The following is a 461373-nucleotide window of genomic DNA, read 5'->3' as shown; positions in this document are numbered from 1 at the left end:
TTGGTGGCTTATGTTTCCGGTACCGCTTTCTACGCTGACGGACAGGGGCGCGATCACCTACGTCTGTCCTACTGCTTCCCACCGCCGGATGAAATCCGGGAAGGCGTTCGCCGCCTAGCCGAGGTCGTTAATCGCGAAAAGGAACTCGTCGACCTTTTTGGCGGCGTTGAACTTACTCCAGTACAGGGTCTAAAGGTGGATGCACCCGATGCCCCCCGCTCACAATATCCCGCACAAGATAAGGACTGAGACCCATGACTGAACTAAATGTTTCACGTGAAACAATTTCTGAAGCAGCAGTCGCAGCCTCCACTGAAGCTAACTCTGCCGCAACCAAAGATGGACTACGGATTGCCGTCATTACCGGTGGTGTCACCCATGAACGCGACATTTCTCTAAAGAGTGCGCACACCGTAGCTCTAGCACTACGTAATGCCGGTTTTGAGGTGGAAGTTCTAGACTTCGATTCCACCTTGATTCCGAACCTACGCAAGGGAAACTTTGATCTGGCTTGGCCCCTGGTACACGGTGGCATTGGTGAAGATGGTTCACTGCAGACCATCCCGCCACTGCTTTCCCTGCCCTTTGTGGGCACCCCGGCGGAAGAGTCTTCCATCGCTTCCTTTAAACCGCATGCCAAGGCAGAAGTGCTACGTGCGGGCGGACTAAGCCCAGAGGCAGTGGCGCTTCCGCGTGCGCTGTTCAAGCAGGTGGGCGCTCCGAACCTGATTGATGCGATTGTCTCTACCTTGGATTTCCCCTTGGTAGTAAAGCCCGCCAATGGTGGCTCCAGCTTGGGTGTTACTAGGGTTAAGGACGTAGAGGAACTGCGTTTGGCCCTAATCGATGCTTTTGCCTACTGTGATACCGCCATGGTGGAAAAGTTAGTACACGGTAAAGAGATTGCCGTTTCCCTTGCTGATCAGGGTGATGGCCTTAAGGCACTGCCGCCGGTAGAGATTGAGATCGAGGGTGGCGAGTACGATTTCAGTGCCCGCTATGAGACCGGTCGTTCTATCTTCTACGCACCGGCACGTCTATCTGAGACCCAGTTGCAGGCGGTTACTGAGGCGGCAGAGCTGGTTGGCCAGGTCTTGGGGATGCGTCATTTTGCGCGCATTGACTTGATTTTGGATGACCAGGATCGGGCTTGGTTTATCGACGCGAATGTCACCCCGGGTATGACTGAGATGTCGTTATTCCCGCAGGCTGCCGAGGCTGCTACCGGGCTAGAGTCGGTCCTAATGAATATCGTTCGCCAGGCTGCTCAATCCTGAACTCTAAACAGCAGCCTTAGTCACTATCGCTAGCTCTTAAAACACAAGCTGACAGAACACCAGGTGATATAACACTTGCTGGTTGAACACAAGGTGAAATATAGCTAGCTGGTAAAGCATTGGGCCCCACCAAGTAACTCTTGGTGGGGCCCAAAACTATTTGCTTCAATGCCTAGCAAGCTAAGTGGTTATCTTAGGTTCACGTGAAACTTAGGCTTTGCCTTCTAGGATGCTAATGATGCGTTCTAGGTCAGCCGGGTCCGCTGATTCAATGATGATCTTCGACTTGTGCTTGCCTAGTTGAATATTGACGCGGGTATCTAGCCGGTCACCTAGATCGGTGGCGAAGCGCTGTAGGTGGTCAGGTAGGTTGCGGGGCTTGGGTGCCCGCTTTGCCTTCCCAGCAGCACCACGTACCGCACCCATAGCCACAAGCTCTTCTACAGTACGTACAGAGAGGCCTTCGGCCACAATGCGTTCCGCCAAGATCTGCATATCCGCAGCTTCCTCAAGGCGCAGTAGCGCACGGGCATGACCGGCACTGATCGTCCCACCGGCGAGCATCCGCTGGACTGAACCAGGAAGCTTCAGCAAACGCATGGTGTTCGCGATTTGGGGGCGAGAACGTGCAATCTTTACCGACAGCTGTTCCTGGGTACAACCGAAGTCTTCCATTAGCTGCTGGTAGGCGGCAGCTTCTTCGATGGGGTTTAGCTGTGCCCGGTGCAGGTTTTCTAGTAGTGCATCGCGCAGCAGGTCTGAATCTTCAGTACGACGAATAATGGCCGGGATGGTTTCTAGGCCAGCTAGACGCGAAGCGCGCAGACGACGTTCACCCATAATGAGTTCGTATCGGGGTACACCGGCCTGCTTGAGCTGCTCAACCGTAAGTAGGGCTTCAAGATCGCCTTCTGCCTTTAGCGGTTCGTCAATCTCTGGGACTTCCACCCGGCTTTCAGCTTGCGCAAGACGGTCTTGATAGATCTGTTTTGCTTCGGCCTCCGGCAAGGGGCGAATCACAATGGGCTGTAGGATTCCGACCTCGCGGATAGAATCCATCAGCTCCTGTAGATCTTCCGGATCGAAGATAGTACGGGGCTGTACCCGGTTAGGAATGATCGACCAGATGGGAATCTGACCAAAGCTGGCACCGGGCACGGGAGCTAGTTCCACGGAATCGGAAATTGTTTCACGTGAAACATTTGCTTCCTCAACTACTGAAGCAGCAGTCTTTCCGACATCATTACTGCCAGATTTTACAGATGACTTGGCTGAAGTCTTACTGGCGATGGCTGATGAACCTGCCGTTTTAGTGGCAGTAGCCTTAGTGGCAGTAGCCTTAGTGGCAGTCGACTTGCGAGTAACTTCTGCTTTAGTCGCAGAGGCCTTTTTAGTGCCTGCCTGCTTTGCTTCGACCTGAGCCTTACGAGTCGATTCAGCTTTAGACGGGGATGCCTTAGCCGAGGATTTCTGTTCCACAGAAATTGTTTCACGTGAAACATTTGCTTCCTTGGCAGCGGCTTCAGACTTCTTAGCAGCATCACGGGAAGCGCTACCACGTGCACCACGACTCGTCTTCTTAGCACGAGCGCGGTCCTTTGGTGCATCTAGTAAATCGCGAACGCTGCGACGCTTTGGCTGTTCTGCTTCGACCTCTGGCGTAGGATCCTCAGTCGGATCACCCAGTACACTTAAGCCACCGTACTTTGAAGTATCTTCGGGATTCAAGGCATCTGAATCAGGGCCTAGAAGTTCATCAAGAGTAGAGGTAGCCCGTGATGCACGTACTGACTGGCTCCGGGTGACAGCGCCGCGACCTTCGGTAGCATCTGAGCTTGAGCGCTGCGTCTTCGCTGCGGAACCCGAATTTGTTTCACGTGAAACATTTGCCGACGGGAAGAAGACATCTAAGGGATCGCTGGGCGGCGCTTCTTCCACCTGGGAATCGGGAATCAGAGCGGAAAGGCCGCGTCCTAGGCCACCACGTTTCTTAGTTGCCATCTTTACTTACCTCCAAAACGAATCGCAATTTCTAACGCGGCCTTGCGATAGGCAATTGCACCAGTAGAACGTGGATCATAACTAATCACCGACTGTGAGTAGCTAGGTGCCTCTGACAAGCGCACCGAACGAGGAATAGGCGTATGAATCAACTGCTTACCGAAGTGATTCTGAACCTCTGCCATTACCTCACGGGATAGATTAGTCCGCCCGTCAAACATGGTCACCAAGATATTGGAAACCCGCAGTTCGGGATTCAGCTTCACCTTAATCCGCTCAATCGCACGCAAAAGCGAACTTAGCCCCTCAAGGGCGTAGTACTCAGCCTGGATAGGAATCAAAACCTCCCGGGCGGCCACAAAAGCATTCAAAGTCAACATGCCCAAAGACGGCGGGCAGTCAATAATCACGTAGTCAACTTCCGGTTCCGCCCGCAAGAACGAACGTAGGGCGCGTTCCAAAAGGTATTCACGATTAGGAACATCTACCAGCTCGACCTCGGCCCCAGAAAGGTCCAAGGTGGCCGGGCAGACGCGCAGGTGGGCCAAATCCGGGCAGGGCTGCAAAACCTCAGCCAGGGGAGTCCCGTCCAAAAGCACCTCATAGATACTGGGGGTTCCCGCGTGATGCTCAGCCCCCAGAGCTGTGGACGCATTACCCTGCGGGTCAATATCGATCAACACGACCTCAAGGCCCGCATCGGCCAGTGCCGCAGCCACGTTAACGGCCGAGGTGGTCTTACCGACGCCACCCTTTTGGTTTGCGAAAGTCATTACCACCGGCTGTTTCGGACGCGGAAACTCAGTCCGCGCTAAAGCCGCTAAATCCTTGGCATTGCGCGCCAAAGCATTAGCTAAAGGGGTATCCGGAACAGCTGAACTCACGCTTAGGCACCTTTCTAAAACTGGCACTGAAACCATGTCTTAAAGTAAAGACAATTAACGTTTCAAGTTTAACGGACTGAGCACAAAAAACTTATCCCCACACCCGAAGGTATGGGGATAGCGAAATTGGGGATAACCCAGAAGCTAAAAACTCAGCCAGGGCTTAAACCAAGTAAACCGCGTGAAAACTACGTCCTAGGCCTTCTTGGCGGTAACCACGATAGTAGCCGGGGCGTCCGGCACCTCTACCTCGTTAACGCTCACGTCCACTAGATGCAGTTTCTTCAAGACGTACTTGGCCTTTTCTAGCTCGTCCTCGACGCTCTGACCCTTCAGGGCCACCAGCTGTCCACCGCGAACAATCAAAGGTGCGGTAAAGCGAGCCAGCTTATCCATCGCGGCCACCGCACGAGCGGTCACCACATCAAAGCTTTCACGTTTGTGCAACTCTTCTGCACGCATGTGCCGCAGCTGGACGTTGTCCAAGCCCAGTTCCGCCACCACTAGCTCCAGCCAGTTAATGCGACGCTCCATGGGCTCGATCAGATGAAACTCCAGATCTGGACGCATAGCCGCGGCGACAATCCCGGGGAAACCAGCCCCGGAACCAACGTCCGCCACGGTCCCGCGCGACGGCAAGAAAGGCACAATCGCCGCCGAGTTAACCAAGTGGCGTCCCCACAAACGCGGCAACTCACGCGGACCAATCAGGCCACGCAACTCACCCTCGTCAATGAGCATCTGCGCGAAGTGCTCGATCTGCCCAAAGTGGGGACCGAACAGTTCACGCATGCCCTCCGTGGGGACATCAACGGTTAATTCTTCGCTCACGCTTCGTCGTCTTCCTCGTCTACCAGAACCTCAGGTTCTTCCAGGTAGATGACCACGCGACGGTTAGGCGGGGTGCCCTCAGAGTCAGAGAAAAGACCCGCAGCGGAAACCACATCGTGGCAAACCTTGCGTTCGAAGGGGTTCATGGGCTCGAGGCGGACCGGCTCACCGGTAGCCTGGGCGCGGGTAACAGCCTCTTCCGCGATGGCAGCTAGACGCTGACGCTGAGCCTTACGGTGGCCGGCAATGTCTAGCATTAGGCGAGAGCGCTCGCCAGTCTCATTCTGGACTACCAGGCGAGTTAGTTCCTGTAGTGCGTCTAGGACGGCACCATCACGACCAACGAGGCGGCGTAGTTCGCGTTCGTCTTCATCGTCGACGATTTCCACGGTAGCGCGATCGCGTTCCACGTCGATTTCGAACTCTCCGCCCACGTCAATGATGTCTAGGAGTTCTTCCAGGTAGTCCGCGGCAATATCACCCTCGGCCTCCAGGCGCTTAATCAACTCAGTTTTTTCAGTTGACATATTTATTCACCTTTCCGTGACTTTTCAGCCTAATTCCATGTCGCCGGGGCGACGACCCTGCTTACGTAGACGTTCTTCGCGAGCCTTCATCTTAGCTTCACGCTGAGCGGCCTTGCGGGCACGTTCGGCGGCGCGACGCTCAGCACGACGACGAGCAATCTCTTCTGCCGAAAGTCCTTCTTCACTATCTTGCCCGTTTGCGTCCAGCTCTGCATCGTAATCGTCCTGCGCGTTCTGCTGGGAACGCTGGTTCTTTGCCGGGTTGCCAGAGTTCTTACGGGCCGCACGCGGCTTGCGAGTGGGCTGTACGCGCGGGCCAGTCTGAGTCTGAACTTCGACCTTCTTGTTCTTTTCTTCAAGGCCCAGGCGGACACGCTCTAGACGAAGCTTTTCATCGCGTTCAATGATGAGCTCTTCGCGGGCTGCTTCTAGATCGGTAACCTGCTGATCAGCGCCCACGTTAGCGAGCTTCTGGTCGTATTCAGCGGTGACCTGAGTAAAGAAGGTGTCGTACTTAGCCTGCTGCTTAGCGTGCCACTTCTTGTAGGCTTCCGAACCGGGGGTCGGCATGGCGCTAATGGCCCAGAGCTGCTGGCCCAGGGTGAAGAAGTTGGTGGTCAGCATGTAGAGCAGTAGACCAACCTGGAAGAAGAAACCGGTCATACCGATGAACAGCGGCATGATGTACATCATGGTCTTCTGAACATTGGCCTGCGGGCCCTCTAGGGCAGAAGCCGGCATGTTCTTTACGGAGATCTGACGCATGGTGAAGAACTGAGTCAAAACCATGATCAGGATGAGCACGCCAATCACAATCTTGGACTGGTTGGTGGCCGCGGTAGAGAAGGTTTCGATCATGTTCGCACCGAAAAGCTTGGTGCTGTTAATGTCGATAGCCATGGCCTTATCTAGCGGACCAATGGAGGTCCGGCCAGAAGCCTTGGTGTAGTCACCAGTTTCAATACCGGCGGTGGCCGCGAGCACGCGGAATAGTGCGGTAAAGATCGGGATCTGAACTAGGATCGGCAAACAGGAAGCGAAGGGCGAGGTGCCGTGCTCCTTGTAGAGTGCCATTAGTTCCTGCTGCTGAGCCTGCTTAGAAGCAGTATCGTTCTTGCCCTTGTAGCGAGCCTGCAGCTTCTTGATCTCAGGAGCCAGCGCCTGCATAGCCCGCTGCGAGCGAATCTGCTTGGTAAACAGCGGGAAAATAGCCAAACGAACGGCTACGGTCAGTAGCACGATCGATAGAATCCAGCCGATGCCCGGACCGTTGGGAATCCCAATCAGGGTGAGGAACTTGTGGATAATGACCATGACCCAGGCGACGATCCACTTCAACGGGTATAGCACGGTGTCGTACCAGCCGTAACTGGTGATCATCGAGGGCGACGAAGCATTTCCTTCAGTCGCGAGAAGCGTCGCTAGCATGTGACTCCTAGAGAATTGATTAACATAAAAAAATCTTTACTGGCCTATTCTATTGATTCGAACCGCGTTTGGGGCGTTTTTGGCGTTTAGTATCGCTCATAGTTTCGCCCAGTCCCTTCGCGATTTCAGCACCGTTCGGATAGTCGGCCAAAAGTTCTGTGAGGGTGCCATTTTTTCTGGCTTCCTGGATTTCCGAGTAGGAGGGAAACTCTTTTACTCGCCAGCGTCCCTTTTCCGGTACCGGGTCCACGCCCCCTAAAGACCAGGGATTACAGCGTAGGATCCGCCAGGTCCCCAAGGTTAAACCTTTTAGTAGGCCGTGGGTTTGGAGCGCCTCAACCGCGTACCCGGAACAGGTGGGGTAGTAGCGGCATTTCCTGGGTCGGCCGGCCGAAATATGCTTTTGATAGCCGCGGATTAGCGCAATAAAGGGTTTGGCGAGGAAGCTCATTGGGCCTCCTCTTTTAGTCCCGGATTTTGCTCAAGAGGTTTTTGTCGTTCAGCTTTAGCTTCGGCCCGCTTGATTCCCAGGGGCAGTTTGTGGTGTAAATCCGCCACTAAAGTCTGATAACTGGCGTCTAGGGCGGCCGCCTGAGCGCGGACCACCACCCTGATCCCGTCGGGTAGTTGGGGAAGTTCGGCCTGCATCGCATGTCGTAGTCGACGTTTGACTAGGTTCCTTCCCGTGGCCTTGGGGATAGCCTTTTTGGGTACGACGAAGCCGACAAGTGCCGGTTGTTTTAGGCTCTTGTCGGCTTGTACGTGCAAAACAATGCGCTGGGTAGCCACGGTGGCGCCACGACGATATGTTGCCGTAAAGTCCGCAGGTTTAACCATGCGGTGCGCACGTGGCAACACGTCAGGCGCTGATGCTGGCGCGACCCTTACGGCGACGAGCAGCCAGGATGGCGCGGCCGGCGCGGGTGCTCATGCGCTTACGGAAGCCGTGCACCTTGGCGCGGCGACGGTTGTTAGGCTGGAAAGTCCGCTTCACGATTCATCTCCTAATGTGTTGCGAACTAGATGTTCGCGACTTAGTCAAAATGGGGCCTGTATTGAACACAGGCGAAATCCAACTGTACGGCCAATTTTGAGCTACGTCAATGTGGACAGGCCGCTCCCGTCAGAACTCACAGTTTACACCCATATTCACAACTGTGGATAAGAAGGTGAATAACATCAATGTGATTTTCGATGTGACAAATTTGGCTAGATTCCGCGGAAATCCAAAATTATCCGCATCATTCTGCGAATCTTAAAAAGCCCCAAAAACCCGGAAACGGGCAAAAAGTTGTCCCCAACCTGTGTATAACTTTGTGGAAAGTTTGAGATAATGGCAAAATGTGACCACTAACTCACGGGATGTACAGTGAGTAAGACCATTAACTGACCCGACCAGCAAAACTGCAGAGAGGCTACGCATGACTACCAATGCCCTGAACGAAGCATGGAATCGCGCTTTGGCCAACCTAGATTCACTCTCACAAATGGATCGCGCCACCATTGCTCTGGTCAGGCCTCTTGGTAACGTTGCCGGCACGATCCTGGCAGCCACCCCCGATAACTACACCAAAACCACTATCGAAACCCGCCTCATTGAACCGCTCTCTGCCGCGCTCAGTGCCGAACTGGGTGAACCTGTCCGGTTAGCTTTCACCGTCGAAAGCCCCGAAACCCAAAACGAAGGCCCCCAAACCCGCGAAACCGCGCCCGGCCACCTCGACCCCGAAAAAATCGACGCCTCCCAATCTTTCGCAGAAGCTGAAGAATTCGACGCCCTATCCCCGGATTACCAGGCCCAATACGATGCCAAAACCGGTACCTTCACCGATTTTGACCCAGAAAATCCGGTCTACGGCCTCCATAAAGTAGTCGAAAATGAAGAACCCCAAAGTGGCGTCTCTAAAGAAACCATCATCGAAGCGCGCCTAAACCCCAAGTACACCTTCGAAACCTTCGTTACTGGTGCCTCAAACCGATTCGCCAATGCGGCCGCCACGGCCGTCGCTGAATCTCCGGCCCGCGCTTACAACCCGCTCTTTATTTACGGTGGCTCCGGACTGGGCAAAACCCACCTAATGCACGCCATTGGACACTACGCCCTGTCCCTCTACCCGCACCTACGCGTCAAATACGTCTCTTCTGAAGAGTTCACCAATGACTTCATTAACTCCATTCGTGACGACCGCGCGGAAGAATTCCAGCGCCGCTACCGTGAAGTAGACGTCCTCCTAATTGACGATATTCAGTTCATCCAGGGTAAAGAACAGACCATGGAAGAGTTCTTCCATACTTTTAACGCTCTCCACACCGCCAATAAACAGGTTGTGATCACCTCTGATCTACCCCCGAAAAAACTAGAGGGCTTCGAAGATCGCATGCGTTCACGCTTCGAAATGGGCCTACTAACCGACGTCCAACCCCCGGACTTGGAAACCCGTATTGCGATTTTGCGTAAAAAAGCCATCGCTGACGGTACCGAAGCCCCCGATGAGGTCCTGGAATACATTGCCTCACTAATCAGCACCAATATCCGTGAACTAGAAGGTGCCCTCATTCGCGTCACCGCCATGGCTAACCTCTCTAACCAAGAAGTTGACCTGAAGATGGCCCAAATGGTCCTCAAGGACATCATTACCGACCCGGAAGATGAAGAAATCACCGCGGCCCTGATCATGTCCCAAACCGCGGACTACTTTAAGACCACCATTGAAATGCTCTGCTCGGCTGACCGATCCCGCATGCTAGTCGACGCCCGTCAGATTGCCATGTACCTATGTCGTGAACTAACCGACCTATCCCTACCGGCCATCGGTAAGGAATTCGGTGGACGCGACCACACCACCGTCATGCACGCCAATAAGAAGATTCGCCAGCTCATGGCCGAAAAACGCCAGGTATTCCAGCAGGTCTCTGAACTTACTAACAGAATTAAACAGGCAGCACGCTCCAAATAGGCTCAAATTTCGCCATTTTTGTAGTTCCCTGTGGACAAGTGCCAAAAATCTTGGGGAAAACCATCAAACTTTGGGAATTGAACACCCCGAATTGTTAATTGTTTAAAACCCACAATTATTTATCCACTGCCGCCCAGTAATTTATGCCCGCACTTTTCCCCGGCGTATCCACTACCGAATGCGCAGAATAACTACAAAAATTTCGGTTTTCCCCAAAATTCACACACCCTATGAAGATAATTAATTAAAAATTTGAAATCTAAAAAACTAGCTAACAACAAACACCGAAAAGCGATTCAACCGGAATCAGAAAACTAAACTCCGCTTTCGATCCCCAGATTTGCTTTTAGGTTTGTAGGTCTACCCGCTAGTAACGTAAAGTATTGCCAGATACCTCAACCGAAAGGCTTTACCCGTGAAGTTCACAATTAACCGTGACGTCCTAGCGGAAGCAATTACCTGGGGCTCCCGGGCAGTCCCGCAGCGTCCGCCGGTACCAGTACTAGCTGGTGTGCGTCTTTCCGCTGCTCAAGGTTCCCTAGTAATCTCTGCTTTCGATTACGAAACCAGTGCTAAAGCAGAAGTTCCCGCGGAAGTAGAACAACCAGGTGAAGTCCTAGTCTTCGGTAAACTACTCCTAGAAATCGCCAAGCTACTACCGCCCAAGGACATTACCTTCGAGCAGGTAGATAACAAGGTTGTCATCCGCTGTGACGCGCTGGTCTACCACCTAAGCGTCATGAACATTGACGAATATCCGACCCTTCCGGAATTCCCCCAGATTGATGGCAGCATCGACGCCCAGGAACTAGCCACTGCCGTCTCTCAGGTAGCAATCGCCGCCTCCAAGGACGAAACCCTACCGCTTCTAACCGGCGTAAAGGTAGAAATCGACGGCGCCAACATGACCTTCATGGCCACCGACCGTTACCGCCTAGCCATGCGTGAAATCATGTGGCACCCCACCGATCCGAACTTCAAGGGTTCCACCCTGATTCGCTCCAAGGTCCTGACCGAAGTAGCCAAGACCATGACCTCCGTGGGTGATATTTCGCTAGCTATCTCAGAGGCAGCCGTACCCGGCCAGTCCCGCATCGTCGGTTTTGCCGCCGGTGAGCGCATGACCACCTCGAACCTAATGGATGGCGAATACCCACCGGTCCGTAACCTCTTCCCGGATGAAACCCCCATCCACGCGGTAGTTAAACGCCAGGAACTAATCGACGCCACCCGTCGTATGCGCCTAGTGGCCGAACGCAACACTCCCGTCCGCCTCAGCTTCTCTGAAGGCAACCTGGAACTAACCGCCGGTGCCGGTGAAGATGCTCAGGCAAAGGAAAGCCTGCCCGCACAGATCTTCGGTGAAGATATCGCCACCGCCTTCAACCCCAACTACCTAACTGAAGGCCTAGCGGTCATTAACGAACCCTACGTGCGACTATCCTTCATTCACCCCTCCAAGCCTGCTGTCCTAACCGGACAGGAAGATCCCGAGGGCGAAGACAACCGTTCCTTCCGTTACCTCTTGATGCCCATCCGTTACGGCGTCTGAGCCAAAGAAAACTAGTTAAGCGTGTACGTCTCTGACGTCGCCCTAGACGATTTTCGTTCTTACCGTCACGCCCTGCTCCACTTTGAGCCGGGCGTGACCGTGCTAACCGGGCCAAACGGACAGGGAAAAACCAACCTAGTCGAAGCCATCGCTTTCGTCTCTACCCTCAGTTCGCACCGGGTTGGCACAGATAGTGCCCTAGTTAGAGCGCCCCGTCCCGGGGAGAATGTTCCCGCCGGGGCAGTAGTTCGACTAAAGGTCAACAAAGAGGGCCGCGAACGCATCCTCGAACTGGAAATCATCAACGGAAAAGCTAACCGCGCCAAAATAAATCGCACCAAAGTGCGCCCTCGGGAACTAAGTGCGGAACTAAAAACCGTGGTCTTTGCCCCCGAAGACCTCAGCCTAGTGCGTGCCGAACCTGCCGTACGCCGCCGCTTCCTAGACGACTACCTAGGACAATCTGATATTCGCCTAGCGCAGTTAAAAACCGAACACGAAAAAGTCCTCAAACAGCGTGGCGCCCTACTAAAACAGCTCAAAAAATCCGGGGCCGGACTATCCGCAACTAACTCTTCTGCGGCCGCGGCCACCCTGCAAGTGTGGAACGAACAGCTGGCCAATCTGGCCGCAAAACTAATCATTGCCCGCAAAGAATTCGTCACCCAGCTAGAGCCCGAAGCCGCCCTCGCCCACGAAAAGATCGCCCCTGAAGGCCGCGACTTAAGCCTGCGTTACCAGGCGAAAATCGATGAACTAATTCCCGCCCAAACCGAGGCCGACCATGAACTCGAAGGCCTAACCGCCCGGCTACTTCAAGGCATGGCCCAGCGTGCCCAGGAAGAAATGATTCGCGGGGTCAACCTAGTGGGCGCCCACCGGGACGACCTGGAACTCTACCTCGACCACCTGCCGGTAAAGGGCTACGCCTCTCACGGGGAAACCTGGTCAGTGGCGCTTTCACTTCGACTTGGGGCCTATGGCGTGCTGGGCGGAAATAGTGAAGATGCCGCCCAGCGTCCGGTTCTAATTCTGGATGATGTCTTTGCTGAACTAGACGAAAAACGTCGAGCCGCCCTAGCCCAAATGATCCTCCCGGCCCAGCAGGTGCTAATCACTGCTGCCGTCCCGCAGGATCTACCCGAGTGCCTCAATGCTCATCAGATCCGCGTGCGTCGCGATGAAGCAGCCGGTAGTTTGATCCTAGATGCAACCACCAGTGAAGGAGAGGCCCATGAGTGAAACTGAAGCCGATCCACAAGACTCGGACTACCCCCTGCAGGCCTTCCAGCGGGCACGCCAGGAAGCCTTCGCCGGGGGAGCGCTAAGTTCGCCGCTTTCGGAACTAAAAGGCAACCTGGAACGCAGCACCTACACGGAACAGAGCCCCGCCGAGTTTTTACGCGCCGAGGCCGCTAAAACCGATTCTCGTATCCTGGGCTATTCCGCGGGCGTGGGTTTACCGCGCGTCATGTCTGGACCGGGTCCGTCCGCGCGCGACCCGCAGAGAGTTGGTCCCATGTTTAGTGGGATTTTTAACGGTCGGGAAAAAGAACTGTCCGCAGCCAGCATAATGACAAACTGGGCAGAAATGGTCGGTCCGCAGATCGCTGAGCATGCCGAAATCGAGTCTTTTAAAGACGGTAAGCTGATTATTCGCGCTTCTTCTACCGCCTGGGCACAGCAGCTAAAGCTACTTATCCCCAATATCATGCGAAAAATTGGGGCTGCCCAAGCGGGCGTTAAACAATTAATCATTCTTCCGCCCAAGGGACCGAATTGGAAAAAAGGCCCTCTGTCGGTTCCGGGACGGGGACCTAGGGACACCTACGGATAGCACCCTCAAATCGCTCTCAGGCCACTTTGCGGCCGTTTTCGCGCGTCTATACCCTCTGAAACCCCAAAAAATAGGGTAGAATGACACTGTTAAATTCCGTGAAGTTTAAGGAGTAGCTTTCGTGGCGGAAGCACAGAATCGCGAATACGGCGCCAGTGACATTACAGTCCTCGAAGGGTTAGAAGCCGTTCGCAAACGCCCAGGCATGTACATTGGCTCAACCGGTGAACGCGGCCTGCACCACCTGGTCTATGAAGTCGTTGATAACGCAGTAGATGAAGCCCTAGCTGGCTACTGTACTCACATTGAGGTCACCCTCCAGGAAGACGGCGGCGTCCGCGTCTCCGATAACGGCCGTGGTATCCCCGTAGACCTACACCCCACCGAAAAGAAACCGACCGTTGAGGTCGTCATGACCATCTTGCACGCCGGCGGTAAGTTCGGCGGCGGCGGTTACGCCGTTTCCGGTGGTCTACACGGTGTGGGTATCTCTGTTGTAAACGCCCTCTCCACGCGCGTCGAAACCATCGTTAAACGACAGGGTTACACCTGGCGCCAAACCTTCAAAGATGGTGGCCACCCCGCGACCTCGCTAGAAAAGGGCGAGGCCACCGAAGAAACCGGTACCACCCAGATCTTCTGGGCCGACCCGGAAATCTTCGAAACCACCACCTACAACTATGAGACCCTCCGGGCCCGCTTCCAGCAGATGGCCTTCCTCAACAAGGGCCTCAAGATCACCCTCACGGATGAACGCCCCAACCAAACCCAGGCGGGCGACGAAATCTCTGGCGACGAAGACGATACCAACGATGAGCCACACAACAAGTCCGTCACCTTCTGCTACGAAGAAGGCCTAGTCGACTACGTCAAATACCTAAACACCACCAAGAAGGTCGAAACCGTCCACGAAATCATCGATTTTGAGGCCGAAGACACCGGTGAACGCTCCATCAGCGTCGAAATCGCCATGCAGTGGACCTCCGCCTACACGGAATCCATCCACACCTACGCGAACACCATTAACACCATCGAAGGTGGTACCCACGAAGAAGGCTTCCGTACCGCACTAACCACCCTGGTTAACAAGTACGGCCGCGAAAAGGGCATCATCAAGGATAAGGACCCGAACCTAACCGGTGACGATATCCGCGAAGGCCTCACCGCCGTCATCTCCGTTAAACTCTCTGAACCCCAGTTCGAAGGCCAGACCAAGACCAAGCTGGGCAACACCGAGGCCCGTACCTTCGTGCACCAGACCGTCTACAGCCAACTGGGTGACTGGCTAGATGCCCACCCGGCAGACGCCAAACAGATCATCCAGAAAGCCATGCAGGCCGCCGCTGCCCGCATGGCCGCCCGCAAGGCCCGCGAAGCAACCCGCCGCAAGACCGCGCTAGAAAGCGCCTCCATGCCGGGCAAGCTCAAGGACTGCAACTCTCGGAACCCCGAAGAGTGCGAAATCTTCATCGTAGAGGGTGACTCCGCAGGTGGTTCTGCGGTTGGTGGTCGCGATCCTAAGCACCAGGCCATCCTGCCCATCCGCGGTAAGATCCTGAACGTCGAAAAGGCCCGCCTAGACCGCGCGCTGTCCTCAGACACCGTACAGTCCCTGATTACCGCCTTCGGTACCGGCATTGGCGAAGACTTCGACATGAGCAAACTGCGCTACCACAAGATCGTGATCATGGCCGACGCCGATGTCGACGGCCAGCACATCAACACGCTACTGCTCACCCTGCTATTCCGCTACATGCGCCCCCTAGTCGAACAGGGCTACGTCTACCTAGCACAGCCGCCCCTGTACCGACTCAAGTGGACCAACGCAGACCACGAGTTCGTGTTCTCTGACCGGGAGCGCGACGTCCGCCTAGCCGCCGGCCTAGCCGCCGGACACCGCCTCACCAAAGACGGTGGCGTCCAGCGCTACAAGGGTCTTGGTGAAATGAACTCCCAGGAACTCTGGGAAACCACCATGGACCCCGAAAACCGTATCCTCAAGCGCGTTGAACTAGGTGAAGCCGCTGCCGCTGACGAAATCTTCAGCGTGCTCATGGGTGAAGACGTCGAATCCCGCCGCCACTTCATTCAACGTAACGCCCAAGACGTCCGCTTCTTGGACATCTGATCCGCCCGGTTAAAAACTAAGGAAGAAAAAGTTGAGCGATTTTGAAGACCTACCAGAGGTTGCCCCGCAAGAACTAAAGGCGTTTAACCACGGACGGATCGACCCGGTTGAACTCGAATCTGAAATGCAAAAGTCCTACTTGGACTACGCCATGTCAGTTATCGTCGGCCGTGCCCTCCCCGACGTACGTGACGGCCTCAAGCCCGTCCACCGTCGCGTCCTCTACGCCATGTACGACGGCGGCTACCGCCCGTCCTCGTCATTCTCCAAGTGTGCGCGCGTCGTCGGTGACGTCATGGGTCACTACCACCCCCACGGTGATAGCGCGATCTACGACGCCCTAGCCCGCCTAGTCCAGCCCTGGTCCATGCGCTACCCGCTAGTCGCCGGACAGGGTAACTTCGGTTCCCCCGGTAACCTAGGCCCCGCGGCCCCCCGTTACACCGAATGTAAAATGGCCCCGCTGGCCATGGAAATGGTCCGTGACATCGACGAAGAAACCGTCGACTTCGTAGACAACTACGACGGTCACACCACCGAACCCTCCGTCCTGCCGGCCCGCTTCCCGAACCTTCTAGTTAACGGTTCCGAAGGTATCGCCGTTGGTATGGCCACCCGCATCCCCCCGCACAACCTCCGTGAGGTAGCCGAGGGCGTGCAGTGGTTCCTAGAAAACCCCGAGGCCTCCAAGACCGAACTACTAGACGCGCTCCTAGCCCGCGTCAAGGGCCCCGATTTCCCCACCGGCGCCACCATCCTCGGCCGCCGCGGCATCGAGGAAGCCTACCGCACCGGCCGTGGCTCCATCGTGCAGCGTGCCGTCGTCAACGTGGAAGAAATCAACAACCGCCAGTGCCTAGTAGTCACCGAACTGCCCTACCAGGTCAACCCCGATAACCTAGCCGCGAAGATCGCCCAGCTAGTTAAGGACGGCCAGATCCAGGGCATCGCGGATATCCGCGACGAATCCTCAGACCGTTCCGGTCAGCGACTAGTGATCGTCCTCAAGCGCGATGCCGTCGCCAAGGTGGTGCTAAATAACCTTTACAAGCGCACCCAGCTACAGGACTCCTTCCCGGCTAATATGCTGGCCCTAGTCGACGGTGTGCCCCGCACCCTGTCCCTAGACGGCTTCATTCGCCACTGGGTCAACCACCAGATGGATGTTATCTCTCGCCGGACCGCCTTCCGCCTGCGGAAAGCCGAAGAGCGCCTACACATCCTAATCGGCTACCTCAAGGCCCTAGATGCGCTAGACGAAGTCATCGCCTTGATTCGCCGTTCACCCACCACGGATGACGCTAAGCGCGGCCTAATGGAACTACTGGACATCGACGAAGTCCAAGCAGACGCCATCCTAGCCATGCAGCTACGCCGCTTGGCTGCCCTAGAACGACAGAAGATCGTTGACGAGCACGCCGAACTAGAAGCCAAGGTTAAGGACTACCACGACATTCTGGCCCGCCCCGAGCGTCAGCGTCAGATCGTCTCTGAAGAGCTCAAGGTTATCGTGGACAAGTACGGCGATGAACGCCGCACCACCATCCTGCCCTTCGACGGTGAAATGTCTGAAGAAGACCTAATCCCCGAAGAGGACGTAGTCGTCACCATCACTCACGGTGGATACGTCAAGCGCACCCGCACCGACAACTACCGCTCGCAGAAGCGTGGCGGTAAGGGCGTTCGCGGTGCCTCCCTACGTGATGACGACGTGGTCGAGCACTTCTTTGCCACCACCACGCATCACTGGCTGCTATTCTTCACCAACCTAGGCCGCGTCTACCGCGTCAAGGCCTACGAACTACCCGAAGGTGGCCGTGACGCTAAGGGACAGCACGTCGCTAACGTCCTGGCCTTCCAGCCCGGTGAAGAAATCGCCCAGGTCATGGCCCTACGCGACTACGAGCAGGCCCAGTACCTGGTCCTGGCTACCAAGTCCGGCCTGGTCAAGAAGACCCGACTTTCCGAATACGACTCCCCGCGTTCCGCTGGCTTGATTGCCATCAACCTGCGCGAGGACGAGGACGGCAAGCCCGACGAGCTAGTCTCTGCGGTCCTAGCCGATGACGATTCACACCTACTACTGGTTTCCCGCCAGGGCATGTCGATTCGTTTCGAAGCTAACGATGACACCCTCCGCCCCATGGGTCGTGCCACCTCTGGTGTTCGCGGCATGAAGTTCCGCGATGGTGACGCCCTCCTAGCCATGGTTGTCGCCCACGACGAAGCTGACCTGTTCACCGTAACCGAAGGTGGCTTCGCTAAGCGCACCCAGCTAGACCAGTACCGCGTTCAGGGACGTGGCGGTTTCGGTATCAAGGTTGCCAAGATTGTGGAAGACCGCGGCGACTTAGTCGGTGCCCTAGTCGTCACCGAAACCGACGAAGTCCTAACCATCATGGAAGGCGGCAAGATTGTCCGCTCGGCCGTCTCTGACGTTAGCCAGACCGGCCGCTCCACCCAGGGTGTAACCTTTGTACGTATGGATCAGGGCGACCGCGTCACCGCGGTAGCTTTGAACGTAGAACGAGAACTGGAAGACGAAGCCGCAGAAGCCGAAGGTGAAACCACACCGGAAGCAAGCTCTGAAGCTCAGGAAACCAGCGCTGAAGCTCAAGTTTCTGACCAAGAGGATCAGAACCCGGAGACGGAGGATAACGAATGAGCACTAACCAGAGCCCGGCACCACGCCGCTACCGGATGACCGTAGAAAGCGTGGACCCCATGTCCGTGCTGCGACTATCCTTCCTGCTCTCAGTAGCGCTAGGAATCGCCTTTATTGTGGCCACCGCGATCCTGTGGACCGTTCTGAACTCCATGCACGTCTGGGCCGGAATTGAGAACGTCGCCAAAGAATTCGGTTCCCCCCGAATCGACGTTCTCTTGGAATACCTACACTTCGGTAAAGCCATGGCACTGTCTTCAGTAATCGCCGTCATTAACGTCCTGCTAATGACCGTTGCCTCTACCATTGGGGCCCTGATTTACAACGTCGTGGTTAAGTTGGTTGGCGGTGTGACCGTCCAATTGATTGACGAGTAGTGCATTGCATCACCCATGAGCGCTTAAGTTTGCTTAACAGGTTCTGCTAGGCTAATATTTTCGAGTGCTCAAAGCACAGTGGCATTACTGTCACGGGCCTATAGCTCAGTCGGTTAGAGCGCTTCCCTGATAAGGAAGAGGTCGCTGGTTCGAGTCCAGCTAGGCCCACGGACAAAGAGGAAGGAGTTCTTCAATGCGAAAGTTTGGACGTAACTTTTTCATCTCACTCTTTGTGTCAATCCTCGCAACCGCTGGCATTGTCCTGTGGCGTGACCTAGGATTGAGGAAAGAAATCTGGCACGACGCCACCGCGTCCAAAGATTTCTAAAACCCCCAAGGGGCCTTGGCGCAATTGGTAGCGCACCTGCTTTGCAAGCAGGGGGTTACGGGTTCGAGTCCCGTAGGCTCCACAGCGAATTTCATGGTTCGCTCCTTTCAGAGTTGATTCCCCCGGTACAGAAAGTATCGGGGGTTTCTTCATGCCCAAAAAGGCCAGCCAGCGTCCTCGGAAAATAAAACTGGGGCCTTCCCTAAGGAAGACCCCAAAAGACGCTCACAGGTGGCATAAAACGGTAACTAGCCGACCGTATTACCCTGCAGCTTAAAGTAGTCGTTAACCCACGGGTAAACCCACAGGAACAAAACCAGGGTGATCATGTAGATCAAAAACAGGGACTCGATAATACGCAACCAGGTCGGCCCCGGAAGTACCTTACGGAAAAACCAAGAATACATACTTACTTAAGCTCCTGAGTCATCTCTACGGGGATACCACTCTCACGCGGTACCCAGTGGTCAAGCTGCAAATGCTGAATATAACGGTGACTATTGCCGAACTCCGGATCACAGGTGGTCATAGTCATTAGACGTTTCTTTGGCTCCGCCCCCCAATCGCCGGGCACGGGCGCAATCACCGCAGAATCACTGGGTAACACAATCTGATGCTTCGTGGCCTTATAAACCAAGTACGCATCCTTGGTTTCCACAATGATCGGATCGCCCTCTTGGATCTCATGGATGCGACGGAAAGAGTTACCGTAAGTACGACGGTGAGCCGCCACGGAGAAGTTACCCAACTGGCCCGGCATGGCCGTCTTAATCTTGCCATCATAGTGGCCCGCAAAAGCCTGATCCAGAATGTACTGCTGGGTACCCTGAGCGATCGGAATCTGCATCATGTTCCAACGTGGCACGTACATGGTTGCAAACACCTGGCCATCGGGAACATTACCAACCTCTGGCGGTGCATCATGGCGAATATCGTTAGAAATATGACTGGGAGCCGGCGGGAGGGAATCCTGGAACACGGTGACCTGCTGGTCACGGCCAGCTTCCACCTCAAGTGTGGTCCAGTAAAGCTGCCAGATAGCAAACATACCAATCACAAAGGACGCGGTGATTAACAGTTCGCCAATAAAACCGATCAACGTCAAAATCGCATAACGAATTTTTTGACCGGCGGTTCGTTGCCTACGGTGAGCACTACGAGTCGGGGTCATTGATTATCCGCTTTCATATCTGTGTTGATTAAGGGCTTAGCAGAACCAGGCAATTTCAGGTTCAAATCAGTGGTTACCGTTAAACCTAACTGCTTGGCTTTTACATACTGCCTGAAGACCTCCATCGTAGCATCTTCATCTACGGCTTTGCGAAGTTCTACCGGGTCCCCAATCGCCTTAATCACATAGGGAGGGGAATACACGTCACCATCCACATAGATCACGTTACCCACGCAACGGATCTGACTGGTGGAAACCACGCGGTGGCCTTGGACGCTCATCGCTTCAGCACCGCCCACCCAAAGAGCATTCATGGCACCCTCAATATCCTGCTGGTGAACCACGTAATCATTAAGATCGACATTTTCACCAACGGGTACATTCGACGAGTCACTCATTGAGATCACTAGGCCGGGTCCGGAAACCGGCAACAGGGGATCAAGCCCCGGGACCTGATTCTTCTGAGCAAAATTCGTGCGCTGATTGATTAGTTCGTTAATTTCTTTGCGCAAAGCTTCATTACTTTGCTTAGTTTCAAGGGCGCTGCGTTCTTCATTGTGGATGAGGGTGCGCAGGTCGGTGGCATGCCGGCCACCGCCGTAATTAACGGCGCTGGTACCTAGAATCAGGCCGGCAATCAACATGGTGATTACCGTTCCGCCATAAACCCAAGAGGGCCGACGACGACGCTTTTCCGAACGTGCCAAAAATTCCCCTTTTTTAGTTTATTCGCAATATTGGTAAGATTTCCTCGTTATTTAGTTTGTCATGCTTTGGCTGCGCGTGTGGATAGTTCCCATGTGAGTTTCATGTCTGCCTTCGCGTGGCTCGATAGAGGAGTTTCACTATGCCGGAAAGCCGTAAGCGCAAGATTGACGGTAAGCAAGTAAAGCACGTACATGAAAAGGATACTGAAATCGCTCCGCATTGGACGGACGGAATCAAACCCACCCCGTCTTGGTGGGCCCCAGTATTCGTTGCCCTAGGACTCATTGGCCTAGTGTGGCTAATGGTCTACTACCTATCCGGAGCTCGCTACCCCGTCCCCGGCATTGGTAACTGGAACATGGCCATCGCCCTAGGTTTCATGATGGCCGGCTTCATGATGGTCCTACGTTGGCGCTAGACGCTAGCTTTTAGGCCCCACCCCTAAACCTTAGGTTTTAGGACGAGGAAGCCTGCGCCCCTTATTTTGATAAAAAGTTTTCCCCGCAACCATGTTGGTTGCGGGGAAAACTTTAAGTAACTACTTTTTGTCGACTAAGTGTGGACTCACTTTTCGACAGCGTCCTTAACGGCTTCCTTAGCGTCCTCGACCTTGTCTTCGACAGCTTCAGCAGCGTCCTTGACAGCTTCCTTCGGATCGTCAAGTTCCATGTTGGCAACTGCTTCTTCGGCAGCCTCTTCAGCCTTTTCAGCTGCGGCAGCGAAGTCGACGTTTTCGGTCTTAGCTTCTAGGTCAGCCCAGTACTCTTCAGCCCAGGGATCTTCAACGGGCTGGCTACGACGCCAGAGGACGTAACCGGCAGCGCCAACTAGGCCAGCTAGTAGGCTTAGGCCTAGGCCCTTGAGAACCGGGTGGCCCTTCTTGACGGGCTCAGATAGTGCCTTCTGAGCGGCAGCGGCAACATCAGAAGCGCGCTCACGTAGGGGAGCGTCGGTCTGAGCGGCAGCAGCGGCATCAGCCATGGCCTTCTGGACGCGAGGTAGGTAGTCAGAGACTAGCTTTTCATGAGCGGCATCAACCTTGGGCTTAACAGCCTTGGAAGCGGCTTCAATCTTCGGGGCGGCAACCTTAACGGTTTCTTTCCAAGCCTGCTCTGCACGAGGAGCGGCCCAGTCACGGGTCTGGCTGGCTAGCTCGGTAGCCTTGGAGGCAAACTGAGAAGCAAGAGCTGAAACATTTTCAGTTAGCGCTTCAGTATCTAGCTGCTTAGCTTGCTGGGCGGTCTGCTTGGCGGCCTTTTCGGCAGATTTAACCAAGTCATTCTTACGTACTGACTTCAAAAGTTCTTTCAGCATCTTCACTCCTTTGCGATTCAGCTCTGAATTTAGCTGATATGTCACTATTGTGCCTTTAAAATGTTCGCTTCGCATGATTTTCTCCCTTACTTCCGCGCAGAGAATACATAAAACTGTCATTATGGAAGGTATGAAAGCAACACTAAAAACCAATTTTGGCGACATCAACCTCGAACTATTCGAAAACCACGCTCCGGTAACCGTCCGTAACTTTACGGAACTAGCTACTGGCAAGCGCGAATGGACCCACCCGGGCACCGGTGAAAAGACCACCGCTCCGCTATACGACGGCGTCATCTTCCACCGTGTCATCGACGGCTTCATGATCCAGGGCGGCGACCCCCTAGGCGTCGGTATTGGTGGCCCCGGATACCGCTTCGAAGACGAATTCCACCCGGAACTGTCCTTCGGTGAGCCCTACCTACTAGCCATGGCTAACGCTGGCCCCGGCACCAACGGTTCCCAGTTCTTCATTACCGTGGTACCCACCCCGCACCTAAACCGTCGTCACACGATTTTCGGTCGCGTAGCTGATGAAGAATCCAAGGCAGTAGTCGATAAGATTGCTACCACCCCCACCGATGGTCGCGATCGTCCCCTAGAGGATGTAGTCATCGAGACCGTTGTAGTCGAAGACTGAAACCAATCTTGACTACTCCGTATAATCCGAGTTTTAATCACGAAAGTTCCCCTGCCGGTGCTAACCAGCAGGGGAACTTTCGACGTCCCAATAGCCTGCGACACCCGGCTTTGACCCAGCTTTGGGAGACCCCCGTGACTACGGTCATTATGGGAATCTGCCTCTTTTTCGCGGTTATTTACGCCATTGCCCCTAATACACTAGAACCTTTCTGGCTAGCCCCGGGCGTGGCCTACTTAGAACCCTGGCGGCTATTAACCAGTGCCTTCATGCACTTCGGGTTAGCCCATATCCTGCTCAATATGTACTGCCTCTACCTGGTTGGTACCGTGCTGGAAAAAATGCTGGGTTCAACCCACTTCTTGGCGCTCTATCTCTTTTGCTCGCTAGGTGCATCGGTATTCGTCGAATTCGCTCAGTTGCACCACTGGAGTCAACCCAGCTACACCGCTGGTGCCTCCGGCGCCATCATGGGCCTATTCGGTGCCCTCTTGGTCATTTATCGACGTCTAGACACCCAGGTCCTACCCATCCTAGTACTGCTGATCATTAACGTGGTCTCCGGCATTATTTATCCTGGAATCTCATGGGAAGGTCACCTAGGTGGGGCGCTGGCGGGCATTTTGTACACGGCGGTAGTTCTGTGGCCACGATGGAAACAAACCAATGTCCGTCGTACCTACCAGATTGCGGCCACGACGGTCCTGACTGCGCTCTTGATTTTTGGACACTGGTACATGTATCAGAGCTTCATTATTTGAGGCCCAGCTACGGTTTTGGAACCGCCCGCTTATAAACAATTTGTGGAAATCCCCGTAAGTACAGGAATTACCTGTGGTTACGGGGATTTTTCTATTCTGGAAAGAAAGTTACATCCATGTAACTCTCCACAGTTGTGTACAGGGCTGTGGAAAACTTTCTATCGGGGGACAAAGACACTAAGTGAAGCAAGAGCCAGGCACTAAAAAGTTGTGGCCCCCAGTAACACTACTGGGGGCCACAACTTAAAGGCCTAGTTACCGCCCTCGGGAGTTTCCGGCTGCGGTTCTTCCGGCTGCGGGGTGGGATCAAGCACCGGCGGAGCCTTAGCTACCGTGAGGGTGACCCCGGAACGAATCGGAACCGAACCAACCGGATTCACTGAAACCACCGTTCCAGCTTGCGCGTCAGCGGTCTCAACTTCAGCCTGATTAACGGACAGTCCCAACTCCTGCAGCATCTGAGCTGCTTCCGCAGCAGGACGACCAACCAGATCGGTCGGGATGGTGACATAACCAGAAGCCACCAGCAGGGTGACGGTATCCCCAGCCTTTAGCTCTGTGCCAATCGCCGGCTCCGTCCCAATGACATTGCCCTTCTCTACGGTCGGATCATCCTGGGTCTTAGTGGAAACCTTCAAGCCCTGAGACTTCAGCAGGTTAGCAGCATCCTGAGCAGTCTGGCCGGCCACATTCGGCAAAGCAAAGAGCTTCGGACCCTTAGAAAGGGTCACCATGACCACTGCGCCCGGCTGGAGCTCTGAACCCGACTTAGGTTCCATCGAAACCACCGAATCCGACGGAATATCATCAGAGTTGACGCTTTCTGGATTCAAGCGCATCTCAAAACCGGCATTCTTAAGGATTGAACGCGCCTGGGCTTGGGTCTTACCAACCACATCCGGAACCGGCTTAGTTACCTCTTCAGTAGCCACCGTCGGCGGGGGAGTATCAGCTGGCTTCGAGAAGTAAACGAAAGCCGCGATACTCAACGCGATCACCACTAAGGAACCGAACAGGAAGTAAATCCAAGGACCAACACCATGTTTCTCATCAGTGGTATCAATGGTCGGCAGCCCCCCAGTATTAGTGGACGGTGCAAAAGACTGAGCGGTACTTGCAGTTCCCTGCACCGAATTCTGTACCGGCAAAGTCGAAGTAGTATTCACCGGGGGAAGCGGCGGCAGGGTCGTGGTCTGGGTAGAAGGATCAACGCGCTGAGTCGAAATAAAAGCAGTTGCGGGCACCGGTGGCACATCTCCACCAGAAACGGCACGCATCAAATCTGCACGCATTTCTGCCGCGGAAGAATAACGATCATCGCGACGCTTCGCTAAAGAACGCAGAACCACATGATCTAGCGCGGCCGGAATATCACTGGCCAAGGAAGAGGGCACCGGCGGTGGTTCAGAAACGTGCTGGTAGGCGACCGCCACGGCCGAATCCCCCCGGAAGGGCGGGCGACCAGTCAAAAGTTCAAAGAGCACACAACCGGTTGAGTACAGATCGGAACGAGCATCAACCTGCTCACCCTGAGCCTGCTCCGGGGAAAGGTACTGGGCAGTGCCGACCACAGCATCAGTCTGAGTCATGGTGGCCTGCGAATCAGTCAGGGCCCGCGCAATCCCAAAGTCCATCACCTTAATCTTGCCCGTGTTGGTGAGCATGATGTTACCGGGCTTAATATCGCGGTGAACTAGACCTTCATGGTGAGAGTATTCAAGGGCGGAAAGTACCCCCGCGACGATCTCTACGGCCTCGTCAATCTGGACGGGCTCTTCGCTTTGTAGCAGGTCGCGGACGGTATGGCCCTCGACGTACTCCATGACAATGTAGGGAACTGAGACAGAGGAACCATCAGGTACGGTCAGGGACTCTTCGCCAGTGTCATAGACGGCAACGATCGCGGGGTGGTTCAGCGAGGCCGCGGACTGGGCTTCGCGACGGAAACGCTCCTGGAAGATCGGGTCACGTGCCAGGTCCGTACGCAGCATCTTAATTGCCACGACCCGAGACAGACGCGTGTCGTAACCTAGTCGCACTTCAGCCATGCCACCACGACCAATCAGGCCGCGGAGCTCATACCGGCCCGCTAGACGACGAGAGTTTGCATCAACCATGATGTTCCTTCCATTCCTTGGGTAACCGGACTACCGGTCGCCTTCCAGATTACGCCCTGAATTAGTACAGAAAGCACTACTAAGGCTAACAACAAGACTAGCAGCACCCAGACGGGAGCCTGCTGGAAAAGGGAAACTTCGGGCTTCCCAGCACGTTTAAAGAGGTCCGACCACTCCCAGTTTTCACGCTGATGATACGAGGTAGCCCCGCTTTCATCGACGCTGTTCGCTTCCGGAATGGCGATCGCCTGGGTGAAGGTCGCCGAATAGCTATCCCACTGGGAAATATCCAAGGCCGGACCGAAATGGTCGACCGGCTGGGCTTTCTGGGTGTCAGCTTCAGGTTCCGAGGGCGCTTCGCTTGCCGATTCCGGTACCGCGACAGGGCCCTGGGGGTCAGTATCGGTGACGGTTACTTCCGGTTCGGTTAGCGGGTGACCAGCCTGGGTGGGAGCGCCTGCGGTTGGCTCGGTTTGGGCTTGGGCGGTAGGAGGTAGCGGTGGAGGTGAGACTTCAATCGGAAGTTCGGGTTCTACCTCGTTCGCTACTGCCGCCGCTGCCGAGAGCGCCTCAATCTGGCTCTCATTAATCGCCTCTGCAAGGTCCGCAGCTTCCGACTGGGAGCTAGCGTCTGTCAGCGGCTCAGCAACGGTATTTTCGGGATCCGCATTTTGTTCTGCTTCTTCCCGCAGACGAACCCGACTGGGGATTTCATCCGCCGCGGCCACCTGCGCCTGCACGATCGGCAAACTGGTAGCGGTAGGCTCCGCCTTAGCGGCGGGTTCCCCCGAAACCTGGGGCACCATATCGGTAGGCGTGAGCTTAGCGGACTCACTGGGACGCGGCTTGCCCAGCGGCAAAGGTTCAATGGGGAACTGCAATTGGTCAGCTACGTAGGCAACCTGGCGGGCAAAAGCAGCCGCATCCGGGGGACGGTTCACCGGTTCCTTATTCAGCAGTGACATAACCAGGGTGCGCATGAGCGGCGGAATGGAATCCGGCAGTGGCGGAACCTTCTGGTTCACGTGCGCAATTGCAATATCAACCTGGGTGGAACCAGTAAAGGGACGCTTCCCCACCAGAGCCTCATAGGCAATGATGCCCAAGCCGTATAGATCCCCCGAGGGGGTAGCAATATTACCCTTAGCCTGTTCCGGGGGTAGGTACTGGGCCGTGCCCATTACCATTCCGGCGGCCGTCAGATCCACCTGAGAATCGGACCTAGAAATTCCAAAATCGGTAAGTTTCACAACCCCGTCAGGACGAATCAGGATATTGCCCGGCTTAATATCCCGGTGCACCACATTCGCTGAATGCACGGCCGTTAGAGCCAAGGCGCACTGGTAGAGGATCGGCAATAGTTGGCCGACTTCTAGGGTCTGGCCGCCCTCAAGATAGTCAGTGAGGGGGAAGCCCGGAACCAGTTCCATGACCAACCAGCCGGTCTGACCGTCAGTGCCCGAATCAAGTACTGCAGCCAGGTTCGGGTGTTCCATCTTGCGGGCGTTAGCGGCCTCAATTTCTAGCCGCTCAAGGAATTGGGACTGGCCGGCAAGGTCATCACGTAGGACCTTAATGGCTACCCGTTCTTTAGTTTCAAGATTCCTAGCTTCCCAGACTTCGCCCATGCCACCGATCGCAATCAGTGACTCAAGTCGGTATTTACCGCCAAAAATCCGGCCTTGCTCAATTTTCATTTAAGCCTGCTTTCAAGATCTTTGCGGCAATCGGACCAGCATCCGGACCACCGGTTAGGTATTCGTTGTCTTTAGCTTCCAGGACGACAGCTACTGCCAACTGCGGGGCGTCAGCCGGGGCGAAACCGGTAAACCACGCGTGCGAACTGCCTCGGCCACTCTGGGCCGTGCCGGTCTTACCGGCTACCTGAACGCCCGGAATGCGGGCAGAAGTGCCGGTACCGTTATTTACGACCTCGACCATCATGTCTTTAATCTGCGAGGCAGTTTTGGCATCCATAGCCTTTGAGAAGACCTTTGGTTCGGTCGTTTTCTGCACCACCAGGTCACGGTTCAAGGTGGACTCAATCAGGAAGGGCTTCATGATGACACCCTTATTGGCGACCGCCGCAGAGATCATCGCCACCTGAAGGGGCGTCACCTGGACATTGAACTGGCCAATCGCTGACTGTGCCACCTGGGCTTTGGAGTTAGTTTCCGGGACCACTGACTGGGTTACCTTTAACGGAATGGCCAGGTCTTTTTCAAAACCGAAAGCTTTAGCCTGTTCGGAAAGCGCATCCCAACCTAGGTCCATACCTAGCTTTGCAAACGGCGTATTGCAGGAGTCAGCAAAGGCAAACTTGAAGGTGGGGTGCCCGTTGCCGCAGCTTTCACCACCGTAGTTCTGCAGTTTGACATTGGTACCCGGTAGCGGGATTGAAACGGGGGCGTCAATATTCTGATCCGGTGTTACCAAGCCCTGCTTAAGCGCTGCCGCCGTAGTCACGATCTTAAAAACGGAACCCGGGGGATAGCGGTTACCGGCAATTGCACGGTTAATGAGGGGCTGGTCCGGGTCTTCCTGCAGTGCCGCCAGTACCTTACGGGCTTCCTTAGCGTCCTTCTGAACAATCTGGTTCGGGTCAAAAGTAGGTTGAGAAACCAGGGCTTTAATCTCACCACTGTTGACATCTAGGACCACAACTGCACCGCGGCGACCCTCTAAGGCATCGAAGGCTGCCTGCTGGATCTTCGGGTCGATCGTTAGTCGAATCGCACCACCGCGGGGTTGGCGACCGGTCAGTAAGTCTTCAATCCGCTGGGTCCACAGGGAGTCGGAAGTACCGTCAAGTTCAGCACTATCAGTTAGTTCCAAGCCGGTGTATTGGCCTAGGCGAACAGCTGCGTAGCCGGTAATAGGGGCAAATATGCGACCCTCTGGGTAAACCCGCTGGTATTCAATCTGTTGCGCGCCGTCTTCTTTTTCGGACATGGCAATCTCATTACCGGCCACAATAATGGGGCCGCGATCGCGTTTCCAAGATTCAAAGATCGGACGAGGATTGCGTGAGTCCGCGACCAGTTTGGGAGCCGCAAACATTTGCAGGTAGGTGGCCGCTACCAGAAGGGAAAGCACCATTAGCGCCATGGCGCTCATCAGTCTACGAATTTGCTGGTTCAACTGCTGCGCCTCCCTTCATGGAATCCAGTGCCGAAGACGGGTCTGAAGCAGGCCGACGGGCGGCATCCGAAACGCGCAGTAGTAGCGCAATCACAATCCAAGAGGAAATCAGTGAGGATCCGCCGGCAGCTAGGAATGGGGCGGTCAGACCAGTTAGGGGGATGATCCGGAAGATTCCGCCACCGACCACGAACAGCTGTAGGGCAATCGAGAAGGAAAGACCCGTGGCTAGGAGTTTGCCGAAGCCATCGCGGACTGAAACGGCAGCTCGAATTCCACGCTCCACCAAGATTAAGTACAGTAACAAGATTGCCAAAAGACCGGTCAAACCTAGCTCTTCGCCTAGGGAAGCGAGGATCATGTCAGAGTTAGCGGCATAAACCTCAGCCGGATACCCCTTACCCCAGCCGGTACCAAAAAGACCTCCGAAAGCCATGCCGAACTGCGCTTGAGCTAACTGCCAAGAACCGCCTGCGGCTCGGGAGTAAACCTCAGGGTCAAAGGTATGGAGCCAAACATCAAAACGGTACTGTACGTGCGGGAAAATCCGGGTGGCACTGGCAGCCCCTACAGCGAAGAGGGAAAAACCAATGATGATCCAAGAAACCTGATCAGTGGCCACGTACAGCATGGCAACGAATAGGCCGAAGAATAGTAGCGAGGTGCCCAGGTCGCGCTGGAAGACCAAAACGCCCAGGGAAAGGACCCAGATTGAAAGCAGGGGACCCATGTCTTTAGCACGCGGGAAACGTAGTCCCAAGATCTTGGTCCCACCCAGTTTTAGGCGATCTCGGTAAGCGACCAGGTAGGCGGCAAAGGCGATAGCTAGCGTAACTTTTACCAGTTCCGCGGGTTGGATTCGAATGGGCCCAAAGCCAATCCAGATGCGCGCGCCATTAACGGACCTGCCCAGCCCTGGAATTGCCGGAGACACCAGCAAAATTAGTGAAAACAGCATCCACAGCATGGGGGTTGAACGCAAACGCCGGTGTGAAGGGATAAAGAAGAGCAGGGCCATCATGGTCAGCAGGCCCAGCCCGGTCCACAAGAGTTGGCGGGTTCCCACCACAAACTTTAGGGCCCCGCCACCCTTGGCGATATAGGACTGGTCAATGCGGTAAATCATGGCCAGACCAATCCCGTTTAAAGCCACGGTTACCGGCAGAATCACGGGGTCAGCGTAGGGTACTAGCCAACGCACAATTAGCGTGGCCGCGATGGCGACCGCCACTAGTACCCCAATATGGAGGGCGAAGTTTTCCGGTAGGCTCCCGGACCTAGAGTAGGCCGTCGCGGCATAGCCGCCCACTCCTAGAGCTACGGCCAGCAGCATCAGTAGAAGTTCGGAAAGACGACCCGGGCGAGCAGCTTTAACACTCACTGTTGCCACAGATGGTCACCTCCAGAGCTCTGAGCGGGGGCGGCGGAGGGTTTCGGCGCTGATTCTGGCCTAGGTGCGGGCGAGGGAGCTGGCTTGGGGGCTGGCTTGGGAGCCGGGGTTGGCTTTGGGGCCAGCTGCTTACTAGGGGCCGGCTGCTTACCGGGAGTTGGCGCCGGGGTTGGAGAAGGTGTCTTCTGGCCCGGCAGGATTACCTTAGTATCAAAGCTGCCTTGACTAGGATTACGCCAACCATCCTCGTTTACTAGCGAATCTAAGTAATGATCGAGTTCTTGCCGGGAGCCGCGCGTAACCGGTTCTTCTAGACGATTTCGGACCGCCGGAGAAAGATCAGAAAGCTTGTAGGGTTTGACCTCTAGTGGACGTGAAAGCTCAATGAAGCCCAGTTTTTGCGGAATTCCCTGATAGACGACGATCTGGTTACCTTCGGCGATCGCATAGTACTGGGTTTGAGTCCAGCGATAACCAGCGAATAGGCCACCGGCAATCGCAAGGACGAACAGTAAACTACCCAGGGTCCAAGCTAAACGCTTCCGGAGTGCTGAACGGCGTTCGGATCGTGCTTCAGAAAGCTCATCCTCATCCGCCGCCGGATCGACTCCGTCCTTGAGACCTTTACCGCCTAGGGCAGCAGCTTTCGCAGCAGAAGAACTAGCGGCACGTGACTGTGCTAAACGATCGGTGGCAGCTGCTCCGACTACCTGCGGGGTGGTCTGTTGGTCTTCAGAGGAAGATTCTTGGACATCAGCCAAAACCACGGTGACGTTATCGGGGCCGCCACCTTTGAGCGCCAACTGGATTAGTAGGTCTGCACACTCATTGAGGTCTTTTTCTTCCGTTAAGACCTGGGCAATTGTGTCTTCACTGACGACCCCAGAGAGACCATCTGAACACAGAAGCCAACGGTCACCGGGGACCGCTTCACGTAGTGATTCATCCGGATAAAGCACTTCATCCTGGTCGCCTAGGACGCGTAAAACAACGTTTTTTTGCGGGTGGGAGGCGGCCGCTTCCGGATCAAGCTGGCCGGTATCAACTAGGTACTGGACGAAAGAGTGATCCTTGGTGACTTGAATCAGCTTATTTTCGCGCAGTAGGTAGGCCCGGGAGTCGCCAATATGCAGCATGGCGATTTTATTGCCCGAACGGAGCATGGCAATGCAGGTGGTGCCCAAGCCGGCTAGGTCAGGGTCCGCCTCGGAACGGGAAATGAGTTCTGCGTGCGCAGATTCGAGGGCCTCGGTGAGGACGGGTAGTAGCTGATCGCCCGGTACGGCGTCAGAGTCTAGGGGTGCTAGGTGGGCTACCGCGATGGAAGAGGCGATATCGCCACCGGCCGGGCCACCCATGCCGTCAGCAAGGACCAGCAGGTGTTGTCCGGCGTAACCAGAGTCCTGGTTATTCTTTCGCATCAGCCCCACATCAGAGCGGGCGGCATAACGAATCTCTACGGGCACGGTCTACCTAGCCGATCTCCATGGTAGTTTGACCCACACGGAATCGAACTCCAGGATGCAAGGGACGAGCTTCAACCACGCGTTCATCGTCCATGAACGTGCCATTGGTGGAGTCTAGATCTTCTAGCCACCAAGAAGTCTCATCCGGGAAGAGGCGTGCGTGACGCCCAGAAGCATAGTTATCGTCAAGTACCAACGTACAAGAAGGCGAACGACCAATCAGGATCGGCGCAGATCCCAATGGTAGGGAAGTACCAGCAAGCGGCCCACCGGTGACGATCAAACGTAGCGGCTGATCAGATTCGGGAACTGGGAATGAACCGGGCATGCCGGGAAGGACAGTAGATTCACGTTTCGCGTCTTTAGCGCGACGTTTTGCCTCTGCTTGAGCTGCCTTTTCGGCCTTCCGGACGGCTCGGGCGCTGGTTCGGGCGGCACGTCCTTTTCCTCGAGGAGTAACGACGGTGCCGAAAATATCGCGACGAAGCACGGAAAGGCAACCTAAAACCATTAACCAAAGCAGTACTAGGTAACCAATCCGGAAGATCGTTAAGAGCAGTTCATCGTTCATGCAGTGCCACTTTCTGATTCAGACCAGAAGGTCACTACCGTCCGACCAAAGGTGATTTCATTACCGTCCACCAGCTGACAGGCCGTAATCCGGTGCCCTTCAACGAAGGTGCCATTCGTGGACGAAAGGTCAGTTAAGAGGATCGCACCCGGGGTGATGCGGATTTCCGCATGCTTACGGGACACTGAAGAATCATCCAAGATGACATCAGCTTCAGCTCCACGGCCAATCACGGTTACGTCATTGATAAGTCGCCACAGGTGATCCCCAACTTGTAGTAGGGGGTGGCTGGAACTGGCTACGCGGTCGAATGCGGGGGCGGCCCCGGAGTTCATGGCGCGCGCGGTGGTACGTACTTCCGAGGGTGCGACCGACTGGTCTTCGGTAACGGTCACCAAGATTTTGCCCGCTAAAACATACTGTTCAGATTCTGCGTGAGCTAGGGCCGCAGAGGCCAATTCGGAGGCGATTACCTGGAGGCCCGCTTTTTCGAAGCGTTCAAAATCGGCGGGGGAGAGGTGAACCGTGAACTCGTTAGGGCAGACGATTCGGTTGGCTTCAAACTCTTGGATTCCATCATCCATGGCCCGGTTAACCGAGGCGGTCAGGTCAACGGCTTTCAAGGTGGAGCGGAATACCTTTGAGAAAGCGCCATTGACAGAATCTTCCACGATTCGTTCAACGCGATCAAAGAGTCCCATTCTGGCGCCTCCTTTCAAAATCTTTATGAGGATACTCAGGTAAAACTGGTTTGGTTTTACCCTTTTAGGAATGAACCTAAAGAACCCTCAAGCTAACACAAATCTATAATGATGACACTAATCCTAGCGTCCAGCACCTCTGTTTAACGGTAAATTCATCTCATTTTCACGATTTGCGCAACCTAGAGGGTAAAAATCCCCACCTTTGATTACAGAATAATTGTGTTTTTATCTCAAAAGGGTCTCATGACAGTAAAAGGGGCCACAAAAACCCCAGTTTTTAATTGAGAAACCATAACAATCAAGGGTGGACTAGTGAAAATTGGCCCAAATCTATGAGAGTATCGGGCTTGGATGGGCAATCAGCCTGCAAACCCGAACGACCAAAAGAGGAACCATGAAAAAGACTAAATGGTTAACCATGGGAACCGTCAGCACCCTCGCGCTAACCGCAGGAACTATCGCTCCCCTAGCTCAGGCTGAGCCAAATGATCCCACCCCGAACCCCAGCGTGGTAGTCGAAAAAACCACTGAAGCCCCAGGCAAAACCGTCGAAGCCGTGGCCCCGACCGTAGAGGCCCCGGCCCAGACCGTAGAGGACACCGCCTCGCAGGAAGGCCAGCTGGTCCTTGAACCGATGATCCCCAATACCTATAAGGCGGAACTCACTCTTAAAGGTGACGTGAACATCCTCGGCCTAACTTGGACCGAACCCAAAGAATTAGGCGAGGATGCCTTTAAAGCCGAATACCGAATCGAAAAGGGCGGCAACTGGGGCGAATGGGAAGCCTTCGAACTGGATACCGAAAGCCCCGAAGGAACCCAGGCTACCCCGGGTACTGAGCCCGTCCTCGTCACCGACGCCACCCGTGCGCAGGTTCGCGTGACCCTAAAGGACGGCCAAGAGCTTCCTAAGAATCTGAAGATCCTCACCTTCGATAATACGGATAAGCCTAAGACCCGAGGACGTTCCCGACGGGCTACTTTCGAAAACAGCACCAACTTGAGTAATGGTGTTTTCCCTTTAATCCACAGTCGTGACGAATGGAAACCGGAAGCCCGCTACTACGATTGGGACCCGGTAGAGTACGGCAAGGTCAAGGGTGTCATCATCCACCACACTGCCAGCTCCAACGACTACACCGCCGCTCAGGTGCCGGACGTAATTCGTGGCATTTACCGTTTCCATGCGCACGGCCGCCACTGGGGCGATATCGGTTACAACGTCCTCGTTGATAAATACGGTAATGCTTGGCAGGGCCGTAATGGTGACGTTACCAAACTCCCACAGGGTGCTCACGCCTACGGTGCAAACATGCAGACCTTCGGGATTTCGGTAATCGGAAACTACGACAAGCAAGCTCCGCGACCCGAAGTTTTAAGGACCGTAGCCCAGATTGCCGGCTGGAAACTAACCCAGAATAACTTGGACCCCCACGGCAAGATGGTCCTCACCGGTACGCTACGCGGCTATAAAACTCCGCTGACTACCGACGTGATCTCTGGTCACCGTCAAGTCGGCGCAACTGACTGTCCCGGCGATGCCTTCTTTGCGAAGCTACCTGAGGTCCGCAACCTAGCCGCCCAGTACCAGAACAACCTTAAGAATGGCGTTGCCCCTTGGATCAATACCGGACATACGCTAGGCGATTACATTCGAAAGAACCCTAAGCTCGATCCTAAGTTTATGGTCGTGGCCGACCCCGATATTTACCAGGCATGGGTTGAAGCTAAGGGTGCTCAAGGCGCTTGGGGCGCTCCTGTGGGCGGTCTAGACCGTTCGGGAATGCGACTAACCCAGCGTTTCACCAATGGTGTAGCTGAACGTCAGAGCAGGGGCACGGTGGTCTTTACTTTTAACGAAGAACTAAATAAACGACCCAGCCTACCTAAGCCGCCGGTTAGCCCGAAGCCGTCACCTAAACCAGATCCGAATACCAGCGTCGTGCGGGGTATCAGGATCTCGGGTCCGATCCGCGACAAGTGGCTAGCACTGGGCGGAGAGCGGGCCGCAGTCGGTTCTCCGATTGCTCCGCAGCGTTCCTCTGCGGGCGGTGTACTTCAAAGCTTCGATCGGTGGGATATCTTCTATAAATCCGGAGCTGGCGCTCACTTCGTAAACCGTGGTGGTGCGATTCGTGCTGAGTGGGCTCGTCATGGTTTGGAGAAGGGTAAGTTTGGTTACCCGTTGAGTGATGAGCGTCGTGTGCGTAATGGTGTTTGGAACCAGGATTTTGAGGGCGGTACGATTTTCTTTGCGAATGGTCGTACGGTAGCGCTTTATGGTCCGATTCGGGATCGTTGGTTGTCTCTTGGTGGTGCTAAGAGTTCTGCTGGTATTCCGGTTGGTTCTCAGGTTTCTTCTAATGGTGGGGTTTACCAGTATTTTGATCGTTGGGATATTTATTCCAAGGCTGGTATTGGTACTCACTTTGTGAACCATCGTGGTGCGATTCGTGCTGAGTGGGCTCGTAACGGTCTAGAGAAGGGCAAGTACGGCTACCCCATTAGCGACGAAAAGCGTGAGTCATACGGCTGGAGCCAAGACTTCGAAGGCGGCACCATCCGCATCAAACGCTGAACAATCCAACGCTAAAAGAGGGGGATCCAAGCTTTACCGCTTGGGTCCCCCTAAGTTTTAAAACGGAAAAACCAGACAGACATAAGAACAAAAATAGGCTTCCCAAACTGGGAAGCCTATTTTGCTAGCGTGCGCGAGGGGGGAGTTGAACCCCCACGCCCTTTCGGGCACACGGACCTGAACCGTGCGCGTCTGCCTATTCCGCCACTCGCGCTAGTGCCTGACAATCATAATCTTTCGCATTGAGTTCACGCAAATTGGGGATAGCTCAAGCGCCTCAATCAGCCGTCAACTGCTGCACCTGAGCCAGGGCCTCCAGGGTCTCTAAAGCCCTCAAGGCCTGGGCCGGGCCACCCTCCGTAAAAGCAATCAGGGCAGTGGCTCGCCCTAAATCCGCTAGCCCCTCTGAATCCAAACCGGGCCAACCATGAACCTCACGCAGCCAAGCCGCCGGAATCTGCGCCTGCCCACAGGCTGCCCCCATCAAAGCTCCCGTCAAGGCCGCAACCGTATCCGTGTCCCCACCATTACGAACCGCCGCCTCTAAAGCCACCTTAAAAGGATTAAGGAGCGGATCAGACTGGGTTTCCCAACGTGCAGCACCAACCGCCCCCAAAGCCGCAGACAGAGCGGCCGGAAGTGCCGAATTATCGCGAGGCGGCTGAAAATAACGCGCCAAAGCATCAGAGGCCAAACCCTGCCAAACCGTCCGGTTCTCAACCGGCAAAGCCTCCAAAGCCCCCGAAAAATCAAGCCTAGAAAACCACGGTTCGGACGGATCAGCCAACACTGCCCGTCGAATCAAAGCCGTAAAATAAACCAAACCCGAAACTGAATCAGTGTCTGCTGTCAGGAGCGTGCCGACCTCGGCCGCGGCATCTGCCGCCGCGCCCTCGTCACCCAAATAAGCCAAAGCTAAAACCGGGGCCAAAGCCAAAACCTCACCCCCGGGGGAGTGCCGGCGCATGGGACCCAGGTGAGCCGCAGACATAGCCAACCGTTGCGATGCCGGTAAGGTCGGATCCGGAGTATCCCGCCCATCCCCACAAGCCCAAGCCAAAAGCGGGGACATAAATAGGCCTAAATCGCGGCCCTTGCGGGTCCGGTACCAAGCAAAAAGGCGGCTGGCGAAGGCGTTTAAACCGGAATCTTGCCGCAGGTCCCCACCGGCCGCGGTGACCTCGGCCAGACAGACCGCTAACTGGGTTTCATCAGACCACTCGCCCGGCTGATAATTACCTAAACCCCCGCCGGACATGCTCAACGGCTGATCCACTGCCGGCCTGGGCGCCAGCTCATACGGCACGCCCAAGGCGTCCCCGCAGGCTAAACCCAGCAGGGCGCCACCCGCCCGGTCCAAAAGCACCGCGGGTGGTAAATCTAAAGGCATAGCAGTCGTCAAAAGGTTAAAACCTAGGTTGGAAGAACGTGCTTAGCCGGCCACAACCTGGGCGATCACCTGCGCGGCCGCCGCCGAAACGACCCCCGCATCGCGGTGATTTTCCTGATCGGCCCGCGGTCCGCAAAGATCCGAAATGCCCCGAATCGCAAGGAAATCAGCGCCCATCGCCTGGGAAATCTGGGCGGCAGCGGCGGTTTCCATATCGGTCGCTAGAGCCTTCGGGAAGCGCTCACGGAAAGTCTCAACCGTATCGGACATGACGAAGACGTCGTTAGAGATGACTTGACCGGCAATCGCGCCGGCTTCCTCGGCCCGGGAAACTAGTTCCTCTGGGGAGGCAAACTTGACGGGCTGTCCGGGCACCTGACCCAGTTCATAACCGAAAGCGGTGGCATCAACCTGTCCGTAACGGCTGAAGGTAGAGACGATGACGTCCCCCACCTCGACGTCTTTGCCTAGGCCCCCGGCTGAGCCGGAAGAAATCACTAGCGGAGCATTGGTTAGGTTGAGCGCCAGGGCGGTAGCGGCGGCGGCATTGGCCAGGCCAATTCCGGTCCTGACTACCAGCAGGGAGGCACCTTCGAGGGCGACCGCCCAGGCGTCAGCCGGCCCTAGTTTCAGGTCGGGATCAGCCAGTGACAGGCTACGACCGGCGCGGTGCACGTCTTGCAGGTCCAGCAGGGCCTGGACTTCGGGGTCCATGGCCGCTAGGACGATCGCAGAGATCGGGGATTTTTCCGCAGCGGGCAGGTTTGCCGAGGGCGCGACGCCGCTTTCCAGTTCGCCTTCAGTTTTCGGGGTGGTGTCTTTGGGGCTCATGCCATCACCTGTTCCCACTGGTCACGGGCTGCCAGGAAGGGGCGGACGGCTGCCTGGGCGGCCTCGAGGGAGTGGTTGGCACCCCAGCCGCACTGGACTTCGTTGGCTGCGGGTACTTCGTTGGCGGCCAGGATGTCTTCGCAGGTGGCGGCCAGGATGGGCAGGAAGTCCGCGGTTTCTAGGCCCAAGGTGAGGCAGTAGAAGCCGGTTTGGCAGCCCATGGGGGAGAAGTCGATTAGGCGGTCCGTGTGATTACGCATGAGCTCGGCAGTGAGGTGCTCAATGGAGTGGACGGCCGGCATTTCTAGGTGTTCCTGGTTGGGCTGGCAGAAACGCACATCGTATTTCACCAAGACGTCCCCGCCGGGTAGTTCTTTTCGGTCGGCGACGCGCACGTACGGGGCGGCGACTAGCCGGTGATCAAGATTGAATGATTCGGTGTTCATTTTCTGCTTTTCCATGCTTCCCAGTGTAGCGACTCCGGCTGGATTTTCGGGCAGGCGAGCGGGGACTGTGGTGCAATAGTGAGTATGGATATCAAGACTAGCCAGTTTACGTTGCCTGCAGACCTGATTTCGGGCGAGGCCGCCCCGGATGCGGATGCTCGGCCGCTTTCAGTTTTCGATATGTTCCGGGTGGGGATTGGCCCCTCTTCTTCGCATACCGTCGGTCCGATGCGTGCCGGTTTGGCTTTTGCGCAGGAACTTGAAGGGCTCCTGTCTGAGCAGCCGGGGGAGCTTTCGAAGCTGGAGGTTGAACTGTATGGTTCTTTGGCGGCGACGGGCCGGGGGCACTCCACGGATCGGGCCGTGCTGATGGGTTTGGCAGGTTATGACCCGCAGACTGTGCCGGCTAGTGTGGTTACGGACCTGTTTGGGCAGATTTTGGAGTCTGGGGTTCAGCCGTTGTTGGGTGAGCAGCAGGTGCCGTTTACCTATGCCGAGGACTTAAAGTTCCTTCCGTCTACCGTTTTGCCGTACCACGTTAACGGCTTGAAGATTACGGTTTTTGGTGCGGATCAGCAGCCGTTACTATCCCGGATTTACTATTCGGTGGGTGGCGGTTTCGTCATGAAGCAGGTCAATGAGGACCCCCAAGAGCCTGAGGTTGAGGGTCTGGCGGTAGCCGCCGCGGCCGAGGTCGCGGGCGTCCCTGCCCCCTACCCCTTCAGTACCGCCCGGGAACTGTTGGCGCACTGCTTAGATGCGAAGTTGTCGATTGCTGAAGTTGTTCGTGCAAATGAGGTTTCGGCCCGCACCGAGGCCGAGGTTGATGAGTATTTGGACTATATCCACCAGGCGATGAGTGACTGTGTGGACGCGGGCTGTAATGCTGACGGTGAGCTACCGGGTGGTTTGCGAGTGCGTCGTCGGGCCTCTTATATGGCGGATAGACTTTCGCGTCGTATGGGGAAGCATCGTGAGGGGACGCGCTGGGCGGCCACCTCGGATGACCCGATGCGCGCCATGGACTGGGTGAACCTTTACGCTTTGGCAGTTAATGAAGAAAATGCCGCGGGACATCGCGTGGTTACGGCTCCGACTAATGGGGCGGCGGGCGTGATCCCGGCAGTGCTCTGCTATCTGGAGTACTTTTGCCCGGAGGGTCGTGTCTACTGTGATGATCCGGCCTGCCCAGCCTGTACGGAGCAGGCGCGTAGCGATAAGCAGGTGGTGGCTCCCGCTCCGGCCGAGGGCGTGGATTCCCTAGGTCCAACCCCGATGGAGGACGCCTCTTTGACCATGCAGCGGGTGAAGCGTGCTGACTGTCGTGGTCACGTGAACGTGCCGGCGATCCGCGATTTCTTGTTGGCGGCCACGGCGGTGGGTGCCTTGATTAAGACGAATGCTTCGATTGCGGGGGCCGAGGTGGGCTGTCAGGGTGAGGTCGGTTCGGCCTCGGCGATGGCGGCGGCTGGCTTGGCTCAGGCCCTAGGTGGGACCCCACAGCAGGTTGAAAACGCGGCAGAGATCGCCATGGAACACAACCTGGGCTTGACCTGTGACCCGGTGGGTGGCCTGGTGCAGGTGCCCTGTATTGAACGTAATGCGATTGCCGCGGTGAAGGCGATTAATGCTGCCCGGATGGCCATGTGGGGCGATGGGCGGCATACCGTGTCTTTGGATGCGGCGATTGAGACCATGTGGCAGACCGGTAAGGACATGATGAGTAAGTACAAGGAAACTTCGATGGGTGGTCTGGCCGTTAACGTGGTGGAGTGCTGAGCTCCCTGGTCCATACCGCTGGTCGTGGGTGGCCGAATTTTTGGACCTCTAGATGTAGGGTGCTGGACTAGTTTGCAAGGTTGACACGACACTCAAATATTAGTGAAATGGCTCACAAAAAAATAGAGTTACAAGCGTGTTATTCACAGGCTGTGTGGAATCAAAAAAAGTTTTCCACAGGTGTGGAATTGTTGCGTTAATCGGCTCAGAAAAAAGAATCTGACGTTCTTCCGGGGAATACTCTGGATCCAAAACTTTTCAAAATTACATCAATGTAGTTTCATTGACGTAGTTGTCCACAGGCTGTGTACATATACGTCCACAGATTCCCCAGCGACACGACATCTTGGGGTAGTGGCGTTAAGCGACCACTAGTTGTAGTGTTTACTGCACCGGCTCTTAAAAAGCCAAAACCTGAAGAAAAAACCTCGGAACCAAACACCAGCCACCGGGGAAACTGGAACCCAAAGGAGACTCGCACATGACGATCACTGTTTACTCAAAGCCCAACTGCGTTCAGTGCACCGCCACCTACCGAGCTCTAGACAAGCAGGGCGCTCAGTACCAGGTCGTCGACCTCACCCAGGACGATTCCGCAATGGAGTTCGTGCGCTCCCTCGGTCACGCTCAGGCCCCCGTCGTTGTCGCCGGTGACCTCAACTGGGCCGGCTTCCGTCCCGACCTAATCCGTAAGGTCGTCGCTCAGGCTCAGGTAGTCAACGGCTGAAAAGGGTAATCCGGTGGGTAGCATCGTCTATTTTTCCTCTGCGACGAACAATACACACCGATTCGTAAGTCGATTGGGTTTCCCATCGCACCGCATCGGTTTGCGGGCCAACGACCCCTTCCTTGAAGTCACGGACGAATACGTCCTCATCGTTCCCACCTATGGCGGTGGAAACCAAAAGGGAGCCGTGCCTAAACAGGTCATTAAGTTCCTAAATCACGAACCTAACCGTCGTCTATGCCGGGGCGTAATCTCAAGTGGAAACACGAACTTTGGGACCGCCTACTGTCTAGCCGGCAGAATCATCGCCGCGAAACTCGGCGTACCGCACATGTATCAATTTGAACTCCTCGGAACCCCTGAGGATGTTCGCAAAGTCCAAGAAGGGTTAACAGAGTTTTGGCAGAAAACCTCACAGACACCGGCCTAGAACCCGTACGTTCAGCAGACCTGGATTACCACGCACTGAACGCACAGCTGAACCTCTACGATGCCGACGGTCATATCCAGTTCGAAGCTGACCGCATGGCCGCCCGTCAGTACTTCCTTCAGCACGTTAACCAAAACACCGTTTTCTTCCACAACCTACGGGAGAAGCTGGACTACCTAGTCGAAGAAAAGTACTACGAACCCCAGGTCCTAGAAAAGTACGAATTCGAATTCATCAAGTCCCTATTCAAGCGCGCCTACGGTAAGAAGTTCCGCTTCCAGACCTTCCTAGGTGCCTTCAAGTACTACACCAGCTACACCCTCAAAACCTTCGACGGAAAACGTTACCTAGAGCGTTTCGAAGACCGCGTCTGCATGGTCGCGCTGACCCTAGCTGACGGTGACAAGCAGCTCGCAGAACAGCTAGTTGACGAAATCCTAGCCGGCCGCTTCCAGCCCGCCACCCCCACCTTCCTGAACGCCGGTAAGGCCCAGCGTGGTGAACTGATCTCCTGCTTCCTGGTCCGCATTGAGGACAACATGGAATCGATTTCGCGCGGCATCAACGCGGCCCTGCAGCTTTCCAAGCGTGGCGGCGGCGTGGCGCTACAGCTCACCAACCTGCGTGAATCCGGCGCCCCGATCAAGAAGATCGAAAACCAGTCTTCCGGTGTCATCCCCGTTATGAAGCTCCTAGAAGACGCCTTCAGCTACGCTAACCAGCTGGGCGCCCGTCAGGGCGCCGGTGCCGTTTACCTACACGCACACCACCCGGACATCATGGGCTTCCTAGACACCAAGCGTGAAAACGCGGACGAAAAGATCCGTATTAAGTCCCTGTCCCTAGGTGTGGTCATCCCCGACATCACCTTCGAACTGGCCAAGAAGAATGAGGACATGTACCTCTTCAGCCCCTACGATGTCGAACGCGTCTACGGGGTCCCCTTCAGCGATATTTCCGTCACTGAGAAGTACCATGAAATGGTTGATGACGGCCGCATCCGCAAGAAGAAGATCAAGGCCCGTAAGTTCTTCCAGACCATTGCCGAAATCCAATTCGAATCCGGCTACCCCTACGTGGTCTTCGAAGACACCGTAAACCGCGCTAACCCCATTGACGGTCGCATCACTATGTCGAACCTGTGCAGTGAAATCCTGCAGGTCTCTACCCCCTCGACCTTCAACGAGGACCTAACCTACAGTGAGGTCGGCAAGGATATCTCCTGCAACCTGGGCTCCATGAATATCGCCAAGGCGATGGACGGTGGCAACCTAGGTGAATCCGTGGAGGTTGCCATTCGCGCCCTCACTGCGGTTTCTGACCAGTCCAATATCCAGGCGGTCCCCTCCATTGCCCGTGGTAACTCCATGAGCCACGCCATCGGCTTGGGCCAGATGAACCTGCATGGATTCCTAGCCCGCGAGCGCATCCACTACGGCTCCCCAGAGGCCCTAGACTTCACTAACCTGTACTTCTATGCAATCGCCTACCACTGCATTAAGGCATCCAATAAGATTGCCCGCGAGCGTGGCGAATCCTTCGAAGGCTTCGAGCGCTCTGCCTACTACTCAGGCGAGTACTTCGAGAAGTACATTGACGGTGACTTCACCCCCAAGACCCCTGAGGTAGCTGAACTGTTCGATCGTTTCGGCGTGGAACTACCCACCCCGGAGAACTGGAAGCAGCTGGCCCAGGACGTGCACGATCACGGCATGTACAACCAGAACCTACAGGCCATCCCGCCCACCGGTTCCATCAGCTACATCAACAACTCCACCTCTTCGATCCACCCGATCGCTTCGAAGATCGAAATCCGTAAGGAAGGCAAGATTGGCCGCGTCTACTACCCGGCTCCCTACCTGACCAACGACAATTTGGAGTACTACCGGGATGCGTACGAGATTGGCCCGGAGGCCATTATCGACACCTACGCCGCTGCCACCCAGCACGTGGATCAGGGCCTGTCACTGACCCTGTTCTTCCCGGATAACATCACCACCCGTGACCTAAACAAGGCGCAAATCTACGCATGGCGTAAGGGTATCAAGACCCTGTACTACATCCGCCTACGTCAGATGGCACTTTCGGGAACGGAAGTAGAAGGCTGCGTTTCCTGCATGCTCTAAAAAGAGTAGAGTAGAAAGTAGAACCCCCGGTGGAACTCATCCGCCGGGGGTTCGCACATGCTCAAACCAAATCACTTATTGATCGCCTGGCATTTATCAAGCAGTTTCTTGACCTTAATCGCATCAGTCTCGGTCAACTTCATGAAGGCATCAAGGTCATTATCTTCCAAAGACTTCGTGACCTTCTTTAAGTAGTCAGAAGCATCCTCGAACTCAGCCCGAAGATCATCAGATTTTGCCTGCGTGGAAGCTTTTTGAACCTCGCTCTGGAACTCGCCCATAATAGCCGCCAGTTTCTTCATGCCGGCAGGTTCAGTAATATCACTCTTGGATTCAGTCGACTTCTTATTACTCTTCTCAAAGGACTCTTGTAGAGTCTGACAAGCTTTCACATCAGATTTTTCCGCCCCACTACAGGCAGCTAGAAACGGAAACGACAGTAGGACAGCAAGGGAAAGAGCGGTAGCCTTGGTTTTCATTTTGATAGTCCTTTCAGGGTTGACTACTAAGGACCTGTGACAGGTATAAAGTCAATCTTCTAAAAAGACACGTATTTTACTGGGCAGCAATACCCGTCACAGCCAGCGTGTGAGCTACAACCTATTTTACAGGTAGTAGTCCTTGGCGCGAATGGTATTGCCCGGGTGGAACGTAACTCGGGGGATAGCCTGCGAAGGCGCCGGAGTATCGTTCATAATCGCGATCAAAGCAAAGACTGCGTTAGAAGCAATCTCGTTGTACGGCTGAACCAGAGTGGTTAGAGCTGGAATCAGGTTGCGGCTAGCAGGCGCACCGTCGTAACCAATTACCTGTAGGTCTTCGGGTACGTTTTTGCCGTTCGAAATCGCCCAAGACGTAACCATAGAAGCATAGGTGTCATTGGTAGCAAAGACCGAGTCGACCTGACGGTAGATCGGGCTTTCCATAATCATTTCAATGCGATTTCGTTGCTCATCTGGAGTGGCATCAAAATCGATTTCTTCGCAGTGAGAAGGGATTCCAGCCTCTTTAAACACATCGTGGAAAGCTTGGTGCCGAGGATTCTTAGCCGAGAACGATGAGTGTATTACTAGAGCTTCTTTGACCCCACCAGCTAGTAGCGCCCTAGCAGCCTGTTTGCCAGCGTCAACATTGTTACAGGTAATGTTGGGAATATCTGGGATAGTGACCGGATGCTGGATCGTAATAATCGCGCGTGCTGAGTTTTGGTACTCATAGATTGCATCACTATGCGAACAGGTAATAATCCCATCCACCCGAGAGGAAGCCAGTAGGTCTAGGTAGTACTTTTCTCGGTCGTAGTTCTTCTGGGTTGTGCACAGTAGCATTCTGAGGCCGGCGGCAGCTAGACGCTCTTCCAGCTGGCTGGCGAGTTCCGCATAGTATGGATCAGAAAGCGTGGGGAACAGAACCCCAATCAGGTTAGTTTGCTTGATTCGTAAAGCACGAGCTTGTGCGTTCGGACGATACCCCAATTGCGTCATTGCGTCGTGAACGGCTTCTTTAGTGCGCAGTGAAATGTAACCCCGGTTATTAAGAACCCGAGACACAGTGGTAGGCGAAACTCCGGCTAGTTTAGCTACGTCCGTAATGGTTAATTGCCCATCGGAGTTCCTAGAGGAACTTTTTCCGTTTTTGTCCATAGAGTTCTATATGCCTGTGTTACTGAATTGAGGGTACTGAGTTCATGCGTAAATCACGAACACATTCTTGTATGAGGTTACATTAATGAGGCGCAAAACACAATATCTTAGGGTGGCGTGGTTTACTATTTTTGTTGCCAAGCGGACCATAGATCCGAATAGGTCCCATTTTGGGATAGAAGTTCCTCATGCGAACCGAGTTCAATGATCCGGCCATCTTCCATCACACAGATCCGATCCGCGTCCTGAGCGGTAAATAACCGGTGCGCAATCATAATGACCGTCCGTCCTTCCAACACCTTCCCTAGGGCACGTTCTAGCGTCCGGGCAGAGGTCGGGTCCAGCATGGAGGTGGCCTCATCTAGGATCAGCGTGGATGGGTCGGCCAGCAGGATTCGCGCTAGGGCCAACTGCTGCGCCTGCGCACTGGTCAGCTCCATGGCCGAGGTCCCCAGTTTGGTATCTAGCCCCTCGGCTAGCTGGTGGGCCCATTCCGCCCCGATCTGGTCTAGGGCCTCCCACAGTTTTTCGTCCGAGGCCGCCGGGTCGGCCAGCCGCAGATTCTCCCGTAGGGTGGTGGTAAAGATATGGTGCTCCTGGGTGAGCAGGATGACCTGCCGGTGCAGTTCCGCTTCGGGCAGTTCGGTAACTTCCGCCTGGCCGATCTGTACCGAGCCACCAGTGGGGGCATCAATACCGGCGATCAGGCGCGCCAGGGTGGATTTACCCGCCCCGGAAGTACCCACGATCGCTAGGCGCTCGCCGGGTTTAATACTTAGGTTTAGCCCGTGCAGGACCTCATGATCAGCGCGGTAAGCGAAGGTGACATCCGCTAGGTCAATCTGGCTATTGGCGGGGGCAATATTTTTGGTCACCCGGTCATTGGGGACTAGCCCAATACCGGCAATACGCTGCATGGACGCCCACGCTACCTGCATATTGGTAATCCAGTACATGGCACTGGTCAGGGGTGCGCGCAGCTGTAGGGTCAACATGGTGACGGTAGTGACCGTACCAATGGTGGCCCAACCGCGGGGAATGAACAGAGCCCCAAGGATCACGGTGAACAGTAGTGGCAGCATCACTAGGGTGTTGACGGCACCCATGGAGCGGGCCCGAGTGTAACCGGTGGTGGCCTGCAGGTTCCACATGGAGCGCCCAATTTGGTGCAGCCGCTTTACGCGCGTGGGCACTAGCCCCTGGGCTTCGATAATGCGCGCCCCGCCGGCGTTTTCACTGATCTGACCGGAAACATTGGCGACCATGCCCGCATTGGCTTGGATGATGGCGCTCATGTGGGAGAAGTGCCAGCGCATGGTGTACAGGATTGGAACCAGTGCGACCAGTAGCGTCCACCCTAGTGAGGGCGCCACTAGCAGTGCTGTCACATAGGTGACGATCGCGGTGAGTAGTAGCTGAATAATGGAGACTAACCCCTGGGTCATGAAGCCTTGGATGCGGCGCACATCGTAGGTGACGCGCCCCAGTAGGTCGCCCGAACCGGAGCTTTCCACTACCGATAGGGGTAGGTGCGTGGCCTGAGTGATGACCTGGTCCCGTAGGGTTTGGAACATATCTTCCGCGACGATCCCGCCAAGGAGTTCGGCAATGTAGTTGAAGATTATTCGGATGATCACCAGGATCACCATGGCGGTGATGGCCCAAGAGATAATGCGTGTATCCCGCCCGGCGGCAATCCAGTCTAGGGTTTTACCGGTCAGCCACGGCAGGGCGGTGGCAAAGACAATGCCCAAAAGCTGGGTCGCAAATGAGGCCCCCATGAGCTTCCGGTGCTGGTAGATGAGGCGTCCGAAGGCTTTGCGGGTTTCGGTATTTGAGGCGACGGGGAGTTTCATACGTTTTCACCTGCCCGTGCCATTAGCTGACGGTAAGTGTCGCCAGCGGCATCACCTGCCGGGGCTGCCATTAGTTCGTGGTGCGTGCCGGCACCTAGGTACTTACCTTCCCGGTCTAGGACAATCACCCGGTCTGCGTGTTGCAGCAGGAGCGGGGAGGAACTGATGAGGACCGTGGTTTTACCTTTTCGGCATTCAGCTAGGTTTTCCCCGATCCGGTTTTCAGTATTCGCGTCCAGGGCGCTGGTGGGCTCTACTAGGATCAGGATGGGGGCGCCGGTGGCGAGGGCGCGTGCGAGGGCGAGGCGCTGGCGTTGCCCACCAGAGAGGTTACGTCCCTTTTCTAGCAGCATCCCATCTAGGTCGTCCCCTAGGGATGAAGTAATATCCGCGCAGGCGGCGGCCTCTAGGGCCTTCCATAGTTGCGGGTCGTGATCGTGGTTTTGCCAGTCAGGTAGTCGGACCTGCTCACTTTGGGGGCTCATTTGGAGCGTGTAGTCAGCCATGACTTCCTGGGCGGTCATTACGGGTGGGGTTTGGGCTTTTGCACCCAGGAGGTTTTGTCGTAGGGAGCCGGCGAAGATTTCGGCCTCACCATGACTGTAGGTCACTAGGTTTCGTACAGTCTTTAAGGGTAGGGATGCTAGCGGTACTGAACCTAGGGTGGCGGTGGTGCCGGGGTGTAGTCGTGCTAGGTTTTGGGCGTGTACGTCAGCTGCGGAAAGGTCTGGGCCGGTAATTGCCGTGTAGGTTCCCGGGGCTACGCTCACTTGCGTATTGGGAATCTCTAGGGTGGTACCGGCGATTCCTGCTGGTGCTGCCTGTCCCGCCTGCGGGTTGGGGAACATGGGCGGAATTTCAAGGATCTTGCTGATGCGTCCGGCAGAGACCTTGGCGCTCACATAGTTCATGGTGGCGCTAATAATCGTGTTGGTCGCAGCCTGTAGGTAGGTGGTCATGCCGAAGAAGGCAATCAGGGTGCCGGCACTTAGGTTCCCGGCGTAGACCTGCCAGGCGCCGATCGCAATGATGAGGGTTTGGAACACTGCGGGGGCAGAGATCCGCAGCGTGAGCATGGTGGCGTTCAGGGGTACTACCTTGACGCCTTTATCGCGGGTGGCCTGTGAGGCTTCCCGATAGGTGTCACAGAAGCGATCTTCACCGCCCAGGCCGCGTAGGATGCGCAGGCCCAGGATGGCGTCATTGGCGGTGGTGTTGAGCTGGGCCCTGGAGTTCTGGGCGGTTTTCATTTTTCGGCTCAGGGGTACCGCTAGGCGGGTGATTAAGAAGATCACTAGGGGCATGCCGATCATGACGATTAGCCCCAGCATCAGGGAAGAGCGGATCATAATCCAGCCGATGATCACAATGGTCACGCAGGCCGCAAAGAAAGCCGGCAGGAACACGAACAGGCCCGCAATATTGGAGGCGTCATCAGTGGCGGCGGTTAGCACGTCACCGGTGCCTACCTTGCGGCTGGTGGCAATCCCGTTCGTGAGGGCTTTTTGACCCACCGCATTACCGATGTAGGTGCTATTGCGGAAGTTCAGGGCCACGTTACCCAGCTGGTCCACGGACCAGAAAATGCCGGTCAGGATAATCGCTACCAGTAGTGCCACTGACCAGGGAATCAGGTGCGGGCCTAGGCCTTTTTCGATTCCGGAGTCGATGATCTTACCGACAATAATCGGCATGGCTAGGCCAGAAAGGCGCAAACCCAGGGCAGTAATGAAGGACAGGGCTAGGGCTTTTCGGTTCTTCTTCACCAGATGCCACAGGATGCCCTTGGGGCTATCCCCGATCTCTTCAACCAGTTCCGGGGTGTCCAGAATCTTGGGGGCAAAGCGTGGCTGGGGGACCACTGGCGGAACCTCTAGCTTTAAACGCTGAGCTTGGGCAATATACGGGGACCCGGCGGGGGCGGGGAAGATGGGTTTTTCACGACCAACAGACTGTTCAGGACTCACGCATAGTATTCTACCGGCTGGTTTGGGGCTCTTTGGTGACCGCTTCGGGGTTAATTGTGGATAGTGAGGAACCTGAATTAGTCATTTTTGGGTTCAGTAAAAACGTAGACGTTCAGGGAAACCATGAGGATTACGGTAAATACTAGTAGCGCCCATAGACTGTCAGCTGGTAGCAGTGGGATTGCCCAAATGTGCGCGTTAGCTTCTTGATTATAGGTGCCACCTAGCCACATTAGGATGCCTAGCAGGATATTTGGAAACCAGGCAAAACGGGGCCAAAATAGGGTGGCCCAGAGGATTGTGAGGCTAGTTCCTAAAAGCAGGTTTCTGCTAAAGACCCATAAGAGTTCCGGTGATTGATAGTAGAAAATACTTAAGCTTGCGGTCAGGCTAATAAAAATCAGGTTGGCTAGGAAAAACCAAGAAAGTTTGAGTTTTCGGTAACTGCGAATGGGTGCCAGATTCTCTAACTCTGGATTTAGGGGTTGAAAGTAGGGGGTGATTAAGCTTCCGCAAATAAATGACAGTAGGTTGGCGTAGATGATGCTGCGTTGGGGTAGAAATGTTAGGGCGGTGGGCCAGTTAGGGGCAGAAAATAGCACTAGGGTGGCCAGTAGGGAAGCGAGTGGCAGGTATTTTATTTGTCGAGCTTTAACGAACGTGGCAATAGTGTTTAAAGTAATCATGGAGTTCAGTTTTGATTTCGTTGACTGCTGGTGGCCGGTAGGTAGCGTGTAGTGCCCCGGGCGTGGTTTTATTGCTTAGGTAGGCAGTTAAGCGGTAGTAGAGGTCAACTTTTTCTGCCGACATTTCTGTGGTTTCCAGTTCCCGGAAGTAGGGGGAGCAGAAAGTAAGTGCAGCGGAAATGGATTGGGCGGCGGCCACGACTGGATCTTCAGTGGGGTTAAAATAGCTGGGTATAAGCAGGACATCAGGCTGGTTTTTAGTTGGCCCCAGGATTAGTTGCTTCGTGGGTAGGCTTAGGGGTTTGAGTCGTTCAATTAGGGGGTTTAGTTCGGTTGTAAGTTGGGGTAGCTGGTATTTTTGTTCAGCCGGGGTGCAGATTTTGGTGGTTTGGTCTGTGGCGTTAAGGCATGCCCACGCCGTGGGCGGCATAGGCTCAAGGTATTCTTCCGGTTCGGTAGTGATGGTAAAGATTCCTAGGGCGATTGCTATTACCCCGATGGGTAGATTATTTTTTAGGGGAACTTCAGTCAGAGCGGCAATGAGCCAGCAGCTAGTTAGGCTGACAGAAATACATAGTGCCAGAACGTGTAGGACTTTAAAGTAGGTGGTTTGGTGGTCAATTAACATTGTGTGACCAATGTTTGTGTAGGCAAATATGCCTTGAAAAAGTGGGGGTTTTTGAACGTGTAGGTACCAGATGGCCACGATTACCAGTGGTGGGGTGAAGAGTTTTGGTACTAGGGTGGCTACGGCACTTCCAAAGCAGGCAAACGTGTAGGGGATTAGTAGCGTGGGAATCAGGGTGCTAAGCAGGTTGATGCTGGGTGTGGAACCTTTGTAGAGGGGGATTATTAGTGAGATGGCCAGTGAGGTCAGGTAGCCTGCTATTGCTCAAGTGGCCAGTTGGAATCCTGGTTGGGTTAGGACTTTTAACTGTTTTTGTGGGCGTAGGGTTTTGATTAGTTCTTGACTGGGGTTCTGCCAGAGTCGCAGCGTGTAGAAGCTTGCTAGGCCTCCCACTAGTGACCCGGGGATTAGGGTGGTGGTGTTGACATTGCTGGTCGCGGTGGCAACGGATTCAAAACTTATGGGGGCGTCGTTGATTAAAAAGAAAACGGTGAAAGCGACCCAGATTCCAAAAATTAGGGCCCCTAGGTAGTTAACGCTGCGGGGCATGGGGGTGGTTACTTTCAATGACGTGAAGGAAGCCTCTTTCTAAGTCAGAGGCGTCAGGATTCAGGTTTTCAGCTTTTTGACCCAAATTGATTAACTCTTGGGTAGTGTTGTGCCAGATTATTTGGCCGTTTTGGATGATCAGTATGCGATCGGCTAGGTAGCGTAAGTCTTCGACTATATGGGTGGACCAGAAGATGGTTTTTCCGTTTGCGTGGGTTTTTATTAGGTCCCGGAAGGCAATTCGTTGTTGGGGGTCTAAAGCTACGGTGGGTTCATCTAAAATTAGGATTTCTGGGTTTGTGAGTAGTGATTGGGCTAGAAAGATTCTTTTTTGTTCCCCACCGGACAGTGATTTTAGGGGCCGCGTGATTAAGTTCAGACAGTTTGTTTGGGATAGTACTTGGGTTACGCGTTCAGTTTGGGAGGTTTTAGGTACGTCTCTAAGTGCAGCAAAATAGGTAAGGAATGTTTTGACTGTGGTTTCCCCGGGCCAATAGGGGTTTTGGGGTAGGTAGCCAACATGTTGTTGATAGTCAGAACGGTCTTGTCTGGTTTTTAGTGGTTTATCTAGGTAACGGATTTCCCCTGAAGTGGGTTGGGTGATTCCAGCTAGTAAACGTAAAAGGGTGGTTTTACCTGACCCATTCGGTCCCAGTATGCCAATAAATTCTTGATCGCTTTTGAAAGAGATGGATTTTAAGGCTGGTTGGTTGCGTCCGTACGCGAAGGAAACCTCAGATAATGTTAGCTTTGAGGTCATCACGAACCTCATTTCTTTGAGATTGAATTGCGGTTATCAGGCCTTACAGTTGTTCCGGCAAAAGCTGATGGTATTGCAACTATAAAACCTAGCGATAGTATCGCGAGAATAATTCTTCGAAGCATTCTGGCGGATCTAGACTCTATTGGACCTCTATAGGAATTTGAATTCCTAACTTTTTTCAATGTCATCTTTGACCTCCAGGCGGATAAGGGGAAAATACTTCCGGCAGGTTTTAATGTCAAATTACTGTGCGGTCCACGCTTCCCACAGGTGCGCGTAGCGGCCTCCGGCGGCGACCAGCTCATCATGGGTGCCTAGTTCGGCAATCTGCCCATCCTCCATGACACAAATCCGGTCCGCGTCCTGGGCGGTAAATAGGCGGTGCGCGATCATCACTACGGTCCGTCCCTGCAGTACCTGCCCTAGAGCGTGTTCAATATCGCGTGCACTATTCGGGTCCATCATGGAGGTCGCCTCATCCAAAATCAGCGTATGTGGATCCATCAACACTAGGCGCGCTAAAGCGACCTGCTGGGCCTGACTGGGAGACAAGTGCACCTGGGAAGCCCCCAGGTTCGTTTCTAAACCGTCAGGCAGATCCCGCACCCAGGTCGCTCCCACTGCTTCCAAGGCTGACATTAGCTCCTCCTCGGTGGCATCCGGGGCAGCCAACTGGAGGTTCTGCGCTAGGGTTGCGTCAAAAATGTGGTGCTCCTGGGTCAGTAGGGCCACCTGCTTGTGCAGGGCGTCCTCGGCCAAATCGCCAATTGCCACATCCCCAACCGTCAAGGTGCCGCCCGTGGGCAGGTCAATGCCCGCCAGCAGGCGCGCCAAGGTGGACTTACCCGCCCCGGAAGTACCCACAATCGCCAGGGTCTCACCCGGTTCCAGGCGCAGGTCCAGACCCTTTAAGACCTCCGGGCCGTTACCGTACCGGAAGCGCAAATCTTGCATCTCCCAGGCTTTCCCAGTCACGGAAGTAACGCTGGGAGCGCGGTCCGCGGGGACCGTCCCCACCCCCAAAATGCGGGAGAGGGAAGTCTGCGCGTACTGGATTTGGTCAATCCAAAAGGTGGACTCGTCAATCGGGTAACGCAGGGTCAACACGTACAGGAAGATCGTGGTCAGTTCCCCGGTGCTGACCAGCCCGTGACTCTTCAGGTAGCCACCCCAGCCAATCACCGCCAACAGCGGGAACAGCACGTTCAACTGGGTGACGCCCAGCAGCCAAAAGCGTAGCCAAGCCGTGTAACGCTCGTTATTGAAAATAGTGGTCAGGCTATGGCGTAGACGGCGATTCCGCAGGGGCACTAGGCCCAGGGATTCTAAGTGCTCGGCCTGTTCGGCGTTCTCTGAGATCTGCCCGTTTACTTCCGCCCACATGGCACTGCCCGCCTGGTAGGCAGGAATCGCCTTGGGGAAGTACCAGCGTCCCAGTGGCCACATCCCCAGCAGCGGCAGGAACAGGACCGGCGCCAGCAGGGGTGAGGTCCAGAAGGCCAGCACGTAGGTGACGATCACCGTGGCCAGCAGGGACAGCATGGCCCCTAGGCCGCGGCGGAAGAAGAAGTCAATCCGGTCAATATCCTTCGTGATGCGTCCCAGCATGTCACCGGTGCCCGCGTTTTCAACCGTGCCTAGGGGCAGTTTGAGCAGGTCACGCATCAGGTTGGTGCGCAGCGTATGGAAGGAGCGCTCGCCGAAAATCTGCCCGGCGTACTCGCCCACAAAAGTACAGACCAGTTGAATCAGCACTAGGGCCGCGAAGGCCCAAATATAGGTGGTCACCTGTGCACTGTTAGTCCCGTGAGTGATCTGGTCTAGGAGCTTACCGACCAGGAAGGGGATGGCGACGGCCGCCCCGGCGGCGGCCAGTTGCGCCACGGTGGTGACGGAGAGGATTTTCCAGTTGGTTTTGGCGATCTTCGCGGCGCCGCGCCACGTATCGCGAGTGTTAGCTAGTGGGAGTTTCATGCGTTTCCCCTTCCGGTTAGGGCCCGGTAGGCGGAGTTTCGTTGGAATAGTTCATGGTGCGTGCCCGTGTCTTGAACCTGCCCGTCGGGGCCTAGGAAGATCACGTGGTCCGTGTGGTGCAAGACCAGCGGGGAGGCGGTCGCAATAATGGTGGTTTTGCCGTTTCGGTGCGCTTTAAGGTCCTCGGCGACCTGGTTTTCGGTATTCGCATCGAGGGCGCTGGTGGGCTCCACCAGGATCAGGTTGGGGCTCTGCTGGGCCAGGGCGCGCGCTAGGGAGACGCGTTGGCGTTGGCCACCAGAAAGATTACGTCCCTTTTCGGTGATCAGGCCGTCTAGGCCCAGTTGTAGGGAGCCCATGACGTCCGCGCAGGCCGCAGCTTTTAGGGCGCCTAGGAGCTTATCGTCCAGGTCCTTCCGCTGCTGGTCTTGGAGTTTGAACTGATTGTCATCCAGCCGGTTTTGCAGGGTATTCCAGGCCAGCAGTTCACCCGGGCTGAGCGGCTTAGCGGCTCTGGCTTTGCGTCCCAGTAGGCCTTCCCGCAGGGTTCCGGCGAAAAGCCCGGCTTCCCCGTGTGAGTACAGGAGGTTGGTGCGCACCCACTTGAGTGGCATTTCCGTTAGCGGCTGCCCGTTTAGGGTGGCGGGAGTGTGCTCGTCTAGGCGGGCGAAACGTTTAGCTACCTGCGCGCTGTGGTCCGGTTCGGCACAGACCAGGGCGGTTAGTTTCCCGGCGGGCGCCTGGGCGCCAGAGATCGGGTCGGCCAGTTCCCCATAGGGTTCCGAGGGGGCTTCCGAGTCCGCGTTATCGTTCAGTTTGCGGGGGACCGCATTTAGGGCGGCAATCTTCCGGGCTGAGACCCACGCCTTGGGGCCAATGATGATGAGCCAGCTTAGGCGCATCATGAAGGTGTTGATAATGCCGGTGAGCCCAAAGAAGGCGACCAGTTGGCCGGGTTCTAGGCGGCCAGCGTAGATTTCGGCACTACCGATCCCCAGGATGATCGCGGTGACGATCGCGGGGGAGGCCTGACGCATTACCGCGCTTAGCGAGTTTAAAGTGGCCATGGCAATGCCGGTATCGCGCAGGCGCTCAGACTGCTTTTCGTAGCGGGCCAGGTAGCGACTTTCTGCCCCTAGGCCGCGCAGGATGCGTAGGCCCATGACCGCGTCATTAGCGACGGTGGTCAGGGTGCCACTTTCGGTTCGGCGGGCATCGATGCGCTTATGTAGCGGCTTAGAGATCAGGCTGGAAATCCCAGAGAATAGTGGGATTGAAAGCAGGACCGCCAGGCCCATAGGGATGTTGATAGAGAACATGTACCAACAAACCCCAAGGGCCACTAGCAGGGCCGAGAGGGTATGGGCGCTACTCTCATAGAACATCGCCAGGTTATAAGCATCGGTTTCGACAGTTTGGACCACGTCACCGGAACTGATCTCTTGGCTGATGGCATGCCCGTTAGTGACCGAACGGGAGGCAGTCCGGTCAATATCGTCAAAGCAGGCCCGCTCTGAAGTAATCAGCGTGATCATCTGCATGAAACCGTAAAGCGTACTGGCCACCAAAATATTGAGCAGCAGGTACAGGGTCGGTAACCACAGGGCCTTACTGAGGCCGTGAATGATCAGCTGATCCAGCAGGTACCCGGCAGTAATCGGCAGCAGGCTGGTGGAGCCGTACTGGACGAACCCGTAGAGCAGGTTGCCGAGGAAGCGTTTCCAGCTTTGCTTACCGGTGTGGACCAGTACTTTCTTCCGGGTATCCAGGGTGCCCGGGTCCGTCAGGTCGAAGGTCTGCGAGTAAAGCGGGCCCCAGTTAGGTTCGCCCGCTACCGGGGGGACGGGAATATTTAGGGCCTGAGCTTCCTCGTAATAGGTAGAGCTGGACTTGATGGCCTGCGCGGATTCGGGCGCTAGGTAGCCGTCCGTTAAATAGTTGGCAGCCGAATAGTTGTCACCCAAATTGTTGTCAGCCGAATAGTTTTCAGCCAAAAAGTTTCCAGCCAGTGCGCCTGCGGAAGTAGGCTGTGGGGTGGAGGAATTCTTAGAGTTAAACATGATTTCTTTTCTACGTTTTAAAGCTGTTTGTTCAGGCGGCTAGGTTTTAGGGAACATGAGCCGCTCGCTTGGGGCGCTAGCCCTTTGGCCACTTTGACTGTTATTGACAGCCGGTGGCGCGCGTTTTTAGTAGAAAAGGATCGTCATCATGTTTACAGGCTATTAGTGTCTAAAGTGCCCTGCAAGTTGAACTTAAAAGATAAGGTAAAATCAGGTCTACAATCCGAAAAGGAAGGGAGCGGTGATGCAGACTGAAGGTAGCGTCCGGGTGGATGTCTGGCTTTGGGCTGTCCGACAGATAAAAACCCGCTCCCTGGCCACCACCGAATGCAAGGCTGGGCACGTCCGCGTCAACGGGGATACTGCTAAACCCGCCCAAAAGATCAAGGTGGGGGACGAGGTTCGCTACCGCTTCCAAGGTTTTGACCGGATCCTTGAGGTGACGGGTCTAATCCAGAAACGTACCTCGGCCCCGAACGCGCAGGCCTGCTATATCGACCATTCGCCGCCTAGGCCGACGAAGCTGACCGCCCCGGCCCCGATTATCCGGGCGCGCGGAACCGGCCGCCCCACTAAGAAGGAGCGCCGCGAGTTGGAGCGCTTTATGGCCGCCCAGCGGGCCGCTGCCCTAGAGATGCCCTGGGATTTTCCCGAGGACGCTTAGCCGCAACCTATCCGGAAACGTCACTTTTTGGTGGCTGTTACGTATACCTTTAGGGGACGTGGTTGTCCTGTGGGGCCCAGTTTAGCGCTTACTTTTCGGGTACTTCGCGGGTGGTTTTGCGCGGGACAAAAACCGCTGCCGGTGCCGTATCTACACTTACTTCTTCCCCCTGAATTAGTTGCGTTAGTGCTTTAACTGCACGCTTGGCTAGCTCTTCATAGGGCTGACGGAAGGTACTAAGCTGTGGCATCATCTGCTGGGTAAAAGACGCCCCATCAAAGCCAATGACCTGTAGATCTTCGGGGACTTCTAGGTTCCGGTCCTTTGCCCACTTGAGGATCATGGGGGCAAAGAAGTCCGCCGTGGTAAAGATTGCATCGATAGGGGTTTCTTCGTGCAGTCGATCCAACTGCTGGGCAATCTCTTTTTCTAGGTCTTGCGGACTGATGTTATGGGCAATAACCAGTTCTCGGATTGGTAAATCCTCTAGTTTGGCACCCAGCTGGAAACCCTTCCGGCGGGGATCTTGGTCAGTTCCGATAGGACGAAGAATCAGGGCTTGTTTACTGCCAGTTTGGGCAAAGTGCTTCGCTGCCCGGGCGCCAGATTCCGTGTTGTCACACTGAATATTTGGGATTCCGGGGTCCATTTGGGGCTGCGACATGGTGACCAAGGGCAGCTTACCGAAGGGGAAATCGGGCAGGAAGTCAAGGGGCGCACCAGAGATGACACCGTCCACTCGGGCGTTGAGTAGCGTATCAATGACCCGCTTATCGTGCTCTTCGTCCAAGCAGGTATTAAAGGTTAGTGGCTGCATGCCGGCTTCCAGGACGAACATTTCTACGGCTGCTGAAAGATCTACATAGTAGGCGTCGCACATGGTGGGGAAGACCAGGGCGACACTATTAGTCTTCTGCTGACGTAAGGAACGAGCGACACTGTTAGGACGGTAGCCTAGGATCCGCATCGCGTCGGTCACCGCAGTTCGAGTTGTAGCACTAACCGCTCCGCGATCATTTAGCACGCGAGAGATAGTCGTGATTGAAACGCCGGCCAGTTTTGCCACGTCACCAATAGTGGGTGCGCGGTGACCGTCGAAAATGTCTCTAAACTCTTCTTTTACATCCATGTAACCTGACGCCCTTTCTAACTAGAGCAAGTACTTACTCCTTATCTGGAAGATGCTCTATCGGAAGTGACTAGTGGTTAATAGGAACCAATCGTTCCAATAGAAAATGAATGGATATTAACCTTTTTAGGTATTGCTGCACAAGTGGGTGTTAAGGTCCTAAAGGACGGTGAATGATTGATTATAAAATGATTGTTTTCACTCATATTTGGTGAAAAAATAGCCACAGCGCAGGGGATGTAAACGTTTGCACGTCAAGCGCAAAACCTTGTATTTTCTTACAAAATATTTAATGAAAATGCGGTTTCGGCACGGCTCCATCTCAATAATTGTGCTTTATTTTACATCTGTTGTTTGTTTTTCTGAACAATAACTCACAAAACCCGAAATTTTCACCGTCTCATCTGGATTGACATTCGAACGTCACCGCTAGGTTATGACAATCATCCAGTGCGATCACTGGCGCTCAAAACCCCATAAACCAGGAGACACCGGTGAAAATCACCCCGAAACGACGAACTTTTAGCCTCTGGGCCACGGCTCTGATTGCCGCCTTCGGTATGGCTATCGCCCTGCCCGGTGGTACCCCCGCGCGGGCAGAAGGTGAACTACCCAGGATCCAAATTGGAGAGGTAGGCATGGCCATGTCTAACCCCACTATTAGCCAAAAAGAAAACAGCCCACGATATACCAATTATGACTGCATCTTTGGCGGATTAGGCACCGATGACACGACCATTAGCTCCAACTTTGATGGTTCAAGAGAAACCTGGACCCCAGCTGACGAAAGCTGGGTAAAAGTAAAAACCGGACAAAAAACCAATAGCTGGTCCTATGTCAGTCACGGTAAACCTGTCTACGGAATCTACGGTGCTGGATCTTCAGCCTACGCTCACTGTCCGCCACAAATGCACGTCGAAAATCAGTCCGCAGTAGGCGTGCAACCAAATAACCCGGGCAGCGTCTCGCTAGGCGAGACCTTTTTGCTAGGGAAGATCCGCCACCGTAACAATGACCTCTGGGCTACTTACGGGCCCACTGGAGACTACCTACTCTGGTTCCACGGCGACTTTCAAATCAGCATTGGTGGGAAAACCGACACTTTCCCCTGGGATCAGTGGGAAACCTTTAACACTTGCGACGTAAATGTTGACCCTGATCAAAATCGCTGCTCCGACGACATCCTGAAGATCAAGAAGAACCACTCTGAACGAATCTTTGTTGACCAAAACGGAGTCCGCTACTTCCTGAACATCTGGGGTTTCGTCCCCGCCCTAGCAGACGGAACTTGCCCTACAGACCCGGGCTTGACGCGTCCTCGGACTAAATTTATTACCAGTGAACGGAAAGATACCAATGCCTGCATTTACGCCTCCTTCAACCAGCAGCGCAGTATCCGCCTAGCTAAAACCGTCACCCACGGCCCCGGAATCAGCGACCAAACGGAAATCCCCAATTTTAACCTCAGCGCGGAAGCAGAAAACACCGTCTTCGATAGTTATAAAACCTGGCGCCTGCGCCCCCAAAGCTACGGTCCGGCCGGCACGGTCACCTCACCCGATAACGACCGTTTCACCTACACCGTCGGCATGGGCGAAAGCTACGCGACCGAAGACAAGCTACCCACAAGTCGATTCGGAAGCTGGCAACTAACCGACATCACCTGCACCGACCGGGACGGAAAGAACGTGCCCATCCCGCAGGAGGCCAAAGACCTAGCCGCCCGACGACTAGACCTAAACGCCCTAGGAGCAGCCAAAACCGGGGCCGAACAGGAGCTCACCTGTACCTTCCACAACCACCTAGCGGCGCCACCGAAACTGGCAGAAGGGACCCTAAAGATCCAAAAAACCCTCAACGATGAAAACCAGGGCCTAAAGAATCCCAACCAGGAATTCACCGTCAACTACCGGTGTGAAACCACCGCCACCCCCGGGCTAGTCATGCCCCAACCGGCAGTGCCCCTCAGTGGTAGCGTCAAAATCACCACCCAAAAACCGGCCCTTATCGAGCACCTACCAGCCGGGGCCAACTGCAGCTTCAATGAAAGCGAACCCCGGGCGGAATGGCTAAAAGACGAAAACTACCACTGGGAAGCCCCTCAAATCACTCCCCAGCAGGTCCAGGTAGCCGCCGGCAAAACCGTAACAGTCACGGTAAATAACCGAATCCGTTACGAAAAGCCCATCCCGCCCTCGTTCCCCATCCAAATCCAAAAACTAGGCAGTCAAGGACCCCTAAAAGGTGCCCAGTTCACCATCCATGCCGACCAAAACGGCAAAATCGGCGAACCCCTCAAAGCCCAACTGCAGGTCCAAGCCAATGGCGCCACCTTCATCTCTGAACCACTACCAAGCGAACAGCACTACTGGCTCAAAGAAACCCAAGCGCCCTTCGGTCACCGACTACTAGCCCAAGCAGTCCGATTCGAAGTCACCCAGAGTGGGATCAAAATCGATGCCCCCAAGCCCGCCCCTGCGGCCGGCAACACGCTTCAAATCGACAGCTTCCAAAGCGTCAAAGTCAACCCCAAGAATCCCTTCCAGATTCAGGTCACTGACTCTGAAATCGGGGAGCTACCCAAGGCTGGCGCCCTGGGCAACTGGCCCTACGCCATGGCCGCCCTAGGCCTAGCCCTAAGTGCCCTGATAGTGCAGAAAAACCAAAAGAAAACCCAACCGAAAAACCACCAATAACCTAGGCGATTTGCCGAAATCAACCCCGGAAAACCGGGAAAACAGGAAATAAACCCCAGGAGGATTCATGCGTCGCATGACAACACACAACCGCCGCCCCCAAGTACTGGGCACCAGCCTAGCCTTAGCGGCCCTAACCCTAGGGGCAGCCGTTGCCCCCGCCCACGCAGAAGACTATGCCCCCGCAGTCAGCACCCCCTCGGGTCCCGCGGTCAGCACCGTCGACGCCCAACAAGACGGCAAGGCCGCCCTGACCGTCCACAAGTACCAGCAGCCCGAGCAGGACACTAACCTGCCCGCAGACGGGATGGAACTAAATGCCGACGCCCTAGCCGGAAAACAGCTCCAGCCCCTACCCGGAATCCGTTTCAAACTAAAGCGCGTCCCCAACGTGGACCTCAAAACCCTAGCCGGCTGGGAAGCCACCGCCCAAATCCAGCAGCGCGTCAAAACTGAAGGTGCCGAGGCCGTAGCCAAGAACCTCGACCTCGAATGGAAGGGCGCACAGGAAACCGGCGAGGACGGTACCGTCAACTTCACCGACCTGCCCCTAGGCCTGTACTACGTAGAAGAAGACCTAGACCGTTCGAGCAGCGCGAAAAAGGGTGGCGTCACCCCCTCGGCCCCCTTCTTCGTGACCCTACCGCTAACCAATACCCAAACCCGCGACCGCTGGGTCTACCAGGCCCACGTCTACCCCAAGAACGCCCTCACCGAGGCCACTAAGGCCGTCACCGATGAAGGCACCACCGCCGTTGGTGACACCCTCAAGTACACCGTTGACGCAGCCATCCCGCGAGTGGAGAAACTACGCAACTACCAGATCATCGACCCGCTAGATAAGCGCCTAAACTACCTGGCCGACCAAACCAAGGTCACCCTAGAAGGCAGCAACCAGGCCCTAGCTGACGGTGACTACACCATCGGCTCCTTCAAGCGTGAGACCGACGGCAAAACCTACGTGACCATCGAGTTCACCGAAAGCGGCCGCGCCAAGCTAGCTGCCGCCCGCAAAGCCGGCGACCAGAACACCAAGGTCCGCGTCGTCATCAGCGCCCAAGTGACCTCCCTAGGTGAAGACGGCAAGATCGAAAACGAAGCCCGACTAATCCCCAACGAACCCAGCGTTCCGTGGAATAAGGATTCCGGTCCCAGTACCCCGAAGGACCCCGATCCGAAGGATCCCGAAGGCCCCAACCCGCCTCCCGGTGACCCCTGGAAGCCCGGCGTGCCCACCAATACCGTAATCTCCAAGTTTGGCCGCATTGCCCTCACGAAGGGTTCCACCGTGGATGAGGCCGCCCGCCTCGAAAACGCCAAGTTTGAGGTTCACGCCTGCCGCATTTCGGCGCAGGCCGTAGCTCGCCTAAACGTCAACACCGCCTCTGCTTTTGGTGTTCACGAGGAAGTCGAAGAACTTAGCAAGACCGCAATCCCGGTCGGGATGGCACCTGAGGATACGCCACGCGCCACTGAATTCGCGACCGGAAAGAACGGCCAGGTAACTATTGATGGCCTGAAGTACAACGACTGGAAGAATGATAGCGCTGCGAAGAACGGCCAGGTAGACCTGACCGATCCGAAGTCTTACGGCCAGTTCAACGCTTACTGCCTAGTGGAAACTCAGGCTCCGGAAGGGTATGAACTCCTACCGCAGCCCATCCCGTTCCTGGTCACTGAGCAGACCATGGCGGGTACCCAGAACGCGACTCTACCGGTCACCATTAAGGACATCCCCAAGCGGGGCGGGTTCGAGCTTCCCGTCACCGGTGGCAATGGCATCACCATTGCTGCCACCGCCGGTGGTTTGCTAATGGCTGGTGGAGCCTTGGTCGCGTGGCGTCGACGTCGCGATAACGCCCACAACTAGGGATTGGATCCCCTTTCTTGATGATTCAAGGATCTCCTCAACGTACGGTCCGGCAGGAAACCTCACTAACCCCTGCCGGGCCGCTACGGCGTTTCTTACCGGCCCTCTTGGTTTTTCTGGGGGCGCTGGTCATGCTTTACCCGGTGGTTTCCACGGTTTTGAACGATGCTCGTCAGCGGGAAGTGGCCCAGAGTTATGGGCTTGAGGTGGCTCAGTTAGCCCCGGACCGGCTAGAAAAGAGCTGGCAGGAAGCGCAACAGTACAATGCGGGGCTAGATTCGGCCCCGATTCTAGACCCGTGGCTTTCAAGGGTGACCCCGGATTCGGGGCCCTACCGTCAGTACTTGCAGCAGCTGAACCTGAGTTCGGTGATGGGGCGTCTAGAAATCCCTAAAATCAAGGTTGACCTGCCCATTTTTCATGGCACTTCCACCCAGACGCTAGAGCGCGGGGTGGGGCACCTCTTTGGTACTTCCTTACCGGTGGGCGGGAAGGGCACGCACTCGGTCCTGACCGGTCATTCCGCTTTGGGTACGGCCACCCTCTTTGATGATCTACCGCAGTTGCAGGTGGGGGATAAGATTCACCTGCAGGTGGCGGGTAAGTCCCTGGTTTACGCGGTGACGGGGACCCAAGTGGTGCTGCCGCATGAAACTGAGGCCCTAGGGCCGCAGGCAGGGAAAGACCTAATTACCTTGATTACCTGTACGCCTTTTGGGGTCAATACACATCGCCTGTTGGTGACGGCAGAGCGGGTGCCAGCTGGGGCGGATCAGGTGCAGGCTTTAGCGCAGCAGGCTGCCGAGCCGGGCGGACTCATCGGTTTCTTTAAGAATATTTTATCTGGCCCACTATGGATGAAGGCCCTGAGTGTGGTGGCCGGATTGGCGATAATCTACGCTTTTATTGTCGTATTTTCGCCATTTTTTGCGTTTCTTCGGCGCCGCCGCGACAAAAAGCAGAAAGTTTCCTAGGTCACATTTTGGCCTCTAGGTGGTCAGCTTAAGTAAAGTTTAGGTAATATTAACCCTGATTTAGTAAGAAACTTTAAGGTTTTTGACCCTAAAAGTTAATCAGGGAGTAAAAATGACTGACTCGAGCGCACCACCCAGCAGTCCGAAAACCAGCCCCCAACCAGGTGCCCAACGTGAAACCTGGTCCTCCCAGGCGGGCTTCCTACTAGCCGCGATCGGCTCCGCCATTGGCCTAGGTAATATCTGGCGTTTCCCCGGTGTCGCCTACCAAAACGGCGGCGGCGCCTTCCTGATCCCCTACATCGTGGCTCTACTAGCCGCCGGCGTTTCCTTCCTGCTCCTGGACTACGCCCTTGGCCACCGCTACCGTGGTGCCGCCCCCACCGTCTTCCGCCGCATCAGCCGCCGCGCTGAAATCCTTGGCTGGTTCAAAGTGGGCGTCAGCTTCGTCATCCTCACCTACTACGCGGTCATCGTGGCCTGGGCCGCCCGCTACGCCCTGTTCTCACTGAACTTTGCATGGGGCGACAATACCGCCGACTTCTTCGTCAAGGACTTCCTGGGCGGCGGCAACCCCGCCTCCGCAAACGAACTTTCCTTTAAGGTCGTTTGGGGCGTCTTCCTGCCCCTTGCCCTACTCTGGGTAGTCGTAATTGCGATTCTGGCTCTGGGTGTCCAAAAGGGTCTAGAGCGCGCCAATAAGATCTTCATCCCGCTGCTCACGGTCCTGTTCGGGGCGGTCGTGATCCGCGCCGTCACGCTACCCGGTGCGGCCGAGGGCCTCAACGCCTTCTTTACCCCCGAATGGGGCTCACTAACCGACGGTAAGGTCTGGATTGCCGCATTCAGCCAAATCTTCTACTCACTGTCCATTGCCTTCGGCATTATGGTCACCTACGCCTCCTACCTACCTAAGAAAGCTGACCTAGGTGGCTCCGGTTTCGTGGCTGCCTTCGCGAACTCCAGCTTCGAACTACTGGCCGGCATTGGCGTATTCGCCGCCCTGGGCTTCATGGCCCACACGCAGGGCGTGCCTGTCGCGGAACTACAGGGCATCACCGGCGTGTCCCTGTCCTTCATTTCCTTCCCCACCATCATCAGCATGATGCCCGGCGGTCACCTGTTCGGCTTTCTGTTCTTCACCTCCCTAGTGTTGGCCGGCTTGACCTCCCTCATGTCACTACTGCAGGTGGTTTCCGCCGGCTTCCAAGACAAGTTCGGCTGGAGCGGCCGCTTCTCTGCCCTAGTGGTGGGTATCCCGTCTGCGGTTATCTCCACCATGCTGTTTGCCACCAACTCCGGCCTGAACACGCTAGACGTGGTCGACAAGTACATTAACGAGGTCGGCGTGGTCCTCTGCGCGATCAGCACCGCCGTCCTCGTAACCGTCCTGCACCCGCGTTTGGGTCACCTACGTCGTCACCTGAACGTCCTGTCCACCATCAAGATTGGCAAGTGGTGGGACTTGATGGTCGGCTTCGTGGTGCCTGCCGCCCTGGCTGGCATGTTCGCCCAGACTGTCATTGACCTGATCAAGAATGGTTATGGCGAATATCCAGGCTGGTATACCACCGGCTTCGGTTGGGGTTCGATCATCTTGGCGGCCTTGATTGGCTACGTCATGACCCTGACCAGTTGGCGCACTGACGTCGACGATTTCAAGACCATGCCCCTACCTAAAGCGCACGATAACCAGAAAGCTGCCAAAGGAGGCCGCAAATGAGCACCCCTGCGATCATCATGATGGTCATCTCCATGAGCGTCATCTGGGGAGGGCTAATCTTCTGGGCCTGGAGTCTAAGGTTCAAGAATCAACCCCAGACTCCTAAGGAACTGGAAGAGTACCTCAATGAGGATGCCCTACCCAGCAACGCGAAAAAGCAAGGTGTAGATTAGTACCTTGTGGAAAACAAAGCTGATTTTGAGACCTCTGAAAAACCAGAAAACCAAGTAGCTAAAGTCCGCCAGGATCCGGCAAAAGCCCGGAAACTGCTACTTACCGTGGCCGCTCTGGGCGTGGTTTTTGGAGATATTGGTACCTCACCGCTCTATTCAGTTCAGACCGCCTTTGCGTTAGCAGAAGGCGCGATCCACCCCACCCCGACCAATATCATGGGCATCATCTCCATGATCTTTTGGTCACTGACCCTAATCGTGGCTCTTAAGTATTGCGTGCTGGTCATGCACGCAGACGACGAGGGCGAAGGCGGCGTCCTCGTCCTAGCCTCCTTGGTAGCGCGCAAACTAAAAAGCCCTAAGGGCCGCCGGGCCGCGATTATTGCGGGCGTTGTGGGGGCCACCGTCTTCTTCGGTGACTCAGTTATTACCCCCGCGATTAGTGTGCTTTCCGCGATTGAGGGCCTAGAGGTGATTGCCCCCAGCCTAGAAACCGTGGTGGTGCCAATCGCAATCGCGATCCTCACGGCCCTGTTCCTAGTGCAGCGTTTTGGGACCAGCAAGGTCGGTTCAGCCTTCGGCCCGATCATGCTGCTCTGGTTTACCTGTCTAGCTGTGGCCGGTATTCCTCACATTAGCCAGCACCCGGAAATCATCCAGGCCCTGAGCCCGCACCACGCGGTCCAGTTCGCCCTGACGCAACCTCGTCTATTCTTCCTAGCCCTAGGGGCGGTCGTGCTAACCGTAACCGGCGTGGAAGCCCTGTATGCCGATATGGGCCACTTCGGGGCTCCGGCTATTCGCCGCGCCTGGTTCCTAGTGGCTTACCCGGCGCTGGTCCTGAACTACCTGGGGCAGGGCGGACTACTGCTCACTGACCCGAAGGCAATCTCTAACCCCTTCTTCCTGATGGTCCCCAGCTGGGCCCGGATCCCCCTGATCATTCTGGCCGCTCTGGCCACCATTATTGCCAGCCAGGCCGTGATTTCCGGTTCCTACTCGACTGCGAAGCAGGCTTCCCGCCTGGGCTTCTTGCAGAACTTCCGGACCGTTTACACTTCCCGTACTGACCACGGCCAGATTTACATCCCCTTTGTTAACTACCTGCTTTTGGGTTTGGTGCTGCTGGTCGTGATTGGCTTTCAGGATTCCACCCGTCTGGCCACGGCCTACGGTATTGCGGTCACTATGACCTTCCTGATTACCTCCACCCTGTACTCGATCTACCTACATCAGGCAGAGCATGTGGCTACTTGGAAGATTGTCCTGTTCCTGATCACCATTGGCTCCCTCGAAGTCGCGTTCTTTAGTGCGAATATTACGAAGATTGCCTCTGGCGGTTGGTTGCCGCTGTTGGTCGCTGCCGTCCTCTTGAGCCTAATGATGTTCTGGCGAGTCTGGTCGGCCCGCGCGAAGGTCGCCCTGATCGAAAAGGAAGGCTACCTATTCATGGACCTTCCCGAACTACTCGATGGGGTCCCGCGCATGCCCGGCACGGCCGTTTACCTGCAGCGTTACCGTGGCGTCATGCCTTATGCTCTGCGCGCCAGCGTGGAACTGAACGACTCGGTCCGCGAAAAGATGCTGTTTGTGCACGTGGTTCGCACCCGTAATCCGCATATTCCGCATGCCGAGCGCGTCAGCTACGAGCCCATGCGTATTAACGGCCTTGAAGAGTTCCCGGGCGCGACTATGGTGACTGTCCGGATTGGCTTCATGGATTCTTGTAACCTGTGGCAGCTTCTTGGTCCCGAGGGCGCGAACCTAGTTGATGAGAAGACCGCTTGGCACCTCACGCACTTCCGTTTTGCCCCGAAGGATGGGACTTGGTGGCGTAGCGCCGCGGCGGGCTTCTATGGGGAGCTGTGCCGTACGGCCGAGTCCCCGACCCGTAAGTTCCACGTGCCGTCCTCGCACTCTTGTGAGTACCTGACTACGGTCCGGATCTGATTTCCGCTGCCGGTTTTGCGGGCGCGCTCAGATTTTCCTTTGCCTATCAGGGTGATAGGTGTTCTGCGTGCTGCGCTACCGGGATGCGCGTTTGGGAATTAGGCCTGCAGTAGCGGCTTGGCCCCGTAGAGGTTGGTAACTGTGCGGGCCCCTAGGAAGCCAAAGGCAAAGGCGATCCACAGGGCGACTGTACCCCACAGTTCAGACCAGCCCGGTCCCCAGTAGCCAACGATTCCGGCTAGGGGTGCAAAGACCAGTAGGTTCACTAGTGATGCCCAAGCGAGGTAGGCGGCCTTACCGGCCCCGATTAGGACCCCGTCGAGGATGAAGGCAATGCTGGCCACCGGCTGGGCTAGGGCCGCCACTAACAGCGCCCCGAAAGCTAGGACCCGGACGGTGGGGGTGGCCCCGAAAGCTAGGGGGAACCACCAGGCGCCCAGGCCAAAGATAGCAGCCAGGACGAAACCGATCCCAACACCCCAGTACAGGCAGCGGCGTAGCACTAGAGCCACGCGTTTAGCTTCCCCGGTGCCCATGCCGTGACCGATTAGGGCCTGGGAGGCAATGGCTAGGGCGTCTAGGGCGTAGGCCCCCAGACCCCATAGGGTTTGCGTGATTTGGTGGGCGGCTAGGACCTGTGCGCCTAGGGCGGTGGCCGCCCAGATTAGCAGTAGGAAGGCAATCCGTAGGTTCACGGTTCGGACCAGTAGGGGAGCGCCGGCCAGACCCACGGAGCGAACCCCCGCTAGAGACGGGCGGACCGAAACGCCAAAGCGTTTAGCACCGCGCAGGACGATCACAATCAGGGTCAGAGCCATGAGGCTCTGCGCCAAGGAGGTACCCCAGCCGGAACCCTTGATTCCAAAGTGCAGGCCCCAGATTAGGGTCGCATTGGCAACCACGTTGAATAGGGCCCCGAAGACGGAAACCCACATGGGGGTCTTAGTGTCCAGTAGTCCACGTAGGGCGCCGGTGGCCGCTAGAACTAGGAACATGGCCAGCAGCCCCGGGGCGCAAGCCCGCAGGTAGTCCACCGCGGACTGGGCGACCATCCCGCTAGCCCCAAACCAAGAAACTAGGGTGGGGGCCATGAGCCAAGTCAGGGGAGCCAAGATAATACCCAGTAGGCCGGCGAACCAGAGTCCGTCAATGCCACCTCGGATCGCGCCTTTAGTATCACCTGCCCCTAGGGCTCGGGAGGCGCTGGCGGTGGTGGTGTAGGTCAGGAAGACGAACAGGTAAACGATGGTGTTTAGCAGGGTGGAACCTAGGGCTAGGCCGGCCAGCTGGTCAGTACCTAGGTGACCGACCATGGCGGAATCCACCATGACCATGAGGGGTTCGGCAATTAGGGCCGCGAAGGCCGGGGCCGCTAGGGTCAGGATCTGCCGGTCGACGTCTTTTTTGGAGCGGGCGGGAGAGACCTGCGGGTCCGTGGGGTCGGCCGCTGTTGCTTCTGGCGCGGTCTGCTCTGACTGACTTTGATCCGCAGTGGGGCGCTCGCTCATTTAAACCTCAAAATAATTCAAAAATCTAAAACTTAGTTCTTTTTCTTCCCCCAAGGTTATCAAGCACGAGTGCAATGTCAGTTTGATTTCTCATATTGACGGATTTGCCACCAAAGTTTTCCACGAAAATAGACCACCAATACTTTTCCACAGATTGGGGAAAAACTGTGGAAGAAGAATTAAGGCATTTCGCCAATCTGAGCCGATTATGTTAACTGGACCACCGCTAGCACGAAAAATGCATTCACAGACCATCCACAGGCCCTAGGCGTGTCATACACACCCTGTCCACAAGTCTGTGGAAAATATCCACAATTCTGCCCCCAACTGAATAGAAAAATTGCGGTAAAGTGACGTATCGCGCCTGCCTGCGCGGGGCATAATAAGGGGCAAACAGACACTGAAGGAAGCAGGATAAATGGCTGAAAATACGCAGTTTGATCGCGTTCCACCACAAGACCTAGAGGCCGAACAGTCGGTCCTAGGGTCCATGCTGCTCTCCAAAGACGCCATTGCCGAGGTCGAACGCATCCTCAAACCGGACGACTTCTACGAACTTCGCAACGCCCTCACCTTCACTGCCATTGTGCAAACCTTCGCCTCTGGCCACCCCGCCGACGCCATCACCATCGCGGATGTCCTCAAACGTGAAGGCAAACTAAACCAGGTGGGCGGACCCGAATATATCCACACCCTCATCAACGTGGTACCCACGGCAGCCTCGGCCGTGTACTACGCCGAAATCGTCCGCGAACGCTCCATCCTGCGTCGCCTAGTCAACGCCGGCACCCGAATCGCCCAGCTGGGCTACGCCGACGACGGCGGGGAAACCTCCGCCCTAGTAGACGCGGCCCAGCGCGAAGTCATGTCCATCAGCGAGGACGCCACCAGTAACGACTACGCGCCCCTAAAAGACATCCTGCCGGCCACCGTCGACTCCATCGTCGCCGCCGCCCAAGGCAAAGTGGAAGGCTCTGTCCCAACCGGCTTTAGCGACCTCGACGAACTAACCGGCGGACTCCACCCCGGCCAGATGATCATCGTCGCCGGTCGTCCCGCCATGGGTAAATCCACGCTGGCCCTGGACTTCTGCCGCTCAGCCGCCATCCACAACAATATGCCCGCCGCGATCTTCTCCCTAGAAATGTCCCGCGAAGAAATCGCCCGACGCATGCTAGCCGCCGAAACCAACGTGCTGCTCTCCCGCCTAAACAAAGGCAACCTAGAGGAAGAAGACTGGAAGAAGATCGCCAAAAACATGGACCGCCTCAATGAGGCCCCCCTGTTCATTGACGATTCCCCCAACCTGACCATGGGTGAAATCCGCGCCAAAGCCCGCCGCCTCAAGCAGCAGCACAACCTGCAGCTGATCGCCGTGGACTACTTGCAGCTAATGTCCTCGGGTAAGCGCGTGGAATCCCGTCAGCAGGAAGTCTCCGAGTTCTCACGTTCACTGAAGCTTCTAGCTAAGGAACTACAGATCCCGGTGATTGCCGCCGCCCAGCTAAACCGTGGCCCCGAACAGCGAACCGACCGTAAACCGATGATGGCTGACCTGCGTGAATCGGGCTCACTGGAACAGGACGCGGACGTGATTATGCTGCTGCACCGCCCCGACTACTACAACAAGGAAGACCGTCCGGGCGAGGCCGACATCCACGTCGCTAAGCACCGTAACGGTGAAACCGCCACCATCGCGGTTGTCTTCCAGGGTCACCGTTCCCGTTTCGGTAATAAAGCTAAGGAAACTGTTTCCGAGGGCGCCAGCTTCTGACCTAGTTTATTCCGGCCTGGGTTCTTCTGACCCGGCTTAGCTGGCCTTGGTTTAAAGGTGCTAAGACCACATAAAACTACAAAAAGCACCCCCGTTTCCGACACCAATAAAGGTGTGAAAACGGGGGTATTTGCTTTTAAGATCGGTGAACCCGATCAGTATGGGGCGCTAAAACTTTGCCCTTTCGCTTAGCCTAGGTCTAGTTCTAGGCGACGTAGGCGACCACCCGGGCGGGTAGTTACGAAACTGACGCGCTCTGCGACCTCGGGGAACTCAGAAAGGTAAGCTTCCCGCCAAGCCTCAGTGAAGGAATCAACCTGTTCGGTCGGTACCAAGGCCCAAACCGAACCGCCAAAACCAGCGCCGAAAGCAGAAGCGGCAACCGCCCCCAACTTACGGGCCGAAGCAGCCAAAGAACGAGTCTCAGGGACCTGGTTACCCAGGGCCTCGTCAGTCCACTTCTGGGACATGTCCACGACCTCGCCAAAGGAATCAAGATCCCCTTCAGCCAGGGCCGCAGCCGCCTGCGGAACCAACTCGTAACTCTCCAGTAGGAACTGCTCTAGGCGGGCCTGCTGGTAAGAACCTTCCTCAACCAGTTCACGTAACTGATCAGCAGCTTCCGGACTGGACGCTACGGCATCAGCTAGGAATAGGTCCTGACGGCCGGTGTGCTCATTCCACAGGGACAGGATGTCACTGACGGTCCGGGATGTGCGGTTGTAAAGTTCCAGGGCAGCACCGGTCTTTTCAGCCAGTACGCCACTGACCGCAATCACGAAGGAATGATCGGTCGGGAAGGGCACCACATCCTCACGACGGACCGGGCAGAAACTGTACTGCACTAGGGCATCAGCTTCACCGCAGAGCATGGCCGTATGGTCTTCTGAACCACCGAAAGTGCCCACGCCACGGTGACCTTCAAGTTCCTTGAAGCTCATGCCGTTTTCAATGCAGGCCAAGTAGGCGGCCATCTCTTCGGGGCTACCCACGTTACGGCGGAACAGGTCCTCAGATTCGATCCCGGACAGGTCCATTAGGCAGCGGGCCAAACCCACCACCATGGCCGAGGAAGAAGACATCCCCGAAGCCAAAGGCAGGTCGGTGCTCATTTCAATATCAGCACCCACTACCTGGTCACCGAAGTTCTTCACCAGTCGGGTGACGACCGCGGCCGCATAGCCAGCCCAGTGACCCCCACCAAACCCGTCAATCTGGGTTTCTAGGGGTAGTTCGGCTACGCCCTCGGTCGCATCAGAGGTGACGCGCACGACCTGTTCGCCATTGCGGCGGGCCTTGAAGGTAATCCCGCGGTTCGCGGCGGCCAGTAGTGACCGGCCACCCGCATAGTCGGTGTGTTTACCTAGGACCTCAATGCGGCCGGGCACGAACCAAGTCACGGACTGGGCGGGACGCGGTAGTGCCCCGTTTACCAACTCGGCTGGAACCTCAGACATCAGAGGGAAACCTCAATGCCGGACAGGGCGTCCTTAACGGCGGCAATGTCGGTGCGGCGGGACATGTCCAGCACGCCCTCGGCTACCGGGACAACCTCAATCGGGGTGCCGTGAGATAGCAGGTAACGTAGGGAGTCAGCTAGTTCGTACTCACCGCGAATGGACTTGTCAATGTTCTTGCAAGCCTCGAAGACAGGCTTGGTGAAACGGAAAGCGTTCATGGAGATACGAGCATTCGGGCGGGAAGCTAGCACCTCAGGGGCCGGCTTTTCCAGCATGTCAACCAGTTGGTTACCGTCCTGATCGATGATCGCGAAGGCGGCAACGCGATCCTCGGGAATATTGGAGCCAGAGATTAGGGCTTCGCGTTCGTAACCCAGCATGGCGGCACCTTCAGCGGCGGCCAGCTTGGTGAGGCTTCCGGCAGAGTAGTAGTTATCAGAGTTGACGACGATGAAAGCATCCTCGCCAGCGAACTCTTCAGCGGCTAGGACCGCGTTGGCGGTACCCAGGGGCTCTTCCTGAACGGCAAAGTGCATCTTAACGCGCTTAATGTCGGGGCTACCGTAGTATTCGCGCATCATGTCGTGTTCCGGACCGATTACTAGGCAGACGTCGGTGACGCCAGCATCGGCCAGGGCGGAAATTACGTAGTCTAGGAAGGGGCGACCAACGTTGATCATTCCCTTTACGCCAGCGTCGGCGGCTTTCGCCTGCTCTTCGCTGAGCTGAGCATCATCGGCGGCGGCGCGCATGCGCGTCCCCAAACCACGGGCAAGAATCACTGCTTTAGTTGTATTAGTCATATTCGAATACTAACTGCCCGCGGGGGTAAACGCTATTAAAACACTCTTAGAGCGTAGGCTTTGCACTGTTGTATTAGCGCATTTTAGGCTCCTGGATTTCCGCCGCCGCTGGTAAGTCAGCAGTAGTAGGCCCACCAAACGGGGGTAGAATTCGGGGATTATGAGCCCCACCAGTATGATCATCGCCGGCCTGACCGCTTCGGGCGCCGGCGGCCTAAGCGTAGACTTCGCCGCCCATACCGCCCGCCAAGTCCGCGCCTTCCCGATCCTCACCTGCAGTATTGCCCTACCCCCAAAGGGAGAGGTGCAAAAGCTCGTAGTTCCCGCCCAGCACCTGAGCGCACAAATGTGGGCCTCTTTTGCCGCTGCCGGACAGTTAGATGCAATCCAGACGGGGCTGCTAGGCAGTGCCGAAAACCTACACGCCACCGCGGACTTCCTGCGCGCCCAGAGTGAGCAGACCGGCGGGACAAAAAATATCGTCATCGACCCAGTCCTGTTCTTTAAATCCGGTTCTGCCCCCAAAGAGAACGAAAAAACCATTCGTGACCTGAAGACCGAACTGCTACCACTGGGACGGATCATCACCCCGAACCTCTCTGAAGCCCAACTTCTAGCCGGCCGCGAAGTTACCGGCCAAGCGGACCTCAACGAACTTAAAGAACTGGCCCGCCAACTTGGTGAAGAAACCGGCCGGGGCGTCCTGGTCAAGGGCGGAATGCGGCTAAGCGGGCCGGAAGCCGCTGACGTCTATTACGAGGGGGGCGACCTGCACGTCCTCAGCGACCCGAAGATCGGGGATCAGCCCGTTAACGGCACCGGCTGCACCTTAGCTTCCCTGATTACCGTGGGCCTAGCGAAGGGACAAGAACCCTTAGCCGCCGTAGAGCAGGCCCGGGCTCAAGTGCGTGCAGCACTGGCCTGCCCACGCCCCACCGGGCTTGAGTTCGACACCATTAGCCTGCTGCCCTGACGCCCACTGCTCTGGCGCCCACTGCTTTGGCGCCCCACTGCCCTGTGACGCAGCCTTCAGATAGACTAAATGCATGCGCACAGAAACTTGGAAGATTGACTCATATACCATCCATGACCACACCATGGACCTACCCTGGAACCACAACCAGCCTAATGGCCCCCTTGGCACCCTAGAGGTCTTCGGTCGTCAGATTGTCCCCGAGGGCGGGGAAAACAAACCCATGCTGGTCTTCTTCCAGGGCGGCCCCGGCGGTGCCGTCCCCCAGCCACTAGACCCTTCCGGCGGCTGGCTAGGACGCCTACTAAAGGAATATCGCGTCCTACTACTAGAGCAGCGCGGCGTGGGCCGCTCCACCCGCATGGACGCCCGCTCCCTAGCCGCCCTAGGGGATGAGCAGACCCAGCTGCAGTACGCGAAACTCCTACGCGCCGACCAGATCGTAGCCGACGCGGAAGCCTTCCGAGCCGAACTCAACAACGGCAAACCTTGGGCGGCCTTCGGCCAGTCCTATGGCGGCTTCTGCATCACCGCCTACCTGTCTCACTACCCGCAGGCCCTCAACCGAGTCCTCTACACCGGCGGCACGCCCGCCCTGGACCGCGATGCGGACGACCTGTACCGCCTGACCTACTCGAAGGTCGCGATGCGCTCCCAGCAGTACTACCGCGACTTCCCCCAAGACGAGGCCACTATCCGTGAGGTCTGCGCCCACCTAAACGAGGTCGAAGAGTTCCTTCCCACCGGCGAGCGCCTCACTTCCCGCCGCCTGCGGATGCTGGGCGTCAACCTAGGTCGCGACCGCGGCTTCACCTTCTTGCACTACCACTTCGCAGACCCCTTCACCACGATTGGTGGACAGCGTCGCCTACGCGGCGAGTTCCTGTCCGCGGTGGGTGCGCAACTTTCCTACGAGGGCAGCCCCCTATACGGCCTCATGCATGAAACGATTTACGCGGGCGCCACCCCGGAACTTCAGGGCCAACCCACTAGCTGGTCCGCTCACCGCATGCGCGCAGAGGTTCCCGGTTTTGCCGAGGACGCGAACCCCCTCGACCGCAGCGAACCCTTCTACCTGACCGGCGAACACATTTACCCCTGGCAGTTCGAGGAAGACCCCGCCCTGCGTCCCCTAAAGGGATTGGCGAACGCCCTAGCGGAAGAAACCGACTGGCCACCCCTGTACCTACCCGAGGTGCTAAAGGACGTGGATATTCCAGGTGCCGCCGCGATCTACTATGAGGACATTTTCGTCCCGGTAGAGCCCTCACTGGTGACTGCTGAAATGATTGGCTTGCGCCCCTACATTACGAATGAATACCAGCATTCCGGGATTGGTACGAACGGTCCGGGGATCCTGTCGCACCTACTGGATCTGAGCCGCTAAACAGCCCGAGCTGAGAACCATGGCCGGCGCTTCTGTCCGGTCGATTTAGGCGAAAACCCTCACTTTCGAGGGTGTTGTACTGGCTTGGCGTCTGGCTTCCTCAGGGGTGAACCTGATTCAGGTCTTGGGGTAGGTGCTGCCCCGGGCAGCCCCGCAGGACCTTGCGGAAGGTATTGAGTTCCGGTTTGGTTACTGAAAGATTCCACTTACTCTTCACGGCCACCTGCCGGGCTACATAAGCGCAGTGGTAGTTGGTTTCTGGGGGTAGCCACTGATCTGCGGACAGTGAGCCTTTATCCTCATTAGCTTGGCCTTCCGTGGCCAGTAGGTTCAGTGGGTCGTTAGCAAACTTTTGTCGCCTCGCCAGGTCCCAGGTTTCAGCCCCGGAACGCCAAGCATCACCTAGGGCCACAACATGGTCGATCTGCACTAGGGGAGAGGTCTTCGGGCCCCGCTGAAAGTGCATGATTTGGCCGGTGTAGGGTTCAGCTAGAGTTCCGGACATGACCTTGCAGGGACGGGCCGGATTTTTATAGGTAACTTCCTTTAGGTCCCGGGCCAGGATGTCATTGCGAGTATCGCAGCCGTTATGGTCCTCATCAGCCCACGCCTGTCCGAAAACGTCCCGATGGTAGGGGTGAGTGGATTCGTACTTCCCACCGCGCACGCGCAGGGACTCAACGGCTTGGGCCAGGTCATTACCGACCGGTTTCGCTGGTTCGCTCCACGGCGTTGGGACACTCCACCCGAAGCGTTTTTCTAGCTTCAGCAGGTCCAGTCCCAGTCCGGGAACCAGCAGGTAGGCTGAGAGCGCTAAGGTCAGCAGCAGGCTTAGCAGGTCAGCTATTCGGCGGTGTCTGCGGGGGCTCAAGTTTAGCTCCGTCTAGGGCCTGGGCAGTGGAGTGGGTCAGGCTTTCAGTAGCGGCTTCGCGGGCGGCGTTTTCTGCGGCCTCGGCAATGGCTTCCGCGGCGGCTTCCGAGGCAGCCTCGGTCGCGGCAGTGGTGGCCGCTTCGGTTGCCGCGGTCACGGCCTGTTCAATGGCCTGCTCAATGGTGACTTCACGTTGACGTTTCAGCATGCGTTTAAGCTGCGTGGCCGTCACGGTCAGGGTCCAGTCATTCGCCTGGGGAAGGGTCCATTTACGCCACTGCGCCAGCACGGTGATGCTGGCACCTACCACGGTAGAGGCAGCCATACCTAGGCGCTGTTCACCCATGTACCAGAAGCCCAGGGTGGTTAGGGAAGAGATCGCTGCGGGGGTGGCGTAGAGGTAGTTACCACCGAAGACCATGGGAACCGAACCGGCGGCAATATCGCGAATCATGCCGCCACCAATGGCGGTGAGCATACCCATAAGTAGGGCCGGCATGGGCTGGAACCCCAGGTTCATGGCTTTAATAACGCCGGTTGCCGACCAGACACCTAGGACGATCCCGTCGGCCACGGTGATGAAACGGTTAGACCACTTCGAGTCAAAGCGGAACATCAGGGCTACGGTCGCACCGGCGATGGCCGTGTACAGGTAGTACGGGTCAGTGATCGCGAAGGGCGGGCCGGCGTCCAACATGACGTCACGGATAATGCCGCCACCCATGGCGGACATGATGGCCAGCACGATGAAGCCCACCGCGTCGAAGCGTTTCGCGCGGGCGATTCGCCCACCAATAATGCCGTTTAGGAAGACGCCAATCAGGTCTAGGGCACGGAAAGCTTGCTCAAGAGAAATGTTGATATTCTCTGAGCCCCAGCTGGTGCTATAAAGCGTGCTTAGCATCAGTTAGTGTTCCTTCCTGCGTTTCGATCTGTGGTCTGGTGTAGGTATTAACTTGGTGTGCTGTCAGTCGTTATTGGTTCTGTTCAGATGCCGCTGGTTCCAAATAGCCAGCCTAGGGCGTAGGTGGCGCCGGCGGCCCCGAAGCCGATTAAGAGTTGTCGGATACCCCGCCAGAAGGGTGGTTGCCCAGAGAGGATCCCAACGACTCCACCGGTAAATAGTAACGCCATGCCCACTACGGTTAAAGCGACTACGACCCCGGTTAGTCCGGTGAGCCCAAACAGGAAGGGCAGTAGCGGTAGCAGGGCCCCTAAAGCGAAGAAGACAAAAGAGGTCATGGCGGCGGTGCGCGCGGAACCGACCTCTTCAAAATCGGGGCTAACTTCGTGCGGGACGGGTTCTAATTGGGCGGATTCAAAGGATGCTAGTAGGGCGTCAGCTTTAGCTTGGGCTTCCTGTTCAGGAATGCCGCGGGCCCGGAAGATCAGTGCCAGTTCGTTAGCGTCCACATCCAGTTCGGGCAGGTGCGTACTAGCGGCGGGGTCTGGGGCTGAGGCCTCTAGTAGTTCGCGTTGGGATTTAACGGAAATGTATTCGCCTGCGGCCATGGATAGGGCCCCGGCTAGGAGGCCGGAAACGCCCGCTAGGATCACCATGTTTTGGGCGGCGCCGGCCGCAGCAATACCTAGAATCAGGGCCAGGTTTGAGACGAGGCCGTCATTGATCCCAAATACCCCGGCGCGGAACATGCCTGAAAGCTGGGAGCGTCCCTTTGCGGCGAGGGCGCGTACGACCTCGCCGTGGACGTGTTCGTCGGCGGCCATCTGGGCGGGGACGTCTTGGTCGATATCGTAGGCGCTACGCTGTTCGGTACGCTGCATCATCGCTAGGACGAAGATGGAACCGAAGGTCAGCGCGAAGGCGGATAGTAGACGGGAACGCCAGGGTACCTTGGGGGCGGGTAGGGCGTGTTCGCCCAGGAGGTTGAGCCAGTAGGCTTCGTGGCGACCTTCAGCTTCGACTAGCCGGTTCAGGATTTCGCGTTCTTCCCCGTCGCGGGTGCGCGCCAGTGCCCGGTAGGTGTCCGCCTCGTGGCGTTCTTCCGCTAGGTAGCGGCGCCAGCGGCGAATCTGCTCCGGGGTGGGGGAGGCGTCCTGAGGGTTAGTCATAATCGAAGTCTGGGTCTTAGTGGTTTTCGTTAGGTAGGTTCAGTTCAGTCGGGTTAGCGCCGTTAGCGTTGTAGTTGGCGTTGTGGTTCTGGTTGGACTGGTTCTGATTACCGCCGAAGAGCTGGTTCTTTAGCGCCTCGGCAGCTTTATCGGTGAGCACCTGGCCCGTGTTCTTCACGGTTTGTGAAACCTGGTTGCTGAGGGCGTTAAAGGGCTTGGCAACCATGGGGTTCTTGGAGAAGTTGTTGGCGGCACGTTTGATCTGTTCGTAGCGGCCGCGACCAGCCCTAGCGCCAAGGACGTAACCTAGTAGTGCGCCGGTAATGAAACGTAATTTCTTTCCCACGGTGTTTGACCTCATTTGTTTGGTTGCGGGTCGCATTTTAGGCGCGAAAACCCGCTGTTTGTCTAAGGGGAAATCTTAACATCCCCACTATCCCAAACCCAAGGCACTAAGAAAGTAAGCAACCTAGTTGTAACCTTGAATTGGCTAAAACTGTGGACTAAAGCCCAACCTTGGCTTACTGGCCGACCTGGTAGATGACCTCAAAGCTTTCGCAAACTACCTGGTCCGTCCCGTCACCCTTCCAGAAGGGGGCTGAATGGGTGGCCCAGAAAGCGCGATGAACGGCCCGCCAGTGGGGAAGGGAACGGTCGCCCTCGCCCTCGGCGGCAGCATGTTCACTGTTGACATCGTTGAAGGCGCAGACCTCAATCCCAGTGTTGACTAGCAGTGCGACCGGTTGGCCGCCGCCATCACAAAGGATGGAGAGCTCTCCGACCTCTGGGAGAGGCAGTTCTTCAGCTTCATATTCAGCAACTAGGGAAGCGGTTGCGGTTTTAACCCCATCAAGGACCGCCTGAGCCAGTTGGTCAGAAACATGACGAGTGTTAGCGAACTGGAATGCGGGCGGGCGGACGGATGCAAGTTCACCCTGTCCAATGATCACGTTAAGACGTTCAAAGCCCGCAGAACGGCGAGCAGTTTCCCAGAAAACTTCCAGTTCCTCTGGATTTGGAGGAACCAGTTCCTGATCTTCTGGTTTTCGGTATTCGGAAGTGGCTTTAGATGCCGGCTTTGCGCCGTGGGCCTGAGGGTCCGAGTCGTTGTTGAACATGTCTTAAAAGTAGCAGGTTTACAACCCAAATGGATAGCCTATGACGTTTAAGTTGGGGAAAGCGAAAACTGTGAAAACTTTTTGCACACAGTTGCATTCTGAAAGGCGCCAATTTGCACATTACGCCACAAATTGAGTTACAGGTAACAGAATACTTGCATGAAACTATGTGACGTGGTTATCTTATTGCATGAAAAAACTAATCAATGACCCCAACGACGTTGTCACTGAATCCCTTCGTGGTATGGCCCTAGCCCACCCCGAACTACTTGATGTTGACCTAGAGCAACACAACATTTACCGTGCCACCCCCAAGCAGGGGAAGGTAGCCCTACTATCCGGCGGCGGCTCCGGCCACGAACCACTACACGGTGGCTTTGTTGGTGCCGGCATGCTTGACGCTGCCTGCTGCGGTGAAGTCTTCACCTCCCCGGTACCCGACCAGATTATGGAAGCTACCAGCAAGGTAGATTCCGGTGCCGGCGTACTGCACATCGTAAAGAACTACACCGGTGACGTCATGAACTTCGAAATGGCCGCCGAACTAGCCGCTGACATGAGCGGCACTGAGGTCGCCACCGTCGTCGTGAACGATGACGTTGCCGTCCAGGACTCCCTCTACACCGCCGGTCGTCGCGGCGTAGGCGGCACCCTGTTCGTTGAAAAGATCGCCGGTGCTAAGGCAGAATCCGGCGCTGACCTTGAAACCGTAAAGAATACGGCACAGAAAGTCATCGACAATACCCGTTCCTTCGGCATGGCACTGACCTCTTGCACCGTGCCCGCCGCTGGTCGCCCCACCTTCGACTTGGGCGACAATGAGATTGAACTAGGAATCGGTATTCACGGTGAACCAGGACGTGAGCGCTCAGAAATGAAGTCCGCTCATGAACTAGCTCTAGAATTGGTTGAACCGATCCTAGAGGACCTAGATTTTACCGGCTCGCCGGTAGTAGCACTGCTGGGCGGAATGGGGGCCACCCCGCTCCACGAACTGTACCTAATGTACGGTGAAGTTCAGCAGATTCTAGAAGAAAAGGGTGTCCGGGTAGCCCGGAGCCTAGTTGGTAACTACGTGACCAGTTTGGACATGGCCGGTTGTGCCCTGTCCCTACTGCGGGCAGATGAAGAAATGCTGCAACTGTGGGATGCCCCAGTTCACACACCAGCACTTAATTGGGAAGAGTAAAGAAAAATGACCGCAACTTCAGATCAGATCAAGAATTGGCTAGATAACTACGCGGTGTTGATTCGCCGAAACGCGGCTGACTTGACCGAGTTGGACCGCCTCATTGGCGACGCTGACCATGGCGCTAATATGCAGCGCGGCATGGAACGCGTACAGAAGCTCAACGCCGGTGATTTCGCTGATTCTGCCGCTCTGCTGAAGCGTGCCGGTATGACCATGGTGTCTGCCGTGGGCGGGTCCTCTGGCCCGCTCTACGGAACCTTCTTTATTCGCATGGCCACTGCCATTGCCGGTAACGAGGATGAAAACCACGTAGTCGATGCCGCCACCTTCGGTAAGGCATTGCGTGACGGTGCCGATGGAATCGCCGCCCGCGGTAAGGCCCAGCTAGGGGACAAGACCATGCTTGACGTGTGGTACCCCGCCCTAGACGCCTACGATGCCGCCGTCGCGGAAGGGAAGGAACTTCACGAGTGCCTAGTAGCTGCCTCGGAAGCAGCAGATGCCGCCGCTGAAGCTACCATCCCGATGATCGCCCACAAGGGACGTGCTTCCTACCTTGGTAATCGTTCCGCTGGTGTGAAAGATCCCGGTGCGGCCTCTTCTGCTCTGCTTCTGCAGGCCGCAGTAGAGACTTTCGGGGCTGACGCATGATCGGAATCGTCGTAGTTTCACACTCGCACGCACTGGCAGAAGCAGCGATCGACCTAGTCGGACAAATGCTTCCCGACGCGAACGTGCCGCTAATTAACGCGGCCGGCGCCGACGGGGGCACCGACTTCGGTACCGACGCTGCCGTCATCTCAGAAGCCATCACCGAAGCTGATCAGGGCGACGGTGTCCTAGTCATGATTGACCTGGGCTCCGCCGTAATGAGTACCGAAATGGCCCTAGAGTTCGTGGACCCGGATGTTGCCTCCCGGGTGCGCGTCTCTGCGGCCCCACTAGTAGAAGGCCTCACCGGGGCCGCCGTCCGTGCCGCGGGCGGTGCCGACCTCAAAGCGGTTGCTGCCGCAGCCGAGGCCGCCTACCAGGGGAAACGCTCAGAAGTCAGCTCCCTAGGTGAATACGCTGCGGAAATCCCGGATTCCGGGAACGCAGAAAAAGGCCCTGAGAGTACCGATACGGACCTATCCAAAGCGACCGGAGCCGAAGCGAGAACCGGCGACCCGGAAACTGATGGACAGTCCGAAAATATCATTGACCTGCGCATCCTAGACCAGGTGGGTCTACACGCCCGTCCAGCTGCCCTACTGGCGGCCGCTCTAGGCGGTTTCGATTCAGATATCGAAGCCTATGTCTACCCGACCCTAGAAGCCGCCCAGTCCGGTCAGGAAGCTGAAGCCGGCCCGGTAGATGCCCAATCCATGATGATGCTGGTTTCCCTAGGGGCCAAGTACGAACAGATCCTACGCCTAGTAGTTTCTGACCCGGCAGAAGCCCCAGAGGTATTCAAGGCCGCCGTCGAATGCAACCCTGGAGCCTTCGAGCGTGCCTGAACAGCTAGGTCAGCAGCCGGCCGCGCAGTCAGTGAATGACTTCGCAGAACTTATGCGACAGTTTTGCCAGGAGCGGGACTGGGAACGTTTCAACGATCCCAAGTCCCTGCTCCTGGCTTTAACTGGTGAATTGGGCGAACTGGCCGAATGCTTCCAGTGGCTCCCCGCAGACCAAGCCGCCTATTTGGCCACCCAAGAACCCCGCGCGGAAGCAATCCGGGACGAGGTTGCCGACGTCTTCCTCTACCTGCTGCAACTATGCAACCAGTGCGGCATTGACCTAGCGGCCGCCACGAACGCAAAAATCGCCAAAAATGCGGCCAAGTATCCCGTCGAGGCCGCCCGCGAAAGCGCCGGCGCCCTGGCCGCCGAGCATTCTGCTTTAGCTGGGCAAGACAAGTTCGCCCAGCAGGGCACCAAACTTTCTGCCCCCAAATCTTCCACTTTGGAATAAAACCCGACCCAGAATGGTTGTACTGAGCATGGAAAACAAATTTGATCTTTTAGTAATTGGTTTCGGTAAAGCAGGCAAGACTCTAGCTGGAGACGCTGCCCGTCAGGGTAAGACCGTCGCCCTAGTGGAACAGTCAGACCAGATGTACGGTGGTACCTGCATCAACATTGGCTGCGTGCCCACCAAAGCCCTAGTCCACTCTGCTGACGTATTCACCGCCGCCGGCAACGACGCTGCCCAGCAGGGCGCAGAAGCCTTCTCAAAGGCCGTTGCTTTCCGCGACAAGCTCACCGGCGCCATGCGTGCCAAGAACTTCGAAATGGTGGACTCCAACGAAACCGCGACCGTCATCACCGGCAAGGCCGAATTCGTTGACGCTCACACTGTAAAGGTCAGTGCCGGCAACGACACCCTAGAACTAACCGCTGACACCATCGTCATCAACACCGGTGCCGTCCCGGTCATGCTACCCATCGAAGGCCTACGCGAATCTAAGTACGTCGTCGACTCCACAGACTTCCAGAAGAACCCCGAACTTCCCGGCCGCCTAGCCGTTATCGGCGGTGGCCCCATCGGTATCGAATTTGCGTCCCTAGCCGCCAACTTCGGCGCCCAGGTAACCGTCTTCGAAGCCGCCCCCAAGCTCTTCGGCCGCAGCGATCAGGACGTCGCTGACGTGGCCCTAGAACTGCTCAAGGACCAGGGCATGGAACTATTCGCTGGCGTCCGCATCAACAAGGTTGTCGACACCGAAAACGGCGTTGAACTGCACTACCAGGATGCTGAAGGCAACGAAAAGGTCTGGTCCGGTGACCGCGTCCTAGCCGCCACCGGCCGTAAGCCCGCCACCGAAGGCCTAAACGTCGAGGCTGCCGGCCTAGAACTAGGCAAGCGCGGCGAGGTCGTCGTGGACGAATACTGCCGCACCAACCAGGACCACATCTTCGCCGTTGGCGACGTAAACGGTGGCCTCCAGTTCACCTACATCTCCCTAGACGACTACCGCGTCGTCAAGGACCAGCTATTCGGCGAAGGCAAGCGCTCCGTCAAGGACCGCGTGGCCGTCCCCAACACCATCTTCATCACCCCGCCGCTAGCCTCCGTCGGTCTAACCGAGGATGCCGCTCGCGAAGCCGGTAAGAACATTAAGGTGGGCGTCAAGCCGGTAGCCGCCGTGGCCACCATGCCGTGGGCCAAGATCGTCAAGCAGCCCAAGGGCATCATGAAGTTCGTGATCGACGCTGACAGCGACCAGGTACTGGGTGCTCAGCTACTCATGCCGGAAGCTGCCGAGGTCATCAACCTAGTGGCAGTAGCCATGCGCTACGGCATCACCGCCTCTGACCTGCGTGACGGCATCTACACCCACCCGTCAGCTACCGAAGGCATTGCCGAGGTTATCGCTGCTGCTAAGTGAGTCATCACTTAAGCAACTAGATCAGATTTAAAAAGTTCTCCCCGATGGGTCACCATCGGGGAGAACTTTTATTTAAAAGCTTTTGTTAAGGTAGCGGCGACAAGCCGAGCTATTAAGAACCTAGCCGAGTGTGAGTGGGTTCAGCGGCCACCTTTACGACTTGCCCAGAAACCTTACTGAACGTCCGGCTGGGTTTCCTGACCCGAAATATCACCAATCGTAGAAGGCGGGAAGCGACGCACGTCCTCGGTCGGGTTAGCCAGACCAATCTCGGCCTCAAACTCGGCCGGGGTCAGCTTGTAATCATGATCAGAAGGCTTCAAAACGCGCTTCGGCTTACCCTTAGCCGGCTTCGTGGCCGGACGGGACGCACGCGCATCCTTCCAAGCCTTAGCGCGGCGGGTAGCCAGCTCACGCAACGTACCGGAAGAACCAAGTGCAGAACGGATCAGACGCGAGGTAGCCAGCGCAATCCAGAACATGAACCAAGAAGCAATCGCGGTCACCCACAGGCCACCGGTGTAACTGAAGTGGTCCACGAACACGCCACCGGTGAAGGACCCTAGGGCCACACCCAGGTTCATGAAGGTGTTCATCCAGGTCAGGCCCTCAGTGATCTGCTGGCGGGGGATGGCAAACTCGACAATCGAATAGGCGATCGTGATAATCGGGGCGACCACCAGGCCGGCCACGAACATGATGATGCCCATGGTGATCTGCGTGTGAGCGAAAAGGAAGCCCGTAACACCAATGGAAAGCAGGGCCATACCCGCTAGATACATGGCCCACAGGGGTAGGGGCCAATCGCGTGAACCATAAATCAGCGCACCCACTAGGGAGCCGCCGGCCATAATGCCCAACTGGATACCAGAGGTGGCCGGGTGTCCCAAAACCTTAGTGAATTCCAGAATGGAGACGTCCAGGGCGCCGAATAGGGTACCGGCACCAACGAAGGTGGCGCCAATGGCCCACAGGGCCGGGTAACGCATTACGGAGCCGCGCTCAGCTACCTGCGGGTCGACCGGAAGGGTCTTAGAGGGGACTGGCTGGGTGGACTTCAAAGAGAAGAACCACATGCCACCGAATAGGGCAAAGAGGATTGCCAACACTAGGCCACTGGCGGGGTGAACCGAAGCGGTCAGGGCGGTAGCTAGTACCGGGCCCAGCATGAAGACCAGCTCATCAAGGGCGGATTCAAGGGCGAAGGCAGACTTTAGCTTCTTGGGGTCTTCCAGTAGGTGAGACCAGCGGGAACGAACCATGGCGCCAATAGAGCCAGAAAAAGCGCCGGCGATAGCGGCCAAGATACACAGTAGCCATACCGGTCCGGTCTGCAGGGCAACCGTAATCAGGGCAATATTGGCCAGAATCGAAACGGTCAGTGAGGGACGCATGACCTGTGCCTGGCCGTGACGGTCCACTAGGCGGGCCAACCAGGGGGCGGCGCCGGCGAAGCCAATGATGCTGGCCGCGTCAACTAGACCGGCAATCCAGTACTGGCCGTGAGTATGCCGAATCAGCATCAGGGTGGATAGCCCGATGAACGACATGGGGAATCGCGCAATGAATCCGGCTAGCGAGAAAAGGAACGCTCCCGGAAGGCGATAAAGCTTGGCATAGGTTTCGAACACTTACTTATATTCCCAGTTTCTGAACAACTTTGCCGCCCTGGGCGGGGTCAGATTCCCCACCCGAGGGCGGCAAAGGCAAAATTATTGGCTTCGAATCCCGTAGATTACAGGACTTTAGGCGTATTGGTCAACAACTTTGAGGTATTACTCAAAACTTTGGTCAAGTTGATTAATACACTAGTCCACTAGGAAGGGTTTCCAGCCTGCTGGACTATCCTTCAGTCCTGCTTAACTACGCCTCAGGCCTGTTGCTGGACCGATTCTTCGGTTTCAGCTTCCTCGTCATCGTTACCGACAGAAGGTTCGGTCGCGTGACCAGCCTGTAGCGGATCAACCGGGTGCTCCTCGGGGACCATACCGGTCTCATCGTCAGCGGCCTCGGTAATCGCACGGGCCGCCTGAGCGGTCTCTACGGCTACGCTGGCAGCTTCCCGGGCAGCCAAGCGAGCAGCCTCGGTATCTTCATCAGAAACGCTGTCATCCTCAATGGCCTGAAGGGCATCGTAACGAGCTTCCGCGGCGGCCTCGAAAGCGGCAACGGTTTCCGCATGGGCCACGTCCACGTGCGAAGGATCAGAATCGCTAGCAGAGGTATTAGCGGCAGAGGCCTGCTCTTCTTCCGGAACAATGCTGATCACGCCCGCGTCAACCTTCACGCGGTGACCAATGATTTCCTTCTTAATGATGCCGGCCAGGAAGTACAGGCCTAGCACGTTCGGCAGGGCCATCATGAAGAACATGGAGTCAGAGAAGTTAATAACCTGCTCTAGCGGAGCCATGGCACCAACTACGATCAGCAGGATGTAGATGACGTTGTAGGTCTGCTCGGCGCGACGGGAGCCACCGAATAGGTAACCCACGGCCTTCATGCCGTAGTAGCTGTAGGACAGCACGGTAGAGAAGGCGAACAGGGCCACGGCAATGGTTAGCGGCACGTCGAACCAGGACACGGAGGTAGCTAGTGCGGCGGCGGTCATCTGTACGCCCTCGACCTCCGGGTTGGTCTGCCAAACGCCAGACAGGATGATGGTAAGCGCGGTCAGGGTACAGATCAGGACGGAGTCCACGAAGGGTTCCCACATGGCCACGAAACCTTCGGTGGCGGGGCGGCGAGTCTTCACCGCAGAGTGCGCCATCGCGGCGGTACCAATACCGGCAGCGTTAGAGAAGGCCGCACGACGTAGACCCACGATCATGACACCCAGGGCGCCACCGGCAATGCCGCGACCGGTGATGGCAGATTCGAACATCTGCTCAACCGCCCACGGAATGTGGTGCACGTTGGGGATGATCACGAACAGACACATGACCAAGTACAGCAGGGCCATGAAGGGCACGATCTTACTGGTGACGGCACCAATCTTCTGGATACCACCCAGGATCACGAAGCCCGCTAGTAGCGCGAGGACAATACCGATGGCCCATTCCTTGCCACCTAGGTAGCCCTGGTCGCCGCCGGTAATATAGATCAGCTGCGCGGCAGCCTGGTTGGACTGGAACATGTTGCCCGCACCGGTGACACCAAAAACGGTGGCGATCGCGAAGATCGCGGCGAGGATGCGACCTAGGGTCGCGTGGCCCAATTCGGCTAGGCCGTCGCGTAGGTAGTACATGGGGCCACCACTGGTGGAGCCGTCCTCGTCAACGACACGGTACTTGACGCCCAGGGTGGCTTCGGCCATCTTGAGGGCCATACCGATAATGCCGGCCAGGATGATCCACAGGGTTGCGCCCGGACCACCGATCCCAATGGCCACGGCAACACCGGCGATGTTACCCAGGCCAACGGTACCGGATAGTTCGGTGGCTAGTGCCTGGAAGGAGGTCACTTCACCCGGGTCAGTGTGACGGGTGTATTCGCCCTTAACTAGGCGACGGGAGTGACGTAGGGAAGAGACGCGTAGCTGCTGGAAGGACAGGTAGACGGTGAAGAAGATACCGCCGGCCAGTAGCCACAGAACGATTAGGGGCACTTCGACGCCGCCGATTTTGGGGGCGTAGAAGACGATGCTGGAGAGGACGTCTACGAAGGCGTTGAAACCGTTGGTAATGGTTTCTAGGAAGCCGGGCGCGGCCGGCTGGGCTAGAGCGTTATTTACGGTGGGGAACATGGGTTCTTTCGCGTAGCTGACAAGGTCATAATGCGCCCTGGCGGTGAGAGCGTAAACAGTGCATAAATGTTCAACTGTAATCGCAAAGTTTCACGCCGGGGCGTTAAATAAGTACATTTTGCTTCTAAAGATGGAAGCCCGATGCGCTTTTAGGGTCAGTTTGACCGGTCAGAACCTTATCGGAATCCGCATAATGACGCCAATTAGCGTGGTCTAGTCCATTGACCTAGCTCATAATTTGGGAGTTTAGGTGGGGATTTTGGGTGCTTTTGAGGCCTTAGTGGGGGTGTTTTGGGGTTCGCTGGTATTCTTTTGTTGTCCTGTCCGCGTGATTTCGAGGTTTTTATGGCCGTCCCCGCCAAGCGTTTGTTCATTTATGGGTCCTGTGTGTCCCGTGATATGGCGGAGTTTGGGCGCGATTCAGGTATTGAAGTTGAGGCGTATGTAGCCCGCCAGTCTTTGATTTCTGCTGGTTCGAAGGTTAATCCGGCACTGTTGGGTAGTTTCCCTGATGGTAGTTCTTTTGCGTCCCGGATGGTTCGTGGTGATGCGAAGGGTGATCTGTTTGAGCGGATGGAGCTTAAGGCAGATGGGGCGGATCGGATTGTCTGGGATTTGGTTGATGAGCGTCTGGGTGTTTATGCTTTTCCGGATGGTTCTTATTCCACGCGTTCTTATGAACTTTTGGGGGCAGAGGGCTTAGAGTTTGTTCCTGCTGAGGCGCGTTTGATTCCTTTTGGCGAGGATGAACATTTCGATTTGTGGTGCGCTGCTTTAGAACGTTTTGAACAGTTTTTAGTTTCTAAGGGCTGGTTGGATAAAACGCGCCTTTTGTATGTTCCTTGGGCTCCTTTTGATTTGGCAGGTAATTTCACGCGGGCTTCTTTTGGAGTTCGAGCTTTGGAAGCGAATGTATTGTATTCACGCTATTTTGAGCATATTCGGGAACATAGCAAGATAGGCATGATTGAGCCGGAAGAAGAGCTGGTGCTTGCTGATCCGGAACATAAGTGGGGTCCGGCTCCTTTTCATTATCAGCAGGAGCTTTACGGCTGGATTGTGGACCAGCTTTAGAACATCACGGTTTCTGTGTTCTTTCCGTAGGTGACTATGCTGCCGGTTCTTAGGACTTCGTGGTCACTAATGTCCCAAGTATGGTTTTGACTGGAGCGGCGTCGTAGGAAGTTGAACCTGTCGGCAGAGTATAGTTTCCCTCCTGCTTCCCCGACTGCTGTTAGGAAGGCAGTGTCTTCGCCGGTGGTTCGGTTTTCAAAGGGAATCTCTAGGGCGGTTTCTTTGGCGGTTACTAGGGTGGGGCCAGCTAGGAAGTGGGTGAATCGGTGTTCCCGTTCGGGACTGATCAGAGCTGTGGCATTTAGCGATTCTAGGTAGGTGTAGTGGGCCTGTTTTCCAACGACTTGGGCTTGTGAGTAGTTGAGGGCGTGGATTTGGTCTGATAGGTAGTGGGCGCCGTACCAGTCGTCGTCGTCGATTTTTGCGACGTATTGACCGTCTGCCGCTTGGACTAGTTGATTTAGGCATTCGCCTAGGGTTTGGTCTGCGGGGGCCGTTAGGATTTGCGTGTTTTCTAGGCCGAGGTTTGCGGCGCGCTGCTTTAGCTCAGTGGGTGCGTCAAATCCGTGGGTTAGTAGGCAGAGTTGTACGGGTAGTTCGTCTACACCGTTCATTGCGGCTACGGTTTTTAGGACGTGGTCTATTTGGCCGGGGCGGATGGTCGATACTAGAGCACTGACAGTTGGTCTGGGTTGCGAGGTTGACTGTAGACCGATGGTTTTGAGGATAGTGTCGGCCCGGTGGGAGTAGGTGTGCTGGTTCCAGATTCTTCGGGCAGCCAGGTGGTTCATGCGGTCGCGTAGTAGGGGAGAGCCTACTAGGGCACGAAGCATTGTGGCGGCTTCTTCTTGGGTTTCTACTACCGATAGTTCGGTTTCGGGGAAGAAGTTACGTATGGCAGCCGAGGGGGTGCTTACAACGGAGGTATTACAGGCTAGTATTTCGAAGATCCGGCGGGCGCACATGGTTGGTGAGTCCGTTACGGAGTTAACGTTGAGGAAGACCTTGTAGGCACGGTAGGCGGTGAGCATTCGTTGATAGTCGACGGAACCGATCACTCGCTGGTCTAAGGGGGCGGGGAATTGGTAGCGTTCGTCGTTGGTTCCCATTTCTCTGGAGTAGATTTCTAGGCCAGTGTCCATTTTGGGGGATACGTCAGCGGCTGCACCTAGAAGAATGTCCATTTGGGCGCGACGTTCGGGGAATTTGTGGGTGAAGTAGGTGCCGGCGAAGGCTATGTCACGACTGGCGTAGCCTTTTTCTGGGCGGATGGGGTTGTGGATTTGTGGCTGCGCAGCGAAGGGTAGGGGGTAGATTCGATCGTGTCCTAGGTCTTCCTGGTAGCGGGGGATACAGTTTGAGTCAGTGGTGAAGATATAGTCGAAGAGCCTGGCGGTTTCTAGGAAGTCTTCGTAGTGTGCTGGGTCTTCTTTGTTCCAAAAGACGGTGGGTAGTTTTTGTTCGTGACAGGCTGTTAGCAGGGCGCGGAGTTTATCCCAGGGTTTGCCAGAGAGCCCGTATCGCCATTGGTCATTGTTGCCGTGCCAGGCAGATTCAATAAGGACAAAGTCTAGGTTTTCCGTTTTTAACTGTTCTTCCCAAGTGTTGGGGCCTAGTGCAATTTGTTCCCATTCGGGGGCGAAGCATGAGGTGGTGAAGGGGTCCATAATGACCCCGACCTTTAGGGGGCGGAATCCTGCGGTGGGCTTTTCATTGGGCCACGGTCCCAGGGCGCGCACAAAATCTGGGCCTAGAGGTTGTCCAGCACGAGTTGTTTTCGTTTTTGCAAAAGGGTTTAGGTTTCGCGTACGCGGTGTGATGACCATGGGTTGGAAGGCTTGCAGAGCTGCGCGCCTATTATGCTCCTGAACCTGCTTAAAACCACCTTGGCGAAAATGCCAAAGTGTTTTCCGTATCGAAGCTAGCCGCATGCGCAGATTAAATCTTCCCATGACGAATATATTAGCGAGTCCTAGCTAGAAAACTTGGTGTATTCGATGAATCACAGCATAGGGGTAGTTCGTATCAGTATGTCTGTTATGTACAGCCAAAAGTAATCTTCTTACTTAGAAAGAGTTTTGCTTAGAAAAGTTTCCTCTGTAGAATTGCTGGTTTGAGCTTTGTTTTGAAGAATTCGATCTCTAGGCATGGAACTGTGAGTAATCAGCAAAGCTTCTCAGTTTTGAAGCAATTGCGGAACGATTTCGTGGGCTAAATTTTATTGCCCAATCAATAAATTCTTCCATCTCTTTATTTGCAATAAAAGAGAATGTTGGTGCCGAGTTTTTAAGATCGTCAAATGCGGCAAAGATTTCAGAATCTAGTATTTCTTCAAATGATGGCTCGGACAAAGTAGGTTGCTTAGGTGAGAGCCCTTTTATTAAGGAGCCACGTGAAACTATTTCTGGGGCTGGAGTTATTTCGAGAGAAGTTGAGCCATATTCAGACTTGCGGTGATACTGCGAATCGAAAATTTTTGGGTCGTTTGGCTTGTCAAACTCGAAGAACGCCAGTTTTTCATCAAAAGCTCTAATAACATCAAATAAAACTCTTCCAGAAGCTCGATCTTCTGGAGGAAGTCCTCGTGATGCTTTCAGCAGTGAAGGTACCGTTGCAATGTTGAGTGCTACTAATGATTCTGAAAGAGACTGACGGGGTCCAAAATGATATCTATTTCGGAAATGTAGGTAATGGGCATCCAGCTTATCTCCTAGAGTGCGTCCAGGAAGCTTTTCGAAGGTTTCTAGCAAATCATTAACATACCTTTCGAAATACCATCTGCCAGTTCTTGCACCTCGATGTTTCATTAGTAGATTCAGAAAGTTTTGGGGGCTTGGATCTTCTTTTGGGATCGCTGAAGTAAAAAGAAGGGGGCGCCAGTATTCGCGGTATAACTCTCCTCCTCCACCCAAGACTCGAATCGAAGGCGTTTTTGTTAAAGTGCCAAGACCTCTAACATCAGAAGGGACTATCCAATGGTAGGTGCCAAATACTTGACTTCGACGGCGCATCAAATGATCATGAGTGGAATATGCAGAATAGCCTACGGTGCGCGGTCTATCAGAGTAGCTACCGCCATAGTATTTGACTAGACCACTTGCAATATTTAGATCAGCACGTAGACCCTCGTTTGAGGGGTTTGCAATCGTATTAAAGATTACGTCTTTTTGTCTACCTAAGGCGATGAGTGCACCAAATACGACTCTGCTATCACGACCTCCAGAAAGATCCAAATAAACCGGAAGTGACGAATCTAAAACTGCATTTAGATTGTCTGACACTTCTTGGGCACCTTTATAAATTAATTCCCAATAGGAAGAGGGATCGAGCGAATCGTAGTCATCATCTTGATCTGGTGTTGAGATAACTATATTTTTTTCTTTAACGGTTAGCGAAGAACCCGCTGGGACAAGAGAAATCCCGGATACAGGAGTATTGAAGGTATTAAGGCTGAATGAGAATCCACCGTCATTAAAAGTAGACGTTAATGCATTGTCGATATTTATCTTCTGTTCACAGATTGCCGCTAGATGCAGTGAGTTAGTTACTAACGTTTTACCGAAATAAATCTTTACCATTCCGAATGGATCTGGAACTATATCGGCAGAATTTTCCTTTAGACACACGTATACATAAGAACCTGCACTAAACCTTGTTGGCGTGTTTTTAAGAGTCCTCGGCCCTGTTATATATTGTCCATCAATAATCCCATGTCCAGATACAAATGAGTCACCAATTAAGCGGTCCCAAACGTAAGCGGTATACCCCTTCTTTTTTACGACTTTCGCACCCAATGACAGCATTCTTTGCTCGATAGTGGGGGATTCTGAGGTAGAAATTAGGAAATCGACCCAAGGGGTATCAATAGGAATAAAACTTAAGTTTGACAATTTGCTTTTCCTACTTTCAGACTTTGTTTTTGGGGGTTAGAGAAATTGAAGTATTTAGTGAATTCGATTGTGCAGAGGGGGCAATCTCGATGCACCAGCAGGGCGAATATATGCCAAAATCATTTGCATACCAACCTGATTCTGAGGGATCGTAGTTACCCTTGGTTAGGTTAATTTTAGGCGAGAAGTCAAAGTTGAACTCTAAGGTAACATCGGTATTCTCGCAGTATATTGATGTGCCCTGAATATTGATAGAAAAATCTGGATTAATTAGAAAGCGTACAACTGCTTCCTCATTGTCGGGACCAACGAATTTATCATTAATTCGAAACTTTGAAGGTGATGAGATATCAATCGTACGTATTGTTTTATACTGATCGTCAATAGTCGATATTCCACTTAGGCATGTAGACTCTTTATCTCTCGATATAACAATTTGAGTCTTTACACGTTCCGCACCTTGCTTATATAAGGTGGCCGGGTAGAGGGGGTCGAACTTACGCCAATAGGGACCAGAGTGTCCTCTTTGAGACTTTACACATTGAGTTACTGGGTCTTGCCAATCATAATTATAGAAACCACAATCGAGAATAATCGGCTTATCTTTATAAAACAAGAAGATGGAATTATCATCCGAATGCTTGTGAGTAATTGAAGATTGCCCGCATTTAAATGAGAAGTATAAGTTGCCCGTTCGATTACAGTAGAAACCAGACTCTTGCGAAAAGAAATCACCATCGTTTAGTAGGCCTAAATCTCGATTAACACTTGAGAGGTGACCGTCCCCGAGAGGTGGAAGTAAACCGTTAGGTAGTACAGTTTTGGCAAGGCTTATTTTTGCTTTGGAAAGAATTTCTTCTAGGAAATGAATATATTCAGAACCATTTTTGGTGATGAACTCTGCCTCTTTTAAGAGAGCCTCTATATAACGAATATAGAAGGCATGGTAGGAGGGAGTGTTTTCTACACATAGACCGCTAGAATCGAAAGCGTTAGATACTATAGTCTTTAAATGCATTAATGCATATTCAAAAACCTCTTTATTTTGGCTAAAAACTAGCAAATGACAACTATGGAGAATCGCATTCGAAAGCATCATCCCGTGATTGTTATTGGCGATGTTTTCGGGGTTTAGAGACCAATTTAAGAATTTAGTTAATAGCTCTAAAAGTACCTGGTCTAAGTCTGAGTCTTCTATTTTTATCAAAAGATAGCAGAGGGATCTGATTAATTCTGCAGTCATATGATCTCTTGAAGTTAGAGTTCCTAACCTCTCTTCTCCTAAGGGTGAGCTCACGAAATCCCTAAAAGATCTAATGATAGAAAAAACTCTTTCGGAGTCTGGATTAGATGATTGCTGCAGGTAAGCTTGGAGCCAGTTCAGTGAGTATATCCACATTAGAGTTGACTGATACTGTTCGCTAGGGAGAATCGTCCACTCAAAGTTCTTTGGAACCTCGAAAGAAACTTTATTTGGGGTTTGAATAATCCACTTACTATCCGTAAAATTAAAGGTCCAATTTGGAAATGTGTCTTTTTCGCGGAACTTAAGGTAAGCAGACTTTAATGACTCATCGATACCGATTGAAATCTCCTCTTCGATTCTTAGAGTATTTTTCGAAGCATTATTCATTTACCGTGAATCCTAATTCTGCTAGATAAAGCGATCGAAGGTTTGACCAATGATTCAGATCATTTCCTATTATATTTATATGAAGTAGAAGTGCTTAACGAAACTTTGATGACCTGGTAAGGTGCTAACTCAGAAAAACGTTTTTCATGTTATAGATGTTAACTAACTAATTAGCCTACGTTTTTAAAAGGGGTTAAGCTTAGAACGTTTATAACGAAGGGAAAATAAGTGTTTTCGGAATATAAGAAACATGGTTTCCAAAAGTCAAGTAAGACTTCGAATAATGTTGATGACAAGTTTGGATTTTCATTTCCTAAAGCGTACAAGGGTTTTAGCAATCAGCACGTTGAATCTTTTGATGAGATTATAGGTATTACTGCCAATGATGATACTGAGATAACAGGGTTAAGATTAACCAATAATCGACAATCAACTGGCAAAAGAAATACGAACGCAGCTGAAGAAAACAATTCCTTACTGTTACCTGTAACAGGTCGTCCTAATATACCTGCATATCTAAAGGCTTTGTATCGAAGGCGTTTTTTTATCAGAGCGGAAGCTAGAGCTAATGCGTTTTCATCAACTAGAAATATGTTGCTCGGCAAGATTTGGATCGTACTTAATCCAATGTTAGATGCGCTTGTGTATGGAATAATATTCGGGTTTTTGCTTAATACATCGCGTGGAATAGATAATTTTATACCTTTTTTGGTGGTCGGCGTAACTTTTTTTGGTTTCTTATCTAAAGCAATTTTGAGTGGCGCTGGTTTGATACGAGCTAATAGAAATGTTATAAAAGCTTTTTTATTTCCACGAGCTGCCTTAGTTTTATCAACTAGTCTTAAGAATTTTTATGATTCTATTCCTGTCCTGTTGATCACCTTAATAATGATTATTGTTTTGCCTCAAGGAGTTTGGCCTACTTGGAAGTGGTTCTTGGTTGTGCCTTTATTTTTTCTCCAAACAGTATTTGGTTTAGGGCTAACTTTTCTGACGACTTATCTAACAGATCTAGTTCCTGATTTGAAAGCAGTGATTAACTATTTAATGAGATTCGTTTTTTATGCCTCGGGGGTATTTTTCAGTGTTGAAAAATTAGCCGAAGATCACGAGACTGTATTAACAGTTTTAAGAGCGAACCCATTTTTTCAATTTCTTGATATGGCAAGAGACTGTCTAATATACGATTCTCTACCGAGTTTTGGTCAATGGATGTACCTATTATTTTGGACGACTTTTATGCTCTCTATTGGATTTTTGCTTTTCTGGAGCAGGGAGGTAAAGTATGCACGACAGTGAGTCCTACTTAGAGAAGGGGCCGATTCAAGTGCCCTTAGGGGCAACTGCAGTGTTAGCTCATAATCTGAGAGTTTCTTATCGTGTAGCTTCTGCCCAGAAGAAAACTAAGGCTGAACACTTTATTACAAAGATCGGGCGACTTCTCGGAAAAAGTCCGAGAACAATTGTTAAAGCGTTGAATGGTGTGTCGTTTGAGGTCAAAGAGGGTGAATCTGTCGGAGTAGTTGGTCTAAATGGTTCTGGAAAATCGACGTTATTACGGGTAATTGCTGGATTGGAGCCCCCCGAAAGTGGAACTGTCCTCGCAACAGAGCAGCCAATGCTCCTGGGCGTATCAGCTGCGTTAATGCCGGCCTTGAGCGGATATGAAAACATTAGGCTAGGATGTCTCGCAATGGGATTAACTCCAGAAGAGACAGAAAAGGCTATTCCTGATATTGCGGAGTTTGTTGATATTGGGGAGTCACTATATTTACCTATGGAAACGTATTCTTCCGGTATGGGCTCAAGGCTACGTTTTGCAATTGCAACGGCTGCTAATCCACGCATTTTATTAATTGATGAAGCCTTAGCGACTGGAGATGCAGCTTTCAAAGAACGTTCAGAGAACAAAATGGCTGAATTACGTGAGAATGCGGGGACAGTGTTTCTTGTCTCTCACGCTGCAAAGACAATTGAAGAGATGTGCACTAGGGCTATGTGGCTCCATAAAGGTTATTTGATTTCTGATGGACCAGCTTCTGATGTTGCCCATACTTACAGGAAATGGGCCTGGGATATAGCAAAAGGAAAAGAAGAATCGGCATCTAAGTTACTAGATTCCGTAATTAAGAAAAATTTGAGAGACAAACTATAAAAAACGGTGTTGACGTTATATGATGTCTCTATCTTTAAGATAGAGAATTGAACTGGAGTTTAAATGAAACTTGGTGATCCGATATCGTGCGGAAGCTCAGATTCGGTATATCTATTGGTAAACATGTCGGATCTAGATGAGAGTTTTCTGCAGTTCATACCGAATGGTTCTCTCCTTATAGAATCGTTTGAAGAAGTTGAAGTAAGAGAAGACCAAACAATATTAGTAATAGGCATAGCCGAGGACTTTGAACATCTTGCTATCTACATTAATGACCTGGTTCTTATAAGTGGCAAAAAAGATATTACAACTCAACTGTTTTATGGCGGATCGATCGATGATCTAGAGCTTGTTTTTAACCAAATTCCCGATTCTATAACGCTTGATATGTTCTCACAGGAAGATAACGTCTTTAAACTAGAGTTTAGAAAGTCTGTAGAAAGCGATAGATCTTCAAATGATTTCTTAGTTGGACTTTTTGAAGGAAGACAATCTCTAAACACTGGTTCAGCAGAATCATATTTATCGCGACTTGAGTCATTAGAGGAACAACTCAATGAGTCTAGAAACAAGTGTCTTTCTTTACTTGAATATTTTAGTGAGTATGGATCCTTCTCGATTTCTGAAACGGAAGATACCTCTCACGATGATTTGAAAACAAGGGATATCGCTGGCACTGGATTAACCGAAAAGCAAATTCAAATTTTACTAGAACAGGATGAAGAGAAGAAAGAACTAGTTAATCGCCTTACGCTTTTACAAAGTCGGTTTGATGCGTTGCAAAGAAAGTATGATTCTCTAGCTGCTTCTAAGCTAGGATCGTTGACGTTGCGCATGTGGGAACGGAAGAGGAAGAATGAAAAGCTCCGCTGAGTTGTCTAATCTCCAAAAAGACTACGCCCGAGAAGTCTTTTTTGATAGTTCTCTTCTAAAAGAGGAGATTTCTCGCCTTGAAGGTGAGATCGGTGTTTCTAGTAGCAAAACTTCTGACTTGAGTTTTTCTTTAAAAGAGGGGATTAGTATTATTATCCCCGTATACAAATCGGTTAATACGATTGAACGGACCCTGAATTCACTTCTATCTCAAACTCTTGATAAGAGTAAATTTAATGCTATTGTCGTTTTAAACGGAGAGGATGACGGTAGCGCCAAGATAATAGAGACTTTTATTCATGATCACAAAGATTTAGAAATTCATTTTATTCGAACAAATGATTCGGGCGCCGGTCTGGCACGAAATATTGCTATTCGAATTGCGGATCGTGAATATATGACATTTTTAGATGCAGATGATGAATTTGAACCGAGATTCCTAGAGGTTTCATTTGGACATCTGAACCCCATAAATATGGTTGTGAATCCAATCGTAGATGTATCACCTGAAGGTGTTATAGAGTCAAATACAGTACTGGGGGAACGAATTAGAAGGCTGGCAGGCCAAAGCGTTCCTGTTCACCAAGTACCTTGGATTCTTGGTTTCAATGCGTGTAAAATACTCCCAACAAAACTTTTGAAGAGAATTAGGTACAACACTTCCTTAGAAAGTGGTGAGGACCTAGTATTTTTCGCATTGATGTTGCGTCACTTGAGGTTGACGATGGTAGTGCCAAGTGATTGTGAAAATGCAAACTATAGACGGCATATTACTAAAACTTCTGTGTCACGAAGGAGTGAGTCTTTCGATTTTAATGTGCTGCAGCGTCTCGATTGTATTTCAGAGCTCCAAAAGATTAGTGTATCTGGTCCGCAACTAGTTGCAAGAAAACAGCTTGAAGCAGCGCAAGCAGGTTTCATTTCTCGATATCTTGAGAAAAATCCTGAAAAGACACAACAGCTACTCAAGGAAATAGGCAACAGGCAGATAGTAGATTTTCCATGGAAACAGATTAACCGTGGACCGGTAAAGCAACTAGCAATAGCATATTGCTTTGCGCCATATGCTGATACCTCTGCCGTCATGGCTGCGAAAGCAATCGATGAGCGACATTTGCTCACTGATGTGATTAGTTGCGATATGTCGAAAGTCAGAAAAACTGATTTAAAGATCTCGTTCTTAGCGGATCGCTGGCTGAATCGCAAAGATGTAATTACTTCGCCGGTTTCATTTGCTGGATGGGACGCAATTTCTGACTTTGCTACAAAGGCTGTTCAAGTTGCAGAGAAGAATAATGCGGTTAATGGCGGCTACGAGCAAATGTATACTCGGGCTCTTTGGATCGGCTCTCATGTTGCCGGAGCGTTGTTTAAGCTAAGACACTGGAATATCAGGTGGTCAGCAGAATTTTCAGATCCATTGCGCCACGGTGTTACTGGCGAGCCTCGTCCTGGTGGATTAACTGACAATGAAGTAAGCCGATCGCTAATCAGAGGTCTTGAAGCAAAGGGTATTAGAGTTCCCGAGTTTGAGTCTCTCTTTCATTTGGTCGAGTTAGCAACGCTTGTATTCGCTGATGAAATTATTTTTACAAATGAGAATCAGCTTGAATACATGCTTTCAGAGTATGATGGTAAACTTCGCGAACTCGTCGAAAACAAGAGTGTAGTGCGTCCTCATCCTATCCCTCCCGAAGAAGCGTATCATGCGTTTGAATCTACGTATGTTTTGCCTAGTGACAAGCTAAATATCGGGTTTTTCGGCTCTTTCTATGAAAATCGTGGCCTTACTGAGTTGTTCACAGCTTTGGCGAACTTACCGGCGAAGCTACGTAGAATTGTTAGATTGCATGTTTTCTCGAATCAACCGGATGCCGTTTCAAAGAACGCAGCGCTGTATGGACTGCAATCTACAATCTATTCCAATAGTTATGTACCCTATATGGATTTCCTAAACCTGATTACATATTTCGACGTATTGATGGTTAATGATGCAGTTGTTACTGGAGAACAAAACATTAATCCATTTCTGCCATCTAAGTATTCAGACTACAAGGGATCTGGTACAAATATTTGGGGACTGGTTGACGATGGCTCGCCACTATCAAAAATGTCTTTAGACTATCGAAGCGAAGCAGGAAACTCAGCTAGCATTCATTCGACACTGCTGACTATCTGTGCTGACTATCTCGAAAGCTAGTATCCTATCGAATCTATAGTTTTATTTTCTTTTCATAGCTTTGATGATTATCGGTATTGATATCTAGACTAATCCTTGGTAGTAACTTGAAATAGATTTCGATGCTGTGGAGGATTTCATAGTAGAGGGTTTTGAGCATCTGAGATCTATGTATTGGGTATCGAGATAGGCTCTTTAGAACTTCACGATTAACTTTATTTATCTTGTAGAAAGGAATTCTTTAAAATTACTTGCTCGATAACTGTATAGTAGTCTTCTGCGATTCTTTTCCAAGTTCTCGATTCAGCAAATTTAACAAGATCTAGCATCGTTGACTCCGCATTTGGTTTTATAGCATCACTTACATTTAAGCTACTTTTACCGGTAGTTAGATGCTTAAACCAATAGATCAGGGATTCTTTCCAGGCGTCGTCGTCATCTTCGACGGTTAGTAGTTCCAGATATTTATTGGGGACGACTGTTTTCAGAGCAGGTAGATTCGAGACAAGAGTAGGAACCCCACTGGCAAGAGCGGGAAGCGACTTAAGAGGGGTGATGTTTCTGGTGACGCTTGAGTTAATTCTTGGTACACAGAATACATCGAGCGAATGGTAATAGGGCATGGTTTTATCCTGGGGGATGCGTCCCGTGAAGGTACAGAATTCGGTTAACTGTAAGCTGGCTGCAAGATTTCTAATGGAGGGGAGTGCTACACCGTCTCCTACAATTAATAAATGAGCATTTATTCCTTCGTTCCTTAATGAATTAAGGGCCCAAACTAGTCTTTCGAGACCTTCATAAGGAACAACCGAAGAAATAGATCCGAAAATGAATCTATCAAGAGGCAGGCTAACAGCTAGGCGGGCACCCTGTTGATTGGCATATCGTTGTTTTAGATTTGATGGTCCTTTTAATAGATTATTCTGGCTTATGCCGTTTGGAGCTATATATATTTTGCTTCGAGGGATGCCGCGTTTAACTAGATCGTCTGCTTGAATGCATGATAAAACGACAACCATGTTTGCTTTGTTAGCTATCCAAGTTTCGAGTTCTTTTAACGCTGGATATCTACCTTTACTCCGAGCCTTCTGGGAAATATCTTCAGGAAGTTTTGAAAGCCAAGAGTCCTCTAGTTGTCCTCTCATTTCGTAAATAAAAGGGAGATTCGTTGCTTGGGCAACAGCCAGACCAACTAATCCATTTTGAAAGTCCGTCGTACTGATAATAGCCGAAGGAGAATGCGATAAAACTTCTGAATATACAAATTGAAAATGTTTAATGAGCTTTCGGGAGAGATAGGACGGAAGACTCTTGGGAATGTCGCGAAGATATTTTACTCCTTTGTAGTCTTCTGTGAAAGAACCTACTAAATACCCAATATTTAGAGGATAAGCAATTCTGGTAATAGCAGTTACAGGTATGTTGTCTTTAGACCAAGCTGATAACAGTTCCTGCGTTCGAATCGCATAACCAGAGGAAGTATATGGGAAGGAATTAGTAGCAATGTAAATGGATCCCGATGGGTTAGTATGATTTACGGAACGAGAGTTCTTTACCGAATTCAAACACTCTCCTATGAAATCTTCCGGAATCTCTATCAGGTGTATTTCATCTTTATACTTTTTTTTCAGTTTTCCTTCGGAAAGAGCAATTGCTTTATCAAAGTCCCCGGTTGTCCAAGCCAGTTTCGCTTTATACGTTCCTGACATATCGGGTAAAGAAACTTTTTCAGCTACAGCTATCGCATCACGAATTCTGGAAGGAGGCATGCTTTTAAGGGCTTTTTGAGTTTGCTCAGGAAGGTCACTGACGAAATAATATAGGAGTTCTAGAAGAGAGTGTTTTCTCGCTATGGTTCTTAAGAGCGAGATAAACTTTTGGCGAGTATTTAAGGGTAGGCGCCGGATGATCTGAACAAGAAAACTTGCGGGGTCGGATAACAAGTGATTTCTTGTGATTCCTACAAGACTGACTAGTTGGTTAGCTAGAACAACATGTTTTTTATGTTGTTTGAGCTTTAAATTACGTATATAGGAGCTTCTCATTGAGAGTCCTCAATGTTAGAAACTCTCTCTACGGATGTTATCCATTTTCCCGCGAGCTCGGCGGGTGAAGGAAGCGATTCTAGCCACTGAACTCCTCTATTACTGACATCTAATAAACATGGATTTTTGGAAAGACTGATCCAAAGTTCTGCTAATGCTTTCGGATTCATCGGTGGTACGGTATGACCTGCACCTGACGCAATGATAATATCAGAGGCTTCTCCGGCTAAGGCTCCTGTTATATGTTTTTTTAAACGAAGAGCCTCGAAGAGCTTTGATGGAATTGTAAGTTCCATTGTTTTCCACGATTCTAAATGCACCAGTACAGTGTCGCACCAACTATAGTATTTATTAATATCGTTGAAAGAAACCCTGCCAGGCATGGTTATCGGCACTTGAAGTTTTGCAGCAAGTGCTTTGATGCGATCGACATGTGCTCCGCCTCCGACCAATGTCAGATTAATGCAAACTCCTTTATCCTTGGCAATTCTTGCCGCGTATACTGCGTTGCTAAGTCCTTGGGCCCGGCCTATTGTTCCAGCGTATAAGACATTTAGCGGTGAGTTTGGAGACTTGATATGGTTTGTTATTATCGGCAATTGATAATCAGGGCGATTGGGAATTGTCTCTACACTTTTTATCCCTTTTTTTATTTCTAAATCAGCCAAAGACTTAGTTGTAGTGATTACTAGATCAGCAGATTTAAGAACGGAGTTAAGTGCTCGCCCTCCACTTTGGAGGATAAAATGTAATACCCACCTGCGGAAACGTTTAATCGGCCTAGTTGGCCGTTTTCTGTGGTCAGACCAGTCTTCCATGTTTATTAATAGCTCAGGCCAGGCGTCACGAAGTTCAATAACTAGAGGTTTATGAAAACGTTTTGCAATAAGCCACGAAACCAACGCCGAAGGTAATGCTGGTACAGTACAACAAACAACGTCGACTTGGTTTCTTTGTTTTTTTGCTTTCTTGATAGCTTTTTTAGCAACAAAAAAGGAAGAAAGCATTATCGTAGCTTGGTCTTTGACACGGGAAGTAATCGATTTTGAGTGTTCTCTAAAGTTCGTTCTGTAGATTGTTAGACGATCTCCCGGCTGTTCGAAATTACCGCGCTGGTGTTCTTGTTTATCAGAGGTAAGCTTTCCACCAGGATAGTGAGGTGGAGGGGTTACAACTGTCAGAGTGTGTCCAGCCTCCAAAATTGCTTTCGAAAGCCATTCCCACCTTCGTTGTACTACTCCCTGTTCAGGGTGCCAGTACTGTGTGATTAACAGTATGTGCATAGGCTTTAGAATAGGGATGCAGAACCACGGGTATTGATGAAAGTTTTACCTTCCAAATCAGCCAGAGTCAAAGCCTTAAACTGCTTATGATCAACCAAAAGAAGCACGATTTCAGACTGCTCCAAAGCCTCTGCTTGCTCAGCCAGGCTTACTTTTTCAACAGAATTCAAAGACTTAGGAAGTTCTGAAATATTCGGCTCAACTGCCAGAACTGAACTGACCTTCTCTGAGGCAGCCAAACGCTTAGTAATCTCAACAGCCGGTGACTCCCTCAAGTCGTCAATATCTGCCTTAAACGCCAGACCCAACACCGCGACGTTCTTATTATCAGTTTGATCTAGCGCAGCATACACCTTATCCAGAACGAAATCTGGCTTGGCGTCATTGATCTCTCGGGCGGAACGAATCAGACGGGAATTCTTTGGATCAGAAGAGACAATAAACCACGGGTCCACGGCAATACAATGACCACCAACACCCGGGCCTGGCTGCAAAATATTAACCCTCGGATGACGGTTAGCTAGACTAATAAGCTCCCACACATCAACACCCAACTCATCACAAATAACGGACAACTCATTAGCAAAAGCAATATTCACATCGCGGAAAGAATTCTCCGTCAACTTAGCAAGCTCCGCAGTAGTAGCATCCGTAGTCAAAATCGCGCCGCGACAGAAACTCGCATAAACATCACGCGTCCGGGTAGTAGCCTCTTCCGTCAAACCACCAACAATACGGTCATTCTCAGTCAGCTCAATCATGATCCGGCCCGGAAGCACCCGCTCCGGTGCATGAGAGAAATGAACAATCGGGCGACCCTCCGAACCGTCCAAAGAAAGATCCGGACGTTCAGAAAGAACCAAATCTGCCATAAACTTTGTTGCCCCGGGGGGAGAGGTGGACTCAAGCACCAACAACTCATCACCCGTCAACTGGGGAATAATATTCCGGGTCGCCGCCTCAATATAAGAAAGATCCGGAGCGTGAGTCTCAGTATCCTTAAAAGGCGTCGGAACCGAAACAATATAAACATCCGCCTTCGGGGTATCCTTTTGCACCGTCAGCATCCCCGAATCAACCACCGACTTTAAGGCGCCTTCTAGTCCCTCTTCAACGAATGGAAGCTCACCACGGGAAACATAATCAATAGTCCGGTCAGAAACATCCACACCCAAAACGCGCCAACCATTCTGCGCAAAAACAACCGCAGTAGGCAGACCAATATAGCCAAGGCCAATCACGCACAGGCTTCTTTGTGTTTCAGACATTTCGATCATTCCCCTTAAAAGTGTATGTTAGTTAACATTCTACTTTGAGACTAGCCTATTTCCAAAAGCGATTTAATCGCTTCAATGCTTTTAATTGCCGCAGTGCCATCCCCATAGGGATTAGCCCCCGTCGTCATGGATAAATAGACTGCAGGATCGTCAATTAACTCCCGGAAACTAGAAACGATGAAATCCTTATCGGTTCCAACCAGTTTTACCCCGCCGGCCTGAACTGCTGAAGGGCGCTCGGTGCTGTTACGCATACACAGAACCGGGGTCTTTAGCGCCGGTGCTTCTTCTTGAACGCCACCAGAATCAGAAAGCACGATGTGTGCCTTCTTTAGGGCTGCAGCAAAGAATTCGTAGGGAAGCGGCTCACAAACATAAACATTCTCGCAGTGTTCAATATGCGGAACCAAAGCCTGACGTAGCATCGGGTTGCCATGAACCGGGAATAAGAACTGCATAGCTGGATATGTTTCTGCAAGTTCTCTTAATGCTAAACCGATCTGCTCTAGCTTATGCCAGTTTTCCCGCCGATGGCAGGTAACCAGAACCATCGGAACCTCACTGTTCATAATCCGCTCTAGGTGCGGATCTTGATACTTCAATTCTAACTTTGAAGCCATAATCAGGGCATCGATTACGGTATTACCTGTCAGGGCAATCTTTTCGGGATCAATACCTTCCCGAAGTAGGTTATCTACTGATGACTGACTGGGAGCCAAATGAAGCTCTGAAACCTGCGTAGCAATCCGACGGTTTGCCTCTTCCGGGAAAGGAGAGTGAATATCGCCTGACCGTAAACCAGCTTCCAAATGTGCCACCGGAATCTGAGCATAAAAGGCGGCTTGCGCGGCAACCGAAACCGTGGTGGTATCCCCCTGAACCAAAACCAAATCCGGATGGACCTCGGCAAAAAGCTTATCTAGGGCTAGAAACACTTTACCAGCCAGTTTGTTCAGACTTTGACCCTGTTCAAAGACCGCTAAGTCATAATCTGGTCGGAAATTAAAAACCTTATGAACCTGTTCTAGCATCTCTTTATGCTGGCCAGTGCTTACGGCAATCGGTTCAAAGTCGGGATCTTCACGTAAGGCTAGGATTAGGGGAGCGACCTTAATTGCTTCCGGTCGTGTTCCGTAGATAACCATTACTTTTTTCATTTAGACTCCCTAAAATCCATAAAAGATTCTGTGGTTTAGTCTACTCTGGCTTATTCGAAATCGCATGGCTTAAGTCCTATTTAAGTATGATTATTCCCTAGAAGTAGTATCCTGAGGAAAGTGCTATCGGATCCTTAAGGATTCGGGGTAGCGCGCTTCTTGCCTAAAGGGGATTAAATGTCTGAAAACCTGCCCAGCAGAGCCCAATCGGGAACTGCCTCCAAACGCCGTTGGCCTAAGATTGTCCTGCTGGTGCTGCTGGTACTAGCTCTGATCTTTGGCGGTACCGCTACCTACCTGATTTGGGCAAGTACCAAGAATATTGAATCTTTGCCTATCAACGTTGCTAACTACAACATCAACCCCAATGGCACCCCGGAACCGGGAAGTGAAGAGGAGCAGGCTAAAGGCACCATCAACTTCCTAGTCCTAGGTTCAGACTCCCGAATCAGTGCCGGTGACCCCAATAAGTGGGAATACGGGGCTCAACGTACTGACGCGATCATGATCGTCCAGATCAACGAAAAGCGCGACCACATCAATATTCTTTCCCTACCCCGCGATTCCTGGGTAGAAATCCCCGGACACGGAAAAAATAAGATAAACGCGGCTTTCTCTTTCGGGGGACCCCAACTAACTATTCAGACCATTCACCAACTCACCGGTATTCGAATTGACCACTTCGCGGTCGCAGACTTTGACTCCTTCAAAAAAGTCACCGATGAACTAGGCGGCGTCACCATTAAGACCACTGACGGGGAAGTCACCCTAAACGGAAAAGAAGCCCTCAAATTCGTCCGTGAACGTAAACACCTACCCAATGGCGACTTTGACCGCGTACGCCGCCAACAGGCCTGGATGCGAGCCATGATGCAAAAAGTCTTCACCTCTGGGGTACTTAACTCGCCCACCAGCGCCATGAGCCTAATCCAAACTGCTACAGAAAACTCCGCCGTCGACGAAGGCTTCAGCACCACAGACATGCTATCCCTAGCCCTATCACTGCGGAACCTACGCTCAAAGGACGTCACCTTCCTATCAGCTCCGAACCTGGGTTCCGGACGTTCTGACGGGGGCGCCTCAATCGTGAACCTAGACTTTGATCAGCTAGCAGTCTTAACCAAGGCCTTCCGGGAAGGAAAAGTCCAAGAACTGCTAGACAGTAACCCAGAAATGAAGAAACTAGAGCTCAGCTCTAAAGTCCGCTAACCGCTCTAAAATAAAACTTCAAAACCGCAGACCGTAAACTCCCTGGTCTTAGCTTTCCCCCAAACCCTATAGGAGGATTATGCCCAACGTGCAGCACCCCCAAAACCCCATTGTCACCATGGTTTGCACCGGCAATATCTGCCGTTCCGCCATGGCTGATATCTTGCTAAAAGATGCCGCAAAAAACGCCGGCCAGCAGGTGAGCGTTAACTCCTGTGGCGTTTCGAACGAGGAAGCCGGCAACCCCATTGATTACCGCGCGGCAGATACCCTCAAACGCGCCGGATATCAGGTGCCCGCACACACGGCCCGCCAGATCAGCCGGGAAGACCTAGAAAACGCGGACCTACTTTTGGCCATGACCTCTGGTCACTACGCCCGCTTGCACCAGTTGGCCCGAAAATACGGGACTGACGCAAGCAAAATTCGTCTTTACCGCCAGTTTGAGCCCGGCGGGAACCCCGAATATGCCGGCCCGGAAGCTCCGCGGGGGCTAGAGGTGCCCGACCCCTGGTACGGGGGCATGGAGGATTTCCAGATCACCCTTGAGACCATTGAAAACTGCACCCCGCAGATTCTGGAGTATCTGCGCTCCTAGTTGTTGACCCGCGTACTGAGGCTACCGGCAATAAACGGCCGCTTTTGCGCTTAGCCGGCGTAGCCGCGCGAAAACACATGAACAAATAAACTTAGGCCCCGGTTCGTATAGAACCGGGGCCTAAAAGTTTAGGTAGCCTATTTTGGCGTCTAACCCAATCTGGTTAGCGGGCTTTGTTGCCCGTTAGTATCAGGCGCCTAGACGCTCGGTGACGGCCTGAGCGACCTCGTCAAGTTCCTTTTCGAGCATTTCGAAGAAACCAACGAAGGAGCCTAGCTGAGCGTCGGTGACGCCGCCGTGCGGAGCATCGTCAGGAGCATCTTCCGGCGGGGTGGGGCCAACGAATAGGTTGACGTCTCCCACGACCTGGTAGCCGTCGCTGTCCTGGGTGGTGAAGTAGGTGGGGAAGAAAGTGTTGGCGTGCTTTTCAGCGATAACCTCGTCAGCGATCTTCTTGCCAGCTTCGTCTAGGTTTGACCACCAGAAGGCGCGAATGACTAGGTAGTCACCGCCAGCATCTAGGTAAACGGCCATGGGGACGTTACCGAAGCCGGTCTTGATGCGGTTTTCTTCCATTTCGAAGTTAAAACCGACCGCACGGAACATGTCGGCGACACGTTCAATGGTCAGGGTGCGAGGTTCTTCCTCAACCGTGATCTGGGGGGTGTTCTGATCTTCAGCCATCAGTTGGCACCTTCTTCCTTAGGAGTACCGTCTTCGTTCCAAGTCACCAAGTGAGGTAGTGCTTCTTCTAGCTTCGAGGCCGCGAATAGGGAGGACTGGAAGCTAACCATCAAGAAGGACTCAAGCTGGATGTCGTTTAGACCAGCCGGGATTACCGTGTTGGATTCGGTGTGTAGCTTGAACGAGCCTTCAGAGTCGGGGGAGACGTAAACCTTGGGGACTAGTGAACGTGAGTTGAAGTCCTGGGCGAATGCCTCAGCCTTTTCTTTATCCTGCGGGTCACGCAGGTCGCCGCGCCACATGCCGTGGGCAGAGAGAATGCCGCCGCCATTTAGCTGGCAAATCAGCATCATATTTACGAAGGGCACCAGAATCGTGTTGTCTTCTGGGTCCTGCTGCCAAATCACTTCCTGCGCATCCAAAATCTTGGTAATGCGCTCTGGGGTGACCTCTACGGGAGAAACCATCTTCATCCTTCCAAACTTAGAAATCTCAATCGAGATGTAACAAGTGTCAGTCTACGGCCTTGAACTAAGTCACAGAAGAAAAATGGTGGCAATTTTGCCGATACCGAAAACCGCCACCCCAATCGGGATGGCGGCAATCAATAAGATATGAGTTCGGGTCTTAAAACTTGCTAGCTCAGTTTTCTACGCACTTGGTAACGGGCGGTAGAACTGACCAGGGGAAGTTGATCCAGAGGTCGGTTTCTTTCCACACGAAGTCGGGCTTAATCACGGAGCGAGACTTTTCGTAGATTACTAGGGAGCGGGCATCAACCTTCGCGGAGGTCTGGCCGTCTAGGGACAGGCCACGTTCGTTGATTAGGTTCATGACCATCTGCAGGGTCTTACCGGAGTCGGCCACGTCATCTACGACCAGGACGCGCTTACCGTCCATGGCGGAAACGTCCATTAGCGGGGGTAGTAGTACCGGTTCAGGCAGGGTTTCTGCGACGTCGGTGTAGAACTCCACGTTCATTGTGCCCATTGCTTTGACACCCAGAGCGTAAGAGACTGCCCCGGCGGGTAGTAGGCCACCACGGGCCACTGCCACAATCAGATCAGGCATCCAGCCCGAGTCGCGGACCTGGCATGCCAAGTCGCGGGCTGCTTGTCCAAAACCATCCCAAGTGAGATTCTCACGAGGGCTTCCATCATTCGAGGTTGCACCATCATCAAAAGCCATGACACAACTGTACCCGTAAAACTGAAACCGGCAACAAAAACAGTTTTTCCCCAGGCTGCCTCTTCCACAAAATCTGGGATTTATTGGCGATTTTCCTGCTCTTCGGTTGGAAACTGGCGTCATGAATCTCACCGCATCTTTACAGGACTTAGAACAGCGTGCTGAAAACATCCTAGGACTCAGTGGGCAGCTAAAAAGCCAACTACAGCAAATCCGGATCGAGGACGTCTGGCAGGGAAGCAGCGCCATTCCGGCAAATCAGCTGGTGCATGGGCTACTGGTGCAGGCGAACAGCCTGGGGCAGCAAGCCCAGCAGGCTGTCTCTTACTTCCAGGGGCTAGGAAACCAGGTAAAGCGGGTGCCCCTATGAAAATTCCCAACTATGATCTGGGCCTTTTGAACCTTAAAGATGAGGATGCGCTAGCCGCAGCGGGCCTGCCAGAAGTGCCGGTGTTGGTGGCTGGCGGTGGTTCGTATAGTGCAGACCCGGAAGGGATAGTCCAAACTCTGATTCCGAAAGTAGGGCAGGGGAGTGAGGCAGCTAGTGCCCTACTGGCAAACGTGGAAGAACAGCTACGCCAGATTGAATCGCTGCGACGCTGGATAGGCATAAACATTATCGATACTGATAATCCTTGGGTTTGGCGCGGCGTGGAAAGGCATGGGAATCCATTTTCCCCCACGTCAGCAAATCCCTATACATGTCCAGCAAACAGCCTGCAGCAGCTGCGGGAAGAGCAAGAAATCGCCCAGTTTAAACAAGAGCTTCTGATAGCCCATGGAATGTATAGCGACCTGAAACAAGATGTTGCTGCCTTGCTTCAACGGACTGAAAAATTCTCTGCTCAGCTCTATGCGCTATCGGGGGTATTTGAGGGGGCAGAGAGTCAGAATCAACGCTGGTTTTATGAGTACTTTGGGATCTTTGGACACGGTTTTCAAAGCTATACGGCCTTTTCAAAAACCGATCCGGCCCTGATGAGTCAGGCGGTGAAGAACATGTCTTCGGATCTGATGAATAACAGTTTCATGCAGGCCGGTTCGTACGCTTTTGCTTTTGGGGACCAAATGCTTAAACCCTTTGGGATGAATGTTGGTGATGGTAGCCCGACGCGCCTGCTGGTCAATGACCTGAAGCGTCCGTTTGGGGCAGCTGACCACTTGGCAGATATTCGCAGTTCGGCCAGCTCTTTAGCGCATCTTACGCCCTTGATGGGAGGAAAGAACTCCTTTAAAAACGGGATTAAGGTTCGGCCCCTACCGGATCTGATGACGGTCTCAAAGCCACCGCAAGATACCGCAGAACTGATTCGCACCATGAGCGCTTTTGATCAGCAAATCAACGCCCAGCACCTAGACCGGAAGGACCACGGGCATATCCTGATCTTGAAGCATGAAAACCAGCTTGGTACCTCCTGGTCTGTGATCATTCCCGGTACTCAATCATGGGTCGGGGGTGATAGCCCCCAAGATCTAACCACGAACCTGAAAATGGCCGCTGGGGAAGGCTCAGCCCAGAGTTTGGCGGTCCTCAAAAGTATGCAAGCGGCAGGGATTAAAGCTGATGAGCCGGTGGAACTGCTTGGGCACTCCCAGGGTGGGGGAATTGTGCAACAGTTAGCTGCAAACCCGCAGGTTAAGCAGCGTTTTAATATCAAGATCGCCACCACCCTTGGTTCCCCCACGGTGATCGCCGGTTATCCAGCTGGGGTTAAAGCCCTAAGTTTGCGAGGCAGCCGCGACATTGTCACCGCCCTAGGTGGCACCCAGTTGGCACCCGCCAAAAATCACCTAGTGATTGCGGGTACTCCCACGGCAGATAAACACTTTCATCTAAAACCGGGATATCAACAAATCATGGATCAGGCACAAAAACAGCACGACCCGAACCTAGCTGAACACCATCGAAACCGTCGCCGTGCGCTGCACCTAGACCAAGCGGAAACAAAAACCACCGTCTTCAGTTTTGAAACCATCAGAACTGAAGACGGTGGAGCTGGAAGTATCGACCAGCAAGTAGAGAGTCTTAAGGCAGACGAAGCAGCAGTCCGCGAGCAGCAGACGCAACAATGGAGGTGACCAAACCAGCGAAGACCGCGGTAAAGAAACCAGAAACGATTAGGTCATCGCTGATCCAACCGACCAAGCCGATGATGATCGCATTGACGACCAGTGCAAAAGCCCCAAAGGTCAGGAAGTACAAGGGTAAAGAGAAGAACTTGATAATGGGGCGGATGAACATGTTCAGCAGCGTCAAAATCAGTGCCAGCAGGCCATAGATCATCAGGGACTGCTCAGTAGTGGTGCCCTCAGTGACGTGAAGCCCGGGGATGATTGAAGCCGCAACCCACAGGCCCGCCATATTAGCAATCAGGGTGACAAGGAAACTCAAAGAGTCTCACTCCTTAGGAAATTGGAAATATTTACCCTCACCATGCTAACGAATCTAGCCTAGGAAAACCCATCCCAACGCTAAGAGCGCAGAAAGGACAATCTCCAGTACCCCAATGACCACCGGCTTAATCACACGCGGCCGACCATCATGGAAGAACCCACGGGAAAGCAGCGGGAATAGGACTGCGCGAGCCAACCAGACCACCGCCAATACCAGCGCCCACCAACCCCACAGGGAGAACCAGGCACCAAGTAACACCAGCAGCAAAGTGACCGCATGGTAGGCAATCGAAAAACGCAACCAAGCATCCGAACGACGCTCCCGGATCAAGGTCTTAACGTACGGGACCGTCCCCCAGAAATACAGGGTCATCAGGGCAGTACCAGCCCACAGGTGCGGCCAAGCCCCATCCCACCAAGGCCACCAGCCAGCCTGATGGGCAAACCCAGAACCCAGGTCAAAAGCCGCCGGCGCCAAGAGTAAACACAGGGATACCACCAGGAAGCGAGCCAAACCAGAACGCTCCTGACGCCTAAATGTCAAAGCCAACAGCAGGATCGCAATCGGACTAAAGATTGCCCACTGCCACAGTTTCGGCCAGAACCCAAGCAGCAGCAGGGCCCCAAACACAAAGAAGCCCGTATAGCAGTAGAAAGCTAAAGCATAAGGTGCCCGGTTCCTGGCGCGCCACCAAACAGTCCCCGCATGCCAAGCCAAGAAACCAGACAGGGCTGTCAAAGCCAAAAGCAATTGCGAAGGTGCCCAGCCACCAGCCGTACCGCCAAACAAAAGCGGCAAAATCAACATGGCCCAAGCACCATGCTGGTCCGGAATCCAAGCCTTCCTAGAACGCTTCGATAAGCCCGGCAAATCACGCAGACCCCGACCGGAAGCCGACTTAGCCGGCCTAACGGTCTTTACGCTTTTTGACGCTTTGCGGTCAGCTCCGGCCTCTTGGTTATTATCGGCCGAATGCTGACGGGTCTTAGCAGAGGATGAGGGACGCATAGGAACGATTCTAAACCGAAGATTCAAACTTTACTTAGGTGACACTAAGTAACAAAAACTAGTAGCTCAAAATAAGGCCAAACACGAACCAATGAGACGGAAAAAGAAGAAAAGAGGGGAAATCCAGGATCAAAGCAAAGTTAAAAGACTCGGACAAAGCAAGGCTCGAAAGAACCGCCCAGAAACACAAAAAATCCTGTGACCGAAAGTCACAGGATCATTGCTGGTCGGGGTAACAGGATTTGAACCTGCGGCCTCTTCGTCCCGAACGAAGCGCGCTACCAAGCTGCGCCATACCCCGGAAAGTAAACTAACCGTTGGCCAGTAGACTGCTCAAGTATAGCGAAAACTAACCCCAAGGCAAAATCAGGCGCTGTAATAACAGTCTCTAAAAACGCCCTCGGAAAAAGTCAAAGACTCAAGAAAGCAACCACAAGGTCGCCGTCGGCGGGCAAAAGAAACGCAACGGAGCAAACTTAGACGTCCCCAAACCCGGCGAAATATAAACCCGCATCGCCCCCTGAGGAAGCAAATCCGGTACGGACGGCACGGACGAACCAGTAGCCGCCTCCAAAGCCTCCCGGAAGGCCCCTAAATCAGCGCCAACCGGCAAAGACGCCGACTCGGGATGACAAACAAAAGCAAGCTCGCCTTCCTGTGCCGGAAGCCAATCAAAAGCCCCCGAAGCCAGCGGCCTAGGCAAATCGCAGTTAGTCACCAAAGCCTCACCATTAGGCAGACAGAACTGCCCACCATGAGTGTGCCCAGCAAAAGTCAGATCCACCTTACGATCACGGAAAGCATTCAAAATCCGCTGATAGGGAGCATGAGTCACCCCCAGATGGAAATCCGCCTGCGGTAGCGGACCCAACTCAGCTAGACGGTCACGCTTGATATGCGCGTCCGCCGTACCCGTGACAGACACCTTCATGCCCCCGGAAAAATCCAGCACCTGTGTGCGGTTATAGAGCTCACTCCACCCGGCCGAGGTCAAGAAATCCGTTAGCTCCTGGTACGGCAAGTCCGGGACATTACGTTTCGGAGCCGGTAGGTGCGGGAACAGGTAACGGTACCAAGCTTTGGGCTTAGGCGAATAGTAGTCATTCGAACCGTAAACGAAGACGCCCGGAAACTGCAGTAGGGGAGCGTAGGCTTCCTTCAGGTCCTCCACGACGCCAACATCACCAAAGTTATCCCCGGTAGACACTACTAGGTCGGGATCCAGCGCGGCCAGGCTTTGCATAAAGGCTTTCAGCCACTGGTCGCTCTTTCCCAAGTGCGGGTCCGCGACGTGCAGCACCTTCAGGGGCGTGCTTAGTTTGCCCGTGTGCCAGCGACGAACTTCAACCCGAGGGCGCTTGCGAGCCCAGGTTCCTCCCGCATAGAGGGAGGCCGCAGAGGCCACCCCTAAACCCAGGGTGATACCCGCATAGCGGACGAGTTTTGAGGCAGTTGAAGTCACTATCTCACCCGAACAGGTTAGTTTTTAGGCTTCGCTGGGGCGGCCGGTTTAGGTTCCGGTTTTGGTGCGGTTTCGGGTTTCTTCTTGTCCGATTTTTTGTCCTTTGCGGGCTTTCCCGGAACGATCTTCTTCGGGCCGCCCACATTGACCTGATCGAAGTTCTGGATTGGCCAAGGAGCGTTGGCATTGCGCATGAAGTCTGCCCAGGCCGCAGCGGGAATGGTGGAACCGTAAACCCAGTCGTAGAAGCGACCGTTGACGCGCACATTATGCATGGCGATCAGGCCCTTGGGGTTACCCATCCAGACCGCGGAGGCAATCTGCGGGGTAAAACCAACTAGCCAAGCGTCAGAAGCGTTGTTGGTAGTACCGGTCTTTGAGGCGGCCGGTCGACCCGCGTTGGCGTAACCCTGACTCTTGTAGAAGTCATTGTTCATGTTCAACATGCGGGCCATCTTCTTAGCGACCATCGGGTCGATGGTCTGTTCGCACTTGGGTTCGGTCTTGGCGATGAGCTTGCCGTTGCGGTCCTTGATTTCGAGGATTGCGCGTGGCTGGCAGCGTTTACCGGAAGCCGCGAAAGTAGCGTAGGCGTTCGCCATATTGAGCGGGGGTACCGAGTTCGTACCCAAGACTGACGAGGGCGTAAAGCCGTTAATCTGTCCGGTACCGTCTACCGCGCCCGCCCGGATCGCGAAGTCTCGGATCTTACAGAGGTCGTGGACCTGGGCAGCCATCCCTAGGAAGGTGGTGTTGATTGACCAGTTTAGGCCCTTCAGGACGGTGGTCTTTGCCGGGCTTATGCCGCCCAGGTTAGCGTAGGTGTGCTCGGCACCGACGCCAGCTTCGGGGCAGGTAGAGATGAAGTCTCGGGGGCCCCAGTTGTATTTACCGCCGGCTAGGTCGTACCCGCCGTGGTTAGCTTCAAAGAAGGCACCCATAGTCATGGGCTTGAAGGATGAACCGGGCTGGCGACCTAGGCCGCCACCGCCGGCCATGCCGGAGTTGTAAGAGACGTAGTCAGAGCCCGGATCCTTTGCGGTGGCAGGACCAAAGTTAGTATTTTGAGCCATTGCCAAGATATTGCCGGTGCCCGGCTGGATTGCGGTGACGGCAATCTTAAAGCCAGAGGGATCACCCACGGGAACCTGCTTAGTGATGGCTTCGTAGGCGGCCTTCTGGATGCGAGGATCTAGAGTGGTGGTGATGGTAATGCCGCCGCGCATCAGTAGCTTGCGACGTTCTGCAATCGTATTTCCCACTAGGTCCGAGTTCATAATCTGGGCTAGGCCTAGGCGGCAGAAATAGGCCGCATTTCCGGCGGCGGCACAACCGGTCTGGCGCTTGGAAGGCTTAAGGATATCTTTGACGGGGGTGGCGACAATCTGGTCGTATTCCGCTTTGGTAATGAACTTTTCGCCCAACATGCGAGAAGCCACGACATTGCGTCGCTTTTCGGCTAGTTGGGGGTTGCGTAGCGGATCGTAGGCCACCGGTGACTGGGTAATACCAGCAAGTAGTGCCGCCTGGGACTTATTGAGGTCCTTGGCGTGAATAGAAAAGTAAAGTAGGGAGGCTGCCTCGACCCCGTAAACATTTGAACCGAAGGGGGCGATGTTTAGGTAGCGGGCCAAGATCTCCTTCTTAGACCAGCGCTTTTCTAGGGCCAGCGCATAGTTCATTTCGCGAATCTTACGGCCAATGGTGGGTTCCTGAGCGCGCATGATGGCAGCTTGGTCATTGTTCTGCAGGCCGTTTTCGATCAGCGTGTTCTTAACCAGCTGCTGGGTCAAAGTCGAAGCACCCTGGGTATTACCCTTAGAGATATTGGTAAAAAAGGCGCGGATAATACCTTGGCCGTCAACGCCATGGTGCTGGTAGAAGCGGCGATCTTCGACCGCAACAATGGCATTTTTCATGTCCTGAGAGATCTTATCTTCGGGCACGATAATGCGGTCTTCAGCGTAGAAGCGGGCCAACTGAGTGCCATCTGAAGCTAGGATGACGGACTGTTCAGAAGGCTCTAGGATTTCGAAGTCATCAGGCAGTGAAGTAAAAGAGTCGGTCGCGGCGCGTGCGGTAATACCGACGGTGGCGGCCACCGGCATTAGCAGGCCGGAAAGCACCAATCCCAAAGTCGCGCACAAGGCTAGGAATAGAGCGAAGAATCCTAGTAGCTGACTGGGAGTTGATTTTTGCTTATTGCTTCTACTCATGCATATAGACTACTTTGGATTTGCTTACTTAGCGTTACCGGCGTTCCCAATTGGACAAAATGCTGGAAAGTGTGTACGTTCGCAATACGATTTGATTTGTCAAATCAGGACGGTTGAAATTATGAACGAACCAAATGCACGATGCTGGGAGCGTTACGCACGCTGCGCTCCGACCCATTCGGATAGCTTATTCGCAAATAATGCAGAGCAAAAAGCCATCCGCGAGATTTGTTTTGACTGCCCAGTCCGCATGCATTGTCTGGCACAGGCGCTAGAAGAAGGCATGAATTATGGCGTTTGGGGCGGCCTTACCGAAAGAGAACGTCGCGTCTTGTTACGTAGTCAGCCAGAGCAGAGTCGCTGGGCAGAGTGGCTGCGCCGCTCTGATGATCCTTTGGCGCGTCGACTACGTGAACCCCGCGATCCAGCTATTTATCGCTTCCTAAGAAGGGGGCAGAACCAGAAGTACACGGGTTCATCTTCGCAGCCCAAAAATGGTATCGATTGACAGTCACTTGACACATTTTCTGGGACTAAAATCCTAAATTTCTGGAAAATCGACAATTTTGGTCTAATCCCACTATCATGACAAACATGACTAAATGGGAATATGTAACCGTACCGCTGCTCATCCACGCCACCAAGCAGATCCTAGATCAGTGGGGCTCACAGGGATGGGAACTTGTCCAGATTATCCCCGGCCCCGCCGGCACCGATAACCCGGTCGCCTACTTCAAGCGTCCAATCGAAGACTGAATCGAATAAAAAAAGAGGCCGCCTAGGAAATCCTAGGCGGCCTCAACGTTTAACTACGTTGATCGTCAGCGCTTAAGGCTGGCGAATGCGCTTTTAGCGGGCTAGCTTCAGCGAGCGCGACGCTTCAAACGTTCAACGTCCAGCAGGGTTACTGCGCGTCCCTCTAGACGAATCCAGTTACGGGAAACGAACTCGGCTAGGGACTTGTTGACGGTTTCACGGGAAGCGCCAACTAGCTTGGCTAGTTCTTCCTGGGTTAGATCGTGAGGCACGTGAATGCCATCTTCAACGCGGGAACCAAAGCGCTCAGCTAGGTCTAGCAGGGCCTTAGCAACACGGCCGGGAACGTCAGAGAAGACTAGGTCGGCAAGAGTTTCATTGGTGCGACGTAGACGGATGGCTAGGGCACGTAGCATGTGCATTGCCAATCCCGGGTGGCTCTCAATGAACTTGACCATGTCATTGTGCTCTAGGTAGAGCAGCTTAGACGGAGAGATCGCGGTAGCGGTGGTTGAGCGCGCACCTAGATCGAATAGTGAAAGTTCACCTAGAACTTCACCGGGGCCAATGATGGCTAGTAGATTCTCGCGACCATCAGGTGACGAGTGGCCGAGCTTTAGTTTGCCCTCGACCAAAATGTAGAAGCGCTTACCTTCGTCGCCCTCGTGGAACAGTACTTCACCGCGACGCAGTGCAATATTGCCCATCATGGAACGCAAGGTAGACTGATCTTCCTCAGATAGTCCCGCGAATAGCGGTACCTGAGCAATAACGTTTTCCATGTGAGTCCTTCCTCCCATTAGTGGTTAACTCCACGATACAGGAATCTGGTGCCTAGTAGCGATAACACCGGGCACAATTGGTAACAAAGTTTTACAAACAGCGTAATTCATTCGCGTGTAACACTACTCATTCTATCGGAACACCACTAGGGCACGTCAACGACTTTTCAAACACATTCAAAAATATTGACTCCCAGTTATCCTAAAAATTGACCGGCAGTTATCCTAAAAACATGACCAGCAGCCAGAAGAAAACCGAGCCCACCCAATCCTCTAAGGTGAAAAAGGGAGTCGAGCCAGCCCCCTCGAAAAAGGCAGAACTCTTTGCCGAACTGCAAAACCTCTACCCCAATGCCAGCTGCGCCTTACAGCATGAGGGGCCCTTCCAACTGCTAGTAGCCACGGTCCTCTCTGCACAAACTACCGACCAGCGGGTAAACCAGATAACGCCCGCCCTCTTTGAAAAATACCCCGATCCAGAGTCTCTAGCGGCCGGTGACCCCGAAGACCTGCTAGCCCTAGTCAAACCACTTGGCTTCGGTAACCGGCGCTCAAGTCAGCTCAAAAAACTTGGTGACGCCCTAGTCCACGAATACCAGGGGAGCGTCCCCGAAACCAGCAAAGCGCTAGAAACCCTGCCCGGGGTGGGGCGAAAAACCGCGAACGTGGTCTTAGGTAACTGCTTTGGACAACCCGCCATCACGGTTGATACCCACGTGGGCCGTTTAGCTAGACGATGGGGTTGGACGAAAGAAACCGACCCCAAAAAGGCTGAACTGGACATTCAACAGGTACTGCCAAAGGAAACGTGGACCAAGGCCTGCCACCAGATCATCGACCACGGGCGCGCCATCTGCCACTCGCGCCAGCCTGATTGTGGAAACTGTCCCCTGTGGAGTCTATGTCCCCAAATTGGGGTCCACGAATGACCCAAAAACTGAAAAACTGGCAGAAAAACCGTAAAAACAGGAAGAAAGTCCTGAAAAACACCTAACAGATTGGGAAAAATCGGCGCGTGAACTATAAAAACGCGCTATTTCCGCTATGTTTGCAAGCAAAGCCCCTATCAATCGGAAGGCCAATAATGACTGAACGCGAATACGAGCACACCCCGAACTCAGAGGGTGTAACCGAAAGCCAAGAAGGTGTTGAGAACATCTACGGTGACACCTCTGCCCCGCTACCTGAGGTAGAAGACGCAGCGTACGTCTCAGGCCCCGAGGGTGCAGAACCAGAATTTAAGCCCGAAGGCGCTAATGAGGAAGCCTGCGATTGCGGCTGCGACAATGTTGCTAACTCGGCCCCCCAGCCGGAAGCACCCGTTGAGGAAGCAAAGCCCGTAGCCGTCGAAAACGACGACTGCGATGAGCACTTCGAAACCTCCGCCGGACAGGAAACGGAAGTTGCCGGTGCTGTCGAAACCGCCGCCCCCGCTGCTGAAGCCCCGGAAGCTGCGGCCACCGCAGCCGCTGAAGGCCACGTACAGGGTGAAAACACTGAACTACCCGAGGTTGAAACCACCATGGTGACCCGCCGATCCCTACTGGGCGGCGCGTCCTCGACCATCCCCAATGGTGCCGCACATGCCGCTCACGCCGGAACCACGGCTGCCTCAGCTGCCAGCTCTACTGCTGCCGCCACTACTGCTGCCGCTGCTGGGGGCCTAGCCACCGCCGGAGGAGCCGTAGCCGCCGTCGCCGGTGCCGACAAAGCTGATGAACCCAAGAGCGTAGAACGCACCCAGGTTGTCACTCCCGTTAAGGAACCGGCCGAAACCCGCGAAGTTAAAGCCGAAGCCGAAAAAGAAGTCGACCGTGACCTCTTCGCCGACGCCTCCTTCGTGAGCGAAATGCCCGGCCGTGCCTCCGCACACGCCTGGAGCTTCTTCATCGGTCTAATCCTGACCCCCGTTGCTTGGCTGCTAGCTATCAACGGCATGACCGAACAGTACGGCGTTACCGGCTACCACGTCATGGGCCTAATCCAGCTAGGCCTTGGTCTACTACTAGGCGGATTCATCCTGCTATCTAGCCGCTGGTCCACCCTAGGACAGTGGATCGGTTCGATCCTGCTGCTGGTTGCCAGCGCCGCCTACTACGTCCGCATTGACGTGGTCAAGGACTTCTACACCACCGCTCGCGACTACGTCTCTGGCTTCGGTGAAGTTGGCCGCCGCGTGGCCGATAGCTGGGATTGGTCCGTGAACACCGGCCTGATGACCGCCGCTGGCGTCCTAGGTATCTTCTTGGCGATTGGTGCCCACGGTGCCCGTAAGAATGGCCGCCGTCGCGAAGAGCTACGTCAGAGCATCGAAAAGTACTCAAACTGAGCTAACCCGTTGGAACTAGCTAAAAGTCTAGAGATCCTTCAACAGCGCGCTGAGCTACCTGAACAGGAACTCGGCGCGCTGTTCTCTGCCCTGCGCTTTAGCCAACCACTACGAAATAACTGGCCCGCGATCCGCGCCGAAGCGAATATCCTAAACGCGGTCTATGCCGCGAAAACCGCCGGCCTGGTAGTTGACGCCATGGTGCTACGCAAGCAACTAGCGAACCCGGCCGCCGCCCAGACGATCGCCGAAACCTACGCGCTTACCCAGTGGCGGAACTATGCGCACCTGGACAACCTACTACCGCCGCTGAACCTACCTAAAGGGGTGACGCCCCCTCGGCGGGTAACGAGGCCCGCCCCCCAGGTATTAGCGGAACTATCCCGAAATTGGGAGTCAACCTTCCCGGGATTCGCCAACTTTGGCTGGTCGGAGCGGACCTTAGGGACCATCCTGGCCCTGCTGGAAAGTTCCGGGCCGGCTTTGATTCGCGCCGCCCTAATTGCCGCCGAGGCCGCTCCCTTAAGTACCCGCCAAGAGGACAACTTGGAAGCTGCCCTAACTTGGCAGGCGGGTGCTGCTAACGGCATGACTTTAGGGAGACTAGTGCTCAATCAGGCGGGCGTGGAACCTACCGGGATTGTGCTGTATCAAGCTCGGCCGGCGGTTAATCCGCAGGAGTATCGGACCGCGCTGGAGGAGTATCACCGGGGCGGCCCTGAGGGGGTTTTGAACTGGCTACGCTACTATGCGCAGGCGGTAAAGACCGGGGTGGAGCATGCGCAGATCATGGCGCAGGCAACCTACGGGGGTAAACCGTGGGACGGCTTTAAGTAAGTTTCCACAGGGGCATTAATCCACAAGTTGAACCCTAGGTAGGGGAGCGCGGGCAGGGCCGCCCGATATCTTCATATCACTAAGTACAAATCACTAGGTTCGCGAGCAATTCGTGAACCTGAAGTGATTGAGTGATTGAAGGGAGGGTAGATGCTGCGGCAGGCACTATTCAGACGACCGCGGGACGCTAAGCGGCAACCGGTAATCGACCTATTAGCCCCAGAGAGTACTGAGGGCTCAGTCGCTTCAGGCGTAGGTCTTGCTAGTATCACTGATGAGGGATCGAAAGTCTTCGACCGCGTAATTGGTGGTACCAGGGTGGTTGGCGCAGCTGCCCACCCAGAACCTTCAGCGAATCGGTCAGTCAATGAGCTCATTGGGGAACTCAGCACCATGGTCGTGGACCCGGAAGTTACCGATATCCTGCTGAACCCAGATGGCACTTGGGTTGAGAAATCCGGTCGGCTAGTAGCCGCCAAAAAGTGGCATTTTGGCGAGGCTGAACGCTACCAGTTGGCCCGCTACCTTACCGCCCATGCAGAAACGCGACTAGATTTAGCGGCCCCGATTGCTGACGCCCAAGTAGAGGTCCGGGGGCAAAAACTGCGCCTTAACGCCATCATTCCACCCCTGAGCTCCGGGACCACAATCTCCCTGCGGCGACCAGCCCAAACCCCTTGGAGCCTGGCCACCCTGAAAAGTAAAGGCATGCTTCAGGAAGCACAAGTACAACGCCTGCAGGAACTGATTCGGAGCCGTGAAAACCTGATTATTAGTGGCGGTACCGGCAGTGGTAAAACCACGCTGTTAAGTGCGCTGATCGCAGCCTGCCCGGCCCAACAGCGCCTAATCTGCATTGAAGAGCAGGCTGAGCTGCTGCAGAACCACCCCCACCAGGTAAGACTCTTTCAACGGGCTAAAAACATCCAAGGTGCCGGAGAGGTAAGTCTTCGTGACCTACTTAAAGCTGCCCTGCGGATGCGGCCAGACCGGATCATTCTGGGTGAATCAAGAGGCCCAGAAATAGTGGACGTACTGGCTGCCATGAATACGGGACATCTAGGGTCTATCACTACCCTGCATGCTAATCAAGCTAGTGAGGTACCCCAGCGGTTAGTCAGTTTAGGAATGCAGGCCGGAATGGCTGCTGAATGCATCAAAGCCCAGGCAGATAGTGCCAAATGCACGGTCATTCAGCTGGAACGTACCGCTGAGGGCGGTCGCCGAGTGGCAGAGATTCGCGACTGGGGTGAACTATCGTGAAAAGGATCTTGGGAACGCGCGGTCGACTGAACCTGACCACGTCGGGCCAAAGCAACATAAGTCGCCCGGGGCGAAAAATCTGGCGCTCAAAGCGGGTACAGAACGCTGAAGAACAGCCCCTAGTGTTAGCAATAGCCGCCCTGGAAGCGGGACAGAACCCAGCTACGGTAATGGACAAACTACTCGCGGAAAACCAGTCTTCCCACTGGCGGGCCGCGGCGAAAGTCTACTGGGAAATTAGCGAAAGAACGGGTCTTGAACTAGCGGCAAACCTGCGGAAACTTCAAGCCGAGGTGGTCAAGCGCCGACAGCTGGAAGCCTTAACCGCCAGCCGCCTAGCGGGCCCAGCCTTGAGCGCGAAAATCCTGGCAGCCCTGCCGCTTCTAGGGATTTTGGCGGCCCATCTGGTGGGGATTGAAATCCTGCCCGAACTAATAAAAGGAATCGGCCCCTACCTGCTAACTCTTGGTGGGTCCCTCATACTGCTGGGATGGGGTTGGACCAGGGCGCTAATCCGCAGTACTAGGGAAGCACTGGGACAGAAGGATTACGGACCCTACTACCTAAGCGATCTTTGCCAGTTGACTGTCAGTGCCCTGCAGGCCGGGCTTCCAATCCCCAGTGCCCTAAAGATCTTGGGCCAGCATACGGAAATCCCCGAACTCTACCGGTACGCCAAAGACTTCTTAGAGCCTGAGGCCGCTAAAACAGCGGAGCGCCTGCCGGGTAGTCGGATACTAAAACGACTTGGCTTTGGGAAAGATCCCCCGGAAAGACTGCAGGAACTCAAACAGGCCTTAGAGCCATCTTGGCTTAGTGGCCAGAAAGCTGACGGAGCTCTAGTAGCACTACAAAACAGCAGTGAACAGCAACGACAAGAGGCCGCTGAAGTTTTAATCGAAAAACTCAGCGTAAAAATCACGCTGCCGCTGGGTCTTTGCTACCTGCCAGCCTTCATGCTGCTAGGCGTAGCCCCAGCAGTTATTGCCCTCTTTAAAGGCTGAAGCTGGTAAGACAATACGACCCACGAAGACTTCCAGCGGGAATACGCCACGCATCAAAAATTTCAAAACCAAAAGAAAGAAAGGAAAACCATGAAACAGTTGAAGAAATTCGCCCTCACCCAGTACTGCGCCGCCCAAGTGGCCCTGCAGCAACTAGCCCAAAAACGAGTCGGTGAATCCAATGAAGCCGGAATGTCCACTGCCGAATATGCGATCGGTACCCTAGCGGCCGCCGCCATTGCCGGGGCACTACTAGCCTTCGCAAAATCAGCGACCTTCCGGGACATGATCACCAAACTTTTCAAACAGGCCTTCTCAGTCTAAACCAGGCCCTGAACTCTGAAAAACGAACCATGAAAACCAAAGAACAGGGGATGGTCAGTGTCGAAACCGCCCTGACCATCCCCGTTATCATCCTGGCGCTAATGATGATCCTAACAGCAGGGAAAGCCGCCATTATTCAAGGAAAAACCTGCCAACTAGCCAATCAGGTAGCCCGCCAATACACCCTGAGCCAAAACGCCCAAAGCCAACACGTGACGGCACCAGTGAAACCATCAATCCCCACACCCTACCGGCAGGAAATAAACGGAAACGAAGTTACTATCACATACCCGGCCAGAGTCCTCTTCCACCTGCCCCTACCGGCCATCAGCTGCCAAGCTCAAATCCTGCCCGCCGCAGCCCACGCAAAACCTTAAAACAGTCAGCGCAACCTGGTAAAAAACAAGCGCAAAACCCTGTAAACCAGCCGCTACAAAACCTTGAAAATAGCCCCTACAAAACCCTGAAAATAGCCCCAACAAAACCTTGAAAAACCAACGTAAACCCCTCAAACGACCAGCGAATAAATACCAAAAATGAGCACCCTACGCACCCTGGGCGTGAGCGTAATAGCAATCAGCCTAAGCAGCAGCCTAATCGCCTTCGCCAAGTTCAACCGAACCCAAGCGAAAGTCCAGAACCAAACCGAAAACGCCGCCCTAGAACAAGCCTGCCAAAGCCAATTCCAGCCCCTAAAAACCACCTGCGAAAACATTGCCAAACAGCACCCAGAACTCAAGATCAACACTTGTGAACAAATACCCTGGCCCGGTCAAGAAAACCTAGTCCTTAACCTAAAAACCAGCCAAAACACAAGCCTAATGGGCTACCAAATCGAGCTAAACGCCCAAGCCAAAGCCCTCTGTTTAGCACCCAGCCCCGAAGCAAACCTCAAAAAGGTCACTCAACATCCTGGCTGGTCTGCGGATCCAAGCCCAGAGCCAGATACCGAAGTAGACGAGCCGCCCCCGCCCGATCCAAAGGCTCATTCCGATTCCCACACTTAGGTGACTGCACACAGCGCGGACAACCATTAGAACCCAGATCATCCTTACCGCCATCACAAGAACAATCAGCCACCGCAGAACCAGTCCGAATCACCCACGCCCGCGCCTGCTCAAAAGCGGCCCGCGCAAAACCGGCACCACCAGCAACCGCATCATGAACAAACACCGTGGGCAAACCCGTCTGCGGATGCAAATCCGTAGACAAACCACCCAAATCCCAACGATCACAAGAAGCCAAAAGCGGCAAAATCCCAATCAAAGCATGCTCCGCCCCATGTAGGGAACCAGGCAGCACCGCCGGATCAATCCCCAAAGACTTCGGCACAGACGGATCAACCGTCCACCAAACCGACTTCGTCTCCAAAATGCGCGGCGGCAAACTCAAACGACGATTAGCCACAAACACCATGCCCGGCACACGCAAAATATCGTAATCCGTCGTCTCCGTAATGACATTAACCGTGCCAAAATGCCAACGAACCAGACCATCATGAGTGGAAAACTCATCCTCGACCTGCAGCACCTCAACCGAAACATGCTCCGAAGGACGCGTCCGCAAATCCCCCCGATAAGGACGCACAATCGCCACCTCATCCGTCAAAGACTGCACCTCAAAGAGCTTCGCCTGATGCACATAGATAGCACCCGGATGAACCAGATTCTGCGCCGACGCCTGATCCACCTGGCCAATCACCTGACCAGAATCCTCCAGCACCACCTGCACCTGTGTGCCCATGCCCCGCAAATCAGCTAAATCGTGGGCGCGCACGCCCAAAGTCGCGTTCCAAAACCAGCCCGCCGGACGCTTCGACAACCAGCCAGCTGCAACCATCTTCGCCAAAAACTCGGCACCCGCCTGCGGGGAATCAGCCGGACCTGAACCGGCAAAACCAAAGACCCCAAAATCTGCCTCCGTCAGCGGCAACTCAGCCGCCGCCGCACACAGGTGCGGACCCAAAACAAACGGGTTAGAAACCTCAAAAGCGGTCGGTTCCGGTGGGTCCAAAAGCTCCTGTGGATGATCCAAAAAATACTGATCCAACGGGTCTTCTGCGGCCACAAAAACCGAAACGCCATCACGACCCGCACGTCCCGAACGACCCGACTGCTGCCACAGGGACGCCCGTGTGCCCGGCCAACCGGCCGTAATCGTCGCATCCAAAGCAGACAGGTCAATCCCCAATTCCAAAGCATTAGTCGTAGAAAGCGAACGTAGCTTCCCGCGGCGAATCAGATCCTCCAGTTCACGCCGCTCCTCAGGTAGGAAACCACCACGATAAGCGGCCACCAAAGGCGCCAACTCTGGGTCCGTAAAATCCAGCAGACGGCGGGTCACCTGTGCGACTTGCTCGGCCGCGTACCGGGAACGCACGAAGGTCAAAGAGCGGGCCCCCAGGCGCACAAACTCGGCCGAAAGATGTGCCGCCTCAGTGGTCACCGCGCGACGCTGAAAAGCCAACTCCGGGGCAAGAGGTTGTTCCGCGTCAGGCTCTGAAGTAACGCCCGGGTCTGTCCCAGAGACTTCTTCTGAAAGTGCCGGGGCTGGAACTTCCCAGGGATCTGCGCCGGCAACCTGAGAAACCGCCGGTGCCGGGGTCTCATTCGTGGCCACCCCAGCAGCCCCTAACAGGGCCGGTTGCCACAAGAAAAGACGCCTCACCCCAGCGGGCGAACCATCCTCGCTCACAGAAACTACCTGCTGCTGGTCAATCCCAAGGAAACGAGCCAGCACCCCTGCCGGATCCGCTGAGGTAGCCGAAAGGGCAATCACCGAAACCTGGGCCCCATAGTGGCGGGCCACCCGCAAAAGGCGGCGAACCACCAGCGCCATATGTGCACCAGCCACACCCCGGTATGAGTGCAGCTCATCAATGATCAGGTAGCGCAGTGAACTTAAAAAGCGCGTCCACAGGCCATGGTTGGACAGCATCGCATGGTGAATATAATCCGGGTTCGAAATCACCAGGTCCGCGTGCGCCCGGGACCACTGCTTTAACTCCCGCTGCGTATCACCATCCGCGGTGGTTACCCGCACGCCCAAAGCCGGATTGTGGGCTAGGAGTTGCTGCAAACTGTTCAGCTGGTCAGCAGCCAAGGCCTTAGTAGGGGATAGGTACAGGGCGGTAGGACGACGAGAAACCAGTGAAATCCGATTAAGCTCGGGCCCACCCAGTGTGGCCAAGTCAGAAAGAATCGGCAGCCAAGCAGCCAAAGATTTTCCAGACCCCGTACCGGTAGAAAGGACTACGGGCTGACCATCATGAAGCGCCTGAGCGGCTTGGGCCTGATGAGCCCAAGGCTGGTCCACACCCTGAGTGGCATAAAGATCGCGGATACTATCCGGAACCCACTCAGGCCAGGGTTGATAGCTGGCCGGGCGGGCAGGAACCTCAAGGACTTCACGGAGCTGTTCCGCATAGTAGTGATTAGTCAGGAATTGACCTAACCGCTCTGGAACGTCGGTGGTTGGCTGACCCGCGTCAGCAGCGGTCAAGAGCGATCCTCCACCGGGCAAGCAACCTTCAGGGCGCCAGGATCAACCGTGATCGAAAGTCGACGATAAGAGCCAATGGGGTCACCATCAACCTGAACCGGGCGGGCCACCTTAGTGCTGGTCTGAACCTTCTTGCCCTGCAGGAAGCTCAAGCCGCCGGGCTGTAGCTTATTGGCGTTACCCTTCCGGCCAAAGTTCTGGGCTAGCACTTGGAAACCTAAGGCTGCCCAACCAATCACACCCTTCTGGACGTCCATGGCACAAATATCTAGCAGGCCGTCATCAGAGAGCGCATCGGGCACCAGATTGGCGCCGCCGGGAAGGCGACCGCAGTTCGCGAAGAACAGGGACTTCACGGATAGTTTCCGCACGGTCTGACCGTCATCCACACTTAGGGTCACGTGTAGGCGATCATCGAAAGCGTGTTTTACACCGGCGGCAACATAAGCGCCCCAGCCGATCTTTTCTTTCCAACGAGTATCAGTATCAGCCATCATCTGGGCGTCAAAACCCAGTCCAGAGATCACCAAGAACGGGTGGCGACCATCAGCCATCGGGGCCACCAAATCTGGGCGGGACGGCAGATCGTGGGGACCATCCTGTGCCGTGTCCTGGTCACTAGCTTCCAGCCACGCAATGTCGCGGGCCGAAATCTGCCGGCCAAAAGCGACCTGGGCTGAAGCCTCCAGATTATCGATGGGGATTTTGACGTTACGGGCGTAAAGGTTTCCGGTACCTAGGGGAAGGATGCCGAATTCGACCTCGGTCCCAGCTAGTGCGCCGGCAACTAGGCGGACGGTCCCGTCACCGCCGGCAGCGATAACGCGATCTACGCCCTCGGAAACGGCGGCGGCAGCCTGGGTGCTGCCCGGATCGTCCTCGGTGGTGGGGACAAACTCAACCCGGTCAAACTTGTTTCGTTGCGCGGCTTCCTTGCAGACCGCCTGGAAGCGGTCCAGGTCTGAGATTTTTACCGGATTGTAGATCACGCGCGCCACGTTGAGGTGACCGGTGGCGAAAGACAGGGAGATCGGATTTTCCGGGCCTAGCACCTTTGCTTTGGCGTAAGCGAGCACACCACTAAGTGCGCCCGCACCAATAAGGGGAACCGACCAGAGAAAAGCAGTTGAAGCAGCCATAACCTAAGGTTACCTAAGAAGCTGCCCCAATGGCGGTTAAATCACACGAAAAAGAACCCCAAGGGTCCTGCGCGGCCGCTCGTGTTGCCCTCTAATGACCACGCAGAGTCAACAATTCACGCGGCATAGCGCACACCCGGGCCAGAAAATCTGCTGCCATCATGCCGAAATAGCCCTAAAAGCGGTACACTCTGAACCATGATTGACCTGAAACTTTTGCGTGAAAATCCGCAGATCGCCCGCGATTCTCAGATTGCCCGCGGGAACGACCCGGAACTTGTAGACCAGATCCTCAACGCTGACGAAAAGCGTCGCGCCGCCCTCACCAAGTTTGAAGAGCTGCGTGCCACCCAGAAGAACGTCTCCAAGTCAGTAGGCAAGGCCTCTAAGGAAGAGCGCCCCGCGATCCTCGCCGAAGCTAAGGAACTGGCCGGCCAGGTAAAGGCCGCCGAGGCAGAAGCAGACCAGGCCGTAAAGGACCTAGAGACCCTGGCGATGCAGCTACAGAACATCGTCGAGGGCGCCCCCGCTGGCGGCGAGGAAGACTACGTCGTCCTGCGCCACGAAGGCCCGACCGTGCGCGATTTTGCCGCCGAAGGTTTCACCCCGAAGGACCACCTAGAACTAGCTGAAGGCCTAGACGCGATCGACATGAAGCGTGGCGCGAAGGTTTCCGGCACCCGCTTCTACTACCTGAAGGGCATTGGTGCTCGCCTAGAGCTGGCCATGCTGACCTGCGCCCTAGACCTGGCCGAGTCCGCTGGCTTCACCGCCCTGACCACCCCCACCTTGGTCAGCCCCGAAATCATGGGCGGCACCGGCTTCCTGGGAGCACACGCCGACGAAATCTACTACCTACCCACCGATGACCTGTACCTGACCGGTACCTCCGAGGTTGCCTTGGCTGGCTACCACAAGGATGAAATCATCGACCTGTCTGATGGCCCGAAGCGTTACGCCGGCTGGTCCACCTGCTACCGTCGCGAGGCTGGTTCTGCCGGTCGTGATACCCGCGGCATTATCCGCGTGCACCAGTTCAACAAGGTTGAAATGTTCAGCTACTGCGACCCGGCAGAGGCCGCTGAAGAACACCAGCGTCTACTAGCTTGGGAAGAAGAAATGCTAGGTAAGGTAGGCCTGCCCTACCGTGTCATTGACACTGCGGCCGGTGACCTTGGTTCTTCTGCCGCCCGTAAGTTCGACTGCGAAGCTTGGCTACCCACCCAGGAACGCTGGATGGAAGTTACTTCTACTTCTAACTGCACCACCTTCCAGGCACGCCGCCTGTCGGTCCGTTCCCGCGGTGAAGACGGCAAGACCCAGACCGTAGCCACTCTGAACGGTACTTTGGCTACCACCCGCTGGCTAGTTGCGATCCTAGAAAACAACCAGCTAGAAGATGGTTCCGTGGTCGTTCCTGAGGGCCTACGCCCGTACCTTGGTGGTCGCGAAGTTCTGCACCCGCAGGCCTGAACCCCCACAACTGGGAGGTTTCTTGAGCAGCTTCGAGCAGCACCTTAACGAACCGATTACCCGCCCGGCCCCGGAAGCGCACGAATTGCCGCCCGGCGTGCCGGTCGGGACTTTCGCGGAACTTGTTGAGCACGCTGAAGCTGAACTGGCACACTTCCAGACCGTCCACGAACCGCTGCCTACGACTACTGATGGGCGGGTGGATGCCAGCCAACTGCTGGTAGCCCTAGATATTGACGGGACTATTCTGCAGGCGGATGGGACGACCTCGCCCCGAATGAAGCAGGCTGTGAAGGACCTGCGGGACCGGGGCGCGAAAGTAGTAATCGCGTCGGGTCGGGGACCGGTGGCTGTCCAGTCCATTTCGAAGCAACTAGCGCAGCCGGGCGATTACCTGGTGTGCGCTAATGGGGCCGTGACGATCCAGTTGGATTCGGTGGAGCCTTTTGAGTACCGGATTGTGGATCGGGTCGATTTTGTGCCGCGTGAGGCCCTGTTGGCTTTGGAGCGAGTCGTTCCGGACATGATTTTCGGCGTGGAGATCACCGGCAAGTGCTTTAAGGTGAACCGGCCTTTCCCGGTGGGGGAGCTGACCGGGCAGCAGGTGGTGGCCCCGCTGGCGGACCTGTTGGATGAGCCGGTGGTGCGCGCGATTGCTCGCGCCCCGCAGATGACCCTAGCGGAGTTTGAGCAGGCGGTAGCCGCCGCGAAGCTGGACATGGTGGAGTGTGCAATCGGCTGGACCTCCTGGGTGGATATTGGACCTAAGGGTGTCTCTAAAGCATCCGCCCTTGAGACCTTGCGTCAGACCCTAGGTTTGCCCCAGTTGGGGACAATCTCTTTTGGGGATGGCTGGAACGATGCGCAGATGCTGCAGTGGGCTCACCTTTCGGTCGCGATGGGTGATGCCCCGCAGGGCGTGGTGGATTTAGCTTCTGCCCGCGCGGCCACGGTGGCCGCAGATGGCGTCCCCGCCTGGGTCCAGGCGATTTTGGCTGGCAGCGGGACACAAACCGGTACGAACACGACGGTTGCCCCCGAATTTCAAGGCGACAGCGCGGATCCTACCCGGGAAGCGTGATCGCCATGGCGGATAATCAGATCGAACAGTTAGCCGCTTTTTCGCACCAGGCCGCGCCGGGAGCGCCCTCGGGAAGTTTTGTTGATTTGGTAATGCGGGCCCGCCAGGACCTGCCCGCGAACCTACCTGCCGACCCGCATGAACTGATGGTTGCCCTGGATATTGACGGGACGATCGTGCAGGTTGATGGCACCTTGTCCCCGCGCATGATGCGGGCTTTCCGCGCTTTGCGAGAGGCGGGTGTGACGGTGGTGATTGCGTCGGGGCGTGGTTTGCGGGGCATGGAAGCCTTGTGCGTGATGGCGTGTGAGCCGGGCGATTACCTGGTGTGCGCGAACGGGGCGTTGACGATGCGGGTCGATTCGGTGGCGCCACTGCAGTTGACGGAGGTTAGCCGTCATGAGTTCACCCCGCGTGAGGCTCTGCTGGCTTTGAATGAGGTCCTCACGGAGGGCGAGTTGGCGGTCGAGGTCGCGGGTAAGTATTCGAAGGTGACCGCACCTTTTGGCCCGGGTGAGATGACGGGCGAGCAGATCATTTGTCCCCTAGAGGAGATGCTGGATGAGCCGGTGATCCGGGTGATGGCTCGGCGCCCGAAGGTTAATACTGACGGTTTGGAGCAGATTGCCGAGGACCTTGGGTTGCATTGGGTGACCTATACGGTGGGCCCGATTTCGCTGCTTGATATGGCCCCGAAGGGTGTGAATAAGGGCACCGCTTTGGAGGAGCTTCGTGTGCGTTTGGGTTTGCCTGAGCGTGGCACTTTTGCGTTTGGCGATGGTTGGAATGACGTGCAAATGCTGCAGTGGGCTAGCTGTGGCGTGGCGATGGGGGATGCCCCGCAGGGTGTGGTTGACCAGGCCGAGGTGCGTGCGGGGACCGTCGCGGATGATGGCGTGCCCGCGTGGGTACAGGCGATCTTAGGACGTTATGGCTTGGATACGCTAAAATAATCTTCGACTTTGTTCCCGAGGGCGCTTTGCCGGCTTTACTGGCGGGCTCACTTTGGTAGCAGGTTGACTTGGAGAGTTGTCCGAGTGGCCGAAGGAGATGGTCTTGAAAACCATTGTACGGCAACCCCGTACCAAGGGTTCGAATCCCTTACTCTCCGCCACTAACCCCGGTATTCGTTGGAATACCGGGGTTTTGTTTGCTAATTTTCTGGTTACCAAATTTTGAAGTTTAGACACTTTGTGAGGTATATTTCAGCTAGAAATACAACGAAAGAGTGCAATGAAGCTTGAGCCACATCCCAATATCCTGATCGAGAGTCTTCGTGATATAGGCTATTCGTTTGAAACGGCTGTTTCCGATATTATTGACAATTCGATTTCTGCTGGTGCTTCCGAGATCAAGATTTCTCTTTATATTTTTGATGGTAACTTAACCCTCACAGTTACTGATAATGGAACGGGGCTCACACGTTCTGAGCTTTTAGAGGCAATGCGTTTTGGTAGTTCTGATCCAAGATTAGAAAGACAATCGGACGATCTGGGACGTTTTGGATTAGGTTTAAAAACCGCCAGTTTTTCGCAATGTCGGAAGCTCACCGTCGTTTCGAAGAAAGAAGAAGCTACGTCCTGTTTTTGCTGGGATCTAGATCAAATCGAAAAACATCATGATTGGGTGATCGATGAGATAAATGATGTTTCAAACTTGCCTAAGTTTGAGAGCATGCCAGAACATGGAACCCTCGTCATTTGGCAGAATATAGATCGTATTGATAGAAAGAAGAAGGCCGATTTTGTTAAGAAACTCGAATCTCATATCGGTCTTGTGTTTCATCGTTTTATCAGTCCTATTAGAGGGCTAGGCGCGAAGAAGAAGACAAAAATTTTCCTTAATGGAAATCCGATTTCTGCGATAGATCCATTTTGTCGTGGGTTTACTGCGACGCAGCCCGAGCCTTTAGAAGAGCTAAAACCGGGCGTGAAAATGCAAGTTTTCACTATTCCGAAAAAGGAAAAATTTCCTTCAGAGGTTGAGTACAAGCGATATGCTCTACCTGGAGGATATATTCGCAATCAGGGCTTTTTTCTTTACCGAGCGAACCGTTTGATTAAATGGGGAACATGGTTCGGTCTTCATCCAAAGAGTGCGGATAGTCAGTTAACTAGAGTTCAGCTTGACATAGATAACTCCAATGACGATGAATGGACAATTGATGTAAAAAAGGTATTTGCACAGTTGCCAAGCGATGTTAAAAGCCAGATAGCATTGCTTATTAGTAGTTTTCCGCTTCGATCTAGGAAAGCGCTTGTTCCTAACTTGGCAGCACGGAAGCACCACGCAAAGGATAGCGTTTGGAAGGTACAGACAAGCGGAAACTTGCTTTCTTGTAAACTAGCCTTCGAAAGCCCATTAGTCTCATTCTTCTATGAGTCGCTTGATGAAGAGCAACAAGAGAATTTTGAATCTTTGGTAAAAATCATTGAGGATACGCTACCGGTTGGCACATTGTTTAATTTTGCTCAAAGTATGAGCTTAGATTTTGTAACTCCGAATAGAAGTTCTAAGGAGAAAAAAGTAATTGATGATTATTTCGAAAAGGCATTTCGCGATGATTAGAAATTACTACTTAGCCTAAAAAGTATTAAATAGCGGCAAGGATTTATGATGCTTTCATTCGAGGAAAGAAAAAAACGACTTAAAGAATCTGTAGTTTCGTGTTTAGAAAGTACGGGAGACTACAGCAGGGATAAGATTATTAAGGAAACAAGGCGTTTTTCTGAGGCGTTCTTCCCAGACTCATCAGAGGATCAGGAACGTGCGATCCAGATAGTAACTGAAGAACTATTTGACACGACATTTTCTGAAAAGTCTCCATTCATCATTGCCGAGGATGACGATTCTCGTAATCTACCTCCTATAGATAGGTCGGAATTCTTCTCTAGATATTGTGCTTATCTTCAGCAAGATGGCTCAATGGCTAAAGCAATCGATTCTATTGACGCAGTAACGGAAAAGATTGTTACTAAACTGGCAGATCCTAAGTCCAAAAGTGAGCGAATTCGCGGTCTCGTTGTCGCGGATGTGCAATCAGGAAAAACTGCTAACTATATAGGTTTGATAGCAAAGGCCTTTGATATTGGCTATCGATCGGTCATCGTTCTTTCGGGTATCCATAACAACTTAAGAAAACAAACACAAGAGCGGATAGATGCTGGGATCATCGGCTCGACCCAGAGGGGAAGTATTGGAAATGCGGAGCCAATCGGGGTTGGGCTGCTGCCTGCCGGGAAAGAGAATCTGTCTGTCTTCTCATTTACAACTGCTTGGGGTGATGTGCATAATCACTCTGTTCCGTCAACTTCCAAACTTTCTGATGGCTCAAGAAGCATTCTTGTTACCAAAAAGAATATCCAGTCTTTGACATCTGTATTAAAGATCTGTGATAGCGGACAGATTGCTTACCCTCTGCTTCTGATCGATGATGAGGCAGACAACGCTTCAATTAACGTCGGTAGGAACCCTGAAGATGTTTCGAGAATTAATGGTCTAATTAGAAAAATTCTTTCTCATGACAGTTTCCCCGTCAATTCGTATGTTGGCTATACCGCAACTCCTTTTGCGAATGTATTAGTGAATGCGAATGTTGACGATGAAGTTTACGGTGAGGATATTTTTCCCAAAGATTTCATCATTTTAATGCGAAGCTCTGAAGAATATTTCGGCGCAAATAAGGTTTTTAGCGGTGAGGATGATAAGTATTTATGCCGCTCGCACTTGGAAGAGATTCTTCCCCAGAAACACTCGAAAGATTTTATTCTTCCAAATAAGTTAACCGATTGTATTAAAGATGCGATTTGCCATTTTTTGATAAATGTTGCCATTGAGTCGGCTTCTGACAAGCCGAAACATCGAAGCATGATGGTCAATGTAAGTAGATTCGTTCAAGTTCAAGAACAAATTTCTAGAAGACTTAAAAACTACCTAGATGGATTGGTTGATGAAATTCGATCCGCCGTAAATGAGGCTTCATCATTGCAAGATTTCTTGCAGCAGGATGAGTCTGATGAGCAGTACTTAAGAAGACTGGTTAGTCTCTGGCAGCGAGAATTTATTTCGGATCAAGAAAGCTTTGACCTTCTGGAACTGCTTCGCTTATTCACTAAGGAAAACGCAAGGAATCCGATAAAAATAGTTGTAATCAATGGAGATTCTCCTGATGAACTGACTTACGAAGATGATGCTCTAGTCAACGTGATCGCCATTGGAGGAGATGCGCTTTCCCGAGGTCTAACCCTTGAGGGTTTAGTTACTTCATATTTCGCCCGGAATTCTCGTTCGTATGACACTCTAATGCAGATGTGTCGCTGGTTTGGGTATCGTGCGAGTTATGAGCATCGCTGTAGGATTTGGTTACCTGCGGAATCCCAGGGATGGTATGAATACATTACGAGAGTTGTCGCCGAACTATATGACGAGATTGAAAATTTAGTACAAAGGGGTATTCGTCCTCGCGACTTGGCGCTAAAGATTAGAAAGCATCCGGACCGGTTAATTATCACGAGTGTTAACAAACAAAAGAGTTCAAAAGACTACTTTGATTCACTGGATGTTAGTTGCAAGCTTTTTGAAACATTGTCTTTTATCGAAGATCATGATACGCAATACGAAAACGAAAGTGCGTTTATTCGTCTAATAAATGATATTGAGCAAGACATATCCCTAAACAATCGCGATTTGAGAGACTCAACTAGGCGTAGAACAACTGGGGCAGCTCGAACTTCCAATACTACAGGAAGGATTTATCAGAATGTTCCAGTTGAAAGGATTTTGGCGTTCCTGAATGACTATCGTAATGAGAACAACTACTCACCGAAGACGCAGACAAATCTTTTGTCATCAGCAATTAGGAAGATGAATCTAGTAGGTGAAGCTCTGTACTGGCGAGTTCTAATCGCATCAGGGAAGGGTGGCCAGGTTGTTCTTAGTAACAGCTCAATAGAACCTATATTCGATCTTAACGGAATTAAGTGGACCCTTCGATCGCCTGGTACTGATAGCGGTGGAGGAATCCTACTGTCTGGAGATAACCGAAGGTTGAGTGGTCGTGGAATCGGTGCCGTTGGACTCGAACAGTCGAAATATGAAGAGATACGCAAGGATTATTCGGGGGGAAATAACCCTCCAGACAGTCTATTTATAAGGCATTTTACTGAGCCTGTCTTGGTCTTATTTCCGTTGAAATTTAAAAATCCTATTAACGGTCTGGCGGTCGAAGAAGCTCAGTATATTGGATGGACAATAATGTTCCCTCCAACTAACGTAACTGTGGAAAGTCATTATGTTGTTAACTCATCCTTGCCAAATGATGTGGAGGACCAGGTAGATGAAAACTGAGGGAAATCAATCTGCTAGTTTAGCGTCAATGAGTCCTTGGGATACTCTTGGTGATGCTGAAAATAAAACGGAAATAAAAACCCATATGATCTCGAAGGAGCGAAATCCTAAAAGGATCGCTTGTTACTGGATTAAAGACTACGAACGAAAAGTAGGCATAAAAGTTGAGTATAAGGATGAAAAGCGAGACCTTAAGATTCCTTCCTTCACACAGCTAAAAATTGTCAATGATGAAGTCCGAGGGATCCTTTACATTCTTTTAAATAATAATGATGTTCGTGATGTTTTTGCTGAGCTTTGTTATAGCCTGTGTGGTATTTTACAGGACGCTGAAGAAAAGGATTATCTAGCGTTAACTATAAGTATCCTCTACAAGTGGCGACGTCTTTTTGAAGAAAAGAACAGCGCATTATCAATTGAAAAGCAAAAAGGTCTCATCGGAGAGATTAGCTTTATCGAACAAGGCATCAAGCAAGGAATTGCTGCTTATTCGCTCATAGATGGATGGGTTGGTGGTACCGGAGATCATCAAGATTTTGTCTTCGGCTCTACCTTGGTAGAGGTAAAAACAAAAAGGGGAGGAGCTTACCAAAAAGTTCGTATTTCTTCGGAGCATCAACTAGAGAAGAGTAACCAAGAACGGTTATTCCTAGTGGTTTTTTCGGTTGTCAAAGATGAAATCAACGGTAAGACACTAAATGAGATTATCGAACACTTATTCGGGATGATTGGTATCCATGAGAGAATTGCGTTCGAAAATAAACTAGCTGATTATGGTTTTTTCTTAGAGGAAAAGCATAAAGAGAAATGGAAGATCAACGAGAATCAAGTTTTTGAAGTTGAAGACCAGTTTCCAGCAATTACGCCGAGATCCATACCCCCAGAAATCAGAGCTGTCGCGTATGATCTTGAGCTCGGCGGGTTAAAGAACTTTGAAACCAACATGATGGAATTGGCAAATATTTTGAGGAACGAAAATGCTTAAAGAAGGGGATTTCAATTCTCTTAAAGAAGAAGTTCTAAAAAGAGTCGAGAAAGATGGGCGTCTGCCTGCATATTCCTTTTTCAACATAATGAAAGAGGAACTAGAAGGGACTGTTCGCTTGCCTATTATTATTCCTGTTCATCACTTGGAAAATGTCCCTCCGAATCGGACCTTGGTATCGGGATATTGTGGAACCCCCGACGACTCTCCAGATTTTCTTGAAGGCAAAGGGCCTTTGACTTTAATTATTTCTGACTGGAACACTACTGAAGCCTCGTTGACCCAGAAACACCTAGACGATCTTGCATCGCGACCTGTTGAGTTTTTCCATAAAGTCATTAATGAGAACGACTTTCTACCTACTATTGAAAATACTAATGCTGTTGTCGACTTGGTATTGACCATACAGGAGGCGATGGCAAATGATTCGATTTCAGAACTGAGAGTTATTGTCTTTACTTCTAGGACAAAAGGAAAAAACGTCCATAAGGCGAATTTGTCGGAGATAGATGGCTTACCAGTCGTAGTCGACGTATGGGATCTAAAGAGATGGACCCAATGGCGCTCTTCTGATCAAGAACGTGAGCCGATAGATATCATTCTTGAAGAAAGCGAATATATTTCTGCTCTTAGAGTTGATCAGGGGAGCGAAGATAGTGTCGTATATTTGGCTGCCGTACCTGGTTTGTTATTAGCAAGACTTTATGAAGATTGGCATAATCAGCTGCTTGAACAGAACGTAAGATTATTTCTTCAGAATAGAACTAATGTTAATAAGGGTATTAGACGAACAATCACTGAAGAACCAGAGAGATTCTTATTATTTAACAATGGAATCACCGCGACTGCTGATGAAGTGGTTTTTGTAAACTCAGAATCGAATGCTTCGGTAGGTCGGATTGAGGCGTTTAGTAATTTCCAAATTGTGAACGGTGGTCAGACGACAGCCTCAATTTATAGTGCTTTTAGTGATCTAAAACTTCGGGAAAATATTGAGTCAGTATTCGTTCAGATGAAATTAACTGTGGTAAGCCCTGAGAAAACTACAGAACTAGTTCCTTTAATCTCTCGGTATGCCAATAGTCAAAACAAAATTCAAAACGCTGATTTCTTTTCTAATCATAAATTTCATATTTGGTTTGAACAGTGTTCTAGAAGGATTTTGCCGCTGGTTGCATCCGAAGGGTTCCTACCAAGAAAGTGGTTCTATGAACGGACAAGAGGTCAGTACGACTCCGAAAAAACACGTCTTAAAGGAAGAGTTGCAAGAAGAGAGTTTGAATCTGAGTTTCCTAAAGATCAGAAATTTACGAAGACAGATCTAGCAAAATACTACGTTTCTTGGACCGATGAGGGGTATAAGGTAAACCTAGGTGCAGAGAAAAATTTCCTATTTTTTGCGGATCTTATTTCTAAAGAATGGGATGAAAATCCGGAAATATTTGATGATGATTTCTACCGAGAGCTCATTGCCAAGAAACTAATCTTCGATGCAGTTAGGGACGTCGTCGGTCATGCGACATGGTATGAAACTGGGGGATATCTTGCCCAGCATGTACCGCTCACAATTGGATTAATAAACGCAGCTGCCCAACGAGTTGGTAAAAAAATAAACTTTATGAACATCTGGGAAAGGCAGGAGGTACCTGAGGATTTTAGGAAGTTTATTTTAACTTGTGGAGAGATTGCACATCACATTCTTTTGAATCCTGAAAAAGGGTATAGAAACGTAACCGAATGGGCTAAAAAGGAACAGTGCTGGGGTAAAATCTCTGAAAATCTGCCTAGAATTCCAAGTAATTTTGAAAGATTCCTTATTTAGTTTTGGAGTATTTTCTGAAAATTACCTATGAGTTAGTATTCAAATTATCTATTAGAATCTTGGCAATCTGATTTGCTAGAAGAGGGGGGACCGCATTTCCAACTTGTTGGAATGCGGAGGTTCTTCCGCCTTCGAAGTAGTAATCGTCCGGGAAAGTTTGGAGTCTGGCTGCTTCGCGAACCGTTAGACTCCGGGCTTGGGAGGCATCGGGATGGATAAAATAGTGACCGTCCTTGGAGATATGGGCTGTAACAGTTGTTGAGGGTTTGTTACTAACCTGGACGCGGAACCGGTCAGGGAAAATAATCTCTTTACCTGATTCAATCCCTAAAACGTTCTTGTGCTCAGGAAGGAGATAGGTAGGAAAATCATAGAGATTGGCAGATCTATCGTGCACCTGCGTAAAAGCGCTAGCGAATAAATACCGTTCGTAATCCTTAGCCATATGGGCTCTAGTGTCGTGGTTAAGAACGATTGTTTGTTTTTTGAACCCTCCTTCATACCATCGTTGATAAATTGAAGGTTTCTCGAGTTTTGTTGAAGATTTAATCGGTCGTTCGTTCTCGTCGAAGACAAGCGTCTCTAAGTACTCTTTTACCTTGTCATCTCTTACGGCAGATAGAAGTCTTTCTTGTGCTTCTGAGAGGAACTTATTTCGTGAAGAGAATCCAGGGTGATTTCGGCGCGAGAATTCCCCACCAAGTTTTGGAAGATCACCAATTGCATCATTTACCGTTGTCATTTTTTGGGGCTTTAAACAAGCAATTTCTGTGCGTTTACTTATCTTAGTTCCAACCAAAATGACTCGATGGCGAGCTTGAGGGATTCCGTATTTTTCTGACTTAATTAGATAATCAAGTGGGGAGGAAGGGGACTCGGTAGAAAGAGAGTGTAATTGGTAACCAAGTGCTTCCATATCTCCCTTGATAAGAGAGAAAATCTTTTGAGATTTTCTGGTCGCACTTAGCATGCCTTTGACATTTTCCATTACGAAAATATCTGGTTGGATTTTCTCAATGAATCTCAAATAGCAGCGGTAGAGCGTCTGACGCTCATCATTTTCGAATGATTCGCGGTCTTCGTTAGTGCGTCTGGCACGTCCAACCAGCGAATAGGCTTGACATGGCGGACCGCCGATTAGAACCGTCGGGGAATTCGGATAGTTTTCAAGTCGTTTTAGAGCTTCGTTGACGTGGGCGTCATTTCCCTCTTCCAAGGCTTCGCAAAGCGTCTCATCCTCAGCCTGCTTATATTCATTCGCATATTTGGCGGTTAATTTATCAAAGTTTTTCTCAGAGGGATCAAGAGTGTATTCGATGTATTCTTTCGGGGCTTTTCCCTTATTTTTGTCGAGGATACGACGATAGAAAGAACGAAGTCTAAGCGTCTTGTGAGCGTTTGGATCTCTTTCTACAGACATTAAAATTTTAAATGCCCTATTTCCATACTCGTCCCTTAAGGCCATAAAACCCTCTCCCAAGCCTCCGGGGCCAGAGAAAAGATCGATGATTGGAATTGGAGTATTTCCTTCGTTCACTGCCTTTTGCATGTTGATAAGACTACCAGGACGAACTGAAAGTTTTATCCTCACGTGCCCGTATGGTGGAAATCTAAAATTGTGTATAAACGGGCCTATGGTGTTGACTCCAATTCTATGCCTGAGCTTGTACAAGAGTATAGGATTGTGTATTCTTTACGGGTGCTAACCTAGGTTGGCATAGGAGACGTGGCCGAGCGGCCGAAGGCGCTCCCCTGCTAAGGGAGTAGGGGCCATGAAAGTCCCTCATGGGTTCAAATCCCATCGTCTCCGCCAATGCCCCGGTATTCGTTGAAATACCGGGGTTTTACTTTTCCCTAATGGGGATAAAACCCCACTTTAGTCCCGGGTTCCGGATTTCACTGGTATCTTAGACCGCGTGCGTTACCTGTATATCGTGAACCCGGCCGCCAATGGTGGCAAAGCCGCAAAAACGCCCGAGCACATCCGGGCGTTCTATCAGGACGCCGAAAACGATCCCAACCGCTCTTGGGAACTACCCGAATATGAAATCCAACTAACCGAAGCGCCCGGTCACGCCACCGAACTCGCCCAAGCGGCCGCCCCCAACTGGGATGTAGTGGTCGCCGTTGGCGGTGACGGCACCGTCAACGAGGTCTGCCGCGGCCTCATCGAAGCCAAACAGGGCACCCTAGGCGTCATCCCCGCCGGCACCGGTAACGACATGGCCGGCGGCCTAAACCTACCCAAGAACCTACGCGAAGCCCTGGTGCAACTGCACCTGGGTCACGAGCACCCCCTGGACTACGGCCTAGCCAACGGGAACGTCTTCATGAACAGCGCCTCCGTCGGCTTCGACTCCCTAGTCGCGCACCACACGAACCAGATCAAACTCAAGGTCCGCTCCCACTGGGCTTACGTAATCGGCCTGATTACCGCCCTGGTTTCCTTCCGGGCACCGACCGTGCAACTTCCCGAAAACCTGCCCGAACGCGCCGGCTGGGGCGGTCAAAAACGCGACCTGTGCCTCCTCGCCGTCTGTAATGGGCGCTTCTACGGGGGCGGGTTTGAGATCCTCCCTGACGCGCGCCTAGACGACGGGCAGCTAGATATCTGCCTGATCACCAATATTTCCAAACTGCGCCTACTGAGCCTGCTGCCCACCATTTTTATGCACACGCACCTGCGGCAGCGTCGCTACGTTCGGGCTTGGCGAGGGCGCTCCCTCACCTTAAACATGCTGGGTTCCGCCTACCTTTGTGTAGACGGGGAGATTATCCCCCTGGAGCGAGGGGAGCGCGTTGACTTCCAGATCGTCCCGGGGGCGATAAAACTACGCAGCTAAAAGGTTGTGGTACACATAACCGGTTCTAAATTTGCCGGCGCCACACGAAATGCGTATAGTATTCATTTGTTGACTTCAGTTAACAAGCCTGCGCTCGTAGCTCAATGGATAGAGCATCTGACTACGGATCAGAAGGTTGGGGGTTCGAGTCCCTTCGAGCGCGCCACAGTTTCAAAATCACCCGGAAGAAAAACTTCCGGGTTTTTTGTTGCCCAAAATCAAAATTTTGGCCAGATAAAAACACCACAGCCAAGTACCTAGCCAGTTAGAAAAAATACCAGTACGCTTTAGGTATGCCAGAAACCCGGCAAAGCGTCCTCGGCGCCAACCGGAACGGTAAAACTAACAACTCAAAGATGAAAGAACATCATGAACAGCAAATTTCGTGGGGTAATTCCCCCGGTAGTTACTCCGCTCACCGCTGACGGACAGCTAGACGTAGAAAGCCTAGAACGCTCCATTAACCGTATGATCCACGCTGGTGTTAATGGCCTATTCATCCTAGGTTCCTCTGGTGAAGTAGTCTTCTCCACTGACGCTCGCCGTCGTGAAATCATCGAAAACTCCATCCGCATTACCGCCGGTCGCGTCCCTGTCCTAGTGGGCTGCATCGACACCGAAACCAACCGCGTCATTGAACACGCCAAGGTCGCCCAGGAACTAGGCGCTGACGCCATCGTCGTCACCGCCCCCTTCTACGCCCTAGGCTCCAACGTCGAGGTCGAACAGCACTTCCGCCTAGTCCACGCCGCCGTGGACCTACCCATGTTCGCCTACGACATCCCCGTCTGCGTACACACCAAACTTCCCGGCGACATGCTCATCCGCCTAGGTCTAGACGGCGTCCTAGCCGGCGTAAAGGACTCCTCTGGTGACGACGTCTCCTTCCGCTTCCTCACCATGGCCAACCAGAAGGCCGGCCACCCCCTAGTGATCCTCACCGGTCACGAGGTCGTCGTCGACGGTGCCTACATGTCCGGTGCCGACGGCTCCGTCCCCGGCCTAGGTAACATTGACCCCGAAGGTTACGTCCGCCAGTGGAACGCCTACCAGGCCGGTGACTGGAATGCTGTACGTGCCGAACAGGATCGTCTAGCTGCCCTCATGCGCATTGTCACCGTTACCTCCGGGGTAGCCGGCTACGGTGCAGGCGTTGGTGCGTTCAAGACCGCCCTCAACCTACTGGGTGTCTTCAACTCCAACCGCATGCCTGAACCCGTTAAGGCCCTAGAAGGACAGAACGTCGAAAACGTGCGCGCCGTCCTCGTTGAAGCTGGCCTCCTAGCAGGCTAGTCAGCGCCCTCGGGCCAAAAGCCAAAAGGGAAAGCCACAGGTTTCCCCCTAGGTCACCAAAACTCAGTATCCACAACCCCCACCGTACACATCCAATGTCACCCGGTGGGGGTTGTGTCTGCTTGTCCCTTATCCTAAATACATGAGCATGTTCCGAAACGAACCCAGCCAAGAAGCCGCCCAGCAAGAGCGCAAAGCCGCGAACTCTGACCTCAAGACCCGCGGGATCTCAGACACTGCAACCCTAAACCGGGGTACCCAAACCCACCATGGGGTGACCCGTGACGACTGGGACGGCTGGTGGCGCGAAGCCGTGATCTATCAGGTCTATCCGCGCTCCTTCGCCGACGCGAACGAGGACGGCATGGGCGACCTGCCCGGCGTAATCGAAAAACTCGACTACCTGGCCGCACTGGGAGTAGACGCAATCTGGCTCAGCCCCTTCTACCCCTCACCGCAAAAAGACGCCGGCTACGACGTCTCAGACTACTGCGATATCAACCCCACCTTCGGAACCCTAGAAGACTTTGACCTGCTGGTGGCCGGCGCGCACGCCCTAGGGATCAAAATCATGTGCGATATCGTCCCCAACCACACCTCCGACCAACACGAATGGTTCCAAGCGGCCCTAGCTGCCGGACCCGGAAGTGCCGAACGTGAACGCTACATCTTCCGCTACCAGCCCGAAGGCACCCCCAACAACTGGGGCTCCATCTTTGGTGGGCCTGCCTGGGAACCAGTCTTCCCACACACCGGTAATCCCGTAGACGAAGGCTGGTACTACCTACACCTCTTCGACGTCACCCAACCAGACCTGAACTGGGACAACCCGGAAGTGCCCGCCTACTTCGATCGAGTCCTCAAATTCTGGTGCGACCGTGGTGTTGACGGCTTCCGCATCGACGTTGCCCACGGCATGGTCAAAGCCCCCGGACTACCCGATGACGAAATCGGCCCCGACCGCTACGCCGACGCCGGTGAGGACGGCAGTGGGGCAGCACTCTCAGAACAACTATCCGCCAACGAACACCCGGAAAATTCCGGGCCCGCATCCGGCGTCCCAGATAGTGAAGCGGCCAGCCCCACGGCCTCCGATAGTGAGACGGCCACCCCCACGGCCCCCGGAGCGCTAGCCACCCCACCCGGCGGCTCCAACATCGCCCCCTACTTTGATCAGCCCGGCGTACACCAGATCTTCAAACGCTGGCACAAGCTCCTAGCTGGCTACGCGGGCAATAAGTGCGCGGTAGCCGAAGCCTGGGTTGAACCCGCCGAAAGATTCGCCGCCTACACGGCCCCCGGTGAACTACACCAAGCCTTCAACTTTGCCTTCCTCGCTGCCGGCTGGGACGCCCCCGCCCTGCGCGCAGCTATGACCGCCTCCAGCCAGGCCAATGACCGAGTCGGCGCCCCCACCACCTGGGTCTTGTCCAACCACGACGTTGTCCGGCATGCCACTCGCTTCGCCTACCAGGCCGACTGCGGCTTTGACCCCGCCGGTGGGATCGGCGTCGATAACCCACAACCCGACACTGGGCTCGGCTTAGCCCGCGCCCGGGCCCTATCCCTCTTCATGCTAGGACTACCCGGCGCCTCCTACATCTACCAAGGCGAAGAACTCGGCCTACCCGAACACACCACCCTGCCCGACGAAGCCCGCCAAGACCCCACCTGGTACCGCTCCAACTATCGGGCCCGAGGGCGCGACGGAGCCCGCGTCCCCCTCCCATGGCAACCCGAAGGGCCCAGTTACGGCTTCACCATCACCGGGGCGGACTGCCAACCGTGGCTACCGCAACCCGAATACTGGGGTGAGTACGCGGCCTCGGCCCAAGAAAAGGACCAAAACTCAACCCTTAACCTGTACCGCCAAGCCCTAAAAGTCCGCAAGACCCACCACCTGGGACGGGTCGCAGCTGGCCAGCCCGGCATCCAGTGGGTCGACCAAGACCAGAAGCTAGGGGAGCGGTGGGTACTGGCCGTCCAAAATGGGGACGTCCAAGTACTCATCAACATGGGCGAAAACCTACTACCTACCGGTGACCTTTTTGCTGCTCTGGACGCCAGTGGGGCAGAAGAAGTCCTAGTGGCCTCAGACCAGGTACAGCCGCGGGAAGACCTAGGAAAATACCTAGAAAGTCACGGTGGGGGACTGCCGCCCACCACCGCCATCTGGATCAAGAACCCCGCTAAACCAAACGTAGAGGAACCACAAACACATGAGTGAACTAGACCTGAACTGGGGCCCCGAACAAACCGCCCGAGTCCAAAGAGTTCAGCGCTTCAGCCGAATCTTCCAACGCGTGTGGCTGCAACTACCCGCCGAACTGACACCCACCCAGTCGTCTGCCGGCCAAGTTTCACCCGAGCAGCAACCTGCAGTACAAAAACTCCAGGCGGGCTGGCCCGTACAACTACAGCTCCCCCAAACCGGGGAAAGCCCCGCTGAACGCACCTACACCATCGCGCAGGTACAAGAATCTGCGAACGGCCCCCGCATCGCCCTGGACGTGGTAGTACACGACCAAATGGCCCGCTACGGGGTCACCGGACTTAGCAGCACCCTAGTTGAGCCTGAACCATCCGCCAACCCCATGGCGGACATGATGTACGCCCCCGCAACCAGCGACCACCCCGAAATCGGGCTCACGTCCCTGCCCCCAAAAGTTACCGCCGCCGAAGACGTCACCGCCGGACCCGGAGCCGCCTGGGCAGCCCGCACCAGCACCGGAAACCAAATCAAACTAAAACTAGCCTCCGGAAACCACACCCTAACCCAGCTATACCAGTACCCCAACCCGGCAATCGCAATCGTGGACCCGGCAGCCATCCCCGCCGCCATCGCACTTCAAGCCCCCGTCCTGATTGGAAAAATCCCCCACAAGGCTGACCGTCGTCAAGTCCCCGACACCCACACCGACTGGATCCGACCACACCAAGACACCGAAAGCCGCCTAAAAGAAATCCTGACCGAGATTGAAAGCGAACCCGGCCTGAGCACCCTCGGGAAAGAAAAACGCTACTGGGTAGCCGGCAGCCAAAACTTTGTGCAGGAAATCCGCACCCTACTGACCGAAAAACTAGGCGAAAAAGAATCGGCCCTAGCAACCGTCACCTTCTGGACGGAAAACTAGAGCCGAAAAGAAACGAATATCAGAGCTGCTCTGAACCCGAATCAAAGAAGTTAATCTGACCGAACGGAGCCTCAGCGCCGGCGGCCGCATCCTGCGGCACAATCACGTCACTCAAAGCCACATTACGGGCCAAACGGGTCAACTTCTGCTCCGAAGCCAAAGAACGACGGTAGCTAGTAGCCAAGTTAGCGAAGAACGCAATCACCAACAGGTACAAAACCAAGTCGGCACCACGGCCAACCCCAAGGAAAGACGCAATCTTCGTGACCAAACTAGGCCAAATAATCGCGAAAACCGCAAAGAACATGAACGCAATCAGCGTCAAACGACGAGTCGCCAACGAACGCTGACCATGAGGCACGCGCAAAGTAAAGTAAGCGATTAACGCCACGCCCAAAAGCAGCAGAATCTTAATCGCGATCTGCCCAGAAGAAGCAAAACTAAAAGCGAAAAGCATCAAAACCCCAATCCTCAGCGGAACAATAGGTCCACCACAATATTGATGGAGTTCAACAACGACTGCCCCTTAGCGCGGGAATAGTCGGTGTAACGAATATGGACGGGAACTTCCTCGTAAGGAAGCTTAGTGGCAGCCAACTGACCCATAATCTGAGACGCATGGGCCATCTGATTCTGGGTCAAATTCACGGCTCCGGCAGCATCGCGACGAAGCAGACGCAAACCATTGTGAGCATCGGTCAAATGCAAGCCAGTGCGGTGACGCGACAGATAAGCCACCAACTGCAAAGTAATCCGCTTCAACCAGCCAGATTCCACCGGCGTACCACGGAATCTAGAACCAAAAACGATCCCCAGATTCTTCTCTTCGGCAGTATTGCGCATCATCAGCGCATCCGACACCTGATGCTGGCCATCAGCGTCAAAAGTCACCAGGTACTTGGCATCCGTCTGGTTTAGGACAAACTCGATACCGGTTTGCAAAGCGGCACCCTGCCCAAGATTGACCGGGTGCTTAACAACATAGGCCCCCGCTGCGGAAGCCTCAGCGGCGGAGTTATCCCGCGAACCATCATCGACACAGATAATAAAAGGGAAAACTTCACGAGCTTCACGGACTACCTGGGCGATGACAGGCTCTTCGTTATAGAGCGGGATCACTAGCCAAGTATCAGTGATTTTTTCTGCCATAAGCCTTATTCTCTCAAAAAACGCGACAATTGTCTGTTACTACCACAGTTTTCCAACAGAGATGGGTGCTTTTCACAAAAGTATCCACTTTGTGAATGCTAAACACAATCTTAGCCGATTGCTTTTAAATGCTATTAATCTGCCTTATTGCTTGGTAGAATGTGCTTGGTAGCGGGTGTTTTTCGCGCTGCTTGACCTTAAGCTTATATGCTTCGGGCCAGTTGTCATTTTGATGAACAAAAAGAGGTTATAACTGATGACTCGTGATTTGATTCCCGCCGCAAAGCCGATTATTGGCGATGAAGAACGCGCTGCGGTAGATGCCGTACTACGTTCTGGGATGGTCGCTCAGGGCCCGCAGGTTAAGGCATTCGAAGAAGAATTCTCTGCCCACTTCGTAAACGGTAAGCCCTGTGTAGCAGTAAACTCCGGTACTTCCGGCCTGCACCTAGGCCTACTAGCAGCTGGAATCGGCGCTGGCGACGAAGTTATCGTCCCCTCCTTCACCTTCGCTGCAACTGGCAACTCAGTCGCCCTAACCGGCGCTAAGCCGGTCTTTGCCGACATTGAACTAGACCATTTCTGCCTTGATCCGAAGAGCGTCGAAGCTTCCATCACCGAAAACACCAAGGCCATCATGCCTGTGCACCTGTACGGTCACCCGGCTGCCATGGATCAGCTACAGGCCCTAGCCGACAAGCACGGCCTGATGCTATTCGAAGATGCCGCCCAGGCTCACGGCGCCTCCCTCAACGGTACCCCGGTTGGCGACTTCGGCACCTTCGCCATGTTCAGCCTCTACCCGACCAAGAACATGACCTCCGGTGAAGGTGGCATGGTTTCCTGCATCGACGAAAACATTGCTCGTCGCGTGCGCCTACTACGTAACCAGGGCATGGAAAAGCAGTATGCTAACGAACTAGTTGGCCTTAACAACCGTATGACTGACATCCACGCCGCCATTGGTCGTGAACAGCTCAAGAAGGTTGACGCCTGGACCAAGACCCGCCAGGAAAACGCCGCTTTCCTTTCCTCCCACCTAGAAAACGTGGTTACCCCCAAGGTTGCCGAGGGTGCCGTTCACGTCTACCACCAGTACACCATCCGCGTGGAAGCCGGCATGCGTGACGAGATCGTCCGTCGCCTCCGCGAGGAATACCAGGTTGGCTCCGGCGTTTACTACCCGATCCCCAACCACCGTCTAGAATCCCTAGCTCCCTACGCCCCGGGTCTAGAACTACCGACCACCGAAGAAGCCGCCAAGACGGTTATCTCCCTACCGGTTCACCCCTCCCTGTCTCAGGAAGACCTAGACCGCATTGTTGAGGCCGTTAACGCCCTAGCTAAGGCAGGTGCGTGAGCGAATGGCTAACCTACGCGTCGGCCTAATTGGCCTAGGCTCCATGGGGCGTCACCACGCCCGCGTCATCCGCGAAACCGAAGGTCTAGACCTAGTTGCCGTTGCCGATCCCGGTGGCGACAAGTTCGGGGTAGCCGGTGACCTTGAAGTCCTACCCAACGTTGAAGCTCTAATCGAAGCTGGTTTGGATGCGGCTATGGTCGCAGTTCCGACCGTTTACCATGAGGAAACCGCCCTTAAGCTTGCTGAAGCTGGCGTACACACCATGGTGGAAAAGCCGATTGCCGCTGACGTTGAATCCGGTGAACGCGTTGCTAAAGCCTTCCAGGATGCCGGCCTCGTCGGTGCTGTTGGCTACGTGGAGCGCTGCAACCCGGCACTGCTAGAAATGCGCAAGCGCATTGCTGACGGTGAGCTAGGCCAGGTCTTCCAGATCGCCACCCGCCGTCAGTCCCCCTTCCCGGCACGCATCTCTGACGTTGGTGTCGTTAAGGACCTAGCCACCCACGATGTGGACCTATGCGCCTGGGTTGCTGGCTCTGACTACGCCGCTGTTAGCGCCCAGACCACCTTCCGTTCCGGTCGTGAACACGAAGACATGGTGACCGTTTCCGGTCGCATGAAGAACGGCGTCCTAGTTAGCAACCTAGTTAACTGGCTCAGCCCCTTCAAGGACCGCATCACCGTCGTCACCGGTGAAACCGGTGCTTTCGTGGCCGACACTGCCATGGGGGACCTGACCTTCTACCGTAACGGTTCAGTGCCTTTGGAATGGTCCCAGATTGCTGCCTTCCGCGGTGTTTCCGAAGGTGAAGTTACCCGCTTCGCCCTGAACAAGCGTGAACCGCTACGTGTGGAACACGAAAACTTCCGCGATGCGATCCTAGGCAAGCGCCAGGATCACGTCTCCATGGAAGAAGGCGTTCAGACCCTAAAGGTTGTCGAAGCAATCCTGCGCTCTTCAGAAAACGAAGGCGAACTGGTCCGCCTCTGATCTCTGATTTGTCGGGGTATGGGATAAAACCCATACCCCGACTATCTTTTTCGGCTAAAGATTTAGCCCCAAAGCCACTGGCGATGTGCTTTCTTATTCTGTTCAAGAAAAAGCAATCCGAACTAGGTAGTTAGCGGCACGTGGGCACGTAGCTAAGATAAAAAGACCAGTAGGATAAGATAAACAAACACTGTGGTTACTACACAGTCTTCGATCACCAACCCGGGGGAGAAAGTAATGACCAAAAAAGGATTACTAGTATTTACTGATTCTTTTCCATTCGGCATTGGTGAAGAATTCTTCGAACAAGAAGTCTGGAAGTACGAAGACGTCTTCGACAAGATCGTAATCATCTCCCAACGTACCAACCTAGACTCCCCGCAAACCCGAAAGATCCCCGCCAACGCGGTGGCTCGAAAGCTTGAACCGGTCTCCAACGATGGCTGGCTAAAACGGGTCCTACTTAACTTCCCAACCATCATCGGACGGGAAAAGTTCATCTCTCCTAGGCGTTGGAAATCGCCCGCTAATGCCGTGCAGGACATCAAGTTCGCGGCCAAATTGCTTGAGATGCGAAAGCGTCTACCCCTAGTGCTAAAAGCCGAAGATTTTGAAGACTGCGATGAGGTCGTAATCTATTCGTACTGGTTTTTCACCGGTGTTGGCCTAGCCGACGCCGTAAAAAATCACCTGTTGAAAGACAAAAAGGTCACTATTGTCTCTCGTGCTCACGCCTATGACGTGGATGAAAAGGATGCCCCTTTCAACTTTATTCCGGCCCGTCCCTACCTACTTTCTAAAGCCGATATTGTCTTCCCCATTAGTAACTACGCGCAGGCTTTCTTAGACTCTGTGAAGGTGGAACCAAAAGCCCAGATCGAGGTCGCTCGCTTGGGTGTTCCTGAAAACACCCCCAAGGTTCGCGCCCAAACCAGCCCATTTAGGATTGTCAGCTGTTCCCACCTAGCCCCCTACAAGCGTGTGGACCTACTACTTGAATCAGTTGCGGAACTGGAAAAGCTGGGTGTCCCCGTAAGGTGGACCCACATTGGTGAAAGCAACCCAGAGCTGCTAGACGCGATTAAAACTAAGGCGTCGGAACTCCTTTCACCCGAAACCTACGAATTCTTGGGCTATGTTCCAAATGAAAAAGTTCGAAAGTTCTATGAGCAGTCCGAGATTTCCCTATTCGTCAACGTCTCTAATAGTGAGGGCGTTCCCGTCTCGATCATGGAGGCACTCTCTGCCGGCATTCCCGTACTGGCAACCGACGCTGGCGGAACCAAAGAGTTGGTCCAAGAAGGTCGAAATGGCTGGGTAATACCGGTAGATATTTCCCCCGTAGAAATTGCCAAGAAACTCCAAGAGATAGCTGCGTTGCCTACCTCAGAGATTGAACAGAAATCTGAGATGGCGCTAACAGTTTGGGATGAAATGGCCAACGCTCAGAAGGCGTATGGAACAATGGTTAATCGTCTAATTAACCTCTAGAGATTTCGAAAAGCGAAGATGAAAAACTTTATTCGCCGACTAGGTGAGCGCAGTCCTTTCCTAAAGCACATGCTCACCCTAGTGACTGGAACAGCACTAGCGCAGATTGGTTCAATCCTGCTGCAGCCAGTCCTCTCTAGGATCTACACCCCGGAAGTAACCGGGGACCTAGTGGTTTTTTCTTCGTTAACAGCAATCATTACCTCGGTTGCGGCACTGCGCTATGACATGACCATCATGCTGCCAAAATCAGATGATGAAGCACGCCAATTAAAGCGACTTTCAACCCGTTCAGTCATAGCTACCTCGGTAATCTTCACGATTATTTCCATACTGGTATACCCATACGTAAAAGGTAAGTATGGCGATATGGCCGCGTTCGCACTGCTATTTGGTGGGGCCTCGGTATTCCTCATGGCTGACTCTTCAGTTATCCAATACTGGCTAAATCGGAAACTGAACTATAAAGCAATTGCAATCAACCGAGCGCAACAATCACTAGGTATTCAGTTAAGCCAAATTGCCTTGGGTCTGGCCGGCATCAAGAGTGTTCTAGGTTTGTTGTTCGGGCTTCTAGCTGGGCAACTTGGTGCTTGGCTAAATATTCAGCGAAAAGTGCCGGATTCGAAAATTCCACCAACCCCGACCACACCAAGTATTAAGAGCCTTGCCTGGCGATACAAAAAGATGCCCCTACTAAACGGGCCAAACACCTTGGTCGACGCGATTCGCTTCAATGGCATTATTTTGCTTTTGACCTTCACCTTTGGTCGCGCCATGGGCGGCGAATTCTCTAAAGCTTGGGCCCTAAGTGAAGCCCCGGTGGCACTAATTAACGGTGCCATTAGTCAGGTATTCTTCCAGCGTCTAGCAACCGTTGAGCGCGGCCAAATGACACCGCTAGTCAAATACTCAATCAAGCGAGCCTTCCTAATCGGGATTATCCCATTTACGATTTTTTACTTTGCCGCACCACCGCTGTTAACTTGGTTCCTCGGGCCAGGCTGGGAAAATGCCGGCTACTATGCCCAAGCACTCACCCCCTGGTTGTACCTACAGCTGGCCACTTCCCCCATTTCCTACATTTTTATCGTGACCGAACAGCAGCAGCTGCTGCTAGCTTTCGCGGTACTATACGCCATTGGTCCGCTCACTTTCCTTTGGCTAACCCCATTTGGTGCGCTGCAAACCATCCAGATCTTGTCATTCATCATGGCTGGAATGCTGACTCTAATGCTGATTCTTTCTGTGAATACCGCTAAGTACTATGACCGTCAGCCGGTTCCGCAGGCCACCTTGACCGCTGAAGAAATCGAAACTGAAGTGGAAGCTGAAAAGCTTGAAGATGAAGTAATCAATGTGGATGCCGCTGAAATGTTGGGGTTTGAGGACCAGCCCCACGAAAATGGCAAGCCTGAAGAAGGAGAAGAATAATGACCGGTTGGCTCTATTTTTGGCTGGCAGCATTACTCTCTACCGCCTATTTAGGGACCCTTGGGTACCCATTGGTGGCCTTCTTCTTACGGGGAAAACGTTCCCTTCTGACGTTGCTTTTAGCGCCGGCAGCAGCGGTTTCTTTCCTAGGCGTCGCCGCAGTAGGATTCCACTACCTGCATATTCCTTGGGCCGCGCTCACCTTCCTAGTAACTTGGGGGATCGTCTGGCTGATTTTCCTGATTCTTAAGTTAACAGTTTGGACCCCAGATAAAGAAACTCTGCGTTCTTCCACCTCGTTAACAGTACTAGGGGTAGGGCTTCTAACTGCGGCCACTGCCACCATTCTATTTGCGTATCGGCTACAGTTCCCGGACTCGATTAGCCAGACCTTCGACGCGGTATTCCACCTAAATCAGACGGAACTGTTCATGAGACGTGCCGATGCCTCATCCCTGCACGTTGCGCTGACGGCAAAGAATCAGTGGCAAGGTTTCTACCCTGCCGTCTGGCACGGCATTGCCGCCTTGATTGGGATCCTAACGAAAGTCAATGCCCCGGTCGCTACCAATATTCTATCGATCTTTGTCATCGCGATTCTCTGGCCCGCCTCAGTTGGCTCCCTCGCCTACGTTATTGGGGGAAAGAAACGCGGGAAGCTAATCCCCCTAGCGATGGTGGCTTCACTAGCCTTTGTGCAGTTCCCCTTCCACCTGCTTGACTACGGGGTCCTGTACCCAACGCTGATCGCCTATGCGCTAGTTCCTGCGCTGTTAGCGGTACTGATCAGCATCGTAAATCTTGACTCAATCACTGACTTTATTGCCGGGGTCGTAGGTTTTGCGATCATGTCCATTGGCCTTTCACTTGCGCACCCTTCAGCCGATTTTGTGCTCTTCTTGATTGGCTTACCTTTGCTGTTCCGCTTTGGCAGAAACCTAATGGGCCTAGTTTCCAAGAATCTTGTTCTAGGTTCCCTAGCTGGTGCGGTAGTGATGGCCGGTAGTGCTGTAGCAGTCAACTACGTTTCCTTGAAACTACCCATGACTGCCCATCAGCGTCTTTCCCCGCCCGAGTGGGGACCGGTTTATCCCACCTATCGCAAGCCTTTCTGGTATTTAGCTACCGGCGCTTTAGGCATTCCAGAACCCGAAAGAGCCTGGGTTTACAGCCTGGTCCTGCAGCTATTGATTTTAGCTGGCATGATCTGGGCCGTGAAGAATAAGCAGCTTTGGATGATCTTCAGTTATCTGACGTTCGGAGCTTTTACCGCTGGCGCCTTCTTCATCACCGGGCCGCTTCGTGCTTACCTTTACGGCCTGTGGTACTCAGATCTGAACCGGATCTATTCGGCTTTCGTAATCATTCAGGTTCCATTACTGGCTGCTGGGCTGCTCTATGTGTTTGAAAAACTACAGGTTTATCTCTCGATCAATAATTTGGAACGAGGACGCGCCACCCAGGTAGGTTTGTTGGCCGCCAGCAGTTTGGCGCTAGTATTTTTTGCCAGCTCCGGGCCCCTTAGCGCCCAGTTATTCCGGGTTGGGCTATCCTACGATTTTGATGAGACACGGGTCGACTCTAATGAGTTACTTGACGCTAATGAGCGAGAGTTCCTCTATAAGGTTCCGGAATATGTTCCGGAAGGGGATGCCATTATCGGTAATCCTTGGAACGGTTCTGGTTTGGTGCAGGCATTTGTGGAACGCGAAGCCCTTTTCCCACATGTGCACAATTCCAATAACCCGGATGCCAGATACCTTGCCGAGCACCTAAATGAGGCCAAGAGTGATCCGAAGGTCTGCCAGATTGTCAATGAGTATAAGGCTTACTATGTGCTTGAAATGGGCGACTACTGGCTCTGGGGTGGCTTCGATCCGGGTCGTCGCTTCCAACACTACCCCGGTTTAGAAAACTTGATTTCTGACGGAGTCGCAGAACCTGTTTACGTAGATCCCGACGGATTCGATCGAATCCTAAAGATCACTGCCTGTAACTAGCCTTTGCTAAATGGTGGGACAGCCCTCAATAGTGTGGTTTTAAATTGCCAGTTACGCAGGGTCAGAACACATAGTTACGTAGCCCCAATCAGTTAGTTGGGCAGGCTCTTTAAGCGGTTATTTACGCAGTCCCTCAACCAGCTTGCTGACCACCATCTGGGCGGCACGTAGACCATCACCGGCAGCGTTATCCAGTGCCGGATCGAACTCTACAAAGTCCATGGAATCAACCCGTACCCGGGCCATGAGTTCCTCAACAAAACGCAGTGCCTGGGCTAGGGAAGGACCACCCGGGACGTCGGTAAACACGGAGGGTGCAACCGAGGGGTCAACTCCATCTAGGTCAAAACTGAAGTGGAAATGGGAGGCGCCGCTATTGCGGTAAAGTTCAGAGACTTCCTCGGCAATCTGGACGGGCCATTCGGGGCCAATCTCCTTTAGGCGGCTAGCGCGGAACAGGTGCATACCCGCCTGCTGGGCTAGTTCTTCCTCGGGCGGATCAATCGAGCGAACGCCCACAAAAGCCGAATGCGGTCCCTGCACAAAGTGCTGTGAAGGGTAGAAGTCTTCGAACAGGCCTTCAGTGTGGCCCTGGGCGACCGCTAGAGGCACGCCGTGAACGTTACCGGACTCGCTACCTGAGGGGGTATTGATATCCGTGTGTGCGTCAAACCAGAGGGCAAAAACCTGCTTGCCTTCGCTGGCACAGTGCTCGAGGACACCGGCTAGGGTACCGATCGCGATCGCATGATCGCCACCAATGGTGAAGGGAATCTTACCCTCCTGTAGAGCGTTAAAGACGCCATCCTTGAGTTTAAAATCATGCTGACGGATGGGTTCAAGATACTTCAGGCGAGGGTGATCCTGGTGGATCTGATCCTCCGTGACATGGGGGAGCTCGACCGGAGTGTAGTCAAGGGCCTTGACCTGTAAGCGGGTAGCAAGCAGTCGGTCCATGCCACCGCTGAGGACGGCATTCGCAGCACCAGAGTCACCGGTACGGCCGGTGCCCAAACGTAGGCCGGAACTGAAGATTTTCACCTCGGGGGCGACATGTTCTGCCGGCTGGTTATTCTGGTGGTCACTCATAGGAGCTCCTTTGTTAAGTATGAACTCATTCCATATTACTGGTTTGAAGCCTGATGGGGCAGAGGCGCACTGGCTTTTAGCGGTACTTTAAGACCAGTTTGGCGGTCTTGCGGCCCGAATCAAGCGCACCTTGGATGGATGCGTGTGCGCTGTCGCCGGCGGTAAAGACACGCGGTAGATTGCTTTCGATGCCGTCGTTGGTGACCACTGGCAGTGCTTCATCAATTACTTGGTGGGCCAACAGTTCCCACTCTTCGGTAACTGAGACTGGTAATCCGTATAGCTGTGTGGCCCGCGCGAAGACTTCATCTTGGTCGACCTGGGCATCACCTACTGCCGTTAGTGCCAGTAGATGCTTTCCAGCAGGCGCATAAGAGGGAGAGACATTGGAAATTGGGGCTGCGTGTACCAGCGGTGACTGCGGGTCTAGATCTAGGGTCAGGAACTTTCCGGTGCTTACCGGTTCGTTCATTCCTACCCACCACGTCTGGATAGCATTCATCTGGGGAGGATTCTGTCCTAGCAACCGAGCGGTGGTCACCGGGCCAGCCGCCACAATCACATACTTGGCCTTTAGAGTTTCCGGCTGTCCCGCGGGCACCGTGTGCTGGGCACTGGTCCCACGCAGAGGCGAGGACGCGTCCTGGGCTTGGCTCTTAATAAAGGTCACCGTCACCCCGTCAGCTTCTGGTTTTAGCATGGTCACGTGATGGTGATAGCGGACCGGAGCGGGGGAGGGATTCTCTAGATGCTTTAGTAGTTGCGCGGGAATGGCGGCCATGCCCTGCGCGGGAATCGTGGGGGTGCCCTTCAGGAAGTAACGTAGCAGGGAGGCCCCAAAAGCCGCTGGTGAGTCCAGCTCTAGGCTGCCGGTAACGCCGGCAAGGAATCGACGAACCGTGCGATCAACCAGGGGAGAAAGCTGGGCGCGATCAAGGGCGTCAGCGATGGTTCCCGGACCGGGACGGCTGGCTATTTTTGCCAGCAAGGCCAAGTCCTTAGGGGAAGCGAATTTTAGTGATGAAACCGTGTGGCGTGGGTGTCGAAGCGGCATTGCGACCGTAACTGGGTCCGCCGATCCGGTCAGTTCGGGGGCGCCAGCTAGGGTGACGCCGCGAGCCCAAGCATGCAGGTCCAGATTCTTTAGGTTTAAAGACTTTTTTGCCGCCGGGTAGGCGGGGTTAAGGAGGGCAAAACCGTGATCAATGAGGTATCCCTGAATCTGTTCAGTGCCGATTCGGCCACCGGGACGGTCTGCGGACTCTAGGACGGTCACGCATTTTCCGGCTTCCTGTAGGGTTTTAGCGGCATTCAGGCCAGCTAGTCCGGCACCAATAATGATCACATCAAGCATAGAGATATTTTAGCTGATTGGGGGTGCCTGCTGAATTGCAGGCACCCCCAAATCTTTAGTAGTGAAGCACTAAGGCCGATTGTTAGTGCAGTCGGTGGCGCTTAGACGCTAGTGCTATCCCATTGCGGGTCCGATTGGACGCCCTTTTCCACTAGACCCGGATCTGCGGCTAGCGGTGTCCGAGGCTTGGGATAGCGTTTGTCTTCCTTGCCCCACCAAGGCATGTAGCCGACGAACCCATCTACTGGTGGTTTAGGTGAATCTGGGTCGAAGCCCAACTGGGTGGGAGTTTCGGGAACCATATCGGTAATGAAGTACTTATCGCGGTCATCGCAGTGTTCGCGAACCACTGTGCGGAAGGCCTTCATTTCCATGAATAGCGGGGTTACCAGCGGGTTGCGATGGGTCTTCATGATCAGGTAGATCCAGAAGACAAACAGTGCCACATTCCAGATAAGGGCAGCCCCGGAAGAAACAATATTAGCGGTCGGGTTCATGGTCGCGTAGTTCATCATTGGGCCGGGCTTAGCCGCGATCTGGGGAAGCCAGTTATTGAAAGCAATCCAGAACATGAGCGTAAAGCAACGGAACCAAATCCACTGCCCCTTGGCCCACCAGAAAGCGGGAATGGTGCAAGCCAGTAGCAGGGCCAGCGTGCAGTACCAGGTGTAGTCGGCCAGAGCATTGTAGAGGAAGGCGTGATTCCACAGGTCGTAGGCAATGATCCACGGCCAAACCATATCGACCCAGATTAGGCCCTTTACCTTCTGCTTTTTATTGGAGGTAACGAAGATCTTGCCAATGCCGGTGACGGTAATGCAGTTGAGCAGGCCGGCTACCGCGGACATGATGTTCCAGTAGCCACCAATAGTGCGGAAGCCGGTGGCCGGGTCAATGCCAATATGGCGGGCTTGGAAGTTAGCGGCTAGGGCCTGGTACCACTCGGTGGTTCCGACCGCCGCGGCGATCCCGCGAGTTTCCGGCAGACCGTTGAGCATGTCTACTGAGTGCGTATCATTGATGCCCTTTAGGCACTGCCAGTCGGCCGCGCAGGCGTAGTATTGGTCGGCCTGGAAGTAGATGGTGAGGTCGCGGATATTGGCTTCCATAATATTGGCGACTAGGCCGATCCACAGTAGGACACCGAACCAGATGGCAATCCGGTGGGCCTTGACCGGGTGTCGTTTTCCGTAGACCAGTAGGGCGCCGGTCATGGTCGCGGTGGCGACCATGAGTAGGTACTTACCAACCGGGAACCAGCCAATAATGGGTGCCGCCTTGTAGAACACCCAAGGGAGGGCGGCGATGCCAATCCCGGTCCAGAGGACGAAGATGGTCCAGTTCCAGCGACGGTTAATCTCGGCGATCCCAATCTGTGCGATTAGGACAATAAACCAGATGATGTAGACGTGTATGGGTCCGGCTTCCCAGAAGAATAACGAGCTCATGCCTGCCTCTTTGCGTGCGTGATATAGATACGGATTTATTGTCGATGATTTGTTTATGAAATCTAGGGACCTTTCGCCCAGATTAGGCTTTTTGCTTCATTGCAAGTAAGTTGTGGGCGCGAAGTTCCTCAGTTTGATACCTGAAATCATACGCTTAGCGCACGTCTGTGCACACTTGGTGCAAAAATGTGAAAATTTTTGGCAGGGTCTGCAAATACGTGCGAACGCTTTGGGGTGACCTGTTACCCGGGTTACAATAAATTACTCGCAATGTTGCGAAGACCTACACATTAACCACGATGGAGTGAAATGATGAGTTTGCTACCAAAGAGCACCTTCGGCAAGGTAATCGCCTTGGGCGGCACGGCAGCAGCAGGTATCTTGGGGACCATGTTTAGCTTCTCCCAGCTTTCCGGAAAAGCTACCAAGGAAGAAAACGACTGGGTGTACCCCTCAGATGACCTGATCGATAAGAACTACGACAACGGGGTTTCCTCAACCTACGCAATCGATATTGACGCCCCCGCCTATGCGGTCTGGCGGATCTTCAAGCAGATCGGTTGTGATAAGTCCGGATCCTTCAGTTCTGAGTTCCTAGAGCGCACCTTTGCCCGCCTGCCTTTCTACAATTCATACGAAATGCAGGAAGAATTCCAGCAACCCGACAGCCTTATGCCTGGTGACATTGCCGCCTTTGACTACCACGGTATGTCGATGGAATGGACCGACGTGGTGCCCGGCAAGTATCTAACTCAGTGGGTCGATACGAAGAACCCGCCGGCCGCCCCGGGCTCCTATGCCTTCCGTTTCCCCGGCATGAAGCACTATGCGGCCGCCTGGTGTTTCTACATGATTCCGCTGCCGGGTAACCGAACCCGATTGCTGAACCACTGGCGCGTTGCCTACGAACCCGATACCTTCTGGCCCCGCACCATCAACTGGATCAATATTGAACTAGTCGGTGGCTGCATGGCTCACCTGCAGAACATCTACGTGAAGCGTCTAGCTGAGTTCCGCAAGAAGCCCCAGAAGTCCGGAAAGTTCATGCGTGGTGTCCTAGGTGGCCGCTGGTTTAACTCTGGCACCCCTGCTGGTCGTTGGGATGGCACCCCGCTATTCGAAGAAACCGAAACGCAGTGGATGCGCTACGGTCGTCAAAAGCCGGCCGTTACCGCCTTCCGTGAGCCAGTTACTGACAACCCGGAGTGGCCGCCCACCGAAAACAGCCCCTGGGCTGACATTGTGGATAAGGAATACTTCGAGGGCTGGACTGAACCGAAGTTCAGCTGGGAAGAGCAGATCCGTCAGAAGCACGAAAAGACCTACCTGCCCAACTGGGGTAAGGAAGGCTAAGACGGTAGCTAAAACTCCTAGTTCCTAGGTTTATTCTTCATTGAATGTCCAAGCGTCGCTCGTTTTGAGCGCGCTTGGGCATTCTACTTTTTGGTAAAGATCTGCAGGTTGGGATGCCAACTATCATTTACGAACTCTTCCACCCAGTGCCAGTGCACCGGCGCCCCCTGGAGGCCTTTAAACCAGCGTTGTAACTTGGTGGAGTTTTGTGAGTAAAAGTCAAATCCTAGTGGGTGCGTCAGAGTAGCATTTGCTGCGAAGTAGCGATTTACCGCAGTGGTAAGTCCGGTTAGATCACCAATCTTTTTTAGCTGTCGATACAGGCCGACTGGAAGTTTGCCCGCTGCCCCTTGATAGAGCTGAGTTTCTTGATGCGAAACCTGAGCGTAGAAGTCTTGAATCCACTTCCCATAAAGACGTCGGGTGATGGTGTAATCTACCGGAGCTTCAGTCCAAACCTTAGTAAATTCCACGTCTAGCATGGGGATTGCCCACCGGAAGCCAAAGTACTCGTAGGCTCGCATGGAGTTATTGATGTACTTAGTTTGACGCTCCATAAAGTTGAAGCCTTCAACGGTCTTTTGTAGCGAACGCAGTGACCCGTCATAGTTGGTAAAAGCAAGATGCTGGGTGACGGCCTCACGGATCTGGGCTTGCCCCTGCTCAGTAGGTACTTTAGCTGGGAAGACCGCGTGTTTCTTAGCTAGTACGGAGGCTAGATGCGCACTGGGAACGGGGAGCTGATCGCGCATCTCATGGTTATGGAAGTTGTCAACAATCGTGTGGCCCGGGAACACCATATCGCCCGATTTTGCGAAGCCCTTTTCCTTAAGTTGGCGCAGGGCAAACCAGTCTTGAACGTGCGGGACAGAGAAGCCCGCAAAAGCATACTCAAGGAATTTAGCGGTCTCAGACTGGTTCCAAGCTTTCTTGACCTCTGCTTCGGTGAGGGTGATTCCCATCCACTCTAGACCTAAAGTTTTAGCGATCTTTTCAGAGATAGCCATTTCCCCGCTGCCTTCGCGACCGTAGGTAAAGCACAAGACGTTCTTCACCTGATGCTTAGCTAGCCAAGTGGCAATCAACCTAGAATCTAACCCACCGGAAAGCGGTACTAGGATTTGAGAATCCCCCTGCACGCTTAAAGCGCGTTCCATGACTTTATCGAAAGCATCTGAGAGTTGATTAATGAACTCTTCTTCAGTGGGTTCGGGCTGTGATACTGGCTGGAAGAAAGGTACCCGCAAGGTATCGATTTTGATGCCACCGTCAGCAAGGCTGATGGTGACTCTTTGGCCCGGAAGAATCTGTTTCAGACCCTGGTAGGCGGTGCGGTTAGAGAAACAAAAACCGGCTTCAGAAATCTGCTCACGACCAACCGGGTCGATCTTTAGATTTAGACTCTCAACCGGGAACTGCCAGTTGTCACTCACACAGATTACGGATTCATCCTGATCGACCACGTAGTACAGCGGGAAGGAGCGCATCTGGTCAGCAACTAGCACCACCTGGGTTTCATCCAGCTGAACCAGCGCGAAGTGCGAACGGAGTGAAAGTACATCTTGATCGTTTTCAACTGAAAAACTGGGGCTCAGCTCTAGGTCTAGCAGGGACCTAGTAAATAGCCCAGCGTGATTTTGCTGTTCAGTGAAGGATTCGAAATCGTGAAGAAGTTTCATTAGTTTTCCGTCTTATTTTGAGTAGCTTCGTGGATGATTACGGGCTTAGCTGATGCTTCGGTAAAGGTCTTCCCAGGTTTGTAGGCAGGATTCGATGCCGTGCTGTTCATCGATCCAATCCGTCAAGACGCTTGAGTCAACACTGTCCAGCTTGGCAGTGGCGAAGTCTGCGACCTGTTCCGCAAGGGTATCAAGTTCAGCCCCCGGTAGCGGGAAAGAATCTTCATAAAGTCCCGTCAGCGGGATCGTCATCAAAGGTCGCCCCACCTTCAAAGTGAGCATATCGGAAATGGATAGAGCCCTAAAGCCAAACTGTCCCACAACCACGCTGCCCGTACTAAGCAGACTGGCAAAATCATTCATGGGCATCAGTGGATGCATGATTACCCCGGCGTCACGGGCTTCCTGCCGGTAGGTTCCCCAGTCAATGGAATGAACGTCAAAACCGTAGTTCACTAGCTCTTTGGCTGCCTCGACAAGTTTCATGCCGCCCTTAGTGTCATCCCAACGGGCATTAAAGACGATGCGATTGGGGACCGCTTTTTCCGGCACAAAACCAGGGGGCAGAATAGGTGCCGGATTCGGCAAATAAGTTGCCTTGGGAGCTAGGGTGCTAAGGGTTTCACCCAAGTCAGGGGTGGCGTAAACAACCGCGGAAGCAGCCTTAATGGAAGCTTCGATTACCTGCCTGACACCCGGTTGCTGGGAATTTATCCGTGCATCTGAACCATGGAAGTGAAGGACGGAAGGCCCGTCAAAGCCCCAAAGGTAGTAGCCGTTAGTGGCGTAGTGGACGTGAACCAAATCGACGGCCTTACGACCTCGTAACCAGTGCTTTAGGTCGACGAAACGGGAAGCCAGTCCGCTAGGACTGAACTTAACGGGGGGCAGGTTGTGTACCACCCAGGGGCGATTATGGCTGCGAGCTTGCCTAGTAATCGTCGACGGGACATAGGCAATGTCCATAATATGGGCAACTCGGGTATTGGAAGAATAAGCCATAACCATATTCTAGGTGGAAACCTTGAAGTAAAGCGTATTATGGGACAGTTTCAGCTATCCCGAAAGGGGCATAATAATCTTCCCCTGCCGGCTAAGAGCAGAAGAAGCAGACAATCGCCTGTCTTTTTATGCGAAATGATAGACTGAAAAATAATGAGGTAACTACATACCTGACGAAATGTAAGGAATCATTAAGTTATGACTACCGTTCTCTACCACACCCCTTATCCTTTGAATCCCAAGGCGGTATCTGCTTCTGGAATTCGACCGGTAAAAATGAAGCAGGCCTTTGAAGAACTGGGGTGTGAGGTCATTGACGCAACGGGTACTACCTCGGAAAGAAGAGCCGCATTAAGAGCTCTGCGGGAAGATCTTAAAGCCGGTCGCAAGATCGATCTTTGCTATTCGGAATCGGCCACCATTCCGAACATGTTTACTGAGCCAAAACACTTTCCGCCCCATCCGCTACTGGACCGACAGATCTTAAAGACCGCCCATGATGCTGGCATCCCAGTGGGTCTGTTCTATCGGGATATTTACTGGCGCTATAGCAGTTATTCGGACTCAGTAGGAAAACCTGTCGCGATGGTTATGCGTCAGATGTACAAGTGGGATATTAATACTTACCGTCGAGCGGTCGATCGCCTGTTTGTTCCGTCCTTGCTGATGGCAGAAGAGATTCCCAACTACCCGCTAGAACGTGCCCTGGCCCTTCCCCCGGGTGCGCAAATTCGGGACCCCCAGACCAAACTAGATGGCCTTCGAATCTTGTACATTGGCGCTCTGGGCGGTCACTATCAGAACGAACTGCTGCTCCAAGCGGTAGCTGAAACCCCCGGTGTGGAGCTAACTATCTGCACGGGTAAGGCCGGTTGGGAAGCCCAGAAACCCAACCTAGAAAAGTATCTTTCCGACCGGGTTCGGGTGGTTCATAAATCTGGTGAAGAACTAAATGAACTCTACGAGTGGGCCACCGTTTGCTCCATCTACATGAAGCCTGACGAATACCGGGCCTTCGCGCAGCCCATGAAGGTCTACGAGTACCTGGGTGCGGGCAAGCCGATTATCGCCAGCCAAGGCACCATGTCTGGGGACTTCATTGCCGGTAATGGTTGTGGCTGGACGATTCCCTATGACTTGCAGGCAGCTAAAGACCTGTTGAATGGTCTGAAAGACAATCTAGCCGAGGTCGAACAGGTTTCGGCTCGTGTCCGCGAAGTTCGTGAGGAACACACTTGGCAGGCACGTGCGCAAAGTGTCATTGACTCCCTGACCGCGATTAAGAACTGATCAGGTCTAGAAGCACCCATTTTAGGTTCGGCTGTCACCTGATTGCCGAAGAGCAAACATAGCAAAGGGTTCGGGCGCACTTACCAGTTAGGTAGTGCGCCCGAACCCTTTGAAAAGCTCTTAGCTGGCCCCGCTAAAGGACCAACTGGCAGTCCCTATTTCTGGACGGCGCGCTCGATGAGGACGCGTACGACCTCGTCAGCGGCATGACCGTCACCGTAGGGGGCCTCTTCCGTATCAGCGGGACGAGGACGCTGCGCGGCGGCAACCAGTTCCTCACCCGGTCCGACTAGGACATTCCAGCCTAGGTTTACGGTCTCTACCCATTCCGTTTCGGTACGTACCGTGGTGGTGGGCACGCGCAGTAGGAAAGCTTCCTTCTGCAGACCGCCCGAGTCAGTAATGATCCCGCGGGCGTGCATGGCAGCGGCCACCAAATCCGGGTAAGCTAGGGGAGAGTGCGTGTGCAGGTTGCCGCGTTCAATGGTCAGGCCGTGTTCCTTAGCCTTGGCAACTAGGCGCGGGTGAGCCACGATCACTACCGGGTGGTCAACCTGGCCCAAGGAGTCCAGGACTGCCTCAAGCTGTTCCTTCGAGTCCGTATTGGCCGGACGGTGAATGGTGGCCAGTGAGTACTCTCCGGGCTGGAAACCCAGCTCTTCAGTGATCGGTGAGGGCTTATCCTTTACGGCGTCGCGGGTGGCAAAAAGGACATCAGTCATGACGTCACCAACTACGACCGTGCGATCCTTCAGACCCTCAGCGGCTAGGTGCTGTGCGCCCACCTCAGTGGGGGATAGCAGTAGATCCGCGCAGTGGTCAGTGAGGACACGATTGTGCTCTTCAGGCATCTCGCGGTTGAAGGAACGCAGGCCTGCTTCTAGGTGAGCCACCGGGAAGTGCAGCTTCACGGCAGAAAGGGCCGCCGCAATCGTAGAGTTAGTATCCCCGTAAACCAGTACCCAATCCGGCTGGTGCTTCAACAGCACGTCGTCCATGGCGGCAAGCATGGCGCCAGTCTGGTGACCGTGAGAGCCGGAACCAACACCTAGGTGCTCGTCCGGTGCCGGGATGTTTAGATCCTGGAAGAAAACATCGGACAGCATGGGGTCATAGTGCTGACCAGTGTGGACAATGACATGCTCTACGCCGGCACGCGCACAAGCATGTGCAATCGGGGCGAGCTTAACAAACTGGGGACGGGCCCCTACTACAGATAAAACCTTCATGGGGACATTATAGGCTGAACCGATCTCGGTTCGGCCCCAAGTAACCGCGCCTTTCCCGAATCGAAAAAGATTGCCCCGACCCGCAGGTCGAGGCAATCTTCACTAACTAGGGAAACAAATCAAGGTTTGGGGACCAGGCCCGGGTAGCTGCGCTTATTCGAGGTTGCGCTTCGGACGCCCAGCTCGGCGCGCGGGAAGGTTCCCAGTAGAAGCTAGGCGAGCTGCGACCTCGGACTGAACCTCAGCGGGAGCGGTACGCTCAACCAGTTCACGGCTAGCGCGAGTATCGGCGTAAACCTCGGTAGTAGCCGGGTTACGGTGCGTGGTCGCGATCTTCCAAGCGTGGTAGATGAAAACGCCCAAGTTGAAGACCAGGGCCACGAAGGAAACCCAGAATAGGGCGGTCGGATTGTGAGCGCTGCGGTGCGCGAAAGCGGAATCCTGCATGAAGTGCGGGAAGGTCAACACTACCCCGGACCACAGGGTGAGGGTGTAGGCGCGGTACTGGATCCAAGAGCCACGCGCGAAGGGGAATAGAACCGGGATAGTGCAGGCGCAAAGCAATGCCACACCGGAGTACCAGGCGCGATCCGCCAAGCAGTTGTACACATAGGCGAAATTCCACAGGTCGTAGGCGATGATCCACCAGATGGTTAGGTCCGGCCAGATAATGGCCTTGGACTTATTACGAGCCACATAAATGCCCACCCAACCGGAAATCATCAGGAGGTTCAAGATACCCGCAATGCCGTTCATGATGTTCCAAGAACCACCCCAGGTGGCCATACCCTGAGAGGGGTCCACGCCGTGAATGTTGTAGCACTGGAAATCGCGGACTACGGCCTCGGCAATATTGACCGCCAAGATAATCGGCGGTAGGCACAGGTACCAGTACTTGTGGCGCAACTTGGGGAAATACTGCATGGCCACTAGCGATAGGGAACCAATCAGTGCTGAATACTGCTTTACGATTGGGAACCAGCCGGCACTGTTTGTGCCCGGGGTGGAGTACGGCCACCAGAAGATCGTCAAGAGTACCGGCACGATGATGAAGCCGATCAGCACCGCGAGCTTGCTGCGTTGGATAATCCAAGCGCCTGCGGCCAGTAGGGCAGTGACCAGAATCAGGCTCACGTAGTCGTACCATTCGCCGCGCTCAAAGAAGAAGAAGGTCGGATACCCGGGGTCGGGGATCGTATTCTCTAGGGGCAGGGCAAAGAAAGCTAGGTTAGCCAGCATGTTTCCTCCTTGAAACACCGTAACTAGATTCCTCAACAGGGGGACTCCATTATCTCACTTTGGAAAGTGGAGAGCAATGCTGCGGCAGGGGTGTCTGCCTTTGAAAAACACTGCTAGAAAGCGGTTTTGCTGATTCGTTATTCAAGCCTAAGACTTTTGTCGCTAGAGCCTATTAGTACAGTACTGCAGGCCTGGCGGGTGAGATTAGTCGGATTCGTGAAGTGTGGCGAGCGGACTAAGTGCTGGAAAACATACGTTACTACATTGTGGTGAAAGGAGGCGCAGGGTAGGCTTTGAAAGGTTTTTAGTGATCTATCTTGGAGAAGAAATGCGCCTAGATTCATTAACAGGGCTACGCTGGTGGGCTGCCTTCGGGGTGTTCCTCTACCACCTAGCCTCGACCCGGGTAGTTCACTTGCCCTTCATTGATATCTATTCGGTGGGTAACTTCGGGGTGGCCTTTTTCTTCGTCCTGTCAGGATTTGTGTTGACTTGGTCGGCGAAACCTGAAGTGACGGCTCGCCAGTTCTATGTTCGTCGGTTCGCGCGTATTTACCCGTCTCATTTTGTGGCCTTACTGCTGGCGATACCGGTTTTTTACCGCTTTAACCCTGACCCGCAGATGTGGTGGCAAAAGTCCCCTGATCCGCTAGTTTTTATTACCAGCCTGTTCCTGATTCAAGGTCTATGGCAAGCTGCCCCGATTCTGTTTGGGGGCAATCCAGCTGCCTGGACCTTGAGCTGCGAAGCTACCTTTTACGCGATTTTTCCCGGCCTAAAGACGGCCCAGATTGCGAAGCGGTCACAGGGGCGAAAACAGCAGCCTTTTTATCAAAGTTACCTAGGATTTTTTGGCTTGTTTTTGTTGGTCTTCAGTGCACAGCTAGTTGTTTTCTATGTTCTGCCGAATTTCTATCAGCCACCTATCGTGATCACCAGGCTCCCGGAGTTCTTCTACGGGGTCCTAGCTGCGATGTTCCTAAAGGGCCGGAAGAATCCGCCGAAGGTAAAAATGTGGTGGGCTTATGTGCTTTTGGCACTAGCTACGGTGGTTTACCTTTATGGAAGAAGCGTGCCAAAAGAAGACACCTGGGCAATCTTGTCTACTACCTCAGGTATCTGGATGGGAATTGTCTTCATGTTCGCGATCATGATTGGCGCTCTAGCTGATATCACCGGGCAGCGCAGCCTAATGCGCAACCAGCTACTGGTTAAGGGCGGTGAATGGTCCTACTGCTTCTACCTAGTCCACGCCACTGTCATATACATTTTCCTTGAATTTGTAGGTAAGACCAAGGAGACCGGCGCTTCCATCTTTATGGCTCTAGTGATTTTTAGTATCGCTCTAGTGGTGACGGCAATGCTGCACTACCTAGTTGAGAAACCCTGTGAGAAACGCTTGCGCGCCTGGGGTGACGCCCGCTTCCAAAGGGTGGATAGGCACAAAGTTTCGAATGGGCGCTAAACGCTTTTCTGTAGCTATCTTTGGTGTTATCAGTGGGGATTTTGGGCTTTTTGAGAAAGCGTCGAGACTGCCGCTAAGGTAACAGGGCTTTCATCAAGCCGAAGATGTTTCAAGACGGTGGGGTAGAACTCTGCTTTCCTTCTCATGGATTCAATACCGCTGATAGCGAGTACTTCGAAGTTCTGGGCGACGTCTTGAGATGTTACCTCTAGATTGCTCTTAATCAGGGGCAGGGTGTGTGAGTGAAGTTCTTCGGTTACTGGGTCCGTGAATACGCGGCCAACGGAAGCCACTTCACCACCCAAAATAATCTGATCAGGATCAAGAAGATGTGCGACATTAACCAAGGCTCGACCGGTAATCCTGCCAGCTTCTGAAAGCAGCTCATTAATTTCTGGATTCTTATGTGCTAAAGCCAAAAGTTCGGAAAATGATTCTGGCTGCTCCGATCCGGCGGCAATTGCTTCAGCATTTTTCAGCAATGCGGGGATTGAAATGTATTGCTGCAAGCACCCATTATTGCCACAGGAGCACCTAGGGCCATTCCAGTTATAAATCAAGTGTCCTAGTTCGCCTGATCCGCCATGAGAGCCGGACATAATCTGGCCATCAACTACCTGACCCAGTGCCACTCCATAAGAAACGTTGATGTAAAGAACGTTGTTATGTCCCCGCCCATTGCCCATCAGATATTCTGCAAATGCCTGAAGACGCGCAGTGTTTTGGATTTGAACCGGAACGTGGAATTTATTGGAAACCCACTGTTTCGGGTTGATTCCCATCCAGTTTGCGGAAGCTTCGCCGCCCAGTACTTCACCCGTTTTCTCATCACACTGAGTATCAACTGCCAGGTGAATAGCAATCAGTTTGCTAAGTTCGAGGTTATTTTCTTCAAGCTGCTCGTAAAGCATTTTGCTGCCCTGCTCTAATAAGAGCTGTGGGCCAAAAGCGGCACCGGCAGAAAAAACCCGCTTGCTGATAATAGAGCCGTCAATACGCGCTAATGCCGTACCTACCGTTCCGTGTAGGCACACAATAGATCCAATAACTCCACTATTGGTCGTGACCCGAAGTTTTGTTTTTAGCTTTTCGTTTTCGCTAGATTGCGTCCGATTGGCTTTCGGTAGTAGATCTTCACTGCTATTGTGAACGTCCTGATTAAGTGTTTCCTGAACTAACTTGGCAGCTAAGAGTTCTTTGACAAGGGTTGAGGTCGTGGTCCTAGAGACCTTCGCTTTTCGTGCCAGTTCGGCACGATAACTTGGGCCGTGTGCTGCTAATTGGCACAGCAGTATTGAAGCGGAGCGACTTACCTTGTTATCCATGAATACAGTTTACCTTATTTCAATTCTGTAAACCTTCTTGACACTTTTTCTAAGGTGTGTAGAATATTTACAACGCGGTTGCGTTCTACGTCACTCTAATCTCTAGCAAAGGTGCAGACATGAAGAAGACACAAATACTTGGTGCAATGTTGGCTTTTAGCCTTGCAGGCACCCTAACCGCATGCAGCGGAAGCAACGGATCTGGCTCGGGTACCTCTGAGGCAGCTGACAAAAACGTTCGAGTCTGGTTTATGGAAGGCTCAATCTCAGAAGATGCCCAGAAGTATCTGAAAGAAGAATTCGAAAAACAAAACCCTGGTGCCAAACTTACTGTAGAAATTCAGCCTTGGCCGGGAATTGTGGCAAAACTTCAGACTTCATTGGCATCCAAGACGGAGAGCCCTGACCTAGTCGAAACTGGTAATACCCAGTCGGCAACCTTTACCACTGTCGGGGCCTTCGCGGATGTAACGAATCTGAAGGAAAAATTAGGTGGTAAAGACCTAATTCCTTCATTCGTTGATGCGACGACGGTTAACGGTAAGATTTACGGATACCCGCTCTACGCTGGTGCACGCGGCGTTTACTACCGTAAAGACCTCTTCCAAAAGGCCGGAATTGAAGTTCCCCAAACTATTGGCGACTTTAAGAACGCTGTCATCAAGCTGCAAGAAGCTAACCCTGAGGGTGTCGAAGGCTTCAGCGGCATGTATCTCGCAGCGGTTGATGGTCACGGTGTTGAATCAGTACTTTTTGCCGATGGCTTTGACTATGCGAAGCTCGAAAATGGTAAATGGAAGTCCTTGGTAACCTCACCGGAATCCATGGAAGCTCTGAACATGCTAAAAGACCTGTTCGAAAAGGGAACCAAATTTGGGCTCGATTCCCAGGCCGGTCAGAAGTCGTTTGAACGTAACTTCAACGATGGAAAGACCGGTGTTCTGGTCGGTACCGGAAACATTGGGGTAAAGATCGATAAGAAACTCTGGGATGAAGGGAAGGTGGGCGTATTCGCTCTACCGTCAAAGACTCCTGGTGTTGCTGGCGCAACCTTCGCTGGTGGTTCCAATATTTCCATGGCAAAAAATGCACAGAATCCTGAACTGGCAGCAAAGGCGCTAGAAGTCATCTTTAGCAAGGGCTTCCAAGAACTGATTGCCAAGGATGGCTGGGTACCTGGAAACCTAAAGTATGCAGATAGTGTGAGCGGCCCCTTCGGTGAGATTTCGCAGCAGATTGTTGCCAACACGAAGCTGACCCCGAACACCCCACAATGGGGTGTAGCAGCTGATGATGGCGCCGTAAATGACTTCTTTACCCGTATTGCCAAGGGTGAAGATCTCCAGAAGACCGCAAATGATTTCTCTCAGATGCTTGAAAAAGAGCTGAACTCCGGTAACTGAGTCTAACCAACGCGTGGGTGGGGCAATCAGCACGGGGTTGCCCCACCCGCCCAAAGAACTAAACGATCAAATAAGGGTTTACGATGAGGTCTACTCTGAACAAAAAACCAGACGCAGAAAAGCTACATTTCAAAAAACCAATAGCAGCCTATCTTTTGATACTTCCTGCAATTGTGATGGTGCTTGTAACCCTAGGGTATCCCTTGGCAAAGCAGATCATCATGTCCTTCCAAAAATTTGGACTTGAACAACAATTCGGCGCTCCCGCAGAATGGGTATTTTTTGATAACTATAAGAGTATTCTGACGAACCCCTACTTCTGGAAAGTCTTTGGAAAATCTCTGTTATTTTGCTTAGTTACTGCTTCCATTACTATGTTTATTGGTATCGGTCTATCCCTCTTGCTATTGCGCACCGCGCCCTGGGCTAGACGAATCCTAAATACGACACTGGTAGTTGTGTGGGCAATGCCGGCGCTTGCTTCGCTGACGGTCTGGCAGTGGTTAATCGATCCAAACTTTGGTTTGATTAACTGGGTGCTCTCAAGCCTTGGCTTTAAAGAAATGGCGCACTATAACTGGCTCTCAGGTAGTGTCTTTACCTTTTACTTAGTCGCCTCGATCATCATTATCTGGCAATCAATCCCATTGGTGACGATCTCTATTTACGCCGCCCTGGCGCAGGTTAGTGAGGATATGCTCGAAGCCTCTATGCTCGATGGGGCAAACAGTTGGCAACAAATCCGTCACATTATGCTTCCGGTTATTTCACCGGTAATCGCGCTAATCGGGGTACTTCAGATCATCTGGGATCTACGCGTATTTACTCAAATCTACGTCCTTCAGCAGAGTGGCGGGATTCAAGAAGAAACAAACCTGCTTGGTACATACGTCTACCAGACCGGTATCTCTAGGGGTAACTACGGTATGGCCTCTGCTCTAGCAATGGTGATTTTGATTCTCACCCTAGTTCTAACCAGCCACTATTTGAAGATGCTATTCAAGCAGGGAGAAGTCTGAGATGCATAAGAAGACCTCAAAACTAGCGACTACAATCATCTTACTGGCAAGCTTTTTGTGGATCATACCTGTTTATTGGATGGTTAATTCGGCCCTCCAAACTGAACGGGACGTGATGAAGAATCCGCCTAATCTGATTCCCGTACATCCGACCTTCGACAACTTCATCTACGTTCTTTCGGATTCCCGTTTTTGGACCGCCCTATCAATGTCGCTTATCGCTGCGACACTAACGGTTCTAGTGGCCTCTACCTGCGCTGTCCTAGCGGCAATGGGGCTGTCACGATTCCGTTTTAAAGGGCGAACCTCTTTGATCGTAGCAATTCTGGTAGTACAGATGATCCCTGCCGAAGCAATGTTCATCTCTCAGTATCGAATGCTTGATACCTGGGGCCTGCTCAACTCCGTAATTGGGCTGACAATTCTTTACATTGGCGCAATCATCCCCTTCATCACTTGGATGCTTCGCGGTTTCGTAGATGGAATTCCAATTGAACTTGAGGAGGCCGCGATGGTAGACGGATGCTCGCGTATCAAAGCTTTTAGAATTGTGACCCTACCGTTGCTGCTTCCGGGAATCGTGGCCACATCGGTGTTCGCTTTCCTATTTGCTTGGAACGAATACACCCTTGCCCTAATCGTCCTCTCGAAGCAATCAGCCATCACACTACCGATCTGGCTGCAGTCTTTCGAACAAGGACTACGGAATACCAACTGGGGCGGCGTTATGGCGGGAGCCACCCTCATTGCCGTTCCTGTGATCGTAGTTTTCTCTCTAGTTCAAAACAAGATTTCTCAGGGAATGGTCTCAGGGGCCGTAAAGGGCTAGTTCGCGTGGATAACCGAGGTAGAAATGCTAAACATGTCAACGTCACTAATTCCTAATCCCAAAATTGAACAACCAAAGTTCCAATGGAGGGGATTCCTACTTGACTCAGCTCGGACCTGTTTCCAGGTAGATGAAGTAAAAACCCTACTAGACCTACTTAATCGTTACCGATTCAACGTCCTGCACTGGCATCTCACTGATGACGCCGGCTGGCGTTTTTCAGTGCCGCAGTATCCAAAACTAGAAACAGTTTCAAGCCAGCTTCCTCGAATGGATTTCTTGCACTACTCAAATGTTGAACAAGAAAAAGCTAAAGACTGTGTGCGGCGTGCTGAAACTCAATGGCACGGGGGCGGTTACTCGGACTCCGAGATCAAAGAAATTGTTTCTTATGCCGCTTCAAAGGGTATCAAGGTAATGCCTGAGGTTGACCTCCCGGGTCATATGGCAGCGGCAATTCGCGCCTATCCAGAACTGGGGAATCCAATCTACCGTGATCGCCCACAGTCTGAATGGGGGATTGAAAACGACTTGCTCTGGCCCTCAGACTTTGCCACAAACTTTATCGAAACCCTGTTCGGTAGAGTGTGCGAGCTATTCCCCGACGCTGAGTATATTCACCTAGGGGGAGATGAGTGCAAATGGGAAAAGTGGGAGGCAGATGCTGATTTAATGGCGTGGTGCCGAAAGCAGAATCTTAGCGGGGGATCAGCACTACAGGGCTGGTTTATGAATATTGCAAGGCGAGTGCTGCATCAGCATGGGCGCCGTGCTGCGGTCTGGAACGAAGCTTGCCAAACCGGACTCGATCCAAGCGACCTGGTGGTCGGCTGGGAAGAAGAAGGTGGTGTCCAGATGGCTCAACAGAGCGGTCATCCATATATTTCCGCTGACGCCAACTATCTATATCTAAATCGAGTCGCCAGTAATGAGCCAGATGAGCCTGTGGGGATGACCAATCCAATTACACTTCAAGATCTTTGGCATCTTCCCATCCCGGAAGATGACAGAATCCTTGGCCTTCAGGCTTCAGTTTGGGCGGAATACGTACTTGACGGACAGGAACTACTAAGGCAGGCATTCCCCAGACTCTTACTGGTTTCTGAAAAGGCTTGGTGTGGAGATAATATCGAATGGGATGACTTGGTTGCTCGTATGAAAAGTGAATGCGAGTACCTAGAAGGCCAAGGGGTGACCCTATCGCACTATACTTTCGACACTCCCTAGGATTAAAGCTAAAGAACTGTGGTGGTACTGGTTGCGGGTTAGGTTCCAAGCCTAGCAAGGTCAAATGAAAATAAGTATTCAATAGGAATAAAGTCCCTAAGTCCCGCTAAGCTATACCGCATGGATGTTGTTGAGCAGATTGAAACCCGGCCCCTGACAACCCGCCAGCGGGAACTGATCGCCCTGGGGATTGTGGCCAATGTGGCCGAATACTTCGACCTTTTCCTAATCGGGTTCGTGGTCTCACTGCTCACCAAACCTTGGAACCTAACCGGCTTTGAGGCTGGTGTGATCCTTACCTGTTCTGGTTTCGGGACGGTCCTAGGCTCTTGGTTGGGTGGCAGCATTGCGGATAAAATTGGCCGCAAGCGCACCTTCAACTACTGCATCTTGACTTTCGTGGGCTTTACTGCCCTGTCCCTGCTGACCCCGGATCGCGGTTGGATCATGCTGGCGGCTTTCCGGGTGGGCGTGGGTGCCGGGGTGGCCGCCCTGAACATCACTACTATCCCTTATGTGCAAGAGTTCATGCCTCGCGCCAAACGCGGCATGTTCACCGGCCTAGTGTCTGTCTTCATCCCCGCGGGACTCTTCTTGGGGGCTTTTGCGCAACGCTATTTTGGTGACGTGCTGGGTTGGCGGGGGCTGATCGCCCTCGGCGTGATCCCCATCTTCCTGCTGCTGTGGATTGCGCGCGTCCCCGAATCTCCCCGCTTCCTGTTGGCGGTAGGCCGCGACGAGGAAGCGCGTCAAGCCTACGCGTGGGCTATGGAACTACCGGTGGATCAGTTAGCACCCCTGCCGGCACCTCACACGGATGAGGTCAAGCAAGAACAGTCACTGGGCCAGTTCTTCCGTCACTACTGGCGTCCCTACCTGGTGGTGGCTTTCGGTTCCTTCTGCTTCATCCTAGGGGTATTCACGGTCCAGTCTTGGGGTCAGTCGCTACTGTCTGAGGCTTTCGGCTATTCCGCTGCGGCTGTGGGCACCATGTTCATGTGGATTTCTCTGGCGGACATTGCTGGCCGAGCTTTCAGCGCCTGGGTTTGTGACCGTATTGGTCGCCGGACCACCATGTTGCTTTACGGTCTGGCTGGGGGAGCGGGTGCGTTCTTGTGTGCGATTTCCGCCAGTCGCGCAGCGGCGGGTGCTACCGGCCAGGGTGCCTGGTTCTATGCGGGTCTGGTGCTGATTTTGGCTTTTGGGGACGGTGCTTTTGGAATCGTGAACCTTTTTGGGGCGGAACAGTTCCCCACTCATGTCCGAGGCCGCGGCCTAGGTTTAGGGTACGGTACCGGCGCGATTGCTAAGATTATTGGCCCCGCACTGGTTGGTTTGCTACTGGGACCCGCTGCCCTGCACGGCCAGATTTCCCTGTCGGCGGTAGTTCCGGCACTGTGGGTCTTTGGGGTGTTATTGGTTTTGGGTGGTTTGATTTATCAGCTGGCCACTGAGACTGCCCGGAATCCCCTGGCATAAACTTTGTTACTCCGCTGAGTAAGTGGGTCCGTAGTTAAGCTGTCGTAGGCCAAAGAACTTTAGTAGGTAGTAGATTGGCTCGAAGGGGTTGACGGGGAAGGCGCAGGTTTTTCCGGTATAGGGGCTGAGTACTTCCATCATTTCTAGTGTTTCTTGGCTGGTGATGTAGCTATCCCGTGCATTTACTAGATCGTTTACTGATGTTAGGCCCGGATACCATTCGCTTGGCATGCCGAATTGGGTGCCTTTAGCCTCAGTGTCGAAAATTGGCAGGATCCAAGGACTGAACATTTGAGATTCTCTAAGAGCCTGTTCTTCTTCGTGAGAAACGGGGTCTGACGTGGGAGAATACACGAGGCCTTTGAGCTCCATTGAGCGGAAGATACTGAAGGTAGAAAATTCTGCGCTCTTAGTCATTGGGGTTAGGAAATTCAAGACTTCTTCTGCGTTGTAGGGCAGGTCGCGTTTGGGGCCGTCAATGTCGATCCCAAAGTAGTCTTCGATGATGGGTTTTAGCGGCGTCCGCCAACTATGCCGGGCTAGGCGGTTCATTAGGATTCGAAATCCAAAAAATAATGCTGCCACCAGACCGGCCAGAACTATGTCTGCTACATACGCTAGAGATCTACCTAGAGATTCAGAGAGGTCATTGGTGATCCAAACGATCGTAAAGTAGAAGAAGAGCCCTAGGATCACTGGGACCGCGATGCGCAAAAGCTTGATTAGCTCGTTGTTCGCTCTAGCAGAGACATTTTCGAGGGGTTTTACCAGTTTCATTGTGGGTCCTAGGTGTAAACGGTTGATAGAAACTACTTGAAAGATGTGGGCTCAGTTAGTACATGAGGCCCTTGAGCATGCCTCGGCGGGGCTTCCAACCGAAGTGACGCATGGCCATGAGCATCAAAATCTTTGGGTTAACTGGAACCCTGGTTTCGATGCCGGTGTAGGGACTGCGAACCATCATGCTGGGAATCTCTAAACCACTACTGGAAAAAGCAAAATGCTTCTCTAATGTTCCGTTTTCAAGTATCCCCCGATTCGCCCGGTCAATGCCTAGGGTGCCAAAACGGGGGCCGGATTTGGATTTTGGGTACAGTGGAATAGTCCAAGCTTGAAGCATCTGCGCCTTAACTAGCAGTTCCCGTTCTTGAACGGAATCAGGGATCAGGGTCGGAGTATAGTGAACCGCCGAAATTTCGGGAGTCGTATCAATCTCTAATTCCTCTAGGCTTTCAAGCTGTTGCAGGGGTTTAAAGAAGTCCACTAAATATTCCAGTGATACTGGTTCGGTTTTCTGATTCAGTTCTAGGCCATAGAAATCCCTGAGCGCAGGTGCCAGGATCTGATCCCATTTCTTGAGTAAAGATAAGAGGATTAAAAGACCAAAAAAGAAAAATAATGGAATCGAAAGCAATAGACCGATGCCCGCGAACATGAGCCCAATCTTAACGTTCTCGGGTACTGCCTTGATCTCATAGACAATAAAAAAGGCAATAAAGCAAGTGATAGCTAGGGGGATGATCGGCTTACTTAAAAGGTCGTGAATACGGTAGAACTTTTTGGCACTGGGGTTAACAAATGGTTCAGAGTAGTTCATGGTCTCTCGATTCAGTATTGCATGGTCTTGGCTAGCTTATTTCGAGGCTGCCAGCCTAGTTGTCGCATCAGCGCCAGTAGCGGCATTTTTGGGTTGACTGGGAAACGACATTCGACTCCAGTGAGGGGACTCTGTACCCAAACGGCTGGTAGGGAAGGGGCGGAAGTGCTGAAGCCGGACTTGGAACTGATAGACATTCCCTCTGATTCGACGCAGTTGTAGCGATCGACTGCTAGTGCCCCAAACTTTGGAGTAGTGGGATCTTGGGGGTAGAGCGGGATATGCCAGTCTTTTTCCATCTCTGCCTTTTGGATGATGTAGTTTTCATCAGGCGTGATCGCAATTCGGGGCCTTTGGTAGCGGATTGCCTCTGCCTCTGGAGTTAAGTCCACGTAGAGGCCTTCGTAGCCGGGAACGGTAGCCAGGACTTTTACGTATTCAGCAATTTGGTTAATTGAGGCGGGTGGATTGGCGGGAGTGGCTTGGAAGTCCAGGCCGAAGAAATCTTGTGAGATCGGGTCGATAATCGCATCCCAATGGGTCGACGCCTTAATGATTTTCCGAACACCCCAGAAAATAAGACCTAGCGGAAGTAAGAATAGGAAAATCATTAACAGCACTAGCGACACTTGAATATGGGTGTCTAAGTCGAGATTCGCAAGGGAATAAACGCAGACGAAGATGCTGACCGCAATGATCGGAAATAAAAACTTTAATATTGTCTGATGGCGGTTAGTCGCTTTTAAAATGGTGTCGTTTCTAATCGGGTCAGCGAGTTTCATGGGTGTCCTTAAGAGTTAGTTCCTGATTGGTACCGTTGTGGCCGATACTGGCCCCCGGGTGAGTACGGTTGGTATGGATTAGAGCCGTAGTAGGGAAGGGGCTGTACATTAGCCTGTTGCTCTTTTTGTAGGTACGCTGCCTGCTTCCGTTTGAAAAGGGACTTAGAAGCGGGAATCACCAGCAATAAACCGATCGTAAGGCAGACCATAGAAAGAATGGCAAACCAGGAGGATATGTTATCTTCGAACCCATATACAAAAGGAAACACACCAAACGCTGCCAAGAAAGCTACCCACAAGAAGAAACCTAGGCTGAAAAGCAGGAAAACTCCGCCCAAAATGATCGACAAAATGTTAAGGACGGTTTTCATCATCGGTTCCTTCTAGTGGTGGGTAGTAAGTAAGCGGCGCCTAGTAGTTTTAGAGCTTTCATGCCTTAATCTTCGCTTCCCTCGTTGACTAATGCGTGTGCTAGGGGAGTATTCCCCATCTTTTGCATTATTAGCTCTGATGATACTGCGTGAGGCGACTTCAAGGCCTCAAGTGGGTATTGGGACTCACTCGCACGGGTGTGACATATTGCACACTGCTGTTTTTGTCGATACTAATGGACAAAAATACCCCGCATTATCCTAAAAAACGTAAAAAGCATATCTAGCCCCAATGTTGTCCCGCTAAGATGCGCCACAATCTGGAGCTAAACCAACACTTGCTAGCCCATTCTCAAGGAGGAGCCTAATGGCTACAACCACCACAACTCGGGTGAAAGCCGCCGAGCGGTACGCCACCCGAATCGCCCTGATTGCATCCCTAGGTGCATTCTTCTACGGATTCGAAGGCATGGTGCTAAACGGCGCTATTAAAGCTGTCGGTACCACCTTCCACCTCGGTGCTCTAGCTAAAGGTGTCGCCGGTTCCGCCGGCATCATCGGTGGCCTAATCGGCGCTGTCATCGCCGGTCGTCTATCCGACAAGGTAGGTCGCAAGACCGTGCTGATGTGGATCGGCCCGTTCCTACTGTTCGAAGCCGTCTTCGGTGCCTTCAGCCCCTGGTTGGGTGGCTATCCCTTCCTGCTACTATGCCGCGTTGTCGGTGGTATGGGCTTCGGCGCCGCCACCACCGTAGGCCCCGGCTACATCGCTGAAATCGCACCCGCCGCCATCCGTGGCCGCCTGATCGCCTTCCGTCAGCTAGAAATCATCCTCGGTCTCTTCTTCGCCGGCATGATTAACCTCTACGTTTCAAAGTCTGCTGGTGGCTCCAAGCAGGTTTGGGCACTAGGCCTATACGCCTGGCAGTGGATGTTCCTGTGCCTACTAATCCCGGCAGTCTTCTACATCGTCCTCACCGCCACCATCCCCGAATCTCCCCGCTACCTCGTATCTGTTGGACGTGACGAGGAAGCCAAGCAGGTCCTAGCCCGCGTTTCCGGCGAAACCGAACTAGACGGTCGCGTTAACTCCATCCGCAAGTCCCTAGGTGCAGAAGGCACCACCAAGATGAGCTTCAAGGCCATCATGAGCTCCAAGTGGGCTGGTCTGGTCTGGGTTGGTATGGCCATTGCTGCCTTCCAGCAGTTGACCGGCATTAACGGTGTCTTCTTCTACTCCAACTCCCTATTCGAAGCCGTGGGCTTCACCGAAGCCATGGCGCTACAGCAGACCCTACTCATCACCTTCTTTAAGATCGTCGGTGTCGTCACCGGCATCATGCTGGTCGATAAGGTTGGTCGCCGTAACATGCTAATCGGTGGCGGTACCCTGATCTTCGTCTCCCTAGGCGTCGTCGCAACCGTCTTCACCGTCGCTCCGGTTGTTGACGGCAAGGTCGACATCTCGCACAACCCCCTACTGGGCTACCTAGCCGTTGGCGCGCTATGCACCTTCATCCTTGGCTTTACCAGCTCCTGGGGCCCGATCTTCTCCATCGTCATGGGCGAAATGTTCCCCAACCAGATCCGTGGTGGCGCCATGTCGCTAGCCTCCGGCGCTGACTTCCTAGTCAACTTCATGGTGGTACTACTCTTCCCGTACCTCATCGCTTGGTCGCCGGCCGGCACCTACTGGATCTACTGCGCCTTCGGTGTCCTCTCCGTCATCTTCACCATCCGCTACCTCAAGGAAACCTCCGGTAAGCAGCTCGAAGAAATGGACGAACTAGTAGACTGAGACCACAGTCACTAGACATCAAAGCTAACTAGCCCGAGGGCGCCCCGGGAGCGCCTTCCTTGCTCCTGCGCAACCCGGCCCAGCGCCCTCGGGATAGTTATAAATCCCCAAAGAAGAGGAAGAAATGTCAGAACGTAACATTCCAGAAAACGTCAAGAACGTCCTCGTTATCATGACCGACCAGCATCGTGTCGACACGATCGGCTGCCTAGGTAACGAGCATGCCCAAACCCCCAACCTAGACCGCATGGGTGAAGAGGGCTTCGCCTTCACCAACTGCTTCACCCCCACCGCGATCTGCACCCCGGCTCGCGCCTCCCTGATCACCGGTAAGATCCCGCTCAAGCACCAGGTCGTAGCCAACCCCGAATGGAACATCGCCTACCAGTGCGACTTCAAGGAAGGTGAATGGACCTACACTCAGGAACTACGCGATCACGGCTACAACGTCGGCATCGTCGGCAAGTACCACGTCGGTAACATCCTGCCCGACGCCTACGGCATGGATGATGACTCCTTCTTCGGTGCCATCAACCCCGTCGCCAACGAACGCTACGTCCAGTGGCTCAAAGACAACAACCTACCGCCCGTCAAGGCACACGACTTCTGGCAGGGCAAGCTACCTGGTGACCGTCCCGGCCACGTCATCGCAGCGCGTCTAGAACAGCCCGAGGAAGCCACCTTCGAACGCTTCATTGCCGACACCGCCATTGAGCGCCTCAAGCAGTACGCCAAGGACTGGAAAGAAAACGGCAAGCCCTTCAGCTTGGACGTGCACTTCTTCGGCCCGCACCTACCGTACTTCCTGCCTGACAAGTGGTTCGATCTAATCGACCCGAACGTGGTTGAGATCCCCGCGAACTTCGGTGACACCCTAGAAGGCAAGCCGCAGGTCCAGTCCAACTACGCCACCTACTGGTCCACCTCATCCTTCAGCAACGAACAGTGGAAGAAACTAATCGCTATCTACTGGGGATACGTCGCCATGATCGACTTCGAAATCGGTCGCATCATGGATGCCGCTAAGGAACTAGGCGTCCTAGACGATACCGCCGTCTTCTTCACTGCTGACCACGGTGAATTCACCGGCTCCCACCGTATGAACGACAAGGGCCCCGCCATGTACGACGACATTTACAATGTCCCGTTCATTGCCCACATCCCTGGCGTCTCCAAGGTTGGCCGCTGCGACAAGTTCGTCTCTCTACTAGACCTACCGGCAACCGTCATGGACATTGCCGGCCTAGACACCTCCCTGGTAGAAGACGGTCGCTCCATTGTGGACCTCACCCGCGGTGAGGACGTGCCCGACTGGCGTGAAGACATTGTCTGCGAATTCCACGGACACCACTTCCCGCTCCAGCAGCGCATGCTACGCACCCACGATTTCAAGCTAGTGGTCTCACACGAAGGCATCAACGAACTCTACGACCTTCGCTACGACCCCTACGAAATGACCAACGTCTACAACGCACCCGCTTACCGCGACATTCGTGCTGACCTTTCCAAGAACCTGTACTACCAGCTCATGGAACGCGGCGACGAAACCTTCGCTAAGTGGATGAACGCCATGACCGACTACGACGTGCCGCTAGGTGGTACCTCGAAGTCTGACTGGGATGACGTTTCGGACGACGACGGCGAATAATCGCCAAACGAACTGAGTTATCGAAAAAGTAATTAACCGGGGGCCGGGCGGAAGTACTAGGTAGGGACTTTTGCCCAACCCCCGGTTAATTATTAGAAAACCTCAGTTAATCAGTAGAATTTGCTATTCTTAATACTTGGTTTAAATCGTGGTTAACAAACCAATGGCCACGCACCGAACCAGCCACACAGGAAGAAAATGGATTACCAAGCACAGTACGACAGTCAGAACCTAGGCGAGCAGGTGATCCGCACCCTAGCGGAAGAACCAGCCACCCGAAATGAACTGTGCGAACTTCTAGACGTCTCCAGAACCACCCTAGGGCGGGCACTGAGCGATCTACTAGAATCACGATCCATTCGGACTGTCACCCAACCGGCGGCGGAACGAGGACGTCCCGCTCAAAAACTTGAACTGGCCCGTAATACCGTCTACGCCATCGGAATGGATATTTCCCGTCGCCGCGGAATTGCCATTGCCACCAACCGACTAGGAGAAACCCTAGCCGTCACCCGCACCGAAGCTGAGGAAAACAGTAGCTGGGAAGAACTTCTTTCCCAACTGTGCCACTCCCTGTCTAAAGCCCTAGAAAAAGACTTTGATGACCAAAAGGTTGCCCACGTGGGAATTGGCATCCCAGTGCCCATCGGGCATGAAACTTGGCGACGCCGACACGAACCCGACAGTCTAGTAAACAAGCTCAAAAAACAGGTGGGAATTTTCTGGGAAGCACCCATCCTCGTTGATAACACCATCCGCATGGCCGCCCTTGGGGAAGCCCGGTGGGGAGCCGGCCAAAACCTAGAATCACAACTCTATGTGCGCATCTCCCGCGGGATTACCAGCTGCGCCACCATCCACAATGTCCTCACCGCCGGCGCTGACGGCTACGCCGGAGAAATCGGACACATGAACTACCCCGGGGCTAAAGAAAAATGCCACTGCGGACAAACCGGCTGTATCGAAACTATCGCCACCGAAGCAAAAATCTGCGAACGAGCGGGCGTATCCACCCTAGAGCAGGTTCGGGAAGCCCTAGAGAATCCACAAAACTCCCATCATCAGAAAGCCAAGGTAGCCCTAAAGGATGCAACCGACGCCGTGGCGCTAGCCTGTGCCAATGCCACCTTCGTCATCAACCCCGCACAGATCGTACTAGCTGGTGCCGTCCCCACTTTGATCCCGCAGTTCACACCAATGGTGGAAGAGGCGCTTCAAGCGCGACTGATCCCTAGCCTGCACGAAAACCTTAAGGTAGTAAATACCAGTCAAAACTCTGAGGGTGCAGCCCGCGGAGCCATTGCCGCGGTATCCACCTACCTACAGCAGAAACAGCTAAGCAAAATGCTTAAAGAACGCCACGCGATAAATGAAAGGTCCCGGAACTTTGGCTGAAACTCAAACCGAGCAGAGCCCCCTGGTGCGTACCCGGCTTCCCTTCTCTGTGGTCGCAAAACCAACGGGAGCGGCCTGCAACCTAGACTGCAGCTACTGCTTCTTCCTGTCCAAGGAACTGCTTTATGACGCTAAGCGACAGCTCATGGAAGAAAGCAGCCTAGATACCTACATTAAAGAATGGGCTGCCGCTCAACCCAACGGTGAAGTAACCCTGCTTTGGCAGGGTGGTGAGCCCACCATGCGCGGCTTGGATTTCTTCCGTAAAGCCGTAGAACTGGGTGAAAAATACGCCCGCCCCGGACAAAAAATCGTCCACGCCATTCAAACCAACGGCACCCTTATCAACGAAGAATGGGCCCAGTTCCTAGCAGAGAATGACTTCCTAGTAGGGGTCTCCATGGATGGTCCCGAAGCGCTACACGATGCCTACCGGGTTAACAAAGCCGGACGCGGTACCCACGCCATGGTCAAACGTGGCTGGGATATTCTGCAAGCTGCAAATGTCCGCTGCAATGTCCTGTGTACCGTTCACCATGCGAACGAAAAGCACGCTGCAGAGGTCTACACCTACTTCCGTGACGAACTGGGCGCCGAATACATGCAGTTCATCCCGATCGTTGAACGTGTCCCCGCCGCAGACCTAGCTGCTGCAGAAGCCGGCTGGCGTACCGACAGGGGAGAGAAGCTGCTCTATCAACAGACCGGCGACGCGGTCACCTCCCGTTCCGTAGACCCGCAAGCCTACGGGGCATTCCTAAGCGAAATCTTCGATATCTGGCGCCAAACCGACGTGGGCAAGATTTACGTCCAAGACTTCGACGCCGCCTTGTCTGCCCTCTTTGGCACCCACCCCGTATGCGTCCACGCTCCAGAATGTGGCAATAACTTCGCCATGGAGTTCAACGGTGACGTGTACGCCTGTGACCACTGGGTAGAGCCTGATTACCTACTGGGGAATATTGCTGAAAAACCTTTCGCGGACCTGGCAAACACCCCGACCATGCGTGAGTTCTCAAAGAAAAAATCCGTGCAACTCACCCAGCAGTGCCAAAAGTGCCCCGTCCTTAGATTCTGTAACGGTGGCTGCCCCAAGGACCGTTTCGTCCTCTCTCATGATGGCGAACCCGGCCAGAACTATCTGTGCGCGGGCTACTATAATTTCTATCAGCACATCCGCCCCGACCTGATCGCCATGGCTCGACTCATCCGAGCTGGACAGGCCCCGGCCATGATCATGGACGAAGGCATTCGTAACCGCCTGCGCCCACAAGCCAGGAGGTAACCCTTGATTGAACTAATCTTGACTTCTGCGACCGTTGGTATCGCAGTCGGTATCGTAGTGGGCGCTCTAGGTGCCGGCGGCGGCATCCTATCCGTCCCGATCCTCACCTACCTGCTGGCCCAAGAACCTCACGCCGCCACCAACGGTTCGCTAGTAATCGTTGCCGTTACCGCACTATTCGCCCTGCCCGGAAAAGCAAAACGCGGCCAGGTCCGCTGGATGGACGGCCTAATCTTCGGTGCCCTCTCCACTGTCGGGGCAATCATCGGACGCCAGATCAACCACGCCCTAGGTGGGGGACAGCTCTTTATCCTCTTTGCGATCCTGCTGCTTTCCGTTTCCGTCTACATGTTCTACAACGCCTATCAGCGTTCCCTAGTTGAACAGGGGAAGAGCAAGAAGCAAACAGCCCCGCCTACGGGCGAACGCAATATCATCATGGTGATTATTGCGGCTACCGCCACCGGCCTGCTAACGGGCCTCTTCGGGGTAGGGGGCGGTTTTGCTGTCGTGCCCGTCCTGATGCTGGTCATGAAGTTCAGCATGCGGGAAGCCTCTGGTACCTCACTAGTAGTCATGATTATCGCCGCCTGCGTCTCCATGGCTACCGGCCTAGTTCAGGGACAGTTCCAGGTGGACTGGCCCACCGTCCTGCTGTTCACCGCTGGTTCTGCTGTCGGTGGCCTAATCGGTGGCCCGCTCTCCCAGAAGGCCAAAGCTTCCACGCTGACCTACATCTTCGCGGTGTTGCTGGTGCTAGTTGCCGGTTACACGCTCTACCGTTCCATTGGCGCATAACCTAGACTAATAGCATGAACACTAGGCCAAACTTCCTCGTTGTCATGACCGATGATCAGGGTCCTTGGGCGCTTCCTCAGTACACGCCAGAACTGATGATGCCCAACCTGGTTAACCTAATGCAGCAGAGCACGGAGTTTACCCAGTTTTACTGTGCCTCCCCGGTTTGTTCCCCAGCCCGCGCCTCCCTGTTAACCGGGCGCATGCCCTCAGCTCACGGCGTCTTGGATTGGCTTTTCGGCGAACGTTACGAGGGCGCGTTTGAAGACCTCTACCTAGAAGGCCTGCATACGACTCCCGAACTACTTGGCAATAGTGGCTACCAGTGCGGTATGTCCGGGAAGTGGCACGTGGGTTCCAGCCAAGAAAAAGCCCCCGGTTTTGACTTCTGGTATGCGCACCGGATCGGTGGCGGCCCCTACTATAACGCCCCCATCTGGGATGTTAATGGCCGAAAAGCGAAGGAACCGCGCTACTTTACCGATGCCGTGACCGAGGAAGCCGATAACTTCCTGCGGACCCGCACCTCTCAGCAGCCCTTCTACCTGCAGGTTAACTACACGGCTCCCCACGACCCGTGGCTGAATGGGAACCACCCGCAGGACCTTCTGGACCTTTACGCGGGCCAGGATTTCCCCTCAATTCCGCGCCTAGAACCGCATCCTTGGGTGCATCCTCGCCGTGATGATTTCGAGGGCGCATTTAAGGATCCGATTCCCCGGATTCAGGGATATTTTGCGGCCCTTAGCGGGGTTGACCGCGGCCTAGGCAAGCTTCTGCAGACGCTGGAAGATACGGGCCAGGCTGATAACACGGTGGTCATCTTTATGGCCGATAACGGTTACTCTTTGGGGCACCACGGTTTCTGGGGTAAGGGCAATGGCACCTACCCGATGAACTTCTGGGAATGCTCAGTGAAGGTGCCCTTCATTATTCACCTGCCGGGACAGACTCAGTCCCAGAAGGTGGAGCATCCCGTTTCGGCTACTTCCCTGCACCCGACCTTGTGCGCTCTAGCTGGGGTAGAGGTGCCGGAAGATCCCTTGGCGGCTGGAAGTAACTTTGCGCCCCTCCTCCAAGCCGAGGGCGTGCGGGCAGACTTGCTGGCCTCCTCGCCGGAAAGTGCCGGCGCGGAAGGGTACCTCCCTGAGCCGAGGGTACCGGCGGTGACGGCCGCTTTGGGTGCGAATGATGAACGTGACGGGGCCGTGTTTATTTACGAGGAATACGGTGGTGGCCGAATGGTTGCCCAGGGCCCTTGGAAACTGGTCGATCGCTACCGTGGCCCGCGCGAACTGTACAACTTGGAGGCTGATCCGGACGAGCAGCATAACCTGATCGGAGATGCCGGTTATCAAGTAGTGGAGTCGGAACTAGTTGGGCTTTTGCATGACTGGTTTAAGGGCCATGAGACGGAAGAGCTTTCAGGTTTCCACCGTCGTGTTTATGGACGCGGTCAGTACCATCCTTTGTGGCGTCAATTAAGTGACGAAGAAACCTTTAAACCGCATCCCGATATGACTGACATTGTTTAATTTCTTGGCTATCTTGGCAGTTTTGAAAAACCGGGAGTAACAAGACTATAACGTTTGTTGCATGCTACAACTAATGGTGTAGTGAGAGTGCTAGCATTGTTCTTGCAACGTCATTACATGTACCTATTTGGGTATTTTGATGGAAGGACAGACAATGTTGTCGAACAAACTTCGTAAGATTGCAGCAGTCTCCGTACTAGCTCTCATGAGCACCGGTTTTGCTGCCTGCAGCTCTTCAAACGATGGTGGCTCTGCCGCTCCGGAACAGCTAAAGCCGGGCGAGGTCGCTAAATTCACTTGGTACCACCGCATTCCTGACAAGAAGGGCAACACCACCCTGAAGGAACTAGTGGACCAGTTCAACAAGGAAAACCCCGACATCGAGGTCGTTCCTGAACGCATGCAGGGCTCCGCTGGTGAGTCCTACGCCAAGATTAACTCCATGGTTGAAGCTGGTAAGGACGTCCCCTGTGTCACCCAGATTGGCTTCGAGCGCGTACCCGACATGATGGGCGCCATGATGGACGTTAAGCAGTACGCCGAAAAGTACAAGGATGACTTCATCCCCGACCTGTACAACAAGGCTACCGTCGGCGACAAGGTCTTCGGCTTCCCCCAGGGTGCTTCCCCGATCCTCTTCTTCTACCGCGCTGACCTATTCGAACAGTACGGCCTGAAGGTCCCCACCACCTGGGACGAATACAAGGAAACCGCCAAGCTAGTTCGCGAAAAGTCCGGCAACAAGTCTTACCTAGGCGCCTTCCTCCAGGATGAAATCCAGTGGCAGGCCGCTTTGACCAGCTCTGAAGGTGCTGACTGGTTCGGCTACGATCCCGCCGCCTCCACCTGGTCCGTCAACATTAAGACCCCGGAAACCGAAAAGGTTGCTACCTACTGGCAGGGTCTAGTTGATGAAAAGCTAGTCGTTCCCACCACCCGTTGGGGCCAGGACTTCGGCAAGTACCTACAGGATGGCACCATCCTTTCCACCATTGGTGGTTCTTGGGAAGCTCCGCTAATTGCTGACACCGCCCCCGATGGCAATGGTAAGTGGAAGGTCGCTCAGATTCCTCACTTCGACGCCTCCAACACCACTGTTGGTCAGAACGGTGGCACCATCGCCGCCGTCCTCAAGGGCTGCAAGTACCCCGAGCAGGCTGTTAAGTTCGCTCACTGGTGGGCCACCAACATCAAGGGTCTAGCCGGCCTAGGCCTACTACCGGCCGCTAAGGTCGACAAGATCGAAACCCCCGCTAACCTGAAGGAATACTTCGGTGGCCAGGAAATCTACGAAGAGTTCATCAAGGCCAACAACAACGCCCCGAAGGTTACCTGGGCTCCGCAGATCGGTAAGACCCTAGACGCTATGAGCAACGAGCTCAAGCTAGTGGGCACTACCGGTTCCTTGCCGAAGGTCTACGAAATCGGTCAGACGACCGCCGTTGACTCCCTCAAGGCAGTCGGGATTACCGTTAAGTAATCTCTTCTAAAACTCAAGTGTGGGGAGCGAGCTACTCGCTCCCCACACTATCCAACAGCTAATGGAGGCCCAGTATGTCATCGCCGACTAAAAAGGCAGCCCCAAATAAAGCGATAAAAGTAAAGAAATTCGACCGTGAAGCCATCCACGGCTACCTGTTCGCATTTCCCTTCTTCCTCTTGTTCATTGTTTCCTTCATCATCCCGATGTTCGCATCAGTGTACGGATCACTGTTTAAAAACAAACTCGCTGATGGAGGCTTCGGGCCCTTGGTGCCCGTCTTTTCCGGTCTAGAAAACTACCAGGACGTCCTAACCAACGGAACCTTCTGGCAGGGCATGCTGAACGTCCTCGAATATGGCGTCATTAAGATTCCCTTGGTTCAGGGAGCGGCCCTAATCTTAGCGTTGCTACTAGATTCCCTAGCAGCCCGCGGCGTGAAGTTCTTCCGCCTAGTCTACTTCTTGCCCTACGCCATCCCCGGCGTTATTGCGGCCATCATTTGGTCCTACCTGTACCACCCCAATATGTCCCCCTTCGTGGGAATCCTAACCTCCCTAGGGCTACCGCAGGACTTCTTCCTCCAGCCGTGGATGCTGAACCTGTCCATGTCGAATATGACCGCTTGGACCTTCGTCGGTTACAACATGATTATCTTCATGGCGACCCTCAAGTCCATCCCCACTGAACTCTATGAAGCCGCCCGGATTGATGGCGCTAGCGAATGGCGAATCGTCACCAAGATCAAGATTCCGATGCTGCGCTCCGCCCTACTAATGACCGTGCTAATGTCCATCATCGGCACCGTTCAGTGGTTTAACGAGCCGACCGTGATGGCAACCATGGTCCCGGCAGTTAACAGTAACTACACTCCGATGATGTTGGCCTACCAGGAAGGCTTCGGTAACCAGAACATGGGTGCCGCTTCCGCTATCTCGGTAGTAATGGCCGTCATCGCGGGTATCTTGGCGGCGCTTTACGCTTGGGCTCAGTCTCGAGTAGGAAAGGAAAACTGAAATGACTGCACAAAATCCTGCCAGCATTAATCCCGAACTACTAAACGAAACTGAAGCCCTAGAGGCTCAGGATGGGGTCGACACCATCAAGTCACAAAAGCTTTGGCGTCGTAAGGAAAAGAAGCGCGATAACACTGAAAATGTGCAGGTGCCGCGCTCAATGCAGCCCAGTAAGGCCACCCGCACAATCACCATGGTGGCGCTAATCGCCATTGCCCTGTACTTCCTACTGCCGGTGTGGTGGCTGTTCGTCCAAACTACGAAGAGCTACTCCCAGATGCTCAATACCAATACCCTTTGGTTTGCCGATGGGAACCACATTATCGATAACATCAAGGAAGTTTTTACCTACGATGGTGGCGACTTCCCGTGGTGGGTTGGCAATTCCCTCTTCTATTCCATCACGACCGCGATTATTGGCACCCTGGTCTCTTTGGCCTGTGGTTACGCCTTCGCGAAGTTCCGCTTCCCCGGTAAGAAGACCCTAATGGGCATGATCATGCTGGGCATGCTGCTACCGGCAGCCCTGCTGACCATCCCGCTATTCTTCTTCTTCAGCTGGCTGGGCATCACCAACACCGTCTGGTCGATCATCATTCCCTGTTCGGTTAGCCCCTTCGGTGTCTTCCTAGCCATCATTTACTGCACCACGGTCCCCGACGAAATGATTGAGGCCGCCCGCATTGACGGAGCCAGCGAGATCCGCATCTTCTTCACCCTAGTAATGCGAATCCTATCCCCGGCTGTGGTTACCATTGCCCTCTTCATCTTCGTGGGCACTTGGAACAACTTCCTACTGCCGCTAGTAATGCTACGAGGCAAGAGCCTACTACCGGTCACCCTAGGTCTTTACACTTGGCAGAACTACAAGGCCGAGATCTTAACCTCCCAGGTACTAACCGGTTCCGCCCTAGGTGTTATCCCCGTGGTATTCCTATTCCTTGCTTTGCAGCGCTACTGGCGTGCCGGCCTAGCACAGGGCTCCGTGAAATCCTAAAACCGCTGGTCGGCCTCATAAACATGGGGCCGACAGCTTTATCTACCACTCTTTCTGCCAAGGACTGCCGGAAAGAGCCCAACCCATGATCAGAAAATCATGACCAGAAAACAGGAACTCAGAGAATACTTTGCCAAATCCACCAACCCGGCAATCGTCTTTAGCAAGATCCTCGCCGGTCACCACAGCCGCGTCAGCATCGCTAAAGCCTCCGGTTTGGATCGCGCCTCTGTCACCCGCTGCGTCGCGGGCCTAGCCGACCTAGGGCTAGTCACAGAAAGCGACCTAACCCAAAAAGGTGGCCTGGGGCGACCTCGTCGAAGCCTAGAGTTACTCAATGAAGAGAACTGGATTGTGGCCATCCATATTGGCTACCACACGGTAGCTGTAGGAGCCGTCGGCATTGGGGGAGTCGTACTTAACCGTACGGTAAAGAAACACGACCGTTCGGTAGCCTCGGTGCTGCAGGTTTGCCTAGCAGGAATCCAATTCCACACCAAGCAACAAAACTGCCCGCCCCTAGGAATCAGCGTCACCGTGGGCGGACGCGTCTCTACCCAATCCCAGATCATCCTTTCCATGCCCGAATTCGGCTGGCAAGACGTAGACCTACGCACGCCCCTGAAGGAAGCCACCGGACTACCAGTAGTACTTTCCCCTACGGCTTTAGCGCACGCCCAAGCAAACCTACTCTACGGTCTGGTGGGGAGTGATGATACCTTCGGGCACCTCTACATTGGTTCAATCGTGGAATACGCCCTGATCCAAAAAGGAGAAAGTTGGTCCGGAAGCGGGATTGCCTCTGGGATCCTAGAAAATCTGCCAGTCAAAACCCTGTCCGGCTCATACGGTACCGTCCGGGAACTGGTTTCTGACGAGGGAGTCACCGCCCTAGCGCAGCAGCGAGGCCTATTACCAAAGTCAGCTGATTTTGAGGACCTACTGATGCTTACTGGCGAGGACGCGCGCTTACCTAAGCCCAGCGCACAAGTAGCTGGGTTACAAGAGATTTTGGATTGGCGCGCCCAGAATGTGGCCACCTTGATTCAGCAACTCAATGAGGTTGTGCCCGTCCCGAAGGTGGTACTTTCCGCCTCCATTATTCGCCAACCGGAGGGCATGGAAGTGGTACAGAAAACCATCGGCGAATACTGGCGGGACTCTCAACCCCCGCAGATCCTTTCCGGGGGAGAGCTTTCCCGGGGCGGTATGTTAGCCCCGACCGCAGCCTTCTTAGCCAAGCTGATCGGCTAGGTTCCCTAGGCTAGCCGCTGAAAATCCGATAGCTAAAAAAGTTTTGCCCCCTGCGATCCACTAGTGAAGGGATCTGCAGGGGGCAAATAGCAGTTCAGTTACTTAACCGGTTAAACGGTCAGCTCTTGTGTCCAGTAACAACCATCTTCATGATGTTGAGGTTGAAGGACATGAAGGAAATGAACTGGGTGATTAAGAAGCGCCTGCGGAATAGCGTCTTCTTAGTCGGTAGTGGAGCAGACTGCAGGTCGGCAAAGACCGGCGGTTCGTATTTGATTTCTTCGTTTTCGCTCATGATGTCACTCCGGGATTAGTTGCCAGCCCGGTAGGGCCTTGGCCTTGTAGATGAACAGGATGTGGAGCATGTACTTGACCCAGTGGCCACCCAAGCCGATCCGACCACGGGTCTGCTTGATATTACGGCCGGTGGGGGTCCGGGAGTAGTCCGGAACCACGGGCATCATGGTCATGGAAGCAGCCGAGCCCTTGAAGGCACCCAAGCCGGTGGAGGCCACACAGGCGGCACCCATATTGGCTAGGGAGGCGCGTTCTGCGGCGGCACTGTTGCCGTGCTTGATGCGCTTCACGATGGTCTTGGCGGCAGTCTTGCCCATAACACCTGACGGCATGCCGGTCCGAGGCGGAGCCGGGGCGATCATGGTGCCCGAAGGCGACTTCCGGGGACGTGAGATCGGGTGCGGGGGAGCGAAGGCAATACCAACGGCGAAGATATTCGGGTAGCCAACACACTCGTAGGTGTTCGGCCAGTCTTCAGCTCGCCACTCTTCGTAGGGCTTCGGGGTGTAGTCCGCATCGACCTTCATGAAGCGGTTCGGGGCGAACAGCTCGGAGGTGATATCGTTTCCGTCCTTATCCTTGGCTTCTAGCGGCTGACCGGTGAAGGGCGGCAGCAGCATGGCGAAGTCGTAGGGTAGTTCGTGGAAGGTACCCTCGAGGGTTTCGTAGCGGATAACGTCCTTGGTGATTTCCTTACAGGCCGCACCGAGGATGGGCTTTACGCCGCGCTCACGGAATAGGGAGCCAGCCCATAGTTCCGAGGAGGTTTCAAAACCTTGGTCCACGAAGCGCATACCGTCAACACCAAAGTCGCCCAGTTCCTTTTCGTTGGTCAGGTAGATCAAGGTGGCCTTGTCGCGGACCCCGGCTTGGCGGAGCTGGTTTTCAACGTTAAAGGTGTATTCGAAGGCGGCACCTTCACAGGTGCAGACACCAGAGCCCATGCCCACAACTAGGGTCTTTTCGGCGCCGGCCTTCATTTCCTTAATGACTTCGTCTAGGTGCTCGGCGCATTCGACGGCGTGCTGGGCGGAACAGACCGACCAGGTATTACCTTCATCCGGGCCTAGGCCGGGCGTAGCCGCGAAGTTTAGGCGCGGGCCAGTGGCGTTGATGAGGTAGTCGTACTCAAGTTGGGTTACTTCACCGGCACGCTTCGGGTCGGTGTATTCGATATCCACGTAGGGACGACCGTGTTCGGCGTCGCCCTCGGGGTGAATCACCGTGCCCTTGGCCTGGTGGAACTCAATCTTCTTACGCTTATAAATGGGGGCCAGCTCAAAGGTGACGTCCTTAGCCGTCATCTTGCCAATACCAACCCAAATATTGGAAGGAATCCAGTTCCACTTTGAGTTGGGGGATACTACCACTACGCGGTGTTCTTTAGAGAGCAGGCGTCGTAGATGTAGGGCGGCAGTATGCCCTGAGATACCGGCACCGAGGATAACAATGTCTGCCATATCGGTCCTCCTGATACGCGGCTATAAGGTGGCTAACATCTTCGTTGGGCCATAGGGCCTATATAGCCTGGTCACATAATATTGAAAGGTCCGCCACGTGTCTATTTATAGTCAAAATCACATTTTAGTAAAATTGATTTAAAAAATTGCATATTGGGTCAATATGTTCGATTTTCTGCTTTACGGTGGCATAAGTTGACGCTGCCAGGAGCTCTAACCCGGAAAAATTGTGAAAATTGGAAAAATTGAAAATTGCTCAAAAGAGGGTCCAGAAGCAGTCAATTGCTTCTGGACCCTCTTGTTGAATAGTGGTTCCGAACTAAAAATTAGGTTTTAGAAGACTATCCCCTAATTGCGGATCACTCAGTTAGCTACGGAAATCAGCCAGCTAGTAGTGCCTGTACCGGTCCTAGGACGAAGTAAAGGACGAATAGCAGGGAAACCAACCACATGAGCGGGTGGATTTCCTTGAACTTGCCGCGACCCAACTTGATAATGAAGAAGGAGACAAAGCCCATGCCAATACCCACGGTGATGGAGTAAGCGAAAGGCATGAAGGCAATGGTCAAGAAGGCTGGGATGGCGATTTCGGGATCCTGCCAATCAATCTCAGCTACCTGAGTCATCATTAGGAAGCCCACGAAAACCAGTGCGGTGGTGGCGGCTTCAGAGGGAACTAGTTCGACTAGGGGAGCGAAGAAGATGGACAGGAGGAACAGACCACCGGTCACCATGTTGGCGAAACCAGTGCGTGCGCCCTCGCCCACGCCGGCAGAGGATTCTACGTAGGCGGTGTTAGAAGAAACGCCACCCAAACCGCCGGCAATTGCGGAAATGGAGTCGATTAGTAGGATGCGCTGAGAACGGGGCGGAATGCCCTGCTCGTCAAGTAGTTCAGCTTCCGCGCCAATCGCGACCATGGTGCCCATGGTGTCAAAGAAGTCGGCCAACATCAGGCTGAATACCAAAAGCAAAACTGCGATAAAGCCCAGCTTGTGGAAGGCGCCGAAGAAATCGATCATGCCCAGGGAAGAGAAGTGGGGTAGGGCAATCGGAGAACCCTGAAGTTCCGGAATAGTAATACCCCAACCGGTAGGAGCCTTATCAGACTTGATGGGTAGGTGAACAAAAGCCTGAATGATCATGGCTAGGACGGTAGAACCGCCAATACCAATCAAGATGGCGCCACGTACGTGATTAACGTAAAGGACGATCGTGAGGATTAGACCCACGACGAAGATTAGGGCCGGCCAACCAGCAAGGGAGCCGTTGATGCCCAACTGGACGGGGGTGCCGCCGGGGCGGATGATACCTGCGTCGACTAGGCCAATGAAGGCAATGAAAAGACCGATACCTACAGAGATAGCGGTCTTAAGCTGAGTCGGGATGGCCTTGAAAACGGCCTCGCGGAAGCCGGTCAAGACTAGCAGGGTAATCAGGACACCTTCCCAGAAGATAAGGCCCATGGCTTCCTGGAAAGTCAAACCTAGGCCTAGGCAGAGGGTAAAGGAGACCATGGCGTTAAGGCCCATGCCGGCAGCCATGGCTAGGGGGAAGTTGGCGACCGCACCCATGAGGATAGTGGTCAAACCAGCGATTAGGGCGGTACCCGCGGCAATGGCGGGCTTATTGATCCCGGCAGCTTCAGCTGCGGGGGCGAGGATGATGGGGTTGAGTACCAAAATGTAGGCCATGGCGAAGAAGGTAACTACGCCGCCTCGGACTTCGGCGCCAATGGAGGAGCCGCGTTCGGTGATCTGGAAGAACTTGTCGAGGGCGTTCTTCGGGGCCTGATTGTTCGTGAGTGTCTGAACCGTTTTCACGAGCCATCCTTTAATGTAGTTATGGAAATAACGGGACCAAAGTCGATCCACTGGTTATTCTGCCACAGTTAGCAGGGCGTGAAAATTCCCAAACGGCTTTAATTGAGTCAAATCAAAAAATCTTTACCTGATTGTTATTGAATCCCGCTTTTTATCTATATTATCGCGTGATAAATTATCACCTGACAAAGAAGTCTATACATCTTCTAGGTCTTCATTTCACAGATGAAAAGAAACCTTTTGGGTTCCAAAAGAAAAATGGAGTAAGCGCATGTCAACTGCAGACCCCACGATTTACGTGGATGAAAAGCGGGCACGTTTTATTAAGAAATGGTCCTCGACTCTGATCGCCTTCGGCGAGTTCATTGACGGCTACGACCTCACCGTTATTGGTGTGGCCATGGTGTTCCTGTCAAAGGACTTCGCCCTCAGTTCTAGTGATAAGGGCCTGCTGGTAGCAGTCTCCTTCATCGGTACCGCTGTCGGTCTAATCGCCTTCGGTGACTTGGCAGACCGCATCGGACGTAAGAAGGTCTTCGCCTTCAACCTCTGGGTCTTCATCGTTACCGCTATCGGTGCCGCCCTCATCACCCAGGTTTGGATGCTGTGGGTAATGCGCTTCCTAATCGGTGTTGCCATCGGTATGGACCTCTCCTGCTCCTCCGCCTTCCTAGCGGAAGTTGCTCCCGCCGCCCGTCGTGGCCGCCTCGCAGGTTCACTGCCTAACATCACCTTCATCCTAGGTGCTATCTTCTCCATCGTAATGGCCATCGTGCTACAGGCCACCGTTCCGGAGGCCTACCACTCCTGGATCTGGCGCGGCATGTTCCTCTTCGCTGCGGTCCCGTCCTTCCTAGTGCTAATGGGACGTAAGCAGCTACCCGAATCCCCCCGCTGGCTAATCCAGAACGGCCGTGAAGAAGAGGCCTACCAGATCCTCAAGGCCCTAGACCTAGACGAGGAAGTCCTCAAGGCCAAGCCCAAGAAGACCAACCGCGAATACCGCAAGCTATTCAAGGGCGATGCTCGTCGCCGTATGCTGGTCTGCACCGCCTTCTTCATGCTGAACACCACCGCTGGCCCGATCGTCTCCTTCATGGGCCCGGTGATCTTCAACGAAGCTGGCATTGCCGTTAAGCAAAACCTCTACATCTCCCTAGCCGCTAACTGCATCGGCCTATTCGCACTACTGATTGGTGTTCAGCTAATCGACCGTGTTAACCGCCGTACCCTAGGCCTAGTCACCGCAGCCGTCCTAACCGCTTCCGCGCTGACTGTGGGTCTGCTAGGTGGCACCTCAAACGCATTCCTCTTCACCGGCTTCATCTGCTGGACCTTCGCCACCTGGCTTGGCCCGGCTGTTCTAGCCTGGATCTGGTCTGCAGAAGCCTACCCGACCGAACTACGTGGTTTCGGTGCTGGTCTAACCCAGGCCCTAGCCCGTATGTGCTCGGCTATTACCGCCTTCATCATCCCCGGTCTGGTACACGACCACGGTTACTACGCCATCGCCCCGTACGCTACCGTCTACTTCCTCATGTTCCTCTTGGTCCTATTCAACCCCTGGTTGGCATCCACCAATGAGAGCCTAGAAGCAGTAGCCGAAGGCGAACTAAAGCGCTGAAACTAAACCCTATGCTTCGTCCCTGAAAGTGACCGCCCACCGGCGGGAACTTCAGGGACGAAGTGTAGTAGAGCGAACGCGCGCGGTAGAAGGCAGGTTTCGAACTCCTGGGGTTAGACCTGCCGGATCTACCAAAGACTCAACGGCCAAAGTTGAAAGTTCCGTCAGCGGCCAATGAATCGCCGACAATTGAACCAGCGGTGACTGAACCTGATCGAAGTTACCGTAACTAAACAACTGAATATCGTGAGGGAAAACGATTTCTAAATCCCGAACCGCATTTAGCGCGCCCAAACCCAAAGGGTCGTTGGCCGCAAATACTAAATCGGGGTGCGAATCGTTAGCTACGCAAGATCCCAAAGCCCGATACCCGGCCCCGGAAAGCCAACTTTCCGCCTCCACCGTACGGGCGTGTGGGAACAGCTCGAAGAATGGTTCGCGACGCGCCGTCAACGGACCCGGACCACGCAAGTAGACCGGATTCTTAACGACCGACGTGTTGATCTGGCCTAAAAGTTCACGTACGCCAGCGGCCTCGTCAATCCCAAAAGTGGCACACTCAGGGACTTGCGGGGCTAAGGAATGCGGGAAAATCCAAGCCACCGGCAGTTGACTCTTCTTCAACAGATCGAAAGCCTCAAAGGGGTGGTCACCCACCTCGCACAGGGCCCCAGCCAACTCGACTTCCTGTAGAGTTCGGCGGATAATTTGAGGAATCAAGTCCGACTGCTCTGGCGGCAGAACCACCGGCAAGACAAAGTAGTCCGCCCTAGTTGCCGCTTCCACCGCACCTAGCAACAGTTCATTGAAGACTGGCAGGTGCAGGGACTCGGGAACTTCACCCATGAAGAAGGCGATTACCTTGGTCCGTTGGTAACGGAAGGCACGAGCCGCAGCCTTGGGGATATAACCGAGCTGGGCGGCAGCTTCCTCGACCCGCTTAGCGGTTTGGGGATTAAAGCCAAGCTCTTCCGCGCGACCGTTCATCACATGAGAAACCGTCGCAAGGGAGACACCCGCAAGTTTAGCCACATCAGCACGCGTAGCCCTGGCCATCAGCATCCTTCCTTAAACGAAAAACTTAATACTTAGACTATCTTCCTGAAAGGCTGTCAAAAATGACTGAGAACACGCAGACACGCCCCAACTTTCTGGTAATCCTCACAGATGACCAGGGTCCGTGGGCAATGAGTCGCACCATGCCGGAGCTGGTGACCCCCACGGTGGACTCCCTAGTTGCTAACGGAACCACCTTCGATAACTTCTATTGCGCGTCCCCGGTTTGCTCGCCCGCGCGTGCCTCACTTTTGACCGGCCGCATGCCCTCTGCCCACGGCGTGCACGACTGGCTGGTAGGGGAGCGCCACCCCGACGCCGCCGAGGACGTCTACCTAGGTGGACTAGCAAACCTCCCCGAAACCCTACAGCGCGCCGGCTACACCTGCGGCATGTCCGGCAAGTGGCACGTCGGTACCGCGCAGCGTCCCGCCCCGGGCTTTGACTTCTGGTACGCCCACCGACTAGGCGGCGGCCCCTACTACGGCGCCCCCGTGTGGTCCGAGGACGGCACCCGCGTCAGCGAAGAACGCTACTTTACCTATGCAGTCGCGGAAGAAGCCTGCAAGTTCATCGACCAGATGGGCCAGGCCAAGCGCGCTGCCGACACCGGCGCCGGCCGCTTCCAGGCGGGCACCAACGACCCCTCGCAGGCCCCCGGATCGGATCCGGAAAACCCGAAGGATAACCCCAACCCGGCACCCTTCTACCTGCAGGTAAACTTCACCGCTCCGCACGACCCGTGGATCAACAACCACCCGCAGGACCTCTACGACCTCTATGACGGTTGCGAGTTCGAATCCGTCCCCCGCGAAGATCCGCACCCGTGGACCAAGCAGTTCAAGAAGGACTTCGAGGACGCCTTCGCTAACCCCACCCCGTACCTGCAGGGCTACGCCGCCTCACTTTCCGGTGTGGACCGTGCCCTGAAGGACCTGCTAGACCGCCTAAAGGCTAATGGTCTGGATGAAAACACCGTTGTTGTCTACATGGCTGACAATGGCTTCAGCTGTGGTCACCACGGTATTTGGGGCAAGGGCAACGGCACCTTCCCGATGAACTTCTGGGAGAACTCCGTCCGCGTCCCCTTCGTGATCTCACTACCCGGACAGAGTCAGGCCCGTACGGTTGCTGACCACGTCTCTGCCACCAGCTTCTTCCCGACCATCTGTGAACTTGCCGGTGTGGAACCGCAAGAAGACCCCTTGCGTGCCGGTGACTCCGTAGCCGGACTGGTCAAGGGTGAACGCCCCGGTGACGGCACCGACTCCGTGGTCATCTACGACGAATACGGTTCTGGCCGCATGATCCGCAACGGCGACTGGAAGTTCATTGACCGCTACGACGGCCCCATTGAACTCTACAACCTGGCCAATGACCCGGAAGAACGTGAAAACCTGGCTGACACCAGCGATCACAAGGGTATCCAGGCGGACCTTAAGACCGAACTGCATGACTGGTTCAAGGCCCACGAAACCGCCCAAGAATCCGCTTGGGGCCGCACCATCATTGGCCGCGGTCAGGTTCACCCGCCCCGTCGCGGCTACGATGATGAGCGCACCTACGTGACCACCAACGTCTGCATCGACGGCAACCGTGACGACGCCTAAACCCGTTAGGGCCTAGGCCTCACTACGAAACCTAATAAATCCTGAGTAAAACCCCGGAAAGGTCGGCTAGATTGGGAAGCAACTCCCAAAAGCCCTCCTTTCCGGGGTAAACTTTTGCTATGCGAAACATTGTTCTAATTTGTGCTGACCAATGGCGTGGTGATGCCCTAGGGGTTCACGGGAACGAGGACGTTCACACCCCCTTCATCGATCACCTAGGCGCGACCGGGGTGGACTGCACCGAAGCGTACGCCGCGAACCCCACCTGCGTGCCCGCCCGTGTCTCCATGATCACCGGGCTCTCTGCCCAAAACCACCGACGCATTGGTTACCAGGACAAGATTCCCTTCGACTTCAAAACCACCCTGCCCAGTGTCCTAACCCAGGCTGGTTATCAAACCCAGGCGGTCGGCAAACTACACTTCTGGCCCGAACGAAACCGCGCCGGATTCGAAAACGTCATCCTGCACGATGGCTACCTGCACGCTTCCCGCGACCGCAGTCGCGATGTGCGCTTCTACGACGACTACCTAGCGTGGTTGCGGAAAGAGGACCACGCGACCTCGGACTACATTGATTCGGGCATGGAATGCAATAGTTTCGTGGCCCGCCCGTGGGATAAGTCAGAGCGACTACACCCCACCTCTTGGGTGACTGAGGAATCCATCGAATGGCTCTACCGTCGCGACCCGGACCGACCGTTCTTCCTGTACGTGTCTTACCACCGCCCGCACCCGCCCTATGATCCGCCGCAGTGGGCTTGGGAAATCTTCCGCGATGCAGACCTCGCGGACTTCGCCGAATGTGACTGGTATGCGGATTTTGAACAGTGGTACCAAGAGCATGACCCGGCCGCCCTGGTGACCGATCCGGGACCGGAGATGCGACGCCGCGCGATGGCCGGCTACTACGCTTCTATGGCCCATATTGATGCGCAGATTTCGCGCCTGCGCCAGGCCCTGTTTGAGTTCGGCGTCCTAGATGACACGCTGTTGGTTTTCACTTCTGACCACGGTGAAATGCTGGGGCAGTACGGCTTGTGGCGTAAGGGCTACCCGTATGAGGGCTCCGCGAAGGTGCCGTTGATCCTGCATGCGAAGGATTTGGCGGCACGCCAAGAAAACCGGATTGTGGAAATGCGCGACATTATGCCCACCATTTTGGAATGGGCGGGGGTGGAATGCCCGCCAGAGGTTGAGGGGCGTTCGTTCTTGCAGCCCGGTGAGCCCGAAGAGTGGCGCGAAGCCCTGCACGGTGAGCATCAGCTCTTCGGTCAGTCCATTCAGTGGATCCGCTGGGGACAGTGGAAGTACATCTGGATGAGCGAATCTGGGACTGAGCAGCTCTTTGACCTAGCCCAGGATCCAGAAGAGACCCATAACCTGCTGCTGGAGCTGCCTGAGGCCCGCGTACAGGAGCTGCTGGATCAGGGGCGAGGATACTTGCGTAAGTACCTGCAGGGGCGCCCAGAGGGCTTTGTGGGCGAGGATGACACCCTAGTTCCCGGCCGACCTACCTCTTGCGTTTTGGAAGAGTCTATTCCCTTGCCCTCAGAGTTGCGGTAGCAGCTGGTAAAGCAGCACTAGCATCGGTTTAGAGGGTGCTAGGTCTGGGTAATACTGACTGTAATAGTTTGGGTCCGATTCCGGATTGGAATCGGACCCAAACTATTAGTCTGAAGATTCAGTTTTGAGCTTCGTAGCGTAGCTTTGGAAAGCCTAGCTGTGTCACTGCTGAAAGCCGTAGAGTGCAGCTAATCAAATGATTAGGTTGAAGATCCAGTAGATTACCGCGGCCACGGCGGCGGCGGCCGGGATAGTTAGGAACCAGCCGATCACAATATCCCTAGCCACGTTCCAGCGCACTGCCTTCATGGACTTGGTAGCACCGGCACCCATGATGGCGGCCGTAATGGTGTGCGTGGTGGAAATGGGGGAGTGAGTAACGAAGGCGGTGGTGTAGAGAACGCCAGCGGCAACGGTTTCAGCGGCGAAGCCACGGGCCGGATCTAGTTCGATCATCTTGCGTCCTAGGGTACGCATAATGCGCCAGCCGCCAGAGTAGGTGCCTAGGGAGATAGCCAGTGCGGAGGCGATCTTTACTTCCCAAGGAATAACCAGTCCGCCCTGGGCGTCGATTAGTCCCCAGGATTCGGCGTGGCCACCAGCGATCAGGGCCATTACGATCACGCCCATGGTCTTCTGCGCGTCCTGTAGGCCGTGGCCTAGTGCCATGGCGGCCGCAGAGATGGTCTGCAGGATACGGAAGCGACGCATGGTCCGGTGGTATGGGCGGCTCTTGAAGATCCAGAGGATCAGCACCATAAAGCCATAGGCCAAGACGAAGCCCACCACGGGGGAGGCGAACATGGGGATGATGACCTTATGGAGGATTCCGTACCATTCTACTTGGGTGGCGGAGGCTAAACCGGCGCCTACTAGGCCACCAATGAGGGCGTGGGAGGAAGATGAGGGGAGTCCGAACCACCAGGTGATGAGGTTCCAGACGATAGCGCCCACTAGGGCGCCTAGGACGATTACGAGGCCGTGTAACTGTAGGTTAGCGTCCCCGGAGTCGGTGAATTGTTTAATGTCAATAATGCCGTCACCAATGGTTTTGGCGACTTCGGTGCCTAGCATGGCGCCAATGACGTTCATGACGGCGGCCATTCCCAGGGCTACCCGGGGAGTTAGCGCGCGAGTAGAGACTGAGGTGGCAATCGCGTTAGCGGCATCGTGGAAGCCGTTGGTGTAGTCGAAGGCCAGGGCCAAGACCACTACGGTGATTACCAAAAAGAGGGTAATCGACACGATCAGGACTCCTTGATGGCGATTGCTTCGACCGTATTAGCTAGGGCCTCGAAACGGTCCATGGCCTTTTCTAGGGTCTCAATGACGTCCTTGAGCTTAATGACGGTTAGGGCATCGGTGCCGGAAGCGAAGATGGTGGCCAGCATGTCACGGTAGACACGGTCGCCTGCGTTTTCTAGGCGGTTGATTTCAATCCAGTAGTCGCGTAGGCCTTCCATCTTGCGAAGGCCCGGCATGGCCGTAGCGGTTAGCTGGGCGCACTGATCAAGTAGCTTGACCTGTTCGAAGATGCCGGCGGGCAGTTCTTCTAGTTGGTAAAGGACGATTAGGTCGCCGGCTTCGTCAACGTAGTCCATGCAGTCGTCGAGGACGTGGGCCAGTTCGGCAATATCCTCACGGTCGATGGGGGTTACGAAGGTGGCATTCAGAGTTTTGATGACCTGGTGAGTGGTCAGGTCGGCGGCCTGTTCAATTTCGTGGAGCTGATCTCGAAGAGAGGCTCGTTCAAGGATGTCCTGGTGGACGATCTCATCAAGAATGGCAATACCTTTGACCAGGTGGTCAGCGGTGGTGGTGAAAAGATCGAAGAAGGCAGAGTCGGACGAGCGGAAGCTGATTCCCATTTGGGACTCCTCAGTTTAGTTTACAGTGCGGTTTTATTTTAGAGCCTAAAGCCCTTTGGGTAAACCTAGACTGGGGTTGCTGGCCAATTTGGGCTTTTTTGAGCAAAAAGCTTAGAGATTTTCGTCTTAATTTAAATTATTGCTCACATTTTTTGGTCTCTAAACAGAGTTGCTTATGAGAATAATTATCAGTATTCTTGCTTTTAAGAATCATTATCGACAACGGTCTAGGGTGCCCTAGGCGTTTTAGAAAGAGCAAAAAGTGTCAAATAGCGTGAAAAAAGCCTGCGGAATCCTAGGCGTCGCAGCCCTTTTATGGAGCGGACTTACCCCACTGACCGCCGCGGCTGAAAACTCCAACACAGTCGTCCTCGATCACGGGCACGTAGATGCCTTCAACGTCTCTGCCGAAGGGGACACCCTAAAACTCAACCTCAAAGAAGACGTCACCGGACACTCGGTCTACCGTGAACCCGAAACCGTCACCCTGCGCATTAAGCCTGAGGCTTACACTGAAATTACCAAGGGTCTGAAGGGTATTGAAAGCATCGGTTACCTATTACCGTTGACTCAGGACCTGAAGCTCCTCTGGCCCGGCTGGGACACTCGAGAGGTTCAGGGGTCAGGCTTTAAAGCCATTGATATTAACTTCACCGAGGTAAATGGCCCCGGTCGGGTCTTCCTGATCACTGAGGAAGGTTTTGGTGGCACAGCACCCCTACTAAAGAATAATCAGTACGAGCTGAAGAGCGGCGCGGTCCGCGAACAGACCTTCCCGGCACATACTCACGCCTACTGGCTCTTTGAAAAGGCCGGCGACTACAACTTCACCGTCCAGGCCACCGGTTATAAGGACGGCAAGCTTTTCAAGTCCAATGTCGCAAAGTACCACTGGAACGTGCAGAAGAGCACTAAGGACACCCGTCCCGCTGACGAGGTCGTAACCCCCGCCCCGCAGCCGGCACCCAAGCCGGCACCGGCACCCAAGCCGGCACCGGCACCTAAGCCGGCTCCAAAGCCGGTCACCCCGGCTCCTGCGCCTGCTCCGAAGCCCGCACCTAAACCTGTGGTCCCGGCTCCTCAACCTGCGCCCAATCCCGTTAAGCCGGCCCCCAAGCCGGCACCTCAGCCGGTAGCTCCGGCCCCTGCGCCAGTGCCCGCTCCCAAGCCGGCCCCGAAGCCGGTCACCCCGGCCCCCACGCAACCGGCACCGGCACCCGTACAGCCGGCCCCTAAGCCCGCTCCTTCAACTGAAGCGCCGATTGCCGTCCCCACCGTGGAAGGCACCGTCGAGCAGCCCAGCCCAGAAGGCACCGCCCCGGCCGCTCCTACCCCGGCCCAGCCGCAGAACCCGGGCCAACCCAAAAACCCGCTGGATTCCGGTAAGGCCCCCGAAGCGCACCAACCCAGCCAGCCGGCCCCCGCACAGCCCGGTGGAGCTGCCCCTGCGCCCTCGGCACCAAAAACCCAAACCAAGTGCTTCCCTAAGAGCGTAGCCATGCCGCCGCAGCTGCAGGCTGCCGTTAAGGACGACCGTCGCAGCCCTGCCGTTATGCGCACCCCGCAATCGGTGCCGTTCCTGCTAGGCCCGGCCTCTGCCACCAAGACCACCCAGGCAGTGGGCCGCATCGCCCCCGGAAAGCAGGTCTGGATGATCGGCTCTACCCAGCAGGAAAATGTACCTTGGGTTGGTGCCAACACCATGGACCCCAGCCTGCTAGCCGAAACCACCGGCCCTGTCACCTGGCAGCTAGTGGGATTCTCTGGCCCCGGCAACATGGAAGTATTCACCTCCGGTAACTTCGGGCAGATCATTGGCAAGTCCTGGTTCTCTGCTAGCCCGGGACACCCCACCGGCATCCTGACCCTAGACCGTAACGTACACGTTCACCCCAACTGGGTCTTCGACGCCCCCGGCACTTACCGTCTAGCTATCAAGCAGACCGCCACCGTTAAGGATGGACGTAAGCTCAGCGCCACCGCCAACCTCACCTTCCTAGTAGGTTCCGGACGCGGTGTTACCTCCGGCCACTTTGATCTAGGTTCAGTTGTCCAGGGTGGTACCCAAACTCAGTGGGTTACCGCGGAAGGCAAACCCTGCCCGATCGGTGGCATCACCCCGCAGGGCAAGGTCATTGACCAGAACGGCCAAGCAGTCGACCACCTAGGCTCCACCAAGGGACTAGGACAGACCCCCACCCAGCTAGCCGCCACCGGCACCAGTGACACGACCCTACCCATGCTGGTCTTCGCCGCCGGAATCATGGTCCTGGGTGCTGGCCTAGTAGCCACTCGTCGAACTGCCTGAATCTGCTGATTTCTAAACTTAGAAAGTAAAACCTGTGAAACTCAAAAAACTAAAAGCCTTCACGGCAGCCATTACCTTAGGTTTGGTCAGCTTGACCCTGGCCCCGCTAGGTGGACCCGCCGGCCTTGCCCAAGCCGCCGAAAGCAGCCGCCCGGAACATAGGCCATCCGACGAAGGTGTCTGGAAAGACCTTCCGGAAAACGCCACCATGGTCAAAGATGGGGAAACCATCAAGCACCCCTGCGCGGGCCGTCACTTACTCTACCGCAGCCACGTGGATGCCACTTACGTAACTCGCAGCCAGGGTGAACTTACCGTTATGACTGTTTCTGGGATGCAAGTGATGCCTAAGGACTCCACCTGTATGCGCCTAGCCCCCGACGCAGACGGTACCGGCAAGGAACTATCCCGCCTGTTCGTCCCCAAGGACCCGAACCTAGCGTTCTTGGGTTCCCCCGGACGGATCCTCTGGCACGCCCCCGCCTACCAGTACCCTGGCTGGCGTCCCATTTGGGCCGGTTACGGCGCCTTTGATCCCCACCATGAATGGGAAGTTCCTACCGATTTTGTTGGTGACGTGGTGCAACTCGAATTGACTGATATTAAGGGCCCGGGTGACCTTGAGATCTTTAACTACAATCCCGGTTGGGAAAAGGCGCAGCGTCATCTCTCATCCCGTGATAAGCGACGTCTAACGATTAATGTGGGCGGCCATGGTCACGTGGACTGGACCTTCAGCAAGCCCGGTATTTACGAGCTTACCTGGGTAGCTTCTGGTAGACATCTAGACGGCACCACCGAGGTCTCCAAGCCCGTGAAGCAGTACTGGCTAGTTGGCCCTGACGAGGAAGTAGGCCTACCCAAAGGCTTTACTACCGGTTTGAACTCGATTAACCAGACGGCAGAAGCCCAGCGGGAAGCTGCCGGTTTAAGCGAACCAGAAAGTGATTTCCCGGCTACCCCGAAGGAGCCGGTAAATCCCCCGGTTGCCTCTGATGAGGAATACGATAAAGCTGCCAAGAGCGAAAAGCTAGCCGAGCACCCTGAAGATCGGGTGGGCTCTGGAAGCAACTACTCCACCCTAAAGTGGAAGAGTGGTGGGAAGCTGACTTATAACACTTTCGGAGCAGACGGTACTGATTTCGGTGAAGGTCCGATTATCGAAGTGCCCGATTCAAACCTGCACTGCGCCGCAGAAACCGACCCCTATCTAAAGGACCTGCGCGCAGACAACTCCCCCTTCCTTTGGGTAACGCCTAAGCAGGGAAGTGCGGAAGCGCCCTCGTTAGGAATTGATACCTCCAGCTTGGACTACAGTCAGATTGGCGCCCAGGGTGTCCAGGTCGATTACTCCATCAAAACCATCCCGGCCGGCGGAAGAATGGTCGTTGGCCTAGATGAAGGCCAGGGCTTAATGCCGCTAGTCGGGGGATTCACCTCCTATTCTGGTCAGGTCCAACTATTAAAGGCACAGAAACTACAGACTCAGTTTGTTTTCAATAAGCCTGGTGTCTACGGTTACTCAGTTTCCTTCTACGTGAATCTGCCCAATGGCACCAAGAAATATGATTTCAACGAAGCGCGCTTCGTGGTCGGTAACAAGGCCATTAACCGCTACCGTCAGAGCCTAAAAACGGGCCTACCGCTACTGCCAGAAAACGATGAAATCACCTGTGCGACCCTACCAAAGGCTACGGGTGCCAACTCAAAGGATTTCCCCAAGCTTCCAGGAAAGACTGACAACTCGGCCACCCCGGAACCCGGCGCAAGTGCCGAGGATCCCGCACAGCCAACTCCAGTAAAGCCTGGAACTCCCAAGCCAACAATTGAGGAACCCGGTAAACCCTCACCTACGGCGGAAAACCCAACCCCGGGACAGCCTGAACCCGGCACGAAACCCCAGCCCAAGCCGGGAGTCAATCCCGGAAACCCCGCGACGGTAGAAGCACCCGAAATTGACCCAGAGAAGCTCAATCCAGCAGATCGTGCTGCTTTCGACCTGCGTAAGGTCTGGGCGGACGCTATCCCGAATCACCTCGTCGAACGTGGCCACATGGACCTAGCGCTGGGGTCTTTGGATGACGGCCCCGATGTCTACCTGAATGACGGAGAAAACCCGGCCGAGGTCGTTAGGCGCCCCTCGAAGAGCTTCGCGATCGCAGTGCCGGAGCCGACCAAGGTGCAGGCGCCTGCTAACTTGGAGGAATTGTCGGGATTCGCTGAGCAGGTCTACGCGCTCCCTCAGGTCCAGGATGAACGCTTCCCCTGGGTAGGTTTCAACACCGAAAGCTTGGATACCTTCTTCGACCAGCTACCTGGCAGCCCCGTCTATGTGACCCTAGAAGACTTCGTGGGTCCCGGCCGAATGGTGACTGGACACACTGATCTTTCCGGCAAGATTGATCGGCAGCTAGATTCTGCGGACAAGTCCGTCAAAATCACCTACAACCAGGCTTCGCATGACCACCAGTACTTCTGGTTCTCAAAGCCCGGTGTTTACAACATGGCATTTAACTACCAGTGGCGTGGACCGTCGGGTCAACTTGAGAACAAGAAACTAGTTAGTACTTTCCTAGTCGGTAAAGATGCCATCAAGATTGGATCGAAGGCAATTGAGGCACAGGAACTTCCGCCGGCCCCGGTAGTTGAACCTGCTCCGGAAGCCCCGGTAGTTGAACCCAGCCCGGAAAAGCCGGCCCCAAGCCCAGTCAAGCCCACTCCGGAAGCACCGGTTGTGCCCGCACCGTCGCAACCGACATCGGAACCCACCGTGGAGCCGAAACCCGGTAAGGATGTCGATCCGGTGGTCACTCCGGAAACTCCGGTGGCTCCGGCTCCGACAGTGGAACCTGAAAAGCCTCAGCCGGCAGAACCGACCGTGGAACCGCAGCCGGTAAAGCCGGCCCCGACCCCGGTGAAGCCCGGCCCGGTTCAGCCTGAGCCAGTAAAGCCGACTCCGGTTGCTCCTAAGCCGACTCCGGTTGCGCCTAAGCCGGCCCCGACCCCGGTGAAGCCAGCTCCCGTGAACCCGGTCAAGCCGGTCAATCCGGTGGTGCCCAGCCCGGTCAAGCCGGTAGTTCCGGCCCCGGTTGCTCCGGTTAATCCGGTGGCGCCTCAGCCCGTGAAGCCGGCCCCGGCTCCAGTTGTGCCTAAGCCTGCTCCCGTGGCTCCGGCAAAGCCTGCTCCCGTCGCCCCGGCAAAGCCGGCCCCGGTAGCACCGAAGCCTGCTCCAGTGCTTCCTCAGCCCGTCCCGGGTGATACCGGAATTGCTTCCGTTGAGCTCGGCCGTCAGATCGTAAACCAAGATCCGCGGGTACTAGGCCCCGGCTTCGACCGTGGAAACGCCCAGGGTCCGGTCCGACACGGACACGGAAGCCTAGATCCGTCACTAGCAGCACATGCTCCCAGTGACGGTGGAGCCAGCCTAGTAGCGGCCACCAATAAGGCCTCCCAGGGTAGTGCAGTGAGCTCTGCTCTTGCTCCCGGTATCAGTGGTACCTCAGGTGCCGCCGCGACTCCGGAGGGCACTCCGGAAGGTGCCCCTGAAGCAACAGCAGAAAAGACCCCCGAGGTTGCTACTCCGCTAGAAAATACCCCGCAAACCAGCGAGGGCACCAGCGAAGCTGACACCATCAACGCGGCAGCTCCCCAGACTGATGGTGGAAATGCCCAGATCGCTTGGCTTCCCAGCATCCTAGTGGGAACCGGCGTGGCCGCCTTCTTTATTGGTGGATTCCTGCTGATCGCTGCCTGGCGGAAGAAATCCTAAAGTCACCTAGCGACAACCGTCCCTGAGAGGGGACTGTAAGAGCGGGATCGGTAAACACTCAGATGACACCTGAGAGACCGATCCCGCTCTAAAATTTTCCGAAAAGTATTTTGTCTAAAACTGATTGTTCAAAAATAAGTCGACAAAATGGCAAAATAACTTGATAAACTCCGTCGTATTAAATATGATTTGTGCAATATGGTTAATGACCGCATGACACTAAATGTGGTCTACGGCCTTCCGGTAACAAGGTAATCCGGAAAAAATATCTGAAGGAGAAACAGGATGAGTACCACCCTGGACAGTGTTGACCAGCGGATTCTAGCAATCCTCGATGAGGACCCACGCATGCCCGTCCTGGCCATTTCGGAACGTACCGGACTAGCTCGCGGCACCATTCACACCCGACTGGCCAAATATCGTGAAGAGAACCTACTTCGTGACTATTCCACCTGCGTGCCCCCAGAGCACCTAGGTCGTCCCCTACTAGCCAAAGTCTCGCTGCAGCTAAGCCAGCACTACCTAGATAAGGCCATCGAAGAACTAAGCAATATTCCCGAGGTCGTGGAATGCCTAGCCTCTTCCGGTGAAACTGACCTAGAAGTTCGCGTCGCTGCCGTAGACACCGATGACCTCTACCGTGTATGCGACCAAATCCGTTTGGTCCCCGGCGTGGAACGCACCTCGACCACCGTGTTCCTACGGGCTTTGATTCCCTACCGAATCAGAGGCCTGGTAGATACGTTAGAACCGAAGCGTAAGAACTGAAAAAGATTTTGGGTGGGTAACCGAAAGGGAACCCACCCAAAACTAATTTAAGGCATGAAAAAGCCACTGAACCGAAAAGCGCCTGTCGGCGCGAAGGCCGCTCGAAGCGGCTAAAGTTGGAGCCCGGGGCTTTGCCGGTTCAGTGGTATCAATTATTATAGAACTAGCTGGCTCACATTGCAGCCGGTGAAAGCGAAAAAACCGAAAAGATATGGCACTATCCAAGCATGACTAGCAGCGACCCCAAAGTAAAGACTGATCCAGACCGCTCACTGCAGTACCAGATAAAAGCTGGGAAAACCGGTGAGATCGGTATCGTGGTGGAAACCGAAGCGGTCGCTGGCCACTGGCTAAGCATCCCCAAGTCAGCCCTAGTAATGCTGCTATCGGCCACCGCTGTCGCCATCCTAGTCGTACTAGGTGCTTACGTGCACCGCGATATCCTTACCGTTCTAGCGGTCGCCTGTGCCGCGATCATCTCCCTAGGCCTACCGCGATCCATCGGTGCACCGGCCCCGCGCTACTCTTCCACCGTCGCCCTAATCTTTTCGCTAGTCTCCGTCGCCACCGTCCGACGCCTGGATGACCTCTACATTGCCGGCATCATCTTCGCACTTTCCGTAGTCGCCGCTTTCGGTGCTGAAATGGCTCGAAAAGACGGTCGTGCCCGACTGCTAGACTCGGTCTCAACTACCGTCCTAACCACGGCCGCCGCGATCAGCTCCGTCGCGATCGTCGGCCTAGCCCCGCACGGCTCCTGGAAACTAGCGCTAGTTGCCACCTCCATTTGTGTGGCCATCAGTATGGGAATCTTCCAGCTCATGCGCATGTTCTGGGCGGGCACCGCCCAATGGAACCAGATCCTGCACGAAACCGAACTAGAAGAAGACGACCTGATCCCCGGTAACTGGCGAAATGAAACCACTGGGGTCTACCGAGTCATGAACGCAGTAAACCACTACTGGGGGATCACCGATACCGCCCGTACCGTAAACGTCCTCCTGACCGGAGTGGTAGGTGCCGCGCTTGCTGGTGCGCTCTACCAGACCGGCGTAATTACCGGACGTAACGCTGATGCGCTACAAAAACTGGGCCAATACATTGGCGGGGGAGCCGTACCCGCCCTAGTAGTGGGCCTGTTCGTGGGCCTACTATCGGGCCTAATCGTCATCATTTCCGGTCGTGTCCTGCGGCCCACCTCGCCCCGCGTATCCCTCTGGGCCTCAGTCGCCTGGGGCGTCCTCCCGGTCGTCCTCATGGCCATGCCCACCTATGCGCTAGTCCGCATGGGTAGCTAAGCGAAAGGTACCAATATGCTCACCATTGACCCGAACCTACCCGCGCCCCTACTACCGCTAGCCTGGCTAATCGACACTTGGGAAGGCTACCGCCTAGACCTAAGCGCGGAAACCCCCGCCCGCCTAACCACCAAAATCTACGCGGTTGAAGACAAACTACGCTGGGAAAACACCTATCAGACCGGCACCTCCACGGAAGAAATCATCCCCGGAGACAGTGCCCGCGTCGGTGCCGAAAAAATCCAGGCTGAAACCGGGGCCCCCACGGTCACGGAAACCCTAGAAATCACCGTCACCCAAACCCAGCCGGTCCCCGAAAATGAACGCCAGGCCCCGGGAGAAGTGCAGGGCTTCCTCGAAATCAATAGCCTGAACGAAAACGGCGAAAGCCTACGCGAATGGGTAGGTGTGGCCCGCGGCCCGCAGATCCAGATCCAATCCCTAGGCGGGAACCAGGAAGCCGAAAAGGGCGTCGGCCGGATCCGCCTGATTGGCCTAGTAGGCGGCGAACTCATGTGGAGCGAAGACCGCTTCTCCACCCGCGACTACACGGAGGCCGTCTCTCAGGGCCGCGCCATGGCCGAGGACGCCACCACCTCCACCGCGATTGCGCGCCTAACCCGCCAGGAGCAACAGGAAGCTTAATGACCAACCGTTACGAAGCCTTTTCGTCCCTGCCCGCCTGCGTCACCCAGCTGGGGGACCAGCCGAATTCTGAGCCGGAAGAAGCCGCAGCCGTCGACGCGCCTGCCGAGGAAGCCACCGCGGCTGGCAGTGCGCCGGGCCTAAGCGCCGAAGACTTAACCGCCCAGGCCTCCCTGCGAGCGGACCTGCCCCTACACTACGGGGACCCGCTGGGGGAGCAGCGTCGCCTGGCTACTGGAACCGCCGTGACCGTCCTGCCCTACGGGGTAGTGAAGGTCGCCGGGGATGAGGCTGCCAACTGGCTCAATCAGCTCTGCAGTCAGAAGGTTGATGACCTGCCGGTCCTCGCAGAGGGCGCGGATATGACGGCCTCGGTGGAAGGTGCGGATGCGGATGCCTTTGCGTCCTGGACCCACCTGACCTTCCTAGACGCCCAGGGACACATCGAAAACCTAGCGCTGACCGCCCGCACGGCCGAAGCCTTCTGGTTCTTGACCGAAACCCCTGCGGCCCTCACTGAGTTCCTAACCCGGATGCGCTTCCGCACCCAGGTGGAAATCACCGACCAGACCGAAAACTACCTAGTCTTGGGCGATCTGATTGACCAGAACGAGGCCGCCGCGCTCAGCCCCCTAGCTGGCCTGCCCTGCACCCTGACCGCCCGCCACCCCTGGCCAGCTGTCCAACCGGGCGGCACCACCTACACCACGCCCGCCCAGGAAGCCAAACACCCCGGTCAGGACTTTCAGGTGCGCCTGACCCTACTACCGGTTCAGGCCGCCCACGCCCTGACCACCCTGGGTACCGGCTACCCGGGCTCGGCCCCCGCCGGCCAGCTCAACCTCACCGAAGGCGCCGACACCCAGATCACCTGGACGCACCTAGCCGGCTTCCTCGCCTGGGAAGCCCTGCGGATCTACCGCTGGGAACCTGCCCAAGCTGAAATCGACAATAAAACCATGCCGCACGAACTAGACCTGTTGCGGACCGCCGTGCACCTCAAAAAGGGCTGCTACTGTGGCCAAGAAACGGTGGCAAGAATCGTGAACGTGGGCCGGCCCCCTCGGCGAATCGTGGCGCTACACCTAGACGGTTCCGGCTCCGAACTGCCGCAGCCCGGGGAAGCCCTGACCGTGGATGGAAAAGCCGTGGGACGCGTGACCTCTGTGGCGGAACACTACGAGGACGGCCCCATCGCCCTAGCGGTAATCAAGCGCAATACCGAGGCGGTCACCCTGCAGGCCGGGCCGGTAGCTGCTAACGTCACTGAGATAGCCCAAAGGGAAGGGAAGAGCGCGGCCTCGCCCGAAATGCGACCCGGCGCGGAACTCCTCAAATCCCTGCGACGCCCCGGAACCCCCAGACTCTAAGGAGCATCATGTCATTGCCTTACGTGCTAAATCTGATCATGGCGGTTGTGAACCTGAGCCTGACCCTGCTGCTGCCAGTACTGTTCCTGTGGGCCGCGATTCACGCCAGCCTGACCCCCGCCCGCGCCTTCACCGCTTTCGCATCCCTGAATAAGAACGCCTGGCTGATCATCCTTTGGCTGGGTGTAGTCCTGAGCTTCGGCCAGGGCGTGTGGGCAACCCGGGCCCTGCTGGCCCTGTTTGGCGTCTACCTGAACCTACCCGTTTGGCTCCCCGGGGCTACCGGACTGCTGAGCGGCGGCGCCTGGGGCGTCATCTTCCTGGCCATCCCGGGCGTGTACCTAGCGGGGGACCGCAACCGTGTAAACGAGTTCCGGGCGCTGCAAAAGGGACGCGGCCAGTACCGTCAGCGTCCTGGTGGTGAACCGCGTCAGCGCGGACCCCGAGACTGGTAAGCCGTTAATCAGCTAAAGGAGTAATCATGCGTGCAGTAGTACAGCGAGTCACCCGCGCCAAAGTCAGCGTTGACGACCAGATCCGCGGACAGATCGACCAGCCGGGCCTGATGGTCCTGCTGGGTGTCACCCATGAAGACGGCCCCGCTGAAGTCAAGAAAATGGCCGAAAAACTAGCCAATCTGCGCGTCTTTGATACCGAGGATGGTGAGGCCTCGGCCCTGGACCTGAAGGCCCCCATGCTGGTGGTCTCCCAGTTCACCCTCTACGGGTCCACCGTGAAGGGCCGCCGCCCCTCCTGGACCCAGGCCGCTCCCGGACCTGTGGCACAGCCGATATACGAGGACGTAGTAGCTGCCCTACGCGACCTGGGCATTCACGTCGAAACCGGAGAATTCGGCGCTATGATGCAGGTTGAGCTGGTCAATGACGGCCCGTACACGCTACTGGTAGAGCTCTGAGCATAACCCTCGCCTCTGGCGAACAGGCGCGCGCTACCCCCAGCCGGGGCCGTAGTCTGGAATCCAGTATTCCCGGATACTAGTCTGCACCCGGGATTTTGGAGGAAAGAATTCATGTTCGAGCGGTTCACTGACCGTGCCCGTCGAGTAGTAGTGCTAGCGCAGGACGAAGCGCGCAACCTAAACCACAACTACATCGGGACGGAACACCTACTTTTGGGGCTCATTGCGGAAGGCGAAGGCATTGCCGCAAAGGCCCTCAAATCTAAAGACGTAACCCTGGAAGCAGTACGCGAACAGGTTATTGAAATTATCGGCAAGGGCTCCACTGAGACCACTGGTCACATCCCCTTCACCCCGCGCGGTAAGAAGGTCTTCGAACTAGCCCTGCGTGAAGCCCTCCAACTGGGCCACAACTACATTGGCACCGAACACCTACTACTAGGCCTACTACGTGAAGGCGACGGCGTTGCCAGCCAGGTCCTAACCAAGCTGGGCGTAGACCTAAACGAACTACGCAAAGCTGTCATGCAGCTACTTTCCGGCTACTCTTCACCCACTGAAGAAGGTAAGGAAACCGTGGGCGTCGGGGGTTCTTCCTCGGGCGTGAACGCGCAGCGTGCCTCCGCGATCCTAGAACAGTTCGGCCGGAACCTAACCACCGCCGCCATGGAAAAGCGCCTAGACCCGGTAATTGGTCGCCACCAGGAAATGGAACGCGTCATGCAGATCCTTTCCCGCCGCACCAAGAACAACCCGGTCCTCATCGGCGAACCCGGCGTAGGTAAGACCGCCGTCGTCGAAGGCCTAGCCCAGGCAATCGTCCGCGGTGACGTCCCCGAAACCCTGAAGGATAAGCAGCTCTACAGCCTAGACATGGGCTCCCTAGTGGCTGGCTCCCGCTACCGTGGTGACTTCGAAGAGCGCCTCAAGAAGGTCCTGAAGGAAATCACCACTCGCGGTGACATCATCCTGTTCATCGACGAAATCCACACCCTAGTTGGTGCCGGTGCCGCCGAAGGCGCCATTGACGCCGCGCAGATCCTCAAGCCCATGCTGGCCCGTGGCGAACTACAGACCATTGGTGCCACCACCATTGAGGAATACCGCAAGCACATCGAAAAGGACGCCGCCCTAGAGCGTCGTTTCCAGCCGGTGAAGGTCGAAGAGCCCTCGGTGGAAGAAACTGTCCAGATCCTCAAGGGCCTACGTGACCGCTACGAGGCCCACCACAAGGTCATCATCACCGATGACGCAATCGGGGCGGCCGCCTCCATGGCTGACCGTTACGTCTCTGACCGCTTCCTTCCGGACAAGGCCATTGACCTGCTGGATGAGGCTGGTGCCCGCCTGCGCATTGCCCGCATGACCGCTCCGCCGGAACTACGCGAGTTCGACGACAAGATCGCCCAGAACCGCACCGAAAAGGAAGCCGCCATCGCGGACCAGGACTTTGAGAAGGCCGCCGCCCTGCGCGATGCCGAAAAGCGCCTGATTGAAGCCCGTGAAGAGGCCGAAAAGAACTGGCGTGAAGGTGCCGAGGCAAGCGTCTCTGAAGTCACCGAAGATTCCATCGCGGAAGTTCTAGCCATGTCCACCGGCATTCCGATCATGAAGCTCACCGAAGCAGAAACCACCAAGTTGCTGCACATGGAAGATGAGCTACACAAGCGGATCGTCGGCCAGGATGACGCCGTTAAGGCCCTTTCCCAGTCGATTCGCCGTACCCGCGCGGGCCTCAAGGACCCCAAGCGCCCCGGCGGTTCCTTCATCTTCGCCGGCCCCACCGGTGTTGGTAAGACCGAGTTGGCTAAGGCCCTGGCTGAGTTCCTGTTCGGGGACGAGGACGCGCTGATCCAGCTTGACATGTCCGAATTCGGCGAAAAGCACACCGCTAGCCGCCTATTCGGCTCCCCGCCCGGATACGTTGGTTACGATGAGGGTGGCCAGTTGACCGAAAAGGTCCGCCGTCGCCCCTTCAGCGTGGTCCTCTTTGACGAGGTCGAAAAGGCCCACCCGGATATCTTCAACTCCCTACTGCAGATCCTAGAAGACGGTCGCCTGACCGACTCCCAGGGCCGCATGGTGGACTTCAAGAACACCGTCATCATCATGACCACCAACCTTGGTACCCGCGAAATCAACAAGGGTGTCCTCACTGGTTTCCAGGCCGGCGGCGCCGCTGCCACTGACTACCAGCGCATGAAGGCCAAGGTCAACGAAGAACTCAAGCAGCACTTCCGCCCCGAGTTCCTAAACCGTGTGGATGAGGTTGTGGTCTTCCCGCAGCTCAAGCGTGAAGAAATCACCCAGATCGTGGATCTGATGATTGCCCGCCTAGACCAGCGCATGCGCGATCAGGACCTATCCATTGTGCTGACCCCGGCCGCTAAGGAACTGCTAGCCGATCGTGGCTTCGACCCGGTATTGGGTGCCCGTCCGCTACGCCGTGCCCTACAGCGCGACATTGAAGACGCCCTGTCTGAGAAGATCCTCTTCGGAGAGATCCGCCCCGGACAGCAGGTCACCGTCGATGTCGAAGGCCCCGAAGGCGAACAGAACTTCACCTTCCACGGTGAATACCCCGCCATTGAGGTCCCGGATGACGCCAGTGCGGTCACTGAAGGTGAAGGTAACTGATCATGTCTGAAGGCCCCAAAACTCAGGACGCTAAGGAAACCCAAGCAGCCCCCGCAAAGACCGAATACGTCAAACCCGAAATCGGGATCTGGCTGGTTTTGGCCGGCTGCGTAGGCATCACCATCCTGCTGCTGCTAGACACCCTAGCTCCAGCTTTCGGCTGGGTAGGCGTGAACTTCCAGCAGGCCATCGTGTTCCTAGAGTTCGCCTGCACCCCGATCATTCTGGGTGCCGCCCTGGGGCTACGCCGACGCAAGTTCCGTCGCTACCCCTTCCGGATGCGCGTGGGCCTACAGTTCGCGATTGCCGCCGCCGCCCTAATCCTGGCCGGATTCCTGATCCTGCTAGGCATTAACCTGGTGAACCCGGCTTCAACCGCGGTGGCTGGCCCCTGGTCCGTCATGCAGTTCGGTACCCTAGTGGCCGTCCCTGCGACCGCCCTGTTAGCAGTGTCCATCTTCCTCAAAGACTGAAGTCGGACGGTAGGCAAGCCCGGCAAGCTGGACGGTAAGATAGCCCGCCAAGCTGGAACTAGCGGAAAACTAAATCTGAACCATGCGCCCTCGCCAAAAACGGTGAGGGCGCATTTTCAACCAATTTTTAACGCTCCCGGATTAAATTTTTAACACCGTTTTTACACGCCCTCGATACGCTTTCCAATGTCTTAAATCTCCGGGCCAACCAAAACTGGCCCCCACAGGTATTGGAAAGGGAAAACGGGATGAACGTAAGTTTGATCCAAATCCTTTTATTCCTAGCGGTCAGCGTCATGCTAGCTATCCCGCTAGGACACTACATTGACAAGATCATGCACGCCGAACCCACCTGGCTGAGCAAGCGCCTACGCCCCGTCGAAACCGCCTGCTACCGGGCCATTGGCGTAAACGAAGACGTGGAAATGAGCGGACGCTCCTACTTCATCAACGTCATGATGTTCTCTGCCTTCGGGCTGCTATCCTTCTGGCTCACCCTAGTATTCAGTGGCATCAACCCCGGCCTCTCATTCAACATTGCCAGCTCCTTCGTCTCCAATACCAACTGGCAATCCTACGCCGGAGAAACCACCCTCCAAGGCTGGCAGCAAGCACTACTGCTAACCACCCAAAACTTCGTCTCTGCCGCCGTCGGCATCAGTGTCCTCTACGCCCTCATTCGGGCCCTACGCGGCACCCAACTACGCGGCGTCGGAAACTTCTACGTGGACCTAACCCGCGTGGTCCTCTACATCCTGCTGCCCCTAGCCACACTACTAGCCATCATCCTCTCCAGCCAGGGCGTGGTGCAGAGCCTGTACAACTCGACCTCGGCAAGCACCCTAAGCGGCACCAAACAGTACCTACCTTTAGGGCCGGTCGCCTCCCAGGAAGCCATCAAACAACTGGGCACCAACGGTGGCGGTTTCTTTGGCGCCAACTCTGCCATGCCCTTCGAAAACCCCACCTTCATCTCCAACTTCCTAGAGTGCCTAGCGATCATCATTATCCCCATCGCCCTATGCTTCGCCTTCGGTCGGGGAGTGAAGAACCCCAAGCAGGGACGTGCCATCTTCATCTCCATGTTCGTCCTGCTGATCGCCGCGCTAATCGGCACCTACATGGCCGAATACAACTACCACGTAGCCGGAATCGACCCCAGTGCCGGCAATATGGAAGGCAAGGAAAGCCGCTTCGGGGCAGGGCTCTCTGCCCTCTGGGCCATCATGACCACCGCCGCCTCTAACGGCTCCGTGAACTCCATGCACGACTCTTACACGCCCTTCGGTGGCTTCTTCCCCATGCTGCTCATGCAACTGGGCGAGGTCGTCTTCGGCGGTGTGGGCTCTGGCCTCTACGGCATGCTGGGCTTCGTCATCCTGACCGTGTTCATCACCGGCCTGATGATCGGCCGCACCCCCGAATACCTCAACAAGAAGATCGACCCGATCGACATGAAAATGGCCGTGGTCCTATGCCTAACCACCCCGCTACTCATCCTAGTGGGCAGTGGCGTGGCCGCCCTGTGGCCCGAAAGCTACACCAACGTCACCAACCCCGGAATCCACGCCTTCAGCGAGCTGCTCTACGGCTACACCTCCGCCGGGGCCAACAATGGTTCCGCCTTCGCCGGCCTAGACGCCAACACGAACTTCTTCAACCTCACCATGGGACTGAGCATGCTGCTGGCCCGCTTCGTGCCCATCTGGGCCACCCTGAAACTGGCCGAATCCATGCGCACCAAGTCCCGCGTCGCAGAATCCTCTGCCACCCTACGGACTGATTCGCCGCTCTTCATTGGACTACTAATCTTCAACGTCCTACTGATTGGCGCCCTGTCCATGTTCCCCGCCCTGGCACTGGGACCCATTGCCGAAGGGCTACTGTAACCGGTTTACCGCAGGCCACCTAAACGCCTGCCCTGTTATTGGACTTAAGTGAAAGCGAAAAACTAATGACTAAAGAGATTAGGCTACGAGCCCTGGGGGACACTTTCAAAAAACTGGACCCAAGGGATCAGATCAAAAACCCCGTGATGTTCCTGGTCTACCTATCAGCCATCATCACCACCGCCCTCTTCTTCACCGGCCTCTGGGGCTGGAAGGACGCCCCCAGCGGGTACGTGGCCGCCATCGCGGTCATCCTCTGGATCACCGTCCTCTTCGGTAACTACGCCGAAGCAATCGCAGAAGGACGCGGCAAAGCCCAGGCAGACGCCATGCGCTCAGGCCGCACCGACGTCACCGCCCACCGGCAAAAAGCCGACGGCACCCTAGAGGACGTCCCCTCCAGCCAGCTACGCAAGGGCGACACCATCGTGGTCTCTGCCGGGGAACAAATCCCCGCCGACGGTGACGTAATCGAAGGCGCTGCCTCGGTAGACGAATCCGCCATCACCGGCGAATCCGCCCCCGTCATCCGTGAGGCCGGCGGCGACCGCAGTGCCGTCACCGGTGGTACCCAGGTACTCTCTGACCAGCTGGTCATCACCGTCACCAACGACCCGGGCGAATCCTTCATGGACAAGATGATCTCCATGGTCGAGGGCGCTTCCCGCCAAAAGACCCCCAACGAGATCGCCCTACAGATCTTCCTAGTAGCGCTCTCCCTAATCTTCATCGTGGTTTGCGCCGCCCTCTACGCCTACTCCATTTACGTCTCAGGGCAACTAGGCAAAGCCGACCCGATTACCATCACCTCCCTAGTGGCCCTGCTGGTCTGCCTAGCCCCCACCACCATTGGCGCCCTACTATCTTCCATCGGTATTGCCGGCATGTCCCGCCTAAATGACGCAAACGTCCTAGCCATGTCCGGTCGTGCCATCGAGGCTGCCGGTGACGTGGACGTCCTCATGCTGGACAAGACCGGTACCATCACCCTAGGTAACCGCCAGGCCGCAGAATTCCTGCCCGCCCCCGGGGTCACCGAACACGAACTAGCTGATGCTGCCCAACTGTCCTCCCTGGCGGATCAAACCGCCGAAGGACGCTCCATTGTGGTGCTGGCCAAGAAGTTCGGGATCCGCGAACGCCAAAACACCAGCCACCTGCACTTCATTGAATTCTCCGCCCGCACCAAGATGTCTGGGGTGGACTACGACGGTCACGAAATCCGTAAGGGTGCCGTCGACGCCATCACCAACTACCTACGTGCGGCCGGAAAAGAAATGCCCCAAAAGTGCGTGCAGGACGTGCGTAAGGTGGCCGAGGCCGGCGGTACCCCGCTAGTGGTTGTAAAAGACCACCAAGCCATGGGCGTCGTCTACCTCAAAGACATCATCAAGGCCGGGGTGGCCGCAGAGTTCCAAAACCTGCGCACCATGGGCATTAAAACCATCATGATCACCGGTGACAACCCCGTCACCGCCGCAGCGATTGCCGCCGAAGCCGGCGTGGATGACTTCCTGGCCGAAGCCACCCCCGAAGGCAAACTAGAAATGATCAAAAAGTTCCAAGCCGAAGGCCACCTAGTAGCCATGACCGGTGACGGCACCAATGACGCCCCCGCCCTAGCGCAGGCCGACGTCGCAGTAGCCATGAACACCGGTACCCAGGCCGCAAAAGAAGCCGGCAACATGGTGGACCTAGACTCCTCACCGACCAAGCTGATCGACATTGTGCGCATCGGTAAGCAGCTACTCATGACCCGTGGCGCGCTCACCACCTTCAGCTTCGCCAACGACGTGGCCAAGTACTTTGCGATCATCCCGGCCCTATTCGCCCCGATCTTCCCGCAGCTAGGCATCCTGAACATCATGGGACTAGCCTCCCCAGAATCAGCGATCCTCTCTGCCATCATCTACAACGCCCTCATCATCGTGGCGCTCATCCCGCTGGCCCTCAAAGGCGTCGCCTACCGGGCCGTGCCCGCGGTCAAACTACTCAAACGAAACCTGCTGATCTACGGCCTTGGCGGCATCATTGCCCCCTTTGTGGCCATTAAGATCATCGACCTGCTACTGGTCCTAGTGATTCCCGGAATCTAAACGGACAAAGGAAAGAACATGAAGAGTCAAAACCTTAGCCGGGCCCTACGTGCTATCCGTGCCCTACTATTCTTCACCCTCACCCTAGGGGTCGCCTACACCCTGGTGATCACCCTGATTGCCCAAACCATCTTCCCGCACCAAGCCAATGGCTCCCTCATTGAGGAAGACGGAAAAGTCGTGGGCTCAGAACTCATCAGCCAGCCGCAGCGGGACGATAAATACCTGTGGGGACGCTTCGACCAGGTAGACCAAGAAACCTTCCCCGGCTACGACTACGGTGCCCCCACCAACCAGGCCGTCACCAGCCCCGACTACCAGAAGGAACTACAGGACCGCGCCAAAGCCTTCCACCTAAACCAAGTCCCCGCTGAACTAGTCACCGGCTCTGGCTCTGGCCTAGACCCGCAGATCTCCAAGACTGCCGCCCTGGTGCAGGTAGACCGGATCGCTAAAACTCGCGGCATCCCGCAGTCCGAAGTCCGCGACATCATTGACCGCCAAACCAGCTGGAACTTTGGCGCTCCCGTAGTGAACGTCCTCAAGGTCAACCTAGCCCTGGACCGTCATCATCCGGAAAAGTAACTGCGGAACCAAAAGACTTTCTTTTGCCAGTCAGCCCAGCTGACTATTGGAGGGAGAAAGAAAAACGGCGCTGGGGGTCCCAGCTGACCCCTAGTGCCGCACAAAACCGCCACTAAAGCCACCAAAATTACTCCACAAAAGTAATCTAGCGCACTAAAATAGGTGGTAGCGAAAACAGAAAGGGAAGCAATGCGCGGAAAACTGAAGATCTTCTACAGTTACATCGCTGGCGCCGGAAAAACCTACGCCATGCTCCAAGCCGCGCACCAACTAAAAGCCAACGGACACGACGTGGTAGTCGGCTACGTCGAACCCCACACGCGCCCCGACACCATGGCCCTCGTCGAAGGCCTCGAAGTCCTACCCCCAGCCAAAATCGCCTACAAAAACCTAGAACTGCTCGACCTCGACCTAGAAGCCGTCCTAGCCCGCAAACCCGAAACCGTCCTCATCGACGAACTAGCGCACTCCAACGCGGCCGGAATGCGGCACACCAAACGCTACCAAGACGTTCTTGACATCCTAGACGCCGGCATCAACGTCTACACCACCCTCAACATCCAGCACCTAGTTTCACTCCAAGACGTCATCAAAAAAGTCTCCAAAATCGACGTCACCGAAACCCTACCCGACTACATCTTCGACCAAGCCGACCAAGTCGAACTAGTCGACATCGAACCCCTAGAACTACACCAGCGCCTCCTGGCCGGAAAAATCTATGCCTCCGCCAAAGTAGACAAGGCCATGGAGAACTTCTTCTCTGAAAAGAAGCTCAGCGCCCTACGCGAAATCGCCCTGCGTCGCGGTGCCGCCCGACTCTCTGAGACCAATCGCAAAAACCAACTAGGCACCACCGAAACCGTCCTAGCCTGCCTCTCCCCAAACCAAGACAATGGCCGCGTCGTCCGCGCCGCCGCCCGTCTGGCCAAAGCCCTCAAAGGCGACTTCTACGCCATCTACGTTGAGACCGACGCCCACGAAGAACTCGACAACACCCAAAAAGAAAAAATCGACGCGGACCTCAAACAAGCCAAATCCCTAGGTGGCCAAATCGAGCACGTCCAAGGCGCCAAAGTCGCCCAACAAATCGTCGACTACGCCAGCATGGTCGGAGCCACCAAAATCGTCATGGGGCGAACCCCCACCCGCTGGTGGCTAAAATCCCGGTCCATTGTCGATGAGATCGTCGCCGCCCTGCCCGAGGCCGAATTGCACATGGTCCCGCTAAAAAAGGGCCGCTCCTTCACCGCCTGGGACCGGATGCGCCTGCGTATCAGTCGCAGCCTGAACCTGCCCAGCGCCCTACAGGCCCTGCTGACCATGGTGATAGCCGTAGCTGCCGCCCTAGTCTTCGACCAGCTTGGAGTGGGCACCCTGGGGATCATCGGGGTGATCCTCACGGGCGTGCTGGCGGTAGCTTTCTTCGCGCCCTCGATCCTCTACCCGGTCGCAGCCGTGGTTGTAGCGATCGCCAGCTATAACTTCTTCTTCGTGGAACCCTTCTACACCTTCGCCATTCAGGGGCGCCAAAATCTAATCCACTACCTACTAATGGTGCTGGTGACCTTCTGTGCCACCATGTTTACCGCGGTACTGCGGCGAACCACGCGCGTGGCCACGCGATCCTCGTCCCGGATGGCGGCCCTACTAAATGCCAACCGACGCTTCGCCCTGGCGAATACCGAGGAAGAAATTATGGCCGCCCTGACCAAGGTGATCGGGGAAGTCATCTCTGAACCGGCCCGCATCCTCACCCCAGAGGAAGTTGCGGTCGACCCGGACCTAAGCGAAAAGGAACGCGGCATCCTCGAATGGTCCATGCAGAACCTGCATTCTGCCGGGCGGGGGACCGACACCCTCAAGGACTCACCCATTACCTGTTTCCCCATTCATGCCAATGACTTCCTGGCCGGGATTGTGTTGCTGCGTGACTCGGAACTAGATGAGGCCCAAAAACGCGCCCTTAAGGCCGTACTTTCAGAAGCTGCCGCCTTCACGCAAAAGGTCCGCCTGCTGCAGATCGAACAGGATCACCGTGATCAGGCCGAAAAGGAACGCCTCAAGCTGATCCTGCTGCGCGGCGTCAGCCACGATATGCGCACGCCGCTGGCCGTGATTGCCGGAGCCGCCGACACCCTGATCGATTCCGGTACTGACCTGACCGAAGCGAACCGGCAGGAACTGCTGGGCGATATTAAACAGGAAGCCCTAGAGATGAGCCGCACTATCGACAACCTGCTGGGCATGACTAAGGTGACCTCGACCGCCTTTAAGCTAAACCGCCAGCTGGACGTCATGGAGGACGTGGTAGAAACCGCGATCGAAAAGTGCGCCACCCGTCAGGGGGAGCGGAAGATTTCGCTGCTTGACCCGGCTGGGGCCACGGTCGTAAAGATGGATTCCCTGCTAATGGTCCAGGTCCTGGTGAACCTGATTGATAACGCCATTAAACACACCGCCCCGGACGGGGAAATCACCGTCTCAGTGAAGGAAACCGAGCAGTGGATTCAGGTGAAGGTCACCGATAATGGCGTGGGGATTGACCCGCAGATCCTGCCGCATATCTTTGAGGATTTCTTCAGTGGGGATAACGCGCAGAGTGATGCTCGCCGGGGGATCGGCCTGGGTCTGGGGATTTGTCGTTCGGTGGTTGAAGAGCATGGTGGCCACATGTTTGCCCGTAATAACGCGCAGGGGGCAGAAGTTGGTTTTGCCATGCCAAAAACCGCGGAACAGGTGACCGCCGTTACAAAATGACTTAAGAGTTTAGTGAAATCAAGCTAAAATAGACTCTATGAGTATTCTGCTAATCGAAGACGACAAGGGGATCTGTAACTTCCTGCGCCTAGCCCTCACCGAGGCCGGCTATGAAGTGGTCATCACCCATAATGCGCTTAGCGGGATCGAAGCCTACTACCAAGACCGCCCCGAACTGGTCATCCTGGATCTGGGTTTAGAAGACCTGGACGGCATGGAAGTAATCCGCCAACTACGCCTAGACGGGGCGGTACCCATCATTGTGGTCAGTGCGCGCGAAGCCGATACCGAAAAGGTCCAGGCTCTAGACCTGGGTGCGAATGACTACCTGACGAAGCCGTTTTCGGTGGCCGAGCTGCTGGCCCGAATCCGTGCGGTGCTGCGCTTAACTAGCCAGCTTGCTCAGGGTGCTCCCAAAGACCCGGCCGCCACAGAGGCCTCCCAAGTATTTACCGGGGATACCTTCACGGTTGATTTTGAGGCCCGCGTGGTTCAGCTTTTGGATCAGGCTGGACAGCCCGACGAGGAAGTGCACCTGACTAAAAAGGAATTCGACCTGCTGCAGATTTTGGCTCGCCGTCCTGGTTACGTGCTGACTCACCAGTACCTGCAAGAGACCGTTTGGGGATATTCGGATGAGGCTACCGCGGTTTCCCTGCGCGTGTACGTGCGGGCGCTACGTCAGAAACTTAAGACGGAACTGATTAAGACTGAGGTTGGTCTGGGCTACCGTCTGCTGGCTGCTCAGTAGCGGGCTGGGACTTAACCAGGCGCTTAGTATCAAAGCTGAAAATTACCAGCACTAGAACCACTAGGACCGGGATGACTGCGGCGGCGATCGGACCCATAAGAAGCTTGAGACCCAATATGATCAGGGCGGGAATGACTAGGTCGGGGACCGTGAAACCAATATCGGTGGCCCTCAGTGAAGTCAGATCCCCGAAGGCGTCGAACTTATAGGCGGCAGAGATCAGTAGCCAGCCCACAAAACCCCAGCCAAAGGCGGCTACTACGGCCCCGCGTAAGCCACCGGTAGCGTTCGCAAAGATCGCGGCCGCACCAGAGGCAAAGAAGGCCACAATCACTGAGGGGATGGGGACGGGCCAGTCTAGGGCAGCTAGAACCGCGATCCCTGCTAGCTGGCCACCAAAGCCCACAATCAAGCCAATCACTAGGGCTTTGGGGGCAAAGGGGAAGATAACGGGCACGTCTAGGGCCGGAATGGCATTCGGGACAATCTTCATGCCAATACCCTTGAAGGCGGGCACGATCTCTGCGATCAGCAGCCGCACCCCGTAGAGCATAATCATCATGCCGGCGGTAAAGGTTAGGGCCTGCATGAAAGAAAAGACCATCCAGTTTTGCCCGCCAGTGATTCCAAATTCGCGGTTGTGAGGGTCGCCGTGCTCAATATAGTCGGCCCCCTTGGCCCAGACGGCCCCGCCGGCGGCCATGAAGGTCACGACCAGCATTACTGCCGAGGTCGATACCGCCACATCCCGGAAAAAGTCTAGGCTCTTGGGGACCCGCATATTTTCAGTTGATTTCTTTGGGTCACCGACTACTTTACCCAGGTAGCCGAAGGCCACGTTCAGGGTGGTTTGGCCGTGCCCGAAACCAATATCGTCACGTCCCGTAATCTTCTTCATGAAGGGTTGGGCGATGGCGGGAGCAAACGTCATATACGCACCATCGACGATCCCGGCCAGGGCGATAGTCCAGAAGTCACCCAACTGTAAAGTGTGGAAAATCAGGGCAAAACCGGCGGCGTGAATCCAGATCATGTGCCCGGTCAGGTAGATAAAACGGTGCCTGGTGATTCGCGAAATAATCAGGTGGACCAGGTAGCCCCAAATTAGGGTGAGGCCAAAAATCAGGCCCAAACGTTGAATGTTGGCGGACTGGATGGCCCCCACTGCGCCCTCGTCAAAAGTAATGAAGGGCTTGAGGTGATTGGTGGGCACCGCCAGGTTGAACATTTCCTGGATCGGGCCGATTGCGTCGATGAGGACGCTGGCGCCACCGGCAATAATGAGGACGGAAAGGATGGTTTTGACCGTGCCGGTAATGGTGGCGGAAAGGCTTTTGCCTTGAAGTAGTAGACCCAGTAGGGCGATGAGGCCAATGATGACGGCGGGGATCTGCACTAACTGCAGCAGCACGTTAAGTATCGCCATCGGGGCCTCCGGGTCGGGAAATAACAATGGGCCCTAGCTTGAGGGCCCAAAGGGGTTAGTCCAGGGTTTTGACCGCCGCTAGAACCTTCTGGGAGAGTTCTTCTTGGTCGACTAGGTTGTCAATCAGGACGATAGCCTGTGCGGGGCCGTCGTGCAGCTGATTTTCCATGTCGCGGGGAGCGACCACTACCTGGGCGTCCATGGTCTTGTAGGAGGCTAGGTCGACGGGTTCAACATTGGCGTCGATCTGGTTTTCTAGCATTAGGTCACGAACCTGCATGGCCAGCATTAGGCTGGTGCCAAAGCCCATGCCACACACGGTAGCGATATTGAGCATTTTTCCTCCTCATTTAAGACACCCAAGGGGCGTCAGTAACGTCAATTCGTTTTCCTGGTCAGGGCCTGATAGAGGGCCGCACTGTCTGGTGCTTGGCGGACTTCCGCGACTCGCGCTTCGTCTTGAAGTAGGGCCACAATCTGCCGCAGTGTTACCAAATGCGCGTCCGCTTTCAGGGTTGCGAAACTAATCACTAAGTCTACGGGGTCATTGTGTTTATGTCCGAACGAAACCGGGTTCGCCAGCGTGCAAACCGACAACCCGGGGCTTAAGACGCCGGATTCGGCTCGGGCGTGCGGCATGGCCACCCCCGGGGCAATCACAATGTAGGGGCCCAGGTCGGTGACGGCCTGTTTCATGGCCTCAATGTAGTTGGGGGTGCAGTAGCCGGCACGGACTAGCAGTTTTCCGCCGTACTCGATGGCTTCCTGCCAGTCTTGGGCGCTGATTTTGGCGTCGACACAGTTCGGGGTGATCAAACCCGCGAATGAACTATCTTTAGTGTTCATACGACCCCCGAATCGTGTCCGAAAGTCAGAGCTAAAAATGGGGGCGAAAGCTAAAAGTCCCCCTCCTCTGACTTAGCTTACTTCAGCTAGCATATAACGTTTTACGCATGAATGTGAGCCACTTTCCTTAGTCAGTTTTGTGAACCCTTGTCCAGGAACGCGCTAAAATGGCTCTATGGCTACTACCTTGCATCACTTGAATGATTCTCGTTCCTTCCGGATCGCCTGGGCTCTAGAAGAGCTGGGCGGTAACTATGACCTGGTGAAGTATCACCGCACGGAAGAGCTGCTGGCCCCGGAAGAGATGAAGCAGGTGCACCCGCTGGGTAAGGCCCCGATCCTGGTTGATGGGGATGAAACTCTGGTGGAATCCCAGTGCATTTTGGAGCACTTGAGTCAAACCCACGACGGCCAGTTTTCAGCTAATTCCACGCAGGCGCGTTTCTGGCTGACCTACTGTGAGAGTTCCCTAATGCCATACATGGTGATGGGCTTGGTTTTGAAGACTGCCGCCGGTCAGAGCCCCAAGTTGCTGCGTCCGGTTTTTAAGAAGTTCGTCGATGCGATCGGTTCGGCGTTTACGGGCCCGAACCTTAAGGGTGGCCTGAAGTACCTGAATGACTACTTGGCGAAGCATGAGTTCCTGTCTGATGAGGACCAGTTCGGCATTGCCGATATTCAGATGGAGTTCGCGATTTTTAGCGCGGTCCAGTCTGGGATTGACTTGAAGGATTACCCGGCGATTCGCCGCTGGTTTGAGGCCGTGCATGAGCGTCCCGCTTACCAGGCTGCTTTGACCCGCGCGGGCCGCTAGTTTTTAGCTTTTTGCCGAGGGCGCTGGGCCGGGTTCTATTTCGGCCTAGTTTTATTCGGCTCCGGTTTTATTTCGGAGTGGCTTTATTCCGCCCCGGCTTTTAGCGCGCGGTCCAGTTCCTTCTGCAGGTCGTTAACGTCCTCGATACCTACTGCTAGGCGCATCATGCGCTTGGAAATACCGGCGGCAGCTAGCTCGTCATCATTCATGGATGCGTGCGTCATGGAGGCCGGGTGGCAGATTAGGGTTTCAACGCCGCCAAGTGATACCGCGTAACCGATGATGTCTAGGGCGGCCACCATCTTTGAGATGTCCACTTCTGGGGCTAGGTTGAAGGATAGGACGGAACCGTCACCGCGGGACTGCCGGGAGTGAATGGCGGCCTCGTCAGCGCTGGTGGAGCCGGGGAAGTAGATGCGTTCTACTAGCGGGTGGTTGGTTAGGAACTCGCGCAGGATCTGGGCGTTTTCCATCTGCCGGTCCATGCGCACCACCATGGTTTTTAGGCCCCTAATGACAGAGTAAGAATCGAAGGGGGAGAGGGGTGCTCCTAGGGCCACTTGGGCTAGGCGGACCTGCTCAGAGAGGTGCTCATCGTTCATGAGCACCATGCCGGCTAGGACGTCACCGTGACCGGCCATGTACTTGGTGGCCGAGTAAGCCACAATATCGGCACCCAAATCTAGCGGCCGCTGTAGGTATGAGGTCTGGAAAGTATTGTCAATGGCCAGTACCGCCCCCACGGAGTGTGCCAGGTCCGCGGCGTGCTCAATGTCTACGATCCGCAGGCAGGGGTTGGTGGGGGATTCAATGTAGATCATGGCCGTATCAGCCGGGATCTGTTCCGGACGCAGGGTATTCAGGTCCTCGATCAGGTCGTAGTTAATCCCGCGGGAGGGGAAGAAGCTGGAAATGTACTGGAAGGTGCCCCCGTAAATGGAGCTGCAAAGCAGGACCCGCTGGCCAGTCTTAATGGTGGAAAAAACGGCGGCGATGGCAGCCATGCCGGTCGCGAAGGCGTAACAGTGTTTGGCATCCTCGAGGGAGGCGACAGCGACCTCGACGGCGGCGCGGGTGGGGTTGGACCAACGCTGGTAGGAGTGCCCACCGTCCTCGTTAGTGCCGCAGGGCATGGGGGCGGGGGCGGGGCAGGAGCCGGGGACCGGGTGCGCGTAGGTGGATGCCAGGTAGATGGGCGGGACTACTGCACCGGTGCAGTCATTGGGGGTGGTGGCCACGCAGCGGGTGGCGAAACCGCGAGTTTCGGCGTGCTCTGAGTGTTTCGCGTCGCGTCCTTGCTGTCGCGGACCGATTCCCGGATGCAGTTCCGAATTGGGTAAAAACTGGGTTTCGATGTGGTCACTCATAGAATCACAATACCGTAATGTACCCCAGGTCACAAGCAAGCCTGACCTAACTGTTCAGAGTGTTGTGTGCTACATTATTGCGTGATGCACATCGCGCGGAATGGCCCGCGCTTTTGAACACCGTCGCGCCGCCGCGACGCCGACCCGAAGGGGACGTAAATGACCAAATTTGTTTATAACTTCCACGAAGGCGATAAGGACATGAAGGACCTGCTGGGTGGTAAGGGAGCCAACCTAGCGGAAATGACCAAGATGGGCCTACCCGTGCCCCCCGGTTTTACCATCACCACTGACGCCTGCCGCGAATACCTGAACAAGGGCCTAGTTCCCCCGGAACTCGAAACCGAAGTTACCCAGGCACTACGCGACGTGGAAGACACCCTAGGCCGCCAGCTGGGCGACGCCGAGGATCCCCTCCTAGTCTCCGTTCGTTCCGGCGCTAAGTTCTCCATGCCCGGCATGATGGAAACCGTCCTAAACATTGGCCTAAACGACAGCTCCGTCAACGGCCTAGCGAAGGTTTCCGGCGATGAACGTTTCGCTTGGGACTCTTACCGCCGCCTAATCCAGATGTTCGGTAAGACCGTGCTGGATGTTGACGGTGACCTGTTCGCTGACGCCCTCGAAGACCTAAAGAAGGAACGTGGCGTTACCGCTGACGTGGACTTGACCGCTGATGACCTTAAGGGCCTGGTTGAGACCTTCAAGAAGATTGTCCAGGATGCCACCGGTGAGCCCTTCCCGCAGGATCCGCGTAAGCAGATGGATATGGGTATTGAGGCCGTGTTCCGCTCTTGGAACACTGAGCGCGCCCACATTTACCGCCGTCGCGAGCGCATCCCCCACGACCTGGGCACCGCCGTTAACATCTGCACCATGGTCTTCGGCAATATGGGCGAAACCTCCGGTACCGGCGTGTGCTTTACCCGTGACCCCTCCAGCGGTGACTCTGGCGTTTACGGTGATTACCTGATGAACGCTCAGGGCGAGGACGTTGTGGCCGGTATCCGCAACACCCTACCTTTGAGCGCGCTTAAGGACACGAACCGTCCGGTTTACGACGAGCTGCGTGCGATTATGCGCAAGCTGGAAACCCACTACAAGGACCTGTGCGATATCGAGTTCACCATTGAACGTGGCAAACTGTGGATGCTGCAGACTCGCGTGGGTAAGCGTACCGCCGGTGCGGCTTTCCGCGTGGCCAGCCAGCTGATTGACGAAAAGCTAATCACCCCGGATGAGGCCCTAGAGCGCGTCACCGGTGCTCAGCTAACCCAGCTGATGTTCCCGCAGTTCGATGATTCTGCTTCCCGTACCCTGTTGACTCGCGCCATGGCGGCCAGCCCGGGTGCTGCCGTTGGCCAGATTGCTTTCGATAATGCGGCTGCGATCCGTATGGCCCATGAGGGCACTCCCTGTATTTTGGTTCGTCGTGAAACCAACCCGGAGGACCTGCCTGGCATGGTGGCCGCTGAGGGCGTCCTGACCGCCCGCGGTGGTAAGACCTCTCACGCCGCCGTGGTGGCCCGCGGCATGGGTAAGACCTGTGTTTGTGGCGCGGAAGAACTAGACGTTGACCTGAAGAACCGTACCTTGCGGGTAGGGGACCGGGTCTTCGGTGAAGGCCACGTTATCTCGATTGACGGCACCACCGGTGAAGTCTTCGACGGCAAGGTCGAGGTTGTGGACTCGCCCGTCACCACCTACCTATCCCATGGCCTAGAGGCCGGTTTGAAGGCTGCTGGTGACGATGAGGATATGGCCGACCTAGTCCGTTCCGTTGATCGCCTACTAACCCACGCTGATGAGGTCCGTCGCCTGGAGGTCCGCACTAACGCGGATACTCCGGAAGATACCGAGCGCGCCCTTGGCTACGGTGCTCAGGGTATTGGCCTGTGCCGTACCGAGCACATGTTCCTAGGTGAACGTCGCGCCTTGATTGAGCGCGTGATCCTGGCCGAAGATGACTTGGCAGAACGCGCTGAGGCTATGGAAGCCCTAGTGCCGCTCCAGAAGGGCGACTTCCTGCAGATGCTCGAGCTCATGGACGGTAAGCCCATGACCGTGCGCCTAATCGACCCGCCGTTGCACGAGTTCCTGCCGGACTTGACCGAACTTGAGGTTAAGGTCGCGGTCGCTGAGGCCCTGCACAAGGACGGCCCTGAACTGGCTAAGGATAAGCGTATGCTGACTGCGGTTCGGAAGATGCACGAAGCGAACCCGATGCTGGGTCTACGTGGTGTCCGCCTAGGCCTGTACTTGCCCGGCTTGTTCGCCCTGCAGATTCGCGCTTTGGTCGAGGCTGCGGCCGAACTAAAGGCGAAGGGTAAGGATCCGCGTCCTGAGATTATGGTTCCGCTGGTTGGCTCGATCCGCGAACTTCAGCTGGTCCGCGATGAGGCTTTGGAAATCATCAAGGAAACCGAAGAGAAGTACGGCACGGAGCTGAACATTCCGATTGGTTGCATGGTCGAACTTCCGCGCGCGGCCCTAACCGCCGAAGACTTGGCCCTAGAGGCTGACTTCTTCAGCTTCGGCACGAACGACCTGACCCAGACCACTTGGGGCTTCAGCCGTGACGACGTGGAAGGTGCTTTCTTTGGCCTGTACACGGAAGAGGGCGTCTTCGGTGTTTCCCCGTTCGAAACCATTGACACTCACGGCGTGGGCCGCCTAGTGAAACTGGGTGTGAAGAAGGGCCGTTCCGCTAAGCCGGACATGAAGATGGGTATCTGTGGTGAGCACGGTGGTGACCCCGATTCGGTCCACTTCTTCCACAAGGTGGGCTTGAACTACGTTTCTTGCTCCCCGTTCCGTGTCCCGGTGGCTCGCCTAGAGGCCGGCCGCGCCGCGGTCATGTCTGAGGACTGAGCTGGACTGAAGGCAAGTCCTGACGTGAGGGGAAAGTCTTCCGAACGGGCTTAGCCTAGATAAGCAAGGACCCCGCTACTGGTTAATCCGGTAGCGGGGTTGCTTTTTTATTACCGAAGGTATTTAGTGGAGTGCTTATTGTTGGAACAGTGATTTCGGCAGGGAAAGTGTTTGATTTGGTTCACAGTTGTGGATAGGATGAGGCTAAGACCTGACTCCACCTTGAAAGGTATTTGAAGATGAAAAAACTGCTTTCTGTGCTGGCTGTTTCAGCACTTTCAGTTTCTGCTCTAACCGGTTGCAGCAGTGGCCCTAAGTCTGATTTTAAGGCTTGCGAATCCTATCTGAGCGTTTTTGAAAAGGCTCCTTCTAAGCCTATTCGCCCTGGCGATGCGGACTTCTTTGAAGTTATGACTCCACTTATTAAAGATTTGAAGAAAGAAGCTAAGAGTAGCTTGAAGCGCGCAAAAAGTGAGGAGCTCGTGAAAGACTTCGAAATGGCTGTTGAGGCACTTTCAGATATGAGTTCGGCAATGAGCGATGAAGACCTCGATAAAGTTGATGAGGTCCAAAAAAAGTATTCACACGAAATGACCGATCTGCGAAGGAAGTGTGAACAGGTCGTCAAAGAGCACAAGGACTCTAAAACTGACGAGTGACCCTAAAAAGGCCTGAAAATTAACCCCGCTACTGGTTAATCCGGTAGCGGGGTCGCTTTCTGCTGGGCTTCACTTGTTTTGCTTTAGGATTAGCGGGGCGCAGATCTCCCAGGGGTCGTCTATTCCTAGCATGATTTTTTCAACCTTGTCTAGATCATTCTTCTTTAGGTTCTCGATGATCTGATCTAGAGGTTTATCTAGGTTTTGGAACTTGGTTTTTAGTTTTGGATTTTCAGCTAGTTTTGCGCCTTGGGTGGCATCTGCTTTCATCTGTTTGATGATGGCGATGAAGTTATTTCTGTCTTCTTCGGTTTTAAGGTCACTAGCGGCCTTCGCCATTTTTACGGCGCTTTCATGGTAAGGCTGGCAGGCTTTAAGATCGGACTTTTCTTCCGCGCTACTGCAGGCGGTCAGGGACCCGACTGCTAGCGCAGAGAGGGCTAGGATGGATGCTAGTTTCTTCATTGAATCGCTCCTTCAGTAGTTTTCAACCAGACTATCTCATATGACTTATCTTACACAGCCCTGGGGGGTGTCTATAAAACGGTCACCGATTGAGCTGGCATGATCTGGGGTTTTTATACGCAACCCCGTATGATCATTAGTTAGTACCTGAATGTGTAAATGTGATTAAGGTAGGTTGGCTTGTTTTCTCAAGGTTTTATTCGTGTCACCTGGGGTGAATGAAGCATGCCAGCCAGCACCGAAATGATCATTGAGGGCCTGACGGTTCAGGTCCAACGTAAGCCCATTAAGAACCTCTATATTCGGGTCGTGCCCCCGGACGGCCAGGTCCGAGTCTCCGTACCCAGACGCACCAGTGACGCCAGGATTCGCCGGTTTGTGGCCGAAAAACTGGACTGGGTGCGCTACCACCAACAGCAGTTGCGGGAACGTCCCGCGGTGGCGCCCTCGGCAAATATTTACGAGGACGGCGCGCAGGTTCCCCTCTGGGGGCGCGAAGTACCCTTACGGGTGCTGGACTTGCCGGCGCGTGCCAGAATCCGAGCCGGTGCCGCATGGCTGGCAGAAGAACAAGTAATCGAACTGAGCGTGCATGAGGGGTCTACCCCAGAGGTCCGCACGCAAGTAATGAACCAGTTCTACCAGGAGGAAGTCCGCCGGGAAGGCCTGCCCCTGCTAGAAAAATGGGCGCAGGTAATGGGCCTGAGCTACAACCGGGTATCCGTGAAAACCATGAAGAGTCGTTGGGGCTCCTGCTCCACCAAGCGAAGGAACATTAGCTTGAACTCGGAGCTGGCAAAGAAAGACCCGCGCGCCCTCGAAATGGTAGTAGTGCACGAGCTAGTGCACCTGCTGGAACCCTCCCACAATGTGCGCTTTAAAGCCCTGATGAGCCAATACTTGCCAGACTGGCAGCAGGTGCAGCGCCGCTTGAACGGTCGCTGACCGGTTTTTGAAGGGGCTGGCGTAAGGGCCTGAATTCTTGTTCAAGAAAGTGTGTCTTAGAGGCGGACTGAGAATTATGCGCTGCTTCACGGAAAAGCAAAAAATCGCCCCCGATTGCTTTCTGGGGCGACACTGACAAAAGAATACGGCAGCTAGAAGCAAATGTCTATTTACTGTTCTTCCCGCGAAAAATCGGGGCTTCAGCGGGCGTTCGGGCGGGCCGGTAGTAATTTTGGATAGGCCGGGACCGGCCAGTAACTTGTAACTACCGGGAGGGTATTTTTTATGATGCGTATTGGTTTTGACCACGACCGCTATATTGAACTTCAGACTAAGCACATTAAAGAACGTCGCCAGCAGTTTGGTGGAAAACTGTACCTAGAGTTCGGTGGAAAACTCTTTGACGACATGCACGCTTCCCGTGTGCTGCCGGGCTTCACCCCGGACAACAAGATCGTCATGCTGGAATCCATGAAGGATGACGTTGAGGTAGTCGTAGTCATTAACGCCCGCGACCTTAAGCGCAATAAGGTTCGCGCCGACCTAGGCATTGGCTATGACGAGGACGTCCTGCGCCTCATCGACGAATTCCGCGGCTATGGCCTATACGTGGGTTCCGTCGTTATTTCCCAGTTCGAGGACGATAACCAGCAGGCGCACGACTTCCAGCGCAAGCTAGAGGGCCTGGGCCTCAAGGTTTACCGTCACTTCCTGATTCCCGGCTACCCGCACGATGTGGAAAAGATCGTGTCCGCAGAGGGCTACGGTAAGAACGAGTACATTGAGACTTCCCGCGACCTGATTGTCGTGACCGCTCCCGGCCCCGGCTCCGGCAAGATGGCCACCTGCCTCTCCCAGCTTTACCACGATCACCAGCGTGGCGTGAAGTCCGGTTACGCCAAGTTTGAAACCTTCCCGATTTGGAACCTGCCGCTAAACCACCCGGTTAACGTCGCTTACGAGGCCGCCACCGCGGACCTCGACGACGTCAACATGATTGACCCCTTCCACTTGGCAGCCTATGGGGAACAGACCGTTAACTACAACCGTGACGTGGAAATCTTCCCGGTCCTCAACCGTCTATTCGAAAAGATCCAGGGTTCTTCCCCCTACCAGTCACCCACTGATATGGGCGTAAACATGGCCGGCCTATCCATTAGTGATGATGAAGCTTGTCGTGAGGCTTCCCGCCAGGAAGTTATCCGCCGCTACTTCCACGCTTTGGTGGCCGAGCGTCGCGATAACCTAGACCCGGTCCAGTCGGAGCGCATTGCCCTGCTAATGGGTCAGTTGGGTGTGAGCGCCACCGACCGCCCGGTCGTCACCCCCGCCCTTGAGGTCGAGGCCGCCACTGAAGCTCCCGCCGCCGCCATTGAGCTAGCTGACGGTACCGTCCTGACCGGCAAGACCAGCGCCCTGTTGGGTTGCTCTTCTGCCGTTCTGCTAAATGCCCTAAAGCACCTAGCGGGTATTGATGATGACGTTACCCTGTTGGCCCCGGCGGCAATCAAGCCGATCCAGCAGCTCAAGACCCAGTCCCTTGGTTCAAAGAACCCGCGCCTACACACGGATGAAGTACTAATCGCCCTAGCGGTTTCTGCTGAGTCGGACCCGAAGGCTAAGGCTGCGCTAGATGCCATTGAAAAGCTACGTGGCGCCGAGGTCCACACCACCACGATTCTTGGTTCGGTCGATACCGGGATCTTCCGTTCCCTAGGTGTGAATGTCACTTCGGAACCCAAGTTCCAGGGCTCCAGCCTCTACCGCAAGTGAGCAGAAGCTGCCTGAACATCTGATGGTGCAAAATGTTAGCGCCTTAGCAGGCCGCATGGTTAAAAAGGTCTGCTAACCAAAAGCCTGATGATGTAAAGGCCTGATGACAAAAGTTGTGCCCCCACGAAATCTCGTGGGGGCACACCCAATTAAGTTTGAAAAAGTAGTCAGTAGAGTTCAGCAGGGGGAGTAGGGCCCAACCCCGTCCCCTGAGTCTGAATCTTGACTAAACTTCAGGCGGTAGTTGCCGGCTGGGCCGCACACTGTTCACAGTAATGCTTTTCCCCATTGTTAAAACAATCGTCACAGATCAGGGTCTGTTTACGGCACTGCAAGTTCAAACAGTTACGGAAATCGTTAGTGGGCTGGTCGCAGTGTACGCAGCGGCCAATGACCTTAGCGTCATCAGAAAACTCCATGTGCATGCGACGGTCAAAGACGTATAGGGAGCCTTCCCAGAAGCCCTTATCGCCAAACTTTTCACCGTAGCGGACAATGCCACCATCCAACTGGTAGACCTCCTTGAAGCCGCGCTTCTTCATCAGGGAAGAAAGGATCTCGCAGCGGATACCGCCGGTGCAGTAGGTGACGACCGGCTTATCTTTCAGGTCGTCGTACTTACCGGATTCGATTTCTTTAATGAAGTCGTGAGTGGTGCGCACGTCGGGAATCACGGCGTCCTTGAACTTGCCGATCTGGGCTTCCATGGCGTTACGGCCATCGAAGAACACGACCTCATCTCCGCGTTCTTCCATGAGTTCGTGGAGCTGTTCGGGCTTAAGGTGGACACCGCCACCAATGACGCCCTTATCGTCGACCTCCAGCTCATCCGGGGCCCCGAAAGCCACGATCTCATCGCGGACCTTCACGCTTAGGCGCGGGAAGTCCTCTGCGCCACCCTCTGACCACTTGAACTCCATGCCCTTGAAGGCCGGGAAAGCCTTAGTGCGGCGCACGTATTCCTTGCAGGCCGCTAGGCTGCCGCCCACCGTGCCATTAATGCCGTGCTTAGAGACCAAGATGCGTCCCTTTAGTTCCAGCATTTCACACAGGGTGCGCTGCCAGAACATGACCGCCTGCGGGTCTTCTAGTGGTGCGAACCCGTAGTAGAGCAGGATTCGGCTTTCTTCGTAGTCAGTTTTTGAGTAACCCATGCGAACAGTATATCCCCCTTAGAGAGACCTGCTCAGACAAGTAACCCAAGCAACTATCCCAAGAACTGAGCCAACCACTCTACCTGACGTAGCCGCTGCAAATGACCGCCACCCTCATGGTCGTTATACGGGTAGACCACCATTTCTTTTTCGCCCGCGTACTCGTTAAAAGCCCCATAGGTTGACGAGGGCGGCACGCAAGAATCCATTAAAGCCACCGACCACAGGGCCGGCTTTTGGCCCATCCGGGCAAAGTTCACTAGGTCAAAATAAGACAGGGTCCGTTCGATCTCTGCCTGATGCTCGGGGTAGATTGCTAGGTAGCGACGCAGCTCCCGGTAGGGGTTCACGTCCGCGACCGTGATGGCCCGCAGATAGTCACCTAGGAAGGCCACGTCCGCGGTAATGGCCTGCACCTGCGGGTGTAGGGTACCCGCTATTAGCGACAGGCCACCACCTTGGGAAGCGCCCGTGGTGAAGAGGCGACCCGGGTCCACACAATCCAGTTCTAGGGCCGCATCAATAACCCGGACCGCATCGGTAATCAGGCGCCGGTAATAGTAGGTCTCCCGGCTTTCTAAACCGTTCGTCAACTGTCCTGAAGCGTGCGCGCTACTGGGGTGCGGGTCGGGCGTATCCCCAGTGCGGTAGTCCCCGCCCTGGCCGCGGGTATCCATAATCAGGTGGATAAAACCGCAGGTGGGCCAGTGCAGGTACTCGCCGGGGCGTCCTCGGCCCCCGCCGTAACCCTGGTACTGGATGATGGTTGGCTGGGGCGGGCCGGTCAGGAAGCCAGACGGGCCAGCCAGCCAAGCGCAAACCTCATCCCCAGCAAAGCCCGCGAAACGCAGGTCGTAAAAATCCAGGTGCGGGTAGCAGGTTTCGACCTCGGTGACGGAAAGCAGAGCCGGACTAGCAGCGCGAGACTCCGCGATCGTGGCCTCCCAAAAGTCACGAAAATCCTCTGGCTGCTGGACTTTGGGGCGGTAGGTTTTTAGGTCCTCAAGGGAAAGATCAGTAAAAGACATGGCGGTGGGTTCCTGCGGCTAGGGGAAACACTTTCACTGCTAAATTATCAGCCAACAGAGTCCGCCAGTAACCTGAGTGTGCGTGTTGTGGAAGCAGCGGAGCTGTGGAAACCGGGTGGACTGTATAAACGGCTGCGCCCTAGAATAAGCACAAGCTAAAACCCAGAGGGGAAGAGGAACCATGGTCGGACTGTTAATCGTCGGTATCATCTCCCTCTTGGTTATCGTCGCCTCAGAGCAACTGGGTGAAAAAACCGGTGTCGTCGCGCCCCTCATGCTGCTAGTACTGGGTGTCGCCGCGGGCCTAATCCCACAAGTTCCCAACTTCGTCCTCAGCCCGGAACTGATCCTCGAAGGGATCCTGCCGCCACTGCTTTATGCCTCTGCCGTGGCCATGCCGGTCATGGATTTCCGGCGCAACCTGGGGCCCATCTCCACCCTGTCGGTACTGCTGGTGATTGCCACCTCCCTAGCTCTAGGGGTCCTATTTAAAACCTTCGTTCCCGGCCTAGGCTGGGCGGGCGGCATTGCCTTAGGTGCCATTATCAGTCCCACCGACGCGGTCGCGACCAGCATCGTAAAAAGCAAGGGGGTCTCACACCGACTCATCACCGTCCTTGAGGGCGAAGGCCTGATCAATGACGCTTCCGCCCTGGTAATCCTGCGTTCGGCGATCGCCGCCACCGCCGCGGGCACCATCAGCCTCAGTGCCGTAGCCGTGGACTTCTTCTGGGCCGTTTCTGGCGCGCTACTTATCGGTTGGCTAGTTGGCGAGGTCGCTATCCGGGTTCGCGCCAAGATTGTCTCTTCAAACGCGGATACCGTCATGTCCCTGACCGTGCCCTTCCTGGCCGCCCTACCCGCCGAGCACTTCGGGGCCTCCGGCCTGGTCGCGGCAGTGATGGCCGGCTTGGTCACGGGGCACCATTCGGCGGCCTTGGTCCCGCCGGACCATCGCCTGACCACCCGGCAGACCTGGTCGGTTATCTCCCTGATCCTAGAGGGTGCCGTCTTCCTGATGATGGGTATCCAGGTGGGGGCCCTGCTGGAGGACCTGCGAGCGGACACTTTGGGCCTAGCCCAGGCGGTGGCCATGGCCGCGATCGCAATCGTCATCACCCTGGTAATGCGCACCCTGCTGGTCTTCCCCATTATGCGCCTGACCCGGCAACCGAAAGCTTCCCGTCGCACGGTAAAAGTGCAGAAGAAACTGAGCCGAGTCGACCAGATCCTTAGCGAAATGGCTGACGAGGAAGAGATTGAACAAAAACGCGCCCTGGCACCTTTGCGCATGCGTGGGTTACGACGCCGAGTCGACCGGGCCATGGCGGACCTGCGTTACTACCAGGAAGCTCGCCTTGGTTACCGTGATGGGGTAGTGATGATCTGGTCCGGGATGCGTGGGGCGGTTACCCTAGCGGCCGCCCAGACCCTGCCCCTGAACACTCCGCACCGCGCCTTCCTGCTGGTGACGGCTTTCTTGGTGGCCAGCATGAGTTTGATCCTGCAGGGCGGCACCTTGGGTTGGGTCATTAAATGGGTGAAGCCCAGTGAGAATCAGCCCTGTACGCGCGCTGAGCGGCAGGCTTTGGTGCGGATTTTGTGCGATGCGGCCGAGGCAGTTCCGGCCCCGGCTGGTCTGGCAGAGGCCCTAGGCCCGCAGGACGCGGCCCTCTTAAATAATGCCCGAGGGGGCGCGGTCGCCCTAGCAACGCGACTATTTGACGCGCTAAACCAAAACCAGCGCCCTCGGATTAGTAAAGAAATTGCCGAACAGGCTATCGAGTACGCGGTAGCTATTACCCACGCACAACGCTTGGCCCTGTTGAAAGTCCGCAGTGCCGGAAACCTAGACTCCCAGTTATTGACCGATACGATGAACTCTTTGGACGCCAATCAGATCAGCTTAGAACTACGCCTGCACCCGGAGACTCACTAGAAATCCTTATTATGGATAACTTGTTTATCGAAACTTTTAAGCGATTTTTTAAAGATACTTAAGAGATTTAACTCGATAAAAGGCTCGGTTGGCCGGTATTCCTAGCCCCTGGTGATAAAGACGGTTAGAGATAAGAGGAATGGGATGCTACTGAAGAATAGGCCCACCAGATTAACCACCCAGTAATCACGCATGATAGCTACGTATTCACGGAGGAAGGCGCTGGGCCAGTAGTAGGAAGAAACCGGGGCGCCAATCGCATAACCCGGCAGGTGCTGGGAGCGCATCTCTAGGGCAGCGCGAAAAGCATGGTAATTGCTGGTCACTACGGCTACGCGCATCTTTGAGTTGTGGCGCTCGGTGGTCATAATAATCTGAGCGCTGTAACGCAGGTTCTCATCCGTATTGGTAGAGCGATCCTCCAGCAGGATACGATCCTTGGGGAAGCCTAGTGACTGGGCGTATTCACTCATCATTTCGGCTTCACTCTTAGGTTCATCCGCGCCCTTACCGCCGGACATAATCAGAGTGGCATCGTGTTTGTTTGCGTAATCTACGGCAGTCTTGACTCGCTTCATTAAAAGTGGCTGCATACCGTAACGAACTGAGGATCCTAGTGCGATCACGTGGGTTACGGGGCCGCCCCAGCGGGCAGCGAAACGAAGGTAAAGCCACTGGTAGACCGCATAGCTGAATAGGCCAAAACCGACGAAGGCGATGGGGCCGCCCAGCAGCACTAGGAGAGTGGCAAAAACCTGATTGCTAAGCCTTAAAACACTGTAAAAACCTAGGAATAGGTAGAGCAGTAAGCCAATACCTAGGAATAAAGAAAGCAGATGGGGAAGGGAAGTTCCCGCCCGTTTAATCATCGAAATACCGTTAGCGATCAGAGCCAGACTAACCGTCAGGATCATCAGAAGAATCAAAATGATCAGACCCAACAGGATGTAGGCGGACATCATGTCGTTGCTGGAAAGGTTATCGACTAGGTTTAAGAAGCGCGTTAAGAAAGTTAAGAGTCCTAGAAAAACACCGGTCATCAAAAATACGCCAATGCGGACTTTGCGGGGGTCCTGCTGGGCGCTAAATGCCGCTAGGGCTAAAAAGAAGATCGGAACTGCATAACTAAACACGAAAGGTAAGTATAGTCAGGCAAAACTTAGGCCCGCGTCCTCGGGCCCGATAATGTGGTGCCTCTCCCTAGAAACGACGCCTCTCCCTAGAAACAGGGAAGCTGGGCGCCGGGGGCAAGCCGGAAAAGCTCTTGGCAAAGAAAATCCCCTCCACCCAAACGGGGGAGGGGAAAATCTGGAAGTCTGAATTACTTCTTGATTAGCTTCAAGATGGTCAATAGGACCACAGCGCCGAAGATGGCGGTTAGGAAGCTGAAGAATACGCCAGCACCTTCAACGTTAACGCCTAGGGCGCCTAGGATCCAGCCACCTAGCACGGCACCGATAATACCGACGATGATGTTTAGGACGACGCCCTGCTGCGCGTCGGTTCCCTTGATCTTGGATGCTAGCCAACCAGCTAGACCACCTAGAATTAGCCAACCGATAATGCCAATAGCTTGACCGGGCATGTTTCCTCCTGATTTAGATTATTCAAAATGTCCCATATATTTTAGTAAATCTGGGACCTAATTCCTAATCTGGGTTGTCTGGGTCACTTTAGGTGAGAGTGAACTAACATATAACTTTGTCGGCCAGGACACTATACTGGAAATTCGACAGACGCCTATTTGGGGGTAGAAATGTTCAAATTCGGTACCGGCGGTTGGCGCGCAATCATTGGCGATGAATACACCAAAGCAAACCTACAAAAATTAGCTTTTGCCCTAGCCCACCACATGAAACGCGAAGGCACCGACCAGCAGGGCCTAGTCCTAGGGTACGACCGCCGCTTCCTCTCCAAAGAATCCTGCGTCTGGCTCACAGAAGTGCTGGCCGCACAGGGGATCCCCGTCAAATTCGTAGACGGTGCCAGCCCCACCCCGCTCATCATGTTCTGGGTCAAAAAACAGGAATACCCCTACGGGCTGATGGTCACCGCCAGTCACAACCCCGCCGTCTACAACGGTGTCAAAGTTATGACCGCCGGCGGCCGCGACGCCGAAGCTGAATTCACCAGCTACCTAGAAGAAATCGGCTGGGAACTAGAGGGACAAGAAATCCCCACCATGCCCTACGAAGAAGCCCTCAGCTCTGGCCTAGTAGAGATCATTAATCCCCGCAATGACTACATTGACGCCATCATTGACCTGATCGACACGAAGGCCATCCACGATGCCAACCTGAAGATCGCCCTAGACCCCATGTACGGGGTCTCCCAGCAGGCCATCCGGGTAATCCTACTGTCTTCCCGTGCGCAGCTGGAAGTCATCAACGAAAACCACGACGCCCTATTCGGGGGCCGCATGCCCGCGCCCTCGCAAGCCTTTACCCGGAACCTAGCTACCTACGTGATTGACCACGAGTTCGACCTAGGGATTGCCACCGACGGTGATGCCGACCGTCTGGGCGTCATTGACGATAAGGGCAACTACATTCATTCCAACCAGGTGCTCTGCCTGCTCTACTACTTCCTGCTGGCCTACAAGGGCTGGCGCGGCCCGGTAGTCCGCAATGTGGCCACCACTCACACGCTGGATAAGATCGCCGAATCCTTTGGCGAAAAATGTTACGAAGTCCCCGTTGGCTTTAAGCACATCAGCTCCAAGATGAGTGAAACCGATGCGCTAATCGGTGGTGAAAGCTCCGGCGGCCTGACCGTGCGCGGACACATTCACGGCAAGGACGGCGTCTACGCCTCCAGCCTGCTGGTAGAAATGCGGGCCGTTACCGGCATGCCCATCAGTGCCCTGATGGAAGAAATCTACGACAAGTATGGCCGCACCTACATGGCGGAACACTCGTTCCCCTTTGACCCGAACCGGGCAGAAGAACTGCGCCAACGCATCTACCAGGACTGCGAACTACCCGACTTGGGAGTCGAGGTAGACCACACCTCAAACCGGGACGGCCTGAAGGTTTACCTCAAGGACGGCGGCTGGTTGATTGCCCGCTTCTCTGGGACCGAACCTTTACTGCGTATCTTCGCGGAACGTGAGAATGAGGCCGACGCGGAAGCCCTAGCAATGGACTTCGCCCGCTACTACGAGTTGATCAGCGCCTGAAGATCCCCAGAACGTGCCTGCTTCGTGGGGTTCACCCAAGCACGCACTTCCGGAGCGGTCAGGGCCAACACGATCAGTAGCGAAAGGGCCGCGGTCAAGAAATGCCCAAAATCCCTAGCGTCATAGGTGGCCAAGGCCAGCAGGTCGTTGAGCGCGCTCAAGGCCGCTAATGCTAGCAGGATTAGGCGCGCCCACTGGTGGCGACGGACCGTGAGCAGATATAGCACTAGTTCAACCAGTACGGCCGCCCCCGCGATTATGATGCCGATGTTGGTTTCGTGGCGTTCTGTGGCGCTCATGTCCCCGTTGGTCAGCCAAACCCCGAAGCCAATCAGGCCCACCAGTACGACCTGCAAGATGGCAAAGAAACCCACCAACGAAAGTGAGGCCGGCGGGAGGGGCTTGTCCAAGTCAATCCCGTGATTTTGGCTTCCTGCCGAGGCCGCTCCCTGAACTTCCTGCGTTTCCTCCGGTGAGCTGGCGGCTGGGTCCCTTAGGGCTGCTCCCTGGACGTCCAGAACCGGCATATTGCCGTCAGTCCAGACTGCATCCCCGCCGCCATTACGGTCGTGGAAGGGGGTAGAGAAACTGTCTAGGACTGCGACCTGACAGTCAGGATCTGCAAAACGAACCGTGTTGATGATGTAGTCGCGTTCGGCGTCAATATCGTCATCGATCTTGTGCGTGACCTGGAAGGTCAGGGTGGATAGACCAACGGCCTTGTCGTAAGTGCCGGCAGCTAGCCAGTCGACTTTCTGACCACCGGGCAGGTCCCAGTCTTCGGGGGTGGGCCAGAAACGCACGTGGTGTCGTTGGGCGGCAGAGCCGTCCACTTCTTGCTGGTAGGCGAAGGCATGACGACGACCGAATAGGAACAGGCTAGAAACCGGGGCTTCCGGGTAGGACTTGCCAGTAACCGAAGATTTAACGATTCCCCAGGATGAGCGCAGGGTGATCTCATCGGCCTTGACCCAGCCGGCCTTTTTCATAGCCGCATGGATATCAGCTTCAGAACCTAGTAGCGCCAGGTTTACCGGGTCGCCCAGTAGGCCATCACCGGTTTTGGTGCGGGCCATAAAGTAGTCGGGCACGTACAGGGTAGTAAATAGCTGGTGCATGCGGGGCAGTGCTAGGTAGGCCAAGACTGCCCAGAACAGGATTAGCAGCACGATTGATTGCCAGTGCAGTTCCAGTCCGGAAAGTAGCAGTAGGCCCGCAAACCAGAAGGTCATGCCCAAGGCCAGCGCCACGAACAGCGAGTCCACCAGGGACCAAAGGCGACCTTTGGAGCGGGTCTTGCGGCCCCCTCGGGAATGGTATTTGGGGTGCTCGGTGGGGATAGGGTAATTGCCGGGTAGCAGGGTCTTGTTGAACTCGATGGTGCTCATGCTTCTTCTTCCGAAAGTAGGTAGTCCCGGGCTTTATCAATCCCGGGGCACAGGGTGTCTAGTTCAGGATCTTGTAGGTCAAACCAGAAGCCGAAGTCCATGCCTTCGGTGGGGTTCATGGGGGTAACACGCCAGTATTCAACCGAGGCATCCTGATTGTGGCGGTCGTAGACCCATTCGAACTGATACTTGATCCAAGCGATCGGCTGGCCATCGCGATCGAAAAGCTCATAACTGGTGGCGGGGAAGAGCCCGTATTCGGATTCCCGGTTGATGGTCAGTCCCGGGTCAAAGGACCACAGTTGCATTTCATGGTCTGCGATCTGCACGGTCCGCAGGGCCCCGTCCAATACCAACGAGGGCGCGACGCACGAATTCGTGGTTGAGGGGACTAGGAAGGACTTGGCTGCCTTGGTCAGGTCAACCTGTTCAGCTAGGGCTAAACAGCCGGCTAATACCCAGGCGGGTAGGGCCTGGAGGAGCCCAAAATCTTCGGCCACTTGCGGGAAAGTCGTTTTGAGTTCCCGACTGGTGAGCTGCGCGGTACCCCAAACCTGGGCCCCAAAATCCCAACTGGGGCGAATCGCGCGGACCTGATTAAAGCCGACCTCTAGGTCTGGCCAGCCGGCGGTCTGGGAGGATAAGACTTCCGGTCCCTGGGAGCTGGGGCGCTGGTCAACTAGGCCATCCCAGAGGGCGGGTTCCCAACCCTTTACCTGCAGGGTGAAGTAGAGGTAACCGCACTGTTCAGCCAGCCAGGATAGAGAGGGGATCAGTTGACCACTAACCGATAGGGGAGCGGACGGTAGGTCAGCTTCTAGACGGTAGTAGAACTGTCCCGACCCGGGGTCAAAGGAGACCTGCAGTGTCGCTAAAGCCGGTGCTTGATCCGCAGACGCGGCGGGCAAAGAAAACTGGGTCTGAAGCTCAGCCTCATGGAAGTTAAGGGTGCTGGTAACCGAGCTATTGGTTAGATCAACTAGGTCTCTTTGTGGGAAAGTCTCTTTGGCCATGACTTCAGCTTAGTCTTTGAACCGATACAAAGCATTTGAGAACAAGCTATTCCAGTCGCTCTCTACTAACAGTTTCAACTGCTAAAACCCCGTCAAGAGCGGATAGAGCCGTATCTAACTCTAAATAGGGCTTGGCGCCTTCAAACTTCATTACAACACGCATGCCTTTACCATCCTCAGTTTGAATCGGAGATGATTTTGTTACTGTTGCCTTGAAACCGAGGTCGCTGGCTTTCATCATGATATGGCGCATTACACCACGTCCGGCTTCATACTCGACTACAGTGCGTTTATTGTGGGCAGTGTCGGGAACGTGATTTGCAAGAGGCCCAATTATAAAAACCAATATGTAGTGTAGAAGCAATGCGAACATGGCTAATGGAATCATTGAAGCCCCACATGCCATGCCTATCGCAGCCGAAAGCCAGATTGTTGCAGCTGTGGTGAGACCTCTAACGCTATCGTTGTTAACGAAGATGACTCCAGCTCCTAAAAAACCGATTCCTGAGACGATTTGAGCTGCAATTCGAGAGGGATCAAGATGAACGTCAGCCCCAAGAACCGGAGCAAATCCGTACGCGGAAATAAGTGTAAAAATGCAAGCACCCATTCCGACAAGAACATGTGTTTTTACACCAGCATTTTTTTGATGGAAATGTCTTTCAACGCCTAAGAGGGAGCATAGTACGAATGATGCAGTTAATGTAACTATTTGTATCTCTAAATTCTGTGTCGTAAAAAACTGCAATTTTGGCTCCTTATTTTTGCTGCGACTTGTAGCTTGCTTGAGACGAGGAGGTTGTGAAATTGTTTCTAAAGGGATAGATAAAATCATACATGAACGCGCGTTCATAGGGGAGCTGTAAACCTTGTTAGGTTATCGGACGGTTAACAGTGAATAACGGTTTGATACCAATGTTAAATCATTATTTTTGTCGGTTGACAATGTGAGCCGGAGCGCGTTTTAATGTAATGTACGCGAGTACATCCCGTATCGTCGCTCCTTGCAGCAATGCTGCTGCAACTCACAAAATGGGGGAAAAATGATTAATAAGAAGAAGATTCTCGTTACAGTTGCTATCACGGCATTGTCTGCTGGAGCAGTTGCTGGGTGTGGCAGTTCTGATGATGGGGATGGGCCGGTAACGCTCAACCTAATGATTTGGGATCCCGCACAAAAGCCGGGTGTTCAAAAGGCTGTTGATGCGTTTATGGCTGAAAACAAAGATATTAAGGTGGAGCTAGAGCAAGTTCCTCAAGATCAGTACTACACCAAACTGGATTCAGCATTGTCTGCCGGCGAAGGCCCTGATGTTATGTGGCAGAGTTCGCGCATTCCTTTCTATGTGAAAGGTGGGGTAATCGAGCCGCTTGATTCCTATATCGAAAAGGACAAGATCGATCTAGGGAACTATAGTGAACAAATCACCAAACTTTATAATATCGATGGAAAACAATACGGTATTCCGAAAGATCAGGACCTTTGGGCGATGGTTATCAATACCAAGGTTTTCAATGATTTCGGTGTAAAAATTCCCGAGGGAGAGTGGACTTGGGATGATATGCTCGCAACCGCGAAAGAGATTAAGGCTAAGCAGACCAAGAGTACCGATCGCCCTCTACATTATGATTTTGGAATTTGGAATGGTTATCCGAGTATCTTCAGGACTCTAGGTGGCGAGTTCTTCAATGCCGAAATGAAAGCAGGATTCGATAGCGAGCAGGGCAAAAAAGCTCTAGAGCTAATTGAAAATCTTCAAAAAGAAGGTTTGATTAATGAAATCTCGAACTCTGCTGACTTTGATCCCGTGTCATCCTTAATTTCTGGTTCAGTTTCAATGGCATACATCCCATCCTGGAACTTTAGCCTACTTCAGAAAGCTGATGCGCCAGCAAATACCTTCAAGCTTATGCCTCTTCCTTCAATCAATGGCAAATGGATGATGGATACCAATGGTCTTTCCTATGTAATGAGTGCCAACTCGAAGCATAAGGAAGCTTCTTGGAAACTTATTAAATTCTTGACTTCAGATAAAGGTGCAGAACTTCATGCAGAAGGCGGGGCTGCGCTGCCTGCAAACAACTCGGCTGCAGTGCAGGAAGCTTTCGCCAAAGCTAACTCGAATTTGGCAGATCTTGACTATATTCTAAAAGAAGGCCCGAAACATACGTATCTTCGTATTTCGACACAATATCCCGCAGTTCGTTCCATCGCGCCCAAGATTAATAGTGACATTCTTGGGGCCTACTACACGGGAAAGATGTCGGTAGATGACACTGTGAAGAATCTTGATAAAGCTCTCAATGAGGTTGTAAATAAATGAGCATGACTTCAAATAAGTCTAAAGTTCATCGCAGGGAAACAATATTCGGCTATTTACTTCTTCTGCCCTTGTTGCTAGGAGTTGGGGTTTTCAAGATCTACGGTTTTGGTTACAACGTGTGGTTGTCCTTCCAAGAGGCAGGTGCCTTTGGTTCGGCAGAATATGTTGGAACTAAAAACTACGAGAAGATGTTCAGTGATAGTCAGTTGACTGTCGCTCTTGCGAATACCTTCAGGTTTGCCGTAATAGTCGTCCCTGGTGTAGTGATTGTTTCGCTCATTGCTGCCACTTTGATGCAGAACTCCTTCAGAGGACAGGGGGCCTTCAGAGCTATTGTCTTCTTACCTGCGGTCATGCTTCCTACAGCGGTTGTATTGGTATTCGGCTGGCTATTTCAAACTCAGTACGGGTTAGTCAACGCTCTCTTGCAGAAGATAGGTTCTAACCCGGTGAGTTGGTTTGGAAGTACTAGTGGTGTGACATTTGTCGTGGTGTTAGTAGTTATTTATCTATCTTTCTCAGTGCCTACGATTATTTTGTACGCTGGAATGCAAGATATTTCTGCCGAGGTTTATGAAGCAGCGAAGATTGATGGGGCGGGGCCAGTTCGCAGATTTTTCTCGATAACTATTCCTCTTCTAAGCCCTTCACTGTTCTTCGTAATTCTCACTACGACAATTGGAGCTTTCAAGCTTTTCGACGTCGTATACATTTTGCTACCCCCAGAGGCGTCAGTATCGGTCAATCACGGAATTACCGTGGTTTACTACTACTATCTCTTGGCATTTATTGATGGCACGCAAAGAGGATATGCGGCCGCGGTGTCGCTAATGCTGTTTGCATTGATCCTATTGCTATCTATTGTCATGTTTAAGTTGCAGAAGCGTTACGTCCATTATGGAGAAGATGGATAATGAAAGAAAAGAAATTTGCTATCTACCTCCTTGCGGGAATATTTACTATCGCAGTAGTTGCTCCGTTTTTGTGGATGCTTTCTACAGCTTTAATGACTACAGCCCAGACCCTGGAACAGCCCCCGAACCCGATTCCCTCACCACCCACCCTGGATGGTACTAAGGAGGTCTTTTCAAGACTTCCGTTCCTGACGTTGCTAGGAAACACAATACTTGTTTCGATAGGTCGCGTAGTTGGAACCGTTCTTATCTGTTCGTTTGCGGCTTATGCCTTGGCTATTATCAAGGTCCCCGGATCGCGTCTAATACTTTTGTTAGTTCTGTCGCTAATCATGGTGCCGGGTGATATCTTCATCATTCCGGCATTCGAGATTATCTCGTCGATCAAACTCACTAACACTCTAGTCGCACTATTTTTGCCATCTATCTTTGATGCGTTTGGAGTATTCCTTCTGTATCAGTTCTTCCGCGGCGTTCCAAGAGAATTGATCGAGGCAGCTAGGGTAGATGGTGCTTCACATCTGCGTATTCTATTCACCATGGTTTTCCCAATTGCAAGAAGTGGTTTGATTTCACTATCGATTTTGACCGTCTTGGCAGAATGGAAGGAATTGCTATGGCCCATTGTAGTTAACCGTTCTATCGATAAGATGACCTTGGGTCCAGGCCTGGCGCTTCTAAGAGGTACATATACGACTGAATGGAACGTTCTAATGTCGGCAGGTGTTCTAGCAGCCCTACCAATGATTATTATCTTCTTGTTCTTGCAGAAGAAGTTCATCGCAAGTATCGCCCGTAGTGGCCTAAAGTAAAAAGGTAAAGTACAAATGTACGAGTTAAGAGAAAATTTTCTTCTTACAGCCCATCGTGGTGCTGTAGATGTAGCTCCTGAAAATACAGTTTTAGCTTTCCAAGAAGCAGAAAAACTAGGTATTCAGGAATGTGAACTAGATGTTCAATACACCAAGGACGGAAAACTAGTCGTCGGTCATGATCAAACCTTCGAGCGACTTGCGCTTGGGAACGCTCCTGGAAAGTTCTTAGCAATCGAAGACCAAACTTACGATCAGCTTTTGGAGGTAGACCTAGGATTGGGACAAAAGGTCCCGACCTTCGACGAGGTTCTTGAATCCACTAGCTGTCTTCTACAGGTTGAGATTAAGAAGCCTAGGGCTGCGCGGCCACTTGCCGAATACTTAGCTACTCGATCCCAGAGTGTTCGTGATCGAATGGTGATCACCAGTTTTCATGCGGAAGCAATAGCTGAGTATCAGAAGTATGGAAAACCTGGTGAACGCGGAACTGGTCTACTAATTTGGCGTTTCTTGGAAGAGGATTGGCGATATGAAGTTGATCGACTGGGGGTAAAGAACCTGTTTATGCATTGGCCAGGCCTAACCCGAGAATTTGTTGATCAGCTTCGTGCTGAAGGGTTCAAGGTTTGCGCTTCAATGTTTAATTTTGCTGGCGATCTCCAACATATCCTTGAAACAGGGGTTGAAGGTTCTAGCACAGATAAGCCTAGGTTTGCTCAAGCGCTACTAGAAAGCGTAAAGCGCAAGTAGCAATTCTAGTTCTGTAATGGGCGGTGTCGATACAGTGCAGGCACCGCCCATTACTACTTTTGGGGGAAAACATGCTTATTCTAAAAAACGAATATCTTAAGGTAGAACTATTAGATCCGAATAACGATCAGGACTTACTAGGAACGCGTTATTGTGCTGGTGGGTATGTTTACCAAGTAACAGACAACCAGGTAGGGCCACTGCTTTCCGGACCCACATACGGTGTGGAGTTCGACCCTTTCCATGGACAAGGGCTACCCGATTCCTTCAGTTTTTCGGATATATACCTTGCAGATCAACAACGAATTAAACTTATCCCCGGAGTGGGCACTGTCGATATCGAAAGTGGAAAACTTGTTGAGCAAGCGGCTTGGACCGTCGAAACAACGACAAGTAGTGCGGTATTCATTGCTCGGCAGAAACTGGGGGAGATCGAAATCGAGATAGAAAGAGAAGTCTCTCTGGTCGATAGGTGTCTAGTATCGAAGACTGTTTTCCGAAACTTATCATCTAGGAAAATTCCATTTACTTGGTTCCCGCACCCGTTCTTTCCAGTTGATAAGGCAGATCCAAAACTTTTAGGACAAGTAATTCCATCAAAGTTCTCATTAGATTCAGACGGATATTCCATGAATCGAACCGGGACAATCGTTAGAAAAAACTGGCCGTGGAAAACGGATAAATATGGGGTATTAGACCAAGAATGGACACAGCCTATAACGATCGTTCAGCGACATCCTAAAGTAGGGCAGGTAGTTCTTACAACCAGCTATACTCCCACCTATTTTCCTATCTGGGGAAATATGCTGACCTTTTCATGGGAACCAATGATTTCCCGGCTCCTGGCACCAAACCAGTCTGCAAGCTGGAGAATATCCTATTTTTTCTAAGCGTTATTAAAAATAAGAATCTTTAAAACGTATGAGATGACTTAGTAAACGTAGGAGCCCAATTCTGCGGTGATACTTGGTACCGTTACTCGGAGAATTTTTTGATTTTCGTGCAGTGAGCTTTCACTGTCGAATACTTCCGCTCCCGCTTGTTGCGCGATGAGAATTGCAGCTGCATAATCCCAGAAACCGAGATTCCATTGGAAATAAGCGTCAACACGACCTTCTGCAACTGCACAAATATCTAGTGCTGCTGTGCCTTCAATCCGGAAATCTCGAATTTCGGTGGCAAGTTTTGAAATTAGTTCCTTCTGGCGGCCTCGTGATTCAAGGCTATAACTAAAACCGGTTGTAACTAGGGCTTTATGGAGTTGTACATCCTTGTTGCAACAAATCTCTTTGCCGTTCCTCAAGGCAGGAGACGCCTCGGAAGCTTCATACATTACGTCGAGTGTAGGGCAATATACGGCGCCTACAACTGGTTTTAGGGTTCCATCTGACTGTAGCTCTGCTGCGGCAATAGATACAGCGTAGTAGGGAGAGCCATACAAAAAATTGACAGTTCCATCTATGGGGTCAACTACCCAAACAATCCCGCTTTCCGATTCAACCTTCCCGGTTTCCTCCCCGAAAAAGCCGTCTTTAGGGAATCTCTCTTTTAAGCCGTCCTTAATCATTTGTTCTACGGCAGTATCCGCTTGGGTAACGATATCCAGGTCAGTGGATTTGGTTTTCGCGACGCTTATGCCTTCTTCCCGGTAACGTTCTGCGAGTCTACCCGCAGCTCGGGCAAGTGTCTTTGCAGTTTCAAGATATTCATCAAGCTTGATAGAACTCATTTTTGCTCCGAATTAAAAAGGGAATCGGTATATCGATTACGGGGCTAATTTTATCCTCTAAAAGAGACGAGGGCAATCTTGGAGCACATAGTTTTGGTTAGGAAATAGGCGAGTGAAGTGGTTATAAGGATATTAATTACAATTACCTTTTTATGGTTATCAAAGATAATTTTGGCAGACTAAATATTCTTTCTGTCACACATTGTCGTTGTCGAAGCCTGTTCGCGCTTTGAGCTGATTTCGGCTTGAACAATGAAGTTTAGTAATTTTAGTTTTAAACTATCAAGATGCTGAAGGATAATCTCGGAGTCACCATGCAGATGGTGGCGGATGAAGCTGGTGTTTCTAGGGCAACTGTGTCTAGAGTTTTTTCAAATCCTGAAATTGTTGATAAAGAAACTGCTAGTCGAATCAAGGCCATTGCGGCTCGATTAGGTTATATCCGAAACGAAGCGGCAACGCAGCTAGCTTCCCGCAGCTCGGATCTTATTGGTCTTTTGGTCCGTGACGTTACTAACGAAGCCTATGCGCGCCTGTACGATAACTTGATTCATTCTGTTTTAGACGAGGGATATTTCATTAACGCGATGTCTGTTGGGTCGACCCGAAACAAAAATGTTGGGACCGGCCAAGCTGCGGAAATGAAACGGCATGAAAATAAGCGTTTAGCGCGATTAATGAGTCTGCGTCCTGGGGGGATATTCGTCTCCACCGGTTTGATTAAGCCGCAGGACATTTTGCCTTACGCAAGCCAAATACCGGTTATCGTGATGCCTCATCCAGAGCCGCATCCTCAATTAAACGCGGTTGGCTACGATGAAGAGAGCAACGCAAGGATTGTCAGTCAGATGATAATTGATGCCGGGCATAAAAAAGTCGGTGTAATGACTGCGCTAAGGGAAAACTCGCTAACCGAATATATTCGTGGCGAAGGTGTTATTAAGCATTTGAGTGAAGCCGGTATCGAGGTATTTCGTCGCCCCTTGCCACCTATTGGCAGTGATGCTTTGGACCGATTTTTCCTAACCGTCGCAGAGGACGTAAAAAATAACCGCTACACTGCCATGTCGTTTCTAAATGATCACCGCGCCATCAAGTTCATTATTTGGGCCCAAGAACACGGCATAAAAGTCCCAGAAGATATTGGTGTTGTTGGTTATGACGGGCTGGGGCAAGCATCTAAGGTAGTTGGATTGAGTACGTTGCGACACCCGGTCGACCAAGTCTGCGAAAAGGGAGCATCTGAGATGCTGGGCATGCTTAAGGGTGAAATTAGATCGAATGAAGGAAGAAAGTTTTTGTTTGCGGGTGAACCTATCACTGGAAGAACTCTGAGCTAAGTAATCGGTTGAAACTTTTGCTAATCCGGTCAGATTTTCTGGCCATTTCCGATGGGGGAGTGTGAACCGTAACAAGGTCTGGGCCAATTACCGAAAAAACCCTATAAAAACCGGTAACCTGTTTGACGGTATACATCTATATAGGAGTAAACATGACTCAGAGCATTTCAACGCACCTAGGTGCATTTGTCCGTGCAGAATCCGGTCGTAGCCCTCAGGACTCGACCCTACGCGAATTCTGGGCCGGACTTTCCGCTGACGTCATGGCCCGACTGGCCGACAACTGGGACGCAACCCGCAAGCGCTACGCCGAAGGCCGCCAGGAACACTACCTGTCCGCCGAATTCCTAGAAGGCCGCGCACTACTAAACAACCTCACCAACCTGGGCCTAGTAGACGAAGCTACCGAAGCCCTCAAGGAATACAACCTAAACCTAAGCGACGTCCTCGAAGAAGAACCCGACGCCGCCCTAGGTAACGGTGGCCTAGGCCGCCTCGCCGCCTGCTTCCTGGACTCCTGCGCCACCCTAAACCTACCGGTCACCGGTTACGGCATCCTCTACCGTTACGGCCTGTTCAAGCAGACCTTCGAAAACGGCTTCCAGTCCGAACACCCCGACGCCTGGATGGAAGAAGGCTACCCCTTCGTTATTCGTCGCGAGGAAGAGCAGCGCCAGGTCGTCTTCAACGACATGGTCGTCCGCGCCGTTCCCTACGACATGCCCATCACCGGCTATAACACTAAGAACGTGGGCACCCTACGCCTCTGGAAGGCCGAGCCGCTAGAAGAATTCGACTACGACGCCTTCAACTCCCAGCGCTTCACTGACGCCATCGTCGAACGTGAACGCGTTATGGACCTGTGCCGCGTGCTCTACCCGAACGACACCACCTTCGAAGGTAAGGTCCTGCGTGTCCGCCAGCAGTACTTCTTCACCTCCGCTTCCCTGCAGGAAATGATCGCCAACTACCAGGCACACCACGGTGAAGACCTAAGCGACTTCGCTAAGTACAACTGCATTCAGCTAAACGACACTCACCCCGTACTGGCTATCCCCGAACTCATGCGCCTGCTGCTAGACGAGCACGGCATGACCTGGGAAGACGCCTGGGAGATTGTCACCCAGACCTTCGCCTACACCAACCACACCGTGCTAGCCGAAGCCCTAGAAACCTGGCAGGTTTCCATCTTCGAACGCCTCTTCCCGCGCGTCCTGGAAATCGTCTACGAAATCGACCGTCGCTTCCGCCTAGATTTGGCCGAACGAGGCTGCGACCAGGGCAAGATCGACTACATGGCCCCCGTTTCCGGCGGCATGGTCCACATGGCTTGGTTGGCCTGCTACGCCTCCTTCTCCATTAACGGCGTGGCCGCCCTACACACCGAAATCATCAAGCGTGAAACCCTACACGACTGGTACGAAATCTGGCCGGAACGTTTCAACAACAAGACCAACGGTGTCACCCCGCGTCGCTGGCTAAACCAGTGCAACCCGCGCCTATCGGCACTACTCACCGAACTAGCCGGCTCTGACGCCTGGGTCTCTGACCTAGACAAACTAGCTGACCTAGAACACTTCGCTGACGACCCCAAGGTCCTGGGTTGGATCACCGAAATCAAGGACGCCAACAAGGCCGACTTCGCCAAGTGGATCAAGAACCGTCAGGGTGTCGAGGTCGACCCGACCTCCGTCTTCGACGTTCAGATCAAGCGTCTACACGAATACAAGCGTCAGCTAATGAACGCGATCTACATCCTAGATCTCTACTTCCGTATCAAGGACAACCCGGAAGCCAACTGGCCCAAGCGCACCTTCATCTTCGGTGCCAAGTCCGCCCCCGGCTACGTCCGCGCCAAGGGCATCATTAAGCTCATCAACGAGATCGCCCGCCTAGTCGACAACGACCCGGTCGTCTCTGAGATCCTCACCGTCGTCTTCGTGGAAAACTACAATGTTTCCCCCGCAGAACACATCATCCCCGCCGCGGATGTCTCAGAGCAGATCTCCACTGCCGGTAAGGAAGCCTCCGGTACCTCCAACATGAAGTTCATGATGAACGGCGCCCTCACCCTAGGCACCCTAGACGGTGCCAACGTGGAAATCCTAGACGCCGTAGGTGAAGACAATGCCTACATCTTCGGCCTCAAGGAAGAAGAACTAGCCGCCTACCGCGCCCAGTACCAGCCCCGCCAGGCCTACGAAACCGTACCCGGCCTGAAGCGCGTCCTCGACGCCTTCGTCGACGGCACCCTAGACGACAACGGTACCGGCATGTTCCATGACCTACTAATGTCACTACTCGAAGGCACCAACTGGGGCGACCCGGCAGACGTTTACTTCGTCCTGGCCGACTTCCCGGCCTACCGCGAAACCCGCGACCGTATGGCGCTAGACTACGCGGACCGTGACGCCTGGGCCCGTAAGTGCTGGATCAACATCTGCCGCTCTGGCCGCTTCTCTTCAGACCGCACCATCAACGACTACGCTCGTGAAGTCTGGAAGATTCAGCCCGAAAAGATCTAAACTATAAAGTAACCGACGTTACAAATAGTAGAAAGCAGCCCGGATGGCCGAGTGGGAACCGTTTTATGGCTACGTAGAACAAACACGTTCTAAAGCCCCAGCCAAAAAACAAACGGAAAAACCAAAGGCCACCCGGGCTGATTCACGCCCAAAGACTGAATCAGGCTCGAAAACCGAAACACGTCCCAAAACTGATTCACGCCCAAAAACTGCCTCCAAGACCCTAAGTCGTACCGAACAGGCAGCTAAAGAACGCGAACGTATCCGCGAAGAACAGCGGCGACAGGTCAAAGCCAATAAGCGCGCCCTCGAAAAAGAACTGGCCCGGCAAAGTAAACCCGAAACCTCGGTCGAACCAGAACCGATGGCCCAAAGTTCATACGAACAAGCCAAAGCCCAAGCCGCTGCCCTAGCCGCAGAAAACCAGTACCTAGTACACCCCGAAGGAACCTGGGGAGGCACTAGTGTCGGTTCGAAGCAAAAGCGTTCCACTGTCCGCTCTAGGACGCAGAATCCCACAAAATATCGTCCCTCCAGCGCCAGCATTGGTAGGGTGCTACCCACTCTAGGCGGGCATGGCACCAGCGGACCTAAGATCACCCGCAAAAAGAATCAAAACCCAGTTATCTCATTCATAATCTTCGGGTTTATCCTGGTCTTTTTCTTCGTCAACTGGATCGGCGACTTTATCAGTGAGTTCTCCTCCAACAAGGTGCACCACTATGACTCCACGCAACAAAAAGCTTGGAGTCAAAGCGAGCAAAAAGAAATCTCCCAGTGGATACCAGAACTCAAACCGTTCAGTACTCAGGCTGCTTTCAACCTGCGTGAACAAGACGTCTCTGATATTGCCGAAGAACTACTGAACGATATAGCTGATGGGGATTTCAAGAACGCAGAAAAATACACTAAGTTATTCCCGGATCTATTCGTCTATTTAAAAGACCAGCCCAAGGCATACCTGAATTCGGGGACCCACTGTAAAAATCCGGAAATCAACTCGGTCATTGTATATTCTCCATTCAAGCACCTAGAGAAGGTACGACAGGTAGGCTTTAAGTGCCGACTGGATAATAATGACGGGTCCTATGCCACCGAAGTTAGGGGACAGTTCATCCAGCACGATTCCGGATGGCAGCTGATAAAGCTAGACAATGCCGGCATGAGCTTAATTACCACGCCCTTGATTTTTGCCAAAGAGCCCGTCGTCAAGATCGACAGTAAAGAGTTCAAACTGCACCCCCTCCCTTCAGTGGATTACGAGGTCAGTGGAAAGTACCGGAATACCAATAAATACATTTCGGGGATGTTGTTACCCCAGGGTAACTACCAGATGCAAGCAAACATCGCTAATAAGGTATTCAGCAACCGTGAGACCGTTGAGATAAAGAATTTTATCAGCGGCTACGTGAACCTAAATAAACTTGAATTCACGCCGGAACTTAAAACCATGTTAATCGACGGCATGATGGACACCATCAATACCTGCGCAGAAGCGAAAACTAAGAACGCCTGCCGTAGCCGCGTAAATAAACAGTACGATCCCTATACGATCGTGACCCGGGAAAACCTAGAAGCATCCGATCTTAAACCGAACACCTACAATGACGATCTGGGCGTGCTGATTTCCGATGCCAGCTCTAAAGATAAAAACGGTAACACCGAGACCACCGGTATCTACCTTGAATTCCATCACGTCAGGTTTGAAAACGGCAAGATTAAGATGGACCTGGAGCAGTCAGGATACTAAAGAATAGTGATCAGGAGGTTAGGGTGATTCCACGTATCGGGACCGGGGTAGACGTCCACGCTTTCGCCGCGCCAGAAAGTGGCCGAGAAATGTGGCTTGCCGGCCTTTTATGGCCCGAGGAAGTGGGCCTAGAAGGGCACTCTGATGCGGACGTGGTTTGTCACGCGATCTGCGACGCGCTCCTTTCCGCCGCCAAGCTAGGAGATCTGGGCAGTAATTTTGGTACTTCTCGACCAGAATGGGCAGGGGCATCTGGCGAAGCCCTACTGGTTGAAACAATCAAACGTGTACAAGCTGCTGGTTTCCAAATCGGGAATGTCTCAGTGCAGCTGATTGGAAACCGACCCAAGGTCGGTCCCCGACGGGAAGAAGCCACCGCGAACCTAGAGCGGATTGTTGGAGCTCCGGTTTCGTTCTCTGCCACGACCACTGATGGCCTTGGTTTTACTGGGAAAAATGAGGGTTTAGCGGCTATTGCCAATGCGCTACTAATTGGTTCCTAGCTCTTTGATTGTTAACCAATTGTTATTACAAAAGCTCCCATTTGTGTGCTTTTATGACTACTGTTAGGGGAAGAAAGCTAGCCCTTTCCTTAGTTCAGAAGGAGCACTAATGTCGAATCAAGGTCCCGGTGTGCCCATGCCGCCGAATCCTAACCAGTACCAGCCGGGTAACGTACCCGGACACCAGCCGCCGGCCCCGCAGCCTCCGGCCCCCGGCTACCAGCCACAGGGATACCAGCAGCCTCGTCCGGCCGCTCCGGCTGCCGCACAGCCCCAGTATCAGGTACCTGCCGCTTACCCCGGCCAGGCCCCGGCCGCGATCAAGCCGCTGGACGAACACCTAAAGACCTACCTGCTTCGCGCCGCCCTAGCTGGCCTAGTTACCTGGGTGGGCCTAGCCGCCCTAGCGATGCTTCAGGCCCTAGTGCTAGTCCTAGTCCAAATGCCGCGACTTCCCATCCGCAAGTTCTCTGGCCTGCTATCGAACGGCTTCATGATCATTTCGAACATGCTAGGTGGATTCGGTATGAGCTCGGGCCTATACGTCAACTCCGAGCACGGTTCGGCTGATTCGGTTCGCCTATACATGCCGAACTTCCTTGCTTTTGTCCTTTTGATGGTGGCTTTAGCCGTGGTGGCTCGCCAGCTAGAACTTCGTCTACCCGCCAAGAAGCACATTAACCACCTATGGGCTGCCCTAGTGACCGTGGGTGTCATCCTTTTGATGCACATCATCGTAGGCTTCATTATGTTGGCCTTCTGGGAGAGTGGCAGCGGTTTTGCCGTCACCCCCTCACTATTCTTTGTGGCCTTCCCGCTCATGGTTGGTGCGGTAATGCTAGGACGTAGCGTGACCCTCAAGCAGGTGCGCTGCAAGGTCGCTGACTCGATCCTGAAGTTCGTCCCCTCAGTTCGTGCCGCTTTCGTCACCTTCCTAGCCCACTTCACCCTGCTATTCATCATCTCCTTCGTGATCGTTCTGATCATCGTTCTAGTTGAAGAACCGCAGCTCATCATGTTCCTCTTGTGGCCGTTACTGGATGCCACCGGCATCGTAGCTGTCATGCTATTCCCGGGTGCCCTCTTCGGCTCTGCCGACCTGAATCTGGGTGGAGGCAAGGATGAACTAACCACCTTCTTCGCCCTAGAACCCCAGTTCTTGATTATTGGCCTACTACTAATGGCCGTGGGCGTCGTCTTCGCCTCTGGTGTTTGGGCACGTCTTCGCGTACCGGACGCTGCCAGTGGTCTACCTGAGTTCTGGACCCTTCCGCTGGTTTACGCCCTCATGGGTGGACTAGCTTCCTACCTACTACGCTTCTCTGGTACCGCCTACATGGGACGCTCCTCAGAATACATGGGCGCTGGAATCCACCCGCTAACCATTTTCATGATGCTCCTAATCGGTATCGCAGTCGAACTACTTGGTCGCTTCGTACCGGCAATGGGTGTTGTAGTGATTGGCCCGATCGCCCGTCTACTTTCCAAGCACAGCTTCTCTCCCTCAGTCTCTCGACTAGTGAACGAACGCCTAGCTAACCTGGCGGCCCAGCCCGCTGCCCACGCCCAGCCCGCTGCTCCGGCACAGCCTGCCGGCCCGGCACCTTTCCAGCCGCAGGGCCAGGTCCCCGGTACTCCGGCTCCCTACCAGCCGCAGGCCCAGGCTCCGGTAGCTCCGGGTCAGCCGGCTCCCTACCAACCTCACCCCCAGGCGCCGGGAGCTCCCGCTCCTTACCAGCCCCAGGGGCAGGCTCCGGTAGCTCCGGGTCAGCCGGCACCCTACCAGCCGCAGGGGCAGATGCCGTCGGTCCCCACACCTAACCAGGGTGGTGCTACCGCTTTCCCGGTATCCCCCAACTCGGCATCACAGCCGCAGGCTCCAAAGCCTGAAGCTGGGAATGAGGAAAACTCCTCCCAGGCATGACCTATAGAAGAGTGCTATGTCCATCACGGACATAGCACTCTTCTTAAAATAGCTTCCTTCTGTACTAAACCACGGCCACACCAAGGCAAAGAAAATGACTGAGAATAACCAAAACCAAAACTCAGGGCAGCTACCTGCGATCCCGCTGCCTAATCAACCTCAATCGCCCGCCCCCAACCCCACGAACCCCAGTGGTCCGATCCCCGTTGGTGGCTACCAAAATCCGGGCGCTGCTCCCGCCGCACCCCAAAATTATTCTCAGGGTAACTACGCGCAGAACAACTACCCGCAGTCGAATAACTACGCGCAACCCACTCCTGAACCCTACGCCCAGGCTGTTCCGGTTCCACGTAAACCAATGGACAAAAAGAAGAAGCGCAAGCTCATCTTGATCTCATCTTTGATTGGTTTTCTGGTTGCCGCAATCATCGCTGGCGTAGTCACCATCAGCTACCTGTCAAAGCACTCCTTCGGGCCGGACAAAACCGTCGAAGCCTACCTGAACGCAATCGTCGCTGGTGATGCCGACCAGGCTAAGAAAATGAAGCCTCTACCTAGGTGGGTGGGGAACCAAAACCAAGACCTGCTAACCACAAAGGTGTACTCGAAGGTAAAGGGTCGCCCCACCTCGTTCACCATTGATGACATTAAGTACAGTGACGATAAGGACGAAGCATACGTCAGTGCCACCCTGCTAAAGGGCGACACGAAGATCGGTTCGCGGACCTTCGGGGTTCGAGCCGACGGAAAAGAATACGTCTTCTTCAAAAAGTGGCGCTTGGCTAACGGCTCCGAACCCATGGAAGCTGAATCCAACCTAGTGGGTCAAATCAATCTGATTCCTGACGGGGTGGAAGGAAACTTTAAGATCAAGCTGGCCGGCGCGGACATTGAAGTCTCTGGCACGACCGATAAAAACCGCATGCTGGCCGCCTTCCCCGGTGAGTACCCGCTTGAGGTTATCAACGACAACAAGTACCAGATGATCACCTCTGACCAGACCACCGTGAAGGTCGATCTGGACCAGAGTGAGGCCTCATTCGCGACCTTTAAGCAGGAAACCACCAAGGCCTTCACCGAGGCCATCCAGAAGGTGGTCCAAGACAAGGCCATGGAATGTGCCAAGGCGGTTACTGGAAATAACGAAACCTGCCACGCCTCGGTCTTTACCTGGGGTGAAGCACGTAGCTTCAAGTGGAGCCTAGTTGAGGTCCCCACGGTGGAAGACTTTGATACCAAGTACGGTAACTCCCTACGTCTACGCTTCCATGTCACCTATGAATCAAAATCTGGCGACAACTGGGAAGCCAAACAAGAGGACGTCTCTGGAACCCTTTACTACAACATCAAAGTGAAGGAAGACGGATCCCCTGAGGTGACTTTCGAGTAACCAATCTGGCAGACCACTTTTCCGAGGGCGGACCAACAGTCTTACGACTGCAGGTTCGCCCTTGGTCGCGTTAAACTTTAAAACATGAGTTTTGACCTGCAGCTATACAATTCGGCCACGAAAAAAGTAGAACCGGTACGTCCGGTTAAAGAGGGACACTTGGGCCTCTACTTATGTGGGGCGACCGTTTCAGGTCCCGCACACATTGGTCACGTTCGGGCCGCAGTTGCCTTTGACGTTTTGATTCGTTGGGCGAAGCGCTGCGGCATGCAGGTTACCTACATTCGTAACATCACCGATATTGATGACAAGATTCTGCGCAAGTCGCAAGAGAACGACACTGAATGGTGGGCGTGGGCCTCGAAGTGGGAGCGTGATTTCGCGCAGGCTTATCAGTCCCTAGGTGTGATCCCACCCGATTTTGAGCCCCGCGCAACCGGGCACATCCTGGACCAGATCGAACTGGTACAGCGTCTAGTGGACCGTGGTCATGCCTACGCAGACGGTCAGGGAAATGTTTACTTCTCGGTTCGTTCCCTGCCTGAGTACGGTAGCCTGACCCGTCAGAACCTAGATGACCTAGCTACTACCGAGGACGAATCGCAGCTTGACGCCGCGACCGAGGCGGGAAAGCGTGACCACCGCGATTTCGCGCTTTGGAAGGCCGCTAAGACTACGGAACCCGAAACTGCCGCTTGGGATTCTCCTTGGGGTCGGGGACGTCCCGGCTGGCACCTAGAGTGCTCTGCCATGTCTAAGCGTTACCTAGGTGAAGAATTCGATATCCATGGTGGCGGTATCGACTTGCGTTTTCCCCACCATGAGAACGAAATGGCACAGTCTCATGCGGCCGGCTGGGGTTTTGTGCGCCACTGGGTTCACAATGCTTGGGTCACTGCCAAGGGTGAGAAAATGTCCAAGTCCCTGGGCAATGGTCTGCTGGTAAATGAAATGGTCGCCCAGGTTGGGGCGCCGGCACTTCGTGTTGCTTTGGGTACCGTCCACTACCGTTCCACTTTGGAATGGGATGACCAGACTATTGAAAACGGGCAGAAGCTTTGGGATAAGCTCTCTGGTTTCCTAGAGCGTGCTGCCGCCGTCAGCCCCCAGGTTGCCCAGGCTAGTCAAGCTGAGCTTTGGCAGTTGGAGCTTCCGGAAGCCTTCGTGCGCGCCATGAATGATGACCTGAACCTGTCCGTGGCACTAGCTCAAGTTCATGCCGCCTTGAAGACTGGTCAGGCTGCCCTGCAGGCAGATAATCGTGATGAGCTACTTGCGGCCTCCCTGGGTTTGCGAGCCATGCTTGATGTCCTAGGTATTGATCCTCTGTCTGCGCATTGGCGTGGCAGCGAAGCAGCTGTTGCAGAAGGCAGCGGGGACGCCGCCCAATCAGCACTTGACGTCCTGATTAGTGCCCTTTTGGAAGAGCGGGCTGAAGCTAGGGCGCAGAAGGATTGGGGGCGCGCAGATGCCCTACGTGATCGTATTGCTGCTGCTGGTGTTGTGGTTGAAGACGGAAAAGACGGGGCTACCTGGCGCTTAGGCTAAAGGCCCAACATAAGGCGGAAATACAACCGTTCACAACGGGTTGGTAACATTATGGGGAAATATCCCCGTTTCAGCTAATCTGCCTTGTTGACGGCAAAGCGTGCCGATAATATTACGGCCATGAGCACTAACAACTTTAACCCCCAGGCGGCAGACCAAGCGCTAGCTGCCTTAAACGACCCTAACCTAGCGCCTGAACTGCTAGGGCAGATTGCCACCTATCACCCTGAGATGTGGGCGAAGGTTGCTGAACACCCGCGCCTTTACCCGGCCCTAGAAAAGTGGCTCGCGGAAAAAGGCGGACCGGAAGTCCAAGAAGCACTAAAGAACCGTACCTCTGGGAACACCCCGGCTGCTGCTCCGGTGGCCGCAGCGCCGCAGGCACCGGCCGTAAGCTCGGTACCGCAGCCCAGCAGTGGCACCAGCGTTCCAGAAAGTAGCTCCGCCGCCTCGTACCAGCCTGGAAATGGCCAGCACTCCTACCAGGCTTCTGCTCCGGCTGCTAGCGGCATGTCACCGGTGAACTTCCAGGAACCCAAGTCCGGTGGGAAGCGCAAGGGCGTTATCGCCCTAGTTATTGCCCTAGTCGTCGCTCTAGTAGCCGGCGTTGGCGGCTGGCTCTACTTCTCTGGTGTACTAAGTGCACGCGGAGCAGAATCACCCAAGGCCGCCATGGGACAGTTCTCTGAAGCCATTGAGGATCTTGATGTCACCAAGGCCGCGACCGTGATGGCACCTTCTGAAACCGACTTCTTTGTGGAAATCATGCAGCAGGGCGCTAAAGCCGGCGGTCAAAAGAATGTTGACCCGGTCAAACTGATGAGCGATCTTTCGAAGACCATTGAAATCAAGAATGATAAGTTCGAATACGAAGTCGCTGAAAAGAACGACAACCTAGCTGTTGTCAGTATTAACGAGTGGTCCGCTAAGGTCACTGTCAAGCCTGATTTCTTCACTGTCCTGGAAGATACTGAAGGTCTGCCACCGGAGGTTAAAGAACAGATAGCTCAGGCTAAAGAACAGCCGCTACCTGAAGATGAGCTAGTAACCTTCGTAAACGAAGGCAGCAAGCCGATCCGCGTAGTAATGGTTCAAGAAGGTGGCAAATGGTTTGTCTCTCCGATGATGACGTTTGCAGAGAACGCTCGCTCTCCCTACAGTGAACCGAATTACGAGTATGATCCGGCATCCGATAAGGGTGCAGAGAGCGCCGAAGATGTCATCAAGGACATTGTCGAACTAGGTAGCTCCAGTCGTTCTGGAGATGATCTGCTTTACAGCCCGAAGTTCCGTGGCCTGATGGAATTGCCGATCCGTCGTCTGATGGGTGTTTATGGCGATGACCCGGGTAAGGCAGCTGCTAGGACTCAAGCTAGTAACTTCGATGTTGACTGGAAACTTAACACGGCAAAGGGACCCAACGGTACCACCATCGTGTCCATGGGAGAAACCATTTTCACTGATCCTAGTGGCAATAAGATCGAGTTTTCCGATGGGAAAATGAAGATTACCAATGGTGCGGAATCCAAAACTCTTGATCTAGCTCGTACTCTGGTTAATCCGGATCAACTAGGGTTTGCGACTATCCAAGAGGATGGAACGTGGCGGCTAAGCTTGACCCAGTCTTATGTTAACCTCACCAAGCTGGAACTCAAGGACGGCGTCGCTCGTGAAGTGCTTGAAGAGTTCTCTCAGCAATACCGCAATCAGAACGGTTACCCCTCAGATGCCATGTCCCAGCTATTGAGCGATGAGGAGACGCTGGAGCGTGTGGTTGATGCCTTCCCAGGTTTGATCACGATGATGGATATTGGTATTCAACTTCAAGAGCTAGCCCCTCGCAATAGTGTTTACTAGAGACGGTAGGAGTTTTAAGCTTCTAAAGTCACTCTAGTTGAGCTCTTAACGCCAGCGGTTAAAGTTGGCAGGTGCGCTCCTAGCGGCAGTAAGGACCCAGTGGCCACACTGAGGACAATACCTACCGCTAGGAGCGCCCATGCGATTTGGGGTTTGGGTAATCCCAATGGAAGACCGAAAAAGTTCACCCGGTACAGTAGAAAACCCTGCACTGAGCCGGCTACTACTAGGGCCAGCAATGCCGCACTCCAGTAACCTAGCGTCGCACCTAAAAGCAGCATTACTGCGCCGAAAGCAAGGGTGCGTAGCCCCGCGAAGACTAGGCTTCTTCCGGCCAGTGCCCCTAGTTGTTTCAGATTAGTATTGCTCAGTTGCTTTTCCATGTTTTGATTACATCAATCCCGGCTTAGTGAATCTTTATAGGTTTCTGTGAGCCAGCTATGAAAAAGGAGTCGGACCGCTTCTGGCGGTCCGACTCCTTAGTTTGTTGATTCCCTCTTAGTTACTTTTGGGGAGACTCTGGGGATTCAGCAGTAGTGGCTTTGGGATCTCCGGGCTTATGAATGCCGTTTTGCTGGTGGGCAGGTCCACTATCAGGCTGCTGGTGATCTTTGGACTGCGGATCCTTCGACCGATCCTGGTCAGGCTTAGGGCCTTGCGGAGCTTCATGCTTAGGGCCGTGTCCTTTGGGTTCGTGATGCTTTGGGCCGTGCTCTTGGGGGCCCTGATGATGGTGATGTCCCGGCTTTCCGTCACGTTCAAAGCTATGAGCCGCACCCAGGGCAAATCCGCCGGCAGCGCCGGCTCCCACTAGGGCCAAAGCGGCAGCTGCCCCAACCAGGCCTTTAAACCACTTCTTTTTTAGTAGGGAAGTGCTCTCGGAAACCTCTTCGACAGGTTCTGGATCTGCAACTACAGGTGCTTCAGATTCTGGTGCTTCGGGTTCAGTGTTCTGTTCGAAATCTTCCTTGCTCATTCTTTCTCCAAGATGAAAAGGCGGCTTAATGGGCCGCGACTAATGGTTGATGGTGTCCATTAGAGCAAGCGAAGTTGAGCAGTCAATGTGCACTAGCTGTGAAGAAACTGTGAATGAAAAACGTGGGATCTAGCTTAGATAGCTAGCTAGATCCCACGATAGAGAATGAAAATGAAAGCGTTTAGAGACCTAGACGCTCAGCTACGTAATCCACGTCCTTATCGCCGCGGCCAGAAAGGTTCGCAATCACAATCTGATCCGGGCCCATCTCTTTCGCCAACTTGCAGGCATAAGCCACTGCGTGAGAAGACTCCAGTGCCGGGATAATGCCCTCAGTCCGGGAAAGCTCACTGAAAGCCTCCAAGGCCTCACGGTCATCACAGGTCACGTAATTAACGCGGCCCGCATCGCGCAAAGCAGCATGCTGGGGTCCAACACCGGGGTAGTCCAAACCGGAAGCGATCGAGTGAACGGGGGAGGGGCTGCCATCTTCTTCCTGCAGCACCAGAGTATTCATGCCGTGAATAAAACCGGCACTACCCTTTGCCATAGTGGCCGCGTGGCGGTTACCGGAAAGACCCTCGCCACCCGGTTCCACGCCGTAAATATCCACCTCGGCGTCACCAAGGAAAGCATCAAAGAGGCCCATAGCGTTAGAACCGCCGCCCACGCAGGCAACAATCGCATCAGGTAGGCGTCCTTCGACCTCCTGAATCTGCTGACGGGCTTCCTTACCCACCACGGACTGGAAATCGCGCACCATTGACGGGTACGGGTCCGGACCCACCACGGAACCAATGCAGAACATGGTGTCCTGGTAGTCAGCAGCATAAGTATCAAAAGCAGAATCTACCGCTTCCTTCAAAGAGCGGCCCCCAGCCGAAACCGGGACCACCTTAGCGCCCAAAAGCTGCATGCGGATGACATTCGGATGCTGCTTTTCCACGTCGATCTCACCCATGTGGATCTCACACTCAAGACCCAGCAGAGCCGCCGCGGTAGCTAGCGCCACCCCATGCTGGCCCGCACCGGTTTCCGCAATGACCTTCTTCTTGCCCAAGCGCTTAGCCAGTAGCACTTCCCCTAGGCAGTGGTTGATCTTATGGGCACCTGAATGATTCAAATCCTCACGCTTCAGGTAAATCTTCGCGCCGCCCATCTTCTTGGTCAGGTTCTCTGCGTAGTACAGCAGGGAAGGACGGCCCACATACTTGGCCATCAGGTCATGGAACTCAGCCTGGAACTCCGGGTCGTTCACCGCCTTCGCGTAAGCTTCGCGAACCTCAGCGATGGGGGCAACTAGGTGCGGCGGAAGTTCAGCGCCACCATAGGCGCCAAAGTAACCATTGGTGTCGGCCCGAAAAACTGATTCGGCTGCTTGAGTGTTATTGTCGGCCATCTTCTTGTCTCCCTTTATCTTCATTGCCAAAGGAGGCCATAAAAAATCGCCCCCTGAAAAGAGGCGATCGGTTTTTTGCACTAAACAGTTCGCCCCTTAGGGGCGCCACCAGTTCCGGAGGTTGTTTAAGTACATCATGGCGAAAACGTTAGCACTCGTGCCCAAAAAGCGGCAAATTGAAGCCAAAAATTAGGTCTTTTTGCCCAATCCTAAAGTAACCTAAGACATAAAAATGAGCGGTAAACGGAAAGCCAAAATGAAAAGCCACACAAGCAACCTCGGCAAAGAAACGGCACCCTGCCCGCAGAAGACAGAACCAGTAAACTAGCCCCATGAAACTTCTACTAATCCGCCACGCAGAATCACAAAACAATGCCCTCATGGCCTCCGGACGGATTGAAGAGCGCGTCCCCGACCCGCACATTAGCGAACTGGGACAAAAACAAGCCCAAGCGCTAGCAGACTTCTACGCCACCAAACCCGCCGGCTACCCCATCCCGGACGAAATCCAAACCTCCCTGATGATCCGCACCATCCAGACGGCCACCCCGCTAGCGGACCAACTAGACCTACCCATGACCGCCCGCATGGACACCTTCGAACGCCGCGGCGTTTTCGAGGGCGTATTCGACACCCCCACCGTGCACCCCGGCAGCCCCCGCAGTACCCTCCAAGCCGTCACCCCCAGGGTCACGCTACCCGAAGGGGCCACTGAAGAGGGCTGGTGGAAAGGCCCCTTCGAAAATCAACGCGCAGGGCTAATCCGCGCCCAAAAAGTGGTCAAAGACCTACGAAAAATGGCCCAGGATGTCCCACCCGGCTACACCCTAGCCCTAGTCTCACACGGCGAATTCCTGGCCATGCTGATCACCACCTTCATGGAAGGCAAACGTGTTCAACAAATCATCGACGGACCCGGCGACCCAGACACCGCCTTCCGCCGCATGGACCGCTTCATTGCCCTAGAGAACACCTCCACCAGCCTGCTAGAAATCATTGGCCAGGACTTCACCATGACCCACTGGATCAACCGCATCGACCACCTCTTTGCGGCCGGGCTAGCCGGGCAGGGTGCCTCCAGTGAAGACACCGCCGCCGTCTAGGCGCAGAACCACGGTTCGATCTTTTAAACTAGAGCCCAAATGATTAAGTACCTTGGCTCCAAACGACTACTAGTGCCCACCCTGGGGCAGCTAGTGGCCGCTAGTGGTGCACAAAGTACGCTAGACCTATTCACCGGCACCACCCGGGTAGCCCAAGAGTTCTGCCGCCAAGGCACCTACACCTACGCCACCGACGTGGCCTCATACTCTGAAGTCCTAGCCCAGTGCTACGTCGAAACTGACGCGGAAAAAGTTGACTACCAAGAACTCGAAGACGCCCTCACGCACCTGCAAAACCTGCCCCCCAAAGCCGGTTACTTTACCGAAACCTACTGTCAAAAATCACGCTTCTTCCACCCTGACAACGGCGCCAAAATTGATGCCATCAGAAACGGCATCGACGAACACTACGCCAACAGCCCACTGCGCCCCATTCTGCTGACCTCCCTGATGGAAGCCGCCGATGCCGTAGACTCCACCGTGGGCCTACAGATGGCGTACCTAAAAAGCTGGGCGCCGCGAGCCCTACGCCCCCTGACACTAAAAGTCCCCGAACTAACCCCCGGAACCGGAAAAGCGATCCGCGGGGACGCCCTCGACCTAGTAAAAACCCTGCCCAAAGTGGACCTAGCCTACCTAGACCCGCCTTACAACCAGCACCGCTACTACACCAACTACCACATCTGGGAAACCCTGATCCGCTGGGACGAACCCGAAGTTTACGGGATCGCCTGCAAACGCGTGGACTGCAAAGACCTAGAAACCAAAAGCCCCTTCAACAGTAAGAAGGAAATGCCCGAAGCCCTAGCCCAAGTCGTCACCGACACGCAGGCTGACCTGCTGATGCTCAGCTTCAACAATGAAGGCTTCATCCCCCTAGCCGGACTAGAAGAGATCGTCGCCGCCCGCGGATACCCCACCCACACCCTCACCTTCGACTTCAAACGCTACGTAGGTGCGCAGATCGGTATCCACTCACCGACCGGAGAGAAAGTCGGGCAGGTCTCCCACACCAAGAACTACGAGTACGTGATCCTCTCTGGCCCCGAAACTAAACTTCAGGCCATGCTGGAAAGCCTGCCAGCGCAGTGAAAAGCAAAGCAGTCGGGAACCCAGCATGAAAAAACTAATCAGAGCAGTAATACTTAGCGCCGCCGCGATCAGCCTAGGCGCCTGCGGCTCCGGTGATTCTGCCCCGCCCACCAGGGCATATTCACAACCCAAATCTGAAGAGTTTGAACAGTTTGCCGAAACGGCAATCGTCCGGATCTTTGAGCAACAGGACTCTGACCCGAAAGCCCCGAACTTAAAAGTCGAAGTGGTCTTGCGCCCACAAGCACAAATGCCCCGCTTCGTGGAGCTGCTAAAAACCATTAAAAAGAACTACGGTCCGCCGGAAAAACTCAGCTTCAAGATCATCATGCCCGGGCAGGCCGAAATCTCTGCCCTGGGGACTGAGCTAGATACCGATTCGACCCACTGGCAAAGCTTCACCCACTTGCTGGGTCAGCTGCCGGCAACTAACTGGATCCTTGAAACGAACCGGCTAAGCACGCATTTTCTACAAACCGGGCAGGAAAACTGCACGCCCATGATGGAGGACCTACTGGCCCAAGACCAGATCGCCAGTCAGCTGGAAATCAGCATTAACCGCACGCAGGCCAAAGAATACTGCCAGGTCAACTACTACTTCTTGAACCAGCCGGAAAATAACCCGGCCCTGGGTGACCTTCGCCGGGCCCAGTTCCAGGTCTGGAAACAGCAAAGTGAAGCCCAGCGTCCCGACTTGCGCCTCTCCTTTACGCAAAAACCGGCTGGTAGTTTCCTTGATACCACCTACTGGGTGGCCCCGACCTATATTTTCCGAGGGGGCCAGGCCAACCCCTTCCGTCCCACCCCCGAAGTTCCGCTTGAGTTAGAAGAACGCGAACAGAGGATCCAGCGCACGCAGGCCCTGCCCTTCCAGAATGCTCCCACCGGGATGGTCGCGAAAGTGTGCGAAGAAATCTCAACTGAGCAGCCGAAGCTAACTGAGGCTGGGGGATACCAGGTCAATACGCTCTGCGGGAGTACCTACAATGACGGCAAGCACCTGCTGAGCTATCTGTGGCCTCTAAAGCGTCAAACCCTAGGAAAACTGTTAAATGAGAGCCTCGAGGCCGGGATCTATCTGAACGCGCGACTACCGCTGCATGATCAGGCAGTGTTTGGGAATGTGCGCGTGCCCGCCTGGGTGCCCGGGGCAGCAACACAAAACTTACCCTGGGAGAAATAAAAGACTGGGGTTAAGAGCCAGGGTTGTATTGCAAGTGCTGAAGGGAAAAGGCAGTAGGGCAGAGCCAGTAGGCCTAAGCCCCCTAGTCAACCAGCAGGGGTAAGACCACCGTGAAGGTAGTCCCCGAGTTTTCCACTGTTTCAGAATCTGTGGTAGTCGAATCTGCGGTAGTGGAACCTGCGGTAGTCGAACCTGCCGCCTTAGCTTCGATTGAACTAACCGTGACCTGACCCCCGTGTGCCTGCACAATGGCCTGCACAATCGAGAGCCCTAAACCGGTCGAACCACTGGGCCTAGAAGCAGCCTGATCCGAACGCGAAAAACGCTCAAAGACACGCTCCAGCTGGGCGGCCGGAATGCCCGGACCAGAATCATGAACCGTAACCTGCACCCGGGGCGCAGAAAGTAGCGTCCTAACCGAATCCGGCCCAACAGAAGCAGAGTCATCCGAACTCGGTTCCGCCGCCAAAACCCGCAAGCCCAGGCGCACACTAGTGCCCGCCGGGGTATGCACGCGCGCATTAGTCAGTAGATTCGCCAAAACCTGACGCAGACGATCCTCATCCCCGGAAACCAGCGGCAACGGACCCTCTGGATCCAAATCCAAATCAAAATCCCACTCATGATCCGGACCAGCCGCCTGCGCATCCGCCAAGGCATCCGCGCACAGAGCCAACAGGTCCACCTCAGAAAACTGCAGTTCCCGCCCCGCATCCAAACGCGCCAAAAGCAAAAGCTGATCGACCAGACGCTGCATGCGCGCGCCCTCGGAACGAATCCGGGAAAGGTGATTCTGCGCGTCCTGCGGCCACTGCGACTGGTGACGTTCAAGCAACTGTGCGTAACCAGAAATCGAAGCTAGGGGAGTGCGTAACTCATGGGACGCATCCGCCACAAACTCACGCAGGTGCGCCTCCGACTGGGCGCGGGCCGTCAAAGACTCATCCACGTGCCCCAGCAGCGTATTCAAAGCCTGCGCCACCTGACCCGCTTCCGTCTGCGGATCACTGACCGGCACCCGCACCTGCAGGTCCACCTGCCCGGTACTCAGGTCCATTTCCGTGACCTGGTGGGCTGCCTCCGTCACTTCCGTTAAGGGGGCCAGATTGCGCTTCACCAACCACGAGGCCGCCACGCCCGCCAACACGGCCGCCGCCACCCCCAGGATTAACTCCCAGAGGATAAAACTCTTCACCAGGTCATCAGTAGGCTCAAGCGAAGAACCCAAAAGCAGGGTCTGCTGGTTATCCTTCTGGGTCAGTAAGACCCGGTAGCGTCCCAGTCCGGGAATATGGACGCTTTGGATCTGGCTGACTCGCTGATTCTTGACCTCATTGAGCAGGGCATTGGCCTGACTGACCTGCAGGGCCTGGAAACTACCCTGCGGGGTAATCACGGCGGCTTGTACGGCATCCTGACGCTTAGTGAGCACCAGCGTGCCATCGCGCAGGCCCGGAGTGCGGATCCCCTTAGGGAGCCGGCCAGGATCATCCTGGTGCTCATGCGGTTTATCCGCCTGCGGGTTAGGTTTGTCCGTCTGTGGGGTAGGTTTGTTCGCCTGCGGGTCCGTTTTTTCTGCCGGAAGCGCCGGGATAGCATCCGGGCTGGGGGCGCTTAACCCCTCCTGATAACTGGCCGTGCGAGTACTAGCCGTCCGCAACTGCTGGTCAATCTGCGCCAAAGAATTACGGTACAGGGCAAAGGTCGACACTCCACCCATGGTCAACACCAGCAGCAGGATCAGCAGGGTAGTGCCCACACTCAGGCGGCGCCGAATAGAACCGCGCGGACTTAGTCGATTAAAGAGTTTCAAAACTACCGCCCTAAGCCTTGGGGACATCAAGTAGATAACCAACCCCACGCAGGGTAGTAATCATGGGCGGTAGACCCGCGACGCCCAGTTTGCGACGCAGGTAGGAAATATAGAGCTCCACCACGTTAGCTTTGCCCCCAAAATCATAATTCCACACGTGATCAAGGATCTGACTCTTAGAGACTACCCGGCCCGCGTTCAGCATCAGGTAGTGCAGTAGCTCAAACTCGGTAGCCGTCAGGGTAATCTCATGTCCCGCCCGGGTCACCGCGTGCGAATCCTCATTCAAAACTAGGTCACCCACAGTCAAGGTGGGGTCCGGCGGGGTCGGGTTCTTGCCGCCTCGGCGCAGTAGTACCTGGATGCGCGCGACGACCTCGGCCAAATCAAAAGGCTTCGTGACATAGTCGTCCGCGCCCGCATTCAAGCCAGCCACCCGGTCCGCAACCGCATCGCGCGCGGTCAAAAAGAGGATCGGAACCAGGGGTTGCGTGGCGCGAATCCGCCGCAGGACCGTCAGCCCATCCATGTCGGGTAGGCCAATATCCAGCAGGATCACATCCGGTTTAAGCTCATTGGCCATGCGAATAGCGCGGTTACCCGTCCCGGCCGTGTGGACCGTCCAGCCCTCATACTCCAGAGCAGAAGATAGTAGGGAAGCCAGCATTTCCTCATCATCTACGACCAGGATGCTCACTTCGCCGGTGGGATCAACTAGGGCGGGGTCTTTTCGTTCAGCCATACCCTGATTCAACCATACGAAGATTGCGGGAGTCTTTATGAAACCTGTGAATTAGCTGTGAGCCACTTTGAGGAACTGGTCGCTTTTCTCAATTGCCTGCCACGCCTGCCCTATACTGGGAAACAGTATTAGTCTCATTAGCGCAAGTGAAAGCGAAACCAAACATGGCCGGAAACTCAAAACGTCGCGGCGCCGTCCGTAAAGCCAGCACCAAAAAAGGCCCTACCAAGGGAACCGGTGGCCACGGCCGTAAAGCCCTAGAGGGTCGCGGACCCACGCCCAAGGCTGAGGACCGCCCCTACCACCCCGCGCACAAACGCAAGGTCGTCCAGGAACGTCGCGAGCTAACTCGCCAGCAGCAGGCGGCCGCCGCCGCTAAGCGCTCCCCGATCAAGGTCGAGGAAGGCTCGGAGCTAATCTTTGGCCGTAACCCCGTGGCCGAGGCCGTACGCGCCGGTGCCCCCATCCGCAAGGTTTTCCTGGCCGGTGGCCTTTCTGACGATCGCGTCGAACTAGTAGTCCGGACCGCCACCGCCCTAGGCGCCCCCATCGTGGAAGTTTCCAAGACTGACCTAGATCGCGCCTCTGACGGGGCCGTCCACCAGGGCCTAGCCGTTGAGGTCCCGCCCTTTGAGTATGCGGAACTTCCCGACCTGATCGAGGATGCGCAGGCCGCTGGTCGCGCCCCCCTCTTCATTGCGCTAGATTCCGTCACCGACCCCCATAACCTGGGTGCCGTGATCCGTTCCGCCGGTGCTTTCGGCGCCGATGGCGTCATTATCGGTACCCGCCGCAGCGCGCAGGTTAACGCCACCGTCTGGAAGGTCTCTGCCGGTGCCGCCGCGCGCGTCCCCGTGGTCCGCGTTTCGAACCTAGCTCGCACGATTGTCGAATGTAAGGAACAGGGCCTGTTCGCAGTTGGTTTAGACGGCGGTGGTGACGTTTCCGTTCGCGGCCTAAACCTGGCCACTGAGCCCCTGCTGCTAGTGACTGGTGCTGAAGGCGCCGGCCTGTCGCGTCTAGTCCGTGAGCACTGTGATCAGATCGCCTCGATCCCGATCAGCTCTAACGTGGAATCCCTAAATGCGGCAGTCGCTACCGGCGTCGCACTTTACGAGGTTGCTCAATTACGGGCAGAGGTCACCGAAAACTAAGACCCGGGGTTACCGAAAACTAAGAACTGTTGCCCTTCAGTGTGACGGGGCTTGCAAAATGGTATACATTCTCGGTATTACCATTTCAAGCTTCTTTGACCACTGGAGGGCACATGAAATCGGAGCCAAACGTCCCGCCGCATCCTCAGGATCTACCTGATCGGCAGGAACTAGCCGAAGTCGGGGAACTAGCGGTGGCCACCGCCGCCCGCTGGGCCAAAGCCGCCCAAGCGTACCCCATCGAAGCCTCGGCCAAACTACTAGCCAAAGCCCTAGCTGACCCCAGCGGGCTAGAGTACACCGTCGCCTTCGTGGACAATGTTATTCGCCCCGAGGACGAACACATTGCCGCCCGCAACCTGGCCAAACTAGGCAAACAGAAACCCGGATTCCTACCCTGGTTCCTGCGCCTACCTGCCGCTTGGGGTGGCGCACTAGCACCATTAGCCCCACAACTGGCACTACCCGTAGCCCGTCGCGTCTTCAGCGAACTAGTCGGCGACCTAGTCCTAGACGTGCGCGAAGACAAGCTGGGCCCCGCCCTCGCCCGCCTACGTAAGGGCGGCGCGCGCCTGAACGTGAACCTCCTCGGCGAGGCCGTCCTAGGCGACGGGGAAGCGGACCGTCGGCTAGCGCAAACCAAGAAACTACTTGAACGCCCCGACATTGACTACGTCTCCCTGAAGGTTTCGGCCGTGACCGGGCCACACAACCCGTGGGCCTTCGACCAGACCGTAGACCGGGCCGTCGAAAAACTACTGCCGCTCTACCAGGTAGCCGCGCAGGCCACCACCCCGAAGTTCATCAACCTAGACATGGAAGAATACCGGGACCTGGCGCTAACCATCGCGGTTTTCAAGAAGATCCTAGACCGCCCCGACATGCTGCACCTAGAGGCCGGTATTGTTCTGCAGGGCTACCTGCCGGATTCCCTGCCGGCCATGAAGGACCTGCAGGAGTGGTCAGCGGCTCGCCGGGCCCGCGGGGGTGCCGGCATTAAGGTGCGTGTCGTTAAGGGCGCGAACCTAGCCATGGAACGAGTCGAGGCGGAAATCCACGACTGGCCCCTAACCGTCTGCCCGTCCAAGGCGGATACGGACGCGAACTACCTGCGCGTCCTCGACTGGGCAATGACCCCCGAACGCATGCAGAATGTGCGCCTGGGCGTGGCGGGACACAACCTGTTCACCATCGCTTACGCGTGGGAACTGGCCGGACGCCGGGGTGTGCGGGACCGGGTTGAGATCGAAATGCTCTCCGGTATGGCCACCAACCAGGCGCGTGCGGTCCGGGATGAGGTCGGGCAGCTACTGCTGTACGTGCCGGTCGTCCACCCGGATGAATACGATGTGGCAATCAGCTACCTGGTTCGTCGCCTAGAAGAGAATGCCGCCCCGGAAAACTACATGTCGAACGTCTTCCATGTGGGCACGGACCCGCAGGCTTTCAATACGGAAAAGGCACGTTTCGAGCATGCCTTGGAGCTGCTAGAGGGACCGGCTTTGGAGCCGCGTCGTAGCCAGGATCGTCGGACAGAAAAGGCCGCTGACCTGGCCGAAACTCAGGCTTTTGGCTTTGCTAATACGCCCGATTCGGATCCGGCCCTGCCCGGGAACCTAGAGTGGGCGGCCCAGATTATCGAACGCGTCCCCAATAGCGAGCTGGGTGCCGCAGAGGTTAGCGCCGCCGCGGTTGAGTCTGAGGACCAGCTGAGCTTGATCATGGATCAGGCCATTGAAGCCCAGGGTAAGTGGGCGGCCCGGCCCGCGGCAGAACGTGCAGAGATCTTGCGCGCAGCCGCCGTGGAACTGGGACTGGCCCGCGCGGAATTGATTGAGGTTGCGGCCTCTGAATGTGGCAAGACCATTGATCAGGCGGACGTGGAAGTCTCTGAAGCGATTGACTTCGCGAACTACTATGCGCAGCTGGCCCTAGAGGTCGAGGAACAGCCCGGTACCCAGTGGGTGCCTGCGAAGCTCATTGCGGTGACCCCGCCGTGGAACTTCCCGCTGGCCATCCCGGCCGGTGGCGTGCTGGCCGCTTTGGCGGCCGGCAGCGGCGTGCTGTTCAAGCCGGCTGGTTTGGCGGTCCGCTGTGGTGCGTTGGTTGCTTCGGCCCTGTGGAGGGCGGGCGTACCGCGTGAACTACTGCAGTTTGTGGTCTTGAGTGAGCGCCAGTTGGGGAAGCAGATGATCACTGACCCGCGGGTTGAGCGCGTGATCCTGACCGGTGGTTCCAGCACGGCGGAACTGTTCCGTTCGTGGCGGCCGGACCTGCAACTACTGGCTGAAACCAGTGGTAAGAATGCGATTATCGTGACCCCCAGTGCGGACCTTGACCTGGCGGTTAAGGACGTGGTGAACTCTGCTTTCGGTCACGCCGGGCAGAAGTGTTCGGCGTCCTCGCTGGTGATCCTAGTTGGTTCGGTGGCTAAATCTAAGCGTTTTGCCCGCCAGCTGGTGGACGCGGTGAAGTCCTTGCATGTGGCTCACCCGACCGATCCGGAAGCCCAGATGGGCCCGATTTGTGGCCAGCCGGGCGAAAAGCTGCGTACCGGCCTGACCAAGTTGGAAGATGGCCAGCGTTGGATCCTAGAGCCTAAGCAGTTGGATGATTCGGGTCGACTTTGGAGCCCGGGCGTGCGCGTGGGCGTGAAGCCGGGCAGTGACTACCACCTGACCGAGTACTTTGGCCCGATTTTGGGCATCATGCAGGCCGATACGTTGGAGCAGGCCGTGCAGATCCAGAACGCTACCGCCTACGGTCTGACCGCTGGTATTCACTCGCTGGATTCCTCTGAGGTCAACTATTGGCTACAGAATGTGGAAGCGGGCAACCTGTATGTTAACCGCGGTATCACGGGCGCGATTGTCCGCCGCCAGCCCTTCGGTGGTTGGAAGCGTTCAGCGGTTGGTAACGGCACTAAGGCCGGTGGCCCGAACTATCTCTTCGCCCTTGGTCGTTTCGAATCCAAGATGCTCACCGAGGAAGAGGTCCAGGATCTACCTGAGGTGCGTGACCCGCTGGTCGAGTCGATCCTGCAGGTTGGCAGTGAGGTACTTTCCGAGGAAGCTGCCGCCTTCCTGCGCGTTGCGGCCCGTTCTGATGAACTGGCGAAGCTCTCTGAGTTTGCGGCCGCGCATGATCCTTCCGATTTGGCTTGCGAACTTAACGTTCTGCGTTACTTGCCGGTTCCGGTTACGGTTCGCACCAGTATTCCGGAGTCAGTTGGTCATGCTTTGGGTGGCCCGGCTGGTGCAGCTCCCGTTGAGGGTCAGGAAGTTGGCGGCCCGGCTGGTGCTAACTTGGGGGTCACTGAACTGCCTGAGCAGTTGCTGGTCGATTCGGTCCGAGTGTGCTTGGCTGGTGTGAGCGTGGGCGCTCCGGTTACCTGGTCGGTGCCGGTTCCGGTAGATCCGAAGCTGGTAAAGGCCCTAGGGGATGCGAATGTTCGTGTCCAGGTGGTGCCGGAAGCTCAGTGGCTTGAGCAGGCCGCTAAGACCGACTGGGGTTTGGATGGTCGTGTCCGTCTGGTGGGCGCTGATCGCACTGCCCTGTCTGAGGCGGTGGGCGGCAATATTGATGTGGCTTGCTGGGATGGTCCGGTGACTGTTTCTGGCCGCATTGAGGCCCTGCCTTTCGTCCATGAGCAGGCCGTTTCGATTACGAACCATCGTTTTGGTAATCCGACTCCGCTTTCGGAAGAGTGGATTGTCTGAGGTTTAAATAGTTATGCCGACCCGCCAAGGATCTTTGGTGGGTCGGCAAAATTTTTGCCTTTTAAGGCATTTTTATACGGTTTTCCAGGCGTCTTTTCCACGCGTCTTTTTAGGACGGTTTTTAACGTGGGAAGGGCGCTTATTTTTTCGTTTTGTTCTCTGGGCTCTGGTTGTTCCACCACAGGACGTAAGCGGTCAGACTAATCAGGACTAGTGCGCCTACCCCTAATACCCAGGGGCGTAGTGTTTCCCAGGTGGTGGGGGTGGGGTCGCCGGCCACAATCGCGGGGGCCTGGGTGAGCTCGTCTAGGGAGTTGAAGGTGATGGTGTTCCCGTTAATTTTGCCGCCCTGTGCGCCGGTGATCTGGGTGGGGAAGGTCAGGGTGATCTTGACGTTTTCGGGTGCCACCGCAAGGGACCTAACGAACTCGGCCGGGTCCTTGGTGAGTAGCGTGTAGGCGTTGCCCTCTTGATAGAGGACGGTTTTATTCACGTTCGGGTTGAAGTTTTTGAACTCCAGGGTGCAGTCCAGAGCTTCAGCGTTGGAGTCATCCTTAGCTACCGAGAGGGTCAGTATATCCCGGGGATCCTGGTGGTTTTGTTTCTGCACTTGGTTGACATTCCGGGCTAGTGCCTGGCAGCTAGCGTCATCAGCGTTGATTTCCGTTTTGGGCACGTTCAGGTGAATGGTCCCGGAAGCAGTCAGGTCCGGGTTGATCTGTATCTGGGCGTCAGATTGGCAGGCACCAAGCAGTGGTAGCAGTAGTAGGGCCCCAATGATGGTTTTGATTCTGGACTGTCTCATGGGTAATAGCTTACGTGGTATGGGGAAGAAATTGTTTTGGCCCGTCCGAGGAATCCCCGGACGGGCCAAATACTGGTCTGAAAACCTAGCGCCTAACTAGAGGCCGCTTTTGAATAGCGGGTTAGCTGGGGTTGTAGGTTTGTCCCGGACGGTACTCGCCATTACCAGACTGAGGAGCTTCAGCTTGGGGGTTTTCCGCCGGAGCGTTGGATTCTGCCTGTGCCTTCTGGGCGGCGTGTTCTTCTGCTGCCTTTACCGGGTCGCTGGTGGGCAGAATACCGGGCTGGTAGCTGGCGCCTTGGGCGTTAGCGTGCGGGTAGACACCCTGCTGGAAGCCGCCTTCCTTGGTCTCCCGGAAGGGGGAGTTCTGGGGGCGTGCACCATGCTGGTAGGTGGCACCCTGGGCGTTGGCCTGCGGGGAAACCGCACGTTGGTAGCCCGTATCCGGGGCATCGCTGGGGTGTACCGGGGTGGGTGCCGGTGCGCTAGTTCCAGTTGAGGGGGCCACGGGGGAAGACGCAGCAGACGAGGGGGCTGCGGCAGCAGTTCCGGCAGCTACCGGTGCAGCTGCGGAATAGGGGCTGCCCTGAACACCCTGAGGAGCCTGTGCGCTGGGGTAACCCTGTGCGTTTTGAGGGGCCTGTGCGCCGGGGTAACCCTGTGCACCCTGAGGAGCTTGGCCACTTTGGTTCGGGTATCCGCCAGCTTGCTGGCCAGCTGCCGGGGCGCCATAGGGGGAGGCTGCGTTACCGGGGCGGGCATTGCCTGGGCCACCGGGGTAGCCGCCGCCAGGACCGGGGTAGCCGCCACCGTTCGGGCCGGGGTAGCCGCCATTGCGCGGGCCAGTGCTGTCACTGCCGGAGTTACGCTTCTTCATGAGGAGGAAGATGCCGCCACCGATGATGGCTAGACCAAGGACGGAACCACCGGCAATAAGGGTCCAGAAGAGCCATCCGGCCATGCCTTCCTCATCAGAGTCAGAGTCAGATTTGGAAGCAGAGTCCTTCTTGCCGTCGGAGTTGCTTTCCTTGGCGTCATCTGACTTGTCAGAGTCAGAGCGTTCAGAATCCGAACCGGCTTTTTCCTGGTCTGAATCATTATTCGAGTCAGATCCTTGGTTGTCGCTGGAGTTTTTGTCATCCTTATTGGAATCAACAGAACCGGAACCGTTCAGCGGTTCGGCAACGATTCGCGGCGGGTTCTTAAAGAACTTAGCAACGTCATGGTAGGTTGCGCTGTTACCGTCAATCTCAGCACCGGGAGCAGAAATAATCTTGGTGGGCATGTTGATTTTTAGGTAGAAGTTCGGGATCTGCTCCATTTGTTTTAGCTGAGCAGAATCCATGGGCTTGCCCTTTGTGAAGTCCAAGATAACACCTTCATCATTGAAGATTACGTCATCGGCACTGCCAATGGGTAGCGTGTCGGACGTAAGCTTACAGGAAAGTGGATCGTCGCTGAGGGTCTCAACCTGGTTGAAAGTGTCTTGAGAAGAACCCGCATTGGCTTCAGCGAATAGTGCCTCACAGGAAATTGGCTTTCCGCTTTGCTTTAGTATGTCGGTTTCAGTCTTATCGAGGGTGAGGATTACGGAGATATTGGCGCTCTTATCGGATAAGACGCTCATTTCCATCCCGCCCTCACAAGCGCTCAGGGTCATCGCGGAGGCGGCAATCGCGCCTCCGGCAATAAGTTTCTTTGAGAATTTGTTTAGCTTCATGAAACCCAGCATATCGGGTTGACATGGTTCATGTGTTGAAAAATGTGGGATTTGGGTAATCTTACCCATCTCTTAGGGGCGGTCTGCTAAGATTGAGAGTTGTAACCCGCTACAACCGTCAGCGGGTTTTCGTATGTTTAAAAGGAAAGGGGCCCCCGCATGCCAGCAGTAATCGTGCTTGGAACCCAATGGGGCGACGAAGGAAAAGGTAAAGCCACCGACCAGCTAGGTGCAGACGTTGACTACGTGGTCAAGTTCAATGGTGGTAACAATGCAGGACACACGGTAGTTATCGAGGGTGAAAAGTTCGCCCTGCACCTACTACCCTCTGGCATCCTGACCCCTGGCGTCACCCCCGTTATTGGTAACGGAGTAGTGGTAGACCTAGAGGTACTTTTCCAAGAACTAGATGAGCTAGAAGCCCGCGGCGTGGACACCTCCGAGCTGAAGGTATCCTCCCACGCTCACCTGATCCCCTCATACAATAAGGTCCTTGACGGGGCTACCGAAAAGTTCCTAGGCGACCGTAAGATCGGCACCACCGGTCGCGGCATTGGCCCCACCTACGCCGACAAGATGAACCGCGTTGGCATTCGCGTCCAGGACCTGTTCGATGAGTCCATCCTGCGCAAGAAGGTGCGCGGCGCCCTAGACCAGAAGAACCACCTGCTGAAAACCCTGTACGAAATGCCCGAAATCGACCCTGATACGGTCGCTGACGAGCTTCTCGCATACGCTGAGCGCCTGCGCCCCTACGTCGCAGACACCACCCTCATGCTGAACCAGGCCCTAGATGAGGGCAAGATGGTCCTCTTCGAAGCTGGCCAGGCCACCATGCTGGACGTCGATCACGGCACCTACCCGTTCGTGACCTCCTCTTCCGCGACCGCGGGCGGCGCCTGCACCGGTTCCGGCATTGGCCCCACCCGCATCGACCGCGTGATTGGCGTGGCTAAGGCCTACTCCACGCGCGTGGGCGAAGGCCCGTACCCGACCGAACTATTCGACGAGGTAGGCGAGCAACTACGCCAGGCCGGCGGCGAATTCGGTACCACTACCGGGCGTCCTCGTCGAACCGGCTGGTACGACGCCGTCGTAGCCCGCTACTCCAGCCGCGTAAACGGCCTCACCGATATCGTCCTCACCAAACTGGACGTCCTTACCGGTTTCGAACAGTTGCCGGTCTGTGTCGCCTACGACGTGGACGGACAGCGCGTCGAAGAAATGCCTGACTCTCAGACTGACTTCCATCACGCAAAGCCCATCTACGAATACTTCCCCGGCTGGACCGAAGACATTTCGAAGGCCCAGAGTTGGGAAGAACTACCGCAGAATGCCCGCGACTATGTGGAGGCTCTAGAGCGTCTCTCTGGCTGCCGCATCTCCGTGATCGGTAACGGCCCGGGTCGTGAAGCGGCGATCGTCCGTCACTCCCTAGTCTGAGAAACGCTCAGACTCCGACCGGGTCCTTAACTGGGCGCCAACCGGCGGTCTTAGCTTTCTAGCTTTAAATAAATAGTGGTGGCCATGAAGGAATAATCCCTCATGGCCACCACTATTTTTGGCTATGTGCTCACTGGTTTAGGTGCTCAACGGCCCACTTAGCCTGCTCGGGGCTGTATTCGGGTCCGCCTACCTGGACGAGGTAGTTGTAAAGTTCCTCATCGCTCATCTCAGGCTTATCTTTCTTGATGTGCTTTGCCCATTCAAGTGCCACCTGATTCCAGTCGATCTTGGCGTTCTTTACCGCATAGCGGGCCTCATCGACAGTGAAGGATGCCGGCTGGCTGTAGAGGATTTCGAATAGTTCACGCTGTGAGTGCGGCATCAGCTTCTGGTAGGCGATTGCCGCATCGCAGGCGACCTCATTCCAGTCCACACCAAGGTTATTGACGGCCCACAGGATGTCTTCGTCGGTGTAGTCTGCAACGCCGGACTGCTTAAGAATGTTGTACAGGCCTTCCTTGGATTCGGGGTTCTTTTCCTGCATTTTCTTGGCTAGCATGACCAGTTCTTCCCCGTGCGGTGGGACTTCCTTCGGGGCGGGGTGCTCGTCTACATAACGAGGGGGCGTGGGGGCGGCCGGGAATTTGTCCGGGTCCTGTGCGCGGGTATTGGTTGCTAGGTCTACTTCTTCACCGTCGACAATATCCTTGGCACCTTCCGGGGTTTGGGTAGCGGGGGCCGAGGCCGTGGCGGCAGGTTTCGTTTCGGGTTTCTTTTCTTCCGAGGTAGTAGTGGAGCTGCAGGCGGTCAGCATCAGGGCGCTAGCTGCGACTAGCGGGATGATTCGGTTTAGTTTTTTCATATTCAGCCTCATTGCTGGGTGGAGGATAGGTACCCTTCAAGGGTAGCGAAGAAATCATTGGAATTCCAAAGAAAATGCCAAGCTCGTGTGATTTGGGTCGCTCATATAAGCTTGGCATTCATAATTTAGGACGAAAGGGAAGCGGTGCTAAGCGTAGCTTCCCCCGCCCATTTTTGTGCGGTTTAAACGGTGGGCTTTCCCTTACCTATGCCGGGGATCAGCACGCCCGTTTCTGCTAGGTATTTCTGGTATTCGGGGTCTTCCCCCCAGCGTTCCAGGCCCTTCTTCTCTAGCATCGGCAGGCCAGAGATCTTGGTCAGCAGCAGGGTCACGAAGATGGGGGATAGGACTGCCACCCAAGCGCCCCCGTTCAAAGCCGGGGCCACAATCAGCAGTACGCCAATCCAAAGGGTGATTTCACCCAGGTAGTTGGGGTGGCGGGAGATGCTCCATAGGCCGTGCTGAATGAACTTGCCACGGTTCGCCGGGTCCTGCTTGAAGTTGTATTTTTGCTGGTCGGCCACCGCCTCGAAAATAAAACCAGCAGTCCAGATAGCCAGGCCAACCCAAGATAGCCAGCTCATGCCCGCCTGGGTGGTCAAGGAAATGCCAATCCAGGCGCCCAAAGCGGTCAGGGAAATCCACAGTCCCTGCAGGGTCCAGGCGGTCAGGAAGCGCCAGAAGTTCGGCTTAATGTCTTCGAAGCGGGAATCCCCACCGCTCTTGGAAATGCGGATGGTCAAGAAAGTGCCCAGTCGCAGGGCCCAAATCAGGACACAGGCCGCCAAAATCCAGGCGATCAGGGAGCCAGAGGCGCAGCAGGCCGCCAAGATGATGGTTAAAGAAATGTAGGTCAGGGAGCCGGTCAGGTCGTAGAACTTTTCAGTTTGGAACTTGTAGGCGAAGGCGAAAGCAATCCACTGGATCAGGAAAACCCCTAGGGCCACCCAGAAGGTAGCGGGCATACCCCACAGGCTGACCACCTGGGAAACCGGGGCGTAGGCTAGGCCCAAACCAATCAGGGCGACGATTAAAGGTAGAAGCTTTTTCACAGTCAAATTCCTCAAGTTCACGTTTTTAAGCCGATATTATTGAGATTATCGGCCAAAAACCGCAGACGCTAAGGGACTGTTGTAGCTATGAATCACACTCATATTCCACCGCTTGTTAACGTCCAGCCTGACGAAACCGTCTTTACGCTGCTGTCCCGACGCTATGAAAACCACCCGAAAACCGCAGCATTTCTAGTCAAAAACCCCGAACGCTACCGCACCCCAGAGTCAGGGGCAGGCGCGAAATCGGAAGTGAAGCATCTGGCCGCCAGTGAAGGCGCAGAATCATCAAAATGGAGCAAAATCACAACCGCAGAGTTCTACCAGCAGGTTGTCACGGTTGGCACTCACCTAGCTGAAGCTGGGGTACAAGTAGGCCAAAAAGTCGCGGTCATGGCCCCCACCAGTTACGAATGGGCGATCGTGGACTTCGCCCTCTGGGCCGTCGGCGCGGTAGTCGTCCCCGTCTATGAGACCTCCTCGGCCTCCCAGGTCCAACACATTGTGGAACAAAACCAGATCCAGCTGGGCTTCGCCGGGGACCTAGAGCACGCTGAAAAACTGACCCAGGCGGGCGTGAAAGTCTGGTGCTTCTGGCCCGAAAATGAGCCCACCAAACCCAGTAACAAGGTGACGGTGACCGAAAGTGGCGACGAAGCGCCCTCGGCCCCGAACTATGAGTCCTTTACCGACCTGCTAAGCGGCGCCCCGAACCATGGCCTAGTGGCTGAACGCCAACAGCAGGTAAAGGCCAGTGACCCGGCTACTATCGTCTACACCTCCGGCACGACCGGCGCGGCCAAGGGCGCGGTAATCCGCCATGAGAACCTGCTCAGCCAGGTGTATAACGTGGCCGCCGCCTACACCGAGGTCGTGCGCGAGGGTGGCCGAACCGTCATCTTCCTGCCCCTAGCTCACGTCCTAGCACGCGGCCTACAGTTGGCCTGCGTCGCCAACGGCATGGCCATCGCGCACCTCTCCAACCCCAAGGAAGTCATCCCCAGCCTGACCGAAGTACGCCCCACCTTCCTAGTGGTGGTCCCGCGGATCCTAGAGAAGATCCGCGCGCAGGTCGCCAAAATGGCTGACAGTAAGCACCTGGGCTGGGCGTGGCAGCGGGCCGAAAAGAGTGCCTTGGCGCAGTTTGCGGGCCAGTATGGAAAGCAAGGCCAGCCGGGCAAGCAAGGCCAGCCGGCTGAGCAAGCGAAGACCACAAACTCGGCGAAGACCACGAAACCTGGCCAGCCGGGTAAGCTGCTGCAGCGAGCCGAATACGCCCTGTGGTCCCGCCTGTTCTTCAAGCGCATCAAAGACCTCATGGGCGGGCAAATCGACTACCTACTTTCCGGTGGGGCACCCCTGCCCGGAACCCTGTGCCAACTATTTACCGGCCTAGGGATCCCCGTGATTGAAGGCTATGGTCTGACCGAAACCACCGCACCCCTAACCGGTAACCGCCCGGGAGATATCACCCCCGGCAGTGTGGGCCTACCCATCCCCGGAACCGAACTAAAAATAGGTGAAAATGAAGAAATCCTAGCCCGCGGTAAAGGCGTCTGCGAAGGCTACCTAGAACCGGCCGACAATGAAGGCAACTTCCACGACGGCTGGTTTGGCACCGGCGACTGCGGCTACCTAGATGAGGACGGGCGCCTGTGGATTACTGGTCGCCTAAAGGAAGTCGTCACCACGTCCTCGGGAAAAACCGTGGCCACCGCCCGGGCGACTGCCGCGCTAGAAGAAGACCCGTTGGTCGACCAGGCAATCATTGTGGGCGACGGGCAATCCTACCTGTCGGCGCTGCTCATCCTAGATCAGGCAGAAGCCCAGAAATGGGCAGAAAACCAGGGCGAAAAACTACCCGACTGCCCGCCCGAATCCCTGGTAGAAGTTACCTCCCAGACCCTGCATGCGCAGCTACAATCCGTAGTGGAGGCGTGGAATACTCAGGTGGCCCGTAGTGAGCAGATCAAACGTTTCACGGTGCTAGTGGGTAAGGCTCGACCGGGCGGAAAACTGATGACTCCCACGCTCAAATACAAGCGCAAAGCCATCTTGCAGGCCGCCGCGGACGTGATTGAAAAACTCTACGCCCGGCCCGCAGGTAGTTAGCGTGCAGCTCGCTGACGGGTAGGCTGATAAAGGAAAGCCTGCTGGCGGCCAGCTAGTTAGTGCGCAACTAGCTAGCGGGCGGCCAAGTCCTGATACAGGTCCAACATGGCCTGCGCCTGACTCTCAATACTCCACTTACCCGCCAACTTCCGTGAAGTCTTCGCGGCCTTCTTCGCAAAACGACGCGACTTCAGGTTCTGCAAGAGCTGCATAATCCCAGCCGCAAAAGCCTCCGGGGCCGGCTGCGTGACCATCCCGTTCGAACCGGGCTTAATCACCAACTGTAACTCTGGGTCAACCGACACTATCGGGAGCCCAGCCAGCGCGGCTTCGTGTAAAACTAGGGCCTGCGTATCAGTCAGGGACGGGAAGACAAACAGGTCCGCGGACGCATAGAACTGACCCAACTCTTCCCGTGGGAACTCACCCGGGATACTCACATAGCCCGCATCGCGCGCGGCCTCCAGGCGTTTAGCGATCTTCGGGTAGGGGGCCCAATCGCCCACGACAGTCAGGTGCGCCTGCGGGTAGCTGAGGCGGACCAGCTCGAAGGCATCGAGTAGCCGGTCAATACCCTTTTCGGGGGCAATGCGGCCGGCGTAAAGCAATTTGGGAGCTTTCCCGATTGGGCCGCGGTCAACCTCGGCCGTGCCTGGTAGGGGATTAACGCCATTGGGGATAACCTGTACGTCCAGGCCGGGGCAGATCAGCTGGCAACGCGAAGCAGTCTTTGGCGAGGGCGAAGTCACCACGTCCGCGGTCTCCAACATTTTTCGGCACACGCCCAAGAGCGTCGCCACATTCCGGGGATAGTTGGCGAAGTCCGCGCGCGCCTGCTTCAGGTCCTCCCGGGTGAGCAGTTCGCCCCCGTTATAGGCAATAAAGGCGTGCACAAGGGGGATCAGGTACGGCAGTACTTTCCGGTAGTGATCCGCGTAGGCCTCAAAGTCCGTGTGCCAGGTCAGAATGGTGGGGATCTGTAGGCGCTTGGCCGCCCAAATCCCCAGTAGCCCAACGGGACCCAGGCCGTGAACGTGCAGGACATCGGGTTGCATCTGCTCAAGCTGCTTCAGAGTCTTGCGGAAGCGCCGACTGGTCGCCACCTTGGTGGGCATGTGCGCCACCAGAATGGAGGGTAGTCGAATCTCGGTCCGTCCGGGCCGCCCATAGTGCGGGTTGGGGCCGGTGGCCGCCGGGGCCACGACGATGACCTCATGCCCGGCATCTAACAGGTTGCCTTCTAGCTGCTGTACGGCGTACATGAGGCCGTTACTGCCCGGGCCGTAGTTATCGCAGAATTGCGCGACCTTTAGTTTTTTCTGTGGTTCCGTGCTCACAATCCTAAACTTACCGGTGGCGTTCGTTTTCTGTCTAGCAACGCGCGGAGATACCTCACAGACTCTTCCCTGCGGGCCGGAACGGAACGTAGAATTGAGCCTTTGTTAGGTGAACATAAGTTTCGTCCGGGACGGCCCAGTTCCACCCGGCTTCTCGCTGGACTTTTTGTCCGGCATTTCACCTAGCTTTTTATCCCGCAACACGTACCCGCAAGGAGGTCGCAGACCGGTGGCTAAAACAGTGACCGAAGCTCCCCGTGGCGGAGCCTCAGACCCTTCCATCCCGGCTACCCGGAAGACCCCCAATAAGGCACCTTCCTTTAAGGCCTGGCGGGCCCCGCTCTTCTTCCTGCTGGCCCTGAGTGTCCTAGCGGGCCTAGATGCGGCCCTGGTGCGCATTGGTGCGGCTGCCCCGGTCAACAGCGTGGGTTTGGGTGCGAACCATGGCTGGCTGATGATCATTGGTTTCCTGGGCGCGGCCATCACCCTGGAGCGGGCCGTCGCCGCGGGCGTCTGGTGGGCATATCTGGCCCCAACCGGTACGGCTTTGGCGGCGCTGGGCTGGATGATCCAGCCGCTCCTGCACGCCACCGGGGTTGCTCACGCGCCCGGCGGGGGACATGTGGCCCTGCTGGTGGTGCAGCATCTGATTGGTGTGGGCATCCTACTGGCGGGCCTGATTTTGGCGGCCGCGTACGTGCGTTTTTACCGCCGAGTTCCACAGCGTGCCTTCCTGATTGCCGCTCTGGGCGCCTTCGACTTGGTGATCTGCGCAATCGGCTGGTTCGCGGGCCTGGGCATCAGCCAACTCTTGTTGCCGCTTTTGGGCTTCCCGATTTTTACGATTATTTCTGAGCGCCTAGAGTTGGCACGCCTGCACTTTTCTTCCCGGGCCGAGGACGCCGTGCTGGCTCTTAGTACCCTAGCTTTCGTTGCCTCTCTGTTGGCTTTTGTGGCCCCGAACCTGGGTTCGGTCCTCTGGGGCTACCTGCTTTTGGCCTTGACCGTGGTGGTTTGGTCTTCGGACGTGGCCCGTAAGACTTGGCGTCGTGAGGGGCAGACTAGGTTCATGGCGGTGGCCATGTTGGCCGGGTATTTCTGGCTGGCGGTGGCCGCGGTGATCTGGGCGGTCGCGGGGGAGTTGACCTCTGGCCCGGCCTATGAGGCGGCCATTCACGCAGTCACCCTGGGCTTTGCTTTTTCGATGATTTTGGCGCACGCCCCGGTGATTTTCCCGGCCCTGACTGGACGCCCGCTGCCGTGGCGACCCTTCTGGTGGGTGCTGCTGGGGGCCCTGCATGCCAGCCTGTGGTTGCGTCTGGGCGTGGGCTTGGTGTGGCAGTTTGCGAACCTGTGGCAGTGGGCGGCCAGCCTGAACGTGGTCACGGTTCTCGGCCTGGTGGTAACGGTCTTGGTGACAGCGGTAGTGCAGCCATGGTTGGTAGCGAATATTCAAAAGGAACAAAATGCCTGAGTTACAACTTCCGTCCTCTGAAAACCGCAACCACCCGGGCAGCCACCTAAACAAGGGGAGTGACTTGGCGTCCTCGTCAACGGGCCCGGCGTCCTCGTCAAAGGTACGTAGCCCGCAAAACTCCCGTCCCCAAAACTCTCGAGCCAACAGCGCCCCGCAGCTCATTAACCGCTGGGCCACTTTCACCTGGCTACTGCTGATTTTCATGTACCAGGTGTGGACGCAACTCTCGCACGCTCAGGCCCTCGCGCAGTTGCCGACCGGCTGGTGGACGGCCGTGCACCTATTCACCCTTGGGGTGATCGGGACGAATATTTTGACCTGGTCGGCACACTTCACCCAGGCGCTGGCTCGCGGCGGGAAGATCCCGAACCGGGGGCAAGCCTGGCGCCTGGCCGGGCACCAAACCGGTGCGATCATCACCGTAATCGGCATGCTGTTGGGGAATCCGCACGTGGCCCTGACGGGTGTGGTGATCCTGTTGGGCGTGTGGACTTGGCATGCGCTGGTGCTACTGCGCGCCTCCAAGGTGGTCTTCGCGGGCCCGCTGACTTTCCTGGCCCGCTATTACGTGTGGGCCTTCGCGTCCCTGATCGTGGCAGTGTCTTTGGCGGCCTGGCCCGCCTGGCGCCTAGCCAAGGGCACCGACCTGGGAGCGCTGGGTAATACCCTGGTCCTGTCCCATGTTTTCTTGAACCTACTGGGCTTTGTGGGCATCACCCTAGCGACGACCCTGGTGACTTTTGGTCCCACGGTCATGCGCACCAAGATGGTCCCGCAGGCCCGACCCTTGGCGACCCGCATGCTGCCACTACTGGTTCTGACTATGGTGCTGTCAGCCGCGGGGGCGGTGGCCAGCTACTGGACCGCTTGGGCCCTACGCCTGAGCCTGTGGGCCCTGGTTGCCTACCTGATCTTTTTCATCCTGGGAATCCTGCTGCCGCTAGTGTGGGCGGCGGTCCAAAAACCCCTTGACGAGTTCCCCGCCTACCTGATGTTTGCGGGCCTAATCTGGCTGACTGTGGCCCTGTCTATTTGGGCGGTCCGCCTGGCCGGCGTCCTTTTGGCGGGTCATGCCAGCGGCACTCATGTCCGTTCGGCCCTTTCCGGTGGGATTATTTGGTTCCTGTTCGGCATCGCTCAGGTGATTGCCGGTTCCCTGGCTTACCTGCTGCCCGTGATGCGTGGTGGTGGCCCGGCTGCCGCCCGCTATTCGAACGCTTGGATTGGGCAGCATGGCCTGCTGCGCGTAATCCTGTTGAACCTGTTGCTGGTCCTGTTCTGGTTCTTGCCTGCCACCCTTTCGTCTGCTTCTGACGAGGGCGCGGGCTTGGCTCCCGGACAGCTCCTTACCTGGCTGGTTTTGGGGGCTTTGGTACTGGTGGTCTTCTGGTCGCTAGCCCTGGTGCTGATTGGGCTGTTGTCCGAGCCGGCAAATGAGGCCGCCCAGGTCCCCTCTAAGTTGGATGCGCCTAACGTAAGTGGCCGTTTTGCACCCTCGGTAAAGGTGGATCCGAATGCGGCCGCGGCTGCTGCGACGAACGTGAAGCGCACCTATTTCGGGGCGGGAATGGTCCTGTTGGGATTGTTGATTGTGGCCTGGGTGCTGGTCGATCCGGCTTTCCGTTCCGGTCCGGCAGATGGCTACCTGCCGAAGCCGGCTGCGACCTCGGGACCGTCGGCAGGTCAGGCGGCAGGCCAGTCTGGCACTGCGGAAGGTGCCGAAAATGGGGGAGTGGCTGACCCGAATGCGAAGGTCGTGGACATTACCGTCAAGGGCATGTCTTTTGAGCCCGCCCAAGTGACCGTCCCGAAGGGTACGCACCTGGTGTTGAAACTGCATAATACGGCCCGCATTGAACATGATCTGCACCTTGAAAATGGCAAGCACACGGATCTGCTTAAGCCCAATCAAATCCAGGAACTGGATGCGGGCGTGATTGAGGGCCCGGTGGAGGGCTGGTGCTCAGTGACTGGTCACCGCCAAATGGGCATGGTCTTCCATATCAAAACCAACTAGAGCAGCGTTTCTGGCTGCGCCAAATCGGCGGCCGGATTATGCCGCAGACCCACGTCCAGCAGCCCCTGCGCTAGCTTCTCGCGCAGCTCCTGCAGGCTGGCCCCGCTGGCTTTGACCTGGTCACTGTAGAACTCTTCCGGGTCCACCCACCAGACCGGTCCGGGCCGCGGAGTATCCCCGGCCCGCCTGGGGAACAGGTGCCAGTGCAGGTGCGTGAGCCCATTGCCAAGCAGTTCGTAGTTCATCTTTTCGGCCCCAAAAGCCAGTCCCACAGCCTTCGCGACCTGCACCATTTCAGCCAAGTAAGCCTGCTGTTGGGCGGCGGGCAGTTCCCACAGTTCCCGAGCGTGCGTCTTCGACAGGAACATGGTGGTCCCGCGGACGTACTGGTGGTCGGCGATGACAACCCAGCCGCTCTTCGTTTCCGCGACCAGGTACGGATTGGTGCCCTGCTGGTTGGCTTTGATGCGCTGGCAAATTTCGCATTCCTTGGGTTCTTCGGCTTTTCCTGCCGAGGGCGCGTCCCCAGTTCCCGCTACTACGGTCCCAGTTCCCGCGACTACCGCCGCATTTTCGGGTACCGCGGTGGGTGCCGCTTCTGCCTCAGTAGCCTGTTCTTTTACAGCGGCAGCGCCCTGATCTTCCATGGCAGCGCCCTGAGAGGAGCGCTGATCCCCGGGGAAGCCGGGACCCTTATTCGGGGTAGTACCCTGCTGGTAGGCGGTGGCGGCGGCACGCGCCCGGTCGTCAGCGGCCTCGTTAAGGTCATGACCGGCATGGCCCTTAACCCACTCAAAAGTGACCTGGCGACCCTGAAGTTCCTCATCCAGGGCCTTCATGATTTCTACGTTCAGGACGGGCTTGCCATCAGCTTTCTTCCAGCCCTTTTTCTTCCACCCAAAACGCCACTTGGTCAGGGAGTTAATGACGTACTGCGAATCGCACAGGATATGCAGGGGCTCATCGGCTTTGCCGGCGGACTTGGTGGCACGCAATAGCTCCAAAACCGCGGTGAGCTCACCAATATTGTTGGTGCCCTGGGGCCAACCACCGGCGGCCCAACAGTTATCGTCAATCACCCAGGCCCAGCCGGCCGGGCCGGGATTGGAAAGGGCGGAACCGTCTGCTGCAGCAATAATCGTCATGTCTAAAAGCCTAACGCATCAGGCGGGCTAAACCCTGAAACGCTCGCTTACCTGTGGATGATTAGAGCCCGGCGAACACGGTACCCAAGGCGATCATGGCTTGGCCGGACACATAGGTGCACATCAACATTCCCTGACGTAGTGAGGAATGCTCAAAGAACATCTGCTTTGACAAGGTCGTATCCGAAATCAGGAATAGGGCCGCGCCCCACATGGCTGCCTCGGTCCCGAAATTCGGCTGGGCTAGGTGGGCTAGGAGCATCGCGGCACTCATCAACATAATTACGGACGAGTACGCGTAAACCAGTACCGGTTTCGTGGCCAGTAGGGAGTCGCGACGGTGATACACGCGCATAAAGGAAACCGCGAAGATCGTGTAAATGGCCGCCACGACCAGCGTGAAGGCCCAAGCTAGGGGAGGGGCCCCACCCGCCAGGATCACCCAGCGGACCGCCAGAGCGAAATAGAACAGGTGACCGACTAGGAAGGCGCCCAATCCTAGATAGAAGGAGCGAGCGGACTCGTACATGAGCGCAATATCGCCGATCCACCCGAAAAATAGTCCGGCGTAGACCAGCCAGATTGAGGCGTCAATATCGCCCTGGTGATTACCCAAAAGGATCAGGACGGTCACCAGCACGGCCAATAGTGGCATGAGCAATGGTTTTGTGAAGCGCGCCGGTCGCAGCCAACCCCAGAGGTTTGCTCCGACATTTACGATTGCCAGAATCACAAATGCGGCTCCTGAAAGGAACGTAATTGCGATGGGCGCGTTTAACATTTTTAAGCTCCTAGAGGTAATGTGTTGCAGCTCTCAGTTTTCTTTCGACGATGAAGGAAAACCGCTTGTGCGCTACGTCTAATAGAACGAATTTAGCACGTGTTCGCCAGCCGCTTAGCGTTTGGGGGGAATGTGGGACTTTAGCAGTGCGAAACCTGTCGCCAACACTGGCACAATAGAGGGGTAGCCCATGCACTAGGCATGGATCTCGAGTTGCCCTTAGGAGGCTATTTAGAATGACTGTTACTGCTCAGGAAATCCGCGACGCAGCTCCGGAAACCGCAACTGAGGAAGTTATCGAGTTTGTGACCCGCGTGGCTGAACTAGCCAAGCCGGAAGCTGTGTACTTTGCCGATGGTTCTGACGAAGAATGGGACCGCTTGACCTCTGAAATGGTCGAATCCGGCATGTTCACCCGCTTGAACCCGGAAAAGCGCCCGAACTCCTTCTTGGCTCGCTCGCTACCCTCTGACGTAGCCCGCGTGGAATCCCGTACCTTCATCTGCTCCGAAAAGGAAGAAGATGCTGGCCCGACCAACAACTGGTACGACCCGGCCGAAATGAAGAAGATCCTGAACGAAAAGTTCGATGGTGCTATGAAGGGCCGTACCATGTACGTCATTCCCTTCTCCATGGGTCCTCTAGGTGGTCCGATCTCCCAGCTAGGTATCGAACTATCCGACTCCCCCTACGTTGTTTGCAACATGCGCATCATGACCCGCATGGGTGCTGAAGCTATGCGCCTCATCTCCGAGGGTGCTGAATGGGTTCCCGCCGTTCACTCCGTTGGCGCTCCGCTAGAACCGGGGCAGGAAGATACCACCTGGCCTTGCAACGAAGAAAAGTACATCACTCACTTCCCGGAGACCAACGAAATCTGGTCCTACGGTTCCGGTTACGGCGGCAACGCCCTACTAGGCAAGAAGTGCTACGCCCTACGTATTGCTTCGACAATGGCAAAGCGTGACGGCTGGATGGCTGAGCACATGCTCATCCTACGTCTAACCAGCGAAGAGACCGGCAAGCAGTACCACGTTACCGCTGCCTTCCCGTCCGCTTGTGGTAAGACCAACCTGGCCATGCTGCAGCCCACCATCCCCGGCTACAAGGTCGAAACCGTTGGTGACGACATTGCTTGGATGCGCCCCGGCCCCGATGGCCGTCTATACGCCATCAACCCGGAAGCTGGCTTCTTCGGCGTTGCCCCCGGCACCAGCCACGAAACCAACCCCATGGCAATGGACACCATGGATCGCAACTCCATCTTCACCAACGTTGCTCTAACCGATGATGGCGACGTCTGGTGGGAAGGCTGCGACATCCCGGCCCCCACTCACCTAATCGACTGGAAGGGCAACGACTGGACCCCCGAGTCCGACGAAAAGGCTGCTCACCCGAACTCCCGCTTCACCACCCCGGCCGCTCAGTGCCCGATCATTTGTGAAGACTGGGAAGCTCCTCAGGGTGTTGCCATCGACGCCATCCTATTCGGCGGCCGTCGCGCCACCAACGTCCCGCTAGTTGCAGAACAGTACGAACCCGCACACGGTGTCTTCATCGGCGCCTCCGTGGCTTCCGAAGTTACCGCAGCTGCCACCGACGTTAAGGCCGGCTCCCTACGCCACGACCCCTTCGCTATGCTGCCCTTCTGTGGCTACAACATGGCCGACTACTGGGGCCACTGGCTAGACATGCAGGAAAAGCTAGGCGACAAGTTCCCGAAGGTATACCAGGTCAACTGGTTCCGCAAGGACGACGAAGGCAACTGGCTATGGCCGGGCTACGGCGACAACAGCCGTGTCCTAGACTGGATCGTTCGCCGCGCTGCCGGTGAAGTTGAGGCTGTTCCTGGCCTAACCGGTCTATACCCCAAGTTCGAAGACTTCAACATCGAAGGCCTAGACAACTTCGATCGCGAAACCTGGGACAAGCTGTACACCCTAGATCCCGAAGCTTGGGAAGCTGAAGCTGACGAAACTGAAGAATACTTCAAGAAGTTCGGCGACAAGGTTCCTGCTCCGATCCTAGAACAGCTAGCCAAGCTACGTGAACGCATCGCAGAAGCCAAGAAGGCCTGAGATAACCGCTCACGCTAACTAAAATATTTAGGCCCCCGTGCTTTTGAACACGGGGGCCTAAATGTTACGATCACTTAGTTGTTTTAGGAGCTGGGGGAATGTCATATTCTAGGTCATTTGGCTGGTCGAGCATAAGTACCATATAAGAATATGAATTATGGTACATGCCGCATTTGTGTGCTTTGATATAGTAACCATCAATGGATTTCCGGTTTGTTATAAGCATCGCAGCACATTCTTGAACCGAAATTCCTTTTGCAGCTACAACCCAACCGTATCTATTTAGATGTGAAGGAGTTGGAGTAACTGTGGTTGCGTTTGCACTTGGGATAGCTGAAAACGCTAGAGCTATAGTCGCTAGCGATGTAAATAATAGTCGTTTCATGGGCTCGATTTTACCTTTCTTTGGTTTTGTTATGACGATTCTGTGATATATTGAAGTGTGGTAACTTACAATATGAGAAGTTTCTTGAAACGGTCATTAAGTCTATTGGTTTCATTCGTGATAGCGATCCCCACTTTCATCATCCTGATCAGTAATACCCAAACTGAAACCCTAGAAGTAAACCGGACTCTAAACGAAAACTGGCGCGGCACCTACGACCTGCTGATCCGCCCCCAAAGCGCACTAAACCCCCTAGAAAAAACCCAAAACCTGGTTCGCCCCCTATTTCAAAGTGAAACCTACGGTGGCATCACCCTACAAAACCTAAAAGACATAAAAAGCATCCCCGGCATTCAAATCGCCGCGCCCGTCATGAACCTAGGGACCCTAGTCCAACACAGCGTCTACGAAAAAGACATCAGCCCCGAAATTGACGCCAGCCAACCCCAAATGCTGCGCTCCACTGTCAAAGAACGAACCCGAAACCGGCCCTTTAAAAACACCCTAGACCAGCCCCTGTACCAATTCTTCACCCCTAACCCCCTACCTGACCCCACACAAACCGGAAGCTTCAGCAAATACCAACACGTCCCCGATGCTGAAACTAACTTCAAAGAAAATGACAGTTACGTCTTTGCCATGGGGCACGAACACGCGCCCTCACATGACCTGAATCTACCCGCCGGAAAAACCAAACTATTCCTCCAAGGCCTGCCCCTGCTGGGTAACTGGATCGCGGTGGACCCTGAAGCAGAAGCGCAACTCTACCACCTAGACAATGCCGTAACCGACGGGCAGTACCTAACAGTAGGGCAGGCGGATACAGAACTAGCCGGGCTGGTGGTAAAAACCCAGGGGCCCATAGATTTCCAATACCAGATCACCACAGAAATCCTAGACCCCCAACTGGCCCAAGCCTGGCAGGCACAGGGAGCCACCCCAGACCTAATAGGCCAGCTACCCCAAAGTAAAAGCATTAAAACCCTCAACCTGCAAGTCCCAGCCAATGACACGTGGACACAAGAACTGGAAAGAAAAAACCGTCCCCAAAATGGTGCCCCCTATCTGAACGCTACCAGTATTTTCCAACCCGGCCCCGTAAAATACCAGCAGTCAGGTAACACCCTACAAGCCCGAAAAGTCCCCGCAAACTCGCAAGTATTTCACACCCTAGGTAGTGCTTATGCGTTCAGCAGCCTGGCAGATGACAGTGGCTTCCGGCCCGTACCCAACGGCTGGCTAAAACTAAGCAACCCCAGCGAACCAGATGAAGCCCCACGAATAAAAATAGCCGGAATTTTTGACCCCACCCGCCTGAGCAAAAACAGTCAAGCTGAGGTCCCCCTAGGGCTATACCAACAGCCCCAAATTAAGGCTGCAGACCAAACAACCAGGCAGGCCCTAAACTCTGACTTCCTTTACCCAGACCTGAACCCGATAGGCTACCAACTACCCCCAGTCAGTGTGATCACCGACCTGCAGGCCACCCTCCAGTACCTGCCAGAAGACAGTGCTCTGAAAGCCGCCCCGATCAGTTCCGTGCGCGTAAAAACCAGTATTACCGGCGGGGTTAACGAAAAAACCCTAGAACAATTGCGGCTGATCGCTAAACAAATCGAACAAAAAACTGGACTGCGTACTGACATTACCGTCGGATCCGCCAAAACGAACCAACTAGTACACTTGCCCGCCAGTGACCTGGGGGTCCCGGCCTTAAACCTAGAAGAAATCTGGGCGCAAAAAGGGGTAGTGCTAGCTATCAAACAGGCCCATGACCAAAAATCAATCCTCCTGGCGGCCCTGATCTTGACCGTCGCCTTACTAACCACCGTGATGGTCGCAGTAAGCCAAGTACGGGCCCAATATGTGACCCTCAGAACCCTCAGCCTGATAGGCTGGCGAGCCGGGCAAATTCGTAGACACCTGCTGAAAAAGTGGGCCCTACAAGGCCTACTGGCCGGCGCCCTAGGGGCGATCCTAACCTACCCGCTGGCCAAAGTACTGAAACTAAACCTAAACCCCTACCTGCCCATCCTAGCCTTACCCCTCACCCTGGCTTTAACGCTGTTGGCCGGCTGGGTAGCCTCACGCCAGGCCACCCGCCCCAACTTAGGAGCCAACAGTACCCCCACAATGCAAACCACCCGCCGATTCACTGCTCCCCGGGCCCGCCGTAGTCAGAACAGTCAGGGGCAGGACGTGTCGGGTCTTAAACAAGGGTCAGGCTCAGGGTACGCCCAGTCGGATCTTAAACTTCGGCAAAGCCCCTACCGGGTAGGGGTGGGAAGGTTTTACCTGCGCCCCGGGCGGGCCCTGATCTCAGTGGTCAATATTAGCCTAGCCGTGTCCGCCTTGGCGGTGATCCTCTGGCTGGGGGCGGACTTTAACGGCACGTTGATCGGCAACTACCTAGGGCAAATGGTGGAACTACAGGTACGTCATAGTGACCGGGTGGCCGTAGTGTTCATGGTCCTACTGGCGGCTATAAGCGTGGGCACCATGACCTGGTTGAATAACCTAGAGGACCGTTCCGTGTACGGTATTTTAGCTACCGTGGGTTGGAGCCGAATGATGGTTCTGAAAGCCCGCCTAGCAGCCAGTGTGACGGCCAGTTTTTGGGGTGGAATACTGGGTGGCGCTACCTCGTTAAGCCTGGCGTACCTACTACAGGGGTATATTAGTGGTCCGGTTCTAACCCAAACCCTGTGGTCAGTGCTGGCCGTAAGTGCCGCCAGTATTGCCGGCAGCCTGCTAGTAAAAAGCCCCCGCCAGCAGATTCACCACCTGCAGGAACGCTAAAAAGCGTTAGGTCGGCCGGCAGGCTCCGAGTATTACAGCTATTGTGGCCTGTCAAGCAAGCAAGGCTAGCGGCCCGCAGAGCAGTAACTAGCTACTGGATGCGCCCGTCTTTCACCCGCACAATTCGGTCAAGCCGGCTGGCCACCTGATCATCATGGGTGGCAATAATCATGGTTAAACCCAGTTTTTGGTGCAAATCAAGCAATAGGTCCATGATCTGCTGGGAGGTTTCTGAATCTAAATTCCCGGTGGGTTCATCTGCCAGTAACAGTTTAGGTTCGTTGACAAGCGCCCGGGCGATCGCCACCCGCTGCTGCTGCCCCCCAGAAAGCTGAGTCGGATAAGAATCAGCTCGCTCAGCCAAACCCACCTGCTCCAGGGCGGATAAAGCTAACTGCCGGTGCTCCCGCTTAGGGCGCCTACCCACCAGTGGGGCCGCCACATTCTCTAGCAGGGTCAGCGTGTTAATCAGATAAAACTGTTGGAATACGATCCCAATGCTGGCCCGATAATCGGCGACCGCGTTGCCTCGTAAATCCTGCAGGCACGTCTCACCCACCGTGATCCGCCCCGCATCAGCTTGATCAATCAAACCAATAAGATGCAGTAGGGTGGACTTGCCAGACCCGGAAGGCCCCATTAACGCTACTGACTGGCCTGCCGGGACCTCCAAAGAAGCCTGATCCGCAGCCTTGATTTGCACTTCCTTACTGGGGTAGTAAACCTTCGAAACACCCTGCAGGGAAACCGCCACTGCCTCCTTGGCAGAGGAGTGGTTGTTCATGTTCAATACGGATGAGACGCTGGGGGTAGCGGAGTCTTTCAAAATTACGGATAAATCCGTTTCGTTGGTTTCTGATGGGCTGCTTTCTACTGCTGGTATGGAAGCGGTCTGAGGGGTATCTGGTCCTACTTCACGAACTCGACGTCGAGTCGGAAATCTATCACCCATGATCGAACTCCTAAATCTCTAGAAAAACATATAAATAGAGACTAAATGAATGCTAATTCTTGGACAATCGTATCATGCCCCTTGAATCTAAAAGCACACTAGAAGCTACAAAAACTGGTTGGAAATCAAGCACGCTTAATATGCGCTAAGAAATGCTCCAAATCTTCGGGCGTATCAATATCAAAAGCATCAGCCGCCGACACCGGCACCGCAGTCACCTCAAGATCAGACCACAAGCGACGCAAAGAAATATCCCGCACCGGACCAGCCTTAAACAGGTCAGCCATGGACTGCCAAGGCATCAACATGATGGTCGGATAGTGCTGCTCACCAACCACGGCCTGCCAAGCCGGCCACGCACCCTCGGAAAAGGCCGCCTCTGAACTAGCGTCATCTGCTGCCTGCCTAGTCGCGGCAACCAGGTCCTCTAACGCCAGTACCCCATAGGGGGCATCAACCGGCAAAACCGCCACCCAACGGGGCAGCTGTTCGCCAGCCTTGAAGAACTCAAAACCCGCAGACACGCCCGCTGCCGGGCCCCCAAACGGAGGATCCTCCAAAGTACTAGGAACCCCCGCGGGTAGATCCAAAGAATCCGGGGCCACCACCACCAGACGCGCCCCGGGGAAACGCTGCTGCAGGAGCTCTAGGCTGTAATCCACCATGCGGCGCGAACCAACCTGCAAGCCCGGCTTAGAAACCCCACCTAGGCGCTTCGCAGTGCCGCCCGCCAGCAAAATCACTGCCAGCCCGGCCGCGGAACCATCCAAAAGCTCAGTGCTCATTCCTGGCCGGCATCCTTCAGGGCCGCCTCACGGGTCCACTGGCCCGAACGACCCCCAGACTTCACAATAATCTGGCACTGTTCAATGCTGACCAGCTTATCGACACCCTTAACCATATCCACGACCGCCAAAGCCGCCACGGACACAGCCGTCAAAGCTTCCATCTCCACGCCGGTACGATCCGCAGTGCGCACCGTAGCCGTGATCTTCACGTGCTCTTCCAGCAGTTCCAAATCCACCTTCGCCCCATGCACACCAATGGTGTGCGCCAAAGGCAATAGCTCCGGCACGCGCTTAGCCGCAGAAATACCCGCAATCCGGGCCACCGCCAACACGTCACCCTTCGGGACCGTGCCCTCACGCAGGGCATCCATAATCGGCTTTGAGACGCGCACCAAGCCCTCGGCCGTAGCCTGACGGACCGTCGGCTGCTTCTCAGTCACATCAACCATGTAGGCCTCACCGGACTGATCCAAATGCGTAAACTTCATAACTACTCCAAAACTAGAAAAACCATTAACAGAAACAAAATCGGGGTCCAAACCGGGCTTAAGCCCCGTCTAGCAAAAGGCCAACTGGGACCCATCCGGCCCCCATAAGACCTAGAACCAGGGCAGTCGCAGGTCCAAAACCGGCACCGAAACGCCCGCCTCAACCTGATCCCAATCCTCCGGGATAATCGCCAAACCCTCAGCCAAAGGCAAAGAAGCCACCAAGTGCGAACCCGAACCCAAAGTATGAGTCCGCTCCACCACGCTGGTATCCGCATTATCAAAACGCACCGGCACAAACTGACGGCGACCAGCCGGAGAGTTAAAAGACTCCGGGAACGTGGCCGAGCGCCCTCGGGCCCCCAAAGAAGTCAAACGCTCCACCGGGATCCCCTGCATCGCGCCCAAAATCGGGACCACAAAAGTATGGAAAGAAACAAACACCGAAACCGGATTACCCGGCAAAGCCAACATCAGGCACTTGCGGTCACGACCCGAAAGCTGCCCAAAACCCTGCGGCTTACCCGGCTGCATGGCGACCTTATGGAAACTGAAACCCTGCTGGGCCGTCACCGCCTTCACCACATCATAGGCACCCGCGGACACCCCACCGGTCGTAATGGCCACATCAAAACCATCATCCGCCACCGACGCCAACAACTGCGCAAAATCATCCGGCGTATCAGAAGAAGTCCGCAAGACCTCCACCTCATAGCCGGCCGCCTGCAACAGGCCCCGCAACAGTACCGAGTTCGAATCCGGGATCTGCCCCGGACCCAGTGGCTCACCGGCCGCAACCAGCTCATCGCCCGTACTGATCACCGCGACCCGAGGGCGCGCAAAGACTTCCAGGTCCCCAAAACCAACCGACGCCAACGCGCTCAGGGCCGTGGCCGACAGGACCTGGCCCGCCGGGAAAACCGGGTCCCCAACCTGGACATTCTCACCTTGGCGGCGCACATTAGCCTGCGGCTTCACCGGCTCATTAATCACCACCTGCTGCGGTAGTGGGGCCGCGCCGGCTGGCTGGTCCGTCAACTCCACCGGGACTACCGTATCGGCGCCCTTTGGCAGGGGAGCGCCTGTCATAATGCGGATCGCCTGCCCCGGACCACACTCAAGGTCCCCGCTGGCGCCCGCCGCGACCTCGCCCGCCACCTGCAAGGTCAACGGGAAGGAAGTCAAGTCCTCAAAACGAACCGCAAAACCATCCATGGCGGAGTTCGTAAAGGGCGGAACCGGGAAGCGGGCCTGATAATCCCGGGCGCAAACTCGTCCCAAAGCCTCAGGCAGAGGCAAAACTTGGGTGGGTAAAACCGGGGTCACAGAAAGAAGTTCAGAAAGGTAATCCTCAACCTTAAGCGGTGCCATCATTGCCTCCAAAAGACGTAGTTAACCCCATTCTAGCGAAGGGCATTAACCCCCGAAAGGTACCAGCCGCCAAGTATTAAATAGTGCACTACCAAACAGGACCTGACCCTCCAGCGTCGGGGATAGGCCACACAGGTACTTGATTGCCTCTGCGGCCATCACCGAACCAGCCTGACCACAAGCCGCGCCCAGCACCCCATCGGTCGCCCCCGAAGGAGTCGTACCCGGTTGCGGAACATGCGGGTACAGGGCCCGCAAACCATCACCCTGACGCGGGGTAAACAGGCTCACCTGGAAATCCCAGCCCACAATCGTGCCCCACAAGTGCGGCACCTGCGCCACCTGGCAAGCCCTAGAAATCGAATACTTAGTCTCAAAGTTATCCGAAGCGTCAATCACCAGATCGTAGCTGCGCAGCAGCTCCAGCCACTCTTCGGGCACAAAGAAATCATCATCCACGCGCGGGAAACGACCCAGCTCCCGGTATTCCACCTGCGGGTTGAAATCACGCAGCGTCTGAATCGCCGACTGCGCCTTCGGCTGGCCCAGACGCGACCACGGGTGCAGGAATTGACGCTGCAGGTTCGAAGCCTCCACCACATCGAAATCGCATACCGCTAGGTGTCCGACCGAGGCCGCCGCCAAGTACATCAGTACGGGGGACCCCAAACCGCCCGCACCCACTACTAGGACCCGGGATTGGTAAAGGCGACGCTGACCCTCTTGCCCCAATTGGCTAATCAGCGCGGTCCGGTAATCGCGATCAGTCACGGGCTGTTCCGCATCCCCTTGGACCACTAGGGGGATCTCGGTGGTGGGCATGGCAGCCTCTTGAGCAATCGGGGAAGAGACCGAAACCTCCGGTGCCGCCAAGGGTGTAGGCGGGTCCGTATCGGGTAGCTGGTCACCCAAGGGTGAGGGATTAAACTGTGATTGCATTTGGGGGTCCTTAAAAATGCCGGGGTAAGATAGATAGACCGAGTTAAACACTAACCTTAAAGCAAATGCTTAACTGAATAAATAGAAAGTACGTCTTTTAATGGAAAACCCTCAAACTGCCCCCTCTAAGGTCCGTAACGCGCAGATCCTAGATACGCCTTTAGACCTAGAGGCTGCCTTAGTAGCAGTTGAGGATCCGGCCGCGGGGGCCGTAGTTTCCTTCGTCGGGCAGGTGCGCAACCATGACCACGGCGCTCAGGTAACCCACCTGGATTACTCTTCGCACCCGGTTGCGCAAGAAACCATTGAAGAAATCGCTAACGAGGTCGCGGCGCGCCCTGACATTACCGCCCTCTGGGTGGCACACCGGGTAGGTAGCCTACAGATTGGAGACGCGGCCCTAGTCGCTACCGTTTCCGCCCCGCACCGTGGCCCCGCTTTTGAAGCCCTGAGTGACCTGGTTGAGGAAGTAAAGAAGCGCCTGCAGATCTGGAAGTGCCAGTACTTCCCGGACGGCACCCACGAATGGTCCAACTGCCCCTGAACCGGGCTTGGTTAGAAAGGCTTAGCCGCCGGCAAAGGGCGGAAGCACATCCAACTGGGGTGCAGCCAACTGCGCCAAAGGTAGGGTCCGGTCAGTAACCGGCTTACCGGCGCAAAGGAAGGTAGCGACCTCGAAAATCGGGGCTAGCGCCTCACGCTGACCAGACAGGTAATCCAATAGATCCTGCACGGTTTCTAGCGTGGTCGTATCAACCGGCCAATCATCGGTTTCAGCCGCAGCCGCGGCGCCGGCATAGAAGCGAACCAAAAAATCATCAGCCATAATCTTCCCCAACTTTCAATAGTTTTAAAACTCTCAGTAGCAATAAAAATCCAGCCGATGAATCGGCAAAAGCAATACTGTGTTACCAGTTACAAATCGTAACTCAGGTTAGCCACCAATTTCAGACATTAAGCGCTCAGGTTGAATAAAGTTCGGATCGTTAATCCCATGACCTGCCGGCTTTTGCCACATAGTCAAAGACCAAAGCTCCGCCAATTCCCGGTCTGACGCCCCCTGGCGCATTGCATCACGCAAAGAAGTCTCAGATAGAGAGAACAGGCAAGAGCGAATCGCCCCATCAGCGGTCAGACGGGTCCGGTCACAGTCCCCGCAGAAGGGCCGAGTCACCGAGGCAATAATGCCCACCTGGCCCAAAGGCTCCAGATTTTGGGCCGACTGTTCCGTGGTGCCCAAGGGGTGCACATCCCACAGTTCCGCTGGGGCGCTACCACGCTGACCAACCGGAGTTAGGAAGTACTTCGCCTCCAGAATCTCCAAGATATCGCTGGCCTTAGCCATCTGATCCAAACGCCAAGTATGCTTCGGACCCAACGGCATGTGTTCAATAAAACGCAGCTGATAGCCGTGCTCTAAACAGAAGTCCAGCAGGTCCGCGCTCTGATCCAGATTCTCATCCAGCATTGCTACCGTATTGACCTTAATGGGGGACAGGCCGGCCGCCTTTGCGGCCTTCAAACCCTCTAGTACCTGCGGCAGGCGGTCCCGGCGGGTTAGGCGCGCGTAGGATTCTCGATCGACCGTATCTAGGGAAACGTTCACACGCTGCAGGCCCGCATCCTTCAGTGCCTGGGCGCGCTTATCAAGGCCCAGTGCGTTAGTGGTCAGGGAAATCTCCGGGTGACCATCAGGGCCCTCAAGGGCAGCGGTGCGCGAAATAATGTCTTCTAGGGAACGGCGTAGTAGGGGCTCGCCGCCGGTAAAACGAATCTTATTGACGCCTAAATCTTCAACCGCAATGCGGATTAGGCGCAGCAGTTCATCATCGGTTAGAACTTCGGGGGAGGGTAGCCAGTCCATGCCCTCGGCGGGCATGCAGTAGGTGCAGCGCAGGTTGCAGCGGTCCGTCAAAGAGACGCGCAAATCCTTTGCGACGCGTCCGTAACGGTCCTTAAGCAGCACAAATCCCCCTCTAGATAAGTGAATCAACCCTGATCGGGTAAAACAATGAAAAATATTTTACACGGAGAAAAGGGTAAAAAATAGTCTGACCTAAGTTGGGTCAGTGGTCGCCCCCACCCAACTGTTCCAGAATGTGCGGAACTAGTGGGCCTAGGACGGTAACAGTGTCACGAACACCACCAGAAGAACCGGGAGCGTTAATCACCATCGCCCCGTCAGACTCCTTTGAAGTAACCCCCACTAGGCCACGGGAAAGGCCTGCCAACGGGGTCTTCTGTAGACCGTAGGTGACTACCTGCTGGGCTAGGCCGGGAAGCTCGGCGGCTAATAGGGGAGCGGTTGCTTCGGGTGTCACATCGCGCGGCGTAACCCCGGTACCGCCTGTGGTTAGCACCACACGGGCGCCATCCTTAACGGCTTGAGAAATGGCGGCCTGAATCTGGTCGACCTCGTCCGGGATGACTACCGGGTCGCCGCAGACCACATCAAAATCAGCGAGCAAGCTGACTGCTAGGGGACCAGATTTATCTTCGCGCTTACCGTTAAAGCAGCGATCCGAAACCGTAATTACGGCACCCTTAACGGGTTCGGGAAGCTTATGAAATCCTTTTTCCTTAATGGGCTCATTGGTCATTTCAGGCACCTTCTTCATTGACTTTTTGTGCAGGATGAGCACCCTCAAAGTCTAGCAAAAATTGATTTAAGTAAGACTCATTTTTCAAAATACGATGTCAGAAAACGACTAGGTCACACTTTTTATCCGCAGGAATTCAACAAAAATCGGCATAAAAGAATTTTCACAGAAAAATCCGGGTTAATTGTTTGTGAAAAAAGAACTTATAACCACCAAAAAACACTAGGTGCCAACACCTAGAGGAGGACACCATGGCACAGTTGGACACTTCCGGACGGGTTCTACAGGGATGGGACCCATCTAAAGAAGAATCTTGGGATTCCAAGATCGCTTGGCGCACCCTATGGATCTCAACATTCTCTCTAACCATCGCATTCTGTGTATGGTTCCTAGTTTCCGCCATCGCCCCGAAGCTAAATCAGATCGGCTTCGACCTAAGTAAGGCCCAGCTCTACTGGCTAGCCGCCATCCCGGGCCTCTCTGGCGGTCTAATGCGACTCATCTACATGTTCCTACCCCCGGTCATCGGCACCCGGAAGCTAGTGGGCTGGTCCTCACTACTATTCCTCATCCCCATGATCGGCTGGTTCTTCGCTGTCCAGAACCCCGCCACCCCCTACTGGTGGCTACTATGCCTATCGGCCATGACCGGTATTGGCGGCGGCTCCTTCGCCGGCTACATGCCCTCCACCGGCTACTTCTTCCCCAAGGAAAAGCAGGGCACTGCCCTAGGCCTACAGGCCGGCATCGGTAACTTCGGCGTTTCCCTAGTGCAGCTCCTAGGCCCCTGGGTAATGGGTTCAGCCATGCTCAGCCTCGGCCTAGTAATGCCCGCCCAGGCCAAAGACGGCGGCGAAATCTACGTTGGAAACATCGCCCTCTTCTTCATCCCGTGGACCATCATCGCCGCGGTTCTAGCCTTCCTATACCTAAAGGACGTGCCGATCAAGGCTAACTTCAAGCAGCAGATCGACATCTTCGGCAACAAGAACACCTGGATCATGACCCTGATCTACGTTATGACCTTCGGTGCTTTCTCTGGCTTCTCTGCCCAGTTCGCTCTACTAATCAACAACACCTTCGGTGCTGCCTCTGATTTCGCAGCCACGGTCCCCGCCGACCAGCTACCCAAGGGCCTAACCTACGCCTTCCTAGGCCCACTAATCGGTTCCGCCATGCGCGCCGCCTTCGGCCCGCTCTGTGACCGCTTCGGTGGCGCTATCTGGACCCTAATCTCCGGTGCTGGCATGACCGTCACCACCTTCCTAGCGGCCCTGTACCTACACCCGACCAGCGTCAACGACTTCTGGCCCTTCCTAGCCTTCATGCTAGGCATGTTCTTCTTCTCTGGTGTGGGCAACGCCGGCACCTTCAAGCAGATGCCCATGATTCTTCCTCCCCGTCAGGCTGGTGGCGTCATCGGCTGGACCTCTGCGATTGCCTCCTTTGGCCCCTTCTTCGTAGGTATCGCCCTATCTGGCCTAGACGCACAGGTCTTCTTCTTCGGCTCCGCCGTATTCTTCCTAATCTGCACCGTTCTAACTTGGATTTACTACGCCCGTCCGGGTGCCCCCTTCCCGGGCTGAGCCGGCAACTAGCAAACCTGAGGTAAAAAATGACTAACAAAAATGCTTCAAAGCTCCTAGAAATGGGAGCCTGGCTGCGTGGTGGTAAAGCCTCCGAGGACTCGCGCGCGATCTTCCTCGACGGCGGTCGTTCCGCTGACACCTTCTACCGTCAGCGCTACGCCTACGACAAGGTCGTCCGCTCCACCCACGGCGTTAACTGCACCGGCTCCTGCTCCTGGAAGGTCTACGTCAAAGACGGCGTGATCACCTGGGAAGCCCAGCAGACCGACTACCCGTCCACCGGACCGGACCTACCGGACTACGAACCCCGCGGCTGCCCCCGTGGCGCCGCCTTCAGCTGGTACGAGTACTCACCGACCCGTATCCGCTACCCCTACGTCCGCTCCGTCCTGCTCGAAGCCTACCGCCGCTTCAAGGCCGAAGGTAAAGACCCGGTAGAAGCCTGGGCTGCCATCCAGGCCGACCCGCAGCTGGTCAAGGCCTACAAGTCTGCCCGAGGACGCGGCGGCCTAGTCCGCACCACCTGGGACGAAGCCATGGAGATCGTCGCCGCGGCGAACGTCTCCACCATTAAGGAATACGGCCCGGACCGCATTGCCGGCTTCACCGTGCTTCCCGCCATGTCCATGGTGTCCTTCGGTGCCGGCTCCCGCTACCTACAGCTAATCGGTGGCGTGAACCTCTCCTTCTACGACTGGTACGCGGACCTTCCCGTGGCCTCCCCGCAGGTCTTCGGTGACCAGACCGACGTCCCCGAATCGGGCGACTGGTTCAACTCCGACTACCTGATCATGTGGGGCTCCAACGTTCCGCTAACCCGTACCCCCGACGCCCACTTCATGACCGAAGCCCGCTATCACGGGCAGAAGGTCGTCGTGGTTTCCCCCGACTACGCGGACAACACCAAGTTCGCTGACGAGTGGCTCCGCGTCAACCCCGGTACTGACGGTGCCGTCGCCCAGGCCATGGGTCACGTTATCCTCAAGGAATACCACGTGGGCAAGCAGACCCCGTACTTCCTCAAGTACCTACAGAAGTACTCCGATTCACCCTTCCTGCTCACCCTAGAAGAGAAGGACGGCAAGCTAGTTCCCGGTAACTTCCTGACCGCCGCGGACCTCCCCGAGGGCCACGAACTGAAGGATTCTGAGAACGCCAAGCAGCGCCTCCTCGTCTGGGATGCAGACGGCACGGTCAAGGACCCGGGCGGCACCCTAGCGGACCGTCACGGCCCCGCCGGCGCTGGCAAGTGGAACCTCAAGCTAGATGGTATTGACCCGCTCCTAAGCTTGCTGGAAACCGAAAACTACCAGACCGCCACCGTGGAGCTACCGCGCTTCGACCTACCCGGCCAGACCACCCCGGAAGGCCCCGTCGGCGTCGGTACCGTTAACCGTGGCGTCCCGGTCCAGAAGGTTGGCGACCACCTAGTCACCACCGTCTTCGACCTACTACTAGCCAACTACGGTGTGGCCCGCGCGGACCTACCGGGCGAATGGCCCACCGGTTACGAGGATGCTTCCGCCCCCGGCACCCCCGCCTGGGCTGAAGAACTAACCGGTGTTTCCGCCAACCAGATCATCCGCATTGCGCGCGACTTCGCCACCAACGCGGAAGAAACCGAAGGCCGCTCCATGATCATCATGGGCGCCGGCGTGAACCACTACTACCACGCGGACACCATCTACCGCACCATGCTGGCCCTAACCACCATGTGTGGTACCCAGGGTGTTAACGGTGGCGGCTGGGCACACTATGTGGGCCAGGAAAAGGTTCGCCCCATGACCGGTTGGGCACAGTACTCCTTCGCCCTTGACTGGGTCCGCCCGCCGCGTCACATGATCGCCACCGGTTTCTGGTACTTCACCACCGACCAATGGCGTTACGACGGCGTGCGCGCCGACCGCCTAGGTGGCCCCGATGCTGCTAACGTCTTCGGCGACCTAACCGCCGCGGACACCCTGGTGGAAGCTTCCCAGCGTGGCTGGATGCCCACCTACCCGGCCTTCGACCGCTCCTCCCTACAGTTGGGTGCGGACGCCGCTGCCGCCGGTAAGGGCGCAGCCGAATACGTGGCCGAAGAACTCACCGCGGGCCGACTCAAGTTCGCCTGTGAAGACCCCGATGCGATCCAGAACCAGCCCAAGGTACTGTTCAACTGGCGTACCAACCTGCTAGGTTCCTCCGCTAAGGGCACCGAGTTCTTCCTACGCCACATGCTGGGCGCCGATAACGACGTCCAGGCTGAAGAACTAGCCCCCGAGGCTCGCCCCCGCAAGATGACCTGGCGTGACGAGGCCCCGCAGGGCAAGCTGGACCTAATGGTGACCGCGGACTTCCGCAACACCTCTACCACGCTGTTCTCTGACGTGGTCCTACCGGCTGCCACCTGGTACGAAAAGTACGACCTTTCCTCCACGGATATGCACCCCTACGTGCACTCCTTCAACGCGGCCATCAACCCGCCGTGGGAAGCTCGCACCGACTTCCAGCTGTTCCAGGACCTATCCGCGCTAGTCTCTGACTTCGCCGGTGAACACCTGGGCACCCAGAAGGACGTTATCTCCGTGCCGCTCGCACACGATACTCCCGATGAGATCACCGGCCCCGGCCCGCACGTCCAGCCGCGTTCCGAATGCGGTTGGGTCCCCGGCCTGAACATGCCGAAGATCGTCGAGGTCGAACGCGACTACACGAAGATCCTAGAAAAGTACAATGCCATTGGCCCGCTACCTGAAAAGGTCGGCATGGGCACCAAGGGCATCCTGTTCAAGCCCGAACTGGAAATCAAGCAGCTAGCCCGCATGAACGGTACGGTTCCGACCGCCCTAGGCCCGCGCCCGGCGATCGACACCGATAAGAAGGCTGCGGAAATGATGCTGCGCCTGTCCGGCACCACTAACGGTCGCCTGGCCACCGCCGGCTTCAAGCACCTGGATGAGCGTACCGGTACCTACACTCAGGACCTTTCCGCTTCTTCCGAGGACGTTCGCATCACCTTCCGTGACGTGCAGGAAAAGCCCATGTCCATTGTGACCAGCCCCGAATGGTCGGGTTCTGAGCACGGTGGCCGCCGCTACTCCGCCTTCGTGATTAACGTCGAACGTGAGAAGCCCTGGCACACCCTGTCGGGCCGTCAGCACTTCTTCCTTGACCACGACTGGATCAAGGGTATGGGTGAAGCCCTCCCGGTCTTCCGACCCCCGTTGGATCTGCTGCACCTATACGGTGAAGCCGCCCCGGGCACCGTCGGCCAGAACGGCCAGGGTCAGACCGAGGTAGCCGTCCGCTACCTGACCGTCCACAACAAGTGGGCGATCCACTCCCAGTACTTCGACAACATTCACATGTTGACCCTGGGTCGTGGCGGTCAGACCGTCTGGATGTCCATTAAGGACGCCGAGAAGATCGGCGTTAAGGACAACGACTGGATTGAAGTTGCTAACCGCAACGGTGTGGTTTCTGCTCGCGCAGTGGTTTCTCACCGTATGCCAGAGGGAACCGTGTTCATGCATCACGCGCAAGAGCGCACCATGAACACCCCGTTGAATGAGTCCACCGGTAAACGCGGTGGTACCCACAACTCCCTAACCCGTATTTTCTTGAAGCCCTCTCACCTGATTGGTGGCCACGGCCAGTTCAACTACGCGTTTAACTACATTGGCCCCACCGGTAACCAGAGAGATGAGGTTACGGTCGTTCGTCGTCGTAGCCAGGAGGTACAGTTCTGATGAAGATCATGGCTCAAATCGCAATGGTCATGAACCTAGACAAGTGCATCGGCTGCCACACCTGTTCCGTGACCTGTAAGCAGGCCTGGACCAACCGTGAAGGCACCGAGTACATGTGGTTCAACAACGTGGAAACCCGCCCCGGTGTTGGCTACCCGCAGCAGTGGGAAGACCAGGAAAAGTGGAAGGGTGGCTGGGAACGTACCGCCAGCGGCAAGCTCAAGCCCAAGGCCGGCGGTCGCCTAAAGAAGCTCACCCAGATCTTCGCCAACCCGAACATGCCGGAGCTGGACGACTACTACGAGCCCTGGACCTACGAGTACGAAAAGCTCCTGTCCGCCCCGAAGGACTCCAAGTCCCTCCCGGTGGCACGCGCCAAGTCGCAGGTCAGCGGCAAGCACATGGACACCATCTCTTGGGGTCCGAACTGGGACGACGACCTGGGTGGTAGTGCAGAAACCATGCACAAGGACCCGGTTCTAGACCAGATGAACCTGAAGGTTAAGACTCAGATCGAAGAAACCTTCATGTTCTACCTGCCCCGCATCTGTGAACACTGCCTAAACCCCACCTGTGTTTCTTCCTGCCCCTCTGGTGCTATGTACAAGCGCACCGAAGACGGCATCGTGCTAGTGGACCAGGATAAGTGCCGCGGCTGGCGCATGTGCGTCTCTGGCTGCCCCTACAAGAAGGTCTACTTCAACCACGACACCGGTAAGGCCGAAAAGTGCACCATGTGCTACCCGCGCCTAGAAATCGGACAGCCCACCATCTGTTCCGAAACCTGCGTGGGCCGCCTACGCTACCTGGGCGTGCTGCTCTACGATGCTGACGCTGTCCTCGAGGCTGCCAGCGTCGAAAACGAGCACGACCTCTACCCGGCACAGTGCGACCTACTACTAGATCCGCACGACCCGCAGGTAATCGCCCAGGCCCTAGCCGACGGCGTCCCGCAGGGCTTCATCGATGCTGCCCAGCAGTCACCGATCTACGACCTGATCCACAAGTACCACGTGGCCCTACCGCTACACCCGGAATACCGCACCATGCCCATGGTTTGGTACATCCCGCCGCTCTCTCCGGTCGTGGAAGCAGTATCCCAGGCCGGTAGCGACGGTGAAGACCACCGCGTCCTACTCACCGCGATCAGCCAGATGCGTATCCCCATGGAATACCTAGCTGGCCTGTTCACCGCTGGTGATACCGTCCCGGTCGAAAAGTCCCTGCGTCGCCTAGCGGCCATGCGTTCCTACATGCGTACCGTCCGCGTTAACGGCACCGGTGATGAAAGCATTGCCGAAGCTGTGGGCATGACCGGTGAGGAACTGGAAGCCATGTACCGTCTACTAGCTATCGCCAAGTACGACGACCGCTACGTGATTCCTACCTCCCACCCGGAAGAGCCCCGCGGCATTCGTGAGCTACGCGAAACCAACGGCGACTACGACCCCTACGGCAACTTCAATAATGGTGGTGTCTTCCCGAACTCTGCTAACGCGGCAGAGGTTGGTCCGGGTGCCGGCGCCCCGGCTGCCTGTGGTGGCGGCTGTGGCCTAGCCCAGGAGTCCGCACAGAAGGTATTCGTGACCTTACGGACTAGGAAGTAAGCATGAAATACGTAAATTTCTTGCGTTCCCACCCGGCTGAACCGGTCACCCCGGTTGAGGTCACCGACGGGGAACGTTCAGTGGTTTACATGGCCGCCAGCCTGCTTTTGGATTACCCGAAGGCAGACTGGGCCGAGCGCCTCAACCAGGTCAGCCAGGCCGTCACGGTCCTACCCGAACCCATTTCGGGTCGCTTCCTAGAGTTCTGCAACTGGGCCCAGTCGGTCCCGCAGAGCGAGGTCGAAGCCCAGTACGTGGACACCTTCGACCAGAAGCGTCGCTGCGCCCCCTACCTGACCTACTACGCGGTCGGGGATACCCGAGGACGCGGCGCGGCTATCCTCACTTTCCAGGAACTACTTAAGGCCGCTGGTTTTGAACTACAGGGCAATGAGCTCCCGGACTACCTGCCGGTAGTGCTGGAACTGTGCGCCCGCAGTGACGACCCGGCGGTTAAGCACCTACTGCCCGCCTACCGTGAAGGCCTTGAGGTCTTGCGTGCGGCCCTGGGCCAGTTGGGTGCCCCGTGGACCCCGATCTTGGAAAACGTGTGTGCCGTGCTGGGACCCATCGATGACCAAACCATGGATCTGTACCAGAAACTGATCCGCCAAGGCCCACCGGCAGAGCTTGTGGGTAATGAAGACCTACCCTTCCCGACTTCAATCCCAGGAGCATAACAATGGAATTCTTTCTTTGGGTTGCCTTCCCCTACATCTGCCTGACTCTACTGATTGGCGGCATGATCTGGCGTTGGAAGACCGACCAGTTCGGTTGGACCTCCCGTTCTAGCCAGATGTACGAATCGAAGATCTTGCGGATCTCCTCCCCGCTGTTCCACTTGGGCATTATCTTCGTGGGCGTTGGCCACATCATGGGCCTAGTGTTCCCGAAGGCTGTCACTAACGCCATGGGCGTCAGCGAGCACTCTTACCACCTAGTGGCCACCATTGGCGGTACCATCGCCGGCATCATGACCATCCTTGGTCTGATCGGTCTGCTGTACCGTCGCTTCGTGATCAAGTCCGTGCGCCTGGCTACCAGCCGCAATGACAAGATCATGTACGTGCTGCTACTGATCCCGATCTGCTTGGGCGCGACCGCGACCACCATGAACCAGATCTTCGGTCAGCCTGGTGGCTACGATTACCGTGAAACCATTGGCCCCTGGTTCCGCTCACTGTTCATGTTGCAGCCGGATCCGGCCCTGATGGCTGATGTGCCCCTGACCTTCAAGATGCACATTGTGGCTGGTTTCCTACTGTTTGCGGTTTGGCCTTTCACTCGTCTAGTGCACGTGGTTTCCGCTCCGGTTGGTTACATGACCCGCCCGTACGTGGTTTACCGTTCGCGCGAGGCCGCCACTGGCACCACCCCGACTCCGTCCGGTTGGCAGCCCGTGGATCGTTCCTCGGACGATTACTACACTGGCGGGGCTCGACCTTCCGGCGCCTAATCCAGTATTCTGGTGGGTAAGAGAGGGACCCTCCGCTTAGATCATCGGAATTTTACGAACATGACACAGATAGCTGTAGGCCGCTCTTATCAGGCTCTTCGTGAGCTGGCTGCTCTGACTTCTACCCAGTACCAGGTGCTGAGTGCGCTAGCAGAGCAGCTGCGCCCGCAGTCCGTACAGCAACTTTCTGAACACCTCAAGATGCACCCCAATACTTTGCGGGAGCATCTTGAGGTTCTGTGCGAAAAGGGCCAGGTTAAGCGTTCTAGGCAGAAGAATGGGGGACGAGGTCGCCCGGTCTGGTATTACGAGCCGGCCGTCCCCGCTTCTTTTGAAATCGTTGACAATTTGGCTACTTACCGTTCTAGCGCGGTGAAGAAGGTGCTGGAGCGTCGCGGCATTGAGATTGATATTTTGGCGGCCGAGTTTGGTCGCGAGTGGGCCGGTGAGCTTTTCGCGCACGAGGTTTTGCCTACTCATGCCCAGATTGACCCCAAAGCACCTGAATCTGCGCTAGAGTTGCACTTGTCGAAGGTCCGGATATTTCTTTCGTCCCTAGGGTTTTCTGCGCGTACTACGCAGTCACCGCAAGAGATGATCCTGTTGACTTGTCCGGTCTGGGGTGAAGAAAGAGAGGTCGACACCTACCAACTTAACCTTTACTGGGCATTTCTTGATGAAATCATGCGTGTGGTCACGCATGGCCAGATCCGCGCCTCCCTAGTCGCAGTGCCAAAGGAAGGGTACAGCCGTTTGCGGCTCCACGGTCCGGAGCTAGAGCCCACCGCTTCGATCCAGGTTTAAACACCTAGCTAAAAACATGTCGGATTCTCACTGACGAATCTTCGTTTTCGCCCGCCTGAATCCTAGTCAGAAAATAATCGAAAATACGACCGAATCTTAGTAAAGAGGGATTACTATGAACCGCAAACTTGCTTCCGTCTTGGCCGTAGCCGCCGCTGCCGCCCTGTCCTTGGGTGCCTGCAGCTCTGAGGCCACCAAGACCGCTGACTCAAATACCACCGAAACCCAGTCCACTGCTGAAAGCACCGGTAAGAGCGTTACCGTCTTCGCTGCCGCTTCACTACACCAGGTCTTCAAGGACATTGACAAGGATGTCTTCCAGAAGTCCCACCCGGGCGTAGAGGTCAAGTTCTCTTTTGAAGGCTCCTCCACCCTGCTAGACCAACTCAAGGCTGGCGCCCCCGCAGACGTGCTCGCGACCGCCAACCAGAAGGTCATGAAGAAGGCCCTAGAAGCCAACCTGGTGGGCGACCCGAAGGACTTCACCGCCAACACCCTAACCATGATTGTCCCCAAAGGTAACCCGGCTAAGGTAACCGGCCTAAATGAGAGCCTAGATAACGCCCGCCTAGTGGTCTGCCAGGAGCGCGTCCCCTGCGGTAGCGCTACCAAGAAGCTAGAAAAGGCTGCCGGCGTCACCCTAAAGCCTGCCTCGGAAGAAAACAAGGTAACCGACGTTCGCGCCAAGGTGGAATCCGGTGACGCGGACGCGGGCCTGGTTTACAAGACCGATGCGGCCTCGGCAAAGAACGTGGAAATCATTGACCTGCCGGCTGCTAACGAGATCGTCAACAAGTACCCGATCGCGGTTGTGAAGGAAGCCAAGAACAAGGAACTAGCTGAAGACTTCGTGAAGGCAGTGCTCTCTGATGAGGGCCAGGCGCTGCTAGAAAAAGCCGGCTTCATGAAGCCCTGAGCCCAAGCGCTCAGATAGCAGAACGAAGCTAGAACCAATCGTTAGAAGCACGCATAGTTAGAGCTGACTCGACGTGAAACGACATACTGAAGGCACTCCGGTTCCCTGGTGGATGATCCCACTGGCGGTAATCGGGGTGGCCTTTTTGGTCATCCCCATCGTGGCGCTACTACTGCGACTACCGTGGGGCAGTATCTGGGAGTTGCTGACCGCGCCCTCGTCCCGGGACGCACTGTGGCTGTCCATCTGGACCTGTTCCGTGGCCACCTTGGCCTGCGTGGTGTTTGGGGCCCCGCTGGCAATCTGGTGCGCGCGGCAAAACCCGCAGCATAAGACTCGGACGGCGATCGCGAAGGCCATTCGGGGCCTGCTGCGCCTACCCATGGTGCTACCGCCCGTGGTGGCCGGCCTGGTGCTACTGCAAACCTGGGGCCGCTACGGGCTACTGGGGCAGTACCTGGACCTATTCGGGGTGCGCGTCGCTTTCACTTCCGTGGCCGTGGTGATGGCCCAGACTTTCGTGGCGCTACCGTTCTTCTTCGCTTCTTTTGAGTCCGCCCTGCGCGCTTCGGGTGATAAGTATGAGCGTCAGGCTCGGACACTGGGGGCACCTTCCAGCACGATCTTTTGGAAGATTACTCTGCCGTTGGCTAGGCCGGCGTTGGCCTCGGCGGCGGCTCTGGCTTTTGCTCGGGCACTGGGTGAGTTCGGGGCCACCCTGACCTTTGCGGGTTCTTTGCAGGGTGTTACGCGGACTATTCCGCTGGATATTTACCTACTGCGCGAGGACGATACCGGGCAGGCACTGGCCCTGTCTTTGGTACTGATCATTTTGGCGCTACTACTGGGTAGTGCCGCGATGCTTTCGGGCCGGAATGCGGGTAAGCCGCGGGGTCGTTTCCAAAAGACCAAGTCGGAGCAGATTCAGGAACCTGATCTGACGCATCTTCCTTCTGCGGGTGCCGCGCCTGAGGTGAGCGTGGACCTGCAGGTTCCAGAGCGTCAGGTGGCCATTAAGTCGACCTTCCCGGCGGGGAAGATTACGGCGATTGTGGGCCCGAACGGGGCCGGCAAGTCGACGCTGCTTTCGGCACTGAGTGGGACCTTGCCCTTCCAAGGGCAGGTGGATCTGCAGGGAGCCACGGTGGGTGTCCTAGAGCAGTCGCCAATCCTGTTCCCGCATTTTTCTTGCGCGAAGAATATTGATTTCGCGCTGCGTCATACTCGTAAAGAACTCTCCCAGAAGCAGCGGGCGGAACTGGTGAAGTCGGCCCTGCTGTGGGTGGGTTGTGACCACCTAGCGGAGCGTTATCCTTCGGCCCTGTCTGGGGGAGAGAAGCAGCGCGTGGCTTTGGCGCGTTTGGCGTCACAGGCCCCGCAACTGGTGCTGTTGGATGAGCCCCTGTCGGCCATGGATGAGTCCGCCGCGGCCTCGGCCCGCTCCCTGCTGCGGAAGATCCTTGAGCAGTTGGGGGCCACGACCCTGCTGATTACGCATAACCCGCAGGATGTGCTGGAGCTGGCCGACTGGATGACCGTGCTGAAGTCCGGGCAGGTTTACGCGCAGGGGACCGCGCTGGAGCTATTGTCGAAGGCTGGTGGGGACCCGCGTCAGGCGCGCCTCTCCGTGGCCTGGGGCCAGTGATTTAGCGCTCCCGGAAGCGCTTGACCATCCCGTAAAGGACGCCCAGGAAGATCAGCAGACTGAGCCCGGCTAGTAACCAGATCCCTAGGTGGACTTCCTCGCCCTGATGCCGAATCCCAAAGGGTAGGTACATGAAAAGCAAAGTGAGCAGCAGTAGGAAGGGGCGGGAGACCCAGTAGTTGATGCGTTGGCGACGCTCCCACCAGCTGGGCTTTTCGCTAATCATTTGGGCGGCGTAGAGCGTGGGGGAGCCCAGCTCCTTTTGGGGGTCTTCTTTTCCGTCCTGATAGGTTTTGGTTAGCCATTCTTTTGCGGTGGTCCGTGGCAGGTAGTAGGTCCAGCGCAGGTGACTGTATAGGCGACGGTACCAGACTTCGGCGCGAACTCGGCGATGCGGAAGGGGCTCCAGGGTGCTGGTTTTCCAGCCCAAAACCGCCAGGACGGCAGCGTCGGCGGCCAGTAACCAGTTGGGCATTTGGAACTGGTATTCGGGAACGTAGAAGGCCGCCAGTACGACCAAGACGATTCCGACGCTTAGGCTGGCAACTGCCTGCAGGAACTTACCTAGGGAACCGTAACCACTGCTTAGGGTTATGCCAATGACTATCAGCAGGAAGATTGTGGTGCCCTTGGCGCTAAGCGGGGTGGAGCCGGTCAGGCCCGTATTGAAGAATGCTTTGACCGTGATCAGGATCAGCATGGCCGCCAGCACTACTAGGGCGCTGGCCCAGCGGGCTGGCCCGTAACCGTACTTTTCTGCTTCCCGCGCGGCCACAATCGCCGGATGTGGGGGAGTTTCCTCTTGGTCTTGCCCGTAACCGTTGAGTTCAGACATTAGCGTGCACTTCCTAATTAAGTAGCTAGCTGACTAACTATCTTTTGGGGTGGTGTGGGTGGGTGAGTGGGGAAGCGTTTCCTCGGGTTCAGCGTCTTCCGCGGCATGAACCGAATACCCCGTGGCCAGTTCACTGCCGCCGGAACGCTCCTCACTTTCGGCAGCTGGGTCCGGCAGGGTCTTGAGCTTTACGGCCTCCTTTGAGTCCTGGACGCGCTTGACCCCGTAGCGGTCTTTGATCCACATCAGCCCAGCCACTAGGTAAGCCAAGCAACCCAGAGCGACAATCACAAATAGGACCCAATGCCAGGTGCTCAGGTTGCCGTCGGTATACAGTTCCGAACCTAGGATCCCCAGGGCCAAGATTAGGAAGGGCAGCAGGATCGCATTGGTGATGGCACTGTCTAGCCGCTCTTTGCGATCCAGCAGTTCCCGGTGTTTAAGCTGCAGGTCCTTGACGTAACCCAAGGGGTATCCCAAGGTTTCCCGAGGTTGCTCCCCACCTGCCGCCTTCGCTTCGGCAATTAGGCGGATTCGCTCGCCCCGACGCAGGTAGTAGCGCAGTAACAGCAGCGTGTTCAGATCCCCGTACCAGTCCTCATTAGCGGGCGGGTCTGCCGGCTGCGGCTTCAGGTTCATAATCAGTGCGATAACCGCGAACATGACAATGCTAATGCCGCCCCAAATCCAGACATTATCGGGTACTTTCTGGAAGAGACTAACCGTAAAGGGCAGGACAATCAGGACCAACCCCAGGACGGTCACGCCCAGGCCCTTCCAGATGGTTTTGCGAGAACCCAGTGTGGCGCCCTCGCTAGCCCAGAAAACCCCAAAAGTTACGGCCATGATGAACACGTACATGGGTAGGTTCCCGGTTTCGCGCGGCCCGGCCGTGTAGGCGCGGTAGGTCAGGAGGAGCGCAAAAATCAGGCCCAGTAGGGCGGTAAGCCGGTACTTACTGTACGAGGACGCATAGTCCTTCCCGGGGAAAACGCGACTACCGCGGTTTAGTTCGCGCACTACCTCGTACGCGACCTTTTCGGGGGCGCCATAGGTATCTTCCGGGTCGGGGACGCTATTGGCTAGGTCGTGGATTTTTTGTTTCAGCGTGGAGACTTGCCCGTCCGTGACTAGGTCGCTTTTGAGTGCTAGGTGTAGCACTCGTGATTCCCATTTTTCGTTCATCGGGTGGCCTCCCGTAGGTAGACTCCAGTGCTTAACTATGAATTCTACCACAATAAATGGTGGCTAATCCTTCTCTTTATAGGGCTTAATGCGGCCCGCAGCAATGTGGGTTTGGTAAGAAACATTCCGCGCATCGTGCCAGTCATCCTGGTTGGTGCGACTACGTCCGGCCACGAAACCAGCGATCGCAATATCGTGAATGCGGGGGCTGAAGATCAGGTCCGTGGTCAAGATCCGGGAGTTGACGTCGGCAAGCCCTAAGCGGGTGCGTAGATCTTTAACAAACCCGGGAGCGGAAGTACTAATATCGGGGGACAGGACCGAACCACGCTCTAGTACCCAGCAGTCCTCGTAATAGCGCAGTGACGCGGTAATACCATCGCCCAGTTTCATGGTGAAAGTAAGGGGAGCGGCATAGCGGGAAGCACTGGGTAGTTCCAGCAGTAGCAGGTTGGAATACGGTGATCCTTCAAGCTGCTGTCCAATCCGGGTATACACCTCATTGCGGTGCTGTACGGTCTTGGGAGCCGGCTGGGTTTGATTCTGATAGAAATAACCGTCAACGAAGTACGCACGTAAGGTTTTTCCGACTTGAGAAACCAAACCGTTTAGACCCTCACTGGTAGATCCGGCCACGAAAGCAGCCACGGTATGGGGAGTGAGCTGCCCCGGCAGAGTAATCTCCTCAGTGACGTAGAAGTGATCGGTGATCTTATCTGAGAACTTTCCCCGTAGCCTTTTCGAATTTCGGGTGGTTGGTTCTTTATATGACAGTTGGCTACCGGCACGAATGATCCAGCCTGCTTCAGTCAGGTCGACCTTCGCGGAAACATCAAGTTCTGACATTTCGAAGTGAAGCTTAATATTCGGGTCCGCCTCTACTAGCTTCGGTTGAGAGTAGGTAGTCGAGGCCGCTGGTGGGGTTGCGGGTCGAGGCTCGTCACGGAGGAAAGTCGGGGTGGGCGACTGTTCTCGGTCTGCCTCTTCTAAGAATTTGGCGCTTCGGGCAGCCTCGGCACTTGCCTTTTTCAGGGCGGAACCAATTCCTGGTCTCGCTAAGGTTCTGGGTGCCTGCGGGGGAACGTAACCGGTCTCGGGGATGAATGAATCTGGCTTGGTACGAACCGGCTCCACCGGCTTCGGCGCGGTAGTTGCCGGTAACTGACCCAAACCTCGCTCTGGTATGGGGTTCGACTGTGGCTTGGGAGGAGCCGGGATTTCTGGTGCCGAGGACGCAGGTACGGTTCGTGGTACTTCTGGCCGTTCTACCGGCTGACGGTTTGCTTGGGGCTGTTGCGAATCGATCCGTTCTAAGTCGATCCGTCCTGAGTCGGGCCGTTTCGGTTGGTATTCTTGCGCTTTTTCGGCTTTCGGCTTGGGCGGCTGCGGTGCCGCTGGCTGGAAACGAGCATTAACCCCAAAAGAAGTTGGTAGTGAGTCCGGGTAGTGCTGACGTTGGGGACCCTTCGGGTAAGGCTGTAGGAACTTCAAACCCATGGCACCCAGCATCAAGGCGGCATCTTCCGCAACCTCGTTCATACTAAGTTTTTCGAACTCGATATCATGGTCGATCCCGCTATAGGGGAACAGTACCTGATCGTACTTGCCGGTAGCTTTAAGCTTATCGACCAGTAGCGTGGCCAAAGCAAATAACTCATTAGAGCTAAAACCATGAGAAGAGTTAGAAATCAACACTAGGTCTTCGCTATTGATTTTCAGATTACTCAGGGCCGTACTTAAAGCCCCCGTGTCACTACCAGGTTTCGGGGTGCCGGCAGCCGCCACCCGGGCAATCCTAGAAGGGCTCTTCTCGCTAAGACGATTGAATGCCACGAAGACCCCAGCAGTCTCAAACCTAGGATCCCCCTGCCACCTTTTTGCACTCCCAGCCGGGAAGAAAACTAAACGGTGGGTTCGCTGCGGCATGGACACCAAACGGGCGCCATCCAGAGCATCATCAAGCAACTGTAGATTCAACAATCTAGTCATTTTCTTTCCTCACCGACCCAATCAGCTTTCCAGAAGCTGAGCACTTAAATCCGGGTCGCCCGCGAACTGGTCGAAGGGCAACAGCGGGTGGGACAGCTCCCGGAAATCCAAAGACACCAGGTCCTGGTTGACCGCGCCCTCGCTCAGGGCCATCACCCAACCCTTCGAAGCCTGCGCCAAATCGGGCTCTAGGTAACCAATCTTCACGGTCACCACACCCAGAGGCTCATCGGTCATCGGGTCGGTAAACTCGGCGAAGCCCGCCCGCGCAAAATCCGCCTCCGTCGCATACTGCATGCGCTTTTCGGTAACAATCACCCGGAAGGTGGGCGGAACCTCACCCAGCTGGGCACTCTCCAACAGCTGCGCATTCACCGGGGTCACGGCACTAAGGACCGCGCAGCGACCCGCGCGCTCATCATCCCAAACCTTCTCCACCAGAGCCGGGAAGGGTAGCGCCGGCTGGGAGGGGTCAGATTCCTGGAAGAGCTCAAAAACGTCTTCTTGCCCCAGCTCCAAGCTGGGTGCCAAATCGGGTGCGAATAGGGAAGCAAATAGGACCGAGGGTCGCTTAGGCCCGGCCACCCAGGCGGCAAACAGGGGACGCAATAAGGCCAGGGAATCACCGTAGCCGCCGGCCCCCGGGTTATCGCCTGTATCCGAAATGAAGAACGGCGCCTGCGGTGAGTTCAGGGCTTCGGTGATCGCGTCCTCGACGGGGGCGGTGGGGCCTACGAAATCAAAGTCGGTGCCGGCCCGCCAGAAAGCGGCCCCCAGTTCTTCGGCGGCCGCGCGGACGCCAGCCTGATCCTGGCCAGAGACCACCACGACCCCGTGGCAGCGGGGCTGATCCGCCCAGGGGAAGCCCATCCAGATGGCCGCATCCCACAGGTCATAGTCAGCGATCAGGGGCTTGATCATGCCGTAGAGGGACTTTCCGGGCTCCACCACGGTAGAGGTCTTTTCCCCGGGCAGCAGGATCGGCACGGCTACGCGTGCCCGGTAGATGGGCTGGTCCGTGCGCAGGGCCCGCACTAGCAGTTCCGCGGCGCGTTCCCGGGTTTCCGGGGAGTCAATATGCGGGGCGGTGCGGTAGCAGGTCAGCAGGTCGCAGGACTCGAACAGGTCGGGGGAGACATTGCCGTGCAGGTCCATGGAGGTGGAGATCCGCACGTCCGGGCCTACTAGGTCGCGCAGTTTGACCGCTAGTTGGCCTTCGGCGTCCATCATGCCTTCTACGCTGGCGGCCCCGTGAATATCCAGTAGAACACCCTGGACCCCGCCGGGGGATTGTAGTTCGCGTTTAATGCCGGTCAGGAACTCGGCCTCCCAAGCATCGTAGAAGTCGCGGTCGACCACGCCGCCAGGTAGCGCACCGGCGTGCACAATGGGCACCCATTCTAGGTCTTCCCCGAAGCGCTGATCGGCAATCCACGGGTAGCGGGCCGCTAGGTCCGCCCCGCGTCGAACCGTGAAATCTGCGGTCCCGGAAATGTAGGGCGTAAAGGTAGAGGATTCAATGTGAAAGCCACCGGCTACAATGCGCATCATGCCTAAAAAAGTAGCACAAAAAGTGGGCTAAGACACCCCTAGGGGGCCGCTTAAAAGCCCCAAAGGAGCCCAAAGTTTTCCCGCCCCGCTACAAGAAGGAACGAACCCGGGCCCTTAGTGCCGACGACGGAAGCGATCCACCAAGCCTAGGATGATAGCCAGCAGCATCGCGACCTCGGTAACGTGAAGCGCGTTAGAGAAACCGGCAGAGAACAGCGCCACCTGCCCGGGCTCGCTGGCGGCCTGCCCGCGCAGGGGCAACGGCAGGGTCACGAAGAACGCCAGGGTCAGCGCGGCAATCGACAGGGTCGTGCCGATTCGCTGCGTGGCCTGCAGCAGTGCCGCCGCGGTGGAGGATGACTCCACGGGCACATCCGACAGGGTCAGCGCCTGGTTGGGGGAGATGGTCGAACCGTTGCCCAGCCCGCCAATGAAGAAGAAGATCGGCACCAGCCACCACAGTTGTCCCTGCGGCGCGAAGTGCGCGGTCAGGTCCAGCGCGACCATGCAGGACAGGGACAGGGTGATCCCGATAATCACCAGGGAGCGTCCCTTGCGGGCCAGCAATTTTCCGGACGAGGCCGCGGCGATCGTCCCACCGACCGCGAACGGTAACTGCATTAGGCCGGCCTGCCACGGCGCGAACCCTAGGCCGTCTTGCAGGTACAGGGTCAGGGTGACAAAGAAGCCAGAGAAGCCCACGAAGTAGCAGGTACCGATCGCGGTACCTAGTACGAAGGAGGGCGTGCGCATTAGGGCCCGAGGTAGGATCACCACTTGACCGGCGCGGTCCCGTAGGATTTCCCAAGCCATGAATACGACCCAGCAGGCCACGGCGACGCCCAGCATCCACCAGGGGGCACCTTCTAGGGAGGCGTGCTCGGTGGCAATAATCAGGGGCAGCATGGCCAGTAGGGTAATCAGGGACATGAGGATCACGCCCACCAGGTCCAGGCGGATCTTCTGGCGTTCCCCACTGGGGGCGGGCAGCATCCGCATGGCCAGCGGCACCACGATCAGGCCAATGGGTACGTTAATTAGGAAGATTGAACGCCAGCCCCAAGCTAGCGGCAGGGCTGAGACCAGCAGGCCACCTAGGACCGGGCCTAGGGCGGTGGAAACCCCAATGGAGGCCCCGTTGAACCCGAAGGCTTTCCCGCGGTCCGGGCCGCGGAACATCTGCTGAATCAGGCCCATCACCTGCGGGCTGATGACCGCGGCAAAACCACCTTGAATGAAGCGCGCCAGGATCAGCACGTTCGCACTGGTGGCCACACCACACAGTAGCGAAGCGGCGGTAAACCCGCCGATGCCCATGGCGAATAGGTTTCGGCGCCCAAAGACGTCACCTAGGCGCCCGGCGGGCACCAGCATGAGTCCGAAAGCCAAAGAGTATGAGGCCACGATCCACTGCAGTTGGGAAGAGGTCGCCCCCAGGTTCAGCGTGATGGATGGCAGCGCCACGTTCACGATGGAGATATCCAGCAGGGTCATGAACCCGCCCGCTAGCAGGACGTAGAACGCCTTCCACGGGTCGATCTGCTGGCCGGCACGGTTGGTGCCGCCTAGGTTTTCTGGCTTCGTTTCATTCATGGGCATTAAATCAGAATAGCCCTTTTCGCCGGCCCGAAAGACCCGCAGGGCCCCGCCTGTGAGGATTTTCGCGCCCCACCGGCCCCAAATCTGCCCCGCATTTAGCCCACATTAGCCCCCAAAGAGTGCCACAATATGAGCATGCTGCTTTCAGATCGTGATATTCGTGCCCAGTTAGAAGCCCAGCGCATTGGCCTAGAGCCCCTAGACATGGAGATGCTCCAGCCGGCCTCCATTGACGTGCGCCTGGACCGCTACTTCCGCCTCTTTGATAATCACCGCTATGCCGTGATTGACCCGGCCGCCGAACAGTCCGACCTGACGCACCTAGTGGACGCGGGGGATAAGCCCTTCGTGCTGCACCCGGGCGAGTTCGTCCTAGGCGCCACCTTTGAGAAGGTCACCCTGCCTGATGACATTGCCGCCCGCCTAGAAGGCAAGTCCTCCCTAGGACGTCTGGGTCTGCTGACCCACTCCACTGCGGGCTTTATTGACCCGGGCTTCACCGGTCACGTCACCCTAGAACTTTCTAACACCGCGACCATGCCGATCCTGCTGTACCCAGGCATGAAGATCGGCCAGCTGTGCTTCTTTAAGCTTTCTTCCCCGGCGGAAAAGCCTTATGGTCAGGGCGCTACGGGCTCCCGCTATCAGGGGCAGCGCGGCCCGACGGCTTCGCGTTCGCACCGCGGTTTCCACCGCATTGAGGTCCCCGAGTCGGATCTTTCCTGACCGATGGCGGCGAAGAGTTTTAACCGCGACGGCATCCTGGACCCGGTTCTAGCAGCAGCACTTGAACCTGCTTTCGAGGGTGCCACGTTCCATCTTCACGAGGACGGCACCGCCTTCGCTGGTCGCGCTACCGATACTTACACCCTGGCCACGGACTGGTTTGCCGGTCAGGCCCTACCCACCCAGTTGGCGGGCGGTCACCTGCTGTTCTTCCCCGCGGACGTGTCCCCGGATGAGGTTGAGGCCCTGTGCGTGAGCCTGTGGGATGAGGCCGGTTGGTTGTCTCCCGGCATTTTGGGCCTGTATGGGGACGTAACTTTGACGGGCCCGTGGGAGGTTACCCGCCAGGTCCGGCAGGCTTTGAAACTGCCGGCGAATGCGGCCTCGGCCTTTACGGTGCAGTTGCCGCGTGAACGTGAGGCGATCAGCCCGGACGCGCCCGAGGACCCGCTGGACCCACTGTTTAGGTTCGTGATGCCCGCGGGTGAAGAGTATGAGACGGTCGCCCAGTTGGTGGAGATTGCTCGCCGCCTAGGGGGCGGGGTTCGTTCTGATATGGGCCTGGTTTATGAGCCGGACCCGGATGCGGCCGTGAACCTGTACGTTTATGCGCCCGCTTGGCTGCCCGCGGAGGACCTGATTAAGGACATGCGGGATTTGGTGCCACAGTTGAAGCTTTTTGGTTCCCGCGCGCAGGCCATCGAGGAGGCTAAGCAGGCCCCGATGACACACTTGCCTTCTTTGGGTGCGGCCTTGACTTCCCGGGTGGCGCTGCGTCACTTGGAAGAGGCGGGGATCAGCACGGAAGAGTTGGAGCAGTTGAATGCGGCGGCGGCCGCTTTTGACCGGATCGCTTTGAGTACCCCCAGGGAGGGTTCGAACCGGGCTGGTTTGACGGGCACTCGCGAGGGGGAGATCCCCAGTAGTGTGCCCCTGGCTTTGGGTGTGCGGACTGAGTCTTCCCGTGAGGAGTACTTGCTGACGGCCCCGGTGGGGCATGGTGCGGCGGTCGTGGTTGAGACTTTCAGCCAGGTGGAAGTGCCGGCGGCTTTGCGCTGGGAGGATTGGGCGCAGGGGCCGGTCGTGGTCTATGAGGTTCGTTGGGAACCGTCGGACCCGCAGCGTGCGTACTTGCGTTCAATCCCGCGGACGCTGCGCGTGGAGCGCATGAATGCCACCACGGTGGTGGAGGCGATTGCCGCGCACCTAGTGGCACGGGTAGGTGGCAGTGCCGTTGACGACGCTGGCTTCCTGGTGACCTTCTAGCTGGTTTTCTGGTTAGCTCGCTTATTGGCTAGGTGACTTTCTGGCCGCTGTTAGTGCTTGAGGCCGCGTTGGCATTTTGCCGCGCGGCCTTTTTGCTGCAGTTTTCGAGATTATGCCGTTTCCCGGTAAGTATTATTGGCCGCGCTCGACGGCTTCGAGCATTAGTAGCGACACGTCTTTGACTTCGGGGCGTTGCGCGTCTGGACCCATGGGGGCCGAGCCCAGCATTTGGGTACAGAACGGGCAGGCCGTGGCCACGACTTGCGCACCGGTTTCTTGGGCTTCGGTGACGCGCGCGGTGGCGATCTGAACGCCCTCGTGCTCTTCCATCCACACGCGGGCACCGCCACCGCCACAGCACATGGCTCGGTCGTGATTGCGGGGCATTTCGCGTAGTTCTAGGCCAGTGGCACCCAGTAGTTCACGTGGGGGAGCGTAAACCTGATTGTGTCGACCCAGGTAGCACGGGTCATGGTAGGTAATCGCCTGCGGGTCCTGCTCGCCGGGCTTGGGCGGGACGGGCTTTAGTCGGCCTTCACGCACTAGCTGGTTGAGCAACTGAGTATGGTGCAGTACCTGATAGTGACCGCCCAACTGCGGGAATTCCTTCGCGATGGTGTTGAAGCAGTGCGCACAAGTCACCACGATCTTCTGGGCCTTGACCTCATTGAGGGTCTCAACCGCACCCGCGGCCAGGGTCTGGAACAGGATTTCATTGCCGGCGCGACGGGCCGGATCACCGGTGCAGGTTTCACCCGAACCTAGGACCCCGAACTTGACGTCCGCCAGGTGCAGTAGGGTCGCGACCGCGCGGGAGGTCTTCTGGGCCTGGTCATCGTAGGCGCCGGCACAGCCCACCCAGAATAGGTAGTCCAGTTCGCTGGCGTCTTCCATGTCTTCCCCAATGACGGGCACTTCGAAATCGAGCGGTTTGGCCCATTCGAGGCGTTTGCGGGGTGCCTGACCGTAGGGGTTTTGTTTCTTTTCCAGCTTGCGGAAGACCCCGGCCAGTTCCTTCGGGAAGGCCGATTCCATGAGTACCTGGTGGCGACGCAGGTCCACAATGTGGTCCACGTGCTCAATGTCGACCGGGCACTGTTCCACGCAGGCGCCACAGGTGGTGCAGGCCCACAGGGCTTCGGGGGTGATGACTTCGGGGACTAGTGGGGCGTGCTGTAGGGCTACGCCTTCTTCCGAGGGCGCGGCCCCGGCTGCCATTAGCGCACCGAGGACGTCACCGGTGTGCGGCTGGAAGGGCAGGTTAGCGGGTAGTTCGAAGGCGGCGGGCTGGGTTTCGGCCGTGTCTGCTCCGGCCTCAGTCCCAGCTTCAGCGCTCGCTCCGATCTCCGTGCCGGCTTCCTGGCTCACGGCCTCATTCTTGAGGGCCAGCTCTAGCGGCAACAGGGGAGCCCCATCGACCTCATCGGCTTCTAGCAGGGAAGCTTCGGGTTCTTCCAGGGCGGCAGCGGCTTCCATGAAGGCCGCAGCGGAAACCTGGTGGTCGCGCAGGGCAATGGTGAACAGCTTGGGGGATAGGGGCTTGCCAGTAGCCCAGGCGGGGCAGAGTTCCTGGCAGCGACCGCACTCGGTGCAGGTGGAGAAGTCCAGTAGACCCTTCCACGTAAAGTCGGTGATGGTGCGGACACCTAGGGAGGCATCCTCAGGCAGGTCCTCAAGGGAATCTAGGGTTAGGTCTTGCCCGTTGACCTTGATGGGCTCTAGTGCGCCCAGGGCTTTCCCGCCCTTGGGGTCGCGGCGAGCATAAATGTTAATGAAGGCCAGGAAGCGGTGCCAGGCAATGCCCATGCGGGTTTGCAGACCCACGACGGTCAGCCACCCGGCAGAGATCAAAATCTTCACCACGGCCACACCCATAATGCTGTAGGTCAGGGCCTTAACGCTCAGCCCGGTGAAGAACTGCCCGTACCAGGCGGTCAGCGGGAAGTGTAGGTAGGTGGGGGCACTCTCGGGACTGCTAACGGCCAGCTGGTACTGGTAGGCGTATTCCAGCCCGCGCAGCAAAAGCACGCAGATGACGATCACCAGGATGACTGCCTCAACGAAGATCGCCCACCAGCGGGTCGATCCGAAGAAACGCTTGGGCAGGTCGGTGGCGTCGCCGGTGCGGTTACCTAGTTCGGCGACCTCGGCTTTCCGCCAGGGTAGGATCCCGCCATTGCGTAGGCGAACCCAGAAGAGCAGTAGGATCCCAAGTAGGCCACCCCAGGCGAAGAATTCGACTAGCCATTCGTAGGGTGGGAAGTGACCCAGTAGGGGTAGATGGTACCCGGGGTTGACGATCTGTCCATACCCGGTCAGCAGGGTGAAGAAGAGGACCGGGAATGAGATCATCACCAGCCAGTGCGCAGCACGAATCCCGGGGCGTCCTTTGAAGGAACGGTGCGTGAGGGTTTGTGCGATGGTCACCCAGAGGCGTGAGCCTACTGGTTTTAGACGCTCAGGTGCGCTCTGGCCGTAACTGAACTGCCGGTACATGACGCGGCAGCCGGCAACGAAGCTGATCGCCCCAACTAGCGTGCCCGCAAGGGCAAAGAACAGGGCGACAGCGGCAGGCGCAGAGATGCTCAGACCTCTAGGTAGTTGAACTTCTTACCGCCGTACCAGCGGTTAGCGGTACGTACTGCACCACGGCGAGCAGCAGCCATAGCAAGGCCGGAAATCGCGCCGAAAGCTAGGACTTCACCTAGACGGGCGGTGGCTTCCTCGTCACCCGGAGCCGGGGGAGTGTTACCGGTGGCGGCCTGCCAGATCTTCTTTACGGCCACGTTGGCGGCCAAGGCGGCAACACCTAGGGTGATAGCGTTGGTGACTTTCCATGCGATGTCCATGAAAGACTCCTTGAAACTCGAGTTTTAACAGTTAGGCACTAGTTTAGCGTGTAGGCGGGAACTGTGTCTTTCGGCTCATGTTTTCGGTCGGGGGAAAAGCTCGGGTGTGGAAAACAACCTCGTCAACCAAAAACAGCAACTGTGGTAGCGCACACAGTGACTTGTGGGTTATCTTAAATGGCATGACTGGATATAAAGAAGGCCGCATTGGCGGGTTCATTGCCAACGGTTTCGAAGCTGAAGACACTTCCGTTGACGCCGCAAACCTGCGTCAGTTCCGTTTCTCCATCATGCCCGATGAGACGATCTTCGTCCGGGCCGAGGAAGAATCCGACTGGACTGAAATCCCCCGTTCCGCGTTTAAGGTCTCTCGCAACCTCTTTGACCAGATCATGCAGACCACCCGTTTTCGCGTGGCCGAGGGTCCTTACGCGCATGAGTACGTGATTAGCCGTCAGCTGGAGACGGATGACTTCTTCAGCATGATGGACTACATCCGCTGGCTGGGTAACTAAGGCTGTTACCTTCGTCATTGCAAACGTTTACATAGATAGAGTTCACAAGAAAAAACCTAAAAGTTCGGTCTACCTATGTCAGAATACTTTCTGATTCAGACACACAGCTTTTAAGACAAAGTTTTAACGCGCGCTCCTTTTAGGTACGCAGTCCTTGAAGACACGCAGTCCTTGAAGGAACGCACTCCTTCTGGAACGCGCAAGTCTTCCTGAACGAAAGGTTTCTTTATTGAACGCCCCCAAACTCCCCAAGCCTAACTCGGCCGGCACCCAATACGGCACCCAATACGGCAGCACCCCCGGCCACCACCTAGGCGCCACCGCCCCGACCTCCTGGTTCCCGCCCCTGGCCTGGACCCTGGGTTACATTGCCCTCATGGCCCTGAGCCTAGTGACCGCCCAGCTGGTCTTTAACACGAACTTTAACGACCCGAACTTCCTGTTCAACTTCCTCCCCCTCATGACGATCCTGGCCCTCTATGCGGCCATCGCCCTGAAAATGGTGGGCTTCAAGACTCCGGTAGTTGCCGATCTTAACGCCCCCACCCAGGCGGGTTCCGCCGCCCTCATCTGGGTGGCCCCCTGGATCGCCCTTGAGGTCCTATTCCTGGGTTACGTGGCCGCGCAGGCTACGGCTGATTCGGCCCTGGCCGCGCCGATGGTGATCGCCTTTGCTTTCACGGCCCTAGTTGGTTTTGCCGAGGAAGCGATCTTCCGTGGCGTCCTGCTTTCCGGCACCGCCCGCGCCCTAGGTGTCATCCCCGCGATGCTCCTGAGCGCCGTCCTGTTCTCTCTACTGCACGCCGTGAACTTCTTGGGCGGCATGGCTACCGGCGCGATCTTCACGCAGCTTTGGCGCACCCTACTATTCGGCCTGGCCTTCGCGCCGATCGTGATCCTGTGCCGCCGCCTATGGCCGGTGATTTTGGTGCACTGGTGGTGGGACTTCCTAGTGGTGGTCATGCCGTCCGTACCCGGCGGTGACAGCTACCTGCACCTACTACAGCAGGCCGACCTGGCCCTGCAGATCGTGATGGGCACGGTGGCCTGGATTGTGGTGGTTAGCCGCTTCCAGCGCTGAAACTTCTGGCCGGTCATCCTTCGGGGTGGCCGGCTTTCGTTTTTTGCCCCAACTAAAGTAGAATTAGGCCCAAGTCACAGTCCGTCCCCTTTTCTGGCCTTGGAGGTTCCTATGCCCGTCCCGCATCTACGTTTCGCCCCTAGTTCTGAAACCACCCCGCAGACCGGTGAACCCCAAGCTGAAGGTGGCCAGCACGACGATATTTTCCTTGCCGCGCACGAGGGTGCCGAACCCACCCTCCCCGTACAGGCGGGCCGTTACCGCCTGGTCACCTACGTGGGTTGCCCGTGGTGCCGGCGTGCAGAAATCGCCCGCCGACTACTGGGTCTAACCGAGGCCCTAGAACTTTCCCGAGCTTACAAGGGCAGTGATGATGGTTTCTGCTTCGAAACCCACGACCAGGCTTTTGACCAGGACCTACGAGTCCGCACTACCCGCGAACTGTACCGCCGCCAACCCGGTTGGGAACCCGGCGAATCCACTTCCGTTCCCGTGATCGTGGACCAGCAGGGCCACTTCCGTGGGCAGATCGTCTCCCGCCAGTCTGGGGATATTCTTGAGGATCTGGCGAATGCTTGGAAGGAATTGCATGCGGCGGACGCCCCGGACTTGTACCCGCAGGATCCGGAAGTGCGGGCAGAGATCGATAAGTTCGATGAGTGGGTTGATGAGAACCTGTACCACCCGAACGGCACCATGCTGCACTCTGATGACCAGGAAGAGATCACTGCCGCCCAGACGAAGGTCGTGACTGCCCTGAACCAGCTGGAGGGCCGCCTGGTCGCTAACGGCTGGATGATTGACTCCCAAGTCCGAGGCAGTGACGTCCGAGTCTTCGCGATCCTAGTTTCCTTGGCCGCTTCCCGCGCGAAGCAGATCTTTAAGGCCGCCCGCGATAGCGCCCTAGAAAAGGGCCTGAACAGTGAGGACGCGGCCCGCGCCGGCTCCCTAGCGGTCCGCGAATCAGGCTCTGCCTTCGCCGACTGGCCCCACCTAGACGGCTACTTCAAACGCCTACTAGACAACCCCGTCTGGCTAAGCGCCGAAGAACGCAGCGCCCTACACCTCTAGTCATGAGTCAGGGGAACAGTGAAGAGCAGGCTATCCAGCCTGACGCTGTAGGTCCCCAAACACCTGAAGGCTCCCAGCTAAGGCCGGCTGCTAAGGCGCAACCTTGGCTTAAGGTTTTGATTGGGATTAGCCTGTTGGTGTTGGTAGTGAGTTTGGCCTTTGGAATTAGGATCAAGCCAGCTAACACTGCGGTCCATGTGGTTCCGCCTGGCCAGTTGGTGGCCTCTTATCGTGGTGGGGCACAGGAGATGAACAGTGTTGACGTGTATCAGAGTGTGGGGCAGGTTTGCGTCGATACGTATTCCAAGAGTCAGTTTGATATTCCGGACCTGTACTGTTTCCAGACGGATAAGGTGATTAACAAGAGCGATATTACGGTCACTTGGCTTCGATATTTTGGTCCGAATTTTACGGTCGAATCACAGTCCGATGAGGCCCTAGTGGTGGGCGTGAAAATCCAATCAGGTGGCGTGGTGCTGCTTGATAAGTATTTTTCTTTCGTGGAAAAAATCAAAGATGTTGGGCCTATTATTTTTGGCCCCAAGAAATAGCTTTCATGCTTTACTCATAAGAGTTGCCACTGTTTGAAAATATGGGCTAGTAATGCCGGATACTCGGAGCCCTATGCTTTTCGAGTGTTGATTTTGTGTCGTTTCGGAGTTTCTAAAGCTTCATCAGTGTGAGTTTGAGGGGTTTAGGCGATACCTCCTAGTCGGAGGCAACCCTCCTATCTGATTATTCCCTTGAAAACTAATTCTCTGTATTTCAGACATACCATGATGTTCAACCAATACAGGAATAATGTAGGTGCAGTTTTTCGTGATTTTAGCTTTGTAAATTGGTTGGTGTTTCGGGTGTTGGGTTGGGGGTTTTGTCTCTAAAATGGTGATGGATCACAGTTTGTTCCCCGCGTGGTTTTTGTTTTGAGACTGGTAGAGAGCGTGGGTGTCTTGGGAGGTATGGGTGGAACATTTAACTGAGGAAGATGTTAAGCAGCGTTTCATCACTCCTGCTTTGGTTGAGACGGCTGGTTGGGATCGTGAGCAGTTGTTTATGGAGGCCTTTGCCCCTGGCCAGATTATTGTTGATGGTCGTAAGACGCGGCGTGGTCGGAATTTGCGTGCTGATTATGTGTTGCGTATGAAGGGGACCGGTAAAGCGATTGCGGTGGTTGAAGCTAAGGGTGGGAACCGTAGTGTGAGTGCGGGTTTGCAGCAGGCTATGGGGTATGCGGTGAAGTTGGATGCGCCTTTTGCTTATTCTTCGAATGGTACGGGTTTTATTGAGCATGATTTTCTTACGGGGGCTGAACGAGAGTTTGGGCTTGGTGAGTTTCCTAGTGAGGATGAATTGTGGCAGCGGTATGTTGATGCTCGTGGTCTGAGTGGTGAGAGTCAGCAGGTACTTCGCGAGCCGTATCATTATGATCAGTTTATTGATAAGGAGCCGCGTTATTATCAGCGTATTGCTATTGATCGTACGGTGGAGGCTGTAGCTCAAGATAGGCGTCGGCTTTTGTTGGTGATGGCTACGGGTACTGGGAAGACTTTTACTGCTTTTCAGATTATTTGGCGTTTGCTTGAGGCGGGTAAGGTTAAGCGGGTGCTTTATCTTGCTGATCGTAATTATTTGCTTGATCAGACTATTAGTGGGGATTTCCGGCCCTTGGGTAATAGGCTTACTAAGGTACGTAACCGCAGGCTTGATAGTTCGTATGAGGTCTATCTAAGTCTGTATCATCAGTTGGCTGGTGAGGATGGGATGGAGCCATTCCGTCAGTTTAAACCTGAGTTTTTTGATCTAGTGGTGGTTGATGAGTGTCATCGTGGCTCGGCGAAGGATGATTCTCAGTGGCGTGCTGTCCTTGATTATTTCTCAAGTGCGATCCATTTGGGTCTGACTGCTACGCCTAAGGAAACCAAGGAGGTTTCTAACATTACCTATTTCGGGGACCCCATTTACACTTACAGTCTTAAAGAGGGTATTGCTGATGGGTTCTTGGCGCCCTATAAGGTTTTGCGTGCTGGGTTGAATGTGGATCTTGAGGGGTGGCGCCCTGAAGAAGGTAAAACTGATGTTGAGGGTCATTTGGTTGAAGACCGTGAGTACAACATTAAGGATTTCGATCGCAACCTAATAATTGATGAGCGTACTCAGATGGTAGCTAAGTATGTATCATCGTGGCTTCGTAAGTACGGTCAGGATTCAAAAACTATTGTGTTCTGTTCTGATATTGAGCATGCTGAGCGTATGCGTCAGGCTCTTGCGAATGAGAACGTGGAACAGATGCTGGCCGATCACCGTTATGTCATGCGTATTACCGGTGATGATGAAGAGGGGAAGAATCAGTTAGAAAACTTCGCTGACGTTAACGAGCCTTATCCCACGGTTGTTACTACCTCGAAACTGTTAACTACCGGAGTGGATGTTAAAACTATTAAGCTTATTGTGCTCGAAGCCAATATTGGCTCAATGACGGAGTTTAAACAGATTATTGGTCGAGGTACTCGCTTAGCGCCTGAGTATGGGAAGGAATTCTTTACGATTTTGGATTTCCGGGGCTCGACTCGTTTGTTTGCTGACCCAGATTTTGATGGTGAGCCGGTTGTTATTAAGGATGTCCTTGATGGTGATCGGGATGGTGAACCCGATTGGCCTGAGGATGATGATATTGATCCACCTATCGAACCGGGACCTTGCCCAGGTGTAGATCTTGATGATGATATTGAGCCGTTAACCCCAATTGATGATGACCGGGACCGGGATCGGGACCCTATTGTAGATCCTGGTAAACCAAGAAAAGTGCGGGTTAGGGGAGTAGAAGTTCGACTGCTTAATGAGCGTGTTCAGTTCATTGATCCTAAGAGCGGTAAACTCGTCACTGAGTCTGTGACGGATTATTCGAGGAAGAACCTGCTGGGCCAGTATGCCACTTTGAGTGAGTTCCTTGAAGCTTGGTCGCATGCTTCGCGTAAGGCTGCCCTCATTGAGGAACTTCAAGAACAAGGTGTACTCCTCGCAGCCTTGCGTGATGAGGCTGGGGATATTGGTCAGGATCTTGACGATTTTGATCTGATTATGCATGTGGCTTTTGATAAGCCACCTCTGACCCGGAAAGAACGTGCTAATAAGGTCAAAAAGACTGGCTATTTGCATAAATATTCTGAGGAATGTCAGGCAGTCTTGTCGGGCTTGTTGGAAAAGTATGCGACTCTAGGTGTTACCCAGATTGAAGATATTCGTATCTTAGCTAACGATCCGTTCTCACATTTCGGGTCCCCACCTAAGATTGTGAAAATGTTTGGCGGCAAGGATGACTATCTTAAAGCGGTACACGAACTTGTCGATTCTATCTACGCCGCATAAATAACTTAGAGGAAAAGTATTGTTATGAGTTTAAATTCTTTCATTTCCACCTCACGCAACATCATGCGCGGGGACGCTGGGATCAACGGTGATGCTCAGAGAATCGAGCAGCTCACTTGGCTTCTTTTCCTTAAGGTCTATGATGCCAAGGAAGAACAATGGGAACTTGACGAAGACGATTATATTTCCATCATTCCCGAGGAACTGCGTTGGCGGAACTGGGCAGTAGACAATAAAGACGGTCAAGCCCTAACAGGTCAGCCCCTGCTTGACTTCATCAACCTAGAACTCTTCCCAACGTTGAAAGCCCTGCCGGTTACTAAACGTACCCCGCTGCGTAAAGCAATTGTTAAAGCGGTCTTTGATGATGCGAACCAGTACATGAAGGACGGCGTTCTTATCCGCCAGCTGGTGAATCTGGTAGACGAGATTGATTTTGACAGTTACGAAGAACGCCACGCCTTCGGTGACATATATGAAAGTCTCCTTAAACAGTTACAAAGCGCAGGTTCTAGCGGCGAGTACTATACGCCCCGCGCAGTTACTGATTTCATGGTCAAAGCCACTAACCCAACCCTTGATGATTCAATCGCAGACTTCGCTGCTGGCACGGGTGGGTTCCTCACCTCTAGTCTCAAACATCTAGAGACCCAGGTGAACACGGTGGAGGACCGAGAAAAATACCGCAATGCAGTTCACGGCATCGAGAAAAAACCAATGGCCTACCTACTGGGGGTTACGAACCTATTGTTGCATGACGTGGACGCACCCAGTTTCTTCCACGGCAACTCCCTCGAACGCAATGTACGTGAGTTTAAAGAGGACGAAAAGTACACTCTGCTGCTCATGAACCCACCCTACGGAGGTACAGAACAGGCCAGCGTGCAAGCAAACTTCCCGGCCAATCTACGTTCAAGCGAAACCGCTGATCTATTCATGGCACTCATCATGTACCGCATGAAAAAGAACGGACGCGCTGGGGTGGTTTTGCCTGACGGTCTACTCTTCGGCTCTGACCGCGCCAAGCTAGAAATAAAGAAAAAACTACTAAAAGACTTCAACCTCCACACAATTATCCGCCTACCCGGAAGTGTCTTCGCCCCATACACCTCTATCGCCACAAACCTTCTGTTCTTCGATCACCAAGGACCAACTAAGGAAACATGGTTCTACCGCGTAGACCTACCCGAAGGATACAAGGCGTTCTCCAAAACCCGCCCCATGGAAATGAAGCACTTTGATGAGTGCTGGGAGTGGTGGCACGACCGCAAAGACATCAAGGACCTTGAGACCGACACCTACAAGGCGAAAAAGTTCACCGCGCAAGAGCTCGTGGATGTAGACTATAACTTTGACCAGTGCGGCTATCCCCAAAAGGTACAAGAAATCCTCACCCCAGAAGAAACCATCGCCAACTACCGCAAACGACGCGCCGAACTCGACGCCCAAATCGACCAACAAATCGCCCTCATCGAAGCCATCCTCAACGAGGCACGCGCATGATCGCAGAAAAACTAAGAAAGGCCGTGAGGGTAGCGGCGTTATCAGGTGACCTTACGCGCGATTTGCAAGTTTCCTCTGCTTCTCCCTGGCTACCGCGTGAAATACACAAAGTTATTACAGGACATAAAGGTGGTGGAACTCCATCGAAAACTGAAGTTAGTTATTGGGGTGGAGGTATTGCTTGGGCGAGCATCAAAGACATTAAATCGACTGTTCTAACGCGAACTCAAGACACAATTACAGAGAGAGGTCTTAAAGAATCCTCATCAAATTTAATTCCCGTTGATTCTGTCATCGTTGGGATGCGAATGGGAGTTGGTAAAGTTTGCGTAAATAAAATTGAGGTGGCAATCAATCAGGATTTACGTGCTCTTTTCCCGGACGATTCTGTTCTTCCGGAATATTTAATGCTCGCCATCTCTGGATTGGAGTTTCAGACCTCTGGTGCGACTGTTCAAGGTATTAAGTTAAAACAACTTCTTGATTCTAAAATTCTCATCCCACCTTTAAGTGAGCAGAAAGCCATCCTCGCGCGCCTTGAATTACTTGATTCTAAAATTGATCGTCTTGCTGAACTCGAGAGAGAGAGAGAAGATCTAGACCGCGACCTCCCAGATCTGCTTTTGCAAGGTCTGCTAAAACTTATTCTGGATTCGCAAATTTTAGGTCAAACACCTACGAAATTAGTAACCATAGGTGAGGCTTTTACCCTGAAAGCTGGAAAATTTATAAAGGCTTCTGAAATCAAGAGTTCAGGTGCCTATCCCTGCTTTGGGGGCAATGGTATACGTGGGTATGTTGACCGCTACAATTACGAGGGTACTTTTCCCCTTATTGGTAGGCAAGGAGCTCTTTGCGGAAACGTAAAGATAGCTAGAGGAAAATTTTATGCCACGGAACATGCTGTAACTGTGTCATGTAACTTAGACATAAATCCTGAATGGGCTTTTTACCTCTTAACTGCTATGAATCTAAATCAATATGCAACCGCAACTGCGCAGCCAGGATTAGCGGTGAAAAATCTTATGGCTTTGTCCTTTGGATTACCGTCTAATGAGTATCAAGATGATGTTGTTACTTTCTCTCGTAGGTATTGTGATGCATTAAGGCAACTAGAGTCTTTTACCTAAAATTATAAGTTTATAGGTAGTGAACTCGGGTAGTGCGTTGCATCTTCTTTTAATCTTGTGGCGCAGGATCTTGTTTTCTCTTGCCTATCTAATGATCTCTGATTTTTGATCTTTTGTTGTAAAACAACATGGATCGAAGGCGAAAACTGATGGATTGATTATTCCTTATGTGATGTCGCCAGGCCAACAATCCTCAAGAACAAAGAAAACTAATATTCGGGCATATTGCTAACTTGTGGTGGTTAGCGAAAGAGGCTCTTGACTTGTAGATAGAACAGTAGAAACATGAGTCTATTGGTGTAGAAGGTTCTTAGTTATCTTCCATGGAGAACATAAATTGATAAGTTCCAGAAAAATTGAGCAGAAAGCAGTTAATGCTGTAGAAGAACATCTTTTACCAGATGAAGTAATCCCTAATTTTCAAAGAAATGATAAAACTCCCGCATTTGATGGGGACATTTTTGTCTACGATAGGGAGTGCATAACTATTCGTGGAAAAATCCCGGTTCAGATTAAAGGAAAGACTTATACAAATAAGAAACATCCAAAATCATTCCCGTTAAAACGTACTGATATTCAGATATACAAGAACCTTGGTGGAGTATTATTTTTTGCAGTCTTTATCGATTTATCTGAGTCGAAACGGGATCCACAGGTGTTTTATTCGCTGCTTCATGGATCAAGATGTGAACGACTCTTAGAAGCTCGTCAAGGTAAGAGTATCAGTGTCCCTCTCAAGCGATTCCCGAGCGAGGAAAACCAAATTCGGCAACTAATGGAGATTGCTGTAGAGCACTTGAACCATCCGAAAGCTATTAGCCGTTCTCTTTTGAACAAAGTGGAGGTGAGAGGTTTCAAACTTGCGTCTATGCAAGACTTGAGTAATCCGGGAGAAGCCATTCAACTAGATAGCTTCAAAGATGATTTTACCCTATCGGTAATTGATAGTTTCGGAGAAGAGTTTTTACTTTCTTCCGCATCTGTAACATTAGCCCCAGCCATCGAAGAATACCCATTTTCTGTTGCTAGCGGAGAAGTTCTTTATGAAGATGTCTATAAGAAACAAAAGACCTCTTCTTCGGCGAAGCTTATACTATCTAGAGCCCTAGCTATAGACTTTGTGATCAATCCAGATAAACCTAGACTAAGCCTTAGACTTTCAACAGATGAAAGTATTCCTTTCGTAACATTGAAAAAAGCCGTCGAATTTATTGATGCTCTCGCGCGTACTAGAGAACTGCAGTTTGGTGAAGAAGGGGGCTTGAAAGTTGAAGGATTCGATCAGGCATATACTCAAAAAAATTCTGGGATGCTTCAGTATTGTCAAGAGCTATCTAGTTGTTGTACTTCTTTAGGAATTGATCCAAACTTTCTACTTCTGGGCGATATTAAACATATGAGATCAGATTTCCTTAAGGAAATGTCCTTAGCATTAGAAAAACGAGATAGGACGTTTGTTAACGCTGAAGGTGAGGGGAGAGTTGCATTTCCAGTGGGGGAAAAGCGCATTGAACTATTTGCCGGAGAAATAAACGGCGTAGAAGGTTTATATTCCTTATTTCAGCCAGATCAATTGTACTTTTATGCTGGTCCAGAAAATTGTGACTCGAGCACTAATAAGCTCATGCGTGCAACAATTTATGAAATTTTTGATGAGAAATCTTTACATTCAGTGTTAAACAATAATTTAGGTCATCTTGTTGAACACTACGAAAGCATTGGTATTAACTCCGATACACGTGACTTGGCGAATAACATGTGCCTGAAATTAATTAACCTTGGTGATAGGGAAGTTAACTATCGACCATACTACTATCGTCAAGCCAAAAAATTGCTTACATGGATTTCGGAAAAGTTCGGTGAGGAAGACTTCACAATAATCAATCGGATACAACTGAATAGAAGAGAACGTTTCTTAAGCGACACTGAGAAGAATATGTTACGTGATCTTAGGACTTCTCAATCAAGGGGTAATGGAGGAGAGTCATTGCTTCTAAACCTACTAATAGCAGGTCTTCTAGAAAATATAGATGATTTTAAGTATTACCATCAGAAAATGTCGTCGGAGGAGCTGGAAGAATTAATGAGATATCCAATCTGGACATTGTTCTTAAGCATGCCAACGATAGGGGGGATACTTAAAGGCGAAACTGATGAAGTTTTATTCTTTCCTTTGCCGCAGGATGAAAGGTCTTTGATTGAAAGATCTGAGATGGAGCAATCCTTCAAATAGTTTATTGGTGCTAGGTCATTATGTAGCACTATGTTGTCGGTAATTTCTACTGAGATGGGTTTTGTTTTTATTGCTACCCGAAAACCCGGCGGAGCGTCCTCGGCAAAGATGAAGGGGAGCTGGAAGCTGCATTTGGTGTGTTGATGTCTGGAGTTTCGGTGTCCTGCTAGAGTTAGCCTATGAAATCCGGAACTAGGGCCTCAGGTGGCAGGTCAGGTCTGCGAGTATTGCTGAGGTGCTTGTGGTGGCTTGGTTTCCTGCTGCAGGTACAGACTTTTGCCGGGTATTGGCATACTGATTACGTCAAGACTTTGATCTTTCGGGTCCCGGCTGGGCAGGTTTCGCCCCCATGGGTTGATAGGACTCGGCTGATATTGGCTTTGCTTGGGATTTTGCTTTGGGGCGTATTTTTGTTCTTGAAGCTAGTAGTTTCCTCCCGGCCGAATGGTGAGGGCCAGTCGCCGATGCCGTTTAGGGTTCTTCAAGACGTTTTGGCATGGGTGGTGAGTATTTTTACTCTTTTGCTGACCGTCTTCACTTGCTACATGTTTCTTCTTGACTAAGAGGTTTGTCTAAGGGGCTCCCTAGTTTTTGTCCCGGTTTGTGAGTTCGGTTGCCAGGGTGGCTAAATGGCCCCAAAGCATTTTATAATACACAGTGTCATAAAAATGGGGTGTGGCTGGTAGGCAGCGCACCCTTTAGTTATTAAGGAAAAATGCTTTGAACAAGTTACTGGCCAAACTCGCAATCATCTACATGGCCCTGGCCCTGACCGGCGGCTTCTTCTACCGCGAGTACACCAAATACGCCGAATTTAAGGGCTTCACCACCCTGTCTATCCTGCACACTCACTACTTCGTGCTGGGCATGTTCTTCTTCCTGATCATGCTGGCCCTAGAGGACCGCTTCCACTTCCTGGGCTCCAAGCTGGGCCACATTGGCCTGATCGTTTACAACATTTTCTTGAACGTCACCGTGATCATGATGATCGTCCGAGGCATCGTCCAGGTGGGCGGCAGTGAACTGGCCAAGGGCCCGAACGCGGCTATTTCTGGCATGGCTGGCCTGGGCCACATTGGCCTGACCGCGGGCCTAGTGCTGATCCTCGTCGCGCTCTACCAGGCTGTTGGCGCCGGGCAGGATCGCGGCGTTAAGCAGGCCTGATTATTTCTTGCCGAGGCCGTGGCGTTCACCTTTAACGGGTGGGCGCCACTTCTTCTTTTACGGGATAACCTTTCGTTTAGAAGCTTTAAACGCAACTTTAAGGGTCTAAAGTTTCGCTATTTACGGGTCGTCTGCCGGTAAACTGCTGTTAAGGGAAGTCCCATAGGGGGCCGGAGACGAGCTGAAGGAGGCAAGGATGCGACCCGAAGACGCCAGCACGGACCCGAAAGTAATCCTGCGTCCCGTGCAAGAATCGGACGTGCCCCAGTTCGCTCGAATCCACTTGGATGCCTGGGCGGAAGCCTACCGGGGACTACTACCTGATGAACTCCTTGACGCGCGCACGCTAGAGGGGCAAACCCAGAAGTGGCACCGTAGTTTGGCCCCTATGATCGCTGCCGGAAATGATATGGCCGGCGGGGAACGTGGAATGGCCGGTGGGGAACGCGGTGCGGCCGGTGAAGCGACTCCTGAGGTGCCCGCCCCGTCTAGCACCCCGGATAACGCTAGTGGGGAGCCCTGGGACGAATGCTTCGTCGCCGAAGTGGCCGGTGAACTGGTCGGCTGGATCATTGTGGGCCGGGCTCGGGAAGAAAACTACCAGCACATGGGGGAACTAAAAGGCATCTACGTGGCGCCCGAACACTTCGGGCAAGGTGCCGGCAGTGCCTTGATCGAACTAGGGGAGCGGACCATCGCCGCCCATGGACACGAAAGCGCCTACCTGTGGGTCCTAGCTGGAAACGAACGCGCCATCCGCTTCTACCAGTCACACGGCTGGCAGGCTCCCAGTGACTACGCCTCCAAGACCGTCAGCATTGACGGCCATGCGGCCACCGAAGAACGCTACGTCAAAAATCTGTTCTAAACGACCCGTCCCGAAGGACCCTTCCTGGCCGGCACTACCTTCACCAAAAGGTGCATCAGCACCAGATTCACGACCATCACCACAGACATGACCAAGCTGGTAAACAGCAGGGTCGTGTCACCCTGCCTGGTGGGCAGCAGGAACAATAGGTTCAGCATTACCGGCAGTTCAATCACTGCCGTCCATACGGGGATCGTAAAGCCCCAACGGGCAGTAACCAAAATCTGTACCACGTGAACCAGCAGGTGTACCGCGTAGGCAATAACCGCCCCGGCCAGCCAAACCGACGGTAACAGTAGGGCCACCAAAATAATCAGCAGCGCTTCCTCGGCGGCAATAAACCAAAACTGACGGCGGCTAAGCCGCAAGTGCCGGAACGGGGCCGGTAGGCGGTCACGGTTGCGATCCAGCCAAGGTAGGACGCGGGTGGCCTCTTCAAACTCATGAATACCAAACATGAGCAGGAAACCCACTAGAGCCAACCAAAAACTAACCGAGTCCACAAGATTCTCCTCAGATACAACAGTCGCAAAGGCATGTAAGGAGGTGTAAAAAGTTCTTTCTTAAAAGCCTTTATCCTAGCCTGTCGACCTTATCGTTTAGTTGTATTTGCCGAAATGAATATAGAAGATAATACTAAACAGAAGTTGCGCAATGCAGGCCACGACCTTCATTCCTGATAAGAGCGTATATAGAACGTGTCCAGAGGAAACTATCGCGTACTATAAGACACAGAAGCTGATTGTAAAGGAACAAAATGTCGTCTATCTGTCCTACTGTTTGGATCGTTAGTCCCTGTTATAACGAGGAAGAAGTCCTGCGTATTACCGCTCCAAGAATGATTGAAAAAATCAATTCCCTTCAAGAGCAGAGAGTCATTAGCGAATTTAGCTCAGTGTTACTAGTAGACGATGGATCTTCAGACAATACATGGAGAATTATCGAAGAATTGTGCGAGAGTGATCCCCGTTTTAAGGGATTGAAATTAGCGCATAATAGAGGGCATCAAAACGCGTTATATGCCGGTTTGATTGAGGCCAAAGACTATTGTGATTATTCATTTAGTATTGATGCAGACCTACAAGACGATGTTAATGTTTTGGACAAAATGCTCGAGGAAGCGCAGGCTGGGGCAGAAATAATTTTCGGAGTACGTGAAGCCCGTTCGACCGATACCTTCTTTAAACGGAATACGGCAAAGGGGTTCTACTCGGTAATGCAGCATTTGGGGGCAGATACAATTCCCAATCATGCGGATTGTCGATTGATGTCCAAGCGTGCTATGGAAGCGCTATCCGAATATGAAGAAAGAAACCTATTCTTACGAGGTCTAGCGGTTGACCTTGGATTCAAAACTGCGATAGCAACATATGATCGTTCAAAACGAGAAGCCGGAGAATCTAAGTATCCGCTTAAAAAGATGTTGGCTTTTGCCTGGCAGGGAATCACGTCATTTTCTACCAAACCGCTAAAGATGATCACTCGGCTAGGGTTTAGCGTCTTCATTATTGGCATTGCCCTATTGATCTACACACTAGTGCAGTTCTTCCGCGGCGTTACTGTTGAAGGTTGGGCGTCACTCTCCGTATCAATCTGGATTATTGGTGGCTTAGTCATGCTTTCAATAGGAGTGTTAGGTGAATATATCGGCAAGATCTATGATGAAGTGAAACGGCGCCCCCGTTACTTCCCTGAAAAGACGACATGGAAATGAATTAATAACTTCCTTCTATCCAGGCAAGGATATCTTCCACATAAGTCTTATTATCGTCTGCGTAGCCGGGGAAAGCAGTTCTATTTGGGAGCTTTGGAATGTCTTTAAGAGGACATTTTTCATGTCCGCATTGTTGCTTTACCGCTTTAAGGAAAGTAACTCCAACCGGATAGTTTTCCGACTGGGCAACATACAGGTTCCTGGCCGTGAAGAAAGATGAGAATATCATTAATCCAACTGAAATAGCTGCTGTTAATCGTAACAATTTTTCCAAAGGCGATTGACTCTTCTGGATTTGCGCATTTCTTGTATTTTGTGTCCCTTTTACGTAGATAAAATCAAGAAGAACAAGAAAAATGGAACTTAACAAGAAGAGCATCGGGTAGTTGAAAACACGAATTTGTCCTAGTCCGGGTAGGGCGGCGAGGCCAAAAGAGACTCCAAATGCTGAGATAGTGAAGACTATCTTCGAGCCGTGGTCTAACCAGATAACAAGAGAAATAATGAACCACGCAAGAAGCGATAAACTACCAATAACACTTACAGTGCGGTATGAATTGCCTTCCAAGAACGACTGTAAATCCATATCTGACAACAGGTAGAGCCATGAAACGGAAAGAATAAGGCTTACTGTCGCTATCGAAAGTCTAAGGAGAAGTGAAAGGGAACGTGCTGTCAAAACTGAAGCAGCCATTAGAATACTAAAACCAATAACCAAGACAGAATAGTGTAAGTTCCAACTAAAGAATGTAAGTGAAATTTTTTGTAGTAGGGGACGATCCGGCGTAGCTTCATTAAAAGTACCAAGCTTTGCCCAAAGTCCAGGCGCGAGGAACATCTCTATCGAACCCACTAAAGCAGGAACTGAAAACAGCAAGTAGTTTTTTAAGCCAATTTCTTTTAAATATAAAAGGCCCATAATAGCAACCCAGACCAATACGATCGCAGCAGCTTGTTCATGCATCGTGGCAACTATCCCTAAAGTAGAGCCTGCTGCTAGGGAGTGCGTTACAGATCCTCCATTTCTTATAAAAAAGAATTGCAGGGACCAAATTAAGAGGGCCGCAGGGACTAGGTAGTTACATATTGCAGCGCTATAAAGAAGTAGATTTGAGGATGAACTCAGAGTCGCGAATGGAAATAAGAACAGTACCGACAGAATCCAAGTGATTTCGATCAGCCAAGCATTGTGCCCAGTAATAGCTCCTGAAAGCTTAAGAGTTGATTTAGCAATTAATGCTGCACATAGTACGGTAATTGCACTTACTAGCCATTTCCCAACGTTAGCGCCCCAATAGAAGACCGCACCGGAAAGCCAATCTGCAGTCCTCCCCGTATGTGAAACCCAAAGCATCTTGAAGAAATCCCACCATTGCTGTCTCGTTCCTTCATGGATTTTGAAAGTAGAATGGCCAGTCGAAAAATAGATTTCATCTCCGTTGCCTAGCGAATAGTTCCAAAGCAGACGAATGAAGAAGAAAGCAGATAACCCAACTATAAAGGGCGCTAGCTTTGTAAGTTTGAAAGGTACAGATTGGTTCCGAAAATTTTGGGGATTCATATTACTGAGCCTTTGGAGGTTCCTTAGGTGATAGAACAAGTTTTGTTAGAACAAAAGTGAATGGTATAGCGATTACCGAAGCTATCAAGGTTGCCAATCGCGCATTGACAATGGAATAGTAGATCAACGCGTAACTACCAAAAGTTGTGATGAAAAAGTTCAATAACGTGGTCGAAGGAAATAGCATAAAGCGTTTCCACGTTGGTTTTACTTTAAAAGTGAAACGACAATTCATGAAAAATGAAAAAACAATAGCTAAACACCAAGCAGCAATATGAGCAAAGAGCCAATCGCTTAGTTCGCCGCCTAGCACAATGATTAGCTCGAGGAACAGTAGATACGTGAGATAGTAAAAGGCAGTATTCGCTAAACCCACTAGGCCAAAGCGGACTAGCTGTTCAAAAGTGCGCTTACTAAGCTTCATTAAAAATCCTATGACTATGTTTTCTTCTGTATGCGGTTTCTTAAGTATCGATGTACCGATAGGATGATCTCGAAATGGAAAGAACCAGTTATAAGATAACAGCCTAACTATAGTCTAGTTTCAGGGTAAAAATCAGAGCAATCCTGCTTTTACAACAAGCAAATAACACTCTAGATAGGGCCTTCCTGCTAGCGGAAAGTGCTCCGGTAATGCGATTCGATGGCCGGTGCACAATCCAAAATGTTGTAGGCTCGAACGCCCGCAAGAAGCTAAATTGACGCTGACAAAGCGAACTGGTGGCACCTTGAAAGGGCGACGCCTAGAGTAGGGCTGCTTCCCACCAGGCGATACCCGCCAGCACGGGGAGCAACTGGGTGGCAAACAGGGCGGAGTCAAAACGTAGCACCCCATAGTCACCCTCAGAGAAGTACTCGGCGCGCACGGTCCGAACCCCGCCCGGACCAGACACGACCATCTGAATCCCGCGGTCGGTCACCTGGAAATCACAAGCCGACAAGTGGTGCTTATCGAAATACCTAAGCTGCTGCAGTTCCGGCTCAAAAGACCAAAACTCGCTGGCGCCCTGCTCACCAAAGCCCAAACACCAAGCGGAATGCTGCTGACCGTAAGTATCAGCCTCCGCCTCTGTGGGCACACCCCCATACAGGTGCGGGCGACTACCCGCCAAGGGTCCAAAACCGGGTGCAGGGGAGGGAAGCTCGGATTCAGCCCCGAAGCGCTCCCGGCTAATTAACAGCGGGTCGCAATCAAAACGGGCCGAAGCGCTAAAGCGGCTAGAGACCACCATGAAATCACCCAGGTCCGAAGACAAAACCGTCTCCGACAGGCGACTAGTGCGAGCAAAACGCAACTCGGTCACGCGCTGCGGATCCCCCTCCACGACCGGACCCAAGGCATCCAAAGCTAGGGGAGTGGCAGCGCGGCGGGCCTTCAAGGCGGCCTTAAACTCCTTATGGAAGGGCAGCTTCTGCGCCCACTTCCACTGCTTATCCTCTGGCAACTTCTGGGCCTTCACATAAGCCTTCGGGGGACGAGTCTCAAAAGCCTTCGCCAGCTTGCTCAAGCTGCCACCTTCAGCTTCAAACAGGCGCAGTGTGGCCAAAAGGGCGGTGGCGAAAATCAGGGTGAACCGCTCCGGCACCCCACAGGTCAACGGATGCTTCAGCTGCAATGCTGCGCCCGCGGCGTCCGAGCCCGGCCGGGCTGCCGGCCAATCCACCTGCCCCAACCAAGGCTCAGTCGAAAGCGCACCCGGGGCCTCCACCTGCACGCCAGAGGCGTCAACAAACAGGCTGCTACCGGTGTAGCTGGCCAGCGGATTCTGCAACCACACCTGCGGCTCATGGGCACGAATGACCTCCGGGCCCTGCGCCTCCAACTGGCTTTCTGTATCCGGCTGGGTACCGGACTGGCCCTCAAAATCAACCGGGGGATAGAGCGCATTTAAGGGCGTACTCAAGTGCCAACAGGGTTGACCATCCCCATCAAAAACCACAAACAATAGCTGCTGGCGGCCCTTCACCTCCGGGTCCCAAGGCGTAAAACAACGCGTGGTAAACGGACCCGACAGACCCAACTCCGCCTGCCATCGCTCACGCACCTCAGGCGCAAAATCCACCTGGAAAGACGGCAAATCCGGCAGGCCAGAAACCAGCACATCATCAGCGGGCGGCAGCGCCTCAAAAGTCGCCCACCCGTCCAAAGTTACCGACTTAAAAGCGCCTGCCGGGACGCCCTCGTCATCAGTAGCAGCTAGAGTGATCGCCACCTGGCCCGCCAAGTACGGCTCCTTAAACGGGTTCGTAATGCCCTCCCAGCGGGACGCAAACGGACGCAGCGCATCCACCTGCTGCTGCAGGGCCTTCCGGGACTCCTTATCCAAACCCGGATCCGCTAGTTCTGCCTCGAACTGCGCCAGCTGCTCATCGGAGCCAACCAGCCACTGCCAAGCGGGCATGCCAACCAAAAAATCTGCCAAAGTGTAATCCATGTCTCCAAGTAAAGCAGTAGGTCCCAAGGTCGTCAAATATGAGCCTGTATCTGCCTACCTGACAGTAATTTTCTGGCCCCATCCCACCTCAAAACCTTACCTCCCGGAGTGTGGGTGGGTGCTGAGGGTGCGGTCGGGCATTTGCGGGCTTGTCCCGCAAGGGCGGCAGCGCCCACACACACCCGGGAGGAATAGAGACTGCTTTGGGGCCTCACCCGTATGGGCGGCTTTGGGGAAAGCAAAACCGCGCCCTCGCCAAAAGGCAAAAGGACGCGGTCACGCTTAGCCGGGCTTAAACCGGTCTAGGTAATGGGGGGAGCCCCTAGTCCATTAGGGCCTCACCCGTATCGGCTTCCGTCCCGGCATTCAGCTGCGCATCATGCAGGCGACGGTAAGCGCCATTGGCGGCCAGCAGCTCCCGGTGGGTACCCTGCTCCACGACGTTACCGTTCTCCATCACCACGATCAGGTCCGCATCGCGAATCGTGGACAGGCGGTGGGCAATGACGAAACTGGTACGACCCGAACGCAGTTTGTTCATGGCATGCTGCACCAGCACTTCGGTACGAGTATCGACGGAGCTGGTTGCCTCATCCAGTATCAGAATCTGCGGGTCGGCCAGGAAGGCACGAGCAATGGTCAGAAGCTGACGCTCACCATTCGAAATACCGCCACCGGACTCATCCAAGTGTGTCTGGTAGCCATCGGGCAGGGAGCGGATAATGCGGTCCACATTGGTGGCCTTCGCTGCGGCAATGACCTCTTCTTCCGTGGCCCCGACCTTACCAAAGGCCAGGTTTTCCATAATGGAACCGGTGAACAGCCAAGTATCCTGCAGCACCATGCCAATGCGGGAACGCAGGTCATCACGCTTCAAATCCAGCGTATTAATCCCGTCCACATAGATCGCGCCCGAGTCAATCTCATAGAAACGCATCAGCAGGTTCACCAGGGTGGTCTTACCGGCACCCGTCGGGCCCACGATCGCGACCGTGTGACCGCGCGGAACCTCCAGGGTCAAGTCGGTAATGATCGGCTTGCCGGGCACGTAGCTGAAGTCCACGTCGCGGAAGGAAACCGCCAGGTCCTTACCGTCCTGGGCGGGATCCTCATGCGGAGCCCCGGCTGCACGGTCTTGCTCCGTACGCACATCATCGCTGAGCTCTTCGGCATCCAGGAACTCAAAGACACGCTCCGCACTGGCCGCGCCAGACTGTAGCATCGAAGCCATCGACGCCAGGGTCGAAAGCGGCTGAGTGAACTGACGCGAGTACTGAATGAAGGCCTGCACGTCACCCAGGGTCATGGTGCCCGAGGCAACCTTATAGCCGCCGGCCACCGCGATCATCACGTACGCGAGGTTCGACAGCAGCACCATTAGCGGCATCATCGCAGAAGAGAAGAACTGCGCCTTAAAGGTGGACTGCTGAACCTGCGAGTTCGCGGCCTCAAAGTTCTGTGCGAACTGCTCCTGCAGCCCGTACAGGGTGGTCACTTCCTGGCCGGTGAAGGCCTCTTCAACCACGCCCGAAACCTGGCCGGTGGCCTTCCATTGGGCAGAGAAGTGCGGTTTGGCCTTCTTCACCACGAACCCACCAATGATCATCGCGAAGGGGATGATAATCAGGGTCAGTAGCGCCAACTGCCAAGAGATCCAGAACATCATGCCCAGCATGCCAAACAGCGTCAAAATGCTGGTCAGCAGCTGCGTCATGGTCTGCATCAGCGTCTGCGTAATATTGTCAATATCGTTGGTAACGCGCGAAAGCAGGTCACCACGCGAAGACCCATCCAGGTACGCCAGGGTCACCCGGTCGATCTTATCCTGCACCTGGCGGCGCATACGGTAACCGGTATTCTGCACCACGATACGCATCATCAGGCCGGCAATAAAGGAAATTACCGAGGACGCTACATAGATCGCCACAACCAAACCCAGGGTCTTGGCTAGGGCATTCCAGTCCGTGCCCGCCCCCGGGTTCAGGTTCATGGCTTCCACCATGGAGGCAATATCGCCCTTACCCTGAGCCTTCAGGCCCGCAATCAGCTGGGCTTTAGTGACCCCGGCGGGCATCTTCGAGTTAAAGATCCCCTCAAAGACAATATTCGTAGCATTACCCAGGATCTTCGGGGCAGCCACAGATCCGGCCACCGCCAGGGCGGTAAATAGCAGGATCAGGTTTAGACGTAGTCGTTCCGGTTTCAACCAAAGGATCAGGCGCAGCATCGTGCCCTTGAAGTCTTTGGTCTTACGTGTGGGGTCAGCGCCCCGACCATGATGACTCATTTGGCGGCCTCCTCTGCATCGATCTGGGAATCAACGATTTCCTTATACGTCTCACAGGTCTCTAGTAGTTCCTGATGCTTACCCAAGCCCACCAGGCGACCGGCATCAATGACCATGATCTGGTCCGCCAGCTCAATGGTGGATACGCGCTGGGCGACCATAAACACGGCCGCGTCCCCAATCGCCTCGGGCAGGGCCGCACGTAGGCGAGCCTCCGTCGCATAGTCCAGGGCAGAGAAAGAATCATCAAAAATGTACAGGTCCGCGTGACGGTACAGGGCCCGCGCAATGGTCAGGCGCTGACGCTGACCGCCAGAGAAGTTCTTACCGCCCGTATCCACGTGCGCATCCATGCCGTCATCTAGGCGAGAGACAAACTCCCAAGCCTGCGCGGCCTCGAGCGCGAAACGCACCCGCTCCTTCACCTGATCAGTAATCTGATCCTCCGGTAGGGAGGCGACCGAAGAAGCGATCGTCCCAGAGAACAGGTACGCGGTCTGCGGGACGTAAGCAATATGCTGACGCAGCGTGGGCAGGTCGTACTCACGCAGGTCCTTATCATTCACGCTAATCCGGCCCTCAGACGGATCGATTAGGCGAGGTAGCAGGGCCGCCAACGTGGACTTACCCGAACCGGTCGAACCGATCACCGCGGTGGTCGTCCCCGGCTTCAGGACCGCCGAAATCCCGGCGATCACGGGAACTTCCGCACCCGGGTACTGGACGGACACGTCCTCGAACGCGAAGGTTGTGGGGGTGGAATCCGCCTGCGGGGCGGGTAGCTTAATTGCGCCCTCGTCAGAGGAAATCACGGGCTTGGTCTTCAGGACCTCACCGCAACGGTCCGCACACACAGCCGCGCGCGGGATCATCATGAACATGAAGGACAAGACCATGACCGCGAAGAAGATCTGCATCAGGTAGTTCAAGAAGGCGACCATCGCGCCCACTTCCATATTCCCCGAGTCAATCCGGATCGCGCCGAACCAGATCACGGCCGAGGACGCCAGGCCAATAATAAGGTTCACGGCCGGGTTCATAATGGAGAAGACCTTACCGATACCAAGGTTGGTATCGCGCAGGTTCTGGTTGGCCGTATTGAAGCGTTCACTTTCGGCTTCTTGACGGACAAAGGCGCGGATTACGCGGGCACCGGTCAGCTGCTCACGCAGGACCGCGTTGATGGCGTCCGTACGCTTCTGGGACAGCTTGAACAGGGGCTGGAGTTTGTACATCAAAATGCCCATGACCACAGCCAATAGTGGGACCACCACGACTAGTAGTAGGGACAGTCCGGCGTCCTGACGGATAGCCATAATGACGCCACCAATACCCATAATGGGGGACATGATGATGAAGGTCAGGCCCATAATGGTCAGGCCCTGAATCTGCTGAATATCGTTGGTGGCGCGGGTAATCAGGGACGCAGCCTCGAAATCGTGCATTTCCGTGCGGGAGAATTTCTGCACGGTCGCGAAGGTATCGCGGCGAATATCGTGACCCATGCGAGTACCGGTGCGCGCCCCAAAGTACAGGGCCATTAGGCTGGCCAGTAGCTGAATGCCGGTCATCCCCAGCATGATCCAGCCGTAGTACATGATCTTTCCGGTATCACCGGTGACAACGCCCTTATCAATAATGTCGGCGTTAAGTGATGGCAACCAGAGGTTGGCAATTGTTTGTACGATCTGCAAGAAAACCACTAGCAGGATTTCCCACTTATAGGGTTTTGCATAGTACTTTAGAAGTCTAAAGAGCATAAAAATCCTTTCTACCTATAGATGCTACTCCTGACCGGAGTTTTCAGAACCGAAACTGGTAGAAAAAGGGCGCTTCTTTTGGGCATCTCACATAGGATGTGAGCTGGGTTAAAGAAATCCCCCGCCAGTGCCTCCAAGGAGGACTGACGGGGGATTTATCTAGTTTTGCTTGCCTTAGCGGTTCGACATCCGAACGCCGGGCGTGACGTGATCGATCTCAGGCTGCGCAGCTAATTCCTTAGCTAGCGCCTCGAGCTCGTTCAGGTCAGCACAGTTCAGCGACCAGGTAATGAAAGTGGTGCTGCCAATGGCAACGGAGTCACTTTCACACTTGTGCTTCTGGGCTAGTTCCTTGAGCTTGGCATCAAAAGCCAGTGGTACCTGACCGTCCTGGAATCCTTCTACAATGGGATCCTTTGGGTTCAGTTCCAGGTCGAAACTGGCCGGCTGCCCGGTTCCTGGGGCGGGCGTGCCCGCCGGGGAAGAACCAGAGCCCGGTTCGGCAGTGCCTTCTGGCGTTAGCGGAACGGATTGACTCTGAGGTGGTTTCACGGTTTCCTCGCTGGGGTTAGGGCTGGGAGTAGCGGAAACAGTCTTCGAAGTGCCCGATTCCGGGGTCTTCGCTTCGTCTGCTGCCGAACTACACGCACCCAGTCCAAACACCAGGGGGAACGTGAGGGCTAGAGCTGCTCCTTTTCGCGTCATTCGCATCAGCGCCACCAGCGGTAGTAACCGCCGTTGTAGTAGCTGCGGCTACGAACAGTGAAGGAAGTAGTCGCAACCCTAGTGGTCTTGGAATCAACCGCAATCAGGTTGTGCGAGCCCGCACTGATGTAGTAGGACAGGCGCCACGGGACGCGGACCATACCGAAACGGTCAGCGTAGGCAGAGCCTAGGTAGGAACGCTGGTTATCAACGTAGAAGGTAATCCGAGCATTCGGGGTGAAGTTGTAACCACGAACCTCAGTGCTGCCACCCTGGTAGAGGTAGTACTGAGACATGAATAGGCTCGGGTTGGTAACCGGAGTCGGCTTGGGATCCGGACGCGGGGTCGGCTTCGGATCGGGCTGCGGGGTCGGCTTCGGATCGGGCTGCGGGGTCGGCTTCGGGTCAGGCTGCGGGGTCGGCTTAGGTGCCGGCTTCGGGTCTGGCTTCGGAGCGGGCTTGGGATCTGGCTTCGGGGTCGGCTTGGGGGCCGGGGTCGGTTCCGGAGTCTCACCCAACTGTTCAGCTAGGGCATCGGTAGCCTTCTTAGCGTTCAAAAGCCCAGTGCCACAGCCCTTGGTGCAAGAAGCTAGCGGCTTGGTGTTCTCAGTCAGCAGGTCACGGACCTCATCGAAGGTCAGATCGGGATCCATAGCCTTCAGTAGGGTAGCGACACCAGCGACGTGCGGAGCAGCCTGAGAGGTGCCCTGCATCTGACCGTAGGTGAAGGAACGCTGAGTGGTGCGACCAGAGTCCACGGTGGAAAGAATCGTGCCGTTCTTGTAGTGGGCATCGCCACCGGGGGCAGTCAAGTCAATCCGACGTCCGTAGTTAGAGAAGTAGGAAAGCTTACCGGTCGGACCAGAAGCAGCCACGGTGATCACGTTATCGCAGTTAGCGGGAACGGAGTTGCGGGCATCCTTAGCCTCATTACCAGCAGCCACCACGATTACGGCACCGCGGCGGGTAGCTTCGTTAATCGCATCCTGGTAGTAGCGAGGGCAGGTGTTCGAAGCGCCACCTAGGGACATATTGATGACCTTAGCGGGGTGTTCGTTTACCGGTACGCCTGGGACCTTACCGCCGGAAACCCAAGTAATAGCAGCGGCAATATCAGCAGAGGTACCACCGCACTTACCTAGGGCGCGGGCGTGAATCAGGCTAGCTTCGGGAGCAATACCCGAAATGCCTTCGCGGTTGTTCTGGGTGGCAGCAATGATGCCGGCCACGTGCGAACCGTGCCAAGAGGAAGAAATGAAGCGGTCAGGCTTGTTGTAACCACAAGCATCCTTTTCAGTCCAGTCGCCCTCATCATTCGGGTCGTCGTCACGGCCATCGCCGTCACGAGAAATCCGGGCACTGGAAATGAAGTCGTAACCGCCTAGGTAGCGATCACGTAGGTCGGGGTGGTTGATGATGCCAGAGTCAATGACGGCGACAGTCGCGCCGCGACCCTTGGTGTGACGCCATGCGCCCTGCACATCAATGCCCCATTCCTTGTGTAGAGACCACTGTTCTTCGAAACGGGGATCGTTCGGAGCTTCAGGGGTTTCTTCACTGACTTCGGCAAGCTGTTTAACCTCAATGTCGGGTTCGACGTATTCGACGTTGGGGTTAGCGGAAACACGCTCCATGAAGCGCTTAGCGTCAGCCTCATTTAGGGGCTTCTTTAGTTCAATGGTGGTAATCGAAGGTAGGGCAGCCTTGCCGCCTTCAACCTGGGTACCAGCCTGGGAAGCGGCCCGGGCTACGCGATCTTGCGTGCTGGAGCTGAGCTTCTGGGCGGTATTTTCATGACGGCTGGAATCAGTAACAGTCCGAGCGTCACGGGTGCCTTCCTTGAACTTCACCACGAAGCGCTTAGTTAGCTTCTGACCGTAAGTGTCAGCTGACGTAGATACAGGATGGGTATCGGCTTCAGCCTGGGCGCTTACGGGGACAAGTACAGTCGCTGCCAAAGCGGCCACTGCTAGAGTCGCGTAAGTTCTTTTCACGCTATCCCCCTCTTTTAGATTGAATATCGGGTTTTTTGCTGAAAAACAGTCAAAATGACTTCTAGTCCGAAATAGTTACTAACAAAAGTAAAAATTTCTCAGCCGAACTAATCAGCTAAAAAGTATTAGATTGCCAATTTCTGCGCAATCTACTTTTTTAGAATAGCGAAAACTGTGACCTGATGCATAAGCTGTTAAATACCTATGCATTTCCCCACCTATGGTGAGAAACTTGAAGGGAATAGCGTCAACCGCCAACCGTAATCGAGGAGGATTCGTGAGCTCACCGGCCCAGAACCCCGAAACTGAAGAACTGCTAGACCAGCTCCAAGAATCAGATATCCATCCACGTCCGGCCAGTAAAGACGAGGTCGAAACCGTCGCCGCCGACGGCTCCAACTCGCCCACCTCGCACCGAATTGGCCTACTAACCAGCGGTGGCGACGCCCAAGGCATGAACGCTGCCGTCCGCGCCGTTGCCCGTACCGCCCTAGCCATGGGTGTCCAGCCCTGCGCCATCATGGAAGGCTGGCAGGGAGCCTGCGACGGGGGAGACCGCATCCGCCCCCTCGGCTGGTCCGACGTCTCCTCCATCCTCAATAAGGGTGGCACCGTCATTGGTACCGCCCGCTCCAAAGACTTCCGTGAACACGAAGGTATGCGTCGCGCCGCCAAGAACCTAATTGATTACGGCATCGACCGCCTAATCGTTATCGGTGGTGACGGCTCCCTCACCGGCACCAACGAATTCCGCCTCCTCTGGCCCCAACTGATCAGTGAACTAAAGGAAATGGGCGAAATCACCGCCGAACAGGCCGACGCCCACCCCAACCTCATGATCTGCGGCCTAGTCGGCTCCATCGACAATGACCTAGTCGGCTCCGACATGACCATCGGTGCGGACTCTGCCCTACACCGCATCGTCGACGCCATCGACGCCATCTCTTCTACCGCCGCCTCCCACCAGCGCACCTTCGTCGTTGAGGTCATGGGTCGACACTGCGGTTACCTGCCCCTCATGGCCGGTATTGCCGGCGGCTGCGACTACGTCTTCATCCCCGAAGTACCGCCGGAAGATGGCTGGGAAGACGAACTAGCCAACAAACTGCGCGTAGGTCGTGCCGCCGGTCGTCGCGACTCCCTAGTCCTAGTGGCCGAGGGCGCTCAAGACCGTCACGGCAACCCCATTACCTCCCAACACGTCGCCGACGTCCTTTCCGAAAAGATGAACGAGGACGTCCGCGTCACCATCCTGGGTCACGTCCAGCGCGGTGGTTCCCCCAGCGCCTACGACCGCTGGATGAGTACCGTCCTTGGCTACGCTGCCGTCCAAGAAGTCCTGCGCGCCACCCCCGAAGACGAACCCCAGATCCTGGGTGTCCGCCACAACCGCGTGGCCCGCATCGACATGATGAAGGCCGTGAAGGACACCCGCTCCGTCGCGGGCCTGATCAAGGAAGGCGACTACACCTCGGCCGTGCGCCTGCGTGGTTCCTCTTTCGCGCAGATGATCCAGATCAACCGCATCATGTCCACCCCGCCGTCCTACGCCCCGGCCAACAAGGCCCTGGGAACCGACTGCGTCGAACCCCCGGCCCAGCAGCGCCTGGCGGAACTAGAGCAGACCACCGGCAAGGTTGAGCACGCCCGCAACGCGGTCCTAGATCACGTGGCCGCGCAGAGCCCGGAAGCGGCCTCGTCCCCGGGGCACGCCTGGGAAGAAGCCAGCCGCCCCGCCGCCGGCAAGCGCGTCGCCGTCCTACACGTTGGCGGTCTAGCCCCCGGTATGAATACCGCCGCTCGCGCGGCCGTCCGCATTGGCATCGACAAGGGCATGACCGTCCTGGGTGTCCAGGGCTCCTTCAAGGGCCTGATCGACAATAAGGTCGAGGAACTCAGCTGGGATGGCGTCGAAGGCTGGGCCTTCGAAGGTGGTGCCGAACTAGGTACCCGCCGCCCCGTCCCGACCGTCGAGGAACTCTACTCCCTAGGTCGCGCCATTGAAAACAACAATATTGACGCCATGATCATCATCGGTGGCTTCAATGCCTACCTGTCCGCCTACGAGCTGGTCAAGGAACGCGAACGCTACCAGGCCTTCAATATTCCGATCATCTGCGTCCCGGCCTCCATCGACAACAACCTACCCGGTTCAGAACTGTCGATCGGCGCCGATACCGCACTAAACAACGCGGTTTGGGCCCTAGACCGGATCAAGGAATCCGCCGCCGCTTCCCGCCGTTGCTTCGTGGCTGAAACCATGGGTCGCCGCTGCGGCTACCTGGCCCTCATGTCTGGTATCGCTTCTGGTGCGGAACTTACCTACCTGCACGAAGACGGCCTGACCCTGGAGCAGCTTAACCGTGACGCCCTGCGCATGCGCGAGTCCTTCGAGGGTGGCCGCCGCCTATTCATGGTCCTAGTCAATGAGGAAGCCTCCAAGCTTTACAACCGCGACTTCCTAGCTCGCGTCTTCGAAAGCGAAGGCCGTGGCCTCTACGACGTCCGCCACACCGCGCTGGGTCACCTGCAGCAGGGTGGCTCGCCAACCCCCTTCGACCGTCTACTGGCAACCCGCCTAGTCTTCCACGCGATGGACTGGGTAGAGCGCACCCTGGTCGAAGAAGATGCCCTTAACGAGGCCGCCGGTCACGGTTTGGCTCGTCGGGTCCCGCCGGCCGCGAAGGCTGTTTACATTGGCCTGACCGAGGACGCGATTGAGACCGCCCCCATTGACCGCATGATGGAGGTCGTTGAGGTTGAAAACCGCCGCCCGCGCTTCCAGTGGTGGATGGGCTTGCGTCCGGTTTCCGAGGTGGTTTCCATGCCTTCTCGCATCAGCGGGGAACCGCACGCGATCCCGATCGCGGACGCCTGAGGCGCTTTGAAAAACTGAATAAACATCCCTCTTGCTACCAATAATTGTTGGCTTCCTTACGTGAAGACCTGAATTAAGCAAGGGGGATGTTTTCTTATATATAGGTTGTGTTCTTTATATATAAGGTGCTTTTTGTTGAGATTTCGCCTAAAAGTCCCCTATCTAGTGCAGTGCTTGCAGAAACCGTTAGGCTTGAATGTGGCTTGCAGTGTGCGTAGGGCCTAGGTCCCGTGCGCCGTGAGTCGACTGAAACTATAGCTTTAAGAACTAGAAAGACAGTAAGGTGCCCAGTCACAACCAGCATGAGACCGACGTGCTAATCGTCGGTGCCGGCCCGGCCGGTTCCTCAGCTGCGCACTACCTAGCCCAACAGGGCGTACAGGTCACCCTAGTCGACAAAGCAGTCTTCCCCCGCGACAAAATCTGCGGTGACGGCCTCACCCCCGCAGCCGTTAACGAACTAGCCCTCATGGGTATCAACACCGACGGCTGGATGCGCAACCTAGGCCTCCAAGTAGTCGGTGGGGGACACGACATCAAATTCCCCTGGCCCGAACAGCGCAGCCTACCCGGCTTCGGCATGGCCCGCTCCCGCATGGAACTAGACGAAGAACTAGTCCGCCACGCCGTTAAATCCGGCGCCGAACTAATCGAAGGCGTCACCGTCAACGAACTCATCACCGACCACGACGGTCGCGTAATTGGCGCCAAGGGCCAAAAGGGCCGCGGTCAAGACGCCGAAACCTACGAATACCGCGCCCGCCTAGTAGTCGACGCCGGCGGCGTCGCCGCCCGCCTAGCCACCAGTGCCGGCCGGACCGCCCTCGAAAAGCGCCCTATGGCCGTGGCCGCCCGCACCTACTTCACCTCACCCCTAGGTGACACGGACTGGATGATCTCACACCTAGAACTATGGGACGGCAAGCCCGGAGAATCCAACCTACTACCCGGATACGGCTGGATCTTCCCCCTCGGAAATGGACGAGTCAACGTTGGCCTAGGCTCCGTCTCTTCCACCAAGGCGGCCACCAAACTGCCCTACAAGCAGATCTTCCAAGCCTGGACCCAGAACCTACCCGAAGAATGGGGCTTCACCCCCGAAAACCAAGACGGGCCGCTACGCTCTGCCGCGCTACCCATGTGCTTCAACCGTAAGCCGCAGTACCATGCCGGCCTAGCCATTACCGGTGACGCCGCCGGCCTTGTATCCCCCTTCAATGGGGAAGGCATTGCCCCGGCCCTAGCCGCTGGACGCTACCTAGCCCAGGCCTACGCTTCGGCTCGCTCCCGCCAGACCATCCACGGTTTCGACTTGGCTATGGAAGCCTACCCGCAAGCCCTCAAACAGCAGCTGGGTGGCTACTACACGCTGGGACGCATCTTCGTGCGCCTCATCGAAAAACCCCAAATCATGCGCGCCTGCACCAAATACGGGCTGCCGCGCAAGCACCTAATGAAACTGGTGCACAAGCTGCTCTCTGACGGTTACGAGCGCCAAGGTGGCGACCTCAACGACCGCATCATCCAGACTCTTGCTAAGGTGGTGCCTTCCGCATGATGAACCACCGCCAAAAACTCACCCGGTACCTTCGGGAAAACCTAGTCACCTCAATTAAGGAGACCAAATGAACGGTTACTTGCCACTACTGATTATGGCGATTGCGGCCCTAGTCCTAGCCCTCGGCGGTCTAGGCGCATCCGCGATTCTGGGTCCCAGTAAGAAGAACCGGGTAAAAACCGAAAACTACGAGTGCGGTATTGACCCCGCACCCCACCAGGAAACCTCCGGACGTTTCCCCGTCAAGTACTACCTCGTGGCCATGACCTTCATCATCTTCGACATCGAAGTGGTCTTCATGTACCCGTGGGTAGTGAACTTCGTGGGCCTAGGTGGCGTCGTCTTCATCTTCATGATGACCTTCGTCGCCCTCATCACCATCCCCTTCGTATACGAGTGGCGCCGCGGCGGCCTCGAATGGGACTGAACGGAACGACCAAAGGATAAAAGGGAAAATAAATGGGTATTGAAGAAAAACTCCCCGCCGGCATTGCGCTAACCAGCGTGGAAAAGGTCCTAGGTCTGGCCCGTAAAGCCTCCGTCTGGCCTGTCACCATGGGTCTAGCCTGCTGCGCGATCGAAATGATGGCTACCGGTACACCCCGCTATGACATCTCCCGCTTCGGCATGGAAGTCTTCCGCGCTTCCCCCCGTCACGCGGACCTGATGATCGTCTCTGGCCGTGTCTCACACCGCATGGCCCCGATCGTCCGCCGCGTCTACGACTCCATGCCCGAACCCAAGTGGGTTATCTCCATGGGTGCCTGCGCTTCCTCTGGCGGCATGTTCAACAACTACGCCGTAGTTCAGGGCTGTGACCACATCGTCCCCGTGGACGTCTACCTGCCCGGCTGCCCGCCCCGCCCCGAAGCTCTGCTAAACGCCATCTTCACCCTGCACGACTACATGCGCACCCAGCCGCTGGGTGTGGACCGCGTAGCTGCGGCCCGAGCCGCTGAAAAGGCCGCGCTAGAGGCCACCCCGACCCACCAGATGAAGGGACTGCTAGCATGAGCGAAAACCTCCCCGAAAACCTAGAAGAAGGCCAGATTAGCGCCGAGGGCGGCACCGCCGCTTCCGTGCAGGCCTTCCGTAGCGCCCCCGAACCCACCCAGGTGGGGGAGCGACGCGGCCTCTTCAGCCACGGCGGCTCCGGCGACACCACCGGCTTCGGTGGCCTAGTCGAACCGATCATGCTGCCCGGTGAAAGCCCCCGACCCTACGGCTCCTGGTTTGACTCCGTAGTCGACATCCTGGAAGAACTACTCACCGAAGATGGCCTAGCCGTCCGTGACGTCATCCAGCGCGTCGTTGTCGACCACGACGAACTGACCATCTACGTGGCCCGCGAACACATCCTGCAGGTCTGCCAGCACCTACGTGACGACCAAGACCTACGCTTCGAACTCTGCCTAGGTGTTTCTGGCGTTCACTACCCGGCACAGGAAGGCGCCGAACTACACGCCGTCTACCACCTCATGTCGATCACCCACAACCGGGTGCTACGACTAGAGGTCACCTGCCCCGACAGTGACCCGCACATCCCCACCGTCGTTCCCGTCTACCCCGGCAACGACTGGCATGAGCGTGAAACCTGGGACCTAATGGGCATCGTCTTCGACGGCCACCCGCACCTCACCCGTACCGCCATGCCCGATGACTGGGTAGGCCACCCGCAGCGTAAGGATTACCCGCTAGGCGGCATTCCCGTCGAATACAAGGGTGCCACCGTACCGCCCGCCGATACCCGGAGGTCATACAACTGATGAGCCAGCAACCAATCTTCACCGCCACCGGCCCGGCACTGGACGAAGAAGACCTAAACGAACTCGTCGCCTCCGGCGGCGACTGGGATGACATCGTTAACGAGCTCCACAAGCTCTCATCTGAACGCATCGTCGTCAACATGGGTCCGGTCCACCCGTCCACCCACGGCGTGCTGCGTCTAATCCTAGAAATCGACGGCGAAACCGTCCGTGAACTACGCGTCGGCACCGGCTACCTACATACCGGTATCGAAAAGAACATGGAATACCGTACCTTCGCGCAGGGCTCCACCTTCGCGACCCGTATGGACTACGTCGCCCCCATGTTCAACGAGGCCGCCTACGTCCTAGCCGTCGAAAAGGCCCTAGGCATCACGGACCAGATCCCCGAACGTGCCAACCTGATTCGCGTCATGATGATGGAACTCAACCGCATTGCCTCCCACCTAGTGGCAATCGGCTCCGGTGGTAACGAAATGGGCGCCACCACCATGATGACCATCGCCTTCCGTGGCCGCGAAAACGTCCTGCGCATCTTCGAATCCGTCACCGGCCTACGCATGAACCACGCGTACCTACGCCCCGGCGGCGTCGCCCAGGACCTACCCCCGGGCACCACCGACTGGGCCCGCGAACTACTGCCCTCACTGCGCCGCGACATTGGCCAGCTACAGGCACTAACCCAAGAAAACCCGATCTTCAAGGCCCGTCACGTAGACGTCGGCTACATGCCGCTAGCTGCCGGCCTGGCCCTAGGCCTAACCGGTCCCTGCATCCGCGCTGCCGGCCTACCGCTAGACATGCGTAAGATGCGCCCCTACTGCGGTTACGAAACCTTCGACTTCAACGTCCCCGTCCGGGACAAGTCGGACGCCTACAACCGTGTGCAGGTGCGATTCGAAGAATGCTACGAATCCCTGCGCATCGTCTACCAGTGCCTAGACCGCCTAGACGCCTGCAACGGCGCCCCGGTCATGGTCGAAGACAAGAAGATCGCCTGGCCCGCCCAACTGTCCGTCTCTGCTGACGGCCAGGGCAACTCGCTGGAACACATCCGCGAAATCATGGGCGAATCCATGGAATCCCTCATCCACCACTTCAAGCTGGTCACTGAAGGCTTCCACGTCCCCGCCGGCCAGGTCTACCAGACCGTTGAACACGCCAAGGGCATCATGGGCGTCCACCTAGTCTCTGACGGTGGCACCCGACCCTACCGTGCACACTTCCGCGACCCGTCCTTCTCAAACCTTCAGTCTCTAGCCATGATGACCGAAGGCGGCCAGCTGGCCGACGTGGTTGTCTCCCTTGCATCCGTTGACCCCGTACTTGGAGGTGTGGACCGCTAATGAACGCGTACGCTCCCGAAGTTGAAGCGCGACTACGCGCCGAAGCCGCAGAAATCATGTCCCGCTACCCGGCCGGACACGAACGTTCCGCGTTGCTGCCCATGCTGCACCTAGTGCAGTCCGAGGACGGCTTCATCACCGCCGCCGGCATCACCCTCTGCGCCGACATGCTGGGCCTAACCCGCCCCGAGGTCTCTGCGGTAGCCACCTTCTACACCCAGTACAAGCGCCACCCCAACGGTGACTACACCGTCGGCGTTTGCACCAACGCACTCTGTGCCGTCATGGGTGGCGACGAAATCTACGAAACCCTGCACGAACACCTGGGAATCGGACACGAAGAAACCACCGAAGACGGCAAGATCACCATCGAACGCCTCGAATGCAACGCCGCCTGTGACTACGCCCCCGTAATCATGGTCAACTGGGAATTCTTCGACAACCAGACCCCCGAAAAGGCCGTCAAACTAGTTGACGACCTACGTGCCGGACGCCCGGTCGCACCCACCCGCGGCCCGGACCAAGTCCCCACCTTCAAGGAAGTCTCACACACCCTCGCCGGATTCGACGACGGCCTAGCCAACCAGGGACCCGCCGCTGGCGAAGCCTCCCTCCTAGGCCTACGCCTGGCCCGCGAAAACCAGTGGACCGCGCCGGAAGTCACCCCCGACGCCCTGACCGATCAGCAGAAAGGGGAATGACGGATGAGCATCGTAAAACCCGCTTCCAAGCTGACCCCCGTCCTCACTGACATGTGGGACCGGGAACGCTCCTGGAACCTCGAATCCTACCGGGCAAACGGCGGCTACGAAGGCCTCGAAAAAGCCCTCAAAATGGAACGCTCCGAACTAGTCGACATGATCAAGGCCTCCGGCCTACGCGGTCGTGGCGGCGCCGGCTTCCCCACCGGCCTCAAGTGGTCCTTCCTGCCCCCGGACGACGGCAAAGCCCGCTACCTAGTGGTCAACGCCGACGAATCCGAACCCGGCACCTGCAAAGACATCCCCACCATGATGGCCAACCCGCACGTCCTCATCGAAGGCGTTGCGATCACCTCCCACGCCATCCGCTGTGAACACGCCTTCATCTACCTACGTGGTGAAGTCGTCCACGTCTACCGCCGCCTCATGAACGCCGTTCGTGAAGCCCGCGAAGCCGGCCTCATCGGCCAGGGCGTTGGCCCCAACGGTGACTTCAACCTAGAAATCACCGTCCACGCCGGCGCTGGCGCCTACATCTGTGGTGAAGAAACCGCCCTCCTAGACTCCCTAGAAGGACGCCGCGGTCACCCCCGACTCAAGCCCCCGTTCCCCGCGGTCGCCGGCCTCTACGCCCGCCCCACCGTGGTCAACAACGTCGAATCCATCGCCTCCGTCCCCGGTATCCTACGGAACGGCAACGAATGGTTCGGCGCTATGGGCACCGAAAAGTCCAAGGGTCACGGCATCTTCTCCATCTCCGGACACGTCAAGCACCCCGGACAGTTCGAAGCTCCTTTCGGTATCACCATGCGGGAACTAATCGAAATGGCCGGCGGTATCCGCGACGGACACAAGCTAAAGTTCTGGACCCCCGGTGGTTCCTCCACCCCGATCTTTACCGAAGAAGAACTCGACATCCCGCTCGATTACGAATCTGTCGGTGCGGCCGGCTCCATGCTGGGTACCCGCGCGCTGCAGGTCTTCGACGAAACCACCTCGGTGGTGCGCGTAATCGCCCGCTGGACCGAGTTCTACCAACACGAATCCTGTGGTAAGTGCACCCCCTGCCGTGAAGGTACCTACTGGCTCAAGCAGGTCATGCTGCGCCTAGAAGCCGGACAGGGCCAACCCGGGGATATCGACCTACTACTAGACGTAGCCGGAAACATTGCCGGAAAGAGCTTCTGCGCCCTCGGCGACGCCGCAGCCACCCCGATCTCCTCTGGCATCAAGCGCTTCCGCGAAGAATTCGAAGCCGGCCTCACCACGCCCGCCCGCGAACTCTTCCCCTACGAAGCGTCCTCGGTCTTCAACAACAAGGAAGGAAACCGATGAGCAACCTGGTATCACTGACCATCGACGGAAAAGCCGTCGAAGTGCCCGCCGGCACGCTGATCATCCGGGCCGCAGAACAAGCCGGAATCCGCATTCCCCGCTTCTGTGACCACCCGCTGCTCAAGCCGGCCGGCGCCTGCCGCCAGTGCCTAGTAGAGGTCGCCGCCCCGGACCGTGAAGGCAACGTCCGTCCCTTCCCCAAGCCGCAGGCCTCCTGCACCATGACCGTCATGCCCGGCATGGTGGTCAACACCCAGCGCACCAGCGAAGTCGCCGCCAAAGCACAGCGCGGCGTCATGGAATTCCTGCTGATCAACCACCCGCTAGACTGCCCCGTCTGTGACAAGGGCGGCGAATGCCCCCTCCAGAACCAGGCCCTAGCGAACGGCCGCGAAGACTCCCGCTTCACCGACGCGAAGCGCCTCTTCCCCAAGCCGATCACCCTGACCAGCCAGATCCTACTGGACCGCGAACGCTGCATCCTCTGCCAGCGTTGCGTCCGCTTCGCCGACCAGATCGCCGGTGACCCCTTCATTGCCCTCCAGGGCCGTGGCGGTGGCTCCTCCCCGGTCGACCACCACCTACACATGGGCGAACAGATCGGCACCTTCGACACTCAGGTCCTAGGTTTCACCGACTCTGACACCAACCCCACCGGCAACCAGCTCTCCGGCACTGAAAAGTACGCCGGCCCTGCTGGCCTACCCGGCGTGATTGGCTCGACCAACTTCGGTCCCACCCACGAGGGCGAGCTAGACGAATCCGGACGACCCTTCGCCTCCTACTTCTCAGGCAACGTCATCCAGATCTGCCCCGTTGGCGCACTAACCTCCGCCAGCTACCGCTTCCGCTCACGCCCCTTCGACCTGGTCTCCACCCCGTCTGTCACCGAACACGACGCCTCCGGTGCCGCGATTCGCATTGACGCCCGCCGTGGTCACGTTACTCGCCGCCTAGCCGGTGAAGACCCCCAGGTCAACGAAGAGTGGATTTCGGATAAGGACCGTTTCGCCTACACCTGGCAAGACCAGCCGCAGCGACTACGCACTCCGCTAGTCCGCAACGAAAACGGCGAACTGGTAGAAACCTCCTGGAACGAGGCCCTGCGCCTAGTGGCCGCCCGCGTGGCCGCCGACCAGCGCACCGCCTACCTACCCGGTGGCCGCCTCACCTTCGAAGACGCCTACGCCTGGGCCAAGTTCGCCCGCGTCGTAGGACGCACCAACGACATTGATCACCGCGTCCGCTTCGGTTCCGAAGAAGAACTTAGCTTCCTAGGGTCCGAGGTTGCCGGCACCGGTCTAGGTGTCACCTACGGTGAACTCGAAAACGCCGGTCACGTCCTGCTCGTGGGCCTAGAAACCGAAGACGAATGTGCTTCCGTGTTCCTACGCCTCCGCAAGGGCGTCCGCGCCGGTGGCGTCAAGGTCACCACCATCGCCCCCTACCTAAGCAACGGCTCCCTCAAGCTCTCTGCCAAGCTAGTGCAGGCCGCCCCGGGAACCGAACCGGAAGTTGTGGACGCGATTGCCGCCGGGGCTCCGCTAGCTGACCTGCTAGAGGAACTCAACGGGGGAGTGCTCCTAGTCGGTGAACGTGCCGCCCAGACCCGTGGCCTACTAAGCGCCCTCAGCCGCCTAGCCGCCCGCGCCAACGCCCGCCTCGCGTGGGTCCCGCGTCGTGCCGGTGAACGCGGCGGCGTCGAAGCCGGTACCCTGCCGAACCTACTACCCTTCGGTCGTACCGTCGCTGACGCTTCCGCCCGCGCTGACCTAATCACCGCCTGGGGTGCTGAACTACCGTCCACCACCGGACGTGACGCGCTGGCCATCCTCAGTGCCGCCCGCGAAGGCGCCCTCGACACCGTCTTCCTAGGCGGCGTCGACCTGCGCGACTTCCCGAACCCGGCCGAAGCCCGCGCAGCCCTCAAGGACACCTTCGTGGTCAGCCTCGAAGTCAACCAGACCGAAGCTACCGAACTAGCCGACGTGGTCCTACCCGTGGCCCCGCCGGTTGAGAAGCCCGGTACCTTCATCAACTGGGAAGGTCGCCTACGCCCCTTCGGCCAGGCACTATCCTCCACGGCCCTTGACGACCGTCAGGTCCTGACCCGCGTGGCCCGTGCGGCCGGCGTGGAACTGGGCATTGACACCCTCAAGGACCTCTACGCTGAAGTCAACGAACTAATGGAATGGGACGGACAGCGCACCAGCGCCCCCAACGCCCCGGCAGCCCCGCTACCGCAGGTCCAGCCCGGACAGGCCGTCCTCTCCACCAACAAGCTGCTAGTCGACGACGCCCTCACCCTAGCGGGCGCCACCGACCTGCGGGCCTCCGCCCGCCGGCCGATCGCCCGGATCTCCCGGGGAACTGCAGAACAACTGGGCATCAGCGCCGGACAGACCCTGCAACTCAGCACCGAGCTGGGAAGCCTAGAACTGCCCGTCGTACTGACCACCATGCCAGATAAGGTCGTTTGGGTACCGCAAAACAACGGTACCAACGTCCACGAAACGCTGGGCGCCAACGGCACCCTGGTAAACCTCACCGTGCTGGAGGTACGCAAGTGAACGCAATCTTCCCCCTCGGACCAAATGAATTTGTGCCCGCGGACTTCAGCCAGGAAACCTGGTGGCTGTCCGTCATCAAAGCGGTCTTCATCATTGTCTTCCTCATCCTCTCCGTCCTCATGGCCCTCTGGGTCGAACGACGCGGACTAGGTCGCATGCAGACCCGTCCTGGCCCCAACGTCCACGGCCCCTTCGGCCTGTTCCAGGCCATCGCGGACGCGGTCAAACTACTGACCAAGGAAGACATCTGGACCAAGAAGTCAGATAAGTTCATCTACATCTTGGCACCCACGATCGCCGCGTTCTGTGCCTTCATGATCTTCGCGGTCATCCCCATGGGCCCGAATGTAAACTTCTTCGGCTACTCCACGCCGCTACAGCTCATGGATATGCCCTCTGCGACCCTATACATCTTGGCGATTTCCGCCCTCGGTGTGTACGGCATCGTGCTAGGTGGTTGGTCAACCCGCTCCACCTTCCCGCTACTGGGCTCCGTTCGTTCCGCCGCCCAGGTGGTTTCTTACGAACTGTCCATGTCACTGTCGATCGTGACCGTATTCCTACTGTCCGGCTCTATGTCGACCTCAGAGATCGTCGCCGCCCAGGACCGCGTCTGGTGGGCCTTCGCGCTAGCGCCCTCGTTCATCATCTACGTCATCTCCATGGTCGGCGAAGTCAACCGTCTACCCTTCGACCTTCCCGAAGCAGAAGGTGAACTAGTAGCCGGTCACATGATCGAATACTCGTCCATGAAGTTCGCCTGGTTCTTCCTAGCCGAATACATCAACATGTTTAACGTTTCGGCCGTTGCCACCACGCTATTCTTCGGTGGTTGGCACGCCCCCTTCGGCTTGGAATACCTCTACGCCGGCTTCAACGAAGGCTGGTGGCCCATGCTTTGGTTCATCGGCAAGCTCTGGTTCTTCATGTTCCTCATGATCTGGACCCGCGGTACGCTACTACGTTTCCGCTACGACCAGTTCATGAAGCTAGGCTGGAAGCTACTCATCCCGATCTCCCTAGCCTGGTTCGTCCTAGTCGCCACCATGCAGGCTGTCACCGCCTTCCTAGAGGTCAACAACAACGTCCTACTAATGGGTATCGCCGTGGTCTTCCTGGTGATCGCTGGCATCCTCGCCGTGATCCCCGATAAGAAGGAAATCGAAGAAGAACCCGAAGGCGAATTTGACGCCTTCGCCGGTGGCTACCCCGTGCCGCCGCTACCGGGCCAGAGCCTCCCGCCCTCGCCCCGTGCCGGCCGCACCAAGACCGAAGACGCACTGGTTAAAACCGCCGCAACCCCCGAAGGAGGTCAGGCATGAGCAAGAAGCCACAGAAAATCGAAGGCATGCCCGACGAATCATTCTTCCGCCCCGATGAAAAGGGCGCGATCGGCAAGTTCTTCGCTCCCGTAGCCGGATATGGCGTGACCATCACGTCCATGTTCGAGCCCACCGTGACCGAACAGTACCCCTTCGACCCGCCGGTTCTAGCCCCCCGCTTCCACGGTCGTCACCGCCTAAACCGTTACGCGGACGGCCTCGAAAAGTGCATCGGCTGTGAACTCTGCGCCTGGGCCTGCCCGGCAGACGCCATCCTAGTGGAAGCTGCCCCGAACACCCCGGAAGCACAGTACTCACCCGGTGAGCGCTACGGTCGCGTCTATCAGATCAACTACCTACGCTGCATCTTCTGCGGTATGTGCATCGAAGCCTGCCCCACCCGGGCACTGACCATGTCAAACGACTTCGAACTAGCAACCCACGATCGCACCTCACTGATCTACGAAAAGCAAGACATCCTCGCGGACCTGCAGGACGGCATGCTAGCCGCCCCGCACCCCATGGTGGAAGGCACCACCGACGGTGATTACTACCGCGGTGCCGTCACCGGCCCCACCCAGAGTCAGATCGACTGGGTTCGGGAAAATCGTCCCGAAGATCCCACCCTAAACTCCGCCACTGTGGTTAAGGAGGCCCAGCGATGACCGAAACCGCAAGCGTCTTTACGATCACCTCAGGAAACTGGGGCGAATTCGTAAAGTTCTGCATCCTGGCCCTGTTCATGATCGGATGCGCCATTGGCGTGGCCCGCTTCAAGCGCGCTGCCTACGCCGCCATCTGCATGATCGGTGTCATGGTTGGCTACGCCCTCATGTACCTGCTAAACGGTGCCGAATTCATGGGTATCGTTCAGATCGTGGTCTACACCGGCGCGGTCATGATGCTCTTCCTATTCGTCCTCATGCTGATCGGTATCGGTGCCACCGATAACTACCGACAGGGACCCGCCGGACCGCGCGTTGTCGCCTACGGCCTATCCTTCCTGCTAGTAGTTGTCCTAGGCTTCACCACTTACCGCCAGTTCAGCACTAGCCCGCCCCAGATGAAGCCTGGCACTGATTACAACAGCATTAAGAACCTAGGCGAGACCCTGTTCCAAGAACACGCCTTCACCGTGGAACTTTCTGCCATCTTGCTAATCACCGCCGCCCTAGGTGCCCTGCTACTAACCCACGCCGACCGAATCACCCCGATTCGTCGCCAGCGTGACGTAGCCGAAGCCAAGATGGCCGCCTACGCCGCTCAGGGACGTCACCCCGGTCAGCTACCCGCTCCCGGTGTTTACGCTGAATCGAACGCCTTCGACGTGCCCGCCATCTCTGGTGAAACCCACGCTCCGATTGAAGAATCCGTCCCGCGCGTACTGCGAGCCAAGGGCATCAACCGGACCGTCGGCGAGATTTCACCCTTCGTGGCCCAGCACCTACTGGCCAACCGCACCGGCGACCCCGCCCAGGGCCTACACGGACCCGCCGCCTCCCGTGGCATCCCGCAGTCGGGATCCTGGGGCATGCCGGGCGCTGCCGCCCCGACCGGTCTAAACCAACCAACCAAGGCGTTAGCCCCTGCCGACGCTGAAGACACCACCAAGACTGAGGAGGAGAAATGAGCCCCATCTGGTACGTGTTACTAGCCATCGTGCTTTTCGCGATCGGTGCTAGCGTCGTCTTGACCCGTCGTTCCGCGGTGCTATCCCTAATGGGCGTCGAAATCATGCTTTCCGCCGCGAACCTCGTGTTCATCATCGGTGGCCGCATCCACGCCAACGCTAACGGTCAGGTCCTAGCCTTCTTCGTCATGGTCGTCGCGGCCGCTGAAGTAGTAGTCGGCCTAGCCATCATCGTGTCCATCTTCCGAGCCCGCGGGACGACCTCGCTAGACGAGCTCAGCCTGCTAAAGAACTGAAGGGTGGAAAATGCTTAACCTACTAACCGCCGCCAGCAACGTGGTTGCCCCGGTGCCCGCCACCGGCCTAGCGACCCAAGCATGGCTGATGATTGCTATCCCGCTAGCATCCTTCACCTTCCTGATCCTAGCCGGACGTGCCACCGACAAGTGGGGACACTGGGTATCCTGCGCCGCCACCGCCACCTCCATGGTGCTGGGACTGGGCATGATCATCCAGGCTCTAGGCCTACCCGCTGACCAGCGTGTACAGAACATTGACCTGTTCACCTGGATCCCCGCCGGTGAACACTCCATCAACTTCGGCCTGCGGATCGACCCGCTATCGCTAACCTTCGTCGGACTAGTTACCTTCGTTGGTTTCCTCATCCACGTTTACGCCATCGCGTACATGGAGCACGATAAGGATCGTCGCCGCTTCTTCGCCTACCTCAACCTCTTCATTGCCGCCATGCTCACCCTAGTCCTAGGCAACAGCTTCGCGGTCCTATTCGTCGGTTGGGAAGGCGTCGGCCTGGCCTCCTACCTACTCATCGGCTTCTGGAACTACCGACTCGATTACGCTAAGGCTGCTAAGAAGGCCTTCGTAATGAACCGTGTCGGTGACGTTGGCCTACTACTAGGCATGATGGCCATCTTCGCTGCCTTCGGCACCCTGGACTACACCCGCGTGTTCAGCAGCCTAGACTCCATCACCACCAACCAGGCCACCATGATCGGCCTCTTCCTACTACTGGCCGCCTGTGGTAAGTCCGCACAGTTCCCCCTCCAAGCCTGGCTAGGTGACGCCATGGCGGGCCCGACCCCCGTGTCAGCCCTAATCCACGCCGCCACCATGGTTACCGCCGGTGTTTACCTCATGGTCCGGACCGGTGGCATCTACGTGATGACCCCCGTCGCCACCACCTTCGTCGCCATCATCGGTGCGATCACGCTGCTCTTCGGCGCGATCGTCGGTTGCGCTAAGGACGACATCAAGAAGGTCCTAGCGGCCTCCACCATGAGCCAGATCGGCTACATGATGCTAGGTGCCGGCCTAGGTCCCATCGGTTGGGCCTTCGCCATCTTCCACCTACTAACCCACGGCTTCTTCAAAGCCCAGATGTTCCTTGGTGCCGGCTCCGTCATGCACGCCATGGGAGACCAAACCAATATGCGTCGCTTCGGTGCCCTCAAGGGCGCCATGAAGATCACCTGGATCACCTTCGGCATTGGCTGGCTAGCCATCCTAGGTATCCCGCCGTTCTCTGGTTTCTGGTCCAAGGACAAGATCATCGAGGCCGCCTTCGTCGCCGACACCGCCGGTGCCTGGCAGCCCTGGGTACTAGGTTTCGTCGCCCTAATCGGTGCCGGAATCACCGCCTTCTACATGTCCCGCCTATTCTTCATGACCTTCCATGGGGAAGCCCGCTGGACCACCGAAGCCGAAGGCGAACCGGTACACCCGCACGAATCCCCGGCCCTCATGACCGTCCCCATGATCATCCTGTCGGTCTTCTCCGTGGCCCTAGGTGGCGTCCTCGCCATTAACGGTGCCTTCGTGACCTGGCTCGAACCGGTAACCGGACACGCCGAACACGGCGAACCCGTCCTCCCGGCCACCGTCATCATGGTGCTCACCCTGGCCGCCATCGCGGTCGGTGTGGTCTACGCCTGGTACCTATACGTCAAGCAGCCCGTCAACAAGGCCGTACCTGCCGGTAATGGCCTTGTCCACGCGGCCCGCAACGACATGTACCAAGACCAGATCAACGACACCCTGTTCGTGAAGACCACTGAAGCCGCCGCTACCGGCGTGAACTTCGCAGACCGCCACCTCGTCGATGGGGCAGTACGCGGAATCAGCGCCCTGGTTCGCGGGCTGGGCTCATTCACCGCGCCCACCCAAAACGGACACATGCGCAGTTACGCCTCATACACCCTGCTCGGTGCGATCGCCCTGCTAGCGACCGCCTTAATCGGGCTGCTCTAAGGCGGAAGGAAAAGAAATGGAAATCCTAAACTCCTCCACCCACTTGCTCACCATTGTGACCGTCTGGCCACTACTGGCAAGCATCCTGATTCTGGCGATCCCCGCCGCCCGTCGAAACGGACGCAACCTAGGTCTAGGCGCCGCAGTCATCGAACTAGCGCTCATGATCGTCGTTGCCACCCAGTTCGACTTCGGCCACGCGGGCAATGCCTACCAGCTAGCAGAGACCTACTCCTGGATTCCGCTTTTCGGAACCTCCTGGGCCATGGGTATCACCAGCCTCTCCCTAGTGATGCTGCTGCTAGCTGCCGCACTAGTACCGCTAGTACTACTAGCCGAGAAAAACCTAGACCAGGATCCCAAGGACGCCGGCACCTACGCCGCTCTAGTCCTCATGCTGGAATTCTTCATGGTCCTGATCTTCGCGACCCGCGACCTATTCGTCTTCTACCTGGCCTTCGAAGCCATGCTGATCCCGCTCTACATGCTGATCGGCCGCTTCGGCCTCACCGAAGAACGTCGCGCTGCCGCCCTGAAGCTAGTCATCTACAGCTTGGTTGGTGGCCTGATCATGCTAGTGGGCGTCATCGCCCTGCCGATCCTGAACCCCGGCCCCGGCGCGTTCCTCTATGAGAACCTCCAGTCCGGCAAGCTCAGCACCGGTTCCGCCACCGGCGACATGCTCATCTTCTTGAGCTTCTTCATCGCCTTCGCGATTAAGGCCCCCATGTTCCCGGTCCACACCTGGTTGGCTGACGCTGCCGAGGCCGCCCGCCCCGGTACCTCCACGCTCCTAGTTGGCGTGCTGGACAAGGTCGGTACCTACGGCATGATCATCGTCTGCCTGAACGTCTTCCCTGGCCCCGCCAAGGTTGCCGCCCCCTACATCATCGTGCTGGCGATCATCTCGATCCTCTACGGTGCCCTAGCTGCCCTAGGCTCTAAGAACCTACTCCGCTTGATCTCCTTCACCTCCGTTTCCCACTTCGGGTTCATGGTGATGGCCATCTTCGTTGGTTCTCGCTACGCCCTGACCGGCGCCATGGTTTACATGGTCGCTCACGGTCTGACCATTGCGGGCCTATTCCTGCTCTCGGGCTTCCTCATTGAACGAGGTGGCACCGCTACCATCGCCGCCTACGGTGGCCTACAGCGCGTCACCCCGGTACTGGCTGGCACCTTCCTTATGACCGGCCTAGCCTCCGTGGCCCTACCTGGTCTCTCCGGCTTCGTTCCCGAATACATGATCCTTCTGGGCACCTGGCAGGTCCTTCCGTGGGCCGCTGCCATCTCTGTCCTCTCGGTCATCATCGCCGCGGTCTACATCCTCTTGCCTTACCAGCAGATCTTCACCGGTCCGCCAGAGAAGGCCATGAAGTTGACCGACCTTGATACTCGTGAGCGCGTCGTTATCACCCCGTTGCTGGTCGCGATGGTTATTTTCGGTGTCTGGGCTGCTCCGCTAGTCGGCACCCTAAGTAACTACTCTGACAGTGTCCAAATCACCAACGTTTCCGTGGAAGGGAGCAACAAGTGAACCCCACCGCTCAGATTGCTATGAACTGGTGGGCGCTGAGCCCCATCATTATCGTGCTGGGAACCGGCGCCGTCCAGGTACTACTGGAAGCCTTCCTCCCGGAAATGGCTCGCCGCCCCTTCCAGATCGTCACCAGCTTGCTGGCGATCATCGCGGCCTTCGTGATGGCCACCCTGAACTTCCGTGACCTACCCCAGCAGAGCGTCCCCATCGCCGGGGGAGAGCTACTCTTGGACTGGGTCGGGACCTTCGCGGTGCTCATCCTGCTGGTACTAGGTGCACTATCCGTCTTGGTCTTTGCTGACCGCAGTAGCCAGCTAGACGGTGCCTTTGCCGCCCAGCCCGCTGACCGCCCCGGCTCTGCCGACGAGCACCTATCCATCACCAAGCAGTACCAGCGCACTGAAATCTTCCCGCTCATGATGTTCAGCCTAGGTGGCATGATGGTCTTCGTACAGGCCACCAGCCTACTAACGCTATTCGTGGCCCTAGAAGTCATGTCGCTACCGCTCTACATCTTGGCAGCTTCAGCACGCCGCGCTCGCCTAATCTCTCAGGAAGCCGGCATGAAGTACTTCCTACTAGGTGCTTTTGCTTCCGCTTTCTTCCTCATGGGTTCGGCACTGTTCTTCCTCATGTTCGGAATGGTTAACGTGACCGCTATTCGTGCCGACGTGGTTATCCAGTTCGCCCAGTCCAAAGACGCCGGCGCGCTGGTCCTCTTCGTCCTGGCTGTCCTCATGATCCTAGTTGGCCTGCTCTTCAAGGTCGCTGCGGTACCGTTCCACGCCTGGACCCCCGATGTCTACCAGGGTGCTCCCAGCCCCGTCACCGGCTTCATGGCTGCCGGCGTTAAGGTTGCCGCCTTCCTAGCTATCATCCGAGTCCTACACTCGGTCAGCATTGGCGTCTTCCCCGGTATGCGAGCCTCCCTGTGGATCATTGCCGCCCTGACCATCATCTACGGTACCGTCATGGGTCTACGCCAGACCGACGTGAAGCGTATGCTCGCATACTCTTCCATCGCCCACGCTGGCTTCATCCTGACCGCCCTGACCGGCCAGAACGGTATCTTCAGTGGAACCGTCTCCTCGATCCTGTTCTACCTACTCACCTACGGTATTGCCACCGTCGGTGCCTTCGCGATCATCACCCTGGTTCGTGATCGTGATGAACAGGGCAACATCACCGGTGAAGCTACCAACATGACCCGCTGGAACGGCCTAGCTAAGGAAAGCCCGCTGTTGGCAGTCTCCATGACTATCTTCCTGCTGTCCTTCGCTGGTATCCCGTTGACCGCCGGCTTCATGGGTAAGTTCTGGTTGTTCTCTGACGCAGTCCGCATCGGTGCCGTACCGCTAGTGATCCTAGCTGTCTTGGCCTCAGCTGCGACCGCCGTCTTCTACTTCCGTCTAATCCGGAACATGTTCTTCTACGAACGTGACGACCGTTCGGTCGTAGTTGCCTCTGAAGGGTTCGCACTGTTCGCTATCGCTTTCAGCGCGCTAGCCACCGTGCTCCTAGGCATTATGCCCACTCTAGTTATCAATCTGCTCTCTTAGCAGTTAACCTATTAGGGTGAGCACTATTCAGCCGAACCTAGACATGCCTGAACTGCAGCAGCGGATCGAACCGCTGCTGCAGTCAGTAGAGGAACTACTACTAGAACAGGTGCAGGGATCTTCCGACCTCGTAGACCCCCTAACCAAGCACCTAGCAGTCGCTGGCGGAAAACGCATGCGCCCGCTACTAGTGATGCTCTGCGGCCAGATCGGCCCCCAACCCGACCCAGAGCACCTAGTTAAAGCCGCCGCCTCCGTGGAACTAACCCACCTAGCGACCCTCTACCACGATGACGTCATGGACTCTGCCCCGCAGCGTCGTGGCGTCAGCGCCGCCCAAATCGAATGGGGCAATAACCGAGCCATCCTAGCCGGTGACGTCCTCTTCGCCCGGGCCTCCCGCCTAGTGGCCGCCCTGGGCCCCGAAGCAGTAGACTTCCACGCCGCCACCTTCGAGCGCCTCTGCCTAGGCCAGCTCAATGAAACCTTCGGCCCCAAGCAGGGCGAAGACAAGGTGGACTTCTACCTCCAAGTGCTAGCCGATAAGACCGGCTCCCTTGTTGCTTCCGCCGCCTCCTTCGGTGCCATGTTCAGTGGCGCCAGCGAAGAGATCCGCGAAGCAGTCGCCCTCTACGGTGACCGAGTTGGCGTTGCTTTCCAAATCGCCGACGACATCCTAGACCTAACCTCTCCCGGTGAAGTCAGTGGTAAGACCCCCGGTACCGACCTACGCGAAGGCGTCGATACCCTCCCGGTCCTACTACTGCGTCGCCAAGCCGCCAATGGGGAAGGGGACTCTGCCGTCGCCCAGATCCTAGACGCCCTAGCTGGTGACCTCAGCTCTGATGAAGCCCTGGCGCACGTCGTTGGCCTCATCAAAGAAAATCCGGTCATGGAAAAGACTCGCGCCCTAGCTAAGGAATGGGTCGACTCAGCGATCGACGCCCTTGGCCCCGTCCCCGAAGGGGAAGCCAAGGAAGCCCTCGTGGCCTTCGCGAACCTCATGGTTGACCGCGTTTCCTGACCCCCAACTAGGTCCCGCGCGAATTAGCGCATAGTGAGATTTCCCCGAATCCTTAACCTGCGCCCTCGTAACCGTTAAAATAAGGGCAGTCTAACTTTCCAAAATAGGAGGCAAACTTGTCTGCACGCCCGCTTCATGTTGCTGTAATCGGTGCCGGTCCCGCCGGTATCTACGCTGCGGATATCCTTTCCAAATCTGAACTAGATGTTCGGATCGACCTATTTGAACGCCTCCCCGCCCCCTACGGCCTAGTCCGCTACGGCGTCGCCCCCGACCACCCGCGTATCAAGCAGATCATCACCGCGCTCTACCGCATCCTACAGCGCGGCGACATCCAGCTGATCGCCAACGTGGAGGTCGGCAAGGACATCACCGTCCCCGAACTACAGGAACGCTACGACGCGATCATCCTGGCGACCGGTTCTGACCGTGACGCACCCCTAAACATTCCCGGTGTGGACCTCCCGCAGTCCTTCGGCGCCGCCGACTTCGTGGCCTGGTACGACGGCCACCCGGACTACCCGCGCACCTGGCCGCTAGAAGCCAAGGAAATCGCCGTCCTCGGCGTTGGCAACGTGGCCCTAGACGTGGCTCGCGTGCTAGCCAAGCACCCCGAAGATATCCTCACCACCGAGGTCCCCGCGAACGTCTACGAAGGCCTAAAGAATAGCCCCGTCACCGACGTGCACGTCTTCGGCCGCCGCGGCCCCGCCCAGGTCAAATTCACCCCGCTGGAACTGCGCGAACTAGGCGAAGTTCCCGACGTGGACGTCATCGTTTACGAGGAAGACTTCGACTACGACGAGGGCTCCCAGGCTGCCATTAAGGCCTCTAACCAGACCAAGATGGTCGTCAAGACCCTCACCAACTACGCCATGGTCCCGCCGGAAGAGCACACCGCCTCCCGCCGCATCCACATTCACATGTTCCACTCGCCGGCAGAGATCCTTGCCGACGAAAACGGTAACGTTCGTGCCCTGAAGACCGAACGCACCGAACTGGATGGCACCGGCAACGTCAAGGGCACCGGCGAGTTCGTCGAAACCCCCGTCCAGGCCGTCTACCGCGCCATCGGCTACTTCTCTTCCCCCGTCGAAGGCCTACCTTTCGACAATAAGCGCGGCGTGATCCCCTCCGTTTTCGGTCGCGTCACCGACGAAAAGGGCAATGTTATGAACGGCCTGTACGCCACCGGCTGGGTCCGTCGTGGCCCGGTGGGCCTGATTGGCTCCACCAAGTCTGACGCTGCTGAAACCATCTCCAAGCTGGTCGAGGACGCGCAGGCCGGCCGCCTAGCTGCCACCACCGACCAGGTCGGTCACCAGGCCACCCTAGAACTGCTAGATAGCCGTGGCACCAAGTACACCACCTGGCATGGTTGGGAACTACTGGATGCCTATGAGCGCAAGCTGGGCGAAGAATTCGGTGAACTACCCGAAGGCCGTGGTATGCGTGAGCGTGTGAAGGTCGTATCCCGCAAGGCCATGACCGCGATTTCCCGCGGCGAAGAGGTCCCGGAGGATCTGATCGGGGCCGATGGCGAATAGGCCTAGCCGCTAGCTAACAGTCGATTGCTTATGTCCGAGGAACCTACAACCGGTACTTTCGGTGGGCTCAGTTTTGCGGTCGGGGTAGTTACCGACCCGGGTCGTCGTCGCCCTCATAACGAGGACGCCTACCTAGCACAGGCCCCCTGGTTCCTAGTTGCCGACGGCATGGGCGGACACCAGTCCGGGGCCCTAGCTTCCAGTGCGGTAGTGCGGGCCTTTACGGAAGTAAAAAGGCGCGTGCCCGTTTCCGAACGCACCTTACGTAAGTGCCTAAACGCGGCTGCCCGCTATACGGATCAACTAAGCACGCAGACTTTTGACGCGCCCGGTTCTACCGTTTCGGGTTTAGTTTTCGGTTCCAGCGCGACCTCGGAAACCAAAACCGTTGACCAGTTGCTAGTTTTTAACGAGGGTGATTCGCGCACCTACCGCTTCGTGGGCGGGCAGTTGGAGCAGATTACGACTGACCATTCACAGGTGCAAGAACTGGTTGATGCGGGTCTGATGACCCCGCAGGAGGCGCGGGTTAGCACCAGTCGGAATGTAATTACACGTGCGCTGGGAGCCATGAGTGGACCTTATGCTCACGCTGATATTTTTACGATTCCGGTCCGCGTGGGGGACCGCTTCCTAATCTGTTCTGACGGCCTGAGTGACGAACTGGAAGATCAGCAGATCAGAGCCCTGCTGCTGGAACATGAGGACCCGCAAGAGGCTGCTCACCGTCTGACGAAGGCCGCTTTGAACGCCGGCGGGAAGGATAATATTACGGTCCTAGTACTGGATTTACTGGCGGGCGCAGGTGCGTGAGATGGGCGCTTTTGATCCGAACTTTGACCCAGAGATTACGCTTTGGCCAGAGGATGACCCCAGCGAAACCGGGCTAGGGGAGCATACCTCCTTTCCAGAGAATACCCAGTTCCCTTTAAAACCCGGAAGCGTGGTCACTGGTCCGCGTCTGCTGGCAGTACTGTGTTCAGCCGGGCACATCAACCGGGTGGAGGCCCAGTTTTGTGCTCAGTGTGGGGGACCGCTTCAAGATGAACCCTGTTGGGTGCCGCGTCCAGTCCTAGGGGAACTGGTTTTCCCCGGTGAATATCGGGTGCCGGTACAGATTGATCTGGTTATTGGACGCGATCCGCGGGCGGTGGAAGATTCGCGCCCGGCCCCGGCCTTGGTGAAGGTGCATAGTCCCAATAATGAGGTCTCTCGTAGTCACTGCCGTATCCAGGTCGATAACTGGCAGGTAAGAGTAGTCGATTTGGGAACCAAAAACGGTTCTTTACTAGTAAAATCAGGTTTAAAGCCCACAGCTCTGGTAGCATTTACGCCAGTTCTACTTCATGATGGGGACCAACTGATACTCGGTGATGGAGTGTCATGCTATTACAAGGAGGTGCTGTAGATGCCAACCCCTGCTGCGCCTCCAAAGATCCCCGGCATGACTTTCCGTGAGCACCTCGGTTCCGGTGGTTTCGCGGACGTTTTCCGTTACGAACAGGAAGTTCCGCGCCGAATGGTGGCGGTAAAAGTTTGGCGTGGCCAAGGCGGTCCCGAAGCCAAACGCGCCTTTGAGGTCGAAACAAACCTGATGGCCCAGATCGCCGCCCACCCGGCGGTAGTTTCAGTTTTTGCCGCCGGTAAGACTAAAGATGACCGCCCCTACCTGGTGATGGAATACTGCCCGCCGCCGGACTTGGGGGCTCGCTGCAAAAAGCAGCCCATGAGCGTGGCCCGCGCACTAGAGGTCGGTATCCTTCTAGCCGGTGCGGTTCAGACTATGCACCAGGCGGGGATTATCCACCGCGATATCAAACCTGCTAACGTGCTGCTGACCCGCTACGAAAAGCCTGTGCTAACTGACTTTGGGATCGCTTCTTCGGCCGTGGCTTCAAACTCGGCCGCGGGTGGTTTTTCTTTGCCGTGGGCGCCGCCCGAACAGCAGTCCGAATGGGGCGTAGTAGGCCCCTGGACTGATATTTATTCCCTTGCGGCTACGATCTACACTTTCTTGACCGGGCACCCGCCCTTCGTGATCCCGGGTGGGGACAATACTGAGTTCGCTTTGATGGACCGCAGTGCCCGCTCTGAGGTGACGCCACTAGCACGCGACGATGTTCCTCCGGAACTATTCCGTATTTTGCTGGCGGCGCTTTCTCCACGCCCAGACCAGCGCTACAACAGTGCCCTTGAGTTTGCTTACGCCCTCCAACAGGTGCAGGAACACCTAGAACAGCCTGTCACCACCATGGAGGTTTTGGGGGCTTCTTCCTACGAGGAAGTATCCACCCAGGGGCCGATCCCCGATGTGCGAGCTAATGAGAATGAACTCAAGCCAGAAGTTGGCCGCCAAGCGCTAGAGAACCTAGAGCACACCATCCAGGCCTCTGATGAGACTCGCATGTCCCTGCGAGTCCTAGCCCCCGGCATGCAGTCGCAGTTGCCACCCTACTGGCAGGTTGACCCGCGTTCCTCAACCCTAGAAACCCCGCAGCTGAAAAAGGCCTCCTTGGCTCGTCGAATTGTTCCCTGGGCGGCGGCAGTGGCCCTCTTGGGCGGTTTCGTGACCGCCGGCTGGTATTTCTGGCCGGAAGCCCGTTCGGAAAAAGAGACCACCCAGTCCACGGAAGACTCGGATCAAAACGAAGAAGCGTCCTCGCCAACTGTGGATGGGGAAGAAAAGAACAGTGGCGAGTTCACCTACCAGGGTGATACCTTCAGCACGGAAGGACCTTCTGGAGATGGCTCCTCTTCGCTAGATAATCCACCAACGTCTCCCCAAACCAATCCGGTACACGCCTCAATCACCGATTTCAAAGGTGAAAAGGTGGGTAGCATTTACAGCCTAACTTGGGATATCTCTGGAGTTGAAGATTCTTCCATCACTCCCAGCTATCGAGTGATACATAAGGTAGACGGCGTTGAGCAGGGCCCGGCGAAAGAAATCTGGGCCCGGTCGGCAATTTTTGACCTGGTAAAGGGTGAAAACTGCTTCGTGATGGCTGGATTCTTAAACGGCGTCCAGGTCACCTATACGCGCACTGCTTGCGTCTACTACAAGGGAGATACCCAATGACGGAGGAAGTAACTCAAACTCAGGATCCCGTGCGCCCGCTAGTGATTAATTACTGCGGGGAACGCTACCAGGTCTTCCCCGGGGAAACCTTTGATATTGGCCGCGAGGGTGACCTATCCGTTGACGATAATCCTTACCTGCATCGTCGTTTCCTGCGGGCCATTCACCATGAGGGACTCTGGTGGCTAGCGAACCTGGGCAACCGACTTTCTGCGACCCTAGCCGAATCCGGTGGGGCCGCCCAGTCGTGGTTGGCTCCGGGGGCTCGTCTACCGTTAGTGTTTCCCCACATGACGGTGGTATTTACGGCCGGCCAAACCACTTACGAGGTTGAGTTTGAGACGCCGAACGCTGATTTTGTGGTTACCCCGGTGACCGAGGCCGTAGGGGAGACCACCGTTGGTGGCGTAACCCTGACCGCTTCGCAAAGGATGATGATCCTGGCCCTGGCAGAACCGATGCTTTCGAGGATTGGTTCCGGCACGGTTGATATTCCGAAGACTGCGGATGCGGCTGCCCGGATTGGGTGGACCGAAACTCGCTTTAACCGCAAGATTGATAATGTCTGCGAAAAACTTGACCGCAGTGGCGTTAAGGGCCTACGTGGTGGCCGGGGCGGCAACGCCATGCAACGACGGGCCCGCCTAGTTGAATATGCGATTGCTGCCCGTCTGGTCACTAAAGAGCACCTGCCCCTGTTGGACCGTGAATACGCCCTAAATAATCCAGAGATTCCGGGGGCCTAGGGGACGGAGCGGGTATCTGCTCAAAGCGTCGGGTATCCGTTCGAAGCGTCCGGTATCTGCTCAAAGTGTTAAGAGCGAGCCTTTTGGCTTTGCCAGCGCCGATCTGCGTTTTTAGTTTTTATATATGAATCAGGCCGGTAGGGGAGCAAGCGTTATTGCTTTACCCTACCGGCCTGATTAGTAGTGTGAATGCTACTGCTGATTGAAGGAGACGAATCCCTGTACGTAGAAGTGGTTCTTATCGTAGGCTAGGAAGATAATTCGCTCTGAGGTCTTCAGGGGTTGAATGGTGCCCTTCTGATCAGCATTCTTGAAAGTACCTTCGGGGCGTCCCATGGTAGCTTCGGCAATACGGGTCTTAGGGTTATTCTGATCCAGGTGGACCTTAGTTACCTTAACCTCCGTCGGGTCGATCTGGGAACCAGGGAAGGCTTCACCGGTTGCTAGATCTCGCTTATCGCCGGCCCACATTTCGTCCGTGGTAAAGGACTGCTTATTTCCATTTACGGTCAGGGTAACGGTTCCGTATCCTGCCGGGACGTACATCGTGTGGATGACGTCAGGGCTTAGACCCATCAGGGTTAGCGAGTAGGTCTTACCGTAGCAGTCCAAGAAGTCTTGCAAACCAGCTTCGTTGTCGGGACGTTCTTCCTCGATGCACTTAATCGGATCGAAGCTCTTTACCCACTCAGGGTAGGGATCATCGGTCTTGGGACGAGGCGGCAGATAGGCAAGGGCACCTTCACTTGAGGTGTTGTCGTTATCTGAGGAATTCGAATCAGAATCCTTCTGATCCTTTTCTTCTGCCTGATCCTGGTTCTTCTTCTGATCCTTCTTCTGATCTTTGTCTTGGGTTTCAGAGGAAGACTTCGAATCTTTCGAGTCATGATCTGCCTTACTGCAGGCAGTCATCGATAGAGCTGAAGCGGCGATGGTGGTGGCAACTAGGAATCGTTTGGTGAAATTTTTCATTGGGGTGGTCTCCTTTCGGTGGGTACAGTCTAACAAACCTAGGAATCATCTGGTTCCAGATTCGTTATTTACTTCAGTTAGCAGCTCCCGGCGATTCCAAGATTTGGTAGCAACCGGGAGAACTGCGAACGGAAGGGCTGTAACGGGGCCGTTAACTACTGGATGAAACCCTGTAGGAAGAAGCGGTTACCGTCGTGAGCTAGGAAAGCAAAGCGCGGTGGAGTCTGAAGGGGCTTCACTTCCTGAGTGCCGGAAGCGTTCTTAGCGATACCTGCCCCACGAGAAAGCTTCACACGAGCCACGGAACGTTCCGGGTCATCCTGGTTTTTGTGGTATTCCAAGATTTGAAACTTCGTGGCAGGTAGGGCCAAGCCAGGAATGTTCTGGCCGCCGGTGAGCACATCATTAAGGTCTGCACTCCAGAACTCTGAGTTGGTAACCTCGCGGATCTTACCGTTCTGATTTAGCTTCACGGGCTTGTAATCAGCCGGTACGTACATGGCGTGAAGGATATCCGTATCTAGACCCATGAGGGCAGCGGAGTAAACCTTCCCATAGCAGTTCAGGAAGTCCTGAGCACCAGCCTGGTTATTAGGACGAGGCTTAGTGATGCACTTTTGCGGATCGAAGTTCTCCATCCAAGCCGGGTAGGGAGCGACATTAGAATCGCGGGTCGGCATGTACGAGGGATTCGAGGAACCGCCTGCGGTTAGACTGCCAGAATCGCTGTTACCAGAGCTGGGCTTTTCAGCTTCGTTCTGCTTTGCCTGATCCTTACTGTCCTTCTGATCAGGCTTTTTAGAATCAGAAGCCTTCTGTTCGGTCTTCTTCTCTTCAGACTTCTTTGCGTCCTTCTTATCGGTGGACTTTTCTGAGCTGGTGGACTTATCCGACTTCTTGGGGGCATCATCGCTGCTCTTATCGCAAGCGCCTAGGGATAGGGCAGATGCTAGAACGGTCAAGGCTACTAGCCCTTGCTTCATTTTGGTGTTCATGGGAGTCCTTTCAGGTCTGTAATAACTTGAACACTTACAGACTAGGGGAGGGGGAGCTCCTTTGTGTCATTAATGGGGAGGAATACCCATTAACGAGGTTGCGCACCTCGCTTTATGAAATATTTAGGACTCACCAATAAAACCTAGTAGGCTTCAGCCTTCTATACGGGTTGCGGACCTCCTTAAGGTCAGCATAAAAACCGGTATCTTTAAGTTCTGAAACCTTCTAAACTGAACTCTAGAAAGAGCTTGAATCTCTGGGAAAACTCCAGAATTTAAGTAAACCCAAACAAGGCGGTAAACATGACCCCCAATCAATCAGCTGCAGGAAGCAACTTCTTTAAGCCGGCTTCATTAGGTAAGCGAATCCTGGCGGGAGTAATAGACGGTGGCATCGCCCTACTCCTAGTGGTCCTAGCATTCGTCCTAGGTACCGACAATGCTGAGCTAGTTGTCGGTGATGGCAATGTTTATTTTGAAGGTGACATCTACAGTGCTTTCCTAATCTTTAACGTATTAGCCATCATTTACTTGAATGTCGCCCTGTTCATGGTTATTTTCTCTGGAGCTAGTTTGGGTGACCGGGTAGCCGGAATTCGTAGCATCAGTGCAAAATCTAATGGAAATCCAGGATTCAGGAGTTTCGCAAAGCACTTTGTTTATCTAGTGCTCTTTGTTGTTTTCTCGATCGTAACCGTCCTGCTTTCATCAGTAGTAGCTGAATCAGTTGCCATGTTGTTGGTGGTTGCCGCGGTGGCTTTCTTAGTAGTAGTGATTCCGCAACTCTTCCTGTTCGGCGATTACCGTCGAAATTGGGTTGAAGCAATGTTCGGCTTGCGGACCATTGATGCCCGTACGTCGACTGTTCCAAACAATCTAGGTTCCTCAGCGGCAAACTACAGCGCCCCTGTTTCCCCTGCACCAGTTGCAGGTTCAGGACTGCCGCAAGACTTCCAACCCATGGGGTATGGGGAAGCAAAACCGTACGGGGCTAAGCCAGAAATGGGGTACCCCCAGTCGCAGGTAGTTGAGTCGGTTCCTTTTTACGCGCCTTCAGCGCCGGATAATTACAACCAAGTACCGGCTTCAGCCCCGACAACGCCGAATAGCTACAACCAAGTACCGGCTTCAGCCCCGACAACGCCGGACAACTACAATCAGGCGCAGGCTTCACTCCCGGTGGCAGAGCCGGTCGCCGAATGGCAACCGCAGGTTCATGAGCATCAGCAAACTGTAGAGAGCTACGTGATCAGCGAAGTGCCCAAGGCAGAAACCAACGAAAACCCGGAAGCAATCCACCAAGTCGCAGAACCGCTTCCCTCTTCGGAAGAAGCTTTGCAGAATCCTCAAGTTGAAGAAACCTACCCTGAAACAGAATCGGAGCCAGTTGTTGCAAATACTGATGATTGGGATTCTGAACTTGAAAAGACGGTATTCCGCCCGCGTTATACCAACCAGGATGTTCCAAAACTAACCCTGGACGACGGTACGCAGCTCACGCTTGCCCAACCGTTCGTGTTTGGTCGGGGACCGGCTGCTAAAGACGGACAGGTAGCGTATAAGCTAGAAGATCCTAGCTTCTCAGTCTCTAAAACCCATCTATTAGTTGAAGTTAATGATGGGAAAGTTATGGTTACTGATCTGAACTCCACCAACGGAACGAAGATCAAGAATCCGGATGAGGAAGAGAAGTGGCTTAACCCGAATGAGGCTACGGCATTGCAATCGGGCTCTGTGATCCACCTCGGGGAACGCACAATTACACTTTCTTAAAACTGTCCAATACCGCCGTCGTTAAAGATCTCGCATGAGATTTATGTGGCTAGACGAACCCTAGATCCTTCTGCTAAGCCCTGAATCCAATTGGCTGGCAAGTCTCGCCTCCTTCGGGAACGCCTCAAATAGCTGGCCTCAGGCCTAAACCTAACCTAAGAGAGCCAAAACAAAAGCAGGGGAGCGGCGCCTTAAGCGCAAGCTCCCCTGCAAAAGTTTTATGAAACGACTCAGCGGTAGTTCACGAACTGCAATGCCGCATCCAAGTCCTTACCCTTCAGTAGGGCAATAACTTCCTGCAGGTCATCACGAGACTTCGAAGAGCAACGCACTTCATCGCCCTGGATCTGAGCCTTCACGCCCTTCGGGCCCTCATCGCGAATAATCTTGGTGATCTTCTTAGCGATCTCCTGGCTCAAGCCTTCCTTCAGTCCACCAGAGAGGACGTAAATCTTGCCGCTGGGCTTCGGTTCCTTATCGCCCAAATCGAGGGCCTTCAGACTGACGCCACGCTTGACCAGCTTTGACTGTAGGACGTCAAGGATGGCCAGTACCCGCTCGGCACTGTTGGCCTGCATGGTGACCACGTCACCTTTGAGCTCAATGCTGGCATCTACACCACGGAAGTCGTAGCGCTGGTTAACTTCTTTAGCTGCCTGGTTAACCGCGTTATCAACTTCTTGACGGTCAACCTTTGAAACAATGTCGAATGATGAATCAGCCATCAGACCTCCTAAAACAGTACGAACCGAAGACCTATCCCCACTAAAATCCGAAAAACCTTCCGGTTTTAGCCAGCTATTCTTGCCGAGGGGGCGCTGCCACTTAGGCGGCGAATCTTACGGTATTTGGTTGCTATATTATGCCTTTATCCTATCGAAAAAACTGAATGTGAGCAGGGACGCGTTTTTTCGGTTGGTAATCCTAGGGGAAACTTTGCTATGCTATACCGGCAACAGTGAAGCGGGGAAACCTGCTGAACCGTTCACCCGGTGGGTTGCCCGAGCGGCCAAAGGGAGCTGACTGTAAATCAGCCGCGCAAGCTACGGGGGTTCAAATCCCTCACCCACCACCGCTTCTTTTTAGAGAAGCAAAGCACGTGAGAGTTCTTTCACGAACCGTCCGGTTGCGAAACCAGTGATGGAGTCGGTAAAGTTTTTCGCGTTGCCCCGATAGCTCAGTAGGCAGAGCGTCTCCATGGTAAGGAGAAGGTCAAGGGTTCGATTCCCTTTCGGGGCTCTGGTAGTGGCCGAATATCGGTACCGCCAAAGCGGCGGGGTAGCTCAGCTGGTCAGAGCGCACGACTCATAATCGTGAGGTCGCGGGTTCGAGCCCCGCCCTCGCTACCAGAAACGAAAGACAGTAGCCGCCCGGAGCGGCCAATCAACAAAGTGAGGAACTAACGTGGCAAGCAAGTCTTCTGACGTTCGCCCGAAGATCACTCTGGCATGCTCTGAGTGCAAGGAACGTAACTACATCACCAAGAAGAACCGTCGTAACACCCCGGATCGTCTGGAACTGCAGAAGTACTGCCCGCGCTGTAACCGCTCGACTTCCCACAAGGAAACCCGCTGAAACAGCCGGTCGCAGACCGAAAGCTTTAAAAAAGCCGTCACCCAAAAGGTGGCGGTTTTTGCTATCCCCAAAACCTTCCGAAAATCCATCCCAAAGACCCTTACACAAATGCAGACCCCCAAATCGAGGATTACCGAATTCCAAATCGGGGATTACAGCATCCCCAACTGAGCGGGGAAACCCTGCACCTTCCGAACCCCTAAGGTAGCCTAAACACATGCATTCACACTTCAACGGCCTCAAAACCGCCATGCTGATCGCAATCATGATCTTCCTACTGTCTCTGATCGGCTGGTTCATCTCCGTCTCTACCGGTTCCATGATCTGGTTCTGGGTCATGCTAGTTATTGGCGTGGTCACCACCGGCTGGAGCTACTGGAACTCAGACAAACTAGCGCTGCGTCAAATGCGCGCCTACCAGGTAAGCGAAGCAGAAGCCCCCGCCCTGTACCGGATCGTCACCGAACTATCCCAAAAGGCCGGCAAGCCCATGCCTACCATCTGGGTCTCACCCCAGCCGCAGCCGAATGCCTTCGCTACCGGCCGTAACCCGGAACATGCCGCCGTCTGCTGTACTGAAGGTATCCTCAGCCTCCTTGACGAGCGTGAACTGCGCGGCGTCCTTGGTCACGAACTAATGCACGTCTACAACCGTGACATCCTGACCTCCTCTGTTTCCGGTGCGATCGCCGGTGTCATCACTTCCATCGGGCGAATGTTCATGTTCTCTGCCATGACTGGGATGGGACGAGGTCGACGCGACCAGCGAAGCAACCCCCTAGGTGCGCTTCTATTCGCCGTCGCTGCCCCCTTTGCGGCAGCTGTCATCCAGCTGGCCGTCTCACGTACTCGTGAATACGACGCCGACGAGGATGGTGCCAAACTAACCGGGGACCCGCTAGCCCTAGCCAGCGCCCTAAAGCGACTAGAAACCGGGATTCCGGCCAACCCCATGCCGCGTAACGGAAACACTGAGATCGTCTCCCACATGATGATCGCTAACCCGTTCAATATGGCCAGCCTTTTCTCTACCCACCCGCCCATGGAAAAGCGCATCCGCCGCCTAGAAGAAATGGCCGGATATTAATCCCGAATTGCCTGTTAGCGGAAAGCTAGCTCAGAGCTCACAAATCGTGCCCCCTGCCACTGCGTGCAGGGGGCACATTGCGTTAATCTCTAAAGCATGGCTGATTTTCCAATTGCACCCGTCGCCAACGCCGGAGCCGCTTGCGGCCCCTGGGAACCCGACGGTGAACTAGTAAACGTAACCCCCGTCCCTTCAAACCGAATCAAGGTGAACCCGGAAGCTCCCACTTTCGCGGATCTAACCACCCTCGGCGTGGGCGGAACTATCGAAAAATACCTCGAAGTCTCAACTGAAGCAGACTTCCTCCAAGCAATCAAAGAAGCAGACGAATCCCAGCAGCCCCTCTACGTGATCGGTGGCGGCTCCAATACGGTAGCTCCCGCCCAGCACTTCCCGGGCACTGTTATCCGTGACCTCCGCCAGGAAATGGACGTCGAACACGATTCCGCCTGTGGTGGTGTCTCTGTCCGTGTCACTGCCGGCCTACCCTGGGATGACTTCGTCGCACACGCTATCTCAAACGGCTGGATGGGTGTAGAAGCCCTCTCTGGGATCCCCGGTACCGTTGGTGCCGCCCCCGTCCAGAACATTGGTGCCTACGGTCAAGAAGTTGCCGAAACCCTAGCTTCCGTGCGCGTCTACGACCGTCTAGAGCAGCGGGCACACCAGCTGGCCCTCAGCGATCTAGAACTCGAATACCGCAACTCTCTACTCAAGCGCTCCCTCAGCGACCCGAAGGTCGGCGGAGGCCGCGTCTGGGGCCCCACCGGACGCTGGATCGTCCTAGAGGTCGGTTTCCAAATGCGTCACGCCACCCTCTCAGCCCCCATCCGCTATGAGCAGCTAGCTCAGGCCATGGATGCGAAGGTAGGGGACCGCGTGCCCGCCCACGAACTCCGCCAGGCCGTGCTAGAGATCCGTCGCCGTAAGGGCATGGTCCTAGACGATCAGGATCGTGACACCTGGTCTGCCGGTTCCTTCTTCACCAACCCGGTCATCCCCACCGAGAAGCTTGCCGAGCTCCCCGACGACCTACCGCACTACGATGTTTACGATCGTGCCCTAGCCACCGGCATTAAGGGCCGCGCCCCGAAGGTCAAGGGAGTTCAGAAGGTCTCTGCTGCCTGGCTAATCCAGCACGCCGGCTTTGAACCCGGCTTCGCCCTAGAAGGCTCCCAGGCGGCCCTGAACTCCCGCCACACGCTGGCCATCACCAACCAAGGCGGTGCCAACGCCACCCAGGTTTGGGACCTAGCAGAACACGTAATCGCGGGCGTGGAAGACAAGTTCGGGATCAAACTAGAACCCGAGCCGGTCTGCCTCAACAACTTCCTAGGGGAACAGAAGTGAAAATCGCAATCGCAGGTGCGGGAGCCATGGGCTCACGCTTCGGCTACCAACTCAAAAAAGCCGGACAGGACGTCACCCTGATTGACCCCTGGACCGACCATGTGGAAGCTATCCGGGAACACGGCCTCCAGGTTGACTACGACGGTCAACTAGACAGCGTCGAAATCCCGATCCTCTACCCGCAGGAAGTCACCGAAAGCTACGACCTGGTCGTCTGCTTCACCAAGGCCCTGGGCCTAGATGCCATGCTGGCAAATATCAAGCCCGCCCTGGGGGAGCACACTCGCGTCCTGTGCCTACTAAACGGCCTCGGACACGAAAAAACCGTCGAAAAGTACGTCCCGGCAGAAAACTTCCTAATCGGTAACACCATCTGGACGGCCGGCCTAGACGGGCCCGGAAAGGCCCACCTCTACGGTTCGGGTTCACTGGCCCTACAGAACGTGGTCCCGGGGCATGAAGAGCAGGCTAAAGAGGTTGCTGAACTATTGGATCAGGCTGGCCTGAACGCCACCTTTGATGCTAACGTCCGCTACTCCATTTACCGTAAGGCCGCGCTGAACGGTTGCGTTAACGGCGTGTGCGCACTGCTGGACTGCAACCTTGGTAGCTTTGGTAGCACCGATTCAGCCCCCGTGATTATTCGCGAGGTCGTCTCTGAGTTCGCTGCGGTCGCCGCCCAGGAAGGGATTATCCTGGACCAGCCCGAGGTGGTCTCTTACGTTGAGTCCATCTTCAGCCCCGATTCGATTGGGGAGCACTTCCCGTCACTGCACCAAGACTTGGTACAGAAGGGACGCCTAACCGAGATTGACTTCATTAATGGGGCTATCGCGCGTCAGGCCGTGGAATACGGCTTCCGGGCACCCTACTGCGAGCTAATCACCCTGCTGGTGCACTCGAAGGAGCAGATCCTAGGCGCGAAGTAAAGCTGTCTAGAATAACGCTAGCTAGAAGGCCGGACGGGTAAAACGTAATAACCGAACACGCAAAACGTAAGAACCTAGGGGTTGCTTCGTTGCATGCCCAAGGCTCAGCCAAAATAGTTGGCACTAGCTAGCTAACCAATGGTCCACCTGTTTCAACCAGGTGGACTTTTTGGTATCTGAAGCCAAGGAAGCCTGAATCGAAGTCCGGGCCATCTGCGCTAGTTCAGCGTCACTAAAGCCCAGTGTGCGGGCCAACTGATACTGGTCGTTCAGACGGGAACGGAACAGTAGCGGGTCATCTGCACCCAGGGCAATCTGGGCCCCAGATTCAAATAGTTGCCGTAGGGGCAGGGCCTGTTCGTCCTCAAAAATCCCAAGGGAAAGGTTCGATGAGGGGCAGACTTCAAAACCAATCCCGGCTGCCACTAGCCGGTCTAATAGACGCTGGTCTTCGGTGGCTCTAATCCCGTGCCCCAAACGGGTGGGCTGCAAGAAGTGTACTAGTTCAGCTAGGTCTGCCGAGCCGCAGAGTTCACCACCATGGGGTAGGGCAGCTAGGCCCGCCCTGCGGGCTAAACGGAAGGCCCGCTCCCAGTCCCCGCTGAACCCATTACGTTCATCATTGGAAAGCCCAAAACCGATCACCTCACCGGGCTGATCCCCGGCGTATTGGGCGGCCAGGCGGGCCAGGGTCCGGGCGGAAAGCGGATGGTGCATGCGGGAAGCGGCCACAATCACGCCTACTTCCACGCCCGTCCGGGCACTCTGGATCCTCGCCTCATCCAGGATGATTTCCAAGGCGGGGGTAATCCCACCAACGAAAGGTGCGTAACTGGTGGGGTCGACCTGGATTTCTAGGCGGACTGAGCCTTCTTTCGCGTCGTCCTCGGCGGCTTCTTTGACGATCCGACGCATGGTATCTTCATCCCGGACCAGTGCGCGGGCCGCATCGTAGGCGCGTTGGAAACGAAACCACCCGCGACGGTCCGCAGGGACGTGTAACGGGTGGTTATCTAAAAGGTTTGCGGGCAGGCGAATGCCTTTAGCCTGGGCCAGCTCGAACATGGTCTCCGGTCGCATCGAACCGGTGAAATGTAGGTGCAGGTGCGCTTTCGGAAGGGCCCGCAAGTCCTTCGGGGTCATCCTCAGAGCTGATCCTTGATCCACTGGGCCACCAGGGTCATCATGACCGGGCCCTCTGGCTCGTTGAAAATCTCATGGTAGGCTTCGGGAACTTCCACGTAATCAATGGTCGGCGGGAATTCCACCTCCGTGCCAGCCTTGGAAGCAAACTCCCTGGTGGCGCTAACAGAGACCACATCATCCCGGTCACCCTGCAGGATCAGAGTATCCGGAGTCCAGCGCGGGGCCAGCTCCATCACGCGGTGGCCCAGAGCCATCATGGAAGCACCGGTGAGCATCTGTACCGGGCCCACGTAGTTCAACGGATCCTCAAGGTAACTGTCAACCACTTTCTGGGTGCGGGAAATCCCCTCAACCTTGAACGGGGCCACCGGAATGGAAGGCACGAACTTTGAGACCTCGTAGAGGGCATCAGACACGGGACCAGACAAACTGGGGTTTGTGCCTAGTGCCGGGGAAGAGAGAATCACGCCCGCAATATCATCCGGTCGACCAACCGCGGAAGCAGCCGTAATCAGACCACCCATGGAGTGACCCAATAGGAACAGGGGAGTGCTGGGGTGCGCAGCACGAATCTGCTGGCGAACTCGGTAATGTTGACGGACTAGGTCATTAACATCAACCCGGGCACGTTTACCCTCTGACTTGCCGTGGCCTTCATGGTCATAGCGGTAACAGGTCAGGCCAGCACGGTTCAAATGCTTGACCAGTTCATCGTAGCGGCCCAAGTGTTCCGCATACCCGTGGGCAATCAGAACAATGGCAGCCTCGTTTGGAGCCTTATCAATGCGTCCATGCAAAGCCATATAGTTACCTCCTAGTTTTAACTAAAGGTACCGTTACGAAGCGTACTTAGCAAAGAATTGCTGCAGTCGAGTAATACCTTCGACCAGATCTTCATCGCTCAGTGCGTAAGAGAAGCGCAAGAAACCGGGAGTACCGAAGGCTTCACCGGGGACAGCGGCTACCTGAACCTCATCAAGGATTAGGTCAGCTAGATCCTGGCTGGTTTCCACCCGGCGATCACCGTAATCGCGACCCAGTAGGGCACCGACTTCCGGGTAGACGTAGAAAGCCGCCTGCGGTTCAGGAACTACGAAACCATCGATTTCGCGCAGCATCTTAACGATGGTCTGACGACGACGGTCGAAAGCCTCCCGCATCTGGTGGACGACGGTCAGGTCGCCAGCAACTGCAGCTAGTGCCGCACGCTGGGCAATATTGCAAACATTGGAGGTCAGGTGTGACTGGAAGTTAGTGGCCGCGGCGATCACGTCCTTGGGGCCCATCATCCAGCCCACGCGCCAACCGGTCATCGCGTAGGTCTTGGCTACGCCACCTAGCACGATGGTCTGTTCGGCTAGTTCCGGGACCGCCCGCAGGATCGGGGTGAATTCGGCATCCCCGTAGACTAGGTGCTCGTAGATTTCGTCGGTGATTACCCAGACGCCATGCTCTAGGGCCCAGTGGCCAATCGCCTTAGTTTCTTCCGGAGTGTAGATAGCGCCGGTCGGGTTCGAGGGGGAGCACAGCAGTAGTGCCTTGGTCTTTTCGGTTCGGGCTGCCTCTAGCTGCTCGATAGTCACCTTGTATCCGGCTTCCACCCCAGCGGTAACGATCACCGGGGTGCCGCCAGCCAGAGCAATTGCCTCCGGGTAGGTGGTCCAGTAGGGGGCCGGCAAGATAACCTCATCGCCCTCGCCAATAATGGCCGCGAAAGCCTGGAAAACAGCCTGCTTACCGCCGTTGGTAACCAGAATCAGGTTCGGGTCTACCTCATAGCCGGAATCGCGTAGGGTCTTCTTAGCGATGGCTTCACGAAGATCCGGTAGGCCCTTGGTGGGGCTGTAGCGGTGATTCTTGGGATCGCGAGCAGCTTCTACGGCTGCTTCAACAATGTAGTCTGCGGTGGGGAAGTCGGGTTCGCCAGCACCAAAACCAATAACGGGTGCGCCTGCCGCTTTAAGCGCCTTTGCTTTAGCGTCTACCGCCAAAGTGGCAGACGGAGTGATTGCGGCTAGTCTTGCAGAGATGCGATTCTTTTCCATGAGTTTATCGTGCCACTTTTGCCTGAATCTTGCAGCAAAAAAGTGACCTTTTTGGGGATTTGGTGAATGTGGACCAAAAAATCGACCCCGAATTTGTGATTTTTTTCTTTAAATCCCGTTCAAGTGGAATAACTGCGCAAAGCCCCGTAAACTGTTCCGGTGTTGCACCTGAAGTTACTTCAGAGTGTCCCATAGGGCAGTGGCGCAATTGGTAGCGCACCGGTCTCCAAAACCGGCGGTTGTGGGTTCGAGTCCCGCCTGCCCTGCAAATCCGGCGAAATAGATATCTAAAATAACCTCTGGAGGAAGCCGTGAGTGAAGCAAGTCCCGCAAAGGACAGTGAGAAGCTTGGCTTCTTCGCGCGCATTTTACGTTTCATCCGTGAAGTAATCGTCGAACTTAAGAAGGTCGTTTACCCCACCAAAAACGAACTGTGGACCTACTTCCTAGTAGTTATCGTGTTCGTGGCCGTACTAATGGCTTTCATTGGTTTGGTCGACCTATTCTTCGGTTGGGTCGCTGGACTGGTCTTCTCATAGTCCTAATCCGATCCTGAAAACACTGCTTTTCAGAAAGCAATACTTTATTGAAAAAGACGCACCAATCGGTGCGTCTTTTTCAATTCCTACCTGTTGCGGGAAATCTGTGTTCGATCAGTAGTTAACAAACTGCTTAGCGTTGGCTTTAAAACCCTTCCCATTTCGGGTATCCCAGCAGAACAGGCTGTCTTGGTTTTGTGCGCAGGCTAGGTTGCCAAAGCGGATGGCAGTATTGGATTCAAACGCGATTTCGGTGGGGGTGTAGCAGCCTGTATCCCACATTGATGATTGGGGAGCGGCTGCTTCGCCGTTGTCTGCCATCGCGATCTGGCTGCTAGAGAATCCACGGCTGTTTTGCCCGGCAGCGCCATTCTGTTCCCAAATCGGAACTGTGCACTGCACATTACTAAAGTCTTCTTCGCCTCCAGCATTGGAATAATCCCCGGCATAAGCCATACAAGAGGCATCTGGGGCTTGGAAGTTCCATCTTACACACTGCTTGGTGGGAATGGTTTCTAGCCACGTAAGCTTCCCCGCGAAAGGCTCTACGGCCTTCGGGATTTTCACATCAGCAGGAAGATTCGCAGGCTTCTGCTGGCTAGCTTCTTTTCCTGGAGCTGCCTTAGGCGCAGACTTAGACGTATCCGTCTGGCTATTGGGAGTAGTTTTACCGTCCTCTGGCCACGCCGGCAGTTCACCCTGAGCCGCTAGAGCTAGGCGTTCCTTGAGCTTCTGATCCGCTTCTTCTAACTGTTTACGGAAGTCCGGTTTAAGGTCTTTGGCCTGGGTTAATAGCATCGAGGGTGGTAACGGAACCGCCGGTAGAGCCTGGAGCTCTTCATTAATCCTTGCGATTTCACTGTCCTTAACGTTAATCAGCGTGCCACTGATTGTGAACTTACCGTTGGGTTCTAGCTTCAGGATCGCCGAGGTCTTAGAAGTATTCGGGTTCGTGTCTCGGTAAAGATCTGGTTCTTCAGACCAGTCATCTTCGATCTTCATTTCTGTTGGTGAGAGCATCTCGATTTTGGGACTTCGTCCGACCTCCACGCTCAAGGGAGGAAGTGGCTGACCATAAGCGAAATAAACCCGGTCCCGGGAGGCGGTTCGGCCACTACCTTGAATAAAATCTTGATACGACAGGGGAGCGCCGCGGTCCCAATACCGTCCCAAATCTGCAAAGTTGATCTTATAGACCACGCCCAGATCTTCAGGGGCGACCGGATGAAGTGTTTTTAAACCACGTAGAACAGATGTTTCCGGGGCTTCCTGCTCAATCTCTTTGAGCGTGTCTAGATATTTCTTGAACTCTTGCTCAGCCTTAGCTTGTTCGGCCGATACCTTCTGGGACTCGGGCGTTTGGGCGCTAGTGGCGACCGTAGGTGCACTGCTAGGTTCTGAAGTGCTGGGAGTTTTAGAGCTGGTAGACGCGCAGGCGCTTAGGCCCAATGAAAGAATTATGACTAGTGGGAAAACTGAACTTTTTCGCATAGCCGCATTATTTCGCGTCCTTAGACACAAATGCAAGGGACTTCTGGGAGTAAGTGGAAGCTAAAAATACTTTCAGGACCAAAGAGAATAAAATTTAACGCTTATTGAATGGTGTGAGAAAGCGTGAGGAATCTGAAAGTAAAGGGAGAAGCGCTGGAAGATTTTCTTCGCTATAATAGCCGCATAACTGTGTACTGCCCGGCCCCGGTGGCCGGGCAGACGTATATGTCCCGGCAGGCCGAAAAGGCATTTTGCGCCCTCGGGACCAAAACCTTTAAGGAGAAACTCGTGAGCGAAAACCCCACAAGTCCCGAAAACGAAGAACTCGTAGTGGACCAGGCGGAAACTGAAGCAGAAGAAACTGAAACTGTGGAAAGCGAAACCGCCGCGGAAGAAGCTCCGGAAGCTGCCGTCACTGAAAACGGTGAAGCCGAGGCTGCCAACGAACTACTAGACAGCACCGAAGGTCCCGTCGACGTAGAAAAGGCCATCCGCGACCGCCTAAACAAGTTCCGCAACGACCTACGCCTACTACCCGGTAACTGGTACATCGTTCACTCCTACTCTGGTCACGAACGTAAGGTAAAGGCCAACCTAGAACAGCGTCGCGCCTCCCTAGACATGGAAGACTACATCCACGAAGTGGTAGTCCCCATGGAAGAAGTTATCGAAATGAAGAACGCGACCCGTAAGAAGATCACCCGCGTTCGCATGCCCGGATACGTCATGGTCCGCATGTCCCTAGACCCCGATAACGCTGTGCTTCGTACCGTTAAGGACACCCCGGCCGTAACTGGCTTCGTTGGTGACTCCCGTCTAAAGGATCGCGAAGACCAGATCCCCACCCCGCTTAGCTTCCAGGAAGCCTACGCAATGCTAGCTCCCTCGGTCGAGCAGGAGTTCACCCGTGAACTCGAGGCCGCCGCGGTTGCCACCCCCGAAAAGGCTGTCCGCGTGGAATTCGAAATCGGCGAAAACGTCACCGTTATCAACGGCCCCTTCGCCGGTCAGACCGCTACGGTCGCCGAAGTCATGCCGGAATCCAAGAAGCTAGTGGTCACCTTGACCCTATTCGGTCGCGATACCAGCACCGAACTAGCCATGGAAGACGTCTCCAAGCAGGACTGATTCCATCATCCAGATTTGTGATATTAGGCGCCGGCGTTGATTTAAACAGTCGGCGCCTATATCATTGCTAATTGCGCTTTGCTTAGGCGAAGTGTGTTTCTGTCCATTACGTGCACAATGTGTTACGTACCGTTAGAAAAATAAGGACCCTAACTTATGGCTCCCAAGAAAAAGGTAACTGGCCTGATCAAACTCCAGATCCAGGCTGGCGCCGCAAACCCTGCACCGCCGGTTGGTCCGGCTCTGGGTCAGCACGGCGTAAACATCATGGAGTTCTGCAAGGCTTACAACGCGGCTACCGAGTCGCAGCGTGGCAACATTATTCCGGTTGAAATCACCGTCTACGAAGACCGTTCTTTCAGCTTCATCACCAAGACCCCGCCGGCATCACAGCTAATCAAGAAGGCTGCTGGTGTTCCCAAGGGCTCTGGCGTTCCTCACACCCAGAAGGTCGGTAAGCTAACCGCCGCTCAGGTTCGTGAAATTGCCGAATTCAAGATGGCTGACCTAAACGCTAACGATCTAGACGCAGCGTCCAAGATCATCGCCGGCACCGCCCGCTCCATGGGCATCGACGTAGAGGGCTGATCCCTCAACCTGGAAACGGTGCAACCACGCACCAGAGTGGAAGGGCTGCGCAGCCCGTTCACCACTAACTGCTAAGGAGAAATGCAGCAATGAAACGCGCAAAGAACTACCGCAAGGCGGCAGAAAAGATCCACGAGGGCGAACTATACGCTCCCCTCGAGGCTTTCAAGCTAGCCAAAGAAACCGCTACCACTAAGTTCGATTCGACCGTTGAGGTCGCATTCCGCCTAGGTGTTGACCCCCGTAAAGCCGACCAGATGGTCCGCGGTACGGTCAGCCTACCTCACGGCACCGGCAAGACCGCCAGGGTCCTGGTCTTTGCTGTCGGTGATAAGGCTCAGGCCGCCATCGACGCAGGTGCTGACGAAGTCGGCGGCGACGAACTAATCGAAAAGGTCGCTAAGGGCTACACCGACTTTGATGTCGCTGTTGCTACCCCCGACCTAATGGGTAAGGTTGGCCGTCTAGGTCGCGTGCTAGGTCCTCGTGGCCTAATGCCGAACCCCAAGACCGGCACCGTCACCATGGATACCGCTAAGGCTGTTAACGAAATTAAGGGCGGCCGTATCGAATTCCGTGTCGACAAGCACTCCAACCTTCACTTCATCGTTGGTAAGGCTTCCTTCTCTGTGGAACAGCTAGTTGAAAACTACGCTGCTGCTCAGGAAGAAATCCTACGCCTCAAGCCGGCTTCCGCTAAGGGTCGTTACATCACCAAGGCTACCGTGTCCACCACCATGGGCCCCGGTATCCCGCTAGATGCCACCAAGACCCGTAACCTAACCAGCGAAGCTGCTAACTGAGTTACCAACTGATCTTTTAGATCTTTCCCGAGGGGGCCTCACCACTAACCGGTGAGGCCTCCTCGTTTTTAGGTAGGGGTGGATTTCCTAGGCTCGGTACCAAAAGTTGCTTCTGTCTTTTGCTGCGAAAAGTGGGCTTGGACTATAGGGGCTGAGGGTGTTCCCTGATTTTGGAGCGCTTTTTACCTCCCTGGGGGAGCGTGCGCTTTCTCACCTACGAATTAGGGTCTCCAGACTTGCCGCGACCCCCGGTGACTGTGCTAAGCTATCGGAAGCCAAAGACCGTTGGTTTCTGCCCACCCGGGTGGAAGAAGACCTGAAAAGGCGCCAGCGCAGGTATTGCTTAAAGACTTTTGTTAGTCCCGTGTGCATTCCTGCGCCCGGGGCTTTTTTAGTGTCCAGCTAACGGCTACGATCGGAAGGAGGGCCATGGCAAGGCCTGACAAAGTAGCAGCGGTAAAGGCGCTGACGGAACTATTCCGTAGCTCCTCTGCTGTATTGCTCACTGAGTACCGCGGCCTGAGCGTCGGCCAGCTGAAAGAGCTGCGTCGCGCCCTAGGCGATAACGCGACATACACCGTGGCAAAGAACACCCTAGCTTCGATCGCGGCGAAGGAAGCCGGCCTCGAGTTCCTAAGCGAAGACCTAACCGGTCCTACCGCTCTGGCATTCGTAACCGGAGAACCTGTCGACGCGGCGAAAGCACTGCGTGACTTTGCTAAAGATAACAAGGCACTAGTCGTCAAGTCTGGTGCAATGGAAGGCCAGAAGCTTTCCGCTGAAGCTGTTAAGCAGCTTGCTGACCTCGAGTCTCGTGACGTACTGCTGGCCAAGGCTGCAGGCGGCATGAAGGCCAAGCTGGTCCAGGCCGCTTACATGTTCAAGGCCCCGGCAGTCAAGACTGTTCGGACCGTGGACGCCCTGCGCGAAAAGCAGGAACAAGCTGCCTGATCCCTCAGGCATCAAACCCCATAATCGCTGCTTATCAAGCAGGAACCATATTTAGGAAGGACTGCCAAAATGGCTAAACTGACCAACGAAGAGCTGCTCGAAGCTTTCAAGGAAATGACCCTAATCGAACTATCCGAGTTCGTTAAGCTATTCGAAGAAACCTTCGACGTTGAAGCTGCCGCTCCGGCCGCTGTTGCTGTTGCTGCTGCCCCCGGCGCTGCTGCTGCTGAAGACGCTGAAGAAAAGACCGAATTCGACGTCATCCTAGAATCCGCTGGCGACAAGAAGATCGGCGTTATCAAGGCCGTTCGCGCCCTAACCTCCCTAGGTCTAAAGGAAGCTAAGGACCTAGTCGACGGCGCTCCCAAGCCCGTTCTAGAAGGCGTTAACAAGGAAGAAGCCGAAAAGGCCAAGGCTGCTATCGAAGAAGCCGGCGGTAAGGTCACCGTTAAGTGATTTTGCCTCGTCCCTAGTTAAACGGGCTGCCTAGGCAGTACCAACTAGGACGATTCCAAAAAGCAAAAGTTTTCCCCCTACCTCCTTCGAGGTAGGGGGAAAACTTTATTTGCGATAAAACCTGAGGTGGGCCCAAACCTGAGGTGGGCCCAAACCTGAGGCGGGCCCAAGCGGGCGGCACGGGGAAGCTACCTCGTCGGGGCGAACGCTCATCCCGAGGCAAGCCCCTAGCTTGCTAGGTTGAGCCCCACGGGGGAAGATCCCCGGCTTACCCGCATACGCTACTACGCGCGGCTAAGCAGGGAACCAAAGACGCCAGGTTGCTGGGCCAGCTCGCTGGGCTTACCGGACTGGACAATCTGTCCCTGATCCATCACCCACACGGTCTGAACACCCTCAAGCTGGGAAATCCGGTGCGTAATCTCCAGAATCGTGGCCTGCGGCAGGGCCTCACGAAGCTGACGTCGGACCTGAGCGGCCAGCTCATCATTAAGGTGCGCGGTGGATTCATCCAAAATCACCGCCCGTGGGTTCATCAACACTGCGCGGGCAATCGCTAAACGTTGACGCTGACCGCCCGAAACCGCGGTGCCCTTTTCACCGACCATCGTCTCTAGGCCCTGGGGCATCTGACGGACTTCCTCAGCTACCTGCGCGATCTCTAGCGCCCGCCACAGTTCAGGCTCGGAAGCCTCCGGGGCGGCCAGACGCAGATTATCGGCAATCGTGTCATTGAAAAGGTGAGCCCGCTGAGGAACATAAACGACCGCGCTGCGTAGGGCATCCACCTGGGTCTCGCGCAAGTCCTGGCCACCCACCAGTAGCTGGCCGGCTTGCGGATCCGTGTAACGCGCAAAGAGGGTAGCCAGCGTGGACTTACCACAACCGGTTGGGCCGACCAGCGCATGCCACTGTCCGGCGGGCACGTCCATGCTGACCTGCTTGAGGGCCTGGTGTGCCTGGCCGGTCGCGTCCTCGTAATAGAAATCAACGTCCTGGGCGCTGAACTGAAGCTGCCCCTCGGGCAGAGGCCGGGTGCCACCCTCTGGAACCGGCTTACCGCTGGTCAACTCCAGCAGGCGCGCGGCAGAAGCAAAAGACTGCGTGAGGAAGGTAGAGAAGTCCTCCACCCCGCGCACGGACTCCCAACCACGGAAGGCACCCGCCGCCACCGCCAGCACCACCGGTAGGGTCAACTGACCGGCACGAACCTGGCTAAAGCCCACTAGGGTCAACAGGACGGTCATGCCGATAACCGCCCCAAAGGTAACGCCGCGACGCAAGCCCAAAACTAGGTGGGTGGGGGCAGTGACCTTAGCTAGTTCGACCTCGGCCTGCTGCTGTTTCTTAAAGAAGTCATCCTGTAGCTCATAGCCGCGGATTTCCCGGTTGCCACCAATAATGTCGGAAACCTGGGTGACAATGCCGGAACGTACCTGCAGGGTCTGGTTAGCTGCACGACGAGCCGACCCAAGGTCCAAAAGCAGGATTACAGCCAACGAGGCCGCATAGCAAGCCAGGATTAATAGCGCCAGGATACCCGCACCCCAGTACCAGGCCAGCAGCGAAGTCAGGATCGGCACCAGCACCGCAGACACTGCCGGGGCGAAGGTGTGCGCGAAGAAGACCTCGATCCGGTCAATATCGCGAGTGACGCGAACCAGCAGGTCGCCGGCGCGAGCAGAACGAGTCAAGGCGGGAGCCTGCGGGTAGAGGTGCTCGTAGGCTTCGCGACGCAGTAGCTCCAAGGCCTTAAAGGCCACGAAGTGCCCAGTGAACTGCTCTAGGTAACGCAGGAACGCCTTGACCAGCGCAATGCCGCCCAGCACTAAGACGACGCGCCCCAGGCTGGCGTGGGGCAGTCCGGTCAGGCGCAGGCCCAGCTGCCAACCACAGTAGGCCAGCATGATCACGCCCAGCATCTGGTCGGCCACACGCGCGGCTGAGGACGCCAATAGGGGAGCCAGGACCGGGCGGGTGACCTTAAACATCCAGCGGGTCAACTGGCGGTGTGTGTACTTAGGAGCTGCTGCGTCCACTGCTTGTGCTTCCTTAACCTTTGAATCCGATTTGGGTGTGGGGCTGGTCGAATGATCGCGGTGACGGGTGGGGAACTCTGACTGGCTCATTTGCTTTCCTCCAGGTCAGTGGCGGTCATCGAGGTGGTGGAACGTGCTAGGTGCCCGGACTTCATGGTCCAGACTTCGTCCGCGTCGGGCAGTAGGCCAGCCCGGTGGGTGACCATCAGCAGGGTCCGTTCCTTACCTAGCTGGGCTAGGGCGGCCGAGATTCGCGCTTCGGAATCTAGGTCCACCGCGCTGGTGGGTTCGTCTAGTAGTAGGGTTTGGCGGCCGGAAAGTAGCGCTCGGGCCAGTGAGATGCGCTGGGCTTGGCCGCCGGAAAGTCCGTAGCCGCGTTCGCCCACTACGGTTTCTAGTCCCTTGGGGAGGCGTTTGATTTCGGCGGCGACCTGCGCCTGCTCGAGGGCGATCCACAGTTCCGCTTCGCTGGCTTCCGGGGCGACTAGGCGTAGGTTTTCGGCCACGGTTCCGGCAAATAGCCAGGTACTTTGGGCCACTACCGCGCTGTGGCGGCGTAGTTCCTGAGCGGTGGCGGGCTGTCCGTCAATGAAGATCTGTCCCTTTTTGGCTTCTAGTTCGCCTGCCAGTAGGTTCAGGAGCGTGGACTTGCCTTGGCCGGAGGGACCGACCAGGGCGATGCGCTGTCCGGGTTCGATCGCTAGTTTGACGTCGCTGAAGACGTCGGGCTTGTCCGGGTAGGCGAAGGTCAGGTTCCGGGTAGCCAAGTCGGTACCAGCTAGTTCGGGGGCCGGGGTGGCCGGCTTTTCCGGTTCGGGCGAGGGTGCCGGCTTGTCTGATTCTGCTGAGGCAGCCGGCTTTTCCGGTTCGGGCGAGGTAGCGGCCTCGTCGCCCTGGTTGGTACTTGCGCTTTCTAGGCCTTCCTTTTCGGCTAGGTAGGTGCGGGCGGCACGCTGAGCGGCCATTCCGCCCATGCCCACGTAGAAGAAGGCACCCACCTGGTCGATGGGCTCTAGTAGCAGGATGGAAACCAGGATCATGAAGGCGGCCATCCCCGGGGTGATCGCCCCGGTTTCCCAACGCCACAGGGCCAGTAGGGTAGTTGCGGCCACCATGAAGAGGGAGAAGGAAATGTCGATCACGAATAGAACTAGCTGGTTGCCTGCTAGGAGGCGCATGATCGAACGGCGATTCTCTTCCCCCTGCTGGGCTAGGTCTTTACCGACGCGGCGGGCGGCCACCAGCAACTGCAGGGTGTCCATGCCTTCGATAGCGTCTAGGTAGGCGGCGGCCAGGCGGTTGCGGTTCTTGCGGGAGTTCGCAGAAACCTTACGCATGACCTTCATGAAGCCGCGGACCAATAGTGGAATCAGGGGAATGCAGGCTAGTAGGATCAGGGCGCTCAGCCAGTCCCATAGGGCGATCACGGCAATGATCAGTAGGGGAGTGGCGACCGCGCCGACGACCTGGGGAATGAAGGTTTGACGGTAGAGCATGAGGCGTTCGGCCCCGTCGGTCATCATGTTGATGATTGCGCCAGAGCGCTTTTCGCCCTCGGCCTGGGCCTGAGCGGGCTGGCTGAGGCTGGCTTTTAGCAGGCGCGTGCGGACGCGGCTTTCGGCGCGGATCGCGGACCGGTACGAGGTGGTCAGGCGTGCGCCCCCGGTAAGGCCGGCAAACAGGGTGAGGAAGATGATGATCCCGATTAGGCTGCCCGGGGTGGGGGCGCCGTTGGCTAGGTAGTCTAGGGCGATGCCTAGGCCGCGTAGGGCGCCGACGGCAGAGACGACGCTGATGCCGCTAAGTAGGATCGCGATAAGGTTATCGCTGCGATCTTCGGGGGTTTTAACGTGGGGCGTTCCCTCTGGGAGTTTGCGCTTTTTAGCGGGCATGTCACTTCCTCGTTAGAGACCAAAATAGGTTATTTCTTAGGTCAGGCTAACCTATAATAAACGAGGTTCTGGGCGGTTGGCCAGATTTATGCAACATTCCCCTTTTGTTATTACAGGAACGGGTGAAATGTCAAAGTTGAAGTGTGACCTGTCAGAAAAAGTGACCTTATACCATATCCTTGCGGAAAATCCCAAAATCTAGTACTCTAGTGAGTTGCACTTGCGTTAGTCCGAGGTGAGTTGTATCCAGATGCCTATTAGAGCGCAGGGTATTGGTTGGACAACATCAGTTAGGGACCGTTTGTGTGCGCGCAAAACACCGCTAGCAGGGAAGGAAACCCTTTGACTGCCCAGAGTAACTCTGCCGCAATTCAGCCCTCCGGCCGCCTCTCATTCGCTAAGCTTCGTGAACCCCTCGAAGCCCCGAACCTACTGGACCTGCAGATCCAGAGCTTCGAATGGTTGCTCGGCCTAGAAAATTGGCAAAACCGGGTCGCACAGGCTAAGGCCTCCGGTGCCGCTGGATCCGTACCGGACATTTCCGGCCTACAGGAAATCTTCGACGAAATCTCTCCGATCGAAGACTTCGCCCAAACCATGTCCCTGTCCTTCTCGGACTTCACCCTGGAAGACCCCAAGTTCACCCCGGATGAATGTCGCCTAAAGGACAAGACCTACTCAGCACCCCTATACGTCACCGCTGAGTTCAACAACTACGAAACCGACGAAATCAAATCACAGACGGTCTTCATGGGCGACTTCCCGCTCATGACCGAACGCGGTACCTTCATCATCAACGGTACCGAACGTGTCGTCGTTTCCCAGCTAGTCCGTTCCCCCGGTGTCTACTTTGAACGTGGCGCCGACCGGACCTCCGACAAAGAAATCTTCTCCACCAAGGTCATCCCCTCACGCGGTGCCTGGTTGGAACTAGAAATCGACCGTCGCGACGCCGTCACCGTCCGCGTAGACCGCAAGCGTAAGCAGCCGGTTACCCACTTCCTCCGTGCCCTAGGCATGAGCGAAACCGAAATCCGCGAACAGTTCGCCGACTACCCGATCCTGCTAGCCGGCCTAGACAACGACTCCGTCAACACCACCGACGAAGCCATCGTGGATATGTACAAGAAGCTACGCCCCGGTGAACCCGCTTCCGTCGAAGCCGGCCGTAGCCTACTAAACAACTTCTACTTCAACCCCAAGCGCTACGACCTAGCCAAGGTGGGTCGCTTCAAGATCAACAGCAAGCTAGGCCTGCAGGAAGACCTGCACCAGTCCGTGCTCACCCTTGAAGACATCGTCACCGCCCTGCGCTACATGCTGTCCCTACACAAGGGCGACGTCGAACTAGAGGTTGAAAACGACGGCGAAAAGTCCGCTGTTCGCGTTGAATCCGACGATATCGACCACTTCGGTAACCGTCGTATCCGCGCCGTTGGTGAACTAATCCAGGGTCAGGTCCGCACCGGCCTAGCCCGCATGGAACGCGTCGTCCGCGAACGTATGACCACCCAGGATGCGGACGCTATCACCCCGCAGTCCTTGATCAACATTCGCCCGGTCGTCGCCTCCATCAAGGAATTCTTCGGCACCTCCCAGCTATCCCAGTTCATGGACCAGAACAACCCGCTTGCCGGTCTAACCCACAAGCGTCGTCTGTCCGCCCTGGGCCCCGGCGGTCTATCCCGTGACCGCGCCGGCATGGAAGTCCGAGACGTCCACCCGACCCACTACGGTCGTATGTGCCCCATTGAAACCCCTGAAGGCCCGAACATTGGTCTAATCGGTTCACTGGCAACCTTCGCTCGCATTAACCCCTTCGGCTTCGTTGAGACCCCCTACCGGGTGGTCCGCGACGGCCAGGTAACCGACGAAGTGCACTACCTAACCGCCACCCAGGAAGACCGCAAGGTCATCGCTCAGGCTTCCGCCGCCCTCGACGCAGACGGACGCTTCGTCGAAGACCAGGTACTGTGCCGTCTAGCCGGCTCTGACCCCGCGCTCTTCCCAGCAGAAGACGTAGACTACATGGACGTTTCGGCCCGCCAGATGGTGTCCGTCGCAACCGCCATGATCCCCTTCCTCGAACACGACGACGCTAACCGCGCGCTCATGGGCGCCAACATGCAGCGTCAGGCCGTGCCGTTGCTAGTCCCCGAAGCCCCGCTAGTGGGTACCGGCATGGAACGCCGTGCCGCCGTGGACGCCGGTGACGTCATCGTCGCCCAGAACGCTGGTGTCGTTCAGGAAGTCTGCGCCGACTACGTCGTCGTAATGACCGACGAGGGCGAACGCAACTACTACTACATGGAAAAGTTCCAGCGCTCGAACCAGGGCAACTGCACCAACCACCACGTCGTGGTCGATGCCGGTCAGCGCGTCGAGGTCGGACAGGTCATCGCTGATGGCCCCGCTACCGACGGCGGCGAACTAGCCCTTGGTAAGAACCTGCTCGTGGCCTTCATGCCGTGGGAAGGTCTGAACTACGAAGACGCGATCATCCTATCCCGTCGTGTCGTAGAAGAAGACGTCCTCACCTCAATCCACATTGAAGAGCACGAAATTGACGCTCGTGAAACCAAGCTCGGTGACGAAGAAATCACCCGCGACATCCCGAACGTCTCTGAAGAAGCACTGTCTCACCTAGACGAACGCGGCATCATCCGCATCGGTGCTGAAGTCAACGCTGGCGACATCCTAGTCGGTAAGGTCACCCCGAAGGGTGAAACCGAACTGAACTCCGAAGAGCGTCTACTACGCGCCATCTTCGGCGAAAAGGCCCGCGAAGTTCGCGACACCTCCCTCCGTGTTCCCCACGGTGAATCCGGCATCGTCATTGGCGTGCAGGAACACACCGACGGTGAAGACCTAGCCCCCGGCGTTAAGCAGCGCGTCCGCGTGTTCATCGCTCAGCGTCGTAAGATCACCATCGGTGACAAGATGGCAGGTCGTCACGGTAACAAGGGTGTTGTCTCCAAGGTGCTACCCATCGAAGACATGCCGTTCCTAGAGGACGGTACCCCGGTGGATATCATCCTGAACCCGCTAGGTGTTCCCGGTCGTATGAACGTCGGCCAGGTCCTAGAACTACACCTAGGCTGGATCGCCGCTCAGGGTTGGGACGTCACCGAAGCCATGAAACAGGCTAAGGAATGGACCAAGAACCTACCGGCCGAGGCCGCCACCGCCGAACCGCGTACTCGCGTTGCCACCCCCGTCTTCGACGGTGTGCGCGACGACGAACTACTAGGCATGCTGGCTCACACCCGCCCGAACCGTGACGGCGAACGTATGGTCGCCCCGAACGGTAAGGCCCGCCTATTCGACGGCCGCAGTGGTGAACCGTACCCGTACCCGATCTCCGTCGGCTACATGTACATGCTGAAGCTACACCACTTGGTTGACGACAAGATCCACGCCCGTTCCACCGGTCCTTACTCCATGATTACGCAGCAGCCTCTGGGTGGTAAAGCCCAGTTCGGTGGCCAGCGTTTCGGTGAAATGGAAGTTTGGGCCCTTGAGGCATACGGTGCGGCATACGCACTGCAGGAACTTCTGACCATTAAGTCTGACGACATCACCGGTCGTGTGAAGGTCTACGAAGCGATTGTGAAGGGCGAGGACATCCCCGAGCCCGGCATTCCGGAATCATTCCGAGTGCTCATCCAGGAAATGCGCTCCCTGTGCTTGAACGTACAGGCCCTTGACTTCGAGGGTAACGCCATTGACCTGAAAGACGAAGACGAGGATGGCCAGCGTGCCACCGAAGAGCTAGGCATCAACCTCGGGGCTCGCCCCGGTGGCGCCGCCGGCTCCGTCGACGAGATCTGATCCGCTTTAAAGTCACATATAGGAGTATCCCTTGCTCGACGCAAACGTCTTCGACAAACTACACATCGGCCTGGCCACCTCTGAGGACATCCAGGCCTGGTCCCACGGCGAAGTTAAAAAGCCTGAGACCATCAACTACCGTACCCTCAAGCCCGAACGGGACGGCCTCTTCTGCGAACGCATCTTTGGCCCCACCCGTGACTGGGAATGCGCCTGTGGTAAGTACAAGCGTGTCCGCTACAAGGGCATCGTTTGTGAACGCTGTGGCGTAGAGGTCACCCGTTCCAAGGTCCGCCGTGAACGGATGGGTCACATTAAGCTGGCCGCACCCGTCACCCACATCTGGTACTTCAAGGGCGTGCCCTCACGCCTAGGCTACCTACTGGACCTGGCACCCAAGGACCTAGAAAAGGTCATCTACTTTGCCGCCTACATGATTACCGACGTAGATGAGGAAGGCCGCGCCGCGGACCTACCGAACCTCTCGAAGGAACTCGAAGTAGAACGCAAGAACGTAGAAATGCAGCGCGACCAGGCCATCGAAGAGCGCGCCATGCGCTTGGAGAGCGACCTACTAGCCCTCGAAAAGGAAGGTGCTAAGTCCGCCGCTAAGGAAAAGCTACAGAAGGCTGCTGAGAAGGACATGGCGGAAATCCGCCGTCGCTTCGAAGAAGACCTAGCTTTCACCGACCTAGTCTGGGACCGCTTCAAGTCCCTCAAGGTGGGCATGCTAGAAGGCTCCGACGCCGTCTTCCGTGAGATGCAGATGCGCTACGGCATCTACTTCGAAGGCTCAAAGGGTGCTGCCGCTGTTAAGCGCCGCCTAGAGAACTTCGACCTAGAAGCTGAAGCTAAGGAACTACGCGAAATCATCGAAAATGGTTCCGGTCAGCGTCGCACCCGCGCCCTCAAGCGCCTCAAGGTCGTCAACGCTTTCCTCTCCACCGGCACCTCCCCGGTCGGTATGGTCCTAGACTACGTCCCGGTTATCCCGCCGGACCTGCGCCCCATGGTGCAGCTCGACGGTGGCCGCTTCGCTACCTCGGACCTAAACGACCTCTACCGTCGTGTCATCAACCGTAACAACCGTCTAAAGCGACTACTGGAACTAAACGCTCCGGAAATCATCGTTGACAACGAAAAGCGCATGCTACAGGAATCTGTAGACGCCCTCTTCGACAACGGTCGTCGCGGTCGCCCGGTTACCGGCCCCTCCAACCGCCCGCTCAAGTCCATCTCGGACATGCTCAAGGGTAAGCAGGGTCGTTTCCGTCAGAACCTACTAGGTAAGCGTGTTGACTACTCAGGCCGTTCCGTTATCGTTGTCGGCCCGCAGCTCAAGCTACACCAGTGTGGTCTGCCCAAGCAGATGGCCCTAGAACTCTTCAAGCCCTTCGTCATGAAGCGCCTAGAAGAACGCAAGTTCGCACAGAACGTCAAGGCCGCCAAGCGCATGGTCGAACGCCAGCGCCGCGAGGTTTGGGACGTCCTCGACGAGGTCATTCGCGAGCACCCCGTGCTACTAAACCGTGCACCTACCCTGCACCGCCTAGGTATTCAGGCCTTCGAACCGCAGCTAGTTGAAGGTAAGGCTATCCAGCTACACCCGCTAGTTTGTACCGCATTCAACGCGGACTTCGACGGTGACCAGATGGCTGTGCACCTACCGCTAGGTGCTGAAGCACAGGCTGAAGCACGCATCCTAATGCTCTCCTCCAACAACATCCTCAAGCCTTCCGATGGTCGCCCCGTGACCATCCCGGCACAGGACATGGTTATTGGTCTGTTCCACCTAACCTCCAACCCCGATCCCGAGGTAGAGGTCAAGGTCGACAATGAGGGCAACCCGGTACTACCGCGCTTCTCTTCCGTAGCCGAAGCCATCATGGCGCACGACGCTGGGGAACTACACCTCAACGCCCAGTGCATCATCCGCTTCGAATCCCTAGTGCCCCCGCGCGACTGGGTAGCTCCGGAAGGCTGGAACGAAGGCGACCCGATCGACCTAGTCACCTCACTAGGCCGCACCCTATTCAACGACACTCTGCCGGTTGAATACCCCTTCGTAAACCACGAAGTCACCAAGAAGCAGCTAGGTAAGATCGTTAACGATCTAGCTGAACGCTACCCCAAGGCCCTGGTTGCCGCGTCCCTAGACGCCCTCAAGCAGGCCGGTTACGACTGGGCACCTCGCTCCGGTATTACCATTGCGTTCACCGACATTGTGGGCCCCGCCGACAAGCCGGAAATCCTAGCCAAGTACGAAGCTCGTGCAGCTAAGACTCAGGAAGACTTCGAACTCGGTGCTACCAAGGAAGAAGAACGCTACGTTGACCTGGTCAACATCTGGACCGAAGCTACCGACGAAGTGGCCGCCGCGATGCGCGCCAACTTCCCCGAGCGCAACACCGTTTACCGCATGGTTTACTCCGGTGCTCGTGGTAACTGGGACCAGATTCGCCAGATCGCTGGTATGCGTGGTCTAGTGTCTGACCCGAAGCAGAAGCTAATTGAACGACCCATTAAGTCGAACTACCGTGAAGGCCTTTCCGTTCTGGAATACTTCATCGCTACCCACGGTGCTCGTAAGGGTCTAGCCGATACCGCGCTTCGTACCGCAGACTCCGGTTACCTAACCCGTCGTCTAGTTGACGTCTCCCAGGACGTCATCATCCGTGAAGAAGACTGTGGCACCCGCAAGGGTCTGCTCATGCCGATCGGTGAAGAAAAGGACGGCCAGGTTGTGGAACTCGACATTGTCGAAACCACCGCTTACGCCCGTACCCTAGCCAAGGACGTGAAGGACGCCGACGGCAACGTCGTCGCCCACGCCGGCCAGGATGTTGGCGACGTCCTCATCGAGCAGCTAATCGCTGCCGGCGTCACCGAAATCACCGTCCGCTCCGTGCTGACCTGTGAATCCGCCGTAGGCTGCTGTGCTGCCTGCTATGGTCGTTCACTGGCCACCGGTAAGCGCGTTGACATCGGCGAAGCCGTTGGTATTATCGCCGCCCAGTCCATTGGTGAACCCGGTACCCAGCTAACCATGCGTACCTTCCACACCGGTGGTGTCGCCTCGGCTGCGGATATTACCCAGGGTCTACCTCGTGTTCAGGAACTCTTCGAAGCTCGTACCCCGAAGGGTGAAGCAGAAATCGCAGAGGCTTCCGGTCGCATCAAGATTGACGACGAAGATCCGGCCGCACGCCGCGTCATCATCGTCCGCGATGACGGCGATGAAGACCTCGTGGTGGAAGTTTCCCGCCGTCAGGAACTACGCGTTCGCGAAGGCGACCACATCGAAGCTGGCGAACAGCTCACCGAAGGCCGCATCGACCCGAAGAAGCTCCTACGCATCAAGGGCCAGAACGAAACCCAGCGTCAGCTGGTGGCCGAAGTTCAGGAAGTGTACCGCTCCCAGGGTGTAGACATTCACTCCAAGCACATTGAAGTGATCGTCCGTCAGATGCTCCGTCGCGTAACCGTGATCGACTCCGGTGACACCAACCTGCTACCCGGTGAGCTAATCGACCAGGCCGCCTACAAGCGCGAAAACAAGCGCGTCATGGCGGAAGGCCGCAAGCCCGCCTCGGCACGTCCGGAACTAATGGGTATCACCAAGGCTTCACTAGCCACCGACTCCTGGCTATCTGCCGCTTCCTTCCAGGAAACCACCAAGGTCCTGACCGAAGCTGCGATGACCGGCAAGTCCGATCCGCTAGTTGGCCTCAAGGAAAACGTCATCCTCGGTAAGCTCATCCCGGCTGGTACCGGCCTGCAGCGCTACCAGGAAGTGATCGTGGAACCCACCCAGGAAGCCATGGACGAAATCGGTCTGACCCGTGCCGACATGGAAGGCACCCCGGCCATCGAAGAAGATCCCTTCTTCGCTGGACTGGACTTCGGTGCAGCTTTCTCTGACGGTTTCTAAACTAGGCCGTTAAAAAGCCAACCTAGCTGAGCCCCAAGGAATAAAACTCCTTGGGGCTCAGCCCTATTTGCCCACTAGTACTAGCTGAAAAGGGCGGACGGGTAGAAAGTCCGGAAAGGAAGGCAGCCCCCTCGGAAAATGTGACGAAATACTAGCCAAGCGCGAAATCAAGCTATCAACATATATAAAAAAGCAGGGGAGCGTGGGAGAATAGGACGGTATCCGAATTTATCTACTAGAGTGAAAGGCTATTCATGCCGGGAACTAATCTAACTCGCGAAGAAGCAATGACGCGCTCCGACCTCATCCAGGTCGAAAACTACGAAGTCTACCTAGACCTCACCAAGGGTGACCGAATCTTTGGATCCGAAACCACCATCAAGTTCACTGCCCAGAAGAACTCCGCCACCTTCGCGGACCTGATTGCAGACAACATCCACGAAATCACCCTAAACGGTGAATCCCTAGCCCCGGAAAAGGTCTTCTCCGATTCCCGCATCGCCCTCAGCGGCCTACAGGAAGAAAACACCCTAACCGTCAAGGCTGACTGCCTCTACATGCACACCGGTGAAGGCCTACACCGCTTCGTTGACCCCGTCGACGGCGAAGCCTACACCTACAGCCAGTTCGAGGTCCCGGATGCACGCCGCGTCTACACCACCTTCGAACAGCCCAACCTGAAGGCCACCTACACCTTCACCGTGCGCACCCCCAAGCACTGGACCGTCTTCTCCAACTCGCCCACCCCGGAGCCCCGCTTCGAAGGTGACTCCGCAGTCTTCGAATTCAGCGAATCAGAGAAGATCTCCACCTACATCACCGCCATCGTCGCCGGCCCCTACGTGGGCCGCACCGGTGAACTAACCAGCGCTGACGGTCGCGTCATCCCGCTGGGCGTCTACTGCCGCCCCTCCCTAGAGAAGTACCTAGACGCAGAAGAAATCATGGACATCACCCGTCGCGGTTTCGAATTCTTCGAAAACGAATACGGTTGTGCCTACCCCTTCCGCAAGTACGACCAGATCTTCGTCCCCGAATACAACGCTGGTGCTATGGAAAACGCCGGCTGCGTCACCTTCCGCGACGAAATGCTATTCCGCGCAACCCCCTCGGAAGCCCAGGTCGAATCCCGTGCCAACACCATCCTGCACGAACTAGCCCACATGTGGTTCGGTGACCTAGTCACCATGAAGTGGTGGAACGACCTCTGGCTCAACGAATCCTTCGCCGAATACATGTCCCACCTAGCCTTAGCCGAAGCCACCCGTTGGACCGACTCTTGGACCGGCTTCACCATGCGTAAGGACTGGGGTATGAACCAGGACCAGCTACCGTCCACCCACCCGATCGTCGCCCCCATCCGCGACCTACAGGACGTAGAGGTCAACTTCGACGGCATCACCTACGCTAAGGGTGCTGCGGTCCTACGCCAGCTAGCCTCCTACGTGGGCCGTGAAGCCTTCACCGAAGGCCTACGCGCCTACTTCAAGAAGCACTCTTGGAGCAACACCGTCGTCGACGACCTACTAAACGAACTCGAAGCTGCCTCCGGCCGTGACCTGTCCACTTGGGCCAAGGTCTGGCTAGAGGAAGCCGGCGTAAACCTCATGCGCCCCGAGGTTGAGGTAGACGGCAACGGTAACTACACCTCCGTTAAGATCCGCCAGGAATCCTTCAACGCTGGTGCCTCCCTACGTCCGCACCGCATGGCCGTCGGTGGTTACAGCCTAAACGCTGCCGGCACCGAAATGGAACGCGTCTTCCACATTGAACTAGACGTCACCGGCGACCTCACCGAGGTCCCCGGACTAGTCGGCCAGGCCCGCCCCGACGTGCTACTGCTCAACGACGGCGACCTCACCTACACCAAGCTACGTCTAGACGAATACTCGCTAGAAAACGCCCAGAAGAGCATCGACAAGTTCACCGACCCGTTGACCCGCTCCATCATCATGGCCTCCGCTTGGGACATGACCCGTGACGCTGAACTATCCCCGGCTTTCTTCGCCCGCCTAGTGCTACGCGAACTAACCGTGGAAGACAACTCCATGGTCATGACCCTGCAGCTACGCAACCTAGCCCACACGCTATCCACCTTCGTTGCTCCGGCCGACCGCCGCGAACTATTCGTGGAAGCCGCTGACGCGCTCCGTGCCCTAGCTGAAAACGCTAAGCCCGGCTCTGACGCCCAGCTACAGACCGCCAAGATGGCTATCTCTTACGCCACCAACGAAGAGCAGCTAGCTTGGGTTAAGGCCCTACACGCTGGTGAAGTAGTCCTACCCGAATTCGACGTCAACGTCGAAATCCAGTGGGCCCTAGTCCAGAAGCTAGTCGCTGCCGGTGTCTACGGTGAAGCTGAAATCCGCGACATGGAAAAGGAAGACCCGACCCTAACCGGTAAGCAGCGCGCTGCTGGCGCTCGCGCCCAGGTCCCCACCGCGGAAGTCAAGAAGGCCACCTACGAGGCCTGCATGCACGACCAGTCACTGCCGAACGATACCCGCATCAACATGATGCGCGGCCTCTGGGCACAGGCTGCCCTACAGCCCGAACTGTACAGCGGCATCGTGGTTTCCTTCTTCCAGGACGTGAAGAACATGTGGGAATCCAACACCCACCACACCGCAGAAACCATCGCCCTACTACTGTTCCCGGCACCGCTAGCCGGCCAGAAGGACGGTCTCGAAGCACCGCAGCTAGCCGCTAAGGCCTGGTTGGTGAAGAACACTGAGGCTGACACCTCTGCTGCTCTGATCCGCCTCATCTCAGAACGCCTAGACGCTGTTGAGCGCTCCCTACGCGTTCAGGCCGTCAAGTAAGGCCAGCTCGCGAAAAGCTAGCCCAGCTGCTTAAGCTAAGTAAGTCGCCCTCCGGTACTCCCGGAGGGCGACTTCGCTAATTCCTGTTCAACCCACTAAGCTATCAACCATGAACATTGACCAAATTGCAGAAAAGTACGTGGAAGACTCTGTCAAGCTTTCACCCGAAACGGCCACCGCCCTAGGCCTACCCGAAAACCAAGACCGCTGGACCGACTACTCACCCGCCGGGGTAGAGGCCGTCCGCGACCTCGTCGAAAATACCCTAAAAGCCGCAAAAGCAGCCGAACCCGAAAACCACAGTCAAGAAGTCACCAAGATCGCGCTCCTTGACCGTCTAGGCGTCGACCTAGCCTGGTACGAAAACCAAGAACCCTACCGCGACCTAAACAATATTGCCTGCCCCATCCAGAGCGTCCGCGACACCCTCTCCCAGATGGACATGAGCACCGACCAAGGCAAAGCCGACGTCGCCGCCCGCATCTCCCGCATGGGCGAAGCCTACCGTGGCTACGCCGAAACCCTAAAAGCCGGCAAAGAAAAAGGCGTCCTACCCGCCAAGCGCCAAGTAGGCCTAGGAATCGAACAGCTCAAAGACCTCAGCCGCGAAGAATCCCTGCTCGATATCTTCGGCAAGGAAGCCAACGCCACCCCCGAACAGATCAAAGCCGGTAAGGCCGCCTGTGATGAACTAGCCGACTTCCTCGCCCAAGAAATCGCCCCCTACGCCCCGGACGTCGACGGGGTGGGACGCGAACGCTACGAAGTCTTCAGCCACCAGTTCGTCGGCCACCAGGTCGACCTTGACGAAACCTACGAATGGGGTCAAGAAGAACTAGCCCGCATCGTCGCCCAGCAGGAAGAAATCGCCCGCGAACTCTACGGCCCCGGCGTCAGCGTCGAGGAAGCCTTCGAAAAACTCAACGCCGACCCGAAGTACGCCCTCCACGGTGTTCCCGCCCTCCAGGCCTGGATGCAGGAAACCGCCGATGGGGTAGTGGCCAAAATGGACGGCGTCCACTTCGACATCCCCGAGCAAATCAAAAAGATCGAATGCTGTATTGACAAGGCCGGCACCGGCGGCATCTTCTACACCGGCCCCTCCGAAGACTTCAGCCGCCCCGGTCGCATGTGGTGGTCCGTCCCGCCGGGTCAGGAAGATTTTGTCACCTGGCAGGAACTCACCACCGTCTACCACGAGGGCGTCCCCGGACACCACCTACAAATCGGCCAGACCATGGTCGAGTCCGAGAACCTCAACCGTTGGCGTCGCCTATTCTGCTTCAACTCTGGCCACGCCGAGGGCTGGGCCCTGTACGCGGAAAAGCTAATGGACGACCTGGACTTCTTCCCCGACCAGGGCTTCCGTATGGGCCTGCTGGATGGTCAGCGTCTGCGCGCCGCCCGCGTGGTGCTTGATATTGGCGTGCACCTTGGTAAGCCGCGCCTAGACGGCCAGGGGACCTGGGATGCCCAGTACGCCTGGGAGTTCATGAAGCAGAACGTCGCCATGTCTGACGCTTTCTTGCGTTTCGAGGTGGACCGCTACCTGGGCTGGCCGGGCCAAGCACCCTCGTACAAGGTGGGGCAGCGCCTGTGGGAACAGCTGCGTGATGACTTCCTAGCCAAGCGACCCGGGGAACTCAAGGAGTTCCACCGTCTGGCTTTGCGCGAGGGCTCCCTCCCGTTGGGTGTCCTGCGTGAGGTGGTCCTCTCCCAGGCCTAAAACTGCCTTCGCTTAGCGTTTGAGGACGGTCGGGGCCGGCCCGCTACTCTTCGGCGGTGCGCTCACTTCGGGCATGGTGCCGTTGACGGATTGGCGGGCGGCCTGCAGGTACTTGCGCATGGTGGCGCCTGCGGTGGCCGGTTTCGGGCCGTCCCCAGTTCCATTTTCTAGTGCCGAGGCCGTGTAGAGCCGCAGTCCGGCCCGGTCCAGTACGACGGGTTCCCAAGCGGCGCTACTGGCGATCACCTGGTTCTTCCCGTTCAGGGTGAGCGTCGCGATTCCTACGACTCCGCTCTGGGTGAGGACCCCCTGGCTGGCGACCTGCGCGGAAATCAGGTTCCCGAGCCCGTAGAAGGCCCAGACGGGTGCGGGTCGACCGGGGACCTCGACTTTTCCGGCCTGTTGGGTGACGTGCGGGTGGTGCCCGATGACCAGGTCAGCGGCCCCGCTTTCGGCTAGGCGTTTGGGCCAGGCCTGCTGGTCATGTGAGGGTTCGGCCTGCCATTCCACCCCCGTGTGCATGGAGACGATCACCAGGTTCGCCCCGGCTTTTCGGGCTTTGTGGGCGTTTTCGATGGTCCGGTCCAGGTCGTTAATGTTGACGCGCCAGGGTTCGCGTTGTAGCTGGCTGATCGGCCAGGAGTTGTGCCCGTAGGTGAGGGACAGGTGCGCGATCTTGATCTTGCGGCCGCCTCGGTTGAGGACGTACATCTGGTAGGGCTGGTGTTCTGGGGTGAGGTTTGTGCCGGCCACACCCAGACCCGCGTCTTGCATCATCCGGACGGTGCGTGCAGCACCGGCTTCACCCTGATCCCAAGTGTGGTTCGAGGCGGTCGAGCACCCGTCATACCCGAAGTCCTTAAGGTCTTCGATCAGGCTGGGCGGGCCCGCAAACTTGGGGAAGTCTTGGATTTTCTGGTCACTGGTTGCGAAGGGGACTTCTAGGTGACACAGGGCCAGGTCGGCCCCGGAAATATAGGGTTTAAGCCCAACGGTCCGGTCTAGTAGGTGGACGGAGCCGTCGCGTCGGCGGGCGGCCTTGGCTAGCGGCCCGTGCGGCAGCATGTCGCCGGTCGCCGCGATGGTAATGGTTACGTCGGGGCCGTTGGCTTGGGTTTCTGTGCCCTTTTCTGCCGAGGGCGCGGCAGCATTTTCCGGGCTACTTGCGGTTGTTTCTGCGCTTGGGTTGGGGGTGCTGACCGGGTCCGGTGTGGCGGTGCCTTGGGGTGGGACGGTACCCGATGGGGTCGAGGCGCTGGCAGGGGAGTTAGAACTAGAGCTTCCCGGTGCCGGTAAGGTGCCTGTGCTGGAGCAGGCGGTGACCATAAGTGTCGAGACTACTAGGGCAGCCATGGTCAGGGAGCGCCCTCGGCGGGTGGCTGGAGTGTGAGAACCCTGCGCATTGGTGGCTGTGGCAGAGAAGCTACCTGAACCTGACTTCCCATTCGGGGAACCTGTGTGTGAAGCGCTATTCTTAGGGACTTCCGTATTTGCCTGCTGAACAAAACTCATGGGCGTTATTCTATCTAGAATTTTTGTTAACTAAGGCACAAGGTGGTATGATTTACCCCATGCGTAAACTAGGGGTAAAAGCTGGCATGGAAGGGAATTTGCGCCAGATTTCTACCTACTGGCGGGCCGCCCCCAAGACTACGTTTTTCTGGGCGGTACTCACCCTAGTCGCTCCCGTATTGCGCTTTCTGCTGTTCTTCAGCATGGGGGAGCTGCTGGCGGCGCTACTTAATCAGACTCCTTGGAAGACCTGGGCGGTAATTCTGACTGTGGTCTTAGTCGTTGAGCCCCTACTGGAAATAGCCAATGAGCTGGCCGCTGAATACCTGGGTAAGGAAGTAAACCGCTATTTCCAGGTCCAACTGGCACGGACCGTACTGGAACCCCAGCAGATTGATCTGCTTGAAGATCCAAACTTTAAGAAAAAGTACCTCTATCTATCGGCAGATAGTCGCGAATGGTTCTCTAGGGAGGGAACCTACGCGACCATCAGCATGTTCTCAAAGCGTGCTTTTGGCCTAGCGGCAGCCGTTTATGTAGCTTGGTGGCATCCGCTGGCCATGCTGATTCTGCTCACGTCCCTACTAATTGGTGCCAACGTGTTCGCAGAGTTCCTGCGTTCGTTGATTTCAGTCTTCACTGAAGAAAGTGGCGGTAATCAGACTAGGGCAGAGTACTTCAGGCGGCTAAACACCGAAAAGAGTTCCGCTCGGGAAATGAGGCTCTTTGGCCTGCAGAGCTGGTCCCTAGCTTTCTACATGAAACTTTGGCAGGAAAGCAAAAACAATCAGTGGCGTGAACGCCGCCGAATTCTGAACCGCACTATGTTGATCACGCTATTTAGCTTACTTGCGGCTGGGATCGTCTTTAGTTGGCTACTTTGGGATCTCTGGCATGGCTTGGTCTCGGCTGGTCTGGCTGCTTCTTTAATCGACGCTATGGACCGGATGGAGGGTCTGGGGCCGCAGGGGGACTGGTCAGAACAAAAAGCTACGCAGCAACGCAACCTCAAGGCCCTAGAAGAACTCCAGCAAATATCCCGGGCGGCGCAAGAGAGGTCAGCTAGCCAGCAGCTAGGTGACTCCGTCGAGTATTCCAAACCAGAATCCCGAAATGCCGCCGCATCAGCGGGGACGCCCGGAGGCGCCCTCGGCGTAGAAATCAATGACCTGCACTTCAGCTATCCCGGTAGTGAAGAAGAAGTCCTTAAAGGCTTAAACCTAAGTATTACGCCGGGAGAAAACCTGGCAATCGTAGGTCTGAATGGCTGCGGTAAATCAACCCTGATCAAACTGCTTTCGGGCCTATATCAGCCCACTGCGGGCACAATCATGGTTGGCGGTCAGCCCGCTACTCAAGCTGCTCAAAACGCCAGTATCTCCGTGATGTTCCAGGACTTCCCGCGCTATCACCTGAGCTTGGCAGAGAATATCTACCCAGAGCGGCTTTTAAGCCCTGAAGTAGCAGAGCAAGCGGTCAAGCAACTGAAGGAAGTTGGCGCGCAAGCGCTAGTGGAACGGATTCCGGATCCGGGCACCGTCATGAACAATGCCTATGAAAATGGCACGGACCTCTCGGGTGGGCAATGGCAGCGCGTGGCGCTAGCTCGGACGCTCTCCCAGGTCGCCCCTAATGCCAGTGGAACGGGGACGAAAACCACGGAACTTTCGCCCGCGGGTTTGCATACCTCGGAACTTTCACCCGCGGGCACTTCCGTAACTGGAAGTGAAGAGCCTACTCAGACGCAAGCCGGTCTGATCGTCCTCGACGAACCAACGGCCGCCCTAGACGTGCGGGTCGAAGCGGAACTTTTCGCCGATTTTAGGCGTCTGACCCAAAACCAGACCACCATCTTGGTGTCACACCGTCTTTCCACGGTGCGTCACGCGGACCGGATCGTGGTGATCGATGGGGGACAGGTTAGCGAATCCGGAACCCACGCGGAACTTTTAGCCGCCGGTGGGCTCTATGCTCAGCTATTCCAAAAGCAGTCCGAGCAGTATCTGCGCAGTGGCACCGTTGAAGCAGCCGAGGACGCAACCGCCCCCGAGGCTGGCCAGCCAGCACCCGGGGATACCACCTCGCCCTCCAATACCAACCAGTCATCACCGGAACCTACCAGCCCCGCGCCAGAAACCCGGGAGGCTTCACATGAATGAGCTAACCCGCCTGGGTCTAAAGGAAATCCGCCCCTACCTCAAAACTGCCTGGCGCCTTCACCCCAGCGCGCTCATCTGGGCGGTCGCGGAATACTTCTGGCAGGCCATGAGTGGCCTTAGCCCCTGGTTTATCACCCTGCTTGTTGCCGGCGTCGTTGCCAAGAATCTGGCCCTGTCAATCACCGCCCTAGCGCTGCTACTTTTCAGCCAAGTTGGGTCGACCTTCCTCGCTTTGATAGGTCTTAACGCCCGCATCTTGCTGATGGAAAAGCTGATCAACTACTACGATCACGACATCGCCCAGAAGATGAGTCACGTACCTACCCTCAAACTGCATGACGACGCCGAAGCGCAGTCCAAAGTCCGCGAAATGCTGGACCAAACCGGTCTGCTGGGCCAGGCCTTCAATATCCTGATGAACTCCCTCAGCATGATCTACCGACCCACCCTAGCGGTGGTTGGAGCCTTGCTGGTTGACTGGCGCTTAATCTTCGTGATTCTGGCGGCCCTGCCGCTGACCTATATGGGGAAGCTGTCCTCGAAGTGGGACGAGCAAGCCGAGGACGAATCCGCCCAAGGATCAAAACTGATCATCCACCTCGACCAAATAATCGCGGAAAGCAGTGCCGGCGCAGAAATCCGCCTCCGCCAAGCCCAGCCAGCCTTCCTTGAGCGCATCAGCGCCACTATGCAAGCCTGGCTTGGCCCGTTCGTTAAGGCAGCCTTGAAGGGTAAAGTTTTCGAATCCCTCGCCTTTACCTTCTATTCCGTCGTTTCCGTGGTCATGCTCTGGCACTACATCGCTTTAGTTCAGGCTGGTACCGTCAGCGTCGCCACCCTTTCCGGCGTGATTGCCGTCCTGCTGACCATGCAGCGCGCCTTCCTTAACATCTCTTACCAATGGTCCAGCCTGACCCGAGTCCTACGCATCGTTGGGCGCTACCGCTGGTTCTGCGATTACATTTCAGACGAGGACGCCGCGCACCAAAGCACCCAAAACCTACCTACTGCGGGTAAGGGTTGGCCGATTGAGCTTAAGCACCTAAGTTTCAGCTACCCGCAGGCAGAAAAACCTGCCCTCAAAGATCTAAACCTAAGTCTCCAACCCGGCCAAGTGATCGCCGTGGTTGGGGAAAACGGTTCGGGAAAAACCACCCTAGCGAACCTGCTACTAGGAATGTATGACCCGACCGAAGGAGAAATCCTAGTTGGCGGAAAGCCTTTAAGCGCCCTCGACCTAGAAACCTGGCGTAAACACGGGTCGGGCGCCTTCCAAGACCACCATAACTTTGAACTGACCCTGCGGGAGGGGATCGAACTAGGTGGTATGAATCTACCCGAGGGCGTAGAGCCCCTAAGCGTGGAAGAGGCCCTTAGCGCTGCGGGCGTCCCGGAATTCCCCGCCACTTTGCCGCAGGGGCTGGATACCGAACTGGGTAAGGAAAGGGGAGAGCGGAACCTCTCTGGCGGACAGTGGCAGCGCATAGCTATTGCTAGGGGGATGGTGCATCCTAGCCCGGCACTGCTGATCCTCGATGAACCGACCAGTGCCATGGATGCCCTGGCAGAAACCGCCCTGTTCGAAAGCTACGCCCGCTCGGCACAGAATGTTCGTGCGCACGGTGGGATCTGCCTACTCATTACCCACCGCTTCTCCACGGTGTCGAATGCCGACCTCATCGTTGTCCTCGATAAAGGCCAGATTAGAGAAGTCGGTACCCATGAAGAGCTCATGGCGAAGCAGGGACTGTATGCGGAACTGTACGAAATGCAGGCGGGACAGTACCGTTAGGGAGGAACTAGTGAGCCGGTGCACTTGCCCCTACCTTGACGCTGTTGACGCTTCTTTGATAGTCTTGCACTCGGTGCCCGCCACCTGCGGGCCCTAGTTTCGTTACCAGTTTGACTGGTACGCGGGCTCCATGCTTCGTCGGAGCTCCGGACGTCACCCTACGGGGTCAGGCGGGCCGGCCCTTACTGCGGAGCAGTGTGCGCGCAGAATATAGGGCAAACAGGTCGCGCATTAGTTTAAGTAAATGTCCGAAAATCTAAAAGACGGAGAAATAGTGCCTACTATTCAGCAGCTGGTCCGTAAGGGCCGCAGCGTGAAGCGCTCCAAGGTCAAGACCCCCGCGCTAAAGGGCTCGCCCCAGCGTCGCGGTGTTTGCACCCGCGTTTACACCACTACCCCTAAGAAGCCGAACTCCGCGCTACGTAAGGTTGCCCGTGTGCGCCTTTCCAGCGGAATCGAAGTTACCGCCTACATCCCCGGTGAAGGCCACAACCTGCAGGAACACTCGATCGTATTGGTCCGCGGTGGTCGTGTTAAGGACCTCCCCGGTGTCCGTTACCGTATCGTCCGTGGCGCGCTAGACACCCAGGGTGTCCGTAACCGCCAGCAGGCTCGTTCCCGCTACGGCGCAAAGAAGGAGAAGAAGTAATGCCACGTAAAGGCCCAGCTCCCAAGCGCCCCCTAGTTGTAGATCCCGTATACGGCTCTCCCGTTGTCACCCAGCTCGTTAACCGCGTGCTGCTAGACGGCAAGAAGTCCGTTGCGGAACGTATCGTTTACGGCGCCCTCGAGGGCGTTCGCGAACGTAGCGAACAGGATCCGGTAACCGTACTCAAGCGCGCTCTGGACAACATTCGTCCGGCCCTTGAAGTTCGTTCCCGTCGTGTTGGTGGGGCAACCTACCAGGTCCCCGTCGAGGTGCGCGCCTCCCGCGCCACCACCCTAGCTCTACGCTGGTTGGTGGACTACTCGCGTCAGCGTCGTGAAAAGACCATGACCGAGCGCCTCATGAACGAAATTCTCGATGCTTCCAACGGCCTAGGTGCTGCTGTCAAGCGTCGTGAAGACATGCACAAGATGGCGGAGTCCAACAAGGCCTTCGCTCACTACCGCTGGTAATCCATCTAAGGAAGGGCGTATTCCGTGGCACTTGAAGTGCTTACAGACCTGAAAAAGGTCCGCAACATCGGCATCATGGCACACATCGATGCTGGTAAGACAACCGTAACCGAACGTATTCTGTTCTACACCGGTATTAACTACAAGATCGGTGAAACCCACGATGGTGCATCCACCACCGACTGGATGGAACAGGAAAAAGAGCGTGGTATTACCATTACCTCCGCAGCTGTTACCTCCTTCTGGAAGGGTAACCAGATCAACATCATCGACACCCCCGGTCACGTTGACTTCACCGTAGAGGTTGAGCGCTCCCTGCGCGTCCTCGACGGCGCCGTCGCCGTGTTCGACGGTAAGGAAGGTGTTGAACCCCAGTCCGAAACCGTATGGCGTCAGGCTGACAAGTACAACGTTCCGCGTATCTGCTTCATCAACAAGATGGACAAGCTAGGCGCAGACTTCTACTTCTCAGTACAGACCATTAAGGATCGCTTGGGTGCCAAGCCGGTCGTAATGGAACTGCCCATCGGCGCAGAAAACACCTTCGAAGGTGTTGTCGACCTACGTCGTATGCAGGCTGTCCTATTCCCCGAGAAGGACGAAAACGGCAACGAAACCCGTGGCTCCCTAGTGACCTACGCGGACATTCCTGCCGACCTACAGGAAAAGGCTGAAGAATACCGCGAAGCCATGATCGAAGCCGCTGCTGAAGGCAGCGAAGAACTCATGGACAAGTACCTAGGCGGCGAAGAGCTAACCGACGAAGAAATCGTCGAAGGCATTCGCAAGCAGGTAATCGCCGGCGAAATCTTCCCTGTTTACTGTGGCTCCGCCTTCAAGAACAAGGGTGTCCAGCCGGTCCTAGACGCCGTCATCGACTTCCTACCCTCACCGCTAGACATTCCCGACGTGGAAGGTCACGCAGTAGGCAACGAAGAAGAGACCCTAACCCGTGCAGCTAAGGAAGAAGAGCCCTTCTCAGCTCTAGCCTTCAAGATTGCTGCACACCCCTTCTACGGCAAGCTAACCTTCATCCGCGTTTACTCCGGCTCCGTCGAAGCAGGCGCACAGGTTGTCAACTCCACCAAGGGTAAGAAGGAACGCATCGGTAAGATCTTCCAGATGCACTCCAACAAGGAAAACCCGGTGGACGTGGCACACGCTGGTCACATCTACGCTGTTATTGGCCTAAAGGACACCACCACTGGTGACACCCTATCCGCCATTGACAAGCCGATCATCCTAGAATCCATGACCTTCCCGGAGCCCGTTATTCACGTGGCTATCGAACCGAAGACCAAGGGTGACCAGGAAAAGCTCGGCGTTGCTATTCAGAAGCTAGCTGAAGAAGACCCGACCTTCACCGTCCGTCTAGACGAAGAAACCGGCCAGACCGTTATCGGTGGTATGGGCGAACTTCACCTAGACATCCTCGTCGACCGTATGCGTCGTGAGTTCAAGGTTGAAGCTAACGTGGGTAAGCCCCAGGTTGCCTACCGCGAAACCATCCGCAAGTCGGTTGAAAAAGTTGACTACACCCACAAGAAGCAGACCGGTGGTTCCGGTCAGTTCGCTAAGGTTCAGGTCAGCTTTGAACCCCTACCGATGGACTCCGAAGAAATGTACGAGTTCGTCGACCAGGTTACCGGTGGCCGTATTCCTCGCGAATACATCCCGTCCGTTGACGCTGGTATCCAAGAAGCAATGCAGAACGGTGTTCTAGCTGGCTACCCGCTAGTTGGAATCAAGGCAATCCTCGTCGACGGTGCATACCACGACGTTGACTCGTCAGAAATGGCGTTCAAGATTGCCGGTAACATGGTTCTGAAGGAAGGCGCCAAGCGCGCCAACCCGGTCCTCCTCGAGCCCATCATGGCCGTGGAAGTCCGTACCCCCGAAGAGTACATGGGCGACGTTATTGGTGACCTTAACTCCCGTCGTGGTGCTATCCAGTCCATGGATGACATCGCCGGCGCTAAGGTTGTCCGCGCTCAGGTACCGCTATCGGAAATGTTTGGTTACGTCGGTGACCTGCGTTCCAAGACGCAGGGTCGCGCGATGTACACGATGACCTTCGACTCCTACGCGGAAGTTCCGCGTAACGTGGCTGAAGAAATCATCGCTAAGAACCGGGGCGAATGAGTCCCACCCGGGATGTGACGGTGTCTTTAGTGGATGCCGTCACTTCCCACCAGTAAAATAATCAATCTGGTAGGCACTCATCGCCTTTAGGTGTTACGCTAATATCTGCCTAAGGCTGAGAAAACAATCTACCCTAGTCCAGGAGGACACAAGTGGCAAAGGCCAAGTTCGAACGCACTAAGCCGCACGTTAACATCGGTACCATCGGTCACGTTGACCACGGTAAGACCACGTTGACTGCAGCAATCACCAAGGTTCTACACGACAAGTACCCGGACCTAAACGAATTCACCCCCTTCGACCAGGTCGACAACGCTCCTGAAGAGCGCGACCGTGGTATTACCATCAACGTTTCCCACGTTGAATACCAGACCGAAAAGCGTCACTACGCTCACGTTGACGCCCCGGGCCACGCCGACTACATCAAGAACATGATTACCGGTGCAGCTCAGATGGACGGCGCTATCCTAGTAGTTGCCGCCACCGACGGCCCCATGGCTCAGACCCGCGAGCACGTTCTACTAGCCAAGCAGGTCGGCGTTCCTTACCTACTAGTCGCCCTAAACAAGGCCGACATGGTTGACGACCCCGACATGCTAGAACTAGTTGAAGAAGAAGTTCGTGACCTACTAAACGACCAGGGCTTCGACGGCGACAACGCTCCCGTTGTCCAGGTTTCCGCTCTAAAGGCTCTAGAAGGCGACGCTGAATGGGCCGCTAAGGTTGCCGAACTAATGGAAGCTGTCGACGAGAACGTTCCGGAACCGGTTCGTGACATGGACAAGCCCTTCCTAATGCCGATCGAAGACGTCTTCACCATTACCGGCCGTGGCACCGTTGTCACCGGTCGTGTGGAACGTGGCAAGCTAGCCATCAACTCCGAAGTTGAAATCCTAGGTATCCGCGAACCGCAGAAGACCACCGTTACCGGTATCGAAATGTTCCACAAGCAGATGGACGAAGCATGGGCCGGCGAAAACTGTGGCCTATTGCTACGTGGCACCAAGCGTGACGAGGTCGAACGTGGTCAGGTTGTTGCTCAGCCTGGCACCATCACCCCCCACACCGAATTCGAAGGTCAGGTCTACATCCTGAAGAAGGAAGAAGGCGGACGTCACAAGAGCTTCTACAGCAACTACCGTCCTCAGTTCTACTTCCGTACCACTGACGTGACCGGCGTTATCACCCTGCCTGAAGGCAAGGAAATGGTTATGCCTGGTGACACCACCGAAATCTCCGTGACCTTGATTCAGCCCATCGCCATGGAAGAAGGCCTCGGCTTCGCTATCCGTGAGGGTGGCCGCACCGTTGGCTCCGGCCGTGTTACCAAGATCATCAAGTGATCTAGTAGCTAGCTAAAACGTTAGAGGGTGACTCCTTTGGGGGTCACCCTCTTCGTTTATTTAAAAATCGAAAAGTACCGCTTTCCGCACCATACGGCCAGAAGTCGTCGCTGGTAGGGGAGAGTGGGTAAGCGAGGGGATATAGGCCTATGGTCTACCTCACCTTGCAATCGCGACACGCGCGAGCGCGGGGTACGGGAAATCACATCACATCGGACTTGCATTTCCCTTGATTTACTGCGAGACTTGAACAGTTGCCTAGAAATATACCTAGGTTGCTTACGGTCGTGTGCCTTAGTTTCATGCTAAGCCGCATTTGACCCACGTTGTTTTGATGAAACAAGTCGTGGATATCGTTCGGGAACGAACGCAATGGCATTACTTGTTTAAGTACGAGAGAGGTAAGACCGCATGGCGGGACAAAAAATCCGCATTCGGCTCAAGTCTTATGACCACGAGGTCATTGACAGCTCGGCACGTAAGATCGTCGAGACGGTACAGCGCGCAGGCGCAACCGTCGTAGGCCCCGTGCCCCTGCCGACTGAGAAGAACGTCTTCGTTGTAATTCGTTCTCCCCACAAATACAAGGACAGCCGTGAGCACTTTGAAATGCGTACTCACAAGCGTCTAATTGACATTATTGACCCAACGCCCAAGGCAGTAGATTCACTTATGCGTCTAGATCTGCCCGCTGACGTAAACATCGAGATTAAGCTCTGAGGAACCTGTAATGACTACGAACTCCAAGCAAGCGACTGCGCCCGTTAAGGCGCTAATCGGTCGTAAGCTCGGCATGACCCAGGTCTGGAACGAAGACGGTCGTCTCGTTCCCATCACGGTTGTGCAGGTGGACACCAACGTTGTTACGCAGGTGCGCACCCTGGACACCGACGGTTACACCGCGGTCCAGCTGGGCTTTGGCCAGATCGATACTCGTAAAGTGACCAAGCCGCTAGCCGGTCACTTTGAAAAGGCAGGGGTCGCCCCTCGCCGTCACCTAACTGAAATCCGCACTTCGGATGCTGAAGAATACTCCCTTGGTCAGGAACTAGGCGCAGATACTTTCGCCGCTGGCACCAAGGTTGACGTATCCGGCACCACTAAGGGTAAAGGTTTCGCCGGTGTTATGAAGCGCCACGGCTTCGCCGGTGTTTCATCCTCCCACGGTGCTCACCGCAACCACCGCAAGCCCGGTTCGATTGGTGCTTGTGCAACTCCTGGACGTGTGTTCAAGGGTCTGCGCATGGCTGGTCGTATGGGTGGTGTGCGCCGCTCCGTCCAGAACCTAACGGTCCACGCTGTTGACACCGAGAAGGGCCTGCTGCTGATTTCCGGCGCAATTCCCGGTCCTAAGAACGGCGTCGTCGTGGTCCGCTCCGCAGTGAAGGGTGCGTGATTATGGCTAACATGACCGTTGAAATCCTCGACTACGCGGGGAAGGCAGCCGGCAAGGCCGAACTGCCCGGTGAAGTTTTTGATGCTGTCACCAACATTCCGCTCATCCACCAGGTTGTCGTTGCACAGCTAGCCGCCGCCCGTCAGGGTACCCACGCGGTTAAATCTCGCGGTGAAGTCCGCGGTGGTGGGCGTAAGCCTTACCGTCAGAAGGGAACCGGTAACGCCCGTCAGGGTTCAATCCGTGCACCTCACTACACCGGCGGTGGCATTGTCCACGGTCCGCAGTCGCGTTCCTACGCACAGCGCACCCCCAAGAAGATGAAGGCTGCTGCTCTACGCGGCGCTCTGTCCGATCGCGCTCGCGCTGGTCGTGTACACGTCGTTACCGGTTTCATCGGTGATGACAAGCCTTCCACCAAGGCAGCTCTAGAGAGCCTACGCAACGTGATTGGTAACCGCACCGCGGTTGTCGTCTGCGATCGTGATGATCAGCTAACTCAGCTATCACTACGTAACGCCCCTGAGGTCCACCTACTATGGGCCGACCAGCTAAACACCTACGATGTGCTGGTTCAGGACGACGTTATCTTCACCGAGCAGGCACTGGCAGCCTTCCTTGGCAATGACAAGGAGGAATCCAAGTGAGCCTCGAACTTTCGCGTAACCCCCGCGACATCATCATCAAGCCGGTCATCACCGAAAAGACCGCGCCGCAGGAAGACCAGGGTAAGTACACCTTCATCGTGGACCCCAAGGCCAACAAGACCGAAATCAAGATCGCTATCGAAAAGATCTTCGGTGTCAAGGTTGCCTCGGTAAACACCCTGAACCGTCCCGGCAAGACCGTCCGTACTCGGACCGGCTTTGGTAAGCGTAAGGACACCAAACGCGCGGTTGTAACCCTGCGTGAAGGTACCATCGACTTCGGCGCGCTGATCGGCTGAGAAGCCGTCGAAAGGTAGAGATAAATTATGGGAATTCGTAAATATAAGCCGACAACTCCGGGTCGCCGCGGTTCGTCTGTGGCGGACTTCGTTGAGATTACTCGCACCACTCCCGAGAAGTCTCTGGTACGCCCACTAACCAAAACTGGTGGTCGTAACAACAATGGTCGCGTGACCTCACGTCACCGCGGTGGTGGGCACAAGCGTGCTTACCGCGTCATTGACTTCCGTCGCCATGACAAAGATGGCATCCCGGCAACCGTTGCCCACATTGAATATGACCCCAACCGCACCGCTCGCATCGCTCTGCTTCACTACGCAGACGGCGAAAAGCGCTACATCCTAGCGCCGGCCAAGCTGGTTCAGGGTGCTCGTATCGAACAGGGCCCCAACGCCGACATCAAGCCCGGTAACAACCTACCGCTACGCAACATCCCGCTGGGTACTGTTATCCACGCTGTGGAACTGCGTCCCGGTGGCGGCGCTAAGATCGCCCGTTCCGCTGGTGTCTCTGTACAGCTAGTCGCTAAGGAAGGCCGCTTCGCTCAGCTGCGTATGCCCTCCGGCGAAATCCGCAACGTTGACGCTCGCTGCCGTGCGACCGTTGGCGAAGTTGGTAACGCTGAACAGTCCAACATCAACTGGGGTAAAGCTGGCCGTATGCGTTGGAAGGGCAAGCGCCCCCACGTACGTGGTGTTGTAATGAACCCGGTTGACCACCCGCACGGTGGTGGTGAAGGCCGTACCTCTGGTGGTCGTCACCCGGTTAGCCCCTGGGGTCAGCCTGAGGGTCGTACCCGCAAGAAGAACAAGGCGAGCGACAAGCTGATTGTCCGCCGTCGTCGGACCGGCAAGAAGCGCTGATAGGGGATTATCATGGCACGTAGTTTGAAAAAAGGCCCCTTCGTTGATGAGCACCTTTACAAGAAGGTTGACGCTCAGAACGAAGCTGGCACAAAAAATGTAATCAAGACCTGGTCGCGTCGGTCGGTTATCACCCCTGATTTCTTGGGGCACACCTTCGCCGTCCACGACGGGCGGAAGCATGTACCGGTGTTCGTCACCGAATCCATGGTTGGTCACAAGCTAGGCGAATTTGCGCCTACTCGTACCTTCCGTTCACACGACAAGGACGACCGTAAGGGCCGCCGCCGCTGAGGCGCGTCTTAACAGGAAGAAAGAGGCAAAATATGGAAGCCAAGGCGAAGGTGCGCTACCTGCGCGTCACGCCCCAGAAGGCGCGCCGTGTTGTCGACGTCGTCCGCGGTAAGCGCGTTCTCGACGTCCTAGACATTCTGCAGTTTGCGCCGCAGGCCGTCGCAGTAAACGTCCGCAAGTTGGTCGTTTCCGCGATGGAGAACGCTCGTCAGGCCGCTCAGGCAGCCGGCGAAAAGTTCAATGAAGGGGACCTATACATCAAGGAAGCTTTCGTTGACGAAGGCCCGACCATGAAGCGTTTCCGTCCGCGTGCCCAGGGCCGCGCCGGACGCATCAACAAGCGGACCTGCCACATCACCGTGGTTGTTGACGACGTAAACAACAAACAGGAAGGAACCAAGTAATGGGCCAGAAGGTTAACCCCACTGGGTTCCGCCTAGGAATCACCACCGACCACCGTTCTCACTGGTTCGCTGACTCGACCAAGCCTGGTCAGACCTACGCGGACTACGTAAAGGAAGACGTTGCGATTCGTCGCCTCCTACAGGAAGGCCTGGAACGCTCCGGGATTTCCCGTGTGGACATCGAACGCACCCGCGAGCGTGTCCGCGTTGACCTACACACCGCCCGTCCGGGTATCGTGATCGGTCGTCGTGGCGCCGAGGCGGACCGCCTACGTGGTCAGCTAGAAAAGCTAACCGGCAAGCAGGTTCAGCTAAACATCCTCGAGGTCAAGAACCCCGAGATCGACGCTCAGCTTGTTGCTCAGGGTATTGCTGAACAGCTATCCGCTCGTGTGTCATTCCGTCGTGCAATGCGTAAGGCAATGCAGTCCGCCATGTCCGCTGGCGCCAAGGGCATCCGTGTCCAGTGCGCTGGTCGTCTAGGTGGCGCGGAAATGTCCCGCTCTGAGTTCTACCGTGAAGGCCGCGTGCCGTTGCACACCCTTCGCGCGAACATTGACTACGGCTTCTTCGAGGCCCACACCACCTTCGGTCGTATTGGCGTGAAGGTTTGGATTTACAAGGGCGATGTCACCGAAAAGGAGTTCGCACGCCAGCAGGCAGAAGCAGCTCCTCGCGGTCGTCGCAATGACCGTCGCGGTCAGCGCCGCAACTCGCAGCGCAATGCCGGATCTGCCCAGCAGAACCAGGCAGCCGCCACTGAGAAACCTACGGAGGCCTGAGTCGTGCTTATTCCCCGTCGGACAAAGTTCCGCAAGCAGCACCGTCCTAACCGCCACGGCGTGGCTAAGGGCGGCACCGAGATCGCATTCGGCGACTACGGTATCCAGGCTCTCGAGCCGGCTTACATCACCAACCGACAGATTGAAGCCGCTCGTATTGCCATGACCCGTCACGTCAAGCGTGGTGGTAAGGTATGGATCAACATCTTCCCTGACCGCCCGTTGACCAAGAAGCCTGCTGAAACCCGTATGGGTTCCGGTAAGGGCTCCGTTGAATGGTGGGTTGCAAATGTTAAGCCGGGTCGAATCCTTTTCGAACTCGGTGGTGTTCCTGAGCCCCTGGCACGTGAAGCTATGCTTCGCGCAATGCACAAGCTCCCGATGAAGACCCGTTTCGTGGTCCGTGAGGGTGGTGAAGCCTGATGGCTAACTCAAACCTGTCAGCTGTAGAGCTAGACAAAATGGACGACGACCGTCTCCGCGAAGAACTCGATAAAGCAAAGACCGAGCTCTTCAATCTGCGTTTCGCGCAGGCCGCTGGTGCGACCGAATCTGCTGGTCGCATCCGCCAGGTCCGACGTGATATTGCACGCATTTACACCATTGCGCGCGAACGCGAATTGAACATCCGTACCGCACCGACTGTTAAGTGAGCCCAAAAATGAGCGAAAATACCACTCCCGAGCGCAATGAGCGCAAGGTTCGCAGCGGCTACGTCGTTAGCGACAAGATGGACAAGACGGTTGTTGTTGAATACATCGACCGCGTAAAGCACCCGCTTTACGGTAAAGTTGTACGTCGGACCAGTAAACTAAAGGTTCACGACGAAGGCAATATTGCTAAAGTTGGAGACCTGGTCCGCGTGATGGAGACCCGTCCGCTATCCGCAACCAAGCGGTGGCGTCTGGTCGAAATCATTGAGAAGGCAAAGTAAAACCTGCTTTCTATTGTAATAATCCGTTCGGCTAGGCTCGGGTAAGACCGAGAACCGGCACGACGACAGGAGTCATAAGAATGATCCAGCAAGAGTCGCGACTTAAGGTCGCCGACAACACCGGTGCAAAGGAAATCCTCTGCATCCGCGTGCTCGGCGGCTCGGGTCGGCGTTACGCAGGCATTGGCGACACCATTGTTGCCACTGTCAAGGACGCCATTCCCGGCGGCAATGTTAAAAAGGGAGACGTCGTAAAGGCGGTAATCGTGCGTACCCGCAAGGAACGCCGCCGTCCTGACGGTTCCTACATCCGTTTCGATGAGAATGCAGCTGTCATCCTAAAGAACGACGGCGAACCGCGTGGCACCCGCATCTTCGGTCCAGTTGGACGCGAACTGCGTGACAAGAAGTTCATGCGCATCGTCTCGCTCGCCCCGGAGGTGTTGTGATGGGAGCAAAAATTAAGAAGGGTGACCTAGTAGAGGTCATCGTTGGTCGTCCCTCGGACGCCAAGAAAATCGAAGCCCGCAATGCAACCCGCGAAGCCAAGGGTAAGGCTCCTCTTACCCCCGGCGACAAGGGCAAGCAGGGCGTTGTAATTGAAGTACTACGCGAAACCAACCGCGTGGTTGTTGAGGGCGTTAACGTCCGCACCCACCACGTACGCCAGGGGCAGTCAGCTCAGGGCCAGGTTACCGGTGGTATCGAACACCGCGAAGCACCCATCCACGTTTCCAACGTGGCTCTGGTTGACCCGGACACCAAGAAGCCCGTACGCGTTGGCTTCAAAGAGGTCCAGGTTGAGCGCGACGGCCGTGTTCGCACCAAGCGCGTCCGCGTAATCCGCGGCGGCGAAAACGATGGTAAGGAGATCTGATATGACTGAAGCAACTCCTCGCCTAAAGGCCAAGTACGATAACGAAATCGTTGCCAAACTACGTGACGAATTCAAGCACGCTAATGCCATGGAAGTTGGCGGTCTAGTCAAGATCGTCGTCAACATGGGTGTCGGAGAAGCAGCACGCGACTCCAAGCTCATGGAAGGCGCCATCCGCGACCTAACCGCCATCACCGGCCAGAAGCCGCTTGTTACCAAGGCACGTAAGTCCATCGCACAGTTCAAGCTGCGCGAAGGTCAGCCGATCGGTGCACACGTCACTCTACGTGGCGCACGTATGTGGGAATTCTTGGACCGTTTGCTGTCCACTGCTCTTCCCCGTATCCGTGACTTCCGCGGTCTGAACCCGAATCAGTTCGACGGTAACGGCAACTACACGTTCGGTCTAACCGAACAGTCCATGTTCCATGAGATTGACCCCGATTCCATCGACCGCGTTCGCGGCATGGACATCACCGTGGTCACCTCAGCGAAGACCGACGAGGAAGGACGCGCCCTACTGCGTCACCTCGGCTTCCCGTTTAAGGAGAACTGAGAATGGCTAAGACCTCCCTCAAAGTCAAGGCCGCCCGCAAGCCCAAGTTTGCGGTCCGTGCCTACACCCGGTGCAACCGTTGCGGTCGTCCCCGCTCCGTGTACCGCAAGTTCGGCCTTTGCCGTATCTGCCTACGTGAGCTAGCCCTAGCCGGCGAACTCCCTGGCGTAACTAAGAGCAGCTGGTAACAACTACGTCGCAGGTCCAACGGCGATAAGCGCCGTTCGGAAACCCCGACGAGGAAGGGCATCGCCCAAATGTCTATGACAGATCCAATCGCAGATATGCTTACGCGTCTGCGTAACGCTAACTCGGCGCAGCACGAGTCGGTTTCCATGCCGCACTCGAAGCTGAAGGCTGCCATCGCGCAGATCCTTGAAGCCGAAGGATACATTCTTGGCTCAGAGGTTGAGGACGCCCGCGTGGGCAAGACCCTCACCCTAAAGCTGAAGTACGGCAAGAACCGCGAACGCGCCATCTCCGGCGTCAAGCGCGTTTCCAAGCCCGGCCTTCGCAAGTATGCCAAGTCAACCGACCTGCCCAAGGTTATGGGTGGCCTAGGTGTGGCAATTCTGTCCACCTCTTCCGGCCTACTCACTGACCGTGAAGCAGCTAACAAGGGTGTCGGCGGGGAAGTCCTCGCCTACATCTGGTGAGATAGGAGGAATCAGATATGTCTCGTATTGGACGACTTCCAGTCTCACTACCCGCTGGCGTCGAGGTTAAACTCGAAGGCCGCGAACTAACCGTAAAGGGCCCCAAGGGTCAGCTACAGCACGTCATCCCGGAACCCATTGAGGTTGCGATTGACGGCTCCGAACTGACCGTTTCTCGCCCCAACGACGAGCGCAAGTCCCGCTCGCTACACGGCCTCACCCGTACCCTAATCCAGAACATGGTCCTCGGCGTTACCCAGGGCTTCGAAAAGAAGCTCGAAATCGTCGGTACCGGTTACCGTGTTGTGGCCAAGGGTAAGGACATTGAATTCGCACTCGGCTTCTCGCACCCGGTTCCCGTGGCTGCACCTGAAGGCATCGAATTCAAGGTTGAAGGCCCCACCAAGTTGACCGTTGCCGGCATCGACAAGCAGCTTGTCGGTGAGGTAGCCGCCAACATCCGTAAGATCCGCAAGCCCGAACCCTACAAGGGCAAGGGTGTCCGCTACGCAGGCGAACAGGTCCGCCGCAAGGTCGGAAAGGCAGGTAAGTGATAATGGCTTACACCGTAAAGGGAAAGGGCAAGGCAGTTGCCCTAAAGCGTCGTCACCAGCGTGTCCGCAAGACCGTGTTCGGTACCCCCGAACGCCCGCGTTTGGTGGTTCGTCGTTCGAACCGTCACATGGTTGCGCAGATCGTCGACGATACCGTCGGTCGTACCCTAGCAGCTGCTTCCACCCTGGAAGCTGACCTACGTGGTTCAGACCTAAACAAAACCGATGCCGCACGCAAGGTTGGCGAACTACTCGCCGATCGCGCCAAGGCTGCCGGTGTTGAAGCGGTCGTATTCGACCGTGGCGGAAACAAGTACCATGGCCGCGTCGCGGCCGTCGCAGACGGAGCCCGCTCTGGCGGGTTGAGCCTGTGATCGCGAAGAGAAGGAAGAGGGCACACTGATGGCTGCACAGCAGCGAGACAGGAACGGCCAGTCCGCCGAAAATCGCGACACAGAGCGTCGCGAGCGTCGGGGACGCCGAGAAGAACGTCGTGGCAACAAGGGCCGCGAAGAAAAGAACCAGTACGTAGAGCGCGTCGTTACCATTAACCGCGTCTCCAAGGTCGTCAAGGGTGGTCGTCGCTTTAGCTTCACCGCACTAGTCGTCGTTGGTGATGGTGAAGGTACCGTCGGTGTTGGCTACGGAAAGGCGAAGGAAGTACCCGCAGCTATTGCTAAGGGTGTTGAGGAAGCAAAGAAGAATTTCTTCCGCGTTCCCATGATTCGCCGTACCATCACTCACGTCACCCAGGGTGAAGATGCTGCAGGTATCGTCCTGCTGCGTCCTGCCGCTCCCGGTACCGGCGTTATCGCCGGTGGCCCGGTGCGCGCCGTCCTGGACTGCGCGGGTGTGCATGACGTCCTCAGCAAGTCGCTGGGTTCGTCCAACGCAATCAACATCGTGCACGCGACCGTCAAGGCGCTAAAGCAGCTCGAACAGCCGGAAGGCGTGGCAGCTCGCCGTGGCCTACCGCTAGAACGCGTTGCTCCTGCAGGTATGCTGCGGGCCCGCGCCGAAGGCGAAGCGGAACGTAAGGAAGCAGCAGAAAAGGCTGAAGCCGAAGCTGCTGCAGCAGGGGTGAGTAACTGATGACGAACCTGAAGATTACCCGCGTCCGTGGTGACGTAGGTGCCAAGCAGAACCAGCGCGCTACCATGCGCACCCTGGGCCTGCGCAAGATTGGTCAGTCCACCGTTCGTGAGGACAGCGAACAGCTGCGTGGTTACCTACGCGCTGTAGCTCACCTCGTCAAGGTAGAGGAGGCCAACTGATTATGGCAGCTAAGAACACCGAAGCAGTCGAAACGACTGAAGAAAACGTTCAGGTCCTACGCGTACACCACCTGCGCCCGGCACCCGGTGCCAAGCGCAAGAAGATCCGCGTTGGTCGTGGTGAAGGCTCCAAGGGTAAGACCGCGGGTCGTGGTACCAAGGGTACCAAGGCACGTTACCAGGTCCCCCAGGGCTTCGAAGGTGGCCAGATGCCTATGCACATGCGCCTACCTAAGCTCCGTGGTTTCAAGAACCCCTTCCGCACCGAATACCAGGTTGTGAACTTGGACAAGCTTTCTGCTCTCTTCCCCGAGGGCGGCAAGATTGGTGTTGAAGAACTAGTGGCAGCGGGCGCCGTCCGCAAGGGCCAGCTAGTTAAGGTTCTAGGCACCGGCGAAGCCAAGGCAGCCTTTGAACTAGAGGTCGACGCCTGGTCGGCCTCCGCAAAAGACAAGGTCGAAAAGGCCGGCGGGTCTCTAACCCTCCGCTGATCGTCCCGGTAGGGCGGTTCGCAAATGCGGACCGCCCTTCCTTTTGTCTTAAATTAGGGATATCCCAGATAGCTGGTTAGAATATCCTCATCGACCCATGCCCAACCTCGGGCAAACCCAGAAATCCTATTTAGGAGGTAGCGTGCTTAGCGCATTCGCACAAGCCTTCCGGACGCCGGACCTACGGCGTAAATTACTATTTACGCTGTTCATCATGGCACTATTCCGGGCAGGTACCTTCATCCCCACACCCGGTGTTTCCGTGCACAACATTAACCAGTGTATGGCCCAGTCTGAGGGTGCCGGTCTACTTGACCTCGTGAACCTATTCTCCGGTGGCGCACTAATGCAGCTATCAATCTTCGCCCTGGGCATCATGCCTTACATTACGGCGTCGATTATCATCCAGCTGCTCCGCGTCGTGGTTCCGCGCTTTGACGACCTCCACAAGGAAGGACAGGCCGGACAGGCCAAGCTAACGCAGTACACGCGTTACCTAACCATCTTCCTATCGGTTATGCAGGCTACCGGCTTCATTTCCCTGGCCCGCTCAGGTCGAATGTTCCCCGGCTGCCAGGAAAAGATCATCCCGAACGAATCCGTATGGGTCTTCATCGTCATGATCATCGTCATGACTGCAGGCTCCTCCTGCATCATGTGGCTAGGCGAAGTCATTACCGATAAAGGCATCGGTAACGGCATGTCCCTACTGATCTTCACCTCGATCATCGCCCGCCTGCCCTCCCAGCTCTTCAACATTGGCGCCACCGCAGAAAACGGCGTCATCAAGGTCCTAGGTATCATCGCCCTAATCATGGCGATCACCCTAGCCATTGTCTTCGTTGAACAAGCTATGCGTCGCATCCCCGTACAGTACGCCAAGCGTATGGTCGGCTCGCGCATGTACGGTGGTTCCGCCACCTACATCCCGATCAAGATCAACATGTCGGGCGTTATCCCCGTCATCTTCTCCACCTCGATCTTGGCCATGCCCATGATGATCGCCCAGTTCGGTGACCCGACCAAGCCCTGGGTACAGTTCATCATGCGCTACTTCCAGCAGCGCTCCTGGCTGTACCTGCTGCTAGACGCACTACTAATCATCTTCTTCTCCTTCTTCTACACCCAGATCACCTTCGATCCCGACGAGGTAGCAGACAACATGAAGAAGTACGGCGGCTTCGTACCCGGCGTCCGCGCTGGTCGACCCACCGCCGACCTACTGCGCTACATCATCAACCGCATCACCACTGCTGGTTCCCTATACCTAGTCCTCGTGGCCATGATCCCCGTGTTGGCACTAATCCCCATGGGCATCACCCAAGGACAGCTCCCGTTCGGTGGCACCACCCTCCTGATTATCGTCGGTGTTGGCCTCCAGACGGTTAAAGAAGTAAACGCACAACTGCGTCAACATCACTATGAAGGATTCCTCCGATGACCCGTATGATTTTGATCGGCCCTCCCGGTGCCGGTAAAGGTACCCAGGCAAAGCACATTGCCGAACGCCTAAACATCCCTCACATCTCCACCGGCGAGATCTTCCGCCGCAACATTACCGAGGGTACTGAACTAGGAGTCCGCGCGAAGTCCTACATCGACAAGGGCGAATACGTACCCGACTCAGTCACCAACCCGATGGTTGAAGCTCGACTAGCTGCTCCCGACACTGAGAACGGCTTCCTACTAGACGGCTACCCCCGTACCGTCGCCCAGGCCCGTGTCCTACACGAAGCCCTAGCTTCCATGGGCTCCGAACTAGACCTAGTGCTAGAAATCGACGCCGACCTTGACGAGGTCGTAAAGCGCATGCTGCACCGTGCCGAACTCGAGCACCGTCCGGATGATACCGAAGACGTTATTCGTCACCGCCTTGAGGTTTACACCGAACTGACCGAACCCATGGCCACCTACTACGAAGAACACGACCTATTGCGTCGCGTCGACGGAAATGGGACCATCGAAGAGGTCACCGCTCGTATCGATCAGATCCTAGACGAGCTCTAAACAACTTTCGGTTAAGGGCCGGGCCAATCAGGTTCGGCCCTTAACGCTACCTACTAAGAGGGGAAACATGGTTCGCTTCAGAGACAAAGTCAACCCGAAGATGCCCAAAGAAATCGGGTTCATGCGCGAAGCCGGCCTAGTGGTCGCCAAAATTCACCAGGCGCTACGCGAAGCCGCCAAACCTGGAATGGCCACCGGCGAACTAGACCAAGTCTGCCGCGACGTTATTAAAGCTGAGGGAGCAAAATCCAACTTCCTCAACTATCACGGTTTTCCGGCCACCGTCTGCATCTCCGTAAACGACGAAATCGTCCACGGAATCCCCGGTAGTCGAAAACTGGAAGCGGGCGACCTCGTCAAATTTGACTGCGGTGCGTACGTAAACCGGGAAAATAAGCAGTGGCACGGTGACGCGGCCTTCTCCATGATCATTGGCGGGGAAGAAGCAGGCAGCCAAACCGCTCGCGAACTAAACGAAGTAACCCAGACCGCGCTCTACGAAGTAATCCGCGAACTAGCGAAGGGCGCCCAAACCCTAAACGCAGTAGGGGATACCGTCGAAATGGTCGTCGCCGAACGCGCCATCGACTACGGCTGGGAAGCGGGCATCGTAGAAGAATACGTAGGGCACGGTATTGGCAATGCCATGCATGAAGCCCCCGATGTTTACAACTATTCCGTGCGCGGCAAGCTAATGAAGCTCCGCCCGGGACAGGTATTCGCGATCGAACCCATGCTGACCGCCGGAGACCCGGACAACTCCACCGACGATGACGGCTGGACCGTGCGAACCAAAGATGGCTCTCTAGCCTGTCAGTGGGAGCACACCGTTGCTATCATGCCCGGGGGAGTGTGGGTGCTCACGGCCCTGGACGGGGGAGCGGAGATTTTAGCTCCTGCTGGACTAAAACCGGTTACTTTGCCCGGCGTGGTGACTGATTAGACAGCCTAGCCGGTTGCTTATTGGGCAGAAAACTAATAACCTTGTTCGTTGGGTGTTCCTATTCCGGGAGAGATCTCTGTCTAAGGAGCCGTCTTCAACGAAAAGCGTTGGAGGTACCCAAGAAATTGAGAGTAGTCGGAGTATATGGCTAAAAAAGACGGTGTAATCGAAGTCGAGGGAACAGTTGTTGAAGCTCTTCCCAACGCGATGTTCCGCGTGGAACTACAGAACGAACACATCGTGCTAGCGCACATCTCAGGAAAGATGCGTCAGCACTACATTCGAATCCTCCCTGAGGATCGAGTAGTGGTGGAGCTCAGCCCTTACGATCTCACCCGAGGTCGTATCGTCTACCGATACAAGTAAGAACTAGACACAGGCGCCGCCACAATAGCGGCGGCGGAGGTACAACATGAAGGTCAAGCCGAGTGTCAAGAAGATCTGTGACAAGTGCAAGGTGATTCGTCGCCACGGCAACGTCATGGTTATTTGTGACAACCCCAGGCACAAGCAGCGCCAGGGCTGAAAATCCCTGACTGCTTTCCCCCAAAGGGAACGAAATAGCGTTTCACCAGCCACCCGCTAAGCGGTGCAGCCCTCGGTTTCGGAGGCCGAGGCCGGACTTAAGAACTGTCCGGAAGGTGAGGCGACGACCTCCGATCACATAGGAGAAAAAATGGCACGTATTGCCGGTGTGGACCTCCCGCGCGAAAAGCGCTTGGAGATTGCCCTCACTTATGTTTACGGCGTAGGGCGTACCCGCGCAAAAGAAACTCTGGACGCTACTGGGGTTTCCCCCGATGTTCGCGTTAAGGACCTAACCGAAGAAGACTTGGTTAAGCTCCGCGACTACATCGAGTCCAACTACAAGGTCGAAGGTGACCTGCGCCGTGAGGTACAGGCTGACATTCGCCGTAAGATTGAAATCGCTTCCTACCAGGGTCTGCGTCACCGTCGTGGCCTACCCGTTCGTGGGCAGCGCACTAAGACCAACGCTCGTACCCGCAAGGGCCCGAAGCGCACTGTCGCAGGTAAGAAGAAGTAGTAGGCGGCTGAGCGTATTAACGCCAGTTCGATGATCTTTTAGGAGAAGATATGCCCCCCAAGACTCGCGCCGCGGCAGCTCGTAAAGGCCGCCGTAAGGAACGCAAAAATATTGCTGTAGGTCAGGCTCACATTAAGTCCACCTTCAACAACACCATCGTCTCGATCACTGACCCCACCGGTGCAGTAATCGCTACTTGCTCTTCAGGCCAGGTTGGCTTCAAGGGCTCACGTAAGTCCACCCCCTTCGCTGCCCAGCTAGCTGCTGAAGCTGCTGCAAAGCGCGCTCAGGAACACGGCATGAAGAAGGTCGACGTATTCGTTAAGGGCCCGGGTTCCGGTCGCGAAACCGCGATCCGCTCCCTCGGCGCTGCCGGTCTAGAGGTTGGCACCATTCAGGATGTCACCCCCCAGGCACACAACGGCTGCCGTCCGCCCAAGCGTCGTCGCGTCTGATTCGCTGGGGAACTCACAGGTTCCTACGTCCGCTTCGGGGATTCGCCATATTTCCGAAGCAACCTTGAAAAAATCCTCCGTGGACCAACGGTCCACAGTTCAATATCTCGATGTCATATGGCGGGCATCGGGTGAGGAAAGGAAATCGACGTGCTAATTGCACAGCGACCCACTTTGACTGAAGAAGTTGTGAACGAACGGCGCTCCCGCTTCGTTCTCGAGCCGCTTGAGCCCGGTTTCGGCTACACCCTAGGTAACTCCCTGCGTCGTACCCTGCTGTCATCCATCCCGGGTGCTGCGGTTACCTCCATCCGTATCGATGGCGTGCAGCACGAGTTCTCTACCATTGAAGGCGTGAAGGAAGACGTCGCACAGATCATCCTTAACATTAAGCAGATCGTGCTGTCCTCTGACAATGATGAGCCGGTAGTAATGTACCTGCGTCAGACTGGTGAAGGTGTTGTTACCGCTGGTGACATCACTCCGCCCGCCGGTGTGGAAATCCACAACCCGGAACTAGTCCTAGCCACCCTAAACGAACAGGGTCGTCTAGAGATTGAACTAACCGTGGAACGTGGACGCAGCTACGTCTCCGCCGCGCAGAACAAGCGCGACGATGCCGAAATCTCCCGCATTCCGATCGATTCGATCTACTCTCCGGTACTAAAGGTCACCTATAAGGTGGAAGCCACCCGTGTGGGCCAGCGTACCGACTTTGATCGTCTAATCGTTGATGTGGAAACCAAGCCCGCTATCAGCCCCCGTGATGCCCTAGCTTCTGCTGGCACCACCCTCGTGGGACTCTTCGGTCTCTGCAAGGAACTGAACGTGGAATCCGAAGGTATCGACCTGGGTGAATCCCAGACCGATAACGCCCTAGCCGCGGATCTAGCCCGACCGATTAAGGAACTGGGTCTACAGCCGCGCTCCATGAACGCCCTACACCGCGATGAAATCAACACCATCGGCGAACTAGTCGCGCGTTCAGAAGCAGATCTACTTGACATCCGTAACTTCGGTGCCAAGTCGATCGAGGAAATCAAAGAGAAACTGGCCGCCTTCGGGATGGCTCTAAAGGATTCTCAGATGCCCACGCTCGGAGAAGGCGAAACCCCCTCTTCCATTCAGTTCTCCGATGACAACATCGGCTGACCATACTTAAATCTTTAAGGAGAAACTACTATGCCGAAGCCCGCAAAGGGTCCCCGCCTGGGGGGCAGCGCTGCGCACGAACGCCTAATCCTGGCTAACCTCTGCCGCAACGTAATCGAACACCGTCAGATCGTCACCACCTTCACCCGCGCCAAGCGCGTTCAGCCGCTACTAGAGCGTCTGATCACCAAGGCCAAGCGTGGAGACCAGCACGCACGTCGCCAGGTCATCAAGGTCCTAGGCACCAACACCTCTAAGCGCGCTGGCCGTTTCGACTACACCCATGAACTCTTCGACGTCATCGTTCCCGCTATGGACGATGCTCGCGAAGGTGGCTACACCCGAATCATCAAGCTACCCGCTCGTAAGGGCGACCAGGCTCCGATGGCTCAGCTATCCCTAGTCATGGAAAAGGTTGAAAAGAAGGCTGCTGTAAAGTCTGCTGAAAAGACCGCTGCCAAGGCTGCTGAAAAGCCCGCCAAGGAAGAAAAGGTCGAAGCTAAGGAAGCCGAAAAGGAAGCTCCCGAAGCCGAAGCAACCGAAGCTGAATGAGTAACCGGTAGCCCAGCTACCAAAAACTCATAAAACTTTTAGTGTGCCCACCCGAAATACTCGGGTGGGCACACTGCTTTTCATTTAAGCTAGAGACCATGGAAACTCAGAGAATAAAGCTGCGCCTAGCCTACGACGGCACCAACTTCCGTGGCTGGGCCACCCAGCCGGGACTACGTACCGTACAAGGTGAACTTGAGGCAGCCCTGGCTCTGATCTTTCAACAAGAAATCCCCCTCACGGTTGCCGGGCGTACCGACGCTGGCGTCCACGCCCAAGAACAGGTCGCCCACTGCGATATCCCAACCAACGGTGCCGGTGCTCCAGATAAACTCCAAAATCTACCTGGACGCCTCGAAAAAATCCTCAAGATGCGTGCCCATCAGGCGAATCAGCCGGCCGGCGACATCGTCATCTACCAAGCAGAACCCGTGGACCCCCGCTTTGACGCACGTTTCTCTGCGCTGTCTCGCAGCTACAGTTACCAGCTAGTCGACCTGCGTGAGCGTCGCACTCCTTTCCAACGAGCCGGTGTGACCTGGCTAGAAGGTGACCAAGAACTTGACATATCGGCAATGCAGGAAGCGGCTGTTGACCTGCTAGGGGAGCATGACTTCCTTGGCTACTGTAAACCCCGTGAGGGAGCCAGTACGGTACGCACCCTGATCGTCCTCGACGTGATCCGACATGACAGTGGGGTAGTGGAGTTCAAGGTGCAGGCTGACGCTTTCTGTCACTCCATGGTCCGCTCGCTAGTAGGGGCCTTAATTCGCGTCGGCCAGGGGAAGGAACCCGTTACGTATCCGCGTACCATCCTTGCCCAAGCTTCCCGGGACGAGGCTGCTCCCATCGCTCCGCCTGAAGGCTTACGTTTGGCTCGCATCTACTATCCGGAAACCCCGGAGGAGTGGGCTGAGCAGGCTCAGCGCAGTCGCGTCTACCGCGGCTAGTTAACAATTTTAATCTGGTATAGTGACTTAAGGCCTACATCTTTATGTGGAAATTTTGGTGGGCCTAAATGAGGGAAGCACTAAGGTGTGCTGCCCGTCTAGAAAATCGCAGAAAAACTACCAGGAGTAACTATTTGACTCGCTTTGACCTTAGTGCCCAATCAGGCGAAATTACTATTCGTCCATTGTCTGCTGCAGATTATGAAGTATGGTTTACGGGCTTCGAGAACCGCGGCCCCTCCCAGAATCCCTATGATGACGGCAAGATGGACATGTCCATTTGTTCGCCTGAGTGGTTCGAGGGGTTAGTGGCAAAACATCAAGAGTTTGCTCTTGCGGATAAGCAGTACATTTTTGGGGTCTTCAATGAGTCTGGTGAACATCTGGGAATGCTTGATGTCGTCACGCTGGAACGTGGATCCTTTCAATGGTGCGAAATCGGGTATCTAATCCATAACCAGTTCTGGCGCCGCGGATACGCATATCACGCGTTACAGGCATTACTTAAACTGTTGGACACCGAGCTGAACTTCCATCGCGTGGAGGCGCATGTGAGTGATGGCAATGAACCTTCGATGGGCTTGCTGAAGAAGTTAGGTTTTACCTACGAGGGTGTGCGGAAGAATTTTATTTACGAGGGGGATGCCTGGGTAGATAAGCATATCTATTCTCTGAACCTGAACGAGCGAGAACCTAACTAGGGATGGCCGGTTTTGCGTATAAGGCCCTTTTGCGGGTTTAAGGGATGACTGTCGTAAGTTGGAATTTCGTGGCGTTTTAATTGCAAACTCGGGTTTTCTGAGACTACTTACACAGGCAATTCCTTTGACGCTCGGACCCAATTCGCGGTAGACTTCTAAAGTTGCATGTGTGGAATAGGTCTGTCAACGCCTCCCACTCGTTGGCTTTTCAACCACACTCAAACACGGAAAATACTTTGAAAATGAGAGTTTCGCGGTCAACGCGGACTCCTGACTAATGAAAAGAAGGCTACTAGCGTGCGCACTTATTCACCTAAGCCTGGTGACGCAAGCCCCAAGTGGTACGTCGTCGATGCGACTGACGTTGTTTTGGGTCGTCTAGCGTCTCATGTTGCCGTTTTGCTCCGTGGGAAGCACAAGCCGACCTTTGCTCCCCACATGGACCAGGGTGACTTCGTTATCGTTATTAACGCTGACAAGGTTGCACTATCCGGTAACAAGGCCGACACCAAATTTGCTTACCGCCACTCGGGTCGTCCCGGTGGTTTGACCGCAGTTTCCTACCGTGACCTGTTGGCAACTCGCCCTGAGCGTGCTGTCGAAAAGGCAGTCAAGGGAATGCTCCCGAAGAACAAGCTTGGTCGCGCTCAGTTGCGCAAGCTGAAGGTTTACGCCGGTCCGGAACACCCGCACGCGGCTCAGCAGCCCGAAGCGTTCGAGATTACCCAGGTAGCCCAGCAGTAATCTGCGGGCCAGGATAGAAAACGAGGAATACTGTGGCTGAGACCACCGTCGAAATCGAAGAGTTGGAAGAAGCTCCCAGCTCCTACACGTCTGAGACCGAGTCCGCTCCTGCGGGTCGCGGTCAGTCGCTGACGGCCCCCGGTGCAGGCCTGGGCCGCCGCAAGGAAGCTGTTGCTCGCGTTCGCTTGGTGCCCGGCACCGGCGAATGGAAGCTAAACGGCCGTTCCCTAGAAGATTACTTCCCGAACAAGCTGCACCAGCAGCTAGTTCGCGCCCCCTTCACTCTGCTAGACATCGAAGGCCGCTTCGACGTCATCGCCCGTATCCACGGTGGTGGCATCTCCGGTCAGGCCGGTGCTCTACGCATGGGCATTGCTCGCGCCCTCAACGAGATTGACCGCGAAGCAAACCGTCCCGCACTGAAGAAGGCTGGCTTCCTAACCCGTGACGCCCGCGCTGTGGAACGCAAGAAGGCTGGTCTAAAGAAGGCCCGTCGCGCACCGCAGTTCAGCAAGCGCTGATCCGGAAGCAATACGGAATCTTTTTACCCCCGGACGCAATCATGCGCCCGGGGGTAAACTTTATATTAAACATGTCGCTTTAGGCCCAAGTGCCTAAAATGAACCAAAACCTAAACCACCTTAAAGTGAGGAACTATGGCACGACTATTTGGCACCGACGGCGTACGTGGCCTAGCAAACCGAGACATCACCGCAGATCTTGCCCTCAAACTTGGCCAAGCTGCCGCCCGCTACACCCTAGAAAAGCTACCCGCCAAACGTCGTAACAGCGAACAAAAGCCCAAAGCCATCATCGGACGCGACACCCGCGTCTCCGGCGAATTCCTCTCACACGCCATCGCCGCCGGACTCGCCTCGGCCGGTATGGATGTCGTTCGCATCGGCATCGTGCCCACCCCCGCCGTGGCCTTCCTCATGACCAGCGGCGAATACGACCTTGGCGTGATGATCAGCGCCTCCCACAACCCCATGCCCGATAATGGCATCAAGTTCTTCGCCAAGGGTGGCTTCAAACTTGAAGACGCCGTCGAAGACGAAATCCAGGCACTACTAGAAAATGCCGAAGGTTGGGAAGCCCCCACCGGTGAAGGCGTTGGTGAAATCACCAGCGACCATGCTATTGCCGACCGCGCCTACGTCAACCACCTACTTGAAGCCTGCGACACCCCGCTCAAGGGCCTACGTATCGCAGTTGATTGCGCCAACGGTGCCGCCTCCTTCCTAGGCCCCGAAGCCCTACGTGAAGCCGGCGCTGACGTAGTAGTCATGAACGCTTCCCCCGATGGTCGCAATATCAATGATGACTGCGGATCCACCCACCCCGAACAGCTACAGGCTGTCGTCGTCGCCTCCAAGGCCGCCTTCGGTGTGGCCTTCGACGGCGACGCGGACCGCTGCCTAGCCGTCGACCATGAAGGCAACCTCATCGACGGTGACAAGATCATGGGTATGCTAGCCGTCGGCCTGAAGAAGTCTGGACGCCTAAACAATGACACCCTAGTCGTAACCGTAATGTCCAACCTGGGCCTCAAACTCGCCATGGAAAAGCAGGGCATCAAGACCGTCCAAACCGCCGTTGGTGACCGCTACGTACTAGAAGAGATCCTAGCTAGCGGACATGCCCTAGGTGGCGAACAATCCGGTCACGTAATCAACGCCCACTACGCCACCACCGGTGACGGTATCCTCACCGCCCTCATGATCGCTCGTGACGTGAAACGCTCCGGTAAGACCCTAGCTGAACTAACCAGCTTTATTCAGCGTCTCCCGCAGACCCTCATTAACGTTCCCAACGTTGATAAGAATGGTCTAGAAAGCGAAGTTATCCAGGACGCCGTAGCCAAGGCGGAGGCCTTCCTAGGCGACACCGGCCGTGTCCTACTACGCGCCTCCGGCACTGAACCGCTAGTTCGCGTCATGGTGGAAGCCGCCACCCAGACCGAAGCTGATGCTGCCGCCCAGCGTCTAGCTGACGTAGTCGCCAAAGAACTAGCGCTCTGACCTCTAAAAAGCCACCAATAGCTACTAGGTTCCGCTAGGTCTGAGTCCGGACCAAAAATCCAAAACCAGGCCTAGCGGAATCTAAAGCTAAAGCACCTTAAACCTAAACCCAGATCACCGTGCAGGGACATCCGCCCTGCTACCCGCAAAGGAAGCCATGGACCGTTTTCTAGACCTCGTGACCTCCCTCGCCGATAGCTGGCTGGTAGTGCCCATCCTGACACTGTTCTCATTCCTGGACGGATTCTTCCCGCCCCTGCCTTCAGAATCGCTCATCATCGCGATCGCCTCACTATCCCACAATGCCCCCACCGTGCCACTGTGGATCATCTGGATCTTCTGCGCCCTGGGAGCCACCGGCGGCGACTCCATCGCCTACCTGATCGGTCGCTATCTGCCGGTCCATAAGATCCCCATCATTAACCGTTTCGCTACCGAAGACAAAATGCGTAAGGCTCGCCGGGGATTAGACCGCCGTGGTGCTTCTGTACTTTTGGGTGCTCGCTTCGTGCCCATTGGTCGTATCGCGATCAACATGACCGCCGGCGCCGTACGCTTCCCCTACCTACGTTTCTTTGCCATCGACTTTGTTGGCTCCCTCATGTGGGCTGGCGTTTCCCTCTCCATCGGGTGGGGGACCGGAAAGTTCTTCAAGGGTCACCCGCTGCTCGGCATGATCATTGGCATTGCTGTCGGTATCGCCTTCGGCTTTGTGCTAGATAAGCTGCTAATGCTGATCAAGAGTTACTTCCGTGCCCGCGGCTACCAGTGGGCCCAGGAAGACCCGGAAGAAACCAAAGAAAACCCCACAGAACTGCCCATCAATGACATTGATGATGTGGAAGAGCCGCAACGAAAAATGGTGGTAGATCAAACAGCTGCTGACCAAGAAGAAGTATCGACTAAGTAGGATTACCTCGGTTACACTAACCTAAGATTAATCCGAACAGTCACCAAAACGTTGTTACTGTTCTTCGCTGCACCGGAAAGGGGAGCCTTTGTATCACTGGATGCACTGGGTCATGGGCGTAGTCCTTAGCTGGGCGGGAAGCTTCATGATCCTGCCAACCTTGATGCTCTTTTGCTTCATTGACGGTTTTGCGCCCATTCTGCCCTCAGAGACCCTGATCATCGCGCTCGCGTCACTCTGGCACACCGGTCAGGTGGTACCCCTGTGGTCCATCATTATCTTTGCCGTAATCGGCGCCTTCTTCGGCGACCTAGGTGCCTACCATGTAGGCAAGTGGCTCCCCGTCAGCAAGATTCCGGTTATTCGTCGATTCGCGACCGAGGAAGCCCTAGCCACCGCCCGCAACGCCCTGAACCGTCGCGGTGCCTCCTACCTACTAACGGCCCGCTTCATCCCGGTTGGTCGCGTCGCCGTAAATATGACCGCCGGGGCGGCACACTACCAACTGCGTCGCTTTATGCCCACCATGATCGTCGCCGACATCCTCTGGTGTTCTTTCAGCGTCATTATCGGTCTAACCGCCGGACGCTTCTTCAAAGGCCACCCATTCCTAGGCATGGTCATCGGGATTGCCTGTGGCATTACCATGGGTCTGATCATTGACCAGATCATCAGTCGCGTTACCGCGAAGAAAAACTCACAGCTTGCGCAAGAGGAGCTTGGAGACTCGGTGGTCTGAAGCCTTGTGAATGATTAGGTCGGCTCGGGAACGAGTCGGCCTAATATTTTGTACAAAGTTAACCAGGTTAATCTCAGTCCAGATCTGACGAGCCAAGGAAACCGCGGCCTCGTCATCCAAATCTGCGTAAGCACGGAAGAAGGAATCCTTATCCCGGAAGGCGCCCTCACGTAGACTCAAGAAACGATCCACATACCAGGACTCCACATCCTGATGGTGGGCATCAATAAAAATACTGAAGTCAAAGTAATCCGAAACCGCCAACGTAGGCTGGTGAGAATGCGGATTAATGCGCGGCGGCTGCAAAACGTTAATGCCCTCAACGATCAAAATATCAGGCTGATCAATGCTAATGAACTCATTGGGGACCACATCGTAAATGACGTGCGAATAAACCGGAGCCTGAACGTGCTGCTGACCGGACTTGACCTCAGCCAAGAAACGCAGCAACGCATGACGATCATAAGAATCAGGGAAGCCCTTGCGACCCAGCAGGCCCCGCTCCTCAAGTTCCTTATTCGGCAGGAGGAAACCATCGGTGGTAACCAGATCAACCTTCGGTGTCTGATCAAAGCGCTGCAACAACCGCTGCAAAGCGCGAGCAATCGACGACTTACCGACCGCAACCGAGCCTGCAATCCCCACCACGAAGGGGACCTTAGTTTCCGGCTCAGAAAGGAACTGACGACGCTCCTTCGCGATCTGACGCTGACGCTGTACGTAAATCTCAATCAGCTTCGAGACCGGACGGTAGATCGCATCAACTTCCTTCAAGTCAATGGGGTCACCCAAACCGGCTAGTTTCTTAACTTCCTCGTCGGTCAAGGGGAGTTCAGTATTCGGCGCCAGGCGAGCCCAATCCTCGCGGGAAATAGTCAAAAACGGCGAAAGATGATCACTGCCCTCAAGCAATTCATTCTCTGCATTACCCAGGGCGATAATCGCCTCACCTAGTGCGCGCTGTGAAGTCATGGGCACATTTTTACACGATTCCGCGCACCATCCCAACGCCAAAGCAGATTTTGGGCCGTCAAATACCGCACACTAAAAGTCCCCAGTTTCAACGTGGCGCGTTCGCATTGACTGCCTGAGAGTGAGAAACTAAGGCCATGAAACTTCCCGACAGCTACCCAGCAACCGCGCTGGTCAACCTGGGACACCTACGTCATAACCTGCGGCACCTGCGAGCCTGCGCCCCTGACTCCCAGCCCCTAGCTATCATCAAAGCCGACGCCTACGGGCACGGATCACTACCCGTTGCCCTGACCGTTCTCGAAGAAGGCGTCAACTGGCTAGGACAAGCCCAAATCGGCGAAGCCCTACACCTGCGGAAAGAACTCGACAAAGCCGGTGTCCCCAGCTGTCTAGACCCAGAAGGCCCCCGCCTCTTCACCTGGATTGTGAACGCCGACCCCGCCGGGAAAGGCCCCAAACAACTCAGCAAAGCCATCATGCGCGGCCTAGATATTTCGGCCTCGAACCTAGCCGAACTAGAAGCCATCCTGGCCGCCGGAAAACGCGCCCGCGAAAAAGCCCAAACTGAAAAAACCAGCGCTAAAACCAAACTGCCCAAAACCGGTCAAAGTGAAATGCTGCCCCCTCGGCAAGCATATTTGGCAGCTGGCTGCCCACCCCCGCGCGTGCACCTAAAAATCGACGTCGGCAACTCCCGCGCCGGATCCCCCGCAGCCGTCTGGCCCGAACTAGTCGCCCAAGCCGCCCGCGCTGAAACAGCCGGGCAACTACAGGTCGTAGGCATCTGGTCGCACCTACAAAGCGCCGACGAAGCCACCCCCGAAGGGATCGAACGAACCAACCAACAGATCGCCCGTTTTGAACAGGCCGTGCAGGTAGCCCAATCAGTAGGCCTTGAAAACAAGATCCTGCACCTGTCAGCTACTTCGGGTGGACTCTGGCACCCGCGCGCGCACTATGACCTAATCCGGTGGGGGATTGGCCTCTATGGGCTCTCACCCGACCCGGCACACCCGCGAACCCCGGACTTCCTGCGTCCCGTCATGGAACTATCCGCCCCGCTACTTTCCGTAAAGCGCGTTCCGGCTGGCGAGGGCGTTTCCTACAATGCCACCTGGACCACCCCGGGAGACCGCTGGCTAGGACTAGTTCCCCTTGGATACGCAGACGGCATCAACCGACGTGCCTCTAACCGTGCGAAAGTCTGGGCTCGCCTAGAAACCGGCGAACTCAAAGAATTCCCAGTCGTTGGACGTATCTGCATGGACCAGTTCGTTATCGACCTAGGGCCCGCCGACCAGCCCGCCCCGCTGGCACGCGGCCAGCGGATCTACCTATTTGGCTCCGGGGAACCTGACGGACTGCCTTCCGTCGATAAATGGGCACAGGCCATCGACACTATCAATTACGAGGTCGTAACTACCCTAGGCCCACGTGTACCGCGCGTTTACTGGGAACCCGCAAACCGAAGCACCACGGAAACTATGCGCTGCTTGACAGAAACTGGGCTCAACCCAGAAAACGGCGTAGAATCTTCGGGCAAGTAAAGCAAAGAGGGAAAGATAAATGACGGTCGTATTCAATACGTCTGACGCTGACGAAACGAGGGCGCTGGGACGTGCCCTAGCCGAACTCGTCCAAGCCGGAGACCTGCTCATGCTCTCTGGCGGGCTTGGAGCCGGCAAAACCACCTTCACCCAGGGCTTAGGTGAGGGCATGGGAGTCCGAGGCCGCCCGACCTCGCCTACCTTTATCATCGCGCGCGAACACCCCAACCCCAATGGGCCCAACCTGATCCACGCTGACGCCTACCGGATTACCGACCTAGATGATCTAGAGACCCTAGACCTGGATGCTTCGCTCGAAGAAGCCGTCACCGTCGTCGAATGGGGTGAAGGGAAGACCGAGGCTATGAGCCCTGACCGCCTAGAAATCCTCATTGGACGTGAGGAAGCCGGCGTCGCCACCGACGACCAGGACGTAATCGACCTAGCATCCGCCGATGATGGCAAACGACGAATCGTCTTCACCCCCGCCTCCAGTCGCTGGGATGAAGCAGCCCTAGCGAAGCTGGCAGAAATCGCCCACCTAGCACCGGCCCAAATCGAGGAAGAGAAATAATGAGTACTCGTTTCTTATGCATTGACACCGCCATGGGATCACGCGTGGCGCTAGTGGACGGGGATGAAGTAAAAGCCGCCGCCCAAGCGCTCTCTGCCCGCGCCCACGCCGAAGCCCTGATGGGCCTAATTCACGAAGTTTGTGGACGCCCCGAAGGAGAATCCCTCAAGGGCTGCTTCGACGCGATTGTCGTAGGTCGCGGCCCCGCCCCCTTCACTGGACTACGTGCCGGCCTAGTTACCGCGCAGGCCCTGGGCTTTAGCTGCTCAGTTCCGGTCTACGGAGTTTCCGCACTTGATTTGGCGGCACGATGCGCACTTGACCAGCTGGATCCGGCCGGGCAGCAGGGGAGTGAAGTACTGGCACTACTTGATGCGCGCCGGAAAGAACTATACGCGGCACGCTTCCGCGCCCAGGGTACAGACGATGTCCAGCTGCTTGACGAATACCAGGTAGTTGCGCCTGCGGACTTGGCCGCTCAGGTTCCGCCGACCGAAGAGCTTCCTCGGGTGGGTCCGGCGGCATCCCTCTACTCTGAGGTAGTCGGGGCCGGACAGGTTGAGGCGTACGAGGTTGCCGGGCTGGCTCGGATTGCACAAGCCCGTCTAGGTGGTGCCACTGGGATGGAGCCGGAAGGCAGCCAACTTGCCGCCGTAGAAGCTGCGAAACTTGCTGAATTTAACCTAGAATTGACCCCACTTTATTTACGCCGCCCCGACGTTCAAGTGTCTAAAAGCACCAAAAGTGCGTTAGGGTAGTGATACATCAATACACCGGTTAAGGAGCAATCATGCCTAACTATCTTGAAGATGCGCGCCATGCTGCGGAAGTGACCCCCATGCCCGCAGGCTTCTGGATTAAAGCGCTTGACGAGGATGACCTGCAGGATGTTTGCCGGGTTGAGCAGACCGTCTTCCCGCGTGAGGCATGGAGTGAAGTTATGCTTCACGAAGAACTGATCGGTCCCTTCCGTGTGTACGTGGGTGTTTTTGACGAGAATAACCAGATGGTTGGATACGCCGGTACCATGCACTCGCCGGAAACCGCGGAAATCATGACCATTGGGGTGATTCCCGAAGCGCGTGGACACGGGCTAGGCAAAGCCATGACCCAGGCCCTGATTAATGCTTCTCGAATCTTGCGGACGGACTCGATCTTCCTTGAGGTGCGCGAACGTAACCAGGTTGCCCAAACCCTCTATGAAGAGATGGGATTCGAGGAAATCTCCCGTCGTCCTCGTTACTACCACAACCCCACTGAAGACGCGGTAATCATGCGTTTGCTGCTGGATTACTGAGTTAAAAAGTCAGCTAAATCGCTAGTAATGCTTTTTTGAAAAATAAAGTGTTACGTAAAGCGCCCTAATTGCATCCGATTTTTGCGCCACTGTGCCAGAAAATCGGGTGCAATTTTTTCTGTCATTAAATGGGTATTTTTCCCAAAATATAGCGAAAATAAGGAATTGTCGAAGGTGTTTTTCTGACTGGCGGGACTTCTGGCCCACAGGTTCTTTGGTGAGGCTCAGGTAACTTAGATACGTGGCCAATAACAAAGCATTAACTCAGAAGAAACGACGCAGCTGGAACACCACTGTTTTCCTAAAGCAGCTGATGGCTATTTCCGGTCTGTTTTTCGTCGTATTTATCCTATTCCATTCCTACGGCAACCTGAAGATTTTCGCAGGTCCGGAGGCTTACAACGGGTACGCTCACCACTTGCGCACCATGTTCATGCCCATTCTTCCCTATGAGGGTCTACTTTGGATCCTACGTGTGGGCTTGATTGTGTTCCTAGTGGTGCACCTCTACGCTGCAGCTGCTACTTGGAAGCGTTCCAACCGCGCCCGCGGTTCTCGTTACCAGGTCAAGAAGAGCGCTTCTAACGCTTATGCTGCACGCACCATGCGTTACGGCGGTGTAATCCTAGGCCTGTTCATCATCTTCCACTTGCTGCACTTCACCACCAAGACCATTCAGGTCGGTGACAAAGCCGCTTATGCCGCCGGGGAAGTAGACGGCGTCTCCCAGGCTCCGTACCTAATGATGCAGACGACCTTCTCCCACTGGTACATGGTTCTTGTGTACGCCTTGGGTGTTGGCGCTCTCTGCCTACACATCGGGCACGGTATCTGGTCCGCACTGCAGTCCTTCGGCTGGCTACGTAAGAACACGAAGAGCCTGATCATTATCATCTCTGGCCTAGTTGGCCTACTGGTCTTCGTAGTCTTCATGGCTCCGCCCCTATACCTGCTATTCACTGGTGGTGTTCACTAAAATGTCAGACCTAATTGACGGCCTATACCGCGAAGGCGAAAAAATCGCGGATACCAAAGCACCGACCGATGTGCCCCTATCCCAGGTCTGGGAACAGCGTAAGTTCAACGCCAAGCTAGTTAACCCCGCTAACCGCCGTAAGCTCTCGGTTATCATCGTGGGTTCCGGTCTAGCCGGTGGTGCAGCAGCTGCCTCCCTAGGCGAAATGGGCTACAACGTCCAGTGCTTCTTCTACCAAGACTCCGCTCGCCGTGCGCACTCCATTGCCGCACAGGGTGGTATCAACGCCGCTAAGAACTACCGTAACGACAATGACTCCGTTTACCGTCTGTTCTACGACACCGTTAAGGGCGGCGACTACCGTGCACGTGAATCGAACGTGTACCGCCTAGCTGAAGTTTCCGCCAACATCATCGACCAGTGTGTTGCACAGGGTGTTCCCTTCGCTCGCGAATACGGCGGCCTACTCGACAACCGTTCCTTCGGTGGCGTACAGGTATCCCGTACCTTCTACGCTCGCGGCCAGACAGGTCAGCAGCTGCTAATCGGCGCTTACCAGGCCATGGAACGTCAGGTCAAGGCCGGTACCGTGAAGGAATTCCCCCGTCACGAAATGGTCGAACTGATCGTCTCTGATGGTCGTGCCCGCGGCATCGTAGCCCGCGACATGTCCACCGGTGAGGTCAAGACCTTCACCGCTGACGCCGTCGTGCTAGCCACCGGTGGTTACGGTAACGTCTTCTTCCTCTCCACCAACGCAATGGGCTGTAACGGTACCGCTATCTGGCGTGCACACCGCAAGGGCGCCTACTTCGGCAACCCCTGCTTCACCCAGATTCACCCGACTTGTATTCCGCAGCACGGTGATCAGCAGTCCAAGCTAACCCTAATGTCCGAATCCCTCCGTAACGACGGCCGTATTTGGGTTCCCAAGAAGGCTGAAGACTGCGAAAAGGATCCCCGTGACATTCCCGAGGAAGATCGCGACTACTACCTAGAACGCATCTACCCGGCATTCGGTAACCTGGTTCCCCGTGACGTAGCTTCCCGTAACGCTAAGAACGTCTGCGACGAAGGCCGCGGCGTAGGCCCGAAGATCGACGGTGTCGCCCGTGGCGTCTACCTCGACTTCTCTGAAGCTATCGAGCGTATGGGTAAGGATGCTGTTTCTGCAAAGTACGGCAACCTGTTCGACATGTACCAGCGCATCACCGACGACAACCCCTATGAAGTACCGATGCGTATTTACCCCGCCGTCCACTACACCATGGGTGGCCTCTGGGTAGACTACGACCTTCAGTCCTCCATCCCGGGTCTATTCGTTGCCGGTGAAGCTAACTTCTCTGACCACGGCGCTAACCGCCTAGGTGCATCCGCCCTAATGCAGGGTCTATCTGATGGCTACTTCGTCCTACCGAACACCATCAACGACTACCTAGCAGCAGGCCCCTTCGAGAAGCTCGGTGCCGACAATGTTGACGTCGAAGCTGCCCGCAAGGAAGCTCAGGATCGCATCGACCGCATCATGGCCATCCAGGGCACCCGTTCCGTGGACTCCATCCACAAGGAACTGGGCCAGATCATGTGGGAATACTGCGGTATGTCCCGTAACGCTGAAGGCCTAAAGCTAGCGATCGAAAAGATCCGCGAACTCCGCAAGGAATTCTGGACCAACGTTCGTGTTCCCGGTAAGTCCATCGGTGAACTAAACCAGTCCCTAGAAAAGGCCGGCCGCCTAGCCGACTTCCTAGAACTGGGCGAACTAATGTGCGTGGACGCACTACACCGCAGCGAATCCTGTGGTGGTCACTTCCGTGAAGAATCCCAGACCCCCGAAGGTGAAGCAAAGCGTAACGACGCTGACTACACCTACGTGGCCGCTTGGGAATTCGGCGGGGAAGACCAGCCGCCGGTCCTGCACAAGGAAGACCTCGTTTACAAGAACATCGAGCTTAAGGAGCGTAGTTACAAGTGAACATTACACTACGAGTTTGGCGCCAAAATGGTGCAGACGGTGAGGGTGCGCTGCATGACTACAAGCTCACCGGGATCTCTGAGGATTCCTCATTCCTGGAAATGTTGGATGTCCTAAACGAAGAACTCTTTGCCCGTGGTGAAGAACCCATCGCATTCGACTCCGACTGCCGTGAAGGCATCTGTGGTCAGTGTGGTCTAGTCATCAACGGTGTGCCTCACGGTAACGAAGGCCCCAGCGCTGACGACAACACCACCACCTGCCAGGTGCACATGCGTCACTTCAAAGATGGCGAAACCATCACCATTGAACCTTGGCGTTCAACCGGTTTCCCCATCATCAAGGACCTGGTTGTTAACCGTTCCGCTCTGGACCGTATCATCCAGGCTGGTGGCTACATCTCGGTTAACACCGGTGCTGCCCCCGATGCACACGCTACCCCCGTACCGAAGCCCGATGCTGACCGCTCCTTCGAAGCGGCCGCCTGCATTGGCTGTGGTGCTTGCGTAGCAGCCTGCCCCAACGGTTCCGCCATGTTGTTCACCTCTGCTAAGGTCACCCACCTGGGTCTCCTACCGCAGGGTAAGCCGGAAAACCTATCCCGCGTTACCAACATGCTGAACCAGCACGACGAAGAAGGCTTCGGCTCCTGCACCAACATTGGTGAATGCGCCGCAGTTTGCCCCAAGGGTATCTCCCTAGACAACATTGCCTTCATGAACCGTCAGCTAGCCAAGGCTGTGCTGAAGGGCATCTGAGCCATTTTCTAGGCCACAAAAAGCGGCCCTGATTGATCACACTGGTCAATCAGGGCCGCTTTACATTTCAGCCCAACCAGTAGACGGTAGTAGACTGGAGGGCGTGAATAAGACAGAAACTGAACCTCTAGTCCTTGGTATTGAATCCACCTGCGACGAAACCGGCTTTGCCCTTGTACGCGGTCACGAATTACTAGTCGACCGCACGTCCTCGTCAATGGACCAGCACGCCCGCTACGGGGGCATCATCCCCGAAATCGCCTCTCGGGCACATCTAGAGACCTTCCTGCCCACCCTCGAACAAGCTCTGGCCGAAGCCGGGGTAAAACTGGAAGAAATCGACGCGGTAGCCTGCTCTGCCGGACCTGGACTAATCGGTTCACTGACTGTCGGAAACTGCGGCGCGAAAGCTATTGCTGCCGCCCTAGGTAAACCCCTTTACGGCCTAAACCACGTAATCGGGCACCTAGCCGTCGACCAGCTAGTAGACGGCCCCTTCGATGGCCCGTTCATTGGCCTGATCGTCTCTGGTGGCCACTCCAACCTACTACTAGTCAATGACATCGCCACTGATATTGTCGAACTGGGCGGTACCCTAGATGATGCCGCCGGCGAAGCCTTCGACAAGGTCGGCCGCCTACTGGGCCTACCGTACCCCGGCGGCCCGCACGTGGACCGTCACGGCCAGGCCGGTAACCGCGAAGCCATCAAATTCCCCCGTGGCCTCTCACGTCCCAAGGACCGGATCGAACACCGCTGGGACTTTAGCTTCTCTGGCCTAAAGACTGCCGTGGCCCGTTACATTGAAACTCTTCAACGCGAAGGAAAAGAACTCCCGGTCGACGATATTTGCGCGTCCTTCTCTGAGGCCGTAAACGACTCCCTAACCTCGAAGGCAATCGACGCAGCCCTAGAACACGGTATTAAGACTGTGGTCATTGGTGGCGGATTCTCTGCTAACTCCCGTCTGCGTGAGCTGCTAAACGAACGCGCAGAGGCTGCTGGGATTGAAGTGCGGATGCCGCCACTGCGCTACTGCACGGATAACGGTGCCCAAATCGCCGCCCTCGGGGCAAACCTAGTGGCAGCGGGCCTACCGTCCTCGCCGCTAAACTTCAGCCCCGACTCTTCCATGCCGCTCAACCAGACGCATATCGTCGAAGTCTAATATCTAAGGATTTATTGGTTCCTAATCGTAGTTCGGAGCGCTTTAACCTAGTGGTTCGCACAGAAACGCTAGATGGTCCTCTCCAACCCGGGCGCAGATAATCGCCCCGTGTTGATGAGCGCTCTCATGACCACGTTGAGCAGTTTTCCGTTTAGCTGCCTTGCCTTTCTTTTTCCCACCCAGGCCAAGCTGCGTGCGTAGCTGTTCCGGAACCACCTGAACCCCGCGGACCAGAATATCTACCTGATCCCAACCTAATGCCGTCACGCGCTGCTTTAAGGCTTTAGGTTTTAAAGCCTGAACTTCAAGAACTTTAAATCCCTGAATGCTGGCCTTAAAAGCGGGATCAGAAGGGATCTCCTGTCCCGCAGGCAGGACTAGATAGGCAAGGTGCTCATCAAGTAGGGACAGCCCATAGTCCTCACAGAAGCTAGCCAAAGTCCCCGACCTGACCAGGGCCGGATCAGGTTCAAAAAGGTAGTCACCCGGTGCCGCCTGGTGGACCCGGTCTAGATGGACTGGTTCCGCCTGCGGGTTCCGACAGTCACTGTCCATGAAACGATAGGTATGGTCGGAAGTTAAAATAACCGCTGAACGACCGGGCCCACCCTGAAGTTCAGCCAGTTTTCCAGTTAGGATGCAGGCTTCTACCAAAGAACCGGCGACGGAAAGATAGGCGACGTGGGAGTCGGCCGGAAAATGTTCCCGTGCTAGACCGGGAGCTACCTTGATCATCAGATTAGGGCTGACTTCCCGCAGGCTTAAGAGCTGGGGGAGCGGCGGTAGCCACTGATCTGGATGGATCAGGCGTTTGCCGTTAGTACGCCGAGCCGGGTCGGCGAACAGGCCCTGAGGGCGGGGTACTAGTTTGGCGACCTCGAAAAGGTCAGTGTTATGAACGGTAGCCTCAGGGTAGGGGGCTAGATTAGCCTTGGTCAGCGCAGCGGTCTCGGGGTCGATTTCGAAGGCCTCAACCTTTAGGCCGTGCTGCGCGTTGGCTAGTGATTCTGTGCCCACCCCGCAGCCGAGATCGGCAACGTGCGTGATACCGGCTTGGCGCCACTGTTGGGCGTGCCAGTTTGCAATCAGGCTCCTAGAGGCCTGCTCGAGCCCATCGATGGTGAAGTACAGGTTTTGAGCTTGGGGACCAAACTTGGCTTGCGCTTTGCGGCGTAGTTCAACCTGGGTCATGACGCTGGCTACGACCTCTGCTTCGTAGCCGGCAGAACGCCATTTTTGAGCGATCTGCAGTGTGTTTTCGGGTGAGAAGTCGCCCAGCTGCCCCAGTAGTTCTTGGGCTGCTGGGCTTAGGATTACAGGTTCGCTCATGTCATATATTTTAGGGCCTAATAGTAGATTCGCCGAGGGCGATTAGCTTTTCACATTTTGGCAGTCACCTTGCATGAGTGCTAACCATAGGGCTACTCTAGTAGATGTTGTAAACGAACTCGTTCTACAGGTACTTTGGTTTGACCCCCGCGACGGCAAACTAGCGTGCGATGTAGAGCCTCAAAACCAAGTGAGGATCAAATGGCGAACATTAAGCCCCTCGAAGACCGCGTTGTGGTGCAGCAGCTGGAAGCTGAAAAGGTCACCGCTTCTGGCCTAGTGATTCCGGATACCGCCACCGAAAAGCCCCAGGAGGGCAAGGTCGTAGCCGTAGGCCCCGGTCGCGTAGACGACAAGGGTAATCGCATTCCCGTCGACGTCGCTGAAGGCGATGTCGTGATCTACTCCAAGTACGGCGGCACCGAAGTCAAGTACGCTGGACAGGAATACCTAATCCTGTCAGCTCGCGACATCCTAGCCGTTGTCGAAGGCTGATAAGCACTTTTAAAGATCCGTTGGTTCGAGTCATAGGGCTCAAACCAACGGATTTTTTTATGCCAAGTTAAACACTTTTAGGCGCTAATATTTGCGTTGCGAAAGACTGTGGATGAAACTGCTGGAATGACAATTACCAGTAGAGCGAATACGACTGTGGCTGACAATCCAGCAGGTCCGAAGCGGAAAACCGGATTTCGTCCCGAGATTCAGGGGCTGCGCGCAATCTGCATGATGCAGGTTTTGCTCTACCACGCGTGGCATGTGGGATCACCCATTGGGGTTGATGCCTTCATCATGATCTCTGCCTACCTACTAACCGGCAGTCTGGTGCGACGGATCGAAAAGGGTCAGATCCCCGGGCTCATTGATCGTTGGACTCAGTTATTTAAACGACTTCTACCACCGCTAGTTGTCACGGTCATGGGAACCCTAGGCCTGGTGCTGGTGCTTTTGCCACCCGCCCGCTGGCCCGAACTGGTAGAGCAGGGGATCGCCAGCGTGCTCTACTTCCAGAACTGGCTGCTGGCAGCTCAATCCGTTGACTACTATGCGGTTGACCCCTCACACCTGAGCCCCCTGATGCACCTTTGGTCCATGTCAATGCAGGGACAGGTTTTCTTGCTCTGGCCATTACTTATCATTGGCCTGGGCTGGTTGTCGAAGAAATACGGTTGGCGAATCCGCCCGCTAGTAATCACCCTAATGACCCTAATTACGGTCGCCTCATTTACCTGGATGATGATTTACCGCAATCCTCGTCCGACCGATATCTACTTCGATACTCGTTCCCGACTATGGGAGTTTGCGCTGGGTTCACTAGTGGCACTATTGGCCATCTGGCTGCCCAAAGTGGCCTGGGTCCGGAACCTAGTCAGTGTGGTGGGTGTGGGCGTCCTCGTCCTCTTTGCCCTAGTAAAAATCGGCGCCTACCCGGGTCCCTTCGCGATTCTACCGATGGCGGCAACCGCCTTTATCCTCGCGGGTACGGCTCCGGTTCCCGTCACCAAAACCGGTATGAAAGACCTGCGTCAGGGCAATCCCGTAATCTGGTTCCTATCCTTTAAACCGCTGGTCCGTTTTGGTGATGTCTCGTACGCGCTCTACCTGGTGCACTGGCCCATCATCGCCCTCTACCTACAGGTCCTAGGAAAAGAACACCTAGGGATCTTTGAGGGACTATTCCTACTAACGGTCTCCGTCGGGCTAGCCATTTTGATGACCGACCTGCTTGATGACCCGTTACGTAACTGGTCGTGGGTCAACCGCAAGACGGTAAATAAGTCGATCATGGTTGCGGTCAGTCTGACCGTGGGCCTGCTAGGGACCTTCGGGATTCGTCACCAGGTCAATAGCTACCTAGCCCAGCAGGCCAGCGCCGCCGGTAGCTCAAATGACGCCGCGGGCGAGGAAGCGTTCAAAGAACACCCCGGCGCGCACATTTTCGAAATGGACCTAAAGGACCAAAAATTTAGCGCCTTACCGATTCCCACCGCCGGTGATGTGGCGGATGGAAAACAGTGGTACGGCCTAGATGAGGGCTGCGCTCAGATGCCCGGTCATGAAAACATGGGGGCGGAAGTCTTAAAGGGATGTTCCTGGAATAAGACTCAGAATCCGGAAAAGAAAGTGCTACTAGTGGGTGACTCCCACATGGAACAGTTCGCCCCCGCTATCGTGGGAGCTTTTGAGAAAGATAAAACTCAGATGCAGCTGCTTCTCAAGGGCGGCTGTGAGTACGGTGCCCATCTGGTGCCTGAGGATGAACTAGAGGCTGAACCGGAGTGTCGTCAGTGGTCCGAGGAAGTACATCAGTGGATCAAATCCCAGAAGCCTGACCTGGTCTTCCTGATCTCCACCAAGTCGCACCCGGACGGCCCAGATACTGAGCGTCCCGGTGTGCTACCGGCCCTTCGAGAGTTGGACGAGGAAGGCCTGAAGGTTGTGGGTCTGCGTGATAATCCGCGCTTCGCCTTTAATATGTACGATTGTTCTTCGGCGCGTGACGGTGAACAACCGGGGGTGACCCTTGGTGGCTGTTTCTATCCGGTGAACAAGGTTTATGCTCCGCAGATGCCTGACCAAAAGCTTCGTGAGCTCAGCGCCTATCATGCGGTTGATTTATCGGATCAGATTTGCGCCGGTGGTACGTGCCCTGGAATTGTCGGTAACCGATTCGTCTATCTGGACGATAACCACCTGACGGTTGACTACGCTCTTTCCCTGCGTGAAAGCTTCCAGCAGCGACTGGACCAGGCGCTAGGGGAGTGAGTGATCCACGAGGGCGTTGTGGACTTTTAGTTAAAGCTTTGGGGCCAGCTAGGTAGACTAGCTGGCCCCAAAACAATTTATTTAAAAATTTGAATCTTAAAAACTAGGCGCTCTTACGATCATGCGTACTCAGATGAGCACGACGCTCTTCTTCGGTCATGCCGCCCCAGACACCGTAGGGTTCACGGACGGAAAGAGCATGCTCCCGGCATTCTTTAATAACGGGGCAGGTTGCGCAGATGGCCTTAGCGTTCTCTGCGCGACGACGACGGGTAGAACCACGTTCGCCCTCAGGGTGGAAGAAGAGCTCGGTATCCATTTCCCGGCAAGCGCCCTCGTACTGCCATTCCCAAAGGTCCATGACGGGACCGGGAAGGCGGGAAGCATCAGTCATACCGGAGACTCCTTAATGAGGATAGGGATTTGGATGATTAGTAGAACCAATCGAACAGATACCCACTTTAACAAAGAAGAGTATTGAAAAACAAGAGCCTTAAGAGGTGAGGTGTAGCGCTTTAAAGTGTCATAACTTAGAGTGCCGATAGATTCCTGGAATTGTTATCGCCTTGCAATCAAAATTGTTTGAAAAGTTTTCTTCTTAACTTGACCCAGGCCACAATCTTCGCTAGTTTATACGTATCACCAAAATGGCGTCATGCACATGTGGTGCACCGTTTGGTGAAGCTTCTCAAGGAAGAGGAACATGCTAAAGAAATCCAAACTTATTACCTTAGCGGCTACCACCGCTTTGTTGGTTACCCCGCTGGCAGCGTGTGGTTCGTCCAGTGAGGGCGGCAGCACCACTGAAGGGTCAGGCGCAAAGACCACCATTACCTACTTCTCTTGGGCTAACTCCAAGAAGATGGCCAAGCTTGTAGAAACCTTCGAAAAGGCTAACCCTGACATCAAGATTGATATGTCAAGCGCAGCCGGTGGCGCAAACGAGTATGTCCAGACCCTAATTACCCGTATTTCTGGTAACCAGATTCCGGACGTCTACCACATCTCCACTGCTACCAAGCATGACATTATCTCCGGTGGTTGGGCACGTGACCTAACCAATGAGCCCTTCATGAAGGGCCTAGACCCGACCGGTGTCGCTCAGTACACCGTAGACGGAAAAGCCTACGGCATGACCCCCACCGTTTGGATGGGTACCATCATCTTCAACAAGAAGCTCCTCAAGGAAGCCGGCTACGACAAGGTTCCTACCACCCTCACCGAATTCAACGACATGGGTAAGAAGCTGCAAGAAAAGGGCATCGTTGCTTACATGGAAGACCCGGGTGTGATCTCCGGTTCCTTCATCCCGATGCTAGGTGGCTGGTACGCAAAGAACGCTCCGGCTAGCGACAAGCAGCTCTTCGACGGTCAGGAAACCTTCGAAAAGCAGTGGACCCCGCTACTAAAGCAGTGGAACACCCTAGTCGAGACCGGCACCATGCCTAAGACCGTGGTTGGCGTCCCGCAAGACCAGATCTTCCAGGAATTCCTAGCTGGCAAACTAGCCATGTACCGCTCCGGTATGTGGGACGTAAAGCAGATCAAGGAAGCCGGCATCGACTTTGAAGCCGCTCCGTTCCCGGCCCTAGAAGGCGGCGAAGCATTCGTTGGTGGTGGCCCTGACTCGCCATTCGCCATCAGCTCCAAGATCGACGGCAAGAAGCTAGAAGCAGCACAGAAGTTCCTAACCTTCGTTAACTCGGAAGAAGGCCTCAAACTGCTAGACAGCGAAGTTGGTCAGCTCTCCTCCTCGGCTAACTACAAGGCAGAAGT

At 55.4% G+C, this 461373-nt stretch carries 390 protein-coding genes and 11 tRNA genes (2 of these 401 only partly in view); 257 read left to right on the top strand and 144 right to left on the bottom strand.

Going from position 1 to position 461373, the window contains the following annotated elements; all coding sequences use genetic code 11:
* On the top strand, positions 1 to 249 hold the 3' end of the coding sequence (locus BSR28_RS02380) for an aminotransferase-like domain-containing protein (RefSeq protein WP_073708306.1). It extends 1089 nt beyond the left edge of the window; 249 of the gene's 1338 nt are visible here — the last part of the coding sequence; its start codon lies off the left edge, out of view; the stop codon is at positions 247 to 249.
* A 5-nt stretch (positions 250 to 254) separates the two neighbouring features.
* Entirely contained in the window at positions 255 to 1277 is a 1023-nt protein-coding gene (locus BSR28_RS02375; RefSeq protein WP_073713239.1) for a D-alanine--D-alanine ligase family protein, read from the top strand.
* 210 nt (positions 1278 to 1487) lie between these two features.
* On the opposite strand, the gene BSR28_RS02370 is transcribed toward BSR28_RS02375, so the two are convergent.
* From BSR28_RS02370 to rpmH, 8 genes are all read right to left on the bottom strand, one after another.
* Positions 1488 to 3278, bottom strand: coding sequence for a ParB/RepB/Spo0J family partition protein (locus BSR28_RS02370; protein WP_083562908.1), 1791 nt, complete (start codon positions 3276 to 3278; stop codon positions 1488 to 1490).
* 2 nt (positions 3279 to 3280) lie between these two features.
* Positions 3281 to 4162 carry a ParA family protein gene (locus BSR28_RS02365; RefSeq protein WP_269148039.1) on the bottom strand — a complete coding sequence of 294 codons (882 nt, stop codon included), beginning with the start codon at positions 4160 to 4162 and terminating at the stop codon, positions 3281 to 3283.
* A gap of 195 nt (positions 4163 to 4357) precedes the next feature.
* On the bottom strand, positions 4358 to 4954 hold the full coding sequence (rsmG, locus tag BSR28_RS02360; RefSeq protein ID WP_073708738.1) for a 16S rRNA (guanine(527)-N(7))-methyltransferase RsmG: 597 nt from the start codon (positions 4952 to 4954) through the stop codon (positions 4358 to 4360).
* Between the two features lie 35 nt (positions 4955 to 4989).
* Positions 4990 to 5520 carry a Jag family protein gene (locus tag BSR28_RS02355; RefSeq protein WP_073708309.1) on the bottom strand — a complete coding sequence of 177 codons (531 nt, stop codon included), beginning with the start codon at positions 5518 to 5520 and terminating at the stop codon, positions 4990 to 4992.
* Positions 5521 to 5544: 24 nt separating this feature from the next.
* Positions 5545 to 6948, bottom strand: a complete 1404-nt coding sequence (gene yidC / locus BSR28_RS02350; RefSeq protein ID WP_233120587.1) for a membrane protein insertase YidC — start codon at positions 6946 to 6948, stop codon at positions 5545 to 5547.
* A 49-nt stretch (positions 6949 to 6997) separates the two neighbouring features.
* Complete coding sequence (gene yidD / locus BSR28_RS09270; protein ID WP_073708311.1) at positions 6998 to 7399, bottom strand: membrane protein insertion efficiency factor YidD; 402 nt, start codon at positions 7397 to 7399, stop codon at positions 6998 to 7000.
* Positions 7396 to 7806, bottom strand: a complete 411-nt coding sequence (rnpA, locus tag BSR28_RS02340; RefSeq protein ID WP_083562907.1) for a ribonuclease P protein component — start codon at positions 7804 to 7806, stop codon at positions 7396 to 7398. Before rnpA ends, yidD begins: the two co-directional genes overlap by 4 nt.
* 1 nt (position 7807) lies before the next feature.
* Complete coding sequence (gene rpmH, locus BSR28_RS02335) at positions 7808 to 7945, bottom strand: 50S ribosomal protein L34 (protein WP_071164851.1); 138 nt, start codon at positions 7943 to 7945, stop codon at positions 7808 to 7810.
* Positions 7946 to 8369: 424 nt separating this feature from the next.
* Between rpmH and dnaA the strand changes: the two genes are divergently transcribed.
* The 10 genes from dnaA (at position 8370) to BSR28_RS02290 (ending at position 18874) form a co-directional block, all read left to right on the top strand.
* Positions 8370 to 9905, top strand: a complete 1536-nt coding sequence (dnaA, locus tag BSR28_RS02330; RefSeq protein ID WP_073708313.1) for a chromosomal replication initiator protein DnaA — start codon at positions 8370 to 8372, stop codon at positions 9903 to 9905.
* Between the two features lie 415 nt (positions 9906 to 10320).
* Complete coding sequence (gene dnaN / locus BSR28_RS02325) at positions 10321 to 11457, top strand: DNA polymerase III subunit beta (protein ID WP_073708314.1); 1137 nt, start codon at positions 10321 to 10323, stop codon at positions 11455 to 11457.
* Positions 11458 to 11478: 21 nt separating this feature from the next.
* Complete coding sequence (gene recF, locus BSR28_RS02320; protein WP_073713238.1) at positions 11479 to 12699, top strand: DNA replication/repair protein RecF; 1221 nt, start codon at positions 11479 to 11481, stop codon at positions 12697 to 12699.
* A complete protein-coding gene (locus BSR28_RS02315; RefSeq protein ID WP_158020315.1) occupies positions 12692 to 13294 on the top strand; it encodes a DUF721 domain-containing protein in 603 nt (200 codons plus the stop codon). Before recF ends, BSR28_RS02315 begins: the two co-directional genes overlap by 8 nt.
* A 121-nt stretch (positions 13295 to 13415) precedes the next feature.
* Positions 13416 to 15422: a DNA topoisomerase (ATP-hydrolyzing) subunit B gene (gyrB, locus tag BSR28_RS02310; protein WP_073708316.1), complete on the top strand. Its 2007-nt coding sequence runs from the start codon at positions 13416 to 13418 to the stop codon at positions 15420 to 15422.
* 97 nt (positions 15423 to 15519) lie between these two features.
* On the top strand, positions 15520 to 18087 hold the full coding sequence (gene gyrA, locus BSR28_RS02305; RefSeq protein ID WP_269148041.1) for a DNA gyrase subunit A: 2568 nt from the start codon (positions 15520 to 15522) through the stop codon (positions 18085 to 18087).
* A complete protein-coding gene (locus BSR28_RS02300) occupies positions 18084 to 18464 on the top strand; it encodes a DUF3566 domain-containing protein (RefSeq protein WP_073708318.1) in 381 nt (126 codons plus the stop codon). Before gyrA ends, BSR28_RS02300 begins: the two co-directional genes overlap by 4 nt.
* Before the next feature lie 94 nt (positions 18465 to 18558).
* Positions 18559 to 18632: transfer RNA gene (locus BSR28_RS02295), tRNA-Ile, on the top strand.
* 25 nt (positions 18633 to 18657) lie between these two features.
* A complete protein-coding gene (locus BSR28_RS09245) occupies positions 18658 to 18792 on the top strand; it encodes a hypothetical protein (RefSeq protein WP_269148038.1) in 135 nt (44 codons plus the stop codon).
* Between the two features lie 9 nt (positions 18793 to 18801).
* Positions 18802 to 18874, top strand: a tRNA-Ala gene (locus BSR28_RS02290).
* A gap of 166 nt (positions 18875 to 19040) precedes the next feature.
* On the opposite strand, the gene BSR28_RS09095 is transcribed toward BSR28_RS02290, so the two are convergent.
* From BSR28_RS09095 to BSR28_RS02280, 3 genes are read right to left on the bottom strand one after another with little or no spacing between them, the layout of a single operon-like run.
* On the bottom strand, positions 19041 to 19199 hold the full coding sequence (locus BSR28_RS09095) for a hypothetical protein (RefSeq protein ID WP_198928905.1): 159 nt from the start codon (positions 19197 to 19199) through the stop codon (positions 19041 to 19043).
* A 2-nt stretch (positions 19200 to 19201) separates the two neighbouring features.
* On the bottom strand, positions 19202 to 19963 hold the full coding sequence (locus tag BSR28_RS02285; protein WP_073713236.1) for a class E sortase: 762 nt from the start codon (positions 19961 to 19963) through the stop codon (positions 19202 to 19204).
* Positions 19960 to 20670, bottom strand: a complete 711-nt coding sequence (locus tag BSR28_RS02280) for a DUF881 domain-containing protein (RefSeq protein ID WP_073713235.1) — start codon at positions 20668 to 20670, stop codon at positions 19960 to 19962. Before BSR28_RS02280 ends, BSR28_RS02285 begins: the two co-directional genes overlap by 4 nt.
* A 140-nt stretch (positions 20671 to 20810) precedes the next feature.
* Here BSR28_RS02280 and BSR28_RS02275 point away from each other — a divergent pair, with 140 nt between their 5' ends.
* The gene (locus BSR28_RS02275) at positions 20811 to 21089 is read left to right on the top strand and encodes a cell division protein CrgA (RefSeq protein WP_073708321.1); all 279 of its coding nucleotides are present in this window, start codon (positions 20811 to 20813) and stop codon (positions 21087 to 21089) included.
* A gap of 146 nt (positions 21090 to 21235) precedes the next feature.
* On the opposite strand, the gene BSR28_RS02270 is transcribed toward BSR28_RS02275, so the two are convergent.
* The gene (locus BSR28_RS02270; protein ID WP_083562903.1) at positions 21236 to 21985 is read right to left on the bottom strand and encodes a hypothetical protein; all 750 of its coding nucleotides are present in this window, start codon (positions 21983 to 21985) and stop codon (positions 21236 to 21238) included.
* 130 nt (positions 21986 to 22115) lie between these two features.
* Between BSR28_RS02270 and BSR28_RS02265 the strand changes: the two genes are divergently transcribed.
* Positions 22116 to 22625 (top strand): peptidylprolyl isomerase, encoded by a 510-nt coding sequence (locus tag BSR28_RS02265; protein ID WP_180372189.1) that lies wholly within the window; start codon positions 22116 to 22118, stop codon positions 22623 to 22625.
* A 134-nt stretch (positions 22626 to 22759) separates the two neighbouring features.
* Positions 22760 to 23386, top strand: a complete 627-nt coding sequence (locus BSR28_RS02260; protein ID WP_073713234.1) for a rhomboid family intramembrane serine protease — start codon at positions 22760 to 22762, stop codon at positions 23384 to 23386.
* A 251-nt stretch (positions 23387 to 23637) separates the two neighbouring features.
* Here BSR28_RS02260 and pknB read toward each other — a convergent pair whose 3' ends face one another.
* From pknB to BSR28_RS02225, 7 genes are read right to left on the bottom strand one after another with little or no spacing between them, the layout of a single operon-like run.
* Complete coding sequence (pknB, locus tag BSR28_RS02255) at positions 23638 to 25503, bottom strand: Stk1 family PASTA domain-containing Ser/Thr kinase (RefSeq protein WP_073713233.1); 1866 nt, start codon at positions 25501 to 25503, stop codon at positions 23638 to 23640.
* Positions 25476 to 27200: a serine/threonine-protein kinase gene (locus tag BSR28_RS02250; RefSeq protein ID WP_073713232.1), complete on the bottom strand. Its 1725-nt coding sequence runs from the start codon at positions 27198 to 27200 to the stop codon at positions 25476 to 25478. The genes pknB and BSR28_RS02250 overlap by 28 nt, the downstream gene beginning before the upstream one ends.
* Positions 27190 to 28644 (bottom strand): peptidoglycan D,D-transpeptidase FtsI family protein, encoded by a 1455-nt coding sequence (locus BSR28_RS02245; protein ID WP_073713231.1) that lies wholly within the window; start codon positions 28642 to 28644, stop codon positions 27190 to 27192. Before BSR28_RS02245 ends, BSR28_RS02250 begins: the two co-directional genes overlap by 11 nt.
* Positions 28625 to 30034 (bottom strand): FtsW/RodA/SpoVE family cell cycle protein, encoded by a 1410-nt coding sequence (locus tag BSR28_RS02240; RefSeq protein WP_073713230.1) that lies wholly within the window; start codon positions 30032 to 30034, stop codon positions 28625 to 28627. Before BSR28_RS02240 ends, BSR28_RS02245 begins: the two co-directional genes overlap by 20 nt.
* Positions 30022 to 31500, bottom strand: coding sequence for a PP2C family protein-serine/threonine phosphatase (locus BSR28_RS09240; protein WP_073713229.1), 1479 nt, complete (start codon positions 31498 to 31500; stop codon positions 30022 to 30024). Before BSR28_RS09240 ends, BSR28_RS02240 begins: the two co-directional genes overlap by 13 nt.
* A gap of 7 nt (positions 31501 to 31507) precedes the next feature.
* Positions 31508 to 32071, bottom strand: coding sequence for an FHA domain-containing protein FhaB/FipA (locus tag BSR28_RS02230; protein WP_073713228.1), 564 nt, complete (start codon positions 32069 to 32071; stop codon positions 31508 to 31510).
* Complete coding sequence (locus tag BSR28_RS02225; RefSeq protein ID WP_073713227.1) at positions 32068 to 32772, bottom strand: FhaA domain-containing protein; 705 nt, start codon at positions 32770 to 32772, stop codon at positions 32068 to 32070. The genes BSR28_RS02230 and BSR28_RS02225 overlap by 4 nt, the downstream gene beginning before the upstream one ends.
* Before the next feature lie 397 nt (positions 32773 to 33169).
* Here BSR28_RS02225 and BSR28_RS02220 point away from each other — a divergent pair, with 397 nt between their 5' ends.
* Complete coding sequence (locus tag BSR28_RS02220; RefSeq protein ID WP_073713226.1) at positions 33170 to 35353, top strand: N-acetylmuramoyl-L-alanine amidase; 2184 nt, start codon at positions 33170 to 33172, stop codon at positions 35351 to 35353.
* Between the two features lie 130 nt (positions 35354 to 35483).
* Here BSR28_RS02220 and BSR28_RS02215 read toward each other — a convergent pair.
* From BSR28_RS02215 to BSR28_RS02200, 4 genes are all read right to left on the bottom strand, one after another.
* Positions 35484 to 35567, bottom strand: a tRNA-Leu gene (locus BSR28_RS02215).
* A 63-nt stretch (positions 35568 to 35630) separates the two neighbouring features.
* Entirely contained in the window at positions 35631 to 36743 is a 1113-nt protein-coding gene (locus BSR28_RS02210) for an ADP-ribosylglycohydrolase family protein (RefSeq protein WP_083562901.1), read from the bottom strand.
* Positions 36744 to 36785: 42 nt separating this feature from the next.
* Positions 36786 to 37574: a 5'-methylthioadenosine/S-adenosylhomocysteine nucleosidase gene (gene mtnN / locus BSR28_RS02205; RefSeq protein WP_083562899.1), complete on the bottom strand. Its 789-nt coding sequence runs from the start codon at positions 37572 to 37574 to the stop codon at positions 36786 to 36788.
* Positions 37571 to 38035, bottom strand: coding sequence for an S-ribosylhomocysteine lyase (locus BSR28_RS02200; RefSeq protein ID WP_073713224.1), 465 nt, complete (start codon positions 38033 to 38035; stop codon positions 37571 to 37573). Before BSR28_RS02200 ends, mtnN begins: the two co-directional genes overlap by 4 nt.
* Positions 38036 to 38104: 69 nt before the next feature.
* Here BSR28_RS02200 and BSR28_RS02195 point away from each other — a divergent pair, with 69 nt between their 5' ends.
* From BSR28_RS02195 to nrdE, 4 genes are all read left to right on the top strand, one after another.
* Positions 38105 to 39799 carry an L-serine ammonia-lyase gene (locus BSR28_RS02195; protein ID WP_073713223.1) on the top strand — a complete coding sequence of 565 codons (1695 nt, stop codon included), beginning with the start codon at positions 38105 to 38107 and terminating at the stop codon, positions 39797 to 39799.
* A gap of 481 nt (positions 39800 to 40280) precedes the next feature.
* Positions 40281 to 40526, top strand: a complete 246-nt coding sequence (gene nrdH / locus BSR28_RS02190; RefSeq protein WP_073713222.1) for a glutaredoxin-like protein NrdH — start codon at positions 40281 to 40283, stop codon at positions 40524 to 40526.
* 13 nt (positions 40527 to 40539) lie between these two features.
* On the top strand, positions 40540 to 40956 hold the full coding sequence (nrdI, locus tag BSR28_RS02185) for a class Ib ribonucleoside-diphosphate reductase assembly flavoprotein NrdI (protein WP_073708335.1): 417 nt from the start codon (positions 40540 to 40542) through the stop codon (positions 40954 to 40956).
* Complete coding sequence (gene nrdE, locus BSR28_RS02180; RefSeq protein WP_073713221.1) at positions 40926 to 43082, top strand: class 1b ribonucleoside-diphosphate reductase subunit alpha; 2157 nt, start codon at positions 40926 to 40928, stop codon at positions 43080 to 43082. The genes nrdI and nrdE overlap by 31 nt, the downstream gene beginning before the upstream one ends.
* Positions 43083 to 43153: 71 nt before the next feature.
* Here nrdE and BSR28_RS02175 read toward each other — a convergent pair whose 3' ends face one another.
* The 10 genes from BSR28_RS02175 to BSR28_RS02130 form a co-directional block, all read right to left on the bottom strand.
* Complete coding sequence (locus tag BSR28_RS02175; protein WP_073708337.1) at positions 43154 to 43561, bottom strand: hypothetical protein; 408 nt, start codon at positions 43559 to 43561, stop codon at positions 43154 to 43156.
* Between the two features lie 126 nt (positions 43562 to 43687).
* Positions 43688 to 44725, bottom strand: a complete 1038-nt coding sequence (locus tag BSR28_RS02170) for a LacI family DNA-binding transcriptional regulator (protein WP_073708338.1) — start codon at positions 44723 to 44725, stop codon at positions 43688 to 43690.
* A 125-nt stretch (positions 44726 to 44850) separates the two neighbouring features.
* Positions 44851 to 46581: an ABC transporter ATP-binding protein gene (locus BSR28_RS02165; RefSeq protein ID WP_073713220.1), complete on the bottom strand. Its 1731-nt coding sequence runs from the start codon at positions 46579 to 46581 to the stop codon at positions 44851 to 44853.
* Positions 46578 to 48548 carry an ABC transporter ATP-binding protein gene (locus BSR28_RS02160; protein ID WP_073713219.1) on the bottom strand — a complete coding sequence of 657 codons (1971 nt, stop codon included), beginning with the start codon at positions 48546 to 48548 and terminating at the stop codon, positions 46578 to 46580. Before BSR28_RS02160 ends, BSR28_RS02165 begins: the two co-directional genes overlap by 4 nt.
* Positions 48549 to 48625: 77 nt before the next feature.
* On the bottom strand, positions 48626 to 49234 hold the full coding sequence (locus BSR28_RS02155) for a hypothetical protein (protein WP_073713218.1): 609 nt from the start codon (positions 49232 to 49234) through the stop codon (positions 48626 to 48628).
* On the bottom strand, positions 49200 to 49862 hold the full coding sequence (locus tag BSR28_RS02150; protein WP_073713217.1) for a hypothetical protein: 663 nt from the start codon (positions 49860 to 49862) through the stop codon (positions 49200 to 49202). Before BSR28_RS02150 ends, BSR28_RS02155 begins: the two co-directional genes overlap by 35 nt.
* Positions 49863 to 50126: 264 nt before the next feature.
* A complete protein-coding gene (locus BSR28_RS02145; protein WP_073713216.1) occupies positions 50127 to 50411 on the bottom strand; it encodes a hypothetical protein in 285 nt (94 codons plus the stop codon).
* Complete coding sequence (locus tag BSR28_RS02140) at positions 50395 to 51171, bottom strand: ABC transporter ATP-binding protein (protein WP_073713215.1); 777 nt, start codon at positions 51169 to 51171, stop codon at positions 50395 to 50397. The genes BSR28_RS02145 and BSR28_RS02140 overlap by 17 nt, the downstream gene beginning before the upstream one ends.
* Before the next feature lie 246 nt (positions 51172 to 51417).
* A complete protein-coding gene (locus BSR28_RS02135; RefSeq protein WP_073713214.1) occupies positions 51418 to 53148 on the bottom strand; it encodes an ABC transporter ATP-binding protein in 1731 nt (576 codons plus the stop codon).
* A complete protein-coding gene (locus tag BSR28_RS02130) occupies positions 53145 to 55208 on the bottom strand; it encodes an ABC transporter transmembrane domain-containing protein (RefSeq protein WP_073713213.1) in 2064 nt (687 codons plus the stop codon). Before BSR28_RS02130 ends, BSR28_RS02135 begins: the two co-directional genes overlap by 4 nt.
* A gap of 244 nt (positions 55209 to 55452) precedes the next feature.
* Between BSR28_RS02130 and BSR28_RS02125 the strand changes: the two genes are divergently transcribed.
* Positions 55453 to 55872 carry an RNA-binding S4 domain-containing protein gene (locus BSR28_RS02125; protein ID WP_083562893.1) on the top strand — a complete coding sequence of 140 codons (420 nt, stop codon included), beginning with the start codon at positions 55453 to 55455 and terminating at the stop codon, positions 55870 to 55872.
* Positions 55873 to 55960: 88 nt separating this feature from the next.
* Here the strand turns inward: BSR28_RS02125 and BSR28_RS02120 are convergent, their stop codons facing one another.
* The gene (locus BSR28_RS02120; RefSeq protein ID WP_073713212.1) at positions 55961 to 57001 is read right to left on the bottom strand and encodes a LacI family DNA-binding transcriptional regulator; all 1041 of its coding nucleotides are present in this window, start codon (positions 56999 to 57001) and stop codon (positions 55961 to 55963) included.
* Between the two features lie 494 nt (positions 57002 to 57495).
* Between BSR28_RS02120 and BSR28_RS02115 the strand changes: the two genes are divergently transcribed.
* The 6 genes from BSR28_RS02115 to BSR28_RS02090 all read left to right on the top strand — a co-directional run bounded on the left by BSR28_RS02115 (position 57496) and on the right by BSR28_RS02090 (position 66387).
* The gene (locus BSR28_RS02115; protein ID WP_073713211.1) at positions 57496 to 59697 is read left to right on the top strand and encodes a DUF5979 domain-containing protein; all 2202 of its coding nucleotides are present in this window, start codon (positions 57496 to 57498) and stop codon (positions 59695 to 59697) included.
* A gap of 67 nt (positions 59698 to 59764) precedes the next feature.
* Positions 59765 to 61567, top strand: coding sequence for a SpaH/EbpB family LPXTG-anchored major pilin (locus tag BSR28_RS02110; protein WP_073713210.1), 1803 nt, complete (start codon positions 59765 to 59767; stop codon positions 61565 to 61567).
* 20 nt (positions 61568 to 61587) lie between these two features.
* A complete protein-coding gene (locus BSR28_RS02105) occupies positions 61588 to 62541 on the top strand; it encodes a class C sortase (protein WP_073713209.1) in 954 nt (317 codons plus the stop codon).
* Between the two features lie 112 nt (positions 62542 to 62653).
* Positions 62654 to 64264, top strand: coding sequence for a sodium-dependent transporter (locus BSR28_RS02100; protein ID WP_073713208.1), 1611 nt, complete (start codon positions 62654 to 62656; stop codon positions 64262 to 64264).
* A complete protein-coding gene (locus BSR28_RS08805; protein WP_083562892.1) occupies positions 64261 to 64437 on the top strand; it encodes a methionine/alanine import family NSS transporter small subunit in 177 nt (58 codons plus the stop codon). Before BSR28_RS02100 ends, BSR28_RS08805 begins: the two co-directional genes overlap by 4 nt.
* Positions 64438 to 64443: 6 nt before the next feature.
* The gene (locus tag BSR28_RS02090) at positions 64444 to 66387 is read left to right on the top strand and encodes a KUP/HAK/KT family potassium transporter (RefSeq protein WP_073713207.1); all 1944 of its coding nucleotides are present in this window, start codon (positions 64444 to 64446) and stop codon (positions 66385 to 66387) included.
* A 98-nt stretch (positions 66388 to 66485) separates the two neighbouring features.
* Here BSR28_RS02090 and BSR28_RS02085 read toward each other — a convergent pair whose 3' ends face one another.
* On the bottom strand, positions 66486 to 67895 hold the full coding sequence (locus tag BSR28_RS02085) for an MATE family efflux transporter (protein WP_083562891.1): 1410 nt from the start codon (positions 67893 to 67895) through the stop codon (positions 66486 to 66488).
* 418 nt (positions 67896 to 68313) lie between these two features.
* On the opposite strand from BSR28_RS02085, the gene dnaB reads away from it, so the two are divergent.
* Complete coding sequence (gene dnaB / locus BSR28_RS02080; protein ID WP_073708350.1) at positions 68314 to 69669, top strand: replicative DNA helicase; 1356 nt, start codon at positions 68314 to 68316, stop codon at positions 69667 to 69669.
* Positions 69670 to 69857: 188 nt separating this feature from the next.
* On the opposite strand, the gene BSR28_RS02075 is transcribed toward dnaB, so the two are convergent.
* Both BSR28_RS02075 and BSR28_RS02070 read right to left on the bottom strand, forming a co-directional pair.
* Positions 69858 to 71126 carry a galactokinase family protein gene (locus BSR28_RS02075; protein ID WP_083562889.1) on the bottom strand — a complete coding sequence of 423 codons (1269 nt, stop codon included), beginning with the start codon at positions 71124 to 71126 and terminating at the stop codon, positions 69858 to 69860.
* The gene (locus BSR28_RS02070) at positions 71126 to 71932 is read right to left on the bottom strand and encodes a nucleotidyltransferase family protein (protein WP_073713206.1); all 807 of its coding nucleotides are present in this window, start codon (positions 71930 to 71932) and stop codon (positions 71126 to 71128) included. The genes BSR28_RS02075 and BSR28_RS02070 overlap by 1 nt, the downstream gene beginning before the upstream one ends.
* A gap of 160 nt (positions 71933 to 72092) precedes the next feature.
* Between BSR28_RS02070 and BSR28_RS02065 the strand changes: the two genes are divergently transcribed.
* Together BSR28_RS02065 and BSR28_RS02060 are read left to right on the top strand one after the other, a co-directional pair.
* Entirely contained in the window at positions 72093 to 72905 is an 813-nt protein-coding gene (locus BSR28_RS02065; RefSeq protein WP_073713205.1) for a hydroxymethylpyrimidine/phosphomethylpyrimidine kinase, read from the top strand.
* Between the two features lie 73 nt (positions 72906 to 72978).
* Complete coding sequence (locus BSR28_RS02060; RefSeq protein WP_073713204.1) at positions 72979 to 74292, top strand: alpha/beta fold hydrolase; 1314 nt, start codon at positions 72979 to 72981, stop codon at positions 74290 to 74292.
* A gap of 100 nt (positions 74293 to 74392) precedes the next feature.
* Here BSR28_RS02060 and BSR28_RS02055 read toward each other — a convergent pair whose 3' ends face one another.
* The 5 genes from BSR28_RS02055 to BSR28_RS02035 all read right to left on the bottom strand — a co-directional run bounded on the left by BSR28_RS02055 (position 74393) and on the right by BSR28_RS02035 (position 78354).
* Entirely contained in the window at positions 74393 to 75163 is a 771-nt protein-coding gene (locus tag BSR28_RS02055) for an HNH endonuclease family protein (RefSeq protein WP_073713203.1), read from the bottom strand.
* Positions 75132 to 76067, bottom strand: coding sequence for a trimeric intracellular cation channel family protein (locus BSR28_RS02050; protein ID WP_073708355.1), 936 nt, complete (start codon positions 76065 to 76067; stop codon positions 75132 to 75134). The genes BSR28_RS02055 and BSR28_RS02050 overlap by 32 nt, the downstream gene beginning before the upstream one ends.
* An 83-nt stretch (positions 76068 to 76150) precedes the next feature.
* Positions 76151 to 77236 (bottom strand): VIT1/CCC1 transporter family protein, encoded by a 1086-nt coding sequence (locus BSR28_RS02045; protein WP_073708356.1) that lies wholly within the window; start codon positions 77234 to 77236, stop codon positions 76151 to 76153.
* Positions 77237 to 77252: 16 nt separating this feature from the next.
* Positions 77253 to 77582 carry a hypothetical protein gene (locus tag BSR28_RS02040; RefSeq protein WP_083562887.1) on the bottom strand — a complete coding sequence of 110 codons (330 nt, stop codon included), beginning with the start codon at positions 77580 to 77582 and terminating at the stop codon, positions 77253 to 77255.
* Between the two features lie 175 nt (positions 77583 to 77757).
* Positions 77758 to 78354 (bottom strand): ASCH domain-containing protein, encoded by a 597-nt coding sequence (locus BSR28_RS02035; protein ID WP_083562885.1) that lies wholly within the window; start codon positions 78352 to 78354, stop codon positions 77758 to 77760.
* 190 nt (positions 78355 to 78544) lie between these two features.
* On the opposite strand from BSR28_RS02035, the gene dhaK reads away from it, so the two are divergent.
* Genes dhaK through BSR28_RS02010 form a run of 5 tightly spaced genes read left to right on the top strand, consistent with a single transcriptional unit; the run spans position 78545 to position 82913 of the window.
* Positions 78545 to 79543, top strand: a complete 999-nt coding sequence (gene dhaK / locus BSR28_RS02030) for a dihydroxyacetone kinase subunit DhaK (RefSeq protein ID WP_073708357.1) — start codon at positions 78545 to 78547, stop codon at positions 79541 to 79543.
* A gap of 6 nt (positions 79544 to 79549) precedes the next feature.
* Positions 79550 to 80197 carry a dihydroxyacetone kinase subunit DhaL gene (dhaL, locus tag BSR28_RS02025; protein ID WP_073713202.1) on the top strand — a complete coding sequence of 216 codons (648 nt, stop codon included), beginning with the start codon at positions 79550 to 79552 and terminating at the stop codon, positions 80195 to 80197.
* Positions 80194 to 81042 carry a dihydroxyacetone kinase phosphoryl donor subunit DhaM gene (gene dhaM / locus BSR28_RS02020; RefSeq protein WP_073713201.1) on the top strand — a complete coding sequence of 283 codons (849 nt, stop codon included), beginning with the start codon at positions 80194 to 80196 and terminating at the stop codon, positions 81040 to 81042. Before dhaL ends, dhaM begins: the two co-directional genes overlap by 4 nt.
* Positions 81035 to 81496: a nucleotide pyrophosphohydrolase gene (locus BSR28_RS02015; RefSeq protein ID WP_073713200.1), complete on the top strand. Its 462-nt coding sequence runs from the start codon at positions 81035 to 81037 to the stop codon at positions 81494 to 81496. Before dhaM ends, BSR28_RS02015 begins: the two co-directional genes overlap by 8 nt.
* 28 nt (positions 81497 to 81524) lie before the next feature.
* Complete coding sequence (locus BSR28_RS02010) at positions 81525 to 82913, top strand: FAD-dependent oxidoreductase (RefSeq protein WP_073713199.1); 1389 nt, start codon at positions 81525 to 81527, stop codon at positions 82911 to 82913.
* Positions 82914 to 83086: 173 nt separating this feature from the next.
* Here the strand turns inward: BSR28_RS02010 and BSR28_RS02005 are convergent, their stop codons facing one another.
* Both BSR28_RS02005 and BSR28_RS02000 read right to left on the bottom strand, forming a co-directional pair.
* Positions 83087 to 84544: an MFS transporter gene (locus BSR28_RS02005; RefSeq protein WP_073713198.1), complete on the bottom strand. Its 1458-nt coding sequence runs from the start codon at positions 84542 to 84544 to the stop codon at positions 83087 to 83089.
* A 239-nt stretch (positions 84545 to 84783) separates the two neighbouring features.
* The gene (locus BSR28_RS02000) at positions 84784 to 86655 is read right to left on the bottom strand and encodes an alanine/glycine:cation symporter family protein (protein ID WP_073713197.1); all 1872 of its coding nucleotides are present in this window, start codon (positions 86653 to 86655) and stop codon (positions 84784 to 84786) included.
* Positions 86656 to 87000: 345 nt separating this feature from the next.
* On the opposite strand from BSR28_RS02000, the gene BSR28_RS01995 reads away from it, so the two are divergent.
* Positions 87001 to 87729: a DUF6270 domain-containing protein gene (locus BSR28_RS01995; protein ID WP_073713271.1), complete on the top strand. Its 729-nt coding sequence runs from the start codon at positions 87001 to 87003 to the stop codon at positions 87727 to 87729.
* Here BSR28_RS01995 and BSR28_RS01990 read toward each other — a convergent pair.
* The 3 genes from BSR28_RS01990 to BSR28_RS01985 form a co-directional block, all read right to left on the bottom strand.
* Positions 87726 to 89468, bottom strand: coding sequence for a glycosyltransferase family protein (locus BSR28_RS01990; RefSeq protein WP_233120585.1), 1743 nt, complete (start codon positions 89466 to 89468; stop codon positions 87726 to 87728). The genes BSR28_RS01995 and BSR28_RS01990 overlap by 4 nt on opposite strands.
* Positions 89469 to 89870: 402 nt before the next feature.
* Positions 89871 to 91619 carry a hypothetical protein gene (locus tag BSR28_RS08910; protein WP_143237544.1) on the bottom strand — a complete coding sequence of 583 codons (1749 nt, stop codon included), beginning with the start codon at positions 91617 to 91619 and terminating at the stop codon, positions 89871 to 89873.
* A 16-nt stretch (positions 91620 to 91635) separates the two neighbouring features.
* The gene (locus tag BSR28_RS01985) at positions 91636 to 93252 is read right to left on the bottom strand and encodes a heparinase II/III domain-containing protein (RefSeq protein WP_073713195.1); all 1617 of its coding nucleotides are present in this window, start codon (positions 93250 to 93252) and stop codon (positions 91636 to 91638) included.
* A 228-nt stretch (positions 93253 to 93480) separates the two neighbouring features.
* Between BSR28_RS01985 and BSR28_RS01980 the strand changes: the two genes are divergently transcribed.
* The 4 genes from BSR28_RS01980 to BSR28_RS01965 all read left to right on the top strand — a co-directional run bounded on the left by BSR28_RS01980 (position 93481) and on the right by BSR28_RS01965 (position 98480).
* Positions 93481 to 94551 carry an ABC transporter permease gene (locus BSR28_RS01980; RefSeq protein WP_083562879.1) on the top strand — a complete coding sequence of 357 codons (1071 nt, stop codon included), beginning with the start codon at positions 93481 to 93483 and terminating at the stop codon, positions 94549 to 94551.
* Positions 94538 to 95407 carry an ABC transporter ATP-binding protein gene (locus tag BSR28_RS01975; RefSeq protein WP_073713194.1) on the top strand — a complete coding sequence of 290 codons (870 nt, stop codon included), beginning with the start codon at positions 94538 to 94540 and terminating at the stop codon, positions 95405 to 95407. The genes BSR28_RS01980 and BSR28_RS01975 overlap by 14 nt, the downstream gene beginning before the upstream one ends.
* Positions 95408 to 95530: 123 nt before the next feature.
* Entirely contained in the window at positions 95531 to 96280 is a 750-nt protein-coding gene (locus tag BSR28_RS01970; RefSeq protein WP_143237542.1) for a hypothetical protein, read from the top strand.
* On the top strand, positions 96264 to 98480 hold the full coding sequence (locus BSR28_RS01965) for a glycosyltransferase (protein WP_073713192.1): 2217 nt from the start codon (positions 96264 to 96266) through the stop codon (positions 98478 to 98480). The genes BSR28_RS01970 and BSR28_RS01965 overlap by 17 nt, the downstream gene beginning before the upstream one ends.
* Positions 98481 to 98674: 194 nt before the next feature.
* Here the strand turns inward: BSR28_RS01965 and BSR28_RS01960 are convergent, their stop codons facing one another.
* The 4 genes from BSR28_RS01960 to wecB (BSR28_RS01945) are packed head-to-tail and all read right to left on the bottom strand — an operon-like array spanning position 98675 to position 104221.
* Positions 98675 to 100504, bottom strand: coding sequence for a glycosyltransferase (locus BSR28_RS01960; RefSeq protein ID WP_073713191.1), 1830 nt, complete (start codon positions 100502 to 100504; stop codon positions 98675 to 98677).
* Positions 100501 to 101787, bottom strand: a complete 1287-nt coding sequence (locus BSR28_RS01955; protein WP_073713190.1) for a glycosyltransferase family 4 protein — start codon at positions 101785 to 101787, stop codon at positions 100501 to 100503. The genes BSR28_RS01960 and BSR28_RS01955 overlap by 4 nt, the downstream gene beginning before the upstream one ends.
* A 5-nt stretch (positions 101788 to 101792) precedes the next feature.
* The gene (gene wecC, locus BSR28_RS01950) at positions 101793 to 103064 is read right to left on the bottom strand and encodes a UDP-N-acetyl-D-mannosamine dehydrogenase (RefSeq protein WP_269148037.1); all 1272 of its coding nucleotides are present in this window, start codon (positions 103062 to 103064) and stop codon (positions 101793 to 101795) included.
* A gap of 41 nt (positions 103065 to 103105) precedes the next feature.
* Entirely contained in the window at positions 103106 to 104221 is a 1116-nt protein-coding gene (wecB, locus tag BSR28_RS01945) for a non-hydrolyzing UDP-N-acetylglucosamine 2-epimerase (protein ID WP_073713189.1), read from the bottom strand.
* Positions 104222 to 104398: 177 nt separating this feature from the next.
* On the opposite strand from wecB (BSR28_RS01945), the gene BSR28_RS01940 reads away from it, so the two are divergent.
* Both BSR28_RS01940 and BSR28_RS01935 read left to right on the top strand, forming a co-directional pair.
* Positions 104399 to 105430, top strand: a complete 1032-nt coding sequence (locus BSR28_RS01940; protein ID WP_233120584.1) for an LCP family protein — start codon at positions 104399 to 104401, stop codon at positions 105428 to 105430.
* A gap of 79 nt (positions 105431 to 105509) precedes the next feature.
* On the top strand, positions 105510 to 106028 hold the full coding sequence (locus BSR28_RS01935; RefSeq protein ID WP_073713188.1) for a low molecular weight protein-tyrosine-phosphatase: 519 nt from the start codon (positions 105510 to 105512) through the stop codon (positions 106026 to 106028).
* Between the two features lie 189 nt (positions 106029 to 106217).
* Here BSR28_RS01935 and BSR28_RS01930 read toward each other — a convergent pair whose 3' ends face one another.
* The 3 genes from BSR28_RS01930 to BSR28_RS01920 form a co-directional block, all read right to left on the bottom strand.
* Positions 106218 to 106712, bottom strand: a complete 495-nt coding sequence (locus tag BSR28_RS01930) for a hypothetical protein (RefSeq protein ID WP_073708382.1) — start codon at positions 106710 to 106712, stop codon at positions 106218 to 106220.
* Complete coding sequence (locus BSR28_RS01925) at positions 106712 to 107185, bottom strand: hypothetical protein (protein WP_073713187.1); 474 nt, start codon at positions 107183 to 107185, stop codon at positions 106712 to 106714. Before BSR28_RS01925 ends, BSR28_RS01930 begins: the two co-directional genes overlap by 1 nt.
* Positions 107186 to 107354: 169 nt before the next feature.
* Entirely contained in the window at positions 107355 to 107900 is a 546-nt protein-coding gene (locus BSR28_RS01920) for a phosphoribosyltransferase (protein WP_073708384.1), read from the bottom strand.
* 121 nt (positions 107901 to 108021) lie between these two features.
* Here BSR28_RS01920 and BSR28_RS01915 point away from each other — a divergent pair, with 121 nt between their 5' ends.
* Positions 108022 to 108270: a hypothetical protein gene (locus tag BSR28_RS01915; protein ID WP_073708385.1), complete on the top strand. Its 249-nt coding sequence runs from the start codon at positions 108022 to 108024 to the stop codon at positions 108268 to 108270.
* A complete protein-coding gene (locus BSR28_RS01910) occupies positions 108267 to 109979 on the top strand; it encodes a hypothetical protein (RefSeq protein WP_073713186.1) in 1713 nt (570 codons plus the stop codon). The genes BSR28_RS01915 and BSR28_RS01910 overlap by 4 nt, the downstream gene beginning before the upstream one ends.
* Here BSR28_RS01910 and BSR28_RS01905 read toward each other — a convergent pair.
* The 5 genes from BSR28_RS01905 to BSR28_RS01885 all read right to left on the bottom strand — a co-directional run bounded on the left by BSR28_RS01905 (position 109927) and on the right by BSR28_RS01885 (position 114981).
* The gene (locus tag BSR28_RS01905) at positions 109927 to 110292 is read right to left on the bottom strand and encodes a phage holin family protein (RefSeq protein ID WP_073708387.1); all 366 of its coding nucleotides are present in this window, start codon (positions 110290 to 110292) and stop codon (positions 109927 to 109929) included. The two genes, BSR28_RS01910 and BSR28_RS01905, sit on opposite strands and share 53 nt — an antisense overlap.
* A gap of 54 nt (positions 110293 to 110346) precedes the next feature.
* Positions 110347 to 111303, bottom strand: coding sequence for a YwiC-like family protein (locus tag BSR28_RS01900; protein ID WP_073713185.1), 957 nt, complete (start codon positions 111301 to 111303; stop codon positions 110347 to 110349).
* A gap of 224 nt (positions 111304 to 111527) precedes the next feature.
* Positions 111528 to 111604 (bottom strand) — tRNA-Pro (locus BSR28_RS01895).
* A gap of 117 nt (positions 111605 to 111721) precedes the next feature.
* Positions 111722 to 112765: a metallophosphoesterase gene (locus tag BSR28_RS01890; RefSeq protein ID WP_073713184.1), complete on the bottom strand. Its 1044-nt coding sequence runs from the start codon at positions 112763 to 112765 to the stop codon at positions 111722 to 111724.
* Between the two features lie 17 nt (positions 112766 to 112782).
* Positions 112783 to 114981: a transglycosylase domain-containing protein gene (locus BSR28_RS01885; protein ID WP_073713183.1), complete on the bottom strand. Its 2199-nt coding sequence runs from the start codon at positions 114979 to 114981 to the stop codon at positions 112783 to 112785.
* 121 nt (positions 114982 to 115102) lie between these two features.
* Between BSR28_RS01885 and BSR28_RS01880 the strand changes: the two genes are divergently transcribed.
* Both BSR28_RS01880 and BSR28_RS01875 read left to right on the top strand, forming a co-directional pair.
* A complete protein-coding gene (locus BSR28_RS01880) occupies positions 115103 to 115489 on the top strand; it encodes a WhiB family transcriptional regulator (protein ID WP_073708391.1) in 387 nt (128 codons plus the stop codon).
* A gap of 86 nt (positions 115490 to 115575) precedes the next feature.
* A complete protein-coding gene (locus BSR28_RS01875; protein WP_073708392.1) occupies positions 115576 to 115737 on the top strand; it encodes a DUF4177 domain-containing protein in 162 nt (53 codons plus the stop codon).
* A gap of 107 nt (positions 115738 to 115844) precedes the next feature.
* Here the strand turns inward: BSR28_RS01875 and BSR28_RS01870 are convergent, their stop codons facing one another.
* Positions 115845 to 116519, bottom strand: coding sequence for a Crp/Fnr family transcriptional regulator (locus BSR28_RS01870; protein ID WP_073708393.1), 675 nt, complete (start codon positions 116517 to 116519; stop codon positions 115845 to 115847).
* A 233-nt stretch (positions 116520 to 116752) separates the two neighbouring features.
* On the opposite strand from BSR28_RS01870, the gene nth reads away from it, so the two are divergent.
* The 8 genes from nth to BSR28_RS08905 all read left to right on the top strand — a co-directional run bounded on the left by nth (position 116753) and on the right by BSR28_RS08905 (position 123283).
* Complete coding sequence (nth, locus tag BSR28_RS01865) at positions 116753 to 117448, top strand: endonuclease III (protein WP_073708394.1); 696 nt, start codon at positions 116753 to 116755, stop codon at positions 117446 to 117448.
* Positions 117449 to 117603: 155 nt separating this feature from the next.
* Positions 117604 to 118848: a hypothetical protein gene (locus tag BSR28_RS01860; protein WP_073713182.1), complete on the top strand. Its 1245-nt coding sequence runs from the start codon at positions 117604 to 117606 to the stop codon at positions 118846 to 118848.
* A gap of 9 nt (positions 118849 to 118857) precedes the next feature.
* Positions 118858 to 119685 (top strand): hypothetical protein, encoded by an 828-nt coding sequence (locus BSR28_RS01855; RefSeq protein WP_073713181.1) that lies wholly within the window; start codon positions 118858 to 118860, stop codon positions 119683 to 119685.
* A 150-nt stretch (positions 119686 to 119835) separates the two neighbouring features.
* Entirely contained in the window at positions 119836 to 120948 is a 1113-nt protein-coding gene (locus BSR28_RS01850) for a CpaF family protein (protein ID WP_073713180.1), read from the top strand.
* Between the two features lie 170 nt (positions 120949 to 121118).
* Entirely contained in the window at positions 121119 to 121952 is an 834-nt protein-coding gene (locus BSR28_RS01845; RefSeq protein ID WP_143237540.1) for a type II secretion system F family protein, read from the top strand.
* Positions 121953 to 122042: 90 nt separating this feature from the next.
* Positions 122043 to 122276, top strand: coding sequence for a DUF4244 domain-containing protein (locus BSR28_RS01840; protein ID WP_083562876.1), 234 nt, complete (start codon positions 122043 to 122045; stop codon positions 122274 to 122276).
* Positions 122277 to 122305: 29 nt separating this feature from the next.
* A complete protein-coding gene (locus BSR28_RS01835) occupies positions 122306 to 122653 on the top strand; it encodes a TadE/TadG family type IV pilus assembly protein (protein ID WP_143237538.1) in 348 nt (115 codons plus the stop codon).
* 159 nt (positions 122654 to 122812) lie between these two features.
* Positions 122813 to 123283, top strand: coding sequence for a hypothetical protein (locus tag BSR28_RS08905; RefSeq protein WP_143237536.1), 471 nt, complete (start codon positions 122813 to 122815; stop codon positions 123281 to 123283).
* On the opposite strand, the gene BSR28_RS01825 is transcribed toward BSR28_RS08905, so the two are convergent.
* Both BSR28_RS01825 and BSR28_RS01820 read right to left on the bottom strand, forming a co-directional pair.
* Positions 123177 to 125777: a DEAD/DEAH box helicase gene (locus BSR28_RS01825; protein ID WP_083562874.1), complete on the bottom strand. Its 2601-nt coding sequence runs from the start codon at positions 125775 to 125777 to the stop codon at positions 123177 to 123179. The genes BSR28_RS08905 and BSR28_RS01825 overlap by 107 nt on opposite strands.
* A complete protein-coding gene (locus tag BSR28_RS01820; protein WP_073713176.1) occupies positions 125774 to 126916 on the bottom strand; it encodes a diacylglycerol/lipid kinase family protein in 1143 nt (380 codons plus the stop codon). Before BSR28_RS01820 ends, BSR28_RS01825 begins: the two co-directional genes overlap by 4 nt.
* Positions 126917 to 127114: 198 nt before the next feature.
* Here BSR28_RS01820 and serS point away from each other — a divergent pair, with 198 nt between their 5' ends.
* The 8 genes from serS (at position 127115) to BSR28_RS01780 (ending at position 137623) form a co-directional block, all read left to right on the top strand.
* Positions 127115 to 128389 carry a serine--tRNA ligase gene (serS, locus tag BSR28_RS01815; RefSeq protein ID WP_073708403.1) on the top strand — a complete coding sequence of 425 codons (1275 nt, stop codon included), beginning with the start codon at positions 127115 to 127117 and terminating at the stop codon, positions 128387 to 128389.
* Positions 128390 to 128411: 22 nt separating this feature from the next.
* The gene (locus BSR28_RS01810; protein ID WP_073713175.1) at positions 128412 to 129470 is read left to right on the top strand and encodes an HAD hydrolase family protein; all 1059 of its coding nucleotides are present in this window, start codon (positions 128412 to 128414) and stop codon (positions 129468 to 129470) included.
* Between the two features lie 5 nt (positions 129471 to 129475).
* Positions 129476 to 130423: an HAD family hydrolase gene (locus tag BSR28_RS01805; protein WP_143237535.1), complete on the top strand. Its 948-nt coding sequence runs from the start codon at positions 129476 to 129478 to the stop codon at positions 130421 to 130423.
* A 70-nt stretch (positions 130424 to 130493) separates the two neighbouring features.
* A tRNA-Ser gene (locus BSR28_RS01800) sits at positions 130494 to 130584 on the top strand.
* 119 nt (positions 130585 to 130703) lie between these two features.
* The gene (locus BSR28_RS01795; protein ID WP_073713174.1) at positions 130704 to 132038 is read left to right on the top strand and encodes an ATP-binding protein; all 1335 of its coding nucleotides are present in this window, start codon (positions 130704 to 130706) and stop codon (positions 132036 to 132038) included.
* Positions 132039 to 132083: 45 nt separating this feature from the next.
* A complete protein-coding gene (locus BSR28_RS01790; RefSeq protein WP_083562867.1) occupies positions 132084 to 134816 on the top strand; it encodes a Z1 domain-containing protein in 2733 nt (910 codons plus the stop codon).
* Positions 134806 to 135801 (top strand): PD-(D/E)XK motif protein, encoded by a 996-nt coding sequence (locus BSR28_RS01785; protein ID WP_073713172.1) that lies wholly within the window; start codon positions 134806 to 134808, stop codon positions 135799 to 135801. The genes BSR28_RS01790 and BSR28_RS01785 overlap by 11 nt, the downstream gene beginning before the upstream one ends.
* Positions 135794 to 137623: an AIPR family protein gene (locus BSR28_RS01780; RefSeq protein WP_073713171.1), complete on the top strand. Its 1830-nt coding sequence runs from the start codon at positions 135794 to 135796 to the stop codon at positions 137621 to 137623. The genes BSR28_RS01785 and BSR28_RS01780 overlap by 8 nt, the downstream gene beginning before the upstream one ends.
* 25 nt (positions 137624 to 137648) lie before the next feature.
* Here the strand turns inward: BSR28_RS01780 and BSR28_RS01775 are convergent, their stop codons facing one another.
* Entirely contained in the window at positions 137649 to 139172 is a 1524-nt protein-coding gene (locus BSR28_RS01775; protein ID WP_083562865.1) for a DNA cytosine methyltransferase, read from the bottom strand.
* A 171-nt stretch (positions 139173 to 139343) separates the two neighbouring features.
* Here BSR28_RS01775 and BSR28_RS01770 point away from each other — a divergent pair.
* The 6 genes from BSR28_RS01770 (at position 139344) to BSR28_RS01745 (ending at position 144893) form a co-directional block, all read left to right on the top strand.
* Positions 139344 to 139436: transfer RNA gene (locus BSR28_RS01770), tRNA-Ser, on the top strand.
* Positions 139437 to 139539: 103 nt separating this feature from the next.
* Positions 139540 to 140466 (top strand): diacylglycerol/lipid kinase family protein, encoded by a 927-nt coding sequence (locus BSR28_RS01765; RefSeq protein WP_073713170.1) that lies wholly within the window; start codon positions 139540 to 139542, stop codon positions 140464 to 140466.
* 90 nt (positions 140467 to 140556) lie between these two features.
* Positions 140557 to 140632 (top strand) — tRNA-Arg (locus BSR28_RS01760).
* Positions 140633 to 140835: 203 nt separating this feature from the next.
* Entirely contained in the window at positions 140836 to 141759 is a 924-nt protein-coding gene (locus tag BSR28_RS01755) for a dihydrodipicolinate synthase family protein (RefSeq protein ID WP_073713169.1), read from the top strand.
* Positions 141760 to 141901: 142 nt separating this feature from the next.
* Positions 141902 to 143986, top strand: a complete 2085-nt coding sequence (locus BSR28_RS01750) for a glycoside hydrolase family 13 protein (protein WP_073713168.1) — start codon at positions 141902 to 141904, stop codon at positions 143984 to 143986.
* The gene (locus tag BSR28_RS01745; protein ID WP_073713167.1) at positions 143979 to 144893 is read left to right on the top strand and encodes an SIP domain-containing protein; all 915 of its coding nucleotides are present in this window, start codon (positions 143979 to 143981) and stop codon (positions 144891 to 144893) included. Before BSR28_RS01750 ends, BSR28_RS01745 begins: the two co-directional genes overlap by 8 nt.
* A 19-nt stretch (positions 144894 to 144912) precedes the next feature.
* Here BSR28_RS01745 and BSR28_RS01740 read toward each other — a convergent pair whose 3' ends face one another.
* Both BSR28_RS01740 and BSR28_RS01735 read right to left on the bottom strand, forming a co-directional pair.
* Positions 144913 to 145350: a DUF2304 domain-containing protein gene (locus BSR28_RS01740; RefSeq protein WP_073708410.1), complete on the bottom strand. Its 438-nt coding sequence runs from the start codon at positions 145348 to 145350 to the stop codon at positions 144913 to 144915.
* A gap of 14 nt (positions 145351 to 145364) precedes the next feature.
* A complete protein-coding gene (locus BSR28_RS01735; protein WP_073708411.1) occupies positions 145365 to 146042 on the bottom strand; it encodes a glycosyltransferase family 2 protein in 678 nt (225 codons plus the stop codon).
* A gap of 256 nt (positions 146043 to 146298) precedes the next feature.
* On the opposite strand from BSR28_RS01735, the gene BSR28_RS01730 reads away from it, so the two are divergent.
* The 5 genes from BSR28_RS01730 to BSR28_RS01710 all read left to right on the top strand — a co-directional run bounded on the left by BSR28_RS01730 (position 146299) and on the right by BSR28_RS01710 (position 153321).
* Positions 146299 to 147402, top strand: coding sequence for a DegT/DnrJ/EryC1/StrS family aminotransferase (locus tag BSR28_RS01730; protein ID WP_073713166.1), 1104 nt, complete (start codon positions 146299 to 146301; stop codon positions 147400 to 147402).
* A 4-nt stretch (positions 147403 to 147406) separates the two neighbouring features.
* The gene (locus BSR28_RS01725; protein WP_073713165.1) at positions 147407 to 148396 is read left to right on the top strand and encodes a Gfo/Idh/MocA family protein; all 990 of its coding nucleotides are present in this window, start codon (positions 147407 to 147409) and stop codon (positions 148394 to 148396) included.
* 237 nt (positions 148397 to 148633) lie between these two features.
* On the top strand, positions 148634 to 149887 hold the full coding sequence (locus BSR28_RS01720) for a glycosyltransferase (RefSeq protein WP_073713164.1): 1254 nt from the start codon (positions 148634 to 148636) through the stop codon (positions 149885 to 149887).
* A gap of 18 nt (positions 149888 to 149905) precedes the next feature.
* Positions 149906 to 151321 carry a lipopolysaccharide biosynthesis protein gene (locus BSR28_RS01715; protein ID WP_073713163.1) on the top strand — a complete coding sequence of 472 codons (1416 nt, stop codon included), beginning with the start codon at positions 149906 to 149908 and terminating at the stop codon, positions 151319 to 151321.
* Complete coding sequence (locus tag BSR28_RS01710) at positions 151321 to 153321, top strand: DUF6541 family protein (RefSeq protein WP_073713162.1); 2001 nt, start codon at positions 151321 to 151323, stop codon at positions 153319 to 153321. The genes BSR28_RS01715 and BSR28_RS01710 overlap by 1 nt, the downstream gene beginning before the upstream one ends.
* Before the next feature lie 117 nt (positions 153322 to 153438).
* Here the strand turns inward: BSR28_RS01710 and BSR28_RS01705 are convergent, their stop codons facing one another.
* The 3 genes from BSR28_RS01705 to BSR28_RS01695 form a co-directional block, all read right to left on the bottom strand.
* Positions 153439 to 154410, bottom strand: coding sequence for an arginase family protein (locus BSR28_RS01705; RefSeq protein ID WP_073713161.1), 972 nt, complete (start codon positions 154408 to 154410; stop codon positions 153439 to 153441).
* A 76-nt stretch (positions 154411 to 154486) separates the two neighbouring features.
* Complete coding sequence (locus tag BSR28_RS01700; protein ID WP_073713160.1) at positions 154487 to 155764, bottom strand: NAD(P)/FAD-dependent oxidoreductase; 1278 nt, start codon at positions 155762 to 155764, stop codon at positions 154487 to 154489.
* A 101-nt stretch (positions 155765 to 155865) separates the two neighbouring features.
* Complete coding sequence (locus BSR28_RS01695; RefSeq protein WP_073713159.1) at positions 155866 to 157212, bottom strand: DUF5692 family protein; 1347 nt, start codon at positions 157210 to 157212, stop codon at positions 155866 to 155868.
* Positions 157213 to 157524: 312 nt separating this feature from the next.
* Here BSR28_RS01695 and BSR28_RS01690 point away from each other — a divergent pair, with 312 nt between their 5' ends.
* Positions 157525 to 158565 carry a hypothetical protein gene (locus tag BSR28_RS01690; RefSeq protein ID WP_073708427.1) on the top strand — a complete coding sequence of 347 codons (1041 nt, stop codon included), beginning with the start codon at positions 157525 to 157527 and terminating at the stop codon, positions 158563 to 158565.
* Between the two features lie 83 nt (positions 158566 to 158648).
* On the opposite strand, the gene BSR28_RS01685 is transcribed toward BSR28_RS01690, so the two are convergent.
* Both BSR28_RS01685 and BSR28_RS01680 read right to left on the bottom strand, forming a co-directional pair.
* Positions 158649 to 160244, bottom strand: coding sequence for an asparagine synthetase B family protein (locus BSR28_RS01685; protein WP_073713158.1), 1596 nt, complete (start codon positions 160242 to 160244; stop codon positions 158649 to 158651).
* A gap of 45 nt (positions 160245 to 160289) precedes the next feature.
* The gene (locus tag BSR28_RS01680) at positions 160290 to 161246 is read right to left on the bottom strand and encodes a glycosyltransferase family protein (RefSeq protein ID WP_073713157.1); all 957 of its coding nucleotides are present in this window, start codon (positions 161244 to 161246) and stop codon (positions 160290 to 160292) included.
* Between the two features lie 198 nt (positions 161247 to 161444).
* Between BSR28_RS01680 and BSR28_RS01675 the strand changes: the two genes are divergently transcribed.
* The gene (locus BSR28_RS01675; RefSeq protein ID WP_073713156.1) at positions 161445 to 162536 is read left to right on the top strand and encodes a glycosyltransferase; all 1092 of its coding nucleotides are present in this window, start codon (positions 161445 to 161447) and stop codon (positions 162534 to 162536) included.
* A gap of 155 nt (positions 162537 to 162691) precedes the next feature.
* On the opposite strand, the gene wecB (BSR28_RS01670) is transcribed toward BSR28_RS01675, so the two are convergent.
* Both wecB (BSR28_RS01670) and BSR28_RS01665 read right to left on the bottom strand, forming a co-directional pair.
* Complete coding sequence (gene wecB / locus BSR28_RS01670; RefSeq protein WP_073708428.1) at positions 162692 to 163765, bottom strand: non-hydrolyzing UDP-N-acetylglucosamine 2-epimerase; 1074 nt, start codon at positions 163763 to 163765, stop codon at positions 162692 to 162694.
* 153 nt (positions 163766 to 163918) lie between these two features.
* Positions 163919 to 165004, bottom strand: a complete 1086-nt coding sequence (locus BSR28_RS01665; protein ID WP_073713155.1) for a DUF5692 family protein — start codon at positions 165002 to 165004, stop codon at positions 163919 to 163921.
* A 307-nt stretch (positions 165005 to 165311) separates the two neighbouring features.
* Here BSR28_RS01665 and BSR28_RS01660 point away from each other — a divergent pair, with 307 nt between their 5' ends.
* Positions 165312 to 166469: an acyltransferase family protein gene (locus BSR28_RS01660; protein ID WP_083562863.1), complete on the top strand. Its 1158-nt coding sequence runs from the start codon at positions 165312 to 165314 to the stop codon at positions 166467 to 166469.
* Positions 166470 to 166498: 29 nt separating this feature from the next.
* Here BSR28_RS01660 and BSR28_RS01655 read toward each other — a convergent pair whose 3' ends face one another.
* Positions 166499 to 167794, bottom strand: coding sequence for an ROK family transcriptional regulator (locus BSR28_RS01655; protein WP_073713154.1), 1296 nt, complete (start codon positions 167792 to 167794; stop codon positions 166499 to 166501).
* A gap of 119 nt (positions 167795 to 167913) precedes the next feature.
* Between BSR28_RS01655 and BSR28_RS01650 the strand changes: the two genes are divergently transcribed.
* From BSR28_RS01650 to BSR28_RS01630, 5 genes are all read left to right on the top strand, one after another.
* The gene (locus BSR28_RS01650; protein WP_073713153.1) at positions 167914 to 169197 is read left to right on the top strand and encodes an extracellular solute-binding protein; all 1284 of its coding nucleotides are present in this window, start codon (positions 167914 to 167916) and stop codon (positions 169195 to 169197) included.
* A gap of 176 nt (positions 169198 to 169373) precedes the next feature.
* A complete protein-coding gene (locus tag BSR28_RS01645; protein ID WP_233120583.1) occupies positions 169374 to 170216 on the top strand; it encodes a carbohydrate ABC transporter permease in 843 nt (280 codons plus the stop codon).
* A gap of 115 nt (positions 170217 to 170331) precedes the next feature.
* Complete coding sequence (locus BSR28_RS01640) at positions 170332 to 171045, top strand: carbohydrate ABC transporter permease (protein ID WP_233120582.1); 714 nt, start codon at positions 170332 to 170334, stop codon at positions 171043 to 171045.
* Between the two features lie 33 nt (positions 171046 to 171078).
* A complete protein-coding gene (locus BSR28_RS01635) occupies positions 171079 to 172272 on the top strand; it encodes a family 20 glycosylhydrolase (RefSeq protein ID WP_158020314.1) in 1194 nt (397 codons plus the stop codon).
* A 120-nt stretch (positions 172273 to 172392) separates the two neighbouring features.
* Positions 172393 to 173751 (top strand): MFS transporter, encoded by a 1359-nt coding sequence (locus tag BSR28_RS01630; protein WP_073713150.1) that lies wholly within the window; start codon positions 172393 to 172395, stop codon positions 173749 to 173751.
* Positions 173752 to 173757: 6 nt separating this feature from the next.
* Here BSR28_RS01630 and BSR28_RS01625 read toward each other — a convergent pair whose 3' ends face one another.
* The 3 genes from BSR28_RS01625 to BSR28_RS01615 are packed head-to-tail and all read right to left on the bottom strand — an operon-like array spanning position 173758 to position 175968.
* Complete coding sequence (locus BSR28_RS01625; RefSeq protein WP_073713149.1) at positions 173758 to 174528, bottom strand: hypothetical protein; 771 nt, start codon at positions 174526 to 174528, stop codon at positions 173758 to 173760.
* A gap of 55 nt (positions 174529 to 174583) precedes the next feature.
* Entirely contained in the window at positions 174584 to 175348 is a 765-nt protein-coding gene (locus tag BSR28_RS01620) for a hypothetical protein (RefSeq protein ID WP_073713148.1), read from the bottom strand.
* A gap of 11 nt (positions 175349 to 175359) precedes the next feature.
* Entirely contained in the window at positions 175360 to 175968 is a 609-nt protein-coding gene (locus BSR28_RS01615; protein WP_143237533.1) for a hypothetical protein, read from the bottom strand.
* A 900-nt stretch (positions 175969 to 176868) separates the two neighbouring features.
* On the opposite strand from BSR28_RS01615, the gene BSR28_RS01605 reads away from it, so the two are divergent.
* The 10 genes from BSR28_RS01605 (at position 176869) to BSR28_RS01560 (ending at position 189707) form a co-directional block, all read left to right on the top strand.
* The gene (locus tag BSR28_RS01605; RefSeq protein WP_073713146.1) at positions 176869 to 178299 is read left to right on the top strand and encodes a sugar porter family MFS transporter; all 1431 of its coding nucleotides are present in this window, start codon (positions 176869 to 176871) and stop codon (positions 178297 to 178299) included.
* Positions 178300 to 178423: 124 nt separating this feature from the next.
* Positions 178424 to 179947, top strand: coding sequence for a sulfatase-like hydrolase/transferase (locus BSR28_RS01600; protein WP_073708441.1), 1524 nt, complete (start codon positions 178424 to 178426; stop codon positions 179945 to 179947).
* A gap of 198 nt (positions 179948 to 180145) precedes the next feature.
* Positions 180146 to 181342, top strand: coding sequence for an ROK family protein (locus BSR28_RS01595; RefSeq protein WP_073713145.1), 1197 nt, complete (start codon positions 180146 to 180148; stop codon positions 181340 to 181342).
* Positions 181335 to 182627, top strand: a complete 1293-nt coding sequence (locus BSR28_RS01590; RefSeq protein ID WP_233120581.1) for an anaerobic sulfatase maturase — start codon at positions 181335 to 181337, stop codon at positions 182625 to 182627. Before BSR28_RS01595 ends, BSR28_RS01590 begins: the two co-directional genes overlap by 8 nt.
* A 3-nt stretch (positions 182628 to 182630) precedes the next feature.
* Positions 182631 to 183425 (top strand): sulfite exporter TauE/SafE family protein, encoded by a 795-nt coding sequence (locus tag BSR28_RS01585; protein ID WP_073708444.1) that lies wholly within the window; start codon positions 182631 to 182633, stop codon positions 183423 to 183425.
* Between the two features lie 14 nt (positions 183426 to 183439).
* Positions 183440 to 184960, top strand: coding sequence for a sulfatase-like hydrolase/transferase (locus tag BSR28_RS01580; protein WP_073713143.1), 1521 nt, complete (start codon positions 183440 to 183442; stop codon positions 184958 to 184960).
* A 154-nt stretch (positions 184961 to 185114) separates the two neighbouring features.
* The gene (locus BSR28_RS01575; RefSeq protein WP_073708446.1) at positions 185115 to 186440 is read left to right on the top strand and encodes an ABC transporter substrate-binding protein; all 1326 of its coding nucleotides are present in this window, start codon (positions 185115 to 185117) and stop codon (positions 186438 to 186440) included.
* Between the two features lie 74 nt (positions 186441 to 186514).
* A complete protein-coding gene (locus BSR28_RS01570) occupies positions 186515 to 187456 on the top strand; it encodes a carbohydrate ABC transporter permease (RefSeq protein WP_073713142.1) in 942 nt (313 codons plus the stop codon).
* A 1-nt stretch (position 187457) separates the two neighbouring features.
* Complete coding sequence (locus tag BSR28_RS01565) at positions 187458 to 188453, top strand: carbohydrate ABC transporter permease (protein WP_083562859.1); 996 nt, start codon at positions 187458 to 187460, stop codon at positions 188451 to 188453.
* A 99-nt stretch (positions 188454 to 188552) separates the two neighbouring features.
* The gene (locus BSR28_RS01560) at positions 188553 to 189707 is read left to right on the top strand and encodes an ROK family protein (protein ID WP_073713141.1); all 1155 of its coding nucleotides are present in this window, start codon (positions 188553 to 188555) and stop codon (positions 189705 to 189707) included.
* A gap of 118 nt (positions 189708 to 189825) precedes the next feature.
* On the opposite strand, the gene BSR28_RS09090 is transcribed toward BSR28_RS01560, so the two are convergent.
* The 3 genes from BSR28_RS09090 to BSR28_RS01550 form a co-directional block, all read right to left on the bottom strand.
* Entirely contained in the window at positions 189826 to 190002 is a 177-nt protein-coding gene (locus BSR28_RS09090; protein ID WP_198928901.1) for a hypothetical protein, read from the bottom strand.
* Positions 190003 to 190006: 4 nt separating this feature from the next.
* The gene (locus tag BSR28_RS01555) at positions 190007 to 191464 is read right to left on the bottom strand and encodes an NAD(P)/FAD-dependent oxidoreductase (protein ID WP_073713140.1); all 1458 of its coding nucleotides are present in this window, start codon (positions 191462 to 191464) and stop codon (positions 190007 to 190009) included.
* Between the two features lie 380 nt (positions 191465 to 191844).
* Complete coding sequence (locus BSR28_RS01550) at positions 191845 to 193287, bottom strand: NCS2 family permease (RefSeq protein ID WP_073708450.1); 1443 nt, start codon at positions 193285 to 193287, stop codon at positions 191845 to 191847.
* Positions 193288 to 193558: 271 nt separating this feature from the next.
* Here BSR28_RS01550 and BSR28_RS01545 point away from each other — a divergent pair, with 271 nt between their 5' ends.
* Positions 193559 to 194911: an MFS transporter gene (locus BSR28_RS01545; RefSeq protein WP_073708451.1), complete on the top strand. Its 1353-nt coding sequence runs from the start codon at positions 193559 to 193561 to the stop codon at positions 194909 to 194911.
* Between the two features lie 51 nt (positions 194912 to 194962).
* Here the strand turns inward: BSR28_RS01545 and BSR28_RS01540 are convergent, their stop codons facing one another.
* Positions 194963 to 195967 carry a LacI family DNA-binding transcriptional regulator gene (locus BSR28_RS01540; RefSeq protein ID WP_073713139.1) on the bottom strand — a complete coding sequence of 335 codons (1005 nt, stop codon included), beginning with the start codon at positions 195965 to 195967 and terminating at the stop codon, positions 194963 to 194965.
* Between the two features lie 62 nt (positions 195968 to 196029).
* On the opposite strand from BSR28_RS01540, the gene BSR28_RS01535 reads away from it, so the two are divergent.
* Together BSR28_RS01535 and BSR28_RS01530 are read left to right on the top strand one after the other, a co-directional pair.
* Positions 196030 to 197577 (top strand): sulfatase-like hydrolase/transferase, encoded by a 1548-nt coding sequence (locus BSR28_RS01535; RefSeq protein WP_073708453.1) that lies wholly within the window; start codon positions 196030 to 196032, stop codon positions 197575 to 197577.
* 119 nt (positions 197578 to 197696) lie between these two features.
* A complete protein-coding gene (locus tag BSR28_RS01530; protein WP_073713138.1) occupies positions 197697 to 199142 on the top strand; it encodes an arylsulfatase in 1446 nt (481 codons plus the stop codon).
* Between the two features lie 192 nt (positions 199143 to 199334).
* Here the strand turns inward: BSR28_RS01530 and BSR28_RS01525 are convergent, their stop codons facing one another.
* The gene (locus BSR28_RS01525; RefSeq protein ID WP_073708455.1) at positions 199335 to 200387 is read right to left on the bottom strand and encodes an inorganic phosphate transporter; all 1053 of its coding nucleotides are present in this window, start codon (positions 200385 to 200387) and stop codon (positions 199335 to 199337) included.
* 2 nt (positions 200388 to 200389) lie between these two features.
* A complete protein-coding gene (locus tag BSR28_RS01520; RefSeq protein WP_073713137.1) occupies positions 200390 to 201010 on the bottom strand; it encodes a DUF47 domain-containing protein in 621 nt (206 codons plus the stop codon).
* A gap of 262 nt (positions 201011 to 201272) precedes the next feature.
* Here BSR28_RS01520 and BSR28_RS01515 point away from each other — a divergent pair, with 262 nt between their 5' ends.
* The 15 genes from BSR28_RS01515 to BSR28_RS01445 all read left to right on the top strand — a co-directional run bounded on the left by BSR28_RS01515 (position 201273) and on the right by BSR28_RS01445 (position 223275).
* Complete coding sequence (locus BSR28_RS01515) at positions 201273 to 203318, top strand: TIGR03773 family transporter-associated surface protein (protein WP_073713136.1); 2046 nt, start codon at positions 201273 to 201275, stop codon at positions 203316 to 203318.
* A 34-nt stretch (positions 203319 to 203352) separates the two neighbouring features.
* Positions 203353 to 207087 (top strand): choice-of-anchor M domain-containing protein, encoded by a 3735-nt coding sequence (locus BSR28_RS01510; RefSeq protein ID WP_073713135.1) that lies wholly within the window; start codon positions 203353 to 203355, stop codon positions 207085 to 207087.
* Between the two features lie 285 nt (positions 207088 to 207372).
* Positions 207373 to 207855: an Lrp/AsnC family transcriptional regulator gene (locus BSR28_RS01505; protein WP_073708459.1), complete on the top strand. Its 483-nt coding sequence runs from the start codon at positions 207373 to 207375 to the stop codon at positions 207853 to 207855.
* 227 nt (positions 207856 to 208082) lie between these two features.
* Positions 208083 to 209153, top strand: a complete 1071-nt coding sequence (locus BSR28_RS01500) for a hypothetical protein (RefSeq protein WP_073713134.1) — start codon at positions 208083 to 208085, stop codon at positions 209151 to 209153.
* 15 nt (positions 209154 to 209168) lie between these two features.
* The gene (locus BSR28_RS09010) at positions 209169 to 209798 is read left to right on the top strand and encodes a hypothetical protein (protein WP_073713133.1); all 630 of its coding nucleotides are present in this window, start codon (positions 209169 to 209171) and stop codon (positions 209796 to 209798) included.
* Positions 209798 to 211168 carry a CAF17-like 4Fe-4S cluster assembly/insertion protein YgfZ gene (ygfZ, locus tag BSR28_RS01490; protein WP_073713132.1) on the top strand — a complete coding sequence of 457 codons (1371 nt, stop codon included), beginning with the start codon at positions 209798 to 209800 and terminating at the stop codon, positions 211166 to 211168. The genes BSR28_RS09010 and ygfZ overlap by 1 nt, the downstream gene beginning before the upstream one ends.
* An 8-nt stretch (positions 211169 to 211176) precedes the next feature.
* A complete protein-coding gene (locus BSR28_RS01485) occupies positions 211177 to 211623 on the top strand; it encodes a DUF2516 family protein (protein WP_073708463.1) in 447 nt (148 codons plus the stop codon).
* A 26-nt stretch (positions 211624 to 211649) separates the two neighbouring features.
* Positions 211650 to 212084: a D-aminoacyl-tRNA deacylase gene (dtd, locus tag BSR28_RS01480; protein ID WP_073713131.1), complete on the top strand. Its 435-nt coding sequence runs from the start codon at positions 211650 to 211652 to the stop codon at positions 212082 to 212084.
* Between the two features lie 114 nt (positions 212085 to 212198).
* On the top strand, positions 212199 to 214724 hold the full coding sequence (locus BSR28_RS01475; RefSeq protein ID WP_073713130.1) for an ATP-dependent Clp protease ATP-binding subunit: 2526 nt from the start codon (positions 212199 to 212201) through the stop codon (positions 214722 to 214724).
* A gap of 2 nt (positions 214725 to 214726) precedes the next feature.
* Positions 214727 to 215197 carry a hypothetical protein gene (locus BSR28_RS01470; RefSeq protein ID WP_073713129.1) on the top strand — a complete coding sequence of 157 codons (471 nt, stop codon included), beginning with the start codon at positions 214727 to 214729 and terminating at the stop codon, positions 215195 to 215197.
* A gap of 248 nt (positions 215198 to 215445) precedes the next feature.
* Positions 215446 to 217086, top strand: coding sequence for a potassium-transporting ATPase subunit KdpA (kdpA, locus tag BSR28_RS01465; RefSeq protein ID WP_073713128.1), 1641 nt, complete (start codon positions 215446 to 215448; stop codon positions 217084 to 217086).
* A 65-nt stretch (positions 217087 to 217151) separates the two neighbouring features.
* Positions 217152 to 219182 (top strand): potassium-transporting ATPase subunit KdpB, encoded by a 2031-nt coding sequence (gene kdpB, locus BSR28_RS01460; protein WP_073708468.1) that lies wholly within the window; start codon positions 217152 to 217154, stop codon positions 219180 to 219182.
* Positions 219183 to 219200: 18 nt separating this feature from the next.
* Positions 219201 to 219767 (top strand): potassium-transporting ATPase subunit C, encoded by a 567-nt coding sequence (locus BSR28_RS01455; protein ID WP_073713127.1) that lies wholly within the window; start codon positions 219201 to 219203, stop codon positions 219765 to 219767.
* Positions 219768 to 219956: 189 nt separating this feature from the next.
* A complete protein-coding gene (locus tag BSR28_RS01450) occupies positions 219957 to 222524 on the top strand; it encodes an ATP-binding protein (protein WP_073713126.1) in 2568 nt (855 codons plus the stop codon).
* A 37-nt stretch (positions 222525 to 222561) separates the two neighbouring features.
* Positions 222562 to 223275 (top strand): response regulator transcription factor, encoded by a 714-nt coding sequence (locus tag BSR28_RS01445; RefSeq protein WP_198928899.1) that lies wholly within the window; start codon positions 222562 to 222564, stop codon positions 223273 to 223275.
* Here BSR28_RS01445 and BSR28_RS01440 read toward each other — a convergent pair.
* From BSR28_RS01440 to BSR28_RS01430, 3 genes are read right to left on the bottom strand one after another with little or no spacing between them, the layout of a single operon-like run.
* On the bottom strand, positions 223229 to 224701 hold the full coding sequence (locus BSR28_RS01440) for a PTS ascorbate transporter subunit IIC (protein ID WP_073713124.1): 1473 nt from the start codon (positions 224699 to 224701) through the stop codon (positions 223229 to 223231). The genes BSR28_RS01445 and BSR28_RS01440 overlap by 47 nt on opposite strands.
* 55 nt (positions 224702 to 224756) lie before the next feature.
* Positions 224757 to 225038, bottom strand: coding sequence for a PTS sugar transporter subunit IIB (locus BSR28_RS01435; RefSeq protein ID WP_073708473.1), 282 nt, complete (start codon positions 225036 to 225038; stop codon positions 224757 to 224759).
* 41 nt (positions 225039 to 225079) lie between these two features.
* Complete coding sequence (locus BSR28_RS01430) at positions 225080 to 225547, bottom strand: PTS sugar transporter subunit IIA (RefSeq protein ID WP_073708474.1); 468 nt, start codon at positions 225545 to 225547, stop codon at positions 225080 to 225082.
* Between the two features lie 175 nt (positions 225548 to 225722).
* Between BSR28_RS01430 and BSR28_RS01425 the strand changes: the two genes are divergently transcribed.
* On the top strand, positions 225723 to 226361 hold the full coding sequence (locus tag BSR28_RS01425; RefSeq protein WP_073713123.1) for a glutathione S-transferase family protein: 639 nt from the start codon (positions 225723 to 225725) through the stop codon (positions 226359 to 226361).
* 83 nt (positions 226362 to 226444) lie between these two features.
* Here the strand turns inward: BSR28_RS01425 and BSR28_RS01420 are convergent, their stop codons facing one another.
* A complete protein-coding gene (locus tag BSR28_RS01420) occupies positions 226445 to 227728 on the bottom strand; it encodes a trans-sulfuration enzyme family protein (RefSeq protein WP_083562853.1) in 1284 nt (427 codons plus the stop codon).
* 159 nt (positions 227729 to 227887) lie between these two features.
* Here BSR28_RS01420 and ppdK point away from each other — a divergent pair, with 159 nt between their 5' ends.
* Both ppdK and BSR28_RS01410 read left to right on the top strand, forming a co-directional pair.
* The gene (gene ppdK, locus BSR28_RS01415; RefSeq protein WP_073713122.1) at positions 227888 to 230599 is read left to right on the top strand and encodes a pyruvate, phosphate dikinase; all 2712 of its coding nucleotides are present in this window, start codon (positions 227888 to 227890) and stop codon (positions 230597 to 230599) included.
* Positions 230600 to 230838: 239 nt separating this feature from the next.
* Positions 230839 to 231258, top strand: a complete 420-nt coding sequence (locus tag BSR28_RS01410; RefSeq protein ID WP_073713121.1) for a hypothetical protein — start codon at positions 230839 to 230841, stop codon at positions 231256 to 231258.
* A gap of 69 nt (positions 231259 to 231327) precedes the next feature.
* On the opposite strand, the gene BSR28_RS01405 is transcribed toward BSR28_RS01410, so the two are convergent.
* Positions 231328 to 231723: a hypothetical protein gene (locus BSR28_RS01405; RefSeq protein WP_073713120.1), complete on the bottom strand. Its 396-nt coding sequence runs from the start codon at positions 231721 to 231723 to the stop codon at positions 231328 to 231330.
* Between the two features lie 225 nt (positions 231724 to 231948).
* Here BSR28_RS01405 and BSR28_RS01400 point away from each other — a divergent pair, with 225 nt between their 5' ends.
* Positions 231949 to 232668: a M48 family metallopeptidase gene (locus tag BSR28_RS01400; RefSeq protein ID WP_073713119.1), complete on the top strand. Its 720-nt coding sequence runs from the start codon at positions 231949 to 231951 to the stop codon at positions 232666 to 232668.
* A gap of 285 nt (positions 232669 to 232953) precedes the next feature.
* Positions 232954 to 234441, top strand: coding sequence for a DUF1846 domain-containing protein (locus BSR28_RS01395; RefSeq protein WP_233120580.1), 1488 nt, complete (start codon positions 232954 to 232956; stop codon positions 234439 to 234441).
* Between the two features lie 233 nt (positions 234442 to 234674).
* On the opposite strand, the gene trhO is transcribed toward BSR28_RS01395, so the two are convergent.
* A complete protein-coding gene (gene trhO / locus BSR28_RS01390; protein ID WP_073713118.1) occupies positions 234675 to 235595 on the bottom strand; it encodes an oxygen-dependent tRNA uridine(34) hydroxylase TrhO in 921 nt (306 codons plus the stop codon).
* A gap of 53 nt (positions 235596 to 235648) precedes the next feature.
* Complete coding sequence (locus BSR28_RS01385; RefSeq protein ID WP_073713117.1) at positions 235649 to 236623, bottom strand: acetylxylan esterase; 975 nt, start codon at positions 236621 to 236623, stop codon at positions 235649 to 235651.
* Between the two features lie 181 nt (positions 236624 to 236804).
* On the opposite strand from BSR28_RS01385, the gene BSR28_RS01380 reads away from it, so the two are divergent.
* Entirely contained in the window at positions 236805 to 238562 is a 1758-nt protein-coding gene (locus BSR28_RS01380) for a cation:proton antiporter (RefSeq protein ID WP_073713116.1), read from the top strand.
* 101 nt (positions 238563 to 238663) lie between these two features.
* On the opposite strand, the gene BSR28_RS01375 is transcribed toward BSR28_RS01380, so the two are convergent.
* Together BSR28_RS01375 and BSR28_RS01370 are read right to left on the bottom strand one after the other, a co-directional pair.
* A complete protein-coding gene (locus BSR28_RS01375; RefSeq protein WP_073713115.1) occupies positions 238664 to 239695 on the bottom strand; it encodes a YdcF family protein in 1032 nt (343 codons plus the stop codon).
* 188 nt (positions 239696 to 239883) lie between these two features.
* Positions 239884 to 240147: a GlsB/YeaQ/YmgE family stress response membrane protein gene (locus BSR28_RS01370; protein ID WP_073708485.1), complete on the bottom strand. Its 264-nt coding sequence runs from the start codon at positions 240145 to 240147 to the stop codon at positions 239884 to 239886.
* A gap of 171 nt (positions 240148 to 240318) precedes the next feature.
* On the opposite strand from BSR28_RS01370, the gene BSR28_RS01365 reads away from it, so the two are divergent.
* Positions 240319 to 241740: a phosphoglucomutase/phosphomannomutase family protein gene (locus BSR28_RS01365; RefSeq protein WP_073713114.1), complete on the top strand. Its 1422-nt coding sequence runs from the start codon at positions 240319 to 240321 to the stop codon at positions 241738 to 241740.
* Here BSR28_RS01365 and BSR28_RS01360 read toward each other — a convergent pair.
* The 3 genes from BSR28_RS01360 to BSR28_RS01350 are packed head-to-tail and all read right to left on the bottom strand — an operon-like array spanning position 241719 to position 244994.
* Positions 241719 to 243128: an LssY C-terminal domain-containing protein gene (locus BSR28_RS01360; RefSeq protein ID WP_073713113.1), complete on the bottom strand. Its 1410-nt coding sequence runs from the start codon at positions 243126 to 243128 to the stop codon at positions 241719 to 241721. The genes BSR28_RS01365 and BSR28_RS01360 overlap by 22 nt on opposite strands.
* Positions 243125 to 244141 (bottom strand): hypothetical protein, encoded by a 1017-nt coding sequence (locus BSR28_RS01355; protein WP_073713112.1) that lies wholly within the window; start codon positions 244139 to 244141, stop codon positions 243125 to 243127. The genes BSR28_RS01360 and BSR28_RS01355 overlap by 4 nt, the downstream gene beginning before the upstream one ends.
* A gap of 46 nt (positions 244142 to 244187) precedes the next feature.
* Complete coding sequence (locus BSR28_RS01350) at positions 244188 to 244994, bottom strand: MgtC/SapB family protein (RefSeq protein ID WP_233120579.1); 807 nt, start codon at positions 244992 to 244994, stop codon at positions 244188 to 244190.
* Between the two features lie 190 nt (positions 244995 to 245184).
* On the opposite strand from BSR28_RS01350, the gene BSR28_RS01345 reads away from it, so the two are divergent.
* From BSR28_RS01345 to BSR28_RS01325, 5 genes are all read left to right on the top strand, one after another.
* On the top strand, positions 245185 to 246465 hold the full coding sequence (locus BSR28_RS01345) for an ABC transporter substrate-binding protein (protein ID WP_073713110.1): 1281 nt from the start codon (positions 245185 to 245187) through the stop codon (positions 246463 to 246465).
* A complete protein-coding gene (locus tag BSR28_RS01340) occupies positions 246462 to 247379 on the top strand; it encodes a carbohydrate ABC transporter permease (protein WP_083562849.1) in 918 nt (305 codons plus the stop codon). The genes BSR28_RS01345 and BSR28_RS01340 overlap by 4 nt, the downstream gene beginning before the upstream one ends.
* Positions 247379 to 248191 (top strand): carbohydrate ABC transporter permease, encoded by an 813-nt coding sequence (locus BSR28_RS01335; protein WP_073713109.1) that lies wholly within the window; start codon positions 247379 to 247381, stop codon positions 248189 to 248191. Before BSR28_RS01340 ends, BSR28_RS01335 begins: the two co-directional genes overlap by 1 nt.
* A gap of 15 nt (positions 248192 to 248206) precedes the next feature.
* The gene (locus tag BSR28_RS01330) at positions 248207 to 248944 is read left to right on the top strand and encodes a glycerophosphodiester phosphodiesterase (protein WP_073713108.1); all 738 of its coding nucleotides are present in this window, start codon (positions 248207 to 248209) and stop codon (positions 248942 to 248944) included.
* Positions 248945 to 249015: 71 nt separating this feature from the next.
* Positions 249016 to 249834, top strand: a complete 819-nt coding sequence (locus BSR28_RS01325; RefSeq protein WP_073713107.1) for a hypothetical protein — start codon at positions 249016 to 249018, stop codon at positions 249832 to 249834.
* Positions 249835 to 249875: 41 nt separating this feature from the next.
* On the opposite strand, the gene BSR28_RS01320 is transcribed toward BSR28_RS01325, so the two are convergent.
* Positions 249876 to 250673 (bottom strand): inositol monophosphatase family protein, encoded by a 798-nt coding sequence (locus BSR28_RS01320; protein ID WP_073713106.1) that lies wholly within the window; start codon positions 250671 to 250673, stop codon positions 249876 to 249878.
* 287 nt (positions 250674 to 250960) lie between these two features.
* Here BSR28_RS01320 and BSR28_RS01315 point away from each other — a divergent pair, with 287 nt between their 5' ends.
* The 8 genes from BSR28_RS01315 to BSR28_RS01280 all read left to right on the top strand — a co-directional run bounded on the left by BSR28_RS01315 (position 250961) and on the right by BSR28_RS01280 (position 263510).
* Entirely contained in the window at positions 250961 to 252013 is a 1053-nt protein-coding gene (locus BSR28_RS01315; RefSeq protein WP_083562848.1) for a LacI family DNA-binding transcriptional regulator, read from the top strand.
* A gap of 152 nt (positions 252014 to 252165) precedes the next feature.
* On the top strand, positions 252166 to 254538 hold the full coding sequence (locus tag BSR28_RS01310) for a glycogen/starch/alpha-glucan phosphorylase (protein ID WP_073708489.1): 2373 nt from the start codon (positions 252166 to 252168) through the stop codon (positions 254536 to 254538).
* A gap of 43 nt (positions 254539 to 254581) precedes the next feature.
* Positions 254582 to 256288 (top strand): hypothetical protein, encoded by a 1707-nt coding sequence (locus tag BSR28_RS01305; protein ID WP_073713104.1) that lies wholly within the window; start codon positions 254582 to 254584, stop codon positions 256286 to 256288.
* A 23-nt stretch (positions 256289 to 256311) separates the two neighbouring features.
* Positions 256312 to 256791: a 2-C-methyl-D-erythritol 2,4-cyclodiphosphate synthase gene (gene ispF / locus BSR28_RS01300; RefSeq protein WP_073708491.1), complete on the top strand. Its 480-nt coding sequence runs from the start codon at positions 256312 to 256314 to the stop codon at positions 256789 to 256791.
* A 109-nt stretch (positions 256792 to 256900) separates the two neighbouring features.
* On the top strand, positions 256901 to 258715 hold the full coding sequence (locus BSR28_RS01295) for a hypothetical protein (protein ID WP_073713103.1): 1815 nt from the start codon (positions 256901 to 256903) through the stop codon (positions 258713 to 258715).
* A gap of 94 nt (positions 258716 to 258809) precedes the next feature.
* Positions 258810 to 260105: a zinc ribbon domain-containing protein gene (locus BSR28_RS01290; RefSeq protein WP_073708493.1), complete on the top strand. Its 1296-nt coding sequence runs from the start codon at positions 258810 to 258812 to the stop codon at positions 260103 to 260105.
* 84 nt (positions 260106 to 260189) lie between these two features.
* A complete protein-coding gene (gene cysS, locus BSR28_RS01285) occupies positions 260190 to 261653 on the top strand; it encodes a cysteine--tRNA ligase (protein ID WP_073713102.1) in 1464 nt (487 codons plus the stop codon).
* Between the two features lie 120 nt (positions 261654 to 261773).
* Positions 261774 to 263510: a variant leucine-rich repeat-containing protein gene (locus BSR28_RS01280; protein WP_143237531.1), complete on the top strand. Its 1737-nt coding sequence runs from the start codon at positions 261774 to 261776 to the stop codon at positions 263508 to 263510.
* Positions 263511 to 263524: 14 nt separating this feature from the next.
* Here BSR28_RS01280 and BSR28_RS01275 read toward each other — a convergent pair whose 3' ends face one another.
* From BSR28_RS01275 to trpB, 3 genes are all read right to left on the bottom strand, one after another.
* Positions 263525 to 263893: a hypothetical protein gene (locus BSR28_RS01275; protein WP_073708496.1), complete on the bottom strand. Its 369-nt coding sequence runs from the start codon at positions 263891 to 263893 to the stop codon at positions 263525 to 263527.
* Positions 263894 to 264012: 119 nt separating this feature from the next.
* Complete coding sequence (locus BSR28_RS01270) at positions 264013 to 264486, bottom strand: hypothetical protein (RefSeq protein ID WP_073713100.1); 474 nt, start codon at positions 264484 to 264486, stop codon at positions 264013 to 264015.
* Between the two features lie 181 nt (positions 264487 to 264667).
* Positions 264668 to 265885, bottom strand: a complete 1218-nt coding sequence (gene trpB / locus BSR28_RS01265) for a tryptophan synthase subunit beta (protein WP_073708498.1) — start codon at positions 265883 to 265885, stop codon at positions 264668 to 264670.
* 332 nt (positions 265886 to 266217) lie between these two features.
* Here trpB and BSR28_RS01260 point away from each other — a divergent pair, with 332 nt between their 5' ends.
* From BSR28_RS01260 to BSR28_RS01250, 3 genes are read left to right on the top strand one after another with little or no spacing between them, the layout of a single operon-like run.
* On the top strand, positions 266218 to 266988 hold the full coding sequence (locus BSR28_RS01260; protein WP_073713099.1) for a histidine phosphatase family protein: 771 nt from the start codon (positions 266218 to 266220) through the stop codon (positions 266986 to 266988).
* A 39-nt stretch (positions 266989 to 267027) separates the two neighbouring features.
* Positions 267028 to 268080 carry a DNA adenine methylase gene (locus tag BSR28_RS01255; RefSeq protein WP_073713098.1) on the top strand — a complete coding sequence of 351 codons (1053 nt, stop codon included), beginning with the start codon at positions 267028 to 267030 and terminating at the stop codon, positions 268078 to 268080.
* A gap of 25 nt (positions 268081 to 268105) precedes the next feature.
* Positions 268106 to 269263, top strand: a complete 1158-nt coding sequence (locus BSR28_RS01250; protein WP_073713097.1) for a hypothetical protein — start codon at positions 268106 to 268108, stop codon at positions 269261 to 269263.
* Between the two features lie 82 nt (positions 269264 to 269345).
* On the opposite strand, the gene BSR28_RS01245 is transcribed toward BSR28_RS01250, so the two are convergent.
* Both BSR28_RS01245 and BSR28_RS01240 read right to left on the bottom strand, forming a co-directional pair.
* The gene (locus BSR28_RS01245; protein ID WP_073713096.1) at positions 269346 to 271076 is read right to left on the bottom strand and encodes a sensor histidine kinase; all 1731 of its coding nucleotides are present in this window, start codon (positions 271074 to 271076) and stop codon (positions 269346 to 269348) included.
* Positions 271077 to 271086: 10 nt separating this feature from the next.
* Positions 271087 to 271818, bottom strand: a complete 732-nt coding sequence (locus tag BSR28_RS01240) for a response regulator transcription factor (protein WP_073713095.1) — start codon at positions 271816 to 271818, stop codon at positions 271087 to 271089.
* 164 nt (positions 271819 to 271982) lie between these two features.
* On the opposite strand from BSR28_RS01240, the gene rlmB reads away from it, so the two are divergent.
* Both rlmB and BSR28_RS01230 read left to right on the top strand, forming a co-directional pair.
* Entirely contained in the window at positions 271983 to 272972 is a 990-nt protein-coding gene (rlmB, locus tag BSR28_RS01235; protein WP_073708504.1) for a 23S rRNA (guanosine(2251)-2'-O)-methyltransferase RlmB, read from the top strand.
* A gap of 113 nt (positions 272973 to 273085) precedes the next feature.
* Entirely contained in the window at positions 273086 to 276691 is a 3606-nt protein-coding gene (locus BSR28_RS01230; protein ID WP_073713094.1) for a bifunctional proline dehydrogenase/L-glutamate gamma-semialdehyde dehydrogenase, read from the top strand.
* Between the two features lie 139 nt (positions 276692 to 276830).
* On the opposite strand, the gene BSR28_RS01225 is transcribed toward BSR28_RS01230, so the two are convergent.
* Together BSR28_RS01225 and BSR28_RS01220 are read right to left on the bottom strand one after the other, a co-directional pair.
* The gene (locus BSR28_RS01225) at positions 276831 to 277496 is read right to left on the bottom strand and encodes an LppM family (lipo)protein (protein ID WP_073713093.1); all 666 of its coding nucleotides are present in this window, start codon (positions 277494 to 277496) and stop codon (positions 276831 to 276833) included.
* 121 nt (positions 277497 to 277617) lie between these two features.
* Positions 277618 to 279216: a hypothetical protein gene (locus tag BSR28_RS01220; protein WP_143237529.1), complete on the bottom strand. Its 1599-nt coding sequence runs from the start codon at positions 279214 to 279216 to the stop codon at positions 277618 to 277620.
* 159 nt (positions 279217 to 279375) lie between these two features.
* Between BSR28_RS01220 and BSR28_RS01215 the strand changes: the two genes are divergently transcribed.
* Entirely contained in the window at positions 279376 to 280659 is a 1284-nt protein-coding gene (locus BSR28_RS01215; RefSeq protein WP_073708508.1) for an adenylosuccinate synthase, read from the top strand.
* Between the two features lie 130 nt (positions 280660 to 280789).
* On the opposite strand, the gene BSR28_RS01210 is transcribed toward BSR28_RS01215, so the two are convergent.
* Together BSR28_RS01210 and BSR28_RS01205 are read right to left on the bottom strand one after the other, a co-directional pair.
* Positions 280790 to 281524, bottom strand: coding sequence for an Ltp family lipoprotein (locus BSR28_RS01210; RefSeq protein ID WP_073713091.1), 735 nt, complete (start codon positions 281522 to 281524; stop codon positions 280790 to 280792).
* A gap of 182 nt (positions 281525 to 281706) precedes the next feature.
* The gene (locus tag BSR28_RS01205) at positions 281707 to 282576 is read right to left on the bottom strand and encodes a DUF1295 domain-containing protein (RefSeq protein WP_198928898.1); all 870 of its coding nucleotides are present in this window, start codon (positions 282574 to 282576) and stop codon (positions 281707 to 281709) included.
* 87 nt (positions 282577 to 282663) lie between these two features.
* Here BSR28_RS01205 and BSR28_RS01200 point away from each other — a divergent pair, with 87 nt between their 5' ends.
* The gene (locus BSR28_RS01200; protein ID WP_083562841.1) at positions 282664 to 284688 is read left to right on the top strand and encodes an AMP-dependent synthetase/ligase; all 2025 of its coding nucleotides are present in this window, start codon (positions 282664 to 282666) and stop codon (positions 284686 to 284688) included.
* A 71-nt stretch (positions 284689 to 284759) separates the two neighbouring features.
* Here BSR28_RS01200 and BSR28_RS01195 read toward each other — a convergent pair whose 3' ends face one another.
* A complete protein-coding gene (locus tag BSR28_RS01195) occupies positions 284760 to 286025 on the bottom strand; it encodes a glycosyltransferase (RefSeq protein WP_073713089.1) in 1266 nt (421 codons plus the stop codon).
* 229 nt (positions 286026 to 286254) lie between these two features.
* Between BSR28_RS01195 and BSR28_RS01190 the strand changes: the two genes are divergently transcribed.
* A complete protein-coding gene (locus BSR28_RS01190; protein ID WP_083562839.1) occupies positions 286255 to 287499 on the top strand; it encodes a hypothetical protein in 1245 nt (414 codons plus the stop codon).
* A complete protein-coding gene (locus BSR28_RS01185) occupies positions 287492 to 289519 on the top strand; it encodes a cupredoxin domain-containing protein (RefSeq protein WP_073713088.1) in 2028 nt (675 codons plus the stop codon). The genes BSR28_RS01190 and BSR28_RS01185 overlap by 8 nt, the downstream gene beginning before the upstream one ends.
* On the opposite strand, the gene BSR28_RS08800 is transcribed toward BSR28_RS01185, so the two are convergent.
* Together BSR28_RS08800 and BSR28_RS01175 are read right to left on the bottom strand one after the other, a co-directional pair.
* Positions 289516 to 290664 carry an RNase H family protein gene (locus BSR28_RS08800; protein ID WP_083562837.1) on the bottom strand — a complete coding sequence of 383 codons (1149 nt, stop codon included), beginning with the start codon at positions 290662 to 290664 and terminating at the stop codon, positions 289516 to 289518. The two genes, BSR28_RS01185 and BSR28_RS08800, sit on opposite strands and share 4 nt — an antisense overlap.
* Before the next feature lie 61 nt (positions 290665 to 290725).
* A complete protein-coding gene (locus tag BSR28_RS01175) occupies positions 290726 to 291445 on the bottom strand; it encodes a lysoplasmalogenase (protein WP_073713087.1) in 720 nt (239 codons plus the stop codon).
* Between the two features lie 236 nt (positions 291446 to 291681).
* On the opposite strand from BSR28_RS01175, the gene BSR28_RS01170 reads away from it, so the two are divergent.
* Entirely contained in the window at positions 291682 to 293523 is a 1842-nt protein-coding gene (locus BSR28_RS01170; RefSeq protein ID WP_073708515.1) for a phosphoenolpyruvate carboxykinase (GTP), read from the top strand.
* A gap of 70 nt (positions 293524 to 293593) precedes the next feature.
* Here the strand turns inward: BSR28_RS01170 and BSR28_RS08900 are convergent, their stop codons facing one another.
* Positions 293594 to 293908, bottom strand: coding sequence for a hypothetical protein (locus BSR28_RS08900; RefSeq protein ID WP_125899161.1), 315 nt, complete (start codon positions 293906 to 293908; stop codon positions 293594 to 293596).
* Positions 293909 to 293992: 84 nt separating this feature from the next.
* Between BSR28_RS08900 and BSR28_RS01165 the strand changes: the two genes are divergently transcribed.
* Positions 293993 to 296707 carry an FtsX-like permease family protein gene (locus BSR28_RS01165; protein ID WP_158020313.1) on the top strand — a complete coding sequence of 905 codons (2715 nt, stop codon included), beginning with the start codon at positions 293993 to 293995 and terminating at the stop codon, positions 296705 to 296707.
* Between the two features lie 91 nt (positions 296708 to 296798).
* On the opposite strand, the gene BSR28_RS01160 is transcribed toward BSR28_RS01165, so the two are convergent.
* The 5 genes from BSR28_RS01160 to BSR28_RS01140 all read right to left on the bottom strand — a co-directional run bounded on the left by BSR28_RS01160 (position 296799) and on the right by BSR28_RS01140 (position 301245).
* Entirely contained in the window at positions 296799 to 297659 is an 861-nt protein-coding gene (locus tag BSR28_RS01160) for an ABC transporter ATP-binding protein (RefSeq protein WP_233120578.1), read from the bottom strand.
* A gap of 125 nt (positions 297660 to 297784) precedes the next feature.
* On the bottom strand, positions 297785 to 298444 hold the full coding sequence (gene mobA / locus BSR28_RS01155) for a molybdenum cofactor guanylyltransferase (protein WP_073713086.1): 660 nt from the start codon (positions 298442 to 298444) through the stop codon (positions 297785 to 297787).
* Positions 298441 to 298935, bottom strand: a complete 495-nt coding sequence (gene moaC, locus BSR28_RS01150; RefSeq protein WP_073713085.1) for a cyclic pyranopterin monophosphate synthase MoaC — start codon at positions 298933 to 298935, stop codon at positions 298441 to 298443. The genes mobA and moaC overlap by 4 nt, the downstream gene beginning before the upstream one ends.
* Before the next feature lie 111 nt (positions 298936 to 299046).
* Entirely contained in the window at positions 299047 to 300306 is a 1260-nt protein-coding gene (locus tag BSR28_RS01145) for a molybdopterin molybdotransferase MoeA (RefSeq protein WP_083562831.1), read from the bottom strand.
* A gap of 45 nt (positions 300307 to 300351) precedes the next feature.
* Positions 300352 to 301245, bottom strand: coding sequence for a HesA/MoeB/ThiF family protein (locus BSR28_RS01140; protein ID WP_083562829.1), 894 nt, complete (start codon positions 301243 to 301245; stop codon positions 300352 to 300354).
* Positions 301246 to 301345: 100 nt separating this feature from the next.
* Between BSR28_RS01140 and BSR28_RS01135 the strand changes: the two genes are divergently transcribed.
* Positions 301346 to 301789: a molybdenum cofactor biosynthesis protein MoaE gene (locus BSR28_RS01135; protein ID WP_073713083.1), complete on the top strand. Its 444-nt coding sequence runs from the start codon at positions 301346 to 301348 to the stop codon at positions 301787 to 301789.
* A gap of 21 nt (positions 301790 to 301810) precedes the next feature.
* Here BSR28_RS01135 and BSR28_RS01130 read toward each other — a convergent pair whose 3' ends face one another.
* The 3 genes from BSR28_RS01130 to BSR28_RS01120 all read right to left on the bottom strand — a co-directional run bounded on the left by BSR28_RS01130 (position 301811) and on the right by BSR28_RS01120 (position 303845).
* Positions 301811 to 302071, bottom strand: coding sequence for a hypothetical protein (locus BSR28_RS01130; RefSeq protein ID WP_073713082.1), 261 nt, complete (start codon positions 302069 to 302071; stop codon positions 301811 to 301813).
* A 108-nt stretch (positions 302072 to 302179) separates the two neighbouring features.
* Positions 302180 to 303211 (bottom strand): GTP 3',8-cyclase MoaA, encoded by a 1032-nt coding sequence (gene moaA / locus BSR28_RS01125; protein WP_233120577.1) that lies wholly within the window; start codon positions 303209 to 303211, stop codon positions 302180 to 302182.
* A gap of 100 nt (positions 303212 to 303311) precedes the next feature.
* A complete protein-coding gene (locus tag BSR28_RS01120; RefSeq protein WP_198928896.1) occupies positions 303312 to 303845 on the bottom strand; it encodes a MogA/MoaB family molybdenum cofactor biosynthesis protein in 534 nt (177 codons plus the stop codon).
* Between the two features lie 251 nt (positions 303846 to 304096).
* On the opposite strand from BSR28_RS01120, the gene BSR28_RS01115 reads away from it, so the two are divergent.
* The 8 genes from BSR28_RS01115 to BSR28_RS01080 all read left to right on the top strand — a co-directional run bounded on the left by BSR28_RS01115 (position 304097) and on the right by BSR28_RS01080 (position 315593).
* The gene (locus BSR28_RS01115) at positions 304097 to 305431 is read left to right on the top strand and encodes a nitrate/nitrite transporter (protein WP_073713081.1); all 1335 of its coding nucleotides are present in this window, start codon (positions 304097 to 304099) and stop codon (positions 305429 to 305431) included.
* Positions 305432 to 305460: 29 nt separating this feature from the next.
* Complete coding sequence (locus BSR28_RS01110) at positions 305461 to 309165, top strand: nitrate reductase subunit alpha (RefSeq protein WP_073713080.1); 3705 nt, start codon at positions 305461 to 305463, stop codon at positions 309163 to 309165.
* Positions 309165 to 310772, top strand: coding sequence for a nitrate reductase subunit beta (gene narH / locus BSR28_RS01105; protein ID WP_073713079.1), 1608 nt, complete (start codon positions 309165 to 309167; stop codon positions 310770 to 310772). Before BSR28_RS01110 ends, narH begins: the two co-directional genes overlap by 1 nt.
* 2 nt (positions 310773 to 310774) lie before the next feature.
* Positions 310775 to 311452, top strand: a complete 678-nt coding sequence (gene narJ, locus BSR28_RS01100) for a nitrate reductase molybdenum cofactor assembly chaperone (protein ID WP_083562824.1) — start codon at positions 310775 to 310777, stop codon at positions 311450 to 311452.
* Between the two features lie 2 nt (positions 311453 to 311454).
* Positions 311455 to 312228 (top strand): respiratory nitrate reductase subunit gamma, encoded by a 774-nt coding sequence (gene narI / locus BSR28_RS01095; RefSeq protein WP_073713078.1) that lies wholly within the window; start codon positions 311455 to 311457, stop codon positions 312226 to 312228.
* A gap of 60 nt (positions 312229 to 312288) precedes the next feature.
* Positions 312289 to 313032 carry an ArsR family transcriptional regulator gene (locus BSR28_RS01090; RefSeq protein WP_073713077.1) on the top strand — a complete coding sequence of 248 codons (744 nt, stop codon included), beginning with the start codon at positions 312289 to 312291 and terminating at the stop codon, positions 313030 to 313032.
* A gap of 115 nt (positions 313033 to 313147) precedes the next feature.
* Entirely contained in the window at positions 313148 to 313948 is an 801-nt protein-coding gene (modA, locus tag BSR28_RS01085) for a molybdate ABC transporter substrate-binding protein (RefSeq protein WP_073713076.1), read from the top strand.
* 73 nt (positions 313949 to 314021) lie between these two features.
* On the top strand, positions 314022 to 315593 hold the full coding sequence (locus tag BSR28_RS01080) for an ABC transporter permease (RefSeq protein WP_073713075.1): 1572 nt from the start codon (positions 314022 to 314024) through the stop codon (positions 315591 to 315593).
* Between the two features lies 1 nt (position 315594).
* Here the strand turns inward: BSR28_RS01080 and BSR28_RS01075 are convergent, their stop codons facing one another.
* The 5 genes from BSR28_RS01075 to BSR28_RS01055 form a co-directional block, all read right to left on the bottom strand.
* Positions 315595 to 316428 (bottom strand): hypothetical protein, encoded by an 834-nt coding sequence (locus BSR28_RS01075; RefSeq protein ID WP_073713074.1) that lies wholly within the window; start codon positions 316426 to 316428, stop codon positions 315595 to 315597.
* A 33-nt stretch (positions 316429 to 316461) separates the two neighbouring features.
* Entirely contained in the window at positions 316462 to 317613 is a 1152-nt protein-coding gene (locus BSR28_RS01070) for a hypothetical protein (protein WP_143237527.1), read from the bottom strand.
* 63 nt (positions 317614 to 317676) lie between these two features.
* Positions 317677 to 319602 carry a hypothetical protein gene (locus tag BSR28_RS01065; RefSeq protein ID WP_143237525.1) on the bottom strand — a complete coding sequence of 642 codons (1926 nt, stop codon included), beginning with the start codon at positions 319600 to 319602 and terminating at the stop codon, positions 317677 to 317679.
* A gap of 21 nt (positions 319603 to 319623) precedes the next feature.
* Positions 319624 to 321153: a M81 family metallopeptidase gene (locus BSR28_RS01060; RefSeq protein ID WP_073713071.1), complete on the bottom strand. Its 1530-nt coding sequence runs from the start codon at positions 321151 to 321153 to the stop codon at positions 319624 to 319626.
* A 114-nt stretch (positions 321154 to 321267) separates the two neighbouring features.
* A complete protein-coding gene (locus BSR28_RS01055) occupies positions 321268 to 322752 on the bottom strand; it encodes an MFS transporter (RefSeq protein WP_073713070.1) in 1485 nt (494 codons plus the stop codon).
* Between the two features lie 135 nt (positions 322753 to 322887).
* On the opposite strand from BSR28_RS01055, the gene dcd reads away from it, so the two are divergent.
* Positions 322888 to 323478, top strand: coding sequence for a dCTP deaminase (gene dcd, locus BSR28_RS01050; protein WP_073708757.1), 591 nt, complete (start codon positions 322888 to 322890; stop codon positions 323476 to 323478).
* Positions 323479 to 323481: 3 nt separating this feature from the next.
* Positions 323482 to 324744 carry a hypothetical protein gene (locus tag BSR28_RS01045; protein WP_073713069.1) on the top strand — a complete coding sequence of 421 codons (1263 nt, stop codon included), beginning with the start codon at positions 323482 to 323484 and terminating at the stop codon, positions 324742 to 324744.
* Positions 324745 to 324876: 132 nt separating this feature from the next.
* On the opposite strand, the gene BSR28_RS01040 is transcribed toward BSR28_RS01045, so the two are convergent.
* Both BSR28_RS01040 and BSR28_RS01035 read right to left on the bottom strand, forming a co-directional pair.
* On the bottom strand, positions 324877 to 327240 hold the full coding sequence (locus BSR28_RS01040; RefSeq protein ID WP_083562822.1) for a (Fe-S)-binding protein: 2364 nt from the start codon (positions 327238 to 327240) through the stop codon (positions 324877 to 324879).
* Positions 327241 to 327329: 89 nt separating this feature from the next.
* Entirely contained in the window at positions 327330 to 327593 is a 264-nt protein-coding gene (locus BSR28_RS01035; RefSeq protein WP_073708540.1) for a DUF4235 domain-containing protein, read from the bottom strand.
* Positions 327594 to 327775: 182 nt separating this feature from the next.
* Between BSR28_RS01035 and BSR28_RS01030 the strand changes: the two genes are divergently transcribed.
* From BSR28_RS01030 to BSR28_RS00980, 10 genes are all read left to right on the top strand, one after another.
* A complete protein-coding gene (locus BSR28_RS01030; RefSeq protein WP_073713067.1) occupies positions 327776 to 328108 on the top strand; it encodes a hypothetical protein in 333 nt (110 codons plus the stop codon).
* A 229-nt stretch (positions 328109 to 328337) separates the two neighbouring features.
* Complete coding sequence (locus BSR28_RS01025; protein ID WP_073713066.1) at positions 328338 to 329189, top strand: CPBP family intramembrane glutamic endopeptidase; 852 nt, start codon at positions 328338 to 328340, stop codon at positions 329187 to 329189.
* 111 nt (positions 329190 to 329300) lie between these two features.
* A complete protein-coding gene (locus BSR28_RS01020) occupies positions 329301 to 330260 on the top strand; it encodes a glutathione S-transferase family protein (RefSeq protein WP_073713065.1) in 960 nt (319 codons plus the stop codon).
* 2 nt (positions 330261 to 330262) lie between these two features.
* Positions 330263 to 330811 carry a hypothetical protein gene (locus BSR28_RS01015; RefSeq protein ID WP_073713064.1) on the top strand — a complete coding sequence of 183 codons (549 nt, stop codon included), beginning with the start codon at positions 330263 to 330265 and terminating at the stop codon, positions 330809 to 330811.
* 412 nt (positions 330812 to 331223) lie between these two features.
* The gene (gene hsdR / locus BSR28_RS01010) at positions 331224 to 333626 is read left to right on the top strand and encodes an EcoAI/FtnUII family type I restriction enzme subunit R (protein WP_143237523.1); all 2403 of its coding nucleotides are present in this window, start codon (positions 331224 to 331226) and stop codon (positions 333624 to 333626) included.
* A gap of 24 nt (positions 333627 to 333650) precedes the next feature.
* Positions 333651 to 335129: a class I SAM-dependent DNA methyltransferase gene (locus tag BSR28_RS01005; RefSeq protein ID WP_073713062.1), complete on the top strand. Its 1479-nt coding sequence runs from the start codon at positions 333651 to 333653 to the stop codon at positions 335127 to 335129.
* The gene (locus BSR28_RS09085; protein ID WP_073713061.1) at positions 335126 to 336259 is read left to right on the top strand and encodes a restriction endonuclease subunit S; all 1134 of its coding nucleotides are present in this window, start codon (positions 335126 to 335128) and stop codon (positions 336257 to 336259) included. Before BSR28_RS01005 ends, BSR28_RS09085 begins: the two co-directional genes overlap by 4 nt.
* 337 nt (positions 336260 to 336596) lie before the next feature.
* On the top strand, positions 336597 to 338492 hold the full coding sequence (locus tag BSR28_RS00995; protein WP_073713060.1) for a hypothetical protein: 1896 nt from the start codon (positions 336597 to 336599) through the stop codon (positions 338490 to 338492).
* A 720-nt stretch (positions 338493 to 339212) separates the two neighbouring features.
* The gene (locus tag BSR28_RS00985) at positions 339213 to 339656 is read left to right on the top strand and encodes a DUF2871 domain-containing protein (protein WP_073713058.1); all 444 of its coding nucleotides are present in this window, start codon (positions 339213 to 339215) and stop codon (positions 339654 to 339656) included.
* A gap of 196 nt (positions 339657 to 339852) precedes the next feature.
* Positions 339853 to 340524 carry a GNAT family N-acetyltransferase gene (locus tag BSR28_RS00980; protein WP_073713057.1) on the top strand — a complete coding sequence of 224 codons (672 nt, stop codon included), beginning with the start codon at positions 339853 to 339855 and terminating at the stop codon, positions 340522 to 340524.
* Here the strand turns inward: BSR28_RS00980 and BSR28_RS00975 are convergent.
* A complete protein-coding gene (locus BSR28_RS00975) occupies positions 340521 to 341027 on the bottom strand; it encodes an HXXEE domain-containing protein (RefSeq protein WP_073713056.1) in 507 nt (168 codons plus the stop codon). The genes BSR28_RS00980 and BSR28_RS00975 overlap by 4 nt on opposite strands.
* Positions 341028 to 341281: 254 nt before the next feature.
* Here BSR28_RS00975 and BSR28_RS00970 point away from each other — a divergent pair, with 254 nt between their 5' ends.
* Positions 341282 to 342238, top strand: a complete 957-nt coding sequence (locus BSR28_RS00970; protein WP_073713055.1) for a glycosyltransferase family 2 protein — start codon at positions 341282 to 341284, stop codon at positions 342236 to 342238.
* Between the two features lies 1 nt (position 342239).
* On the opposite strand, the gene BSR28_RS00965 is transcribed toward BSR28_RS00970, so the two are convergent.
* The 7 genes from BSR28_RS00965 to BSR28_RS08790 all read right to left on the bottom strand — a co-directional run bounded on the left by BSR28_RS00965 (position 342240) and on the right by BSR28_RS08790 (position 352980).
* Positions 342240 to 343799 (bottom strand): hypothetical protein, encoded by a 1560-nt coding sequence (locus tag BSR28_RS00965; protein WP_073713054.1) that lies wholly within the window; start codon positions 343797 to 343799, stop codon positions 342240 to 342242.
* A 1-nt stretch (position 343800) separates the two neighbouring features.
* The gene (locus BSR28_RS09275) at positions 343801 to 344223 is read right to left on the bottom strand and encodes a GtrA family protein (protein ID WP_073713053.1); all 423 of its coding nucleotides are present in this window, start codon (positions 344221 to 344223) and stop codon (positions 343801 to 343803) included.
* 319 nt (positions 344224 to 344542) lie between these two features.
* On the bottom strand, positions 344543 to 346234 hold the full coding sequence (locus tag BSR28_RS00955; protein WP_073713052.1) for a hypothetical protein: 1692 nt from the start codon (positions 346232 to 346234) through the stop codon (positions 344543 to 344545).
* Positions 346235 to 346556: 322 nt separating this feature from the next.
* Positions 346557 to 348521, bottom strand: coding sequence for an ABC transporter ATP-binding protein (locus tag BSR28_RS00950; RefSeq protein ID WP_073708551.1), 1965 nt, complete (start codon positions 348519 to 348521; stop codon positions 346557 to 346559).
* On the bottom strand, positions 348518 to 350281 hold the full coding sequence (locus BSR28_RS00945) for an ABC transporter ATP-binding protein (protein WP_073713051.1): 1764 nt from the start codon (positions 350279 to 350281) through the stop codon (positions 348518 to 348520). Before BSR28_RS00945 ends, BSR28_RS00950 begins: the two co-directional genes overlap by 4 nt.
* 174 nt (positions 350282 to 350455) lie before the next feature.
* On the bottom strand, positions 350456 to 350992 hold the full coding sequence (locus tag BSR28_RS00940; protein ID WP_073713050.1) for a hypothetical protein: 537 nt from the start codon (positions 350990 to 350992) through the stop codon (positions 350456 to 350458).
* Positions 350992 to 352980 carry a S8 family peptidase gene (locus BSR28_RS08790; protein ID WP_198928895.1) on the bottom strand — a complete coding sequence of 663 codons (1989 nt, stop codon included), beginning with the start codon at positions 352978 to 352980 and terminating at the stop codon, positions 350992 to 350994. The genes BSR28_RS00940 and BSR28_RS08790 overlap by 1 nt, the downstream gene beginning before the upstream one ends.
* Before the next feature lie 418 nt (positions 352981 to 353398).
* Between BSR28_RS08790 and BSR28_RS09155 the strand changes: the two genes are divergently transcribed.
* From BSR28_RS09155 to BSR28_RS00815, 22 genes are all read left to right on the top strand, one after another.
* Positions 353399 to 355858: a 6-phosphofructokinase gene (locus BSR28_RS09155; protein ID WP_269148040.1), complete on the top strand. Its 2460-nt coding sequence runs from the start codon at positions 353399 to 353401 to the stop codon at positions 355856 to 355858.
* Positions 355859 to 356141: 283 nt separating this feature from the next.
* On the top strand, positions 356142 to 357416 hold the full coding sequence (locus tag BSR28_RS00915; RefSeq protein WP_073708555.1) for a geranylgeranyl reductase family protein: 1275 nt from the start codon (positions 356142 to 356144) through the stop codon (positions 357414 to 357416).
* Between the two features lie 67 nt (positions 357417 to 357483).
* The gene (gene ndhC / locus BSR28_RS00910; RefSeq protein ID WP_073708556.1) at positions 357484 to 357843 is read left to right on the top strand and encodes an NADH-quinone oxidoreductase subunit A; all 360 of its coding nucleotides are present in this window, start codon (positions 357484 to 357486) and stop codon (positions 357841 to 357843) included.
* Between the two features lie 32 nt (positions 357844 to 357875).
* Complete coding sequence (locus BSR28_RS00905; protein WP_073708557.1) at positions 357876 to 358430, top strand: NADH-quinone oxidoreductase subunit B; 555 nt, start codon at positions 357876 to 357878, stop codon at positions 358428 to 358430.
* Positions 358427 to 359182, top strand: coding sequence for an NADH-quinone oxidoreductase subunit C (locus BSR28_RS00900; RefSeq protein WP_073713049.1), 756 nt, complete (start codon positions 358427 to 358429; stop codon positions 359180 to 359182). The genes BSR28_RS00905 and BSR28_RS00900 overlap by 4 nt, the downstream gene beginning before the upstream one ends.
* Complete coding sequence (locus BSR28_RS00895; protein WP_073708559.1) at positions 359182 to 360528, top strand: NADH-quinone oxidoreductase subunit D; 1347 nt, start codon at positions 359182 to 359184, stop codon at positions 360526 to 360528. The genes BSR28_RS00900 and BSR28_RS00895 overlap by 1 nt, the downstream gene beginning before the upstream one ends.
* Positions 360528 to 361229, top strand: a complete 702-nt coding sequence (gene nuoE, locus BSR28_RS00890; protein WP_073708560.1) for an NADH-quinone oxidoreductase subunit NuoE — start codon at positions 360528 to 360530, stop codon at positions 361227 to 361229. Before BSR28_RS00895 ends, nuoE begins: the two co-directional genes overlap by 1 nt.
* A gap of 3 nt (positions 361230 to 361232) precedes the next feature.
* Positions 361233 to 362564: an NADH-quinone oxidoreductase subunit NuoF gene (nuoF, locus tag BSR28_RS00885; protein WP_073708561.1), complete on the top strand. Its 1332-nt coding sequence runs from the start codon at positions 361233 to 361235 to the stop codon at positions 362562 to 362564.
* Complete coding sequence (locus tag BSR28_RS00880; protein ID WP_073713048.1) at positions 362561 to 365134, top strand: NADH-quinone oxidoreductase subunit G; 2574 nt, start codon at positions 362561 to 362563, stop codon at positions 365132 to 365134. Before nuoF ends, BSR28_RS00880 begins: the two co-directional genes overlap by 4 nt.
* Positions 365131 to 366456: an NADH-quinone oxidoreductase subunit NuoH gene (gene nuoH, locus BSR28_RS00875; RefSeq protein WP_073708563.1), complete on the top strand. Its 1326-nt coding sequence runs from the start codon at positions 365131 to 365133 to the stop codon at positions 366454 to 366456. Before BSR28_RS00880 ends, nuoH begins: the two co-directional genes overlap by 4 nt.
* A gap of 26 nt (positions 366457 to 366482) precedes the next feature.
* Positions 366483 to 367121 carry an NADH-quinone oxidoreductase subunit NuoI gene (gene nuoI, locus BSR28_RS00870; protein WP_073708759.1) on the top strand — a complete coding sequence of 213 codons (639 nt, stop codon included), beginning with the start codon at positions 366483 to 366485 and terminating at the stop codon, positions 367119 to 367121.
* Positions 367118 to 368086 carry an NADH-quinone oxidoreductase subunit J gene (locus BSR28_RS00865; RefSeq protein WP_073708564.1) on the top strand — a complete coding sequence of 323 codons (969 nt, stop codon included), beginning with the start codon at positions 367118 to 367120 and terminating at the stop codon, positions 368084 to 368086. The genes nuoI and BSR28_RS00865 overlap by 4 nt, the downstream gene beginning before the upstream one ends.
* Positions 368083 to 368382, top strand: a complete 300-nt coding sequence (gene nuoK, locus BSR28_RS00860) for an NADH-quinone oxidoreductase subunit NuoK (protein ID WP_073708565.1) — start codon at positions 368083 to 368085, stop codon at positions 368380 to 368382. The genes BSR28_RS00865 and nuoK overlap by 4 nt, the downstream gene beginning before the upstream one ends.
* Positions 368383 to 368392: 10 nt before the next feature.
* Positions 368393 to 370354, top strand: a complete 1962-nt coding sequence (gene nuoL / locus BSR28_RS00855) for an NADH-quinone oxidoreductase subunit L (RefSeq protein WP_073708566.1) — start codon at positions 368393 to 368395, stop codon at positions 370352 to 370354.
* A gap of 16 nt (positions 370355 to 370370) precedes the next feature.
* Positions 370371 to 371891 carry a complex I subunit 4 family protein gene (locus BSR28_RS00850; protein ID WP_073708567.1) on the top strand — a complete coding sequence of 507 codons (1521 nt, stop codon included), beginning with the start codon at positions 370371 to 370373 and terminating at the stop codon, positions 371889 to 371891.
* On the top strand, positions 371888 to 373453 hold the full coding sequence (gene nuoN, locus BSR28_RS00845; protein ID WP_331203621.1) for an NADH-quinone oxidoreductase subunit NuoN: 1566 nt from the start codon (positions 371888 to 371890) through the stop codon (positions 373451 to 373453). Before BSR28_RS00850 ends, nuoN begins: the two co-directional genes overlap by 4 nt.
* Before the next feature lie 16 nt (positions 373454 to 373469).
* On the top strand, positions 373470 to 374477 hold the full coding sequence (locus BSR28_RS00840; protein WP_073708568.1) for a polyprenyl synthetase family protein: 1008 nt from the start codon (positions 373470 to 373472) through the stop codon (positions 374475 to 374477).
* Positions 374478 to 374593: 116 nt separating this feature from the next.
* Entirely contained in the window at positions 374594 to 376024 is a 1431-nt protein-coding gene (locus BSR28_RS00835) for an FAD-dependent oxidoreductase (RefSeq protein WP_073713047.1), read from the top strand.
* 30 nt (positions 376025 to 376054) lie between these two features.
* On the top strand, positions 376055 to 376837 hold the full coding sequence (locus BSR28_RS00830) for a PP2C family protein-serine/threonine phosphatase (protein WP_073713046.1): 783 nt from the start codon (positions 376055 to 376057) through the stop codon (positions 376835 to 376837).
* 1 nt (position 376838) lies between these two features.
* Complete coding sequence (locus BSR28_RS00825) at positions 376839 to 377432, top strand: FHA domain-containing protein (protein WP_073713045.1); 594 nt, start codon at positions 376839 to 376841, stop codon at positions 377430 to 377432.
* Positions 377433 to 379103, top strand: a complete 1671-nt coding sequence (locus BSR28_RS00820) for a serine/threonine-protein kinase (protein ID WP_073713044.1) — start codon at positions 377433 to 377435, stop codon at positions 379101 to 379103. It abuts the gene before it with no gap.
* Positions 379100 to 379849, top strand: coding sequence for a hypothetical protein (locus tag BSR28_RS00815; RefSeq protein WP_073713043.1), 750 nt, complete (start codon positions 379100 to 379102; stop codon positions 379847 to 379849). The genes BSR28_RS00820 and BSR28_RS00815 overlap by 4 nt, the downstream gene beginning before the upstream one ends.
* Positions 379850 to 380041: 192 nt before the next feature.
* Here BSR28_RS00815 and BSR28_RS00810 read toward each other — a convergent pair whose 3' ends face one another.
* Together BSR28_RS00810 and BSR28_RS00805 are read right to left on the bottom strand one after the other, a co-directional pair.
* Positions 380042 to 380821 carry a hypothetical protein gene (locus BSR28_RS00810; protein ID WP_073713042.1) on the bottom strand — a complete coding sequence of 260 codons (780 nt, stop codon included), beginning with the start codon at positions 380819 to 380821 and terminating at the stop codon, positions 380042 to 380044.
* A 155-nt stretch (positions 380822 to 380976) separates the two neighbouring features.
* A complete protein-coding gene (locus tag BSR28_RS00805; protein ID WP_073713041.1) occupies positions 380977 to 381816 on the bottom strand; it encodes a hypothetical protein in 840 nt (279 codons plus the stop codon).
* Positions 381817 to 382119: 303 nt separating this feature from the next.
* Here BSR28_RS00805 and BSR28_RS00800 point away from each other — a divergent pair, with 303 nt between their 5' ends.
* Positions 382120 to 383589 (top strand): RDD family protein, encoded by a 1470-nt coding sequence (locus BSR28_RS00800; RefSeq protein ID WP_073713040.1) that lies wholly within the window; start codon positions 382120 to 382122, stop codon positions 383587 to 383589.
* Between the two features lie 230 nt (positions 383590 to 383819).
* Here BSR28_RS00800 and BSR28_RS00795 read toward each other — a convergent pair whose 3' ends face one another.
* On the bottom strand, positions 383820 to 384314 hold the full coding sequence (locus tag BSR28_RS00795) for a YajQ family cyclic di-GMP-binding protein (RefSeq protein WP_198928893.1): 495 nt from the start codon (positions 384312 to 384314) through the stop codon (positions 383820 to 383822).
* Positions 384315 to 384580: 266 nt separating this feature from the next.
* On the opposite strand from BSR28_RS00795, the gene BSR28_RS00790 reads away from it, so the two are divergent.
* The 7 genes from BSR28_RS00790 to BSR28_RS00760 all read left to right on the top strand — a co-directional run bounded on the left by BSR28_RS00790 (position 384581) and on the right by BSR28_RS00760 (position 388530).
* Positions 384581 to 384661 (top strand) — tRNA-Tyr (locus BSR28_RS00790).
* A 94-nt stretch (positions 384662 to 384755) separates the two neighbouring features.
* A tRNA-Thr gene (locus BSR28_RS00785) sits at positions 384756 to 384828 on the top strand.
* Positions 384829 to 384861: 33 nt separating this feature from the next.
* Positions 384862 to 384938 (top strand) — tRNA-Met (locus BSR28_RS00780).
* Between the two features lie 55 nt (positions 384939 to 384993).
* On the top strand, positions 384994 to 385164 hold the full coding sequence (gene rpmG / locus BSR28_RS00775) for a 50S ribosomal protein L33 (RefSeq protein ID WP_073708578.1): 171 nt from the start codon (positions 384994 to 384996) through the stop codon (positions 385162 to 385164).
* A gap of 217 nt (positions 385165 to 385381) precedes the next feature.
* The gene (htpX, locus tag BSR28_RS00770; RefSeq protein ID WP_073713039.1) at positions 385382 to 386251 is read left to right on the top strand and encodes a zinc metalloprotease HtpX; all 870 of its coding nucleotides are present in this window, start codon (positions 385382 to 385384) and stop codon (positions 386249 to 386251) included.
* 96 nt (positions 386252 to 386347) lie between these two features.
* Positions 386348 to 387601 carry a UDP-N-acetylmuramate dehydrogenase gene (locus BSR28_RS00765; RefSeq protein ID WP_083562820.1) on the top strand — a complete coding sequence of 418 codons (1254 nt, stop codon included), beginning with the start codon at positions 386348 to 386350 and terminating at the stop codon, positions 387599 to 387601.
* Positions 387598 to 388530 carry a 2-dehydropantoate 2-reductase gene (locus BSR28_RS00760; protein ID WP_073713038.1) on the top strand — a complete coding sequence of 311 codons (933 nt, stop codon included), beginning with the start codon at positions 387598 to 387600 and terminating at the stop codon, positions 388528 to 388530. Before BSR28_RS00765 ends, BSR28_RS00760 begins: the two co-directional genes overlap by 4 nt.
* 123 nt (positions 388531 to 388653) lie before the next feature.
* Here BSR28_RS00760 and BSR28_RS00755 read toward each other — a convergent pair whose 3' ends face one another.
* Genes BSR28_RS00755 through BSR28_RS00745 form a run of 3 tightly spaced genes read right to left on the bottom strand, consistent with a single transcriptional unit; the run spans position 388654 to position 391721 of the window.
* Complete coding sequence (locus tag BSR28_RS00755) at positions 388654 to 389673, bottom strand: adenosine deaminase (RefSeq protein ID WP_073713037.1); 1020 nt, start codon at positions 389671 to 389673, stop codon at positions 388654 to 388656.
* Between the two features lie 2 nt (positions 389674 to 389675).
* Positions 389676 to 390479: an alpha/beta hydrolase gene (locus BSR28_RS00750; protein WP_073708582.1), complete on the bottom strand. Its 804-nt coding sequence runs from the start codon at positions 390477 to 390479 to the stop codon at positions 389676 to 389678.
* Between the two features lie 33 nt (positions 390480 to 390512).
* Positions 390513 to 391721, bottom strand: a complete 1209-nt coding sequence (locus BSR28_RS00745) for a pyridoxal phosphate-dependent aminotransferase (RefSeq protein WP_073713036.1) — start codon at positions 391719 to 391721, stop codon at positions 390513 to 390515.
* 193 nt (positions 391722 to 391914) lie between these two features.
* Here BSR28_RS00745 and BSR28_RS00740 point away from each other — a divergent pair.
* Positions 391915 to 391987, top strand: a tRNA-Trp gene (locus tag BSR28_RS00740).
* Positions 391988 to 392032: 45 nt separating this feature from the next.
* Positions 392033 to 392260 (top strand): preprotein translocase subunit SecE, encoded by a 228-nt coding sequence (secE, locus tag BSR28_RS00735; RefSeq protein ID WP_089024654.1) that lies wholly within the window; start codon positions 392033 to 392035, stop codon positions 392258 to 392260.
* A 114-nt stretch (positions 392261 to 392374) separates the two neighbouring features.
* On the opposite strand, the gene BSR28_RS00730 is transcribed toward secE, so the two are convergent.
* Positions 392375 to 393751 (bottom strand): hypothetical protein, encoded by a 1377-nt coding sequence (locus BSR28_RS00730; protein WP_073713035.1) that lies wholly within the window; start codon positions 393749 to 393751, stop codon positions 392375 to 392377.
* Between the two features lie 288 nt (positions 393752 to 394039).
* Here BSR28_RS00730 and nusG point away from each other — a divergent pair, with 288 nt between their 5' ends.
* The 5 genes from nusG (at position 394040) to rplL (ending at position 397677) form a co-directional block, all read left to right on the top strand.
* The gene (nusG, locus tag BSR28_RS00725; protein WP_073708762.1) at positions 394040 to 394879 is read left to right on the top strand and encodes a transcription termination/antitermination protein NusG; all 840 of its coding nucleotides are present in this window, start codon (positions 394040 to 394042) and stop codon (positions 394877 to 394879) included.
* A 156-nt stretch (positions 394880 to 395035) separates the two neighbouring features.
* Positions 395036 to 395467 carry a 50S ribosomal protein L11 gene (gene rplK, locus BSR28_RS00720; RefSeq protein ID WP_073708586.1) on the top strand — a complete coding sequence of 144 codons (432 nt, stop codon included), beginning with the start codon at positions 395036 to 395038 and terminating at the stop codon, positions 395465 to 395467.
* Between the two features lie 89 nt (positions 395468 to 395556).
* The gene (gene rplA / locus BSR28_RS00715; protein ID WP_073708587.1) at positions 395557 to 396270 is read left to right on the top strand and encodes a 50S ribosomal protein L1; all 714 of its coding nucleotides are present in this window, start codon (positions 395557 to 395559) and stop codon (positions 396268 to 396270) included.
* Positions 396271 to 396699: 429 nt separating this feature from the next.
* The gene (gene rplJ, locus BSR28_RS00710; protein ID WP_073708588.1) at positions 396700 to 397221 is read left to right on the top strand and encodes a 50S ribosomal protein L10; all 522 of its coding nucleotides are present in this window, start codon (positions 396700 to 396702) and stop codon (positions 397219 to 397221) included.
* 69 nt (positions 397222 to 397290) lie between these two features.
* Complete coding sequence (gene rplL / locus BSR28_RS00705; RefSeq protein ID WP_073708589.1) at positions 397291 to 397677, top strand: 50S ribosomal protein L7/L12; 387 nt, start codon at positions 397291 to 397293, stop codon at positions 397675 to 397677.
* A gap of 284 nt (positions 397678 to 397961) precedes the next feature.
* Here the strand turns inward: rplL and BSR28_RS00700 are convergent, their stop codons facing one another.
* Together BSR28_RS00700 and BSR28_RS00695 are read right to left on the bottom strand one after the other, a co-directional pair.
* Positions 397962 to 399806, bottom strand: a complete 1845-nt coding sequence (locus BSR28_RS00700) for an amino acid ABC transporter ATP-binding/permease protein (RefSeq protein ID WP_083562818.1) — start codon at positions 399804 to 399806, stop codon at positions 397962 to 397964.
* Entirely contained in the window at positions 399803 to 401608 is a 1806-nt protein-coding gene (locus BSR28_RS00695) for an ABC transporter ATP-binding protein/permease (protein ID WP_073713034.1), read from the bottom strand. The genes BSR28_RS00700 and BSR28_RS00695 overlap by 4 nt, the downstream gene beginning before the upstream one ends.
* A 342-nt stretch (positions 401609 to 401950) precedes the next feature.
* Between BSR28_RS00695 and rpoB the strand changes: the two genes are divergently transcribed.
* From rpoB to BSR28_RS00675, 4 genes are all read left to right on the top strand, one after another.
* Entirely contained in the window at positions 401951 to 405439 is a 3489-nt protein-coding gene (gene rpoB / locus BSR28_RS00690) for a DNA-directed RNA polymerase subunit beta (RefSeq protein WP_083562816.1), read from the top strand.
* Positions 405440 to 405470: 31 nt separating this feature from the next.
* Positions 405471 to 409370 (top strand): DNA-directed RNA polymerase subunit beta', encoded by a 3900-nt coding sequence (locus BSR28_RS00685; protein ID WP_073708591.1) that lies wholly within the window; start codon positions 405471 to 405473, stop codon positions 409368 to 409370.
* Positions 409371 to 409624: 254 nt separating this feature from the next.
* The gene (pepN, locus tag BSR28_RS00680; RefSeq protein WP_073713033.1) at positions 409625 to 412192 is read left to right on the top strand and encodes an aminopeptidase N; all 2568 of its coding nucleotides are present in this window, start codon (positions 409625 to 409627) and stop codon (positions 412190 to 412192) included.
* A gap of 109 nt (positions 412193 to 412301) precedes the next feature.
* Positions 412302 to 413918, top strand: coding sequence for a DUF885 domain-containing protein (locus tag BSR28_RS00675; protein ID WP_073713032.1), 1617 nt, complete (start codon positions 412302 to 412304; stop codon positions 413916 to 413918).
* A 12-nt stretch (positions 413919 to 413930) separates the two neighbouring features.
* Here BSR28_RS00675 and BSR28_RS00670 read toward each other — a convergent pair whose 3' ends face one another.
* Positions 413931 to 415430: a CapA family protein gene (locus BSR28_RS00670; protein ID WP_073713031.1), complete on the bottom strand. Its 1500-nt coding sequence runs from the start codon at positions 415428 to 415430 to the stop codon at positions 413931 to 413933.
* Between the two features lie 59 nt (positions 415431 to 415489).
* Here BSR28_RS00670 and BSR28_RS00665 point away from each other — a divergent pair, with 59 nt between their 5' ends.
* From BSR28_RS00665 to BSR28_RS00455, 43 genes are all read left to right on the top strand, one after another.
* Positions 415490 to 417589: an ABC transporter ATP-binding protein gene (locus BSR28_RS00665; protein ID WP_233120575.1), complete on the top strand. Its 2100-nt coding sequence runs from the start codon at positions 415490 to 415492 to the stop codon at positions 417587 to 417589.
* Positions 417582 to 419381 (top strand): ABC transporter ATP-binding protein, encoded by a 1800-nt coding sequence (locus tag BSR28_RS00660; RefSeq protein ID WP_073713029.1) that lies wholly within the window; start codon positions 417582 to 417584, stop codon positions 419379 to 419381. Before BSR28_RS00665 ends, BSR28_RS00660 begins: the two co-directional genes overlap by 8 nt.
* A gap of 274 nt (positions 419382 to 419655) precedes the next feature.
* The gene (gene rpsL / locus BSR28_RS00655) at positions 419656 to 420030 is read left to right on the top strand and encodes a 30S ribosomal protein S12 (RefSeq protein WP_071163687.1); all 375 of its coding nucleotides are present in this window, start codon (positions 419656 to 419658) and stop codon (positions 420028 to 420030) included.
* On the top strand, positions 420030 to 420500 hold the full coding sequence (rpsG, locus tag BSR28_RS00650; protein WP_073708597.1) for a 30S ribosomal protein S7: 471 nt from the start codon (positions 420030 to 420032) through the stop codon (positions 420498 to 420500). The genes rpsL and rpsG overlap by 1 nt, the downstream gene beginning before the upstream one ends.
* Positions 420501 to 420524: 24 nt before the next feature.
* Positions 420525 to 422642, top strand: a complete 2118-nt coding sequence (gene fusA, locus BSR28_RS00645; protein WP_073708598.1) for an elongation factor G — start codon at positions 420525 to 420527, stop codon at positions 422640 to 422642.
* Between the two features lie 152 nt (positions 422643 to 422794).
* Complete coding sequence (gene tuf / locus BSR28_RS00640) at positions 422795 to 423985, top strand: elongation factor Tu (RefSeq protein WP_073708599.1); 1191 nt, start codon at positions 422795 to 422797, stop codon at positions 423983 to 423985.
* Positions 423986 to 424396: 411 nt separating this feature from the next.
* A complete protein-coding gene (gene rpsJ / locus BSR28_RS00635; protein WP_058237857.1) occupies positions 424397 to 424705 on the top strand; it encodes a 30S ribosomal protein S10 in 309 nt (102 codons plus the stop codon).
* A 10-nt stretch (positions 424706 to 424715) separates the two neighbouring features.
* Positions 424716 to 425381 (top strand): 50S ribosomal protein L3, encoded by a 666-nt coding sequence (rplC, locus tag BSR28_RS00630; RefSeq protein WP_073708600.1) that lies wholly within the window; start codon positions 424716 to 424718, stop codon positions 425379 to 425381.
* A 2-nt stretch (positions 425382 to 425383) separates the two neighbouring features.
* Positions 425384 to 426028, top strand: a complete 645-nt coding sequence (rplD, locus tag BSR28_RS00625; protein WP_073708601.1) for a 50S ribosomal protein L4 — start codon at positions 425384 to 425386, stop codon at positions 426026 to 426028.
* Positions 426025 to 426327: a 50S ribosomal protein L23 gene (gene rplW, locus BSR28_RS00620; protein ID WP_073708602.1), complete on the top strand. Its 303-nt coding sequence runs from the start codon at positions 426025 to 426027 to the stop codon at positions 426325 to 426327. Before rplD ends, rplW begins: the two co-directional genes overlap by 4 nt.
* Before the next feature lie 27 nt (positions 426328 to 426354).
* Positions 426355 to 427191 (top strand): 50S ribosomal protein L2, encoded by an 837-nt coding sequence (rplB, locus tag BSR28_RS00615; protein ID WP_073708603.1) that lies wholly within the window; start codon positions 426355 to 426357, stop codon positions 427189 to 427191.
* 12 nt (positions 427192 to 427203) lie between these two features.
* A complete protein-coding gene (gene rpsS / locus BSR28_RS00610; RefSeq protein WP_071163696.1) occupies positions 427204 to 427485 on the top strand; it encodes a 30S ribosomal protein S19 in 282 nt (93 codons plus the stop codon).
* Between the two features lie 32 nt (positions 427486 to 427517).
* Entirely contained in the window at positions 427518 to 427889 is a 372-nt protein-coding gene (gene rplV, locus BSR28_RS00605; protein ID WP_073708604.1) for a 50S ribosomal protein L22, read from the top strand.
* Positions 427889 to 428671, top strand: a complete 783-nt coding sequence (gene rpsC / locus BSR28_RS00600) for a 30S ribosomal protein S3 (RefSeq protein ID WP_073708605.1) — start codon at positions 427889 to 427891, stop codon at positions 428669 to 428671. The genes rplV and rpsC overlap by 1 nt, the downstream gene beginning before the upstream one ends.
* Before the next feature lie 3 nt (positions 428672 to 428674).
* Positions 428675 to 429094: a 50S ribosomal protein L16 gene (gene rplP, locus BSR28_RS00595; protein WP_073708606.1), complete on the top strand. Its 420-nt coding sequence runs from the start codon at positions 428675 to 428677 to the stop codon at positions 429092 to 429094.
* The gene (gene rpmC, locus BSR28_RS00590; RefSeq protein ID WP_073708607.1) at positions 429094 to 429324 is read left to right on the top strand and encodes a 50S ribosomal protein L29; all 231 of its coding nucleotides are present in this window, start codon (positions 429094 to 429096) and stop codon (positions 429322 to 429324) included. Before rplP ends, rpmC begins: the two co-directional genes overlap by 1 nt.
* Before the next feature lie 8 nt (positions 429325 to 429332).
* Positions 429333 to 429605, top strand: coding sequence for a 30S ribosomal protein S17 (rpsQ, locus tag BSR28_RS00585; RefSeq protein ID WP_073708608.1), 273 nt, complete (start codon positions 429333 to 429335; stop codon positions 429603 to 429605).
* Positions 429606 to 429685: 80 nt separating this feature from the next.
* Positions 429686 to 430054 (top strand): 50S ribosomal protein L14, encoded by a 369-nt coding sequence (rplN, locus tag BSR28_RS00580; RefSeq protein ID WP_071163702.1) that lies wholly within the window; start codon positions 429686 to 429688, stop codon positions 430052 to 430054.
* Complete coding sequence (rplX, locus tag BSR28_RS00575; RefSeq protein ID WP_073708609.1) at positions 430054 to 430482, top strand: 50S ribosomal protein L24; 429 nt, start codon at positions 430054 to 430056, stop codon at positions 430480 to 430482. Before rplN ends, rplX begins: the two co-directional genes overlap by 1 nt.
* Before the next feature lies 1 nt (position 430483).
* Positions 430484 to 431038 (top strand): 50S ribosomal protein L5, encoded by a 555-nt coding sequence (rplE, locus tag BSR28_RS00570; RefSeq protein ID WP_073708610.1) that lies wholly within the window; start codon positions 430484 to 430486, stop codon positions 431036 to 431038.
* A 2-nt stretch (positions 431039 to 431040) separates the two neighbouring features.
* On the top strand, positions 431041 to 431226 hold the full coding sequence (locus tag BSR28_RS00565; RefSeq protein ID WP_073708611.1) for a type Z 30S ribosomal protein S14: 186 nt from the start codon (positions 431041 to 431043) through the stop codon (positions 431224 to 431226).
* Positions 431227 to 431295: 69 nt separating this feature from the next.
* The gene (gene rpsH / locus BSR28_RS00560) at positions 431296 to 431694 is read left to right on the top strand and encodes a 30S ribosomal protein S8 (protein ID WP_073708612.1); all 399 of its coding nucleotides are present in this window, start codon (positions 431296 to 431298) and stop codon (positions 431692 to 431694) included.
* A gap of 17 nt (positions 431695 to 431711) precedes the next feature.
* The gene (rplF, locus tag BSR28_RS00555; protein ID WP_073708613.1) at positions 431712 to 432248 is read left to right on the top strand and encodes a 50S ribosomal protein L6; all 537 of its coding nucleotides are present in this window, start codon (positions 431712 to 431714) and stop codon (positions 432246 to 432248) included.
* A 2-nt stretch (positions 432249 to 432250) separates the two neighbouring features.
* On the top strand, positions 432251 to 432622 hold the full coding sequence (rplR, locus tag BSR28_RS00550) for a 50S ribosomal protein L18 (RefSeq protein WP_073708614.1): 372 nt from the start codon (positions 432251 to 432253) through the stop codon (positions 432620 to 432622).
* 28 nt (positions 432623 to 432650) lie between these two features.
* Positions 432651 to 433340, top strand: coding sequence for a 30S ribosomal protein S5 (gene rpsE / locus BSR28_RS00545; protein WP_073708615.1), 690 nt, complete (start codon positions 432651 to 432653; stop codon positions 433338 to 433340).
* Entirely contained in the window at positions 433340 to 433522 is a 183-nt protein-coding gene (gene rpmD, locus BSR28_RS00540; RefSeq protein WP_073708616.1) for a 50S ribosomal protein L30, read from the top strand. The genes rpsE and rpmD overlap by 1 nt, the downstream gene beginning before the upstream one ends.
* Positions 433523 to 433524: 2 nt before the next feature.
* Positions 433525 to 434013, top strand: a complete 489-nt coding sequence (gene rplO / locus BSR28_RS00535) for a 50S ribosomal protein L15 (RefSeq protein WP_073708617.1) — start codon at positions 433525 to 433527, stop codon at positions 434011 to 434013.
* A 142-nt stretch (positions 434014 to 434155) separates the two neighbouring features.
* Positions 434156 to 435454: a preprotein translocase subunit SecY gene (gene secY, locus BSR28_RS00530; RefSeq protein WP_073708618.1), complete on the top strand. Its 1299-nt coding sequence runs from the start codon at positions 434156 to 434158 to the stop codon at positions 435452 to 435454.
* On the top strand, positions 435451 to 436020 hold the full coding sequence (locus BSR28_RS00525; protein WP_073708619.1) for an adenylate kinase: 570 nt from the start codon (positions 435451 to 435453) through the stop codon (positions 436018 to 436020). Before secY ends, BSR28_RS00525 begins: the two co-directional genes overlap by 4 nt.
* A gap of 67 nt (positions 436021 to 436087) precedes the next feature.
* Positions 436088 to 436963: a type I methionyl aminopeptidase gene (map, locus tag BSR28_RS00520; protein ID WP_073713028.1), complete on the top strand. Its 876-nt coding sequence runs from the start codon at positions 436088 to 436090 to the stop codon at positions 436961 to 436963.
* 144 nt (positions 436964 to 437107) lie between these two features.
* Entirely contained in the window at positions 437108 to 437329 is a 222-nt protein-coding gene (gene infA / locus BSR28_RS00515; RefSeq protein ID WP_071163714.1) for a translation initiation factor IF-1, read from the top strand.
* Positions 437330 to 437375: 46 nt separating this feature from the next.
* On the top strand, positions 437376 to 437489 hold the full coding sequence (gene rpmJ / locus BSR28_RS00510; RefSeq protein WP_003790577.1) for a 50S ribosomal protein L36: 114 nt from the start codon (positions 437376 to 437378) through the stop codon (positions 437487 to 437489).
* A 150-nt stretch (positions 437490 to 437639) separates the two neighbouring features.
* Positions 437640 to 438008 (top strand): 30S ribosomal protein S13, encoded by a 369-nt coding sequence (rpsM, locus tag BSR28_RS00505; protein WP_073708621.1) that lies wholly within the window; start codon positions 437640 to 437642, stop codon positions 438006 to 438008.
* Positions 438009 to 438058: 50 nt separating this feature from the next.
* Positions 438059 to 438463: a 30S ribosomal protein S11 gene (rpsK, locus tag BSR28_RS00500; protein WP_073708622.1), complete on the top strand. Its 405-nt coding sequence runs from the start codon at positions 438059 to 438061 to the stop codon at positions 438461 to 438463.
* A gap of 150 nt (positions 438464 to 438613) precedes the next feature.
* Positions 438614 to 439615, top strand: coding sequence for a DNA-directed RNA polymerase subunit alpha (locus BSR28_RS00495; RefSeq protein ID WP_073708623.1), 1002 nt, complete (start codon positions 438614 to 438616; stop codon positions 439613 to 439615).
* Positions 439616 to 439645: 30 nt separating this feature from the next.
* Positions 439646 to 440167 (top strand): 50S ribosomal protein L17, encoded by a 522-nt coding sequence (gene rplQ / locus BSR28_RS00490; RefSeq protein WP_073708624.1) that lies wholly within the window; start codon positions 439646 to 439648, stop codon positions 440165 to 440167.
* A 98-nt stretch (positions 440168 to 440265) separates the two neighbouring features.
* Positions 440266 to 441117 carry a tRNA pseudouridine(38-40) synthase TruA gene (gene truA / locus BSR28_RS00485; protein ID WP_073713027.1) on the top strand — a complete coding sequence of 284 codons (852 nt, stop codon included), beginning with the start codon at positions 440266 to 440268 and terminating at the stop codon, positions 441115 to 441117.
* Positions 441118 to 441251: 134 nt separating this feature from the next.
* On the top strand, positions 441252 to 441818 hold the full coding sequence (locus BSR28_RS00480; protein WP_073713026.1) for a GNAT family N-acetyltransferase: 567 nt from the start codon (positions 441252 to 441254) through the stop codon (positions 441816 to 441818).
* Between the two features lie 297 nt (positions 441819 to 442115).
* Positions 442116 to 442562 (top strand): 50S ribosomal protein L13, encoded by a 447-nt coding sequence (gene rplM / locus BSR28_RS00475; protein WP_073708626.1) that lies wholly within the window; start codon positions 442116 to 442118, stop codon positions 442560 to 442562.
* A 32-nt stretch (positions 442563 to 442594) separates the two neighbouring features.
* A complete protein-coding gene (gene rpsI / locus BSR28_RS00470; protein ID WP_073708627.1) occupies positions 442595 to 443083 on the top strand; it encodes a 30S ribosomal protein S9 in 489 nt (162 codons plus the stop codon).
* 135 nt (positions 443084 to 443218) lie between these two features.
* A complete protein-coding gene (glmM, locus tag BSR28_RS00465) occupies positions 443219 to 444583 on the top strand; it encodes a phosphoglucosamine mutase (protein WP_073708628.1) in 1365 nt (454 codons plus the stop codon).
* Between the two features lie 157 nt (positions 444584 to 444740).
* Complete coding sequence (locus BSR28_RS00460; protein ID WP_073708629.1) at positions 444741 to 445493, top strand: DedA family protein; 753 nt, start codon at positions 444741 to 444743, stop codon at positions 445491 to 445493.
* A 145-nt stretch (positions 445494 to 445638) separates the two neighbouring features.
* Positions 445639 to 446232, top strand: a complete 594-nt coding sequence (locus BSR28_RS00455; RefSeq protein WP_158020312.1) for a DedA family protein — start codon at positions 445639 to 445641, stop codon at positions 446230 to 446232.
* On the opposite strand, the gene coaA is transcribed toward BSR28_RS00455, so the two are convergent.
* The gene (gene coaA, locus BSR28_RS00450; RefSeq protein ID WP_083562810.1) at positions 446191 to 447204 is read right to left on the bottom strand and encodes a type I pantothenate kinase; all 1014 of its coding nucleotides are present in this window, start codon (positions 447202 to 447204) and stop codon (positions 446191 to 446193) included. The genes BSR28_RS00455 and coaA overlap by 42 nt on opposite strands.
* 137 nt (positions 447205 to 447341) lie before the next feature.
* Between coaA and alr the strand changes: the two genes are divergently transcribed.
* The 8 genes from alr (at position 447342) to tsaD (ending at position 455502) form a co-directional block, all read left to right on the top strand.
* Positions 447342 to 448754, top strand: coding sequence for an alanine racemase (gene alr / locus BSR28_RS00445; RefSeq protein ID WP_073713025.1), 1413 nt, complete (start codon positions 447342 to 447344; stop codon positions 448752 to 448754).
* Between the two features lie 19 nt (positions 448755 to 448773).
* Positions 448774 to 449328, top strand: a complete 555-nt coding sequence (gene tsaE, locus BSR28_RS00440; protein WP_073713024.1) for a tRNA (adenosine(37)-N6)-threonylcarbamoyltransferase complex ATPase subunit type 1 TsaE — start codon at positions 448774 to 448776, stop codon at positions 449326 to 449328.
* On the top strand, positions 449328 to 450086 hold the full coding sequence (gene tsaB, locus BSR28_RS00435; protein WP_073713023.1) for a tRNA (adenosine(37)-N6)-threonylcarbamoyltransferase complex dimerization subunit type 1 TsaB: 759 nt from the start codon (positions 449328 to 449330) through the stop codon (positions 450084 to 450086). Before tsaE ends, tsaB begins: the two co-directional genes overlap by 1 nt.
* Before the next feature lie 32 nt (positions 450087 to 450118).
* Complete coding sequence (gene rimI / locus BSR28_RS00430; RefSeq protein ID WP_083562808.1) at positions 450119 to 450625, top strand: ribosomal protein S18-alanine N-acetyltransferase; 507 nt, start codon at positions 450119 to 450121, stop codon at positions 450623 to 450625.
* A gap of 241 nt (positions 450626 to 450866) precedes the next feature.
* Positions 450867 to 451601: a succinate dehydrogenase cytochrome b subunit gene (locus tag BSR28_RS00425; protein WP_073708634.1), complete on the top strand. Its 735-nt coding sequence runs from the start codon at positions 450867 to 450869 to the stop codon at positions 451599 to 451601.
* A gap of 1 nt (position 451602) precedes the next feature.
* Entirely contained in the window at positions 451603 to 453576 is a 1974-nt protein-coding gene (locus tag BSR28_RS00420; RefSeq protein ID WP_073708635.1) for a fumarate reductase/succinate dehydrogenase flavoprotein subunit, read from the top strand.
* Entirely contained in the window at positions 453573 to 454334 is a 762-nt protein-coding gene (locus BSR28_RS00415; protein ID WP_073708636.1) for a succinate dehydrogenase/fumarate reductase iron-sulfur subunit, read from the top strand. The genes BSR28_RS00420 and BSR28_RS00415 overlap by 4 nt, the downstream gene beginning before the upstream one ends.
* Before the next feature lie 103 nt (positions 454335 to 454437).
* Positions 454438 to 455502: a tRNA (adenosine(37)-N6)-threonylcarbamoyltransferase complex transferase subunit TsaD gene (gene tsaD / locus BSR28_RS00410; RefSeq protein ID WP_180372197.1), complete on the top strand. Its 1065-nt coding sequence runs from the start codon at positions 454438 to 454440 to the stop codon at positions 455500 to 455502.
* Positions 455503 to 455544: 42 nt separating this feature from the next.
* On the opposite strand, the gene BSR28_RS00405 is transcribed toward tsaD, so the two are convergent.
* Positions 455545 to 456831 carry a class I SAM-dependent methyltransferase gene (locus BSR28_RS00405; protein ID WP_073713022.1) on the bottom strand — a complete coding sequence of 429 codons (1287 nt, stop codon included), beginning with the start codon at positions 456829 to 456831 and terminating at the stop codon, positions 455545 to 455547.
* 201 nt (positions 456832 to 457032) lie between these two features.
* On the opposite strand from BSR28_RS00405, the gene groES reads away from it, so the two are divergent.
* Together groES and BSR28_RS00395 are read left to right on the top strand one after the other, a co-directional pair.
* Positions 457033 to 457326: a co-chaperone GroES gene (gene groES / locus BSR28_RS00400; protein ID WP_073708639.1), complete on the top strand. Its 294-nt coding sequence runs from the start codon at positions 457033 to 457035 to the stop codon at positions 457324 to 457326.
* A gap of 126 nt (positions 457327 to 457452) precedes the next feature.
* The gene (locus tag BSR28_RS00395; protein WP_143237519.1) at positions 457453 to 459597 is read left to right on the top strand and encodes an acyltransferase family protein; all 2145 of its coding nucleotides are present in this window, start codon (positions 457453 to 457455) and stop codon (positions 459595 to 459597) included.
* 103 nt (positions 459598 to 459700) lie between these two features.
* Here BSR28_RS00395 and BSR28_RS00390 read toward each other — a convergent pair whose 3' ends face one another.
* Complete coding sequence (locus tag BSR28_RS00390) at positions 459701 to 459991, bottom strand: WhiB family transcriptional regulator (RefSeq protein WP_073708641.1); 291 nt, start codon at positions 459989 to 459991, stop codon at positions 459701 to 459703.
* A 309-nt stretch (positions 459992 to 460300) separates the two neighbouring features.
* Here BSR28_RS00390 and BSR28_RS00385 point away from each other — a divergent pair, with 309 nt between their 5' ends.
* Positions 460301 to 461373 carry the 5' portion of an ABC transporter substrate-binding protein gene (locus BSR28_RS00385; protein ID WP_073708642.1) on the top strand. Its footprint extends 184 nt past the window's final position, so only the first 1073 of its 1257 coding nucleotides appear in the window; the start codon lies at positions 460301 to 460303; the stop codon falls past the right edge of the window.

Origin of the sequence: Boudabousia liubingyangii (assembly GCF_001907245.1) — a bacterium.
In the GTDB taxonomy this organism is placed as follows: domain Bacteria; phylum Actinomycetota; class Actinomycetes; order Actinomycetales; family Actinomycetaceae; genus Boudabousia; species Boudabousia liubingyangii.
This window is presented reverse-complemented; position numbering and strand designations above follow the sequence as displayed.

Coding starts and splice junctions, on each gene's coding strand:
- BSR28_RS02375 (WP_073713239.1), top strand. CDS start 255: ATGACTGAACTAAATGTTTCACGTGAAACAATTTCTGAAGCAGCAGTC.
- BSR28_RS02370 (WP_083562908.1), bottom strand. CDS start 3,278: ATGGCAACTAAGAAACGTGGTGGCCTAGGACGCGGCCTTTCCGCTCTG.
- rsmG (WP_073708738.1), bottom strand. CDS start 4,954: ATGCGTGAACTGTTCGGTCCCCACTTTGGGCAGATCGAGCACTTCGCG.
- BSR28_RS02355 (WP_073708309.1), bottom strand. CDS start 5,520: ATGTCAACTGAAAAAACTGAGTTGATTAAGCGCCTGGAGGCCGAGGGT.
- yidC (WP_233120587.1), bottom strand. CDS start 6,948: ATGCTAGCGACGCTTCTCGCGACTGAAGGAAATGCTTCGTCGCCCTCG.
- yidD (WP_073708311.1), bottom strand. CDS start 7,399: ATGAGCTTCCTCGCCAAACCCTTTATTGCGCTAATCCGCGGCTATCAA.
- dnaA (WP_073708313.1), top strand. CDS start 8,370: ATGACTACCAATGCCCTGAACGAAGCATGGAATCGCGCTTTGGCCAAC.
- BSR28_RS02315 (WP_158020315.1), top strand. CDS start 12,692: ATGAGTGAAACTGAAGCCGATCCACAAGACTCGGACTACCCCCTGCAG.
- BSR28_RS02300 (WP_073708318.1), top strand. CDS start 18,084: ATGAGCACTAACCAGAGCCCGGCACCACGCCGCTACCGGATGACCGTA.
- BSR28_RS09245 (WP_269148038.1), top strand. CDS start 18,658: ATGCGAAAGTTTGGACGTAACTTTTTCATCTCACTCTTTGTGTCAATC.
- BSR28_RS09095 (WP_198928905.1), bottom strand. CDS start 19,199: ATGTATTCTTGGTTTTTCCGTAAGGTACTTCCGGGGCCGACCTGGTTG.
- BSR28_RS02285 (WP_073713236.1), bottom strand. CDS start 19,963: ATGACCCCGACTCGTAGTGCTCACCGTAGGCAACGAACCGCCGGTCAA.
- BSR28_RS02275 (WP_073708321.1), top strand. CDS start 20,811: ATGCCGGAAAGCCGTAAGCGCAAGATTGACGGTAAGCAAGTAAAGCAC.
- BSR28_RS02270 (WP_083562903.1), bottom strand. CDS start 21,985: ATGCTGAAAGAACTTTTGAAGTCAGTACGTAAGAATGACTTGGTTAAA.
- BSR28_RS02265 (WP_180372189.1), top strand. CDS start 22,116: ATGAAAGCAACACTAAAAACCAATTTTGGCGACATCAACCTCGAACTA.
- pknB (WP_073713233.1), bottom strand. CDS start 25,503: ATGGTTGATGCAAACTCTCGTCGTCTAGCGGGCCGGTATGAGCTCCGC.
- BSR28_RS02250 (WP_073713232.1), bottom strand. CDS start 27,200: ATGAAAATTGAGCAAGGCCGGATTTTTGGCGGTAAATACCGACTTGAG.
- BSR28_RS02230 (WP_073713228.1), bottom strand. CDS start 32,071: ATGAACGATGAACTGCTCTTAACGATCTTCCGGATTGGTTACCTAGTA.
- BSR28_RS02225 (WP_073713227.1), bottom strand. CDS start 32,772: ATGGGACTCTTTGATCGCGTTGAACGAATCGTGGAAGATTCTGTCAAT.
- BSR28_RS02220 (WP_073713226.1), top strand. CDS start 33,170: ATGAAAAAGACTAAATGGTTAACCATGGGAACCGTCAGCACCCTCGCG.
- BSR28_RS02210 (WP_083562901.1), bottom strand. CDS start 36,743: ATGCCTTTAGATTTACCACCCGCGGTGCTTTTGGACCGGGCGGGTGGC.
- mtnN (WP_083562899.1), bottom strand. CDS start 37,574: ATGAGCCCCAAAGACACCACCCCGAAAACTGAAGGCGAACTGGAAAGC.
- BSR28_RS02200 (WP_073713224.1), bottom strand. CDS start 38,035: ATGGAAAAGCAGAAAATGAACACCGAATCATTCAATCTTGATCACCGG.
- BSR28_RS02195 (WP_073713223.1), top strand. CDS start 38,105: ATGGATATCAAGACTAGCCAGTTTACGTTGCCTGCAGACCTGATTTCG.
- nrdH (WP_073713222.1), top strand. CDS start 40,281: ATGACGATCACTGTTTACTCAAAGCCCAACTGCGTTCAGTGCACCGCC.
- BSR28_RS02175 (WP_073708337.1), bottom strand. CDS start 43,561: ATGAAAACCAAGGCTACCGCTCTTTCCCTTGCTGTCCTACTGTCGTTT.
- BSR28_RS02170 (WP_073708338.1), bottom strand. CDS start 44,725: ATGGACAAAAACGGAAAAAGTTCCTCTAGGAACTCCGATGGGCAATTA.
- BSR28_RS02165 (WP_073713220.1), bottom strand. CDS start 46,581: ATGAAACTCCCCGTCGCCTCAAATACCGAAACCCGCAAAGCCTTCGGA.
- BSR28_RS02155 (WP_073713218.1), bottom strand. CDS start 49,234: ATGATTACTTTAAACACTATTGCCACGTTCGTTAAAGCTCGACAAATA.
- BSR28_RS02150 (WP_073713217.1), bottom strand. CDS start 49,862: ATGTTAATTGACCACCAAACCACCTACTTTAAAGTCCTACACGTTCTG.
- BSR28_RS02145 (WP_073713216.1), bottom strand. CDS start 50,411: ATGCCCCGCAGCGTTAACTACCTAGGGGCCCTAATTTTTGGAATCTGG.
- BSR28_RS02140 (WP_073713215.1), bottom strand. CDS start 51,171: ATGACCTCAAAGCTAACATTATCTGAGGTTTCCTTCGCGTACGGACGC.
- BSR28_RS02135 (WP_073713214.1), bottom strand. CDS start 53,148: ATGAAACTCCCACTAGCTAACACTCGCGATACGTGGCGCGGCGCCGCG.
- BSR28_RS02130 (WP_073713213.1), bottom strand. CDS start 55,208: ATGTTTAACTCTAAGAATTCCTCCACCCCACAGCCTACTTCCGCAGGC.
- BSR28_RS02125 (WP_083562893.1), top strand. CDS start 55,453: ATGCAGACTGAAGGTAGCGTCCGGGTGGATGTCTGGCTTTGGGCTGTC.
- BSR28_RS02120 (WP_073713212.1), bottom strand. CDS start 57,001: ATGGATGTAAAAGAAGAGTTTAGAGACATTTTCGACGGTCACCGCGCA.
- BSR28_RS02110 (WP_073713210.1), top strand. CDS start 59,765: ATGCGTCGCATGACAACACACAACCGCCGCCCCCAAGTACTGGGCACC.
- BSR28_RS02105 (WP_073713209.1), top strand. CDS start 61,588: ATGATTCAAGGATCTCCTCAACGTACGGTCCGGCAGGAAACCTCACTA.
- BSR28_RS02100 (WP_073713208.1), top strand. CDS start 62,654: ATGACTGACTCGAGCGCACCACCCAGCAGTCCGAAAACCAGCCCCCAA.
- BSR28_RS08805 (WP_083562892.1), top strand. CDS start 64,261: ATGAGCACCCCTGCGATCATCATGATGGTCATCTCCATGAGCGTCATC.
- BSR28_RS02085 (WP_083562891.1), bottom strand. CDS start 67,895: ATGAGCGAGCGCCCCACTGCGGATCAAAGTCAGTCAGAGCAGACCGCG.
- dnaB (WP_073708350.1), top strand. CDS start 68,314: ATGGCTGAAAATACGCAGTTTGATCGCGTTCCACCACAAGACCTAGAG.
- BSR28_RS02075 (WP_083562889.1), bottom strand. CDS start 71,126: ATGTCTGAGGTTCCAGCCGAGTTGGTAAACGGGGCACTACCGCGTCCC.
- BSR28_RS02070 (WP_073713206.1), bottom strand. CDS start 71,932: ATGACTAATACAACTAAAGCAGTGATTCTTGCCCGTGGTTTGGGGACG.
- BSR28_RS02065 (WP_073713205.1), top strand. CDS start 72,093: ATGAGCCCCACCAGTATGATCATCGCCGGCCTGACCGCTTCGGGCGCC.
- BSR28_RS02060 (WP_073713204.1), top strand. CDS start 72,979: ATGCGCACAGAAACTTGGAAGATTGACTCATATACCATCCATGACCAC.
- BSR28_RS02050 (WP_073708355.1), bottom strand. CDS start 76,067: ATGCTAAGCACGCTTTATAGCACCAGCTGGGGCTCAGAGAATATCAAC.
- BSR28_RS02045 (WP_073708356.1), bottom strand. CDS start 77,236: ATGACTAACCCTCAGGACGCCTCCCCCACCCCGGAGCAGATTCGCCGC.
- BSR28_RS02035 (WP_083562885.1), bottom strand. CDS start 78,354: ATGTTCAACAACGACTCGGACCCTCAGGCCCACGGCGCAAAGCCGGCA.
- dhaK (WP_073708357.1), top strand. CDS start 78,545: ATGAAAAAACTAATCAATGACCCCAACGACGTTGTCACTGAATCCCTT.
- dhaL (WP_073713202.1), top strand. CDS start 79,550: ATGACCGCAACTTCAGATCAGATCAAGAATTGGCTAGATAACTACGCG.
- dhaM (WP_073713201.1), top strand. CDS start 80,194: ATGATCGGAATCGTCGTAGTTTCACACTCGCACGCACTGGCAGAAGCA.
- BSR28_RS02010 (WP_073713199.1), top strand. CDS start 81,525: ATGGAAAACAAATTTGATCTTTTAGTAATTGGTTTCGGTAAAGCAGGC.
- BSR28_RS02000 (WP_073713197.1), bottom strand. CDS start 86,655: ATGTTCCCCACCGTAAATAACGCTCTAGCCCAGCCGGCCGCGCCCGGC.
- BSR28_RS01995 (WP_073713271.1), top strand. CDS start 87,001: ATGGCCGTCCCCGCCAAGCGTTTGTTCATTTATGGGTCCTGTGTGTCC.
- BSR28_RS01985 (WP_073713195.1), bottom strand. CDS start 93,252: ATGAATAATGCTTCGAAAAATACTCTAAGAATCGAAGAGGAGATTTCA.
- BSR28_RS01975 (WP_073713194.1), top strand. CDS start 94,538: ATGCACGACAGTGAGTCCTACTTAGAGAAGGGGCCGATTCAAGTGCCC.
- BSR28_RS01970 (WP_143237542.1), top strand. CDS start 95,531: ATGTCGGATCTAGATGAGAGTTTTCTGCAGTTCATACCGAATGGTTCT.
- BSR28_RS01965 (WP_073713192.1), top strand. CDS start 96,264: ATGAAAAGCTCCGCTGAGTTGTCTAATCTCCAAAAAGACTACGCCCGA.
- BSR28_RS01960 (WP_073713191.1), bottom strand. CDS start 100,504: ATGAGAAGCTCCTATATACGTAATTTAAAGCTCAAACAACATAAAAAA.
- BSR28_RS01955 (WP_073713190.1), bottom strand. CDS start 101,787: ATGCACATACTGTTAATCACACAGTACTGGCACCCTGAACAGGGAGTA.
- wecC (WP_269148037.1), bottom strand. CDS start 103,064: ATGATCGAAATGTCTGAAACACAAAGAAGCCTGTGCGTGATTGGCCTT.
- wecB (WP_073713189.1), bottom strand. CDS start 104,221: ATGAAAAAAGTAATGGTTATCTACGGAACACGACCGGAAGCAATTAAG.
- BSR28_RS01940 (WP_233120584.1), top strand. CDS start 104,399: ATGTCTGAAAACCTGCCCAGCAGAGCCCAATCGGGAACTGCCTCCAAA.
- BSR28_RS01935 (WP_073713188.1), top strand. CDS start 105,510: ATGCCCAACGTGCAGCACCCCCAAAACCCCATTGTCACCATGGTTTGC.
- BSR28_RS01930 (WP_073708382.1), bottom strand. CDS start 106,712: ATGGCTGAAGATCAGAACACCCCCCAGATCACGGTTGAGGAAGAACCT.
- BSR28_RS01925 (WP_073713187.1), bottom strand. CDS start 107,185: ATGAAGATGGTTTCTCCCGTAGAGGTCACCCCAGAGCGCATTACCAAG.
- BSR28_RS01920 (WP_073708384.1), bottom strand. CDS start 107,900: ATGGCTTTTGATGATGGTGCAACCTCGAATGATGGAAGCCCTCGTGAG.
- BSR28_RS01915 (WP_073708385.1), top strand. CDS start 108,022: ATGAATCTCACCGCATCTTTACAGGACTTAGAACAGCGTGCTGAAAAC.
- BSR28_RS01910 (WP_073713186.1), top strand. CDS start 108,267: ATGAAAATTCCCAACTATGATCTGGGCCTTTTGAACCTTAAAGATGAG.
- BSR28_RS01900 (WP_073713185.1), bottom strand. CDS start 111,303: ATGCGTCCCTCATCCTCTGCTAAGACCCGTCAGCATTCGGCCGATAAT.
- BSR28_RS01885 (WP_073713183.1), bottom strand. CDS start 114,981: ATGAGTAGAAGCAATAAGCAAAAATCAACTCCCAGTCAGCTACTAGGA.
- BSR28_RS01880 (WP_073708391.1), top strand. CDS start 115,103: ATGAACGAACCAAATGCACGATGCTGGGAGCGTTACGCACGCTGCGCT.
- BSR28_RS01875 (WP_073708392.1), top strand. CDS start 115,576: ATGACTAAATGGGAATATGTAACCGTACCGCTGCTCATCCACGCCACC.
- BSR28_RS01870 (WP_073708393.1), bottom strand. CDS start 116,519: ATGGAAAACGTTATTGCTCAGGTACCGCTATTCGCGGGACTATCTGAG.
- nth (WP_073708394.1), top strand. CDS start 116,753: ATGACCAGCAGCCAGAAGAAAACCGAGCCCACCCAATCCTCTAAGGTG.
- BSR28_RS01860 (WP_073713182.1), top strand. CDS start 117,604: ATGACTGAACGCGAATACGAGCACACCCCGAACTCAGAGGGTGTAACC.
- BSR28_RS01850 (WP_073713180.1), top strand. CDS start 119,836: ATGCTGCGGCAGGCACTATTCAGACGACCGCGGGACGCTAAGCGGCAA.
- BSR28_RS01845 (WP_143237540.1), top strand. CDS start 121,119: ATGGACAAACTACTCGCGGAAAACCAGTCTTCCCACTGGCGGGCCGCG.
- BSR28_RS01840 (WP_083562876.1), top strand. CDS start 122,043: ATGAAACAGTTGAAGAAATTCGCCCTCACCCAGTACTGCGCCGCCCAA.
- BSR28_RS01835 (WP_143237538.1), top strand. CDS start 122,306: ATGAAAACCAAAGAACAGGGGATGGTCAGTGTCGAAACCGCCCTGACC.
- BSR28_RS08905 (WP_143237536.1), top strand. CDS start 122,813: ATGAGCACCCTACGCACCCTGGGCGTGAGCGTAATAGCAATCAGCCTA.
- BSR28_RS01820 (WP_073713176.1), bottom strand. CDS start 126,916: ATGGCTGCTTCAACTGCTTTTCTCTGGTCGGTTCCCCTTATTGGTGCG.
- serS (WP_073708403.1), top strand. CDS start 127,115: ATGATTGACCTGAAACTTTTGCGTGAAAATCCGCAGATCGCCCGCGAT.
- BSR28_RS01805 (WP_143237535.1), top strand. CDS start 129,476: ATGGCGGATAATCAGATCGAACAGTTAGCCGCTTTTTCGCACCAGGCC.
- BSR28_RS01795 (WP_073713174.1), top strand. CDS start 130,704: ATGAAGCTTGAGCCACATCCCAATATCCTGATCGAGAGTCTTCGTGAT.
- BSR28_RS01790 (WP_083562867.1), top strand. CDS start 132,084: ATGATGCTTTCATTCGAGGAAAGAAAAAAACGACTTAAAGAATCTGTA.
- BSR28_RS01785 (WP_073713172.1), top strand. CDS start 134,806: ATGAAAACTGAGGGAAATCAATCTGCTAGTTTAGCGTCAATGAGTCCT.
- BSR28_RS01780 (WP_073713171.1), top strand. CDS start 135,794: ATGCTTAAAGAAGGGGATTTCAATTCTCTTAAAGAAGAAGTTCTAAAA.
- BSR28_RS01775 (WP_083562865.1), bottom strand. CDS start 139,172: ATGCAAAAGGCAGTGAACGAAGGAAATACTCCAATTCCAATCATCGAT.
- BSR28_RS01755 (WP_073713169.1), top strand. CDS start 140,836: ATGAACAGCAAATTTCGTGGGGTAATTCCCCCGGTAGTTACTCCGCTC.
- BSR28_RS01750 (WP_073713168.1), top strand. CDS start 141,902: ATGAGCATGTTCCGAAACGAACCCAGCCAAGAAGCCGCCCAGCAAGAG.
- BSR28_RS01745 (WP_073713167.1), top strand. CDS start 143,979: ATGAGTGAACTAGACCTGAACTGGGGCCCCGAACAAACCGCCCGAGTC.
- BSR28_RS01740 (WP_073708410.1), bottom strand. CDS start 145,350: ATGCTTTTCGCTTTTAGTTTTGCTTCTTCTGGGCAGATCGCGATTAAG.
- BSR28_RS01735 (WP_073708411.1), bottom strand. CDS start 146,042: ATGGCAGAAAAAATCACTGATACTTGGCTAGTGATCCCGCTCTATAAC.
- BSR28_RS01730 (WP_073713166.1), top strand. CDS start 146,299: ATGACTCGTGATTTGATTCCCGCCGCAAAGCCGATTATTGGCGATGAA.
- BSR28_RS01725 (WP_073713165.1), top strand. CDS start 147,407: ATGGCTAACCTACGCGTCGGCCTAATTGGCCTAGGCTCCATGGGGCGT.
- BSR28_RS01720 (WP_073713164.1), top strand. CDS start 148,634: ATGACCAAAAAAGGATTACTAGTATTTACTGATTCTTTTCCATTCGGC.
- BSR28_RS01715 (WP_073713163.1), top strand. CDS start 149,906: ATGAAAAACTTTATTCGCCGACTAGGTGAGCGCAGTCCTTTCCTAAAG.
- BSR28_RS01710 (WP_073713162.1), top strand. CDS start 151,321: ATGACCGGTTGGCTCTATTTTTGGCTGGCAGCATTACTCTCTACCGCC.
- BSR28_RS01705 (WP_073713161.1), bottom strand. CDS start 154,410: ATGAGTGACCACCAGAATAACCAGCCGGCAGAACATGTCGCCCCCGAG.
- BSR28_RS01700 (WP_073713160.1), bottom strand. CDS start 155,764: ATGCTTGATGTGATCATTATTGGTGCCGGACTAGCTGGCCTGAATGCC.
- BSR28_RS01695 (WP_073713159.1), bottom strand. CDS start 157,212: ATGAGCTCGTTATTCTTCTGGGAAGCCGGACCCATACACGTCTACATC.
- BSR28_RS01690 (WP_073708427.1), top strand. CDS start 157,525: ATGAGTTTGCTACCAAAGAGCACCTTCGGCAAGGTAATCGCCTTGGGC.
- BSR28_RS01685 (WP_073713158.1), bottom strand. CDS start 160,244: ATGAAACTTCTTCACGATTTCGAATCCTTCACTGAACAGCAAAATCAC.
- BSR28_RS01680 (WP_073713157.1), bottom strand. CDS start 161,246: ATGGCTTATTCTTCCAATACCCGAGTTGCCCATATTATGGACATTGCC.
- BSR28_RS01675 (WP_073713156.1), top strand. CDS start 161,445: ATGACTACCGTTCTCTACCACACCCCTTATCCTTTGAATCCCAAGGCG.
- wecB (WP_073708428.1), bottom strand. CDS start 163,765: ATGAAGGTTTTATCTGTAGTAGGGGCCCGTCCCCAGTTTGTTAAGCTC.
- BSR28_RS01665 (WP_073713155.1), bottom strand. CDS start 165,004: ATGCTGGCTAACCTAGCTTTCTTTGCCCTGCCCCTAGAGAATACGATC.
- BSR28_RS01655 (WP_073713154.1), bottom strand. CDS start 167,794: ATGGATAACAAGGTAAGTCGCTCCGCTTCAATACTGCTGTGCCAATTA.
- BSR28_RS01650 (WP_073713153.1), top strand. CDS start 167,914: ATGAAGAAGACACAAATACTTGGTGCAATGTTGGCTTTTAGCCTTGCA.
- BSR28_RS01645 (WP_233120583.1), top strand. CDS start 169,374: ATGGTGCTTGTAACCCTAGGGTATCCCTTGGCAAAGCAGATCATCATG.
- BSR28_RS01640 (WP_233120582.1), top strand. CDS start 170,332: ATGAAGAATCCGCCTAATCTGATTCCCGTACATCCGACCTTCGACAAC.
- BSR28_RS01635 (WP_158020314.1), top strand. CDS start 171,079: ATGTCAACGTCACTAATTCCTAATCCCAAAATTGAACAACCAAAGTTC.
- BSR28_RS01630 (WP_073713150.1), top strand. CDS start 172,393: ATGGATGTTGTTGAGCAGATTGAAACCCGGCCCCTGACAACCCGCCAG.
- BSR28_RS01625 (WP_073713149.1), bottom strand. CDS start 174,528: ATGAAACTGGTAAAACCCCTCGAAAATGTCTCTGCTAGAGCGAACAAC.
- BSR28_RS01620 (WP_073713148.1), bottom strand. CDS start 175,348: ATGAACTACTCTGAACCATTTGTTAACCCCAGTGCCAAAAAGTTCTAC.
- BSR28_RS01605 (WP_073713146.1), top strand. CDS start 176,869: ATGGCTACAACCACCACAACTCGGGTGAAAGCCGCCGAGCGGTACGCC.
- BSR28_RS01600 (WP_073708441.1), top strand. CDS start 178,424: ATGTCAGAACGTAACATTCCAGAAAACGTCAAGAACGTCCTCGTTATC.
- BSR28_RS01595 (WP_073713145.1), top strand. CDS start 180,146: ATGGATTACCAAGCACAGTACGACAGTCAGAACCTAGGCGAGCAGGTG.
- BSR28_RS01580 (WP_073713143.1), top strand. CDS start 183,440: ATGAACACTAGGCCAAACTTCCTCGTTGTCATGACCGATGATCAGGGT.
- BSR28_RS01575 (WP_073708446.1), top strand. CDS start 185,115: ATGTTGTCGAACAAACTTCGTAAGATTGCAGCAGTCTCCGTACTAGCT.
- BSR28_RS01570 (WP_073713142.1), top strand. CDS start 186,515: ATGTCATCGCCGACTAAAAAGGCAGCCCCAAATAAAGCGATAAAAGTA.
- BSR28_RS01565 (WP_083562859.1), top strand. CDS start 187,458: ATGACTGCACAAAATCCTGCCAGCATTAATCCCGAACTACTAAACGAA.
- BSR28_RS01560 (WP_073713141.1), top strand. CDS start 188,553: ATGACCAGAAAACAGGAACTCAGAGAATACTTTGCCAAATCCACCAAC.
- BSR28_RS09090 (WP_198928901.1), bottom strand. CDS start 190,002: ATGAGCGAAAACGAAGAAATCAAATACGAACCGCCGGTCTTTGCCGAC.
- BSR28_RS01555 (WP_073713140.1), bottom strand. CDS start 191,464: ATGGCAGACATTGTTATCCTCGGTGCCGGTATCTCAGGGCATACTGCC.
- BSR28_RS01545 (WP_073708451.1), top strand. CDS start 193,559: ATGTCAACTGCAGACCCCACGATTTACGTGGATGAAAAGCGGGCACGT.
- BSR28_RS01540 (WP_073713139.1), bottom strand. CDS start 195,967: ATGGCCAGGGCTACGCGTGCTGATGTGGCTAAACTTGCGGGTGTCTCC.
- BSR28_RS01535 (WP_073708453.1), top strand. CDS start 196,030: ATGACTGAGAACACGCAGACACGCCCCAACTTTCTGGTAATCCTCACA.
- BSR28_RS01530 (WP_073713138.1), top strand. CDS start 197,697: ATGCGAAACATTGTTCTAATTTGTGCTGACCAATGGCGTGGTGATGCC.
- BSR28_RS01520 (WP_073713137.1), bottom strand. CDS start 201,010: ATGGGAATCAGCTTCCGCTCGTCCGACTCTGCCTTCTTCGATCTTTTC.
- BSR28_RS01505 (WP_073708459.1), top strand. CDS start 207,373: ATGAGTACCACCCTGGACAGTGTTGACCAGCGGATTCTAGCAATCCTC.
- BSR28_RS01500 (WP_073713134.1), top strand. CDS start 208,083: ATGACTAGCAGCGACCCCAAAGTAAAGACTGATCCAGACCGCTCACTG.
- BSR28_RS09010 (WP_073713133.1), top strand. CDS start 209,169: ATGCTCACCATTGACCCGAACCTACCCGCGCCCCTACTACCGCTAGCC.
- ygfZ (WP_073713132.1), top strand. CDS start 209,798: ATGACCAACCGTTACGAAGCCTTTTCGTCCCTGCCCGCCTGCGTCACC.
- BSR28_RS01485 (WP_073708463.1), top strand. CDS start 211,177: ATGTCATTGCCTTACGTGCTAAATCTGATCATGGCGGTTGTGAACCTG.
- dtd (WP_073713131.1), top strand. CDS start 211,650: ATGCGTGCAGTAGTACAGCGAGTCACCCGCGCCAAAGTCAGCGTTGAC.
- BSR28_RS01475 (WP_073713130.1), top strand. CDS start 212,199: ATGTTCGAGCGGTTCACTGACCGTGCCCGTCGAGTAGTAGTGCTAGCG.
- BSR28_RS01470 (WP_073713129.1), top strand. CDS start 214,727: ATGTCTGAAGGCCCCAAAACTCAGGACGCTAAGGAAACCCAAGCAGCC.
- kdpA (WP_073713128.1), top strand. CDS start 215,446: ATGAACGTAAGTTTGATCCAAATCCTTTTATTCCTAGCGGTCAGCGTC.
- kdpB (WP_073708468.1), top strand. CDS start 217,152: ATGACTAAAGAGATTAGGCTACGAGCCCTGGGGGACACTTTCAAAAAA.
- BSR28_RS01455 (WP_073713127.1), top strand. CDS start 219,201: ATGAAGAGTCAAAACCTTAGCCGGGCCCTACGTGCTATCCGTGCCCTA.
- BSR28_RS01450 (WP_073713126.1), top strand. CDS start 219,957: ATGCGCGGAAAACTGAAGATCTTCTACAGTTACATCGCTGGCGCCGGA.
- BSR28_RS01445 (WP_198928899.1), top strand. CDS start 222,562: ATGAGTATTCTGCTAATCGAAGACGACAAGGGGATCTGTAACTTCCTG.
- BSR28_RS01440 (WP_073713124.1), bottom strand. CDS start 224,701: ATGGCGATACTTAACGTGCTGCTGCAGTTAGTGCAGATCCCCGCCGTC.
- BSR28_RS01435 (WP_073708473.1), bottom strand. CDS start 225,038: ATGCTCAATATCGCTACCGTGTGTGGCATGGGCTTTGGCACCAGCCTA.
- BSR28_RS01430 (WP_073708474.1), bottom strand. CDS start 225,547: ATGAACACTAAAGATAGTTCATTCGCGGGTTTGATCACCCCGAACTGT.
- BSR28_RS01425 (WP_073713123.1), top strand. CDS start 225,723: ATGGCTACTACCTTGCATCACTTGAATGATTCTCGTTCCTTCCGGATC.
- BSR28_RS01420 (WP_083562853.1), bottom strand. CDS start 227,728: ATGAGTGACCACATCGAAACCCAGTTTTTACCCAATTCGGAACTGCAT.
- ppdK (WP_073713122.1), top strand. CDS start 227,888: ATGACCAAATTTGTTTATAACTTCCACGAAGGCGATAAGGACATGAAG.
- BSR28_RS01410 (WP_073713121.1), top strand. CDS start 230,839: ATGAAAAAACTGCTTTCTGTGCTGGCTGTTTCAGCACTTTCAGTTTCT.
- BSR28_RS01405 (WP_073713120.1), bottom strand. CDS start 231,723: ATGAAGAAACTAGCATCCATCCTAGCCCTCTCTGCGCTAGCAGTCGGG.
- BSR28_RS01400 (WP_073713119.1), top strand. CDS start 231,949: ATGCCAGCCAGCACCGAAATGATCATTGAGGGCCTGACGGTTCAGGTC.
- BSR28_RS01395 (WP_233120580.1), top strand. CDS start 232,954: ATGATGCGTATTGGTTTTGACCACGACCGCTATATTGAACTTCAGACT.
- trhO (WP_073713118.1), bottom strand. CDS start 235,595: ATGGGTTACTCAAAAACTGACTACGAAGAAAGCCGAATCCTGCTCTAC.
- BSR28_RS01385 (WP_073713117.1), bottom strand. CDS start 236,623: ATGTCTTTTACTGATCTTTCCCTTGAGGACCTAAAAACCTACCGCCCC.
- BSR28_RS01380 (WP_073713116.1), top strand. CDS start 236,805: ATGGTCGGACTGTTAATCGTCGGTATCATCTCCCTCTTGGTTATCGTC.
- BSR28_RS01370 (WP_073708485.1), bottom strand. CDS start 240,147: ATGCCCGGTCAAGCTATTGGCATTATCGGTTGGCTAATTCTAGGTGGT.
- BSR28_RS01365 (WP_073713114.1), top strand. CDS start 240,319: ATGTTCAAATTCGGTACCGGCGGTTGGCGCGCAATCATTGGCGATGAA.
- BSR28_RS01360 (WP_073713113.1), bottom strand. CDS start 243,128: ATGAGCACCATCGAGTTCAACAAGACCCTGCTACCCGGCAATTACCCT.
- BSR28_RS01355 (WP_073713112.1), bottom strand. CDS start 244,141: ATGGCCAAAGAGACTTTCCCACAAAGAGACCTAGTTGATCTAACCAAT.
- BSR28_RS01350 (WP_233120579.1), bottom strand. CDS start 244,994: ATGAACGCGCGTTCATGTATGATTTTATCTATCCCTTTAGAAACAATT.
- BSR28_RS01345 (WP_073713110.1), top strand. CDS start 245,185: ATGATTAATAAGAAGAAGATTCTCGTTACAGTTGCTATCACGGCATTG.
- BSR28_RS01340 (WP_083562849.1), top strand. CDS start 246,462: ATGAGCATGACTTCAAATAAGTCTAAAGTTCATCGCAGGGAAACAATA.
- BSR28_RS01335 (WP_073713109.1), top strand. CDS start 247,379: ATGAAAGAAAAGAAATTTGCTATCTACCTCCTTGCGGGAATATTTACT.
- BSR28_RS01330 (WP_073713108.1), top strand. CDS start 248,207: ATGTACGAGTTAAGAGAAAATTTTCTTCTTACAGCCCATCGTGGTGCT.
- BSR28_RS01325 (WP_073713107.1), top strand. CDS start 249,016: ATGCTTATTCTAAAAAACGAATATCTTAAGGTAGAACTATTAGATCCG.
- BSR28_RS01320 (WP_073713106.1), bottom strand. CDS start 250,673: ATGAGTTCTATCAAGCTTGATGAATATCTTGAAACTGCAAAGACACTT.
- BSR28_RS01315 (WP_083562848.1), top strand. CDS start 250,961: ATGCTGAAGGATAATCTCGGAGTCACCATGCAGATGGTGGCGGATGAA.
- BSR28_RS01310 (WP_073708489.1), top strand. CDS start 252,166: ATGACTCAGAGCATTTCAACGCACCTAGGTGCATTTGTCCGTGCAGAA.
- BSR28_RS01305 (WP_073713104.1), top strand. CDS start 254,582: ATGGCCGAGTGGGAACCGTTTTATGGCTACGTAGAACAAACACGTTCT.
- BSR28_RS01295 (WP_073713103.1), top strand. CDS start 256,901: ATGTCGAATCAAGGTCCCGGTGTGCCCATGCCGCCGAATCCTAACCAG.
- BSR28_RS01290 (WP_073708493.1), top strand. CDS start 258,810: ATGACTGAGAATAACCAAAACCAAAACTCAGGGCAGCTACCTGCGATC.
- cysS (WP_073713102.1), top strand. CDS start 260,190: ATGAGTTTTGACCTGCAGCTATACAATTCGGCCACGAAAAAAGTAGAA.
- BSR28_RS01280 (WP_143237531.1), top strand. CDS start 261,774: ATGAGCACTAACAACTTTAACCCCCAGGCGGCAGACCAAGCGCTAGCT.
- BSR28_RS01275 (WP_073708496.1), bottom strand. CDS start 263,893: ATGGAAAAGCAACTGAGCAATACTAATCTGAAACAACTAGGGGCACTG.
- BSR28_RS01270 (WP_073713100.1), bottom strand. CDS start 264,486: ATGAGCAAGGAAGATTTCGAACAGAACACTGAACCCGAAGCACCAGAA.
- trpB (WP_073708498.1), bottom strand. CDS start 265,885: ATGGCCGACAATAACACTCAAGCAGCCGAATCAGTTTTTCGGGCCGAC.
- BSR28_RS01260 (WP_073713099.1), top strand. CDS start 266,218: ATGAAACTTCTACTAATCCGCCACGCAGAATCACAAAACAATGCCCTC.
- BSR28_RS01255 (WP_073713098.1), top strand. CDS start 267,028: ATGATTAAGTACCTTGGCTCCAAACGACTACTAGTGCCCACCCTGGGG.
- BSR28_RS01250 (WP_073713097.1), top strand. CDS start 268,106: ATGAAAAAACTAATCAGAGCAGTAATACTTAGCGCCGCCGCGATCAGC.
- BSR28_RS01240 (WP_073713095.1), bottom strand. CDS start 271,818: ATGGCTGAACGAAAAGACCCCGCCCTAGTTGATCCCACCGGCGAAGTG.
- rlmB (WP_073708504.1), top strand. CDS start 271,983: ATGGCCGGAAACTCAAAACGTCGCGGCGCCGTCCGTAAAGCCAGCACC.
- BSR28_RS01230 (WP_073713094.1), top strand. CDS start 273,086: ATGAAATCGGAGCCAAACGTCCCGCCGCATCCTCAGGATCTACCTGAT.
- BSR28_RS01225 (WP_073713093.1), bottom strand. CDS start 277,496: ATGAGACAGTCCAGAATCAAAACCATCATTGGGGCCCTACTACTGCTA.
- BSR28_RS01220 (WP_143237529.1), bottom strand. CDS start 279,216: ATGAAGCTAAACAAATTCTCAAAGAAACTTATTGCCGGAGGCGCGATT.
- BSR28_RS01215 (WP_073708508.1), top strand. CDS start 279,376: ATGCCAGCAGTAATCGTGCTTGGAACCCAATGGGGCGACGAAGGAAAA.
- BSR28_RS01210 (WP_073713091.1), bottom strand. CDS start 281,524: ATGAAAAAACTAAACCGAATCATCCCGCTAGTCGCAGCTAGCGCCCTG.
- BSR28_RS01200 (WP_083562841.1), top strand. CDS start 282,664: ATGAATCACACTCATATTCCACCGCTTGTTAACGTCCAGCCTGACGAA.
- BSR28_RS01185 (WP_073713088.1), top strand. CDS start 287,492: ATGCCTGAGTTACAACTTCCGTCCTCTGAAAACCGCAACCACCCGGGC.
- BSR28_RS08800 (WP_083562837.1), bottom strand. CDS start 290,664: ATGACGATTATTGCTGCAGCAGACGGTTCCGCCCTTTCCAATCCCGGC.
- BSR28_RS01175 (WP_073713087.1), bottom strand. CDS start 291,445: ATGTTAAACGCGCCCATCGCAATTACGTTCCTTTCAGGAGCCGCATTT.
- BSR28_RS01170 (WP_073708515.1), top strand. CDS start 291,682: ATGACTGTTACTGCTCAGGAAATCCGCGACGCAGCTCCGGAAACCGCA.
- BSR28_RS08900 (WP_125899161.1), bottom strand. CDS start 293,908: ATGAAACGACTATTATTTACATCGCTAGCGACTATAGCTCTAGCGTTT.
- BSR28_RS01160 (WP_233120578.1), bottom strand. CDS start 297,659: ATGGGTGATAGATTTCCGACTCGACGTCGAGTTCGTGAAGTAGGACCA.
- mobA (WP_073713086.1), bottom strand. CDS start 298,444: ATGAGCACTGAGCTTTTGGATGGTTCCGCGGCCGGGCTGGCAGTGATT.
- moaC (WP_073713085.1), bottom strand. CDS start 298,935: ATGAAGTTTACGCATTTGGATCAGTCCGGTGAGGCCTACATGGTTGAT.
- BSR28_RS01145 (WP_083562831.1), bottom strand. CDS start 300,306: ATGGCACCGCTTAAGGTTGAGGATTACCTTTCTGAACTTCTTTCTGTG.
- BSR28_RS01140 (WP_083562829.1), bottom strand. CDS start 301,245: ATGCAATCACAGTTTAATCCCTCACCCTTGGGTGACCAGCTACCCGAT.
- BSR28_RS01135 (WP_073713083.1), top strand. CDS start 301,346: ATGGAAAACCCTCAAACTGCCCCCTCTAAGGTCCGTAACGCGCAGATC.
- BSR28_RS01130 (WP_073713082.1), bottom strand. CDS start 302,071: ATGGCTGATGATTTTTTGGTTCGCTTCTATGCCGGCGCCGCGGCTGCG.
- BSR28_RS01120 (WP_198928896.1), bottom strand. CDS start 303,845: ATGACCAATGAGCCCATTAAGGAAAAAGGATTTCATAAGCTTCCCGAA.
- BSR28_RS01115 (WP_073713081.1), top strand. CDS start 304,097: ATGGCACAGTTGGACACTTCCGGACGGGTTCTACAGGGATGGGACCCA.
- BSR28_RS01110 (WP_073713080.1), top strand. CDS start 305,461: ATGACTAACAAAAATGCTTCAAAGCTCCTAGAAATGGGAGCCTGGCTG.
- narH (WP_073713079.1), top strand. CDS start 309,165: ATGAAGATCATGGCTCAAATCGCAATGGTCATGAACCTAGACAAGTGC.
- narJ (WP_083562824.1), top strand. CDS start 310,775: ATGAAATACGTAAATTTCTTGCGTTCCCACCCGGCTGAACCGGTCACC.
- narI (WP_073713078.1), top strand. CDS start 311,455: ATGGAATTCTTTCTTTGGGTTGCCTTCCCCTACATCTGCCTGACTCTA.
- BSR28_RS01090 (WP_073713077.1), top strand. CDS start 312,289: ATGACACAGATAGCTGTAGGCCGCTCTTATCAGGCTCTTCGTGAGCTG.
- modA (WP_073713076.1), top strand. CDS start 313,148: ATGAACCGCAAACTTGCTTCCGTCTTGGCCGTAGCCGCCGCTGCCGCC.
- BSR28_RS01075 (WP_073713074.1), bottom strand. CDS start 316,428: ATGTCTGAACTCAACGGTTACGGGCAAGACCAAGAGGAAACTCCCCCA.
- BSR28_RS01070 (WP_143237527.1), bottom strand. CDS start 317,613: ATGAACGAAAAATGGGAATCACGAGTGCTACACCTAGCACTCAAAAGC.
- BSR28_RS01065 (WP_143237525.1), bottom strand. CDS start 319,602: ATGACTAGATTGTTGAATCTACAGTTGCTTGATGATGCTCTGGATGGC.
- BSR28_RS01060 (WP_073713071.1), bottom strand. CDS start 321,153: ATGATGCGCATTGTAGCCGGTGGCTTTCACATTGAATCCTCTACCTTT.
- BSR28_RS01055 (WP_073713070.1), bottom strand. CDS start 322,752: ATGCCCATGAATGAAACGAAGCCAGAAAACCTAGGCGGCACCAACCGT.
- dcd (WP_073708757.1), top strand. CDS start 322,888: ATGCTGCTTTCAGATCGTGATATTCGTGCCCAGTTAGAAGCCCAGCGC.
- BSR28_RS01045 (WP_073713069.1), top strand. CDS start 323,482: ATGGCGGCGAAGAGTTTTAACCGCGACGGCATCCTGGACCCGGTTCTA.
- BSR28_RS01040 (WP_083562822.1), bottom strand. CDS start 327,240: ATGTACCGGCAGTTCAGTTACGGCCAGAGCGCACCTGAGCGTCTAAAA.
- BSR28_RS01035 (WP_073708540.1), bottom strand. CDS start 327,593: ATGGACATCGCATGGAAAGTCACCAACGCTATCACCCTAGGTGTTGCC.
- BSR28_RS01030 (WP_073713067.1), top strand. CDS start 327,776: ATGACTGGATATAAAGAAGGCCGCATTGGCGGGTTCATTGCCAACGGT.
- BSR28_RS01020 (WP_073713065.1), top strand. CDS start 329,301: ATGCCCGTCCCGCATCTACGTTTCGCCCCTAGTTCTGAAACCACCCCG.
- BSR28_RS01015 (WP_073713064.1), top strand. CDS start 330,263: ATGAGTCAGGGGAACAGTGAAGAGCAGGCTATCCAGCCTGACGCTGTA.
- BSR28_RS01005 (WP_073713062.1), top strand. CDS start 333,651: ATGAGTTTAAATTCTTTCATTTCCACCTCACGCAACATCATGCGCGGG.
- BSR28_RS09085 (WP_073713061.1), top strand. CDS start 335,126: ATGATCGCAGAAAAACTAAGAAAGGCCGTGAGGGTAGCGGCGTTATCA.
- BSR28_RS00980 (WP_073713057.1), top strand. CDS start 339,853: ATGCGACCCGAAGACGCCAGCACGGACCCGAAAGTAATCCTGCGTCCC.
- BSR28_RS00970 (WP_073713055.1), top strand. CDS start 341,282: ATGTCGTCTATCTGTCCTACTGTTTGGATCGTTAGTCCCTGTTATAAC.
- BSR28_RS00965 (WP_073713054.1), bottom strand. CDS start 343,799: ATGAATCCCCAAAATTTTCGGAACCAATCTGTACCTTTCAAACTTACA.
- BSR28_RS09275 (WP_073713053.1), bottom strand. CDS start 344,223: ATGAAGCTTAGTAAGCGCACTTTTGAACAGCTAGTCCGCTTTGGCCTA.
- BSR28_RS00955 (WP_073713052.1), bottom strand. CDS start 346,234: ATGGATTACACTTTGGCAGATTTTTTGGTTGGCATGCCCGCTTGGCAG.
- BSR28_RS00950 (WP_073708551.1), bottom strand. CDS start 348,521: ATGAGTCATCATGGTCGGGGCGCTGACCCCACACGTAAGACCAAAGAC.
- BSR28_RS00945 (WP_073713051.1), bottom strand. CDS start 350,281: ATGCTCTTTAGACTTCTAAAGTACTATGCAAAACCCTATAAGTGGGAA.
- BSR28_RS00940 (WP_073713050.1), bottom strand. CDS start 350,992: ATGCGAATGACGCGAAAAGGAGCAGCTCTAGCCCTCACGTTCCCCCTG.
- ndhC (WP_073708556.1), top strand. CDS start 357,484: ATGAACGGTTACTTGCCACTACTGATTATGGCGATTGCGGCCCTAGTC.
- BSR28_RS00905 (WP_073708557.1), top strand. CDS start 357,876: ATGGGTATTGAAGAAAAACTCCCCGCCGGCATTGCGCTAACCAGCGTG.
- BSR28_RS00900 (WP_073713049.1), top strand. CDS start 358,427: ATGAGCGAAAACCTCCCCGAAAACCTAGAAGAAGGCCAGATTAGCGCC.
- BSR28_RS00895 (WP_073708559.1), top strand. CDS start 359,182: ATGAGCCAGCAACCAATCTTCACCGCCACCGGCCCGGCACTGGACGAA.
- nuoE (WP_073708560.1), top strand. CDS start 360,528: ATGAACGCGTACGCTCCCGAAGTTGAAGCGCGACTACGCGCCGAAGCC.
- nuoF (WP_073708561.1), top strand. CDS start 361,233: ATGAGCATCGTAAAACCCGCTTCCAAGCTGACCCCCGTCCTCACTGAC.
- BSR28_RS00880 (WP_073713048.1), top strand. CDS start 362,561: ATGAGCAACCTGGTATCACTGACCATCGACGGAAAAGCCGTCGAAGTG.
- nuoI (WP_073708759.1), top strand. CDS start 366,483: ATGCCCGACGAATCATTCTTCCGCCCCGATGAAAAGGGCGCGATCGGC.
- BSR28_RS00865 (WP_073708564.1), top strand. CDS start 367,118: ATGACCGAAACCGCAAGCGTCTTTACGATCACCTCAGGAAACTGGGGC.
- nuoK (WP_073708565.1), top strand. CDS start 368,083: ATGAGCCCCATCTGGTACGTGTTACTAGCCATCGTGCTTTTCGCGATC.
- nuoL (WP_073708566.1), top strand. CDS start 368,393: ATGCTTAACCTACTAACCGCCGCCAGCAACGTGGTTGCCCCGGTGCCC.
- BSR28_RS00850 (WP_073708567.1), top strand. CDS start 370,371: ATGGAAATCCTAAACTCCTCCACCCACTTGCTCACCATTGTGACCGTC.
- BSR28_RS00830 (WP_073713046.1), top strand. CDS start 376,055: ATGTCCGAGGAACCTACAACCGGTACTTTCGGTGGGCTCAGTTTTGCG.
- BSR28_RS00825 (WP_073713045.1), top strand. CDS start 376,839: ATGGGCGCTTTTGATCCGAACTTTGACCCAGAGATTACGCTTTGGCCA.
- BSR28_RS00820 (WP_073713044.1), top strand. CDS start 377,433: ATGCCAACCCCTGCTGCGCCTCCAAAGATCCCCGGCATGACTTTCCGT.
- BSR28_RS00815 (WP_073713043.1), top strand. CDS start 379,100: ATGACGGAGGAAGTAACTCAAACTCAGGATCCCGTGCGCCCGCTAGTG.
- BSR28_RS00810 (WP_073713042.1), bottom strand. CDS start 380,821: ATGAAAAATTTCACCAAACGATTCCTAGTTGCCACCACCATCGCCGCT.
- BSR28_RS00805 (WP_073713041.1), bottom strand. CDS start 381,816: ATGAACACCAAAATGAAGCAAGGGCTAGTAGCCTTGACCGTTCTAGCA.
- BSR28_RS00800 (WP_073713040.1), top strand. CDS start 382,120: ATGACCCCCAATCAATCAGCTGCAGGAAGCAACTTCTTTAAGCCGGCT.
- BSR28_RS00795 (WP_198928893.1), bottom strand. CDS start 384,314: ATGGCTGATTCATCATTCGACATTGTTTCAAAGGTTGACCGTCAAGAA.
- htpX (WP_073713039.1), top strand. CDS start 385,382: ATGCATTCACACTTCAACGGCCTCAAAACCGCCATGCTGATCGCAATC.
- BSR28_RS00765 (WP_083562820.1), top strand. CDS start 386,348: ATGGCTGATTTTCCAATTGCACCCGTCGCCAACGCCGGAGCCGCTTGC.
- BSR28_RS00755 (WP_073713037.1), bottom strand. CDS start 389,673: ATGACCCCGAAGGACTTGCGGGCCCTTCCGAAAGCGCACCTGCACCTA.
- BSR28_RS00750 (WP_073708582.1), bottom strand. CDS start 390,479: ATGGCTTTGCATGGACGCATTGATAAGGCTCCAAACGAGGCTGCCATT.
- BSR28_RS00745 (WP_073713036.1), bottom strand. CDS start 391,721: ATGGAAAAGAATCGCATCTCTGCAAGACTAGCCGCAATCACTCCGTCT.
- BSR28_RS00730 (WP_073713035.1), bottom strand. CDS start 393,751: ATGCGAAAAAGTTCAGTTTTCCCACTAGTCATAATTCTTTCATTGGGC.
- rplK (WP_073708586.1), top strand. CDS start 395,036: ATGGCTCCCAAGAAAAAGGTAACTGGCCTGATCAAACTCCAGATCCAG.
- rplA (WP_073708587.1), top strand. CDS start 395,557: ATGAAACGCGCAAAGAACTACCGCAAGGCGGCAGAAAAGATCCACGAG.
- rplJ (WP_073708588.1), top strand. CDS start 396,700: ATGGCAAGGCCTGACAAAGTAGCAGCGGTAAAGGCGCTGACGGAACTA.
- rplL (WP_073708589.1), top strand. CDS start 397,291: ATGGCTAAACTGACCAACGAAGAGCTGCTCGAAGCTTTCAAGGAAATG.
- BSR28_RS00700 (WP_083562818.1), bottom strand. CDS start 399,806: ATGAGCCAGTCAGAGTTCCCCACCCGTCACCGCGATCATTCGACCAGC.
- BSR28_RS00695 (WP_073713034.1), bottom strand. CDS start 401,608: ATGCCCGCTAAAAAGCGCAAACTCCCAGAGGGAACGCCCCACGTTAAA.
- pepN (WP_073713033.1), top strand. CDS start 409,625: ATGCCGGGAACTAATCTAACTCGCGAAGAAGCAATGACGCGCTCCGAC.
- BSR28_RS00675 (WP_073713032.1), top strand. CDS start 412,302: ATGAACATTGACCAAATTGCAGAAAAGTACGTGGAAGACTCTGTCAAG.
- BSR28_RS00670 (WP_073713031.1), bottom strand. CDS start 415,430: ATGAGTTTTGTTCAGCAGGCAAATACGGAAGTCCCTAAGAATAGCGCT.
- BSR28_RS00665 (WP_233120575.1), top strand. CDS start 415,490: ATGCGTAAACTAGGGGTAAAAGCTGGCATGGAAGGGAATTTGCGCCAG.
- BSR28_RS00660 (WP_073713029.1), top strand. CDS start 417,582: ATGAATGAGCTAACCCGCCTGGGTCTAAAGGAAATCCGCCCCTACCTC.
- rpsG (WP_073708597.1), top strand. CDS start 420,030: ATGCCACGTAAAGGCCCAGCTCCCAAGCGCCCCCTAGTTGTAGATCCC.
- rpsJ (WP_058237857.1), top strand. CDS start 424,397: ATGGCGGGACAAAAAATCCGCATTCGGCTCAAGTCTTATGACCACGAG.
- rplC (WP_073708600.1), top strand. CDS start 424,716: ATGACTACGAACTCCAAGCAAGCGACTGCGCCCGTTAAGGCGCTAATC.
- rplD (WP_073708601.1), top strand. CDS start 425,384: ATGGCTAACATGACCGTTGAAATCCTCGACTACGCGGGGAAGGCAGCC.
- rplB (WP_073708603.1), top strand. CDS start 426,355: ATGGGAATTCGTAAATATAAGCCGACAACTCCGGGTCGCCGCGGTTCG.
- rpsS (WP_071163696.1), top strand. CDS start 427,204: ATGGCACGTAGTTTGAAAAAAGGCCCCTTCGTTGATGAGCACCTTTAC.
- rplV (WP_073708604.1), top strand. CDS start 427,518: ATGGAAGCCAAGGCGAAGGTGCGCTACCTGCGCGTCACGCCCCAGAAG.
- rpsC (WP_073708605.1), top strand. CDS start 427,889: ATGGGCCAGAAGGTTAACCCCACTGGGTTCCGCCTAGGAATCACCACC.
- rpmC (WP_073708607.1), top strand. CDS start 429,094: ATGGCTAACTCAAACCTGTCAGCTGTAGAGCTAGACAAAATGGACGAC.
- rpsQ (WP_073708608.1), top strand. CDS start 429,333: ATGAGCGAAAATACCACTCCCGAGCGCAATGAGCGCAAGGTTCGCAGC.
- rplN (WP_071163702.1), top strand. CDS start 429,686: ATGATCCAGCAAGAGTCGCGACTTAAGGTCGCCGACAACACCGGTGCA.
- rplX (WP_073708609.1), top strand. CDS start 430,054: ATGGGAGCAAAAATTAAGAAGGGTGACCTAGTAGAGGTCATCGTTGGT.
- rplE (WP_073708610.1), top strand. CDS start 430,484: ATGACTGAAGCAACTCCTCGCCTAAAGGCCAAGTACGATAACGAAATC.
- BSR28_RS00565 (WP_073708611.1), top strand. CDS start 431,041: ATGGCTAAGACCTCCCTCAAAGTCAAGGCCGCCCGCAAGCCCAAGTTT.
- rpsH (WP_073708612.1), top strand. CDS start 431,296: ATGTCTATGACAGATCCAATCGCAGATATGCTTACGCGTCTGCGTAAC.
- rplF (WP_073708613.1), top strand. CDS start 431,712: ATGTCTCGTATTGGACGACTTCCAGTCTCACTACCCGCTGGCGTCGAG.
- rplR (WP_073708614.1), top strand. CDS start 432,251: ATGGCTTACACCGTAAAGGGAAAGGGCAAGGCAGTTGCCCTAAAGCGT.
- rpsE (WP_073708615.1), top strand. CDS start 432,651: ATGGCTGCACAGCAGCGAGACAGGAACGGCCAGTCCGCCGAAAATCGC.
- rpmD (WP_073708616.1), top strand. CDS start 433,340: ATGACGAACCTGAAGATTACCCGCGTCCGTGGTGACGTAGGTGCCAAG.
- rplO (WP_073708617.1), top strand. CDS start 433,525: ATGGCAGCTAAGAACACCGAAGCAGTCGAAACGACTGAAGAAAACGTT.
- BSR28_RS00525 (WP_073708619.1), top strand. CDS start 435,451: ATGACCCGTATGATTTTGATCGGCCCTCCCGGTGCCGGTAAAGGTACC.
- map (WP_073713028.1), top strand. CDS start 436,088: ATGGTTCGCTTCAGAGACAAAGTCAACCCGAAGATGCCCAAAGAAATC.
- infA (WP_071163714.1), top strand. CDS start 437,108: ATGGCTAAAAAAGACGGTGTAATCGAAGTCGAGGGAACAGTTGTTGAA.
- rpmJ (WP_003790577.1), top strand. CDS start 437,376: ATGAAGGTCAAGCCGAGTGTCAAGAAGATCTGTGACAAGTGCAAGGTG.
- rpsM (WP_073708621.1), top strand. CDS start 437,640: ATGGCACGTATTGCCGGTGTGGACCTCCCGCGCGAAAAGCGCTTGGAG.
- rpsK (WP_073708622.1), top strand. CDS start 438,059: ATGCCCCCCAAGACTCGCGCCGCGGCAGCTCGTAAAGGCCGCCGTAAG.
- rplQ (WP_073708624.1), top strand. CDS start 439,646: ATGCCGAAGCCCGCAAAGGGTCCCCGCCTGGGGGGCAGCGCTGCGCAC.
- truA (WP_073713027.1), top strand. CDS start 440,266: ATGGAAACTCAGAGAATAAAGCTGCGCCTAGCCTACGACGGCACCAAC.
- glmM (WP_073708628.1), top strand. CDS start 443,219: ATGGCACGACTATTTGGCACCGACGGCGTACGTGGCCTAGCAAACCGA.
- BSR28_RS00460 (WP_073708629.1), top strand. CDS start 444,741: ATGGACCGTTTTCTAGACCTCGTGACCTCCCTCGCCGATAGCTGGCTG.
- BSR28_RS00455 (WP_158020312.1), top strand. CDS start 445,639: ATGATCCTGCCAACCTTGATGCTCTTTTGCTTCATTGACGGTTTTGCG.
- coaA (WP_083562810.1), bottom strand. CDS start 447,204: ATGACTTCACAGCGCGCACTAGGTGAGGCGATTATCGCCCTGGGTAAT.
- alr (WP_073713025.1), top strand. CDS start 447,342: ATGAAACTTCCCGACAGCTACCCAGCAACCGCGCTGGTCAACCTGGGA.
- tsaE (WP_073713024.1), top strand. CDS start 448,774: ATGACGGTCGTATTCAATACGTCTGACGCTGACGAAACGAGGGCGCTG.
- tsaB (WP_073713023.1), top strand. CDS start 449,328: ATGAGTACTCGTTTCTTATGCATTGACACCGCCATGGGATCACGCGTG.
- rimI (WP_083562808.1), top strand. CDS start 450,119: ATGCCTAACTATCTTGAAGATGCGCGCCATGCTGCGGAAGTGACCCCC.
- BSR28_RS00420 (WP_073708635.1), top strand. CDS start 451,603: ATGTCAGACCTAATTGACGGCCTATACCGCGAAGGCGAAAAAATCGCG.
- BSR28_RS00405 (WP_073713022.1), bottom strand. CDS start 456,831: ATGAGCGAACCTGTAATCCTAAGCCCAGCAGCCCAAGAACTACTGGGG.
- groES (WP_073708639.1), top strand. CDS start 457,033: ATGGCGAACATTAAGCCCCTCGAAGACCGCGTTGTGGTGCAGCAGCTG.
- BSR28_RS00395 (WP_143237519.1), top strand. CDS start 457,453: ATGACAATTACCAGTAGAGCGAATACGACTGTGGCTGACAATCCAGCA.
- BSR28_RS00390 (WP_073708641.1), bottom strand. CDS start 459,991: ATGACTGATGCTTCCCGCCTTCCCGGTCCCGTCATGGACCTTTGGGAA.